The sequence below is a fragment of the Burkholderia mycopellens genome, assembly GCF_964265025.1.
GTDB lineage: Bacteria > Pseudomonadota > Gammaproteobacteria > Burkholderiales > Burkholderiaceae > Burkholderia.
Genome location: NZ_OZ183803.1, coordinates 2,179,617 through 2,636,727, shown reverse-complemented (window position 1 = coordinate 2,636,727; position 457,111 = coordinate 2,179,617). Strand labels below are relative to the sequence as shown.

The window sequence follows — 457,111 nt, the reverse complement described above, 5'->3', positions numbered from 1 at the left end:
AGACTCCGAACGGTTTGCCACAGGTCAATATCAACAAGCCTAGCGGAGCCGGTGTTTCGCTGAATACCTATTCCCAGTTCGACGTTCAGAAACCCGGCGTGATCGTAAACAACTCGCCGGTGATGACGAACACGCAGCAGGCCGGCTATATCAACGGCAACCCGAATTTTGGCGCACACGATGCGGCCAGAATCATCATCAATCAGGTCAACAGCAACAACCCTTCGCAATTGAGGGGGTATGTCGAGATCGCAGGCCAGCGGGCCGAGATGATTATTTCGAACCCGTCTGGTCTGGTGGTCGATGGTGGCGGCTTCATCAACACGTCGCGCGCCATTCTCACGACCGGAACCCCCAATCTGAATGCGGACGGATCGCTGGCCGGTTTCAACACGACGCGCGGCCTCATTACGGTGCAAGGCGCCGGCCTGAATGCGAAGAATGTCGACCAGGTGGATCTGATTGCCCGGGCCGTTCAAACCAATGCGGCCATTTACGCGAACAACCTGAACGTGGTGGCCGGCGCGAATCAGGTCAATCACGACACGCTTCAGGCGACCCGAATTCAGGGTGAAGGCGCCGCGCCGGCCGTCGCAATCGATGTCGGTCAATTGGGCGGCATGTACAGCAACCGGATTTTCCTGGTCGGCACCGAGGGCGGTGTCGGGGTTCGGAACGCCGGCACGATCGCTGCCGATGCGATGGGCCTGACGCTGACGACGGCCGGACGGCTGGTACAGTCCGGCAAGGTGAGCTCGCTCGGCAACGTCGTGGTATCGGCCGCGGGCGGGGTCGAGAACAGCGGCACTACCTATGGCCAGCAGTCTGTTGTACTGAATACCGGTGCCGACGTAGTGAACACCGGTACGCTCGCCGCACAGCACAACGTGGGCGTGAATGCCGGTTCGCTGAATTCAACCGGTACACTCGGCGCGGGCGTGAATAGCGACGGTGCCGTCACGCAAGCGGGTGACCTGCAACTCGCGACGACAGGCCAGCTGAATGCGACCGGCAAGAACATTGCGGGTGGCAACCTGTCGGCGACGGGCCACGATGTGAATCTCGCCGGAAGCACGACGGCCGCGAGCGGCAACCTTGCACTGACCGCGGCGAATGGCGACGTGAACCTGTCGAACGCGACGACGAGCGCTCAAGGATCGGTCACGGCAAATGCCGCAGGCGCGGTCATCAACGATCGCGGCAACCTGACGAGCGGCGGCGGTACAACCCTGACAGGCGGCAACGTGTCGAACCGGAACGGCACTGTGTCGTCGCAGGGGGCGCTGTCAGTAACGGCTGTCGAGCGGATTGCGAACCAGTCCGGCGTGTTCGTTTCGCAGAGCACGATGGCGCTGAGGGGCGGCACCGTCGCGAACAATCAAGGCACGATCCAGAGTGCCGGGCATGCCGAGGTCGGCGGGGTGACGATCGACAACACGGCCGGCCGGATAACGTCCCTCAACGCCGATGGCCTGGTGCTGAACGCGACTGGCCAGCTCACGAACGCGGCCGGTACGACGGCAAATGGTGCGCAAGGCGGTGTCATTGGCGGTAACGGCGATGTGTCGGTCCAGGGCGCAAACGTTGTCAATCGCGGTGCGATCACTTCCAACACGAATTTGCGTGTCGCGGGCCAGTCGGTCGACAACGGCAGCGGTACGCTGCAGGCTGCACAAAAGGTGGCTGTCGATGCGGGCGCGCGCCTGATCAACAACGGCGGCTCGATCGTCGGTCAGACGGCAACGGTCAGTGGAACAACGCTCGACAACAGCGCGGGCACCGTGCAGGCGGGCCAGGTTTCGTTGAACGCGACCGACCTCGTGAATCACGGCGGCACGATTACGCAGACCGGTGCCGGGGCGATGAACGTGAACGTGTCGGGCACGCTCGACAATTCCACCGGCGGCACGCTGCAAACCAACAGTACCGACCTGACGCTCGCGCCGACGGCAATCGTCAACGACGGCGGCACAATCACGCATGCCGGCAACGGCACGCTGACGCTCGGCGGTGGTACGGGGTCGGTGTCGAACGTCGGTGGCGCGATTGCCAGCAACGGGCGCGTCGTCGCACAAACCGGCGCGCTGAACAACGCGTCGGGCTCGATCAACGCGCAGAACGGCCTGACGGCAACCGTCGGCGGTACGCTGAACAACGCGAGCGGCAAGCTGTTGTCGAACACGGATCTGGGCGTCACCAGCGATACGCTGGCGAACGACGGCGGCCAGATCGGTGCGGGCGCGAACGCAACGATCCACACCGGCTCGATGACGAATCAGGGCGGTTCGATCGTCGGACCGAACCTGTCGGTCACCGCCGATTCGACGCTGGACAACAGCGGCGGCAAGCTCGAGGCCAATCAGCTTGCGCTGGCCGCCGCCAACCTCGTGAACCACGGTGGCACGATCACGCAGTATGGTTCGTCGGCAATGGGCATGAACGTCAGCGGCACGTTCGACAACTCGGCTGCCGGCGTGATCCAGACCAACAGCACGGACTTGACGCTCACGCCGGCCGAGCTGAACAACGCGGGCGGCACCATTACACACGCTGGTACGGGTGCTTTGACGATCGCACCGGGCAATGGAGCCAGCGCGTTGAACAATGCGTCGGGCACCATCGTGACGAAGGGACAAGCCATCGTCAACGCGGCGACCTGGAATAACGCCGGCGGTATTCTCGCGGCGCAGCGCGGCATCCACGCGACCATTGCCGGCGACGTGAACAACGCACAGGGTCTGCTGCGATCCGACGCGTCGCTGTCGTTGAAGAACGGCGGTGCGCTGTCGAACCGCGGCGGGCACATCCAGGCCGGGCAATCGATTGCGGGCGACACCAGTACGCTCGCCATTCAATCGGCCTCGATCGACAACGCGGACGGCGCCATTGTCGACCTCGGCGCGGGCAAGATGACGGTGCAAGGCGGCAGCCAGATCATCAACAGCCACGCCGGCGGCGTATCGGGCATGGGGGCGATTACCGGCAACGGCGACGTGACTGTCAGCGCGGCGTCGATCAGCAACACGCAGGGCGGTCAGCTCAGCGGCGGCTCGCTGCACGTCAACGCAAATACCGTTGACAACAGCGGCGGCATTATTGGCAACGTCACGAATTCAAACGGCGACGTGAACGTCACGACGACCGGCGCGATCACGAACACGAGCGGCCAGATCAGCTCGACACATGACCTGTCGGTCGCGGCAGCCACGTTGCACGGCGGCGGCACGTACAGCGCGACGCATGATGCCAACGTGAAGCTCCAGGGCGACTATACGGCGGCGTTCGACACGCAGTTCAACGTCGGTCACGATCTTGCCTTCACGTTACCCGGCACCTTCACGAACAACGCGAACCTGCAGTCGGTCAACAACCTGAGCGTCAACGCGGGCAACATCGTCAACGTGGGCGCCCTGACTGCCGGCGGTCTGCTGCACACGCAGTCGACCAACCTGACCAATACCGGCGCGCTCGTGGGCGCGAGCGTGTCGCTTAACGCGACGAATACGATCTCGAACCTCGGCCCGACCGCGCTGATCGGCGGTTCAGACAGCAACGGCACGCTCGAAATCCTCGCGCACGACATCGAAAACCGCGACGACACGACCGCGACCGATTCGATGGCGACGACGGCCATCTTCGGGATGGGCAAGGTCGTGCTGGCTGGCGGGAAGGACGCAAGCGGCAACTACACGAACGCGGCGCTCGTCAACAACGTGTCGGCGCTGATTCAGTCGGGCGGCGACATGGAACTGCACGCCAACAAGGTGACGAGCACCCGCCGCGCGATGAAGACGTCCACCAGCCAGATCGATCCGGCATTGCTCGCGCAGTTCGGCATTCCGATCAGCGGCCGCACGGGCCAGGTCGGCGTGAAGGATCCGGACAGCATCGGCGGCGTCTATACCGAGCCGCCTCATGGCGGTCAGTGGAACAGCACGTATCAGTTCACGACCTACTATGCGGACAGCGCAACGGCGACGACCGTGACGGACATCAGCCCGGCCGCGCAGATCGTGTCGGGCGGCAAGATCGATGCGTCGTCGGTCGGCACGCTGCAAAACTACTGGAGCAACCTCGCGGCGGTCGGCGACATCAAGATGCCGGCCTACTACGACGCCGACGGCTGGGCGGCGTCCGGCCAGAAGCTGCCGGGCGTGTCGGTTTCCTACTCGGGCCAATATCACTACAACAACTACGACAACACGGAACACGACTGGCAATTGCCGTTCGGCAACGCGCCGTTCGTGACCGGTCGCCCGGGCGGTTACACGCAGGCGGCGCCGGCCTCGATCAAGGATTACAAACTACCGAAATACGACTCGACGTTGAGTTCGAACGGCACGATTTCGGGCACGGGCGTCAGCGTCAACAACTCGGCGGGCAACGCCTCGATTCCGTCGCTCGGCTTGCTGCCGGGGCAGTCGGTGCCGGGCCTCACCCCCACCAACCTGAGCGGTAACGCGAGCGGCGCGAAATCGGGTGCGTCGGCCGTGCACGGTGGCCCGCCGGCGCCGGTCGATCCGATCATCGCCAGTGCAACGGCGCTGAACGTGCTGAACAACCTCACCATTCCGCAAGGCGGCTTGTTCAAGCCGACGACTGCGCCGAATGCGGGCTACGTGATCGAAACGAATCCGGCGTTCACGAACCAGAAGAATTTCATTTCGAGCGACTACTTCTTCAGTCAGCTTGGCGTCGACCTGACTCATATCCCGAAGCGGCTCGGCGACGGCTTTTATGAGCAACAGCTTGTGCGCAACGAGATCACTTCGCTGACCGGCAAGGCAGTACTGGGACCGTACACGGACCTGCAGACGATGTACCAGTCGTTGATGGCGGCCGGCGCGGATCTGTCGAAGTCGCTCGATCTGCCGATCGGAGCCAGCCTGTCGGCCGATCAGGTGTCGAAGCTGACCAGCAACGTGATCATGATGGAAACGCGGGTGGTCGACGGCCAGTCGGTGCTGGTGCCGGTCGTGTATCTCGCGAAGGCCAGTCAGCAGAACATCGATGGGCCGTTGATCAGCGCGACGAACATCGACTTCCAGAACGCGCAGTCGTTCACGAACAGCGGCACGATCAAGGCGGACAACACGCTCGCGATCCAGGGCAAGCAGATCGACAACGCGTTCGGCGCGCTGCAAAGCGGCGGACTGATGTCGTTGAAGACCGAGAACAATATCGATCTGACATCGGCGAACGTGAAGGCCGGTAGTCTGCAACTGGACGCCGGGAAGGACCTGATTCTCGATACGGCGACGAAGACGAATACCCGGGTGAGCCGCGACGGCGCGACGAGCGTGGTGACGACGCTCGGGCCGATGGCGAAACTCGACGTCGCAGGTGACGCGTCGATCACGACGGGTGGCAACTTCCAGCAGAACGCGGGCAATTTGTCGGTCGGTGGCAACCTTGGCATGAGTGTCGGCGGTAACTGGGATCTCGGTGCGGTGCAGACTGGCGAGCATAAGATCGTGCAGCGCGCGAACGGCGTGTCCAACACCGACATCAACAAGGTTACCGGCAGCTCGGTGACGGTTGGTGGGCAGTCGATGATCGGTATTGGTGGCGATCTGTCCGCCAAGGGCGCGCAGATCGACCTTGGCCAGGGCGGGACGATTGCGGCCAAGGGCAACGTGACGCTCGACGCAGCGAGTGCGACCTCGACGGTGAACAGCAACAGTTCGGGCAGCGACAGTCACGGCAGCTACGCGGAAACGCTGCATACGTCGGACCAGGCGCTGACCGGGACGACGCTCAAGGGTGGCGACACGGTGAATATCGTGTCGGGCAAGGACATTACGCTCTCCGGTAGCGCAATCAGCCTTGACAAGGGTAACGCGAACTTGCTGGCGGCCGGCGATGTGAATGTCGGCGCGGCGACCGAGACGCATGAGCTGAACTCACACGAGACGCATAGCCACAGCAATGTCGTGAGCGGCGTGAAGGTCGCGAGCGGGATCGATCAGACGATGACGCTGAATCAGGGCAGTCTGGTATCAGCGGACGGCGTGAACATTGTCAGCGGCAAGGACGTCAATGTTCAGGGCAGCACCATCGTCGGAACGAACGACGTGACACTCACGGCAGCGCGCAACATAACGGTTACGACGTCACAGGATAGCTTGCAGTCGTCGAGCTACTACGACAAGAAGGAGTCCGGGCTGATGGCGGGTGGCGGCCTGTCGGTGTCGGTTGGCAGCAGTTCGCTGAAGACGACCAGTCAGACGACCGAGGTGTCGAACAACGGCAGTACGATCGGTTCGTTGAAGGGCAACGTCAGCATGACGGCCGGGAACGATCTGCACGTGACCGGAAGTGACCTGATCGCGGCGCAGAACCTGAGTGGTACAGGCGCGAACGTGACGATCGACGCAGCGCAGGATACGAGTCACCGTGGCGAGACGCAGGAAGTGTCGAAGAGCGGCCTGACGCTGGCGCTGAAGGCGCCGGTGATCGACGCGGTGTCGAATGCCGTGGGGCAATCGCGTGCGTCCAGCAATAGTCAGGATGGTCGGGCAGCGGCGCTGCACGGGATGGCCGCGGCGAGCGCGGCGTGGGATGCGAACGTTGCCGCGGGCGACGTGGTTCGGGCGCTGGGGGCGGGCGAAACGCCTCAGTTCAAGGTCGAAGTCAGCGTTGGCAGCAGTCACAGCAAGAGCGCATTCTCCGAGGACAGTGTGACGAATCGCGGCTCGAACGTGAATGCGGGCGGGACGGTGGCGTTTGCGGCGACCGGCAACGGTCAGGCTGGTAGCGGCAATGTGACGATCGCCGGCTCGAACGTGAACGCGAACGACGTGATCCTGGCGGCGAAAAATCAGGTCAATATCGTCAATACGACGGACACCGACTCGACGCGCAGCACAAATGAATCGAAGAGCGCGAGCGTGGGCGTGTCGGTCGGCACGGGCGGCTTTGGGATTTCGGCGGCGATGTCGAAGGCCAACGGCGACGGCAACAGCGATCTGGCCACGCAGAACAACAGCCATGTAAATGCGGCAAACGGCGTGACGATCATCTCGGGCGGCGATACGAACATCATCGGCTCGAACGTGAAGGGCAATCAGGTGAATGCCGATGTGGGCGGGAATCTGAACATTGTGAGTGTGCAGGACACGTTGTCGAGCGCGGCACATCAGTCGAGTTCGGGCGGCGGGTTCAGCGTCAGTCAGGGCGGCGCCAGTGCGAGCTTCAGCCAGAGCAAGGGCAATGCGTCGGGCAGCTATGCGGGCGTCAATGAACAGGCCGGGATTCAAGCGGGCGACGGCGGCTTCAATATCAACGTGACCGGCAATACCGACCTGAAAGGCGGGCTGATCGCGAGCGGCGCGGAGGCGTCGAAGAATTCGCTGACGACGGGTTCGCTGTCCTTCTCGGACGTCCAGAACCAGTCGAATTACGATGCGAGCTCGAGCGGCTTCAGTGCGGGCGCGACGACCGGCGACGGCGGGATGAACTACGGCACGCACGGCAGTACCTCGGGCAAGAACGCGGGCGGTGCCGCGCCGATGCTCGGCCAGAACGACAGCGGCAGCGATAGCGCGACGACGAAGAGCGGCGTCAGCGCGGGGACGGTGACGATTACGGATTCGGCGAACCAGAAGCAGGATCTTGCCAGCTTGAATCGCGATACGACGAACACGAACGGTACGGTTGCCAAACTTCCCGACATGCAGAACCTGCTGGCCAACCAGTCGGACATGATGGCTGCGGCCAGCGCAGCTGGCGAAGCGGTGTCGCGCCGGATTGGGGACTACGCTGACGAGATGAAACGGCAAGCCGAGAAGAATGGCGACCAGGCAGGTGTCGACGCATGGAAGGAAGGCGGAGCGAACCGCGCACTGATGCAAGGCGCGGGCGCGGCGCTGGTGACCGGACTGGCGGGCGGCAACGCGATCGGTGGAGCGGCCGGCGCGGCGATTGCGTCGATCGCGTCGAGCAAGCTGAACGAGCTGAGCAGCGCGATCGCAGGCAGCGACCCGACCGGCAACGCCAATATGAATCAGGCGCTGGGTAACATCGTGGCGAACGCGCTCGCGACGGGAGTCGGTGCGGCTGTGGGTGGTGAATCGGGAGCGTTTTCCGGATACAACGTTGACCGGTTCAACCGGCAGCTCCACCCGGACGAAAGACAGTGGGCGAAGGATAAGGCGAAGGACTTCGCGAAGTTCTATGAAGAAAAGACCGGGAAGGCACTCACTGCGGAGCAGGCGCAGAATATGCTGCTGGCAAACGGCTATCGTTTGGTGGATGCGGCGGCAAGCAAGGGGCCGGGAGGGGACGCAACCGCGGTGGCCTATATCAGTCAGAATGGTGGCGGGCTGTTCCATGCGACGTCGGCAGAGTACAACAGTCCGTTCTTGACTGGAAACAAGGATGGCACGCTGACACCCGAGCAGCGAGCTTTGCCCGGATCTGTGGCAAACCCGACAGCAGGTCTGGTGATCGCTGGTGGTCTTATTACTGCGGGCCTCGCACCAGAAATAATTGCTGGCGGATCGGCAGGGGTATCGTACGCTCAAGACCTGTTTGCTGCCTATAAGGCTGCACAAGCTGGGTATTCGCTAACGACAGCGGCTGCGACTGGAGCAGCAGTTTCCGGTGGCATCTATACCGGTGGAGCGGCGGCCGGCGCTGGCGTAGCCACATTCAAGGGGAACAACTTCTACGATAGTTTTAGTCAGAACTTCTCACTAGTCGGACTGGCTACTGCGACGACATTTGGTGCCTATAATTCTATGTTTACTACCTCTATGTTGGGCTGGGCGGGAATTCCTAATTCGATCATGAATGTTGCAAGTATTCCAGGGTTTGTGATCCGTGGAGTCGGGCTTGCGCTAGGTCAAACCGCTGGTAGGGCAGCGCAGGCAATCGTGAAGACTGGTGAACCTCATAAGCAATAAGGAGTGGAGATGTCGCTTGAATTCATAAGTGGCCTTATAGGAGGATTCTTCGGGCCAGTTTTCGGAAGGATTCTCGGGAAATTTCGTCTCTGGAAGGTTTTCGTCGCATCAATGTTGCTTATATATCTAGGATTGTTTGCGGCGGGGGTTGTGGTGGTTGGCTTCAGGGATACAGTATCTAGATTTGGTGAATTCCTTACACCTTTCGCGCTGCTTGTATTTGTGGGTTTGTCTGCCACTGTCACTTTCGTTACATTTTTAGGGCGTGTCGCACAAAAAAACCGAGAGAACTGACCGACCTGCCCTCCTATTGGGACTGCCTTCATATCGGCAAGGAGTGATGTATGGAAGCTATTATCCGAACGGTATTGGGCCGAATCGACCGTCTACGCAGCAGGTTCAGAACAGCGTCAACCACGACCAAGCAAACCGCAATCTCATGGGGGGAGGGGTCATTGCAGCAGCGGCTGCTGGTGGACTGGGGGTATGCCACAATTGGCGCCGTGACCGGTGGCGGCATGGACGCCGCTGGACAGTATGCGCAATCAGGGACGATCCGGCCTGCTGAGTCTGTGTTTGCCGGAGCGACCGGCGCTGTAAGCGGTCCGATTGGCGCGAATGTAGGATTTGTTAATAACATCCTTTTGGGTGTTGCTGGGGGTGTGGTGAACTCAGCATTCAACAATGCTTACTACGGTGAATAAAACAGCCTTTCGTACTCTGGTGCATTGGGCGGACTTGGTGCGGCCGGTGGATATTTTATTGGGGCTGCTACGACGTTGGGGTTATCCAAAATTCTCAAGCCATTTGTATATGAAAATTTGAATCCAGCCATACCCGCTCTCCTGCAGCCGAGGGTTGCAAATCCAGTTCCGGGGCTCGCCGGCGCTTTGTCGGGAGGGGGCGCAGGTGGAACGTCATATTTTGTACCAGGCAAAGAGGCACCAAAATGAGACTATCAAAAATAGATAAATTAATATTGGATGGGAGCCTGAAAGGCACGTATTTCAGGGTTGTTGGCATTATCATTGTTTATTTTGTAACAAAGTACCTTCCTATGGTAATCAATTGGGGGGGAATTGGAACTTTTCTCCGCTGTCGCCCAAGTAAGCAGAAAATCACGATGGCATAGTGGCGGTATTCGGCTGGGCATTTTGTGTTGCGCTATCTATTGAGATAATTAGATGGGTGGTTGTGGCATTTGGGCGATTCCGATAAGACTTCTGGGTCCGTAATTACATGTTTAGAATAAATGCGAGAACTATTCACTGGGGGAATTCTGCTGCAGCACTGTTGTTTATCGCGACCAGTGTGTCGGCACAAGAGGCTCCGCGCCTGATCGTTCCGGGCAACGACCAGCAGACCCGACAGCAGGAGGAAGCGCGCGAACGCGAGCGGACCGTCTCCGCGCCTGGGGTACGATCGAACGTGACGGCCAGCGCAGGCTATCCAGCGCTGCCATCCGAAACGCCTTGCTTCCGGATTGAGCATTTCGCACTCGACGTGCCCGATGCGCTGCCAGCTTCCGTGAAGTCGCAAGGCGCATCGGCGTTGCCGATGGATCGCTTTGCCTTCGCGCGCGAATGGCTCGACCGCTACACCGGCCAGTGTGTCGGCAAACAGGGGCTCGACTTGCTCGTCAAAGGCCTATCGCAAGTGATTCTGGCGCGCGGGTACGTCACGACGCGCGTGCTGCTGCCCGAACAGGATCTGTCGACCGGCACCCTGAAATTGTCGCTGATCCCCGGCGTGATCCGCCACATCCGCTTCGCCGACGAAAAGCTGCGCGGCACCTGGAAAACAGCCTTTCCGACTCGCGATAGCGACGTGCTGAACCTGCGCGACCTCGAACAAGGCCTCGAGCAGATGAAACGCGTAACGAGCCAGGACGTCTCGATGCAAATCGTTCCCGGCGATCTGCCCGGCGAGAGCGACGTCGTGCTCGACGTGAAGCGCGGCAAGCCGTGGACGGTCGTCGCGTCGATCGACAATTCCGGCACGCGCGCCACCGGCAGGTTGCAAGGCAATCTGTCGGTCGGCATCGACAACCCGCTTGGCCTGAACGACGTGTTCAACATCGGCGTCAGCCAGGATCTCGAACTCGGCGACAAGCGCCTCGGCTCGCATGGCTGGAACGGCTTCTATTCGATCCCGTGGGGCTACTGGACGGCCACGCTGTCCGCCTACACGAATACGTACTACCAGCAGATCGCCGGCGTGAACCAGACGTTCGTCGCGAGCGGCAATTCGAAGACGGTCGATTTGAAGCTGGCCCGTGTGCTGGCACGCAGCCAGAACGACGTGTTCGGTGGATATTTCAGGTTGTCGCGCCGTTTCGGGCAGAGCTTCATCGAAGACACCGAGATTTCGCAGCAGCGCCGCAATAACACGATGATCGAACTCGGCCTGACCGATCGCCACTACTTCGGCGGCGCGCAGTTCGATGGCTCACTTGCATATCGTCAAGGCGTCGGCGGGTTCGGCGCGCAGGATGATGTGTTGGCGGCAGGCGATGGCCAGACCTATCGCTTCAAGATGGCGGTACTCGACGCGAACCTGTCGGTGCCGTTCGCGATCGCACAGCAGCCGTTCCGGTACGTCACGACATTTCACGGCCAGTACACGGGTAACACGCTGCACTACATCGACGATCTGACAATCGGTAGCCGCTACACGGTGCGCGGCTTCGACGGCGAAACGATGCTCGCCGCAGCACGCGGCTTCTACTGGCGCAACGAGCTACAGGCACCGATCGGGCAAACGGGGCAAGCAGTTTATGTGGGACTAGATTATGGCCGCGTATGGGGTCCGCAGCCGATCGCACTCGTCGGGACGCAACTGGCCGGTGCGGTGATCGGCGTGAAGGGCAGCGTCGGCACGCGTTTCGGCGCCTACGCGTACGACCTCTTTGCGGGTACGCCTGTCTACAAGCCGTCCGGGTTTCCGACGGCGCGTGTCACGGTCGGATTCCAGGTGACGGCGCAGTTTTGAGTTGATGAGGTGCGCCTGGATCCTACGATGGATTTTCCCGGCGCTTCCTGGCGTGGCGTCGAGCAGTAGGCAGAAATCGATCACGAGGATCGTCGATTTTATTAGTTGTATTTATCAAATGAGAGAGTGAAAGATGAAAAACAATATTTTTCTGGCGATCCTGGCAGGTTCTACCGTCTTGTTGTCGGCATGCGGTGGGGGCGGTGACGGCGGCGGGAGCAACGCGACGAGTAGCGACAGCGCGGCGGGAACGCCTTCGCCGAACGCACCGGACCCTCAGCCTGTCGCGTTCAAGTGTCCGGACGGCTACAAGTCGATCCAGCTCACCAAGAGTGCCGTTGCGAATGCGACGATGACGCTGGTCACCGACGACGGCATCGCGACGTTGACCTTCAAGACCCCGCCGGATGGTGTGGTTCGCGACGGATTGATTTGCCTGGGCAAACCGGATCCGGTGCCGGCAGGCGTGAACGCGGACTTTGTCTACGAGATCAAGTCCTACGGTGGGTTCGACAACATGTACGACCGTACGCTGACCCTGAACTTCACCTCGAACATCATTCCCAATCCGAGCCCGGCGGTCATCGAAATGGCCGACCTCTCGGGCGGGACCGTCACGTACAAGCCAACCATCATGGGATCGATCATTTCGACCCCGCCGAACTTCAGCCTGGCGGCGGCTGCAAACTTCACCGGCCTGTACGTTGTGCGTCTGAAGCATTAACGCTCGGCGACGCGAGCCGGGGCCGCGAATCCGCCGGGGATGTGCCGATTCGCGACGGCGATCGTGGCGCGGCCAGCCAGGCAGCGTGCGAACCGGATCGGGACTTTGTGGGCCACGTTCCGTTCCATCGGAATGCGCGGCGCCATATCGCACGCGGCGGGCCAGCACGATACGCGAGCTGGCCGACCGGGTCGCAACCACCCGGCCGTGCGTGCACGGCTGGTGCCGTTCTGTCGAACCGACTACACTGCGCAGTCAACGCACACCGCAAGGATTCCTCCATGGGAGCCGGCCCGTCCACGGATCGCTAAGCCGCAACGACCTTCGTCAACCGGTCGTTGCGGCGATCTCCCGTTGTCCCTCGCTGACCAGGCAGATCGCCGCCAGATTCCCTTTTCTGAGCGGATGCCTTGTCATGCCTGAACAATCCACGCCCGTCTGGGCCTATTCGTTGCCGTCGGCGCTGCTGCTGATGGCGCCTTTCGATCTCCTCGCTTCGCTGGCGATGGACGTGTACCTGCCGGTGATCCCGGAGATGCCGTCCGCGCTGGGTACGTCGCCGGCCATCGTCCAGTTGACGCTGAGCGTCTACATGGTCGTCCTCGGGCCGGGCCAGATGATCTTCGGCCCGTTGTCGGACCGCGTCGGCAGACGGCCGGTGGTGCTGGGCGGCGCGCTGTGTTTTGCGGCGGCTTCCCTGGCGCTTGCGATCGCCACCGGCGGCGGCCTGTTCGTCGCACTACGGGCGCTGCAGGCGCTGGGCGCGTCGGCCGCGCTCGTCGCCACGTTCGCGACCGTTCGCGATGTCTACGCCGATCGCCCCGAAGGCCGCATCATCTACAGCCGGTTCGGCGCGATGCTGGCGTGCGTGCCCGCGCTGGGGCCGCTGTTGGGCGCGGCGATCGCGACAGCCTGCGGATGGCGCGCGATCTTCGCGACGCTCGGCCTGCTGGGTCTGCTCGCGTGCGGTCGCGCGTGGCCACGCTGGCACGAAACGAGGCCACGGACGGCGAACCGGCAGCGGCCGTCCGTCGCATCGATGCTCGGCAGCCGGCCTTTTCGAGTTCATACGCTCGCGTTTGCCGCCGCGATGGGGGCGTTCTTCGTGTTCTTCTCCACCGCGCCGCGCGTGCTGGTCGGCGGTGCTGGCTATTCCCGCGAGGCGTTCAGCGTGGCCTTCGCGACCGTCGCGATCGTGATGGTCGTCGTGTCGCGCTTAGCAGGGACGTTCGTGTCGAGGTGGGGCGAGGCAGGCTGCGTTGCGCGAGGGGCGCTCACGATGATGACGGGTGCGATCGTGCTGGCCGTCGGTACGGTCCTGGCGAAGCCGTCGTTCGCGACGTTCGTGATGCCGATGTGGCTGGTTGCGGTCGGTATCGTGCTGATGTCGTCGGTGTCCGCGAACGGTGCGCTGCGCGATTTCGGCGATGCGGCAGGCAAGGCGGTTGCGCTCTACTACGCGGTGCAGGGCGTGATCGTCACCGGCGTGGGCACGCTCGCGACACTGGTCTTCGACGGCGCTACCGCGTGGCCGTTGGCGGCCTGCTGCTTCGGCATGGGCCTCGCGAGCTTCGTCGCGATCAGGGGGCTGGCGCGTACGACTGGTCGCACGGGCGACGGGCGCGACAGCAGTGTCGCGTTCGACTGAGCGCGCGTGCAGCGACGCGTGGCGGTTTCGGGCCGCGCGGCACTCAGCGGAAGTCGCGGGTGCGCGCGGCCGGCGCCGTCAACCGGCCACCGCGCGCTCGTAGAGCGAAGCGATGTAACCGCTGGACAGCGGGCGAAGCGCGACACGTTCAAAGCCGAACGCCTCGTAATACGCACACAGCTTCGCGTTGCGCGGATCGCAATCGAGCCGCAGAAACCTGCGTTGCTGCGCGCGTACCTGATCCGCACACCAGTCGATCACATGGCGTCCGAGCCCGCGGCCGTGGAAGCCGTCACGTACCGACAGCCGGTGCAGATAACCGGCGACGGGCGCCTGCGGCCCCCAGTACGCCTCGTCTTCCCACCTCAGCACGAACATCGCGGCCGCGATGCGGTCCTGCTCGACGATGTGAAGGCTGCCGGCGTCGAGCATCGGTCGAACGTCCTGTTCGGTTCGCGCACGGTGTCCCCATGCCGGGTCGTCGTGCGCGGTCTTGAACGCAACGGCATCGGTCAGGATGCGTGCGGCAATCGCCGCATCATCGATCGTAGCCGGCCGTACCGTGGTGACGCTCATCGTTCGTCTGTCGCACCGTTCTGAAGGGAGCGCGCATTGTGCGCCGGAACCGGCGAAACGTCGATGCGGTAACGCTAACGCAGACGAGGGCGGGGCAGCCGGCCCCGCCGTTTGCCGCCGCGTCAGGCCGGCGCGCGCTGCCCGAATGCCTGCCTGATCCGCGCGAACAGCCCGTGTCGCGCGATCCATTCGGCATACGCGCGATAGTCGGGATCGCGCATCAGGTGGCGCTCTTCCGTCTTCGCCCGGGTGTAGTAGATCAGGTTGACCGCGACGAGCCCCGCGCAGTGCATGAGCCCGACCTGCCAGCCGAGCGGCTCGACGAACGGTACGGACACCATCCAGTACGACAGGTTCTTCGTGATGTACGCCGGATGCTTCGTGAAGCGGTAAGGGCCCGACGTGATGATCCCGCGGTTGGTGAGGTTCGAGAAACGCAGCCCGAACGAGATCGTGCACAGCGCGTAGGTCAGCAGCAGCAGGATGATCACGGTGCCCCAGATCACGCGCAGCGTCGGAGCCGACATCAGCCAGTTGTCCCAGAACATCGAGCCTTCGTAGCGGATGTAGTTGTTCGAGAACAGCGACCAGAACGGCTGGTAGCACATCAGCGCGGCCACCCAGCCGAGCGTCGTCGGCTCGACGGTGCGCACATGGCTGTCGAGGATGCGGAACGTGCACAGGTAGCCGACGGTGCCGAACATCAGGTCCATCGTGAACGACAGGTCGTACATGAACACGAAGGCCGCGATCGTCATCGGCGCGTGCATCGCGTTCGTGAGCGACGCGGTCAGGTGATCGGCGTCCTTCGACAGGTAGACGGTCATCAGCGGCAGGAAGAACGCCTTCACACCCCAGCCGGCCAGCATCTCGCGCACCGGCTTCCAGCTCGCGGGCTGCTCGCGGCGGAACAGGAAGCGGCCCCACAGCAGGTAGGCGTCGTTGGTCTCGCGCTGGTGGCGGTCCATCCACGCGAAGTAGAACGGCGCGGCGACGATCACGTACGGTGCGAGCGAGCGCAGCAGCGACCAGAACGGCAGGTAGAACGCGCCATGGTATTCGGGCAGCAGCCAGTAGATCGCGCCGATGCCCGCATAGATCGACGTCAGCGCGCCGAGCCGCGTCGCGACGCGCGCGATGCCGAGCGGCCGGACCGCCTGCCGCGACAGGCCCGCGCTCGGGCGCAGGTAGACGCGCGAGATGAAGATTTCGTGCAGCGCGATCGTGCCGATGATCGCGAGGCTGGCGATGACCGCGCGCGTGGCTGCATCGAGGGTCGGCTGGCCGCGCGTGATCCACAGCGCGAAGAGCCCGGCGGCAATGCCGAGCAGGCCGGCGCGCAGGGGCGTGGCGGAACGGGGTGGGCGGTCCTGGACCGCGGCGATGCCGTCAAGCGTGGAATTCATGATCGGGTCCTCGTACGGGTGAGGGCCGGCGCCCCCGCTTGGCGGGTGACGCCGGCCGTCGGCCGGGCTTGGTAGGGATGCGCGCCCGGCCATTGGCCTGTGGTTCTGATAGGTAAAGCGTTACTTCTTGTTGCCGCCGCCCAGCAGACCGCCGAGGAGGTTCGTCACCGGCGAGAGCAGGTTGCCGGCGCCGCCCGCGGCACCGCCGTTCGAGCTACCGGTCAGGCCACCCACCACGGTGCCGCCGCCAGCCGGCGTCGTGACCGAGCCGGCCGCACCGCCGGGGCTGGCCGTGCCGGTGGCGCCCGCGGCGCCGGCCGGCGTCGTCAGCGCACCCGTCACCGTGCCGACCGGGCCGCTCGACAGCAGGCCGCCGAGCGTGCCCGTCACGTTGCCGCCGGGCGTCGTGACCGTGCCGGTGAGGCTGGCGCCGAGCGGCGTCAGCGAGTTGACGAGGTTGGTGACCGGCGCCAGCAGGCCGCCGATACCCGCGCCACCGGTGCCGCTGGTGCCGCCGGTGCCACTCGTTCCGCCGGTACCGCTCGTGCCGCTCGAACCGAGGCCGCCGAGCGCACCGGTCAGCGAGCCGAGCAGGCCCGTGACCGGTCCGAGCGGGCCGCCGCTGCTCGTGCCGCTGGTGCCGCCCGAACCGCTCGAGCTGCCGCCGCCCAGGCCGCCTGTCAGCGTGCCGAGCAGGCCCGTGATCGGGGCGAGCGGGTTGCTGCCGCCCGTGCCGCTGCTGGAACTGCCCGCGTTGTTGTCGTGGACGAGACCGCCGGTGGACGTCACGGTGTTGCCGAGCTGTGCCACGACGCCGCCGAGACCGGCGCCGACCGGGTTGTCGGTTGCGCCGCCGACCTTCGTGCCGGCGCTTGCGAGGCCGTTGCCGAGCGCGCTCAGCAGGCCGTTGAGCGGCGTGCCGAGCAGCGTCACGCCGCCGAGCGTCTGCGTGGCGCCCGGCGTCGTGACACCGCCGGTCAGCGTGTTCGTGATCGGGTTGATCACCTTGCCGACCTGCGTCTCGAGCTGCTGGACCGGCGAGCTGTTCAGCGCCGTGTTGAGGCCCGACGCGGTCGAATTGACGGCACCGCCGACGGTGTTGACGAGATCGCCGACGAGCGTCGTGACCGGCGACAGCGGCGACAGCGGGCCGGAGCCGAGGCTCTTCACCGCGTTGCCGAGGTTGTTGACCGCGCCGCCGGTGCCGGTCAGCAGGCCGGTGGTCGACGTCAGCGTCGGTCCGAGCGGGTTGGCCGACACGCCGATCGAGCCGAGGCCGGCCGCGACGCCATTGCCGAGCGCCTGCACGCCGTTGCCGAGGCTCGTGACCGCGTTGCCGACGCTGGTGGCCGTCGTCGGATTCGTGCCCGGGATCTGCACGCCGCCGATCTGGCCGCCGCCGTTCGCGACCGTCGTGCCGACTGCCGTCACGAGGTTGCCGGATTTCTGGAGGACATTGCCGAGAGGGGTGACGCCGGTGCCCGACGTACCGGAAGTGCCTGACGTGCCCGAGGTACCGGAAGTGCCCGACGTACCGGAGGTGCCCGACGTGCCGGAGGTGCCTGACGTACCGGAGGTGCCCGACGTACCGGAGGTGCCTGACGTACCGGAGGTGCCCGACGTACCGGAGGTGCCCGAGGTGCCGGAAGTGCCCGACGTACCGGAGGTGCCCGACGTGCCGGAGGTGCCCGACGTACCGGAGGTGCCCGACGTGCCGGAGGTGCCCGACGTACCGGAAGTACCCGACGTACCGGAGGTGCCGGAGGTACCGGAAGTGCCTGACGTACCCGACGTACCCGACGTACCCGACGTACCCGACGTGCCGGAAGTGCCGGAAGTGCCGGAAGTGCCCGAGGTACCGGAAGTACCCGAAGTACCCGACGTACCGGAGGTGCCAGACGTGCCGGAAGTGCCGGAAGTGCCCGACGTGCCCGACGTGCCCGACGTGCCCGATGTGCCCGATGTGCCCGATGTGCCCGATGTGCCGGAAGTACCGGAAGTACCGGAAGTACCGGAAGTACCGGAAGTACCGGAAGTACCGGAAGTACCGGAAGTACCGGAAGTACCGGAAGTACCGGAAGTGCCCGACGTACCGGAGGTGCCCGACGTACCGGAAGTGCCCGACGTACCGGAAGTGCCCGACGTACCGGAGGTGCCCGACGTACCGGAAGTGCCCGACGTGCCGGACGTTCCCGACGTACCGGAGGTACCGGACGTACCCGAAGTACCCGAAGTACCCGAAGTACCCGACGTACCCGACGTACCCGACGTCCCGGAAGATCCCGAGGTCCCCGAAGAACCGGATGTACCGGAAGAACCCGAAGTCCCCGAGCTGCCGCCCGTCCCTGACGTGCTCGGCTTGATCGTCGGCGGCGTCGTCGGTCCATCGACCGAGCCGCAACCATAGAGTGCGAGCAGCGACGAGACGGCCATCGTTACCGTCGTCTTCTTGAAGAGTTTGTGCATGTTGGCCTCGACATTGGAAGTGTGTCCAAGCCTCCTCTGCAAATTTCGCGCCATGACAGTTGTCCCGAAACGGTGTCGCGCTTTATTGCAGGAATCGAGAATATCGGCGCGATTTAAACGGGGTTGCGGCGGTTTCGCGCGGCGGGCACGCAGGGTGCGCCGCCGCGGCGGTTGCGATGTTCCCGCAAGCCGCCGTAACGCGCGGCGCGATGTTACGTAGCGTTCGATATCGCGTGACGCGGGCGGCCGTGAACCGAGGGCCGCATCTTTGACGAAACGCGCCGGCCCGATGAACATGACGCGACTCCCCGGCTGCCGACGCCGCCGCAGCCGCCACGACCCCACCGAGGACACGGACATGAGCGAACAGGACAGGGAATACGGCAAGGCGCGACGCATCGACGTGATGGGCGAGGCGTTCGTCGAGCGCGCGATGCGCGACCTCGTCGGTTTTTCGCGCCCGCTGCAGGACTGGCTCAACGAGCACGCGTGGGGCAGCACGTGGCAGCGGGGCGGGATCGACCTGAAGACGCGCAGCCTGTGCACGTGCGCGATGCTGGCGGCGCTTGGCCGCAGCACGGAACTGAAGGGTCACATTCGCGGCGCGCTCAACAACGGCGCGAGCCTCGTCGAAATCCGCGAGGTGTTGCTGCACAGCGCGCTGTACGCGGGCGCACCGGCTGCGGTCGAGGCGTTCCGCAGCGCACGGGAAGTGATATCGGATCTCGGGCTGCAGGTGCCCGACGACGAAGCCTGATTCCGCGCCGGCGACGGCGGCACGGTGCGGATTCAGGCCAGGTGACGCGCTCGCGGCTTACGCGATGCGTGTCGTCGGCGCGGCAGTCTCGGCCGGTGCGGCGGCGACTTCGAGCAGCCAGTCGGCCGTTGCTTCCGGCATCGTGACCGGCAGCATGTGCCCGCCCTCGACGACCTTCAGCCGTATGCGCGCCGATTTTTTCGCGAGCGCTTCGCCGTGCTCGCGCCAGTTCAGGATCGGATCGGCGCGGCCGTACAGCACGTCGACCGGCAGCGCGAGGTCCGGGTAGCGGCGCTCCATCGCGGGCAGGTCGAGCGGGGCCGACAGCAGGTCGGTCGCGGTCGCGTAGAACACGTGCGGGCGCATCCCGAGCAGTCCACCCCCCTTCACCGGAAAGTCGCGCGGCACATCTTCCGGCGCGAACACCTGGCGCACCGCCTTGCGGCCGGTCAGGATCGTCAGCGGAATCGCGAAGGTCCACGACACGAAGCGGCGCACCAGCGGCGAGGGCAGCATCAGCGGCTTGAACGGCGCCGGCGGCTCGCTTTGCTCGTGCGACAGCGGCGCGATCAGCGCGAGCCGGCTCACGCGGTCCGCATGATTGAGGCCGACCGCGAGCGCGATCGCGCCGCCGAGCGAATGGCCGACGAGCACCGGCTTGTCGAGCTGCAGCGCATCGATGAACGCGGCGACTGTGCGGGCCTGCGCGAACACGTTCGCCTGCGAGCCCGCGCCGCGGAGCGAGCGGCCGGCGCCCGGACGGTCGATGAGGATCACGCGATGCTGCTGCGCGAGCCGCGCGAGCGGCAGGTACGCGAAATTGCGCAGTTGTCCCGCGAGCCCGTGGACGAACACGAGCGGCGGGCCGTTGCCGTATTCGACGTAGTGGATGCGGTCGCCGCCGATATCGACGAAGCGGCCTTCGGGCGGAAACGCGCGCGTCACGCGGCGGCCCACGTAACCGGTAAACAGCGCGAGCGCGGCGAGCACCGCGACGACGCCGAGCAGCACGTTCTGAATCAGATGGAGCGTAGGGGTCATGTCGGCCTCAACGGGTTTCGAGTGCGGGTTCGGCAACCGGCGTCGTGGCGGCCGGGCCGGCTTTCGCGCGGCGTTCGAACCGCATCGCCGAATCGGCGAGTCCGCTGAACTTCAGCGATGCGAGATCGAGCACGTAGTTCTGGTGGAACTTCCACGGCTTGCCATGCCCCTGTTTCGGCAGGATGCCGGCCGCGCGCTGGATGTAGCCCGAGCTCAGGTTGACGGCCGGCACGTTGCCGAGATCGCCGGGGCCGAGCCGCGGCACGCAAGTGTCGTAACCGTTCGCGCGCATGTGGTTGAGCAGCCGGCACACGTAGCGCGCGATCAGCTCGGCCTTCAGCGTCCACGACGCATTCGTGTAGCCGAACGATGACGCAAGGTTCGGCACGTCGCTGTACATCATCCCCTTGTACGACACGGTATCCGGCAGGTTGACCGCGCGGCCGTCGACGGTGACGCGCGCGCCGCCGAGCATCTTCACCTTCAGCCCGGTCGCGGTGACGATCACGTCCGCGTCGAGCTGCTGGCCGCTTTTCAGCTTGAGGCCGGTCGGCGTGAAGCGCTCGATCTCGTCGGTGACGATCGACGCGCGGCCCGCGCGGATCGACTTGAACAGGTCGCCGTTCGGCACGAGGCACACGCGCTGGTCCCACGGCATGTAGCGCGGCGTCAGGTGCTTCGCGACGTCGAAGCCGGGGCCGACCTGCTTGCTGGCCGCGCGGATGATGAACTGCTTCGTCCGGTCGGGTTTGCGGCGCGACACGTTGTACAGGTACATCGTCAGCAGCACGTTCTTCACGCGCACGAGCCGGTGGGCGAGCCGCGACGGCAGCACGCGGCGCAGCGCGTTCGCGATCCTGTCGCGGGCGGGCAGCGACACGATGTAGGTCGGCGAGCGCTGCAGCATCGTCACGTGCTGCGCATCGGCCGCCATCGACGGCACGAGCGTGACGGCCGTCGCGCCGCTGCCGATCACGACCACGCGCCGGTTCGCGTACGACAGGTCCTTCGGCCAGTGTTGCGGATGCACGAGCGTGCCCTCGAACGTGTCCATGCCGGCCCAGTCGGGCAGGTAGCCGGCGTCGTAGTCGTAGTACCCGCTGCACATGAACAGGAAGCGGCAGGTGTACACGAGCGTGTCGGTCGCGCCGTTCCGCGTGCGCTCGATGCGTACCGTCCAGCGCGCGCGGTTCGAGTCCCAGTCGGCCGCGACCACTTTCTGGCCGTAGCGGATCGTCTTGTCGATGCCGTACGCGCGTGCAGTGTCGCGGATGTAGTCGAGGATCGTCTGGCCGTCCGAGATCGCCTTGTCGCTGTGCCACGGGCGGAAGCTGTAGCCGAGCGTGAACATGTCGGAATCCGAACGGACGCCCGGATAGCGGAACAGGTCCCAGGTGCCGCCGATCGCGTCGCGCGCCTCGACGATGGCCACGCTGGCATACGGGCAGCGCTGCTTCAGGTGATAGGCCGCGCCGATGCCGGACAGGCCGGCGCCGACGATCAGCACGTCGAGGTCGTCACTGTCGCCGCGGGCGTCGGGGGCGGGCGGCGCGTCGCGCCGGTCGGTCGTCGTCGAGGTCATGCGGGATCCTTGGTCGGCGTGGTCGGGAGCGCGGCCGGGGCGTGCGCGCGTTCGAGGTTGCGGGCGCGGGCGCGGCGCACGTGGCGCAGCATCAGCCACTGGTAACCGGCGCCGAGCAGTCGCGCGATCCGGTCGAGCCGGCGCGCGTCGGCGCCGACGAGCACGCGGCGCGCATTGCGCTCGACACCCGCGAGGATCTGCCGTGCTGCATCGTCGGCGGTCGTCGCGTTGATCAGGCGGTTCGCCTGGCGGCGATGGGTCGCTTCGTCCTGGCCCGTGAGCGCGTGGATGCTGGTATCGACGCGGCCCGCATCGACGATGTTCGTCGCGACGCCGCCCGGATGCACGCAGGTCGCGCTCACCGGCGCGCCGTCGAGTTCGAGCTCCATCCGCAGCGCCTCGGTGAAGCCGCGCACCGCGAACTTGGTCGCGTTGTACGCGCTTTGGGTGGGCATCGCGACGAGGCCGAACAGGCTCGACGTGTTGACGACGTGCCCGTCGCCCGACGCGCGCAGATGCGGCAGGAATGCCTGGGTGCCGTGCACGACGCCCCAGAAGTTGATGCCGACGATCCATTCGAGATCGGCGATGCGCGCGGTCTCGGCGCTGGCGGCCAGCGACACGCCCGCGTTGTTGAAGACCAGGTTGACCTTGCCGTGCTCGGCGCGCACGAAATCGGCCCACGCGAACACCGCATCGCGGTCGGACACGTCGAGCCGCCGCGTGCTCACACGCACGCCGTGCCGCGCGCAGGCGGCCACGGTGCCGGCGAGGCCGGTTTCGTTGACGTCGGCGAGCGCAACCTCGCAGCCGCGCCGCGCGAGCTCGACCGCGAGGCTGCGGCCCATGCCTGAACCGGCGCCCGTGATCGCGGCGACCTTGCCGGAAAACCCGTTCATCCGTTGCTCCTCCCGTTCCGCTTGCACTGCGCCGATGGCGCGTCTAATGTGGTGTTGTTCGTCACCACTTTAGTTTTCGGGTGTCCTGATGTCAAATAGCGGAATGGAGAAAGCACTCGAAACAAAAAAAAGGGGCCGGTCGTATGGCGGCGTGGCGCCCGAGGTGCGGGCCGCGGAGCGGCGCGACGCACTGATCCGCGCGGCGACGCGCGTGTTCGGCACGGTCGGGTTCCGCAAGGCGACCGTGCGGTCGATTTGCCAGGAAGCGAAGCTGAACGATCGCTATTTCTATGCGGCGTTCGACAGCACCGAGGATTTGCTGCGCTGCACCTACCTGCATCACGCGCAGCAGTTGCACGATGCGGTCGCGCGCGCGGTGGCCGAGCGCGGCGGCGATCTGCACGAGAGCGTCGAGGCGGGGCTCGCCGCGTTCTTCGCGTTCCTGCGCGACCCGTGCGCGGCCCGCGTGCTGCTGCTCGAGGTGATGGGCGTGAGCGCGGACACCGACATGACCTACCAGCGCATGCTGATCGACTTCGGCAAGCTGATCATGGCGATCGGCGCGCCGCGCGAAGCGGCGACGCCCGCGGAGCGCACCGAACAACGGCTGGTCGGGCTCGCGCTCGTCGGCGCGATGACGAACGTCGGCGCGGCGTGGCTGCTCACCGAGTATCGCGATCCCGAGGCGCAGATGGTCGCGAGTTGCAGGAAGGTGCTGCTGGGGACGCTGCGGGAGATCGGCTGACCGGATGGCATCGCGCCGCGCGTGTTCTTCCCCGGCAATTGCAGGCTGAAAATGAAAATACAACGATAACCGCACGGCGCACGGGCGCCGTGTCGTATTTTCGTGAGAGTTAGTCGTCTTTTTAATAAATAAAAGGCGATCTATTTTTTTGGTGGCGAATGAATGTCAGGAAGTCGTCATTGTTTTCGATTTCTGGCTTATATGTCGATCAATTGACGAAAGCCATATGGAGCGAATTAAAAAACGGCGCAATGAAAACCGGCTTGCATTGCGCCGATCGTGGCGCGAAACCCTTCGCGCCCCAGGCACGTTTGATCAGGAGCCCGTGTAGGCGCCGCGGGTCCAGCCGTCGCCGTCCCAGCAATACTCGGTCGTCGTGCCGCCGCTCGTCGCGTACACGCGGATGTGGATGGCGCTCCCCTCCAGCCAGCACGTGGCGGACACGTTGTCGCCGGCCTGGTTGAACGCGCCCGTGTACCAATTCTTCCCGTCGTAGCAGCGCTCGGTGATCTTGTTGCCGTTGGCCGTGTAGACACGAATCGACGGCGTGGTTCCCCATGAAATCGCAGCGGTTTGCATTTCCCGACTCCTTTTTATTGAATAAAGGTGGAAATTGAATAATTTAGGTAAACGCGAATTGGCGTATTACCGGGAATAAGCTTAGTGGAAAATATGGAAAGCGCGGCGTGATTTTTATGAAAATTAAAGGGGTGTATTCGTCCCGAACGGGAAAGCCCGGTGAAAGGAGATTGGAGGCGGGGCAAAAAACGCGCGGAGCGCCGGATTCAGCCTGTCGCGCGTGTCGATCGTGTCGGGTGTGCCGGCGCCGCCGGCGGTGTATTGCCGATCCTTCCCTTCATCGCATCGACGAACGCCCGCACCTTCGGCGAAGGCAGCCGCGTAGACGGATACACCGCATGAATCCCGGCCGGCGCCGAGCGCCACGCGGGCAGCAGTCGCACGAGCCGGCCGGCCGCGACGTCGTCGGCGGTCGAGAAATCCGTCAGCAACCCGAAGCCGCCGCCCGCGAGCACGATCGCGCGGCACGCGGTGGCGGTGTTCGACACGACCTGCGCGGCACAGCGCACGGAAGCGGCGCCGCCGTTCGTGTCTTCGAGTTCGACGGTATGCGGGCGCGGCAGCGTCGACAGCATCACGAACGGCAGTGCGGCGAGCGCATCCGGATCGTGCGGCCGCCCGTGGCGCGCGACGAACGCGGGGCTCGCGACCAGCCATTTCTCGTACGTGCCGAGCTGCACCGCGCGATAGTTCGAATCGGCGAGGCGGCCGATGCGGATCGCGACGTCGAGGTTGTCCGCGACGAGATCGACCACGCGGTCGTTCGCGACGAGTTCGACGTCGAGCCCCGGATGCCGGTCGCGCAAGGCGACGACGGCAGGCGCGACAACCAGCGCGCCGTAGTCGATCGGCACGCTCACGCGCAGCGTGCCGCGCAGCGGCCCCGCGTCGGACGACACCGCGTCGAGCGCGCTTTCGGCGGCGCGCACGATGTCGCGGCATGCGTCGTAGAACGCCCGCCCCGCGTCGGTCACGCTCAGCCGCCGCGTCGTGCGCACCAGCAGGTTCGCGCCCACCTCGGATTCGAGGCGCTGCATGTGCGTGCTGACGACCGTCTTCGCCAGGCCGAGCCGCTCGGCAGCGGCTGTCAGCGAGCCGGCGTCGACCACCGCGACGAAGATCGCCAGCCGGTTCAGGTTCACGTCGCGCAGATCGGCCATCGTCGATTGTCCTATGAAAAAGGATAATGTTTCCACGATTATCCGTCTTCTGGCGATGAACGGCGAGCGCTACGCTGCAGTTGTTCGTCGCCGATCCCCGGCGGCGCGAGATTCCGGAGTGCTTCCATGTCTGCTGCCCGCCAGCCCGCCTCGCCGATTCGCGTCTATTCGTTCCTGCTGTCCGGGCACGCCCATCGCGTCCGGTTGTTCCTGTCGCTGCTCGGCCTGCCGTCCGAGACGGTCGAAGTCGATCTCGCGGCCGGCGCGCAGCGCGAACCGGCGTTCCTCGCGGTCAATCCGCTCGGGCAGGTGCCCGTGATCGACGATGGCGGCACGGTGATCGCCGATTCGAATGCGATTCTCGTCTACCTCGCGAAGCGCTATGGCGACGCGCACTGGTTGCCTGACGACCCGGCCGGCGCGGCAGTCGTGCAGCGCTGGCTGTCGTATGCGGCCGGGCCGATCGCATCGGGGCCGGCCGCCGCGCGGCTCGTGACCGTGTTCGGCGCGAAGCTCGACCACGAGGCCGCCAAGCGCACGGCCGCGAAGGTGCTCGACGTGATCGACCGCGAACTGGCCGGCAAGCCGTTCGCGGCCGGCGCGCAGCCGACGATCGCCGATATCGCCGCGTATTCGTACATCGCGCACGCGCCGGAGGGCGGCGTGACGCTCGAGCCGTATCCGCACGTGCGTGCGTGGCTGGCGCGCATCGAGGCGCTGCCGGGCTTCGTCGCCATGCCGACGACGCGCGCTGGCCTGCTCGCCGCGTAATGCCCACCCAAGCCGGGCCTGAACAGGGAGAACGTGATGAACACCCCGACCGCCGTCGTACCGGGCTGGGAACTCGATGCCGCGCCGTTTCACGCGGGCGAGCTCGCCGTGCAGCAGCGCGCGGGCGTGACGGAGGCTGCCGGTTCGGCCGGCCGGCGCGGGATCCGGCGTTTCATGCCGGATCAGCACCGGACGTTTTTCGCGCAGTTGCCGTTCTTCGTGCTCGGCGGCGTCGACGCGAACGGTCAGCCGTGGGCGACGCTGCGGGCCGGCGCGCCGGGGTTCGTGACGTCGCCCGACGCGCGCACGCTGCGGATCGCGGCGCGCGCGCTGCCGGGCGATCCGCTGGCCGGCGCGTGGCAGCCGGGCGTGCCGCTGGGCGGGCTCGGCATCGAATTCGCTACGCGGCGGCGCAATCGCGTCAACGGCGTCGTGCGCGCGGTCGACGGCGATGCGTTGACGATCGCGGTCGAGCAGAGCTTCGGCAACTGCGCGAAGTACATCCAGGGCCGCAAGCCGACGTTCGTCGCACGGGAAGTCGATACGTCCGCCGGGCCCCGCGTGTCGGACGCGCTGAACGATGCGGATCGCGCGCTGCTGGCGCAGGCCGATACATTTTTCGTCGCGAGCGCGAACATGTCGGCGGACGCGGGCGCCGCGCGCGGCGCGGACGTGTCGCATCGCGGCGGGATGCCGGGCTTCGTGCGCGTCGACGATGCGCGCACGCTGACGACGCCGGATTTCAGCGGCAATCGCTTTTTCAACACGCTCGGCAACCTGCAGCACGATCCGCGTGCCGGGCTGCTGTTCGTCGATTTCGACAACGGCGACCTGCTGTATGTCGCCGCGCATGCCGAGATCGTGTGGGATGGGCCGCTCGTTGCGTCGTTCGACGGCGCGCAGCGGGTCGTGCGGTTCCATGTCCGGGAAGTGCGGCGCATGCGCGCAGTGCTGCCGTTCCGGTGGTCGGCGGTCGAGCGTGCGCCGCAGTTCGCCGCGCTGGCGGCGGGCGCGGGCGCAAGCGCAGCTGCGGGGGCGGGGGTGGTGTCGTCCACATCCGCTCCTGCATCGGCAACGGCATCGGCATCGGCGAGTGCATCGTCACCCGCATGGCGGCCGCTGCGCATCGCGAAGATCGTCGACGAAGCGCGTGCGATCCGTTCGTTCCATTTCGAACCGGCGGACGGCGGCGCGTTGCCTGCCTATGAAGCCGGGCAGCACCTGGCGCTGCGCGTCGCGCTGCCGGGCGGCGATGCGCCGGTGATTCGCAGCTATACACTCTCCGATGCACCGGGCGGTGCGCACTACCGGATCACCGTGAAGCGCGAAGGGCGCGTATCGGCGTGGCTGCACGATCACGCGCAGGCGGGCATGACGCTCGACGCGCAGATGCCGCGCGGCCGCTTCTCGTTCGATCTCGCGAGCCCGCGCCCGGCCGTGTTCGTGTCGGCCGGTATCGGCATCACGCCGATGATCGCGATGCTGCGCCGCGCGCTGGCCGACGATCAACCGTCGCGCCGCGTGGTGTTCGTACACGGTGCGCGCGAGCCGGACGATCGACCGTTCGCCGAGGCGCTGGCACGCGTCGCAGCCGTCGATGGACGATTGTCGCTCCACTGGTTCGACAGTCATCCTCACGAAGGCTCGGCGGCACATGCCGGCCGCATCGACATCGCCCAACTGAAGCGGATCCTTTGGTTCGACGATTACGACTTCTACCTCTGCGGACCGTCGGCGTTCATGCGCGACTTGTACGACGGACTGCGCGCGCTGAACGTGCCCGACGAACGCATCCGTTTCGAGGCATTCGGGCCGTCGAGCGTGGCACGCAGCGCGACCCGCGCGTCTGCAACGCCCGCGGTGGCGAGCGTGCCGGTCGTATTCCGGCGCACGGGCCGCGAAGCCGCGTGGACGCCCGCCGGCGGCACCTTGCTCGAATTCGCGGAGGGGCAGCGCGTGGACGTGCCGTCCGAATGCCGCTCCGGGTCGTGCGGCACATGCGCGACGCGCGTGCTGTCCGGGGCGGTCGACTACGAGCAGGCCCCCGATGCGCCGGTTGAACCCGGTTGCGCGCTGCTGTGCATCGCGCGGCCCGCACAAGGGACGGAACCGCTCGTGCTCGACCGCTGACGCACCCTGCGACATGCCGCCGCAGACGGCCTGCTGCGCGAAAAGCGCGCACAACTGCTTCTTTTTTGGGATGCCGGTCGGATCGACGATAGCGTCAACCGATAGATGAAAGGAGCGCAATCATGAAACTGCTCGGCATGATCCGACTGGTCCTGTGGAGTTTCTTCGGCGTACGCAACAGCAAGGCGCACGCGACGGATCTCGCGAACGCGAACTTCACGCTGCTGCCGTTCGTGGCGATCCTCCTCGCGCTGCTCGTTGGCGCGGTCATCTATGGCGTCGTGCACCTGGTCGTCGATCCGACGGTGACGATGCAGGGGTTCTGAGCGGCCGGCCGCCGATTCGCGAGCGGGCAAACGCTGCCGCTCCGAATAGCGGCCGCATGACCGGCACGCCACTGCGCCGGTTTTCGAGACTGCCGCGCACGACGCCAGTCACGCGCACATCGGCGCCGTCGTCGCGCCGCACGAATCGCGCTTTCCCGATTTCCGCGTTCGCCGCCTCCCGTTTCGCCCGATTCCAGGGCGGCCGGCCCCGCCCGGGGTAAAATGCGCGCCGCGCCGCGATGTCGCGCGCGACGGGCACGCCGCCGTTCCATCGAACGGTGCGCGCAAGTGCGTCGCACCCGCACCGAGGCGTTCGAAGCGTCCCTCCGCATGACAAGGCCGCGCGATGCAGCCGGCCACCCGACACGCCCCCGACGAACCCGTCGACGGCTGCGTCGGTGCTCGGTGCGTCACCTGAATCCGATGTCCCATCCTGCGTCGTCCCGACCGAGCGGCTCGCCTGCGTGCCGTATCGCCCGGTTCGTCTGATGAATATCGAGCCGACCCATGCGTGCGGCTGAAGGGCTGGGTCCGGTCGTGGGCGCGCTTCGAAGCTTCGTAACAGGTTTCGACAGGTCGAGTGGCGAGTTTTCCATCCAGAACAATGACGGTGAATAGAACAACAGCGTCGCCCGCACGGCGGCGGCGCACGAAGATCGGGCTTGGCGTCGGTCTCGGCATCACGCTTTTCGCGGCGCAGGCCGCCGCGGCGCAGGGCGATGCGTCGGCGCCGGACGCCGAGGCAGCCGGCAGCGCGACGCTGCCGACGATCACGGTGAGCGGCGAGCGCGGCAATGCGCTGCGCGCACGCAACGCATCGGTCGCGGGGCTCGACGACACGCCGCTGCGCGACACGCCGGCGTCAGTGAGCGTCGTCACACGCGCGCAGCTCGACGACCAGCAGGCAAAGCGGTTGAGCGACGTCGTGCGCAACGACGCGTCGGTCGTCAACGACTATGCGCCGGTCGGCTATTTCGAAGGCTTCGCGATCCGCGGCTTTCCGGTCGACCTCGCGAGCGCGATCCGGATCGACGGGCTGACGGTATCCGGCGAGCAGAACGTGCCGCTCGAGAACAAGGAGCGCGTCGAGATCCTGAAGGGGCTCGCCGGCATCGACAGCGGCGTCGTCGCGCCGGGTGGCGTGATCAACTTCGTGACGAAGCGCTCGGCCAATGTCGCGAGCGTGACGGGTGGCGTCGACAGCCGCGGCTCGACGTCGGCGGCCGTCGATCTCGGCCGCCGCTTCGGCCCCGACAACCAGTTCGGCTTCCGGATCAATGCCGCGAAGGAGAACATGCACTCGTACATCGACGGCACGAACGGGCGGCGCACGTTCGGCTCGATTGCCGCCGACTGGGACATCAGCCCGCGTGCGAGCCTGCAGCTCAACGCCGAATTCCAGCAGTGGATCCAGCGTTCCGGGCCCGGCTACCAGTTGCTCGGCGGCACCGTCGTGCCGTCGGTCAACACGACGTCGAAGGCGCTCGGCACGCAGCCGTGGGCGAAACCGGTGACGACCGACGCGCTGAACCTGAACGCGCGCTTCGACTACCAGTTCAACGACGACTGGAAGGCCTACGTCGCCGCCGGCCGCAGCCGCACGATGATCGACGACAACAGCGCGTTCCCGTACGGCTGCTCGTATGCGGCGAGCTGCACGGCCGGTGCGACGTCGCCGTTCTTCTTCGGCGCGAACGGCGACTACGACGTGTACGACTTCCGCAGCCCCGGCGAATATCGTCGCAACGACGATCTGCGCGCGGTCACGACGGGCAAGTTCGCGACGGGCCCGCTGCGACACGAGCTGACGCTCGGCGTGAGCGTGCAGCGCCGCGTCGTGAGCATGGCCGACGCCGTGTATGACCCAGTGGGCAGCGAGAACGTGTACGGGCCCGACGTGACCTTCGAGCCTTCGTCGAATTCGCCGGGGCCATCGTATCCGCACCTCGACGCGTGGCAGTACGGCGTGTTCGGGCTCGACCGCATCAGCCTCGGCGAACACTGGCAGGTGCTCGCGGGCGGCAAGGAAGTGCTGCTGCGCCAGCGCAGCTGGAGCAGCCTCGACGGCGACGCGACGCATACCGACCGCTCGGTGTTCCTGCCGCAGGTCGCGCTCGTCTACAAGCCGGTGAATGTGCTGTCGCTGTATGCGTCGTACAGCAAGGCACTGTCGCTTGGCGATCAGGCGCCTTTGCGCGCGACCAACGCGTATGCGTTCCTGCCGCCGGTCGAATCGCACCAGGTCGAAGTTGGCGCGAAGTACGACTGGCTCGACCGGCTGAGCCTCACGGCCGCCGTGTTTTCGATCAGCAAGCCGTTCCAGTTCGCCGACCCGGATGCATCGGGCACCCGCTACACGTTCGTGCAGCGCGGCACGCAGCGGCACCAGGGGATCGAACTCGGCGCGGCCGGGCGCGTGACTGAGCGCCTCGCGCTGACGGCCAGCGTCGCGGCGATTCGCGCGCGTGCATACGATTCCGGGTCGCCGGCGTACGAAGGACACCAGATCATCAACGTACCGGCGCTGCGCGCGTCGCTGTATGCGGACTATGCGGTGCCCGGCGTCGCGGGGCTGAACGTGCTCGGCGGCGTCGAGTACAGCGCGGCCCGCAACGCGAACGAGGAAGGCACCGCGCGCGTGCCGTCGTGGTTCGTGTTCAATCTCGGCGCGCGCTATACGACGAAGATCGGTGGCCATCGCACGGTGTTGCGCGTGTCGGTGGACAATCTGTTCAACAAGTTCTACTGGCGCGACGCGGGCGAGCAGCAGGGCGATGCGTACCTGTTCCCGGGTGCGCCGCGCACCGCGCGCGTGTCGTTGACCTATGATTTCTGACCGTCCGGAACCGGCCGCGTGACACGCGGCCCCGGCGGCTAACCTGGAGAGCACAGACGATGTCCCCACTCGAAATCGCCGGCGTGATCGTCAGCGCGCTCGCGATCTGGCTGACCGCGAAGCGGCGCATGCTGTGCTGGCCGGTCGGGCTCGTGTCGGTCGCGCTGTACGGCTGGATCTTCTTCGACGCGAAGCTGTACTCGGACATGCTGCTGCAGGGTGCGTTCGCGGTGCTGCAGGTGTACGGCTGGCAGCGCTGGCTCGCGCAGCGTGCAAGCGAGGCCGACGGCAATGCGGCGCCGGCCGGCGACGTGGCGCCCGTCACGGGCGTGCGGCCGATGCAGATGCTGCCCGACCTGATCGCGGCCGTCGTCGGCAGCGCGCTGCTCGGCGGCATGATGGCGCGCTGGACCGATGCGGCGCTGCCGTTCGTCGATGCATCGCTGACCGCGTTCAGCCTCGTCGCGCAATACTGGACCGCGCGGCGCTACATCGCGTCGTGGGGGCTGTGGATCGTCGTGAACGTCGTGTACGTCGGGATGTTCGTGTTCAAGGAACTGTATCTGACGGCCGGACTCTACGCGCTGTTCATCGGGCTGGCCGTCGTCGGCTGGCGCGACTGGAGCCGTACGGCCGCGGCGCTGCGCGCGGCGGCCGGCGGCGCACTGGCAACAGGCGGCGGCGCGCGCTGATCCACGCGCCGATTCGGATTCAACTACGGAGCAACGTCGTTCATGTCATTCCCACTCGAGCCGGACGGATCCCTGCTGCGTGACGTCGCGCCGCCGCAATTCGGCGTCGACGGCGTGCAGGCCGAACGCGACTGGCCGCTGATGACGCACGACGAGGTGGCGGCGGTGCTCGCACGGATCGACGGCGCCGGCGAGCCGGCGCGGCTCACATGGCACAGCCCGCGGCAGTTCGCGGCGGCCGCCCTGGTGCAGATGACGGACGGCCGCGGGCTGTTCGTCAAGCGTCATCACGTGAGCCTGCGCGATGTCGAAGGGCTCGAGGAAGAGCATCGCTTCATTGCACATCTGCGCGAACGCGGGATGCCCGTGGTCGACATTCTCGCGGATCGCGACGGCGCGACCGCATTCGCGTCCGGCGAGTGGACCTATGAGGTGCACGTGCGGGCGCCGGGCGTCGACCCGTATCGCGGCGTGATGTCGTGGCAGCCGTTCACGCATGCTTCGCACGCGTACGCGGCCGGCCGAGCGCTGGCCGAGCTGCATCGCGCGTCGGCCGGCTACGATGCGCCGGCGCGGCCCGTGCGGACCTTGCTGTCGAGCTTTCGCGTGCTGTCGTCCGCCGATCTGGCGGGCGCGCTCGAACGCTGGGTCGACGCGCAGCCGCTGCTCGTGCGCGCGCTTGGCGCGCGCGACTGGCGCGGCGACGTGGCCGACGCGATCGGCCCGTATCATGCGCGCCTCGTGCCGCTGCTGCCTGCGCTGCCGCCGCTGTGGACACACGGCGACTGGCACGCGTCGAACCTGCTGTGGACCGAAGCGGGGCCCGGCGCGCAGGTGCGGACCGTGCTCGATTTCGGACTGTCGGATCGCACCTGCGCGGTGATGGACCTCGCGCTCGCGATCGAGCGCAATACGGTCGACTGGATGGCGCCGGCCGAAGCGCGCCGCGTCGAGTACGCGCAGATCGACGCGCTGCTCGACGGGTACGAATCGCTCGAACCGCTGGGAGACGAAGCCTACGCGGCGCTGGTCGCGCTGCTGCCGATCGTGCACACGGAGTTCGCGCTGTCGGAGGTCGCTTATTTCGGTTGCATCATCGATGCGCCGGCCATCGTCGACATCGCGTACGACGGTTATCTGATCGGGCACGCGCGCTGGTTCGGCGAACGCGACGGACGGCAACTACTCGACTGGCTCGTGCAGCGCCGGCGCGCGAAGCACGGGATCGTTTGATTTGCCTGCGGGGGATCGCCGTGCACGCGTGCCGATTCCCCGTGCCACCGCCATTTTCCGTGCGCCGTCGCGCCGCACGCTCATAGAATTATCCTGATCGCCGAAGCGGGGCACGACTCCCGCGGGGCGCCGTATGCATGCGCGCGGCTGCGCCCAAGATGACGGAAATGTCATCTTCGCCTCATGTTCGCACTGCGGCCGGACCGTAGCATCGGTCGCGAACCGTTACCGCAGAACCGAACATGCTCAAGCTCAACCTCGCCGCGGCCGTCGTCTTCGCGATGGCCGCGACGGCTCACGCGCAGCCGTCGCTGTCTCCGCAGCCGGCCCCGGCTGCCTCCGGCAGCGCCGCGCCGATCGGCGCCCCGGCACCCGACGCCCTCCCTTCCACCTCGTTGACGCTTTCCGACGCGTTGTCGGTCGCGGCCCGGAACAATCCGGCGCTGCGCGGCGCACGCGCGGACGTCGATGCGTCGGCCGGCGCGCTGATGCAGGCCGGCGCGCGTCCGAATCCGGAAGTGTCGTTCCTGCAGGAGGGGTTTCGTCGCGCCGAACGCACGTCGACCGCGCTGATCAACCAGACGATCGAACTCGGCGGCAAGCGCCGTGCGCGGCTCGACGTCGCGTCGTACGGCAGGGAAGCCGCCAATGCATCGCTCGACGAGCAGGGCGCCGTCGTGCGCGCCGACGTGATCGCCGCGTTCTACGGGCTGCTCGCCGCGCAGCGCCAGCTTCAGGTGACCGAGGAATCGGCCGCGATCGCCGCGCGCTCCGCGGATCTCGCGAGCCGCCGTGCACAGGCCGGCAAGGTGTCGCCGGTCGAGGCGACCAAGGCGCACGTGGCGGCGGCCGGCGTGCAGATCGAGGTCGTGACGGCACGCGGCCGTGTCGAGGTCGCGCGCGAGAAGCTGAACGCGGTGATGGGCGAAGCACGCGACGGCCGGCTGGCGGTGCAGGGCGATCTCGAAACCGTGCCGCCGGTCGAGCCGCTGTCCGCGCTGACCGCGCAGCTCGACGATGCACCGCTCGCGCGGATCGCGCGCGCCGAGATGCTGCGCTCGAACGCGGCCGTGTCGCTCGAACGCGCGCGGCGCATTCCCGACGTGACGATCAGTGCCGGCGTGAAGCGCGTGACCACGGGCGGCGTGGCGGACAACCAGGCGGTGGTCGGCGTGTCGATCCCGATTCCGCTGTTCAACACGAACCAGGGCGCGCTGCTCGAGGCGACGCACAAGGCCGAGCGCGCGAACGCCGATCTCGATCGCGAGCGCACGCGCCTGCGGCTTGACCTCACGCAGGCGTACGCGAATTTCGAAGCCGCCGCGCAGGAAGCGCAGCGCCTGAAGGCCGACATCCTGCCGGCCGCGCGCCTCGCGCTCGACGCGATGTCGCGCGGCTACGAGCTCGGGAAGTTCAGCTTCCTCGACGTGCTCGACGCACAGCGCACGCTGTTCCAGGGCCAGTCGCAGTACGTGCGCGTGCTCGCCGATGCCCATACGGCCCGCGCCGACATCGGCCGGCTCGTCGGTACGCCGCTCGCGTCGCTTGCGCCGGCCGAGGCGGTCATGCAATAGCGCAACAGACGCCTCATTTACCTGAAGGATCACCATGTCACGCAGCAGAATCCTGATCATCGCGGCGGTCGTGCTCGGCAGCGCCGGGATCGTCATCGGCGCACTCGGCGTCACCCGCAACGGCGGCGGCAACGGTGCGGCCGCATCGACGGCTTCCGGAGCCGCGTCATCCGCCGAAGCCGCCGGCGAGCGCGGCGGTGTCGTGCTCAAGCGCGGCAGGCTGTCCGTCGAAATCGTGATGACGGAGAAGCCCGGCGATGCGCGCCTCGTCGTCTATCCGTTCGTCGACGGCAAGCCGGCCGACAAGGGCGTCACCGTGTCCGGCACGCTGGTTCGCTACGACCGCACGCACGAACCCCTGCGTTTCGATGCGGCCGGCCCGAAGTTCGTATCCGCGCAGTCGATCGGCAAGCCGCACGTGTTCGATGCGACGATCGACGTGAAGGCGGGCAAGGAAGCCGCGTCGTTCCCGTTCGCGCGCGCCGACGGCGCGATCGTGCTGACCGACGCGCAGCTGGCGACCTCGAAGATCGCGCTGGCGAAGGCGGGCCCCGCGCAGATCGCGACGCCGTTCCAGTTGCCGGGCGAGATCAAGTTCAACGAGGATCGCACCGCGCACGTGGTGCCGCGCGTGGCCGGCATCGTCGAACAGGTGTCGGTGTCGCTCGGGCAGAACGTCGCGAAGGGGCAGGTGCTGGCCGCGATCGCGAGCACCGATCTTGCCGACCGGCGCAGCGAGCTGCTGACGGCCGAGCGCCGTCTGTCGGGCGCACGCGCGACCTACGAGCGCGAACGCACGCTGTGGACGGAGCGCATCTCGGCGGAGCAGGACTATCAGCAGGCGCAGGTGCAGTTGCGTGAAGCCGAGATCGCCGTGCAGAACGCGCGGCAGAAGCTTGCCGCGCTGAACGCGCCGGCCGGCGCGGGCGTGCTGAACCGCTACGAACTGCGCGCGCCGTTCGCGGGCACCATCGTCGAGAAGCACGCGACGCCGGGCGAAGCGATCGCCGCCGATGCCAGCATGTTCGTGATCTCCGACCTGTCGACGGTATGGGCCGAGATGGCCGTGCCCGCGCAGCGGTTGAACGACGTGCGGGTCGGCCGCGACGCGACGGTCGTCGCGACCGCGTTCGAATCGCGTTCGAGCGGCCCGATCGCGTACGTGGGCTCGCTGCTCGGCGAACAGACGCGCACCGCGCCGGCGCGCGTCGTGCTGCCGAACCCGGACCGCGTGTGGCGGCCCGGGATGTTCGTGAACGTGTCGGTCGACGCGGGCAGGCAGGGCGTGCCCCTCGCGGTCGCGAGCGACGCGCTGCAGGACGTGGACGGCGCACCGTCCGTGTTCGTGCGCTCGCCGAAGGGCTTCGTCGCCCAGGCCGTCGAGACGGGGCGGCGCGACGACCGTGCGACCGAAGTGCTGAAGGGCCTCAAGCCGGGCCAGGAGTACGCGGCGTCGAACAGCTTCGTGCTGAAGGCCGAACTCGGCAAGGGGAGCGCGGAACATGAATGAGCGTGACGTGTGCGCCGTTGCACGACTCGCGGCCCGCCATGCGGCCCGCTTTCCGGCCCGCCGCCTGACCGGCCGGGCGGCCCGTCCGTCGAGGGTGACCGTCCCCCGTTTCAAGGAATCCCGTCATGTTTGAGCGCCTGATTCGCTTTGCGATTGCGCATCGCTGGCTCGTGATGCTGGCGATCGCGGCCGTGGCCGCGCTGGGCGTGTTCAGCTACCAGAAGCTGCCGATCGACGCGGTGCCCGACATCACCAACGTGCAGGTCCAGATCAACACGTCCGCGCCCGGCTATTCGCCGCTGGAGGCCGAGCAGCGCATCACCTATCCGGTCGAGACCGTGATGGCCGGCCTGCCGGGCCTCGAGCAGACGCGCTCGATCTCGCGCTACGGGCTGTCGCAGGTCACGGTGATCTTCAAGGACGGCACCGACATCTATTTCGCGCGACAGCTCGTCAACGAGCGCATCCAGGAAGCGAAGGACAAGCTGCCGCCCGGCATCGCGCCCGCGATGGGGCCGACGTCGACGGGCCTCGGCGAGATCTACCTGTGGACCGTCGAGGCCGACGCGGCTGCGCGCAAGCCCGACGGCACGCGCTATACGGCGGCCGACCTGCGCGAGTTGCAGGACTGGGTCGTCCGGCCGCAGCTTCGCAACGTGCGCGGCGTGACCGAGGTCAACTCGATCGGCGGCTACGTGAAGGAATACCGCGTCGCGCCGAACCCGGCGAAGCTGATGTCGTACGGGCTGACGCTCGCCGACGTCGTGCGCGCGCTGGAACGCAACAACGACAACGTCGGCGCCGGCTACATCGAGAAGCGCGGCGAGCAGTATCTGGTGCGCGTGCCGGGCCAGGCGCGCACCGTCGACGATATCGCGAACATCGTGCTGACCAACGTCGGCGGCGTACCGGTGCGGATGAAGGACATCGGAGTGGTCGACATCGGCCGCGAGCTGCGCACGGGCGCGGCGACCTCGAACGGCGAGGAGGTCGTGCTCGGCACAGTCTTCATGCTGATGGGCGAGAACAGCCGCACGGTCGCGAAGGCCGTCGCCGCGAAGATGGAAGACGTGAACCGCACGCTGCCGTCCGGCGTGAAGGCGATTCCCGTATACGACCGCACCGTGCTCGTCGAGAAGGCCGTCGCGACGGTGAAGAAGAATCTGCTCGAAGGTGCGATCCTCGTGATTGCCGTGCTGTTCCTGTTCCTCGGCAACATGCGCGCGGCGCTGATCACGGCGCTCGTGATCCCGCTGTCGATGCTGATGACCTTCACCGGGATGGTGAACGCGAAGGTGAGCGCGAACCTGATGAGCCTCGGCGCGCTCGACTTTGGGATCATCGTCGACGGCGCGGTGGTGATCGTCGAGAACTGCGTCAGGCGGCTCGCGCATGCGCAGGCGGCGGCCGGGCGGCCCCTCACACGCGACGAGCGCTTCGCCGAAGTGTTCGGCGCGTCGCGGGAAGCGCGCCGCGCGCTGATCTTCGGGCAACTGATCATCATGGTCGTGTACCTGCCGATCTTCGCGCTGACGGGCGTCGAAGGCAAGATGTTCCACCCGATGGCCATGACCGTCGTGATGGCGCTCGCGGCCGCGATGGTGCTGACCGTCACGTTCATTCCGGCGGCCGTCGCGCTGTTCATCGGCGAGCGCGTGGAGGAGAAGGAGAACCGGCTGATGGGCTGGGCGCGACGTGCGTACGAACCGGCGCTCGCCGCGTTCATGACGCGCCCGGCGCGCGTGATGATCGGCGCGGGCGCCATCGTGCTGGTCACCCTCGGGCTCGCCACGCGGCTCGGCAGCGAGTTCATCCCGAGCCTCAACGAAGGCGACCTGGCCGTTTCCGCGCTGCGGATTCCCGGCACGAGCCTGTCGCAGTCGGTCGAGATGCAGAAGTCGATCGAGAAGACGCTGAAGGCGCGCTTCCCCGAGATCGAGCGCGTGTTCGCGCGCACCGGCACGGCCGAGATCGCGGCCGACCCGATGCCGCCGAACCTGTCGGACGGCTACATCATGCTGAAGCCGGCCGACCAGTGGCCGAACCCGAAGAAGCCGCGCGACACACTCGTGCGCGAGATCGAGGAAGCGCTCGCCGAGCTGCCGGGTAGCGCGTACGAGTTCTCGCAGCCGATCCAGCTGCGCTTCAACGAGCTGATCTCGGGCGTGCGCAGCGACGTCGCCGTGAAGATCTTCGGCGACGACATGGCCGTGCTGAACCAGACCGGCGAGCAGATCGCGGGCGCGCTGCAGAAGGTCCCTGGCGCGTCCGAAGTAAAGGTCGAGCAGACCACGGGCCTGCCCGTGCTGACCGTCAACCTCGATCGCGACAAGCTCGCGCGCTACGGCGTGAGCGTTGCCGACCTGCAGGACTCGGTGGCCGCGGCCGTCGGCGGGCAGAAGGCCGGCACGCTGTTCCAGGGTGACCGCCGCTTCGACATCGTCGTGCGGCTGCCCGACGAACTGCGCTCCGACATCGAGGCGATCAAGCGGCTGCCGATCGCGCTGCCCGCACCCGCGGCCGGCGCCCGCGCGCCGCTCGCGGCGGCGCCGTACGTGCCGCTCGCGGAGCTCGCGACGATCGACGTCGCGCCGGGCCCGAACCAGATCAGCCGCGAGGACGGCAAGCGGCGGGTGGTCGTCAGCGCGAACGTGCGCGGCCGCGACGTCGGCTCGTTCGTCGCCGATGCGCGCGAGCGGTTGCAGCAGGACGTGCGCGTGCCGGCCGGCTACTGGGTGTCGTGGGGCGGGCAGTTCGAGCAGCTGCAAAGCGCGAGCGAGCGCCTGAAGCTGGTCGTGCCGCTCGCGCTGTTCATGGTGTTCGTGCTGCTGTTCGTGATGTTCAACAACGCGAAGGACGGGCTGCTCGTGTTCACCGGCATTCCGTTCGCGCTGAGCGGCGGCGTCGTGTCGCTGTGGCTGCGCGGGATTCCGCTGTCGATCACGGCGGCGGTGGGCTTCATCGCGCTGTCCGGTGTGGCCGTGCTCAACGGGCTCGTGATGATCTCGTTCATCCGCAACCTGCGTGATGAAGGGATGCCGCTCGAGGCCGCCGTGCGCGAAGGCGCGCTCACGCGGCTGCGGCCGGTGCTGATGACCGCGCTGGTCGCGTCGCTCGGCTTCCTGCCGATGGCGTTCGCGACCGGCACCGGCGCCGAGGTGCAGCGCCCGCTCGCGACGGTCGTGATCGGCGGTATCCTGTCGTCCACGGCGTTGACGCTGCTGGTGCTGCCCGTGCTGTACCGTGTCAGTCATGCAGTGTCGTGGCGCGCCGCCCTTTGGGGCAGTTTCGGCGGCAGCTTCGGCATGGGCGTGCTGCGCCGGTTGGGTTTCTTCAAGGGTAATACGTGATGCGAATTCTGATTGTCGAAGATGAACCGAAGACGGGCGCCTACCTGCGCAAGGGGCTCACGGAGGCCGGCTACGTCGTCGACTGGGTCGAGGATGGCATCACGGGCCAGCATCAGGCGGAGACCGAGGAGTACGACCTGCTCGTGCTCGACGTGATGCTGCCCGGGCAGGACGGCTGGACGCTGCTGCAGAACCTGCGGCGCAGCAAGTCGACGCCCGTGCTGTTCCTCACGGCGCGCGACGACGTCGGCGATCGCGTGAAAGGGCTCGAGCTCGGCGCCGACGACTATCTCGCGAAGCCGTTCGACTTCGTCGAGTTGACCGCGCGCATCAAGTCGATTTTGCGACGCGGCCAGCCGCGCGACTCGAACACGCTGCGCGTGGCCGACCTCGAGCTCGACCTGACGCGCCGCAAGGCCACGCGGCAGGGCGACACGATCCTGCTGACCGCGAAGGAATTCGCGCTGCTCTGGCTGCTGATGCGCCGTGAGGGCGAGATCCTGCCGCGCGCGACGATCGCGTCGCAGGTCTGGGACATGAATTTCAACAGCGACACGAACGTCGTCGATTCGGCGATCCGGCGCCTGCGCTCGAAGATCGACGACGCGTACGACCCGAAGCTGATCCACACCGTGCGCGGGATGGGCTACGTGCTCGAGGCGCGCGGCGGCGCGGCATGATTGCGCGCCTGCTGCCGCGCACGCTGCGCGGACGCCTGACCGCGCTGATCATCCTGTCGACGTCGGTCATCCTCGCATCGAGCGGCGTTGCGCTTTATGAAGCACTGAGCAATCGCATCGAAACGACGGCGGCCGAGCAGATGGCCGGCATTTCCGCCGCGTTGGGTGCGCACCTGGCCGAAGCGCGCTCGACGGCCGACGTCGCGCGCAACACCGATATCTGGATCGATCAGTTGCACGGCCATCCGAACATGGATCTCGCGATCTTCGATGCGACGGGGACGCGCCTCGTCGGCACGCCCGGATTCCGTTCGGTCGCGCCGTTGATGTCGCTGGATGCAGGGCGTGTGCCGGTCGGCATCGCACCTCCCGGCGTGCGGCAGCGGTATCTCGTGGCAACCGTGCCGCTTGCCGGCGCAGGCGCGCCCGTGGTGCGCGTCGTGGTGCAGTACGACCGTAGCGCCGACGTGCTGTTGCTGCGCACGCACGCCTATACGATCGTCGTGATCGAGGTGTTCGGCGTGGTGCTCGCGGCCGCGATCGCATACGGCATCGCGGCGCTCGGGTTGAGCCCGCTGCGGCGGTTCGCGGCGCGCGCCGAACAGATGTCGACGAGCCGGCTCGCGCATCCGCTGCCGGCGCTCGATACGGCCGGCGAGCTGAAGGAGCTCGAGCACGCGTTCAACGGCATGCTCGGGCGGTTGAACGAATCGTTCACGCGGCTGAGCCAGTTCTCGTCGAATCTCGCGCACGACATGCGCACGCCGCTCACGAACCTGCAAGCGGCCGCGCAGGTCGTGCTGTCGCAGCCGCGCAGCGCGGATGAATACCGGAACGTGATCGAGTCGAGCATCGACGAATACCAGCGACTGTCGCGAATGATCGAGGACATGCTGTTCCTGGCGCGTTCGGAACAGGCCGGCACGTCAATCAGCGTGCGGCGCCTGGACGCGTCGGAAGAGGCGGGGCGCGTCGCCGGATACTACGAGTCGCTGGCGGAGGATGCCGGCGTGACGGTGAAGGTCGACGGTCATGCGTGGGTCGATGCGGATCTGACGTTGTATCAGCGCGCGCTGAGCAACCTGCTGTCGAACGCGCTGAGGTACGCGCCGCGCGGCAGTGTCGTGACGATCGACTGTGTGGAGCAGGGCGGTGCGACGACCATTGCCGTGTCGGATACGGGGCCCGGCATCGAGGCCCAGCACGTCGGAAAGATCTTCGAGCGCTTCTATCGCGTCGATCCGTCGCGGCACAATTCGGCGTCGGGGACGGGGCTCGGCCTCGCGATCGTCCGGTCGATCATGGATAACCACGGCGGCGAATGCGGCGTCGACAGCGACCCGGGCCGTCGCACGACGTTCTGGCTGCGCTTTCCGCGCCAGCCGGCCGAACTGAAACGGCCGGCGGTCGTCAGCACCTGACACCGCGGGCGGGCCCGCCCGCGCGTTCGCCATGAGGCGGCCGCGCGCGGCGCGTTGCCCGCGGTCGTGTGGCCGAGCGTCATTACCGCGCGGTCAGGTTGTCGTGATTGTCGGTCTGCGGCTTCTTCTCGCCGCCATGCACCGACATCCCGTGAAGCTCCTTGTTGCGCGCGACGAGCTCGCCGGTCGGCGGGTACTGCGTCTTGCTCGTCGGCACGACGCCGTCGTGCTGTGCCTGCTTCAGTTCATTGACGACCTGCGTGCGGGTCTTGCCCTGCGTCTGCGTCTGCGCGAACGCGGCCTGCGTGGCCATGCCGAGCGACAGCGCGGCGGTGACGAACAGTGCTGCGAATTTTGCCTTTTTCATCGAGTGCTCTCCTTGATCAGGGCCGCCGGGTGGCGAACCATGGACCCAGTATGCAAAAGCAGCCGTGCGTGATCGTGATCGCGAGATGAAAAATGCGTCAGATAGCGTGATGCGCAGATACGCCGTTCGGGGGCAGTCGACATGACGCATTCGTCATGTTCGCGTCACGGGCGCGATGAGCGGGAAGCGGAACATGAAGTCTGCCGAGGGTCGATGTGGCCGGAGGCATTCGCGCCGTTCGCGACAGCCGTATGGCAAGCGGGCGGCCCTGTTCTGAACTTCACACCGGACTTGAAACGTGTATCGTCCCGCCACTCGCCTAGCCTGGATCGCAGTCCTGATCGTCCCGTTGTTCGCGGGATGCGCATCGACACGTTCCGGCACGACGTCAACTGCGCAGGCCACGCCGGCCGTGGCTAAAAAGTCGGTGCCGGCCGATCTCATGCCCGGCGAGCAGATCGACTATGCCGGGCATCGCTGCGGCAACCCGAACCTGTACGTGAAAACGCATCCGTGCCTGTTCCCGCAGCGCAATTCGACACCCTGATCATGTGGGCGCAACCAAAAAAATGCCCGGCACTCGACGTGTCCGGGCCTAATGCGTGACGTGCCGTGCGGCAGCGACTCGCTTGCGTGGTCTGGAACGGGCGCTGCCCGTCACGTTTACGATCGTAGCGACACGACGCTTCGCGAACCTGATCGGAACATGAAATTTTCGTCATGCGGCGCGCGTATTGCCTGCGCGGTCAGAACCGGTGGCGCAACCCGAGATTGACGATGCCCTGCGTGCGCGTTCCGCCATAGCCATAAGAGTCGATCGACGCCTGCGCCGTTTGCGTGCCGCCGTCGAGCGTGCGCTGTTCGCCGTTCGCGCGTTGCCACGCGCCGACCGCGTAGAGATCGGTACGCTTCGACAGCACGTAATCATGGACGCAAAAACCGACGACGAATTTTTCATTCGCAGCGCGATGCAGCGGATGTCACGGCGATGACGAAACCGTCATGCTGCGATCACGATTCCGCACCGCCGCCGGATCAAAGTGAAGGCTCCTGTCATGGATCAACAGCAAGGAGCGAACCACATGAATATTCCGAGACCGATGATCGTCATCGCCGCCGCCGCACTATCGTTTGCGGCATTCTCGCAGGCAGTGGCCGAGCAGCAGAAGACCCGGCAGGAAGTCCGTCAGGAACTGGTGCGCGCGCGCCACGACGGCGCGATCCCGAGCCCGAGTCACGACTACCCGGCAAGCCCGGCCGCCGTCGCACGCAATCAGGAGATCCATCGCGCGACCGTGCATCGCGGCGAGACGGCGCCGCTGGTCGATGCGCACGACAACCGTTTTGCGGTTCGCTGATCGTTCACTCGCGGCCGACCGGCGCAGTGCCTGTCGGCCGCCCCCCCTACACGAAGAGGAGGGCGCCATGCGTCATTTCGCGAAAGGAATCCTGCTTGCGGCGACCCTGATGTCGACGGCCGCGATGGCGGTCGGCTGGCCGGAACGTGCGCTGTCGCACGCGTCGGCGCACGATGTCGGCCGGCGCGCGAGCGAGCGGATGCGCTGCGAGTTCGCGGCCGTGCCGGCCGGCGCGTGGAGCGCGACGTTCACGCGCGGGCAATGCGAGGTCGACAACGGCCGGCTGACGTTCGTGCCCGCCGATGCAGGCGGCGGATCGATTTCCGCGGAGCAGCGGATCGTGCTCGGCGAGATGCGCACCGCATCGCATCAGTCGCGCAAGCTGAAGGAGCAGCTGCAACTGACGACGCGCGACGAAGTGATCGCGCTGAACGTGCTGACCGACGACGGCAGCCGCAAGTCGCGCGAACATGCGATCGACCTGTGGGCGGCGCTGCGCAACGAAGGCGTGACGCCCGTCAACGGCACGCGCATCGTCGAGTCGTACCCGACGGGCGCGACGACGTGGTAGCCGGTGCGCAGCCGCGCCGGGCTTATCCGGCCTTCACCGATCCTTCGATCAGGAAGAACACGATGAAGCCGATGAAGAACGCGGCCGTCGCGAACGGCGTTTCGGGTACCTCGTGCGCTTCGACCAGCAGTTCCTCGGTGACGAGGTACAGCAGCGCGACGGTGCCCAGCCCGAGCAGCGCCGCGTAGATCGTGGGCGGAAGTCCGGCGAACGCCGCGTTGCCGGCAACGGCCGCGAGGCTCAGCAGCGCCGCGAGCCCGACCGGTATGACGATCGACAGCACGCGGCCGATGCCGGCGGCCGCGAGCGCCGCGCTGACCGACAGCGCGAGGAACAGCACCTCGAGCGTGAGCGCGACGGTCAGGATGATGCCGCTTTCGTCGCTTGCCGAGAACGCGATGCCGAGCACGAGGCCGTCGATGACGAGATCGATCGCGGTGACGATGATGAGGCTCACGGGCAGCCGCGCTTGCTCGAAGCGCGTCTCGATCGCCCCCGACAGCGCGCGGATCGCGAGCATCAGCGCGAGACCGAGCACGAAGCCGACGACGACCGGAAACAGCGCATGCGCGCGGTCCTGCGGCAGCAGCTCGAGCGCGGCGGCCGCGAACACGATGCCGCCGGTGAAATGCTGGATGACGCTGGACGTTTTCGGGCCGGGGGCACGCCAGGCGGCCGCGAGGGCGCCGAAACTGGCCGCCAGCACGGGCGGCAACGTGAGCAGCGCAAGCTTCGCGGTCGGTGTCATGAGGCCTCTCGAACGGTTGGCGTACCGCAGCGGGCCCGGCGTCGCGCTGCCCGGCTGCATTGTACGGTTCATACGCGCGGGGGCGTGGCCCCGGCATCAACCGGCAATTGAACACCTTGAAGCCGCTTCAAGGTCAACCCATTCGATGCGGCGCGCACCGGCAAGCCGGCGCGCCGGTGCCGGTCAAAGCTGCGCGAGCGCCTGGTCGAGATCCGCGAGCAGGTCGTCGATATGCTCGATGCCGATCGACAGCCGCACCGTTTCTTCCTTCACGCCGGCCTTCGCGAGTTCGGCCGGCGACAGTTGCCGGTGGGTCGTCGATGCCGGGTGCGTCGCGAGCGATTTCGTGTCGCCGATGTTGACGAGCCGCGTGAACAGCTTCAGCGCGTCCTGGAATTTCGCGCCGCCGTCACGGCCGCCCTTCACGCCGAACGTCAGGATGCCGGGCGCGCGGCCCGACAGGTAGCGCGCGACGAGCGCATGGTCGGGGTGATCGGGCAGGCCCGCGTAGTTCACCCATTCGACGTTGTCGTGGCGCGCGAGATGCTGCGCGATCTTCAGCGCGTTGTCGCTGATCCGCTCGACGCGCAGCGCCAGCGTTTCGATGCCCTGCAGGAGCTGGAATGCATTGAACGGCGAGATCGCCGCGCCCATGTTGCGCAGCGGCACCACGCGCGCGCGGCCGATATAGGCGGCCGGCCCGAACGCTTCCGTGTAGACGACGCCGTGATAGCTGACGTCGGGCTCGTTCAGCCGCTTGAAGCGGTCCGCATGCTCGGCCCACGGAAACTTGCCCGAATCGACGATCGCGCCGCCAAGGCTCGTGCCGTGCCCGCCGAGATACTTCGTCAGCGAGTGCACGACGATGTCCGCGCCGTGCTCGAACGGGCGGAGCAGGTACGGCGACGGCACCGTGTTGTCGACGATCAGCGGGATGCCGTGGCGATGCGCGACTTCGGCGAGCGCGGCGATGTCGGTGACGTTGCCGAGCGGGTTGCCGACCGATTCCGCGAAGATCGCCTTCGTGCGCGCATCGATCAGTGGCTCGAACGATGCGGGGTCGCGCGGATCGGCGAAGCGCGTAGTGATCCCGTATTGCGGCAGCGTATGCGCGAACAGGTTGTAGGTGCCGCCGTACAGCGAACTCGCGGACACGATGTTGTCGCCGGCTTCGGCGATCGTCTGGATCGCGTACGTGACGGCCGATTGCCCCGATGCAAGCGCCAGCGCGCCGATGCCGCCCTCGAGCGCGGCGATCCGTTGCTCGAGCACGTCTGTCGTCGGGTTCATGATCCGCGTGTAGATGTTGCCCTGGACCTTCAGGTCGAACAGGTCGGCACCGTGCTGCGTGTCGTCGAATGCGTACGCGACGGTCTGGTAGATCGGTACGGCGACGGCGCGCGTGGTCGGGTCGGGACGATAACCGCCGTGCACGGCGATGGTTTCGAGACGCCAGTTCGATGCGGCCTGATCGGTCATGGGTGCTCCTTCCGTTGTTGTGGTGGTCGAGCGATTATAGGAGCACGTGCGCGGCCAGCTTTAGAACGAATGGTGTGTTGCTTATGGCGGGGCGACGCATAAAATGCCTGTTCCGCAAACAAGGGGTGCGCGATGAATCAGGATCACTGGAACCAGGTGGATGCGTATTTCTCCGCGACGCTCGTGCCGTCCGACGACGCGCTCGACGCCGCGCTGGCGGCGAGCGACGCGGCCGGGCTGCCCGCGATCAACGTCGCGCCGAACCAGGGCAAGCTGCTGCAACTGCTCGCGTCGATTCGCGGCGCGCGGCGGATCCTCGAGGTCGGCACGCTCGGCGGCTACAGCACGATCTGGCTCGCGCGCGCGTTGCCGCCGGGCGGCACGCTCGTGACGCTCGAACTGAACCCCGCGCATGCGCAGGTCGCGACCCGGAACATCGCACGTGCAGGGTTCGCACAGGCCGTGACGGTCGTGGTGGGCAGCGCGAAGGACAGCCTCGCGCGGCTCATCGACGCGGGTGAAGCGCCGTTCGATTTCATCTTCATCGATGCCGACAAGGACAACAACCCGGCCTATCTCGACGCGGCGCTGAAGCTGTCGCGGCCCGGCACGGTGATCGTCGTCGACAACGTCGTGCGCGGCGGGCGCGTGGCCGATTCGGACAATCGCGAGCCCGACGTGGTCGGCGTGCGCGACGGGTTCGCGCGGCTCGCGGCCGCCCCGAACGTCACGACGACCGCCGTGCAGACGGTCGGGCAGAAGGGCTGGGACGGGTTCTCGATCTCGATCGTCGGCGCGTAGTGTGATGGCGGGGCGCGCGTGCGGCCGTCCCGCACGCTAGTTCTTGTCGGGATTCTTCTCTTCGCACTGGTCGGGCTCGTCGCGCAGCACGAGGCGGCGGATGCGGCCGTTGTCGTAGAACGGGACATCGGGGCAGAACTTCATGCCGGCGCGGGTTTGTGTGCGCTTCCACGTGACCTTCTCGGTGCGTACCCGCGTCGGCGCATGGCCGGGCGCGCCCGGCTTCCAGATATCGATGTACACGCGCGACATCCACGGCGAATCGTTCGCGTCGCACGCCTTCGGGTCGCCCAGTGTCGAACGCAGCCCGGTGTCGGTCTGCTCGATCCGCTGCGGAAACTCGATGTAACCGTCGCCGTAGCCGGGCACGACGTAGCAATAACGACGCGTGTTCCCGTCGAGCACCGGCAGCATGTAGCTGCTGGCCGAGTCGACTTCCTTCACGTCGTCGCCCTGCCAGCGGTAAGTCGTCACGCCATGCTCGCAGCAGCTCGCGCGCCAGCTTGTCCAGATGATCCGGTGCTCGGGATCGAAATCCGGCGACGTGATGCCCTGCAGCCCCGGCGGCGCATCGACGAAGCGCCGCGTCTTCGGATCGAAAATCCACGTCTGGTACGGAATGTTCGGGCTCGCCCCCAATGCTTGCGCGAGCATCAGGTCGGGCCAGCCGTCGAAATTCACGTCGGCGAATTCGGGCGTGAACAGGCTGCAGGTGCCTTGCGAATCGGTCTGCAGCGTCTGTACGAGGCGGCCTCGATCGTACAGGCGGATCGCGGAAACGTGCGGTGGATCGTTGCACGCACTGCCGTCGTCGGGCAGCTTGTCCGCGACGAGGCGGATCTCGTAAGGGAACGGCCTGCCGTCTTGTTTCGGCGCGAGCGAGACGGGCAGCGTGCGCTTGCCGTCCGGCGACGCCCAGGTGCCGGTCACGGCATTGTCGAGGGAGGCAACGCGCCACGTGCCCGTTACGCGCTCGGCGTTCGCTTTCGCGCCGCTGTCGCGCTCCGATAGCGTGGCGCCGTGTGCGTCGAGCGTTCCCTTCAATGCGAGCCGATAGCGTTTGTCGGACGTGCAGGGCGCGTAGCAGTACCAGCCCGATACCGCATCGGCCACGCGCGACAACGACACTTCGACATGCCGGTTGCCGATCGTGCCGGTCCAGTTACGCGACCAGAACGGGATTTCGACCGAATCGTCGGCGCTTGCCGCGCGCACCGGCGCTGACGCGAACGCGGTGATGGCGACCAGCGCGAACGCAAGCGCGCCACGCCAGCCGCGCGTGCGCCGCGTCGCGCTCGCGTGGCGCGACGCATCGATGAACGGGAGATACATGCTGCGGCCCCTCGGTTTGTTATGGGTGATGTCTGCCGGCGTGTTTCGGTGCGACGCGCGTCAGCGGCTCGCTGCCGCATCCGCCCGTCGATACAGGCGTGGCCACTGATCGTCGAACAGGCCGTTGCACGTGCCGTGCGTGGCGATATCGGCGAGCACGAAGCGCCGGCCGTCGAAGATCCACGATGCGGTCGAGCCGCAATCGCCGAGACTGCGCAGCCGGACCTTGCTCGACAGCGTCGCGGTGGCGGAGTCGTAGGCGGCGTCGGTCAGTTCGTTCGCGAACGACGCCGAATCGAGCCCCGCGTTCGCGTTCTCGCCGAAATTCATCGGTGTCGGCGTGAGCGGCGCCATCCGTCGCACGCGATACCACAGGTCGGTGTGGTTATACATGCTGCTGGTCTGGCACGGTATCGCGACTAGGGCTTCGTCGGCGGAGATCGCCACGGCGCGCGACGCCTTCCTGCGATCGCTCGCCGGCATTTCGTCTTCGACATCGGCCGCACATTGCTTCACGTCGCCGCCGAACTTCGCGAGCACCGCGTCGACGAGCGAGCGTTGCTCGGCGGCCGACAGGTTCGCGACGGCCGGTGCCGGCGTGACGGCGGGCGGCAGCGCCGGTGCGGCCGGCACCGACGATGCCGCCCGGGTGCCTGGGCGCAGCAGCGCGGTGACGGTGCCGACCCGGCCCTGCGTGTCGTCGATCAACAGCAGCGCGGCATTCAATCCCGTCAACGGCGTGCGGGCGGTTTGCGCCGACGTCGGATCGCCGAAGCTCAGCAGTTGCGCATTGCGCGACGCGGTGAGCCATGCGGCAACCGTTGCCGGATCGTGGGTCCGGATCCGGAACGGGTACGCTTCGTCATCGTCCGGTTTGCCGCCGAACGCATGCCATTGGGCCGCCATTGCATCGAACGGGCGGCCGTCCACGCGGGCGGTGCGCAGGTCCAGCGGCGCCGACGCGTAGAGGTCGAGCGATGCTTGCGCGTCCGGGCCGGCATCGCGCGTCACGCGCAGGATGAGGCGGGTGCGTGCGTCGTCGCTATCGTCGGCTTGGCTTTCGGCAATGCAACGGTTGCCGTTGTCGCAGACGACCGACCAGTCCTTGAAATCGCGCTCGACCGGCGGCCGCGCGAGCGGGCGAGCCTGGGCAACGATCGGGGAAACGGCGAGGAGCGCGGCGATGGCGAGCGAAAGGCGGTGCGACATGACGGTTCGTATCGACGGTGGATGGGCGGGCGGAAACGTCGGGCTGCAAGCGCATCGTCAGCAAGCGGGACAGGTCGAAGGCTGCGGCGCATGCGGCGGCGCGCTTTACCGAACGGCATCGAGTATACCGCCGCAATCGGCTGCGATCGTGACGACGACGCGTAGTGTGCGGGCACGACCATGGCTGGCCGGCATGGGGCGGACACGTGCGGATGCGAAAACGGCGCGATGCCCGCAGGCATCGCGCCGTTCACTTGTCATCGACCGTCGACCACGTCGCGCAGGAACGCGTCGAGCATCGCCACGTCGCCCCACGGCCGCTTGTATTCGCGATCGTGCTCGGCATCGGCCAGCATCGTCTCGACGAGCGCGTGGATCGCCTGCCGGCGCGGCCCGTATTCGCTTTCGTTCGCGCTCATCTTCAGCGCGAGCAATGCGTCCAGTTCCGCGCGCACCGCCGGCGCGTGCACGGTGCCGTCGACGAGATCCGCGAAGCGCATCGGCGGCATCCCGAGCCCCATGTCGATCCAGCGTGCCGCGAGCAGCGGCCGCAGCACGTACAGGTACTTCTTGTAGCGCACTGTGTCGCCTTGCAGATAGCCGCGAAAGTTCTTCTTCGCCATCGCGAGGTAGTGGTGCCGCCCGCGCACCGGCGAGAAGAACGCCGATGCCAGCGACCTGAGCCGCGGCGCCCAGCGTGCGTCTTCGCGATATACGACGGGCGAGTCGAGCCATTCGAGCAGCGTCGGGTTCGAGCGGCGCAGCAGTTGCAGCGCCTTGCGCAGTTCCCAGCCGCTGACGTCGAGCTCGTCGTCGAGCGGCCGCTCGATCACATCGCGTTGCGGTTCGACGCTCAGGTACCAATCGCGCCGGTGCGCATACACGAAGCGCACGTCGTAATCGCTGTCCGGCGATGCGAACCCCCAGCCGCGGCTGCCCGATTCGCATGCGAACAGCACGCGCACGTCGTGGCGGCGCTCGACTTCCGCGAGCTCCGCCATCACGCGCGCCCGCACGGCCGGGTCGACCGGGTGTGCGCTGCGCACGGTCGTCATTGCTTTTTCCGTTTTCATTGTTGTCGTTTCCCTTTCGTTGCGCGCGGCCGTCGGCCATCGGCCGCGCACCGCGCTATCCTTTCACGCACACCACCTGGCGTAGCGTATGCACCACTTCGACGAGGCTGCGCTGGGCCGCCATCACCGCGTCGATGTCCTTGTAGGCCATCGGGATTTCGTCGACGACGCCCGCGTCCTTCCGGCATTCGACGCCCTGGGTGGCCTTCACCTGGTCGTCGACCGTGAAGCGGCGTTTCGCTTCGGTGCGGCTCATCGTCCGGCCCGCGCCGTGGCTGCACGAGCAGAAGCTTTCCGGATTGCCGAGCCCGCGCACGATGAAGCTCTTCGCGCCCATCGAGCCCGGAATGATCCCGAGCTGCCCCTTCTGCGCGGACACCGCACCCTTGCGCGTCACGAGCACGTCTTCGCCGAAGTGGCGTTCGCGCTGCACGTAGTTGTGGTGGCAGTTCACCGCGTGTTCGTCGACCGAGAACGGCTTCGCGATCACGCCGCGCGCCGCACCGATCACCGCGTCCATCATCGCCTGCCGGTTGCGGCGCGCGTAGTCCTGCGCCCAGCCGACCGCCTCGACGTAGTCGTCGAAGTGGCGGCTGCCCTCGGTGAAATACGCGAGGTTGCGATCCGGCAGGTTCGCGATGTGCTGCCGCATGTCGGCCTGCGCGAGCTCGATGAACAGGCTGCCGATCGCATTGCCGACGCCGCGCGAGCCGCTGTGCAGCATGAACCACACGTGGTCCGCTTCGTCGACGCACACTTCGATGAAGTGATTGCCGGTGCCGAGCGTGCCGAGATGCGCGTAGTGGTTCGTCTTTTCCAGCTTCGGATACTTGTCGACGATCCGCTGGAAGCCCGGTTGCAGCGATTTCCACGATTCGGTCACGGCGGCCGGCGTGCGGTCGCCCCACGCGCCCGGATCGCGGCGGCCCGGTGCGCGACCGTGCGGCACCGCGCGCTCGATCGCGCTGCGCAGCCCGGCGAGCGAATCCGGCAGGTCGGACGCCGTCAGCGTCGTGCGCGCGGCCATCATCCCGCAGCCGATGTCGACGCCGACCGCGGCCGGAATGATCGCGCCCTTGGTCGGGATCACGCTGCCGATCGTCGAGCCCTTGCCGAGGTGGACGTCCGGCATCACCGCGACGTGGCGGAAGATGAACGGCATCTGCGCGGTGTTGCGCAGTTGCGCGCGCGCTTCGTCCTCGATGGCGACGCCTTGCGTCCACATCTTCACCGGCTTGCCGTTGGCCAGTTCCATGACCTGATAATCCATGTTGCTCATTTGCTTCACCTGATTCATTCATTCGTGCGGCGCGGTGCACATGCGCCGCGCCGCTTGTTTCGAGCCTTATGCGCCCTTGATGCTGACGAGTCCGTTCAGCACCTGGTCGAGGCCGCCGAACACCGAGATGCGGTCGATCCGTTCCGCGACGCGCTCGAGCGTTTCCAGTTCCTTGAGCCGCAGCGCGGTCGGGTTTTCTTCCATCACCTTCGCGGTGTTCAGCAGCGAACGCGTGGCCGCCGTTTCCTCGCGGCGGCGAATCACGTTCGCCTGCGCGGACTTCTCCGCTTCGACCACCTGCGCGAGGATCGTCTTCATGTCGCCCGGCAGCACGATATCCTTCACGCCGACGCTGCGCACGTCCACGCCCGAATCGCCGAGGCGGGCACGCACCTGCGCGATCACGACGTCGTCGATCGACTGCTTGTCTTCCAGCAGTTCGTCGAGCGAGCGCGTGCCGACAGCCGATCGCAGTGCGAACTGCAGCTCGCGATACAGGTGTTCGACCGGCTTCTGCAACTGGCCGAACGCGTGCAGCACGTCCGCATAGCACCACGTCGCCGACAGGTTGAGCCGCAGCGCGACTTTGTCGCGCGTCAGGATTTCCTGCCCGCCGACTTCGATCGCCTGCAAACGCAGGTCGACGAGTTCGACCGCGACGTCGCGGTTGAAGCGCCAGAACGCCGCGACACCCGCGTCCAGCAGCCGCTCGATCTTGCCGTCGATCTTCAGCACGCCGACGTGGTACGCCGGCACCTGCGCCAGCAACACGCCCGTCAGGCCCGCCACCCCGCGCGCACGCAGCGCCGGTTGCGCGATGCGCTTCACGAGGGCGGCCGGCAGCATGCTGTCCTGCGCGAGATCGACGCGTTCGAGACGGTGCGCGGTCAGGCCGCGCCAGTACAGCCGGCGCGTGCCCGGCGCGAGGATCTCGACGAGCACGTCGTCTTCGTAGCGCAGGCCCGCGTCGTCGTCGGCGAGATCCATCGCGACGAAGTGCCGGGCGATTACGTCCGGTGCGTCGTGACGCAGGTAGTCGGCCAGTGCCGCGTCGGCGAGCGGCGCGTCGAGACGCGCGGTCTGCACCGACAAACGCTTGAACGGATCGAAGGCCTTGAACACGCCCGGTTCCAGCACCTTCACGAAATCGCCCTCATTCATCAGCAGCGCGCGTTCGTTCTTTTTCACCACATGTCGCATCCACATATTCTTGTCCTTTTCTTCAATGACCGCCGGGTGACACGCATCGTGCGGATCGCGGGGCGACGCAACCGGGCGGGCGGCGCGCCGGCCCGGCGCCGAAGTGCGCGGCGACGCATCCTGCATCGCGTCGTCGTGCGCCTTCGCGCGGGCCGTGCGGCCGTCCGGCCGATCGCGCGGAACCGCAACCGGTCCGACGCGCGGCGGGCCTCGCGGCCCGCACCGGCGGGTACTGCTGCTATCAAGAGACTGCCCTTGCGGACAGTGTTCGAGCGGGATTCGAACCCGCTACACACCGGCTTGCGCCGGCTGCTCTACCCAAATGAGCTACCGAACGGTGGGCGCCCCGGGATTCGAACCCGGGCGAAGTTCCAGTACGCGCCCGTTTGCCTTCGTCTGCCCATGGCGGCATACGCGACCGCGACGAACCAGGTTCGGCGGCGGCGCACCAGCAGGGCTTGTTGAACCCTGGCTCGCGGGCCAGCGGGACATCCGGCGCCTTCTATTTAGCGAGGAGCGTGCCAGTAGGCGGCTTGATGTGCTCGATAAACCCCAAGCCGTTGAAATAAAAGGGGAATTATTTTGTGTGGCGGGTTGCTTAGGGAAATCAGGCCGTAGCCAGATCCTGAAAATTCGATACAATCAGATCGTCAATTATCTTGTGGGATAAACATGCGCAAGACCGTCGCGATCGGTTTTCTCGGTACCGTGCTCGACCAGGGCGGCGGCTCGCAGCGCCGCTGGCGTAACTGGCGGCCGACGATTTCGTTGTGCGAACAGCGCGACACGCCGATCGACCGGCTCGAACTGCTGCATTCGCCGAACTACGCCCGTCTCGCGAACCGCGTGAAACAGGATCTCGAGCGCGTGTCGCCGCACACCGACGTGCGGCTCATCCCGATGGAGATTCGCGACCCGTGGGATTTCGAGGAGGTCTATGCGACGCTGCATGATTTCGCGCGCGCCTACCCGTTCGATCTCGACCACGAGGATTACCTGATCCACATCACGACCGGTACGCACGTCGCGCAGATCTGCTGGTTCCTGCTGGCCGAAGCGCGCTACCTGCCGGCGCGTCTCGCGCAGACGGCGCCGCCGCAGAAGACCGACGAAGGATTGAGCGGGCCCGGCACGATGTCGGTGATCGATCTCGACCTGTCGCGCTACAACCGCATCGCGCAGCGCTTCACCCGTGAGCGCGACGAAACCGTGTCGTTCCTGAAGGCCGGCATTGCGACACGTAACGCGCGCTTCAACGCGCTGATCGAGCAACTGGAGCGCGTGGCCGTGCGTTCGCGTGCGCCGATGCTGCTGGTCGGGCCGACGGGCGCCGGCAAGTCGTTTCTCGCGAAGCGCGTGTACGAGCTGAAGCGCGGCCGCCATCGGCTCGCGGGGCCGTTCATCGAGATCAACTGCGCGACGCTGCGCGGCGACGCGGCGATGTCGACGCTGTTCGGTCATGTGAAGGGCGCGTTCACGGGTGCGCAATCTGCGCGGGCCGGGCTGCTGCGCGCGGCGGACGGCGGCCTGCTGTTTCTCGACGAGATCGGCGAACTCGGGCTCGACGAACAGGCGATGCTGCTGAAGGCGATCGAGGAGAAGCGTTTCCTGCCGGTCGGCGCGGACGTCGAGGCCACCAGCGATTTCGAGCTGATCGCGGGCACGCATCGCGACCTGCGGCAGATGGTGGCGGCCGGCACGTTCCGCGAGGATCTCTATGCGCGGATCAACCTGTGGACGTACGAACTGCCGGGGCTGGCCGAGCGGCGCGAGGACATCGAGCCGAACCTCGAATTCGAACTCGACCGTTTCGGCCGCGAGCAGGGCGAGCAGGTGCGTTTCAACGTCGAGGCAAAGCGGCGCTATCTCGCGTTCGCTGCGTCGCCGCGTGCGGCGTGGCCCGGCAACTTCCGCGAGCTGTCCGCGTCGGTCACGCGGATGGCGACGCTGGCCGATGCCGGGCGGATTACCGAAGCGCTCGCCGAGCAGGAAGTCGAGCGGCTGACGCGCACGTGGTCGCCGCCGGGCGGCGCGGGTGCGTCCGATGGCTGGGTCGACGCGGTGTTCGGCGCGCGTGCGGCGGAACTCGACCTGTTCGACCGCGCGCAGCTCGAACGCGTGCTCGATGTGTGCCGCGTGTCGGCGAGCCTGTCGGAGGCGGGGCGCACGCTGTTCGCGGTATCGCGGCAGAGCAAGAAGCAGCCGAACGATGCGGACCGGCTGCGCAAGTATCTCGCGCGGTTCGGGCTGGATTGGGAGGGCGTGCGGCAGGCACTCAACGGGGCATGACGAGTACGGCAGCGCGGACGCCGCGTGGAGCCGGAGGGCCCGGCACGCGGCCGGCGGGATCGATTATGCCGCCCCCGCTGCCTGCCGGAATGGCGCCAGGAATGCCCACTCCGGCTGCGCTGCCGCGACATCCTCGAGCCCGCGCGCGAACGCGTGCGCCGGCAGCCACGGATATCCGAACGCCGCATGCAGCGCATCGAGTTTCGCCGACTTCGGATCGTCGATCGTATCCATCCGGGCGATATGAATGTGCAGCGCGGCAATCCGCGCGTCGTCGTCGCTTTCGCGGTTGCCCGCGAACCGCCAACGGTACGTGCCATGCCCGATCCGCAACGCGCCGTTGTCCTTCTGTCGCATCACGACGAGCCACGACATCCCGCTGACGCCGTGCGCGTCGACTTCGGGTTCCGTGCAAACGTAATAGGTCCGGCACCGCTCGAACCGCTCGCCGAATTCCTCGACCAGCGTGCGCGCAATGGCCGCCGCGCCGGTCACGTGCGGCGGAAAATCGATATCGTCGTTCGCGAGCGAAAAGCTCAGCTCGGCATCGGCCGCGAAGCAGTCGGCGATCAGCGCGGGGCGGTTCAGGTCCTTCGCGCGCAGATAGCATTCGAGCAGCGCGCGAACCTGCGCGGGATGAAGCGGGAAGGGCATGGTGAGCCTCCAGTATCGGGTAATCGGGCCGCATGCTCCAGCATGCGTATGCGGTGGACACGCTGCCCGTTGCGGGCTGACGTCATCGAACACGCTCTCACGCGCGGCAGATCGCGATGATCTCCGCGCTGGTCGCGGCATCGAACGGTGCGCGTTGCCAGTCGCCGGACCAGTCGGCCGACGAGAATCCGGCTGCGACTATGCGCGCCTGCAATTCAGGTTGCGCGATGAAGCGCAGCCGGCTCGTGTTCGTCAGCAATGTGTCGTCGCGGCGGAAACGGTAGTACGTGTCGAACGTCACGATCGCGCCGTCTACCGCGCGCACCGCATGATGGAGATCGACGACGCCGGATTCGCGCGATTCGACGCTGCGTGCCGAATGCTCCGGTGTCCATGCACGCCACGGCTCGACGCGCGGGTTGCGGGTATCGAACAGGAAACGGCCGCCGTCGGCGAGCACGTGTCGCACGCGGCGCAATGTCGCGTCGATGTCGTCGTCGGTCAGCAGGCACTGGAATGCGTGACCGGTCATCACGACCGCATCGAACCGGGCGTCGGGCGGCAGGCCGGCTAGATCGCAGGCGATCCAGCGTACCGCGTCGGCGTCCCGCTGGCGTCGTGCGTAATCGATCATCGCCGGCGCGGGATCGATCGCGACGACGTCGTGCCCGGCCGCCGCGAGCCGGCGCGCGAACGTGCCGGTGCCGCAACCGAGGTCGAGAATGCGTTGTCGCGCGGTGCCGATCACGGATGCGTAGAACGCGAAATCGCGATCGCCCGCGTTGAACAGGTCGTAGACCGCGACGAGTCGTGGGTCGGTATAGAGGGCTTCGTCGGCGGGCGCCGTGCTGGATGTCATGCGGCCGCGCGCGTCAGCGCTGCTGCACGGCCACGCGCAGCCCGAGCGCGATGAAGATCGAGCCGATGATCTTCCCCTGCCAGCGCGTGAGCCACGTGAGCCGCTTCACGATGCGGCCGAGCGGGCGGATCGAGCACGCGATCAGCGTCGTGTAGAGCGAGCTGAGCACGACGAAGATCAGCCCGAGCACCGCGAACTGCACGAACGTCGAGCCGCGTTCCGGATGCACGAACTGCGGCATGAACGCGAGGAAGAACAGCGCGGTCTTCGGATTCAGCACTTCGGCGGGGATCGCCTGCAGGTACGCCTTGAGCGGCGTGACGGGCGATACGCTCGGCAACGACGGATCGGACGGCTTCTCGATCAGCGCGCGCACGCCGAGGTAGATCAGGTACGCGGCGCCGACCCCCTTCACGACATTGAACGCGAGCGCCGACGTCATCAGCAGCGCCGACAGGCCGACCGCCGCGAACAGCGTATGCACGAAATCGCCGCTGGCGACGCCGAGGCCGGTCAGGATGCCGGTCTTGCGGCCGCCCTGCACGGTGCGGCTCAGCACGAGCAGCACGGCAGGGCCGGGGATCAGGAACAGGCCCAGGACGACGGCCGTGAAGGTGGTCAGCGTGGTCAGGTCGAACATGGCGGCTCCGGCAGGTTGGCGCAGCGGCGGGGGATCGGGGCATTGTATTCGCTTCGGCATGCGGCTGCAGACGCAGCCGGGGCAACCGCACGGCTGCTCCCGGCACCTTTCTGGTATAAGCACGAGAGAACGCGCGGGCAGCGCGTCCGGCTTCCTCCATCGTCCGCCTTCATGCGCAAGCTTCCACCCACCACCGATCCCGCGGCGGATGACGCAGTCTTTCACGTGCCGCGTCCGCTTGTCGTGTTCGGCGGCTCGGTCGTCGAGCCCGAATGGCGGCTCGAGCGGCACAGCCATCCGCAGGCGCAACTGCTCTACACGCTGAGCGGCGTCATCTACTGCGAGATCGACGGCGGCGTGTGGAGCGCGCCGCCGCAGTGCACGGTGTGGATTCCGGGCGACGTCCCGCATGCGGCGCGCGGCTCGGCCGGCGCGACGTTCTATGCGGTGCTGGTCGAGCCGGACGCCGCGCTCGACCTGCCTGCGCGCTGCTGCACGCTGTCGGTGTCGCCGCTGCTGCGCGAACTGCTGCTGAAGGCGGCGAGCTTTCCGAACCTGTACGACATCGACGGGCCGCAAGGGCGGCTGATGGCGACGCTGCTCGACGAACTCGTCGCGGCGCCGGTCGAGGATCTGTACCTGCCGATGCCGGCCGACCGGCGGCTGCGCAAGCTGATCGACCATCTGCTCGACGATCCGGCCGACAAGTCGCCGCTGCCCGAACTCGCGCGGCGCGTGGGCATCAGTGAACGCAGCCTGACGCGGCTCGCGGCGAAGGAGCTCGGGATGAGCCTCGGCGACTGGCGCCGGCGGCTGCACGTCGCGCTGTCGCTGCGGATGCTGACGACCGGCCGCCGCGTGCACCAGATCGCGATCGATCTCGGCTACGAGAGCGCGAGCAGTTTCGTGACGATGTTCCGCAAGGCGACCGGCAAGTCGCCGACGCAATTCCTGACCGACCGGCAACGCTGAACCGCGCGGTTCGCGCCGCACGTGCGCGATTGGCCGGATTGAGCAAGCGGTTGGCCGGGACGATAAATGACGCCGCGGGCCTCGATCCATAAAATGAGAATCGTTCTCATATGGAGGTCGACATGCAAATCGTCACGACCGAATTCCCGTTTGTCTGGCTGCGTTACACCGGTTCGACGCATACCGAACCCGCCCGCCTGATCGCCGAACTCGACGCGTTGCTGGCGCGTCGCGAACCGTTCGTTTTCCTGACCGACGACGCGCCGTCCGGCGACGATCGCGGCGCCGACGATCACGCGTTGCGCAAGCAGCTCGCGAAGTGGAGCAAGGCCAACCGCGCGCAGTCGCGTGAATGGATCCCCGCGATGATCGCGATCGAGCCTGACGCGTCGCGGCGGGTGGCGCTCGATGCATTCTCGGGCGCATTCGAGAAGGTGTGGGGTTATCCGCTGAACGCAGCCGCAACCCGCGACGACGCGCTCGCGCTCGCGCGGCGGCTGCTCGACGAACCGGCGCGCGGCGCCGAGGCGGCGAACGGCTGAACCGTCTGCCGCGCCGGCGGCGCGGCGTTCCTCGACACGCATGCACGGCACGCGAATGCGCGCCGCGGCATGCGGCAACCATGCAGGGGTGTCCGGTGGACAATCCGATCCGCTCGATGCGCATCTTCACGCGCATCGTCGAAATGAACAGCTTTACGCGTGCGGCGCAGGCGCTCGGCATTTCGCGCGCCACCGCGACGCGGACCGTGCAGGAGCTCGAAACGGCGCTCGGCATGCCTTTGCTGGTGCGCACGACGCGCGCGCTGCGGGCGACGCCCGAAGGCGACGCGTATTACCGGCGCTGCGTGCGCATCACGGCGGATGTCGACGAGCTCGAGGCCAGCATCCGCGGCGCCGCGCTGCATCCGAGCGGGCCGCTGCGCGTCGAGCTGCCGGCGGCGGTCGCGGACGCGATCGTGCTGCCGGCGCTTGGCGCGTTTCATGCGCGGCATCCCGACTTGATGCTGACCTTGGGGGTATCCGGGCGTGCGGCCGACAGGGTCGGCGACGCGATCGACTGCAGCGTCCGGCTCGGCGAGTTGCCCGATTCGTCGCTCGTCGCGCGCCGGCTCGGCAGGCTCGAGCGCGTGACGTGCGCGAGCCCCGCGTATCTCGACCGCCACGGCGTGCCGCGCACGCTCGACGATCTGGCCTCGCATCGCGCGGTCGGCGTGTCGTCCGTGCCGGGCCAGCGCACGGCCGAACTCGATTTTCTCGTCGATGGCGCCGTGCGCAAGGTGCGGCTCGACGGGATCGTCAGCGTGGACGACGAGCCGGCGTATCTGGCGTGCGGCGTGCACGGCCTCGGGCTGATCCAGCCGCCGCGCGTCGCCGCGCAGCCGTTGATCGACGCGGGGCGGTTGCGCGAAGTGCTGCCGCGCTGGCGGCCCGGCGCGATCGCGGTGTCGGCCGTCTACGTGAAGCGGCCGCATGTGTCGCCCGGCGTGCGCGCGTTCGTCGACTGGATTGCGGAGCGGTTCGTGGACGCCGCGCGGGACGGGGAGGGCATGATCGTTGCGGGGGCAACGGCGGTTCGGCTCAACGCGCGTGCGGCCGCCGCGTGCGAGCGTGAAGACCGGCAGGTCGCGGTGGTGTGACGGCGCTCATGGTTCTGCGAGATGGAATGCGTGCGCCATCCGGTCCTGTTCCCGGGGCGGCAGCGCGAGTCGCGCAGCGAGAGTTTTCCATTTGGCGCCTCACTCATCAACGCGAGATCGGCACCTGGGCACCGGGCGGACGCATCGCATGCCCGCCCGGCGTACTCCATCGAGACGCGATCAGCTGTGCGTGAGCGTCAGCGCATAGAACTTCACGACGGTGCCGGGCGTCGTCAGCGGCGTGCCGGACACGGCCGTCTGGTCGTAGTCACCCGCCTTGAAGTAGAAGCTCTCGCCGTCGAAACTCGAATCCATCGTGAAGGTCTTGGTCGTGCCGTTCGCCGTGACGGTGATCGTCGTCCCGCTCAGGCTCAGCGCGTAGCTGAACTGCTTGCCGACGCCGACCGTGGTGATCGGCGTGGTCGTCGCCTTGCCGCCCTGGTTGGTGCTTTCGAGCAGCAACTGCACGACGCCGCCGGACGTGAACTGCAACTCGCACAGCGGTTTGCTCGGGCCGGTGCCCTGGAAGATCTGGCCGATCGTCGTGTGATCGGGCACCTGCGTGACGGCCACCGTCGCATTCAGCCGGTTCGTGCCGGAGGTCGGCCAGATCGCGTTCTCGCGCAATTCGGTGCGCGGATGCAGCGAGCCGGACGTTGTCCAGCCCTGCGTCGGGTCCATCATCACCATCGATCCATCGCTGCCGTCGGTATAGAAGTACGTCGGGTTCACGTAGCCGCCCGCGAGCGACGAACCGCTCACCGTGTCGACCTTGCCGGACGAGCCGGTCGGCAACTGCAGCGTGAACGGCGCGAGGTTGAAGTTCGAGCCGGGCGGGTTCGACGGGCTGAGCGCCATCGCGGTGGCCTGCTGGCGGGCAGCGGCGGCCGGGCTGGCCGGATCGTCGCCGCCGCACGCGGACAGGCACGCAACGGACAGAACGGCGACGACGCACGGGATGACTCTGTTCTTCATGGTGTCTCTCTCTGATGGTCCATGGCTGGGTACCATGTTGTGGGTAACGTTTTCCTTTTCAGGTGCGCGATCGTCGAAGCGAGATCGGTTGCCCATAGAAAGCACTCCAAAATACAGAAAGCAGGTATGACGCGACAACGAGTAAAAGGATGCGGAAAATCGGTGGAATAACGGAGCTTTCGATCGGCTTTCCACGTGCCTGGGTCAGCCGATCGGGAACGATGCTAACAAGAAGCCTCGGAAGAGTAAACGTTTTCCTTCCGTGGGTGATGCTGTTGCTATCCGCTGGGTAACGGCAAGCGCGATTGGTGCAACTCCATGGCGTGCACGCTCGCGTAGTCGCGAGCGCAGGCGTTATGACTCCGTGACTGCGACGTGCTGCGCAATTCGCGCTGCACAAGCATCAGGCGTCGCATCGGACGTATCGACCACCATCTGGCTGAATGGCCGCGACGCATAGCCTTCGCGATACATCTCGGCGATCCGGTTCCGCTCCCAGTCCGTCAGCGCGCGCGAGCCTCGATTCGACGAGGCGACCGCTTCAGGCGGCGCGAGCGTTACGACGAACAACCGCGCATCGCGCGCGTCGCAGGCGGCACGGAGCCGCTCGAATTCCGTTTCGCCGATCGGATAGGCGATGACCAGATGACACTCACGCGCGTTCGTGATCTGCGCGACGAGACGTTCGAGCGCGATCGCCCACTGCACGTCGAACGGCGCATCCTCGGGCGCATCGTGATCGTCGCCGTCGATGAAGCGCGCATCGGGCAGCACGCGTGCGAGCGCGAGACCGATCGTCGTCTTGCCGCTGTTGATCGGGCCATTCAGGTGGATGACGGTAAGAGGTGGCGGGGCGATGGGGCGTTGCACGGGGGGATTGTCGTAGAGGGGCGGGACGCGGTACCGATCCGGCGCGGTTGATTGAAATGCATTTGTAATAAATCGGCGGCGAATTCGAAATGAAAATTTATTAGGGATATACCCTAAAGAAAGGTGGCGTGTGTGCCGTTAGCTCGCCTCGGTAACTCACAAAAGCATTACGGAAGCACTACATCCGTACAACCACACGACCAGATCAACCGAGGGGCGCACGGCCGGCGAAGCCGTGCGTGTGATTCGAAGATGGGACGCATCGATTTGTTTCGGCGCGCAGGCATCGGGGGCTTGCGCGTGATCTTCCTTTGCCTGGCGGCGGCAGGGGGGCTGCCGCATTGCGCGGTCGCCGCGGGGATCGTGCCGGACGGCGGTACGCCGACGAGCGTGTCGGCGGGGCCGAACGGCCGGCAGCTCGTGAATCTCGCGCCGGCGGTCGCCGGCGTCTCCAGCAACACCTACTCGTCGTTCAACGTGACGACAGCCGGCGCGACGCTGAACAACGTCGGCATCAATGCGCGCACGATCGTCAACCAGGTGACGAGCACGAACCGCAGCCTGATCGAAGGCGAGATCGCCGTGGCCGGGCCGCGCGCGAACGTGGTGCTGGCGAACCCGAACGGCATCACGATCAACGGCGGATCGTTCGTCAATACGGGGCATGTCGCGCTTGCCACCGGCAATGTGAGCTTCAACGACCTGCAGATCGCCCCGGGCGTGATCCAGCGCAACATCGTGCTCGATACGTCGACCGGCACGATCGTCGTCGGCCCGGGCGGTCTGGCCGGCGCACTGATCGGCCTGGACCTGATCGCGAAGACGATTCGCGTCGACGGACCGATCGACAACACCTTCTCGTCGGCGACCGCCGGCGTGCGCCTGCTGGCCGGCCGCAGCCGGGTGGAACTGAACACGGGACTGTCGCCCAACGACAACGCCAACGACTGGCTGGCGCGCGGTGCGACGACGAATCCCGATACTGCGTCGTCCTACGCGATCGATATCACCGCTGCCGGTAGTCTGACCAGCGGCCGCGTGCAGTTGATCGTGACCGACCGCGGGCCCGGCGTGCGCAGCGCCGGCCCGATGAATGCGTCGCTGGGCGATTTCACGCTGACGTCCAACGGGAACGTCGAGTTTTCGCACACGAAGCTTGGCGTCGCCGGGGATTTCGCGGTGACTGCGCAGGGCAGCCTGACGTTGACGGACACGGAGGTGAAGGTCAACGGCGGCCGCGCCGGCCTGTCCGCCGCGGACGCGATCACGCTCACCGGCAGCAGCCTGCTGGCATCGGGCGGCATCAAGCTGAGTGGCGCAGGTATCGCACTGCAGCCCGACGAAGCGATGGCCGGCTCGACGGTGGCGTCGTCGCAGAGCGGCGTGGTGCTGAAGAGCGGCGCAGACATCGTGAACGTCGGTTCGCTCGTGCAGGGGCAGGCCGCGATCGACGCGGATGCCGACTCGGCAGGCGCGGTGACGCTGAACGCGGCCGGCCGCATCCTGAACCAGTCGCAGCCGCAGACGCGGATCGGCATCCTGTTCGGCGTGCAGGGCGACGTATCGCTGACCGCGGGGGCGGACATCGTCAACCAGAATGCGCGGATCCTGTCGAACCGGAGCGTCTCGATCGCGGCTGGCGGCGACCTGGAGAACGTCGTCGATCACAGTACGGGCGTGCAGGACGGCGCGGTGATCGGGTTTGCCGAGCAAGGCGGCCGATTCCTGTTCTTCCGGCATCGCAGCGACGGCTTCACGGTCGACTACGGCGCGCTCGCGGACGCCTCCAAGCTTGCGTACATCACCGCCGACGCAGGAAATGTGTTCGTGCGCGCCGCGAACGTCAGGAACATCGGCGGCTCGATTCTTTCGAACGGCGGCTCGATCGACATCGCCGCGCGCGACAGCCTGCTGACACAGGCGATCTTCACGGGCCAGGCATCGTTCCGGCGTTCGTGTTTCGTCTTCTGCCGCTCGAGCGCATCGTCGAGCGTGCAGGCTTTCGGCGGCGCCATCGAGGCCAACACGGACATCCTGTTGAAGGCCGGCGCGCAGATTACCAATATGGGCGGTATCGTGCGCGCGCTCGGCGGATTGACGCTCGATGCGCCCAGGACCCTCGCGCAGGGCGTGCCGGGCTATACCGTGATCAACCGCGATCACGATTTGAAGGCATGGTTCGGCAATCGCTGGGCAGCCATCTATCGGAGCGATACCGGCGGCCTGTTCAGCGGCGGAACCGGCAAGGTGCGCCTGACGGGCGAGGCGGATATCGAGGGCGGCGCGTACCTTGCGCCCGATGGCGTGCTGGCGGCGGGCGGCGTGGTGACGATTCGGCCGCCGCACCGGGATCTCGTGACGATCGGCAACCGCAATCATCTGGGCCTCGTGTCGTGGTTCGGTCTGTGAGGGGCGGCATGTCGTCGGCAATGGTCCGGGTGCTCGCGCTGGCGATCGGCGCGACGCCGTTGTGCGTGCGCGCGCAGCTCGCAGGCGGATTGCCGCCCGGCGCGCCGCCGGGATTCGGCGCGATACCGCCGGGGCTCGCGGTGCCGCGCGCCGAGCAGGACCCCGCGCAGCGCCTGCTTCAGGAACAGCGCGACCGGCAGCGCCGCGAGGAAATCGCGCAGCCGCCGGCGCAGATCGCGTTGCCTGAGCAGCCGGCCGTGCCCGACCTGCCGCCGGGCACCGATGTCGAAACGCTGCCGGACGTTGCGCCGATGTTCCTGATCGAGCGCGTCGAATTCACGGGCGACACGATTCTGGGGCAGCCCGCGCTCGACCGTCTCGCGGCACCGTTTCTCGGCAAGCAGCTCGGGCGCAACCGGATCAACCTGTTGCTGCGCAGGCTGACCGAAGCCTTCATCGCGCACGGCTACATCACGACGCGCGCCTACCTGGGCCCGCAGAACCTCGCGTCCGGCACGCTGAAGATCAATCTCGTCCCGGGGCGTGTAGCCGCGCTGACGCTGAACGGCAAGCCGCTGCGTCCGCGCGACCCGAACGAGAAATGGTACGAGGTGCGCGGCGGCGGGCTGTTGACCGAGGCCGGCACCGTATGGGCATTCGCGAGCGCCCCGGGCGATCCGCTGCGCCTGCCCGATCTCGAGCAGGGCGTCGACCAGATCAACCGGTTGCGGCGCAACCAGGCCGAGATCCGCATCCTGCCGGGCGAAGCGCCGGGGGATTCGGTCGTCGCGATCTCGAACCGCTATGGCGACCGTCTTCACTACGACTTCGGCATCGACAACTACGGCAGCTCGCAGACCGGCAAGACGCGCTATCGCGCAGGCGTCGAGGCCGACAACATGATCGGGCTGCAGGAATCGCTGTCGTTCAACTACGTGGGGACGACCGAAACGAACGCGCTCGTGTTTTCCGCGGCGGTGCCGTACGGGTATCAGACCTTCAGCTACACGGTGTCGATGTCCGAGTACCAGCAGGCGATCGGCGACGTCGCGCTGCTCGAAGGCCGCACGTTCAGCCAGATGCTCGGCTGGAACGATGTGCTCGTGCGCTCGTCGAGCGGGCGCCTGAGCGTCGACGTGACGCTCAACAAGCTGCGCACCGAGCGCGATGTAAACGGCCTGCCGCTCTCGCCCCAGAACCTCACGGTGCTGCGCGTCGCGCTCAATGGACTGGCCCGGTTCGCCGCGCGTGGGCAGGGCGCCGCGGCGACTTGGGACGTCGGCGTATCGCGGGGGCTGCCCTGGCTCGCGGCCAACCATGACGCATCGGACGTCGGCATCGACGACGCGCACAGCCAGTTCACGAAGCTCGATGCGACCGGCACGCTGCAGTTTGCGCTCGGCAGTCTTGCCGGGAGCGCGTGGGCCTATCGCGGCACGCTGCGTGCGCAATACAGCCGCGTGGCGCTGTTCGGCAACGAGCAGATCTTCCTGGGCGGCATGGGGTCGGTCCGCGGGTTCACCGAAGGCGGGATCGCGGGCGACAGCGGCCTCTTCGTCCGTAACGAGGCCGCGTGGCAGAACGTGCCCGCCTGGCGCGACGCGCGAATCGAACCGTACGTGTTTCTCGATGGCGGCAAGGCCCACCTGAATGCGCAGGGCGGCTGGCCGACGCTCGTCGGCGCCGGCGTGGGCACGCGCGCGCAATGGCGCCTGAAGAGCGGAACGGTCTCGGCCGAAGTGCTGGTCGGGCAGGCGCTCGCGCAGCCGGCGGCGCTCGGCAGGAAAGCCACCGTGCTGCTGGCAACACTCAACTGGTCGGACTGAATGAAGGAGAACGTCATGAATCGTCTGTCGAACGGTCGCGCGATCGCGATGCAACGGAATCTGCGGGCGCGCCTGCGCCGGACGGGCATTGCGTTCGTCGCCGCCATGCTTTGCGGCACGGTCGCGCCGCAAGCGCAGGCACTGAACAAGGCCGCGAAGAAGCCGGCGGACACGGTCGCCGCGATGCCTGCCGATACCGTCGCGAGCGTGAACGGCGTGCCCGTCACGCAAACGCAAGTCGACGAAGCGGTGCGCGCGTCGAAGGCCGCCGATACGCCGGCGCTGCGGGCGGCGATGAAGAACCAGCTGATCGCACGCGAACTGTTCCGGCAGGCGGCGCTGAAGCAGCACTACGACACCCGGCCGCAAGTCGTTGCCGCGGTCGAGCAGGCGAAGACGCTTGCGATGACGCAGGCGTACCTGCACGACCAGGTCAAGCCGGCACCGGTCTCGGAGACGGACATCCGGGCACGCTACGACGCGATCGTCGCGGGTCTCGGCGAGAGCGAATACAAGCCGAGCGCGATTGCGGTCAACGACGCGGACACCGCGAAGCAGATCATCGCGCGACTCCGGAAAGGCGAGGACTTCGGCGCGCTCGCGCAGCAATTCAGCAAGGGGCCGGGTGCCGCGCAAGGCGGTGCGCTGAACTGGATCTCGTTCAAGACGCCGATCGAGGCGGGTAATACGCAGAACTGGCCGCAGCCGCTCGCCGAAGCGCTCGTGAAGCTGCCGCAGGGTGGCTTGACGCGCGAACCTGTCCAGGTCGGCGATGCGTACTGGATCCTGCGCGTCGACGACAAGCGCGCGACGCAGGTGCCGTCGTTCGACCAGGCGAAGGACATGCTGCGGCAGCAGCTCGAGCAGGTCGCGATGGAGAAGGCCACGGCGCAGGTCGTCGTGGACCTGATCCGGAGCGCGCGCATTCAGCAGTAGGCGGCAAGCAGTTGTGCCGGGCCGATGCCCGGCGATCACCCACGCGATACCGGGCGGGGAAATCCCGGCATCGCGCGACGCCACGGTCGGCCGGCCGATGGCGCGAGACGCACGGCGCAAGCCCAAAAGAACGAAGCAGAAAAACAGATGAACACGTCCAAGCGTAAGGTCCTGCAGCAGCTCGCCGCCGCCGGTGCGACGCGAATCGGCGCGCGCGCGCGGTCCGCGGCCGGTGCGCCGCGTTTCCTGGCGGTCGCGCCGGTCGCTCACCCGTATCGCTGGTGGCAGCGGGCGACCTGCGCGATCGTCGCGCTGACGATGTTCATCGGACCGATCACGGTGACGGTCGAGCAGGGGCGCGACGCGGCCGGCGTGCTGGGCGCCGGCAACCGCCGTATGGATGACGAAACGTGGCAGCGCGTGCTCGACCTGGCATCGCTGCGCGTGCGGTTGTCGATGCAGATTGCCGCTGCTGCGCCGATCGTCGACCCGACTGCGCCCATCTCATTCCAGCCCGCGATCACGCAATCGACGGGTGCCGGCGGCGGCGTGCCGGTCGTCAATATCACCGCGCCCAACGCGGCCGGCATTTCGCTGAACCAGTATCAGCAGTTCAATATCGACCCGGTCGGCCTGATCCTCAACAACAGCCTGATGTCGGGGACGTCGCTGACGGGCGGCAACGTGCAGGCGAATGCGAACCTGAACGGCCGCACGGCGAGCGTGATCGTCAACCAGGTGACGTCGACAGGCAATGCCTACGCGAGCATGCTGAACGGCCCGCTCGAAGTGTTCGGCGCGCCGGCGACGGTCGTCATCGCGAACCCGAACGGCATCACGACGCGCGGCACGGGCTTCACCAATACCATCGGCGTCACGCTGTCGACCGGCGCGCCGCAGTTCCTGGGCAGCGTGGGCGGCACGGCGACCGCCTTCGCGAACGCGAAGGCGATCGGCTACAACGTGACCGGCGGCCATCTGCAGATCGAGGGCAATGCCGGCGTCAACGGGCCGGGCGCGGGGATCGAGGGGACGGTCGGCACGATCGACCTGATCGGCGAGACGATCGGCATCAACGCGCCGCTGTATGCGGGCACGCGCATCAACGCGATTGCCGGGCGGCAGTTCGTGACGCCGACGGCCGCGGATGCGTACGGCACCACGTATGGCACTGCGTCGAACGGCGCGGCGAATTCTGCCGCCGCAATCAATGCCGCGAACGGCGGGGCGAACCGTTCGCTCGCGATCGACGCAACCGCGTTCGGCGCGATGACCGCCGGCCAGATCCAGGTGATCAGCACCGCGGCGGGCATGGGTGTGCGGGCCGACGCGCAACTGGCCGCGAACGCAGGCGACCTGCTGATGTCGTCGAACGGCGACGTGTCGGTCGCCGGGTCCGCCGCGCAGCAGCAGGCGACGCTGCATAGTGCGGGCAACGTATCGATGACGGGCGCGCACCTGGGTGTCGGCGGCTACACGATCACCGCGAACGGCGACGTAACGTCGACGGGCGCGATCCAGTCCGGCGGCAGGCTCGCGGTATCCGCTGGCGGCAACGTGAACGTCGCGAACGCGCAAGCCAGCGGCGACGTGGCGATTGCCGGCGGCGCGAACGTGACGCTGGGCGACGTGCAGACGGGTGGTGCGTTGGCGGTTGCGGCGCAGGGCGGAGCGGGCGGCGACGTGACGCTGAACGGGACGGCGCTGGCCGTGGCCGGCTCGTCGCTGCGTGCGTCGCGCGACGTCCGTGTCAACGGCCGGCTGGATAGCAGCACGGTCGACGCAAGCGCGCAACGCAGCATCGCATTGGCCGGCCCTGTGAACGCATCCGGCGACCTGACGCTCACGGCGCGTGACGGCGACCTCGCCACGACCGCGCGCGTCGCCAGCGGCGGGAACCTGTCCGCCAGCGCGGGGCACGATGTCGCGGCGAGCGGCGCGCTGCTGGCGAATGGCGACGTGAGCGTGCGGGCCGGAAACAGTGCGAGCGTCGGCGATATCCACGCGGGCGGCGTCATCGACGTGAGTGCGCAGGGCGGGGCTGGCGGCGGCGACCTGGCGTTCAACGGCAACACGCAGGCGACCGGCGCCACGCGCATCGCGTCGGCGCGCGACATCGCCGTGAACGGCACGCTGACCGGCGGTTCGACGCTGGCGCTCGACGCACGGCGCGACGTGACGATCGGCGCGCACGGCACCGTGCAGTCGGCGGGCGACCTCGCGCTGACGGCGCGCACCGGCAGCGTGACGTCGAACGGCACATTGACGAGCGCATCGAACCTGTCGGTGCAAGGCGCACAGGACGTCGCGCTGCTCGGCACGACGGGCGCGATGGCGGACACGACGCTGAACGCGGGCCGTGACGTGACGGTGGGTGGCACGCTGTCCGGGCGCGGTGGCGCGCGGCTCGACGCCGGGCGCGACATCGTCCTCGGCGGCAGCACGGGCTTCGTGAAGGACGTGCAGGCGCAGGCGGGCCGCAACCTGACGACGACGGGTTCACTTGCCGCGACGAACGTGACGCTGGGCAGCGGCCAGTCGATGACGCTGCACGACGTGCAGTCGTCCGCGGCGTTGCAGGGGAACGCGCAAAACGGCGTGCTCACGATCGACGGCAACGTGACGTCGTTGTCGACCACCCAGCTCGAATCGGGCGGCGACACGGCGGTGACCGGCAGGCTGCAAAGCACGGGCCGCCTCGATGTCACGAGCGGCGGCGCCGTCGCGATCGCGGGGCAGGTCAATACGTTGTCGACCGGCACTTTCCGCGCAGGAAACCGGTTCAGCGTGGACGGCACGCTGCAGACGACCGGCACGCTCGATATCGCCAGCGGCGCCGACGCATCGATCGGCGGCACGGTGAACGCGCTGTCGGATGCGATCCTCGCGTCGAGCGGCGGCGTGACGGTCAACGGCCTGCTGCAGAGCGCGGGCCCGTTGGCGCTGACGAGCGGCGCGAACACGTCGATCGGTGGCACGGTGCTGTCGACGGGTGACGCGACCCTCGAGAACGCGGCGGGCTCGCTGACGAGCACCGGCACGATCCAGGCGGGCCGCGATCTGCTGATCGACGCCGCGCACGCAGTCGATTTCGGCAAGCAGCAGACGATCGCGCAACGCGACCTGGCGGTGCGCGCGGGCGGCGACCTCGTCGCGAACGGCACGGTGATCGGCCAGCGCAACGGCGTGCTGAATGCCGGCGGCGCGCTGGGCGGTGCGGCGGCGATCGCATTCGGGCAGGCGGCGACGCTTCAATCGGGCGGCGATACGCGCCTGACGGGCTCGTTGCGCGGCGACACGGTGCAGACGCAGGCGGGCGGCTCGGCGTCGTTGCACGACGTGCAGGCCGTGTCGTCGATGTCGCTTGCCGCGACGCAGGATCTTGCGACGACGGGCAACCTGATCGGCAACGCAACGACGACACTGCAGGCCGGGCGCGATCTCGGCGTCAGCGGCGCGGTTCAGTCGTCGCAGACGCTGACGCTGGCAGCCGGTCGCGATGTCGCAACCACGGGCGCACTGCGGACCGACCGGGATCTGCACGTTCGTGCGGGCAACAACGCAGCGATCGGCGATATGCAGGTCGGCACCGTGCTCGACGTGAAGTCGCAAGGCACGGCGGGCGGTGGCGACGTGGCGCTCAACGGCAACGCGATCGTCGCAGGCGTGACGAACGTGCAGGCGGCGCGCGACGTCGTCGTGAACGGTTCGCTCACCGGCGCCACGCAGGTGGCGCTGTCGGCGCAGCGCGACGTCGGCGTCAACGGCGGCGGCGCCGTCCGCGCCATCGGCGATCTCGCGATCACCGCGACGACCGGCAGCATCGCGTCGGCCGGCACATTGAACGGCGCAGGCGCGCTGACCGCGAATGCGGCACAGGATGTCGCGCTGACCGGTACGACCGTGTTCACCGGCGACACCGCCGTGACGGCGGGCCGTGACGTGACGGTCGGAGGAACGCTGGCGGGTCGTGGCGGTGCACGCGTCAACGCGGGGCGTGACATCGCGCTGGGTGGCAGTACAGGATTCCTGAAGGATATGCAGGCGCAGGCGGGCCGCAACCTGTCGATGACGGGTTCGCTCGCCGGCACGAACGTGACACTGGGCAGCGGCCGGTCGATGACGCTGCATGACGTGCAGTCGTCGAGTGCATTGCAGGCCAATGCACAAAACGGGACGCTGACCGTCGACGGCACGGTCACGTCGTTGTCGAGCGCGCAGCTCAAGTCGGGCAGCGATACGTCCGTGACCGGCACGCTGCAAAGCGCGGGCCATCTCGATCTGACGAGCGGCGGCAATCTCGGGATCGGCGGCACCGTCAGCGCGTTGTCCGATGCGGCCGTCACGTCGAGCGGCGCGGCGAGCGTGAACGGGCTGTTGCAGAGCGTGGGCCCGTTGACGCTGACGAGCGGCGCGAATACGTCGATCGGCGGCACGGTGCTGTCGACGGGTGACGTCACCCTCAAGAACGCGGCGGGCTCGCTGACGAGCACCGGCGTGATCCAGGCGGGCCGCGATTTGCTGATCGACGCCGCGCACGCGGTCGATCTCGGCACGCAGCAAACCACGGCGCAACGCGACCTGACGGTGCGCGCGGGCGGCGACCTCATCGCGAACGGCACGGTGATCGGCCAGCGCAACGGCGTGCTGAATGCCGGCGGCGCGATGGGCGGCGCGGCGGCGATCGCATTCGGGCAGGCGGCGACGCTTCGATCGGGCGGCGATACGCGCCTGACGGGCTCGCTGCGCGGCGACACGGTGCAGATGCAGGCAGGCGGGGCGGCGTCGCTGCACGACGTGACGGCCGCAGCGACGATGTCGCTCTCGGCCGCGCAGGATCTCGCGACGACGGGCGCCGTGGTGGCCGGCTCGACGGCGACGCTGCAGGCCGGCGGGAACCTGGGCGTCGGCGGCGCGATGCAGGCGGTCGGCGATATTGCGCTGACCGCGACGAACGGAAGCGTGTCGAGCAGCGGACCGATCGCCGGCAACGGCGCGATCGACATGCAGGCGGGTACCGACATCCTGCTGAACGGAACGGTCGGCGCGGCGCGCGGCATGTCGCTGAACGCGGCGCGTGACGTTTCGACGACGCAGGCCCTGAACGTGCTGGCGAACGACCTGCGGATCACGGCCGGCAACAACGCCGGCGTGGCCGATGTGCAGGCGGGCGGGGCGTTGTCCGTCACCGCCCGAAACGGCGACGCGGCGTTCAACGGTACGGCTGCGGCGCTCGGCGAAACCACCGTGATCGCAGGGCGCGACGTGGTCGTGCGCGGCGCGCTCGCCGGTGGCGGCGACGGCACGAGCGCGACGCATGCGCCGACGTCCGTACAGGCCGGGCGCGACGTCCAGGTCACGGGCATGCTCGCGGGCGGCGCAACGCTCGGCGTCGACGCCGCGCGTGATGTGACGATCGGCAACGCCGGTCAGGTCCAGGCGGCCGGCGACATGACGCTCGCCGCCGGCGCCGGCAGCGTGACGTCGCAGGGCACGCTCGCGGCCGAACGCAATGTCGCGCTGACGGCGACCAAGGACGTGTCGCTGACCGGCAAGACCAGCGTCGGCGGCGATGCGGCGTTGACGGCCGGGCACGACCTGACGCTCGGCGGATCGGTCGTGGGCAAGGGCGGCGCGACGCTGAACGCGGGCCACGATGCCGCGATCGGCGGCAGCACCGTCTTTGCGAACGACGTCACGGCCAAGGCCGGCAACGACCTCGCGGTCACCGGCGCGCTGCAGGGGCAGGCGGTGTCGCTGAGCGCCGCGCGCTCGGTCGCGCTGAAGGACGTGCAATCGAATGCAGCGCTGACCGTCAACGCCAAGGGCGGCGCACTGACGATCGACGGTACCGTCAACTCGCTTGCAGGCGGCACGTTGAACGCCGCTGGCGACCTGGCGGTCAACGGCGCATTGCAGACGGCCGGATCGCTCAATGCGGCGAGCGGCGGCACCCTTGCGGTCAACGGGGCCGTCAATGCGCTCGCCGATGCAACCTTGCATTCGGCCGCGGACCTGAACGTGAACGGCACGCTCCACGCGGGCGGCCCGCTGGCGGCATCGAGCAATGGCGTGCTGTCGGTCGGCGGCAAGCTCGACGCGGCCGCCGATGCGGCGTTGAGCGCGGCGCGCGGCCTCGTTGTCGACGGCACCGTCAACGCCGGCCGCAAGCTCGACATGACGAGCGGCGGCCCGACGACGCTGCGCGGTGTGGTCAACGCGGCAGCGGCGGGCGCGCTGCGCTCGGACGGCGACATCACGGTCAACGGCACGTTGCAGGCGGCGGGGCCGCTCGACGTGATCGGCGGCGGCAACACGACGGTCGGCGGCGCGCTGGTGTCATCGGGCGACATGACGCTGCGCAATGCCGCGGGCGCGCTGACGAGCACCGGCACCCTGCAATCGGGCGGCAACCTGTCGGCCGACGCGGCCGGCACGATCGATCTCGGCAAGGGGCGCACGACGGCGCTTGGCGATCTCGCGGTCAACGCCGGCCGGGATCTGCGCACGGACGGCACGGTGATCGCGCAGGGGCGCGGCACGCTGACGGCCGGCGGCGCGATCGGCGGGGCGGGGGCGCTGGCGTTCGGCGGCGCGGCGACGCTGCAGTCGGGCGGCGACACGCGGCTCACCGGCTCGCTGCGCGGCGACAAGGTCGACGTGAACGCGGGCGGTCACGCGACGCTGCACGACGTGACGGCGGGCGCATCGATGACGCTCGCATCGGCCGGCAACCTGCGCACGACCGGCGCGGTGACCGGCAACGCGGACGTGCTGCTGCGCGCGGGCGGCGACATCGATCACAGCGGGGCGTTGCAGGCCATCGGCCATGCGACGTTCGACGCACGCGGCGGGCATGTCGCGTCGACGGGATCGATCGCGACGAACGGCGCGCTCACGGTGAAGGCGGGCACGGATATCACGCTCGGCGGCAAGACGGCCTCGGCGCTGAACACCACCCTGACCGCCGGCCGCGACCTCGCGATCGGCGGCTCGCTGGCGAGCGGCGGCGCGTTCGATGCGACGGCCGGCGGGAATGCCGGCATCGCCGGCACAGTGCTGGCGATCGACGACACGCAGGTCGGCGCGGCCAACGATCTCGACGTGACCGGCAAGCTCGAGGGCCACGGGGCCGGCACGCTCGGCGCCGGCCGGGATCTGACCGGCGCGGGCACGATTGCGTTCGCGCAGGCCGCGACGCTCGATGCGGGCCGCGATGTCGTGCAGGGCGGGCTGGTGCAGGGGCACACGGTTGCGGTCACGGCGGCAGGCAATGCAAGCGTGACGAACGTGCAGGCGGACGAGTCGTTGTCGCTGCGCGCGAACGGCACGCGCACGGACACCGGGTCCGGCAACCTGACGATCAACGGTACGGCCGCCGCTGGCGGGCGCATCGATGCGGTCGCGGCGCAGGATGTATCGGTGCCCGGCAAGCTGCAAGGGGCAACCTCGGTCGGCATCGACGCGGGGCGCAACGCCGTGATCGGGGGCGCGGTCCAGTCGGGCGGCGCGATGACGATTGCCGCGCATACCGGCGATCTGGCCGCAACCGGCGGGATCAACAGCGGTGCGACGCTCGACGTGACGACCGGACGCGATCTGTTGCTCGGCGCGACGACGAGCGCGGTTGGCGACATGGCGCTCACCGCCGGGCGCGATCTGAATACCGGCAGCGGGCTGCTGATCGGCGACGCGAATGGCACCCTGCGTGCGGCGCGCGATATCGTCGGCGCTGGCAAGCAGTCGTTCCTGCAAGGCGCGTTCGACGCCGCCGCGCAGCGTAATGCGGCGTCGAGCGGCCTCGTTCAGGCGAGGAGCGTGCAGTTGACGGGCGGCAACGATGCGTCCGTCAACGATGTCGTATCGGCGACCTCCTTCGACCTGAAGGCGCTCGGCAACGCCGGCGGCGGCGATGCCGTGGTGCGCGGCACCGCGCAGGCGGCCGGCGCCGCGGCCGTGACCGCCGCGCACGACGTGCGGGTGACGGGCACGCTGGCGAACGGTGCGGCGCAATCCTTGAGGGCCGGCAACGATGTCGTCGTGAGCGGCGCCACGCAATCCGCTGGCAACATGAAACTGGCTGCCACTGGCGGCAACGTGCAACTGAACGGCACGACGACATCGGGCGGCGCGCTCGATGCGCGCGCCGGTGTCGATGCGCAATTGAACGGGACGATCGCCTCGGCCGGCATGACGACGGTCCAGGCCGGCCGCGATATCGGCATCGGCGGCAGCGTGGCCGGGCAGGCCGGCGGCACGCTGACGGCCGCACGGGATATCGCCGGCGCGGGGGCGGTGGCGTTCGGGCAGGCCGCTGCGCTTGCCGCGACGCACGACGTCGCATTGTCGGGGGCGCTGCAGGGCGCGAGCGTGTCGGTGACGGGCGGCAACAATGTCGGCCTCGCCAGCGTGCAGGCAGTGTCGGGCGACCTGTCGGTCGTCGCGAACGGTCTTGCGGGCGGCGGCGACGTGACGCTCGGCGGCGCGGCCACCGCGCTCGGCGCGTTCTCGCTGCAGGCGGCGCGCGACGTCAACGTGAATCACGCGATCAATGCGGGCGCGGCGACGGACATCAAGGCCACGCGCAACGTCGCGCTCGCCGACGTGAACACGGCCGGCGACCTGAGCATCGCCGCGTCGAACGGCAGCGCCGCAGCAGCGAACGTGACCGCGCGCGGCAACCTGAACGTGACGACAGGGCAGGCGATCGCGCTGTCGGGGCAAACCGTGTCGGGCGGCAATGCGACGCTGGCGTCCGGCGGCGACATGACGCTGGTCGGCAGCATCGCCGCGCAGCAGGCCGGCAAGCTGACGGCGGGCGGCTCGATCGACGCGGCGTCGATCGCGTTCGGCAAGCAGGCCACGGTCAGCGCGGCGAGCAGCATCGCCGTGAAGGGCGGCGTCTCGACCGACGGCGACCTGGCGATGACGGCCGGCAACGACCTCGCGATCGGCAGCGCGCAGACGGGCGGTGCGATCGACTTGCGCGCACAGGGGCACAACGGTGCCGGCGACGTGGTCGTGAACGGCAGCCTGACGTCCGGCAAGGCGACGACGCTCGCCGCCGCGCGCGACGGAGTGATCGCCGGAAGCGTCGGCAGCGGCACAAGCCTGACGGCCGGCGCGGGCCGGAGCCTCGGCATCGCCGGCGCAATTCGTTCGAACGCCGATACGTCGCTGAGCGCGACGAACGGCAATCTCGTCGTGGGCGGCGACTTCGTGTCCGTCGGCAATTTCGGTGCGCGTGCCGGCGGCACGCTGACGCTGCTGACGGGCGGGCTCGCCAACGGCGACACCACGTTGACGTCCGGCGGCGCGATGACGCTCGGCGGCGCACTGTTCGGCCTCGGCGGCGCGAATCTCGACGCGGGTGGCGCGATCACGGGCGGCAGCGCGCTGACGTTCGGCAAGGATATCGGCGTCACGTCCGGCGCGGGTGTCACGCTGGGCGCGATCCAGGGCGCAGGGAAGTTCACGGCGACGTCGACCGGCGACCTGTCGCTCGGCGCGACGACCGCGGTCGGCGGTGTGTCCGCGACGTCGCAGGCGGGCAGCGTCGCCGTCAACGGCGCGCTGCAGTCCGGCGGGAACGTGCAGATCCAGGCTGCGAACAACGCGCAGGTGACGGGCGCGTTGTCGTCGATGGGTACGGTGAACGTCAACGGCGTCAACGGCAACGTGACGCTCGCGGGCGTGTCGTCGAACGGCGACACGACGCTGCATGCCGGGCAGAACCTCACGCTCGGCGGCTCGAGCATCGTGGCCGGTCAGCTGGGGGTGTCGGGCGGCAACGTGACGCTCGACGGGACGGTGACCGGTTCGAAGAACGTGACCGTCTCCGCGCAGGGGACGGTGGATGCCGGCAACGCGACGATCGTCGCGTCGCATGACCTGCAGGCGAGCGGCGCGAACGTGACGCTCGGCAACGTGACGGTGGGCGGCGGGCTGAATGCGCAGGCGTCGAACCAGCTCACGCTGGCGGGCGGGCATGCGGTGAACGTCGTGGGCAAGGCGACGCTCGCATCGCAGAACGCGCTGTACAACGCGGCCAGCGTGCTGGCCGGGTCGCTCGACGTCAACGCGCCGAACCTGACGAACGCGCGTGGCGCGTCGCTCGCGTCGATCGGCGCGACGACGATCAATGCGTCGAACTTCACGAACGCTGGGCTGGTGAACGGCACGACGACCAACGTGACCGTGGGCGGCGGGCTGACGAACGTCGGCGGGTCGTTGATGGCGGTTGATTCGCTCGGCATCAACGCGGGTTCGCTGAACAACCAGAACGGGATCATCTTTGCGGGGAATCCGAGCGTCGGGACGGGAGCGACCGGCGATGTGTCGCTGACGGTCAATGGCGGCAACGGCGCGCTCAACAACGCGGGCGGACAGTTGCTCGCGCAACGGAACATGGGCATCAACGTCGCCAACATGACGTTCGATCCGCTGCAGGGGACGATCAGCCAGGGCGGGAACCTGTCGATCACCGCCGGCTACGTGAACATCGGCGGCACGTGGAACTACGGCGGGCAGAGCGTGGCGCTGACCGGCCTGAACGGCATCGCGAACTACGGCACGATGACCGGGACCGCGGCGCTGACGCTGTCGTCCGGCGGCGGGACGTTCGAGAACCACGGGCAAGTCAGCGGCCGTGACGTGACCTTCAACGGCACGCTGAACAACGCGGCCGGCGCGGTGATGCATGCGGACAACGCGTTGACGCTGAACGGCAATACGACGAACCGCGGGACGGTCGAGGCCGGGAGCGTGCTGACCGTATCCGGCTGGAACTACGACAACCAGGGGGCGACGACGCAGTCGAGGGGGGATGTGGTGTTCCGCCTCGGCGGGATACTGCAGAACACGGGCGGGTCGATCAATGCCGGGCGGAACATCAGTATTTCGTCGGGCGCCGTGGTAAATGACCAGACGGCGCCGACAGGAGCGGTAACCACGAGATCCGTGGTCGAAGACCCGAACTTGCTATGGTCGGGCACCGTCGGCTCCGAGTCGTTCCAATACTACGGTCCCGTCGCCAACGACAGCGGCAGTACCTTCTACGGCACCCTCAGCGGCAATCGGAACGTGACGTTTGGCGATCTGCTTGCGCCGACGGGCGCCGTCCACGGCTACGACGTCGGGTATTTCGACGACAGCCCTTGCCCCCGGGACTGCACGTTCAATCCGAGCTCGCCGGTGGCCGGGTCCGGATATGTCACATTCAATCAAGTGATGACCGCCACCCGCTATGGGAACAGCGGAAATGCATCTAGCCAACCGATGTGGTATGTCGGAACCGGCCCGCAGCCCGGCGCAGTAAGGACCGTTTCGCTGAAGTTGCCGACGATCTATCAGACTTCCACGAGTCAGCAGCCGGGTACTTCGGGTGTCATTTCCGCAGGTGGCTCGATTGACTTGTCTGCGAATGCGTTGTCGAACCGTGGGGGGCAAATTGCGGCCCAAGGTAACGTGTCGCTTGTCGTCCAAAATCTGAGCAATGGCGCCGTGGCGCCCACGGTGGTGAACCAGTCGGTGAGGCAAGTCGATCAGGGTGAATATTCGGCATTCCTGTCGCAGCTGAAATCCCTCGGAATTGTCTCCGTCGCGAACTCGGGAAATATCAACTACAACATTGCCCCCGCGCAATTCAACATTTCCACGGGGGCTGCGGCGCCGTCGTCTACCGGGACACTCAGTTCTTCGACGCCTACGGGCATGATTGCGGCGGGTAGCAACCTGACGGTCGGCGGTGGCAATTTGGTTAACGAAGGTTTGCTGTACGCCGGCAACAACGTTGGCATTGCGTCGGGGACGCTCACCAATCAGGGCGGCAACCAGCAGAACTATTCGAGTCAGGTCGGCTGCGCATCCGGGGTGCCGAATTCCGCCTGCGGCAACGCGGGCCAGCCGCGCGGCAACAACCCGACCACTACGACGTTCGGCTACCAGCAGAGCGACGCGACGATCTACGCCGGTCATGACCTCGTCATTGCGGCCGGCCAGATCAACAACACCTACGGCAACCTGCTGGCGGGGCACGACATCGTCATCGGCGGTATCGGCTCGACCGCGGGCTCGACCACGCCGGCGCAGAGCCTGAACAACACGTCGGGCAATATCGTCGCGGGCAACGACATCAAGCTGAACGTCTCGGGCGCGATCACCAACAATTTGCCGCCGCCCGTTCCGGTCCACGAGAACTACGGCAAACAGGAGAAGTATTCCGGCTGCATGACCGCCGGTGGTTACAAGGAGAGCTACTGCGAAGGTTACGTCGACCAGCAGTCGGGCAGTTCGTCGGTGATCAGCGCGGGCAACAACCTGCAGGTCAGCGCGGGCAGCCTGACGAACATCGGCAGCCTGATCGCGGCCGGCAACAATGCGACGATTTCCGTCGCGGGGCCGGTCGTCAACGAGGCGCAGGTGCTGAACGCGTACTGGCACTCGCACTGGGTGCAGGAAACCGGGATGTTCAGCAGCGACAAGCGTCACGACATCTGGGCATGCGGTACGCCTGAGCAGTGCAAGGCGCTGTACGGGAGCGCCTATACGGGCACCGGCGGCACGATCGATCCGCCGACGCCGGTCGGCAACATCGCGGCGACGATCCAGGCGCCGAACCTGTCGATCTCGTCGGGCGGGCAGATCCAGAACGTCGGCAACGTGCTCGGCACGTCGGTGTCGTTGAGCGGGCAGAAGCTGATCAACGGCATCACGACGCCGAATACATACACGCCGCAGGTCGCCGCGCCGCAGCGTGTGATCACGCTCAGTCCGGTGACGCTGCCGGGGCTGAACCTGTCGATCCCGCGTGCGGTCGGGATGGGCACGCTGCCGACGCCGGTCGCCGGTAAGGCGTCGTATGTCAACGAGTCGCTGGGCGGGAGCGGGTTGCTGGGAGCGCAGGATCTGCTGAACAACCTGCCGCCGAATCTCCAGCCGTCGTCGACATTGTTCTATTTCAATCCGCAGGAAGAGAACCTGCTGCTGCAGCAGGCCGCACTTCAGCAGACGGGCAAGTCGAGCTTCGTCGACGGTTTGTCGTACGACAGCAAGCACAACAAGTCGGTGACGGAGCAGGAAAAGGAGTACCTGTACGGAAACGCACTCGACTATTCGAAGTCGCACGGGCTGCAGCTCGGCGCGGCGCTGACGCAGGAGCAGATCAACACGCTCGACAAGCCGATGCTGTGGTACGTCGAGCAGACCGTGCCGGACCCGACGTGTCATGCGACCGGAACGGCGTCGTGCCCGACGATCACCGCGCTGATGCCGCAGGTGTATCTGTCGCCGAACACGGCGGCGATGTCGGCCGGCGGGAACATTGCCGGCACGGACGTCGCGCTGAAATTCAACCAGGACGGCAACGGCAGCATCCTCAATACGGGGAGCATCACGGCGTCGGGGACGTTGAGCGTCGACACGCACACGCTCACCAACCAGGCGAACCAGGTCGACGTCGGCGCGATCTGGCAGAAGGTCGACGGCGGCTACCTGAATACGACCGGCACGGTGGTACAGCCGGGCGGGTTCATGAGCGCGGCGAACATGGAGCTGAATGTTCAGGCGCTGAACCAGATCGGTGGAGCGTTGCAGAAGCTCGCGGCCGACGGAACCATCGATCGGGCCGGGACCCAGCAAGCGCTTGCGGCCCTTCAACAGCAACTCGGCGACAATTTCACGCAGACGACGCTGAGCGACAACCTTCACCAGGATTTCGTGAAGGAAGGCGGCGCGTTCGGGATGACGCAGATCTTCTCGATGGCGGTCGCTGTTGCCGCGGCGGTCATGATGCAGCCGGAAATAACGGCTGCGGTCGCTTCGATGTCGGGGGCGGCCGAAGCGGCCGCCACGGCCGCGTTCATGGCGGCTCAGCAGGGGTTGACGGGTGCGGCTATCTCGGCAGCCGCAAGCGTGGCGGGCGGCACGCTTGCCGCGGGCGGCCTGGCCAACACGATGATTTCGGTCGGGTTGAGTGCGTTTGTATCCAGCGCGCTTGGTCAGGTCGTCGCCAGCGGAAAGGTCGATTTCGGCGCGAGCCTGAAGAATGGCCTGATCGCAGCGGCGACTGCGGGGCTGACGAACGGGATCACGTTCAATGGCAATGGCGGTTCATTTGGCTTCAACGTCAACGCGGCGTTCGACGGTAGTGCGCCGAGTCTTTCGGCGTGGGCCGGTGTGCAGAACACGGGCAATGCGCTGGTGCCGCAAGCGGGTGCGGCATCGGGATCGTTGCCGGCCGCTGTGTTGGCGATGTCCGCGGACGCAACGATTCAGGCAGGAGTGCAGACGTTGATCGGCGGGGGGAGCTTCCTTGATAGCCTGCGGGACAGCCTTGTAAGGGATGCGGCTGCTGCGGCGGCATACGCGATCGGCAACGCCCAGAATGCGGGGAAATTCGGCGACGGGATTTCGGGTGAATTGGGATACCTGACCTCACATGCGGCATTGGGATGCGCAGCAGGTGCCGCGACGGGGCAGGGATGTGGTGGCGGTGCGATTGGCGGGGCCGTTGGCGCTGCGTTCTCGGCAGACGCGATCAAGGCAATCGATCCTTCGGGCATGTCGCTTGACGCACAGCAACGTGCAGTGCTGGCTGCATTCGCCACGCTCGCAGGCGGTAGTCTTTCCAGTCTCGCTGGACAAGACCTGGTCGCAGGTGCGACCGCTGCTCAGAACGAAGCGCTGAACAACGCCGCAGGCGATGACGCTCACACAGCTGCTGCTGCCGGGCATGGTGGTGTGTTGTCTGGCAGCGCGCAGAAATTAGTCGACTGGTTGAAATGGACATACAACGATCCGGTTGGCGACACGCAACGTGCGTTGCGGCTCTTCCTTTCCGTCGGTAGCCGTAACGGACAGGATGCCCAATCGGATCCTAACCGCCAGTTCGATTTCGATGGTGGGCCGAAGAGCAATGGTCCCAGTGCGCCAGCGGTGGTGACACCGATAGCCGCCATCGGCTGTTTGATGTCAGGGGGGCTTGGGTGTGCTTTGTCGGCGTTGCTGGGGGCGGCGCCGGTCTCGGCGCCGCCGCCGAGTAACGCGATGTTGTCGAGTGGTAATGGAGACAGTGGTTCGACCGCAGCGTCAGGTAAAGGCGGCGCCGACGGTAAAACGCAGCAGGCTCTGGATTGGTCGATTGTTAGCAAGTCCGGGGAAACGAGACCCGACCACGTTATCAATCAGCACGGCGACCTGAATCTTCAGAAGCAGGCACAAGGAGTTTTCTATGGAGATCCCGTATCTACAGTCAACAATGCGTGGAGCATCGCGCAGCAGACAGGTATCCAACCAGTTGCTCACGGCAACGTGGATGTTTATGTCGTTCCACGGCCGAATTCCGGATACGCGGGAGGATACTCGGGCCAGCGGCAGAATTTGAACTCAGTGACAATTATCACTGTACATGGAACTAATCAAGTTATAACCGCGTATCCTGGGAATGGCTTACCTTTACCGAAGGCTCCATGACAATGACATACGTGAACTACGCCGTCGTAAACGAATCCTGCCCAGTGTGTGGCCAAGGGCGAATTTTGGTTGCAGTCGAAAAAGATGGCCACTCGCTCTTTGTGGTTTGCGAAGACTGTGAGTCGGAATGGCGCAGTCCTATTGAATCGAGCGATGCATCATTGGCGACACGAAATCAGCATACGTTTTTACGATATGTGGAACCTGGGGAGATGACGAGCCATCCATGGTATTCACGGTTGGTTCAGTGACGCGATCTCTGTGTGGTTTTCGCAGCACTGGTGGCAAAGAATTTCGACAAGTCGGTGGAAGGGATCAAGTCGTGCGAGAAATCGATCGCGGCGACGATCTGGCACGGACGCCGAATGTCACGGAGACGACTACGATGACAACGGGCCCGACGACTGCCGCGTCGAAATGACTTCCTTGCGAACGCCGGGTCGTGATTGCACCGCGCTGGATCCGGGTGCTTGAAGGGAGGGGGAGGGAGACATCCGACTTGCGGCCGGGCGGTCTCCCGCCCGGCCGTCAAGCCCAGGCGACTTACTTCTCGTCGCCCTTGATCTGCGGCAACGCCGACGATTCACCCGGCGTGAGCAAACCGACCTGCGTATAAACGCGCAGCTTGTCGCGCGTATCGGTGATGTCGAGGTTGCGCATCGTCAGCTGGCCGATCCGGTCGCGCGGCGAGAACGTCGACGCCACCTTCTCCATCGACAGGCGCTCCGGCTGATACGTGAGGTTCGGCGACTTCGTGCTCAGGATCGAGTAGTCGTTGCCGCGGCGCAGTTCGATCTTCACTTCGCCGGTGATCGCGCGTGCGACCCAGCGCTGCGCGGTTTCACGCAGCATGATCGCCTGCGGGTCGAACCAGCGGCCCTGGTACAGCAGGCGGCCGAGGCGGCGGCCGTTCTCGCGGTATTGCTCGATCGTGTCTTCGTTGTGGATGCCGGTGACGAGGCGCTCATACGCGATGTACAGCAGCGCGAGGCCCGGGGCTTCGTAGATGCCGCGGCTCTTCGCTTCGATGATCCGGTTCTCGATCTGGTCGCTCATGCCGAGGCCATGGCGGCCGCCGATGCGGTTCGCTTCCAGCAGCAGCTCGACCGGGTCGGTGAACTCGACGCCGTTCAGCGCGACCGGCTGGCCGGCCTCGAAGCGCACCGTCACTTCTTCCGCGGCGATCTTCACGTCGTCGCGCCAGAACGCGACGCCCATGATCGGGTTCACGATCTTGATGCCGCTTTCGAGGCTTTCCAGATCCTTCGCCTCGTGCGTCGCGCCGAGCAGGTTCGAATCGGTCGAATAGGCCTTCTCGGCCGACATCTTGTACGCGAAACCGGCCTGGTTCATGAATTCGGACATTTCGGCACGGCCGCCGAGCTCGTCGATGAACGTCTGGTCGAGCCACGGCTTGTAGATCTTCAGATCCGGGTTCACGAGCAGGCCGTAGCGGTAGAAGCGCTCGATGTCGTTGCCCTTGTACGTGCTGCCGTCGCCCCAGATGTTGACGCCGTCTTCCTTCATTGCGGCGACGAGCATCGTGCCCGTCACGGCGCGGCCGATCGGCGTGGTGTTGAAGTACGTGACGCCGGCCGTCGTGATGTGGAACGCGCCGCTTTGCAGCGCGGCGATGCCTTCGGCGACGAGCTGCGCGCGGCAGTCGATCAGGCGGGCGCCGGCTGCGCCGTATTCGATCGCGCGTTTCGGGATCGCGTCGTAATCGTCTTCGTCGGGCTGGCCGAGGTTCGCCGTGTATGCGTACGGGACGGCGCCCTTGAGTTTCATCCAGTGCAGCGCTGCGCTGGTGTCCAGGCCGCCGGAGAAGGCGATACCGACCTTCTGGCCGGTCGGGAGGCTTTCGAGAATCGTGCTCATAGGAATTACCGTGGATTGAAGCCGGTGGGATCGTATTTCGCGGAATATGCGAGTATCGGCTGTCCGGAAGGTTGGGGCAAGGGTTGATTTTCGCGCGGAACCGTCGTCGGGCCTGTCGCGGCGGGCCTGGCGGGCGGTGAGCCGGGTGGAGAACGCCGCGCGAGCCGGCGCGAAATCGCCGTAAAAACAGGCGCCGATGAGCCCGGCCGCGGGCCGTGCTTCCGGGGCCGGATCGGCCGAAAGGCGGGGCTTCCGGCGTCAGGATGCCGGCTCGCCGCCATGAAAGACAAACGAAAGAATGGCGCGCGAAGCCCGGCGTCCCGCGAACGTCAGATGTTCCATGACTGCGCGGTGTCGAGCAGCTTCTCGCGCAACTGGTCGACTTCCCCGGCCAGCTTGGCCGTGATCGACACGTAGCCGGACAACTGCGGCGGCGGAGCGTCGTGCGGCGGGTCGGCCGGCCGGCGGCGCGGCGAGAGCCGGCTCGGCGTGCCGAACTTGAGCGCGCGGCTCGCGCCGACCAGCGTGTCGCGGATGCGCCGGTTCATGCCCTTCATGTCGACGCGCATGTATTCGCGGGCCGCGATGTCGTCGCGGGCCGGCACCGCGCTCGACAGGATCTCCAGATAGCCGATGCACAGGCGCAGGCTGCGCTGGATCGCCTCGAGCTGTGCCATCGACGTCTCGCATTCCTTCGACACCGACGGCATCAGCGAACGCAGCTGCACGAGCAGCGCGCTCAGCGCGGCCATTTCCTTCAGGTGCGCGTCGTCGCTGATCGGGCGGTCGCCGGCGAGCCGCGCATGCACGGCCGCGCACGCGCGCAGCGCATCGGCGAGCTTGTAGCGCCACGAGTAGGTGGCATACAGCGGCAGCGCGAACGAGAACGCCAGCGCGATCGCGATGCCGGTCAGCACGTTCACCGCGCGCCACAGGCCGTCGACGATCTCGTTGTCGCCGTGCCCGGCGACGATCACCATCGTGATCGCCGACAACAGCGCGATATAGCCGGCCTTGCCGATCGCGTGATACGCGCAGATACCGCATGCGAGCGCCATCAGCAGGTAGATCGCGAACGGTGCGTGCACGAACGAATACAGCAGGATCAGCCCGAGCCCCGCGAGTGCGCCGATCGACGTGCCGAGCGCGCGCTCGGCGGCCTTCTTGCGGATGTTGCCGTGATGTTGCAGGCCGCCGACGACGATCAGCACGGTGATCGTCGACCATTCGCCGTGCGGCACGTTCAGTCCGGTGGACAGCGCGATCGACACGAGAATCGCGAGCGAGACGCGCGCCGCATGGATCAGCTTCGCGTGCCGGTAGCGGCGATACGGGTCGAGCAGCGGGCGGAGCGCGTTGCGCAGGAGCGGCGGCAGCCGGGTAGGGAGCGGGGTGGTCATGGCGGAGCTGGAGTGGCCGGAACGCGCACGGCGGCCTGCGCGGGCCGGCGCCGCGCCGCGTGCGCAGCAGACGTAACGCTAGCCGAACGCGGGAGGGCTGTCCACGGCGAGGTCAGCCGGCCCGGCCGGCCGCCGCGCGACTTCACGGCACGTCATGGCGGCGTCATGCGTCGGCGGCGCTCGGCTGCGCCTCCAGCACGCGGTTGCGGCCGCCGGACTTCGCGCGGTACAGCGCCTCGTCGGCACGCCGCAGCAGCGTCGCGGCGTTCAGGCGGCCGTTGGCCGAGGTGGCCGCGCCGATGCTTGCGGTCACACGCCCGTACGGGCTTTTCGCGTGCTCGATGCCAAGCGCCACGATCGCGCGCCGGATGCTCTCGGCGACGGTCATCGCGCCTTGTGCATCGGTGTCGGGCAGCGTGACGACGAATTCCTCGCCGCCGTAGCGCGCGACGTGATCGCTGTCGCGGCGCAGGCAGCGCGATGCGGTCTGCGCGACGCGCCGCAGCACGTCGTCGCCGGCCGGGTGGCCGTAGTAGTCGTTGAACGCCTTGAAGTGATCGACGTCGACGAACAGCACCGACAGCGGGCGGCCGCTGCGCGACGCACGCTGCGCCTCCTTCGTGAGCACCATGTCGAACGTGCCGCGGTTGTCGAGGCCCGTCAGCGCATCGGTGTGCGCGAGCCGGTACAGCTTCGATTCGGCGACCTGCCGGCGCTTGAGTTCGCGCGACAGCGCCAGCGAACCCCACGCGATGAACCCGGTGAACAGGCACATCAGCACGACGATCCAGATCGCGCGATGGTGCCACGACGCGTAGATGTCGATCTCGGCGGGCGCGACGTCGACGATCAGCGGCAGGCCGGCGAGATGCTTGTAAACATAGATGCGCCGGATGCCGTCGATCGCGCCGACCCCGGTCAGCACGCCGTCGCGGGCGCGCTGCGAGTCGATGAAGAGCGCCGAGTCGTGCAGGTCGAGGCCGACCACATGCGGGTCGTACGGCAGGCGCGACACGAGCGTGCCGTTGTCCTCGACGATCGCCGCGCTGCCGTGCTTGCCGACCGCGAGGCCGTCGAGCAGCGCACGGAAATAGTCGATGCTGAGCGTACCGACGACGATGCCGGCGAACGTGCCGTCGGGCCCGTTGATCCGGCGGCTGAGGGCGATCGTCAATGCGCCGCCGCGTAGCCGGGCGGCATACGGCTTGCTGATGTAGAGGCCCTGCGCGAGCCCGTCGCGATGCACGGCGAAATAGTCGCGGTCGGCGAAATTGCCTTGCCGTGCGGGCGACGCGCTCGAATCGATCACGATATTGCCGTGCGCATCCATCACGAAGATCGACCCGAGATACTCGCCGGTCGCCGCGCGGTCGAACAGCAGCCGGTGGCGCTGGCGCGGCGGCAAGGTCGTCAGTTCCGGGTCGGCCATGCCGTCGACGACGTTCTGCAGCGACAAATCGTAGAGTTCGATATTGCGCGCGATATCGCGTTCGATCAGCAGCATCAGGTTGCGTGCATTTTCGACCGCATGGTCATATGCATCGCGCCGCGTCTCGATTAAAAGCGACGTGGAAAGCCCCCAGCTGAACATCAGCAGCACGATCCCCGCGACGAGCACGCCGCGGGGCGACAGAATGCGTGCCACGATCGACGCGGTATGGCGGCGCAGCGCGGCGGGCAGCGTGAATGACTTCATCCTCGAGGGTGGCGGGCGGCGGATTTTCGCGTCGTCGGCGATTCCGTACGCTGTTTATTTTGAATCGGGCCGCATTATCTCGCGAATTCCTGACATTCGCGTGCACATGCAAAACATGCATGCGGAGACGGCGATTCTGGCGTGTTACGCATCATTACTGCTTTACTTGCACATGATTTGATTTGAATCAATCGCCAATATCGGTTGTATTGTCTGAATAATCCCGTGATTACCCGGCCATTATGAATGCTGACGCGGTATCGGGAGGATGGCGACGGGACAGTGAAGAACCGCCGGGCGGATCGGCGCACCGGATAACCATCCGTCGCGCGGGGGTTTCGAGCCGGCCTGCGACGGCGGCCCGGTTCGGCGCGGCCAACCCCTTGATTCTGCGAAATCTCCGCGGCGGCGGCGGGCGGCGGCACCTGCGCTGTCCCCGTGACGAATCAGGTAGAATCCGCGCTTCGCCGCAGGCGCCCGCCGCGCAACGCGTATCGGGGCCGCATCGAATGCATCGCAGGACGCGCCCCGCGCTCCGATTCCGCATGCGCCGGCTACGGATGCCGGCCCGCTCAACGTACGTCTTGTTTATGTCCGCCATTCCGAAATCCGACCCATCCGGTTCGCCAGCGAACCCACCCAAGCTTCATCGCGCGCTGAAGGCGCGCCACCTGACGATGATCGCCATCGGCGGCTCGATCGGCACGGGCCTGTTCGTCGCGTCCGGCGCGTCGATCTCGCAGGCCGGCCCCGGCGGCGCGATGGTCGCGTACATGGCGATCGGCCTGATGGTCTATTTCCTGATGACGAGCCTGGGCGAGATGGCCGCGTTCATGCCGGTGTCGGGCTCGTTCGCGACCTACGGCGCGAAATACGTGGACGAAGGCTTCGGCTTCGCGCTTGGCTGGAACTACTGGTACAACTGGGCCGTCACGATCGCGGTGGAGCTCGTCGCCGCGCAGCTCGTGATGCACTACTGGTTTCCGGACGTGCCGGGCGTGTGGTGGAGCGCGGCGTTCCTCGGCGTGATGTTCCTGCTCAACGCGCTGACCGTGCGCGGCTTCGGCGAAGCCGAATACTGGTTCGCGCTGATCAAGGTCGTCACCGTGGTCGCGTTCATCGGCGTCGGCCTGCTGATGATCTTCGGCATTCTGAAAGGGGCGCCGAGTAACGGCTGGGGCAACCTGACGATCGGCGACGCGCCGTTCGCGGGCGGCCTGCCGGCGCTGATGGGCGTCGCGATGATCGCGGGCTTCTCGTTCCAGGGCACCGAGCTGATCGGCGTCGCGGCCGGCGAATCGGAAAACCCGCGCACGACGATCCCGCGCGCGGTGCGCCAGGTGTTCTGGCGCATCCTGCTGTTCTACGTGTTCGCGATCTTCGTGATCGGCGTGCTGATCCCCTATACCGACCCGAACCTGCTGAAGACGGATGTCACCGACATCGGCGTGAGCCCGTTCACGCTGGTGTTCCGCCACGCCGGCCTCGCGTTTGCCGCCGGCGTGATGAACGCGGTGATCCTGACGGCCGTGCTGTCGGCCGGCAACTCGGGCATGTACGCGTCCACGCGGATGCTCTACAACCTCGCGACCGAAGGCCGCGCGCCGAAGATCTTCGCGAAGCTGTCGCGCGGCGGCGTGCCGCGCAACGCGCTGTATGCGACGACGGCCGTCGGCGCCTTGTGCTTCTTCACGTCGCTGTACGGCGACAAGACCGTGTACCTGTGGCTGCTGAACACGTCGGGGATGACGGGCTTCATCGCGTGGCTCGGCATCGCGGTCAGCCACTACCGGTTCCGCAAGGGCTACGTGAAGCAGGGCTACGCGCTCGACCAGCTGCCGTACCAGTCGAAGTGGTTCCCGTTCGGCCCGCTGTTCGCGTTCGTGCTGTGCCTCGTGATCGCGCTCGGCCAGGACTATCAGGCGTTCCTCGCGAACCGGATCGACTGGGCCGGCGTGGCCGCGACCTATGTCGGCATTCCGCTGTTCCTCGTCGTGTGGCTCGGCTTCCGGTTCCTGAAGAAGAGCCGTTTCGTGCGCTACGAAGACATGGAAATCGCGCCGTGGATCGCCGCAAGCCGCGGCGTGCAGCGGCAGCCGGTGGCGAACCGCGAAACCGCGAGCTGACGCGGGCGCGGCACCTGGCCGCGTGACCTGCGACGAAACGGGAAGCCTCGCGCTTCCCGTTTTTTTTGCCCGGCTTTTGCCTGCACGGGGTCAAAGCCGGTTATATTGCCCGACCCTACCGGGCCACGGCCCGGCCGGCGCGAGGCGCGCGGCGCGGATCGGCATCCGGCGCGCGCGGCGTGCGGCGGCCGGCGCGCGGCCCGGCGTTTTCATCGTTCCATCCGGGCCGATACGGCCCGCGGAGCGCGCAACCCAGAGGAATCCATGAGCGCATCACCCGCCGAGCGGAAGGCCGAACCCGTTTCCATCGTGCGACTCGAAGCCGCGATCAACGCGTGGCGCGAAGTGTACCCGCCGGCTCCGGACGGCGAGGACGGCTACGCGCTCGACGCCGGCAGCAATTGCCTCGCCGAGCTGTACGGCACGATGATCTGCTACAAGCTGCCGGACGTGCCGCTCGACTCGCTGAGCGACGCGCAGCGCGACGCGCTCTACGCGACCGAGGTGTGACGGACGGCGCGTTGCGCCGCCGCGCCGCCGCGCCGCCGCGCCGCGGCGTCGATGAAACAACGGGAAGCTCGCGGGCTTCCCGTTTTGCTTTGGGCGGCGCGGGGCCGCGCGCGTGGCGGTTTGCGCCGCCTGCGGTATCGTGACGACATCATCCGGCCGGGGTTGCGCGCCGGATCGCTGTCCGGGAGGCATCGAACATGGAGTTGAGACACCTCCGCTACTTCGTCGCGGTCGCCGAAGAGCGGAATTTCACGCGGGCGGCCGAGCGGCTGCATATCGCGCAGCCGCCGCTGAGCCGGCAGATCCAGCAGCTCGAGGAAGCGCTCGGCGTGCCGCTGTTCGAGCGCAACGCGCGGCCGCTGAAGCTGACCGACGCGGGGCGCTTCTTCTATTCGCACGCGGTGCAGCTGCTCGCGCAGACGGCCGAGCTCGAATCGATGACGAAGCGGGTCGGCAAGATCGAGCGCAGCATGTCGGTCGGCTTCGTCGGTTCGACGCTGTACGGGATGCTGCCGAAGATCATCCGGCGCTTTCGCAGCGAATACCCGGCCGTCGAGCTGAGCCTGCACGAGATGTCGACGATGGACCAGATCAAGGCGCTGAAGGAAGGGCGCATCGACGTCGGGTTCGGGCGCATCCGCCACGAGGATCCGAGCGTGCGGCGCGTCGTGCTGCGCGAGGAGCGGATGATCGTCGCGCTGCCGGTCGGCCATGTGCTCGACAGCGCGAAGCCCGTGCTGTCGCTGCACGATCTCGTGAACGACACGCTGATCATCTTTCCGAAGGCGCCGCGCCCGAGCTATGCGGACCAGGTGCTCGCGGCCTTTCACGACCGGGCGTTGCAGCCGCGCAAGATCTACGAGACGCGCGAACTGCAGATCGCGCTCGGCCTCGTCGCGATGGGCGAGGGCGTGTCGGTCGTGCCGCACAGCGTGTACGGCCTGAAGCGCGACGACATCAGCTACAAGCCGCTCGACGATCCGAACCTCGTGTCGCCCATCATCATGAGCATGCGGATGCTCGACGAATCGGAGGACATCCGCGCGATGCAGGCGCTGATCTACCGGCTGTACGACGAGGCGCAGATGGAGTATCTGCCGCCGCAGCCCGAATGAACGCGCGGGCGGTGGGGGCATGCTTGACGCCGTGTGCGGGCGCGGGCCAGCATCGCAGGATCCGATACGGCCACCGAGGGGCGGCCGCTTTCATGCAGACGACAGACCCATGACCGATACCCTGATCGAGGAGACCACCGTCGAGACGCCGCAAGGGCGCCTCTTCGCGAAACGCTGGCGCGGCGGCCCGGCGCAACGGGCGGCGGGGGCGGCGAAGCCGTACGCCCCCGAGCCGGCCGCACCGATCGTGCTGCTGCACGATTCGCTGGGCTGCGTCGAACTGTGGCGCGACTTTCCCGCGCAGCTTGCGAGCGCCACGCAGCGCGACGTGATCGCGTACGATCGCCTCGGCTTCGGTCGTTCCGATCGCCATCCGGGGAAACTCGCCACGACGTTCGTGCGCGACGAGGCCGATCACGCGTTCGCGGCGCTGCTCGAACAACTGGGCGTCGGCGCGTTCGTCGCGCTCGGGCACAGCGTTGGCGGCGGGATGGCGGTCGGGTGCGCCGCCGCGCATCCGGCGCGTTGCCGCGCGCTCGTGACGATCGCCGCGCAGGCGTTCGTCGAGGATCGCACGCTGGCCGGCATTCGCGGCGCGGCGCAGCAGTTCGACGAACCGGGCCAGCTCGACCGGCTCGCGCGCTATCACGGCGACAAGGCCGAATGGGTGCTGCGCGCGTGGGTCGACACGTGGCTGTCGCCGGCTTTCCGCGACTGGAATCTCGACGACGCATTGCCGCGCGTGTCATGCGCGACGCTCGCGATTCACGGCGAAGACGACGAATACGGGTCCGATGTGCATCCGAAGCGGATCGCCGCGGGCGTCGCGGGGCCGTCATCGTATCTGCTGCTCGGCCAGTGCGGGCACATGCCGCACCGCGAGCGAACCGGCGACGTGCTGGCCGCCGTGACGACGTTCCTGCGCGACGCGCTCGCCTGAGCGTTGCCGCCGCCGGCGGGCATGCGCCCGCCGGTCATCAGAACGCGAGCTGGATCGCGAGATCGATCGCGAGCAGCGCGATCGAGCAGCCGATCCCGAGGACCACGTTCGGCAGCCGGTGCTCGAAGTCGCGATGATCCTTGCGCATCGCGGCGCCGAGCAGGAAGATCGCCTCGACGACGATCTGCAGCCCGACGAACAGCAGCATCAGCAGATACTCGTAACCCATCTGCTTGAACGCGGCGAATTGCATCCCGTGATCCCGGATCCATTGGCCGACCCGCAGGAGTTCGTACACGAACAGCAACGCGGGAAACAGGTAGCTGATGAAATAGGTCGGCGCGGTGGCGTGCCGTAGTTCGAGGTGGAAATGCTGATGCGTGGTGGTCATCACGAATCCCTCCTTGCAACGCATGATTGCGATCGCGACGGCGGCGCGACAACGTGCAAACGAAGGGAATACCCGAAGCGTCGTGCGCAGCCGTACGACATCAGCATACTGCTGCACGGGAAATTTGGCATGCGATGTGTGCGTTCGTCGTAAAAATGCATCTGCGCCGCGCATCTGTCGCGCCGTCTTTGCCGGATGCGCCGGATTCGTCGCCTGCGGAATGGCGGTCGTCCACATCGGGCGCTTGCGATCCGGTGAACGCGTGACCGGCCACCGGCGCCGCTCAGTCTTTCGCTTCCGCGCCTTCGACAAACAGCTTCGCAACCGCCTGGAACTCCCGTTTCAGCGACAACCCCGGCACGGTCAGCCAGCGCAGCATCGCCGCGAGATACAGGTGATGGAACCACGTCGCGAGCTGGTCGGCGCGCAGCGCGCGGTTCAGTTCGCCGGATTGCTGGCCGGCTGCGATCAGTTGCTGCCACACGAGCGCGATATCGCTGCCGTGTTCTCCGCCGCTTTCCGGTTCGACCGCGCCGATGCTCAGGAAGCGATGGCGCAAATACGCAAGCAGGTAGGCGGGATGCTGTTCGCACCACGCAGCCGACGCATCGAGCACGCAGCCGATGCGTGACGCGAAGGTCTTGCGCCGCGCGACGTCGCGCTGCAGATGCGCGAGGTCGCGTGCGAGTTCACCTTCGAGCCAGTGCGCGAGCACGGCTTCCTTCGTTGCAAAGTGGTTGTACAGCGTGCGCTTCGCGACATCGGCCTGCGCGGCGATCTGTTCCATCGTGACGGCTTCGTAGCCGTGCGCGTCGAACAGGCGTGCGCCGGTGGCGGCGAGATGCGCAAGCATCTGGATGCGCTTGCGCGCGCGGCGGCCCGGATCGTCGGTCGGAGTCGGCATGGCGAGGGATTGACTGAAAGTGCACGAGATGCATTAGTATACGACGTGCACTTTTATGAATCCACCCGTTGCCGCCGTGCTCGAGGAGTCACGCATGAAGCTCGTCATCGCCACCTACGGCACCGAAGGCGACACGCGCCCGCTCGCGGCGCTCGGCCGTGCGCTGATCGATGCCGGCCACGAGGTTCGGCTGCTGGCCGATGCGGCGACGCTCGGCGCGGCCGCCGCGCTCGGCGTGCCGTCGGCGCCGTTGCCCGGTGATATCCGCCGCGCGATTGCGCCGGACGGCGCATTGGCGGATGTCGTGCGCGGGCGTGGTGGTTTCAACGATACGTCGAAGGCGCTCGCGGCGATCGCCAATGCGAACACGGCCGCATGGATGCGGGAAATCGCGGCCGCGTCGGCAGGCTGCGACGCGATCCTCGTGTCGGGGCTGGCGTCGTTCGTCGGCTTGTCGGTCGCCGAGTATCGCGGTGTGCCGGCGATCGGCGCCGGCATGATCGCGATCACCCCCACGGCGGCATTCGCGTCGCCGTTCCTGCCGCCGGGGACGCTGCCGCGCTGGCTGAACCGCGCGAGCCACCGGCTCGTGAATGCGCTGTTGTGGCAGGCGTTCAGGAAGGCGACGAATGCGGCGCGCGCGAGCGTGTGCGGGTTGCCGCCGCGCAAGCCTGTGTGGACCGATCATCCGATGCTGTACGGCGTGTCGTCGGCGCTGCTTGGCGGCCCGGGCGACTGGCCGTCGAATGTGCAGGCCTGCGGCCAGTGGCGAATCGATGCGCGTGCATGGGAGCCGCCGCCCGATCTTTCGGCCTTTCTCGACGCGGGCGATCGGCCCGTGTACGTCGGTTTCGGCAGCATGGCCGGCTTCGATCGCGCCGCCATGGTCGAGGCGCTTACGCGTGCGCTCGCCGGCCGCCGCGCGCTGTTCTATCCGGGCTGGAGCGGCATCGACGCATCGATGCTGCCGGCGCACGTTCACGTGATCGGCGAGACACCGCATGACCGGCTGTTCCCGCGCGTCTCGATGGCGCTTCATCACGGCGGATCGGGCACCACGCATTCGGCGGCGCGGGCCGGCATTCCGTCGGTCGTCGTGCCGTTCGCGGGCGATCAGTTCTTCTGGGCGAACCGGCTGCAACGGCTCGGCGTGGCGGCTGCGCCGGTCGCGGGGCGGCGCGTGGACGCCGCCGCGCTGGCGCGGGCCATCGCGTTTGCCGAACGGGACGAAACGAAAGCGCGCGCGATGGAACTCGGCGCGCGCGTCGCGCAAGAGGAAGGCTTGAAGCGGGCCGTCAGCGCGATCGAGCGATGGGGGCGGCCGGGCGCGCGGTAAGCCCGCGCATCCACGTCAGAAATGCCCGGTGAACCGGTAACGGCTGCCCGGGTGCCACAGATTGGCGACCGACGCGACCATCCCCTGCGACCACGTGCGCCGATGCAGCAGCAGGCAGGGTTCGCGGTCGTCCATCGTCAGGTGGCGGCGCGTTTCGGTGTCGGGCATCGCGGCCTCGATCCGGTATTCGACGCGCTGCAGCGGCGCGACGCGCGTCAGGTACTGGTTCGGGGTCGTGGTCGTGAAATCCTGCAACGCATACTCGGGCGCGCAGGCCGGATTGACCCAGCGTTCCTCGAGCTGCACGGGCGTGTCGTTCTCGAAGTGCAGCACGCGCGAATGGAAGATCGGGCTGCCCGTGTCGATCTGCAGCTCGTCGGCAAGCTTCGCATCGGCGACGGCCGCGCCCACCTGCAGCACCTGCGCGCGATAGCCGTGACCGCGCGCGGCGACTTCGTCCGAGATGCTGCGGATCGCGACGAGCGTCGATTCGTACTTCGGCGACGCGACGTACGTGCCGGAGCCGCGCGTGCGCGTGAGCACCTGCTCGGCGGTCAGTTCGCGCAGCGCGCGATTGACGGTCATCCGCGCGACGTTGAATTCGCGCGCCAGCTCGTTCTCCGACGGCACCTGGTCGCCTTCCGCCCACTCGCCGGCATGAATGCGCGCGAGGATGAAGTCCTTGATTTCCTGATAGATCGGTGTGGTCATGGGATCACGATTCCAGAGTCGGCAGCGGCCCGCCGCCGAATGCCGATCCGGCGCGCGCCCGGCGCCGAGTGTACCGGTTTCGCGGGCGCGCGGGCCCGGATTCCCCGAATGATCCCTGTTCGGCCGGCGCGCGTCCATGCGGGATTGCACAGAGCGGCCGGCCGTCGGCGGCCGGCGTGCGGTCAGAACCGATGCCGGATGCCGACCGTCCCGACCACCTGCGTGTTGGTCGACGAAGCCGCGAGCCCCGTGACGTTCGCGAAGCCGAGCGTCGCGCCCGACGGCACGCCGAACTGGTGCTGGTACACGGTTTCCGCGTACACGTCGGTGCGCTTGCTCAGCGCGTAGTCGGCCATCAGCGTCACCTGATGCCATTTCGGCCGATGGCTGCCGGTTGTGTCGTCGTAGCGGCCGTTGGTGAACGTATAGGCGCCCGCGAACGAGACGGCCGGCGTCAGCGCATAGCGCGCGTTGACCTCGAAGTTGTCGAAGCGCAGCGCATTCAGCGCGCCGGGCAGCGACGACGCGGCCGTTTCATCGAACATCGAATGCGTCCACAGCGCGCCGACCGTCAGCCGGTCGAACGCGTAGCTGCCGCCCGCGCCCATCACGCGCTGGCGCACCGCCGGGAAGTTCGGCCCGTCGTTGTTCGACAGCGCACCGCCGGCCGTCAGCCCGCCGCGGTTGAGCTGCAGGTACGCGGCGCCGAGGCTGACCGGCCCGTTCGCGTACGACACGCCCGCACTGTACGCGCGGTTGTTCGCGAAGCCGCCGGCCGCGTTGCTGAACCCGTACAGGCCGCCGAACTGCCAGCCGGCGAGCGTCGGGCTCGTGTATTTCACCGCATTGTCGATGTAGAACGAATCGTCGATGTTGTCGTTGTCGAACGGATGCGACGCGAGGTTGTTGCCGTCGCCGTTGTTCGCCATCGCGAGCGGGCCGAGATAGTCGACCACGGCGTCGTACTGCCGGCCGAGCGTCAAGGCACCGTACTGGTCGCTCTGCAGGCCGACATACGCGCGGCGGCCGAACATTGTGTTCTTGTAGGACTGCGTGCCGTTGTTCAGGTTGAAGCCGTTTTCGAGGCGGAACAGCGCATGCAGGCCGCCGCCGAGATCCTCGTTGCCGCTCAGGCCGAAGACCGTATTCGACAGCAGGCCGCTGCCTTGCTGCCACGCGCTTTTACCCGACTGGTTGTTCGTATAGACGATACCCGCATCCAGCATCCCGTAGAGCGTGACGCTGCTTTGCGCATGCGCGGCCGCGCTGAGGAAAGCGAGGGAGAGGGTACCGACGACTGCTTTTTTCATTGTGAGTGCTTCCTGGAAAAACCCGTCGCGACGGGAACGACGATCCGGCGCGCGCACCGGTGGCGAACAGGCGCGGCTCGTGACGAACCGCGCGCGTTCGCCCCGCAGACGCGCGTTCGAATCGATGAAAGGGGAGCGGGCGCGTGACGCGGGTCACGCGCGGCCGCAACGGACGCCGGCTAGTGCTGCAGCAGGCGGATCGTGCCGAACTCGGCGGCCGGCAGCAGGCGGAGGATCGACAGGATGGCGGGCGACGCCTGCGACCGCGCCACTTCGAGCTCGATGCATGCGCGCCCGGTGCGGTTGTCGATCGCGGCTGTATAGAAATTGAGCGCGGTGCCGACCGCCTGGTGCAGCAGGCGCCGCACGACGGCGAGGTTGTCCGATTCGACGCGGATCGACAGCAGCACGTGTTCGTCGGCCGGGGACCGGCGCCGCGCACGAACGGGCGGCAGGTCGCGTGAAGCGGCGGTTTCGGTAAGGGGCGGTTTCATGCTGGCACCCCGGGTCGCGTCGTGCTCCGCATCGCGAAGATCTCGTCTTGGACATGCCGCCCATTCTAGGAATCGCGATGACGATACGGTGTATAGACTCGACCCGGCCCTGAAAATAATGCATAAAAACGCCATCTCCGCCGGCTTTCGTCTTTACAGCTTTTTTATTCCCTGTAAAGAAATTGAACACCGCTTTGATACGCGGATTTCTACACTGTCGCATCCCATTCGCCAGATGAGCATGGGGGCGTCACACGGGCCTGCGCCGGCATGGCAAGGCCCGATGCGCCGACGATCGCGCGGCGTTGCCGCGCATATGAAATAAAGGGGAAAGCCATGTTGTGGATCACCGGCGCGTTGTCGCTCGCGCTCTTTATCTATCTGTTTCATGCATTGATCCAACCCGAGCGGTATTGATCGGCACGATTCAACAGGAATTCGAAAATATCGGTGAATGTCATGAGCGATCTGCTTTCCATTCTGTTCACGCTCGCGTTCTTTGCCTTGACGGCGGGTTTCATCACCGGCCTTGACCGGATCTGAGCGAGCGTCGACATGTTCAATAATCTCATTCAATTCGCGATCGTTCTCGCGATCATGCTGGCGCTGGTGCCTGTCGTCGGGAAATGGCTCGCGCACGCCTTTACGAGCCCGCGCCACGCGTGGGTCGAACGCCGGACCTACGGGCTGCTCGGCGTGAATCCCGACGAAGCGATGTCGTGGCAGCGCTACGGGATGGTGCTGCTGCTCAGCAATGCCGGGATGATGCTGGTCGGCTACCTGCTGCTGCGCATCCAGGACGCACTGCCGTTCGACGCGCTGCAGCGCGCCGCGCAAAGTCCCGACCTCGCGTTCAACACGGCCGCGTCGTTCATCACGAACACGAACTGGCAGGCGTATGCAGGCGAGAGCAGCCTGTCGAACTTCTCGCAGATGGCCGTCATCACGTTCCTGATGGTGGTCAGCGCGGCGACCGGCGTCGCGGCCGCGGGCGGCTTCATCCGCGGGCTGAGCCGCAAGAGCGCGGCGGATATCGGCAACTACTGGGTCGACTTCACCCGCGTGACTTATCGCGTGCTGCTGCCGCTCAGCTTCGCAATGGCGCTCGTGTACGTGTGGCAGGGCATGCCGCAGACGCTCGCGTCCGATGCATGGGCGACCACGCTCGAAGGCGCGCGTCAGCAGATCGTGATGGGGCCCGTTGCCAGCCTCGAATCGATCAAGCATATCGGTACGAACGGCGGCGGCTTCTTCAGCATGAACGCCGCGCATCCGTTCGAGAACCCGACGCCGCTCACCAACACGCTGCACATGCTGTCGATGCTGCTGATTCCGTCCGCGCTGACCTACGCGCTCGGCACGATGATCGGCCGGCGCCGCCAGGGCTGGGTGATCCTCGGTGCATTCGTCGTGATGTTCGTCGGCTTCCTGGCCATGATCTATTCGGCCGAGCAGCACGGCAATCCGCTCGTGGCCGGGCTCGGCGTCGATCAGCAGATGAGCGCGGCGCAGCCGGGCGGCAACATGGAAGGCAAGGAAATGCGCTTCGGCATCGCGCAGACGAGCCTGTTCGCCACCGTCACGACGGCCGCGACCACCGGGTCGGTCGATGCGATGCATGACTCGCTGACACCGCTCGGCGGCCTCGTGCCGATCGCGCAGATGATGCTGAACAACGTGTTCGGCGGCGACGGCGTCGGGCTGATCAACCTGTTCACGTTCGCGATCCTCACGGTGTTCCTCGTCGGGATGATGATCGGGCGCACGCCGGAGTTCCTCGGCAAGAAGATCGAGGCGCGCGAGATGAAGCTCGTGATGCTCGCGGTGCTCGCGCATCCGTTCAGCATCCTCGGCTTCACCGCCGTGGCGTCGATGCTGCATTCGACGATGGACAGCCTCGCGAACCTCGGCCCGCACGGCTTCAGCGAAGTGCTGTACGCCTATACGTCGGGCACGGCCAACAACGGCTCCGCGTTCGCGGGCCTGAACGCGAACACGCCGTTCTTCAACACGACGATCGGCTTCGCGATGCTGATCGGCCGTTACCTGACGCTGCTGCCGATGCTCGCGGTCGCGGGCAGCCTCGCCGCGAAGAAGAGCGTGCCGGAAAGCGCGGGCACGCTGTCGACGTCGACGGGCCTGTTCGCCGGCCTGCTGATCTTCGTGATCCTGGTCGTCGGCGGTCTCACGTTCCTGCCCGCGCTCGCGCTCGGCCCGGTCGTCGAGCATCTGCTGATGTCGGGCGGCCAACTGTTCTGAGGGAAACATCATGATGCAAGGCAATCGCCAGGCAGCGGCCGCCGCCGCGCCGGCACCCGGTTCTTCGTTCGGCGCGGCGACGCGCGGCCTCGTGCGGCCCGTGATCGCGTCGTCGGTGCTGTTCATGCTCGTCACGGGGATCGCGTATCCGTTGCTCACCACCGGCGTCGCGAACGTGCTGTTCCCGTCGCAGGCGCGCGGCAGTCTCGTGCAGCGCAACGGCACGACGATCGGCTCGGCGGTGATCGGGCAGCAGTTCACGCGTGCGGGCTACTTCCACGGGCGGCCGAGCGCGACGGTCGGCGCCGATCCGGCCGATCCGTCGAAGACGGTCGACCAGCCGTACAACGCGGCCGGCAGCGGCGCCAGCAACCAGGGCGCCACCAGCAAGAAGCTGCTCGCGGACATCGCGCAGCGTGTGCGCGCCTACCGGCAGGAGAACGCGCTCGCCGCCGGCACGCCGGTGCCGGCGGATGCCGTGACCGCGTCGGCGTCGGGGCTCGATCCCGAGATCTCGGTCGCGAACGCGCGGCTGCAGGCGGCGCGGGTCGCGCGGGCACGCGGCGTCGATGCCGCCCGGGTGGCGGCGCTGGTCGAGCGCATCGCCTTGCCGCGCCAGCTCGGCGTGCTCGGCGAACCGCGCGTGCGCGTGCTCGACCTGAACCTCGCGCTGGACCGCGCATTCGGCCAGGCGGCCGGCGCGAAGCAATAGCAGGAACCACGGAGTCACTCATGTCCCATATCGAAACCCCGATCAATCCGGCGGCGATGCCGGTCGGCGGCGTGCCGCCGATGCGCTGGACGGCCGTGCTGCGCGAGGCATTCCGCAAGCTCGCGCCGCGCGTCCAGTTGAAGAACCCGGTGATGTTCGTCGTGTATCTCGGCAGCATCGTCACGACCGTGCTGTGGCTGCAGGCGCTGACCGGCGCGGGCGACGCGCCGGCCGGCTTCATCTTCGCGGTCGCCAGCTGGCTGTGGTTCACCGTGCTGTTCGCGAACGCGGCGGAGGCGCTGGCCGAAGGGCGCGGCAAGGCGCAGGCCGACGCCCTGCGTGCGGCGCGCAAGCGCGTGTACGCGAAGGTGCTCGACGAGCCGAAGCAATACGGCAGCACCTGCCATCGCGTGCCGAGCGACGAGCTCGCCGCCGGCAGCATCGTGCTCGTCGAGGCCGGCGACACGATTCCCGCCGATGGCGAAGTGATCGACGGCGTCGCGTCGGTCGACGAGTCGGCGATCACCGGCGAATCCGCGCCGGTGATCCGCGAATCGGGCGGCGATTTCTCGTCGGTGACGGGCGGCACGCGCGTGCTGTCCGACTGGATCGTCGTGAAGATCACCGCGCAACCGGGCGAAGCGTTCCTCGACCGGATGATCGCGATGGTCGAAGGCGCGAAGCGCGGCAAGACGCCGAATGAAGTCGCACTGACGATCCTGCTCGTCGCGCTGACGATCATCTTCCTGCTCGTGTGCGTGACGTTGCTGCCGTTCTCGCAGTTCAGCGTGCTGCTGAACGCGTCGGGCACGGCGGTGAGCCTGACCGTGCTGATCGCGCTGCTGGTCTGCCTGATCCCGACGACGATCGGTGCGCTGCTGTCGGCGATCGGCATCGCGGGGATGAGCCGCATGATGCGCGCGAACGTGCTCGCGACGTCGGGCCGCGCGATCGAGGCGGCCGGCGACGTCGACGTGCTGCTGCTCGACAAGACCGGCACGATCACGCTCGGCAACCGCGAGGCCGTGCAGTTCCGGCCGGCGCCGGGCGTGGACGAGCGTGCGCTGGCCGAGGCCGCGCAACTGTCGTCGCTCGCGGACGAAACGCCCGAGGGGCGCTCGATCGTCGCGCTCGCGAAGCAGCGCTTCTCGCTGAACGTGGCCGCGACCGCCGGCAGCATCACCGTGCCGTTCAGCGCGCGCACGCGGATGAGCGGCCTCGACATCGGCGAGCGTCAGGTGCGCAAGGGCGCGGCATCGGCGATTCGCGCACACGTCGATGCGCTGGGCGGTGCGTTTCCGCACGCGGTCGAGACGGCCGTCAACGATATCGCGCGGCGCGGCGGCACGCCGCTCGTCGTTGCCGACGGCTCGCGCGTGCTCGGCGCGATCGAGCTGAAGGACATCGTCAAGCACGGGATCGCCGCGCGCTTCGCCGAACTGCGCAAGGTCGGCGTGAAGACCGTGATGATCACCGGCGACAACCGGCTCACCGCGGCCGCGATCGCGGCGGAAGCCGGCGTCGACGACTACCTGGCGGAAGCGACGCCCGAGGACAAGCTGCGGCTGATCCGCGAGCACCAGGCGAAGGGCCATCTCGTCGCGATGACGGGCGACGGCACCAACGACGCGCCCGCGCTCGCGCAGGCCGACGTGGCCGTCGCGATGCACAGCGGCACGCAGGCAGCGAAAGAGGCGGCCAACATGGTCGATCTGGACAGCAACCCGACCAAGCTGATGCAGGTGGTCGAGGTCGGCAAGCAGATGATCATGACGCGCGGCGCGCTCACCACGTTCAGCGTCGCCAACGATCTCGCGAAGTATTTCGCGATCATCCCGGCGGCGTTCGTGGCGACGTATCCGGCGCTCGGCGCGCTGAACGTGATGGGGCTGCACAGCCCGACGTCGGCGATCCTGTCGGCGGTGATCTTCAATGCGCTGATCATCGTCGCGCTGATCCCGCTCGCGCTGAAGGGCGTGAAGTATCGCGCGGAGCCGGCCGAGACGCTGCTGGGGCGCAACCTGCTGATCTACGGTGTGGGCGGCATCGTCGCACCGTTCATCGGCATCAAGCTGATCGACATGCTGTTGACGCCGTTTATCTGACCGAACGCGCCGTCGCGGCCCCGTTCACGCCTTCAGGGCGTGTGCGGGGCCGTTCGGCGTTTCAATTGCCGGAAGCGATCATGGATGTGAATGTGAACGTGAGCGAAGCGAATCGACGGGCAACGGGGCCGCGGGACACCGCCGCCCGCCGCGGCGGGGACGGCGCGCGCCGCGATCGCTGGCGAAGCGTGCTGCGCGCGTGCGCGGCGCTGGCCGACCGCATCGCGGGTGCGGGGCCGGATACGCGGCCGACGCTGGCCGTGCGCGAAGCGCGACCGCGTTCGCACGTGTGGGTGTCGCAGTACGCGGCGCCGCTGCTGCTCGCCACGCTCGTGTGCGCGCTGGCGACGCTGGCGGCGAGCGCGCTGCTGCGCGTGTTCGACCTGTCGAACGTCGTGATGCTGTTCCTGATGACCGTCGTGCTGATCGCGCTGCGGCTCGGCCGGCTGGCCGGCGCGTGGGCCGCGTTCGTCTGCGTCGGCTGCTTCGACTTCTTCTTCGTCGAGCCGAGGCTGTCGTTCGCGGTGTCCGATACGCAGTACGTATTCACGTTTGCGCTGATGCTGGCCGTCGCGCTCGCGATTGGCCAGCTCGCGGCGCGCCTGCGCGCGGAGGCGCGGGCCGCGCGCGCGAACGAGAAACGCTCGGCCGCGCTGGCACGGGTCGCGCACGACCTGTCGGCAGCGATCGAGACCGAGCAGATCGCAGCGATTTGCACCGGCACGATCGCGCCGCTGCTCGGCGTGCGCGTCGCGCTCGTGCTGCCGGATGCGGATGACCGTCTGCTGCCGGCGCGGCATGCAGGGTTCGTCGACGCACCGATCGCCCGCTGGGTCTACGAGCATGCGCGCGGCGCCGGGTGCGGGCTGCCGCCGTTCGAGCGGGCGGCCGCGCAATACCTGCCGCTGAAGGCGCCGATGCGCGTGCGCGGCGTGCTCGTGCTGTTCGGCGACGCGCAGCCGGTGCCCACGGACCCCGACGATCGCCGCCTGATCGATGCGCTGTGCTCGTCGATCGCGATGGCGCTCGAACGCGTGCACTACGTTGGCGTCGCGCAGCACACGCTCGTGCGGATCGAAGGCGAGCGGCTGCGCAATGCGCTGCTCGCCGCGGTGTCGCACGACCTGAAGACGCCGCTGACCGCGATCCGCGGGCTCGCCGAGACGCTGGAGCGGCCCGAGCGGCTGGCCGACGGCCAGCCGGCCGCGCTCGCGCACGGCATCCGCAACCAGGCCGAGGCGCTGCACGGACTCGTCGTGAACCTGCTCGATCTCGCGCGCATGCAGAGCGAGGGCGTGCGGCTCAATCGCGAGTGGCACATGCTCGACGAGATCGTCGGCAGCGCGCTCGCGCATTCGGCGGGCGTGCTGGCCGGCCGCGACGTGAGTGCCGACTTGCCCGCCGACCTGCCGCTGATCGACGTCGACGCGCTGCTGATCGAGCGCGTGTTGATGAACCTGCTCGACAACGCGGCGAAGTATGCGGGCGCGGACGCGGCCGTGGCGGTGCGGGCACGCGTGTTCGGCGAAACGCTTTACGTATTCGTCGAGGACGACGGGCCCGGCTTCATTGCGCGCAACACCGAGCCGCTGTTCGAGCCGTTCGAGCGCGAACGCAAGGAATCGTCGATCAGCGGCGTGGGGCTCGGGCTCGCGCTGTGCCGCAGCATCGTCAACGCGCACGGCGGCTCGATCCGCGCGGTGCCGCTCGATCCGCACGGCGCGCGGTTCGAGATTCGCCTGCCACTGGGCGCGCCGCCCGACATCGAACACGAGAGCCGGACATGATCAGATCGCGCGTACTTATCGTCGAGGACGAATCGGACATCCGCCGTTTCGTGCGGATGGCGCTGGAACAGGAGGGGCTCGACACCTGCGAGGCGTCGACGGCACGCGAGGCGCGGATGTATGCGGCGAGCAGCAAGCCCGATCTCGTGATCGTCGATCTCGGGCTGCCGGACGACGACGGCAAGACGTTCATCCGCGAACTGCGCGAATGGTCGACGGTGCCGGTGATCGTGCTGTCGGCACGGCAGCAGGAGGTGGAGAAGGTCGCGGCGCTCGATGCGGGCGCGGACGATTACCTGCCCAAGCCGTTCGGCGTGCCCGAACTGCTCGCCCGGGCGCGTGCGCAGTTGCGGCGCGCGGCGTTCGTGTCGACCGACGGGCAATCGTCGTCGATCGTGCGGTTCGGCGACGTGACGGTCGATCTCGGCAAGCACGAAGTCGCGCGTGGCGGCGAGCCCGTCCATCTGACGCGCCTCGAATTCCGGCTGCTCGCCGCGCTGATTCGTGCGCGCGGCGGCGTGATCGCCGCGCGGCAATTGCTGGCGGAGGTCTGGGGCATCCACGACGCGGACCGCGCGCATTACGTGCGGGTGTACATGACGAACCTGCGGCAGAAGCTCGAGCCGGTGCCCGCGCGCCCGCGGCACCTGCTGACGGAGCTGCAGTTCGGCTACCGGCTGGTCGGCCTGGAAACGGTCGGCATGGCGGCCGGGCCGCGCGACGCGGCGTTGCCCGGTCTAGACAAGTGAAAGCCGGCGCCCGGCCGCGCGCCGAGGCGCGGAGAAAGCGGTCGTTTAGCTTGGCGTAATGCTTAATTAATTGAAATATAAGGAAATTTGCGACCCACGATCCTATTCCACCGACAATTAGAGATAAACACGGATTGCTGGCGAACCCGTGGAAAAGGCAAAGTTGTATGTACAACTTGGAGTGTCGCCGGAAGGGACGATCTCCGGGTTGGAAGGGTTCACGGCGGCGCCGCCCGACGGGACCCTTGCCCAGCTCGCCTCTGACAGGAACGCCATGAAGAAACTCGCGCTCAGTATTGCCCTTGCCTGCATCGCGGTCGGTGCCCACGCCAAGGATTGGTCGACGATCCGGTTCGGCGTCGACGCCAGCTATCCGCCGTTCGAATCGAAGGACGCAAGCGGTAAGGTCGTCGGCTTCGACGTCGATCTCGGCAACGAGATCTGCGCCCGCCTGAAGGCGAAATGCGTGTGGATCGAGAACGACTTCGACGGGATGATTCCCGCGCTGAAGGCGAAGAAGTTCGACGGCGTGCTGTCGTCGATGTCGATGACGCCGGCGCGTGCCGAGCAGATCGCGTTCTCCGACAAGCTGTTCAACACGCCGACCCGCCTCGTCGCGAAGAAGGGCGCGAACCTGCAGCCGACGGCCGACTCGCTGAAGGGCAAGTCGGTGGGCGTCGAGCAGGGCACCATCCAGGAAACCTACGCGAAGACGTACTGGGCGCCGAAGGGCGTGCAGGTCGTGCCTTACCAGAACCAGGACGGCGTCTACCAGGACCTGATGTCGGGCCGCCTCGACGCGGCGCTGCAGGACGCGGTACAGGCCGACATCGGCTTCCTGAAGACGCCGCGCGGCGCGAACTTCGCATTCGCCGGCAACGACATCGACGATCCGAAGACGCTCGGCAACGGCGCCGGCATCGGGCTGCGCAAGGACGACGCCGACCTGAAGGCGAAGATCGACCACGCGATCGCCGACATCATCAAGGACGGCACGTACAAGAAGCTCGAGAAGAAGTACTTCGCGTTCGACGTCTACGGTAGCTGACCCGCCATGCGGCGCGCACCGGCGGTGGCGCGCGCCGCGTCTGTCGTGGCTGCAACCCGCTTCGCGTGATGCGTCCGACTTGATGAGCAGGGTGCATCAGGTAGTGCGCAGATATCGTTTGATGCGCGGCTAATGGCTATCGACAATCCAGCCACCTCGCTCTGGATCCCTCATATGATCTTCCAAGGATTTGGCCCGCTGCTGTGGGCCGGCACGGTGGAAACCGTGAAGCTCGCGGTGCTGTCGCTTGCCGCGTCGCTCGCGCTGGGCCTCGTCGGCGCGAGCGCGAAACTGTCGACGAACCGCGTGCTCAAGTCGATCGGCACCTTCTACACGACGCTGATCCGCGCGGTGCCGGACCTCGTGCTGATGCTGCTGCTGTTCTACGGGATCCAGATCCTGCTGAACAACTTCACCGACATGCTCGGCTGGGACCAGATCGACATCGACCCGTTCGTGGCGGGCGTCATCACCCTCGGCTTCATCTACGGCGCGTACTTCACCGAGACCTTCCGCGGCGCGTTCCTCGCGGTGCCGCGCGGCCAGCTCGAAGCGGGCTTCGCGTACGGGATGAGCGGGTGGCGCGTGTTCCGCCGCATCCTGTTTCCGCAGATGATGCGTTTCGCGCTGCCCGGCATCGGCAACAACTGGCAGGTGCTCGTGAAGGCCACCGCGCTCGTGTCGATCATCGGCCTCGCCGACGTCGTCAAGGCGTCGCAGGACGCGGGCAAGAGCACGCTCGATTTCTTCTTCTTCACGCTGGCGGCAGGCGCGATCTACCTCGCGATCACGACGGTGTCCAACGTCGTGCTGCATCACCTCGAGAAGCGTTATTCCGTTGGCGTCCGGAGGCTTGCACTGTGATCGAACTCGTCAGCCAGTACTGGCAAAGCTATCTGTACACCGACGGCTACCGCTTCAGCGGCCTTGCGATCACGCTGTGGCTGCTGGTCGTGTCGATCGCGCTGGGCTTCGCGCTCGCCGTGCCGCTCGCGATCGCGCGCGCATCGTCGAACCGCTGGATCTCGGGCCCGGTGTGGCTCTATACGTACGTGTTTCGCGGCACGCCGCTCTACGTGCAGCTGCTGATGTGCTACACGGGCATCTACAGCCTGCAGGTCGTGCACAACCACGTGCTGCTCGACACGTTCTTCCGCAATGCGATGAACTGCACGCTGCTTGCGTTCGTGCTGAACGAATGCGCGTATGCGACGGAGATCTTCGCGGGCGCGATCAAGGCGACGTCGGCCGGCGAGATCGAGGCCGGCATGGCCTACGGGATGTCGCGCTTCAAGCTCTATACGCGGATCATCCTGCCTTCCGCGCTGCGCCGCTCGCTGCCGAGCTACAGCAACGAAGTGATCCTGATGCTGCACGCGACGACGCTCGCGTTCACCGCGACCGTGCCCGACATCCTGAAGGTCACGCGCGACGTCAATTCGGCGACGTACATGTCGTTCCAGGCCTATGGCATCGCGGCCGTGCTGTACGCCATTGTCGTGTTCACGCTCATCTGGGCGTTCCGCAAGCTCGAGACGCGCTGGCTCGCGTACCTCTCGCCGCGCGGCCATTAACGCTTTCGCAAGATTCGCAAGGAAGGACCCAGCATGTACAAGCTCACCGTTGACAACCTGCACAAGAAGTTCGGCGACAACGAGGTGTTGAAAGGCGTGTCGATGAAGGCGAAGGCCGGCGACGTGATCAGCATCATCGGCTCGAGCGGCTCCGGCAAGAGCACGTTCCTGCGCTGCATCAACTTCCTCGAGCAGCCGTGCTCCGGGCAGATCACGATCGGCAGCGAGCCGATCCAGACCACGCGCGACCGCAACGGCTCGCTGCGCGTGGCCGACCCGAAGCAACTGCAGCGGATGCGCACGAAGCTGTCGATGGTGTTCCAGCACTTCAACCTGTGGGCGCACATGACGGTGCTCGAGAATGTGATCGAAGCGCCGATGGCCGTGCTCGGGGTCAGCAAGGACGAAGCGATCGCACGGGCGCGCAAGTACCTGGAGAAGGTCGGCCTCGCGCCGCGCGTCGAGGGCATGTATCCGTCGCACCTGTCGGGCGGCCAGCAGCAGCGGGTGGCGATTGCCCGCGCGCTCGCGATGGAGCCGGAAGTGATGCTGTTCGACGAGCCGACGTCGGCGCTCGACCCGGAGCTGGTGGGCGAAGTGCTGAAGGTGATGCAGAAGCTCGCCGAGGAAGGCCGCACGATGGTCGTCGTCACGCACGAGATGGGCTTCGCGCGCAACGTGTCGAATCACGTGATCTTCCTGCATCAGGGGAAGATCGAGGAGGAAGGGAATCCGCAGGAGATTCTCGTGAACCCGAAGAGCGAACGGCTCGGGCAGTTCCTGTCGGGGCGGTTGAAGTAACGCGGCGCGCGGCGTCGCGCATCGTCCGCGACGCCGTACGCTGGAACGCAAAATGCTTGTCACGCGTGATCCTGTCGATGAAGGAGCACCGCGATGAGCACACCGACCTCCACCGCTTTTTCCCATGTGAAGCCGCAGGACACCGCCTTTGTCGGCGAAGGCCTGCGCGACTTCTTCCTGTATCGCGATCTCGGCATCGCGGCCGCGACGAACGGCAAGGTTCTCGCGCAACTCGTCAGGGCGAATCATGCACCGGAGGCGGGCACCGGCTGGCACCGTCACGAGGCCGAATTCCATATCGTGATCATGCTGAAGGGCTGGGCGCGCTTCATGTACGGCGAACGGGAGACGCTGGTGGCGGCCGGCGATTGCGTGCACCAGGCGCCGGGGATCGTCCACTACCTGTTCGACTACTCGCCGGACATGGAATACCTGGAGATCGTCGGCCCCGCCGATTTCAAGTCGATCGATGTCGAGGGGCCGTGCGCGGTGCCGCCGCCGACGCCGTGGGGAGAAGCGGGGGCGTAGCCGCGCGGCGTTTCGGCACGCACCATCCGCACGCTTGTTGGTGACAAACCGCCCTCGGGCGGTTTTTTGTTGCGCCTTCCACGGAGGTTTCCGTGCGATCGGCTTCTCCTTCTTCACATTCTTTCGAGTTCCGAACGGTTTCGAGGCTGAAGATCCGGAAAGAAAAGAAAGACATTCGTCAGCTTCGAGGCGTTGACGGCGCTGCGTTGTCAAAAATCGTCAATTGAGCGTGAACGCGGTGCACGGCTTGTCGACGACCGGCGTTAAGGAGGTACCAGCCGGATCACCGGTTGACCTACCCGGGAGAGTTTCATGAAGCGCATCGCAAAGATCCTGACGGCTACCGCAGTGGCCTGTGCCGTTCTCGTTCCGGCCCTTGCCGAAGCCCATTCGCACCGTGAGTGCCACTTCGATCACCACCACCACCATCGCGTGTGTCGCTGGGTGCGGTAACCGCGACTTTCCCGGGAATACCCGGGACGCATTCTTCATTCAGGCAAATCAGGAGAGGACTATGAAAAAGACGATGTTGATCGCCGCGCTGGTCGCCGGCATGGGTATGTCGATCGGTGCGTTCGCGCAGGTTCCGGCCAGTGCGCCGGCCGGCACGACCGGTCTGTGCAAGGACGGCTCGTTCTACTCGGGCGCGTCGAAGAAGGGCGCATGCGCGGGCCACAAGGGCGTGAAGACCTGGTACGGCGCATCGTCGGCGGCAGCCGCGAGCGCACCGGCCGCCGCGCCGGCCATGGCAGCCTCCGCAGCCCCTGCATCCGGCACCGCACCGGCGAAGAGCGCGGCTGCGACGACCGCGGCGGCAGCGCCGGGCGGCGGCCCGGGCAAGGTGTGGGCCAACGACAGCACGAAGGTCTACCACTGCTCGACCGACAAGTACTACGGCAAGACGAAGCACGGCAGCTACATGTCGGAAGCGGATGCGAAGGCGAAGGGTTACCACGCATCGCACGGCAAGGCCTGCTCGTAACATAGGCTGACGCGCGAGGCCGCTTCCTCGCGCGTCGTCTGCACGCTGCGGCAATGTACGCCCCGCCATCCATGGCGGGGCGTTTCATTTTCAGCGTCGCATGCGTTCAGTGGGCTTGATGCGACGGCATATCGGCCGCCGCATCGTGCGCGGCTGCGCGGGCATCGAGCAGCGCGCGCAGCGTGACGTAGTGCGTGCCGTCCGCGTTGCCTTCCGCACCGGCAGTGCGATCGTACGGCTCGTTGTCGTGGATCGTCGCGCGCACGATCGGATAGATCTGCGTTTCCCAGCGGCTGCCGTTGAACACGCCGTAATGGCCGGCGCCCGTCTGCACGTGGTGCGTCTTCAGATACGACGGTAATCCGGAGCACAGCTCCTGCGCGGCCACTGTCTGGCCGACCGCGCAGATATCGTCCTTCTCGCCTTCGATCGTCAACAGCGCGGTGCGGTGAATCGCCGCCGGTTCGACGAGCCGATCGCCGACCGTCAGCTCGCCGCGCGCGAGCGCATATTGCTGGAACACCTTCTCGACCGTTTCCAGATAGAACTCCGCGGTGAGATCGGCGGTGGCGAAGTATTCGTCGTAGAAGTGCCGCAGCGTGTCGGCTTTCGCCGGGTCGCCTTTCGCGCGCTCGTAATACAGGTCGGCGAACGACGCCGCATGGCGATCGGGATTCATCGACATGAACGCGCCCACCTGCACGAAACCCGGATACACGCAGCGTTGCGCGCCGACGAAGCCCGCCGGCACGACGCTGATCAGGTTCCGCGCGAACCATTCGATCGGCTGGCTCGTCGCGAGCGCGTTGACCTTCGTCGGATTCACGCGGCAGTCGATCGGCCCTGCCATCAGTGTCAGGCTCGCGGGCTGCGCGGGATCGCCGCCGGCGGCCATCAACGCCACTGCCGCGAGCGCGGCGACGGTCGGCTGGCAGATCGCGAGCACATGCGCATCCGGGCCGATCTGGCGGATGAAGTCGATCACGTGCGCGACGTATTCGTCGAAGCCGAATCGTCCGGCCGTCAGCGGGATGTCGCGCGGGTTGTGCCAATCGGTGATGTACACGTCGTGGTCGGCCAGCATCGTGCGCACGGTGCCGCGCAACAGCGTCGCGAAATGCCCGGACATCGGCGCGACGATCAGCACGCGCGGCTGGCGCGCCACCGGCAACGCCTTGCGGAAATGCAGCAGCGTGCCGAACGGCGTCGCCGCGGCGGCTTCCTCGACGATCGGCACCGTCTCGCCGTCGACGGCGATCGACGCGATGCCGAACGGCGGACGCCGATGCGAGAACGCGCAGCACTCGAACAGTTCGCACAGCGCGTCGAGCATGCGGCCGGTCGGCGTTGAGGTGGCGGGCGGCCACAGCGACATCGTCGCGCGGGCGGCGGCGGCCCATGCGCGCGCCGGGCGCGTGCATTCTGCAGACCATTGGTAGAACGGATAGGCAAGCAGATTCATGGCTGTCGCTCGTTGTGCCGCATTGCATGGAACGAGGCAAGCGATGTGCCAGCCCGCGGCTGGCACGCGCGTTGCACGCGGTTCGGGAGCGCGGCAACGCAGGTGGCACGCCACACACGGCAGCCGCGCGCGATGCGTTGCCCGGCCGGCCTGGCGTGCGGCACGTGCCGCGACAGCGTGCGGTGCTGCGCCAGTTCGGCGAATGCGCCGCACCGGCATGGTGCGGGTGATGCCGCGTGGCATCCGTTTCGGTGCAGGGGCACGAACGGCTTTGAACAGGGGAGCGACATGGAAGTCACCGGACAGACGACGCTGACCATCAGCAGCCGCAATTACTCGTCGTGGTCGATGCGCGGCTGGCTGCTCGCGAAGCTGAGCGGGCTCACGTTCGAGACGGTCAGCGTGCCGATCGATGCCGCGTCGCGCGCGGAGCTGCTGCTGCTGTCGCCGTCGATTCTCGTGCCGTGCCTGACGCACGACGGCAACACGGTGTGGGACACGCTCGCGATCGCCGAGTACCTGAACGAAATCCGGCCGCAGGCGCGGCTGCTGCCTGAAGACCGGAAAGCACGCGCGCATTGCCGGTCGATCTGCGGCGAGATGCATTCCGGTTTCAGCGCGTTGCGATCCGCGTTGCCGATGAACCTGCGCGCGCATTTCCCCGGCTTCCGCATCTGGTCGCGCGCGCAGCACGACATCGAGCGGATCGTGACGATCTGGCGCGAGTGCCTCGCCGCGTACGGCGGCCCCTGGCTGTTCGGCGCGGAGATCGGCATCGCCGACGCGATGTATGCGCCGGTCGTCACGCGCTTCCTGACCTACGACGTGAAGCTGGAGCCCGATATCGCCGAGTACTGCATGCAGGTGCTCGCGCATCCGTTCGTCGCGGAATGGATCGCTGCGGCGAAGGCGGAGCACGAAGACATCGACGAACTCGACATGGAGTTCTGACGCGCCGGATCACGTGCGGCGCACACGCTGTATCGCGTGACGCGCTGAAATATCGGATGAATGGCGTCTGACCAAAGCGCGCTTAAATCGGACGAATCGACGCACGGCGTGAGGCCCCGTGCGGCGGGCCTCGCATTTCGTCGGGGTAAACATCGCGGGAACGGTGCCGATAACGCAGGTCCAGTGACCGCAAGAGAAACACGTGAAACCGTTCGTCATGCTTGTCTTTGCCGCTGCGCTCGTCGTTTCAGCCGGCTGCGCCCAACTTCAACCCGGACGCCAGGACGCGAATGCGCACACCGACGCACCTGCCGCGTCGACATCGCTCGTCGATTTCGTCATACCAGCCGATGCGCTCGGCGCGCGCGATCCTCAACTGACCACGTTGCTCGCGAAAGTCGGTGCGCTGGCATCGAAGCAATCGCAACCGATGACGATTCGCGTGGCCGCGCTGCCGCAGGATTTCGGTTACCTGAACCAGTCGATCCGGCGCGGCATCACGACGCCGCGTGCTGCGTCGGTACGCGTCGAGAACGTCGCGGCCGGCAGTTGCCGGCCGTACAGCGTCCAGGTCGGACCGACCCAGTAACAGGAGATCCCGCGATGCTACGACTGTCGATCTGTGCCGCCATGCTCGTGTGCGGCACCGCGTTTGCGACGCCGCCGGGCGACGGCGCGCCGTTTGCCCCTGCCGCAGCCAATCAGGTGTTTCCGCCGCTGCCGCCGTTCGCGTCGCTGCCGCCGGGGGCGGGCGGCGACGATGAAGTGCAGGCGCCCGCGCCGGCGGGCAGCCGTCATGCGAAGCGGCTGCGCCACGCATCGCCCGTGAAGAAGGCGCCGGAATTTCAGGTGCGCCTCGTCGTGACGGACGAATCGCGCGCGGCGCTCGCGGCCGAGGACAAGAAGCTCGACGACGCGCTGGCGAAGAGCACGCACGAGCGACGCACGACGGGGGCCGGTGCCGCTGCGCTGGCGATGACGCCATGAACCCGCGGAATCGAAGCGGCGGATACGTGACGGCCCGCACCCGGATGGTCGCGATGCGGCCCGGCTTCATGCCGTGGCTGGGGCTCGCGATGGTGTTGCTGAGCGCACTCGTCGTCACCCCGGTGCGTGCGGACGACGCCGTGCCCGACGGCGAGTGTTTCGAGCGCGCAGCCGGCTATCAAGGGGTCAACCCGCAGATCCTGCGCGCGATCGCCTGGTACGAATCGAAGGGCAACCCCAGTGCCGTGCATCGCAACGCGGATGGCAGCATCGACGTCGGCCAGACCCAGATCAACTCGGTGCACTTCGGCGAGCTGCGCCGCAACGGCGTACCGCCGGGTGCGCTGAAGGACGCGTGCGTGAACCTCTACGTCGCGGCGTGGATGCTGAAACGCAAGATGGTCCGCTACGGGAACACCTGGCAGGCGATCGGCGCCTATCACTCGGAAACGCCGCGCTATCGGGACGAATACGCGCGAAACATCCACGCGGTGCTCGTGTCGTGGGGCTTGCACGAGTGAGCCGCGTGCTCATGTGCGAATGCGTAGGCGTGTGCGTTGAAGGCCGGAAGTAAGGATCGCGGCGGGCCTGGCCGATCCGGGGAACGTGCGATGTCTCGTCGTTTTCCCGGATGCATCGCGCCGTATTCGCAGCGCAAACGATTTGCATCAAGTTTTGCTCGGGGCATCCCCGCGATGACGTTAAAGAACCCTGCCGCGTGTGTCGTAAACGGGAGCACGGGGAACGGCGGCGATGATCGCGCATGAAGCGCGACGCGCAGCCGCACAAGTAAGTCAGCGCAGCAGGGGAATCGACTTGAATCGTCAGCAATCGTGGACGCGTACGGCGGCGCCAGGGGAAATCATTTACTCCGAGGGCTTTGCAGGTGAGCCCGTCATCTTTCTGATCGCCGAAGGCAAGGTCGAGCTTTCCACGCGATGCGACGACAAGCGCGTCGTCGTCGCGACACTCGGCCGCGGCGAGTTCTTCGGGGAATCGGCGTTGCTCGCGGCCGAGCCGCGCGCCCATACCGCGAAGGCCCTTTCATTCTGTCAGCTCACGGTCGTGCCGGCCGGCATGCTCGATGAAGAAATCGAGCGCGTGTCGGCGCTGCTGCGTCATATCGTGCGGACGATGATTCGCCGCGTGAAGCGCAAGGACGACCAGCTCGCCACCTACACGCACGCCGATTTCATGCCGGGCGTGCTGTCGTATGCGCATGTGCTGTCGCTGATGGCGGGCGCCGATGCGCGCGATGGCGGCGACGCCTGGACGCGCCGGCCGATGCAGGCGCATGCGGCCGAAACCTCGGTGCCGCTCGCCGAAGTGATCCGCAAATGCCGCGCGATTGCCGGCCATTCGCGGCCGCACGTGCTCGCGATGCTGCGACGCATGGAGAAGCTCAATCTCGTCACGATCGAGGCCGCGCAGACGGACCTCTCCGGCGGGGCAACCGACTATGCGGCGTCGTCGGATGCACGCCAGGTCGTCACGTTCGACGCCGCGCGCGTGATCGATCGCGCGCAGCAGGTGGCCGATCACGATCTCGACCTGTCGATCAACAGCGAACTCGAACTCATCGAGCTGGCCGATCTCGAATCGCTGATCGGCGTCGAGAAGACCATCCTGCTCAACAAGCTGTCGAACGGCGAGATCGCCGACGAAGTGTTCGCGTTCCGCAAATCGAAGGTGCTCAGCTACGTCGAGCAGAAGGGTGTCGCGTACTTCTCGCGGCGCAATGCGCGTCGTGGCGAGGTGCGCTCGCTGGAGGATCTCGTGTCGATCGACCAGCGCACGCTGTTCGACGTCGTCAGCACGTTCGACACCTACGATCTCGCGAAGCTCATCGCGAATCTCGACGATCGCGCGGTGGCCGACAAGCTGTTCTCCGTGATGACCGAGGCGCGGCGCAACGAGGTGTCGTGGGTGATGCGCCGCGAGCTCAAGCTCGATCCGGTCGAGATCGAGGACATCGAGCGGCGCGTGCTGGATGCCGTTCGCGCGGCGAAGGCGCCGGCGGCGGCCATCGCGCCGGTCGCGTCGGCATCGGATGCATGACGAGGGGGCGCGCATGGACCTGTTGACCCTGGCCGGTGTGGTGTTGGGCGGCGCGGCGATCGTGTTCGGTTTCGCGCTGGAAGGCGGGCACTTCTCGATGCTGTTCCAGTTCGAGGCGCTCGTGATCGTGCTCGGCGGCACGCTCGGCGCGGTGATGATCCAGAACACCTGGGCGCGCTTCTTCGACGCAGTGAAACAGCTGCGGCTCGCGTTCGTCCGTGCGCGCGAGGTCGATCGCCAGAACCTGTCCGACCTGCTCGAATGGGGCGACCGCGCGAAGCTCGACGGGCTGCTCGCGTTCGAATCGATGGACGTGAGCGGCATTCATCCGTTCGCACGGCGCGGGCTCGAACTGCTGGCGAACGGCGTGTCGACCGCCGTGCTCGAGGACGCGTTGCAGCGCGAACTCGATGCCTACGAACGCAGCCGCCTCGCCGCCGCGCGCGTGTGGCAGCAGGCCGGCGGATATGCGCCGACGTTCGGCATTCTCGGCTCGGTGCTCGGGCTCGTGCAGGTGACGAGCCATATTCTCGAACCGGCGCAGCTCGGGCCGGGCATCGCGGTCGCGTTCATCGCGACGCTGTACGGGCTGGCGTTCGCCAACCTCGTGTTCCTGCCGCTGTACGGCAAGCTGCGCGCGCAGATCGACAGCGAGCTGCGGTTTCGCAAGCTGTATCTCGACGGTTTGCTGGCGATCTCGCGCAAGGAATCGCCGCATACGATCGAGACGCGCCTGACCGGCGACGTGCGCGGGCGCGCGGTCGAATCGCTCGCGTGACGGGCGCATGCCGTACGACGAACCCGGAATTCCAATCGCATGACTGCTCGAACTGACGGTGCATCCGCCGCCGATCGCGACGACGACGGACACGAAGGCGCGCAATCCGGCCGCTGGCTGATTTCGTACGCGGATCTCATCACGACGCTGATGGTGCTGTTTCTCGCGTTGTACGTGCTCCAGCTCGCGAAGTACAACGCGCTCGATGCGCGGTATCAGACGCTCGCGCGGCATGCCGAAAGCGCAGCGGGTGCATCCCCATCCGCTGCCGTGACGCCCGAGCACTCGCCGCCGTGGCTCGCGTTGCTCGATTCGTTGAAGTCGAACGGCCGGATCTCGCTCGTGAAAGCGCCGCATGGTGTCGAGATCGGCATCGACGCGAAGATCCTGTTCAATGTCGGCGATGCGCGCTTGCTGCCCGATTCGTCGCCCGTGCTGAACCAGATCGCGCAGGCGCTGAGCGATCACGCGACCGGCGACATTCTCGTCGAAGGGCATACCGACAGCGTGCCGATCGCGAACGCGAAATACGAATCGAACTGGGAGCTGTCGTCGGCGCGCGCGGGGAGCGTCGTGCGCTACCTGACCGAGCGCGGCGTCGCACCGCATCGGCTCGCGGCCATCGGGCGGGCCGATACGCAGCCGCTCGTCGCGGGGGACGATGCCGCCGCGCGGGCGCGCAACCGGCGTGTCACGATCTTCGTTGCGTATTGATTGGCGCTGAATTTTCGTTGATCGCGCATCCATAGGCGGCTGCATATGCCCGCCTGACAACACCATAACGAATCTCGCATGATGAACATCTGAAATCAGCGATGCGGTTCTGCGCGTGCATGCCGATAACCCAAACTGGCTCAGACCGAGCGGCTATCGAGGGTTCCCCATGCATTTCTGGCGCAAGCTTTCCATTCAGAACAAGCTGATTCTCAGCATGACGAGTTGCCTGCTCGTGTTCGTCGCGATCTCGAGCGGGCTCAGCATCCGCCTGATCGGCAACGCGGTGCGCGATCGCGTCGTGCGCGAAGAGCTGCCGACGGCCGTGAACGGCATCCGCGCCGACGTGCAGCGGCAGATGGCCGGGCCGATCGCCGCGTCGCGGATTCTCGCGCGCGATGCGTTCCTGCTGCAATGGGAAGCCGACGGCGAACCCGACGCCGGCACGCGCAACTGGATCCAGCTCGCGAAGAACGTGAAGGACGAGCAGAAGGCCGCGTCGGTGCAGTGGGTGTCCGTGAAGAGCGGCAACTACTACAACGAATCGGGCCTGCAGCGGAAGGTGACCGACCAGGATCAGTGGCTGACCGGCTTCCTGTCGTCCGGCAAGGCGTTCGACGTGAACATGGACCGCGAGGTGACGGTCGGCGGCTACATGATGTTCATCAATAGCCGCGTCGAGCTCGACGGCGTGCCGATCGGCGCGGCCTGCATGAGCCTGTCCGTCGATGCGCTCGCGAAGGGCATCGCTGCTTACCGGATCGGCGAGACCGGCTTCGCGTATCTCGTGCGTCCCGACGGCGCGATCATGATGCATCGCGATTCGTCGCTGATCGACGGCAAGCATTTCATGAAGGATCAACCGGGGTTGCCCGGCGATGCGTCGTCGACGCTGCTGGCCGGCCAGCCGTATGCGTACCTGAGCTACAACGGCGACGGCGGCGCGCGCTTCATCGCGACGTCGTTCATTCCGGAGTTGAACGCGTATGTGGTCGTCGAGGTGCCGCAGGCCGAACTGCTCGGGCCGGTGACGCGTGCGATCCGTAGCGCGGCGCTGGTTGCGGCGGTGGTGGGCCTTGGCGTCGCGTTGCTCGTGATCTGGCTGGTGGGCCGCGCGATCGCCGCGCCGATCCGCCGCGCGGCGACGCTGCTGTCGGAGATCGCCAGCGGCCAGGGCGACCTGACGCGCCGGATGACGGTCGAGAGCCAGGACGAGATCGGGCAGTTGTCGGATGCGTTCAACCGGTTCGTGTCGTCGCTGTCTGCGCTGGTGCATAGCATTCGCGCGGCTTCCTCGTCGATTGCGACCGGGTCGGCGCAGATTGCGACCGGGAATGCCGATCTCAGCGAACGCACCGAAGGGCAGTCGAGCAACCTGGAGCGCACGGCTTCGTCGATGGAGGAGATCACGGCCGTGGTGCGCAACAACACCGAAACGGCGACGACGGCCGCGAAGATGATCAACGGCGCTTCCGATGCGGCGGCGCGCGGCGGGCAGGTGGTGGGTGAGGTCGTGACCACGATGCAGGAGATCAGCGACGCGTCGCAGCGGATCTCCGAGATCATCGTGATGATCGACAGCATCTCGTTCCAGACGAATATTCTTGCGTTGAACGCGGCGGTGGAAGCGGCTCGGGCCGGGGAGCAGGGGCGCGGGTTTGCGGTGGTGGCTTCGGAAGTGCGGAATCTGGCGCAGCGCAGCGCGCAGGCGGCGAAGGAGATCAAGGGGCTGATCGAGCATAGCGCGGGCACGGTGAACACCGGGTCGCGGCTGGTGAGCGAGGCCGGGAAGGTGATGCGCGATGTCGTGTCGCAAGTGCAGGGCGTGAGCGCGATGATGAACGAGATTGCCGAGGCGAGCCTGGAGCAGAGTGCCGGGATCGATCAGATCGGGGAGGCGGTGCAGTCGCTCGATCAGATGACGCAACAGAATGCGGCGCTGGTGGAAGAAAGCGCGGCGGCTGCGGCGAGCTTGAAGCAGCAGGCGGCGGAATTGACCCGGCTGGTGTCGGCTTTCAAGGTGGATGAATAAAGTCTGATTCGCGATTTAGAATAGGGCGTTTCTGAGGGACGGCTGCCGTGGGGTCACGGCAGCCGTTTTGCATATCGGCGCGAAATTCGGTGGCGGTTATAAAAATGAAACGCATTTCCAGGTGGAAGATCGGGGTGGGAGCGGTGGTGCTCGTCGCGGTGGTGGCTGCGGTGGGGGCGAAGGTGATTGCGTCGCCTACTGATTCTTACCTTGCCTATCGGAAGAAAGCCGTCGACGCGGTTACCGCGGCGCGGGTGGAAGATCAGGCGGATCTGGACAAGAAATACACGGCCGAGGTGAATGCGCGGCTGGTTAAGCTTGTCGGGACGGTCAGGGCGAAAGGGTTTTCCGGGAAGGCGTGGAGTACCGTCGACACCCTCTACATCGACAACGGGATGACGCCCGGGCCGGATGGACTGCGCTTGAAGTCGAATGACGGGAAGGTGAATCTCGTCGTGACGACGGTTCCGCTTTTGAAGGCCTGGGTGGCGACGGCGGATGCGGGAATCAAGTCGGCGGATGACACGGCGGCCATTTTCGACAACGAGACGTTTTACACCGACGTGCTCGGTGGCGACGCTGCGGAGTATCGGTTTGCCGAATTGCCGGTGAAGCGGAAACCGGCCGATGCAGTGGTGAAGGCGTTGCTGTTGGGTGACAGTCAGGACGGGATGCCGGATGGGCCGAATACGTTGATGGTGTCGATCAAGCAGGGCACCCGGGTTTATCTCATGTGGCGGGATGCGACGTTGCCGACGATTGCCGCCTGCAGTGCGGAGCACGTGGCCGAGGAACAGCGTCCAGCCTGTTTCTCGCAGCAAATTCCCAAACAGCGGCGCTATTCGCGGTTTGTGTCCGATGCGCAGGCGATGGTCGATGCGGTTGTTCAATAGGATGCAATTGTTTTGATGGTCGTTGAGTCGGGTGATATCACTAGGTGATCGGATTCTTCCGCTTTTTTGAGAGGTTCGACAGTATCGGACGCATCGCTGACAATCAGCTGCTGGAAACCGGACAGCCATCGATGTCGAGCACGGCTGCGTCGTCGGGTACTTCAATTTCCCTTTTATCCAGCTTCGTCTGCCATGACTATCGCTTTCGAGTCTCCCGACCAACCCGACGTGATTGCCCTTATCGCCGATCTGGATGCGTACCAGGACACCCTGTACCCGCCTGAGAGTCGGCACGCGCTGGATATCGCGTCGCTGAAGCAATCCAACGTGCTGTTCGCCGTTGCGCGGGACAGAGAGGGGCAGGCAATCGGGTGCGGGGCGATTGTCCTCAACCCGGAATTCGGCGAATTGAAGCGGATGTATGTCAGTCCGCGTGGGCGTGGGCAGGGTGTGGCGAGGAAGCTTGTGACGATGCTTGAGTCACGGGCGGTTGACTCGGGTTGCAAGGTGATCAGGCTTGAGACTGGACCCTATCAGCCTGAGGCGCTGGCTTTGTATGCGTCTGCCGGATATCAGCGGCGGGGACCGTTTGGGGATTACACGGACGATCCGTTGAGTGTTTTTATGCAGAAACGCATCGCGTTGTGAGGGGGGCTTGGGCGGACTCCGGATGGCATTTGGTGATGTCCAGTTGGTGGCCCGGGTTCGGCCACTTTCGGACCTTGGCTGCGAGCGCTTGAACGTCCGTTATGTAGCGCACGGCGGACAACCACTGGTTGTTGCCGCTCTTTCCGGCATCCTGTCCGACCGTAAGCGTGACGCTATGGCGACAGATCGATAATCCGACGATCTGGTAAATTGGTACGCTCAACGTCGCTTCGAGATTCGATGGCGCGGTTCATGGCGTAGGTTGTCTACTAGGTCCTCGCCGGGTATCGCATCGATAAAGCAATTGCCCCACGAATATCGGCTTAATGCGAAGCGAAAACGGTTCAACAATCTGCCATCTTGGCTTGCCAAGGAATACGGGCGATGATTTGCGACGTCAGGGCGGCTTTTACTTTTCTGTAAAGGATACGGATTTCATGGAGCAAGCTTACGCGGCGATCGGACGCGCGGCGATCGCAATGCAGATGTTCGAGGTGGCCTTCGTGTCGATCCACGAAGGCTTCAAGATGATGAATGACGAAGCGTATCGTGAGGCGACGGGGGGGCTTCATCACACCCGAGAAGTACAAGACGGCGACAGCGAACGTGGTGAAGCTGCTCTCGCAGCGCGGGCAGATCGCAGCGGATCTGGAAGATTGCCTCAACACCTTGATCGACCGGCGCAACGAACTCATGCACCGCTGGATTCTCCATAAAAGCTGGCCCGTGAATGACGATAACGATGCAGCAAGCTATGCCGAGGTGATGCAATTTGCGCAGTGGGTGCATGCCGAAGCGAATGCGGTCACGCACATGATGGCGGGTTATATGTTCAGACACGCGAATCCTGACGCTGCGGGGAAGGACCCCGAGGCATACAGGCAGGCAATGGCCGAACTTTTCCATAAACTGCACGTGCAGGAGTAGCGCGGTGGACGAAAGCAATGCCGTTGACGAAATCCCGGACGGCGAGGAGGCACGCCGCGCTGCCCGCTTTCCAGCCATCTCGTTGAGCGCCGAGTACCTTGTGATGGGCCACCTGCTGCGCAGGAACGTCCTCACCTATAAGGCCCCGCCGATGAACGAAGGCTACGACCTCATCTGCATACACCCGGACCCGCGCAAGGCGTCCCGGCAATTACGCGTGCAGGTGAAGAGTCGCTACGCGACCGATTGCGATCGCGGGTTCCCGGTCAAGGAGCGGTCGATTGACGCGTTCGACTTTCTCGTGGTGGCTTTTCTGAACGTTGGTTACTACCTTTCTAAGGCGAAGAGGCACGCGGCGATCGACGGGGCGGGGGAGCCGGAGTTCTACGTGCTGACGCCCGAATTTATCCGTACGCACCACCGCAAGAGCGGCGGGTGGGAGAACGTCATGCTGCGTGGGCTTGACATCGATGCGTATAAAGGGAGTAAGGGCTTCGAACTGATTGCGCAGGCGCTGGATATCCCATATCCAGCGAAGTGAAACGATGCATCGCGCTCCTAGAGAAGAATTTCTTCGCGGGATGAGCAGAATACGCGACTCTGGCAAAAGTAGATTGCGTTCCGATTGAATGCTCGTAGACATTCGAGATTGTCCGCAAGATAGTAAAGCTGGACCGGATGGTTCTGTTTCTGATGGTGCTCAATTAGTTCGTGCGGCGCGTGGGGAACTAACCCCGCGTGATCGGCAAACAAGTAACGAATAAAAGCGTTGTGGCGAAGATTAAACTCCAAGCCGATCTGGTCCTGCCGATCCGTAAATTGGCTGAAACCACGATCAGATAGTAGGCATCGTGCTTCGCTATAGCTACAAACCATGACTGCCGCAGCATGGCTCTTTCGCTCAAACACTGCTTTGACCATGCTCTCGAGCATAGAGAGACTCTCATCCCCCGATTCCACAAAGAGCATGAACAGCATCCGCAGCCATCGGCCATAGTCGGTGTCGGATATGCCAAGTTGCGAACAAAGCCATGCCTGATGAGGCTTGCGACCATTGAGCACACGTTCGAACATCCGTTTTGCATCCGGTGCGGTAGGCTCATAGTTTGCGAGCACACCGAACGTGTTCAGGATTTTGGCCACCGAAAAGGGGTTGCGCGCGAAGTTAAGTAGTTTGGCCGTGAAGATGCTAGCGATCTCGCCGCCGACATTGTTGTCGCCCGACGCGAGCTTCTGAAGCAGGCTCCCGGTTGTGGTGGCTATCTCCTGTTCGAAGCGTTGAAAGCTTGCCTCGAAGTTGAGTCGCGAAGCGCGGTCCGACGCGACGTCAAACGTGAAGAGGTCATCGAGCGAAAGATTGCTAGAGATCAGTCTTCCCCTCTTGCTCTCAAGTCGAATGGTAAAAGACTCCCGATCTTCGACTTTGAACGAAAAGATCCGTTGATCTTGCGGCGGTGCGAAAGGGTTCGCCGCGTTGAGGCGTTGCTCGACCTGCGGGACAAAGTGCTGGTTCCGGGTTGCGTTCGAATAGTCCATTTGGCTGCGGAGCATGACGGATACCCCATGATAGTGGATGGCCCATGGTGTCCCGATGCCCATGTTCGGAGCGCGAATCGGCGCATGGCGGTGATGGCGTCACACCATGCACGCGCGGCCGTGCCGGGGATCGAGCGCTGGCCGATCTGCTGCTGGTTGAGATGTAGAAACGGAAGTCTGTAAGGACCGGGCTGTCAATGGGACCTATGGGTCTTGTCGTTCGATGCGATCTCGAAGCCGGGGAACACCACGATCCCACGCGGCTGTAGCACCTGACGAAAGGCATCGACACTGGCCACGCTACCATGATCGGCCAAGCCCACAACTGTGATGTGCAGCTCAAGGCACTTTTGGCGCAATGCTTGGTTGTAGCCATCTTCGTCCAGTCCGTGATCGGTACCTCTGTAAGTGCCGTTGTAGCCGACAGGATTGACCTGTAGTGCACAGCGCCAGAATTTCGCGTAGGTGCATTTATCGCTCATATCTCCCCCTGAATCGCTCGGCCAAGTGCGGCTAACCGTGTGTGACCGTGGCCGCCGTATGACCACTTCCAACTTACGAACGATCATGGGAGCCAGTTTCACCATCGACCGCATCGGGCGGCAGTCGGCCAGGAAGCGTCGTTCGTCTCGGCGCTTGGTGTGACATTGGAGCGGCACCGTCACATTCAACAACGGTCATCCTTCACCAAACAAAGCGTTGACAACAATACTCGCAGACCGAACTATAGATACCCTGCAGGACACTTCCAAAAATATGTGACAACTCGGAGCACTATGACCGCGAAGACCGCGCGCACGATCAAATACTCAATGATCGGAGATATTCGAAAGGGCGACCTTTACGCACTGCTGTCGGTTTGTACCGACCATGACCTAAAACCACTCCTCTCCCTAATCAAAGACCGTGTTAGTAGCTCGATCGAATCAGACGAAGAGTACAAGAAATGCCCCTCACAACCGTCCCGGTACTACCGGGCAATTGGTGACGAGATCCGAAGGTTTGGCGGCAATACGATGGCCAATACGGTGCGTGGGGGCGGTCCTGACTATAGGGAGATCGTCAGTGACGTCTGCAAAAGATTTGGTATTCCCTTTGACGAAAGCGATATTGTCAAGAGCGAATCGGCGTTGCTGAACCTATATCTGGACGTTGAGTGGTCGACACTCTCCCGTCCCGAGCGCGATGCCGCAGCGGAACGGGCGCGGGCCAAGGTGCTCTCCGAAGCGACGAAATTTTCGAACGTGGTCAAGGGCAACGCAGCCAAAGGACCGCTTGCGATATTCGGGCTTTCGGGAGTACCCGCACTCACAACACTTTCGCTTGCCGATCCCGCGTATCGCGTTACGGCGCCCTGCGTGCTGCATATTGCGTACGTGCGTCGCCTGGTCCTGGAGTCGATAGCGTCAAACTCCGACGCTGTGTTCGAAAATGCTCCGGCGGTCCCGCGGTCTGTGACGCGCTCCGCCACATTGATCGTCGGCGAGACTGGCGCGGACTCCTTGGTTTCGCTGACGCGCATTTCCGACCCCAGCATTGAAGACTGGCCGCGCGAGAGTAGCGCCGCGGGTATCAGTAGACTTAGCCCGCTGTTCCAGGCGGTACCAAGCCTAGCCGCAGCTCAGAACGTCGCGTCGAACACCTACATGGAAGTGGTGATCAACGGGCCTCTGCTAAAGGCAAAGGGCAAAGAGGGCTATCGTTTAATCGCGATGATCGATGGCAAGCCGAGTCACGGTACCCTTCTCGATCCTTCGTCGCTGTCCAATATCGTTAACGCTGGCGCCCTCTTGCAGGTCGCTTCTGTCGCGCTTGGACAAAAACATCTCGCCGACATCAAGCGCGAGCTCAACGAACTGAAAACTACCGTCAAGTGCATCGAGGATTTCCAGCAAAACGGCAGATTCGCGGAGGTATCCGGGATTGTCGCATATCTTGAACAGGTAGCTCCCTCAGTGATGACGGGCGAGGCGCCGGAAGGGTTGTCAACGGTTCTCGAAATGAACGAAGTCACGCTTTTGGGCGTTCAGGGTCACCTTCAAAGAGACATCGACAAGGCAATTGAGGAGATCGCCGGAATCAGTGATCCCGACACTTTTGGGACCGGCGGTATACATGCAGCACTCAAGGGACATCACGCGCGACTCGCAAGGCTTTGCGCGGAGATGCACTTCTGCATTCGCGCGCGCGCCGCGGTTTTGCAGCTCGCGGTGACTCTGGGCCTGAGCGAAAGCCTCAAAACTACGCGGCTCGACAATATCCGACAATCGTTGCACGACCTTCGAGAGGATGGCCCGCTTATCGCGAGCGCGACCAAACTTATGCGTCAGAAGGCGCAAGAGTTGTCTGCGCTAACAAACACGAATTCAACGATTTCACAGCGCAAGCTGGAACTCCTAGCACTGAACCAGAACTTCATTGATCGGCTAAAGCTCACCCGGGAAGGCGTAGAGCGCGAACTCGACGCCGCGATCGGGTTCTTTCGCCAGCAGGCCGAGCCCGTGCGATTGCTTCTAAAGCTGGATGGCGAAAGGATAATAGGCTCGAAAGTCGCGTAGTGCAGCGGCCAATGCCCGAATGTCGGCAAAGGCCGCGAACCTGCCGGCCGACACGGCTGCTCGAATGGCTATTCTTCTTTGGAAGCTGCCGTATGGCTCGGGTCGCGTCGAAGGGCTGATGTGGGTTGCCGCCAGTCGCGTCGGGCGGAAGTCGGCCATAAAGAGACGCTTGTTAGGCAGTCGCATATGGCCGAAATTCGGCTGCGGATTCAACCGGTCGATGCAACACACTAGAATCTGCGCAAGCAGTGGAGGTGTTGCAAATGAAGCAGAGGCCGAGGATCTACTATTCTGAGAGTCAGAAAGCACTCATGTGGGACCGCTGGCGCAAAGGTGAAACGATTCATCAAATTGCCAAACTGTTCGATCGGGGCCACTCTTCGATACAGCGGATCCTGTCAGAGGCCGGCGGCATCGAGCCACCGCAAAGACATCGCGCACCGCAGACATTGACGCTCGCGGAACGCGAGGAAATCTCTCGCTGCCTGGTGAGCGGATTATCGATTCGGTCTATCGCGGCCAAGCTGGGACGTGCTCCTTCCACGATCAGCCGCGAGCTGCAGCGCAACGGAGGCAGCCAAGGTTATCGAGCGAGCCGGGCGGATGAGCTCGCCTGGGATCGGGCACGTCGCCCGAAGATTTGCAAATTAGTGAGCAACCAGACGCTGGCGCGAGTTGTCGCTGCAAAGCTGAAGCTGCAGTGGTCCCCTGAGCAGATTTCTGGTTGGCTCAAGCATGCGTATGCCGTCAACAAGGACCATCTGGTGTCACACGAGACGATCTATCGGAGCCTCTATATTCAAGCTCGCGGTGCCCTGAAAAAGGAATTGCTTGAACACTTGCGACGCTCTCGAGCGATGCGCCGGTCTCGCCATCACACATTGAAAACCGAAGACCGCACGAACATTCGCGACGCTGTATCGATCAGTGAACGCCCCGCGACGGCGGAGGATCGCGCGATACCCGGGCACTGGGAAGGGGACTTGCTGTTTGGCAACGCTACCAGCCAGATTGCGACTCTTGTCGAACGTCAGAGTCGATACGTGATGCTGGTAAAAGTAGCCGGCAAGGATTCCGAGGCTGTGGTCAACGCGCTGATACGACACGCCAGCAAGTTACCTCGGGAACTATATAAATCGCTGACCTGGGACAGGGGCACGGAAATGGCTGATCACAAACGCTTTACCGTGGCGACCAAGATCCAGGTCTATTTCTGCGATCCGCAGAATCCGTGGCAACGCGGCTCGAATGAAAACATGAACGGACTGCTGAGGCAGTACTTCCCGAAAGGTACCGACCTCTCTGCCTATTCCCAAGCCCAACTCGACGCTGTAGCGAGGCGTCTCAACGAGCGTCCGCGTAAGACGCTAAACTTTGACACGCCCGCCCAGCGGTTCCATCAATCTGTTGCATCGACCGGTTGAATCCGCAGCACGTTTCGGCCATTTGACCCATTTGGTATCGGCTAGCGGCCGCCGTCGACGGCCACCACACTTGTCGCAACGCGCGCGTGTCGAACCGACGTGAAAGGGGCCACCGAACAAATTTGGTTTCTGAGGGCGTGATCGAGTGACGCGCAGCTCGCTTGGCGCTTGCCTCGTAACTTAGCGACTCGTCGGAACTGCGAGCGTCACGCATGGTTTTGACCAGAAACTTCGATACGGCCAAGAAGGGCATTCCTTTCTCGGCCGTAGGTGCCGTCTCCGTTGACGATTGATGCTCCACCTGACTAGGGAATATTGACGCAGGCGTAGGCTACCGCAGCATAGCCACATTTCCCGCCTCCACGAAGACTATCGGTGGCGGTCGCGTGCGGTCGGGATCCACAGGTGTTGGCGACCTCTTGGTCCAGCCCCTTTCCCCAATTTGCGCCGGTGCCAAAACAGTTGTGTGCTTCGAGGTCACGGGCATAGACCGATACGGTCACGCCGTCCAGGCGGTTCTGCAATTTGTCGGTGGCCTGTTTCTGGGCGGCGGTTGCCGCCTGGGCCACAGCAACTTCCGATGCAGCTTGGCTGACTGCAAGACTAGCCTGCGAGGCGAGTTCATAGCCATTCAACGTATCGGAAGGAAAGACGATCGCCAGGGGACTGAGCGCGCTGGCGGCGATGGTCAGTGTTGTCCGCTGATAAAAGGTCGCACCTCCCACGCGTTGCTTCGTTTTGACGCAGGTGATAGAAAATGGCACTTTGGTGCTGAGATGCACCGGCCCCCTCAGCGTGACCGGCTTGTGAGCATCATTGAAGTCGGCGCTGCTACATGTCATGGTTGTGTTGTCATAGGCAACGCTGTTGATGAAGCCAGTATATGCGGGCGATGCGACGCCGCTGACCACCAGGGTATCTGGCTGGTTGAGCCTTACTTTTAATTGCAGGCCGGCTTTGGCGAGATCGACGCAGCTATTGAAGTTTGACAGTGCATCGGTAACGACGGTCGATGAAGCGCTGCTGTTCAAATTCCAGGAATCATATTGCGATGCACCGACCTTGCAGAATTCTTCCATCTTCTGTTCGTTGGTTGAATCGCTGAAAGAAAATTTGAAAGGGATGGAATTGACGATGGCGTCTAGCCCGACCCCGGCGGCTGAGGTATTGACCGTGCCGTCCTTCTTGCAAAAGGAATTGAAAGACCGTGCCAGCTCGATATTGGTCTGCTGCGCTTGTGAATAATCGCGCGTCGAGTTTTTGTAGATTTCGACGCAGGCATTGAGCCCGTCGTCTTGGGCTGAACAAATCTGCGGCACCACCGCGGCGATCACTGTCCACAAGAAAACATGCCGTGGAATCATCGTTCTCTCCTTGGAATTGTTTGTTTACAATGAACTTGATCCTTCGCGCCGATTCACTCCAGGCCGCAGCATGTGGCGTAGACCTTATTAGTGGAGGTGGACTGAATCAGAACCTTCACCAACCCGCAGCGCAACAAGCCAAGAGTTGAACCTGCTTGGACTCCGATCTTTATACGAAACTGCACTATCAGTGTTGTAAATGATGCCTGCTCTGTCAAGGATGGAGCAGAAGTTACCTAGTTTGAGATCTACAGTTTTTAGTGCGTATTGGCGAGAAATTAACGTATCCCGGCCGCCCTCTCCGAGCTTTGGGTTATGAGCCCGACGAGCTACCAGAACAAGCCATTATGCTGTACGGACCTTACTGACGCCGGTGGCTGCCGCACAGCAAGACAATGTCTCGTATTGGAGAGACAGCGGACCGGCACGGATGCTGACTGAGCGACTCAAACAGGTGATTTCCGACATTGACATTGGTGGCAACCGCACGCGATTGACGCTCCAGCTCAGTCCTTAAGGATACGGCCACAAGCGACCGTTAGCCAGCCACGCGTTGAGCGTTAGCGATCGTGTGCCGTACGACTTAAGAAGAGTTGCGGTCGAGGTATTTCCCGTAATTGAAATAGTTCGGGATCGATCGGTCTTAGCGGTCCGCAGGATAAAAGTCCCCCACATCACTGACCTGAAGCATCAGGCACGGGCACGCACCTCCCTCTACCTAACGGCCAATCCCCCCAAATCCCCCATTTCTGAGACACCAGCACGACTACACTGGTCATGAAGCCTTGCTTCTCGCCATCGGAGATTGAACGCGGTCCCCTTCGCACCGATGGTCGACCGTAAGCCGTCTTGCCAACAAGACGTAGCGAAGGGGAGAAAGAAGGGGAAACCCAAGGCATCAAAGAAGCGCGGGCCGCATGGGCGGCAACCCATACGACCCGCTGACCACCACCAACTCACCCAAGGAGTCGGCAATGGCTAACGCCTATAGTAAGTCACGTCCCAAGAAGCGCAAACAGTATCCCGAGGTTGAGCTGATCCTCGACAACAAGCCTGACCTTCCGCAGGAGGGCCAGCCGTACATGCCATGGATGCGTGCGATCGACGCGCATTTCGAGATGTTCGGATTCCTACCAGGTGATCGCGTATATCTCGAGTTCAATTTCGATCTTCGGTTCGTCACCATCAAACCTGATCGTAGCGCGCTGAACTGGCGAGAGCAGCCTTACGGTGCGGCAGCCCAGGAAGAGGAACAGGCATAAGCGGCAAGGGCCGCTTCGCGCGGCCCTTGCTGCTGGATTGCTGTTTCCGCGCGAACTCAACCGAGGGCCGGGGGGGCGCTTGCGAGCGCCGTGTCCGTGTTGATGCTTACCTTTAACGATTGTTACGACCGCTGTACGCGGAGAGACCCGCGCAAACGCGAGCCAACCCTAACTCGCCCGCGCTTTCACGATCTTCCCGCGCTGCAATACATATTCGACGCGCTCGCCCTGACCGGCCACCACGCCGATATCCTCGAGCGGATTCCCGTCCAGCACGACCAGATCCGCGATTGCGCCCGCCGCGACCACCCCGAGCTGCCCCGGCATGTTGACGATCTCCGCCGCAACGGTCGTCGCCGACCTGAGGGCTTCCAGATTCCCCAGCACCTCGGCCCGGATCCGAAACTCTCCGCACTGGAATGCATGCATTTCCCCGAGCAGGTCCGACCCGAACCCCATCTTCACGCCGGCGTTCGCATAGATCTCCAGCGATTCGCGTCCCTTCTGCTGAACGGAAGCCACCTTTGCCACCGATTCGGGCGGCATCCCGAACTCCGCGCCGTGTTTGGCCAGCGCGTCGTAAGTGACAAGCGTGGGCACCACAAACGCGCCATGCGCGTGCATCAGTTTCGCCGCCGCCTCGTCCACGAGGTTGCCGTGCTCGATCGTCCTTACCCCGCACCGCACGGCCCGCGCAATCGCCCGCCCCGTGTACGCATGCGCCATCACATACGTATTCGCGGCCTCGGCTTCATCCACGATGGCCCGAATCTCGTCCTCGGCGTACTGCGTGTTCGCAATCGGGTCGGTCGGCGAAGCCACGCCCCCTGACGCCATGATCTTGATCTGCGTCGCGCCTTTCTGAATTTCTTCACGTACCGCAAGCCGCACACCTTCGACCCCGTCCACCACCCGCGCAATCGCGCCCGTCCTGAAACAGCACGAGCAAGGCTCCAGCAAGTCCCCGCGCGGCCGAAAGTCCCCATGCCCGCCGGTCTGAGACAACGCCTTTCCCGACGGAAAAATCCGCGGCCCCGACACCAGCCCGGTCTCGACCGCCTGCATCAGGCTCCAGTCCGCGCCGCCTGCATCGCGCACGCTGGTGAACCCGCGCGACAACATCGCATCGAGAATCGGCAACGAGCGAATCGCCGCGAGAATGTTCGGCTGCGTCGCATTCGCGCCGAGATTCGCATTCGACGCCAGCACATGCACATGGCAATCGATGAACCCCGGCATCACGGTCTTGCCGCGCACGTCGATCACCTGCGCATTCGGCAAATCCACCGGCCGATCGGTGACTTCGACAATCCGTTCGCCGTCGATCACGACATGATGATGTTCGAGCAACACGCCTCGTTCGAGGTCCAGAACGTTGCCGCCCTGAAGCACGGTAATGGTCATGAGGAAATATCCTTATCGAGTCGTGGAGGCAGCCCGCTTCGCGTCCTTCACGAAGCGCGTTCCGATGAAGCTGACGGCCGCCGCGAGGGTCACGTAGAAGGCCGGCGCCATGTTGCTGCCGGTGCGGGCGATGAGCCACGTGATCAGGAACGGCGCGAACCCGCCGAAGATGGTGACCGCGAAGTTGTACGCAACGGACAGCCCGGTCGACAGCACCTTGGTCGGGAACAGTTCGGCGAACGCCGCGAGGATCGGCCCCGTGTAGGTCGCGATCAGCACGCCGAACACGGCCTGGAACACGATCAGCGACGTGAACCCGGGCGCATGGTTGATCCACGCGAACATCGGCCACGCGAGCACGAGGATGGCGAGCGCCGATCCGGACAGGAACACGCGCCGTCCCCACACGTCGGCGAGCCGTCCGACGATCGGCGAGCAGCACATGATCATCAGCCCGCCGACCATGCCGGCCGCGAAACCGGTCGATTGCGGCAGGTGCAGCGTGCGCACGGAATACGTCGGCATGTAGAAGAGCAGCACGTAGGTGCAGACGGTCCACAGAATGACCATCGAAAAGCTCGCGAACGTTTCGCGCGGGTAGGTGGACAGCACCTCCTTCAGCGGCGAGCTTTCTTTCGCCTGCGCTTCGACGGCACTGAATGCGGGCGTCTCGTCGAGATGGCTGCGGATGAAGTAGCCGACCGGCCCGACGATAATCCCGAGCAGGAACGGCAGCCGCCAGCCCCAGCTATGCAGCGCCTGCGCGTCGAGCGACGTCGTGACGAAGGTGCCGGTCGCGGCGCCGAGCAGCACCGCGAAGCCGATGCTCGACTGGATCCAGCTCGAGTAGTACGCGCGCTTCTCCGGCGGCGCGTATTCGGTGAGGAACGCGGTGGCGCCGCCCATCTCGCCGCCGGCCGAGAAACCTTGCAGCAGCCGCGCGACGACGATCAGCAGCGGCGCGGCGATGCCGGCCTGTTCGTAGGTCGGCGCGAGCCCGATGAGCGCGGTGCCGGCGGCCATCATCAGGATGGTGAGTGACAGCGCGGCCTTGCGCCCGACCTTGTCGGCGTAGATGCCGAGCACGATGCCGCCCACGGGCCGCATGAAGAAGCCGACGCCGAACGTCGCGACGGTCAGCAGCACGGACGTCAGTTCGTTGCCGGTCGGAAAGAACAGTTTCGCGATGATGACCGCGAAGAAGCTGTAGACGGTGAAATCGAACCATTCGAGACCGTTGCCGATCACGGTCGCGACGATGGCGCGGCGGCGCTGCTGCACTGCCGCATCGACGGCAGGCGCGGCGCGCGGGGAAAGCGTTCCTTGCATGGTCTCTTCCTTGGTCAGAAGCCGGGACGGGCGCCCCGCGTGAACCCCATGCTAAGGACAGCGCGATTTTTTTCTGAAACGAAAGATTCGCATGCACGCATGCGCTGGACGCATGCTTCGCGTGCCGGATGGGTCAGGGCGCCGTCTGCCGCTCCGCCTGTTCGAACAGCCAGCGTGTGAACAGGCGTGCGGCGTGGTTCTGCGCGCGGTCGTTGGGCGAGATCACGTAGTAGCCGCCACCGTGGCTCGCGGATGCCTCGGTCACGCGCACGAGCAGCCCGGCCTCGATGCACGCGTCGATCATGTAGCGCCAGCCGAGCGACACGCCCTGGCCGAGAATGGTCATCTGCACGATCTGCGGATACGAGTTGATCGTGATGTCCTGCGGCTGCGCCTTCTGCCGGTCGATGTCGTTCTGGTCGAACCATTCGGACCACGACATCCACTGACGCTGCCCGTCCTCGAGGCGCAGCAGCGTCTCGTTCGCGAGATCGGCCGCGTCGAGCGTGCGGCCGGCCAGGTAACCCGGTGCGCAGACGGGAAACACTTCCTCGTCGAACAGGCGGCGCGCGGTGTATTCGGCGGGCGCCTGCTGGCGCACGTAGTAGACGCCCACGTCGAATTCCGCCGGCGACATCGACGCAAGCCCGTCGCGCACGATCAGCCGCAGCTTGATGTCCGGATACGCGGCGCGAAACCCGGGCAGGCGCGGCGTGAGCCACAGCAGCGCCACGCCGGACGAGCACGCGATCGTCAGTTCGAGATCGCCGTAGGGCTTCATCACGTCGTGCGTGGCCTCCGCGCATTGCGTGAGGAGACGGTGCACCTGCGCCGCGTATTGCTCGCCGGCCATCGTCAGCCGCAGCGAACGATGTTCGCGCACGAACAGCGAGCGGCCGAGGAATGCCTCGAGCTGCTGGATCTGCCGGCTGATCGCGCTTTGGGTCAGGTGCAGTTCGGCGGCCGCGCGCGTGAAGCTCGCATGCCGCACGGCGGCTTCGAACGCGATGAGGCACTGAAGGGGCGGCAGGGGCGTGATGCGCATGGCGGGTGTGAAGGTCTCGTGGCTCGCGACATCATAAACACGGATCGAAAGGAAATCACAAGCATGGCGCATGGGGGAAAGCCCGACCGCCTGGCGCGTAATACAGATTTACAAAGTGTGGGCGATGCGGCGTCAACAGGGGGCCGGGACGGGGCGTTCTCTATTGCAGCAACAATCCCTTTCACAACAAGACGGAGAACTGCACTCATGAAACTCAAATCCATCCCCGTGATTCTGTGCGCCGCTTTGATGGCGAATGCCGCGTTCGCCGACGAGCTTCACAACAAGGCGATGGCCGCCACGCACGATCTTCAGCGCTCCATCGAGGAAATGCACGTCATCCAGCAGGAACATGGCGGCGAGTTCGGTGGCCATATGCAGCGTGCGGAGCAACTGGCCCGGCAAGCCGAGCAGGAGCGTGCCGCTGCGCTCGAGTACTACCGCGCGCGACATCCCGGCTGGCAGTAACCCTGTACGCCTCACATGGCCACGACGTTTGGATGATCAACGATGAAAACGAAATCCTGTTACACCCTGGTCGCGTCGCTGCTGTTGGGCGCGTCGCTGTCCGGCTGCGTGGTGGCCCCGGCTGAACCGCCGGCAGTCGCCCCCGCTGGCGTCGTCTACGTTGCGCCGGTCGGCGCGATGCCGGCTCCCGGCTATTCGTGGCGCTATCACCCGCACTATGGGTGGGGATGGTGGCATCCGCACTACGGCTGGCACCGCGGCTGGCGTTGATGCGTGGCCGCGCGGGGATGCCTGCGCGACGCATGTGGACGTAGCAGCAAGGCACGGGGAGATTTCCCCGTGCTTTTTTTTGCGCCACGCAATTACGGCAATTGCGGATCGCATTCATGCGAAGATTGCCGCGGTGCGCGCGTGACGGCGTTCGCCGGCCTCCATTTCCCTTTCACCCTGCCCAGGCACCATGGACCGCTTCGAAAGCATGTCGGTGTTCGTCGAGATCGTCAGCACCGGCAGTCTGACCACCGCGGCCGAGCGGCTCGGCCTGTCGCCGAGCATGGTCGGCAAGCACCTGAACGCGCTCGAAGCACGCCTGGGCGTGAAACTGCTTCACCGCACGACACGGCGCCACCATCTGACCGAGGCCGGTGCGCTTTACCTGGAGCGCTGTCGCGACATCCTCGATCGGGTCGAGACCGCCGACGACGCCGCATCGACACTCGGTAGCGATCCGTCCGGCCACCTCCGCATCGCCGCGCCGATTTCGTTCGGCGTCACGCAGCTCGCGCCGGCCGTCGCTGCTTTTCTCGCGCAATACCCGCGCGTCGATATCGAACTCGTGCTGACCGATGCCGTAGTCGATCCGGTCGGCGACGGTATCGACCTCGCGTTTCGCGTCGGGCCACTCGCCGATTCGTCGCTCGTCGCGCGGCCGCTGCCGTCGTACTACCGGATGGTCGTGTGCGCGTCGCCGGATTACTTGGCTCGCCACGGCACACCGGTCACGCCGCAGGATTTGCTGAACCACGATTGCCTGGGGCATACGCGATGGGGGCCGCGTTACCGGTGGCGATTCGACGGGCCGGACGGCGCGATCGAGGTGCCTGTCGCGTATCGATTGCGCGTCGATAGTGGCCCCGCGCTGCGCGAGGCCGCGCTGGCCGGCGGCGGCGTGATCCTGCAGCCGTTCGGGCTCGTCAAGGCCGACCTCGAGGCCGGCCGCCTGCATCGGCTGCTGGCCGCGTATGAGTCGCGCGGCCGAGACTTTTACCTGCTCTACGCGCGCGATGCGGGCGCGCCGGCCAAGCTCCGCGCATTCATCGCGTTTGCGCTGGATCATTTTGCGGCTGCGGACCCGGCGGAATGAGTCCGTCGGTATCGGGCAGGGCGGCGAAGACTTCCGCCACGACGCCCAACGCGTTGTTCACGGCCGCACCGCCGCCATAGAACATCGTCTGCAGGATCGTCTCGACGATCTGCTCGCGCGTCGCGCCGGCGACCAGCGCGGCTTCGGTATGCGCACGCAACTGCGGCAACGCATACCCGAGCGTCACGCAACTGGCGATCACGACCAGCTCGCGCGTCGCCAGGTCGAGCCCGGGACGGTCCAGCACGCCGGCGAACGCCCATTGCATCGTCATCGTCAGGAAGTCGGGGCAGAGTGTTTCGCGCGACTGCGCAAGATCCTTGCCGCTATGCGCGCCGTGCAGGCGCTCGAACAATGCGAGACCACGTGCATAGGTGTCGTCGCGGGGAAGAAGGGGCTGCGTCATCGTTGACCTCGTCGGGAAACGCCGAAATGCCGGCGGACCAACGCAGTGTGGGGCAACAGGGCGCGTTGATAAACGCCTGTCCGGTTGGATCATTTCCCACCGGGAGTGGGCAATGCGTGAGGGGTGGTCATGCACGCCGCGCCACGATGCCGGTGACTCTCGTCGCCGCGCATCATTCATGCGAAGATTGACCGCACATCACACTCGCCCGAGAACGACGTGACCCTATTCAACCCTGAGAGCAAACCGGACGCCGCTCATCCGCCGTGGATGCCCGTCGCGATGGCCGAACTCGGCATTCGCCGCCATCCGCCCGGCAGCATCAACCCGCGCATCGTCGAATACAACAACCAGACGAACCTGGTCGGCTACGACGACAAGATTTCCTGGTGTTCGTCGTTCGTCAACTGGTGCATGACGCACGTCGGCATTCGTGGCACGGGCTCTGCGCTCGCGCGTTCGTGGCTCGAATGGGGGCGGCCGCTGGAACGTCCGGTCTACGGTTGCATCGCCGTCCTGACGCGCGACGATCCCGCGAGCTGGAAAGGGCATGTCGGTTTCTACCTGCGTCACGACGACGAACAGGTGTATCTCTTCGGCGGCAATCAACTGGAAGAAGTGCGCGAACTCGCGTACCCGTTGAACGAAGTGATCGGCTACCGCTGGCCCGACGCCGCATGACCATGTAGCAACGGCACACACGAAACCAGCCGCTGCTAATCTGTCAAACCACCGTATCGACTCACCCGGAGCCTGTCGGCGCATCAACCAGCCGCCGCGAGCATCCGTACCCACAAGGAGCCAGCAGTGCAAACCGGTCATCTCCGCCTCTACGCGGATACGCAATACACGAGCCCTTACGCGATGTCGGTCTTCGTCGCGCTCGAGGAAAAATCGCTGCCCTACGAACTGGTGACCGTCGATCTCGGCAACTGCGCGCATTTCGCGCCCGACTATGCGGCGACGTCGCTGACGCAACGCGTGCCGACGCTCGTGCACGACGATTTCGCGCTGTCGGAATCGTCGGCGATTACCGAGTATCTCGACGAGATTTTCCCGGGCACGCGGCTCTATCCGGTCGAGCCGCGCCAGCGCGCGCGGGCGCGACAGGTGCAGGCGTGGCTGCGCAGCGACCTGATGCCGGTGCGTACTGAGCGGTCGACCGAAGTGCTGTTCTACGGGCCGTCGAGCGAACCGCTGTCGAGCCTGGCGCAGGCCGCCGCGCAGAAGCTGTTCGCGGCCGCCGACAAGCTGCTCGCGCCGGGCGCGGCAAACCTGTTCGGCGAATGGAGCATTGCCGATGTCGACCTGGCGGTGATGCTGAACCGTCTGGTACTGAACGACGATCCGGTGCCGCAGCGCCTCGCCGACTATGCGCGTGCGCAGTGGGAGCGGCCGTCGGTGCAGCGCTGGGTGAAGCTGAAGCGGCCGCCGCTGTGATTCGCGGGTGCGAGGGGCGGGGCGGCGCGGGCGTTCACGCTGCACGCCGACGAGTTGTCGCTCAGTCGGTCCCGCACGCATCGAGAAGCGGTATGTCGGCGCGACGTCATGTCACCTCGCCGAATCGGCGTGAGAACGCATATCGATGAAGAAGATCGGTTTGTTGGTCGCGATCATGGCCGTGTCCGGTATCGGACGGGCAGCCCCTCCCGGCGACGGGCTGGTGAAAAGCTGCCTGATGGCGCAGTCCGTCTCGCCGGCGATTGCGATCCAGGGCATCGACACGCATGAGGTGTCGCAAGAGGGCGACTACGCGGACGGGTTCAACGCCAGCTACGTCGTCAAACATGAGGGTGCCGACGTCGGCTACGCCGAAGGAAAGTCGACGCAGGCGCTGATCTACGCTGGCAGGCTCTACCGATTGTCTGCGGCGATACCCGTTGGAAATAACGGTGGAATCAAGCCGACTGCATTCAATCCCGCGCTGGCCGAGTGGAGCATGGCAACGGTCGGCCGTGAGCGCTATCTCTGCGTGAGCTTCAATTTCGACGGACTCGGGCGAAGCGGGGCGTATCAGAATGTTCACGGCGGATACTTGCTGAACGCGAAAACCAAAGACTTGTACTTTGTTGTACGCGACGTCAGGAAGTGAGGGGCCTTGTCTTGCACGGTGTCGCATCGTGCAGGGCAGTGGTGCCATTCAGTTGACCCGCCAACCCTGTACACCCCGGTGGTCAGTTGTATAAGTCTGGACTCGGGCGTGTTCACACTAGCGAAGGGCTTCGACGATCAGGGCAATGTGAACATCAAATCGAGTGTGTCAAAGCACGAGAAGATGCGGCGGAAGCCCTTCGATCGACGGAACAGTTGCTCGACCTCATTGCGACGCTTGTACATTCCCGGTCGTCCTCCCAAGGCTCGACGCGCGTACTCAACGGGGGAACGACCGGGATGAAACCGGGATCGAGCGCGAGTTGTCGGGTTTCATTGCCTTCGTACGCCTTGTCCATCAGCAGGTGCAGCGGCCGATGCTGCGCATAGAGACGACGATCTGCTCACTAGGGCTGGACGGCAGCGTGAGGTAGGCGTTGCTCCGATTTGATCGCGGTCAAACATCCGCGCGACGGCAAATGAACTTCAGCCAAGTGACGCGAGGCCATCACGGCGTTTGTCGAGCAAGTGGATGACGTTCGTATCGGCGCCCAGCTGATTCCTGATTCGAATGCGCGCGATTATTCCGATCCGCTACGGTGCCGGATTTTGCGTTTGGCACGCAGAGCGTGGCTGCTGTGCCGGTCCCGCACGCGTCGATTCGACAGTCGACGATGCGTGCAAAACGCACGGCAGAGAACACCTCGTCGCGTTGCGCACCTGTCCGATTTTTGAACACCTTCCGTGTTGCATTGTTTCGAGGTGAAACAGCGCGGCAGGCGCAACCGGCAGGCATGCCCCGAAAATCCTCGCTTCGATGCATTGGTACGGTTCGTGCATGAGCTTATGCGGGTGTGCATGGCAAACCCACATAAGCAACCCACATCACCGGAGACAAAATGAGCTACCTGAGCATCGCCGACCGTACCGACAGCTTCTTCATCCCCTGTGTGACCCTCATCGGGCCGGGCTGTGCGCGCGAGACGGGCGCGCGAGCCAAATCGCTGGGCGCGAAAAAGGCGCTCATCGTCACCGACGCCGGCCTGCACAAGATGGGGGTGTCCGGCATCATCGCCGGCTACATCCGCGAGGCGGGGCTCGAGGCGGTCATCTTCTCGGGCGCCGAGCCGAACCCCACCGACATCAACGTCCACGATGGCGTCAAGCTCTACCAGCAAGAGGGCTGCGACTTCATCGTTTCGCTGGGCGGCGGTTCTTCGCATGACTGTGCCAAAGGCATCGGGTTGGTCACGGCGGGCGGCGGGCATATCCGTGACTACGAGGGCATCGACAAGTCGAGCGTGCCGATGACGCCTTTGATCTCGATCAACACAACGGCGGGTACGGCGGCGGAGATGACGCGTTTTTGCATCATCACCAACTCCAGCAATCACGTGAAGATGGCCATCGTCGACTGGCGCTGCACGCCGCTCATCGCGATCGACGATCCGCGCCTGATGGTGGCCATGCCGCCGGCGCTCACCGCCGCCACCGGCATGGACGCGTTGACCCACGCCGTGGAAGCGTACGTGTCCACCGCAGCGACGCCGATTACGGACGCCTGTGCGGAAAAGGCAATCGCGCTGATCGGGGAATGGCTGCCGAAGGCCGTCGCGAACGGCGAATCCATGGAGGCACGCGCGGCGATGTGCTACGCGCAGTACCTCGCGGGCATGGCATTCAACAACGCCTCGCTCGGCTATGTGCATGCGATGGCCCATCAGCTCGGCGGCTTCTACAACCTGCCGCACGGCGTGTGCAACGCGATCCTGCTGCCGCACGTGTGCGAGTTCAACCTCATCGCCGCGCCCGAGCGCTTCGCCCGGATTGCCGCGCTTCTGGGGGCGAACACGGCGGGTCTGAGCATGGCCGACGCTGCCGGCGCCTCGGTCACCGCCATCCGGCGCCTGTCTGCATCGGTGGGGATTCCGTCGGGTCTCGCAGGTCTCGGCGTAAAAGATGAGGATCACGAAGTGATGGGTCACAACGCACAAAAGGACGCCTGCATGTTGACGAATCCGCGCAAGGCGACGCTGGCCCAGGTCATCGCGATCTTCGAAGCGGCCATGTAAGCGTGCGTGCCCCCTCGCGGGCGGTGTCGCGAGGGGGGGCATCCATGCAGAAAACAGTAGGCCAAGCAAATAGCGTTGGATTGTCTGACTCATTTTGGCTGCGGATTCAACCCGTCGATGCAACGAATTGATGAAATCACTCAGCCGGTGTATCGAAGTCTAGCGTCGTTCGTCTCGGCTCGTCTCGGCCACGAACAGTCGTTCGACACCGTCAACGGAATCGTCGACAATCGACTGCGTCCTTATGACGACAACGGCAGCCAGCCAACACTTTGGTCAGTAAACGCGATGGCAAAACCTATCTTGATCGTATTGCTGAAAGGTCCATTTTCGGAAGCTTTTTGTTTTGTCGAGACTTTGCTCAAGCCTCTTGGATTTATGCTTGCCAATCCCGATAGTGGTCGAATAACGCACTGGAGCGATGACGGCCATCAGATCGCAGTATCCAGAGCCACGATTGTTGATGAAGCATCGACAGGTAGACTGAAGAACGTTCAGTTTTGGCAGTCCGGTAGCGATGATCTATTCGTGTCCTGGATCGATGCATCGCTGGGATGGGAGTTTTCTTTTCATCTCGATGGTGTCAAACCAGAATTGAAGATCGCGTTGGCGACCGCACTCTCAAGTGCGATCTTCGTCGATTTAAATCTGAAATACGAAGACGAGAGTGCATTTCGGATCGATTTCGATTAACTTTTCAATAGAGAGTTCGGTTCAGATTCGGCTGGCTAGATCCAGCGACCGCTTCGAGAGCAATTGAGTGACTGTTAAGCCAAGAGCGGTCGTCGAAACCGCAATCGTCGCGAGGTGTGGCGGAATGACCTATCCTGAGCAACTTTTATCGGCCAAGCCTTATACGTCATGAACGCAAATCTAGATATTGTTCTTGCGAGTGCGAAGACGGCCGGCTAACGCTTATGTGTCAAGGGGACTACGGAAAATGATAGACGAGATACCCCCTCAGATACCACCATTCGTTTTCGCTTGTCTCCCGGTGTCACTTCCTGCCCGTCCTCATGTTCCAGAGGACACGGTACAATGCGTTAGCGTCCGAGATTGAGCCGCCTTCCACCGCGATATTCGGTGCAATCGTGATGTTCTCGCCACCACTGCCACCAACCGGGGATATGCTCGTCGCCGAGTCAACTACACCGCCTAGCGCATCATGCGAATGATGGTGCACCGCTCCACCGGAGTTCAACGCGTCGAACGTGGGCGCACCACCAAACCGGCTCATTGTTTCTGCCGTGAGGATCACCGTTGCTTGCACTGATGCTGATCCGCTCGGGCGAGTCTTGATGGTGCTGCGTTTCCCATGAGATAGTAAACTATATGCCCCCTTAATACCCCGTTCCGAGAAGCGAACCATGTTGGCTAGCCGAGAACCCGGGACAAAATGAGCGCAGTGAGACCTAAGTATGGACGCGATTCTACCGAGCAGAGCGGCACTTTCCGAAGCGTTAGATCTGTCAAACGACATTCTTCGTAATATCGAACTTACGGAAACCCCGCTGACCCAAATTGCGCTGAAGGCAAGTCGCCTCGCTCGACTCCTCAACGACTTCGACTATCGACAGATTTTCGAGTATGAAGCAAGTGGATATCCAACAACGCCCGACGGTGTCCCCCCTAGCGTCTGGAAATGCGCACAAATTGCTGGCCGTATAAATCAGCTAAAGTTGGAAAACGAGATCAAGGAAACAGCCTACCTTGAGTCAATCGGTGAACTAGAGGCGAAGATTGAAAGCGCAAGAATTGGGATAGATGCCGCACGAGACCCAAACGTATCGATCACTTCGGCCAACCCGAGACAGTTTGTGTCTGCGGCCAGAGGGAACAAAGATGAGCGTGATCGCCATCAGAAGAATCTCGTTCTAGCGACTAGACGACTGAGCTCCCGGGGAGCATTCATACACAATTACGTTTCAAAGAAGAATCTCGAACTCAAATTCTCGTCGATTGCTGGCGACGCTTTTTCTCGGATCCGAGAACTCGTCGATGCTGAGATTGGGGAAACCGTTCCAACAGCAGTACAGAAATTCTCAGCAATCTACGACAATCTGGAATCAGACAATCCTGAAGACTGGTCAAACGCAGTTCACGGGTGCCGCCGTGTCTTGCAAGATTTAGCTGATGCCCTCTTTCCTGCTACGGACACTCCCCGGGTCGTAAGCTCCGGTGGAAAGTCACGAGAAATTAAACTTGGACCGGACAACTACATCAATCGGCTTTCCTGCTTTGCCGACGATCGGAGCAATTCAGAACGCGCGACCGCTATTATAGGCTCTCATCTCGGATTTCTTGGTGAGCGACTCGACTCGTTGTTCAAAGCGGCCCAAAAAGGCTCACACGCTGTTATTTCCTCTCGCGAAGAGGCAGACCGCTGCGTTGTTTATACATACATGGCTGTTGGCGACATCCTGAAGCTTTCCAAGCTACCACCTAAAGCCGCTTAGCCTTTCTTTCGGCTTATTGGCCCGCACGGATAGTTCCCGGCGGGCCCCCTCTGAGAAGGCAGATTATCTGTCTTCGAGCCAGCTCGGATAACGGCATCCGTCCGACGATTACGAGCTACCCATCAAATTATTCACCGAACATACCGCCGCATGCACGGTCTTTCGGATGTGCCATTAGCCGATATTTAACATCAACGCTTCCCGATCTGGATAAGCTCGTCGGCATTCAAATTACGCGGCGCCCCAAGTTTTTTGCGGATCGGCTCAAATACTGCCAGCATTGCCCGATAGCGAGCCGCGCTCGGCATGTGCGAATTGAACTCCCTACCCTTGAATTCAGTGAAACGGTTAAGTTCCTCCACGACAAAGCGGGTGATCGACATATATTCGGTCTCGTTATTTCCATCGAAACCCTCGAAGCTGTCAATGCCGTACGGTACATCTGTATCGACGCGCGCCTTATCCTCAGCGGACAGCCCTTTGTATCCTCGCTCGATAAATGACCACATGTCCAGCACATCGATAACAAATTTGACTGGCTCCGGCGTCGGCTCAAGGGAATCGGCGAAGATACCTTGGTATTTCCATTCCAATCCCCAAAGATGGTCGTGAAAAATTGCTTCCTTTACGAAATTCGGATCAATTTCCCCCTTGGTTTTGAGACCCTCCAAAATCTCAGCGAGCATGATGGTCATCAGTTTTTCTGCATTCGTCATTTTCATGGTCTACCTCCGTTGGTGGATCAAAGATTATATCTATCCAATGGAAGCACAGGTGGCTGAGCGCGTATATTGCCTGCGCGCGCGTGCTACCTCTATTCGTTGCTGTCTTGACCGCAAGACAACAGTGCGGTCGCTGCCTCGATACGCATCACCATATCAATCTCACCGTTATTCATCACGGCCTGTAGGAACTCGCGCGGATCGTCCATTTGCTTGATCGTCGCCCATGCCGGGTCCGGTTTCTGTTTCATGTCGGTTCCTATTTTCTGTTGTTGACTACGAGCTTTGGTGGTGCGGCCGGTGTGAACCGACTCGCTACCTTCTTTGCCGCTTCGTCGCGTTGCGTTTTCTTCCCTGTCTCGCTCTTCTTGGGGTGCGTGTACTGCACCGCCGCGATTGCTGCGCGCACCTGAAGCGCTGTAGCTTCTACGCGGCCAAGCGCGACGTCCTGGAGTAGCTGGAGCATGTCGCGCTCCTCCAGCGGAGCAGGTGGTGGTTGCTGCTTCTTGGGTCGGCCAGCCCCCGGCCGAGCCCCGCCGCTATTGGCTCGCGGCCCGCCGGACTTGCCTTTTACGCCTGCCATTTGCTGAATTCCTTTGAAAATGGGGAAATTTTCTGCGCGTGAGGGAACGTGGGGTCTAGACGGACAAAGGGCCAGGACTTTTGATAGCCCCGGCCCCTTCGGCATCCTCGCTGCCGCTCCGCTTACGCCTTCGCGGCCTTGCTCGTCACGCCTTCAATGATGGTGATCGCCTGCGGGTAGTTCACGATCAGGTCGGCGCGGGCGTGGCACAGGAAGCCGATTTCACCCGTCTTCGCGTATGCCTCGCGCAGTACACCGATGTTCAGGTTCACCGACTTCATCCGGAGCCAGTTGCCAGCAAGTGAAAGGTCTGCAAGGCTGGAGTACGCCTGGATGACCGGCGCTGCCTTGCGCAGTTACGCATCTTGGAGCAAGACACCCCACGACGAAGCGGAATTTGTCCCGCTCGAACTCGGTTTCGTCACATTGCTGCGTCAATTCAGTTTTTGGGCCGTATTGTTTGCCCCCGAAGGGGAAAGGGTCGGCGAGGTCGCCGCCCTTGGCACAGAAGATACGGTGCGCCTTCTTAGGTGTGGTGTGCAGAGCATGGCTGAATGCCCAGGGTTTCTGGCGCTTAGCACATAGCCTGCCAGGCGTTGTGGGATGGAGGGCCGCTTCGGGTTAAGCCAGTCGCGCTTTGTCGGTGCAGCCGCGGACCGGGTTCTGCCAGAAGCGGTCCTTCGACTTCGACGCCCAGATCGTCCACAATCGGCATCGCACATTCTCGCCTGAACCGCCATGACCATGCACACGCCCACGCTACGCCTAATCGACCGCCAGTCGTCGAACGACATGGAACGTCTGCAAGCTGTGCTCGAAGGTGCGCCAGGCTATAGCCTGGCCGTGGAAGGCAGGCTGCCCCCTCCGAACGCCGCCATCGAGGTACTTGATGCGCTACCGCCCGGCAAAAGCCATTCGGACAAATTTGTCTACGAAATCTCTCACGATCTCGAGGCGGTTGGATGTATGGAAATGGCGCGGGGCTATCCAGAGGTCGACATCGCTTTCATCGGCCTGCTGTTGTTCCGGGAAAGTTCGCAGGGACGGGGCTTTGGCCCGCAGGTTCTGCGTCTCGCCGAAGCAATCGGAATGGGCTGGCAGTGTCGCGCATTACGCATTGCAGTCATCGATACCAATCCGAGAGCGTTCGAATTCTGGAAACGCGAAGGCTTCGTTGAGTTGCTTCGCAAACCAGCGATGGATTTCGCCGCCCAAGCAATCGTGATGGAGCGTGCGCTACCGGCCGCAATATCCATCTAAGGCAGATCGTCGTCCCATTGGGTTCGATACATCGCGTCTGTTCGTTATCGGCATCAGTCGGCCATGAACGGTCGTTCGACATAACGGGCGGAATCGTCGACAATCGTGTGCACCAGCGACAGGAAGCATTGAAACTATGAATTTTGGCGGATGGTTTCAGCGCATCCAAGGTGGTTCTCGAAACACCAGCCCAATCGAAATGCTGACCTTGAATGATGCTCATCGGATCGTCTCCCCCTTTGTCGAGTCGGCTTTGGATGGGAGAGGATTCGAACTCGTTGCGCCGCTAAGGTGGGTCAGATTCGATGGAACGCCGATACGTCAAATGTTTGCGTTTCCGGCATGGAAAGGCGGTGTAATAGCCCCACGATGGGGGCTTTCGCTCGACTTCGTTCCTCACGTATCAGGCAATACCGTTCGATGGCATCGGACAAATAAATCCGCGACGTTCGATCTATGCGTCGATGCGCGGGACAAAGCCCTCGATATAAACCTGACCTGCGGAGAGCACGCCCTTGTTCTATCGGCACCACAGATAGTCGAAATGGCAGTCTCGCGCGCGGACGAACTTTGGCGACGCGTCAACTCATTGGAAGATCTTGTCCGCGCGTTTGAATGGCTGCGAGGATATCTGTCGAGTGGAGGCCTAGGCTTCTACAATTACGTTCAGCATCCGATCGCGCTTGCCTTTGTGCTTGCGAAGGTTGGCCGCGACGCCGGCGCATATCAGGAGCTGGAACATTTTCTAAAGGGACGGGCGCCCGACGAGCCTGTTTCCGTTCGTGTGCGGAAACTCCTTTCGGAGGTGCGGTCCGATGCTTGATAGCTCTCGCGCACGCTCGTAATCCGCTACCCCGTCCAACTAATAGTCGACCATAAATGCGCGTTCGACGTTGCTCCATCCTGCCGACAACTCGTGCGTCTGTCGCGGGCGTCACGACCCACTGAGGCAAGCACATTCCACCGAGCAAGCTGACCGCGCACGAGCTCCACCCGCATCTACGTCACGGGCTTGGCTCGCGAGACGCTACACTCCGATTCTCGTCCATCGACTAGCATCCAACGTGTTTAATCGCGAGATCCACGAAGGCGCGTAATCGATTCAGCCGCCTGAGGTCGCGATGGTAGCCCATCCAGATGTCCCGATGCGGCGGCTCATCGCTCAAATCGAGCCTGCGAATGGTAGCGAGCTGATCGCCGACAGGCCGCGGCAATACGGCAATGCCCAACCCTCTGCCGCACATCTGCGCCTGGACATTTCGGTTATTCGACTGCAATACAATGCCCGCGTTGGGGAAACGATTTCTGAGCCAGTCGATATCCGGAAAGCTGCCCGTTGACGTATCCATCGCGATCAGGCGGTGCCCCATACCATCGCCTTCCACGGGATCGGCACTCGTGGTCGCCACGTAGACGCCGTATCGCATCTGGGTCAAACGTCGTTGCACGATATCGGGCCCGTCGAACGGAACGATGCGGAAAGCGACGTCCGCTTCACGCTGCGCCAGGTTGAACAGGCGTGTGCCTGTCAGGATCTCGATTTCAACGAGCGGATATTCGCGCGAATACTCGGCAATCACGGGCGGCAGGACATAGGCGCCAAACCAGTCGGCCGACGACACCTTGAGCGTTCCTTCCAGCTTCGTCTGCTCACCGGTCAGTCTGCGCTCCATGGTCAACGCGCTGTCTTCCATTTGCTCGGCCAGCGGCAGGATAGCGGTGCCTTCCTCAGTCAGGACAAACCCGTCCGCGGTTCGCTGAAACAGTACCTGTCCCATCGATTCTTCAAGCGCGCGAAGCCGTCGCCCGATAGTCGGATGACTGAGATGCAGCGCACGTGCCGCGGCACCGAGCGTCCCGGTCCGCGCGATCGCGAGGAAGATCCTGACATCGCTCCACTCCATGCTCACGCACCCACAAAAATGAACGGAATATGTTCATTATATTGAATTGCCGTACGAAATTGAATTTGCGAGACTGGGATTCGTCGCGTATGTCGTCACGTCCTCGCGGCCTCCCTGCGGATTGAAATCCGTCATGACGCGTGGGGCAGATCGAACAACCAGGCAGAACGGAGATTGTCATGTCGCGCATCACATCAACGACCGTGTATGTCACCTACGAGGGCACACCCGACGAACGCTTTGACCGGAGCTACTACGTCGAATATCACCTGCCGCTCGTGATGCAGGCATGGCGGCGCTACGGTCTCGAGCGTGTCGCGGCTTTCTTTCCGGCGCTGACGCACGTTGGCACCGTGGTGATCTGCGAATGCATTTTTCGCGACGAGGCGGCCATCGAAGCCGCGTTTGGATCCCCGGAAGCCGTGCAGGTCATGGCCGACGTCGCGACCTTCACCGACATGTTCCCCAAACGCTTGCGCGTCACCCGGTTCTGATCGGGTCGATGCACGACTCGCGCGCCACGCACCCGTCAAGCTACAAACAGGAGAATGACCTTGGCCTTCTGGACACAAGTTGCCCCGCGCACCGTACGTCGCGGTCATATGTGGATTCCGGGCGATCGGATCAAACGAAACGGTGAGACCTACCAATGCGGCCCGCTCTTTGTCGAATGGGAAGCGCCGGAGCAGGTGACTCGCCCGTGGCCGATCGTGCTTCTGCATGGCGGCGGCTATCAGGGAACCGAGTGGTTCGACACACCGGATGGCCGGCCTGGCTGGGCACAGCGCCTGGTGGAAGCGGGCTATGCGGTTCTCGTTGCCGACCGTCCCGGACAGGGAAGGTCTCCTTTCCACGTCGAGACCATGGGACCGATGGGGCCGGCGTTTTCGTACGAACACGGCCGCCATATCTACTTCCCGAGCGAATACGAAGGTCGGCACACGCAATGGCCTTTTGCCCGTGACGACGAAGCCGCGATGGACGAGTTCATCGCGGGTTATGGCCCGCTTCCCGCAGACCTCGCGTTTTCCGAAGACATGGAAGCGGACCGGATCGCAAAGCTGTTGGACAGGATCGGCCCGGCGATCCTGCTGACGCACTCGGCGTCGGGGCCGGTCGGCTGGTTGGTGGCCGATCGTCGGCCCGGCCTGGTAAAAGCGATCGTCGCCGTCGAGCCGATGGGCCCACCGTTCGCGGAGATTCCGAATATCGGCTCGCTGACATGGGGCCTCGCAGCGGCGCCTCTGAACTGGGAGCCGCCCGTTGCTTCGCCTGAAGCGCTGCGCGCGGCCGCGCCCGGTACACATCGGCTGCCTCGGCTCGCCGGTTTGCCGATCGTGGCCGTCACAGCGGAGGCCTCCGCCTTCGCGGCCGCCAGTCGACCCACTATCGAGCAACTCAAGGCATCCGGTAGTCGTGCTGAAGTGCTGCATCTTCCCGACCATGGCGTGTTCGGCAACGGCCACGGGTTGATCTACGAGAAGAACTCCGACGATGCACTGATGCCGGTGCTGAACTGGCTCGTCGAACACACGGAAGCATCGAACCCGGTGCAAGCGACGTTGTGAACGCGGCCATTCGCGAGGAGAGTCAAATGGAAATCGGAATAATTGGCCTGGGTGCAATGGGCCGGGAAATGGCCCGCAATCTGGTCGCTGCCGGTCATGCCGTCACGGCGTGGAATCGTTCGGGCGGCCATGTCGAAGGCGTGCGCATGGTGGAGACGCCGGTGCAAGCGTTGCAGGCTGATATGACCTTGACGATGCTGTCCGACGACGCGGCAATCCGCAACGTCCTGCTGGACACAAGTCTTCTGCTTCATGCACGACCGGGACTGGTGCACGTCGTGGCATCGACGATCTCGGTGGCGTTCGCACGGGAACTGGCGGAGTTGCATCGAGCGGCACGCGTCGCATTTGTCGCTGCGCCGGTGCTGGGGCGCCCGGATGTCGCCGCCAGGGGCGAACTCAACGTGCTCGCCGCCGGCGCGCCTGCCGCGCTGGAGAAAGTCATGCCGGCACTGGACATCGTCGGCAAACGCGTCTGGGACATGGGCGAAGAGCCGTCCACGGCCTATGCTGCGAAAATCGCCTGCAACATGATGATCACGATGGCCATTCAAGCGATGGCGGAAGCCGTCGTTCTCACCGAGACGAACGGGCTTTCACGAGAGCGATTTTTCGAATTGATCCTGGGCACGCTGTTCGGCAGCCGTCCTTACCAGACCTATTCCGGCAATATCATCAGGAACGCGTATCAACCTGGTTTCAAGGCCGCGCTTGGCTTGAAAGATCTTCGTCTCGCCTCCGAAGCGGCCGAACAGGCTGGCCGCACACTCCCGATGCTCGCTGCCGTCCATGGCCAGATGGCCGAAACGGTCAATGCGGGCATGGGCGATCTCGACTGGTCGGCAATCGCAGCCTTGACGGTAGATCCGTATGCGCACTGCGCCTGATTCGCGCTGTTGTGGTCTGCAGCAAGTGAATCGCATCACATCATTCACTCAAGGTAGGGGTCGCGCGGGCGTATTCGAATGACGGTGCATCTTGTGGTCAACCTGGTGCCTCGCCCCGTGACGGCAGCGCGGGTCCGAACGGCTGCATCAATCTGGCACCAGTCCTTAAATGTCCGGACGCTCGATCGGCCGCTTCGGATCGATCACTGCCCTTGATGAGGTGACATCCAGGCAAGCTCAGAGCTAATCCGGCGCTGACCGAAAGGGCAGCGTCCAGACTTACACGGCTCAGTTGTTCTTCGCCACCGCCTGCACCTCCGGCCCACCCGCCGCGTCATTCCTGCTCCACCCACCCCCAAGCGACCGATACAGCGCCACCGCCGCCAGCGCATGTTCGCGCTTGACCTGATTGAGCGAATCCGAATCCCTCAGATAAACCTCCTGCGCGGACAGCACATCCAGAAAATCCGTCGCGCCACCTTTATAGAGCTGATTCGCCAACCCAAGCGCTTTATCCGAAGCAGCAAGCGCACTATCAAGCCTGCGCGACGCCTCATCGGCGCTGACGAGATTCGCCCGCGCATCCTCGACTTCCCGCAACGCCTGCAGCATCGTCTGCCGTAACCCGAGTTCCGACTCGCGCATCCGGCTTTCGCTCTGCGCGATATCGGCGGTAATCCGCCCCGCATTGAAGATCGGGCTCGTCGCGCTTAACGCGGCACTGAACAGGTTATCGGTCAACGTCGGCAACCCGAGATAAGACGCGGCCAGAATCCCGTCCGTCAGGTTCAACGAAAACTTCGGATACCGTTCGGCCTTCGCCACGCCGACTTGCGCCGCCCGTCGCTCGACCTGCGCATACGCCGTCAGCACATCCGGCCGCCGCAGTAACGCTTGCGAAGGCAACGTCACCGGCGCGCCAACCGGCGGCGCCGGAATTTCTCCGGCCTGCGCGAGCACGAGCCGATCGACCGATTCCGGCGTGCGCCCCGAATACACGGCGATCAGGTTGAGCTGATGCGCAATCTGCGCCTGCGTCGGCGGGATCCGCGCTTCGAGCGCGTCGAGCTGGTTCTGCGCGCGCGTGACGTCGAGCTCCGTCGACAGCCCGAACGCCTGCCGCTTGCGCGTGAGTTCGAGCGCATGCTGCCGGATCTTCGCGTTGTCCTGCAGGATCTTCAATTCCTGCTGCGCCCAGCGCAGATCGACATACGCGGAAGCCGCGTCGGCCGCGAGCGCGAGCCGCATCGCATCCTCCGCATGCTTCTGTCCGACCAGCTCGGCTTGCGCGGCGAGCAGGTCGAGCCGTTCGCCGCCGAACACGTCCGGTGACCAGCTCAGCGCGAGCCCCGCGCCGGCCTGTCGCACATAGCCGAGCGGCGGCGGCGTGTTCTGGCGGGCGTCGGCCGCATGCGCGGTCGCGTCGAGTTCGGGCAGCAGCACCGCGCGCTTTTGCACGGTCAGCGCCTGCGCCTGCTTCACGCGTTCGGCGGCCGCCTGCAGATCGAGGTTGCCATCGAGCACGGTGGCGATCAGCCGGTCGAGCACGGGGTCGTGGAATTGCGCCCACCACGCGGCGGCGTCGATGTCCGCGCGCGGCACATCGGTATCCCAACCATCGGGCGCGAGCGTTCGAACCGAATCCTGAAGCGCCGGATGCTGCGCGGGCTGCACCGCACATCCTGCGGCGAGTGCGCTGACGGCGAGGGCGACGAGAAGTTTTTTCATGATGGTGATGACCTCAACCTCAGTGCGCGTCCGGCGGCGGCGCGTTCAGGGAAATGGGTTTGGAGAAGACGACCGCGATCAGCGCGACGACGAAGCACAGCGACAGCGCGTAGTACGCATCCGCATACGTGAGCGTCAGCGCTTCGCGATAGATCAGGTGGTGCAGGTTCGCCAGGCCGGCTTGCGCGGTGTCCAGCGTGTTGCCGGCCACGGACGTCCAGTACGCGGCCTGGCGATCGAGCAGCGGTGCGATCTGCGGCTGGCCGGCGCTCACGTGCTCGTTCAGGCGCAGATAGTGAAAGTTCAGCCGGTCGTTGAGCATCGTCGCGCTCACCGCGATGCCGATCGCCCCGCCGAGATTGCGCATCAGGTTGAACAGTCCGCTCGCCGATTTCAGGCGCGACTGCGGCAGCGAGCCGAGCGCCATCGTCACGATCGGCGGCACGCTGAACTGCTGGCCGATGCCGCGCAGCGCCTGCGGCAGCAGCAGTTCGCGCCAGCCCCAGTCGTGCGTGATCGGCGTGTACAGGTAGCAGCCGAGCCCAAAGCAGATCAGCCCGAACACGAGCAGCGCGCGCAGGCTGAAGAAGCGCGCGGCGAACGCATACGCACAGAGCGCAATCAGCTGGAACGCGCCGACCGACAGCAGCGCCAGGCCGATCTGCAGCGAGCTGAACGCGCGCACCTGCGCAAGGAACAGCGGCGTCAGGAACACGGTCACGAAGATCCCGATGCCGGTCACGAACGACAGCAGGCTGCCGATCCCGAAGTTGCGCACCGCGAGCGCGCGCAGGTCGACGATCGGATCCTTCGCGGTCAGCGCATGCACGATGAACAGGAAGCCGCAGATGCCGGAGATCCATGCGCAGATCACGATCGCGTCGTCGCCGAACCAGTTCTTGCGCGGGCCTTCCTCCAGCACGTATTCGAGGCAGCCGAGGAAACCCGACATCAGCGCGATGCCGAGATAGTCGCCGCGCTTGACGAGGCTGAGGTCGGGTTCGTCGATATGCACGTAGCGCGGCACGAGCAAGGCCACCGCGATGCCCGGCACGAGGTTCAGGTAGAACAGCCAGTGCCACGACCATTGATCGGTGATCCAGCCGCCGATCACGGGGCCGATCGCCGGGGCGAGCGATGCGAGCGCGCCGATGGTCGTCGATGCGATCAGCCGCTGCCTGCCGGGGAACAGCACGAACGCGGTGGTGAACACGGTCGGGATCATCGCGGCGCCGAGCGCACCCTGCAGCCCGCGAAACAGGATCATCGAATTGATGTCCCACGCGAGCCCGCACAGCATGCTGGTGATCGTGAAGCCGACGGCCGATGCGGTGAACAGCCAGCGCGTCGACATCACTTTCGACAGCCAGCCCGACATCGGGATCACGATGATCTCGGCGATCAGGTAGGCCGTCTGCACCCACGACAGTTCGTCCTGGCTCGCGGACAAGCCGCCGCCGATGTCGCGCAGCGACGACGCGACGATCTGGATGTCGAGCGTCGCCATGAAGAAGCCGACGCACATCAGCGCGAAGGCGAACACGCGCTGCTTGGTCGGTTGCGACGCCGGGTCGCCGGAAAACGCGGTGGTCATCGTCGTCTCCCGCTCAGTTTGCGTGATCGGTATGCACGGTCACGACCGCGGACAGGCCGGGGCGCAGCACGTGGTCGAGGCCCGGCTGCGGATCGAGATGCACGCGCACGGGCACGCGCTGGACGATCTTCGTGAAGTTGCCGGTCGCGTTCTCGGGCGGCAGCACGCTGAAGGTGGCGCCGGTGGCGGGGGCGAGGCTGTCCACGCGGCCGTGCAGGCGTGTGCTCGACGCATCGAGCGACACGTCGACGCGATCGCCCGCGTGCATCTTGCGAAGCTGGTCTTCCTTGAAGTTCGCGTCGATCCACAGTCCGGAAGCCGGCACGATCGTCAGCAGCGGCACGCCGACGTTCGCGAGCATCCCGACGCGGCCCGTGCGATTGCCGACGTAGCCGTCGACCGGCGCGCGGATCGTCGTGTATTCGACGTTGAGCGCGGCGACGCGCTGCGCGGCAAGCGCGGTGTTCACGCGGGCCCGCGCGTCGGCGAGTTGCGCGCCGAGCACGTCGAGCTGCCGCTTCGATGCGAGCAGCGCGGCGTCGCTGCGCTCGACGGCGGCGCCGGCCTTCGCGTAATCGGCGTCCGCGCGTTCGACGATCTGGTTCGACACGGCGTCGGATTTCACGAGCTCGCGGTAGCGCACGCGATCCGATGCGGCACGCGTCAGCTCGGCCGACGATGCGCTCTTGTCGGCCGCCTGCTGGCCGATCACCGCGTATTGCAGTTGCTGCTTCGCCTCGAGTTCGGTCACGGCGGCGCGCGCGCTGTCGACCTCGGCGCTGGCCTGTGCGAGTTTCGCGTCGTAGTCGCGCGCATCGAGCTGCACGAGCACGTCGCCGGCCTTCACGCGCTGGTTGTCGGTCACGAGGATCCTGTCGACGAAGCCGTTGACCTTCGGCGCGAGCACCGTCACGTCGCCGCCGACATACGCATCGTCAGTGCTCTCCTGGAAGCGCAGCACGAACAGCCAGTCGAGCGCGGCGGCGGCGACGACGATGACGACGGCGCCCACCGCGATGCGCATCCACGGCACACGGCGCTGTTGCTTCGCGGGCCGGTCGAGAGTGGCTGCTTCACGGGATGAGGCAGCGCCTTGGGTCGTATCCATCGATTCACCTATGTATATGCACTAATCAAAGCGATCGACGTCGTGTCGTCGATCGGGGAACGGGCTAGCGTTCCGGGAGGTTGTGCGTGATCCGGAACAGTTCGTCTCTCAGGCGGGCCGCCTGGGTCGACCCGAACCGCTGCTCGAACGCTTCCTGCGCGGCGAGCCAGTGCACCTGCGCGTCGGCGATCTTCGTTTCGCCGTGCTCGGTCAGCGCGAACGTCTGGCGGCGGCACGGCGGCTCGATCCGGCCCGCCACCAGCGCCGCGCCGACGAGCGGCTTGAGCGCGCGCAGCAGCGCGGTGCGTTCGATCACCAGCACGGCCGACAGCGTCGCCATCGTCAGGCCCGGCCGATCGCGCAGCAGCGCGAGAATGCTGTACTGCGACGGCGTCACGCCCGCCTGCGACAGATAACGTTCGTAGAACTGCGAGATCCGGCGGGCGGCTTGCCGGACGGCGAAGCAATCGTCATCGGTGAGCGTGGTCTTGTGCATGTACACATGTTAGGGCGAGGGGCGGTGCGAATCGATGGCCGGGGCAGGATCAGATTGGTGTCGTGGCTGTACCAATCGGCGGCAGACCGGTGCGTTCGCGCGCCGGATCAGGCCGCGGCCGGAACAATCCAGCCTTCGCGGTCGCAGTAGGCGGCCGTGTAGTCGATGAACGCCTTGACCTTCGCGGGCAGTAGCGCGCGGTTCGCGTACGCGAGCTTGATCTCGACGAACCCGTCGACGAGATCGGCGTCGGCCAGCAACTGCACGAGCGCGCCCGACGCGAGCTGGGCGCCGACGAGCGTCTTCGGCACGACGCCGATGCCGAAGTCATGCATCACCATTTCGCGGTTGAAGACGGGGCTGTTCGACGAGATGTCGAAGCGGAACGGCACGGTCAGCGTGTTGCCGTCGACGTGGAACGACAGCGCGGGCCGGCGCAGCGACGGCGACATCGGCACGAACGGATGGTCGGCGAGGTCGGCCGGCGTGACCGGGCGCGAACGGGCTTGCAGATACGCGGGCGTCGCGACGATCACGAGCGGAATCCGTTCGATGAGCCGCACGACGGTCGATTCGTTCGTCAGCATGTACGGCACGACGATGCCGATGTCGTAGCCTTCGCCGACCAGATCGACCGGGCGCTCGGTCAGCGTCACGTCGAGGCGCACCCTCGGGTGAGCGGCCTTGAAGCCGGCGATCAGCGGCACCAGCTGGTTCAGCGCGGCCGTCGTGTGCGCGACGAGGCGCAGCAGGCCTTCGGGCTCGCGCGTCGAGGCCTGCGCTTCCGCCTCGAGCGAGTCGAGTTCGTCGAGCACGGCCGCGCAGCGCTCGTAGATGCGCTCGGCCGTTTCGGTCAGCGACACCTGGCGGGTGGTCCGGTGCAGCAGCCGGCTGCCGAAACGCGCTTCCAGATCCGCGACCGCGCGCGACACGACAGGCCGTGCGAGGCCGTGGATGTCGGCGGCGCGCGTGAAGCTGCGCATCTCCACCACCGACCGGAAAATCCGCAGCTTGTCGATGTAGTCCATGTCCATCTCCTTGACGCGAGGGCCGGCCACCGGCCTTGTTACGGCGGAGTGTACATTGACTTTATGCATATGCACATATAAATTGCGGAGCATGAACGACACCTCGATTGCCCAGGCGTGCAACTGTCTCGCGCTGCGTCAGGCGGCGCGCTTCGTCACGCAACTGTACGAGCGCCATCTGGCCCCGGTTGGGGTCACGCCCGCCCAGTTCTCGATCATGGCGAACCTGGCGCGCCAGCCCGGCCTGCTGATGAGCGAACTCGCCGATGCGCTCGTGATGGATCGCACGACGCTGCTGCGCGCGTTGAAGCCGCTGCAGCGCGACGGTGTCGTCGCGACGGCCGCATCCGCGCACGATGCGCGCGCGCATGCACTGAGCCTCACGCAGCAGGGCGAGCACACGTTCGCGCGGGCGCGGGTCGCATGGCAGGCCGCGCAGGACGAATTCGAGATGCAGTTCGGCCGCGACCGCGCGAAGGCGCTGCGCGACGAGCTGTTCAGCGTGACCGCGGAACGCTAGAGCGATCGGCGGCAAACTGGAGCGAAATTCGAGCCATTGACCGCTTCATTGGCGTTCGAGAGTGGAAATTGGTTTTTAAACTGTCCGGATCGATGGCAATCTGGACAGTTTTTATTTCCAGTTGTAGAGTCCCCTGACGAGTTTCACCGATCGGCGCCGCCGGCACGCGTCAGAGGAGCAATCGATGCTGCAGTTGAGTGACCGCGACAGCGCCATGCTGCGCGGGGATTTCGGCGATGGCGTCGCGCGCGCGATGCGGATCGTCGCGCGCACGGCGCAAGTGATGTCCGCGCCGCACCTGATCGACATCACGTCCGCCCATATCGACGGCTGTCTTTACCACGGCCGGACGAGCCTCGACTTCGTCGAGTATTTCGTCGACACCGGCGCGAAGGTTGCGGTGCCGACCACGCTGAACGTCGGGTCGCTCGACCTGATCCATCCCGAGCTGTATCACGGCGATCGCACGATCCAGCGCGATGCGCAACGCCTGATGGACGCGCATCTGCAGCTCGGCTGCGAATCGAGCTTCACGTGTGCGCCGTACCAGCTGAAGAACCGTCCCGCGAAAGGCGAGCAGATCGCGTGGGCCGAATCGAACGCGATCGTGTTCGCGAACTCGGTGCTCGGCGCGCGGACGAGCCGGTACGGCGATTTTCTCGACCTGGCCGCCGCGATCACCGGGCGTGCGCCGTATGCGGGGCTGCATGTCGAAGCGAACCGCGCTGCGCGGATCGTGTTCAACGCGCCGGACTTCAGCCGCCTGCCGTCGCGCGATATCCATTTCGCCGCGCTCGGGCTGCTGATCGGCAGGATCGCGGGGGCGGTCGTGCCGGCGATCGTCGGGCTGCCGGCGGATACCACCGAAGACGAACTCAAGGCGCTCGGTGCGGCCGCCGCGTCGAGCGGGGCCGTCGCGCTGTTCCACGCGGTCGGCGTGACACCCGAGGCACCGACGCTCGACGCCGCGTTGCACGGGCAAGCGGCGCAGCGCACGGTAGACGTCGCGATGGCCGATCTCGACGAGATTCGCCGCACGCTGAACCACGGCGCGGCCGGCGATGCGCTCGTCGCGGTGGCGCTCGGCACGCCGCATTTCTCGCTGGCTGAATTCCGCACGCTCGATGCGTTGCTCGACGCGTTCGACGGCAAGCCGGCCTGCGATTTCTACGTGAACACGAGCCGGTTCATCCTGTGGGAGCTGGACGAAGCCGGCCTCGCGGAGAAATTCGCTGCACGCGGCATCCAGATCGTCGTCGACACCTGCACGTACATCACGCCGGTGATGAAGCAACTGTCGGGGCTCGTGATGACCAATTCGGGGAAATGGGCGTCGTATGCGCCCGCGAACATCGGCGTGACGGTCGCGTACGGCAGCATGCGCGAATGCGTGCGTTCGGCGTACGAAGGAAAGGTGCGATTCGATGACTGAGGTCACGCGCAAGGTATTGACGGGCGACACGCTCGTACCGGGCCGCGCACGCGCGCGCCCGTTCGTGCTCGACAAGCCGCTCAGCTTCTGGGGCGGCTATGACTCCGGCGCGGGAAGGATCGTCGATCGCGGGCATCCGCAAGCCGGCGCGAGCCTCGCCGGCAAGGTGATGGTGATGCCGCACGCGAAGGGCTCGAGTTCGAGCAGCAGCGTGCTCGCGGAAGCCGTGCGCAACGGCACGGGGCCGGTCGGGATCGTGCTGAAGGAGCGCGACCTGATCATCTCGATCGGCGCGATCGTCGCTGCCGAGCTGTACGCGATCGCGGTGCCGGTGGTGTGCGTGACCGATGACGTGTACGACGCGATCGTTGCCGCGAAGGGGGAGGTGCGGATCGAAGCGGGCGAGGGTGACGGCGGCGCGCGGATCGGCATCGACCCGTGACACGTTGTGCGCCGGGGCGGCTCAAATGAAGCGAATGTGCGGCGCGTCGTCCTTCGCGAGCGACAGTGCATGCCGGGCGGCCTTCATTTCGCGCTTGCCGCCGGGCTGCGCGAGCCGCCGAACCTCCGGCCACACGATCACGCCGAACACGATACGCAGGAGCGTGCTCAGCACGAACAGGCCGATCGCGCCCGAGGCGAACCACGCAAACGCGTCGAGCATCCCGCTCGTGCTGCGCGATACCGCACACATGATGCCGCCGATGAAGGCCAGCGCGACCAGCAGGCCGATCGTCACGAAAACGTCGGTGCGGGCGCTCGCGACCTTGGCGGTGCGAACGAGATACACGGAGCCGTCGATCGCGTTGCGGATCCCGTAGATGGCGCGGCGATCCTGGTTTCGGGCGTACGCGACCGTCAACCGGTCGCCCGCGACGATGAACAGGTTGCGCGTGCCGCTGGTCCTGACCGTGAGCGGTGCATCGAACGTGTCGAGCTGCAGCGCGATCTCCTCGATGCTCTGCCTGGTCCAGCCGAGGTTGTTGCTCCAGACGTCCGTACTGATCGTCTGCTGGCTGACCGACGTCACGCAACCGGATGCGATCTGCATGGTGAGATCGGTCATGGGCTGCTCCGTTCCGCCGTGAAACCGACCGGTTCGAGTTGCCACCTTTCGTGGGCCTCGCGCCGCTGGGGCTGGAGGGCCAGCTCGGAGAGACCGGCGATCGCGAGCAGCGTGCCCAGCAGGCTGACGATGGTCACGAACAGGGTGAGTGCGACGACGAGCGCCCAGCCCAGTTTGAAGGCGGCGGCGCCAATCAGCAGGCTCAGCATGAAGAAGCATGACGCCCACGTGAGCAGCGACAGGTTGCTGTTCTTCTGTCTGAACGCATCGTAAGGGGCGATTGCCAGATCGTTGCTTCGGATCCACGCGATCCGGCGGCGGCCGCGATCGTCGAAGATGCACGCGCGCACAGCCATCCCGGGCTTCAATTGATCGATCTGCTTGAACGCCTCTGCGTCGATGTCGTAGGCGGAGATGAAGTAGCACGCGCCCTGCATCGTCAGGCGATAAAGCGGCACCTTCCTGATGTCGGCCGTGACCCGGATGAGGTTCGTATCGATGCGGTCGATCGTCGATTCGATCACGGTGGTGTGATGGCGCATGGTCGGGAGAGGGCGCCGGTCGGCGCCGCTTTGGCGTGGCATCGATCATACCGATGAACGCCCGCGCAGGCACGTCGTGTCGCCCGCAATCCCGCATCATCCGTGCGCGGTACCCGCGGCCGCTTCGCGATACGCGCTCGGCGTCTGCCCGGCCCAGCGCCGGAACGCGCGCGTGAAATTCGCCGGGTCGGTGAATTGCAGCCGCTCGGCGATCGTTTTCAGGTCGAGATCCGACGCGGCGAGCAACTGCTTCGCGTCGCGAAACCGCGCTTCGTCGAGCAATTGCCGATAGCTCGAACCGGCTTCCTCCAGCCGGCGCCGCAGCGTGCGCGTCGACACGAGCAGCGCGTCGGCGAGCGTCTCCGGCCCCGGGTAATCGCCGGCGCCACGTGCGAGCTCCGCGCGCACGCGTTCGACCAGATCGCCTTCGTCCTGACGCACCTGCGCATACTCGCGTTCCACCTGAACGAGCGCCTGCCGGTGCGCGACTTCGTCGGCGAGCGGCAGCGGCCAGTCGAGCACGTCGCGCGCGATCCACAGCGCGTTGGCGGCACAGCCGAATTCGACTGGCGGCAACTGATCGCGATAGCGCGCGAAATAGGGCGGCTCAGGCCACGCGAATTGCAGCCTGATCGGCGGCGACGCGCGCCCGGCCCATTGCGAGATGTTTTGCGCGAGTCCCGTCAGCACGAACTCGAACATCACGTGATGCTGCAGTACCGGGCTGGCCTGCACGCCGTGCAGTTCGAGCGTCGCGCCGTGTTCGTCTTCTTCATAGGTCAGGCGATATTGGCGGTTGCGCATCCGGAAGTAGCGCTGCGTGACGGACAGCGCTTCCCGGATGTCCCGCGCGGTCAGCGTCGCGTAGCCGAGAAAGCCGTGCACGGTCGGCTTCAACAGCAACCCGAACGCAAGCCCGATGCCCGGATCGCCGCCGATCTCGATCGCATTGAGCACGAGCCGCCCCCATTGCGACGGCGCGACGCGCGCGTCCGGTTCGGCCAGTACCGCGTCGCGCAGGCCCGTGCCGGCGCGCACGGCGGCCAGGTCGACGCCGCGCGCGGCCAGCGCCTGCAGCAGCAGGCGCGTATAGGCGACGGGAATCGTCGGCCGGCGCAGCCCGAGGCGGTCCTTGGCGAGAGGGGAGGTCATGTCGATTTGGCCGGAAATGACAAGCATTATGGCTGTTTGCCCCCTCACGTTCAAGGCGGCGCGCGCCTACGATGTCATGCATCGCTTATCGGCACGATCATCATGACCACGACCTTTCCCCACCTGCTCGCCCCGCTTGATCTCGGCTTCACGACGCTGAAGAACCGCGTGCTGATGGGCTCGATGCACACGGGCCTCGAGGACAGCCGCAAGACGCTGCCGCGGCTCGCCGAGTATTTCGCCGAACGCGCCCGCGGCGGCGTGGGCCTGATCGTGACGGGCGGCTTCGCGCCGAACGTGGCCGGCTGGACCAAGCCGTTCGGCGGCACGCTGATGACGTCGGCCGCCGCGCGGCGGCATCGCGAGATCACGGATGCCGTGCACGCGGAGGACGGCAAGATCGCGCTGCAGATCCTGCATACGGGCCGCTACGGCTATCACCCGTTCGCGGTCGCGCCGTCGCGGATCAAGTCGCCGATCTCGCCGTTCGCGCCGCACGAACTGAGCGCGCGCGGCGTCGAGCGGCAGATCCGCGCGTTCGTGCGCTGCGCGACGCTCGCGCGTGAAGCCGGGTATGACGGCGTCGAGATCATGGGCTCCGAAGGCTACCTGATCAACCAGTTCATCTCGATGCATACGAACAAGCGCACCGACCAGTGGGGCGGTGCGTACGAGAACCGCATCCGCCTGCCGATCGAGATCATCGAGCGCACGCGCGAAGCGGTCGGCCGCGATTTCATCCTGATCTACCGGCTGTCGATGCTCGACCTGATTCCGGACGGCAGCGACTGGAGCGAAACCGTGCAGCTCGCGAAGGCCGTCGAGCGCGCGGGCGCGACCATCATCAACACGGGGATCGGCTGGCACGAAGCCCGTGTGCCGACGATCGCGACCTCGGTGCCGCGCGGCGCGTTCGCCTGGGTGACGAAGAAGATGAAAGGCGAGGTCGGCATTCCACTCGTGACCACCAACCGGATCAATCGTCCCGAAGTGGCCGAGCAGCTCCTCGCGGATGGCTGCGCGGACATGGTGTCGATGGCCCGCCCGCTGCTCGCGGATGCGGAGTTCGTGGTCAAGGCCGCGCAGGGTCGGGCCGACGAGATCAACACCTGCATCGGCTGCAACCAGGCGTGCCTCGATCATGCGTTCAAGAACAAGATCGCGTCATGCCTGCTGAATCCGCGCGCGTGCCACGAGACGGAGCTGAAATACACGCCCGCGCCGCAGCCGAAGCGCATCGCGGTCGTCGGCGCGGGGCCGGCCGGGCTCGCATGCTCGACCGTGCTCGCGCAGCGCGGCCATCAGGTCGACCTGTTCGACGGAGCGGCCGAGATCGGCGGCCAGTTCAACATGGCGAAGCGGATTCCGGGCAAGGAAGAGTTCCACGAAGCGCTCAGCTACTTCGGCCGCCAGGTCGAGCTGACCGGCGTGAACCTGCACTTGAACCGCCGCGTCGACGCGAGCGACCTGATCGCGGGCGGCTACGACGAGATCGTGCTCGCGACCGGCGTGGCGCCGCGCGACCCGAAGATTCCGGGGCAGGACGGGCCGAACGTGCTCAGCTACATCGACGTGCTCGCGGGCCGGCAGCCGGTCGGCCGGCGGGTCGCGGTGGTCGGCGCGGGCGGGATCGGCTTCGATGTCGCCGAGTATCTGGTGCAGGAGGGTGAATCGCCTGCGCTCGATCTGGAAGAATGGAAGGCCGAGTGGGGCGTGACGGACCCGGCCACGACGCGTGGCGGCGTCACGCGTGCGCAGGTGACGGCGCCCGCGCGTGAAGTGACGCTGCTGCAGCGCAAGGCCGCGCCGCTCGGCAAGGGGCTCGGCAAGACGACCGGCTGGATTCACCGTGCGACGCTGAAGATGAAGCAGGTGAAGATGATCGGCGGCGTGAACTATGAACTGATCGATGCGCGCGGCCTGCACGTGTCGTACGGCGAGAAACGCACCGATCACGAACTGATCGAAGCCGACACGATCGTGCTCTGCACGGGGCAGGAGCCGCAGCGCGCGCTGCTCGCGCCGCTGCAGGCGGCCGGGCGTTCGGTGCACCTGATCGGCGGCGCGGAACTGGCCGCCGAACTCGACGCGAAGCGCGCGATCGATCAGGGCGCGCGGCTCGCGGCACGGTTGTAACGGGCGGTCGCTGCGACCACCGCCCGGAGGACGTATGCCGGACGTACGCCGCGTGGCGGTGATCCGCCTGCGATGCGGTTCGTGACTCACCGTCCGGGGTACCGATTCGTCGGCGCGGGGATGAAACGGGCAGCAGCGCCGGGCGCGTCGCCACGCAACGTGGCGGCGCGGCCTCGACAGACCGTGACCGCGCACGGCCATCACACGGCTCAGGCCGCTTCGGCGCGTTCTTCCTCTTCCGCTTCCAGCATCGCCTTGACGATCAGGTAGATGGCCGGCAGGTCGTCGTCGTCGCGGCGCCAGTCGACCGGCTCCTCGACGTCCGCGGCGACCAGGCGGCTGTCGCGCAGCCGGATGAATGCGTCGACGACGGCCGGATCGTTGCGGCTCAGGAAACCGGCATTCGAGAATGCCAGCTCTTCGACGTTCAGCAGCGCCTGCCAGCTCATCGTGCGGACGGCCGCAGGATGGGTGCGGCGCCGCAGGCCGAGCGCCCGCTGCGCGGGGCCGCCCGCGACACGCTGCAGATCGACGACCGCGCGCTGCGCGGCGCGCTCGAATTGGACGGGGTTGAAGCCGGGTTGCTCGGGATCGAATGCGGATGCCTGGAACATGGTCGCCTCACAAAAATCCGTCCGTCGATGGATGACGGAATTCGGGTCAAATGGTGCAAAAGCACTGTAAATATATACAGTGTTCAAGGCGGTTTCAAGTCCCGGATGAAGAATCTTGTCGTCGCGGACGCGAGCGGATGCCGGAAGCCGTTGGAAGCCGGCACGCGAGCGCCGGTCGCGCGTTGTCGCGCCGATTCCGCTGGCCGCGTTCCGCTTATACCGATTCCGCGATGGTCTCCCGCAGCCACCGATGGGCCGGATCGCGATGCACGCGCTCATGCCACAGCATCGACATTTCATAACCGGGCACCTCGACCGGCGCTTCCACCACCCGCAGCGCGGGCACGTCACGCACCAGCCGCTCGGGCAGCATCGCGACGAGATCGGTGCTGGCGACCGCCGACATCACGAACAGGAAATGCGGCACCGACAGCACGACGCGCCGCGTGGTGCCCACCTTCGCGAGCACTTCGTCCGTTACGCCGACGAAGCCGCCGCCGTCGGGCGACACGATCACGTGCTCGAGCGTGCCGAACTGCGCGAGCGTCGGGCGCCGCTTCAGCTTCGGGTGCCCGGCGCGACCGATGAGCACGTAACGCTCGACGAACAGCGGCAAGCGCCGCATGCCGGGCGGCGACCCTTCGGTCGTATGGAAGGCGAGATCGATGCCATTTCGTTCGGCATCCTGCTCGATGCGCGGCGGCACGAGTTCGACGACTGCGAGTCGCGTACCGGGCGCGGCTGAGCGCAGCGTGCTCAGCGCGGGCAGCACGATCGTCGATTCGCCGTAGTCGGTCGCGGCCACCCGCCACGTGTTCGTCGCGGTCGCGGGATCGAACGGCGTGGCCGGAACGACCGCACGCTCGACGGCTTCGAGCGCGTCGCGCAACGGCTCGCGCAGCGCTTCCGCGCGTGCGGTCGGCCGCATTCCGCGCGGCCCCGGCAGCAGCAGCGGATCGCCGAACAGGTCGCGCAGCTTCTGCAGCTGCACGCTCACCGACGGCTGCGACATGTTCAGTTTCTCGGCCGCGCGCGTGACGTTGTGCTCGGCGAGCAGCACGTCCAGCGTGACCAGCAGGTTCAGATCGAGTCGCCTGAGATTATTCATGGCTATACCTGGAATATCATGAATTCATTTCAAATATAGCGTGGGTAGCGGCATCCTGCAGTCATTCAATCGACGGAGTGACGAACATGAATGTGCTGATCGTGTATGCCCATCCCGAGCCGCGCTCGCTGAACGGCGCGTTGCGCGACTTTGCCGTCGAGCGTCTCGTAGCGGCCGGCCACACGGTGCAGGTGACCGACCTGTACGCGATGAACTGGAAGGCCGCGTTCGATGCGAACGACGTGACCGATCGTGCGCCCGATGCGCGCTTCGATCCCGCGCTCGACTCGAAGCATGCATTCGAGACGGGCACGCAGCGCGACGATATCGCGCGCGAACAGGACAAGCTGAAGTGGGCTGACGCGGTGATCCTGCAGTTTCCGCTGTGGTGGTTCTCGATGCCGGCGATCATGAAGGGTTGGTTCGAGCGCGTGTATGCGTACGGTTTTGCGTACGGTGTCGGCGAGCATTCCGATACGCACTGGGGCGATCGCTACGGTGAAGGCGCGTTTGCCGGCAAGCGCGCGATGGTGATCGTCACGACGGGCGGGTGGGAATCGCATTACAGCCCGCGCGGCATCAACGGGCCGATCGACGACGTGCTGTTCCCGATTCAGCACGGCGTGCTGTATTACCCGGGCTTCGATGTGCTGCCGCCGTTCGTGATCTACCGGACGGGCAAGATGAACGATGCGCGCTTCGACGACACGCGCGCGGCGCTGGGCAAGCGTCTGGATGAACTGTGGACGACGCAGCCGATTCCGTTTCGGCGGCAGAACGCGGGCGATTACGAGATTCCGGCGTTGACGCTCAAGCCGGAGATCGTGCCGGAGAAAGTGGGGTTTGCCGCGCATCTTGCGCACGAGCAGTGACGGCGCGAGATCACGGCAGGTCGATGCGTCGTTCGACGCGCAGGCGGCCCGGCGGCTCGAAGTAGGTGCCGAATCGCACGAGCCCGGCGTTCTTCAGGTGGCACGTCATCTCGAAGCTGACGAGGATGCCGGGATCGCGATTGTCGACGATCCCGACGTCGATCGAGCGAATGCGCGGCTCGTACTTCAGCAGCGTTGCTTCCATTTGCTGCTTGAGCAAATGCGCCGATGCGGGCAATGCCATGTAGATGTTCGTGAGGTCGGGCAGCCCGTAGTCGGGTAGATGCTTGAGCGAGCCCGCCCGCGTATTGAGAATGCGGCGCACGTTCTGCTGCACGCTCAGGCATTCGAGCGTGCGATCGTCGTGAGCGCCAATCGGTTCGCCGCCGATCTGGCCGAGCAGCATGTCATACAGCGACGGGCCGGCGGTCATCGGTCGTTTCGCCGCGTAGTGCCGGTATCGCCGGCCGCCGGCGCATCGACGAAGTCGATCGTCAACGATCCTTCGGCAGTGGCCGACAACAGGATGTGTCGCGGCGTCGCGCCTGATGCCATCCTGGCGAGCAGTTCGCGCGAGACGACCGGCAGCACGCGCTGGTTCAGGAATGCATCGACGCTGCGTGCGCCGGATTCGCGCGACACGCAGTGCCGCGCGATCGATTCGATCAGATCGTCTGCGTACGTCAGGGTCACCGCGTGTTGTCGATGGAGGCGTTCGGCGATCCTGTCGAGCTTGATTCGCACGATCGATGCGAGCGCGGCAGCGTCGAGCGGCCGGTAAACGAGCGTCTGAAAGCGTGCGAGCAGGGCGGGCTGGAAGTGCGCGACCAACTGCGGATGGACGGTTTCGCGCAGCGCTTCGTGCGTGATCGCCGGATTCTCGGCCGTTGCATCGTCGATTTGCGCGCTGCCGAGATTGGACGTCATCACGATCACGCAGTTGCGGAAATCGATTTCGCGCCCTTCGCCGTCGCGCATCGTGCCGCGGTCGAACACCTGATAGAAAATGTCGAGCACGTCGCGATGCGCTTTCTCGACTTCGTCCAGCAGCACGACGCTGTACGGACGCTGACGTACGGCTTCGGTCAGGACCCCGCCGCGTCCGTAACCGACGTAGCCGGGCGGCGAGCCCTTGAGCTGCGATACCGTATGCGCTTCCTGGTACTCGGACAGGTTGATCGTCGTCAGCGCGGCTTTGCCGCCGAACAACAGGTCGGCAAGTGCCAGCGCGGTTTCGGTCTTGCCGACGCCGGACGGCCCGGTGAGCAGGAACACGCCGAGCGGTGCGTGGTCGTTCTTCAGCCCGGCCTTGGCGGTCCGCAGGCTCTCCGCCAGTGCGCCGATCGCATCGGCCTGCGCCACCACACGCGCGGCCAGCGTCGTTTCGAGCGCGAGCAGGCTGCGCAGTTCGTCGTCGACGAGATTGCCGACCGGCACACCGGTCCATTCCGCGACCACGCGCGCGATCGATTGCGCATCGACGTCGGCGGCGATCATCGGCGACTTGCCCTGAATGGTTGCCAGCGCGTCGATGGTATTGGTAACGGCCGCCGGATCAGGCGTGGGGCCGGCCGCGCCGCGAAGGGTGCGCAGCAGGTCGACGAGTTCGCGTTCTCGCGTGTACTGGCCAAGCAGCGTGTCTATGGTGTCGCGTACGGCGTCGTATTCCGTGTCGATCGTGGCGCGTCGCCCGGCGACGTCGCCGATCCCGGCACGGGAATCCGCATCGAGCGCGGTGCGTTCCAGTTCGAGTGCCGTCAGCGTCGCGCGTGCCTGCTGCAGCTCGACCGGCGGCACGTCGAGCGCCATGCGCACGCGCGCGGCCGCCGTGTCGATCAGATCGACAGCCTTGTCCGGCAGCTGCCGGGCCGGGATGTAGCGGCGTGACAGCCGCACGGCCGCGACGATCGCCTCGTCGCGAATGTGGACGTCGTGATGCTTTGCAAAGCGGCTGGCGAGCCCGCGCAGCATCAGGCAGGCCGTGTCGTCGTCGGGCTCGTCGACCTTGATGACCTGGAAGCGCCGCTCGAGCGCGGCATCGCGTTCGAAATATTCGTTGTACTCGGCCCACGTGGTTGCCGCGATCGTGCGCAACTCGCCGCGCGCGAGCGCCGGCTTGAGCAGGTTGGCCGCGTCGGCGCCGCCTGCCGCGTTGCCCGAGCCGATCAGCGTATGCGCTTCGTCGATGAACAGCAGGATGGGTGTCGTCGATGTCCGCACCTCGTCGATCACGTTCTTTAGCCGTTGCTCGAATTCGCCCTTCACGCCTGCGCCGGCCTGCAGCAAGCCGAGGTCGAGCGTCAGGATGCGCGTGTCGCGGATCGTCTCCGGCACGCTGCCTTCGATCACGCGCAACGCGAGCCCTTCGACGAGTGCGGTCTTGCCGACGCCCGGCTCGCCGACCAGGATCGGGTTGTTCTTGCGGCGGCGCGACAGCACGTCGATCATCTGCCGGATCTCCCGGTCGCGGCCGAAGACGGGGTCGATCTCGCCAAGACGGGCCTTCTCGGTCAGGTCGAGCGCAAAGCGCGCGAGGGCGTTGTCGTCGGTGGTGCGCGACGGTGCCTGGGGCGCATGACGATCGGCGGAGGCATCCGTCGCGACATGGCCGGATTGATCCGCGGTTGGCGACGTTATCGGCGGCAACGTCATGTCGTCGGACGCGTTCTCGGACGAGCGTCGCCCAAGTCGCGGCAGCACGCGTCGGATCTGCGCGCTCGAAACCGACAACAGCGGCCACGCGCGTTGCGTGCGCAACACGTGCGGCGCGTCGACGATCGCCTGCAGCAGGTGGCCCGAGCGAATGGTGCCGTCGGAATTGTCCGACACCGCATGCGTCCATGCGTCCTCGATCACCGTGGCGAGTTGCCGTGACAGCGCCGGCATGCCGCGCAACGTACGCGGCATACGGTCGATCACGTCGATCAATGCATCCCACACCGCATCGATATCGAGATCGTAGTGACGCAGGATCGCCGGAATGTCGCCGTCGTCCGCTTCGATCAGTTTCAGCACCCAGTGCTCGACCGCGATTTCGTCCGCGAGCCGGGTCTGGCAAAGACTCGCCGCGGCTTCGAGCGCACGCGTGCAGTGGGGGTTGAGGCGGCGGATGAGGTGGGAGGCGTCCCGGAGAGGCGGCGTCATGTGGATAGCGGAGCAGGATTGGGGAGAGTGTGGATTCGCCTATGCCCATGCGAACCGAAGGGTGCGACTGCGAATGGGCGAGCAGCGGAGCGGAATCCGGCGCACGGGCTTACCGGATTCCGCCAGTCGGTCAGCGCATCAGGAACGTTCGTTCCACGTGTCCTTGTGGATAATGTTGCCGTCCTTGTACGACCACGTGATCGTCTCGTAGCGCAGTTCGACGTCTTCGAGATGGTTGTGTTTCTCGTAGTCGGGGTTCTTGATGTCGAGCATCTTCGGCTTCACGGCGACGATCTTCACGTTGTCGAGCTTCGTGTTGAAGTACTCCTTCTCCTTGCCCGCGTCGTCGATCTTGTACCACTTGATCTCGACCGACTTCAGCGTCTGTCCGCTCGTCACGGCCTTGTACAGGTACGGCGTCGATGCGTCCGTCTCTTTCGTCAGCGTGATCGGCTTGTGCACGCGCGTGCCGGTGAGCTTGCCCGTATTGCCGTCGGTCGGAATGTGCACGCCGTGATCGAACGCGACCAGTTCGACGCTGCCTTCACGATCCTGGACGGTCACCGAACCCTTGATGTCCGCACCGCCGTCGTCCTTGAGCCACATGTAGGCCGGAATTGCCATTTGTCTACTCCTTCTTATTCGTACTGCGAATCGCCGGAACCCAAGTCCGGCGCTGACAAACCCGGAGCGGATGCCCCGGGAACCAAAACGCGTGTTACCGCACGGTGCGGATCGAAGCGGCCGGCGCCGGCATGTCGGGCACCAGCGTGATTTCGACCCGGCGATTCCTTGCCCGGCCTTCGGGCGTGGAGTTGTCCGCGACCGGTCGCGTATCGCCGTAGCCCTGGATCGCGAATTGCGTCGTCGGTATCCCGGACGCATCGACGAGCCAGTCGCGCACGGCGGCCGCACGGTCGATCGACAGCTTCAGGTTGCGCTCGGGGCGGCCCTGAGCGTCCGTATAGCCGGCGACAAGAACGCGCTTGCCCGGATGCGCGTTGATCAGTTCGAGCGCATCGACCATCGCGCGCGTGGAGCCCGGCTTCAGTTGTGCTTTGCCGCTGTCGAACAGCGACATGCTGTCCAGCGTGACGACGGCGGGCGGCGGCGCGGGCGGCTCGTAGGACGCGATCACGTCGTTGAGTATCGGCAGCAGTCGAGTGCCGCGATACATGCCGAACGACAGCCGGAGCGGAATGCCGATACGCGCATACCGGTCGAGCTGGTCGCGGTCCGACGAAAGGGATTTGAGCGCGTCGCGCTTCGCGGCGTCTTGCGTAGCGGGGAGACGGTTGTAGCGCTCGACGTGTTCGCCGATTCGGGTCATCAGCGTTTCGTTGTTTTTCGCGGCGCCGCAGACGGCGATGGTGGCCGCGCAAGCAACGATCGCGACGACATGCACGACAGCGGTGATGCGCGGCGATCGCCGCGACCGGCGCGGCATCGCGTCGATCAGCGGCTGCGGCAGCGGCCATGGAGAAGGCGATGCAGGTAGCGCGGCCGGTGCGATGCCGATGCGCGATCGGACTTCGCGCTCCCATGGCTTGCCGGGGCCCGTCGCGGGGCCATGGTCGACCCAGCCGGCGCCGAACAACGGCCAGGGCGGCGCAGGCTGGCGTCGGTCCGTAAGCGTATTGAGCGCGGTACGGCGCGTCCATCCGATCATTGAGCCGATCCCGGCGGCGCGTGCCGCGACCGTGCGACTTCCGTCGGCATGGAGGGCGTCGGATTCGGCTGCTTCGATCGCGGAGTCGAAACGGTGCATGTCCGCGATCGGCGAGCCTGCCGATACGCCATACCACTGGGCCGCCGGCTCCGCTGGAGCGGCTGTATCGGAGAATCGCTGATAGATGGCGACGTAGCCCGGCAGCGACGCGCCGAGCATGCGCGACGTGTCTGCAACCGCCTGCCGGATGACGCGCAGCGTTTGCGACAACACATCGTCGTTCGCATGCAATCCCGGCGCGACCGACAACACGACGCAATCGGGGGCATGACCGTCCCGCCACTGGCGGACGGCGACGGCAAGGCGGGGAAGATCCTGCGGGCGATCGGCCCGCAACCAGATGGCGCCGTCTCCGACGTGGACGAAGCGCGACCCGGTTGCGTCGCGATCGAACAAGGCGGGCAGCCCGTCTCCGGTGACGAGCGCGAGCGGCATCCTGGTGCGCAGCGCGACGGGCAGGTCGGCGGTCGCCGCGCCGAGTTGCGCAAGCACGTGCACGTTCTGTTTGCGGGCATGCGTCAATCTGCGCGAATGCAACCAGACGATCAGCGCCGAAAGCGCGATGACGATCGCAATCAATCCCCACATGATGCCGCGGTCGACGGGCAGGACCCATCCGATGACGGCAAGCGCCAGGGCGGCCGAGATCGTCACGACCGTGCGCAGCGGGTAGCCGAGGCCTGTCAGGGCCGCGCGGGCGGCGTCGGCGTCGACGCGTGTTGGCGCCGGTGAAAGAACAGTATCGGAAGTCACGGCCGCTGAGCTTTCTGGACGAGTTGTGCCAGTTCCGCGTCGAGGATGCGATCCCACGCGAACCACACGCCTATCGCGATCACGCATGCCGTTCCCGCGATCGCCCACGGCGACAGGCGTCTGAGCCGGTCGATCAGCCGCGCGTTCGAGCGGTCGGTGACGAACCCCGGTTGCGAGGCCGGTCGCAACTGATCGACCCGTGCGACCAGCGCAGCGATCACGGCCTGACGTTTCGCTTCGCCTTCGTGGGTTTGTGCCGAGAGGCCCGAACGGGCAGCGTAACGACCGCGGAACCCGAGGCCGAGCACGGCCGCATAGCATTCGAGCAGGTCGACGTTCGGCGCGGATTCGCGCATCCGGTGCTCGATGCGGTCGTAGATGCGCGTTCCCGCATCGTGAGTGCCGAAGCGCTCGACCTGCAGCGGTCGGGATTCCCAGTTCCCCTTGTCCGACGCGGGAAGGTAACGCAATGCCGCTTCATCGATCAGCCCGCACTGGGCGAGGACGGCGTCGTCCCGGATGTCGGCGGCGATCCCTTGCGCATCGAGTGCCGTCGCGAACTGCGCGATGAGCCGGATGCACTGTTGACGCAGGTTCTCCTGGCTGTCGACCTGCCCACCGTTCGACAGGTGGGTGACGAGCAGTGCCGTATCGCGCAGCAGCGCGCGTATCGAAGGCCCGGGCGGGCGGCCGGACGATGGCTCCCGCGCCAGCAGTGCGGATTCGTGACGAGTGGAAACGATGGTATTCATCAGCGCAGCACCGCATAGAGTTCGATCGACGCGTCCGGAATCGACGCGGGCAGGTAGATCTGGCAAGCGCGCGCGGCGAGCATCCGCGCATGTGCGGCGTCATGTGCGTCGAGCGCGAAATAGTGGTTGTCCAGCCTGACCGGAATGGCGCCCGGCACGCGCTGCACGGCCTTGAGCGGAATGCCGGCCACCGCGGAATTGACGATGTGCTCGACGTCGTCCGGCGCGCCGATCTTGCACAGTCGCGGAAACTGTTCGACGAGCTCGAATGCCGGCAGCGCAGCGTTGACGGACAGGTACCAGTCCGCCGCACCTTCGACGATGCGCTCGTCGCGGAACTGGCCGGCCCAGGTTGTGGGCGTCGTGTGTGAAAGCCCGATCGACACGACTCGCGACGGGATGATCGCGTCCAGCAGATCGCGGATCAGCGATTCGAGCGTCGCGAAAACCTCATGTGCCGCGGCGTGATCGTAAGACGGGATGTCGGTCAGCGACACGCGCGTCGAGAACGTGGTGAGCGATCCTGCCAACTGGGCGAGTACCTGGTACAAGCGATCCGTGGGCTGCCTGGGATGCGACGCGAGAAAGCGCAGTTGCGGCCACGCTTGATGAATGCAGTGCAGGAGCCAGAAGAGCTGGACGTCGGCGACGCCGTATTCGGCCACCTGTTCGGTCCGTTCGCTGCGACGCTCGCCGAGGAGCGCGCTTTTGGCGGCGAGGATATCCGCCAGCCTCCGGATGCGCTCGATATGCAGTGCATGACCCGACAGCGCCAGGCAGGGCGGCACATATCCGCGATCGAGCTGAAACTGACCGCTCGTCGCGCGCGTCAGGCGGGCTATCGCGCATGCCGTATCGTCGGCGTGCGACTCGTACCCGTACAGCAACCGGACCGCGTGGCGCTCGGCGGCGATTTCGGTTTCCGCGGTTCCGTTCAGGTCCGTCACCTTCACGAATTCCCGGTACGCGCGACGCGGGCGGGCGAGCGCCGTTTCGTGGAAACGACAGTTGCTGCCGTTCGCATCGGGCAGCGCGAGTGCGGCGAGCACATCGACCGTCTGGGTATCGGCAGGAATTTCGCCGACGAGGTCGCGAGCGGGCGGCAGTGCATCGGCGACGGTCGTGTCGACCGGCGTTCCGTCCGGGAAGCGTAGCTGCAGCCGCGTGAGCTTCAGGCGGCCGGAGGCCAGTGCTTCTTCGTCGACGTCGACGTTCAGCGTTCCCCAAGGCGATACGGCGATGGCCGACGCCAACTGTTGCAGCGCGAATCCGTTCCAGCGGTCCTGCTGCTGGAAATGCTGCTGCGTAAGAATCAGCCCTTCATGCCAGAGCGGCTTTTCGATCCGCATGGTGTGGTCTATATCGATTAGGAATTATGAGGCGACGATTCTAACCATCGTTTTCCGATTTCGTATACCCCGGAACTGGTTGAATTGTTGATGAGTGTGTCATTTGTATTGAGATATGCGGGGGTTATTTTTTGAGATTTTGTGGATTGGTTTGCTTTGTGGTTGGTGGATGTGCGGTGCGCAGTTTTATTGAGATAAAAATGCTCTTTGATATCTGTTTTTGTGCATAAAAATCAGATATTTATATGTCGTTTGATGTTATTTGAGATTGGTTTTTGGTGTGGGCGGGGCTGGGCTTGTTGAGGTGTGGTCGGATTTTGTGTATTCGTACTAGTATTATTCTGGTGGTTGTATTTTTGGTTAATGATCGATTTTAAATTTTGGTGGTTTACTTCATGTGAAATGGCGTGATATTTTTTGCCGCCTGAATCGGATGTCGTGCCGCAAATATCCGATTCGGTCGTCCGTCAATACGTGTTGCGGGGTTGAGCAAAGGTGACGTGAACGACGGTGCACCTGCGATTGCGGGTGCACATCGCGGCGTCTTCAAGCTTCCTGAGATAAGGAGAACGAATTGGATAGCTTTCAGCGAGAGATCCCGAAGAGCCGGGTGTCGATCACCCTTGATCTGCATACGGGCGGGGCGCAAAAGAAGGTCGAGCTACCGCTGAAGCTGCTGGTGGCGGGCGACTTCAGCGCCGGTCGCGAGCAGGCGCCGCTGGCCGAGCGGAAGAAAGTGAACATCGACAAGAACAACTTCGATGCCGTGCTGGCCGACTACGCACCGGATCTCAGGATCGCTGCGGACAACACGCTGGCCGGCGACGGTTCGGAGCTGCCCGTCAACCTGTCGTTCCGGTCGATCAAGGATTTCGAGCCCGAGCGGGTGGCGCGCCAGATTCCCGAGCTTCAGGCGCTGCTCGCGATGCGCAATCTGTTGCGCGACTTGAAATCAAACCTGCTCGACAACGGCACGTTCCGTCGCGAGTTCGAGAAGGTGCTGAAGGACGACCGCCTGTCCGCGAAGCTCCGTGGCGAACTTGCGCAGATCGCGACCGCCGCGACGCAGCCGGAAGGGCATGCGTGAACGACGCCAGGCAAAGCGCGCGTTCAGCGCATTCCGCAACATCGTAGCGATTCGATCGCAGACAGGATCCGACATGAAATCCACTGACACGCAGCAAACTGGCGCGACCGAGACCGTCGTGCTGGACGCCCCGCACGGGGATATCGACAGCGTCTATGCATCGCTGTGCAGCAAGATCAACCTGAAACCCGTCAACGAAGCGCGCCCGCTCGAGGCGTTCCGGGACAACGACATGCTGTCCGAGGCGTCGGCCGACGAGCGTATCGCGCGCGGGATGGGCGCGTTCCTCGAGTTGGTCGTGAACGCGCGCCAGCCGGTCGACCGGCTGGACAAGTCGCTGCTCGACTTTCATATCGGCCAGATCGACCGGCAGATCGGCCGCCAGCTCGATGCGGTGATGCATACGCAGGAATTCCAGGCGCTCGAAGCGCGCTGGCGTGGCCTGAAGATGCTCGTGAGCCGTACCGATTTCCGCAAGAACGCGCGAATCGAGGTGCTGGACGTGTCGAAGGAGGCGCTGCAGCGCGACTTCGAGGACACGCCTGAACTGATCCAGAGCGGCTTGTATCGCTTGACGTACATCGAGGAATACGACACACCGGGCGGCCAGCCGATCAGCGCGATGATCAGCGACTTCGAGTTTGCGAATTCGCCGATGGATGTCGCGCTGCTGCGCAATATTTCGAAGGTGGCGGCCGCGGCGCACATGCCGTTCATCGGCTCGGTCGGGCCGGCGTTCTTCGGCAAGCAGTCGATGGAGGAAGTGGCCGCGATCCAGGACATCGGCAACTACTTCGATCGCGCCGAATACATCAAGTGGAAGAGCTTCCGCGATACCGACGATGCCCGCTACGTCGGTCTGACGATGCCGCGCGTACTCGGCCGCCTGCCGTACGGCAAGGATACGGCGCCGGTGCGGGCGTTCAACTACGAGGAAGCCGTCAAGGGCCCCGATCACGACAAGTACCTGTGGATGACCGCGTCGTTCGCGTTCGCTGCGAACATGGTGCGCAGCTTCGTCAGCAATGGCTGGTGCGTGCAGATTCGCGGGCCGCAGGCGGGCGGCAAGGTCGAGGATCTGCCGGTTCACCTGTATGACCTCGGTACTGGTTACCAGCCGAAGATTCCGACCGAGGTGCTGATCCCGGAAACGCGCGAATTCGAGTTCGCGAATCTCGGCTTCATCCCGTTGTCGTTCTACAAGAATCACGACTTCGCGTGCTTCTTCTCCGCGAGCTCGGCGCAGAAGCCTGCGCTGTACGAGACCAAGGAAGCCACGGCGAACAGCCGGATCAACGCGCGGCTGCCGTACATCTTCCTGCTGTCGCGTATCGCGCACTACCTGAAGCTGATTCAGCGCGAGAACATCGGCACGACCAAGGATCGCCGTCTGCTCGAACTCGAACTGAACGGCTGGATCAAGGGGCTCGTGACCGAAATGAAGGATCCGGGCGACGAGTTGCAGGCGTCGCACCCGCTGCGCGACGCGAAGGTAACGGTCGAGGACATCGACGACAACCCGGGTTTCTTCCGGATCAAGCTGTTCATCGTGCCGCACTTCCAGGTCGAAGGGATGGATATCGGGCTGTCGCTCGTGTCGCAAATGCCGAAGGCCAAGAACTGATCCGACGTTTGTGCGCGAGCCGCCGGGGCGTCGATGGTTGTCCCGGCGGCGCAGCGCGTGTTGCGCAACCGGGAGAATCCATGTCGATGATTTTGCCTACGCAGGCTTATGAATTGAAGCTGGCGCCGCATCCGGCGCCGTTCTCGATCCTGAAGTTCACCGGGCTGGACCGCGTGAGCCAGCTTTATCGGTACGAGATCGAATTCACGAGCCCGGCGGCGGGGATTCCGATGGACCAGGTGCTGGGCCGGCCCGCGAAGTTCAGTGCCGATCCGGTCGATCCGAACATGGATTACCTGCGGAAGATGTTCGGGGAGAACGCGGCGCAGTTCAGTGCGAAGCCTGCGGCGTATACGGTTCACGGCGTGATCACGCAGTTCGACGAGTTGGAGACGTCGGCGGATGAAACGCGCTACCGGGTCGTGCTCGAGCCGACGCTGGCCGATCTCGACCGTGGTGTGACCAGCCGGCTGTTTCAGAAGCAGTCGGTCGAGGAGATCGTGACCGATACGCTGCGGCATTACGGGTATCGCGCGGGTGTCGATTTCAGGTTTCAGTTACGCGGGCAGTACAAGCGTCGCGAGTACGTGACGCAGTATCACGAGACGACGTTCGCGTTCATCCGGCGCATTTGCGCGGAAGAGGGGATCTGGTTTCGCTGGGAGCAGAAGAAGGATCGCGCCGTGGTCGTGTTCGGCGACGATCTGGATGCGTATGCGCGCAAGCAGCGCACGGTGCCGTATCGACGTGACTCGGGGCTGGAAAGCGTCGGCGCCGATTCGATCAAGACACTCGGGCGCGAGACGAAGCGTGTGCCGGAGGCGGTGCGGCTGCATGACTACAACCATCGGCAGGCCGAGGTGTCGTTGCTGGTCGAGGAAAACACGGCGCGCGACGACAAGACGACGAACGCCATCGATTATCGCTGGGGCGAGCATTACGAGACACCCGAAGAGGGCAAGCGGGTTGCCCGGTTGCGGCACGAAGCCTATCTGGCCGAGCAGATTACGTTCAAGGGGGCGGGCAATCCGTTCTGGCTCGAAGCCGGCGAGGTGATGCGGGTCGAACCGAGTCAGGTCGATGCGAAGCACGGGATTTTCGTGACGTCGGTGGAGTCGCGTGGCGGGCGCAGTGACGCATATTGGGTGGCGTTCGAGGGGATTCCGTCGAATCGCGTGTGGCGTACGCCAATGGCTTCCGTTTCGCGGCCGGTCGTTGACGGGATTCTGCCGGCGCGGATTACGTCGCCGGGGAACTACAAGTACGCGTATCTGACCGAGCAGGGCTGGTACGTGATCAAGCTGCCGTTCGATCTCGACGAATGGAGCCCGGGTGGGACGAGCCGGCCGGTGCGGTTTGCGAAGCCTTATAGCGGCGACAACTACGGGCATCATTTTCCGCTGATCGACGGGGCTGAGGTGGCCATTGTCCATACGGACGGCGATCCAAATCGGCCGGTGATTATCGGGGCGATGCACGACAGCCTGCATCCGGATCTGGTCAACAACCTGAACCATACGCGGAATCTGATTCGTACGGCTGCGCGGAATGAGTTGCGGATGGAGGATAAGGAAAGCAACGAGCATGTCCATCTGATAACGCCGTTTCGGGCTAGCCAGCTGAATCTGGGCTTCATGGTGGACACCGATCGCAAGGCGCGCGGAAACGGTGCCGAACTCGCCACCGCCGGTCACGCGTCGATTAGGGCAGCAGACGGCGTGCTCATATCGGCCGAGGCACAACCAGGTGCGGCCGGCGAGCAGCTTGCCATGCAGAATGCGGACGCGACGTTCGCGCAGGCCGAAGAAATTCTGCGTTCGCTCAATGACACCGCGAATGCGGCCAAGGCACTCCAGGCTGAGGCTAACCAGCAACGCGTGCTGATCGGGCAGAAGCTTAGCCGGCTCCAGAAGCCTGTCATTGTTGCGAGTGCGCCAGAAGGTGTTGGCATCGCCAGTGGGCAGCACGTTCAGATTGCTGCGCGCAAACAGATGTTTGTCACGACCGGCGAAGGGCTCGACATTGGCGTGATGAAACGCATGACGGTGGCGGCCGGCGAAGCGATTTCGTTCCTTGCGGCAAAGTTCGGAATCAGGCTCTTCGCAGCAAAGGGCAAGGTACAGATTCAGGCACAAGGCGACGGCATGGAACTGATGGCAATGCAGGACATGCTGATGAGCTCGTCGGACGGCGAAGTCACGATAACGGGTCGAAAGGGCGTCACGATTGGCGACGGCGCGGGCGCTTACATCAAGCTGGCAGGCGGAAGGATCATTCTCGGGAGTCCTGCGGGCGAGATCGAATTGAAAGGCAACTTGACCGTTAACGACGCCGCCGGCGGCAGTTTCAAATTCCCGACCTGGTCCACGGTGCCGCTCAACGACGTGAAGAACGCATTGAATTTCGGATTTTCGGAGTAAGCCCGACCATGGCGACCAAAGCCGCACCGAAGAAATCACCGACGCCGCCGCAGCCTGCCAAAGCTGGATTGAAGCAATTGTCGTTTGCGTTTCCGTTTTTGCGCAAAGGGCAAGGTCAGTCCGAGGCATCCACTCGATTCACCAACGAGCACGATATTTATCGATTGCTGGCCGAGCGTGAGTCGTCCGGTACCTATCTCGCGAGCAGTAACGGCATGTGGCATGGCGGCATTCATGTCACGGAGGCAGGTGCCGGACAGGCCTTGGACCTCGATGCGGGATTGCGGTGCATTGCCGATGGCATGTTGATCGCGTTTCGCGCCAACAAGACTTATCCGGTCAGCGAGGTTGCAACGGCAGATGGCGGATTGCCTTACGAGGCGCCGTATAGCACGGCCTTTGCGCTGGTGCGACACACGATGGAGTTCCCACGGGACACGAAGCTGACGTTTTACAGCTTGTACATGCATCTGATGTCCTGGGATGACTACGCAAACTTCCCAAAGCGGGAAAAGCCGTCGTATTGGCCGCGGCAATGGCGGGTGACGCAGTATGCGCAGGACAAGCAAGCGTCAGGCCGAAGCGGGCAGGTTGCCGATCCTGCACAGCAGGGACTGCGTATTCGCAAGACCCCAGGCGGTAGTCCCATCGCGATCCTGCCGCAAGGCGCCAACGTCGGCATCGGGAAGATCGAGACGAAGAATGGAAAGCCGTGGGGACAGTTAACCGACCTTCATGGGACATCACTGTATCCACAGAAAGCCGGTGAATACGTCGAGCCGTCGAGTGCGATCGGCAAGTGGGTCTTTCTCGGCCAGGAAAACGGTGGTCCGGTTGCCGAAGAGACGGTCGAAGACTCCATATTTGATCGGGTTGTCGTGACGACGGGCCAAGGTACGCCAGGTGATGCGTCCGGAATTCCAGTCAAGGCAGGAGACCTGATTGGACACCTCGGCCGCTATGACTCGCTGAACCAATGCACGTCCGGAACCAGGCTGGCGCACATCGAAGTCTTCTGCGATGACAGCATTCAGTCGTCCCTCGAAAAAGGACGTGCATGGGTCGATCAACACGGCCCGAACAAAGAGGACTGGGTGGCACTGGGCCTGCCATCCGAGCCGACGATCCTGCGGATCGCGCCGGACACGGTGCTGTATCAACGTACTCAAGACAAGAAAAAATTTGTCCCGGGTATTGACCCACAGTCGAGAAAGACGGGTGCCGTTCAGGTGTATTCGCTTGCTGAACTGGCGCGGGACCCGAATCGACGAGTCGCCGAGCCGCGTCCGAATCCTGATCCGGGTTATCCGGTGAACTGGTGGCATGTTGACGGTGTGAATGCACAAGGTCAGCCGATTGACGGCTGGGTGTGCGACTTCAACCACCCGGGCGGTCGGGTGACGCGGGAATTCGCACAGAAGTGGGTTGATTTCGAATGCCTTGCGGATGCTCATGATCCGGCGCATACGATCTTTGCGACAACACAGGCGTGGGTTGACTATGCGAGCGGCGCCAATGTTGATGACCTTGCTTCGCGTTCGAAGCTCAGTCCGTTGATGCTTAAGGTGTATGACGCTCTGTTTACGGAAGGTGATGGTAAGCGAGCAGCTGATGAATTATGCACGCTGTCGCGGACCGAGCGTGGTGGGTATCCGTGGGTGATACAGGCGGCGTCTCGGTTGATCGTCAAGCATGAGAGCGAGTGGGCGAATCCGTCGAAATGGAAGCAGATGATCGCCGAGTTGGAAAAGCAGACGGGGCCGAAGCTGCAGCACGGAGCAGAACAAAAGCGGATCGAAGCGCTCGCGTGGTGGGCCGATGTGAAAGCCGGTGTTGTGGATTTTCCGGGTGAGGATGTTTGCCATATTAATGCAATTGGACTCATAGCAAACTTCACACTTGAATGTGACTGTAAAACACGTTTTGAAAAAATATCAAAGATAGTTCTTTTCAACGAGGGTGGATTTGTGAATGATCCAAATGACTCTGGAGGTGCTACAAACAAAGGTATCGCGTGGGCTACTTGGAAAGCATACGCCGAAGAAGATGTCGGCGTGGAGCCGACGTTGGAAAATCTGAAAGCACTGACCGATGACCAGGCTAAGGTGATATACCTGAAGCGATACTGGGAGCCTCGCGGTTTTTGCAAGATATTAAATGAAAAAACTGCCCTGAATATATACGACTGGACGATAACATCTGGCCAAGCCATTAGAAAAATCCAGGAACTTCTCACCTCGGATTATTCCGTTGAAATTGCGCACAATAATGTGATGTCGAAGTTATTTATTGACAGCATTAATTCAATTGAAAATCAAGATGATCTTGTGCAAAAAATCGGAGTGGTACGGAAGCAATATTATACGTACCTTGCACACGATAGAAAAGGGAAGCCGAACAAGAATTACAAATTTTTGGATGGATGGACAAAACGAACTGATAGATGCTTGGGCTACAAATGATCAATATCGTAGGTTGGGTTAAGGGTCTAATTTTAGGGTGCGTGTTCGTTGTGGTTTCGGCCAGTGGGTATGCGTCTCCCATGGATTGTTTTGTCGGTGAGTGGGATTGGAGTAATTCATCTGGCACCATGACGTTCTCAATTGATCTAAAAAAACAGGGGGGGAGAATTTATGGGCAGTATTGTGCGGTCGCGCAAAACGGAAATAAGATCGACTGCGATGACGAAGAAAGTCCAAATATTGATGGGGTTATTGGTGGTGATGGTAAGTCGGCTGTCGTAAATTTCAATTCATTTTTTGGTGCGAAGAATGGAGAGGCTTTCCTGAGAATGGTTGGTGGGCGTCTAATTTGGCATGTTGTTAGAAATCCAAGTGAAGGGGAGTTCTATGCTCCTAAAGATGCCATTTTGGTGCCGCATCAATTTATGATGAAGAAGGCAAAGTGAAAATGTCTCATGTGAAGACTGCTCAGCTGGTCATGCCTGTTTGGTTGGAAATAATGATCGGCATGGCCGCTGCAATCATGTGGTGATTTTCTTGATTTTTCGGTAGGGTAATTTATGAGGATTTGTCGATTTGTTGCGGCTTCAATAATTGGAATTACTTCGATGGTGGTCGCGCGCGCCGAAGGATTGTGCGCCACAAAAGAAGTGGCAATATTCAACTGCGAACTTGAAAAATCTGTTTCGTCACTATGTAAATCAAAAGAGAGTGGAGCCCTGATTTATCGAAGTGGAGTTGATGGAAAGGTGGGCTTGCGGATCCCGGGTGGCAAAGAAGATGCGAGAGATTTTTTCTTCTTGTCATATGCTCCTTATGCGGGGGGTGGGGAAACGCATATTCGATTTTATTGGCTTGGATACACATACTATTTGTACGACAAGGTCACTAAGGTTGACGATGGTCCGGCGCTTTATTCTGGAATTGTGATGTATAAAGGGAAGGAGAGAATTTCCAATATTTCGTGTGAAAACGATGCATCGATACGTGCAATCGCATATCAATCAATTGCTAGGGAAACGTACCGGTCAATTAGCACTCGGTAATCAAATCAGGGGGGGCATAGTGAAAAATCTCGCATACGAAGGCGACACAACGAGCCACGGCGGCAAGACCCCGACCGGCTCGGATCACATCAAGGTAAAGGAGCGCCGGGCCGCCCGTGTGGGTGACAAAGTCTCGTGCCCGATTCACGGCGACAACGAAATCGTCGAAGGCAGCGGCAGGATGAAGGATGGCACCACGCTGCTATCGCGCGACGGCGATCACACGCGGTGTGGGGCGGTGCTCATCGCCTCGTCCACCGGAGCGCAGGTCAGGTAAGCGATGCCCGTCGATTTCAATCGCGTGCCGCCGCGAGTGGATGTACCACCTCCGCCTCGGGTCTCAATGATCGTCTGGATACCCCTGCTGGTGCTTGTCATGGCGGCCGGGGCTGGGCTGGCGATCACATTTTGGCCGACGGACCGCCTGACGAATACGCCGTGGTTCTGGCTTTGTGTCGTTGGTTATCCCTTCCTGGTCTGGACTTTCCTGCTATTCGCGTGGCTCGCGTATGGCTACACCCGTCGCAATCAGGCGATTGCGACCAACCGCGTGAGTGATGAGGCCGAGCAGTCATGTCACGCGATGTCGAGCAGACCGCTTGCGATACTCGGCCATGCATGGTGCTTCGACGCGAACGATTCGGAAAACTCGCTTGAACGAATACTGACGGGAACTGAGCTGGCGAAGCTTCGGCCGAGCGGCGCGGTCGCGGATAGCGAGGTCAATGCACGTTGGCTCGACATCCCGGAGATGCATTTTCATCCGGGTAACGAACTCACTGAACATGCTCGGCATCATGCCGTGTGTACGTGGCTGCTCGAACGCTTGATAGACCGCCTCCTGCCACAGCTCAATGCGCTCCCACCGCGAACGAAGCTTCAGATCGAGCTTCATCATCGATCCAGGCTGAAATCCGAGGTTTTCGAGACCCGACTACGGGCGGTGCTCACTGAACGAGTGCCTGCATTGAAGGTGGACATCACATCGGGTGAACACCTGATTTCGCTCTTCCGAACGGACGCGTGGCTGGACAAGCGAGCCGTCGATACGGTCCACCTGCTGGTTGCCGTTGAGCTTCGCGATGCAATCAGTTCCGTCCTGTCCGATGGCGTTGCAGAGGCGGGTGTCGCGCTGCTCGTCGGACACCCGCGCCTTGAGTCATCGGCCATGCCAGCCGGGTTGCGATTGCATCGCCCCGCCCGAGGCCCGTTCGATACCGCCGCCCGGACGCTTGAGCTTGCCGCGCGCTGGGGACAGACCTCGCGCGACTGTCTGCGCACAGTGTGGACGCATGGCCTGTCCGGCGACAGAGTCAGTGCAGTTCGGCAAGCCGCGTCGTTTCCCGACGAGACGCGATGGATCTCGCTCGAAACGTCGGTGGGCGACTGTTCCGGCGCAGGGCCGTGGTTGGCTGCTGTCCTTGCTGCAGAAAGTGCCCGGACAACGGGCGACCCGCAACTAGTAATGTGTGGCGAAGGTGAAGAACTGATCGCCCTCATGTGCAGAAAGCAGACATGAACGATAACAAGAACGACAACAAGACCCTGCCAGCAGGCCTCTTCATAGGCGTCGCGGCAGTGATCGTCTTCCTTGCGCTCGGTAGCGCGGTATGGATGGAGGGGCCCCGCCACGGATGGTCGCGAGATACCCGGATCATCATCGAGCTTTCGCTAGCGGTGGGCTTGCTGATCGTGATCCTGCTGATCAAGCACGTCGAGTTTGTGCTGCTTTCGATCGCCTCACTGAGAGCATCCCGTTGGTTTGCTCGTTACGACGCCGGAAAACGCGCAGTGTCCGTCGATCACAACGATCAGGACGGTCCACCGGGGCCAGTTGACAGAGCTACGGCGCTGCGGAACCTCCTGCGTGACCGTCACGGCCGGCGTTGGCGCTATCGCGAACGATGGGTGCTCGTCGCCGGCGACCTGCCGCTGGTGAAGCGCTTGGCACCGGGACTTGCCGACACGGGGTACGTAATCAACGGCGATACGATTCTGCTGTACGCCGGGCAAACCCGCGACACGCTCGAGACGGAATGGCTCGATCAGATCCGCCGCCTGCGCCGGTACCAGCCGATTGACGCGATCGTTGCGGTGACACGTAACCGCAGTTCGGCGGACGTATCGTTCGACGTCGATGGCGTTAGCCGGCAACTGGCGCTTCACGCGCGTGCCCTGCGCTGGGCGGCGCCCGCATATCTGCTCGACGCCACCGATTTCGGCAGCATGACGTCGAGCCCGGATGAAGCAATCGGCTTTACCTGGTCGAACGCGTGCTTGAACTCAGACGATATCGATTCGTCGTTGCAGGATCTCACCTACGACCTGGCAGGCACGGGGGTTGTACGCCTCACCAGAGACGCACGCGATCGCTATCCCCTCGAGCTGTCGCAGCATATTGCCAATCTGCGCGCTGCGTTGACGGGGCTCGTGTTGAAAGCTAACCAATCCCGTACCTGGAAACATGGGGTTCACGGCCTACTGTTCGCGCCATTGTTCAAGGAGCGCGAACCGGGGCTGCCGTTATCAAGCGATACGAACGACGACGACTCGCCAACCGGTCCCCAACACCGAACGATCTGGCAAACCGTCGCCGATCACAGCCGCAAGGTTCATGGTCGCCGCGTCGGCTTCTCGTTGTCGACCACGGCGGCGTGGATGGCGACTGCCGTAACCGGCTGCTGGCTCGCCGGCACGATGCTGTCCGGCTTCGTCAACCGCGCGACGATAGGAAGTGCCGCAGATACGGTCGTGAATCTCAAGGAAGCCCGGGACCCGACACAGTCCCTGCAGACGCTTACCCATCTTGAACGACAGATCGACACACTTGAAATCCACCAGCGCAACCGGGCACCGCTGAGTGCCCGCTTCGGCCTGAATCGCGACCACGCATTGCTCGATGCCCTCTGGCCGCACTATGCCGATGCGGCGAACCGCATTCTCGTCGGCCCGATTCGCCGGCAGCTCGAGGCCCGACTGCATCAACTGGCATCGCTATCCGACGCAGAAATCGCCAGCGGCGGCGATACGCAAGTACAGGCCGCATACGACACGCTCAAGACCTATCTGATGCTCGCGAAACCGGAGCGCGCGGTGGCTGCATTCCTGACGCCTCAGCTCGTCGCGACGTCCATGCCGGCGCGCCCCATCAATTCATCGTTGTCGCCAGGCAGATGGGAGGACTTGCGGCTGCAAGCCATTACATTCTTCACGAACCATCTGGGACCCGGTGCGAAGTCAACGGCGGCTGCGTTGGCAATCGTTCCGGACAGTACGTTGATCGCGGCGACTCGCCAGACGGTGATCGGCGTTCGGGGCATTCAGAATTCGCGGGACGCGGTCTACCAGCAGATCCTCGACGAAGCGACGCCGAAGTACCCACCGGTATCGCTTGCCACGCTGCTGGGTGACGCGACATCCCAGGCCGGTACAGGCGGCGCGACAAGCCGCGGCTTGTTCAACACGACCATGACCATACCGGGCGTATTCACGCGCGCGGCATGGGACGAACGGATCGCCAAGACCATCGACGATGCCGGCGAGCAACACGACGTGTCGAGCGACTGGGTGCTTTCCGATACCAAGGCCGCCGGTCAGTCCTCGTCGACCCTAAAGGACGAACTGCGCCAACGCTATTTCGACGACTATGCGCGAGCCTGGGCACAGTTCCTCAACAGCGTGCGCTGGCAACCGGCGCCGACGCTTTCCGCCACGGCCGATCAACTGACGTTGCTGGGCGATCCGCAACGTTCACCGCTCGTCGCGCTGATGAATGCGATCGTCTATCAGGCGGGCACGGGCGCCAACACGCAGTCGCTGTCCGACACGCTGATCAGCAAGGCGCAGCAGCTCGTCGGTGCGGACGAAAAGGATCCGTCGAAGCAGGTCAAGCCGCAGCTCGCACCGCTGGCGGGCGCGTTCGGCCCGATCCTGCGTCTGACCGGCAGCGATCTCGTCTCCGTTGCGCCGGCCAACGGTCAAACCGCCGCCGCGCAAATGGCCGCGACCGGTGACCTGAGCCTCGCCCGATATCTGGAGCGCATCACGGCCATGCGCCTGAAGACTTCGCAGATTGTCTCCAGCGCCGATCCGGACGCGGTTGCGCGACTGGCCGCCCAGTCGGTGTTGCAGGGCAAGACATCCGACATCGCCGATAGCCGCGACTATGCGAGCCGGGTCGCCGCGAGCCTCGGCGAGCAGTGGTCCGGCTTCGGCGCACTGTTCCGCGCGCCGTTCGACCAGGCATGGCAGGTCGTCGTGCAGCCGGCCGCGTCGAGCCTGAACGAGATCTGGCGCGCGGCGATCGTGGCCGACTGGAACAAGTCGTTCAGCGGCCGCTACCCGTTCGCGGATTCGGACAACGACGCGTCGCTGCCCGAAATGGCGCGCTTCATGCGGCCCGATGGCGGCGTGATCACGCAATTCGTGACGACGCAGCTCGCCGGCGTCATCGAGCGGCACGGCGACCGCTGGGTGCCCGCACAAGGCACCGATTCCGGTGCGCTGACGATCGATCCCGGCTTCCTGAACGGATTGAACAAACTCACGCGTATTTCGACGGTGCTGTTCCCGTCCGGCGATGCGCGCGTGCGCTACGAGTTGCAGGCGGTCCCGACGCCGGGCGTTACCGACATGCGATTCGTGTTGTCCGGCCGTGAATTGCGCTACTTCAACCAGAAGCAGGAATGGACACCGTTCGAATGGCCCGGCCAGTCGCTCGAAAACCTGTCGCATATCGAATGGCAGACCGAGCAGGGCGGCTTGCGGACGGCGCTCGATTCGCAGGGGCGATTCGGACTGATTCGCCTGTTCGAGCGGGCGAAGGTCACGCAACAGGACAACGCACGCTACCTGCTGACCTGGGCCCCGGACACCAGCCAGGGCATCCCGCTGAAGGTGCAACTGCGCAGCGACGCGGGTGCGGGCCCGCTCGACGTTCTCCAGTTGCGCAACTTCGTGCTGCCTGCACGGATTTTCATGACCGGGGCGGCGAGCGCCGGGCCGAAGGTGTCGACGGCCAGTCCGCCGCCGTTGCCGGCCGCGGCGATTGACGCGGCCAGGCACGCCGCCGTGCCATTGCCGCCAGGGCTGCCGGGCGCGATGACGTGGCCGGATGAAGCGATGCCGGTGGAGGCCGAAAAGGTATCCCGTCAGACGACCGCGATAGCGGAGGCGCGACCGAGCGCAACCGGCGAGAAACCACCAAAGAGCGATCCGCGGATGGCACTGTCCTTGCTGGCGACGGCTTCGGCATCTTCCGACGCCTCCATCAAACCGTTCGGACACGCCCTCCGTTTGCTGGGTGACGCATTTGCATTCCGGGACCTGCCATGACGCTTGCCAATTTCGTCAAGACACTCGTCGGCGGTCCTCGCGTCGATTCGCTGCAGGCGTCCCGACGGGCTACCTGGGCCGCATGGCTGGTCCCGATACCCGGGGAGCAAGCATGCGGCCGCGATCCCGGTTACGAGGATGCGTTCTTCGAACTGAAGGACGAGGCAAACAAGCTGTCGGGAATCGACGACGCGCGGATCGTCCGCACCTGCGAGCAGTTGCTCAAGGAAACCGGGAAGGATCTGCGTCTGGCTGGCTACTACACATTTGCGAGATTACGGCAGGACGGTCCGGCAGGCTTTAGCGACGGAATCGAACTGACTGCTTCACTCATCGACCGGTTCGGCGAGGCCGTGCTGCCCGCGCGGGCCGAGGCGAAGCGGGCGGCGCTGGAAATGCTGGCGACTTCGCGCATGATCGAGACGCTGGACAGCCGCGGCGACTTCGCGCCAGCCGATCTCGAACGTGCGCTTGCTGCACTCGACGTGCTCGTCGAACGAACGGGAAACTGGCCGGAAGCCGCGCGCCCGAATCTGCAGCCGCTGGGTGCCCGTTTCGAGCGCAAGGAGGAACCGGCTCGCGGCGCGAATCCGGGCGCGATCCCGCCGCAAAGGACTGCGCCGGTTCCCGTGTCGAACGGGGTGATCGCGTCGACGCGTGACCTGCTCGATCAGGCACGTTCGATGGCGGCGTGGTTGCGGGAGCGGGAAAACGGCTACTTGCCGTCGGTGCGCGTCGTGCGCAGCGTTCGCTGGGACACGTTGCATGACGTGCCGCCGTCGGATGCCGCGTTGCATACGCGTCTGGCGCCGCCGCGCGCCGAATTGCGCCAGCAGATGAAGCGTCTCGTGCTGCAGAAGCATTGGCACGAATTGCTCGAACGGGTCGAAGGTGCGTTCATGGAAGGCGTGAATCACCTGTGGTTCGACCTGCAGTACTTCCAGCACGTCGCGCTCGATCATGTCGGCACGCCGTACAGCGCGTGGCGCGAACTGCTGCGCGCCGACTTTGCGCTGTTTCTCGAACGACTGCCGGGCATCGAGCGGCTGGCATTCAGCGACGGCACGCCTTTCTCCGACGACACGACGCTCGAATGGATTACCCGGCACGCGGTCGTGCGCGACCTGGAGGCAGGCGAGACGGTTACGGCGTTGCCGGTTTCCGCCGATAGCGAAAGCGATGCCGCCGGCGACTGGCCGGAGATCGAAACCCAGGCTCGCGAACTGGCCGCGCGCGATGGCATCGAGACGGCCTTCGCATGGCTCGAAACGCTTCCGGGCATGAAGACCGACCGCCATCGTTACTTGCAGCGGTTCGTGATGGCTCGTCTGGCCGATCATGCCGGCCGGCCCGATACGTCGCTCGCGCTGCTGGCCGAACTTGACGCGTCCGCCCGGTCGCTGCCGTTGATGCGCTGGGAGCCGGCGCTGACGTTCGATGTCAAGCAGCAACTGATGAAAGCACTGAAGGCGATGAGCCACCGGAAGGATGCCGACAAGCCGGCGCTCGCGCGGCGCATCGCCGAACTGCAGGCGGAGCTGACCGTGCTCGATCCCGCCCGCGCATTGACCCTGTCATAACGGATTCCCATGGACAACGACGATCCCATCCTGCGCTACTACGAAGCGGAAATGCGCTATTTGCGCGAGTCCGGCAAGGAATTCGCGAAGGCGCATCCCGACCGTGCACGCCTGCTCAATCTCGACCGCGTCGGCGATCGCGATCCATACGTCGAACGTCTGTTCGAAGGTTTCGCGTTCCTGACCGGCAGGCTCAGGCAAAAACTCGACGACGAATTGCCCGAGCTCACCGAAGGGCTCGTCAGCCTGTTGTGGCCGCACTATCTGCGGATGATCCCTTCGCTGTCGATCGTCGAGCTGACGCCATTCGCCGAGAAACTGCAGAAAACGGTAACCGTGCCGGCCGGCGTGCCGGTGCGTTCGGCGCCGATTAACGTGCCATCTCCGAGCGGCACGGAAGGCGTGGCGCCGCGGACGGTGCAATGTCTGTATCGGACGACGCAGGCCGTTGCGCTGCAGCCGGTCTCGATCACGCATGCAGCGCCGGCCGTGCGTCACGACGGCCGCTCGGTGATCCGTGTCGGCTTCGCGTTGCACGGATCGGCGCTGCGCAAGGAGACGGATCTGTCGCGGCTGCGGCTGCACCTGAACGCCGATCTGCCGACCGCGTTCGCGATGCATCTCGCGTTGACGCGTCAGGTCGATTCGATTCACTGGCGCGTTCCGGAAATACGCGATGGCGAAGCCGTACCGCTCGCCGGCGTCACGATCCAGCCGGCGGGATTTTCGACGGAAGAGCGGCTGTGGCCCAAAGCCGATGCGGCGTTTTCCGGATATCAGCTGCTGCTCGAATACTTCACGTTCCGCGAGAAATTCCTGTTCGTCGATCTGTGCGGACTGGAGGTCACGACGCTGCCCGAAAAATCCACCCGCTTCGAACTGGAGATCGTGCTGAAGGAGGCTTATCCGTTGGATCAGCGGTTCAACGCAGATCACGTGCGACTGTTCTGTTCGCCGGTGATCAACCTGTTCGAACTGGATGCCGAGCCGATCGAGATCGACCATCACGAAACGGAATATCGCGTCGTGCCGGCCGGTCATCGGGGCGAGCATGTCGAAACGTATTCGGTCGACGCGGTCGCGACGTTCGACCACGATACGGCCGAGCGATACGAATACGTGCCGTTCGCGACGTTCCGGCATCGCGGCGGCATGTTGCGTCACGAGGCGCCGGAACGTTATTTCCATACCCGTGTGCGTTCCGGCGTATCGGGGCTGCACGAAATGTGGGTGATTCTCGGCGGCCACGCGTGGGAAACGATGGACACCCTGCCGGAGGAGAGCCTGTCGCTGCGTGTGACGGGCACGAACGGGTTGCTGCCGCGCAAGGGGTTGCGTGAGGTGAGCCTCGATGAGTTGGCGGCCAGCACCCCGAACGTCGCGAGCGTGTGCAATCTGGTGTCGCCGACGTTGCCGTTGTATCCGCCGACGGAAGATCGCTTCCAGTGGCGCGTACTGTCGCATCTCGCGCCGAACTTTCTGTCGATGATGAATGCGGAAGTGCTGCGCGGCGCGTTGGCGCTGTACGACTGGACGAACGAAGAACTGAACCGGCGGCGGCTCGCCGGCATCCTGCACGTGTCGCAGCACATGATCGAGGAGGTGTCGGGCGGCGCGGTCGAGCGCGGCGTGCTGATCGAGGTCACGCTCGATTCGCACGCGTTCTCCGGCGACGGCGACGTGATGCTGTTCGGCGAGCTGCTGCACCGGTTCTTCGGCGCGTATGCGGAGATCAATCTGTTCACGAAGCTGGCAATCGTCAGCCTGCCGTCGCGATTCCGGACGGATTGGCCGCGCAGCAAGGCGCGGCGGGCGCCGCTATGACGGGTTCGAGCAATCGGATGGCGGCCGAAGCCGCCGCATCGAAGGGGCCGCCGGTGTTGACCGGGGCGCTGTTCCAGCGGGCGCAGCAGATGACATTCATGCAGTTCTGTCGTCTGCTGGAGGCATGTGCGCCCGAACGTCCCGGATTCGGTACGCGCGACACGCCGGAACATGAGCCGGTGCGATTCCGGCCGCGTCCGCGGTTGGGGTTTCCGGCGGGCGAGGTGGCCGCTGTCGAATTCGACGACGCGCACCCCGATGCGCCGCCGACCGTACGCACGACATTCATGGGGCTTTACGGCGTCGATGCGGCCATGCCGTCGCACATGATCGACGAGATCGTGCTGCGGGAGGAAGGGCACGAGGCGGTCGAGGCATTTCTCGATCCGTTCAATCATCGCGCGGCGACACTGCTGTATCGCGCATGGAAGAAGTATCGCTATCCGGAGCGTTTTCGGGCCGGCGGTGTCGACGATTATTCGCAGAGCCTGCTGTGTCTGGCGGGATTTGGATGGGGCGACAAGCCGTTGCGGGCGGGCTTGCCGAATTCGCGGATGCTTGGGTTGCTGGGCTTGCTGACCCAGCGCACGCGTACGTCGGAAGGGCTGGCCGGGGTGGTGGCGCTCGCGGCGCCCGGGGTCGATGTCCGTGTCGACGAGTTCTGGGCGGTGACGACGAGTACCGGGCGACCGACGCCGTTGACGTCGGCGAAGCCGGATGCGGCAGTGCTGCCGGACGGGAAGCGCAGCGGGCTCGGCCGTGGTTACGTGCTCGGCAAGCGCCTCACGTATCGCAGCCGGGCGGTGCGCATGACATTGCGGCCGGTCGACGAGCGACAGGCGCAGGACCTGTTGCCCGGTGCGAGGCTGCATCGGGAGGTGATGGCATTCATCCAGCTGTATGTCGGCGTCAAGGCCGATGTGCATTTGCGGATGGAAGTGTCGTCACGGTTCGTTCCGTACCCGACCGTCGGCGTCGAACGCTCGGGCCCGGCGCCGCGTCTGGGCTGGACGACGGTGCTGCCGTCGGTCGATGAACGCGTGATCGACATTGCGCTCGGCGTGTACGACGCGTTTCCGTTACCACAACCCAACCCGCATCTCGTGCCGCACACGATCTGATCCAGGAGGTTCCATGTTCCATCGAATGAGTGCGGCCGCCGCTGCCGCCGTATTGTTGCTGTCAGGTTGCGGTGCCTGGCAGTCCGTGTCGGACGCGTCGTCGAATGCGTATCGCGCCGTATTTTTCAAGCAGGTGAAGGTGCTCGACGTGGATCTTTCCGCGCGCGCCGCACTGAACCCGGACGACGCAGGGCGGCCGACATCGGTGGCCGTTCGCGTCTATCAGTTGAAGGACCGCAAGCTGTTCGACGGGGCGTCATACGAGGATTTGTTGAAGAATGACCGGACGGTGCTTGCCCAGGATTTGCAGGCGGATATGTCGGCTGTTGTAAACCCCGGCGCTTCGTCGAGCTTGTCTCAACCGATGCAACGCGAGACGGCGTATGTGGCGGTCGTTGCGTTGTATCGCGTCCCCGGAGCCGCCGGAGACTGGAGACGAGTTATCGAGAAAAAGAAGCTTGATCCGGATAAGCCTTTACGCCTCGATCTGACGTCGAGCAGATTACAGATGACGGAGGACATGCCTAAGTGAAAGTCGCGCAATCTATTCCGAGTGGGAGCAAGCCCTTCGGGTTCTCTAAACAGCTAGGACTGGCAATTTGGCTTGGTGCCATCGTGTCCGTTCGCGTGGCGGCTCAAGATGTACCGTCCCCACTCATCGTGCCGCTCGCTGGAAAGCCCGAAGACTTTGTTCCAAAGGGCTGGAAGCTCGAATTTCAGACGAAGGGCGATCTGAACGGCGATGGCCGCGACGATCTTGTGCTGGTTCTGCGTGACAATGATCCCGCGAACGTGATATCTGATGGCGGCATGTGCGAGAGCCCGTTCGACGCGAATCCGCGCATCCTTGTCGTCGCCTTTGCACAGCCAGATGGGCAGTACGCTCTCGCGCTGCGAAACGAAACGCTGATACCGACCCGGGAATCACCGTGTCTGGCGGATGCCCTGGAAGAGGGGAACGTGAGCATCGACCGAGGTACGTTGCAGGTCAGGCTGGGTCGCTTTGCCAGCGCTGGGAGTTGGGAAATGGGATCGACCACCTATACGTTTCGGTGGCAGGATCGGAATTTCATGCTGATCGGCTATGACAACTTCTCGGTGATGCGTAATACGGGCGCCGTGCGTACGCTCAGTGTGAACTACTCGACGGGCAAGGCCAAAATGTCGATCGGGCGTGTATCCGACGACCGTGAACGCACTCGATGGGTAAAGCTGCACGCGCCGCGTCGCTGGACGCTCGATCAAGTCGGCGATGGGTTCGAATTAGCCCAGTCGTTGCCGACAGTCGAATAATCGTTCATGCAGGTTTGCGTAGCGTCACCGCGACGCCATGTCTCGCGACTCATGCCGCCGGATACCCGGCGGCATGGGCCGCTGCCGGAATTACCGATCGTCTTCCCGCACCGAAGACGGATGCCGGCACAGCGCCCGCACTTCCATCTCCATATACGGAAACAGCGGCAACTGGCTGAGCACGTCATGCAGCTGCTGCACACTTTCGACGTCGAAGATGCTGACATTTGCATACTGTCCGGCGATCCGCCACAGATGCCGCCAGGTCCCTTCGTTCATCAGCCGCTGGCACATCGCCTTTTCTTCCGCCTTCAGCGTGGCCGCCTTGACCGGATCCATGTCCGTCGGCAGACGAACGGTCATTTCCACATGAAACAGCATGCTGCACTCCTTGTGTTGTCGATTCGTCGAACGGGAAGGCCGCTCAGGCCTGCGCGCGGGCCCGCTCGACTTCGCTCGCCGGCACGTCCTGCTTTTCCTTGAGCAGCGAGAAATCGAAGTCGATTAGCGCGAACGGCCCGTCGACGCCATACGGCTTGCCTTCCGCGCCTTCGGCCTGCTTCACCGGCGGGATCAACCCGTCGCGCGTCGCGAAGGCGAAGTCGTCCCACAGATGCGGATCGCCATCGATGTTGATCTGCGTCGTCAGCTTACGATAACCGTCCGCCGAAACGAAGAAGTGAATGTGCGCCGGACGATGGCCGTGGCGGCCGAGCTGGTCGAGCAGTTGCTCGGTCTTGCTGCCCGGCGGCACGCTGTAGCCGACCGGCAGCACGCTGCGGAAGCTGTAGCGGCCTTCGGCATCGGTGCGGATCGAGCGGCGCAGGTTGAACGCGGGCTGCGATTGATCGAAGTACGAGTAGTTGCCGAGATGGTTCGCGTGCCACACCTCGACCAGTGCGTTCGCGATCGGCGCGCCATCCTGACCGAGCACCTGGCCGCGCATGATCAGCGTCTGGCCCGGATCGGTGCCGTCGTCGAGACGCGCATGGCCGACCGATTCCGGCGCACCGGCGACATACAGCGGCCCTTCGATCGTGCGCGGCGTGCCGCCCTGGATGCCGGCCTTTTCCTCGGCTTCGTCCATGCGCACGTCGAGGAAGCGCTCGAGGCCGAGGCCCGCGGCGATCAGCCCGAATTCACGGCCGGCTTCGTTCAGATAGTTCAGCGCCGTCCAGAATTCGTTCGGCTGCACGTCGAAGTCCTCGATCGTGTAGCAGATGTCCTTCACGATCCGGTTGACGATCGCGCGCACGCGCGGGTTGCCCGGCTTTTCGGCGGCGTCGTCGAAGGTCTTCAGCAGTGCATCGATGGCTTGCTTGTCCATGTGTGTCTCCGGTTTCGGTTGTCGTGTGGGGTCAGCGGGCGTCGCGTCGCATCCGCTCGATGCGGGCCCAGTCGAAGGTGATGCCGAGGCCGGGCGTCGCCGGCAGGTGCAGCTTGAAATCCTCGTAGCGCAGCGGCTCGACGAGGATTTCCTCGGTGAGCAGCAACGGGCCGAACAGCTCGGTGCCCCATTTCAGCGAGTCGAACGTGCTGAACAGTTGCGCGGACGCCATCGTGCCGGCCGCGCCCTCGAGCATCGTGCCGCCGTACAGTTCGATGCCGGCCGCCGCCGCGATCGACGCGACGCTCGCCGCACCCTGCAGGCCGCCCGATTGCGCGATCTTCACCGCGAACACGTCGGCCGCGCGATCCTGCGCGAGCGCGAATGCATCGACGGGGCCGTGCAGCGCCTCGTCGGCCATGATCGGCACTTGCGCCAGTTGCGTGAGGCGTTTCAGCCCCGCGCGGTTGGTCGCGGCGATCGGCTGCTCGACGAGGCTCACGCCGGCTTCCGCAAGCCGTGCGCCGGCCCAGATCGCGTCGGTTTCGCTCCATGCCTGGTTCACGTCGACGCGCACGTCGCCGCGCGCGCCGAGCGCGCGCTTGATCGCGATCACGTGCGCGACGTCGTCGGCCACCGCGTTCGAGCCGATCTTCAGCTTGAACGCACGGTGGCGACGCGCGTCGAGCATCGCTTCGGCTTCCGCGATGTCGCGCTGCGTGTCGCCGCTCGCGAGCGTCCATGCGACATCGACCGCATCGGTCCGGCGGCCGCCGAACAGCTCGGACAGCGGCACGCCGAGGCGGCGCGCCTGCGCGTCGAACAACGCGGTCTCGATCGCGCACTTCGCGAAGCGGTTGCCCTGGAACAGCTTGCGGGCGCGCGCCAGCGCAGCGCCCGGGCGGGTCGCGTCCAGGCCCTGCAGCAGCGGCGCGAAGTAGGTGTCGATGTTGACCTTGATGCTTTCGGGGCTCTCCTCGCCGTACGCGAGGCCGCCGATGGTCGTCGCCTCGCCGACGCCTTCGATACCGTCCGTGCATCGAACACGCACCAGCACGAGGGTCTGGCAATTCATCGTGGCGACCGACAATTTGTGGGGCCTGATCGTCGGCACGTCGACGAGCAGCGTCTCGATGCGTTCGATGGTGGCGGCAGTTGCTATCATGCGATTCCTCCTGTTGGTGCACATGGTAGGAATTCCCACCCGGCGTCGTCCAACACTCTTTCCGACTACTTCCATACCTTTGAGGCATGAAATGGAATTGCGTCAGCTCCGCTACTTCATCGCCGTCGCCGAGGAAATGAACATCACGCGGGCGGCCGAGCGGCTGCACATGACGCAGCCGCCGCTTAGCCGCCAGCTCCAGGCGATCGAGGACGAGATCGGATTGCCGCTGTTCGAGCGCGGCGCACGGCCGCTGAAACTGACGGATGCGGGGCGCGTGTTCTATGCGCAGGCGAAGCGCCTCGTCGACCAGGCCGACGAGCTCGGCCCGCTGACGCGGCGGCTCGCGCAATTGTCGGAGCGGATCGTGATCGGCTTCGTGCCGTCGACGTTGTACGGCGCGCTGCCGGACGTGATCCGTGCATTTCGCGAGGCGCAGCCGGACGTCGAACTGTCGCTGATCGAAATGTTCACGCTGGAGCAGCTCGGCGCGCTGAAGGGCGGGCGGATCGACGTGGGCTTCGGCCGGCTGCGGTTCGACGACGACCAACTGGTGCGCGAGGCGTTGATCGAGGAAAAGCTGATCGCGGCGCTGCCGGTCGGGCATCCGCTTGCCGATCCGGCCCGGCCGCTCGCGCTCGCGGATATCGCGAACGAGACGCTGATCGTCTATCCGAGCACGCCGCGGCCGAGCTTCGCGGACCAGCAGCTATCCGCATTGCGCGATGGCGGGCTGGTGCCGGCGGCCGTCCATGAGGTGCGCGAATTGCAGACGGCGCTCGGGCTCGTCGCCGCGAAAGTCGGCGTGTCGCTGGTGCCGGAGAGCGTGGAGGGCGTGCGCGTGAGGGGCGTCGTCTACCGGCGCCTGCCGGAGCCGGCCGCGACGTCGCCGATCATCATGAGCCGCCGGCTGCACGGCGAAAGCGCCGCGACGGCGGCGTTCTGCGCGATTGCGCGGGAGATGTTCGCGCCGGCCGCGTAAGGGCACGCCGATTGGGCATTGCTGCAACTAACGGTCGCGTTAGGGGGTTCCGGTCAAATGCACAAAAGGGCGGCATGAGGCGATGTTGTCTGGCACGGGCGGAACGGCGCGCCCTCTGGTGTCGGCCGGGCAGGGCTGCAAGCCGGAAGCCGGCAAACAGTCGGTCGTGCCCCCGGCCCTTGATCCAGCTGGCCTGTGGTTCACCGAGTCGGGCCAGCGCCCGCCTACTGCTTCCCGCCGAGCGTCTCCGACGGCGATTCCCCGAATTTCTCCCGATAAGCGATCGCGAACCGCCCGAGGTGCGTAAACCCGCAATCGAGCGCGATATCGGCAATGCGCCGGTCTGACGCCGCGCCGCGTAACAGCTCGCGCGCATGGTCGAGCCGCGTCGCGCGCAGGTATTGCATCGGGCTCGTCCCGCGGAACTGCAGGAACGCGTCGCGCAGCGTGCGCTCCGGCACGTTGGCGGCGCGGACGATATCGGCGAGCTGCAGCGGCTGCGCGTAATGCGCGTTCACGAACTCCTGCGCGCGCCGCACGAAGCCGGGCGCCGGGTCGCGATGCGACGCGTGCAGCACGGACGGCGGGTGGCCTTCGATCAGCAGGTCGATCAGCAGGTGCTCGAGCTGCGACGCGACGCGCGGGTTCGCGCTCGCGCGTTCGAGCAGTTCGGGCGAACGCGCGACGAGCATCAGTTGCTGGCGCCATGCGGCGAGCGCGGCGTCGCTGATATGCAGCACGGGGTCGAGCGTCGCGCGCGGGTCGCCGGTCAGCGACCCGACGGTCGCCGCATCGATGCGCAGCACGAATTGCTCGCAATCGGCGGACAGCACCGCGTCGAAGCGCTCGCCGGGCGCGCACAGCACGCCGGTCTGGCCGTCGACGCCGAGCTGCCGCCCCATCGCGCGCACCTCGGCCTGGCCGGACAGGCAGAACATCAGCAGGTAATAGCCGTCGACCGCGTCGACCTGCACGCGCATCGCGTCGCCGAACGCGATCGTGCCGATCCCGAGCCCGCCGAGCTTGACGAAATCCATGTGCGACGCCCCGTGCACGCGGCCGTTCGGCAGCAGCGCGTGCGGCTGCATCACGCGCGAGATCCGCTCGCGCGTCTCGTCGAGATCGCGGGATTCGAACAGCCGGTGCGCGCGCAGCGCGAGCGGCTCGAACGACGTTGGGGACATGGGCATCAGCCTGATTGTGGACGGCGCGCTTCGATCCGACGAATGGGTCTCGATCAAATGCCGCATCGTGCGTGCCGCCATGCTAGCTCAGAAATCCGCCGAAAGTGGATATTGCACCGCCGCAATCGCACTTTCCGGATAGACGGCGAATATTAGCCTTTCAAAAATGGACCCCATCTTATTAATGCAACGGATCAACAAGGAGTCCGACATGGAGCAGACAGAATCGCCCGTCGTGTTCGCCGCGCGCGGCGACGCGTCCGACGTGAGCTTTCCGCACGACGACGGCTCGCGCGTGCCGTACAAGGTGTTCAGCTCGCAGGCCGTCTACGAACGCGAGCAGGAACGCATCTTCCGCGGGCCGACGTGGAACTTCGTCGCGCTGGAAGCGGAAATCCCGAACGCCGGCGATTTCAAGAGCACGTTCGTCGGCGACACGCCGGTGGTCGTCACGCGCGCCGAGGACGGCACGCTCGCCGCGTGGGTGAACCGTTGCGCACACCGCGGCGCGCAGGTGTGCCGCAAGTCGCGCGGCAACGCGAGCTCGCACACGTGCGTGTATCACCAGTGGAGCTTCGACAACACGGGCAACCTGCTCGGCGTGCCGTTCCGGCGCGGCCAGAAGGGGATGACCGGGATGCCGGCGGATTTCGATCCGAAGCAGCACGGGCTGCGCAAGCTGCGCGTCGACAGCTATCGCGGGCTGGTGTTCGCCACCTTCAGCGACGATGTGATGCCGCTGCCCGACTACCTCGGCGAGCAGATGCGCCCGTGGATCGACCGGATCTTCCACAAGCCGATCGAGTATCTCGGCTGCACGCGCCAGTATTCGAAGTCGAACTGGAAGCTGTATATGGAGAACGTGAAGGACCCGTATCACGCGAGCATGCTGCACCTGTTCCATACGACCTTCAACATCTTCCGCGTCGGGATGAAGGCGCGTTCGATTCCGGACGCGAACCACGGGCTGCACAGCATCATCACGGTGACGAAGACGAACGACGACACGTCGGCCGCGTACAAGCAGCAGAACATCCGTTCGTTCGACGAGGGCTTTCACCTCGAAGACGAATCGATCCTGGATCTCGTGTCGGAATACGACGAGGACTGCACGAACCATATCCAGCCGATCTTCCCGCAGCTCGTGATCCAGCAGATCCACAACACGCTGGTTGCACGACAGATCCTGCCGAAGGGCCCCGACAACTTCGAGCTGATCTTTCACTTCTTCGGCTATGCGGACGACACGCCCGAGCTGCGCGCGCTGCGCATCAAGCAGGCGAACCTCGTCGGGCCGGCCGGCTATATCTCGATGGAAGACACGGAGGCGACCGAGCTCGTGCAGCGCGGCACGGTGCGCGACGCCGATGCGACGTCGGTGATCGAGATGTCGCGCGGCAATCCGGACCAGCAGGACACGGTGATCACCGAAAGCCTGATCCGCAAGTTCTGGGTCGGCTACCAGAAGCTGATGGGCTATTGAAGCGGGAGCGAGAAATGACGGAAGACATGAAGACGTGGTTCGAGATTTACATGCTCCAGAACCGCTATATCGGGCACCTCGACAACGATCGGCTCGAAGCATGGCCGACGATGTTTACCGAGGACTGCACGTACGAAATCGTGCCGAAGGAGAACGCGGATCTCGGGCTGCCGGTCGGGATCGTCCACTGCACGAACCAGCGGATGCTGCGCGACCGCGTGGTGTCGCTGCGGCACGCGAACATCTACGAAGAGCATACGTACCGGCACATGACGTCGGGCCTGACGATCGTCGCCGAACGCGACGGCGAGATCGACACCGAGAGCAACTACGTGGTCGTGCAGACGCGCAGCAACGGCGAGTCGAACGTGTACCAGGCCGGCAAGTACTACGACACGGTCGTGCGCACGCCGGACGGTCTGCGCTACAAGACCAAGCGCGTGATCTACGACACGTCGCGCGTGCAGACGCTGCTCGCCACCCCGATCTGACGAAGCAAGGAACCGACATGACCGAAGCAACGCTCGCCGAGTGGCACCCGCTTGGCGCTTACGACGAATTCACCGAAGACGAACCGGCGGCGCGTGTCGCCGGCCAGAAGCCGATCGCCGTGTTCCGGATCGGCGACGAGCTGTTCGCGATGCACGACCTCTGCACGCACGGCCATGCACGGCTGTCCGAAGGGTATGTGGAGGACGGTTGCGTCGAATGCCCGCTGCACCAGGGGTTGATCGACATCCGCACCGGTGCGCCGAAATGCGCGCCGATCACGGAGCCGGTGAAGACCTATCCGATCCGGATCGTCGACGGGCAGGTGGAAGTCAATGTCGGCTGATCCGTTCGTGATCGTCGGCGCGGGCCACGCGGCCCGGCGCACGGCCGAAGCGCTGCGCGAGCGCGACGCCGCCGCGCGCATCGTGATGATCGGCGCGGAGCGTGAGCTGCCGTACGACCGGCCCGCGTTGTCGAAGGATGCGCTGATGAGCGACGGCGGCGAGCAGCGCGCGTTCGTGCGCGACGCGGCGTGGTACGACGCGCAGCGCGTCGAGCTGCGGCTCGGCACGCGCGTCGATGCGATCGAGCGTGACGCGCGGCGCGTGCGGCTCGACGACGGCGCGACGCTGCCGTACGCGCGGCTCGTGCTCGCGACGGGTTCGCGGGTGCGCAGGTTCGGCGGTGCGATCGACGAAGGCGTCGAGCCGCATTACGTTCGCACGGTCGACGATGCGCGTGCGTTGCGCGCACAACTCGCGCCGGGCCGCCATGTCGCGGTGCTCGGCGGCGGTTTCATCGGCCTCGAGGTCGCGGCCGCGGCGCGCCAGCTCGGCTGCGACGTAACGGTGATCGATCCGGCGCCCCGGTTGCTGCAGCGTGCGTTGCCGGAAGTCGTCGGTGCGTATGCGCATCAGTTGCACGACGCGCGCGGCGTGGTGTTTCAGATGGCGACGCTGCCGCGTGCGATTCGTCGTGCACCGGCCGGCGGTGCGATCGTCGAGACCGATCGCGGCGACGTGCAGGCCGATATCGTCGTGGTCGGCATCGGTGTCGTGCCCAACGTCGAACTTGCGCAGGCGGCCGGGCTCGACGTCGACAACGGGATACGCGTCGACGCGGGCTGTCGGACGACCGATCCCGCGATCTTCGCGGCGGGCGAGGTGACGATGCACTTCAATCCGCTGCTCGGGCGTCACGTGCGGATCGAATCGTGGCAGGTCGCCGAGAACCAGCCGGCCGTCGCGGCCGCGAACCTGCTCGGGGCCGACGAAAGCTATGCCGAGCTGCCGTGGTTATGGTCCGATCAGTACGACTGCAACCTGCAGATGCTCGGGCTGTTCGGCAGCGAATGTACGACCGTCGTGCGCGGTGATCCGGCGAGCGGGCCGTTCACGGTGTTCGGGCTGGGCGACGATGGCAAGATCGTCGCGGTGGCGGCGGCGAACCTGGGGCGCGACATCGGCGCGTCGCGCCGGCTGATCGCGGCGGGGGCGGTGCCGGACCCGGTGAAGCTCGCCGATCCGGCGGTGAACCTGAAGACGTTCCTGTAGCAGCCGCACGGTCGTCCGGCCCGGCATGCGGTGACGATGCCGGCCGGCCCCGGGCGCGATCCGCCGGTCCGATCCGGCGGAGTGCCGCCCGCCCGATGGGCGTCGCAATGTTTGTCGGCAGCACCGCAACCGGTGCATATTAGCGGCATCGTTCGCCCGACCGGTTGCCCATGACGCCAGACAAAGCCCTCGAACTGAAACACAGCAAGCGCCGCGCACTGTGGCTGCTGCTGGCCGCGGTCGCGGTGTTCGTCGCGACGATCCTGCTGCCGCGCGGCCCGTGGGTCGACGGCTTCAAGGCCGTGGCCGAAGCCGCGATGGTGGGCGCGCTGGCCGACTGGTTCGCGGTCGTCGCGCTGTTCCGCCGCGTGCCGATCCCGTTCGTGTCGCGCCATACCGAGATCATTCCGAAGAACAAGGACAAGATCGCCGACAACCTCGCGGTGTTCGTGCGCGAGAAGTTCCTCGGCCCCGATGCGCTCGCCGCGCAGATTCGCCAGCACGACCCCGCGCAGAAACTCGGCGCGTGGCTCGGCGAGCCGGCGAACACCGACGCGCTCGGCGGCTATGTGACGAAGCTGATGAGTTTCGCGCTCGACATGACCGACGACGCACGGATCCAGTCGTTCGTCCATGACGCGTTTCGCGCGGTGCTCGACCGGGTCGACCTGTCGCAATCGGCCGGCGCGATCCTCGACACGCTGACGAAGGACGGCCGCCACCAGGCGCTGCTCGACGATGCGATCGAACAGGTGGTCGACGTGCTCGACAAGGAGGAGAACCGCGAGGTGATCGCGGGCTTCATCGTCGAATGGCTGAAGACGCAGTACCCGAAGGTCGAGAAGATCATGCCGACGCAGTGGTTCGGCGAGAACGGCGCGCGGATGCTCGCGAGCGCGGTGAGCCGCGTGCTGGAAGGCGTGGCGGCGGATCCCGAGCACGAGCTGCGGCAGCGCTTCGACCGGACGGTCGTGCGCTTGACCGAGCGGTTGAAGCACGATCCCGCGTTCATCGAGAAGGGCGAGGAGATCAAGCGCTATATCCGCGACGGTGCCGCGTTCAACGAATATGCGCGCGATTTGTGGGACCAGTTGCGCGCATGGCTGAAAGCCGATCTCGCGCGCCCCGATTCGGCGCTGCACCGGCAGGCCGCGATGCTCGGCGGTTGGCTCGGTGCGCGGCTGGCGGAAAGCCCGGCATTGCGCGCGTCGCTGAACGAGCACGTCGAGAAGGCCGTGCACGAGATGGCGCCGGATTTCGCGGATTTCCTGATGCGTCACATCCGCGACACGGTGCGCAACTGGGATGCGCGCGAGATGTCGCGGCAGATCGAGCTGAACATCGGCAAGGATTTGCAGTACATCCGCATCAACGGCACGCTGGTCGGCGGACTGATCGGGCTCGGGTTGTATCTGGTGTCGCTGGTGCCGCGCTGGGCGGCCGGTTGGCTGAATTGATGCAGCCGCGGCCATCGCGCAGACGGCGCGATGGCGCGCACCCACGCGTCACGCGTGCGCTTTCGAGCCGTGCAGTTGCAGGCCGAGCGCCTTGATGACCTTCAGGATCGTGCCGAAGCTCGGGTTGCCGTCGTGCGACAGCGCCTTGTACAGCCCTTCGCGCGACAGGCCCGCATCGCGCGCGACCTGCGACATGCCGCGGGCGCGTGCGATCACGCCGAGCGCGTGCGCGATGAAGGCCGGATCGTCGCCGGCTTCTTGCAGGCAGGCTTCGAAGTAGTCGGCCATGTCGTCTTCGGTTTTCAGATGGTCGGCCGAATCCCACGGCCGGGTGTGGATCTTGTCCATCGATTACTCCATGTCGAGATGCGCAAGCATCGCGTGCGCGGCGCGGATGTCGGCCTGTTGCGTCGATTTATCGCCGCCGCAGAGCAGGATGACCCAGATCGTTCCGCGCCGGACGTAGTAGACGCGGTAGCCGGGGCCGTGGTCGATACGCATTTCGACGACCGGCGAGCCGACGGATTTCCAGTCGCCCGGATTGCCCATCGACAGGCGGTCGATGCGTGCCTGGATGCGGCGCTTCGCGACGCGATCCGGCAGGCCGGCAAACCATGCGTCGAAGACGTCGGTGGTCCGGATGCTGAACGTAGGCGCACTGTAGGGCATTGATTGTGGCATGTCAACCATGGTTCACAGATGTATCGGCTATTCCGCAGCCGCTACATTAGGGCCGCCCGCTTCGTTTGCGCGCCAAATGGCCGTTTGGCCGAAGTCGAAGTTTTCCGAATCCGTCTACAATCAATCACGTCTTTGCCGCCCGTGCGCGCTCGCCGCGCATGGGCGGGTCCGTTTGTCCTCCGGTATCCGGGGGCGCCGCCGCGCATCGCGTGGCGGGAAGTGCCGTGGTTTGTGTCCAGTAGGTAAAGCGTCCGCGTGCCGTAGGCCGGCGCGCGTTCTGAACGCCGCGCGTCCGTAGGCCGGGCAGGCGGCATCAACCGAGAGTCCCCCATGAAAGCATCGGATCTGTTCGTGAAGGCGCTGGAAGCCGAAGGCGTCGAGTACGTGTTCGGCATTCCCGGCGAGGAAAACCTCGATCTGCTCGAATCGCTGCGGCGATCGAAGATCAAGCTCGTGCTGACCCGGCACGAGCAGGCGGCCGGGTTCATGGCCGCCACCTACGGCCGCCTGACGGGCCGCACCGGCGTGTGTATCGCCACGCTCGGGCCCGGCGCGACGAACTTCGTGACGGCCGCCGCGTATGCGCAGCTCGGCGGCATGCCGATGCTGATGATCACCGGGCAGAAGCCGATCAAGTCCAGCAAGCAGGGCCACTTCCAGATCGTCGACGTCGTCGACATGATGCAGCCGCTCACGAAGTTCACGCGGCAGATCGTGTCGATCGGCAACATCCCATCGGCCGTGCGCGAGGCGTTTCGCCGCGCGGAGGAAGAGCGCCCGGGCGCCGCGCACCTCGAACTGCCGGAAGACATCGCGCACGAGGAGGGCGACGGCAAGCCGATCCCGCGCAGCTACAGCCGGCGGCCGGTGGCCGAGGAGAAGGCGGTCGCGCATGCGGTCGACGCGATCCAGGCCGCGCGCCATCCGCTGCTGATGATCGGCGCGGGCGGCAACCGCAAGACCACCTGCAAGATGCTGCTCGAATTCGTCGACAAGACAGGCATCCCGTTCTTCACGACGCAGATGGGCAAGGGCGTGATCGACGAGACGCATCCGCTGTGGCTCGGCAACGCGACGCTGTCTGACGGCGATTTCGTGCACCGCGCGATCGAGCATGCAGACTGCATCATCAACGTCGGCCACGACGTGATCGAGAAGCCGCCGTTCTTCATGCGTACCGACGACAAGACCGTGATCCACGTGAACTTCCTCGGTGCGCAGGTCGACCCCGTCTACTTCCCGCAGATCGAGGTGGTCGGCGACATCGCGAATGCGGTGTGGCAGATGAAGGAGGCGCTCGCGCCGCAGCCGCACTGGGATTTCGAGCGCTTCGCGATGATCAAGGCGCATTTCGACGCCCATCTGGAGAAGGGCCAGCACGATGCGCGCTTCCCGATGTACCCGGTGCGAATCGTCAACGATCTGTACAACGCAATGCCGGTCGACGGCATCGTCTGTCTCGACAACGGGATGTACAAGATCTGGTTCGCGCGTTACTGGCGCGCGCACGAGCCGAATTCGCTGCTGCTCGACAACGCGCTCGCGTCGATGGGCGCGGGGCTACCGTCGGCGATCGCGACGAAGATCGTGCATCCGCAGCGCAAGGTGATCGCCGTGTGCGGTGACGGCGGCTTCATGATGAATTCGCAGGAGCTCGAAACGGCCGTGCGGCTGAAGCTCGACCTCGTCGTGATGATCCTGCGCGACGACGCGTTCGGCATGATCCGCTGGAAGCAGGAGAACATGAACTTCCCCGATTTCGCGATGACGCTGCAGAACCCCGATTTCGTGGCCTATGCACAAAGCTATGGCGCGCACGGGCATCGCGTCGAATCGGCCGACGATCTCGAGCCGCTGCTGCGCGAGTGTTTCTCGTCGCCGGGCGTGCACGTGATCGACGTGCCGATCGACTACTCGGACAACGAACGCGTGCTGAACCGCGAGATCAAGCGCCTGTCGGCGCAACTCTGAATGTCCCGTTCACAGGAAGGAGTCGTTCCATGTTGAAGGAAACCTATCCGTACTACCTCGCCAACGAAGCCGTCTACGCGAACACCGATCTGGAAGTGACGGACAAGTTCAGCGGCGAGGTCGCGACGCGCGTCGCGCTGGCCGACGCGAAGGCGATCGATGCGGCGATCGGCGCGGCGGTCGCCGCCGCGAAGCCGATGCGCGAGCTCCCGGCCTACAAGCGGCAGGCGGTGCTCGACCATTGCGTCGCGCGCTTTCGCGAGCGCTTCGACGAGCTGGCCGAGGCGCTGTGCATCGAGGCCGGCAAGCCGATCAACGATTCGAAGGGCGAAGTCACGCGGCTGATCGACACGTTCCGCGTGGCGTCCGAGGAATCGGTGCGCATCGACGGCGAGATCATCAACCTCGAGATCTCCGCGCGTGCGCAGGGCTATACGGGCTACACGAAGCGCGTGCCGGTCGGCCCGTGCTCGTTCATCTCGCCGTTCAACTTCCCGCTGAACCTCGCCGCGCACAAGGTCGCGCCCGCGCTCGCGGCCGGCTGCCCGTTCGTGCTGAAGCCGGCGAGCCGCACGCCGATCGGCGCGCTGATCATCGGCGAGGTGCTCGCGGAAACCGACTTGCCGAAGGGCGCGTTCTCGGTGCTGCCCGCGCATCGCGACGGCGCCGATCTCTTCACGACCGACGAGCGCTTCAAGCTGCTGTCGTTTACGGGCTCGCCGGCCGTCGGCTGGGCGCTGAAGGAGAAGGCCGGCAAGAAGAAAGTCGTGCTGGAGCTCGGCGGCAACGCGGCCGCGATCGTCGATGCGGACCAGCGCGAGCGGCTCGACTACGTGGTCGAGCGTCTCGCGTTCGGCGCGTACTACCAGTCGGGCCAGAGCTGCATCGGCGTGCAGCGGATCCTCGTGCATGCCGACCTGTACGACGCGTTGCGCGAAAAGCTGATCGCGAAGACCCGTTCGCTGAAGATGGGCGATCCGAAGGATCCGTCGACGTTCGTCGGCCCGATGATCTCCGAATCCGAATCGCGCCGGCTGTCGGGCTGGATGGATGCGGCCGTCGCGGCGGGCGCGAAGATCGTCGCGGGCGGCAAGGTCGATGGCGCGATGTTCGAGGCGACGCTGCTCGAAAACGTCGGGCACGAGCAGGACCTGTACCGGAAGGAGGCCTTCGGCCCCGTCGCGATCCTCGAGAAATTCGACCGCTTCGACGATGCACTCGCGCGCGTGAACGACAGCGACTTCGGGCTGCAGGCCGGCGTGTTTACCGATTCGCTCGCACATGCGCAGCGTGCGTGGGACGAACTGGAGGTCGGCGGCGTCGTGATCAACGACGTGCCGTCGTTCCGCGTCGACAACATGCCGTACGGCGGCGTGAAGGATTCGGGCCTCGGCCGCGAAGGGATCCGCTACGCGATCGAGGACATGACCGAGCCGCGGCTGATGGTCGTGCGGCGCCGGTAACGCGCGGGCAGGCAGCGCGGCGCCGCGACGGCACGCAGGCGGGCAATCGGGCCGGCCCGCGTGCCGTTTTTCATGGCGTCGTGCACGTCGGGCCGGCGCCGGCTCGCACGGTGCCCGCGGCATGCGGCGGGCCGCCCGAACGCGCTCGACTGCGGGCCTCGCCTCGTGATGTAATCGCGCGAAACTGCCGACCGGGGTACGACGCCGGAAAGCGCGAATTCATTCTTCACGAGGTCGATTCATGTCTCCCGTCTCGGCATTCAAGCTGGTTTTGTTGTCATTCCTCGCGATCGTCGCGCTCGAATGCATCGCCAAGCGGCTGCGGCTGCCGCCCGCGGCCGCGCTGCTGATCGGCGGCATCGGCATCGCGTTCATTCCCGGCCTGCCGCCGATCGATCTCGACCCCGAACTGGTGCTGCTGGTGTTCCTGCCGCCGCTGCTGATGGACGGCGCGTACTTCTCGGTGTGGGAGGAGTTCAAGCGCAACGTCGGCGGCATCCTGCTGCTCGCGATCGGCGCGGTCGTGTTCACGACGTTCGCGGTCGGATTCGCCGTGCACTGGGTGGCGCCGTCGCTGCCGTGGGCCGCGTGCTTCGCGCTCGGCGCGATCGTGTCGCCGCCCGACGCCGTCGCAGCGAAGGCCGTGCTCGAGCGTGTCGCGCTGCCGCGCCGGTTGATGGTGCTGCTCGAGGGCGAGAGCCTGTTGAACGATGCGGCCGGCCTCGTGCTGTTCCGCTTCGCGGTCGCTGCCGCGCTGACCGGCGCGTTCAGCCTCGAGCACGCGGTCGTGCGCTTCGCGGAGCTGGGGCTCGGTGGCGTGGCGATCGGCTTTGCGGTCGGCAAGCTCGTCGTGTGGTTCCTGAAGCTGCTCGACGACGACTATCTCGTGATCACCGTTGCGGTGATCGCCGGCTGGATCGCGTACATCGCGGGGGAAATGGCCGAAGTGTCCGGCGTGATCGCCACCGTCACGGCCGGCATGATCATCGGCTGGCATCAGCACGAGGTGTTCTCGGCGGCCGTGCGCACACGCGGCACCGCGTTCTGGCAGGTCATCGTGTTCCTGCTCGAAGCGATGGTGTTCGTGCTGATCGGGCTGTCGCTGCGCGGCGCGATCCACCGGCTCGGCGGCTTCGAGCAGGTGCTCGCCACGATGGTGCCGCCGATGCTCGCGGTGCTGGCGGCGGTGATCGTGTCGCGCTTCGTGTGGATCTACGCGGTCGAGGCGCTGAAGTGGCCGGTGCGCGGGATCGCGCGGCGTGGTGAAGCGCCCGACTGGAAGGCCGCGACGATCATGAGCTGGGCCGGGATGCGCGGCGTCGTCACGCTGGCGATCGCGTTGTCGCTGCCCGAGGCGATGCCCGGCCGCGACGTGATCCTGGTCGCGTCGTTCGCGGTGATCCTCGTCACCGTGCTGCTGCAGGGCACGACGATCGGGCCGCTGATCCGGCTGTTGCGCCTGCCGCAGCGCGAAGAACGCGCGGCCCACCACCTGACCGAGCCGCAGACGTGGGCGTACGTCGAGGCGGCGCAGCTCGCGGCGATCCAGCCGCTCGTGCGCGACGAGAACGGGGTCGTGATCCATCCGCGCCTGCTCGAGCAGTACACATACCGCGCGGAATTGACCGAGCGGGCGAAGAACGAGCCCGCGTATCCGGCGGAAGTGCGCGCCGCACACTACGACGTCGTGCTGGCCGCGATCAAGGCCGGGCGTGCGGAACTGTTGCGCCTGCACCGTTCGGGCCACATCCACGACGAGATGCTGCACGCACTCGAACGCGACCTCGACCTGCAGGAAGTGTCCGCGCAGCACGCGCGCGGGTAAGGCCGCACGCCTGTGTCATACCGCCATCGAGCGGCCGGCGCCAGCCGGCTCGAAGCGCGTCCGGGCCGATCGCTGCCCGGCGCGCTTTTTTTCGCGTGCCCGTCGATTTGGGGGATTTTCATCCGGCCCTCAAATGTGGCGGGCAAGCAGCCTTGCGGCGCATGCAAACCTTATCGCACCGGTCTCGCAAACGTTATCGTCTTTCGAATCCGGAAATGATCTGATTTAACTCTTTCCGTCTCTTTCTGCATATTTGGCAAAACTAAACCGGAAGGAGATAGATGCTGTGTTCTAATTTCATTTAGAATCAGCCGGTTATGTTTATTGAGAGAAAGGATGCGGAGGTAATGCGGCCGCTAACGGGGAGAAATCGGCGTCCGGAGCCCTGCAAGGCAGTGCCGACAGGCCAAGTCGGCAAAATCAGGCGGGTTTTTCAACCGCCAAAATAAGATAGCGTCCAAGTCTGATAAGCAACTCCTATGAAAGAATCGATTGGAGAATCGGCGTTTGAAACTGTATTCATGAAAGAATCGAGCGGTGATAATGCCTCGGATTGTCTTGAATCGGGGTTATCGGTCCTTCTCGTCGACGATCAACCGTTCGTCGGTGAGGTGATCCGCCGCGCGCTGCGCAGCGAACATGACATCGACCTGCACGTGTGCACCGACGCGCACCGGGCGATGGCGGTCGCGCGCGACGTGAAGCCGACGGTCATCCTGCAGGATCTCGTGATGCCGGAGATCGACGGCCTCGATCTGGTCCGCGCGTGGCGCGCGGACGCCGCCACCGCTCGCGTGCCGATCATCGTGCTGTCCGCGAAGGAGGAGCCGATCGTCAAGCGCGAGGCATTCATCGCCGGCGCGAACGACTACCTGGTGAAGCTCCCCGATGCGATGGAACTGGCCGCCCGCATCCGCTATCACTCGAATTCTTACCTGATGTCCCGGCAGCGCGACGAGGCGCTCGATTTCCTGTCGCACGACATGCGTTCGCCGCAGACGTCGATCCTCGCGCTGCTCGACGTCTACCGGAACGAGCACGGCGAGATGCCCGCGATCATGGAGCGCATTGCCGGCCATGCGCGGCGCGCGCTCGCGCTTGCCGACGGCTTCATCCACCTGACCCGCGCGCAGTCCGAGCGCCGCGCGCACGAGGTGGTGAGTCTCAACGAGATCGTGCTCGATGCCGTCGACCAGCTGTGGGAGAAGGCGGCCGGGCTTGGCAGCCGGGTCGCCGCGCACGTGCCCGATACCGAATGCGTGACGATGGGCGATCGCATGATGCTGACGCGCGCGGTCGCGAACCTGATCGACAACGGGCTGAAGTACGGCCCGGCCGGCACGGACGTGTACTGCACGCTGAGCAGCGAGGACGGTGCATGGCTGATCGGTGTCGAGGATACCGGCGCCGGGATCGCGCCGGAGCAGCGCACGGCCGCGACCGAGTCGTTCGTGCAACTCGAATCCGCGCATGGCGCGGCGCGCGGCGGCTTCGGCCTCGGGCTCGCGTTCGTCCGCGCGACGGCGGCGCGGCATCGCGGCCAGATCCTGATGCGCAATACGGCGCGCGGCTTCATGGTCGCGCTTCGGCTGCCGGCGCAAGCGGAGCGGTGATTTCGCGGCGCGGCCTGCCGGCGCCGCGCTGCCCGCAGACCCCGATGCGCTCGTGGCGCGCCGTCCGGCGCGCAGGCGGGCGCGGATTTTTTCAACGCTGATTTTAGAAAGCCCATAACGAACATGGCCACCGTGACGCCCCGCGCGACCAATGAAAGCCTGCATCCGACGATCGGCGCTGCCCGGCTGACGCTCGGCAATCGCATCCTGCTCAGCTTCGGCGTGCTGTTCGTGCTGATGCTGGTGACGGCCGGCGTCTCCTACGAGCGACTGCGCGCGATCAACAGCGAAGCCGTCAGCATCGAGCGCGACTCGCTGCCCGGCGTCTACCTCGCGGCGTCGCTGCGCGGCTCGGTCAACGAATCGTTCGCGCTGCTGCAGCAGGCAACGTTCGTCGACACCGACCCCGAAGCCGTACAGCGCGATCTCGCGAAAATCGCCGACGCGCTGAAGGAGGTCGAGTCGCTGTCGGTCGATTACCAGAACACGACGTTCCGCGACGACGACCGTCAGCGTTTCGCGACCTTTCGCAGCGCCTACGACCGCTACCAGCCGCTGCTGAACGAAGCCGTGCAGAAACACCGCGTATCGCACGACGAGGCCGTTGCCGCCTACGCGAAGGTGCAGCCCGTGTGGGTCGAGGTCGTGCGCAATGCCAATACGCTGGTGCAGGAGAACCGCAAGTTCGCCGACCAGTCCGCGAAGCTGATCCGCGATTCCGTGCAGGACACCGAGGTCGTGCTCGCGACCGCACTGGCGGTGATGCTGCTGTCCGCGATCGCGCTCGGCTATTTGCTGTTCCGTTCGGTCACCGTGCCGATGGCGCGGCTCGTCGAAGTGCATGACGTGATGCGCACCGGCAACCTGACGCGCCGCCTCGACCTGCGCCGCCGCGACGAATTCGGCACGCTCGAGACGGGCTTCAACCGGATGGCCGACGAGCTGACCGAACTCGTCTCGCGCGCGCAGCAGTCGTCGCTGCAGGTGACGACGTCGGTCGCCGAGATCGCCGCGACGTCGCGCGAACAGCAGGCAACCGCGAACGAAACCGCGGCGACGACGACCGAGATCGGCGCGACCTCGCGCGAGATCTTCGCGACGTCGCGCGACCTGTTGCGCACGATGAACGAAGTGGCCGGCGTGGCCGAGCAGTCGGCGACGCTCGCGGGCGTGAGCCAGAGCGGGCTCACGCGGATGGGCGAGACGATGCGCAGCGTGATGGACGCGGCCGGTTCGGTGAACGCGAAGCTCGCGATCCTCAACGAGAAGGCGCTGAACATCAACCAGGTGGTCGCGACGATCACCAAGGTGGCCGACCAGACCAACCTGCTGTCGCTGAATGCGGCGATCGAGGCCGAGAAGGCCGGCGAGTACGGCCGCGGCTTCGCGGTCGTCGCGACCGAGATCCGCCGGCTCGCCGACCAGACGGCGGTGGCGACCTACGACATCGAGCAGACGGTGAAGGAGATCCAGTCGGCGGTGTCGGCGGGCGTGATGGGGATGGACAAGTTCTCCGAGGAAGTGCGCCGCGGAATGCTCGACGTGCAGCAGGTCGGCGGGCAGCTGTCGCAGATCATCGCCGAGGTGCAGACGCTCGCGCCGCGTTTCCAGATGGTCAACGAAGGCATGCAGACGCAGGCGAACGGCGCCGAGCAAATCACGCAGGCGCTGTCGCAGCTGTCGGAAGCCGCGCAGCAGACGGCCGAGTCGCTGCGTCAGTCGTCGCAGGCGATCGACGACCTGACGCTCGTCGCGAACCAGTTGCGCACCAGCGTGTCGCGCTTCAAGGTCGACGCGTGACGCGCGCCGATACGCAGCACGGCGCCCACGCGCTGTTCCTGATATTCGCGCTCGACGGCGAACGCTATGCGCTCGACGCGGCCGGCATCGACGAGGTGCTGCCGCTTGCGGTCACGAAGGCCGTGCCCGGCGCCCCCGAATGGATCGCCGGGCTGCTGATGCGCGGCGGCCAGCCGGTGCCGGTGATCGACGTGCCGATGCTGGCGCTCGGGCGCCGCGCGCATGCGTTGCGCTCGACGCGGCTCGTGATGGTCCGCTATCGCACGGACGAAGCGAACGGCGAGCGTACGATCGGGCTGATCGTCGAGCGTGCGACGCAGACGATGCGGATCGACCGCGCGGCGTTTCGGCCGAGCGGCATCTCGACCGCGCGCACGCGCTGGCTCGGGCCTGTCGCGAATACGCCCGATGGCGTCGTGCAGCAGGTATCGGTATCCGACCTGATCGACGACATCGCGCACCTGTATCTGTTCGACGGCCTGCCGGGCCATGGGGGAGAGTCCGCATGAAAGAGTCCGAATCGCGATTTCGCGGCTGGCTGCTGCGCGAGACCGGCATCGACCCCGATTCGCTCGGCAACGATTTCCTGACCCGCGCGCTGACGGAACGCGTGCACGCGCTGCAGGCGGACGGCGAGCGCCTGCCGTCGGCGGCGCGGCCGCCCGTGACGCAGGACGCGCTCGACGCCTACTGGCAGCAGCTCAACGCGTCGGCCGACGAACGGCGTGCGCTGATCGAGCTGTTCGTCGTGCCCGAGACCTGGTTTTTCCGCGACCGCGAGGCCTTCGCGACGCTTGCGCGGCTTGCGGCCGAACGGCTCGCCGCGCTGCCCGGCCGGGTGATCCGCGTGCTGAGCGCACCGTGTTCGACGGGCGAGGAGCCGTATTCTGCGGCGATGGCGCTGCTCGACGCGGGGCTCGACCCGGCCAGCTTCACGATCGACGCGATCGACCTCAGCGCGCGCGCGATCGAGCAGGCTCGGCTCGGCCGCTACGGGCGCAACGCGTTCCGCGGCACCGCGACGGAGTTTCGCGCGCGGCACTTCACGCCGACCCGCGACGGCTGGCTGCTCGACGAGCGCGTGCGCGCGTGCGTGCAGTTCAGTCAGGCGAACCTCGTCGAACCGGCCGTGGACACGGGCATTCGCTACGATTTCGTGTTCTGCCGCAACGTGCTGATCTACTTCGATCGCGACGCGCAGGATCGCGTGATCCGCTCGCTCGACGCGCGCCTGGTCGACGACGGCGTGCTGTTCGTCGGGCCGGCCGAGACGGGTGTCGCGATGCGGCACGGGATGCGCTCGGCGCGCGTGCCGCTGGCCTTCGCGTTTCATCGCGAGACCGCGGGCGCGGCGCCGGACGTATTCGCGGCCCGGCCGGCGGCGCCGTTCTCAGCGGCAGCGCCGTATCGGCGCGCGGAGCGCTTCACGGTGGCACCGCTCGCGGCGACCCGCTCGGTGCTGGCGGTCGCACCGCCGGCCTGGCTCGGCGACACGCGTCAGCCGGTCGCGGCGCCGCCGGCCGTGCGCGCGGCCGCGTTCGACGCACGGGGCGACCGGCCGGTGACGGCGGCCGAACCGGCCGCGTCGCTCGCCCCGGCTGCCGAAAGCGCCGCACCGACGCTGGAAGATGCGCAGGCGCTGGCGAATGCCGGCGCGTTCGACGAGGCCGAGCGCGTGCTCGCGCAGTTCTCGGCGCGCGTCGGGCCGCATGCCGATGCGTTCTACCTGAACGGGCTGATCGCGGATGCGCGCGGACGCGCCGCGGAAGCCGGCGACTTCTACCGGAAGGCGCTGTACCTGCGGCCCACGCACCACGAAGCGCTGACCCATCTTGCGACGCTGCTCGACGTCGGCGGCGATCGCGCGGGCGCGCAATGGCTGCTCGAGCGCGCACGGCGCTCGGCCGGCTGACAAGACTACGGGTTGGGGACCGACACCGCGATGACCAGAGGAATTCATGAACCGCGCCGCCGCTGCCATTGACGAGACGACGATCGGCGTCGACGATTGCTGGAACCGGATCGGCACGCGTGGCGACCGCACCTGCGAGCGGCTGAACGACTGCCTGCGCTGCCTGAACTGCCCGGTGTACGCATATCACGCGGCGAAGCTGCTCGAGCGTCCGCTCGACGGGGCCGAGATGGCCGACACCACGCGCCGGATGAGCGCACCCGGCGCGCCGCACGTGCACGACGCCGATGCCGATACGCATCACGCGGCGCTGGCATTCCGCGTGGCCGACGAATGGCTCGCACTGCCGATCGGCGTGCTGCGCGAGATCGCCGGCACGCGGCCGATCCATTCGCTGCCGCATCGCCGCAATTCGGCCGTGCGCGGCGTGGTCAACATCCGCGGCACGCTGCGCATCGCGATCTCGATCGGCGCGCTGCTCGGCCTCGGCGCCGGCAAGGGCGGCAGCGGCGGTGACGATGGCCGCTTCACGCGCTTGCTGGTGGCTGCACACCAGGGCGAGCCGGTCGTGTTTCCGGTCGACGAAGTCGAGGGCGTGCTGCGCTTCGGCGCCTCCGACTGGGTGCCCGTCCCGGCGACGGTCGGGCGCGCGAGCGCCGGCCTGTCGCGCGGCGTGCTGTCGTGGCGCGGCAAGTCGGTGGGCCTGCTCGATGACGACCGCCTGTTCGACGCAGTCACACGGAGCATGCGATGAGCGGCGATGACGATCTGAGCCACCTGTCGCTGCTCGAACTGTATCGCGAGGAGACGCGCACGCAGACCCAGGCGCTGTCGGAGCGGCTGCTCGCGCTCGAATCGGGCGAACCCGATTCCGTCGCGCTCGAGGCATGCATGCGCGCCGCGCATTCGCTGAAGGGCGCCGCGCGCATCGTCGGCGTGCCGCTCGGCGTCGAGATCGCGGGGCGGATGGAAGAGTGCTTCGTCGCCGCGCAGGCCGGCACGATCGCACTGACGGCCACGCACGTCGACGTGCTGCTGGCGGGCGTCGATCTGCTGGTGCGCGTCGGCGATCCGCAGGGGCAACCCGTGACGCAGACGGAGATCGACGTGTTCGCGGCGGCGCTGACCGGCGCCGATGGCGTGCAGACGATGCAGGCGCCGTCCGCCGTCCCGCCGCCGGTTCCACCGTCGGTCGTGCCGTATCGCGAGCACGACGGCGCCGCGAACGAGCCCGTCGGGGCCAGCGCCGCGGTGCCGCCGCTTGCCGTGTCGGCCCCGGTGCCCGATCCGGCCCAGGCCGGCCGCGTGGCCGGCGCCGGCGCGATGCGCCGCGTGCGTGCGGATACGCTGAACCGGCTGCTGAGCCTGTCGGGCGAGTCGCTGGTCGAATCGCGCTGGCTCAAGCCGTTTGCCGAGTCGATGCTGCGCGTGAAGCGTGCCCAGCGCGACGCGGCCCGGTCGCTCGATTTGATATACGAACAATTCGCCGACGATCTCGACGCGGGCATGCTCGCGTCGATGAACGAAGTGCGGCACATGCTCAACGACCTGCAGCGTTCGCTCGCCGAGCGCATGGACGAATTCGACCGCTTCGAGCGGCGCAGCACGCATATCGCCGAGCAGCTTTACGACGAAGCGCTGCAGTGCCGGATGCGGCCGTTCGGCGACGCGACGCGCGCGTACCCGCGCATCGTCCGCGATCTTGCGCGCTCGCTCGGCAAGCAGGTGCGTTTCTCGATCGTCGGCGAGGGCACGCAGGTCGACCGCGACATCCTCGATCTGCTCGACGCGCCGCTCGGCCACCTGCTGCGCAACGCGATCGATCACGGCGTCGATTCGCCGGACGCACGGCGTGCGCGCGGCAAGCCGGCCGAGGCGAGCGTGACGCTGGAGGCGCGTCACAGCGCCGGCTCGCTGCTCGTCAGCGTGATCGACGACGGCCCGGGCGTCGACATGGACGCGCTGCGCGCGGCCGTCGTGCGCCAGCGCTTGACCGACGACGAGACGGCCGCGCGGCTGTCCGATCCGGAGTTGCTCGAATTCCTGCTGCTGCCGGGTTTCTCGATGCGCGATGCGGTGACCGACGTGTCGGGCCGCGGCGTCGGCCTCGACGCGGTGCAGGAGATGGTGCGCGGCGTGCGCGGTGCGGTGCGGATCTTCAACGAACCGGGCGCGGGCATGCGCTTCGTGCTGCAGTTGCCGCTCACGCTGTCGGTGATCCGCAGCCTGCTCGTCGAAGTGGGCGGCGAACCGTATGCGTTCCCGCTCGCGCACGTGCGCCGCACGCTCGAACTCGCACACGACGATATCGACGTGCTCGAAGGGCAGCCGCATTTCCCGTTCGACGGCCGGCGCGCGGGCCTCGTCGCTGCGCACCAGTTGCTCGATGCGGGCGAGCCCGACGTCGCGCGCACGAGCACGGCCGTCGTGGTGGTCGGCGGGGAGCCCGAGTTGTACGGCGTCGCGGTCGACCGCTTCCTCGGCGAGCGGATGCTCGTCGTGCAGCCGCTCGACAGCCGCCTGCACAAGATCCAGAACATCGCGGCCGGCGCGCTGCTCGAGAACGGCGACCCGGTGCTGATCGTCGACGTCGAGGACCTGATCCGCTCGGTCGACAAGCTCGTGCGCGGTGGGCAGCTCGCGCGGCTCACGCGTGATCCGCAGCTCGCGCTCGCCGACCGGCGCCGCCGCGTGCTCGTCGTCGACGATTCGCTGACGGTGCGCGAACTCGAACGCAAGCTGCTGGAAAAGCGCGGCTACGACGTGACGGTGGCGGTCGACGGGATGGAAGGCTGGAACGCGGTGCGCGGCGAAGGGTTCGATCTGGTCGTCACGGACGTCGACATGCCGCGCATGGACGGCATCGAGCTCGTCACGTTGATCAAGAGCGATCCGATGCTCAAGCGCTTGCCGGTGATGATCGTGTCGTACAAGGATCGCGACGAGGATCGCCGTCGCGGGCTCGATGCGGGCGCCGACTACTACCTCGCGAAGAGCAGCTTCCACGACGAGGCGTTGCTCGACGCCGTCCACGACCTGATCGGGGACGCGCGCGGATGAACATCGGCATCGTCAACGACTTGCCGCTCGCCGTGGAGGCGCTGCGCCGCGTGCTCGCGCTGCGCACGGACCATCGCGTGCTGTGGGTCGCAACCGATGGCGACGAGGCGGTGGATTTCTGCGTCGCGCATCCGCCCGATCTCGTGTTGATGGATCTCGTGATGCCGAAGGTCGACGGCGTGGCCGCGACACGCCGGATCATGGCGCGCTCGCCGTGCGCGATCCTGATCGTGACGGCGAGCGTCAGCGCGAACACGTCGTCGGTCTACGAAGCGATGGGCGCCGGCGCGCTCGATGCGGTCGACACGCCGACGCTCGCGCTCGGGCTGTCGGCCGATGCATCGCCGCAGGCGCTGCTCGCGAAGATAGACCAGATCGGCCGCCTGCTCGAAAGCCGGACCGCGGCGCTCGTGCCGCCGGGGCCGGCGCCGGAGCGTGGCCAGCCGACGCTCGTCGCGATCGGCGCGTCGGCGGGCGGGCCGACCGCGCTGACCGCGTTGCTGCGTGCGCTGCCGGCCGACTTTCCGGCGGCAATCGTGATCGTCCAGCACGTTGACCAGGCGTTCGCGCTCGGGATGGCCGAGTGGCTCGACGGGTATACGCGGTTGCCGGTGCGCGTCGCGCGGCAGGGCAGCGTGCCGCAGGCCGGCGAGGTGCTGCTCGCGGCGACCAACGATCACCTGTACCTGTCGCCGCGCGGGGTGCTCGGCTATACGCGGCATCCGGTCGAGACGCCGTACCGGCCGTCGATCGACGTGTTCTTCAACAGCGTCGCGGATGGCTGGCAGGGCGAAGCGTTCGGTGTGCTGCTGACGGGCATGGGGCGCGACGGCGCGCTCGGCCTGAAGGCGATGCGCGCGAAGGGCTGCTACACGATCGCGCAGGACGAGGCGACCAGCGCCGTCTACGGGATGCCGAAGGCGGCCGCGGCGATCAACGCGGCGTCGGCGATCCTGCCGCTCGAGCGGATCGCGCCTCAGCTGATCTCGCGCATCACGCGGCCGCTGCGCGACTGACGGCGCCCGACCGGCGTCGCGATGCCGCGTCGTTCCGGGGCGCCGGCGGCCGCATTGCGGGCGGCGCGGGGCGTCGCGTACAATGGCGGCCAGCGGAGATGGCATGCCTCCCTGCGGTCGTACTCGGCGCGTTGCGCACGGTGCGGCCCTCAACCGCCGGTTAGCCCGGCTGATGATGCCTGCGTGTTCCTGGGTCGTCAGGAGGTCGCAGGCCGTCCATGCGGTATTCTGCCGCCCAGGTTTTGATGTTCCGTCGAATCTGGAAATCATGTTTTTCTCGACTTCTGCCGATCTTCTCGCGACCGTGCGCTACGTGTGCCGCTGGCTCGCGCTCTCGGCCCTGCTTGGCACGCTGGCCGGCACGGCTTCCGCCCTGTTCCTGATCGCGCTCGACTGGGCGACCGGCACGCGCGTGGCGCACCCGTGGCTGCTGTGGGGGCTGCCGGCCGCCGGTTTTGCGACCGGCTGGATCTACCATCGCTTCGGCCAGTCCGTCGCGCGCGGCAACAACCTGCTGATCGACGAGATTCACGACCCGAAGGCGCTCGTGCCGAAGCGGATGGCGCCGCTCGTGCTCGTCGCGACCGTCGTCACGCACCTGTTCGGCGGCTCGGCCGGCCGCGAGGGCACCGCCGTGCAGATGGGCGGCGCGCTCGCTGATCGCGTCACGCACGTGTTTCGTCTCGATCGCGACCATCGCCGCGTGCTGCTGATGGGGGGCATCGCGGCCGGTTTCGCATCGGTGTTCGGCACGCCGCTTGCGGGCGCCGTGTTCGGGCTCGAAGTGCTCGCGATCGGGCGCGTGCGGTACGACGCGCTGCTGACCTGCGTCGCCTCGGCGATCGTCGCGGACGCCGTATGTCGCGCGTGGGGCGTGCATCACACCGCCTATGCGATTCCGTTCGTGCCGGCCGTGTCGGCGACGGGGCTGGCCGTGACGGTCGTCGCGGGCATGGCGTTCGGCGTGGTCGGGCGGCTGTTCGCGTTTGCGACGCATGCGCTGACCGCGTGGTTCAGGCGCGTCGTCCGCTATGCGCCGCTGCAGCCGGTGCTCGGCGGCCTGCTGGTTGCCGCGGCCGCCACCGCGTGGAACGTGCCGCAATATCTCGGCCTCGGCATCCCGACGATCGAGGCCGCGTTTCATGGCCCGCTGGCGCTCTACGATTTCGCGGGCAAGTTCGCGTTCACCGTCGTCACCCTCGCGTCGGGGTTCAAGGGCGGTGAAGTGACGCCGCTGTTCTACATCGGCGCGACGCTCGGCAACGCACTCGGCCAGGTGCTGGCGCTGCCGGTGCCCGTGCTGGCGGGGCTCGGCTTCGTCGCGGTGTTCGCCGGCGCGGCCAATACGCCGATCGCGTCGACGATCATGGCGATCGAACTGTTCGGCGCGGATATCGGCGTGTATGCGATCGTCGCGTGTGTCGTCGCGTATCTGTTCTCGGGGCACGCGGGCATTTATCGCGCGCAGCGCGTGGCGGTGGGGAAGGGCGCGCAGGCGGAAGCGGAGTGAGGCGGGCGCGGAAGCCGGATTCGTCGCGGCGCCTCCGGGAACGCGATGCATGCGATGTCGAAGGGGGGCGTGTTGTTGCTGGTACATCTGATCGGGCCGGGCGGTGCCGGCAAGACCACAGTCGGGGCGATTGTCGCGGCACGTCTGAACTGGCGGTTCGTCGACGTGGATCAATGCTTTCTGGCCGCGCATGGGAACATCGCCGATTTCATCCGGCGCCGCGGCTATGCCGAGTACGCGTCGTACAACGTCCGGCTGTACGAGCGCCTCAAGCACGACTTGTCGGCACCCACGATCTGCGCGATTTCGTCCGGTTTCATGCTGTATCCGGCCGATGTCGCGCCGGCCTATCCGGCGCTTCGCCGCGGCATCGAGGAGGACGGATTCACCGCGCTCCTGTTGCCGTCGTTCGATCTCGAACGCTGCGCGAAACTGGTCGTGGGCCGGCAAATGTCCCGGCCGTATCTGAATGCGAATGAAGCCGACGAGATGCGCAAGATCCGCGATCGGTTCCCCGCGTTCATGCGCCTGAACTGCAAACGGTTTGCGAGCGACCGACCGCCCGAACACGTGGCGGCCGACATTGAACGCTTTATCGTGGCGTCGATGCCGTCGAGTGAACGCGGTCCGTATCCGGTAGCGGGCGATCGTTCGACGCATCCACGCGGTACCCAAGGCGACGGAAGCCGGGAGAACATCCCATGACGCTGGAAGACTTTCTGATCGAAGCGCGGCGCCTTGCCAGGCCATGCCATCAATACCGCTTCGCGCAAGACGGCGAACCCGTCACCGGCTACTGGCATGGCGTCGAGGCAGGCGCGTTGTGCCTTTCCGTCGAGCGCGGCGGCACATGGCTGAACGTGTATCTCGACGAGGACGGGATATCAGGCCGCGTGGAAACCGCCGCGCGGCCGGCCCAGTCCGAACACCCGCTGTACCGATCCGAAGCAACGTCGCTTCCGCCGATCGACGCTGTGTTCCGCTTCGGTTCCGCCGCGATCGAAGCGTATCTCGACGCGCATGGCTGGCAACGCGACTGGGGATTCAACAGCAACTTCAAGGGCGTCGCGGCGCACGACTACGCGCGCGCGTGGATGGCGCAATGCCCGCTCTACACGGGCGGGGTGGTCGCCGTCGCGGGCGGGTGGAACATGCCCTGGCCCGACGACGACGAGCCGATCGACCTTGATCTTGTCCTCTGGACCTTCGAGGAATCGGAGCCGTGGGTCGAGGTGTTTTTTGACGGCAGCCGGTACGCGGTGATCCAGCGGATCACCTAGCGCGCCGGTATCCGTTACTGCTTCGGCAGCCGCGCGACATGCCGCGCCAGCAGTTCCTCGATGTCGATGCCTTTTTCCGCCAGCAATGCGGTGACGACGCCGTTCAGTTCGCCGAGCGTTTCCTTGACCGATTCCCGGATCGTGTCGACGACCACCTGCGTGCTGCGCTCGATCTCGATGTTGACCGTGTCGTTGACGCCCTTCGCATCGAAAGTCGTCGCGCGTCGCGTTTCGGGAATCAGCCAGACATCGAACCAGCCCTCGTCGCGGTTGACGTCGGACACCGTCAGGCTGCAACCGTTGATCGCGATATAGCCCTTCGCGAACACATACCGCTTGAACGCCTCCGGCACGCCGATGCGCACCATCCGGTTGTGTTCGGACATTGCGATGTGCCGGATGGTCCCGGTGAAATCCACGTGGCCGGACAACGGATGACCGCCGATCTCCGCGCCGTCCTTCGCGGCACGCTCCACGTTGATGTGCGCGCCCGTCGTGAGATCGGCCAGCGTGGTGATCCGCAGGCTCGGCAGCATCACGTCGAAGTCGATCAGCTGCGGCGAGTGGATGGTCGTCACCGTCAGGCAGACGCCGTCGACCGACACGCTGGCGCCGATCTCGATATCGTCGGTGAACCGCTCGGGGAATTCGATGCTGAACGTCCTCAGCTCGCCGTGATCCTTGATGGCGTTGATGGTGCCAACACCCTGAACAATGCCTGTAAACATGGTCTGCCTTTCATCGCGAATTGCCTGGCCGACATGATAAGTGATCCCGGCGGCGGACACGCGGCGGCGCGCGGTTCGGCGCCGCCGCGTTCCCCGGTAATCCGCGATGAACCTTTTAAATCAGGTCATTTTCCCGATTCATTTTGTAATTTATCTGTAAAATCACGAAAGCTAAATTAAATTCTCGCGCCATCCGAGGGCGTGTCAAAAAGAAAAAAGGCCGTTCATGAACATGCAGAACACAATCGCCGCGTTGCGCGGCGGATTGCTTCAGCAGGACCGGTTGCTGAAGCTCGATACGCCATTGGGGGCCAACGTCCTGACCGTTCAACGGGCAGTCGGTCGCTCTCGTATCGGGCGTGCATACGAGTTCACGCTCGACGTACTGTCGACCGACAGCGATGTGGAACTAAAAAAGCTGATCGCGCAGCCCGTCACGTTGTGGATCCAGCAGGGCGATCTCGGCTACCGGCCGATCAATGGCTACGTGCATACCGCGCGCCGGCTGGGCGCCGACGGCGGGCTCACGACCTATCAGCTCGCGTTCGCCGATTTCACCCACTTCCTGAAGTTTCGTCGCGATCAGCGGCTCTGGAACGATACGACTGTCGACCAGATCATCAGCGACGTGCTGAACCAGCATCCGCAGGCGCAGGGGCATTTCCGCTTCGCGCTGTCGAAGCCGCTGCCGAACCGGTCGTACACGCGCCAGCACGACACCGACTGGCATTTCGTGCATCGGCTGATGGAGAACGAGGGGCTCTACTGCGCATGGCAGCAGGCCGACGACGGCAAGTCGCACACGCTCGTGATCACCGACAACCTGCAGGCGCTCGCGTCGCTGTCGCCGGAAACCGTACGTTTTTATCGCGGCGACGCGGCCAGTGAACCCGACGCGTTTACGCAATGGTCGGGTACGCGCACGCTGCAGAGCGTGACACGTACGACGCGCACGTTCGACTACAAGAATCCTTCGCAGCCGTCGAACCCGAAAGGCACGTCGCTGCCGACGATGGGCGGCCAGGGCGAGTTGCCGGATCGACTCGAAGTCTACGAGTACACGGGCGCTTACACGTATCTCGATCAGACACGCGGCGACCATCTGACGAAGGTCAAGATGGAGGAGTGGGAGTCGCGGGCGAAGCGTTTCCATGCCGCAGGCGGGGTGCGCGCGATCGACGCCGGCCGGCGCTTCACGCTGGCCGATCATCCCGAGCACGATCGTGATCCCGCCGACCAGCGCGAATTCGTCGCGATCGAGGTGGCGTGGTGGATCGAGAACAATCTGCCTGTTGCAAGCGACAGCGCAGACTTTCCGTACAGCCTGCGCGAAGCGCTGACGCAGGCACAGGACAACTACGGTACCGATCCCGCGTTTCGCGTGCAGCACGACGACGGATCGGCCGGCTTCTATCTCGTCGAAGTCGAAGCGCAACGCGTGAGCGTGCCGTATCGCAGCCCGTTCGAGCATCCCAAGCCGGAGATGCATCTCGAGACGGCGATCGTCGTCGGGCCGCAGGGCGAGGAAGTCTATACGGACGAACTGAACCGGATCCGCGTGCAGTTCGTGTGGGACCGGTTGAATCCGGGCAACGAGAACGCGTCGTGCTGGGTGCGCGTCGTGCAGTCGGATACGGGCGGTGGCTACGGCGGCGTGCACGTGCCACGCATCGGTGAGGAAGTGCTGATCGACTACGTCGGCGGCGACTGCGACCGGCCGCTCGCGGTCGGGCGCGTGTACAACGGCGCGAACCAGCCGCAGTGGCATACCGACGGGATCCTGTCGGGCTATCGGTCGAAAGAATATTCGGGCAGCGGCTATAACCAGCTCGTGATGGACGATGCGACCGGCCAGAACCGCGTGCAGCTGATGAGCAGCAGCGCGAACAGCCTGCTGCATCTGGGCTACATCATCGACCAGAGCGGCAACTCGCGCGGGTCGTATCTCGGCAGCGGCTTCGACCTGCGCTCGGATGCGTACGGCGCGGTGCGGGCAAGCCAGGGCCTGTACGTGACGACGCATCCGAAGGCGGCGAACAGCCAGCCGCTCGACGTGAAGGAAGCGCAGCAGCAGCTCGTGACGGGCGAAAGCCTCGTCGAGGCGATGTCGGGCGTGAGCGAGCAGCATCAGGCGGAAAGCCTGAAAGACGCGCAGGACACGATGCGCGCGTTCACGGATGCGACGCAGGACAGCGCATCGGGCAGCGCGTCCGGCGGGCGCACGGCAGGCGGCGGCACGGGTAACGCGAACGCGTTCAAGGAGCCGGTGATGCTGTTCGGCAGCCCGTCGGGGATCGGGATGACGACGCAGCAGTCCGTGCATGTGGTCGCGAACGATCACGTGAACGTGGCGAGCGGGCAGAGCGTGCACGTTGCGGCGGGCAAGTCGCTGATCGGGAGCATCGGGCAGAAGCTGAGCCTGTTCGCGCAGAACGCGGGGATGAAGCTGTTCGCGGGCAAGGGCAAGGTAGAGATCCAGGCGCAGTCGGACAACATCGAGGTGACCGCGCAGAAGGCGGTGAAGGTGGTGTCGGCGACGGACCGGATCGAGATCGCGGCCGACCAGGGGATTCTGCTGACGAGCGGTGGCGCCTATATCCGGATCAAGGATGGCAACGTCGAGGTTCATGCACCCGGGAAGATCGATATCAAAGGTGCATCGCATACGTTCGCGGGGCCGGCAAGCATGGGGTATCCGCTGCCGAGCCCGCGGCCGGATCAGCCGGGGCAGTTGGAGTTGTTTCACAAGTACGTGAACGGCGAGGCGGTGAAGGGCGGGCTGTTCACGGTGAAGGACGTGAACGGTTCGGTGCTGAAGAAGGGTGCGCTCGACAACAGCGGCTACACGGTCGTGAGCGGGCTGCCGCCGGGCGCGGTGCGCGTCGAGTTCGGGAAGGATCCGCGCGAGTCGGATCAGCCGGCGAATTATTTCAAGGAAGCGAAGTGGCCGGCGGAGCCGGTCGAACCGTCGCCGGAAGCGGCTCAGGCAGCGGCAACGGGGCAGCTTGCCAGCCAGTTGCAAGGGATGGCCCCTGCTGCTGCGACGGCAGCCATGGGGCTCGTGAGCGGCGGCGGTGCAGGTGCAGCGCTGGGCGGGTTGGCGAGTTCTGCGTTGCCGGCTGCGGCGGGCGTGCTGGGTGGGGCAGGTGCAGTCTCTGCACTGCAGACGGCGTCGAGCCTGGGCAGCGCCGCGAGGCAGGTGGCAGGGATGGTGCAGGCGGCACGGCAAGGTGGGCTCTCGGCATTGGCAGCGCCGGTTGCCAGCGCGGCGTCCGGCGCACTGCAGGGTGCGTTGCCAGGTGTCGCCGGGATCGCAGGCAAGGGTGCCGCGACGGTAGCGTCAGTTACAGGTGCCACCGGCATGAAGCTGCCGACGAGCGGGTTTGGCGGACCGCTGAAATCCTGAGAGGGCGGTGGCTTGTCAGCCGTCTTGAAAAGAACGAATTGAACGAAGAACGACATGGCACAACAATTTCCGCCGGGCGCCGAGAAGGAACAGGCCGTTACCTGGCTCAGCGATGTTTCTCCGAAGGATGTCGCCGCGGTCGGTAACCGCTTCGATGCGTGGTTGCGCAAGGTCAGCGGCAACCACATCACGTTTGAGGACGTGAAGACATTTGCCGGCGCGGTGCCGATCCTCGGCAACATCATCGCGACAACCGACGCGCTCGAGGATATCGCCGAGCTTGTCCAGAGGCGTGGAGGCCAGACGCTCGACCACATGAGCCTTGCGATCGACCTGATCGGCACCATTCCGTTGCCGCCAACGCTCGCGCCGTTCCGGATGTCGGCACGCCCGTTGCTCGCGCTGGTGCGCAATCAGATGCCGATTGCGCGCAGCAATCTCGGTGCGGGGATCATTTCAGTGCTCGTCACACATATCAATGCGACCTGCGCGACCGAGATCGAGGATTTTCTCAACAAGCTGAAGGCCGGTCTAGTCGAACTGCTCGATGGGTGCGCGTCGCAGGCGGAAGATCTGATGGTCGCGATCGCGACGGGTATGGACAAGGCGTTGCACGGCCAGCTCTCCGGCAGCAGCGATAGCGTGAAGCGCGCGGAACAGCGTCCGAAGAAGATGGGCGACGAGCGGCCGTGGTACAGCACGAGCCAGGTCGGCGACGGGATCGCCTTCGCGTGGGAGGGCTGCAAGGCGCTTGGCAAGCCCGTCGGAAACAACGTGACTGGCACTTCTCCGAAACTCGCGCCGGATGCATGGCTGGAGTCGTATCGAAGCGCAGTCGTGTTCCTGCTGACGGAAGCGCCGAAGGTCGCATCGTCGATTCGGTCGCTATCCGGTAGCGAGGAAGGCAAAATGATGTGGCTCATCGAGCAGTTGAGCGAGGCCGTTACGCGGGCGCGGGAAAGCGGGAAGGTGCATGCGCAGAGTGTGGCGCTGCAATCGGGTGGAGGAAGCAAGGCGGAGAAGACTCGAGAGCAGGAAGGGCTGGAGACGACCTCAGTACAGGCGTCCGTGGAGGGGCCAGGCAAGAGTGACTGCAAGGCCTGCGGGCAAGGTGAGTCGCCGGCATCGATCGATTTCGCGTTTGGCGACGAACGGTTCTCTCACGCCGACTTTGACCTGCCGGGCGCATTGCCGGTCGTTTGGGCGCGCACGTATCGGTCGCGGTTGTCCGCCTACGACAATGGCGAACTGGGCGCGCGCTGGATTGTGCCGTACACGACCCGGATCGATATCGAGGGCGACCAGTGGTTCTATCGCGACTCGGAAGGGCGCAGCGTCGGGTATCGTGCGCTTGCCGTTGGGGACGTGTATGACGATCTGTCGGAGAACCTGACGCTATCGCGCCTCGACGATACTTGGGTGACTATTTCATATGGCCACGATACGCTACATGTGTATGAGCGCCGCGGTGACGCGTTTCGCCTCGCTGCGCAAAAGGACCGATCGGGCAACACGATCACGCTCGATTACAATTCGCTCGATCGCCTCACACGGCTGATCGATGCAAGCGGCAACGTGCTCGCATTCGAGCACGATCGACATGGCCGGATCGTGCAGATCGAACAGCTACTCGAAGGCGGCGCACGTCGGACGCTTGCACGTTACGAATTCGATGTTGACGGCGATTTGGTGCGCTCGGTCGACCACCATGGCAACGCGCGGACTTACCAGTACTATCGGCACCTTGTCACTCGCTACACGGATCGCACCGGGCGCGGGATGACTCTCGAATGGGATGGCGCGAACGCTGACGACAACGCAAACGCGAAATGCATACGCGAATATGCCGATGACGGCAGCGTCGATATCCGTCTTGCATGGAATCCGAATATCCGCCTGACCTACGTAACCAACACGCTCGGGCAAATGACGCGGTACTACTACAGCACTCACGGCTACGTGTATCGAATCGTCTATCCGGACGGCAACGAGGAGTGGTACAGGCGCGACGAGCATCACAATCTGGTTCTGCATATCCGCCAGGACGGCACCATCGAGCGGATGGAATATGATGCGCGCGGCAACCTCACGCGGCGCGAGCGTTCTGACGGCAGCGTCGTCGAGACGGAATACGACGGCAAGGGCCAGCCGGTTCGTCTTGTCGATCCGAACGGGCATTCGTGGCATCGCAAGTACGATGATGCAGGCAACGTCGTCGAGGAACTCGATCCCCTTGGGCATGCGACGAAGTACAGCTTCAACGACAAAGGGTGGCCCACGCAAGTCATCGATGCGAAGGGCGGATCGAAGGCACTCGAATACAACGATGCCGGGCAGCCGACGAGCTATACGGACTGCTCTGGCAAGAAGACGGAATGGCGCTATGACGACATCGGCCGCTTGATCGAGGCAAAGGATGCCGCTGGTGCGGTCGTTGCCTACGGCTACGGTTCGAACGGACAACTCGCCGAGATTCGTTCCCCGGCAGGCGTCGAGCACGTGCATTACGACGCGGAGGGCCGGTTGTTGCGGCGTACCGATCAGTTTGGCAGGTCGACACGGTACGGCTATGATGCATTCGGCCGGATCGCGAGCCGCGTGGATGCGCTGGGACAATCGCTTGCGTATCGTTATGACCCTCTTGGCCGGCTGACCGCGTTGACGGATGCGAACCTCGCGACGTATCAGTTCCATTACGATCTGGCGGGGCGGTTGATCGAGGAGATCGGTTTCGACGGAAAGTCGACGCGTTACGAGTACGATCCGGGAAGCGGCAGACTCATTGCGGTGAACGAGGCGGGATGCATGAAGTCGGTCGAGGTCGATGCAAGCGGCCGCTTGACCAAGCGTGCAGCAGGCGAGAGTGAGGAGCGTTTTGCGTACGACCCGAGCGGGCGGCTGATTGAGGCTGTCAATCGGTCTAGTCGTATCCAGTTCTATTTTGATCCGGTCGGTAATCTCGTCCGGGAACACCATGCCTATAGTGTGTTCGGCGAGCCGCGCAGTTACATCTGGCATCACGAATATGATGAGTTGGGCCATCGGCGGCGGACCGTGCGTCCAGACGGGCATGTGGTCGATTGGCTGATGTACGGTTCTGGGCACGTGCACGGGATGCTGCTGGACGGCGAGGCGCGCGCACAGATCGAACGTGACGATCTACACCGGGAGACAGTTCGGATGCTGCCGGGCAAAGTCGAGAAGCGCACGATGTACGACCCGGCGGGACGGGTATTGCAGCAGACGCTCCAGCGGGTGACGTCCACCGTGCCGATGACGGCGCGACGATATCGTTACGATGCGGTCGGGCAATTGTCGAGTATCGAGGATAGTCGTAAGGGTGGGATTGATTATCGATACGATCCGATCGGGCGATTGATCGAGGCGATCAGCCCGGTTGCAAAGGAATACTTTGCATTCGATCCAGCGAGCAACATCATTGATCTGTTGCCCCCACAAGCGGCGCCAGTGTCCCCGTCCAGTCCCGTGAGACCTTCGAGCACTTTGCCGGCGGAAGTGCCAAAGGTGCTTGGCAACCTGCTGAAAGCGTATGCAGGGATGCACTTCGAGTACGACCCGCGGGGGAATTTGATCCGCAAGCGTACGTCGGCCGGTGAGCAGAAATACGAATGGGACGAGTTCAATCGCTTGCTGGAGGCGCGTGTCGTGGAGACGTCGCGGCAGAGTCAGGCGCGGTATTTCTATGACGCGTTCGGTCGTCGCATCGCGAAGGAGGTGAACGGCGAGCGGACGGTGTTCGGGTGGGACGGCGATGCTCTCGCTTACGAGAGCGATGGCGAGCGTGGTACGCACTATATCTACGAGCCGGGGACGTTCATACCGCTGGCACAGTATGTAGCGGAGCCGGTGCAGGGAATCGCGACACCGGTGTGGAAGAGTACCGACCGGTATGTGCCGGAGGACGATCCGCTGCAGAAGGTGCCGGAGCGTCGAGCGGACGCGAAGATGTTCCATTACTACTGCGACCAGATCGGTACGCCGCAGCTGCTGACGGATGAGGCGGGTGACATCGTATGGGAGACGTCGTACAAGGCGTGGGGCGAAGCGCCGGACGTGATCTCGCGGGCGTCGAGGGCGGCGGGGATCGAACCGAGGAACTCGTTGCGGTTCCAGGGGCAGCAGGTTGATGAAGAGACCGGGTTGCACTACAACCGCTATCGCTATTACGCACCGGATATTGGGCGGTATCTGTCTAGGGATCCGCTCGAGTTGGCCGGAGGCCTCAATGCCTATGCCTACGTTGATGGGAATCCCGCGGCGTATGTCGATCCACTCGGGTTGGTGAACTTGGCAAAAGCGGCGGTTTGTAGCGTCAATGCGATGAATGCAGGCCGCCTGTACGGTACGGGCGCAGTGAAAATGGCTGCATCCGTCGGACTGGATGCCACTGGTTTGGGAGCACCGGCAGGAGTCGGCGCCGGAGCATGGGCACTCTGGAATTTCAAGAGTGCGGGGGCGGCGTGGCAGCGCGCACGACAGCAATGCCAAGAGGCGGGCAATGAAAAACTGTCAGATGCACGATGGAAGAATCTCTTGGGCGTTTTGCCATATGGAACGGAATTTGATGACGAGCGTGAACCCTCTCCCTGGGAGTTTGCAAAGAAGAAAGCAGGGGAGTTCAAAGAAAAGCCACTTGAAATCCTGAAGGAAATTGGGACTCTTTCATTCTAATGAGTACATTTTCATTTTTAAGCATATGTGTCGCCATTGGCTTCGCCGTCGCATGGTCAGTATTGTTTCTGAGAAAAATTGTCAGGCAGAAGAAAATCACCTGGAGCGACGTCAGGACGTGGATCAAGAACGTCATCGATTCGCTCTTTGGGATGGGATAGCGCGACATGCATACGGGTGGGTTGCTTCAGGCCATCGGGCCTACATGTTTCGCCGCGTCTGTGGAGAATCGAGGGCTTATTGAGTCAGGCGCTGCACGCGCCGAAGCCGCATCAAGACTCATGATGCTTGGGTCAAGAGGTCGGCCTATCTCAACGTTGAGGGTAACAACGTGACTGGATCAGAACAGGCTGCGCTGAATCGACGTTCGTCGGACACGGCGGTTTGAGCAATTTCAAGAACTTGTGAAGCTTGCGATGGGTTCGCGGATGTTCCGCGGGATGTTGATCATGAGCCAAGGCAGCCAGCCCACCCGCACGATCCGAAGGTCGGTCAGCCCGTCTGAGTGACCAGCCGCAGTGGGCAGCCCAATTCGGGACAAAAAAAGGCCGTGCGCGTGGCACGGCCTCGATCCGGAACCGATTGCCGTCGACATGGCCCGGGCGGCGACGACCGTACCGCCGGCACGCATTGCGACACGCTTGCGTCACGCCTCGGCCGGCTCGCCGAGCGGCCCGGCGGCGTCGTCCGCCGTGCGTCGCGGCGAATCGGCGAGCCCCTTCGCGAGTTCCAGCGCCTGCCGCTCGAACAGCCGGCGGTAGATGCCGCCGTCAATCCGGATCAGCGCGTCGTGGCTGCCTTCCTCGATCACCTTGCCGCGATCGAGCACCAGCAGCCGGTCGAGCGCACGCACGGTCGACAGCCGGTGCGCGACCACGAGCGTCGTGCGGCCGACCATCAGCCGCTCCATCGCCTGCTGGATCAGCAGCTCGCTTTCGCTGTCGAGGCTCGACGTGGCTTCGTCGAGGATCAGGATCGGTGCATCGGCGAGGAACGCGCGTGCGATCGCGACCCGTTGGCGTTCACCGCCCGACAGCTTGATCCCGCGTTCGCCAACGAGCGTGTCATAGCCGTCCGGCAGCGTGGCGATGAAGTCGTGCGCGCTGGCCAGCCGCGCGGCGCGCTCGATGTCGGCCCGGCTCGCGTCGGGGCGCGCATACGCGATGTTCTCCGCGAGCGTGCGGTGGAACAGCACGGGCTCCTGCTGGACGATCGCGATCTGGCTGCGCAGCGAATCCTGCCGCACCCGCGCGATGTCCTGGCCGTCGATCGTGATGCGGCCGCCCGACACGTCGTACAGGCGCTGGATCAGCTTGATGAACGACGTCTTGCCCGACCCCGAATGGCCGACGAGGCCCACGCGCTCGCCCGGCGCGATCCGCATCGAGAAATCGTCGTACAGCGGCACCGGATGGTTGTCGTAGCGGAACGTCACGTGCTCGAAGCGGATCTCGCCTTGCCCGATCCGGATCGCCGGCGCGCCGGGACGATCGTCGATGCCGAGCGGCTGGCGCTCGAGCGCGACGAGTTCTTCCATGTCGTTCACCGAGCGTTGCAGGTTGCGGATGTGCATGCCGACGTCGCGCAGGTAGCCCTGCAGCATGAAGAACATCGTCAGCGCGAACGCGATGTCGCCGACGCTCGCCTCATCGTTCACCCACAGCCGCAGCGCGACGCCGATCATCGCGGCCTGCATCGCAACGAGCATCGCGCCCTGCAACCCGCCGTTGAACGTGCCGCGCACCCACGTGCGGCGCGTGCGTTGCCGCCACTTGCCGATCACGCGCGCGAGCCGCGCTTCCTCGCGCGTCTCCGCGCCGAACGCCTTGACGACCGCGTTGCAGCTCACGGCATCGGCGAGCGCGCCGCCCATGCGCGTATCCCACAGGTTGCCGAGCCGCGCGGCCGGCGCGACGATGCCGAGCGACACCGCCACCGTCACCGTGATGTACAGCAGCGAACCCGCGCCGACGACGAGCCCCATCACGGGCCAGTGCGTGCCGAGCAGCACGGTGGCGCCGACGAGCATCGTGACCGACGGAAGCAGCGCGATCAGCACGGTGTCGTTCAGCAGGTCGAGCGCCCAGATCCCGCGCGTGATCTTGCGCACGGTCGAGCCCGCGAAGCTGTTCGCGTGCCAGTCGGTCGAGAAGCGCTGCACGCGATGGAACGACGCGGCCGCGATCTCGCTCATCATCTTCAGGGTGAGCGTGATGATGTTCAGGTAGACGCCTTGCCGCAGCACCGTCGCGCCGAGACCGAGCGCGGCGAGCGTGCCGAACGCGACGAGAGCCGCATGCCAGGCGGCGGCGCGGTCGGTCAGGCCGGTCGACAGCGCGTCGACGAGGCGACCGGCGAACAGCGGCGTGAGCACGTCGGCGAGCGCGGCGAGCAGTGCAAGGCTCGCGACCGTGGCGGTGCGGGCCGGCTGCTTGCGCCAGTAACGGAAGGTGAAGCCGAAGACGGCCTGGAATGCCTGGCCGCCCAGATGGGAGGTTTTTCTGGTCATTGTTCGTTGCCCGGCGCATCGCGCGACGGGACTTTCCGGTTCGGAGAACATCGAAAACGCAACAGCCGGGCCGCGCGGAAACCGTGCGGCGAAACGAAACGGGCTGTCGGGAAACGGCGCGGCTGACGGGTTAGCGGAAAACTCGGGAGCCGGCGCGGACGGCGGGCTGGATCAGCTGCGCCGTGGGACCACGTTCGGGAAGGTTGCTGGCATTCGGAACATCTGCACCTCCCCTGAAGTGAACGGTTGAAAGGACGCCGAAAAGACGTGCAAAGATTCTATCAGCAGTGCCGGGGGCGCCGCAACGTCTGATGAATGCCGCGTTGCAGCGTCGATACGGTTAGTATTTGGCTTTTGGGCCCTTCTTTTGCGGGCCTTCCCCAGTGCGGCAGCGCAAGGGCGCGGCACGCGCATCGATTACACTTCGGCGTCTGCGGCGCAAGACGCCGCGGCCCTCGCAGATTCACCACGATACATTCCTGAGGACACGATGAGCGACGTTCAGCAAGGCATCCTGACCCCGATCGATACGGCGGCCCGATACCTCACTTTCACGATTTCGAATGACGGCAATGTGGCGGCGGCGCTGGCCGCGCTGCGCGAGATCGTCGACGGACGCGACACGGTGGTCGGGTTCGGGCATGCGCTGGCGGCGCATCTCGGGCACCCGGTGCCGGGCCTGACCGAATTCCCGGCGTTCGCGGTGAAGGACCGCACGCTGCCGGCGACGCCGGCCGACGTGTGGGTCTGGCTGCGCGGCGACGACCGCGGCGAGATCGTGCTGCGCACGCGGGCGATCGAACGCGCGCTGGCGCCGGCGTTTGCGCTGCAGGATGCGGTGGACGGTTTCCGCTATTCGAACGATCGCGACCTGTCCGGCTACGAGGACGGCACCGAGAACCCGGAAGGCGACGACGCGGTGGCCGCGGCGATCGTGACCGGGCAGGGCGCGGGGCTCGACGGCGCGAGCTTCGTCGCGGTCCAGCAATGGCTGCACGACTTCGACCAGATGGAGCGCATTCCGTCGGGCGACATGGACAACATCATCGGGCGTCGCCGCTCGGACAACGAAGAACTCGACGATGCACCCGAGTTCGCGCACGTGAAGCGCACCGCGCAGGAAAGCTTCGAGCCCGAAGCGTTCATGCTGCGCCGTTCGTCGCCGTGGTCGGACGCGCGTCGCGCGGGCCTCTACTTCGTGGCGTTCGGCTGCTCGTTCCGCGCGTTCGACGTGCAGATGCGCCGGATGAGCGGCGCGGATGACGGGATCGTCGACGGCCTGTTCCGCTTTACGCGGCCGCTGACCGGCGCGTATTTCTGGTGCCCGCCGATGAAGGGCGGCAAGCTCGACCTGTCCGCGCTCGGCCTGTAAGCGCCTGACGGTAGCGACGCAACGGGGGGCCGCGCATCGTGCGCGGCCCCCCGTTTCTTTTGGCGCGGCGATCGTGCGCCGCGTGCGTCGTGTGTCAGTTCAACGTCGTGTCGATCCGTGTGCCACGCTTGATGAACTGCGTGACCGGCGTTTTCTCGCAGATTTCGGCGAGGCGCTGGCGTTGCGCGTCATCGAGCGGACCGTCGAGCGTCACGACGCGGCGCACGTACTGCGTGCCGTCGCGATCGGCATGAAGCTCGGTGCGCACGTCGATGCGCGTGGCCGGCCACGTCTTGCGCTGCATATACATGCGCAGCGTCGCGGCCGTGCATTGCGCGAGGCCCGCCAGCACGAATTCGTACGGCGCCGGCCCGCGATCCTGGCCGCCTTCGCGTGGCGCTTCGTCGCCGGTCAATGCGTGCGTGCCGGCCTGCAGCTGGACGACGTAGTCGGGCGCATCGGCGTCGAGGACGGCGGCGGCATGGATGAGTGACATGGCAAGTCTCCGGTCAGCGGGAAGAGGGAAGCGGGCGCCGCGTGGCGGCGCGCAGCCGCCAGCATACCGCCCCGATCGCGACGGCGTGCGCCGCGCGGCTATGCGTCGGTCACGCCGGCGCTGCTGCGCACGAGCGCGGCGATACGTTCGCGCACCCACTGGTGCGCCCGATCGGCGTCGCGCGACTCGTGCCAGTACGCGAGGAGCGGGAACGGCTTGAGCCGCAACGGTAGCGGCCGCACGACGATCGGCAGCATCGCGGCCATCCGCAACGCATAGGTGTGCGGCAGCGTGACCAGCAGGTTGCCGGTCGCGGCGATCTGGCATGCGGCGAAATAGTGCTGGCAGGTGAGCCGGATATCGCGGAAACGGCCGTCGTTGCCGAGCAGCACGTCGAGCGATTGCGGCTCGCCGAGCGACGACACCGCGACATGCTGCGCCGCGAAATAGTCGCCGCGCCGCAGCGGGTCGCGCGCGAGCGGATGATCGCCGCGCAGCGCGACGACGAGCGAATCGTCGAGCAGGTGTTCGGTGGCGATGCGCGGGCCGGTCGGCACGCGGCGATCGACGGCGAGATCGAGATTGCCCGATGCGAGTTCGCGCTCGATGTCGGCCACCGCGATGCGGCGGCTCACGAGCCGCAGGCCCGGCGCTTCGTCGGCGAACGCGGCGACGATCCGCGGCAGCGCGATCGATTCGAGCACGTCGCGAATGCCTACCGCGATGCTCAGGTCGAGCGTCGCGGGATCGAATGCCGACGGTGCGCGCGCGGTGCCTTGTAGGCCCTTCAGGTGCAACTGCACGTCCGCGATGATCGAACGCGTGCGCTCGGTTGCCACGACCCGGTTGCCCTGCCGCACGAACAGCGGATCGTCGAAATGCGCGCGCAGCCGGTTGAGCGCATGCGTGACGGCCGGCTGCGTGAGGTGCAGCGCGCGGGCGGCCGCGCCGATGCCGCCATGCACGTAGACGGCGTCGAGCACGCGAAACAGGTTCAGGTCGAGACGGTGATCGGCGGGCACGGGGCGCGGGCGGCGTAGTGAATGGTGGGCCGATTCTAAAGGATGCGCAGGCAGCGGATACGCGGGCTGTCCTGCGTGACAATCGACGGCATTGGATGCGAGTCGATATCGTTTGAGCCGATATTGGGTTGTGTATTTATCCGGATACCTGACGCAATAAGTCGCAATGAAATGCGCGAATTGCGACGCACGCAATCGCAATAATCGGCGATATCGGCCCGGGCAATTCCGCTCAGGCCCGCCAACGAGCCTTGGCAGCCTGTAGTAATCCGCCATCATGCTGTCCGCGTCGGCCATTTCGTGCCAAAGGCGCGACCCGTTCGGCTAAGATGCCGTCGCTTCATATTTCGGGATAGCCGTCCTGTCGCACGCATTTAAACCAAATATAAGCCTGACAGTTCGACGGTATTAGAAGAAGTCGAACAAGTCGGGGGCTTGGCCAGTGAATGCAGCAGATCAGAGATGGGTCGTTATCTATTTGAGTACGGGATTTTCGTTGGCCCAGGCCGCGCGTCTTGGCGAGGCTTTCAACCTGGCGAATCGCCTGCACGCACACAGTGCTGACTACCAGCTGAAGTACGTATCCGAAAGCGGGGGGCTGTTGCAGTCGTCCTCCGGCGTGAGCATCGCGGCCGATCCGCTCGGTGACGAGCACGGCCGCCGCGCACTCGCGTTCTTTCATCTTCACGGTGACCGCGCGGCCGTCAACTGGGACGACGCGTTGCAGCGTCGCCTCGCCGACATTCGCCGTCATGCGCGCTGGATCGTCGACGGGATGGATCTGCCCACGCTCGCGGCCATGCGGCGTCCGTCGGCGGCGATCGAAGGGCGGCCTGGTCGGGCCGGGCGACGGGGCGCCACGACGGTCGAGGCGCAGGCCGGCGAAACCGACGTGTTTGCCGCCGTGCTCGACATGTTCCGCGCCGACCTTGGCGACGGCGCCGCGCAGGAGATCGCCAGCAACCTGCTGCGGCCGGTCGAGCAACGCTATCCGCAGTCGATGTGGGCCTTTCGCGAGCTGAGCGCGAGCCCGTCGATCCGGATGTCGGCGCAGCGGCTGCGCGCGCAGAGCGTGAACCGCATCTCGATCGCGAATGCCGCCCAGGCTGCCGCGATGAGCGAGCGCAACTTCCTGCGGCGCTTCAAGAAGGAAATCGGCGTGACGCCGACCGAGTTCGTCCAGCACGTGCGGCTCGAGCGCGCCTGCCACATGCTGGTCCACACGACGCTGCCGGCCGATAAAGTCGCGCGCCGTACCGGGTTCGGCAGCGGCGAGCGGCTCGCGAAGCTGTTTCGCCAGCGCATGCTGATGTCGCCGACCGAGTTTCGCGTCGCCGAGCGCGAAAGGATCCTCACCCGTGGCGCGGCGCCGGCGGATGCGGACGGGGGGCGCTGCGACGGCGCCGGGGGGCGTTGCGCCGCGTGCGAGGCCGCGCGCGAGAAAACCGGGCGGATACCCGTAGAATCGTCCTGTCGCGATTTCGATCCCCGGTTTCCATGTCCTTCCTCCCCACTACCGCCACCGCCCCTTTCTGCCCGTCGGAAGTAAAGGGCAGCATCACGATCGATGCCGGCGCGCCGCGCTGGCAGAAGCTCAAGCGCTTCTTCGGCCCCGGCCTGCTGGTCGCGATCGGGTACATGGATCCCGGCAACTGGGCGACCGACATCCAGGCCGGCTCGCAGTTCGGCTATTCGCTGCTGTGGGTGGTCGCGTTCTCGAGCCTCGCGGCGATCTTCCTGCAGATGCTCGCGGCGCGGCTCGGCCTCGTCGCCGGCAGGGATCTCGCGCAGGCCAGCTACGACCGCTACGGCCGGTTCGGCCGCATCGTGCAGTGGGTGACCGCCGAAGTGTCGATCATCGCGTGCGACATCGCGGAAGTCCTCGGCTGCGCGCTTGCGTTCAAGCTGCTGCTCGGCGTGCCGCTCGCATGGGGGATCGTGCTGACCGCGCTCGACACGGTGATCGTGCTCGGCCTGCAGGGCAAGGGGTTCCGGCAGATCGAGGCGATCGTGCTCGCGCTGATCGCGACGATGGCGTTCTGCTTCGTCGCGCAGGTCGCGATCACGCCGCCCGACTGGCACGCGGTGGCCGGCGGGCTGGTGCCGGGCGATCCGGGCCACGACCGCAAGGACGCGATCGTGCTCGCGCTCGGCATCGTCGGCGCGACGATCATGCCGCACAACCTGTACCTGCATTCGTCGGTCGTGCAGACGCGGCGCGTGGTCGGCGGCGCGCGGGGGATGATCCGCGACACGCTCGCGCTGGTGCGTATCGATACCTGCGTGTCGCTGTTCGTCGCGATGCTCGTCAACGCGGCGATCCTGGTCGTCGCGGGCGCGGCATTCCATGCGACGGGTCAGCACAACGTGACCGACATCGAGCAGGCCTACAAACTGATTACGCCGATCGCGGGCGGTGCTGCCGCGCTGCTGTTCGGCATTGCGCTGCTCGCGTCGGGGCAGAGCTCGACGCTGACCGGCACGATCGCCGGCCAGGTGATCATGGACGGCTTCCTGCATACGAAGATCCCGTGCTACCAGCGCCGGCTGATCACGCGCGGGCTCGCCCTCGTGCCGGCGCTGATCGGCGTGCTGTGGCTCGGCGACGGCTCGGTCGGGCAGTTGCTGGTGTGGAGCCAGGTGCTGCTGAGCTTGCAACTCCCGTTCGCGATGTGGCCGCTGATCCGCTCGGTCAGCGATCGCAACACGATGGGCGAGCACGCGATCGGGCGCGGGATGCAAATTGCCGCGTGGGCGCTGTTCGCCGTCATTACCGGCACGAACCTGTTGCTGATTTCCGGTGTCGCGGGCTGATACAGCCTGTCACAGGCTGACACAGTCGCGCGGCGCGCATGCGGTAAACTGCGGCCTTTCGATCGTCGTCCGAAGTCCGTTATGTGGAGTGAAATCAGCAACATCGGCGATGCCGCGCTGACCTTGCCGATCGCACTGACGTGCGCGGCTTGGTTCGCGCTGACCGACTGGCGCCTCGCCGTTCGCTGGGGTGTGCTGCTCGCCGCCGGCATGGGCCTCGTCGGTGCCACCAAGATCCTCTATGCCGGGTGCGGCATCGAGCTGCCGCAATTCGATTTCCGCGTGATCAGCGGCCATACGATGCTGTCGACGTCCGTGTGGACCGTCGCGCTGTCGATGCTGTGGCAGGCGTTCCGGCCGGGCAAGGCGCCCGGCATCGCGGCCGGGCTCGCCGTGGGCGCGGTCACGGCCGTCGCGCGCGTGTTCGATCATTCGCACACCGTTCCGGAAGTGATCGTCGGCTGGATGCTCGGCGCGGCGGTCGCGCTGGTGTTCCTGCGCGGCTACGACGGCGCGCGGCAGCGTGCATTCTCGCCGCGCGTCGCGGCCGTCTGCCTGCTGCTCGTGTCCGGCATCGCGTACGGGCACCGTGCGCCGTTCCAGCAGATGATCGATACCCACTCGCCGCAACTCTGCGCGTTCGTGCGCACGCCGTCGGGCGACGGATTCTGACGGCAGCCGGTCACGGCGCACCGGCGCCGCTTGCTTGCCGCCGGCATTCGCCCGGCGGTTGCACGATTCCACACCGTTCATCTTCCCGATTGCGTTCGCGTCTGCGTCTGCGCGGAACGCGGCGCTCCGTCATGCCCTGAATCGACGAACCGGCCGGTCGACATGACGGGCGAGTGCCGCCGGCCCGTGCACGCGCGCCGACACATGAAGGTCATTAACGGCACCTATGACTGGGCATAACGATTATTCATTTCATCGATTGGCGGCATTCGCGTACGCTGGCTGTCGTTCAACCGGGGCAGGCTGCCCGGCCCGTCCGGCACGCCGATATACTCGCGTAAACCGTGCGGCGCCTCGTGATGCCGAGGCGCGGTCAGCCGGCCCGGGTTGGCCGGAACAGGCACGGCAAACCCGTCGCGGCAGCGTTCCGCGACGACGATTCACGACAGGAGCAGGTCACATGACAGTCGTTTCTTCGCGCCTTGCCGGCAAGTGCGCATATATCACGGGCGCCGCGGGCGGCCTCGGCCGTGCGATCGCGCGCCGGATGGTCGAGCAGGGCGCGCGCGTGTTCGTGACCGACATCGCCGACGCGGCGGTGCTCGACGCGTTCGCGCAGGAACTCAACGCGGGCCACGCGACGCCGGTCGCGTTCGCCGCGACGCAGGACGTGCGCGACGAAGCGCGCTGGCAGGCGCTGCTCGCGCAGGCGGTCGATGCGATGGGCGGGCTGTCGGTGCTCGTCAACAACGCGGGTGTCGGCTCGATCGGCTCACCCGCGCAGATCGAACTGGACGAATGGCGGCGCGTGATGGCGATCAACGTCGAGAGCATCGTGCTCGGCTGCAAGCATGCGCTGTCGTACCTGGCCGAAAGCCATCCCGCATCGATCATCAACATCTCGTCGGTGGCCGCGTTCAAGGTCGAGCCGGATTTCACCGCGTACAACGCGTCGAAGGCGGCGGTCGCATCGCTGACGAAGTCGGTCGCGATCGACTGCGCACGCCGCGAGATCGACGTGCGCTGCAACTCGATTCACCCGGCGTTCATTCGTACGGGGATCGTCGAGCCGCTGTTCCAGTCGCTCGGCGAACGCGATGCGACGCGCAAGCTCGCGCGCGGCATTCCGCTGCGCCGGCTCGGCGAGCCGGACGACGTCGCGCATGCGGCCGTGTATCTCGCGTCCGACGAGAGCCGCTTCGTGACGGCCGCCGAACTTGTCATCGACGGCGGCATGTGCGCGGTCTGATACGTATCCCGAACGACAACGACTGGAGGAGAACATCGTGTCCACACTCGTGAACCGCCAACTGCTGCTGAAGACGCGCCCGGAAGGGCGGGTCGGCCGCGAACACTTTTCGCTCGTCGCGACGCCGGTGCCGGCGCTCGCGGAGGGCGAAGTACTCGTGCGCGTGCTGTATCTGTCGATGGACCCGACCAACCGCGTGTGGATGAGCGACGTGCCGCAGTACCTGCCGCCCGTCGCGATCGGCGAGGTGATGCGCGCGCTCGGCATCGGGCGCGTGGTGGCGTCGCGCCATGCGGGGTTCGCGGAAGGCGATCTCGTGCAGGGGCTCGTCGGCTGGCAGGACTACGCGATCGTGCCGGCCGACCAGGCCGCGCAGCTCGTGAAGCTGCCTGCGGAGACGGGCCTGCCGTTGCCGACGCTGCTCGGCGCGTGCGGGATGAGCGGGCTGACCGCGTACTACGGGCTGACGGACATCGCGCCGGTGCAGCCGGGCGAGACGCTCGTGGTATCGGCGGCGGCCGGCTCGGTCGGCTCGATCGCCGGGCAGATCGGCAAGATCCACGGTGCGCGCGTGGTCGGCATCGCGGGCGGCGCGGACAAGTGCCGCTATCTGACCGAGACGCTCGGCTTCGACGCGGCCGTCGACTACAAGGCCGACGATTTCCGTCAGCAGCTGAAAGCGGCGACGCCGGACGGCGTGCACGTGAACTTCGAAAATGTAGGCGGCGAGGTGATGCGCGCGGTGCTGTCGCGGATGGTGATCGGCGGGCGCGTCGCGCTGTGCGGCGTGATCTCGAATTACAACAGCGGGCGCGCGGCGGACGACGTCGGCGTGTTGATCTCGAAGCGGCTGACGATGCGCGGCTTCCTGATCCTCGACTATCGCAAGAGCCGCGAGGCCGTGCAGACGCTCGCGGGCTGGCTGCGCGACGGCCGGCTCAAGGCCGAGGAGACGGTGGCGGACGGTCTCGAGAATGCGCCCGACGTGCTGAATCGCCTGTTCGACGGCGACCATCGCGGCAAGCTCGTGCTGCGCGTCGATCCCGGCGCGTGACCGGCCCGCCGCGCCGCGTGCGATGCCGTTCGTACGCTCGCGCGGCGAGCCGGTGTCGAACGCGGTGCGTTCGAACAACCGGGCCTTAGTTTCGGACTTGTCCCATATATTGTCCGGACGCCTCTCCCTAAAGTGATTGCCAGCAGACAGGCGGCGTGACCGACATGTCACGCCGCCTTTTTTCTGGTCACGCCAAGGGAGAAGGAACATGCGAAACGACGCGAAGCGGGCGGCATCGGTGGCGATGCGCAATCGAACGGTGCGGTGCGCGAGTGCCGTGCGGAGGATGGCGATCGGGCTTGGCGTGGCGTTCGCGATGTCGAATGCCGGGGCGGCCGGGCACGCTGCGTCGGGCGGTGACGTGCGCTTCACGGGCGCGCTCGTCGATCTCTACGACGTGACGCTCGACGCGCGGTCGGGCGTGGGGGTCGAAGGACGCGAGGTGGCGAACGGCGAGGCGGCGGCCACGCTGCGGTTCGATGCGCATGGCCGGCGTTTGCCGGGTGCCCATGTGGCGCTGGTCGGGCCGGACGGTGCGCCGTTCGCACCGGATATCGCTTCGCGTGTGCGTGCAACGTGGCGCGATGCGCGCGACGATCGAAGCGTGCCGCTGGTGTCGGGCCGCACGTATCGCGTGGGTCCGTATGGCGGCGTGATGATGCTGGCGGCGGATGAGGAAACGGGCGCCGTGGCGCCCGTCGTGATTCGCATTCGTCATCCGTGACGGCGCGTGCATGCAGGTGCGTGGCACGCGGCCGTGCGACGCATCATTCGCCGTGTTCGGCCCGTGCGTAGATGTCCCAGCTCGCCATGAACAGCGCGGCGACGAGCGGCCCGATCACGAAGCCGGTGATGCCGAACAGCGCCATCCCGCCGAGCGTCGAGATCAGCACGACCCAGTCGGGCATCTTCGTGTCCTTGCCGACGAGGATCGGGCGCAGCAGGTTGTCGACGAGGCCGATCACGCCCACGCAGAACGCGACGAGGATCGCGCATTTCCAGAGCGCGCCGATCATCAGGAAGTAGAGCGCGGCGGGCACCCAGACGAGGCTCGCGCCGATCGCGGGCAGCAGCGACAGGAACGCCATCAGCGCGCCCCACAGCACCACGCCTTCGATCCCGAGGATCCAGAAGATCAGGCCGCCGAGCGCGCCTTGCACGAGCGCGACCGCGATGTTGCCCTTCACCGTCGCGCGCACGACCGTCGTGAATTTCGCCAGCAGCAGGTTCTTGTGCTCTTCGTCGAGCGGCAGCGCGCGGCGCACGCGGCGGCCGATCTCGCCGCCGTCGCGCAACAGGAAGAACACCATGTACAGCATCACGCCGAAGCTCACGACGAACTGGAACGTGTTCTGGCCGATGCTGAGTGCCTGCGTTGCCGCAAGCTGGCTGATCTGCGCAGCGCCATCGGTCAGCTTCTTCTGGATGCCCGGGAGGTTGCCCAACCCGTATTTCTGCAGCAGGTGCTGGATCGACGACGGCAGCGCGTGGATGATGTCCTGGAAGTATTGCGAATAGTTCGGCTGCGCGGTCTTGATTTCCTGGTACACGTACGCGATTTCCTGCACGAGCGTCGCGGCGACGAACACGAGCGGCAGGATCACGATCAGCACGATCAGCGACAGCGTCACGAGTGCGGCCAGGTTGCGCCGCTTGCCGAAGCGTGCGGCGAGCCAGCGCTGCACGGGCTGGAACAGGATCGCGAGAATGGTGCCCCAGAACACGGCTCCGGAAAACGGCGCGAGGATCCAGCAGAGTCCGACGGTGACCGCGGCCAGCAGGAAATAGAAGAATTTTTGGTGGTCGTGTCCGCTTTCCATGGATGACATTCGCGCAGATTGATGCGTGGTTTGATTGAATCTCGTTGCCCCGCGCACGATCGGTTCGCGATCGTCACGGGTTCGCGGCGAAATGCGCCGCGGGGCGGCCCGAAGCGGAGTATGCCCGCAAAGGTGCCGCCATCATAGCCGCTGCGGGCGGCACATGCGAAAACGCCGCGGGCGGGGCCGCGGCGCTGCCGGGAAGCAAACGCGGCGCGACGCCGCGTGCCGCATCGTCAGATATTGAGCTTCGTGACCTTGGTGCCGTTCACCGACAGGTCGCCCATCAGGCCCGCGTTGGTCAGGATCAGCACCTCGACCGGGGCGGTGGCCGTGGTCGTATCGACCGCGCCGTTCGCGCCGACCTTCACGACCGCGACCGATGCGTCGGCGCCTGCGGCCCAGCCTTCGGACCTGCGGAACGAGTCGAGCGCATCCTGCGTCATGAACAGGAACACGATCGCCTTCGACTGCGCGCCGGCCTGCAGGCCGACCGACAGCGACGACGTGTTGTAGTAGCCGACCGTGCTGCCGCCGACGCGCAGCGCGCCGTTGCCGGACTGGCCGCCTACGATGAAGCCGGCCTGCAGCACGTTCGGGAACACGAGCACGCCGCGCGATTTCGCGACGAGTTCACGCGAACCCGGCACCGTCGAATAGAGACGCGACAGCGTCGCGTTGACGCTGGCGTCGATCGACTGGCGCTTCGACGCGCTGGCCGCGGCGCCTTCCGGTTTGTCCGGGGTGGTCGTGCAGCCGGCGAGCGCGAGGCCGCCGAGCAGGACGGCGGCGGCGGCTTTCATGGCAAGGGTCTTCTGCATGGCGTTTCTCCTTCGTTGTCTGATTGAGTACGGTCGGGGCGGGCAGCGGGGCGGCCGGCTCCGTTCAACGGCGGGCGAGGAGCAGGCCCGCAACGAACGCGAGGCCGGCGACGACGCCGGCGGTTTGCCACGGGTTGTCTTGTACGACCTGCGACACGCGTTCGGCCGATTCGCGCAGTCGGGCGGCCGCGCTGCCCGACGCATGGTCGAGCGCGCTGCGCGCTTCATCGAGCCTGGATTGCACGCGCTTGCGCAGCGCGGCGATATCGCCGTCGCCATCGTTTTTCAGCAGATCTTCCAGTTCGTCGACCAGCCCGCGCAGATCGTCGGTGACGTCGGCATGCAGGTCGCGGGCGGCCGAGCGCGTCGTGCGTCCCACGCGCCGGCCCGTGCGACGAATGTCGGACAGACCGCGGTCCAGCTTGTGTTCGATCGAGTCGGTGAGCGCCATGGTGTTGATCCTCCTTCGATTCAACGTAAATTTGAAGATAAGATGAATCCCAGCAACAGGTGTGATTCACTTGGCCCGATTTTGTTTCGAGACAAATTTTCAATGCGTCGGCAGGATTGCCGCGAAGCCCCGCCGCACGGGGCAGCGCGGCGATTGAAAAAAATTCGCTTTCCGGATGAAGCGGCGTACCGGGTTGCGGTACGCGGTGAAGGTTCGGTAAATATCGCGTCGCCGGGGCCATCAGGTAAATAGTGCCGTTGCAGGCCTTGTGCTGATGCAAATGCACTAGTCGCCGCGTGGTTGACGAGCACGGTTCGTGCCCGGGGCGGCGAACGTGCCGCCCTCGCCAAGCGCGACGTCGATCACGACGGGATCGTGATCCGATGACCGGTACGCGTCGGGTGCGTAATAAGTCGACCGTTGCGCGGACGTTTTGTAATCGGGCACGGGTTGCAGGGCCACCGGTTCGTCGGCGTTGATGTGCCAGACGTGCACGGCCTTCACGCGCGCGGCGAGCGCCGGCGTGGCGAGCGCGTGGTCGAGGCTACCGGCTTCGCCGCGAAATACGTAGCTGTACGCAGCATCGCCGACGAAGCGGGGCACCAGGTTCGCGTAACCGCGTGATTCGAGCGCGCGCAGCGGATCTTCCTTCGCGTAGCTGTTCAGGTCGCCGATCAGGAGTACGCCTTCGGCCGTGGTGCCGGTCGGCGACGTGGCGAGCCAATCGGCGATGCGCGCGGCGGCTCGCGTGCGCGCCGCATTCCAGCAGCCCTGGCCGTCCGACTGGTCACGATCGACACCGGTCGCGTTCGGGCAGTTCTTCGATTTCAGGTGATTGACCGCGACCGTGAAGGCGCGCGTGCCGCCGATGCGCCGGAATGTCTGCGCGAGCGGCGGGCGGTGCCGGCCGCCGAGTGCGACGGTCGCGGCGCGCCCGGCCGGCTCGACCGTGCGGCTGTCGTACAGCAGTGCGACCGCGATCGCGTCGCGGCCGAGCCGCGCGGTGCCGGGATCGACGGTGCGCCAGCCGTCGCCGAGCTGCGCGGCGAGACGCCGCACGGCGCTCGCGTCGCCGTAGCCGTTGTTCGCGATTTCCATCAGCCCGATCACGTCGGCACGCAGCGCGCGCAATGCCGCGACGATCTTCGCCTCCTGCCGCGCGAACGCGGCGGGCGTTTTCGCACCGCGATTGGCCGGGGCATCGAATCCGTCACCGTTCCCGTCGCCGTTGAAATAGTTGAATACGTTGAACGACACGATGCGCACGTCGGCATCGGGATGCCGGGCCGGCGCATCGGTACGCGGGTTCGCGGCGGCATCGAACACCGGCGCCGCGCCCGCAACCGGTTGCAGCCGCCACGTGCCGTAACGCAGTTCGATCACGCCTTCGACGCCGCGTACCGTATAGCCTGCGCGCAGCGTGTTGGCGGCACTCAGCGCGGGCGGCGGATAGCGCACGGTCGCGGGATCGCGGCGGTTCGAGCCGTCGTCGAGCACGATGCGGTTGCGTGCGTTCGCTGTCGCGATCGCGGCGGCCTCGGCCGGCGGCGCGACGTGGGTCGGGATGCGCAGCCGGCCGTTGCTGAGGACGATGCTGCCGTAGCGGCCGAGCTCGTGGGTATCGCTGACGGTCAGGGTTTGCGGCAGGCGCACCCGCATGCCTTCGAGCGCGCTCAGCACGGATAGCGTGGCGACCGGCAGCGTGAGCGTTGCAGGTGTGACTGTCTGCCCGTGTGCGCAGACGGTCACGCCGCCCGACAGCGTGAATTGGGTCCGGCCGTATTGCTCGTCGACCCGGCCCGTGAGATGCACGAGATCGCCGGCCTTCGCGCGTGCGTTCGGCGCATACACGAACACGCCTTCCGGGATGCCCGGCCGGTGCCGTCGCTGTGCGTCGGCCTGCTGGACGAAGAAGCCGCCGAGGCCGTCGGCACCGCCGAACGCCGCCGTGACGACCGCTTCGATCGAGGTGGTTTGACCGGCCAGCGGCGACGGGCCGCCGGCGCTGCGGAGTTCGGCAATCGGCGTGGTTGCGCCGCCGCAGCCGGCGCTGACCGGCGGCGCGGCCGTGGCCGGCCGGGCAGCGAGGGCGGCGAGGGCGGCGAGGGTCGCCAGGGCGATGAACGGTGCAACGGCAAGCGGGCCAAGCAGGCGTGACATGGGACGGTCCACAGGAAGAAAATCCGACGGTTCGGGAGGACATCTTGACGGCAAAATGTCAGGAAGCGGCCGAATTGGCCGTCCGGCCAGTGCCGATTGGCCGACGATGCAAGCCGCACGGCGGCTGCTACGCTTTTTGCATCGGTCGGCGCATCCCGATCGCGCAGCGAACGCTGCCGTGCCCCGTTCCCACAGGAGAAGCCCATGTCTTACATGCTGTTGATTGTCGAGCCGACCGACCAGCGCGCCGAACGCACACTCGACGAAGGTCAGGCGCTGTACGCGCGGATGGTCGATTTCGCCGAAACGCTCAAGGCGCGCGGCGTGCTGCGCGGCGTCGAGTCGCTGGAGCGCGCCGAGCGCGGTACGCGCGTGCAGGTGCGCGACGGCGAGACGCGCCTGCTCGACGGCCCGTTCGCGGAGGCGAAGGAGATGGTCGGCGGCTTCTTCATCGTCGACGTCGACACGCGCGAGGAAGCGATCGAGATCGCGCGCCAGTGTCCGGCCGCGCAATGGTGCACGGTCGAGGTGCGCGCGGTCGGTCCGTGCTTTTTGTGAAGGCCGCGACTCGGTATTTACCCTGATGTGTCGCGGAATATGTCGATCCGGTTGTCTTCCGGCCGTCGTCCGGATAAGGCGCCGACGAATGGGCGTCGCCTTTCAACGACGACAAGGAGTGAACGATGCGATTCATGATCATGATCCGGGCGAACGCCGTCAGCGAGTCCGACGCGTTGCCGGACAACCGGCTGGTCGAAGCCATGACCGTCTATCACGAGGAACTGGCCAGGGCCGGCGTGCTGCTCGACGCGAACGGGCTGCGCCCGAGCGCGAACGGCTGGCGCGTGCGCTACTCGGGCGGCAAGGGCACCGTGGTCGACGGCCCGTTCGCCGAAACGAAGGAGCTGATTGCCGGCTATACGCTGATCCAGGTGCGTTCGCGCGACGAAGCGCTCGAATGGACGCGCCGGTTCCCTGCGCCGTTCGGCGCCGAGATGGATTGCGAGATCGAGGTGCGGCCGCTGTTCGAGCTTGACGACCTCACGCCGAGCGACGCGGTCGAGCGGTTCCGCGAGCTCCACGTCGGCCGTACCGGCGCCTGATTGACTGCCCACCTGAATCCAACTTCACCGGGAGCACCCGACATGCACAAGATGGTCTTCATCAACCTGCCCGTGGCCGACCTGCCGCGCTCGAAGGCGTTCTACCAGGCGCTCGGCTTCGAAGTCGTGCCGGCCTATACCAACGACCAGGCCGCCTGCATCAAGATCAGCGACACGATTTTCGCGATGCTGCTCGTGCGTCCGTTTTTCCAGACGTTCACCGGCAAAACCATCATCGATCCGGCAACGCAGGTGCAGGTCCTGTCGTGCCTGTCGTGCGAAAGCCGCGCCGAAGTCGACGCGATCGTCGCAAAGGCGCTGGCGGCCGGCGGGTCCGCGCCGCAAGCGCCGCGCGAGTACCCGAACATGTACGGCCACGGGTTCGACGATCCGGACGGCCATGCATGGGAGCTGATGGCCATGCCGCTGGACGCGTCCGCCGAGGGGCAGGCGTCGTGACGCGTGAGGCGACTCACCGTGCGATTGAAGCGGTCTGGCGGATCGAGGCGCCCAAGATCATCGCGCGCGCCGCGCGTGTGGTGCGCGACGTCGGCGTGGCCGAGGAACTGGCGCAGGACACGCTCGTCGCGGCGCTCGAGCACTGGCCCGTCGACGGCGTGCCCGACAACCCGGCCGCATGGCTGATGACGGCCGTGAAGCGTCGCGCACTCGATCGTGTCCGTCAGGAGTCGCTCCACGCGGCGAAGCGCGACCAGCTCGGCCACGAGATGGACGCGCTCGAAGCGCACGTCGTCCCCGACATCGCGGAGGCGTTCGTCGACACGAGCGACGACATCGGCGACGACCTGCTGCGGCTGATCTTCACGTCGTGCCACCCGGTGCTGTCGACCGATGCGCGCGTGGCGCTCACACTGCGGCTGCTCGGTGGGCTGACGACGGGCGAGATCGCGCGCGCGTTCCTGACGCCCGAGCCGACGATCGCGCAGCGGATCGTGCGCGCCAAGCGCACGCTCGCGGCGGCGCACGTGCCGTTCGAGGTGCCGGCTGCCGATGCGCGGCCCGCGCGGCTCGCGTCGGTGCTCGAAGTGATCTATCTCGTGTTCAACGAAGGCCATGCGGCGACCTCGGGCGACGACTGGACGCGCCCGGCGCTGTGCGACGAGGCGTTGCGGCTCGGCCGCGTGCTGGCCGGGCTGGCGCCGGACGAGAGCGAGGTGCTCGGGCTCGTCGCGCTGATGGAGCTGCAGGCGTCGCGCATGCATGCGCGCATCGACGCGCAGGGCCGGCCCGTGCTGCTGCTCGACCAGGATCGCAGCCGCTGGGATCCGCTGCTGATCCGGCGTGGCCTCGCGGCGCTCGAACGCGCGACGAAGCTCGGCGGCGTACGCGGGCCGTATGCGCTGCAGGCCGCGCTGGCGGCCTGCCACGCGCGCGCGCGGCAGGCGTCGGATACGGACTGGGCGCAGATCGTCGCGCTGTATGACGCGCTTGCCGAAGTCGCACCGTCGCCCGTCGTCGAGCTGAATCGCGCGGTGGCCGTGGGGATGGCGTTCGGGCCCGCTGCGGCGCTCGAACTCGTCGACGCGCTGCGCGACGATCCCGCGCTCGCGCGCTATCACTGGCTGCCGAGCGTGCGCGGCGACCTGCTGGCGAAGCTGGGCCGCGCCGACGAGGCGAAGGCCGAATTCCGCCGCGCGGCGGAACTGACGCGCAACGAGCGCGAACGCGAATTGCTGCTCAGGCGCGCGACCGACGCTTGACCCACGCAGCACGCGCGCACCCCGAGCCCTGAGCCCTGAGCCCTGAGCCCTGAGCCCCGAGCCCCGAGCCCCAAGCCCCGCGTCCCGCCAAGCACTATCGCCCGGATTGAAAAAGCCTATTGGGGGATGCGAACGCGAGCGCCTAGATTGAAGAGCACGATGCGCGCGCCCCGGCACACGCATCGTTCCCCACATACCTGATCGGCCCGGCTTCGCATGCGGCCGCGCCGACTCGAACGGAGGCGCAAATGGCTCAGCTCAAGGGCAGCAAAACCGAAGAGAACCTGAAGGCCGCATTCGCGGGCGAATCGCAGGCGAACCGGCGCTATCTGTATTTCGCTTCGAAGGCTGACGTCGAAGGCCAGAACGACGTCGCTGCGCTGTTCCGCTCGACCGCCGAAGGCGAAACCGGCCATGCGCACGGCCATCTCGAATACCTGGAAGCCGTCGGCGATCCGGCAACGGGCTTGCCGTTCGGTTCATCGCGGCAGAATCTCGAATCGGCGATCGCCGGCGAAACGCACGAATACACCGACATGTATCCGGGCATGGCGAAGACGGCGCGCGACGAGGGCTTCGACGAAATCGCGAACTGGTTCGAGACGCTCGCGAAGGCTGAACGCAGCCACGCGAACCGCTACACGAAGGCGCTGGACAGTCTCGTCGACTGACGGGCCGCCCGCGGGCCGCACGGCAGGCCGTGCGACCGGCAAGCGGCCGGCTGTTCGTTCATCGCTGCCCGCATCGTGCGGGCGGCGCTGGCGCGCATGCGCGCCACGCTGGAGCGCCCCATGCCCCACAAGGAAGGCAGTCTCGAAGCCCCGACCCGGCATCCGCTCGACTGGCAGTCCGATGCGTTCTACGACCAGGCCGCGATCGATGCTGAAATGACGCGCGTGTTCGACATCTGCGCCGGATGCCGGCGCTGTGTGTCGTTGTGCGGCGCGTTTCCGACGCTGTTCGATCTGGTCGACGACACGCCGATGGGCGATATCGAGGAGGTGCCGAAGGAAGCGTTCGGCAAGGTCGTCGACCAGTGCTACCTGTGCGACCTCTGCTACATGACGAAATGCCCGTACGTGCCGCCGCATGCATGGAACGTCGACTTTCCGCACCTGATGCTGCGCGGCAAGGCCGCGCGCTACCAGCGCGGCGAAGCGACGCTGCGCGACAAGGTGCTGTCGAACACCGACGCGCTTGGCCACTTCGCCGGCATACCGATCGTCACGCAGGCGGTGAACGCGGTGAACCGCACGCCGCCCGTGCGCCATGCGCTCGAGGCGACACTCGGTGTCGATCGCCATGCGTGGCTGCCGGAATTCGCGCCGCGCAAGTTCCGGCGCACGGCGAGGCCCTCGGACGGCTTGCCGGTGCGCGACGGCGAACGCACGCCCGGCAAGGTCGCGATCTACGCGACCTGCTACGTGAATTTCAACGAGCCCGGCATCGGCCACGACCTGCTCGCGATCCTCGCGCACAACGACATCCCGTACGAACTCGTCACGCGCGAAGCCTGCTGCGGGATGCCGCTGCTCGAGCAGGGCAATCTCGCCGGCGTGGCCGCGAAGAAGGACGTGAACCTGCCCGTGCTCGAACGCTACGCGCGCGAAGGCTATGCGCTGATCGGCGCGATCCCGAGCTGCGTGCTGATGTACAAGAGCGAGCTGCCGCTGATGTTCCCCGGCGACGAAGCAGTGCGCGCGGTGGCCGAAGCATTCTGGGATCCGTTCGAATACGTGATCGCGCGGCATCGCGACGGGCTGCTGAAGACCGATTTCAAGACGGGCCTCGGCACCGTGTCGTATCACGTGCCGTGCCATGCGCGCGTGCAGAACATCGGCCGCAAGACGGCCGACGCGCTGTCGCTCGTGCCCGATACGCGTGTGAATGTCGTCGAGCGCTGCTCGGGCCACGCGGGCACGTTCGGCGTGAAGAAGGAATTTCACGCGGACGCGATGCGGATCGGCGGGCCCGTGTTCAAGGCGATGGCCGAACCGCAGCCGGATTTCGTGTCGTCGGACTGCGCGCTGGCCGGCCATCACATCGTGCAGGGCATCGACGACAAGGGGTTGCCATCCGCACCGCTCGCCCATCCGCTCACGCTGCTGCGCCGCGCGTACGGCATCTGAGCCGCCGCCGGCCGACCCACGAGGCTCTCCCATGACGTTGACCCGCGATTCCCTGCTGACGCTCGAAGCGTACGCGAAGATCCGCAAGGCCGAACACGCGCGGCTCGTCGCGTACAAGCGCCGCCGCGCGGTGGCGCTCGGCAATCACCTGCGCTTGCTGTTCGAGGACGAGACGACGATCCGCTATCAGATCCAGGAGATGCTGCACATCGAGAAGATCTTCGACCAGGCCGGCATCGAAGGCGAGCTGGAAGCGTATCTGCCGCTCGTGCCCGACGGCACGAACCTGAAGGCGACGATGCAGATCGAGTACGAGCACGAGCTCGAACGGCGCGCGGCGCTCGCGCGGCTGATCGGCATCGAGGATCGCGTGTACCTGCAGGTCGACGGGCATGCGAGCGTCTACGCGATCGCCGACGAGGATCTCGAGCGCGACAACGCCGAGAAGACGTCGGCCGTGCACTTCCTGCGCTTCGAGCTCGGCGCGCCGATGCGCGCGGCGCTCAAGGGCGGGGCGGCGCTGTCGATCGGCTGCGATCACCCGGCCTACACGATGCCGGCGCAGCGCGTGGACGCGGACGTGACCGCCTCGCTCGCCGGCGATCTGCGCTGACGCGTCCGCTGCACGTCCGGCACGTCCTGCCGACCGGTCTCCTTTTTCCGTTCCGACCCGAAACGGGATGTCCGCCGCCGATGCGGCGCGATTGCTCGCCTGCCGCCGTGAAGATGTAACAGACGTCACGAGCTTGCGCGTGGCGAAAAATGTGCATCGTGCGTCACCGTGCTTTCATCACTCGCAGAGAAACAATAAAAATATTGTGCACGGAGATAATTTAAATCAACCGAATTCGAATGATTTACCGATTCGTGAATATCTTGTTACGCTTTTTTCCCTGATTTACCGATGTCGGGAAGCAATGCGCGGGATTGTTGCCGGCAGGGAGTGGAGTGGCCCGAAAATGCCCATGAAAAGGTACTCTTCATACGCTTCTGAGCCCCGCCAGGCGGGCCCTTGCAGCGGCGGGTATAAAGATCCCGCAAAAAAATTCAAGCGTAAATACATTGCGCACCCATGGCGGGTTGTTTCAGTGCGTAACATTAAGTCATTGTCATATTGAGATAAACCCTAGGGATGGTATGCTTCGTGCACAAAAATTCCCACATTGGAGTGAGACCGTGATTTGTGCGTCATTGCCGGGAATGGCGGCACCGTGAAAGTGCGGTGCCGCGCCGGTATGCACAACGTCGGATAACCATAATGTGCAACCTGGCCGCCCCGCGACGCGATGTGTCGCGACGGCGCCGCCAATCGCAGCCCCGGCCTGGCTGCGTGGAGAGATCTACTATGTTCTTCGATGAGCTTAACGATGAAGAGTGGTTTCGTCTTTCAACGCTGATCGCCGATGAACCCATCCGGCTGAATCGTCGTGGGCGTCCACGAGCCGAACCGCGCGTCGTTGCCAACGCGGTGCTCTGGATCCTGACGACCGGTGAAGCCTGGTCGAAGCTGCCCGGTCGCTATCCGTCCGGGCCGACGTGCCGTCGCCGTTACGAGGAATGGCTGGCGTCCGGCACGCTGCTGCAGATGATCGACGTGCTGACCCAGTTCAGCGGGCGCACGTTCGCGTATATCCCGCCGCCGCCGGCGCCGGTCGTGTCCGCGCGTCGTGCCGAGCCTGCGCCCGACAACGATCGCTTGCGCGGCGTGTTCTGGCAGAACCCCGAATCGTGGCAATTGCCGGTCGCTCAGGCAAACGTTTGGCAGGGCGAGGGCGCGTCGCTGAGCGCGATGCCGGTCGATGAAGTGGTCGATCCGTCAGCCGTGTCGTTCGCGGTGCCCGGGGCGCCGTCGAGAGAGCTGCGCCCTGCGCGTGCGTCGTCGGCGAGCTTCGCCGCGGCCGAACCGCAAGTCGACGAATATCGCGGCTATACGATCTACGGCATTGCGCAGCCGGTGCAGAACCTGATGTATCGCGCGTGGGCCGAGATTTCGCAGCAAGGCCGGCGCGTCGAGCGCTCGGGCCTGATCGGCCCGCGTTTCACCGATGCCGAGGAAGCCGAGCAGTTCGCGCTCGACTGGGCACGCCAGTGGATCGATCGCCATGGCGCGAGCGACGAACCGGCGCGCGAGTCGCAAGGCGAGGTGCTGGCCGGCCTGTCCGCGCTCGCGCGTGCAGAGTCCGACATCAAGCGCTTCATCGCCGAGCGTCGCGCGACCACGCTGTCCGAAAGCCGCAACGATCCGGTGCAGCCGGAGCGCCGCGAGTACGTGTACCGCGTCGGCTGATCGCCGTACCGCCGAAACGCGCGGGCCGTCGTGTGCCACGACGCCCGCGCGGCAGTCCCGTCTTTCCATGCTTGCCGTGCCGGGGCGCCGCCGTCGAAGCGGCGCCCCGCGTGCACGTGCGTTACTGCCGGCCGTAGGTATCGTCGAAGCGGACGATGTCGTCCTCGCCGAGATACGCACCCGACTGCACTTCGATCAGCTCGAGCGGCATCTTGCCGGGGTTCTCCAGTCGGTGCGACACGCCGAGCGGGATGTACGTCGATTCGTTTTCGGACAGCAGGAACGTTTCGTCGCCGCGCGTGATGCGTGCGGTGCCGCAGACGACGATCCAGTGTTCGGCACGGTGGTGGTGCATCTGCAGCGACAGGCGTGCACCCGGTTTCACGACGATGCGTTTCACCTGGAAGCGTTCGCCCATGTCGACCGAGTCGTAGTGGCCCCACGGGCGATGCACCTTGCGGTGATCGGTCGCTTCCGCGCCGCGTTGCGCCTTGATGTGCCCGACGATTTTCTTCACGTCCTGCACGCGCGACTTGTCCGCGACGAGCACGGCGTCGGGCGTTTCGACGACGACGAGGTTCTGCGTGCCGACGCAGGCAACGAGGCGGCTTTCCGAATGCGCGAACGTCGATTCCGCGCCTTCGAACAGCACGTGGCCGCGGCCGACGTTCTCGGCCTCGTCCTTCGGCGAGATCTGCCAGATCGCGTCCCACGAGCCGACGTCCGACCAGCCGGCGTCGAGCGGCACGACGACGCTTTCACACAGTTGCGGCAGGCTGGCGAGCGGCTCCATCACCGCGTAGTCGATCGAGTTCGACGGTGACGCGGCGAATGCGTCGCGATCGATGCGGAAGAAATCGCCATCGGCCTTGCCCTGGGCGACGGCCTGCTCGCAGGCCGCATGGATCGCCGGTTCGAGCTGGCGGATCGCCTTCAGCCAGACCGATGCGCGAACGATGAAGATGCCGCTGTTCCACCAGTATTCGCCCGATGCGACGTACTGCTGAGCGAGTTCGAGATGCGGTTTCTCGACGAAACGGTCGAGGCGGCGCACGTCGAGGTTGCCCGTGGCGGCGTCGCCGAGCGGCGCGCCGACGCGGATGTAGCCGTAGCCGGTTTCCGCGTGCTTGGGCACGATGCCCAGCGTTGCGATCTTGCCTTGCGCCGCGCAGTGCACGCCGGCCGCGACGGCCGCGTGGAAGCGCGGCAGGTCGGCGACCGCGTGGTCGGCCGGCATCACGGTCATCACCGCATCGTTGCCGCCGGCGACGAGCCGCAACGCGGCGAGCGTCAGCGCGGGCGCGGTGTCGCGGCCGACCGGCTCGAGCATGATCGACGCCGATTTGCCGGTCAGGCGCAGCTGTTCGGCGGTGGTGAAGCGGTGATCCTCGCCGCATACGATCAGCACGTCGTCGTTCAGCGGATGGTCGGCCGCCAGGCCGTCGAGGCGCAGCGCGGTCGACTGCAGCAGCGAATGTTCGCCGAGCAGGCCGATCAGCTGTTTTGGAAAACGTTCGCGCGACATCGGCCACAGGCGCGTGCCGGACCCACCGGCGAGAATCACCGGTTGCACGGCGACGTGCGTGCCGGCGGCGGGGGCGGCGAAAGAAGAGTGGCGCGTTTCGGCAGCCACGGCCGGAGCATTCATGAGGACACTCTCCACGGTTGAAGTCAGTGCCTGTCGTTGTAGCACGAAGTAAATCGACAATAAAACCGGACCCATTGCCGGATATTCGCCATGAATTCATCCGGAAGGATTTCTCGCGCTGGCATCCGATGCAATTAAAAAAATAAAAAATAAATCCTTTTATCGGCTGGCCTTGACCGCCAGCAAAGGGTGAGCGGAAATCGTAAAGCTTCCGAAAAATTCCCGGCCCGCGAGCGCTTCGGGAAAACATGCCGATTTAATTCAAAAGTTTCCCGGAAATAATTTCCGATTATTTTTCGAAATACTTGTACGCTTGAGGCGAAAATTTCTTACCGCTTCAATAACGACATGCAACGTTTGAATCGAATGTGCGGCACCGGTCGCGCAAGGAGCAGTTCGGCAAACGCCTGTTCAAAGAGGAAGCAGACATGTTGAGCGTGCTGGCGAGAGTCATCGATATCGCGATGGTCGTGACGGGGGCGTTGATCGCCGCCGCGCTGCACGGCGGCAGCATCTGGCTCAACGACCTGCAGCGCACGATGATGCTGTTCGATTGCCTGCTCGTCGTCGTGTGTTTTCCCGCGTTCGGCATTTACCAGTCCTGGCGCGGCAAGCGTCTCGTCGGGCTGGTGGGGCGGGTGGCGTTCGCGTGGCTCGTGGTCGAACTCGCGGGCATCCTGTTGAGCTTCAGCTTTCATCAGTCGGGCGACCTGTCGCGGCTGTGGCTGGGTTACTGGGCGCTCGCGACGATGACGCTGCTCGCCGGCTCGAAGGCCTGCGTGCACGTCGTGCTGCGGCAACTGCGCCGCGGCGGCTACAACCTGAAGGCGGTCGCGATCGTCGGCGGCACGCCGGCGGCGCGGCGGCTGATCGCGCAGATGCGGGCGCGGCCGGAAGCCGGTTTCAACCCGGTGTGCGTCTACGACGAAAGCGAAGCGCCGGGCGAAGTCGCGCTCGACGACGTGCGCATCGAGCGGCAGTTCGAATCGCTGGTGTGGCTGGTGCGCAGCCGCGCGATCAGCGAGCTGTGGCTCACGCTGCCGATCACGGAGGAACGCCGGATTCACCATATCGTGACGGTGTTCCGCCACGACTTCGTGAATATCCGCTTCATCCCGGACGTGCGCACGCTGTCGTTCTTCAACCAGGAGGTGGTCGAGGTGCTCGGCGTGCCGGCGATCAACCTCGCGGCGTCGCCGATCACCGACGTGCGGATCCTGCCGAAGTTCGTGTTCGACCGGCTGTTCGCGCTGGCGGCGCTCACGGCGCTCGCGCCGGCGATGCTGCTGATCGCCGGCCTGATCAAGCTGACGTCGCGCGGGCCGGTGTTCTTCCGCCAGAAGCGCAAGGGCATCGACGGGCACGAGTTCGAGATCTACAAGTTCCGCTCGATGAAGGTGCACCAGGAAGCGGCGGGCCAGGTCACGCAGGCGAAGAAGAACGATTCGCGCGTGACGCCGGTCGGCCGGTTCCTGCGCCGCACGAGCCTCGACGAGCTGCCGCAGTTCATCAACGTGCTGAAGGGCGAGATGTCGGTCGTCGGCCCGCGTCCGCATGCGCTCGCGCACGACGACATCTACAAGGATCTGGTCAAGGGCTACATGTTCCGCTACCGGATCAAGCCGGGCATCACCGGGTGGGCGCAGATCAACGGCTTTCGCGGCGAGACCGACCAGATCGAGAAGATGATGGGACGCGTGAAGCTCGATCTGTACTACATGCAGAACTGGTCGTTCTGGCTCGACATCAAGATCGTCGTGCTGACGCTCTGGAAAGGCTTTACCGGCAGCAACGCGTACTGAGTACCGGGTACCGAGATCGCGCCGCGCAGGCATTCCGGTTTTACGAATTTCGAATCATTGGTCAAGAGGTCCGACACATCATGAATCTGACTATCATCGGCAGCGGTTACGTAGGTCTTGTCACCGGCGCCTGTCTCGCCGACATCGGGCACGACGTGTTCTGTCTGGACGTCGACCAGGCAAAGATCGACATCCTGAACAACGGCGGCGTGCCGATCCACGAGCCGGGCCTCAAGGAAGTGATCGCGCGCAATCGCGCGGCCGGCCGCCTGCGTTTCTCGACCGATATCGAGGCCGCGGTCGCGCACGGCGACGTGCAGTTCATCGCGGTCGGCACGCCGCCCGACGAGGACGGTTCGGCCGACCTGCAATACGTGCTCGCGGCCGCCCGCAACATCGGCCGCACCATGACGGGCTTCAAGGTGATCGTCGACAAGTCGACGGTGCCGGTCGGCACGGCCGAACGCGTGCGCGCGGCGGTGGCGGAAGAACTCGCGAAGCGCGGTGGCGACCAGATGTTCTCGGTCGTGTCGAACCCGGAATTCCTGAAGGAAGGCGCGGCGGTCGACGATTTCACGCGGCCGGACCGCATCGTGATCGGCTGCGACGACGACGTGCCGGGCGAGCGCGCCCGCGAGCTGATGAAGAAGCTCTACGCGCCGTTCAACCGCAACCACGAACGCACGCTGTATATGGACGTGCGCTCGGCCGAGTTCACGAAATACGCGGCGAACGCGATGCTCGCGACCCGCATCTCGTTCATGAACGAGCTGGCGAACCTCGCCGACCGCTTCGGTGCGGACATCGAGGCCGTGCGCCGCGGGATCGGCTCCGATCCGCGCATCGGCTATCACTTCCTGTATGCCGGCTGCGGCTACGGCGGTTCGTGCTTTCCGAAGGACGTCGAGGCGCTGATCCGCACGGCCGACGAGCACGGGCAGGCGCTGCAGATCCTGAAAGCGGTGTCGTCGGTCAACGCCACGCAAAAGCGCGTGCTCGCCGAGAAGATCGTCGCGCGTTTCGGCGAGGACCTGACCGGCCGCACGTTCGCCATCTGGGGCCTCGCGTTCAAGCCGAACACCGACGACATGCGCGAGGCGCCGAGCCGCGAGCTGATCGCCGAGCTGCTGTCGCGCGGCGCGCGCATCGCCGCGTACGACCCGGTCGCGCAGCAGGAAGCGCGCCGCGTGATCGCGCTCGATCTCGCCGATCACCCGAGCTGGCTCGAGCGCCTGACGTTCGTCGACGACGAGGCGCAGGCCGCACGCGATGCCGACGCGCTCGTGATCGTCACCGAATGGAAGATCTTCAAGAGCCCCGACTTCGCCGCGCTCGGCCGCCTGTGGAAAGCGCCGGTGATCTTCGACGGCCGCAACCTGTACGAGCCGGAGACGATGAGCGAGCTGGGCATCGAGTACCACCCGATCGGCCGGCCGGGCTCGCGCCAGGCCGTCGCCGCCCGAGTGCCGGGCACCGCGCCCGCAAGCGCGTAACCCGTTTCCCGTCACTCGTCACGAGATGCCATGTTCCGGAACATCCTGATCGTCTGTCATGCGAACGTCTGCCGCAGCCCGGCAGCGGAAATGCTGTTCAAGTCGCACGCCGCGTCGCGCGGCGGCCCGCGCCCGACGTTCCACTCGGCCGGCGTGCATGCGAACGACGGCGACGGCATCGATCCGGTGATGCGTCAACTGCTCGCCGAGCACGGCGTCGATGCGACGACCCATCGCTCGCGGCGGCTGTCGCGCCGGATCGTGCGCGACGCCGATCTGATTCTCGTCAGCGAGCGCGGACAGATTGCGGCCGTCGAGTCGGTCGATCCGTTCGCGCGCGGCAAGGTCCACCTGCTCGGCAAGTGGGAAGGCGCCGAGATCGCCGATCCGCACGGCGGCCCCGAGGCCGATTACCGCGAAAGCTACTCACTGATCGAACGCCTGGTTCAAGGATGGCTACAGAAACTATGCTGAAACGCCCGATGCGCCCGGTGGCGCTTGCCGTCGCGCTGACGACTTTCCTGTCGGCCTGTGCAACCGCGCCCGGCAACTACCTCGACTCGTCGAACCTGAAGGACGAAGGCCGGCAGCAAGCGGCCGAAACCTATCCGGTTCATTACATCGACGCCCAAGTGGTGATGGACCAGCTGCAGAAAGCGCAGGTCGACCATCCGCTGCCGCCCGGACGTTTTACCGATCCGTCGGAGTACGTGTACCGCGTCGGCCCGCAGGACATCCTCGGCGTCACCGTGTGGGACCACCCGGAGCTGACGACGCCGCAGGGGCAGTCGTTCTCGAGCGGCGGCAACACGACGCAGTCGGTCGCGGGCGCGCTGCAGCAGCCGTATACGACCGCGCTGCCGGGCCAGGCCGACCCGTACGGCCAGACGGTCGCCGCCGACGGCACGATCTTCTTCCCGTTCGTCGGCCGCATCAAGGTGGCCGGCAAGACGGTCGCGCAGATCCGCGAGCAGATGGCCACCTCGCTGTCGCGCTACGTGAAGAATCCGCAGCTCGACGTGCGCGTGCTGTCGTTCCGCAGTCAGAAGGTGCAGGTGACGGGCGAGGTGAAGCAGCCGGGCCCGCTCGCGGTGAGCGACGTGCCGCTGACGCTGGTCGACGCGATCTCGCGCTCGGGCGGCTCGACCAGCGAGGCCGACCTGCAGCGCGTGCGCCTGACGCGCGACGGCAAGCTCTACACGCTCGACGCGAACGGCGTGCTCGACCGCGGCGAAGTGCGGCAGAACGTGATGCTGCAGCCGGGCGACATCGTCAACGTGCCGGATCGCAGCGACAGCCGCGTGTTCATCATGGGCGAGGTCAAGACGCCGGTCACGGTGCCGATGCTCAAGGGCAAGCTGACGATCGCCGACGCGCTAACGGCGGGCGGCGGGATCCTCGATACCGACGCGAACCCGCGCAAGATCTACGTGATGCGCGGCATGCGCGAAAACCCGACGAAGCCTGAAGTGTTCCGTCTCGACATGACGCAGCCGGATGCGCTGATGTTGTCGAGCCGCTTCCCGCTTCAACCGCTCGACGTCGTCTACGTCAGCACGGCCGGCTCGGTGCAGTTCAACCGTGTGTTGCAGCAGGTGCTGCCGACGATCCAGACGATCTTCTACATGCGGCAGATCACGCGCTGATAGCCCGCCGGGGCGGCCTCTCCGCCCCGGCACCACTCAAGCGGGAACGAATGGTGAACACGCAAGCGAAACACTCCTACGCGGATCTGTCCGCGAAAACCGAGGAAGAGGACGTCGTCCTCGGCCAGCTGCTCCAGGTGATCATGGACGACATCTGGCTGCTGCTCGGTATCGCGGTCACGGTCGTCGCGCTCGCCGGCCTGTACTGCTACATCGCGAAGCCGGTCTACCAGGCCGACGTGCACGTGCGGGTCGAGAGCAACGACAACACGTCGCAGGCGCTCACGCAGACGCAGACCGGCGCGACGATCAACACCGGTCCGCAGCAGGCGCAGACCGATGCGGAAATCGAGATCATCAAGAGCCGCGGCGTGGTCGCGCCGGTGGTCGAGCAGTTCAAGCTGAACTTCTCGGTCGCGCCGAAGACGCTGCCGGTGATCGGCAGCCTCGCCGCGCGCATGGCGACGCCGGGTATGCCGGCCCGGCCGTGGCTCGGCCTGAAATCGTATGCGTGGGGCGGCGAAATCGCCGACGTCGATTCGATCAACGTCGTGCCCGCGCTCGAAGGCAAGAAGCTGACGCTGACGGCCGGCCCGAACGGCACCTATTCGCTCGTCGACCAGAACGGCATGCGGCTGCTGTCGGGCCATGTCGGCGAATCGGCGCAGGGCGGCGGCGTGACCCTGCTCGTGTCGAAGCTCGTCGCGCGCCCCGGCACGCAGTTCACGGTGGTGCGCTTCAACGATCTCGACGCGATCAGCGGCTTCCAGACCGGCATCCAGGTGACCGAGCAGGGCAAGCAGACGGGCGTCGTGCAGATCTCGCTCGAAGGCAAGGATCCGGACCAGACCGCCGCGATCGCGAACGCGCTCGCGCAGTCGTACCTGAACCAGCACGTGGTCGCGAAGCAGGCCGAGGCGACCAAGATGCTCGACTTCCTGAAGGGCGAGGAGCCGCGCCTGAAGGCCGACCTCGAACGCGCGGAAGCCGCGCTGACGCAGTACCAGCGCACGTCGGGCTCGATCAACGCGAGCGACGAGGCGAAGGTCTACCTCGAGGGCAGCGTGCAGTACGAGCAGCAGATCGCCGCGCAGCGCCTGCAGCTCGCGTCGCTCGCGCAGCGCTTCACCGATTCGCACCCGATGGTGATCGCCGCGAAGCAGCAGCTCGCGGAGCTGCAGGGCGAGAAGGACAAGTTCAGCAACCGCTTCCGCAGCCTGCCGGCCACCGAAGTGAAGGCCGTCCAGTTGCAGCGTGACGCGAAGGTTGCAGAGGACATCTACGTACTGCTGCTGAACCGCGTGCAGGAACTGTCGGTGCAGCGGGCCGGCACGGGCGGCAACATCCACCTCGTCGATTCCGCGCTGCGTCCGGGCGATCCGGTCAAGCCGAAGAAGGTGCTGATCCTGTCGGCCGCGGTGTTCCTCGGGCTGATCCTCGGCACGGGCGTTGTGTTCCTGCGCCGCAATCTTTTCCAGGGCATCGAGGATCCCGACCGCATCGAGCGCGCGTTCAACCTGCCGCTGTACGGGCTGGTGCCGCAAAGCGCCGAGCAGGCGAAGCTCGACGCACAGGCCGAGAAGGGCGGCAGCCGCGCGCGGCCGATCCTCGCGAGCCTGCGTCCGAAGGATCTCAGCGTCGAGAGCCTGCGCAGCCTGCGCACCGCGATGCAGTTCGCGATGATGGACGCGAAGAACCGCGTGATCGTGCTGACGGGCCCGACGCCCGGCATCGGCAAGAGTTTCCTGGCGGTCAACCTCGCGGTGCTGCTCGCGCATTCGGGCAAGCGCGTGCTGCTGATCGACGCGGACATGCGTCGCGGCCTCCTCGACCGCTACTTCGGCCTCACGTCGCAGCCGGGCCTGTCCGAACTGCTGAGCGACCAGTCGGCGCTCGAGGAAGCGGTGCGCGAGACGCCGGTGCAGGGCCTGTCGTTCATCTCGGCCGGCACGCGTCCGCCGAACCCGTCTGAGCTGTTGATGTCGACGCGCCTGCCGCAATACCTCGAAGGGCTCGGCAAGCGCTACGACGTGATCCTGATCGATTCGCCGCCGGTGCTCGCGGTGACCGATGCGACGATCATCGGCCGCATGGCCGGCTCGACGTTCCTCGTGCTGCGCTCGGGCATGCACACCGAAGGCGAGATCGCCGACGCGATCAAGCGCCTGCGCACCGCGGGCGTCGACCTGGAAGGCGGGATCTTCAACGGCGTGCCGCCGAAGGCGCGCGGCTACGGCCGCGGCTATGCGGCCGTGCACGAATACCTGAGCGCCTGATCCGCACCGCACGTAACCGGGCGGGCAGCGAGCGTTGCCCGCCCGGTCGACAGGAGAACCAACGATGAAAATTTCCGTGCTCGTTCCGACCTATCGGCGTCCCGCCGACCTCGCGCGCTGCCTGCTGGCGCTGCAGCGGCAGCATCGGCTGCCCGATGAGGTGATCGTCGTCGCGCGCCCGGAGGATGACGCCACGCACGAACGGCTCGCCGATCCGGCGGTCGGCGGCGCGCTGCCGCTGCGCATCGTGCCGGTCGACGTGCCGGGCCAGGTCGCCGCGCTGAACAAGGGGCTCGACTCGGCGAACGGCGACGTCGTCGCGATCACCGACGACGACGCCGCCCCCCGCCCCGACTGGCTCGCGCGTGTCGTATCGGTGTTCGAAGCCGATCCGCGCGTGGGGGCGGTCGGCGGGCGCGACTGGGTGCACGAGAAGGGCCGCGTGCTCGACGAATCGCGCGAGCTCGTCGGCCAGCTCACGCTGTCCGGCAAGATCGTCGGCAATCATCATCTCGGCGTCGGCGGCCCGCGCGAAGTCGACATGCTGAAAGGCGCGAACATGAGCTACCGCCGTGCCGCGATCGAGCGGCTGCGCTTCGACACGCGGCTGCGAGGCGCCGGTGCGCAGGTGCACAACGACATGGGTTTCAGCATGCAGGTGCAGCGCGACGGCTGGAAGCTCGTCTACGACCCGGCGATCGCGGTCGATCATTTTCCGGCGGAGCGCTTCGACGACGACCGGCGCGATGCCGCGTCGCTGAATGCGATCAGCAACGGCGCGTACAACCTGCACCTGATCCTGCGCGATCACCTTCCGCCGGTCCGGCGCGAGATCGCGTGGTGGTGGTGGACGCTGGTCGGTACGCGCGTCTACCCGGGCTTCGCGCACGTGCTGCTGTCGCTGCCTACGGCGAAGCGCGAGCGGATCCGGGCGCATTGGCGCGCGGTGCGCCGCGGCGCGCGCGATGCCCGCCGGGCGAACCCTGCCCCCCATCGTGCGGCGATGCCGCCGGTGACGTCTTGAACGCGCCGCGCGCGCCACGCCGCGCGGCCGAACCCGGAGAAGGGCTCGAATGACTGCAACCAAGGTTCACGTTCACCTGTTTTACGGCGCCGATCCGCGTACCTACCGGAAAGGCGAGAACATCGGCTGTCTGTACGGTTATCACCATGCCGAATCCGACGAATTCCGGCTGACCTATTCGCAGGATGCGGGCGAGAGCCGCGTCGCCAGCCTCGCGCGCCGCGCGCTGAAGGCGGTGCTCGGCTTCGACGTCGTGCATGCGTGGCGCAACCGCGCCGCGCTGCTGAACACCGACGTGATCTGGACGCACACGGAACAGGAGCATCTGGCTGCTGCGCTGATCCTGAAGCTCGCCGGTGCGCAGGGCAAGCGCCCGCTGCTGCTCGCACAGAGCGTCTGGCTGTTCGACAAGTGGGGCAGCTTCGGCGGCCCGCGGCGCTGGCTGTACCGCAAGCTGCTCGCGCGTGCCGACGCGTTGACCACGCTCGCCCGCGACAACGCCGACCTGTGCCGCCGCTACCTCGGGCGCGATGCCGAGTTCGTCTACTACGGGCTGAACACGCAGGATTTCCCGCTCACCGAGCCGCGGCAATGGCAACCGAACCGGCCGCTGCGGATCGCGGCGATCGGCAACGACCGCGACCGCGACTGGCGCACCTTCCTCGCCGCGTTCGGCGGCGACGAACGCTACGACGTGCGGCTCGCGACGCGGCGTCGCGTGCCGCGCGAGTGGCATGCGCCGAACGTGAAGATCGGCTCGGCATCGGGGCTCGCGAAGCAGCACGAGCTGTACGCGTGGGCCGACGTGATCGTCGTGCCGTTGCGGCCGAACTTCCACGCGTCGGGCATCACGGTGATGCTCGAGGCGGCCGCCGTCGGCAAGCCGATGATCGTGTCTGACGTCGGCGGGCTCGGCGACTACTTCCCGCCCGATACGGCCGCCTATGTGCCGGCCTTCGACGCGCAGGCGATGCGCCAGGCCGCCGATCGCTTCGCGGCCGATCCGGTTGCGGCGCTCGGCTGCGCGCGGGCCGCCGCCGCGTGCCTGCGCGAACGCGACCTGACCACGCAGGCGTTCGCCGAGCAGCACGTGCGGATCACGCGCGACATGCTGCGCCGGCGCCGCACGCCGGCAGCCGCGGGCCTGGCGATGCCGCTCGCGGATTCGCGCCCGTCGTCGCGGTGAGAGCGGATCGATGAGTACGATTGCCGCCGAACGCGCGCCGTCGCGCAAACGCAACCGGCTTCCCGAGCCGAAACACTGGGTCGGCCAGGCCGGGCTGTGGACGTTCACGGCCGCGCTGATCGCCATTCACCAGGGCAAGGTGCTGACGCTCGCGTTTCCGGTGCTGGCCATCGCGGTCGGCATCTGGCTGTATTTCAAGAGTCCGGCGCGCTACGTCGGCTTCATGTGGTGGGTGTGGTTCCTGAGCCCGGAAGTGCGGCGTCTCGCCGACTGGTCGAAGGGCGCGTTCACGCCGACGAGCCTGATCCAGGTCGCGCCGCTCGCGGTGACGATGATCGCCGGCTTCGGGCTGATCCGGCATTACCGCGTGCTCGCGCAGCGGCGCGGGATCCCGATCCTGCTGATGCTGTTCGGGCTCACCTATGCGTACCTCGTCGGGATCGTGTCGAGCGGCGTGATGGCCGCGACCTACGACCTCGCGAACTGGGTGTACCCGGTGCTGATCGGCTTCCACATCATGGTCAATGCGCGCGACTACCCCGAGTACCGTGACGTACTGCTGTCCACGTTCATGTGGGGCATGCTCGTGATGGGCGTCTACGGCGTCGTGCAGTATTTCGTGATGCCGCAGTGGGACGTGCTGTGGATGATCGGTTCCGACATGGGCTCGCAGGGCGAGCCGGTGCCGTACGGCGTGCGCGTGTTCAGCACGATGAACTCGTCGGGGCCGTTCGCGTTCGCGATGATGGGCGCGCTGGTGTTCGTGCTCGCGGCGCCGCAGAAGATCCGCTGGTTCGCCGGGGCGGCCGGCTTCGTGTCGTTCGCGCTGTGTCTCGTGCGCTCGACGTGGGGCGGCTGGGTGATCGCGCTGGCGATCCAGCTCGCGCAGTCGAACAACCGCGTGCGGATGCGGATCCTGATCAGCGGCGTCGTGCTGGTCGGGCTGTGCGTGCCGTTGCTGACCGTCGGGCCGGTGGCCGATCGTCTCGGCCAGCGTCTGCAGTCGATCACGAACCTGAAGGACGACCGCAGCTACGACGACCGCAACAAGTTCTACGCCACCTTCGCGCAGACGGCGTTCACCGACGTCGCCGGCGAAGGGATGGGCGCGACGGGTGCATCCACGAAGCTGTCGAGCGACAGCGGCGAGCTCGGCAAGTACGGCAGCTTCGACAGCGGCGTGATGAACGTGCCGTTCGTGCTCGGCTGGCCCGGCACGCTGCTGTACCTCTCGGGCGTCGTGATGCTGTTCGGCCGCACGCTGCGCGCGGCGTTCAGGCTGCGCAAGGACAAGTTCGTCGGCGCGTGCCTGAGCCTGTGCCTGTCGACCTTCGCGATGCTCGTGTTCACGAACTCGCTGATCGGCACGGGCGGCCTGTTGATGTTCACAGCCATTTTTTCGATTCTTTCCGCGGCGCACTGGCAAAAGGCTCAACGCCTGCTGGCCGCCGCGCGTTTACGGGGAGGCGTCCATTGAGAATCGCGATCGTCACGCACGTCGTGCGACATAACGACGGGCAGGGCCGCGTCAATTACGAAATCGCGCGCGCGGCGCTGGCCGAGCACTACGAGGTCACGCTGGTCGCGTCGTACGTCGCGCCGGAGCTGCTGGCCGACCCGCGCGTGCGCTGGGTGCCCGTGAAGGTCGGCGGCTTCTGGCCGTCGAATCTCGTCAAGCAGCAGGTGTTCGCGCTGAAGAGCGCGGCCTGGCTGCGCGCGCACCGCGGCGAGTACGACGTGCTGCACGTGAACGGCTTCATTTCGTGGATCAAGGCCGACGTGAATACCGCGCACTTCGTGCATGGCGGCTGGTTCAAGAGTCCGTACTATCCGTTCGGGCCGACGAAAGGGCTGTGGTCGGCTTACCAGTATGTCTACACGCGCGTGAACACGACGCTCGAGCGCTGGGCGTACCGGCGTTCGCGCGCGATCACGGCCGTATCGCAGAAGGTGGCCGACGAGATCGCCGGGCTCGGCATCGACAGCCGCAAGATCAGCGTGATCTACAACGGTGTCGACGCCGGCGCGTTCGCGGGCGCCGTGGCCGACCGTGCCGCGTTCAAGCTGCCGGCCGATGCGTTCCTGCTGCTGTTCGTCGGCGACCTGCGCACGCCGCGCAAGAACCTCGGCACCGTGCTGAAGGCGCTGACGAAGCTGCCGGCGAACGTGCATCTGGCGGTGGCCGGCTATCTGCCGGGCAGCCCGTATCCGGAAGAGGCGCGTGCGCTCGGTATCGATTCGCGCGTGCATTTCCTCGGTCTCGTGAAAAACATGCCGACGCTGATGCGCTCGGTCGACGCCTACGTGTTTCCGTCGCGCTACGAAGCGATGAGCCTGTCGCTGCTCGAGGCGATGGCGGCCGGGCTGCCGGTCGTCACCGCGCGTACGGCGGGCGGAGCGGAAATCATCACGCGCGAATGCGGGATCGTGCTGGAGGATCCGGACGATCCGGCCGCACTCGCACAGGCGATCGGCGCGCTCGCGGCCTCGCGCGACACCTGTCGCGCGATGGGCATGGCAGCCCGCGAACTGATGACCCGTTTCGGCTGGGCGCACATGGGTGCCCAGTACGTCGCGCTCTACCGGCGCATCGGCCAACCCACGCAGCCGTCCGCTTTCGAGCGGGTCGAGCATGCGGTCACCCAGGAGCAATCTTGATGTCCCAATCCTCCCGGCCGATCAAATCGTTGCAAATCGGCATGCACTGGTTCCCCGAACGTGCGGGCGGCCTTGACCGGATGTACTACTCGCTCGTCGGCGCGCTGCCGGGCGCGGGCGTCGAGGTGCGCGGGCTCGTTGCCGGCTCGCCGAAGGTCGCCGACGACACGGATGGCGCGATCCAGGGCTTCGGCCCCGCATCGGAATCGCTTGCGCGCCGGATGCTCGCCGCGCGTCGCGCGCTGCGAGAGGAGATCCGCAGCGAGCGGCCGGACGTGATCTCGTCGCACTTCGCGCTGTACACGTTCCCGGGCCTCGACGTCACGCGCGGAATTCCGCAGGTGTCGCACTTCCAGGGGCCGTGGGCCGACGAAAGCCAGGTCGAGGGCGCCGCGTCGCTCGGGCAGCGCGCGAAGCGCTATCTCGAACAGGCCGTCTATACGCGTTCGTCGCGGCTGATCGTGCTGTCGCAGGCCTTCGGCCAGATCCTGACGAACCGCTACGGGATCGAGCCGTCGCGCGTGCGCGTGATTCCCGGCTGCGTCGATACCGCGCAGTTCGATACGCCGCTCACACCGACCGAGGCCCGGCACAAGCTGCAACTGCCGCAGGACCGGCCGATCGTGCTGGCCGTGCGCCGGCTCGTGCGGCGCATGGGGCTTGAGGACCTGATCGATGCGATCGGCCTCCTCAAGCACCGTCACCCGGACCTGCTGCTGCTGATCGCCGGCAAGGGCAAGATCGGCGAGGAACTGCAGCAGCGCATCGATGCGGCCGGGCTGCAGGACAACGTGAAGCTGCTCGGCTTCGTGCCCGACAACCATCTCGCGGCGCTGTACCGCGCGGCGACGGTCAGCGTCGTGCCGACGGTCGCGCTCGAAGGCTTCGGGCTGATCACCGTCGAATCGCTCGCGTCCGGCACGCCCGTGCTGGTCACGCCAGTGGGCGGGCTGCCGGAGGCGGTTGCCGGGCTGTCCGACGATCTCGTGCTGCCGTCCACGGGTGCGGACGCGATCGCGGAAGGGCTCGGTGCCGCGTTGTCGGGCGCGATCAGGCTGCCCGACGAGGCCGCGTGCAAGCGCTATGCACGCGATCATTTCGACAATGCGGTGATCGCGCGGCGCGTTGCCGGCGTGTACGAAGAGGCGATCCAGGCGGCAGGCTGAGCGCCCGCGGCGCGCAACCTGCGCGCCGGACCGGGAGCGGAACCGAGAGCGCAAACCGGCGCGCATGCGTGGCCGGTTCGCGTGCCGGCCGCCACGGAGAGCAGGCCGGTTTTCTCCATTCGATACGCGGCGCCGGCCCGCATCACGCGCGCCTGAGCGTCGCGGCCCAGACCCCGAGCGCCGCGACGCTCACGACCGCGCCGAGCACGCAGACGCCTGCCCATCCGGCGCGCGCATACATCATCGTCGACGCAATCGCGCCGAGCCCGCTGCCGGCCGAATAGAACAGCATGTAGCAGCCGACGAGGCGCGCATGCGTGTCGGGCCGTGCGCCGAGAATCATGCTCTGGTTGACGACGTGGACGGCCTGCCCGCCGACATCGAGCAGCACGATGCCGACGATCAGCCATGCAATCGATGTATCGCCGAACGCGAGCGGCAGCCACGAGCATGCGAGCAGCGCGAGCGCCGCGCCGGTCGTCGCTTCGCCGCGCCCGCGATCCGCGAGCCGGCCCGCGCGGGCGGCGGCTGCCGCGCCCAGCGCGCCGACGAGGCCGAACGCACCGATCTGCGTATGCGACATCGCGTGCGGCGGCGCGCTCAGCGGCAGCACCAGCGCGCTCCAGAAGATGCTGAACGCCGCGAACATCAGCAGCGCGATCACGCCACGCACGCGCAGTACGCGTTCGTCACGCAGCAACGACACCATCGATCGCAGCAGCGCCGCGTAGCCGATGCGCTCGCGCGGTGCGGTCTCGTCCGGCAACAGCCGCGACAGCACGACGAGCATCGCGATCGCCAGCGCACCCGACACCAGATAGACGGCTCGCCAGCCCGCGATATCGGTGACGACGCCCGCCAGCGAGCGCGCGGCCAGTAACCCGACCACGACGCCGCCCTGTGCGGCACCCACCACGCGCCCGCGTTCGCCTGCGCCCGCGAGCGCGGCGGAGCATGCGATCAGCCCCTGCGTCATCGCGGTGCCGAGCAGCCCGACCGCGGCCATGCCCGCCAGCAGCGCGACGCGCGTCGACGATGCGGCCACGCCGATGCACGCCGCCGTCAGCAGCAGAAGCTGCACGGCGATCAGGCGCTTGCGGTTCAGCAGGTCGCCGAGCGGCACGACGAACAGCAGCGCGAGCGCACAGCCGAGTTGCGTCGCGGTGATGACGCCGCCGACGGCCGTCTGGGACACGCCGAAATCCCGCGCGATCGAGTCGAGCAGCGGCTGCGCGTAGTACACGTTCGCGACACTGGCCGCGCAGCACACGGCCAGCACCGCGACGCGCGCCGCGGACAGGCGGCCGCCACCGGCCGGATGTGCAGCATGTGTCGGCACGTCCGCTGCAACGGTGCCGGAATGACAGGAAGACGCCATGGGTTCCCTCGCGCAAAGTAGTTGCAAATTAAAACCAGTGTGGAGTGTAGGAAAAGTAGTTTTAAAATGCAACCTGTTGTGCGGCGGGCGAGACGTCCGTGCACGGATGGCCGGTGTTGCCGCGAAGGCGGCCGGCAAGATTGCGGAGAGGAACATGGCCAGGCAGAAAAGTCTTGCGGATTCGCCGTGCCCGGTGGCGCGGGCGACCGATATCGTCGGCGATCGCTGGGCGTTGCTGATCGTGCGCGATGCATTCGACGGCGTGCGCCGGTTCGGCGATTTCCGCGCGAGCCTCGGCGTCGCGAGCAACATCCTGTCCGACCGGCTGAAGATGCTGGTGGACGCGGGCGTGTTCGACGTCGTGCCGGCGTCGGACGGCAGCGCGTATCAGGAGTACGTGCTCACCAAAAAGGGCGAGGGGCTGTTTCCGGTGATCGTGATGCTGCGGCAGTGGGGCGAGGCGAACCTGTTTGCGCGCGGCGAGCCGCATTCGGTGCTGGTCGACCGCAGTACCGGGCGCGCGATCCGCAAGCTCGCGCTGCGGCATGACGACGGCCGGCCGTTGAAGGCGGGCGAGACGGTTGTGAAGAAGGTCGGCGGCGCATGACCGCGCCCGAGGTTCAATCGGCCGCCGCCACGGCCTGACGCGCGGAAGATGCGCCGCGATGCGCATCGGGCCGCACCAGCGTCGCGAGCAGCGCGGCGGTGACCAGCAGCGCGACCGACACGGCCGTTTCGATCCGCAACCCGTCCACGACCTGCCTCGCGCCGCCACCGCCGGCGAGCGCGCCGAACGCTGCCACGCCCATCGCGCCGCCGGCCTGCCGCGCGGTATTCAGCACGGCCGACGCGATGCCGGCCCGCTCGGGCGCGACGGACGCGAGCACGGCGGTCGTCATGGCCGGCACCGCGAAACCCATGCCCGTCGGAATCAGCAGGAACGGCACGAGCAGGACGGCCAGCGGCGTCGACGCGTCGATGAAATGCAGCGACCCGTAGCCGAGCGCGGCGACGAGCGCGCCCGCCAGCATCGGCGCCCGCGGGCCGTGACGCGCCACGACGCGCCCGCTTGCGAGGTTCGACAGCAGGAAGCCGCCTGTCAGCGGCAGGAACGCAAGGCCCGCCTGCAACGCCGATTCGCCGCGTGCGCGCTGCAGATACAGCGCGAGCACGAACACGGTGCCGTAGTACGTGAGATTCACGCAGATCCCGAACAGCACGGCCGCGCTGAAGGTGCGATGGCGGAACAGCGACAGCGGCAGCATCGGCGTGGCCGTGCGCGTTTCCGCTGCAACGAACGCGAGCGCGGCGAGTGCGGCCAGCGCGAAGCCGCCGGCGACGACCGGATGCGTGAGGCCGAGCGGCCGCCATTCGATCACGGCGCCGGTCAGCGCGGTCAGCATCGCGATCGCGATGAGCTGGCCGCGCAGGTCGAGTGCGCTAACGGATCGGGAAGGCGCGGCCGGCGCCGCCACTGCACGGCGCGCGGGTATCCATGCAAAGGCGGCCGCCAGCCCGGCCGCACACAGCGGCAGGTTCACGAGGAAGATGCCGCGCCAGCCCCATGCCGCGATCAGCAGGCCGCCGACGACCGGCCCGGCCGCGATCGAGATCGAGCCGGCCGCCGTCCACCAGCCGACTGCGCGCGCGCGCAGGTGCGGGTCGTGCCGACATGCGTCGTTGAGCAGCGCAAGCGAATTGGGCAGCATCGCCGCGGCGCCGACCCCCTGCAGCGCGCGCGCCGCGATCAGCATCGCGGGTGCGCTCGCGGCGCCGCACGCGAGCGACGCCAGCGCGAACAGCACGAGGCCGGCGAGGTACAGGCGACGCGCGCCGAAGCGGTCGCCGAGCGCGCCGCCCGACAGCATCAGGACGGCAAACGCGAGCGTGTACGCATCGACGACCCACTGCAGGCCGGCGACCGGCAAGTGCAGGTCGCCGGCGAGATGCGCGAGCGCGATGTTGACGATCGTCACGTCGAGCTGCGTCACGACGAAACCGGTGCTGACGGTCGCGACGATGCGGGCGAGCGCGGACGGGAAGGCGGGGGTGGGGGCGGTCGTATCCATGCGTCAATCGTAGGATGCGACCGGCAGGTGATGTTTCAGCGGGACGTGAAGCGTCGAAACGCTCGATGCTAAATAGCGGGGCGACGAGCGGGGTCGAAGCAGAAGCAGAAGCAGAAGCGCCAAAGATCGCGGCCGGTCTGGCGCGAACGCGCTTTACCGAACCGTGCCGCGACGTGCGTTGATGCGTGCCCGCCGCGAAACCGCAGCTGCGTTCAATGCCGCTCGCCGCGCCAGCGTCCCGGCGCCATGCCGAAGCGCTTCGTGAACGCATGCGTGAACGTGCTTTGATCCGCGAAGCCGACCATCCCGGCGATATCGACGAGCGGATACCGGCCGTCCGCGAGCAGGATCACGGCCGCGTCGAGCCTGAGCCGCTGCAGGTAGCGATGCGGCGTTTCGCCGAACGCGTCGACGAACAGTTGATGAAAGCGGCGCATCCCGTAGCCGCAGTGCGCGGCAAGATCGGCGATGCGCAGCGGCTCCGCGAGCCGTGCGCGCAGCCAGCGGTCGATGCGCGCGAAATCGAGGCCCGACGCGGGCGCGGCGATGCCGCGTTCGTCGAGCAGCGCGCCGCACAGCCGCGCGGCGGCCTGCCACTGGAAACGGTGCGCGGCCGCGTGCTGCGCGTCACCGGCGCTCGCGTCGAGTCGCGCGGCGGCTGCCGCGATCTGCGCGACCAGCGACGTCAGCGCCGGATCGATCGTCACGGCGCGCGCGCTGTCGAACAGCCGCTGCGGCACCGCAAGCGATGCGGCGGGAAGATTGAGCACGAGCTGGCGGTTCTCGCCCAGGCCCGCGTAATCGTGGCGCGCGCCGGCCGGAACCAGCCACGCGCCGTGCCGGTCGAGACGCTGGCTGACGCCGTCCACCGCCATCACCATCGCGCCATCGATGCCGAGCACGATCTGGTGAAAGTCGTGCACGTCCGACGCTTCGAGCGTGTCGTAGCGTTGCAGTGCGACGGTGGGGGACGGAAGGTGTGCCATGAGGCGGGGCTTCAGCCGGCGGCTCGAGTGCCGGGTCAGAGGGCGAGCAGTTCGACTTCGAACACGAGCGTGGCGTTCGGCGGAATCACGCCGCCTGCGCCGCGCGGGCCGTAGCCGAGTTGCGGCGGGATCGTCAGGCGACGCACGCCGCCGACCTTCATGCCCTGCACGCCTTCGTCCCAGCCCTTGATGACCATGCCGCCGCCGAGCACGAACGCGAACGGGTCGTTGCGATCCTTGCTCGAATCGAATTTCTGACCGTCGGTCAGCCAGCCCGTGTAGTGGACGCTGACGGTCTGGCCGGCTTGCGCTACGTCGCCGGTGCCTTCGGTCAGGTCTTCGTATTTGAGGCCCGATTCGGTCGTGATGACAGACATGACTTCTCCTGAAAAAGGATGGGTAAAAGCGCTATTGTAGGCGAGCGCGCAGCGGGCCGGCGCTCGTGGCCTTCGGCCGGCCGCACGCGTGTCGCGGGCGGCGCCGGGTCACCGCGGCCGCGATCGCCCGACACGCAAATGGAACGCGCGTTTGAATTTTTCGCGCACCCGGCGACCGCGGTTGCACCGCACGAGTGCGACGCGTGTATGAATCGGTGCTACCGGGGCGCCCGGTGACGCGCCGCGTGGCGCTGCCGATTTCCGCAAAGCACCCGCCACACAAGGCTTTCGGGCCATCGACGCAACACGGCGCGGAGCAGCGCATAGCCGTCGCGCGCCGCCGCGCGCGTTCGAATCCCACCTGGTCCGGACACTGTTCGATCGCCGTTTTTTTCGCCTTTTCGACCGTGCCCTGTTTGGAAGCGCGCATCTACCGCGCGGCTTGCGTGCACCGCCGCGGGCGGCCTATCTTTACAGCTGTCAATGTCAAGATTTTGGCGGTGCGCGACGCGCCGCCCGGGCCCGCGCCGGCTACGTCGAGTGACGCGCCGGGCCGCTCCGGAACCAGGAGAACGATGAACATGAAGTCAGCCGCTTCCGCCACCGCGGCCGGGATCATGCCGGTGCGCCGCGACCTGCGCTTCGACCTGCCGGTCGAACGCGCGAAGGACTGGCATGGCCTCGGGTCGCACGTGACCCATTTCTTCAACGCGCTGTCGCTGCTGTTCCCGGCCGGCGAACGCTTCTTCATGGATTCGGTGCGCAACTACCGCGACCGGATCGACGATCCCGTGCTGAAGCAGCAGGTGCTCGGCTTCATCGGCCAGGAGGCGATGCACACGCGCGAGCACATCGAGTACAACGAGCTGATGCAGGCGAACCACCTGCCCGCGCGCAAACTCGACAAGCGCGTGTGGACGGTGCTCGGCTACATGAAGCGCAAGCTCCCGCATTCGGTGCAACTCGCACACACGGTCGCGGCGGAGCACTACACGGCGATGCTCGCCGACTGGCTGCTGCGCGACCCGACGCGCCTCGACGGCTCGGTCGAGGGTTACCGCCAGATGTGGATCTGGCACGCGCTCGAGGAAACCGAGCACAAGGCCGTGTCGTTCGACGTATGGAATGCGGCGATGGAACCGGGGCTGCGCCGTTACCTGATCCGTATCGGCGTGTATCTGCTGACGACGCTGACGTTCTGGCCGACCGTATTCCTGATGCACGCGACGCTGCTGTGGCGCGATCGCGGCGCCGGCCATCACGTGCGCGGCATGCTGCGGATGATCGCGTTCCTTTACGGGCCGCGCCGTGGGTTGTTCCCGCGCATCGCCGGCGAATGGCTGAGCTTCTTCCGGCCGGGCTTCCATCCGTGGGATCACGACAATCACCATCATCTGGCGCGAGTCGACGCGCTCGCCGCCACCTACGGCGAACACGGCGGCACGCCGGCCGGCCGTGGCCGCGCGAACGCGCCGGCGCCGCTCGCATCGGGCCGCTGAGGTCGCCGCTGCGCCAGCATGCGCGGCGTCGGGCCGCGCATGTTGCGTTCGTGCATCAGCCGGCTTCCTCTGACGATTGACCCAAATCAACTCGAACCGGTCGCGCGGCTGCCTTGCCGGCCCGTCGACCCGTTGCGCACGCATGCGCGGGCAAGCGGATCCTGGGTGCGCCGCATCGCCCGAGCGCGCCGTGCGCCAGCACCGGCGCGGCTTTGCGCGCCGCGCAGCCGCCCGATCAGGGTTCCCCCCACGTACGCCACAGGGATAACACCCATCTAGCGGCGCGCCGGCCGCATCGATATACCGTTCATGACAATGTCCACCTCACGCGCGATTCATGCACGAGGGGATTTTATTCGGACGGAAATGCGGCCAATATGTCGGTTCTATCGAGGTCCGTCGCGTGCGACGGCGAGCCGGCGCGATACCAACGCCAAGCGGGGAACAACGATGGTTGCTAGGTCACCTGACGCAAACGGGCAAGCGGTGTCCGAGATGACGCATGTGTCCGTCACCGCGCCCGAAGACGGACGCAAGCTGTTCGTGATCATGCGTTCGCCCGATGAGCCGTTGCTTGAGCAACTGCGCGGGCTCGGCTGGGAAATCTCCGTTGCGAAGACGGCCGGCGCCGCGCAGAACATGACGTCCGGCGTGAGCGTCGCCGCCGGTCTGGTCGATTTCACCGGGTTCACGTCGCGCGACTATCCCGCGCTGAAGGCGTGCCTGAGCCAGCCGTCGATCGGCTGGATTTCCATCGCGCAGGCCGGCATCACGATCAGTCCCGCGGTGCGCGAACTGATCCGCAGCTATTGCTTCGATTATGTGACGCTTCCGTTGCCGTACGAATGGATTTCGCACGTGCTCGGCCATGCGCGCGGGATGGCCGCGCTCGATCGCGTCGACGGCGCGGCCTATGCGGCGTCGATCGGCGAACACGGGATGATCGGCAACTGCGAGGCGATGCAGCAGCTGTTCAGCACGATCCGCAAGGTCGCGAAGACCGACGCGAGCGTGTTCATCTCGGGCGAGTCGGGCACCGGCAAGGAGCTGACGGCGCTCGCGATTCACGAGCGTTCTGGCCGCGGCAAGGGGCCGTTCGTCGCGATCAATTGCGGCGCGATTCCGCATCACCTGCTGCAATCGGAACTGTTCGGCTACGAGCGCGGTGCGTTCACCGGCGCGAACCAGCGGCGCGCGGGCCGGATCGAATCGGCGAACGGCGGCACGCTGTTTCTCGACGAAATCGGCGACATGCCGGTCGAAAGCCAGGCGAGCCTGCTGCGTTTCCTGCAGGAAGGAAAGATCGAGCGGCTCGGCGGGCAGGAGTCGATTCCGGTCGACGTGCGGATCATCTCGGCCACCCACGTCGATCTCGACAGCGCGGTCGAGGGCGGGCGTTTCCGCGCGGACCTTTATCACCGCCTGTGCGTGCTGCGCATCCACGAGCCGCCGCTGCGCGCGCGCGGCAAGGACATCGACATCCTCGCGCACTACGTGCTGCAGAAATTCAAGTCCGACAGCGGCCGCAAGATCAGCGGCTTCACGTCGGCCGCGCTGGATGCGATGCGCCGCTACGAATGGCCGGGCAATGTGCGCGAGCTGATCAACCGCGTGCGGCGCGCGATCGTGATGGCCGAGAGCCGGCTGCTGACGCCGCACGATCTCGGGCTCGACACGCCGGGAGAAACCGAACCGGTGACGCTCGAACAGGCGCGGGCGCTCGCCGAGCGCACCGCGATCGAGAATGCGCTGCTGCGCAACGATCACCGCATCAACAAGGCCGCGGCCGAACTCGGCATTTCACGCGTGACGCTCTACCGGATGATGATCGAGCACGGGTTGAACGATCACGACAACAACGGCGACAACGGCGGTCACGACGGCACGCCGTCCGGCGACGCGGGGCATCAGCGGGTCGGCTGAGCGATACACGCGTGACGCGTGAACCGGTTCAGCGATAGGTCCAGAGCCGATGCAGCACGAACGTGACGGGCGGCACGCACAGCACGACCGCGACGACGCTCCACGCGCGGGCGAGGCCGAGCGTGTCGGTGCCGTGCGCCAGCAGCATCGTCACGACGAGGCCAGCCATCGCGACGGCGAGAAAGCGCATGAAGTTGCCCCACGTCACGGGCGACGAAAAGCTCCACAGCGTGTTGGCGAGATACGAGAACGCGGTCGAGCACGCGAACGCGACCGCGTTCGCGCTCACCGGCGTCGCGTCGAACAGCGCGAACATCGCGGCCGCGATCAGCGCATGCAGTGCGGTCGAACCGACGCCCGACACCCCGAAGCGAATCAGCCTGGCGCGTTCGGCGGTATAGAGGGTGCGGATCATGGGGGGGCGGTCGTTCGAGCGGCGTGGTGGCATGGGGAGCGGTGTCACGGGGCATGGGCCGGCAACAGGTGCCGACGCAAACGTGGCGCGCGCCGGTTTCGCAGTATAGCCACGCGATCGGCCGTCCCGGCGCCGGCCAATGGATGGCGCGGACAACCGGTGGCGCGCGCAGCCGACGGCATGTAAAGCGCATGAAACATTTCGCCTCGGCAGCAACGCCGATTTGCGCGACAAATCGGGGTGAACGGCCGGCTCCTGATCGGTAAAAATGCCGCGCTGCATTGTTCAGCCTTATCCGGCAAGGCCGGGCCGCCGCGCGGCCGATGCGCGCCGCGCGCCGCGTGTTTCAGTTTCGCAACTTCCCGCCTGCCGCACCCGTTCCGGCCGCCACGCTGCCCGGTCAACCCCTTGTCCGGACGGGCTCGCGCGAAGCTGGCCCGCTCCTTGCGACAGTGGGCGTGCGAAAGCCGACGATGCACGGTCCGTCCGGTTCGGCAGCGAACCCTGTCAGTACCGGCCAGGATACAGTCCGCGGGGATGCGGCGGCGGAGCGCGGCACGACGGCCGCGTTCCGGCGAGCACGGAGCGTCGTCGATGATCGTCGGGGCACCGGCCTCGTCCGGTTGCCGGAACAACCATCAGACTGATACGGGGAAGAAAAATGATCGATCGCCACACGCCGCGGCCGGCAGGCCGCGATCGCAGTGAGTCGGAGCATCGCCGGTCGAACGTGGGTCTCGCAGCCGGCCGGCATGCATCGACAGGCCATCTCTCCGCGCCCGGTGCGAGGCGGATCCGGCTGGTTGCCGGTCATCCGCGCCGGGTCGGTACTTTCCTGCACGCGAACCCGATACGCAAGGGCATGTGCGCACGGGCGCCGGTACCTCGACGCCCGGTCTTCGCATACTGACTGAAGCCGCACGATATCCGTTCGCGCCGCGCATCGTCGTCGCGAACGATCAATCTGCAATCCGAATGAAATACGAAGCGTCGTGCCGCGCGTATGACGGATGATGCATTCGATGTGATGGCACACGGCATCATGCCGTTGCCGCCAGGTCGTGAGGGGAGGGGCGGTCGGACGCGCGCGACGGGAGTGGCGCCCGTACGCGCGCGACGCCGTTTCAGCCGCCGTAGATGTCGAAGTCGAAGTACTTCGATGCGAGCCGCTTGTAGGTGCCGTCCTTGACCATGTCGAGGATGGCGCCATCGATCTTCGCCTTCAGGTCGGCGTCCTCCTTGCGCAGCCCGATGCCGGCGCCGATGCCGAGCACCTTCTCGTCGACGAACTCGGGGCCGACGAACGTGTAGTTCGCGCCGCGCGACGATTTCAGGAACCCGATGGCCGCCTGCACTTCATCCTGCAGCGCCGCGTCGAGGCGGCCCGAGGTCAGGTCCGCGTACACGCCGTCCTGGTTCTGGTACGAGACGACGTTCGCACCTTGCTTGCCCCAGTACGTCTTCGCGTACGTTTCCTGCGTCGTGCCCTGCTCGACGCCGATCGACTTGCCCTTCAGCGATTCGGCTGTCGGCAGCAGCGGCGAGCCCTTTTTCACGACGAGCCGCGTCGGCTGGTTGTAGATCTTCGTCGTGAAGCCGATTTGCTGCGCGCGCTGCGGCGTGATCGACATCGACGACAGCACCGCGTCGAATTTTTTCGCCTTCAGCGCCGGAATCATCCCGTCAAAGTCGTTCTCGAGCCACACGCACTTCGCCTTCAGGCGCGCGCAGATCTCGTTGCCGAGGTCGATGTCGAAGCCGACCAGCTTGCCGTCGGGTGCCTTCGACTCGAACGGCGCGTAGCTGGCGTCGGTGCCGAAGCGAATCGTGGTCCAGTCCTTCGCGACGGCGGGGCCTGCGGATACCGCGAGCAGGGCGATCGAAACAGCGGCAATCAGTCTCTTCATGGTGCGTTCCTTGGCGGGTGCTTCCGGTTTCCGTGCGACACGGTTTCACGGACACGAACCGCGTCTGCGCGCGGGGTCCGCACGGCCATTAACGCAGAAAATAAAATAAGAGTCCAGAATGGACAAAAAATATCGTTTCTTCGGACATGCGGGCCGGTCGTCGGGTCTCGACCCTTGCAAAAATGCGAAAATGGACTAATCTTGTTAGTAAATTCGTTTCGAGACTAACGATCATGTCACAGCCCGCTTATGAATCGCACTCCGCCCCACCGCGGGCCTCGATCGCGCAGATGTCGGCGGCCGGGCTGCGTGCGTTTTTCAACATCGCACGCGACTGGGGACTGACGATCGACGAGCAGATCGTGCTGCTCGGGTCGCCAGGCCGTTCGACGTTCTTCAAGTGGAAGTCCACGCCGGAATCGGCGCGGCTGCCGCGCGATACGCTCGAGCGCCTGTCGCTGCTGCTTGGCATCTACAAGGCGCTGCAGATCCTGCTGCCGCAGCCGGCCGCGGCCGATGCGTGGGTCAAGCGGCCGAACGACGCGGCGCCGTTCGGCGGCAAGCGCGCACTCGACCGGATGCTCGCCGGCAACGTCGGCGATCTGGTCGCCGTCCGGCAATATCTCGACGCGATGCGAGGCGGCTGGGCGTGACCATGCCGATCCGAGCACAACAATGGCCCACGACGGCGGTCGACTGGGCGCCAGCCTATCGCGTGATTCCCACCCGTTTTCCGGCGATCAACCTGTTCGACCGTGTGGCCTCGGCGGACGATTTCGACGCGCTTTACGCGCTCGAATCGCTGACCAACGACCGCATCCGCAATGAAGTCGGCACGCTCGATCTCGTGCCGCCGGCCGAGCGCCGCTACGGGCCCGGCTGGGGGCCGATCATGGCCGCGTTCACGCACCTCAATCCGCAGGGCAGCCGCTTTTCCGACGGCAGCTATGGCGTGTTCTACTGCGCGCGTTCTCGCGATACGGCGATCGCCGAAACGCGGTATCACAGCGCGCTGTTCCTGGACGCGACGAAGGAGCCGCCGATGCGTCAGCAGATGCGGCTCTATACGGTGATCGCGCAAGGCGACGTGGCCGACCTACGCATGTGGCCGGAACGCGATCCGGCGTTGCTGCATCCGCTCGATTACAGCGCCGGGCAGGCGCTCGGTCGCGCGGTGCGCAATGCCGGCGGCGCGGGGATCGTCTATCCGTCGGTGCGCGACCCGCGCGGCGAGTGCCTGGCGGCGTTCCGCACCGCGCTGCTGCGCGACTGCCATCACGCGGCGTACCTTGAATACAACTGGAACGGCTCGGTCGTCGATGCGGTGTTCGAACTGAACCAGGTCGGCTAGGGCACCCTTGCTGGCGTCAAGGCGTCAAGGCGTCAAGGCGTCAAGGCGTCAAGGCGTCAAGGCGTCAAGGCAGCGGCCAGTCGCCCGCGTGGCGTTCGCGCGCTTCGGCCTGTGTCATCGACCAGGTGCGCCCGGTGCGCGGCTCGGCGAGCGTGAGCCGCCCGGCCGGCGCGAACGCGCCCGTGTCGATGAACCACTGCGCGCCGATCCGCTGCGGCGCGCGCACGGGCGTGTGCCCCGTGCAGGTCAGCGACAGCCCGGCCTGCCGCGCCGGATCGGCGAGCCCCTGGACGAGATCGCGGCCCCAGATCAGCCGCTCGCGCACGTCGTGCGCATAGCTGCCCGTGTCGAGATCGGCGTCCGAGCCGAAGAATTCCGCATGCAGTACGTTGAAGCGCCCGGGACCGTCGCCGATCACGCGCACCAGCGGCAGCGCGTCGACGCGCGCCGCATGCGCGTGCAGCCGTTCCGGCGGCAGGTCGGCGCCCCAGTCGCCGCCGATCCCGCGCCACGCGTCGGGCGACAGCTTGCCGCGCGCCACGAGGCTCAGCACTTCCTCGTGATTGCCGCGCACGACGTGGCACCACGGGCGGTCGAGCAGGTCGAGCGTGGTTTCGGAGGCGGGGCCGCGGTCGACCAGGTCGCCGACCGAGAACAGGCGGTCGCGGGCCGGATCGAAGCGGATGTCGTGCAGCAGCGCGCGCAGCACATCCACGCAGCCGTGCAGGTCGCCGACGACGAAGTCGCGGCCGGCCGTGTTCGCCGGATGGTGGCAGAGGGGGGCGGTGGCAGTCATCCCATCATCTTAGGCGCTCGCGCCCATCGCCACGTCACGCTGGAATGGCGATAATCGGGGCGCGTTACCCGCCGGTGCGGCGCAGCGGGCCGCACCGAGCGCCGCCCGAATCCTTTCCATCCGCTTTCGGAATTTCACGATGACGTTTTATCCGCAGGTTTTACGCAACCGGCCGCGCATGGTCGCGGCGTTCGTCGCAGGCTTGCTTTGCGCGGTGCTGCTGCCGATTCCGCTGCGTCCGACCGTGCGCGCGCTGATCGGCTGGGATTGCGCGATCTGGTTGTATCTCGCGCTGATGTGGGTGCGCATGGTTACCGCGCACCATCACAAGGTGCGCGAAATCGCGATTCGCGAGGATGAAAACGCGACGACGGTGCTGACCGTCGTCTGCCTCGCGACGGTCGCGAGCGTGGCCGCGATCGCGATCGAGCTGGCGACGGCCAAGGGCGTCGGGTTTCGCGCGGGGCTCGGCCATTACGCGGTAACGGGCGCGACGCTGTTCGGCGCATGGTTCCTGATCCCGACGATCTTCACGCTGCACTATGCGCGGCTCTACTACGGCTCGCCGAGCAGCGACCGCGCGCTCTGCTTCCCGGACCAGCACCCGGAACCCGATTATTGGGACTTCCTGTATTTCGCGTTCACGATCGCGGTCGCGTCGCAGACGGCCGATGTGTCGATGACGAACCGCTCCGCGCGGCGCTCGGTGCTCGCGCAGTCGATCCTGTCGTTCTACTTCAACATGGCCGTGCTCGGGCTGTCGATCAACGTCGCGGCGGGCCTGCTGAGCTGACGCAGGCCAAGGGCTACTTGAGCAGGTCGTACGGGCCGCCGCGCTCCAGCGCCCGCTGGTACGCGGGCCGCGCGTGGATCGCGTCGAGGAAGCGCGCGATCGCGGGATACCGGCTGCCGCCCCCGCGCGCGGTCGCGGCTTCGAGCGGAAAGCTCATCTGGATGTCGGCTGCGCTGAAACTGTCGCCGACGAACCAGCCGGTGCGGCTCAACGTGTCGTCGATATAGCCGAGATGCAGCGCGATCTGCGGATCGACGAAGCTCGATTGCAGCGTGTCGGCGATCTTGCGCGCGATCGGCCGTGCGAAGAACGGCATCGGCGCGTGCGCGATCCGCAGCGCGACGAGCTTGAGCAGCAGCGGCGGCATCGCCGACCCCTCCGCGTAGTGCAGCCAGTACGTGTAGTCGTGCCGCTCGGGCGCGCCGGGCGGCGGCGCCAGGCGGCCGTTGCCGTAGCGTTCGACCAGGTATTCGATGATCGCGCCCGATTCGGCGTACGTGCGGCCGTCGTCGGTGACGACCGGTGACTTGCCGAGCGGATGGATCGCGCGCAACTCGGGCGGCGCGAGCATCGTCTTCGGATCACGTGCGTAGCGCACGATCTCGTACGGCACATCCAGTTCTTCGAGCAGCCAGAGCACACGCTGCGAGCGCGAGTTGTTCAGGTGATGGACGGTGAGCATGTCGACGCTGGAAGTGGGGGCGGGAACGACATCATACCCAGTGCGCGCGGCGCGTACGCGAAGCGCATCGTGCGCGATGACGAGCCGCGTCCAGCCGCCCGCCCCGCCCCATCATGCGCGCCGCACCGCGATCCACGCACCCCAGAACAGGCTCGCGAAAAAGCGCAGCGGCGCGTCGAAGCCCGCATCGCGCAGCATGCCGAACACCGCTTCCTCGGACGCGGGCGGATCGGCGCCCTGCAGGATTTTCGCGAGTTGCGCGCGCACCGCGTCGGGCGTTGCGCCTTTCATGCGCCAGCGCTGCTGCCACGCATCGAGCAGGCGAGGGTGGTCCGCGTAGCGGCGATGGTTGCCGGCGAGCACGAGCGGCGCACCGGGTTTCAGGCGCCGCGCGATCGCTTGCAGCAGCGCCGCCTTCGCTTCGTCGCCGGGGACGTGATGCAGCACGCCGATCAGCGTCGCGCCGTCGAACGCGGGCGTATCGGGCAACGCATCGACACCGTCTTCGACGAACGCCGTGCGCGCGCCGAAGCCCGCGGTCTCGACGTTCGAGCGCGCGAGCGCGAGCATCGGCACGGACGGGTCGACGGCCGTGAACTGCCAGCCCGGCTCGAGCGCGGCCGCCACGCAGATTTCCTGCCCCGTGCCGCCCGCGCCCGCGACGAGGATCCGCGCCTCGGGCGCTGCGATTGCCGATGCGAGCATGCACGCGGTGAGTTCGTGGCAGGCATCGTAGCCGGCAAGCGCGATGCGGGATTGCTCGGCGTATTCGTGTGCGCGTGCCGGATTGAATTTGGCGGCGCTGGCGGGAAGCGACATGGCGGGTTCCTCGGGTCGGGCGCGGACGACGTGTCCGCGAGCATGACGCTGAGCGTAAGCGGGCGCGGCCGGTGCAACAAGGCGAGCAGTCATTCCGGTATGCCGGCTACCTGACTCGCCGGGACCGGTCGGATTGCGGGTTTTCCCGGGGTCGATTCGTATTTAAAAATGTCCGGGAGCGATGCATCGCGGTGGCGAAACCGGCGCATACTCGTTTCTCTCCCCCCGCCTGGCCGTCGCATGCCGGGCCCCGATGTGCCGCGCCCCGCTGGCGCGGCCATGCCGCTCGGTACGCATGAGGAGCGCATGATGTCCGATTGTCCGCACGATCCGTATGCGCAGCACTACATTCACTGCTTGCCGTTCGGCGCACAGCCCTGTGGCGCGCTCTGCGCGACGCCGCGCACGCATTTTCGCTTGTGGGCGCCGGGCAGCACGCAGGTCCAGCTCGAACTCGATACCGGCTTCGGCCCGTTGCTCGTCCCGATGACGGCTGCCGGCCCGAACTGGTTCGAAGTCTTTGCCGATTGTGGCGCGGGTGCGCTTTACCGCTATCGCCTCGACGATGCGGTATCGATTCCCGATCCCGCGTCGCGCTCGCAACCCGAAGGGCTCAACGGCCCGAGCGAGGTCGTCGATCCGCGCGCGTTCACGTGGCGCAATACGTTCTGGCGCGGGCGCGCATGGGAAGACATCGCGCTCTATGCGATTCGTCCGCATGCGGTGGGCGGTTTCGACGGCGTGCGCCGGCGCCTGCCGCAACTCGCGCGCCTCGGCGTGACCGCGCTGGAGCTGCTCGCGTCGCCGCACGACAGCCTGCCGTTCGCGCCGCTCGCGGCCGAAGGCGGCCCCAACGCGCTGAAGGCGTTGATCGACGCGGCCCACGGCTATGGTCTCGCGGTGCTGCTGGAGCTCGACTACGCGCGCTTCGGCAGCGGCACCGAGGCGCTGCGTCACTACGCGGCACCGTTCTTCCATACGCGCGACGATCCGCTGCAGGCGCCGCCGCTTGCGCTCGATCATCCGGAGGTCTGCGATTTCTTCTGCGACAACGCGCTGTACTGGATCGACGAGTACCGTTGCGACGGGCTGCGCCTGCGCGAAGCCGACCGGATCGGCGTGTCGTGGCTGTGCGAGATCGCGGACCGCGTGCGCGCGGCCGTGCCGGCCGACCGGCTGATCCATCTCGTGCTCGGCAGCGAGCGGCATCCGGCGCATCTTGCCGATACCCATTTCGATGCGCAGTGGAACGGGTGCGGTGAACGCGCGTTGCACCGGTTGACGGGGCGCGACGCGTCGCCCCACGAAGGTATTTCCACGCACCAGTCGATTCACACGCTCGCCCGTGCGCTGACCGCGGCCGGGGCCGCATTCCAGCCGGCCGGGTCGGGAGAAGGCATGACTGCCGACAGCGGGCTGTCGTTGACGTCGCTGGTGCTGTCCGATGGCGCGTGGCGCGACAGCGGGCAGGGCGACCACGGGCAGGAGGCCGGTCTGGCCGCACTTGCGCTGTCGCTGCTCACGCCGCAGATCCCGTTGATCTTCGACGAAACCGCGCGCGATGCCGACCGCGCGCATTTCGTGCAGTCGGCGCTTGCGGTGCGCGCGAAGCTGATCTCGCCGCGGCTGTCCGATTGTCGGCCGCAGGATGCGCATGCGCTGAAGTCGGACGGCGACGGCGAAGCCGACGCGCTGCTTGCATCGTGGCGGCTCGCCGATGACGAGACGCTGACGATCGCGTTGAACCTGTCGCCCGACGCGGTGCCGTTCGACGCACCGAGCGGGCGAGTCGTGTTCGAGACGCCGGCGCGTGCGCGCGACCGGGTCGATGAAGGGGTGTTGCCGCCGTACTCGCTCGTCGCGTGGCTGACGGGTGACGTCAACCGGTATGCGCTCACGCACGATGCGCGTCGCATCGATGACGGCACGTGGCGCGGAATGCGTCCGAGCCTGAACGCATGACGACCTGAGCGGGCAAGTGTCTGAAAGACCGGGCGCATCCGCGCCCGGTTGCGCCGCAGGAAATCCCCGAACTACCAGAACCCGCGAATGCCCGCGATGCCGTATGCGCCGTGGCGGCGTGCCTCGTCGAGGTGCGTGCGCGTCATGCCGCCGAGCGCGAACACGGGCATCGTGGCCTCGGCGGCCAGCGCGCCGAAATGCGTCCAGCCGAGCGTCGGCGCACCGGGATGGCTGAGCGTCGGCAACACGGGCGACAGCGTGATGAAATCCGCGCCGGCGCGCGCGGCCAGCAGCAGGTCATCGCGCGTGTGACAGGCAGCGGACACCCTGCGTCCGGCCGGCAATGGCCGCTGCGTGGCAGCGCGTAAGGCCGCCCCGTCGAGATGCCAGCCGGCGCTGGCGAGCCGCATCACGCTGGCCGCATCGATCGGGCCGTTCAGCATCAGGTCCGCGCCGGCCGCGTCGCAGCGCGCGAGCGCTTCGGCGGCGAGCCGCGCAAACGCGGCGGCATCGAGCGATTTCACCCGCAGTTGCACGAGTGTCTCGCCGCGCGCGAGCACGTCCGACAGCCGGTCGAGAAACGCCGCGCGATCGGCCGCCGACGCGGACGCCGGTTCCGGCGTGATCACGCAGCAGCGCGGCAGCGTGGCGTTCATCGCGTGCGGCGAAGCGCGGCCGTCATTCGTCGGCCTCTTTCGCGATCTTCGGGTAGACGCGCACGAGCACGATGCGTGGCCCGTTCATCTTCTTCACGACGACGTCGAAGCGGTCGAACGACACGCGCTGCCCTTCGGTCGGCAGGTCGCCGAGCGCCTGGATCACGAGGCCGCCGACCGATTCCGCGCGGCCTTCGTCGATGTCGATGCCGAGCGCCTGTTCGAGCGATACGACGGGCAGGCTGCCCTTGCCCATCAGCGTGCCGTCGTCGAGGCGGCTCCAGTCGGCGTCGCCCTGGCGGAACTCGTCGTGGATCTGTCCGACCAGTGCGCCGAGCAGGTTGTCGAGCGTCAGGAAGCCGATCGGTTTCTCGCCCTTGTTGCCGACCAGCGCGAAGTGCGGCGCGCCCTTGCGGAAGCGGCGGAACAGGTCGAGTGCCGGCGTGTCCGGCTTCACGTACTGCACCGGACGTACGTAGTCCGACAGGTCTTCCAGCGCCGCGCCCGCGTGACGCGCGAGCAGCAGGTCCTTCAGGTGGATCAGCCCGCTCACCTGCTCGCGCGACGCATCCTCGAACAGCGGATAGCGGCTGAAGCGGTGGCGCGCGACGATCTCCATGTTGTCGGGTAGCGGCAGGTCGCGGCGCAGGCCGATCATTTCATGGGCGGGCCGCATCAGGTCCGACACTGTCATCGACGAAAAATCGAGCGAATGCGCGAGCGTGTTCCACTCGTCGTTGCTGTACGTGCCGCGCGCCGGCTGGGCCGGATTGCCGGCCGTGCTGCGGCGGCTGCGCAGGATCAGCTTCAGCTCGTCGGTCGAGTAGTGCGCGTCGCCGCCATGGTCGGCGGACAGCCCCGCGAGCCGCAGCACCGCGTTGGCGCTGTTGTTGAGCACCCAGATCGCCGGATACATCGCCCAGTAGAACGCATAGAGCGGCAGCGCGACCCACAGGCCGACCTTCTCCGACTGGCGGATCGCCATCGATTTCGGCGCCAGCTCGCCGACGACGATATGCAGGAACGAGATCAGCGAGAACGCGAACACCAGCGAGATCAGGTGCACGACGCGTTCGGACTGCACGCCGATCAGGTCGAGCAGCGGGCCGAGCAGCTGCGCGAACGCCGGTTCGCCGACCCAGCCGAGGCCGAGCGACGCAAGCGTGATGCCGAGCTGGCACGCGGAAAGATACGCGTCGAGCCGGCCATGCACGATCCCGAGGATGCGGCCGCGCAGGCCGTGCTTGCGGGCCAGTGTCTTGACGCGCGTGGCGCGCAGTTTGACGAGGCCGAATTCGGCCGCGACGAAGAACCCGTTCAGGGCCACCAGGAACAACGCGCCGATGAGCGCGAAGATCTGTAACAAAGAAACACTCCGGTTATGACAGGCCCATCAGTATAGGGCCGGAAAGGAATCTGTAATGTGTCGGGCGGCCGATTGCTTACACCGGCGCCTCACCGGGGACGGAGAACGTGAGGGTGGCCGTGGCGCCGTCGGCGAACGCGTCGTGCGAGAACGTGCCGCCGTGTGCGAGCGCGACGCGCTGGCAAAGCGCGAGCGTCCAGGCGATCCGTTTGGCGTCGCGCTGGCGCAGCATCTCGCGTCGTGCGAACGGTTCGAACGCATGCGGCTGAGCGGGATCGGCGAGCGCGCCGGCGTTGACGGTGCACGTGGCGCACGCGGTGAACTGCACGCCGTCGCGGGTGCACGTGAACGTCACGCGGCTGCCGGCGGCGCTGGCTTCGACCGCGGTCGTCAGCATTGTCCAGAGCGCTTGTGCGATGCGTTCGCGGTCGGCGATCAATGACGGTTCGCCGTCCGGCAGCGTCGCATCGAGCGCGACCTGTCGCGCGTCGGCGAGCGCGAAACGGACGAGCGCGACCGTGTCGTCGAGCAGCGCGCGCAGCGCGAACGGCTGCGGCTTGAGGGCGAGCGTGCGCGTGTCGGCACGCGGCGCGTCGAGCACGTCGTCGATCAGCGCGACCTGCTGGTCGATGCCCGTGCAGATGCCCGCAAGCGCACGCTGCAGGTTCGGATCGGCGTTGGCGAGCTGGCGCTCGAGCACGTACGCCCAGCTGTGCATGGCGTTCAGCGGGCTGCGCAGGTCATGCGACGCGGTGGAGAGCGCCTGGTCGCGCAGGAACAGCGCCGCCTGGGTGGCGTAATGCGCTGCGCGTTCGCGCAGCAGGTCGGCGGCGGGATCGACGGAAGTGGACGTCACGGAGCTGGCCTGTCGGAAGCGGTTGGCGTGGAAGTCACGCGAACTGCCATTATAGGGACGGTGCGTGTCACGCCGGCAGCGCGTCCTCGTCCTTTTTCCGGGCGTCGCCGTTCGGCAGTAACTGGCACGCGAGCAGGCCGGCCAGCATCAGCGCGCAGCCGACGAGCGCGCGCAGCGTCAGCGTTTCGCCGAGCGCGGCCCAGCCGGCGACCGCCGCGAATACGCCTTCCATGCTGAAGATCACGGCCGCGTGCGCGGGCGCCGCGTCGCGTTGCGCGACGACCTGCAGCGTATAGCCGACGCCGACCGACAGCAGGCCGCCATACAGCAGCGTCGGCAGCGCGCTGCGCAGCATCGCGCCGCTGACCGGCTCGATGACGAGGCCGACCGCGAAGCACGCCGCGCCGCACACGACGAACTGCATGAACGCGAGTACGAGCGGATCGTGGCGCTTCGCGAAACGGCCGACGGCCATCACGTGCGCGGCGATGATCACGGCGCCCGCGAGCTGGAACCAGTCGCCGTACAGCACCGAGAACTGCTCGTTGATGCTGAGGAAATACAGGCCGATCGCCGCGAGCAGCGCGCCGAACCACGTGCCCGGGCCGATCCGGTGACGTGCGAACACCCCCATCAGCGGCACGATCACGACGTACAGCGAGCTGATGAAGCCTGCATTGGCGATGCGCGTGTACTGCAGACCGATCTGCTGCAGCGAAATCGATACCGCCAGCAGCCCGCCGAGCGCGAGGCCCGGCAGCAGCCGCTTCGGTTCACGGCGGATCGCCGCGAGTTGCGTGCGCGACGCCGTGTTCAGCATCAGCAGCGGCACCAGCACCAGCGCGCCGAGCAGGAAACGCAGCCCCGTGAACAGGAACGGCCCGATAACGTCGAGGCTCAGGCGTTGGGCGACGAAAGCCGAACCCCAGATCGCGGCGGCGGCGAGCATCAGCAGGTTGGCACGGAGGTGCTTGCGGGCTTCGGGCGTCATCGGAATTCTTCTGGAGATTGCGGGCGGCGAAACCGGCTAGTTTACGCCGAGATTGCAAGGCTGTCGGCAAACCTGCGCAACGCGGCGGCGGCGCGTGCGTCGCGCACGCGCGAATACAGCACGACCTGCGACAGCGGCAGCGGCGGCAGCCCGAATTTCGCGCCGACGTCGACCAGCGTGCGCGGCGCGACCCGCCGCGCGAGCGGGCAGACGGCCAGCCCCGCTGCGGCGGCGGCCGTGACCGCCGCCACGCCGCCGCCCGTAAAGCGTTCCCGCCATGGCCTCCCCGCACGGTCGAGCGCGCGCAGCGCGGCGGCCCGCACGCCGCATGGGCCGGCCAGCACCGCGAGCGGCAGCGGTTCGCCCGCGCGCGGTGCCCAGTCCGGTGCGGCGAGCCAGACCAGCGGTTCGGAGAACAGCAGCGTGCCGTCTTCGCGCGGCGGGTCTTCGCCCGGCTCGTGCCGCACGATCACCGCATCGAACCGGCGTTCGTCGTATTGCGCGAGCAGGTTCGTCGACGTTCCCAGATGCATTTCGAGCGACAACCCCGGATCTTGCCGATGCAGGCTCGTGAGCACCGCCGGCAGGTCGGGCACCGCGACATGCTCGCTGACGCCGAGCGACAGGCGGTGCGTGCCGGCCGAGATCGCGCCCAGCGCGTGATCGTGCGCGTCGAGCAGCGCGCGGGCGGCCGGCAGGAAATTCTCGCCATCGGCGGCCAGCTTGACGACGCGCGGCGTGCGCGCGAGCAGCGGCTTGCCGAGGTGGGCTTCCAGCCGCTTCAGCTTCAGGCTGACGGCCGATTGTGTGGTGCCGAGCGCATCGGCGGCGCGCGTGAAGCTGGCGAGATCGGCGACCAGCACGAACGCGCGTACGGCATCGAGGTCGAGGACTTTCATTTTCAATGAAAATGGATGAAATATTCATCGATGACTGTTTATTATAGTTCGGCAGGCCTAACCTGACGCTGTGTTTCCGTTCTTCAACGTCAACCTCACCGACAGGAGCAGGACCATGCCATTCACCCGTATCGCAGTCCGCGAGGGCAAGCCGGCCGCCTACCGCGCGGCGCTCGTCGACGGCGTGCATCGCGCGCTGATGCACACGTTCAACGTGCCCGAGGACGACATCTTCATGGTCGTCACCGAGCATGCGGCCGAGAACTTCGTGTTCGGGCGTCACTACCTCGATATCGAACGCAGCGACGATCTCGTGATGATCCAGATCACCGCGAACAACACGCGTACGCTCGAGCAGAAGCGGGCGCTGTACCGGGCGATCGCGGACAACCTCGCGCAGCAGCCCGGCGTGCGGCAGCAGGACGTATTCATCAGTCTGGTCGAGGTGCTGAAAGAGGACTGGTCGTTCGGCAACGGCCTCGCGCAATACGCCGTTTGACCTGCGACAGCGCGACAGGGCCGGATCGCTGCCTGCGAGTTTCGGCGACGTGTACTATGGAAGCAGCTTCACGGGCGACGCCGGCGCGAACGATGCGCCGGCGATTCTTCATGTGCAGGGGCCTCCATGTCGCGTGTGCTGGAAATCGTGTTGTCGCTGTCGCTGGAAGGATGGCCGGTCAAGGCTGCAAGTCGCGCCCGCGGCGCGCAGCGTGATTTCGGCGCCGAACTCGTGCGCGCGTGGCGGATCTGCCCGCAGGTCCGGATGCGCCGCGGCCACGAACGCGTGACGATCGAGCCGTGCCGGATCGAGGAGGCCGAGCCGAGCCCCGGCGCGAGCTGGTGGACGTGGGTCGAATCGAATGCGCATGGCAGGCGGGTCGTCGCGTCGCGCACGAAGGCGTTTGCGCCGGGTGTCACGGCGCGCGAACTGTTCGACGCGGAGCATGCGGGCATCGTCGTCGCGATGCCGCCGCCCGTACCCGAGGCGGCCGTCGCAGCCGAGGCCGTCGTCGCGGCAGGCGAAGCCGACGGCGCCGCGCCGGATCCGACCGGGCGCCCGGAGGAGACCGGTACCCAGCCGGAATCGCCGGCGCTGCGTCTCGTCAGCGAACGGCGGCGCGGCCGCTGGGCCGACGACAGCGGCGTCGTGGTCGAGATGACGCTCGACGACATCACGCTGCATCATGGTAGCGCGCCGCCACGCCGCTACGTCGAACTGCGCCTTGCCGCGCCCGACTGGGAAACGCTGCCCGCGCGCACGGCCGCGCTGCAAGCGCTGTTTGCCGCGGCGCGCGAATTGAGCGGTGCGTGGCCCGCATTCGCGCAACTGACGAGCGTGATCGATCGCGCATGCGCGGCCGAGCCGGCCGCCGACGGGCCGCCCGTCAAGGCGAAGCTCGTCGACCTGACCGGCGTGCGCACGCAGCGCGCCGCGCTGTTCGCGCTGTCCGGCGACATCACCGCGCAATGGCTCGGCAACGAAGGCGGGGTGCTCGAGCACGACGATCCCGAATTCGTGCACCAGATGCGTGTCGCGCTGCGCCGCCTGCGCACGCTGATGCGCTTCTTCCCGCTCTTTGCCGACCGCCAGTGGCGCGACACGCTCGGTGTCGACCTGCACTGGCTTGCCTCGCTGCTCGGCACCGTGCGCGACTGGGACGTGTTCGCGACCGAAAGCCTGCCCGCGCTGATCGCGGCCGACGGCGGCGACGGCGAGTGGAACGGCACGCTCGACGCCGCGCGCGCGCAGTGCGCGGCCGCGCGGGTCGAATTGCGGCAGGCGCTGCATTCGGCCCGCTATGCGCGGCTGACGCTCGGCTGGCTCGAATGGCTGAGCGCGCTTGCGCTGCCGGCCGCCGAAGACGGTGACGCGCCCTCGCTGCGGCGCCACGCAACGAAGCGTGTCCGGCGGCTGTTCGGTCATCTCTATGCATCGCCGTCGCTCACGTCGCTCGACACGGCCGCGCGCCATCAGGTACGGATCGAGGCGAAGCGGCTGCGCTACGCGCTCGAATTCTTCGCGTCGCTGGCGTCACGCCGCACGCGTACCGAAACGGTCAAGACGCTCACACGCGTGCAGAGCGTGCTCGGCGAAGCGAACGACACGATGGTCGCGCTGCATCACCTCGAAAAACTGGCTGCGCCGCCTTACCAGCTCGGTTTCGTGCGTGGCTACGGCGCGGCGCTCGAGCAGCGCGCGGCGCGCGATGCCGAGACGCTGCTGGCCAGCCTGCGGCCGCCGAAGCTCGACGGCAAGCCGGGTTGACCGGCACGCGCTGACTATAATGGCCGCCCGATTCCCGCACGTATCCCGATGACCGACGCACCGCATTCTTCCCCGTCCGCCGAACCGCTCGAACTGGGCGGCGAGCTGTGGCTGCGCGCCGGCGAGCAGACGCTCGGCGGCGCCACGCGTATCGCGTTGCTCGCGGCGATCGGCGACACCGGTTCGATCACGCGCGCGGCGAAGGCCGTCGGCCTCAGCTACAAGGCGGCGTGGGATGCGGTCGACACGATGAACAATCTTGCCGGCGAACCGCTCGTCGCGCGTTCGACGGGCGGCAAGGGCGGCGGCGGCACGACACTGACGGCGCGCGCGACGTCGCTGATCGCCGCGTTCCGCACGATCGAGCGCGAGCATCGCCGGTTCATCGAGGCCGCGAGCGCGGCCGTGGCCGGATTCGACGTCGACTGGGCGTTGATCGGCCGGATCGGGATGAAGACCAGCGCGCGCAACCAGTTGTTCGGCAAGGTCGCATCGATCGTGCGCGGTACCGTCAACGACGAGGTCATGCTCACGCTGCCCGGCGGACAGCCGATCGTTGCCGTGCTGACGCACGAGAGCGCCGATGCGCTCGGCCTGCAGGTCGGCGCGGACGCCTGCGCGCTGGTGAAGGCGTCGTGGGTCGTGCTCGCGGTCGACGATGGCGGGCCCGAGATGAAGGTGTCCGCGCGGAATCAACTGCGCGGCAGCGTGGAAACCGTCGCGGCGGGCGCGGTGAACAGCGAGGTGACGCTGGCGCTCGACGGCGGCGGGACGCTGACGGCCGTCGTGACCAACGACAGCGTCGATGCGTTGCAACTCGACGCCGGCCGGCGGGCGATCGCACTGTTCAAGGCGTCGAGCGTGATTCTTGCGGTGACGGGCTGACGAGGCAGGCCGGGCGGCGCGCTTCGAGGATCGTGTGACGGGCGGGGCGAAGCCGGCATCGCACAGTGCCTGCCCGGCGCCGGCTTCGTTTCCGCTTTCAGCATGTGCCGCTACGCACGGCTTCTCTCAGGCTCCTACCTGCCTGCCACGACCACGGCCTCGCGCGCTCATGCGACGCGCGTCGGCCACTCGGCGTGCGGCGGAGCCGCCTGCACGCGTCCTTCGCTCAACTGCACGACCTGGTCGCCGAACGCGGCAACGTCGTCGGGATCGTGCGAGATCAGCACCATCGGGATATCGAGTCGCGCCTGCAACTCGGCGAGCTCGTGACGCATGCGCTGGCGCATCGCGCCGTCGAGCGCCGCGAACGGTTCGTCGAGCAGCAGGATCCGCGGCTGCGCGACCAGTGCGCGCGCCAGCGCGACGCGCTGTTTCTGCCCGCCCGACAATTGCGACGGATACTGTCCCGCGAGCGCTTCGAGATCGAATGCTTGCAGCCAGTACGCGACTTCCCGCGGCACCGCCTTCGCGCGCGGATTGCGCAGCCCCGATGTCAGCCCGAACGCGATGTTCTGGCGCACGTTCAGATGCGGAAACAGTGCGTAATCCTGGAACAGGTACGCGACGCGGCGCTCGCGAGTCGGCACGTCGATGCGGCGAGCGGCGTCGAACAGCGGTTCGTCGTTCAGCACGATCGTGCCTTCGTCGGGAGACAGCAGGCCGGCGATCGCCTGCAGCGTCATGCTCTTGCCCGCGCCGGACGGCCCGAACAGCACGACGCGCTGCGTCGTCGCCGTGAACGACACGTCGAGCGTGAAGCGGCGCTCGGCGTTCGCATAGGTCTTGCGGATGTCGACGACGAGGCTCATGCGAGCCTCCGTCGACTCAACCCGGCGGCCGCGCGAAGCAGGCGATACGGACGAAATGCGCGCGTCATGTCAGCTGGCTCCGCCGGGCGCGCGACGGCACGAGCCAGCCGGTCGCGAGCAGCACCAGCACGCAGGTGATCGACGTCACCAGCACGAGGAAGTTGGCCGTGCTGTCGTCGCCGGCCTGCACGGCCGCGTAGATCGCGACCGACAGCGTCTGCGTGCGACCGGGCAGGTTGCCCGCGATCATCAGCGTCGCGCCGAACTCGCCGAGCGCGCGTGCGAACGCGAGCAGCGCGCCCGCGAGAATTCCGCGCGTGGCGAGCGGCAGCGTCACACGGAAGAACACCGCGGCTTCGCCGAGCCCGAGCGTGCGCGCCGCGCGTTCGAGGTGCGGATCGACGCCTTCGAACGCAGCCCGGGCCGACTTCAGGATCAACGGAAACGCGACGACCATCGACGCGATCACCGCGCCTTGCCACGTGAAGACGAGCTCGATGCCGAGCTTGTCGAGCCACGCGCCGAACACGCCGCGCCGGCCGAGCAGCACGAGCAGGTAATACCCGAGCACCGTCGGCGGCAGCACGAGCGGCAGCGTCAGCACGGAATCGACGACGTCGCGCAGCGGCGAGCGCCAGCGCGCGAGCATGAACGCGGCCGCGACGCCGAGCACGATGTCGAGCGCGGTTGCCCAGCCGGCAACCTTCAGCGACAGCAGCAGCGGTACCCAGGCGTCTTGCATCGCGCTACGCTCACTTGCCCGCAGGCTTGAAGCCGAACGTCGACAGCACGGCCTGGCCCTGCGGCGACGCGACGAAGTCGATGAACGACTGCGCGTGCGCGGCGTGGCGGCTGTCCTTGACTACGGCGATCGGATAGGTGATGGCCGTCTTCGTCGGCACGGTCAGCGCAACTTTCACGCGGCCCGGCATGATCGCAGCGTCGGTACCGAACACGAAGCCTGCGTCGACCTCACCGCGCGCGACGTAGTCGAGGCTCTGGCGCACGTTCGCGGCCAGCACGCCCTTCGCGCTGACGGCATCCCACACGCCGGCCGCGCGCAGTGCGCCTTCCGTGTAGCGGCCGACCGGCACCGATGCCGGGTCGCCGTACGCGATGCGCTTCACGCCGGGTGCCGTCAGGTCGTTCAGCGACGTCGGCGCGGCGGCCTTGCTGTCCGCCGGCACGATCAGCACGAGCGAGTTCGCCGCGAAATCGCGCCGCGTGCCGGGCACGATCACCTTTTCGTCGGCCGCACGGTCCATCGCCTTCTGGTCGGCCGACGCGAACACGTCAGCCGGTGCGCCCTTGGCGATCTGCTGCATCAGCACGTCCGACGCGCCGAAGTTGAACAGCACCTTGGTATCCGGATGCTGCTTCTCGTACGCATCGCCGACGGCCTTGAACGCGTTCGTCAGGCTGGCGGCGGCCGACACGACCAGTTCATCCGCGGCGCAAGCGGGCGCGCTGAACGCGATACCGGCAGCGGCAAGCGTGGCGATCGGCAGCAGGCGGACCAGGGTGCGGCGAAGCGGACGGACGGTTGAGCGCATGGCGGATTCGTTTTGAATGGGTGGAAACCGTAATCGTAATATAGGGCGGGTTATAACGCTCGACATACCGCTCATGCGGTGGCACGCATGGAATGGTCAGACGTGAAAAGGAGCGGGCGTGACGGCGGGGAGGCCGGTCACGTACGGAGCGTTTGCAGCGACGACTGGGTGCGCTGCAGCGACGACGGCTGCGATGCAGGACGGTAGTTCGGGTTGGCCTTCCAGCGCGCGCGGACGAACGGACGCTCGTGGCCCGACAGTTGCAGCGCCACCTTGGTGACCCACCGATGCGACGGCACCGTGATGCCGTGCAGCGCCACGGTGACGAGCGCGAGGCTCGCGACGACCGCAGGCACCGACCAGCGGTGCGGCACCGCGCGCCACGAGCCGGCGATGAACGCGAGCGCGGCGATCGCGCCGACGATACAGCCGGTGATCGATTCGGACGGCGAATGTGCGTCGAGCGCGACGCGCGACACGCCGACCGCGACACCGGCCGCGAGCCCGAGCGCGATGCCGGCGATTCGCATCGGCGTGCGCGTGCGGATCAGCGCCAGGAAAATCGCGACCGGATAGACCGACGTCGACAGCATGGCATGGCCGCTGAACCCCGTGAAATCCCACTTGCGGATGCCGATCCCCCAGCCGAGGAACGCGATCTTCGTGAGCGCGACCACGCCGATCGCGGCCGCGAGCACGCCGAGCCACGCGGCCGCGCGCTGCCACGAGTAGCCGAGCGCGAGCCAGACGGCGATCGTGATCGCGAGCGGCAAGGTCAGGCCGGCGCCGCCGAACGCGGTGATCATGATCCACAGGTGAGACGGCAGGTCGAACATCGGGAAGGGGACGAACGAAGGCGGGGAAGATGCTTAAATCAACGCGCGAGCCGGAAAGAACGACTACAACGGATACAAGCGACGAAGCCCCAGTATAGCGCCGCGTGCGCACGAGCCCCGTTTTTTGCGCGGCCGGGAACGATCCGCATGCAGGAAAAATCCCAGAAACAATGTTATGGTGCATTGCACAAAGACGAACGATGCATCCGCTGTGGTGCCCCTATTTTTCCTGACTGCGAGCCCGATCGATGACCAAGAGTCTGACCAAGGTGTGGCTGGGCGGCATGAAACGCATCCTGTCACCGGCCGCCAAGCGCGCGGCGCGCGACGCGCAGCGCATCACACGCGACGCACTCGAGGCCGCGGCCTCTCCCGCCGTATCCGATCTGTCCCCGCCGCGTGAATCGCGCGTGCGGCCGCGCGCCGCCGCATGGGCGGCCGGCGAGTGGACGCGCGGCGAACATCCGATGGCGCCCGCGCTCGGGCGCCTCGTCCAGAATCTCGCGTACGGCCTCTACGTACCGCCGGGCCGCCGGCGTGGCGCGATGCCGCTCGTCGTGATGCTGCACGGCTGCCAGCAGTCCGTCGACGAATTCGTGCAAGGCACGCGGATGAATCTGCTGGCCGACAAGCATGGTTTCGCGGTGCTGTATCCGGAGCAGTCGCTGCGCGCGCACGCGCACGGCTGCTGGCATTGGTATGAAGACACCGACCGCGCGGGCCGCGGCGAGGCGAACGCAGTGGCGTCGCTCGTCGACGCGCTCGTCGACGAACACGGTTTCGACGCGTCGCGTGTCTATGTCGCGGGGCTGTCGGCCGGTGCGGGCCTCGCGTCGCTTCTTGCACTGCACCATCCGGACCGTTTTGCGGCGGTGGCGCTGCATTCGGGCCCAGCGCTCGGCGAGGCGAGTTCGGGCATTACCGCGATGGACGTGATGCGGCGCGGGGTACGCCAAAACCCGGCTGCGGCCGTCGATGCGGTGGTCGATGCCGCCGCGTATCCGGGCATGCCCGCGCTGATCGTCCAGGGCGACGGCGACCACGTGGTCGCGCCGAAGAATGCCGACCAGTTGACGGTGCAGTTCATGCGCCTGAACGGGCTCGCCGACAGCCGCGGCGCGCTGCGCGGCGGCGAGCGGGTCGAGACGCGCGAAGCGGGCGCGCAGATCACCGACGTCTGCCGCGACGGCGAGCCGGTCGTGCGGCTCTGTCATGTGAAAGGGCTCGACCATGCGTGGGCCGGCGGCGATGAAGCCGTGCCGTTTCATGCAGCGGTCGGCCCCGATGCGAGCGCGATGATCTGGGCCTTTTTCGAAGCGCATCGTCGCACTGTGGCGACCGAACGACGCATCGTCTGATCGACGCTGGCCAAAGACTAGGGTTTTCCCTATAATTCGGGAAAACCCTAGTCAAAGAACCTCTGGATTGCGAGATCGACCATGTACCTGCTGAGCCACCTCTTCCTGATGCTGACCAAGAACGCTGAAAAGGCCTCGAAAGAGCGCGCCGAGGCGTACCTGGCCGAAGCCACTGACATCTACGACCTCGAATTCCGCATGCGCAAGATCGATCGCGAAGCGGCGATGAACCGCCCGTACTCGATCGGCGCGCGCTAAGCAGCGCAGGGCGGGCAGTCAGGTCCGCCGTTCCGGCGAGTCACGCAGCAAAAAAGGGCGCGTGCGGCTACATGCCGCACGCGCCCTTTTTGCATGCCTGGCCCGGCCTTGTGTCGCGTCAGACGACCGTCAGGCGTACCGGCACGTTGTTGCGCGTCGCGTTCGAGTACGGGCACACGTGGTGCGCCTTTTCGACCAGCGCTTGCGCGTCGGCCTTGTCGAATCCCGGGAGCGACACGCGCAACTCGACGTCGAGCGCGAAACCGCCGGCGTCGTTCGGGCCGATGCCCACTTCCGCCGTGACCTGCGTGTCGGCCGGCAGTGCCTTCTTGTCCTGACCGGCGACGAATTTCATCGCGCTCAGGAAACAGGCCGAGTAACCTGCGGCAAACAGTTGCTCCGGGTTCGTGCCTTCCGCGCCCGTGCCGCCGAGTTCGCGCGGCGCGGCCAGCTTCACTTCCAGCTTGTTGTCAGCGGATACCGCGCGGCCGTCGCGGCCACCCGTGCTCGTGGCGCTGGTCTTGTACAGAATGTTCATCGTGCAGCTCCTGTCGGGAAAAGAGAGGAAAAGCGGTCCGGTCGAACGGGGTGTCGCCGGCCACGAGAAAAATATAGAACACAAATCATTTGTGTGCAAATGAATTTTTGAAGAAAAAGCCCGGGAGCGCCGGGCCGGTTCGCGGAGGCTCGCCTGTCACCGTTCGTTGGCGGCCGACAGCGCGTCGCGCAACTGCTGGAGATCGGTGCGCAGCCTGACCAGGAACTCGGGGGATTGCTGCATCGCGCAAAAGAGATCGACGGGGACCGAGCGCGCGCGATCCTTCAGCGCACGGCCTTCCGGCGTCACAAGTACGTTCACGACGCGTTCATCGGCCGCGCTGCGCACGCGCTCGACGTAGCCGAGCGCCTCCAGTCGCTTCAGCAGCGGCGTGACCGTGGCCGGGTCGAGGTCGAGCCGCGCGGCGATGTCTTTCACGGCGATGTCGTCGCGTTCCCACAGCACGAGCATCGCGAGATATTGGGGATAGGTCAGCGACAGCTTGTCGAGCAGCGGCTTGTACGTCTTCGTCATCGCGTGCGAAGTCGAGTAGAGCGCGAAGCAGAGTTGCTCGTCGAGCGTCTGGGGCAGCGGGGGCAGGCGGTCCATGATTCGGGAGGCGCGGCGAACGCGCGAACAATTTGCACGCAAATTATTTTGCGCGCAAAAGATCGGGATGAACAGGGGGCGGCCGGCGCGGGCCGGCGGCCGACCGGGGCGGGGAAGGGATGGGGCGCCGGGAGCCAACCCGTCGCGGAGAACGGTGGCCGGCGGCGTGCGCCGGCCGGGGGTACTTCAGCGACCCGACGTGGTGGTCGTTGCGCCCGGTTCCTGTACGCCGAAGCAGCCGCGATAGGTTGCGTAGAACGAGCAGTACAGCATCGTGACGATGATGATCGTTACCGGCATCATGATCGTCAGCGCGTAGGCGCCGGCGCCGAGCGCCTGCAGCAGCAGCGACAGCGCGAGCGACGTGCCGAGCGCGACGCCGAACCACAGCATGCCGTACACGACGAACGCGCCGCGATTGCGCCAGCAACTGACGACGCTGAAGAACAGCGCCTTGACGGGCGGGACGTCATGCCACGCGACCAGCACCGGCGCGAACCAGAACAGCATCGCGACCGGCAGGTAGAGCAGCGTCGCGAAGAACAGCGCGCCGAGCGTGCCTTGCGCGGCGAGCCCTTCCGGCGTGGTGCTCGCTTCGTCCGCCGCGCCCATCATCACGTGGAACAGCGCGCCGCCGTCCACGAACGACGAAGCGGCGAACACGAGCACCATCGACGCGACGTAGATCACACCGAGCACGAGCAGCCGCTGGGTCGCGATGGTGCCGTACGAGCGGAAGCCGTCGACGAGGATCGTCGGCATCACGGGCTTGCCGGCCACCGTGTCGCGGCACGCGGCCATGAAGCCGACCGCGACGCCGGGAATGAATACCAGCGGCAGCGCGGAGCCGATCACGGGCACCATCGATATCAGCGTGATCGCCAGCAGGTACGTGAAGAACAGCGTGATGAACGCGAGCGGGTTCCGGCGGAACAGCCAGACGCCTTGACGGAACCAGACATAGCCCGTTTTGGCGGGCACTTCGATCAGTTGCATGCGGTTTGGATCTCGGGAAGCGCGGGCGTGTGCGCGATACGCTCGCGCAGGATGCGTTCGAAATGGCCGGGGTCGTGCGGCTTGAGCATCTCGGCCGCGCGGGGCAGATAGAAGTCGTACAGGCGCGACACCCAGAAGCGATACGCGCCCGCGCGCAGCATGTCGCTCCAGTGGCGGCGCTCCTCGGCCGTGAACGGCCGAACGGTCTGGTATGCGCGCAGCAGCGCGTCGGCGCGCGCGACGTCGAGCACGCCGGTCGCGAGGTCGACGCACCAGTCGTTGACCGTGACCGCGACGTCGAACAGCCACTTGTCGCAGCCGGCGAAATAGAAGTCGAAGAAGCCGCCGAGCCGCACGTCGTGGCCGGTGCCGGGCGCCGCGTGCGCGAACAGCACGTTGTCGCGGAACAGGTCGCAATGGCACGGCCCGGCCGGCAACGCCGCGTAGTCGTCCGATGCGAAGAAGCTGGCCTGGTGCGCGAGCTCGCCTTCCAGCAGCGCGCGCTGCGGCTCCGTGATGAACGGCACGATCGCCGGCACGTTCTCCTGCCACCACGGCAGGCTGCGCAGGTTCGGCTGGTTGCGCGGATAGTCGCGGCCGGCGAGGTGCAGGCGCGCGAGCATCTGCCCGACCTCGATGCAGTGCTCGACCCCCGGCGCGAGTTCAGCCGAGCCGTCGAGCTTCGTGACGATCGCGGCCGGCTTGCCGTGCAGCATGCCGAACAGCGCGCCGTCGTCGCGCGGGATCGGATCGGGCACGGGCACGCCGTGGCCGGCCAGATGGCGCATCAGGTCGAGGTAGAACGGCAGTTGCTGCGCCGTGAGCTTTTCGAAGATCGTGAGGACGTACTCGCCGCGCGTCGTCGTCAGGAAGAAATTGCTGTTTTCGATACCGGACGGAATGCCGCGGAACGCAAGCACGTCGCCCAGTTCGTAGTGGCGCATCCATTGCGCGAGATCGGAGTCGGAAACAGCAGTGAAAACGGCCATGCGGGATGCGTCAGGTCAGGGTGTCGGCACGCGGGCGGCGTGCGTCGCGACAGCGGGTGAAGGGAGGCGGCGCGCGGCGTCAGATGCCGCGCGCCACGAAATCAGTAGCGCAGGTTCAGCGACGGCAGGCGCGTGATCGGGATGCCCGCGTCGTGCGGCTTCGGCGACGTGTCGGGCGTCGAGCTCATCTGGTAGCGCGTGCCGAAGTTCGACTTCACGTCGATCTCGACCGGTTTGCCGCGATCGCGGTACTCGGTGACTTCGGTGCCGTTCTTGCTCTTTTCGTGGAAGCTCGGCGTGCGGCGGATGTCGGCGAAGTCGACTTTCGACGTGACTTCGGCGCCCGGCCGGTTGATCTTGCGGAGATCGGGCAGGCCGGCGGCCTCGTTGGCCTCGGCCCGAGCCTGCGCGTCGGCGTCAGGCGTGCCGCCGGCGGCGTAAGCGACGCTGGCGGCGGCAAACGCGGCGGCAGCGGTGACGAGAATGAGCGGCTTCATGATGAGTCTCCAGTGAACCCACCGATTTTAGCAAATACTGCGCCCCATCCGGCCCTCGCGTGCGTAGGGGCAGCCATAAGGGCGACCGGGTTCCGTGGTAATGTCGTCGGATCAGACGAGGTGATGAAAATGAAGAACGATTTGAGCCGCCGGCACCGAGTGCTGACGCCCGAGAGCCCGTCAGTCGAGGCTTTCGACGATCCGATCGCCGCCGTTGCGCGGCTGTCCGCCATTTACGACACGAACACGGGCTTCCTGCGCGACGCGTTCGCGCGCTATCGCCGCCATGAACCGATCACCGAGCACGTGCGCGCGTGCTACCCGTTCGTGCGGATCCGCACCGACGTCAACACGCATGTCGATTCGCGCCGCTCGTACGGTTTCGTCGCGGGCCCCGGCGTGTTCGAGACGACGGTCACGCGCCCCGATCTTTTCGCGAACTACTATCGCGAGCAGCTGCGCCTGCTGTCGAAGAACCACCATGTGAAGATCGAGATCGGCGTGTCGTCGCAGCCGATTCCGATTCATTTCGCGTTTCCTGAAGGGATCCATCTCGAGGGCGAGCTCGACCGCGACCGCCTGCTCGCGATGCGCGACATCTTCGATACGCCCGACCTGTCGTATCTCGACGACCGCATCGTCAACGGCACGTTCGAGCCGGCGCCGGGCGAGCCGCACCCGCTCGCGCTGTTCACGGCCGCGCGCGTCGACTTCTCGCTGCATCGGCTGCGCCACTACACGGCGACGTCGCCCACGCATTTCCAGAACTACGTGCTGTACACGAACTACCAGTTCTACATCGACGAGTTCGTGAAGCTGGGCCGCACGGTGATGACGGAGAGCGACGATCCCGAGGTGCGTGCATACCGGAGCCAGTACAGCGCGTTCGTCGAGCCGGGCGATGTCGTCACGTACAACGCGAACCTCGGCAGCGAACCGGCCGAGGGCGCCGCGCCGCCCCGCCTGCCGCAGATGCCCGCGTATCACCTGAAGCGCGCGGACGGCAGCGGCATCACGATGGTCAACATCGGCGTCGGCCCGTCGAACGCGAAGACGATCACCGATCACATCGCGGTGCTGCGTCCGCACGCGTGGGTGATGCTCGGTCACTGCGCGGGGCTGCGCAACACGCAGCGCCTCGGCGACTACGTGCTCGCACACGGCTACGTGCGCGAGGATCACGTGCTCGACGCCGACCTGCCGCTGTGGGTACCGATTCCGGCGCTGGCCGAAGTGCAGCTCGCACTCGAGCGCGGGGTGGCCGACGTGACCCGACTGGAGGGCGCTGAACTGAAGCGCGTGATGCGCACGGGTACGGTCGCGAGCGTCGACAACCGTAACTGGGAGTTGCGCGATCATCGCGAGCCGGTGCAGCGGCTGTCGCAGAGCCGTGCGATCGCGCTCGACATGGAAAGCGCGACGATCGCCGCGAACGGCTTCCGCTTCCGGGTGCCGTACGGCACGCTGCTGTGCGTGTCGGACAAGCCGCTGCATGGTGAGCTGAAGCTGCCGGGCATGGCCGACACGTTCTATCGCGGGCAGGTCGACCAGCATCTGCAGATCGGCGTGAGGGCGATGGAGATCCTGCGGACGAACGGGCTCGACAAGCTGCATAGCCGCAAGCTGCGGAGCTTTGCGGAAGTGGCGTTTCAGTAAGTGCGATGACCGGCGGGCCCTGCGGGGCGTCGCCGGGGTTCACGTTTTCCGAGTTGCCGCCCTCGCGGACGTGACGGTGCATGCGATTAAGAGGGCTGGCAGCGTACGGTCGCGCGCCCGTAATGAACGACGCGGCTTCGAAACGCAGGCTGGATCCGATCGCAGGCGCCTTGGTCACCATTGGACCGTTTCGACGGTCCGGTCGAATGCAGCCTCGAGCAACGCGGTCTCGCGATCGTCGAGTCTCAGGTCGAGCGCCGCGAGTGCGTCGGTCGGGTGATTCGGCTTGGACAACCCGACGATCGGCGCGGTGATGCCTGGTCGGCTCAGCACCCATGCCAGGGCGATCCGCGCGGGCGGCAGCCCGCGCGCCTGCGCCACCTGCCGGACGGCATCGACGGTCGCCGCGACCGCGTCACGCCCGTCGTACCAGGACACCATTTGCCGGTCGGTTGCGGCCCGCGTCGTCGACGCATCGCGCGAGCCGGCCAGCAGCCCGCGGCCGAGCGGGGACCACGGCGTGTAGGCAATCCCTTCCCCCATGCAGAGCGGAAGCATGTCGCGCTCGTCGTCGCGGCAGATCAGGCTGTACTGGCTCTGCATCGAGACGAATCGGGCAAGTCCGTGATGCCGCTGGAACGCGAGCATCTTCATGAATTGCCACGCATGCATCGACGACGCGCCGAGATAGCGGACCTTGCCGCTCTTCACGATGGTATCGAGCGCATCAAGCGTTTCTTCGATCGGCGTGTCCGGATCGAACCGGTGGATCACGTAGAGATCGACGTAATCCGTCCCGAGGCGCTGCAGCGACGCATCGATGCTGGCGAGCAGATGCTTGCGCGACAGCCCGCGTGCGTTCGGCCCGTCGCCGGTCGGAAAGAACGCCTTGGTTGCGATCACCACATCATCGCGCGTCGCGAAATCGCGCAGCGCCCGCCCGAGAATGCGCTCGCTCTCGCCGCCCGAGTAGATGTCGGCCGTGTCGAAGAAATTCACGCCCGCATCGAGTGCCGTACGAATGAAAGGGCGGGCTTCCTCTTCGGTCGCGACCCACGGACGCCACGACGGGTCGCCGTAGGTCATGCAGCCCAGGCATAGCCTCGACACCTTCAGCCCGGACCTTCCCAGCCTCACGTATTCCATCGGTTCCTCCTCCGTCCCGGCGCGGGTCAGCGCATGCCGCCGATCGTGTAGCCGCCGTCGACCAGGAGCGATTCTCCCGTCACGAAGCGCGCTTCGTCGCTGCAGAGCCAGACGGCCGCGTCGGCCACGTCTTCCGGCGTGCCGATCCGCCGTGCGGGCGTGAATGCGGCAAAGGGGCGGAACATCTCGTCGTCGCCGAAGCGGCGCGCCATCGGCGTGTCGATGATGCCGGGGTTCACGTTGTTGATCCGGACGCCGTGCGGGCCGCCCTCGAGTGCGACCGCGCGCACCAGTGCATCGAGCGCGCCCTTGCTGGCCGAATAGGTCGACGAGCCGGCAAGCGCGCCTTTCGCGAGCCACGACGACGTATTGACGATCGCACCGCCGCCGTGCGCGAGCATTGCCCCCATTTCGTATTTGATCGACAGCCACGTACCCTTGAGATTGGTGGCGATCACATGGTCGAAGTCGGCCTCGGTCTGTTCCACGATCGGGGCGAATGTGCCTTCCGTACCTGCATTGTTGAACGCGGCATGCAATGCGCCGTAGCGTCGGATCGTTGCGTCGACGAGCGCGCGCACGCCATCGGCGGATCCGACGTCGATGGCCATCGCGAAGGCTTCGCCACCGCGCTCGGTAATCGCGCGTACGGTTTCGTCGAGCGGCGCCGCGCGCCGTCCGGCGACGACGACATGGGCGCCTTCCCGCGCGAAGGCGAGCGCGGCCGCTCGGCCGATGCCGGTGCCGCCGCCGGTAACGAGCGCGACGCGTCCGTCGAGTCGGGGGCGCGTGGTGGCGGGAGATGATGACGAGCTTCGTGAGTCGGGCATGACGAGAGTGGCTCCATGTAAAGGGAAGCGAGCTGGCCGGCGGGCCGGCGCATGGTCGAGGTGCTTAGTCCCGGTGGTCGGGCACCGTCAGGGGCGTGCCGGGCGCGCCGGCGTAGAACACGATCAGTTCGGCGCGCTCGTCGCCGGTTTCGCCGCGATGGGCGCCGTCGACCATTTCCGGCACCACGTCGCCGGGGCCGAGCGCCAGCCGCTTGCCGTCGCTGCGGCGCACGGCGGTGAGGTGGCCCGACAGCACGTAGCCGATGTTGATCGAAGGATGCGTATGCCACGGCAATACCGCGTGCGGCGGAATCGTGTAGCGTACGACCGTGATCTCCGGTTGTCCTGACGGGTACGTGCGATACCGCGAGCCGTCCCACGCCTGCGTGGTTCGCAGCAGTACCGTCTCGGCCACGCGGCTGCCCGCGTCGGCTTCCTGTGCGGTTGCTCGCGGCGAACCAGCGACGATCAATGCGGCTGCGACGACGGTTCGCGCAACGGCTGAAAATGAGAGTGTGTTCATGGCGGTGGGCTGTCTGGCATCGGGTATCGAAGACTGCGCCATTGTGCGAAGCAGGGCGCCGCGCGAATAGCACCCGACCGGTTGAAACCGATTCAACCGGTCGGACAGGCGTTGCGTGCAATGGACGATTGCCCGGGTGTTCCGGGTTTGACGGGAGCTGCGAATGGATCGGTTGAAAGCGCTGACGGTATTCGTCCGTATCGCGGCCGCGGGCGGCATCAGCGCGGGCGCCCGCGAGCTGGGCATGACACCGCAAGCGGCCAGCAAGCAGGTCGCAGCGCTGGAAGCGTTGTTGAGCGTACGGCTGCTCCTGCGCTCGACGCGCGGAATCGCGCTGACGCTCGAGGGTGAGCGCCTGCTTGCACAATGCCGCGGCGCTGTCGGGGAACTGGAGAGCGCGCTGCGCATGCTCGACGACGATCGGGCGCTCGCGGCCGGCACGATCCGTGTTGCGGCGCCGTATTCGCTGGCCCGGCGCTTCCTCGCGCCGCTGCTCGGCGAATTCTGCGACCGGCAGCCGGGCGTCACGGCAGAGCTCATCGTCAGCGACGACATGGCCGACATCGTCGAACAGCGGATCGACATTGCCGTGCGGACCGGCAATCTGCCCGACAGCGGGCTCGTGGCACGGCGCGTCACCGATCTTCAGTTGATCGTCTGCGCGGCGCCTGCGTATCTGCGTCGACACGGCGAGCCGCAGACGATAGACGCGTTGCGCGATCATCGTTGCACCGCATTCCTGTATCCGCGCACGGGCAAGCCGTTTCCGTGGGAATTCCTGGTTGATGGTCGTGTCGACACACGACAGATCGACCCGTTCATCGCGACCAACGACATCGATGCGGAACTCGACACGGTGCTGAGCGGCGCCGCGATCGGCCAGTTCTTCGGCTATTCGGTTCACGCGCACATTCGCGAGGGGCATCTCGTGCCGCTGCTGACCCGGCACGTGACCTGCCGTTACGGCCTCCATCTGTGCATGCCGCAGCGCATGCATCTGCCGCGGAGGAGCCGTTTGCTGATGGATTTCCTTGCCGACCGGCTTGGCGCGCATCCGGATCTTGCGCCGATTTCGTTTGCGGAAGCGTCGGCATGACACGCGCCTGATCGCGGGCGAGCCTCCGGGCGGCCTTGCCGGCCGGGAGATTGCGCGTGATCGCTTCGCGCTCGCGGATGTTCAAGCGCCCCGGCGGACCATGGCTGTCCTCATGGCCGCGATCGGCGCGTTCGTCGTGCTGTGCGACGTCGTCACGGCCAACGCGTGCCCTGATGGCGAGCCGGGCCACGGCGCCGCGCCGCTGCGCGCGCCGCACATACCCGTACTCCCTGAAGCCGGGTTCGGGTGCCGGGAGGCGGCACGCGCTCGTCGAGCATCAGTACGCGGGCTCGGCGTCGCGAACGAGCGACAGTCCTTGATGCGTCTCGCGCATCGCGACGAGCACGGCTTCGAGCACCGCAATCGCATCCATGCGCCGCTTGATCGCCAGCCGCCGTTCCCCGAGCGCCCGCAGCGTTGCGCCACCGAAATAGTCCATGATGTCCGGCAGGCGACGCACCGCACCGCGACTGCCCCAGCAGCCGTCATCGATTTCCGTTGGAAAGACCCACACGCGCGTGGCGACGGCGTCGACCGGCACACCTTCCGCGCGAGCGACGGCAGCGGTCACCTCCGCGATCAGCCCGGCGCGCGCGGCGTCCGTGTACTGACCTTCGGGCACGGTCGGCACGATCCGGTAGATCGGCGCAAGGGCGACAACTCCGGCGCGATACACGGCCGCGGGGCGATGAACGAAGATCCAGGTCACGTCCCGCACGCGCGGATTGTCGGGATCGAGCCCCTCGTGACGGATCAGCGTATCGGTCAGCTCTTCCATCAGTCGTGCTTCGGCCTGCGGTGCGAGCGCACCTTCGGGAATGATGACGTCGATCATCGGCATGGCGGTGTCCTGGTTCGGTTCAGAGGGCGTCGCTCCGGAGCGGGACGACGTGAACCCAGTGTATGAACCCGATGCCGATACGCGCAGTGGCGAAACTGCCATTCAACGATGCCATTTCCGACATCGTGTTCGATGCCTGTCGTGCGCGACTATTGCCTAAAGCGACGGCGATACTCGCCGGGGGAGATGCCGGTCTCGCGCTTGAACAGTTGCCGAAAGCCGCTGATGTCCGCGTAGCCGACGCGCTCGCATACAGCATCGATCGCGAGCTTCGTTTCCGCGAGCAGCCGCTTCGCGACTTCGATCCTGAGCGTCTGCAGATACCTGAGCGGCGGCGCGCCCACCGCGTCCCGGAACCGGCGATGGAGCGTGCGTTCGCTCATCGCGACGTGATCGCTCAGCCGGGCGAGGCTGAAGGGTTCCCGCAAGTGCTTTTCCATCCAGTGCTGGGCGCGCGCGATGGCTGCATCGTCGTGCTCGCGATGGCTCGTCCGGTCGAGGTCGATGAACGAATCCTGCGACACGCGGTTCATGTCGATCAGCATGAGCCTGGCGACCGACGCTGCAAGGCGCGCATTCGCCAGCTTGTCGACGACTCGCAGCGCGAGATTCTGATAAGAGGTGATGGCGCCGCCGCAGAGTATGCCGTCCTGCTCGGTCAGGATGTCCGACGCACGCAGCGCCACGTCCGGGTAGCGCGCGCGGAAGCTCGATGCCTTCGACCAGTGCGTCGTGGCAACGCGGCCGTCGAGCAAGCCGGCCTCGGCGAGCAGGAATGCGCCGGTACAGTACGTCGCGATCAGCGTGCCGCGCGCGTGTTGCCGACGCAGCGCGTCGAACAGCGGCGCGAGCGCGGCGGGGCGGTCGAGCAGCCGCTCGAGATCCGCGACGAATGGGCTCGTCAGCCAGATCGCGTCGGCGGGACTGCTGCCGTCGATCGCGCCGTCGACCGGGATGACCTGGCCGGAGGCGGCGCGCACCGGCCGTCCGCCGATCGATTCGACGCGCCAGCGAAACGGTGTGCGCGTGCGGCCCTGCGATGCCGTTGCAGCGAGATGATTGGCCGCCGTGAGGATGTCGGTCGGCGCGGCGACGCCGGATGCAAGGGCATGTTCGACGGCCCAGATTCGGATGAGCGGCATGAGTGGCGGGATTGGCCTCGGGCAGGGGCAATGCTACCACCGGGCGCGAAGCGATTTTTCCAGCCGACGACGCCGTCGACTCATGCGGCCGGCGGTTGAAAATCAAAAGGCCGCCCGGCGCCGAAGCGCACGGGCGGCCTTGCGTACGGCGAGCGGCCGCGCGGTGTCGCTCAGCACTCACCCTTCTTCGCGTGTCCCGGCGGGCAGTGATAGCCGTGATCGTCGTGACCGCGATGACGCTGGTGGTCTTCCCACTCGCGGCGTTCCCAGTAGCGGTGGCCGTCCCAGTAGCGGTCGCCATGCCAGCCGACGATCACCGCGGGCGCGGGCGCAACGACGACCGGTGCGGGCGTGCCGATGTTGACGTCGACGTTGACGGCGTGGGCGAGGCCGGACAGCGAAAGGCCGAGGCCGGCGAAGGCAAGGGCGATCAGCGAGCGTTGCATGTTCTTTTTCCGTGATGTCGTTGTAAAGGGCCGGCGCGACGCGATGGAAGCGAGGGGGGATCGTTCCACCGGGGGAAACGCCGCACCGACACATGCAGTGTGCTGGCGCACGACAGAAAACGCGAGGCGGGTTTGTTACGGCGGATTGGCGGCTGGCAGGCGCGGAGTGCGGGTGTCGGGCCGCATCATTTGACAATGGCGACCTGCGTGCGCGGATGATTGCGCGCGAGTCGCAGGGCACCGGCTGCGCGGATTTGACATTCGGCGGCGCGAGGCCACGAAGTGCGATTAATCGCGCGTTACAAAGTGACACGCGGCAGGTGGCGGAACCGCCACGCCTGCCGCGCGCGAGGGGGACGCCGGCCGTCGGGCCGGCGGTCGTCACGGATGGATTACAGGTAGAACATCCGGTCTTCTTCGGGGCGCGGCGGATGGCCGTCATCGTCCGAGCCTTCTTCCTCGCCGCTGTCCTCGTAGAACGCGAGCACTGCGTCGAGCACCTGGTCGGGATCGTCGATCACCTGCATCAGGTCCATGTCTTCCGGATTGATGAGGCCCATCGGGATCAGCTGGTCGCGGAACCACTGCAGCAGCCCCTTCCAGAACTCGCTGCCGACGAGGATGATCGGCACGAGGCGCGACTTCTTCGTCTGGATCAGCGTGAGCACTTCCGACAGCTCGTCGAGTGTGCCGAAACCGCCCGGCATCACGATCACCGCATCGGAGTTCTTCACGAACGTGACCTTGCGCGTGAAGAAGTGGCGGAAGCGCAGCGAGATATCCTGGTAGTGGTTGCCGGCCTGCTCGTGCGGCAGCTCGATGTTCAGGCCGACCGACGGCGCTTTACCTGCGTGCGCGCCCTTGTTCGCGGCTTCCATGATGCCGGGGCCGCCGCCGGAGATCACGGCGAAGCCGGCGTCGGACAGCTTGCGCGCGATCTGCGTGGCGAGCTTGTAGTGCGGCGTATCGGGTTTGAGGCGGGCAGAACCGTAGATGCTGACAGCCGGGCGGATCTCCGACAGGTACTCGGTCGCCTCGATAAACTCTGCCATAATCGTGAACATCTGCCACGATGCGCGCGCCTTCTTGGCCGTCGCGCGTTCTTGATCTGCGAGCGAACGCAGACTCGGAATCACTTTTCTCTTGTTCATAATGCCTGAAGAACGAAATCTGGAAGGTAAGACCCTGCTATTGGTTGACGGTTCGAGCTATCTGTATCGGGCTTACCATGCGATGCCTGATTTGCGTGGCCCTGGCGGGGAGCCGACCGGAGCGCTCTACGGAATCATCAACATGCTGCGCCGTATGCGCAAGGAAGTCAGTGCAGAGTATAGCGCGTGCGTGTTCGATGCAAAGGGCAAGACGTTCCGTGACGACCTTTATGCCGACTATAAGGCAAACCGCCCGTCGATGCCGCCCGACCTCGCGTTGCAGGTCGAGCCGATCCACGGCGCGGTGCGCGCGCTCGGCTGGCCGCTGCTGATGGTCGAGGGCGTCGAGGCCGACGACGTGATCGGCACGCTCGCGCGCGAAGCCGAGCGGCACGGGATGAACGTGATCGTGTCGACGGGCGACAAGGATCTCGCGCAGCTCGTCACCGACCACGTCACGCTCGTCAACACGATGACCAACGAGACGCTCGACCGCGAAGGCGTGATCGCGAAGTTCGGCGTGCCGCCCGAGCGCATCATCGACTACCTCGCACTGATCGGCGATACCGTCGACAACGTGCCGGGCGTCGAGAAGTGCGGGCCGAAGACGGCCGTGAAATGGCTGGCGCAGTACGACAGTCTCGACGGCGTGATCGAGCATGCGGGCGACATCAAGGGCGTGGTCGGCGACAACCTGCGCCGCGCGCTCGACTTCCTGCCGCTTGGCCGAAAGCTCGTGACCGTCGAGACGGCCTGCGATCTCGCGCCGCATCTCGAATCGATCGAAGCGTCGTTGAAGACCGACGGCGAAGCGCGCGACCTGTTGCGCGACATCTTCGCGCGCTACGGCTTCAAGACCTGGCTGCGTGAAGTCGACAGCGCGCCGGCGGAAGGCGGCGGCGCCGATGCGCCGGAAGGCGAGCCGGCGCCGGTGGTGGCGGCCGACATCGACCGCGAATACGACACGATCCAGACCTGGGAGCAATTCGATGCGTGGTTCGCGAAGATCGATGCGGCCGCGCTGACCGCATTCGACACCGAGACGACCTCGCTCGATCCGATGCTCGCGCGGCTCGTCGGTCTGTCGTTCTCGGTCGAGCCGGGCAAGGCTGCCTATCTGCCGGTTGCACACCGCGGCCCCGACATGCCCGAGCAGCTTCCGCTCGATGAAGTGCTCGCGCGCCTGAAGCCGTGGCTCGAATCGGCCGATCGCAAGAAGGTCGGCCAGCACCTGAAGTACGACGCGCAGGTGCTCGCGAACTACGACATCGCGCTGAACGGCATCGAGCACGACACGCTGCTCGAATCCTACGTGGTCGAATCGCACCGCACGCACGACATGGACAGCCTTGCGCTGCGTCATCTGGGCGTCAAGACGATCAAGTACGAAGACGTGGCCGGCAAGGGCGCGAAGCAGATCGGTTTCGACGAAGTGGCGCTCGCGCAGGCCGCCGAATACGCGGCCGAGGATGCCGACATCACGTTGCAGCTGCATCACGCGCTGTATCCGCAGGTTGCGCGCGAACCAGGCCTGTTGCGCGTGTATCGCGAGATCGAGATGCCCGTGTCGCTCGTGCTGCGCAAGATGGAGCGTACGGGCGTGCTGATCGACGATGCACTCCTGCACGCGCAGAGCACCGAAATTGCGACGCGCCTGATCGAGCTCGAAGCGCAGGCGTACGAACTGGCGGGCGGCGAATTCAATCTCGGCTCGCCGAAGCAGATCGGGCAGATTTTCTTCGAAAAGCTGCAGTTGCCGGTCGTGAAAAAGACGCCGAGCGGCGCGCCGTCGACCGACGAGGAAGTGCTGCAGAAGCTGGCCGAGGACTACCCGCTGCCGAAGCTGCTGCTCGAGCATCGCGGGCTGTCGAAGCTGAAGTCGACCTATACCGACAAGCTGCCGCGCATGGTGAACCCTGCGACGGGCCGCGTGCACACGAACTACGCGCAGGCGGTCGCGGTCACGGGGCGCCTTGCGTCGAACGATCCGAATCTTCAGAACATTCCGGTGCGCACGGCCGAGGGCCGGCGGATCCGCGAAGCGTTCATCGCCTCGCCGGGCCACCGGATCGTGTCGGCCGATTATTCGCAGATCGAACTGCGGATCATGGCGCACATCTCGGGCGACGCGTCGCTGCTGCGCGCGTTCTCGCAGGGCGAGGACATCCACCGCGCGACGGCCGCCGAGGTGTTCGGCGTGACGCCGCTGGAGGTCAATTCCGACCAGCGCCGCATTGCGAAGGTGATCAACTTCGGGCTCATCTACGGGATGAGCGCGTTCGGGCTCGCGTCGAACCTCGGCATTACGCGCGATGCGGCGAAGCTCTATATCGACCGCTATTTCGCCCGCTACCCGGGCGTTGCACAGTACATGGAAGACACGCGCGCGGTGGCGAAGGAGAAGGGCTACGTCGAAACCGTCTTCGGTCGCCGTCTGTGGCTGCCCGAGATCAACGGCGGCAACGGCCCGCGCCGCCAGGCGGCCGAGCGCGCGGCAATCAATGCGCCGATGCAGGGCACGGCGGCCGACCTGATCAAGCTGTCGATGATCGCGGTGGACGACTGGCTCACACGCGACAAGCTTGCATCGCGGATGATCATGCAGGTGCACGATGAACTGGTGCTCGAGGTACCCGACGGCGAACTGTCGCTGGTGCGCGAGAAACTGCCGGAAATGATGTGCGGCGTGGCGAAGCTGAAGGTGCCGCTGGTTGCCGAAGTGGGCGCCGGCGCGAACTGGGAAGAGGCACACTGACGCACCGCCGCGCGGTTCCCGATTCCTGCGGCATATTGTTGCAGGGATGCTGAATATCGAGATGGTTTGCTTGTGGTCAACGCGCAAGCTCCCGGACAATGCATGTCATTGACGCGGGAGCATGCGCACCCCGCGTTCCGGGGTTGGAAACATCGAAGTGCTTCGAACTGCACATCGATGGTGTCCGAACCGGTTAATCCACCGGGTGGCGCGAATGCATCGCGTTTGCACTGTCCGGCGGCAGCAGTTTCGAATCGCAAAGGGGGAACAGATGCATCGGATCATCATCGTAGGCGGAGGCGCGGGCGGCCTTGAACTGGCGACGCGGCTCGGCGACCGTTACGGCGCGCGCGGCAATCGTCCCGCGCGTGCGCTTGTCACGCTCGTCGACCGCAATCCGACCCACATCTGGAAACCGCTGCTGCACGAGGTTGCGGCCGGCAGCATGGATCCATTCACGCAGGAGCTCGAATATGCGGCGCAGGCGCGCTGGCATGGCTTCGAGTTCCAGCAGGGCGGGCTGGCCGGGCTCGACCGCGCGGCGAAACGCATCACGCTCTCGCCGGTCAACGACAGCGACGGCGAGGAGCTGCTGCCGGCGCGCGAGCTGGAATATGACACGCTCGTGATCGCGATCGGCAGCACGACTCACTTCTTCGGCGTGCAGGGCGCGGCGGAAAATGCGATCGCGCTCGATACCGTTGGCGAGGCAGAGCGCTTCCGCAAGCGGCTGATCGCCGCGTGCATGCGCGCCGAGCACCAGGCGCCGGCACCGACCGCGCCGGGCGAGGCGGCCGAGCCGCGCATCCAGGTCGCGATCGTCGGCGGCGGTGCGACTGGCGTCGAGCTGTCCGCCGAGCTGCGCAACACCGCGCAGGTGTTGTCGGCCTACGGGCTGCACAAGCTCGACCCGCGGCACGACGTCGGCATCGTGCTGATCGAATCGGGGCCGCGGATCCTCCCGGCGTTGCCGGAGCGCGTGTCGTCGGCGACGGCCGAACTGCTCGAAAAGATCGGCGTGCGGCTGATGCTCGCCGAGCGCGTGACCGAGGTGGCGCCCGGGGCCGTCCATACGGCGAGCGGCAAGACGGTGCGTGCCGACCTGACGGTCTGGGCCGCGGGCATCAAGGCGCCGTCCGTGCTCGCCAATCTCGATGGTCTCCAGGTCAACAAGCTCGGCCAGCTCGACGTGCGCCGCACGCTGCAGACCTTCACCGACGACAACGTGTTCGCGCTCGGCGACTGTGCGGCATGTGCATGGCCCGGCAACGAACGCAACGTGCCGCCACGCGCGCAGGCTGCGCACCAGCAGGCGAGCTTCCTGCTGAAGGCAATCGGCTGCCGGCTCGACGGGCGCCCGCTGCCCGAATTCACCTATCGCGACCTGGGCTCGCTCGTGTCGCTCGGCCATTTCAGCGCGGTCGGCAACCTGATGGGCGGGCTGATCGGCGGCAACATGCTGATCGAAGGGCTGTTCGCACGCTTCATGTACATGTCGCTGTACCGGATGCACATCGCTGCGCTGCACGGCTATCCGCGCATGATGCTCGATACGGTCGCGCACTGGCTGCGGCGCACGACGCTGCCGCGCGTCAAGCTGCACTGAACGCGCGGCAAGCGCGGGAAGCGGGCGGGGAGTGCGCACGTCGTGCGTCGTTTCCGCCCGTTGTTTCTTGCGGGCAGTCGGGCTGCCATGTCTGCGCGTGACGGGCGATATCGACCGCGCGTTTTTCGTTTCAAACGGCAAGCATTCGATCGCGCAACGGCGATCGACAAGCGGCTTGCTGCATCGCGATTCGACGGGCCGCCTGCGCGTTTCTTCGCCGCCGAATCAAGGCGTCGTAATCGAGTCTTACATATCTGACAGTTGACGCGACAACGGATTATTGGGCATCTTGTCCGGGTTTCCGTTTGCGGCGGAGTGCCAACCGCCGCGACATCCGCGCCGCGCGCCGTCGCGATGCGCCGTCATGCCGTGCCCGTGATCGCGTCGGCGGCCCCCAATCGAGGAGTGCATTCATGTTGAAACCCGAAGTCGACAGCCTGGTTCCCCACGTTCCGTTCTCGCGCCGCAAGTTCATGCAGGCCGCGCTGGGCGGGGCCTTCGCGGCGGCCGTGCTGCCCGTGTCGGCGCAGACGGTCACGACCGACAGCGAAGGGCTGGACGTCGACACCGTCGAGATCCGCTCGGGCGACGCGAGCGTGCCCGCGTATCGCGCGCAGCCGAAGGACAAGACGAACCTGCCGGTCGTCATCGTGATCCACGAGATCTTCGGCGTGCACGCGCACATCGCCGATGTCTGCCGCCGTTTCGCGAAGCTCGGTTATCTCGCGATCGCGCCCGACCTGTTCGCGCGACAGGGCAACGCGGAGAAATATTCGACGATCAAGGATCTGGTCGAGCACATCATCAGCAAGGTGCCCGACCGGCAGGTTACCGAGGATCTCGATGCGACCGTCGCGTGGGCCGGCAAGAACGGCGGCGACCTGTCGCGTCTCGGCGTGGTCGGGTTCTGCTGGGGTGGCCGCCAGAGCTGGCTGTATGCGGAGCACAACCCGCACGTGCGTGCGGCGGTTGCGTGGTACGGGTTCGTCGAAGGCAAGACCGACGAAATGACGCCGTTCAACCCGGTCGATCATGCATCGTTGCTGAAGGTGCCGGTGCTCGGGCTGTATGGCGAGAAGGATGCGAACATCACGCAGGCTTCGCTCGAGGACATGCGCAAGGCGATTCAGACGAGCGATTCGAAGCTCGCGCGCGAATCGGAAATCGTCGTGTATCCGGATGCCGGTCACGCGTTCTTTGCCGATTACCGGCCGAGTTACGTGAAGGCCGATGCGGAGGAGAGCTGGAAGCGCGCGATCGCGTGGCTTCGCAAGTACGGCGTGATGTAAACGGCAAGCGGCGGCAGATGCCGCCGCTTCGTTGCGACTGCGCCGCGCCGGCGCTTACGGCGTCGGGCCGGTTGCGATCGGCCGCGACGGATCGGCGCTCCATTCGCTCCACGAGCCCGGATACAGCGACGCGCCGTGCAGGCCCGCAACCTCCAGCGCAAGCGCGTTGTGGCACGCGGTGACGCCGGAGCCGCATTGCAGGATCACGCGGTTCGGTTCGGTGCCTGCCAGCACGGCGGAAAACGCCTCGCGCAGTTCATGGCCGGTCTTGAAGCGGCCGTCGGCGGCCAGGTTGTCCTTGAAGAAGCGGTTGCGCGCGCCGGGGATGTGGCCGCCCACGCGATCGATCGTTTCGTTTTCGCCCCGGTAGCGATCGGGTGCGCGCGCATCGATCACGACACGCGTGGGTGTGTTCACGTTGGCGAGCACGGCAGCCGCGTCGACCGTCGATTCGAGCGGCGCGGCCGAGCGGAAATCGCCGGCGGCCGGATGCGGCGCGTCGGTTGCCAGCGGCTGGCCGGCTGCTTCCCAGGCCTGCAGGCCGCCATCGAGCACGGCAACCGAATCGTGGCCGAGCCAGCGCAGCAGCCACCACAGGCGCGCCGCATACGCGCCGCCTTGTGCGTCGTACGCGACGACCTGCTGGCCCTGCTTGAGGCCGCGGCTCGCGAGCAGCGTGGCGAGTGCGTCGCGGGTCGGCAGCGGATGGCGGCCGTTGGTGCCCGTCTTGCGGCCCGACAGGTCGCGGTCGAGATGGAGGTACTGGGCGCCGGGGATATGGCCGGCCGCATACGCGGCTTCGCCGGCAGCCGGATCGACGAGATCGAAGCGGCAGTCGAACAGCGCGACGCTGCCGGGCGCCGCCGCCAGGCGCTCGGCGAGATTGGCGGCGGAGATGAGCGTGGTGTAGTGAGTGTGTGGCATGACGGCTCCCTGGAGTGCGAATGGCCTGACATTCCAAGTCTAAACAAAAAAAGACGGGCCGAAGCCCGTCTTTTCGTCTGCCGGATGCCGTGCGGCGTCAAGGCGCCGCACCGGCCGTCAGATGTCGCCGAGGTGGCGGCGCAGGAACTCGTGGAAGTGCTGCATGCCGTCTTCCATCGGGCTCTGGTACGGGCCGACCTGCGACTCGCCGCGCGCCATCAGCGCATGGCGGCCTGCATCCATCCGCATCGCGATCTCGTCGTCCTCGACGGCCGTTTCCATATAGGCGGCGCGTTCGGCCTCGACGAATTCGCGTTCGAACAGCGCGATTTCCTCGGGGTAATAGAACTCGACGATGTTGGTCGTCTTCTGCGGGCCCTGCGGAATCAGCCACGATACGACGAGCACGTGCGGATACCACTCGATCATGAGGCCCGGGTAGTAGACCATCCAGATCGCGCCGAACTCCGGCGGCACGCCGTTGCGGAACTTCAGCACCTGCTCGTGCCATTTCTGGTAGGTCGCGCTGCCCGGTTTCGCGAGGGCGTTGTGCACGCCGACCGTCTGTACGCTGTACCAGTCGCCGAACTCCCACTTGAGGTCGTCGCACGACACGAAGCTGCCGAGGCCCGGGTGGAACGGGACGACGTGGTAATCCTCGAGGTAGACCTCGATGAACGTCTTCCAGTTGTAATCGCACTCGTGCACTTCGACGTGATCGAAGTGGTACTCGGAGAAGTCGAAGTGATGCTTCGTGCCGAGGTTGGCGAGGTCGCGCGCGACATTCCGGCCTTCGGCCTCGAACAGCAGCCCTTGCCAGTTCTGCAGGGGGCTCTTGCCGAGGTTCAGGCACGGCTTGTCGGGGAAGTGCGGCGCGCCGAGCAACTGGCCTTCCAGATCGTACGTCCAGCGGTGCAGCGGGCACACGATGTTCTGCGTGTGGCCGCGCCCGTTGAGCATGATCGCCTGCCGGTGGCGGCAGACGTTCGACAGCAGTTCGATCTGGTTCGCCTGGTTGCGAACCAGCACACGGCCTTCCTTCTCGGACGGCAGCGCAAAATAATCCCCCGCCTCGGGCACCATCAACTCGTGCCCGACGTAACGAGGTCCTTTCTTGAAGAGGGTTTCGATCTCGCGCTCGAGTAGCGCCTCATCGAAGTATGCAGTGACTGGAAGCTGGCTGTGAGCCGACTTCAACTGAAGCGCGTCGCTCAGATTGGACATTCCCACTCCCGGTGTTAGCGTGAAAGCAGTGAACAACCCAACCATCGAAAAATCGATTTAGGGAAACGGGGAATTATACCCGGTTCGCCTCGTTAGGCTAGGATTAAGTGCCTGATTTGTGTCAATTTTTTGTCGGGCGACAATCAGGGGGCGCACACTATGTTTCGTAGGTGGGGCCGGAATATGTACCCGGGTGCCCACGACGGCAGGTCGGAAAATTCTCTTTTGCCGTAGAATGTCCGACTTGTTTTGAAATTTGACACCCTCGTCCATGGCGAAAACCGCATCCCCAGGCGCCACGCCGCCCGGTAATGGCACCGAACCGTTGCCGGACAATTACGAGACGGCGCTCGCGGAACTCGAGACGCTGGTTGCCCGGATGGAAGGCGGCGCGTTGAGCCTCGAGGATTCACTGACGGCGTATCGCCGCGGTGCGACCCTCGTTGCGTTTTGCCAACAGCAGCTCGAGAAAGTGGAGCAGCAGGTTCGCGTGCTCGACGGCGCGACGCTGAAGCCGCTTTCGTCCGGAACGGCCGCCACGGACGGCGAAGACGACGATCTATGACATTCGAACAATGGATGCGGTCCGTGCTTGACCGTGTCGAGGACGCACTCAGCCTCTATTTGCCCGCTGAAACCGCGGTGCCGGAGAAACTCCACGAGGCGATGCGCTATGCGGTCCTCGGCGGCGGCAAACGCGTTCGCCCGCTGCTGTGCCATGCAGCAGGCGAACTGACCGGCGCGACGGAGGCGGCGCGCAATGCGGCGGCGGCAGCGCTGGAGATGATCCACGTCTACTCGCTCGTGCACGACGACATGCCGTGCATGGACGACGACGCGCTGCGTCGCGGCAAGCCGACCGTGCACGTGCAGTACGACGAGCCGACCGCACTGCTCGTCGGCGACGCGCTGCAGTCGCAGGCGTTCGTTGCGCTGACCGACGCCGCTGCGCTGTCGCCGGCGCAGCAGGCCGCGCTCGTGCGCGAGCTGGCGCTGGCGAGCGGTTCGATCGGCATGGCCGGCGGGCAGGCGATCGACCTGGCGAGCGTCGGCCTCAAGCTGACGCGCGAGCAGCTCGAGACGATGCACCGGATGAAGACGGGCGCACTGCTGCGCGCGGCCGTGCGGATGGGCGCGCTGGCCGGCGAGACGCCGTCCGCGGAAACGATGGCTGCGCTCGATGTGTACGCGGGTGCCGTGGGCCTGGCCTTCCAGGTCGTCGACGACATTCTCGACGTCACGACCGATTCGGCGACGCTTGGCAAGACGGCCGGCAAGGATGCGGCAAACGACAAGCCGACCTATGTATCGATCCTCGGCCTCGAGGCGTCGCGCGAGCTCGCAGCGCAACTGCGCGCCGAAGCGCACGACGCGCTGAAACCGTTCGGCGCACGCGCACAGCGTCTCGCCGAACTTGCCGACCTGGTAGTGAACCGGGTCAGCTGACGCGAAAGCCCGCCGCCGCGCACATGCTACGGTGCGTGCAACAGAATGCGGGCGCGTTTGATTTCCTACAATGGAACGACGATGTACGACTTGCTGAAAACCATCGACGACCCGGCGGATTTGCGCCGCCTCGATCGTCGCCAACTGCAACCGCTCGCGGATGAACTGCGCGCGTTCGTGCTCGACAGCGTGTCGAAGACGGGCGGCCATTTGTCGTCCAACCTCGGGACGGTCGAGCTGACGATCGCGTTGCACTACGTGTTCAACACGCCGAACGATCGGATCGTCTGGGACGTGGGCCACCAGACCTACCCGCACAAGATCCTGACGGGCCGCCGTGACCAGATGCATTCGCTGCGCCAGCAGGACGGCATCTCGGGCTTCCCGCGTCGCAGCGAATCCGAATACGACACGTTCGGCACCGCGCACTCGAGCACGTCGATCTCGGCCGCGCTCGGCATGGCGATCGGCAGTCAGCTGAACGGCGACGACCGCTTCTCGATCGCCGTGATCGGCGACGGCGCGATGACGGCAGGCATGGCGTTCGAGGCGATGAACAACGCGGGCGTGTCGGAAGATGCGAAAGTGCTCGTGATCCTGAACGACAACGACATGTCGATCTCGCCGCCGGTCGGCGCGCTGAATCGCCATCTTGCACGCCTGATGTCGGGCCGCTTCTATGCGGCTGCGCGCGCGGGCGTCGAGCGCGTGCTGAGCGTTGCGCCGCCGGTGCTGGAACTCGCGCGCAAGCTCGAGGAGCACGCGAAGGGCATGGTCGTTCCGGCCACGCTGTTCGAAGAGTTCGGCTTCAACTACATCGGCCCGATCGACGGTCACGATCTCGATTCGCTGATCCCGACGCTGCAGAACATCCGCGAGCTGCGCGGTCCGCAGTTCCTGCACGTGGTGACGAAGAAAGGCCAGGGCTACAAGCTCGCCGAAGCCGATCCCGTGCTCTATCACGGCCCGGGCAAGTTCAACCCGGCCGAAGGCATCAAGCCGTCGGCCGCGCCCGCGAAGAAGACGTACACGCAGGTGTTCGGCGAGTGGCTGTGCGATGAAGCCGAGCGCGATACGCGCGTCGTCGGGATCACGCCCGCGATGCGCGAAGGCTCGGGCATGGTCGAGTTCGAAAAGCGCTTCAAGGAGCGCTACTACGACGTCGGCATCGCCGAGCAGCACGCGGTGACGTTCGCGGGCGGCCTCGCAACCGAAGGGCTGAAGCCGGTCGTCGCGATCTACTCGACGTTCCTGCAGCGTGCGTACGACCAGCTGATCCACGACGTCGCGCTGCAGAACCTGCCGGTCGTGTTCGCGATCGACCGCGCGGGCCTCGTCGGCGCGGACGGCGCGACGCACGCGGGCGCGTACGATCTCGCGTTCATGCGCTGCATCCCGAACATGACGATCATGGCTGCGTCCGACGAGAACGAATGCCGCCAGATGCTGCACACGGCGCTGCAGCAGCCGAACCCGACCGCAGTGCGCTATCCGCGCGGCGCGGGCACGGGCGTGGCGACGGTGAAGGAATTCACCGAGATCCCGCTCGGCAAGGGTGAAGTGCGTCGCCGCACGTCGCAGCCGGAAGGCAAGCGCGTCGCAATCCTTGCGTTCGGCACGATGGTCGCACCGTCGCTCGCCGCGGCCGAGGAACTCGACGCAACTGTCGCGAACATGCGCTTCGTGAAGCCGCTCGATGGGGCGCTCGTGCGTGAGCTCGCCGAGACGCACGATTATCTCGTCACGGTCGAGGAAGGCTGCGTGATGGGCGGCGCGGGCTCGGCCTGCGTGGAAGCCCTGATGGAGAGTGGGGTTATCCGACCCGTACTACAATTGGGCCTCCCTGACCTGTTCATCGATCACGGCGACCCCGCGAAGCTGCTGTCGCAATGCGGCCTCGACGGCGCGGGTATCGCGAAATCGATTCGCGAACGCTTTCTGAATCCGGCGGCCGACGTCGCCGGTCAGGCGAAGCGCGTCGCATAAGCTGGCGCCGCCTGCGGGCGGTGTCGGTGCGACTGGCGCAACCGGTCTTCATTGATGCGGAAAACATGGGCCTGCGGGCCCATGTTGCTTTTCCGGCTGCCGCTTGACGCGGCGTGCGCGTCGTCGAACGCGCGGCTTACAAGGATTGAACAAGATGAACCAGATGAATCCCGCCTTCGTGATGCCTGACGTGCAGAGCACGGTGGATACCCGCCAGATTCCGATTCAGCGCGTGGGCGTGAAGGCGGTCCGGCATCCGTTGACGGTGTGTACCGAAAGCGGCGACGTGCAGCCGACCGTCGGTGTCTGGAACCTCGATGTCCGCCTGCCTGCCGACCAGAAAGGCACGCACATGTCGCGCTTCGTCGCGCTGCTCGAAGAGAATCGTGCGCCGCTCACGGTCGAGCGTTTCCGCGCGATGCTTGCGTCGATGCTCGAGAAGCTGGAAGCCGAGGCCGGTCGCATCGAAGTCACGTTTCCGTACTTCGTGAACAAGACGGCGCCGGTGTCGGGCGTGCAGAGCCTGCTCGATTATGAAGTGACGCTCGCGGGCGAAAGCCGCAACGGCGACACGCGCGTGTTCCTGAAGGTGCTCGTGCCGGTGACGAGCCTGTGCCCGTGCTCGAAGAAGATCTCGCAGTACGGCGCGCACAACCAGCGTTCACACGTGACGATCGATGCGGAGCTCGCGGCCGACCTGCCGGTCGAGGCGCTGATCCGCATCGCGGAGGAAGAGGCGTCGTGCGAGCTGTGGGGCCTGCTGAAGCGTCCGGACGAGAAGTTCGTCACCGAGCGTGCCTACGAGAACCCGAAATTCGTCGAGGATCTCGTGCGTGACGTCGCGCAGCGTCTCGATGCGGACGAGCGTGTGGCGGCATACGTGCTCGAAGCCGAGAACTTCGAGTCGATTCACAATCACAGCGCGTATGCGCTGATCGAACGCGACAAGCGGCAGGCTGCATAACGCCGCGGCGTTTTGTCGCGCTGATGGAAAAAGGCCGCTCGAATGAGCGGCCTTGTTGTTTGTTGGTGCGACGTTGCGTCGCGTCGCATGGTTCAGCGCGCGAGCGATGCGAGATCCCAGCGCGGCTTCACCGTGAATGCGTAGTCGGCATTCGCCTGCTCGGGCCAGCGGCCGAGCCGCAATGCGCCTGCGAGTGCGATCATCGCGCCGTTGTCGGTGCAGAGCGCGAGATCGGGGTAGTGTACGTCGAAGCCGCGCTTGGCCGCGGCGGCCGACAGCGCAGCGCGCAACTGACGGTTCGCGCCGACACCGCCCGCGACCACGAGGCGCTTGAGCTTCGTCTGCTTCAGCGCGGCGAGCGACTTGGCGACGAGCACGTCGACGGCCGCGTCGACGAAGCCGCGCGCAAGGTCGGCCTTCGCGCGCTCGAGTGCTTCGCCCTCGAGCTTTGCCGCTTCGAACTTCTTCATCTGCGTGAGCACGGCCGTCTTCAGGCCGCTGAAGCTGAAGTCGAGGTCGCCCGAGTGCAGCATCGGGCGCGGCAGCACGACCGCACCCGGCGTGCCGGTTTCGGCGAGCTTCGACACTTCCGGGCCGCCCGGGTAGCCGAGGCCGATCAGCTTGGCCGTCTTGTCGAATGCTTCGCCGGCCGCGTCGTCGAGCGTTTCGCCGAGCGTCTCGTACACGCCGACGTCGGTCACGCGCATCAATTGCGTATGGCCGCCGGACACCAGCAGCGCCACGAACGGGAAGGGGGGCGGCTCGGCGACGAGCAGCGGCGACAGCAGGTGGCCTTCGAGGTGATGGATGCCGACGGTCGGCTTGTTCCAGGCGAGCGCGAGCGCATTCGCGATGCTCGCGCCGACCAGCAGCGCGCCGGCGAGGCCGGGGCCCTGCGTGAACGCGATCGCGTCGATGTCATCGCGGCGCGTGCCGCTTTGCGCCATCACTTCCTCGAGCAACGGCAGCGCGCGGCGGATGTGGTCGCGCGACGCGAGCTCGGGCACGACGCCGCCGTATTCGCGGTGCATGGCGATCTGCGAGTGGAGCGCGTGCGCGAGCAGGCCGCGCTGCGTGTCGTAGAGCGCGAGGCCGGTTTCGTCACAGGAGCTTTCGATGCCGAGAACGAGCATGGGTACGGGCAGGGCGCGCCGTGTCGGGCACGCCGCGGGAAGGTCAACGTAACCGGAAAGTATAGCAGGCGAAGGCCGGCCGCCGCTGGCCGCGGCCCGGGTCCGATGCCGGGCGGGTACAATTCGCGCCATGGAAACTTATGACATCGCCGTGATCGGCGCGGGCGCCGCCGGGATGATGAGCGCCGCGGTTGCCGGGCAGCTCGGCCGCCGCGTCGTGCTGATCGATCACGCGCCGCGGCTCGCCGAGAAGATCCGCATTTCGGGCGGCGGCCGCTGCAACTTCACGAACCTGTATGCCGGCCCCGACAACTACCTGTCGTCGAATCCCCATTTCGCGCGCTCGGCGCTGGCGCGCTATACGCCGCGCGACTTCCTCGGGCTGCTCAAGCGCCATCATGTGACCTGGCACGAAAAGCACAAGGGCCAGCTCTTTTGCGACCATGGCAGCGACGCGATCATCGACATGCTGAAGCACGAGTGCGATTCGGGCGGCGTTGCGTGGCGCCGGCCCGTGGTCGTCGACGCGGTGCGCCACGCGCCGGCCGGCTTCACGCTCGACACGCAGCAGGCGGGGACGATCGGTGCGCGTGCGCTGATCATCGCGACCGGCGGCCTGTCGATCCCGAAGATCGGCGCAACCGACTTCGGCTACCGGCTCGCCAAGCAGTTCGGTCACAAGCTCATCGATACGCGGCCGGCGCTCGTGCCGTTGACGTTTGCGCAGCAGGATTGGGAGCCGTTCGCGGCGTTGTCCGGCGTATCGCTCGAAGTGCGCGTATCGACCGGCGACAAGAAACGCGGCGGCGAATTCGTCGAGGATCTGCTGCTGACCCATCGCGGCCTGTCCGGGCCCGGGATCCTGCAGATCTCGAGCTACTGGCAGCCTGGTGACCCGATCCGCGTCGATTTGTTGCCGCAGCGCGACACGGTCGCCGACCTGCTCGACGCGAAGCGCACGTCAAGGCGCCAGATCGGTTCGCTGCTCGCGGACTGGGTGCCGTCGCGTCTCGCGCATGCGTGGCTCGACACGCATCGCGTCGCGGCAGACGCGCGGCTCGCGGACCTGCCCGACAAGACGCTGCGCCAGATCGGCGACGCGCTGTCCGGCTGGACGCTGACGCCCAACGGCACCGAGGGCTACAAGAAGGCCGAAGTGACGAAAGGTGGGGTCGATACGCGTGACCTGTCGTCGGCGACGATGATGAGCGCGCGCGTGCCGGGACTGTTCTTCGTCGGCGAGGCGGTGGACGTGACGGGCTGGCTCGGCGGCTACAACTTCCAGTGGGCGTGGGCGTCCGGCACGGCGGCCGGACAGGCCGCGGCAGAGTATTCGCGCGGCACCTGACGGGCCGGAGACGCCGTTTTGGCGGGACCAGGCCCCGTGCCTTTAGGCAATCGCTCTGCTATACTCGGTAGTCTTTCCCTGCAAACCTTTATTCGTGTCGGATCATGACGATCATTCGCGTTAAAGAGAACGAGCCGTTCGAAGTTGCAATGCGTCGCTTCAAGCGCACGATCGAGAAGAATGGTCTGCTGACCGAACTTCGCGCGCGCGAGTTTTACGAGAAGCCGACCGCGGAGCGCAAGCGCAAGAAGGCTGCTGCGGTGAAGCGTCATTACAAGCGTATCCGCAGCCAGACACTGCCGAAGAAGTTGTACTGAACGATTGGGCGCCGCGCGGTTCGCTGAGCGGCGCACCGGCGATCGCGAAAGATCGCGCATGATCGTGCGACCGATCAGGCGAGCCGCCGATGCCGGATTCGAGCAACCCGCTTGAGACACTGTCCCAAGCGGGTTTTTGTGTTGACGCCCTTATGGCGGGCGTCGGATTCACGTTTCCTTCCCGGGTGAGAGATGAGTTTGAAAGAGCAGATCAGCGAAGACATGAAGGCCGCGATGCGCGCGAAGGAAAGCGAGCGCCTGGCAACGATTCGTTTGCTGATGGCCGCGATCAAGCAGCGCGAAGTCGACGATCAGGTCACCCTCGACGACGCAGGCATCACGGCCGTGATCGACAAGATGATCAAGCAGCGCAAGGATTCGATCAGCCAGTTCCAGGCCGCCGGCCGTGACGATCTCGTCGCGAAGGAGCAGGCCGAACTGGTCGTGCTGAGCGGCTACATGCCCGAGCAGCTATCGGAGGCCGAGGTGGCCGCCGAAGTCCAGGCAGCTGTCGCGCAGACGGGCGCCGCCGGCCCGCAGGACATGGGCAAGGTGATGGGCGTCCTGAAGGGTAAGCTCGCCGGCCGTGCCGACATGACGGCCATTTCCGCGCTGGTCAAGGCCGCGCTCACGAAGTAACACCTGTCTCCCCGGCGCGCAGTGCGTGCGCCGGGGTGTCGTATTGTCTTTTTTCGCTCGAACCCACGGTGATTCCGCATTCGTTCCTGCAGGATTTGCTGAACCGCGTCGATATCGTCGACGTGGTGGGCCGGTACGTGCAGCTCAAGAAGGGCGGCGCCAACTTCATGGGGCTGTGCCCGTTCCATAACGAGAAAAGCCCGTCGTTTACGGTCAGTCCGACCAAGCAGTTCTATCACTGCTTCGGTTGCGGCGCGCACGGTACGGCGATCGGCTTCCTGATGGAACACGCGGGGCTCACGTTCCCGGAGGCCGTGCAGGAGCTCGCGCAGTCCGTTGGCCTGACCGTGCCGCACGAGCCTTCGATGCGTGGCGGCGGTGGGGGCGGAGGCGGGGGTGGCGACTATCCGGCGCCGGTGTCGAAATCGGTCGCGACCGCGCTGTCCGATGCGATGACCGCCGCGTGCGACTACTACCGCAAGCAGCTGCGCGGCGCGACCGTCGCGATCCAGTACCTGAAGAACCGGGGCCTGACCGGCGAGATCGCCGCGCGCTTCGGGCTCGGCTACGCGCCGGACGGCTGGCAGAACCTCGAAGCCGCGTTCCCGGACTATCGCGACGAATCGCTCGTCGAGTCGGGGCTCGTGATCGTCAGCGAGAAGACCGATGCGCAGGGCGCTGCGCGCCGCTACGACCGGTTCCGCGAGCGGATCATGTTCCCGATCCGCAACGTGAAGGGGCAGGTGATCGGCTTCGGTGGGCGCGTGCTCGGCAGCGGCGAGCCGAAGTACCTGAATTCGCCCGAAACCCCGCTGTTCAACAAGGGTAGCGAGCTGTACGGCCTGTTCGAGGCGCGGCTCGCGATTCGCGAGCGCAAGTACGTGCTGGTCGTCGAAGGCTACATGGACGTCGTCGCGCTCGCGCAGCTCGGGTTCCCGAATGCGGTCGCGACGCTCGGCACCGCGTGCACGCCGATTCACGTGCAGAAGCTGTTGCGCCAGACCGATACGGTCATTTTCAGTTTCGACGGCGATTCGGCCGGGCGGCGGGCGGCGCGACGCGCGCTCGAGGCGTGCTTGCCGCATGCGGCGGACAATCGCACGATCCGGTTCCTTTTTCTGCCGGCCGAGCACGATCCGGACAGCTATGTGCGCGAGTTCGGCGCGGATGCGTTCTCCGAGCAGGTTGAGCGCGCCATGCCGCTGTCGCAATTTCTGCTGAACGAAGCAATTGCCGGCAAGGCGCTCGACCAGCCGGAAGGCCGCGCGAAGGCGCTGTTCGATGCGAAGCCGCTGCTGCAGGCGCTGCCCGCGAACGCGTTGCGCGCGCAGATCATGCACATGTTCGCGGACCGTCTCGACATCCCGTTCGAAGAGGTCGCGGCGCTGTCCGACGTCGATACGCGGATCGCGGCGCCGCCGCGCCAGGCGCCCGCGCGCAGCGAGCGGCGCCGCGTGACGGACAGCGAAAAGCGCGCGTTGCGCACGCTGGTGATGCATCCGCGTATCGCGTCGCAGCTCGACGACGAACAGATTGCGACCCTGCGCGCGTTGCCGCGCATCGGCGAATTGTTCGCGGAAGTCGTCGATCATGCGCGCGCGCTGGGCGACGGCGCGGAGTTCCGGCTGCTGTCGGATGTCCTGCGAACGTCCTCGAATGGAGCGACTTACGAGGAAATCTTCCGCGAAATTCTGGACTATGATGAAAACGTCCGCGACTTGCTGTTACAGAATCCGGAAGACGAGACGGTGCCCGAGCGGCAGCGTGAACAGGAACGGATCGCGGGGGAGGAGCTGCAGGCGGCGGTGCTCAAGATGCGTTACGACGCCTGCTGCGACCGGCTAGACAGGCTGGCGCGGCAGTCCACCTTCACACCCGAGGAATTGGCCGAATTGACGGAATTGAACCAGCAGCGAACCGACATGAAGCGTCGGCTCGGGCTGTAGGCGGCCGGAGAGCTTAGAGAGGGCTCCCCAGCGTGCTATAATATAAGGTTTCCAGCGGTTTGTTTTCCAAGCAGAGGCGAGAATCGCGATGGCAAAGACGACAGGCGGAAAGAAAGCAACGGGCAAGGGCTCGACGGAGCCGACCAAAAAGGTCACAGCGGCCAAGTCTGCTTCTTCCACCAGGACAACGTCTTCAGCCACGTCAGCCGCTGCAGGAAAGAAAACCGCGGCCGGCACTGCTCAGGCTGCGCCGGCACCGGCAGCCAGAACACGGGCTGCCGCCAGACCCGACTCCGGGCCGGCCAAGCCGGCGGCGAAGCGGGCAAGTGCGAAAAGCGCAAGGGACACGACTGCCGCCGCGGACGAAACGGCAGTACGTACTACTCATGCACCCACGGTTCAACCGGCTGTCGTCCAGCAGCCGCGAGTCGATATAGCCGGTACGGCGAACTCCATGACCAAAAAGCTGAACGAAGTATCCGTCGAAGACGACGCAAATCAGAGCGACGAGCAGCCCGCAGCGGCGGCTGCACCGGGCAAATCCAAGGTGCGCGATCGTCGCGCCAAGGAAAAGGCGCTGCTGAAGGAAGCGTTCGCGACGAGCACGCCGGGTACGGCCGAGGAGCTCGAAGAGCGCCGCGTGAAACTGCGCGCGCTGATCAAGCTCGGCAAGGAGCGCGGCTTCCTGACGTACGCCGAAATCAACGACCACCTGCCGGACAACTTCACCGAGACCGAAGCCCTCGAAGGCATCATCGGCACGTTCAACGACATGGGCGTGGCGGTCTACGAGCAGGCGCCGGACGCGGAAACGCTGCTCCTGAACGACAACGCGCCCGCCGCGTCGTCGGACGATGAAGTCGAAGAGGAAGCGGAAGTCGCGCTGTCCACCGTCGATTCGGAATTCGGCCGCACGACCGATCCGGTCCGGATGTACATGCGTGAAATGGGCACGGTCGAGCTGCTCACGCGCGAAGGCGAAATCGAGATCGCAAAGCGGATCGAGGACGGCCTGCGCCACATGGTGATGGCCATCTCCGCGTGCCCGACGACGATCGCCGACATCCTCGCGATGGCCGAACGCGTCGCGAACGAAGAGATCCGCGTCGACGAACTCGTCGACGGCCTGCTCGATCCGAATGCTTCGGACTCCGCTGACACCGACGGCTTCTCCGCGAAGGAAGCGGAAGCCATCGAGAACGAGGACGAGGAAGCCGAAGAGGAAGAGGAAGAAGAGGAAGAGGAGGAAGACGACGGTGCCGCCCAGGCATCGGCCAACGCCGCCCAGCTCGAAGCCCTCAAGCGTGCCTCGCTCGAGAAGTTCGCGCAGATCAGCGAGTGGTTCGACAAGATGCGCCGCGCGTTCGAAAAGGAAGGCTACAAGTCGAAGGCCTACCTGAAGGCGCAGGAAACGATCCAGACCGAACTGATGACGATCCGCTTCACCGCGCGTACCGTCGAACGCCTGTGCGACACGCTGCGTGCGCAGGTGGACGAAGTGCGTCAGGTCGAGCGCCAGATCCTGCACATCGTCGTCGACAAGTGCGGCATGCCGCGTTCGGAATTCATCGCGCGCTTCCCGGGCAATGAAACCGACCTCGACTGGGCCGAGAAGATCATGGCCGAAGGCCATTCGTACAGCGCGGTGCTGTCGCGTAACGTTCCGGCGATCCGCGAACAGCAGCAGCGCCTGCTCGACCTGCAGGCGCGCGTCGTGCTGCCGCTGAAGGACCTGAAGGAAACCAACCGCCAGATGGCGGCCGGCGAACTGAAGGCGCGCCAGGCGAAGCGCGAAATGACCGAGGCGAACCTGCGTCTCGTGATCTCGATCGCGAAGAAGTATACGAACCGCGGCCTGCAGTTCCTCGACCTGATCCAGGAAGGCAACATCGGCCTGATGAAGGCGGTGGACAAGTTCGAATACCGTCGCGGCTACAAGTTCTCGACCTATGCGACGTGGTGGATCCGTCAGGCCATCACGCGCTCGATCGCCGACCAGGCGCGCACGATCCGGATTCCGGTTCACATGATCGAGACGATCAACAAGATGAACCGCATCTCGCGGCAGATCCTGCAGGAAACCGGTCTCGAGCCGGATCCGGCCACGCTCGCCGAGAAGATGGAAATGCCGGAAGACAAGATCCGCAAGATCATGAAGATCGCGAAGGAGCCGATCTCGATGGAAACGCCGATCGGTGACGACGACGATTCCCATCTCGGCGACTTCATCGAGGACACCAACACGGTCGCGCCGGCGGATGCCGCGCTGCATGCCAGTATGCGCGACGTCGTGAAGGACGTGCTCGATTCGCTGACGCCGCGCGAGGCGAAGGTGCTGCGGATGCGTTTCGGCATCGAGATGAGCACCGATCACACGCTCGAGGAAGTCGGCAAGCAGTTCGACGTCACGCGCGAGCGGATCCGTCAGATCGAGGCCAAGGCGCTGCGCAAGCTGCGTCACCCGAGCCGTTCCGACAAGCTGAAGTCGTTCCTCGAAGGGAACTGATTTCCAGCGTCTCTCCTGCGAACGCCGCCGGTATCCGCGTGATGCCGGTGGCGTTTGTCTCCTTTGTTGTTACAATGCCGGCCCGGCTTCTTTGCCGGGGAGGCGTGTGACACGCTTTGCTTCTCATCAGGGCTTGTAGCTCAGCGGTTAGAGCAGTCGACTCATAATCGATTGGTCGCGGGTTCGAACCCCGCCGGGCCCACCAGATTTCATGCGCGCGCTCGCGCAGCATGCCGAAAACCCGCGACGGCTTCATGCGTCGCGGGTTTTTCTTTGCGTGGACGCGAGACGAGCGCCAGGGTCAGGAAAGTACCGAGAAGGTGCCGTATCGCGGTCAATCGAAGTATGCTGTAGCGCGGCCGTTCCGCACGCGACATCGGTTGCGGCCGAAGGAAAGCCAAACAGCCCCGCGATCCATCCGGCGGCGAGAATAAACAGACTTCGGCCGGGAGTGGGACGGCAATCATGACCATGCTGCGTTCGTGGGGTGCGATTCTTTCGTTGCTGGCACTCGTTGCCTGCGCGAGCCTGCCGCCGCAGGCCGATCGCGTGCCGACGCACGCATACACCGATACGGACAACACGCGGCTGGGTATCGCGTTCCGGCAGCAGGCCAGCACGCATCCGGGGCAGGACGCGTTTCATCTGCTGACCGATCCGGTCGACGCGCTGGATGCGCGCGTGTTGCTGGCCGATCGCGCGGATCGCTCGCTCGACCTTCAGTACTACATCTGGCATGACGACCTGACCGGGCACGAACTGGCCGACGCGATCATTCGTGCGGCCGATCGCGGCGTGCGGGTCCGTGCGTTGCTCGACGACCTCGGCACGAACGCGGACGACCGCAAGCTGCTCGAGATCAGTTCGCATCCGAACATCGAGATCCGGCTGTTCAATCCGGTCGCCGCGCGCCGGTTCAAGAAGATCGGCACCGTGTTCGAGTTCTCGCGTGTCAACCGGCGCATGCACAACAAGGCGATGATCGCGGACAACCAGGCGGCGATCGTCGGCGGCCGCAATATCGGCGACGAGTATTTCGGCGCGTCGTCGATGCTGGAGTTCGGCGATCTCGACGTCGTCGTTCATGGTCCGGTCGTGAAGGACATCTCGACCGAATTCGATACGTTCTGGAATTCGCCGTACGCGTATCCGATCAGTGCGCTGGTCGGGCATGACGCGGCGCCCGGCGGGCTGGACCGCGAGCGCGAACGGTTACGCGATTACCTGAGGGCCATGGAGGACAATCCGTACGTGCTCGAGGCCAGGCAGCGGCTCGACCGGATCGTTCACGGGCAGGGCACGGAACTGTCGTGGGGCCACGCGACGGTGCTGTACGACGATCCGTCGAAGATCGCGCACGCGCCGAAGGACAGCGACGGGCACCTGATGCCGCGGTTGCGGGCACTCGCATTGCAGCCCGAACATGATCTGCTGATCGTGTCCCCGTATTTCGTGCCGGGCAAGGAGGTCGTCGAGCGGCTGCGCGCGCTCACGGCGCGCGGCGTGCGCGTGACGGTGCTGACCAACTCGCTCGCGTCGACCGACGTGGCGGCCGTGCATGCGGGCTACCGGCACTACCGAAGCGATCTCTTGGCCGCCGGCGTGCGGCTTTACGAACGGCGGCCGTCGGGCGACAAGAGCATTTCGAAGCAGGTCATCATCGGGTCGTCGCGTGCGTCGCTGCATGCGAAGACCTACGTGTTCGATCACAAGAGCATTTTCATCGGGTCGATGAATCTCGATCCGCGCTCGCTGAACCTCAATACGGAGATCGGCGTTTACTGCGAGAGTCCGGCGATTGCGTCGCAGGTGGCCAACGATCTGGAAGCTCGGCTCGATCGAATTGCGTGGCGCGTCGAGCCAAGGACCGATCTGGCGGGCAACCGGCAGCTCAAGTGGATTCAGACCGAGTCGGACGGCAAGGTCACCGAGCTCGATCACGAACCGGAAGTGTCCGCCGCGCGGCGGATGGAAGTCTGGTTTCTCGGGCTGTTTCCGATCGAATCGCAACTGTGAGCGACGCTGCCGCACGCGACATTCAGCAACGCGTGCGGCCGTGCTGCTCGATGACGGCCGCGAGCTGCATCGTGGCGGCTTCGATCGTCGCGTCGTTCAGCCCGGCGTACCCCAGCACGAAGCCGTTGTACGGCCGGCCGTCGCCTACCCGATAGCTGCTCAGCGGCTGAAGCAGCAGGCCACGTGCGGCTGCGGCGCGTGCGACGTCGGTATCGTGCAGCGGCATCGCGAGATCCGCCGACAGATGCATGCCGCCCGGGCTTTCGCGAACGCTCAGCACCGTGCCGAGGTGGCGGGCGAGTGCGGCTTCGAGGCTGCTCCGCCGCTCGGTGTACAGCGTCCTCATCCTGCGCAGGTGTCGCGCAAAGAGGCCGGTGTCGATGAATTCGGCCATCGCCAGTTGATCGGCCGAGTGGCCGCGATGGACGAGTTCGCGCAGCGTGCTGGTGAAGCGTTCGACCAGAATCGACGGAACCACCATGAAGCCGAGCCGAAGGGCGGGAAACATCGTCTTGCTGAAAGTGCCGAGATAGCAGACCGGTGCGTCGGCACGCAGGCCCTGGATCGCGGGCAGCGGCTGGCCGCCGTGGCGGAACTCGCTGTCGTAATCGTCCTCGATGATCCACGCGCCGCACGCACGTGCGTGCTCGACGAGCGCCGCGCGCCGCCGGGGGCTCATCAGCGCGCCGAGCGGGTATTGGTGCGACGGCGTCGTATAGATCAGCCGGGGCGGCCGGGTGCGCCACTGTTCGTCGGTTGGCGCCATCCCTTCGCGGTCGACTTCGATCGACACGAGCTCCAGGCCGGTCGACCGGAATGCGGTTCGGGCGCCGTTGTAGCAGGGGTTCTCGAGCCAGCCATATTCACCGGGATCCGCCAGCATGCGCGCGCACAGTTCGAGGCTGCCTTGCGTGCCGTCGGTGATGAATACCTGGTCTGTTTCGCAGCGCACGCCTCGCGAGACCCGGATGTAGGCGGCCACGGCACGCCGCAATTCGGGTAGCCCTTCGACTGGACCGTATGCGAGCTGGGTGGGCTTGATGACTCTCCACGCGCGCTCGATGCAGCGGCGCCATTGGGCAACGGGGAATTCATCGAGCGAAGGGAGGCCGGGAACGAACGGCAACATGCGTTCGGGTTCGGGATCGGCGTTCTCCAGCCCGTGCACGCGCCCGGACAATTGAACCGGGGCCGGGCCGCTTTCGAGCGCTGCGCTGGAACGGCCGCATCCGTCCCATCGCGTGATCGTCCCGTTTCGCGTGGCCGCGACGAAGCCTTCCTCGGCAAGGCGCTCGTACGCATAGACCGCCGAGTTGCGCGCGATACCCAGCTCGGCTGCGAGCACACGCGTCGACACGAGCCGCGTGCCGGGCGGGATACGCCCGTCCAGCAGCATGTCGCGCAGGCTCCGGTAGAGGGCTTCCTGCTGGCTGTGTCGTGTCGTGCCGTCCTGTCTGGAAAGCGATGAGATGAGCAGCGCGAGATCCATGGGCTGGTTCTAGAATTTTTCGTTGAGCTGGTTCTTTTGAAGATTCGACGCGCATCGTATCGTTCGCGTTCTCGTGGTGCCGGCCGGTGCGCGGGCATTTCCGGGGATCGTCACGGAGAGTGGCACGCACGTATTTTGATCGATCTGGCAAACGGCTGTCGATGGGCCGATCGACCGGTCGCTCGCGCGTGGAAGCTGTAACGTTCGATTCGATTCACTTCGTAGTGCAAATATTATTTGGAGCGAGTGCCTGAGTCTTGCCGGAGCGCGGGCCGCTCGATGCGCGCAAGGGCGCGCGAACAGGAAATCGAAACATGAAAGACCAGACCGTCATCTCCCCTGCATCCCGTACCACCATTCGCCGCCTGCCGGAACTGGCAAACCATGATCGAGACATGCTTCGTCGCATCGTGGACGAGGCCTACGTGTGCCACATCGCATTCGGTTCGGGCGAGGACACGCACTGCATCCCGACCGCGCACTGGAGGCGCGGCGACGATCTCTATATTCACGGGTCCAACGGCAGCCGGATGATCAAGGCGTTGGCGGCGGGTGCACCGGCCTCCGTCGCGATTACGTTGCTGGACGGTCTCGTGTTGGCCAGGTCGGCCTTCAACCATTCGATGAATTATCGCTCCGCGGTGATCTACGGGCGGTTCGAGATGGTGGAGGGTCGTGCGGAAAAGCTGGTGGCGCTGGATGCATTGATGGACAAGATCGCGCCCGGTCGCAAGCATGATGCGCGGCCCGGCAACGAAAAGGAGGTCAATGCGACCCGCGTGCTGCGGATTGCCCTTGCGGAAGCCGCTGTAAAAGTCAGCGATTCGATGCCGTCCGACAAGGAAGACGATCTCGCGCTCGCTGTCTGGACGGGGATCCTGCCGTTGAAGACGACGCGCAGCGCGCCGGTCCATGCCGACAGCAACATGCCTGTACCGGACTACGTCCGGAACTGGACCGAGTGAGTTGCGCGGCAAGGCCGCGCGGTATGGCCGAAAACGGAGGTGTGCGACGTGTTGCGCCGCGTTGCCTCGGCATGACAGCGAGACACGGGTTTCATCGGACGGCAGCGCGAATGCCACGCTGCCGTGACGAGGTGGGCTTCAGTCGGCGCGATGCTCGTGCGTCTCGTGCGGCGGATGCGGCTCGTCAGGGTGCGGACGCTGTACGGGTGCGTGCTCGGGGGCCGGTTGTCGTAGCTCCGGTGCCGCGTGTTCCTGCGGCGGCGCTTCGTTGCGCGGCGGCGTTTCCTTGTGCAATTGCTGCGGCGTCTCGTTGCGTGGCTGTATTGCTTCGCGCTGACGCTGCTGCTCCGCGTTGCGTTGCTGCACTTCCTCGCGCTGCTGCTGCAATTGCTGTTGCTGTTGCTGCGCGATCGCGCGATTTTCCTGTGCGGCGTGCTCCGGCTGTCGCGCCTCGCGCATCGCGCCAGGCGCATGTTGCGTCGACGCTTCTGCATGCGGCTCGTTCGCACGGTTCTGCGCGAACGCGTCGGGCGACGGCCGCGCGCCGGGGCGCGTATCGTTCGCGCCGAAGTGCGGCGTCGTCATCGGCACGGCGCCCGGCTGCAGCGCGTTGCGTTCGGTCGTCGTGTTCGTCGTGTTGTTGGTGACGTTGCCGCCGTAGTTGTTCGTAATTCGCGTGTTGCGAATGTTGGTGATGTGGTTGATCACGGTGGTCGACTTCGACACGTACGTGGTGTGGTTGTACACCACGGCCGGACGCTGCCAGCCGCCATTCCAGCCGGGGCCTTCCCGACGCGGCGTGCCCCAGTTCATGCCCCATGCGTGCCAGCCCCAGTCGTGGTGCCCGAAGATCGCGGCGCCGACGGCGATGCCGACGCCGAACGTGATCACGCCGGCGGCAACGACTTCACCCGTACTGTATGAAGGCGGCCGATACACGTAGCCGGGGTAGGCCGAAACCGGCTCGCCGTAGACGACCGTCGGGCTGTACGACGGGACGTAGACGACATCGGGCTGTGCGGATTCGATCTCGATGGCCTGCGCCGGCGGCGGTACGATCGCCGGTCCGGCGTAGACCACGGGCGCATCGGTGGCCGGCGTGTAGCCGGCCGGTGCGGCCTGCGCGACTTGCGTGACCCGCATCTGGCCGCCTGAGCGGAGATGGCCGGAGGCCTGCGCGCGCTGGCGCATCACCTGGATCGCGTTCATCACGTCGGTGGGGTCGTTGTAGTAAGCCTGGCCGAGCGACGTGGTCCAGGCCGGGTTCGACGCCATCTGCGACAGTACCGCGGGGAACGCGGTCAATGCCTTGACGGACGGATCCCACGGCTGCGTATCGGCGGCGGTCGCGAGTGCCTGCCCCTTCAACGACGGATTCTGCATCACCCAGTTGTTGGCTGCCGTGACCTGGTCCGGGTAGGTTGCACCCGCAAGCACCAGCGCGACGAGTTTGTCGGGGAAGAGTGCGATCGGCGCGACCATCTGGTAGAGCTGGTCGGCACTCGGAGGCGTGTAGGCGACGGGCGCGGATGCGGGCTGTGCCGCCGCGGCCGCACTCGCATCGCTGGCCGCAGCGGCGGTGCTGGTGTTCCCGTTCTTGTTGCAGGCCGAGAGGCTGAGCAGAGACACGATGAGGGACGACGCGATCAGCGTCCTGACGGGGCGGTGTGCACGTGCGTGGGTCATGTTGTGCGTTCGGTGTTGTGTCGGTGTTGGCGGATATGCGGGCCGCGCGATCGGCTCGAGCACTGTGCCGCGACCGTTTGCACATGCTCCGGAGGCATCGGCCGGAGCAGGCGAAGGTCGTGTTCGCATGGTGATTGTCCCGCGACGAATCGATATATCCAGTTAAACGCACGACGCACGCGGAAGTTGTCCGGGTGTTGTGTAACAGTATGTGTACCTTGCAGTCCGTAAGCGGGTTGGCACGGCCATTGAAATTGTAATGAAAGTTGCTTGCGCAACGATTGAAAGGTTGATGAGTGCGTCGCTGCGCCGGATGCTGCGCCGCGAGGTTACGCGGAACGCAAAAAACCCGCGAAGGTTTTGCAGCCTTCGCGGGTTGTTCACACCATCCCATCCGATTCCATGCGTGCGCGACGGTGCACACGCGGAACCGGAGCGGTCACCGCTCCATCAGCGTGCGAAATCCGGCGTGCTCTGGATGAACGCGTTCAGCTTCGAGATGTTCACGCTGCCGAAGCCCGTCGTCGCGTCCCAGCCGGCCTTCGCCTTGTAGCCGTAGGTGCCGCTGCCGTTGTTGCCGGATGTGACGTCGTGCAGCAGGGCCGCGTTGCTCGGGAAGTACTTGTAGATGCTCGACGCGGGGAATCCGAGCGCATTGTTGTTCGCGGACTGCAGGCGCGCCCAGATGCCCGTGAAGATCGGCGCGGCGAGGCTCGTGCCGCCTTCGTTGTTCAGGTAGCCCGAGCCCCACAGCGTGTCGGAGGTCTGGCCGTTCACGACGAGAATCGCGCCGGTGCGCAGGTCCGCGTCGAAGCCGACGTCAGGCAGTGCGCGCTTGGTCGACCCGGTGAGGCTCGACGATTGCCACGACGGCGCGGCTTCGTACTTGCTGTACCCGCCACCCGTCGACCACACGGTTCCCGGCTGCCAGCTCGGATCGTTCCAGACGATCTCGCTGTTGTACGCGTTGTTCGACGTATTCGTGAACAGTGTCGTGCCGCCCACCGCGATCACGTACGGCGATGTTGCCGGCTCGCTCACCGTGTAGGTCGAGCGCGACGGCGTACCGCTCGCGCATTCGTACGCGCCGTGATCGCCGGCGGATACCGAGAAGGTCTGCCCCTGCGCGATCGCCTGCTTGAAGATCGTGTCGTCGGTTGCCTGCGAGCCGGTGCTGTTCGCGGACGATTCGCACACGCCGAGCGACACGTTGATCACCTTCGCGACGTTGTCGGTCACGGCCTTGTTGTACGCGGCGGTGATCGCGGTGAGCGTCATCGACGGTGCGACGTAGAAGACGACCTGCTTCACGCTGCCGCCGGCCGCGCCGACGATCGACTGGCTGTCGAGGTTCCATTCGACGGTGCCGTCGGTGTCGGTGTACGAACTGCCGGACGGGCCCGTCTTCACGATGCGGCTGCTGATCGAGCCGAGGCTGTTGTTTGCGGCGAACGTATTGAGGTCGCTCACCGTCTGCGACAGATCGCCTTCGGAGATGATGCCGACGGTGGTCTGCGAGGCAGTCGGCGTACCGTCGCCGCCATAGAGCGACGAGAATTCGGTCGGGTTGTGCGGCACCGCCGATGCGCCGGCCGGAATCGTCAGGTTGCTGGTGTTGCCTTGCGGCCGGCTGCCCGCGCCCGTGTGCATCAACTCGACGTTCTGCAGGCCCAGCACGGCGCCCACGACGCCGCCGATCGCGTTCGGCACTTGCGCGGCGTCGGTATTCGCATAGACGCTGCGGCCGTTGCGCGTGAAGCGCTTGAGCGTCGTGCGGAACGCTGACTTGATGGTTGCCGCGGTGCCGGATGCGGATACCAGCAGGCGGTTCGGCGCGACCACGATGTTCACGAAGCCTGCCTTGCGCAGATGCGCGACGACCGACGCGACCTGCTGGTCGGTCGGCGCATATTGCGATGCGAACTGCGCCGGCGTGAGGAACTGCCTGTAGTGCGGCGAACCAGGCGTATGCAGGTCGTGCAGGTATTGGTCGAGTTGTGCTTCGTTGCGCAGGTTCAGCCCGAGCACGATGTCCACCGATTCGCCCGGCGCCATCTCGATCGCCGCTGCTGCAGCGGCGGCCGTGCTCGCGGCAGGCGCGCCGGCCGTACCGGCTTCGCTCTGCTGCACGAGCGGCAGGAAGCCCTTGGTGCGCGTTTCCGTCCAGCCGGCCGCAGGCGCGGCGTGGACGGTTGCCATGCCGAACGACGCGGCGGCGGCTGCGGCGAATGCGAGCTTGACGAGGCGAATGTGCTTTTGTTTCTTGTCTGCAACCTGATTCATTTGAATTACCCCTCCGGTTGAACATCGAACAGCACGAACAACAACGGTCGACAGCGATGCGGGTCATGCACCGCCGATTTCTGCCGCATGCGTGCGGATGGCACGGACGCGACAGGGCCTTTCACCCGATCCGGAAACGTGTTGTTTCTCCGGGGGCGAAATACGGAAAGCGCGGTAACGGGAAGGCTGCGCCGCGATACGACGCAACTGCGCCGGACCTGGCGCGGGCGGGATGGCTAGAGCAACAGTTTCGGTGTCCTGCTCATTTTGTTCGATCCTTCGGCGCGCTGCCGGATGGCAGTCGTCCAATGAGATGCATCGGGATGTTGCATGCGCCGGCGCGCGAACGATACAGCCGGCGGCGAGCACTGCGGTGCGGCGGAAGCGAAAAAACGTCGAGCGGAAGCGAGTGCGTGGTGAACAATTCGTCAGATTGCTTGCATCGGACGTTATCAAGAACGAAAGCGCGATGTCAAACTTTTTTTGATTATATGAAACTAAATTAAATCGAATAAGTGAAATGCTTTTGAAAAGATTGGCAGTGTTTTGTAATGTTTGGCGGTGACAAAAAAGGTAATACCCAATTCGATTCGCCGATAGTGACTGGTTTGATGCGTAATGGGTGCAATTGGCCGATCGGGTTCGAGCCGTGACTCGAAGCGCCGGGGCGCACCTTTCTTCGCCCGGTACGGAATCGAGCAGCCCGATCCAGGGAGGATCGCTTTCTACCGGCTGCTCGACGCGCTTTTTTGATTCTGCGAGGTGTCGATGGCGACGTAAGAGATCGCTTCCCTGTCACCCTGCGTTATCTGAAACAAGCAGGAATCCTGCTTTTTTACTGCCTCGCACCTGCATGCCGCAGCGCGTCCACGGCTTCCGTGTTGTCGTGCGACTGCGCGAGCTGCAGCAGCGACTGGCCGCGCCGATCGACATGATTCGGATTCGCGCCACGCGCGACGAGGACCGGAATCAGGTCGAATCGATTGAACAACGTGGCGAATCCGAGCGCGGTTTCCCCGGCGCCGTTCGTCTGGTCGATCGGGCACTGCGTGTCGATCAGGCGCCGCGCGATGTCGGGTTCGTTCTTGAAGAGGGCACCCATCAGCGCCGTGTTGCCGTGACGGTCGCCGGCACATGCGTTTGCGCCGGCCGACAGCAGATAGTCGAGCGCGGCCGGTTGGCCGTCGTAGGACGCGAGTATCACGGCCGTAAAGCCGTGGCTGTCGGTGGCGTCGAGTGGATAGCCCGCGTCGTGCAATGCACGCAGGATGTCGACGCGTCCGACGCGGGCGGCATCGAACCAGTCGCTGTCGTAGCGGCGCAGCGCGGCAGGATCGGCCGGTGAATAAGCCGGCCGGTCGGGAAGGTGCGCACAACCGGCGGTCGCGGCCAGCACGAGGGCCGTTGTGGTCGAGCGGATCGCGCGGGTCAGCCGTTGGGATTGCATGGGGATGTCCTGATGTGTGGGGCAGGTCGACGTGCGCGGTGCAACCCCGCACGTCGACGGCGACCGCAGCCGCGGGATCAGTTCTCGCTCAGCTTCGACGCGAGCGATTGCACTTGCCGGACGTCGGCATGAACGGCCTGCGCGAGACGCGTGCCGTAGTCGGCATCGGCCTTGTAGAAGTACGACAGCATCGCGTACTGGTTGTGAGCGTTCGTCACCTTGCCGAGATCGCCGGACAGTGCGGTGATCAGGTCGTCCCTGTCCTGCTGCGACAGGCTGCGGTAGTACTCGCCCGCCTGGCGGAACCGCAGCTTCTTGTGGATCGCTTCCTGCTGAGTCGTTCCGCCGAGCGTCATGCGCACGGATTTGTACTGCGGGTCCGGCGCGAGTTCATGCAGCGTCGACGGTTCGTAGTTCACGTCGCCCTTGCGGTCGCCGGCGTTCATCTTCCCGTCCTGGTTGTTGTTGACCACCGGCACGACGGGCCGGTTGATCGGCAGGTCCATGTAGTTCGCGCCGAGCCGGTACATCTGCGTGTCGGCGTACGCGAACAGGCGGTCCTGCAGCATCCGGTCTTCGGACGGCTCGATGCCCGGCACGAGTCGCGACGGCGCGAACGCCGATTCCTCGGTCGACTGGAAGTAGTTGTCAGGCACGCGGTTCAGCGTCATCGTGCCGATCTTGCGCTCGGGGACGCCGGTCCAGACCTTCGTGTCGTCCAGCGCATCGAAGTCGAACCGGTTCAGGTCCTGCGGCGTGAGCACCTGCACGTACAGATCCCACTTCGGGAAGTCGCCTTGCTTCAGCGCGCCGTACAGGTCGTTCGTCATCATGTTCCAGTCGCGCCCGATCGATGCGTCGATGTCTTGCGGACGCAGGCCGTGTACGCCTTGCTGGCTTTTCCAGTGGAACTTCACGTAGTGCACGTCGCCGTGCGCATTGACGAACTTGAATGCGTGAACCGCGAAGCCGTCCATGTGACGGTATGAATCGGGCATGCCCGCATTCGTGTACAGCATCGTCAGCATGTTCGTCGCTTCGGGGGTGTTCGCGAAGAAGTCGAATGCGAGGTTCGGATCCTGTACGCCGGTCACGGCGCTTGGCTTGTTCGCGTGAACGAAGTCGGGGAACTTGATGCCGTCGCGAATGAAGAACACGGGCCAGTTGATGCCGACCATGTCCCAGTTGCCCTGTTGCGTATAGAACTTCACCGCGAAGCCGCGCGGATCGCGCGCCTGTTCGGGCGAGCCGCGATAGCCCATCACGGTGGAGAAGCGGACGAACACGGGCGTGCGGGTGCCTGGCGTGAAGACCGTCGCTTTCGTCAGGCTCGAGATGTCGGCGCTCGGCACGAACTCGCCGAATGCGCCGGTGCCGCGTGCATGCACGACTCGTTCCGGAATGCGTTCGCGATCGAAGCGCTGCAGTTTCTCGATGAGTGCAGAGTCTTGCAGGAGCACGGGGCCGGCAGGGCCGGCCGTCTGCGAATTCTCGTTGTCGCCGACGGGGGCGCCGGTGTCTCGAGTGAGCTCGGCGGCATGGGGGGACGCGGAAAGTGCAACGCAGAGCGCGGCGACTGCGTGTCTCAGCACGCGATTGGAGGATGAGGACATGACGATGGAACTCCTTGAATCCGATCGGTGGTGGGGAAGCCGACTGAATTAGAAGAGATCGTCAGACGATTGGCTAATTGATATTCGATATGTTTCCGATAGCAGCGTCGTCGATGCGGGGTGAGCGTGGCTGTTATCCGCGCAGACTGCGAATATTGTTGCGCGCGCAATGAGTTGTTGCATCGCGTACGATGAAGCGCTCCGCGCGCATCGAGCACGGACGACTGAATGTGCGATGCCTTGCGTGGATGTTGCGATCCGCATTTCAAGCATCGGCGCCGCGGCGGCTTCGACCAACCCGGCCGTGCGGCACCGATCAATTTGCCTTCAACTTGCGCCCGCCTGCCACCCGAGCCCGAGGTTCTTCTGCAGCGACACATAGTCCTTGATCAGTTCGGCCTGCCCGGCGATCACGTTCTGCTGTGCGGACAACGCCTCGCGTTGCGTATCGAGCAGGTCGATCAGCGATGCGACACCCGCGCGATAGCGCTCGTCCATCAACGATCGGGAATGCACGGCCGACGTCTGCACCTTGGTGAGCGCAACGACGTGCTCGCGCTGGTGCCCGTAGCGCTGCAATGCCGTGTTGGCATCCTGCAAGGCGCAGAGCACCACCTTCTGATAATTCGCTTCCGCTTCGTCGCGCGATGCTTCGGCCGCGCGCACCGCACCGCGCGTGCGCCCGAAGTCGAGAATATTCCATTGCAGATACGGCGCGCCGACCCAGGTGAAGTTCTGCTTGCGGAACAGGTGGCCCGGGTCGGTCGCGCTGAAACCGAGATCGCCGAGCAGCGTCACCTTCGGGAAGTAATCGGCGACATGCTCGCCGATCTGCGCGTTGCTCGATGCGAGCCGGCGTTCGGCCGCGCGAATGTCGGGGCGCCGTTTCAGCAGCGTGGCCGGATCGCCGATCGCGACGCTGCCGGGTAGCGTCGGCAGCGGTGCATCCGGTGTCGACAGCGTTGCGTCGAGCGCACCGGGCGCGCGGCCCGTGAGGATCGCGAGCCGGTCGAGCGATTCCGTCACCTGCGCGTCGAGCGGGATCAGAGACGCACGCGTGTTTTCGACCTGTGTCGTCAGGCGTTCAACGTCGACATCCGCGGCGACGCCGCGCGCGCGGCGCTGCTGCGTGAGGTCGAGCATCTTCTGCTGCAACTCGGCGGTACGCCGCGACAGCGCGAGCCGCTGCTGCTGGTCGCGCAGGTCGATGTACGCGTTCGCCACTTCGGCCGCGATCGACACCTGCGTATCGGCGAGGTCGGCGTCGACCGCTTCCGCCTGTGCGGATGCGGCTTCGACCGCGCGACGGGTACCGCCGAACAGGTCGATTTCCCAGGTTGCGTCGAAGCCTGCCGAATAGAGCTGCAGCGGGCCCGAGCCGCCTGGCAACGGCGATGTTGTGCCCGACTGGCTCGAGCCGCTCGACGGCAGCAGCGAACCGAGCGCGCTGACGTCCGGCTCGCGCATGCGGATGGCGGCGACGGTGGCCGACGATTTCGGCAACTGCGCCGCGCGCTGTTGCGAGAGCTGCGCGCGCGACGCGCGCAAGCGCGCCTGCGCGGCGTGCAGATCCGGGTTGTACGCGAGCGCGGCGGTGATCAGGTCGTCGAGCCGGCGATCGTTGAGCGTGTGCCACCACGCGCTCGGCGCGGGCGCAGTGGTGTCGATGCCGGAGGCCGGTGCGCGAACGAAAGTCGGCGCATCCGGCGCGGCGGGCGCGCCGCGGTAGTCGGGGCCGACCGTGCAGCCGGCAAGCAGGCACGCGGCCGCGCACAGCGTGAGCGCAGGGCGGCGGGGCAGGGAGAAGGGTTTCATCGCGTAAGACGGTTCAGTGGCCGGACGACGTCGGCTGCGGCCCGCGCGGCGTTCTCAGCAGCAGCGCGAGCGGCACGCAGGCGAGCAGTGCGAGGCCCAGCAGGTAAAAGGTTTCGGAATAGGTCATCACGACCGCCTGGATCTGGATCTGCCGCGCCAGTTGTCCGAGCGAGCGCATGTTCGAATACGCGAGGTCGCCGGTGTGCGCGAACCAGTTGGCCGCGTAGGCCGACAGCCGCTCCTGCCCGATCAGCGAGTTCGCCGTCACCGATTCGCGGAGCGCGGCCGTGTGGAAAGTCGTGCGCCGATCGATCACGGTGCCGATGATCGCGAGCCCGATCGAGCCGCCGAGATTGCGCGCCATGTTGTAGAGCCCGGCCGCATCGCCCGAGTCTTCGCGTGCGACGGCCGCCATCGATGCCTGGTTGAGCGGCATCATCGCGAGCATCTGCGCGACGCCGCGGATCAGTTGCGACCAGACGAAATCGTGGCCGACGCTCTGCGCGGTCAGGCTGATGTCGAGCATGCAGCTCAGGCAGAACAGCAGCAGCCCCGAGATCACGAGGATGCGGAAATCGACCTTGCCGAGCAGGCGCGGCAGGATCGGCATCACGAGAAAGGCGGGCAGCCCCGACAGCAGCATGATCGCGCCTGCCTGTTCCGCGTTGTAGCCGGCGACGATCGCGAGGAACTGCGGCAGCAGGTAGGACACGCCGTACAGCCCGGCACCGACCGCCGACACGATCACGATCACGCTCGCGTAGCGCGGATTGCGCATCAGCGACAGCCGCACGATCGGCCGCTTCGCAAAGATCTGCGACAACGCGATCAGGATCATCCCGGCGAACGACACGATGCTCAGCGTGACGATCATCTGCGATTCGAACCAGCGTTCGCGCTGGCCTTCCTCGAGCACGACGGTCAGCGAGCTCAGCCCGATCGCGAGGCCGAAGATTCCGAGCCAGTCCGCGTTCAGGAATGCGTGCCATTGCGGGCGGTCCGACGGCAGCCCGAATATCAACAGCGCCATCAGCAGCAGGCACACCGGCAGGTTCAGGAAGAAGCACCAGCTCCAGTTCACGTTCTCCGCGAGCCAGCCGCCGAGTACGGGGCCGAACAGCGGCCCGAGCAGCACGATCAGGCCGAACAGCGTCATGCCGACCGGTAGCTGCGACAGCGGTAGCCGCGTGCGGATGATGGTCTGCGCGGTCGGGATCAATGCGCCGCCGGTGAAGCCCTGGCCGATCCGGCCGGCGATCATCATCGGCAGCGAATGCGACCAGCCGCACATCATCGAGAACGCGATGAACAGCGCGGAGTTCGTCAGCAGGAAATTACGCAGCCCGAACACGCGCGTGAGCCATGCGGCGAGCGGGATCATCACGATCTCCGACATCAGGTAGCCGGTCGAGATCCACGTGCCTTCGGTGCCGGTTGCGCCGATTTCGCCCTGGATCTGCGGCAGCGCGGAGTTCGTGATCGAGATGTCGAGCGTCGCCATCAGCGCGCCGAGCGCGCCGGCCGCGACCGCGATCCAGTCGGTCACGCTCGCGCGGCCTTCGTGCGGCGGCATGGGCATCGTGGCGGACGGTTCAGCCATGGTGCGTCTCGTCGCGGGTCGAGCGTGTATCGACGTCGACCGTCACCGACAGCCCCGGCAGCAGCATGCGCTGCGCGCGGGCGTTCGCGGCGAGGCGGATGCGCACCGGCACGCGCTGGACGATCTTCGTGAAGTTGCCGGTCGCATTCTCGGGCGGCAGCAGCGCGAACTGCGCGCCCGTGCCGGGTGCGAAGCTGTCGACGACGCCGGACAGCGCACCATCCGGCAGCGCGTCGACGTGCAGTTCGACGGGCTGGCCGATACGCATGTTGCGGATCTGCGTTTCCTTGAAGTTCGCGACGAGGTAGATCGAGTCGACGGGCACGACGGTCAGCAGGCGCGTGCCGGGCTGCACGTATTGACCGACGCGCACCGTGCGATCGCCGACGCGGCCGTCGAGCGTGCTGCGCACGATCGTGTTGTCGAGGTCGAGCTGCGCCTGCGCGGCGCTGGCCTGCGCGGCCTCGAGTTGCGCGCGCGCCTGCTGGAGCTGCGCGGTGAACGACGCGATCTGCGTGCGTGCGGCGGCGATCGACGCGTTGTTCGCGGCGAGCGTCGCGGCCGCCTGATCGCGCGTGCTCTTCAGGTCGGCGACGCGTTCGTGCGTTTCCGCACCGGTCGCCGCGAGCGGCGCATAGCGCGAGTATTCGTCGCTGGCGTGCTGCGCATTGATGCGCGACACCTTTGCCTGCGCGTCGGCCTGCTCGAGATTCGCATGCTGCTGGCTGATGTCGGCTTCGGCGCGTGCGATATCCGCGCGGCGCGCGTCGACGGTCGCAAGCGATTGCGCGAGCGCGACCTGGTACTGGCGGACGTCGAGCCGCACGAGCGGATCGCCGGCCTTCACGGCCTGGTTGTCGCGCACATACACGTCGGTCACGTAGCCGGCAACCTTCGGCGCGGCGGTCATGCTGTCCGCCTGCAAGTACGCGTCGTTGGTGCTTTCGATGAAGCGGCCGACGGTCCACCATCGGCCGAGCCAGACGGCGCCGCCGATGGCCGCCAGCACGGCGGCGACGAGCAGGACGCGCCGCTTCGTGCTGTTGCCGTTTTGCGGGGTTGTTCCGTTTTCCTGACGATTTGCTTTCTGTGGCGAGTCTTGCAGCGTCGACATGCGGGCGTCCAATTTATTCCAAGTGGAATAATTATTCCAGTTGATAAAATTGTGTCAAGTAGAATGTCGGGCGATCGAATGACGAGGAAGGCATGAACGAAGCGAAGAAGCTGCGCCGCACGTCGGCGGGCGGCTACGCCCGCGGCGACGAAACGCGCCAGCGGATCATCGAGGCGGCGATCGAACTGTTCGGCGAGCGCGGGTTCGCGGGGGCATCGACACGCGAGATCGCGGCGATGGCCGGCGTGAATGCGCCGGCGCTCCAGTACTATTTCGAGAACAAGGAAGGCGTGTACCGCGCGTGCGTGGAGACGATCGCCGAGCTCGGCTGGGAAGTGTTCGCGCCGGCAGTCGGCCATGCATGGGCGATGCTCGATGCGGACGCGGACGTCGACGTGCTGATCGACGCGTTTGTCGGGTTGCTGCGTGCGGTTGCGAACCGGATGTTCACGGCGCCGAAGACGATGAACCAGCGCATGTTCTTCGCGCGCGAGCAAGGCGGCCAGGAACCGGCGAGCGCGAGCGATATCCTGATGAAACGCATGCGCAAGCCGCTCAACGACGTGAGCGCCGAGCTGATCGGCCGTATCTCGGGGCGGCCGGCCAACGATCCGGTCACGCGATTGCGCGCGCTGAGCCTGTTCGGGCAGATCACGGTGTTCCACATCGCGCAGCGTTCGGCGCTGCAGTTGCTCGAATGGGAGGCATTCGAAGGCGAGCGTGCGGCGCTGCTGACCGACACGATCGCCGAGCAGACGCGCGTGCTGCTCCGGCAATGGCACGCGCAGCGCGACGGATTGGCGGCCGACCCTGACGCCGGCTCGAAGCGGGGGCGGGGTGCGGCGGCGAAACGCACGGCGAAGGCGGGGGCGTCGACGCCCGCCGCGAACAGCACTCGACGCGTGAACAAGCCCGCCCGGCGTTGAACGCGGTGCGCCGTCAGCCCCGGCGGGTCAACCCGGCTTGCGCGCCGGTTCGGCGGGCGCCGGCGGCCGGGCCGTCGGTTCGGGCGCATGGCCGTTGTCACCGTTGTCGCCATTGACGACAGGCCGCGATCCGTCCGCGTACGCGACGACGCTGCGCTGCGGATTGGCGATCCGGATGCCGCGTTCGCGGAATGTCTCCGCGATCCGCCGGTTGAATTCACGCTGCACGCTCCAGCGCGTCGAGTCCGTGCATTGCATCTGTCCGGCCAGCGCGAGCGCCGCGCCGTCGACCTGGTCGATACCCCAGTAGCTGAAGTCCGACAGGATGCCGTCGCGGTACTTCGGATCGTCGCGCAACGCGGCGCCGATCTCCTTCAGCGTCGCGACCGCGCGATCGATATCCTCGCCGTAGGCAATGCTGATCTTGACGGACGCGTTGCCGAGCCCGCGATTCGTATTGTTGACGGTCGTCACCGAGCTGAACGGGATCGTGTACAGCGACCCGTCGCCGGCGCGCAGCCGCACGGTGCGGATCGACAGGTACTCGACCGTGCCCGACACGCCGGCGAGCGTGACCCAGTCACCGACCTGCATCGCGTTTTCCATCAGCAGGAAGATCCCGGTGATGAAATCCTGCACGAGCTTCTGCGAGCCGAAGCCGAGCGCGACGCCGAAGATGCTGGCGCCGGCAAGCAGCGGGCCGACGTTCACGCCGAGCTGGCTGAGGCCCGTCAGCACGACGACGAGCGCGATCATCACGAACAGCAGCGAGCGCAGCATCGGCAGCAGCGTGCGCAGCCGCGCCGCGCGCACGAGATTGCCTTCGCGGGTCCATCGTTGCAGCCGGCGCTCGATCGCGATGTTCGCGGCTTCCCACACGATGAGCGCGACGATGGCCGCGATGGCGATCGTCACCAGCGCCGACGCGAGCCGGTGGCCGATCGTGCCGGTTTCGAACGCGCGGAAGATCGGCACACCCCAGATCTGCAGCAGCACCAGGACGGTCACGATGCCGATCGCGCCCGACACGATCTGGCGCAGCAGCGGGTAGTAGCGGTACGCGTGCGCGTGGACGAGCGTGCGGTCTTCGTCGCGGCCCTGGAACAGCCGCGCGAGCGCGCCGAACACGACGATCGACACCATCCGCATGCCGATCATCACGGCGATCGAGCGGCCGCCGAGCGTGATCAGCACGCGGTAGCCGTTGTGGACGTCGCGCGCCCACACGAACCACAGCGCCATCACGATGAATACCGACACGGGCGCCCATGCGTCCGCGAGCGCGTTGGCGATCATCGTGAAGGACGGACGGTCCTCGCCGGCTGAACGGATCCGTGCGGCGACCGGCTGGCGGCACCGCAGGATCAGTGCCGAAACCATCAGGTGTCCGACGAGCGCGACGGCTTTGAGCAGCGCGACGTGACCGGCGTCGCTGAGACCGAAGTTCGCGGCGATCTCGACAGCGGCCGTGCAGGCGCCGATCACGATCACGATCCGCGCGATCGAGCGTTGCGCGAAGCCGGCCCACGCGTCGCTGATATGCAGCAACCGCAATTGCCGCGCATCGGGCTGGAAGAACAGCCGGCTGACGATCGTGACGAGCCGGCAGATCACGTAGATGTCGATCAGTGCTTCGAGCGCGGATTCGATCGGCGTGTCCGTATCGCCGATCGCCGACATCGTCAGGCTCGCGACGCCGACGAACACGAGCAGCGGCACCGCACGCAATGCGAGGCTGACGAGCACGCGCGGCATCCGGTGCAGCAGTGTGGTGTGGCGGCGCGCGTGGCCGCGGCCTTCCGACGCTGCGGGCGCGGCATTGGGGGTGTTGGGAGCGTCGGGCGGGGCGGGGGTGCCCGGCGGGGCGTTGTCGTCGTCGGGCGCGGCGGAGTCGGATGTAACGGCGTCGGGGGCGGTGCGGCGCGACGTGCCGGCGCGCCGAGCGGCCACTGCGCCCAGCGCACGTCGCAACAGCCGCTTCGCGAACCATTCGACGAGGAGCGCGGGCACGAGCACGGCGATGATGATCCAGAGCGCGTGTGCAAGATTCGCGCGCTCGTCGGCGCGCACCAGCCTGTCATGCCACCAGCTTCCGACCGACCCGACATCGAGCAGCGAGTGCAGCGATTCCTTCAGCGCACCGCCGATTTCGGTGGCCCAGCGCGATCCCTGCCGGACGAGCATCGACGCGAGCCCATTCGACTTGAGCGCGGCCGGGGCCGCGGCGGCCGACGCGGCGCTGGCCGCAGCCGCATCGCTTGCCGCGACCGCAGGTGTGCTCAGTGCGCCGACGGCCGCGATCGCGCGCAGCGTCGTTTCGACCTGCGCGCGATCGCGTGGATTTTCGAGCACATTGAGTGCCTGCTGCGCCTGTTGCGGCGTCAGCGCGGGCGCGGTGCCGGACGCGGCAGACGCGGCGGCCGGGGCGGGAGCGGCCGCGTGCGCGGCCGAGACGACTGCGGCAAGCAGCCAGCCGAGGAGGAAATGTCGCATGAAGTAGGCATGCGGGCGCGCATCGGCGCGCGGCCCGCCGGGCTGAACGATGGACGGAAGTTAACATGATTGCGATCGGAACCGAATAGTTCCATCGACGATCATTCGAATCGCGCATGCCCGACGCGGCACGGGCGTTAGCGGCGCGTTTGCGCAGTCATGTGTCTGACGCCGATTGTAGGCAGCCGGATAAGTCGGGGCGTTTCGATTGCCGGCGTGTAATGCATTTGTAATGACGGCTTGTCAGCAGCGGTGGACGATGCACGCGTCGCGTCGAATTACTATGGAATCCTGCTGAATTGCGCTGGCTCGTCGTGAAAAGCCGGCAGGACGTGTTCCGCGATTTCTTCGATGACTTCGCGCACGGGCCGGTCCGAGCCTGGATTCAGCGTGACGTGGTGCGTGCCCGCCGCGCGCATGTCGCGCAGGATGTCCACCAAGGCGCGGCGTCCGGTTGCATGGCCGAGCGGCAAGGCGGTGGCCGGCGCGTCGGGATTCGCGACAAGGTCGAGCCGCATCGACACGCCGAACGCGCGAAAGGCGGGCGACGCGAGCCGCTCGACCGCCGCGCGCCACATCGAATGGCGGGCGCGCTGCGTGTCCGGATCGCGGTGATACGTCATCCAGCCGATCGAGTGCCGTGCGATCCAGTCGACGCTTTGCCCACCCGAGCCGACTGCCAGCATCGGCACCGCGTCGGCGCCGCGTGGCAGCAGCGTGAATTCGGGCGCATCGGGCGGCGCTTCGTCGGGCAGCACACGAGACGGCACACCGAGCGCGGCCGCGACGACCTCCCAGTGCGCGCGGTAGCGGTCGCGCCGCGTTTCCGCATCGACGCCGAACGCCGCATACTCGGGCGGCCGGTCGCCGGAGCCGAGCCCGAGGATGAAGCGCCCGTCCGACAGCGTCGCGACCGACAGCGCGCCCTTCGCGATATGCAGCGGATGACGCAGCGGCAGCACGATCGCGCCGCTGGCGAGCGAGATCCGGCGCGTGCGTGACGCCAGTGCGCCGAGCAGGACCCACGGGTCGAGGTGGCCGACCGGGTCGGGATAGTCGGCGCTGTTCAGCGGCACGTCGCGAATCCACAACGCGCGAAAGCCGAGCGTGTCGGCCAGTGCCGCGAGTTCGAGTTGTTCGTTGAAATCGGCGACGATTTGGCCGCTGCGAAGCAGCGGCAGCGTGAGGCCGATCGACAGCCGTCCGTCCGAAAAGACGCGATGCGCAACGTCGGGGCGGGCGGGCGTCGTCATGTCGAATCCTGGGAGGCAGTGCGGGGCATACGCAGGGCGATGCGTGTCTGAATGCTAGCGTGTTTGCACGACGGTTGCGCGGCACCGCATGCGCAGTGACCGATCGAGCGTGACCGGTTGACGTCGGAGCCGCGAGGGTCATGCAGGCAGCGGGCCGGGCATAATCGATGCCTTCCGTCATTGAAATCAACGAATCCGGATGAATGCGCTGCAACACAGGATGATCGGTCTAGCGGCGGGCGCAATGCTCTTCGCGGTTGCGTCCGGTACGCTCGCGGACGAGGCGGAGCGAGCCGCTATCTGCAAGACTGCCGAGGAGACAGGCTACACGGCCGACATCCGCAATTGCCTGCGGCTGAAATACGACGCGGCCGACAAACGGTTGAATACCGTCTACAAGACGAAGATGGCGAGCCTGGATGAGCAGGGCAAAGCGAGGTTGCGCAACGACGAGCGCCGCTGGCTCAAGGCACGGGATGCCGCTTGCGCCGAATCGCGGCAGCCCGATGCGGGCGGCACGCTCGGGCTCGTGGAGGTCGACAGTTGCTTCGTCGACGAAACCGAGCGCCGTGCCAAGGTGATCGAAGCCTTTCGTTGACGCGTGTCGAGGCGTCGCGCCGGCCGCTGCGTCAAGCCACCCCCAGCGTCATGCCTGGCAGTGTGAGGCCGAACCAGAAGCGCGACCCGGGGGAGTAGTCGGGATCGTTCTTGCGTTCGGTCCGGCGATCCGGATGCAGTCGGAACAACGTGCGGTCGTCGATATCCAGCCAGTCGTTTGCGTCAGGCATGCATCGAGTAGGGGGCTCCGGTCAGGTGGTGCGCGCTGCGCGAGGAACGTCAGGATGGGGCCGCGCGCCGCATTCGTGCGGCACTGTGGGGCGAACGCGCGCGGATGCAACACCGCACTACCCGCGCGGGGCGTGCCTGCACCGCGTGACGGCACGCCCGGTCGACGTTCGTCGATCCGGAAGGCGTTTCAGTTTCGAAACGTTCGCGCTTCTTGCCGGTGCGCGATTCGCGTCGATCGCACCCAATCCGCCCGCGCGGCCTTGCGGCGTGAAGCATGGTGCGCTCCTTGCATATCTGTGCAGGCCGTGAGCGCGGTCGCGGACGCAGTCGGTCCGGCGATCGCTTCAGTGGGTCGGACGTATCGGAGACGGGGACAAGAGAATGAAAACAGACCGAATCGCAACGTGTCGTGTTGCAAACATGAATCGCCGACCTGCCAGCGTATTCGCTTCGCCGTTGATCGAGGCGACGTGAGCGCGCGGCTTTCCGTTCCATCCGAGCAATCGGGTTTGATCTGAACGACGACGTGCAGATGTAACGCACGAGGCCGACTGGTGCCGGTCGGCCGTCGGGGATGAACCTCGAATGCCTGCGGATGGCCCGGCCCGGATCCCGGATCGTCAATGTGCCGCGCGCAACGCGAGTCGTCGTGCGGCGTATGCGTGTGCGTGCCGTGCATTGCGTCGGCACGACGGGGCCGAACCGGACCGCACCGGAAAGCCGGCAGCGCAACGATGCGTTCGGCATCGCGGAACATATGCAGTCCAGGGGAAGCATTCGCCGGCCACGGCAGGGCGGACGCCGCGAAATTGTGCTGTCAGTTGATCCACTACCCCGATGGATCAATTGTTGAAGCGCCCGTCCGCCACGTGGCGGATGGGCGTCTTTTTTTGTGCGCCGGTTTGCGACGCGAGCCCTCGGCCCGATCGCGCGGCGTTCTGTATCATGTGCTGGCGTGCCTGGCCGCCCGTGCGGGCGCACGGTGCTTGCCGGCGCGCCCGATCACGTGTTGCCAACATGAACGACAAAGCCCTGCACGACCCTTCAACCGCCGGCGTCGATCCGGCCGCGCTCGATGCGCTGCACACGTTCGTCGAGCGTCATCCGCGCCTGCTGGTCTTGACCGGCGCGGGCATCAGCACCGACTCCGGCATTCCCGGCTATCGCGACCGCAACGGCCAATGGATGCGCTCGCCGCCGATCCAGCTCCACGAATTCCTCGGCTCCGATGCCGCGCGGCGGCGCTATTGGGCGCGCAGCATGATCGGCTGGCCCGTCGTCGGCCGCGCGCAGCCGAACGGGTCGCACGTCGCGCTGGCGCGGCTCGGCAGTGCGGGGCGGATCGAGCGACTCGTCACGCAGAACGTCGACGGCCTGCACCAGCGCGCGGGCAGCGACGACGTCGTTGAACTGCACGGCGGAATCGACGGCGTCACGTGCCTCGGCTGCGGCGCGCATCATGCGCGCGCGACGATCCAGGTCATGCTCGAGGCCGACAATCCCGAATTGCTGGGCGCGCAGGCCGAGCCGGCCGCGGATGGCGACGCGCACCTCGAATGGGCCGCGCTCGACACGTTCCGCATCCCCGCGTGCCCCGCGTGCGGCGGGCTGCTGAAGCCGGCGGTCGTGTTCTTCGGCGAAAACGTGCCGCGCGAGCGCGTGGCGCTCGCGTCGCAGGCGCTCGACGCGGCCGATGCGCTGCTGGTCGTCGGCTCGTCGCTGATGGTGTACTCCGGCTACCGCTTCTGCGTGTGGGCGCAGGCACGGCACAAGCCGGTCGCCGCGCTCAATCTCGGCCATACGCGCGCCGATCCGATGCTGACGCTGAAGGTGGAGGCACGCTGCGCGCCCGCGCTCGACGCGCTGACTGCGCGGCTGGGCCTCACGGGCCGCGCACCGGAGCAGGCATCGTGAGCGGCCCGACCTCTACTCCCGATCCGTCCGCGCGGCTGTCGGCGCCGGCAGCCGAACGCAATCGCGGGCCGATCCTCGACGTCTTGCGCCGCGTGTTGCCGGCGAGCGGCCGCGTGCTCGAGATCGCGAGCGGCACGGGGCAGCATGCGGTCCACTTCGCGCAGGCGCTGCCGGGCCTGCACTGGCAGCCGAGCGATCCCGACGCGCAGGCGCGGCGCTCGATCGCCGCATGGGTGGCCCATGCGGGCCTCGCCAACGTTGCCGCGCCGCTCGCGTTCGACGTGCGCGACGCGTCCTGGCCGGTCGACGCGCTCGATGCAATCGTCTGCATCAACATGATTCACATCTCGCCATGGGCCTGCACCGACGCGCTGTTCGCAGGTGCGTCGCGCCTGCTGCGGCCGGGCGGCGTGCTGTTCCTTTACGGGCCGTATCGCCGCGAGGGTCGGCATACGGCGCCGTCGAACGAAGCCTTCGACCTGCAACTGCGCAGCCGCGACCCGTCGTGGGGCGTGCGCGATCTCGAGACCGTCGTCGCGCTCGGCCTCGATCGCGGGCTCGACTGCATCGAGGTGGTGGACATGCCGGCGAACAACCTGAGCGTCGTGTTCCGGCGGCTGCCGCACGCGGAGCAATGACACGCAAGCGCGCATCGCCGCCGGGTTTCCACTATCCTTTCGCCTGTGCGCGCGACCCGGTTCGGGTCGCGCCCCGTTTTTTCCGGAGAATTGACTAATGGGCAAACAAGCAATCGGTGTGATCGGGCTCGCGGTGATGGGCCGCAATCTCGCACTCAATATCGAGAGCCGCGGTTACGCGGTGTCGGTGTACAACCGCAGCCGCGAGAAAACCGACGAACTGATCGCCGAATTCCCCGGCCGCAATCTGGTGCCGACCTATACGCTCGAGGCGTTCGTCGCGTCGCTCGAAACGCCGCGCCGGATCCTGATGATGGTGAAGGCCGGTGAAGCGACCGACGCGACGATTGCGTCGCTCAAGCCGCTGCTCGAGAAGGGCGACGTGCTGATCGACGGCGGCAATACGCACTTCACCGACACGATCCGCCGCAACCAGGAGCTCGCGCAATCGGGCCTGCACTTCATCGGCACCGGCGTGTCGGGTGGCGAAGAGGGCGCGCTGCGCGGCCCGTCGATCATGCCCGGCGGCCAGCGTGACGCATACGACCTCGTCGAGCCGATCCTCAAGCAGATCGCCGCCAAGGCGCCGTCGGACGGCGAGCCGTGCGTCGCGTACATGGGCCCGGACGGCGCAGGCCATTACGTGAAGATGGTCCACAACGGCATCGAGTACGGCGACATGCAGTTGATCGCAGAAAGCTATGCGGTGCTGAAGGGCGTCGCGGGCCTGACCAACGACGAGCTCGGCGCGGTGTACACCGAGTGGAACCAGGGCGAACTCGACAGCTACCTGATCGAGATCACGTCGAAGATCTTCGGCAAGAAGGACGAGGAAACCGGCAAGCACCTCGTCGACGTGATCCTCGATCGCGCCGCGCAGAAGGGCACCGGCAAATGGACGAGCCAGAACGCGCTGGATCTCGGCGTGCCGCTGCCGCTCATCACCGAATCGGTGTTCGCGCGCGTGCTGTCGTCGCTGAAGACCGAACGCATCGCGGCCAGCAAGATCCTGTCGGGCCCGGTTGCCGTGCCGCTCGACGGCGATCGCGCCGCGTTCATCGAAGCGGTGCGTCGCGCGCTCTACTTGAGCAAGGTGATCTCGTACGCGCAGGGCTTCGCGCAACTGCGCACGGCGTCGGAAGAGTACGGCTGGAACCTCGATCTCGGGACGATCGCGAAGATCTTCCGCGCGGGCTGCATCATCCGCGCACGCTTCCTGCAGAAGATCACGGACGCGTACGCGAAGGATCCGGCGCTCGCGAACCTGCTGCTCGATCCGTACTTCAAGGACATCGCCGCGAATTACCAGGCGTCGCTGCGCGATGTCGTGGTTGCCGCGGTGAAGGCCGGCGTGCCGGTGCCGGCGTTCGCGTCGGCGGTCGCGTACTTCGACAGCTACCGCTCCGAGCGGCTGCCGGCGAACCTCGTGCAGGCGCAGCGAGATTTCTTCGGTGCGCACACGTTCGAGCGTACCGACAAGCCGGGCAGCTTCCACGCGAACTGGTCGTAACCGGCTGGCGGGGACAGCATTGTTGCGAAAATCTATTCTTTGAATAGGGTTTTTCTATCCCGGATGCCGACATTGTTGGCTCCGGGGAAACAGTGTTTTCGCTCTTTCATGGTTTTCCCTAGGCGACGCCGGGACTAAACTCTGTTCCATCGCTGCAGACATGGTGTGTGCGGCGGAGCAAAAAAATCCCGGAGGTAATCATGAAATCGCTGATCGCAACGTTCGCCGCAGCTGCCGTCCTCGCCGTTCCCGCTGTCTCGTTCGCCCAACAGAACGCGCCCGTCACCCGCGCACAGGTCAAGGCCGAACTGGCCGCCGTGCAACAGGCCGGCTACAAGCTGGGCAGCGACCGTACGAACTACCCGGAAAGCATCCAGGCTGCAGAAGCCCGCCTGAACCCGCAACAGAACGTCGCCGCTGCCGACACGACCGGCTACGGCGCGCAACCGGCTGCCGCGCAGGAATCCGGCGCGCCGGCCAAGGCCAAGACCGGCTGGCAAGTCAAGCGTATCGCTGACGACGCCCCGATCTACAAGGGTCGTTAATGGTGCGGCCGCATCGGCGGCCTGATCCGACCCTGGAAGTACAAACAGCCCGTCGTTCCGTCATGCGGAACGACGGGCTGTTTTCATTGGCGGCGCGCATATCGCGCCAACCGCTGGTTCAGTGCAGCGCGCGCCGGCCGCGCCCGATATCCCGGAACAGCGCTTCGGCCGGTTCCAGCACCTGCAGCCACGTTTCGTCGTAGCCGCTCAACGTGTCGAGCGCATCACGCAGCCGTTCGATCGCGAGGATCGGCAGCTCGACGCTGTGGCGCGTGGCGCCGGTCAAATGCGCGACGCTCGCCAGCTGGACGAGCGCATCGGCCGCCTCGGCGACGTCGGTCGCGAACAGCAGGTGCCGGTTGAGCAATTCGACCAGGCCGCTGGAACCGGAGAAGTCATCGGCGTTGAGCTGCACGGAAAGAAACGTCGCGTTGTTCATTGTCATGCTCCTCGTTGTCGTTGGGTCGCGCAGTGCATCACCGAGTATAGGTGGCGATCGAAGGGGAGAATGTGACGGGACCGATACTGCTCGCGAGGGCGGCACGGCAGGCGAAAGATCCGCCGCAGGCCCGCCCGGCGGCCCGCGCGGCGCGGCTTGCAGGCCGCCGCGATGATGGTGTGACGCCGCAAGATTGTTGCCGGATCGGGCAACTGACGCGGCCTTGACCGCCACAAATGGTATCTTTGCCGGCTGGGACGACGCGAAAAAGGGGCCGGCGAGCTCATTCGCGCCAACGTCCCGCTGTGGAAACTGACGGCCGCGAGAGCGGTCGGATACTGATTGGTCCGGCCGTTCGGCCGGACATCGTGCGTCGCGCGCCGGGGGGCGGTGGGCGGCGCAACGACGCAAATCCGGGAGGACCCTTGAGAGAAACTATTCCCATCCACGATGCGCTGACGCGCTGGCTGCCGCAGGCGGCGCTCGTTGCCGCAGCCATCGCGCTGACGGGCTGCACGATGACGCCGTGGACCGACAACTGGCAGCCGGCGCGCCAGCCGGCACCCACGTCGGCCGCGACGCCGGGCGTGATCGCCGGCTATTACCGCGTGAATCCGGGCGATACGCTCGCGAGCGTCGCGAACGCCTACGGGCAGCGCATCCAGGACGTGGCCAGCTGGAACCACATGGCACCGACCGATGCCGTGTATCCCGGCCAGGTGCTGCGCGTCGCGCCGCCGCCTGCCGCGACGTCGTTTGGGCAGCCGCCCGCGGCGGCCGCACAGCCGGGCTCGCTCGCATGGCCGGCCACCGGTGTCGTGGCGACGCCGTTCTCGGCCGGCAAGACGCGCGGCATCGTGATCGTCGCATCCGGGCCCGACCATTCGGTGCGGGCCGCGGCGGCCGGGCGCGTGGTGTACGCCGGGTCCGGTGTCAAGGCCTACGGCCCGCTCGTGATCCTGAAGCATGAGAACGGGCTCATCACGGCCTACGGACACAACGGCAAGCTGCTCGTCAACGAAGGCGATGCGGTGCGCCAGGGCCAGCCGGTCGCCGAAATGGGCACCGACGCGAGCGGCCGCTCGACGTTCGAGTTCGAAGTCCGCCAGAACGGCAAGGTCGTCGATCCGATGAACTTCCTGCCGCGCAACGGCGGCTGACGACCCGCGTCACCCCGTGTGCGCCGGGCGGCGCACACGTTCCCGCCGTCATCCCTTCCTGAGCGTCACCGCACCCGACTGTCTCGCGTGATTGCCGAGCCAGCGTATGCCGAGTGCGAGCGCCGTCGCCCCAATCGCGATCAGCGAGCACTGGATCGCAACCGGCAGGTAGCCGTGCGGCCGCGGATCGACGAACGGGTAGGGGTACCAGTTCTCCAGCGCGCCACGCACCAGCGTATAGCCGAGATAGACGATCGGGAAAGCGAGCCACGCGAACGCGCTGCGCCGGGGAATCGGCAGGCGCGGCTCCACGTACAGCCAGTCGCACAGCATGACGAGCGGCACGATCCGGTGCAGCACCCAGTTGTTGAACGCCGGCGTGATGTGGCGCAGTGCATCGAGCCGCGCGAGCAGGAGTTCGTAGACGATCGCGGTGATCAGGACGTACAGCACCGCGGCGCCGCGCATCGATTCGTAGCGGGCCGAGCCGGGGCGTGCGATGTGCCACAGCCCGGTGGCGAGCATTGCGGCCGCATAGAGGCCGCTCAGTTGCGTGAAGTAGCTGAGGTAGTTGCCGAGATGAAAGCCCGGCAGGTGCCAGTAGTTGGCGATGCTGCGCAGCGTGGTGGATACCGCGAGCAACGCGGCGATCAGCCGATAGGCCGCAACGAAGAACGCCTTGCTCATGATGCCCGCGCACCGTCGCACCAAAGCTACATCGTGCCACAGCCGTCCGCACGCGCGATGCGGATTTTCCCATATGAAGCCCCGCGCGGCGCGCATGGGCAATTCGTCGGATATTTGCCGCGTCGTGCAAAACCGGGCGCCCGTACGGCTACAATCGGGGCAGTTTTGCCGGGCGCAGGCCGGTGGCTGCATGCGTCCATCCCCGCATACGACACGAGACGAAGCATGAGAAACATCCTCGCGAAACAGACGCGCTACAGCTCGCCCGCGATCTTCTTCCACTGGGCCGTCTTCCTGCTGGTGGCGCTGGCCTATCTGGCCATCGAGATCCGTGGGCCGAAAGGCAGCGACAGCCGGGTGTTCTGGATGAACGTGCATCTCACCGCGGGCACGCTCGTGCTCGTGCTGTCGGTGCTGCGCGTGCTGTGGCGGGCCGTCAGCCGTGTTCCGGATGCCATTCCGCAAGCGGCGCTGCTGCGCTGGCTCTCGAAGCTCGCGCATGTCGCGCTCTACGTATTCATCATCGCGCAGCCGCTGCTCGGCATCATGATGATCAACCTGGGCGGCAAGCCGGTGTCGCTCGACTGGCTCGGCCTGTCGTTCACGCTGTTCGGCCCCGACAAGGCGCTGCGGCCGACGATCAAGGAAGCGCACGAACTGATCGGCAACGCGTTCTACTTCGTGATCGGCCTGCACGCGCTGGCCGCGCTCTACCATCATTTCATCCGGCGCGACGACGTGCTGCGGCGCATGGCACCCTGAACGGCACGTTCCGGAAACCTGCAGCAGGCGAGGGCGCATGGTTGTGTTGACAACCATGCGCCCTCGGTTCGTTTACCGGCATCCGCACTGGCCATCGCGTTAAACATTCTGTAACATCTCGGCTGTTTTTACATTCCGCTTACTCGTTGCCGAGCATGCTGCACCGACATCGTCACCTGACCGCCTGGCTTGGCGTGCTCGCGATCTGGTTCGCGATCGCGGCGCCACTGGTGTCGCAGTGGCGCGTCGCGCAGGCTGCCGTGCCTGACGCGATCGTCTGCAGTACGGAGCATGGCGCGCATCAGTCCCCCGATGCGGGCCGCAGGCACGATCATGCGCTGCATCTCGATGCGTGCGGCTACTGCGGTTTCTTCGCGCACAGCCCCGCGATCGGCGGGCCGGCCGCCGCGGCACTCGCTTCCGTTCCCTTCGTTTCCGTTTCCGCCGCCGCGCCGCCCGCCGTCGCGGCGCGTGCCGACCGCTATCCGCGCGCGTACCCGCGCGCCCCGCCCGAGCGCGCCTGACGCGCTGTTTCCGTTCTTTTCACCGCCGATATCCGTGCGGCCCGTCGAGGCCGCGTGGAGGGCGTTACTCGGGCTTTCGATCATGACCATTTTCCAGTTGCGTGCGCCGCGGGCGTCACGCAATGCCTGTGTGCGGCACATGCCGCGCGTGCTGAAACTTACCGTTCCCGCGCTCGCTGTCGGTGCATTGGCCGCGAGCGCCGCGGCCGCCGAAACGGCGCCCACACCCGGCGCGCCGACCGAGGACACGGCCGCGCCGCTGCCGGCCATCGAAGTCGTCGCATCGCCGCTGTCGACGCCGCTCGTCGTCGTCACGGATCCGAAGACGCCGCGCCAGCCGCTGCCCGCCAGCGACGGCGCGGATTACCTGAAAACCATCCCCGGTTTCACGTCGATCCGCAGCGGCGGCACCAACGGCGACCTCGTGCTGCGCGGGATGTTCGGCTCGCGGCTGAACATCCTGGCGAACGGGATGTCGACGCTCGGCGCATGTCCGGGCCGGATGGATGCGCCGACGTCGTATATCGCACCGGAAAGCTATGACAAGGTCACCGTCGTGAAGGGCCCGCAGACCGTGCTGTACGGTCCCGGCGCGTCGGCCGGCACCGTGATGTTCGAGCGCGTGACGCCGCGCTTCGACAAGCCCGGCATGCGCTTCGCGGGCAGCCTGGTCGGCGGGTCGTTCGGCCGCAACGACCAGAACATCGACGTGACGGCCGGCACGCCGGACGTCTATGGCCGAGTGACCGCGAACCACGCACATTCGCAGGACTACAAGGACGGCAACGGCAACACCGTGCCGTCGCAGTGGGACAAGTGGAACGCCGATGCGGCGCTCGGCTGGACACCGGACGACCACACACGCGTCGAGCTGACCGCCGGCACCGGCGACGGCTATGCGCGCTACGCGGGGCGCGGGATGGACGGCGCGCATTTCCGCCGGGAAACGTTCGGCCTGTCGTTCGACAAGAAGCATCTCGGCGACGTGCTCGACCGGATCGAGGCCCGTGTGTACTACAACGAAGCCGATCACGTGATGGACAACTACACGTTGCGGCAACCGGACCCGACCAGCAGCATGCCGATGCGGATGGCGTCGGAAGTGCGGCGTCGCACGTTCGGCGCGCGCGCGGCCGCGACGTTTCGTTTTGCCGACGACTTCAAGCTCGTGACGGGTGTCGACGCGCAATCGAACCGGCTCGACTCGCGTTCGGCGATGGGACGGCAGAACTACGGCGACAAGCCGTGGGACGCGCAGGCGACGATGTGGAACGCGGGCGTGTTCGGCGAACTGACGTGGTACGCGAGCGAAGTGTCGCGCGTGATCGGCGGCGCGCGCATCGACTATGCGAGCGCGCGCGACAAGCGCGCGACGACGAGCGGCATGATGATGAGCAAGCCGAATCCGACCTTCGACGACGATCGCACGCGCGTATTGCCGAGCGGCTTCGTCCGCTACGAGCGCGATCTCGCGTCGCTGCCCGTCACATGGTACGCGGGCGTCGGCCATACGGAGCGCTACCCCGACTACTGGGAGCTGTTTTCCGCGAAGCGCGGGCCGGCCGGCTCGATCAACGCGTTCTCGGCGGTACAGCCGGAGAAGACCACGCAGCTCGATATCGGTGCGCAATACAAGAGCGATCGGCTCGATGCATGGGTGTCGGCGTACGCGGGCTACGTGCAGGACTTCATCCTGTTCAACTACGCGGCCGGCATGATGGGCCCGACCACGCAGGCAACCAACGTCAACGCGCAGATCATGGGCGGCGAAGCGGGCGTGTCGTGGAAACCGGTTTCGCCGCTGCGCGTCGAGACGTCGCTCGCGTATGCGTGGGGGCGCAACGCCGCAACCGGCGATCCGTTGCCGCAGATGCCGCCGCTCGAGGCGCGCATCGGGCTCGAATACACGCGTGGTGCGTGGTCGGCAGGGGGGCTGTGGCGCATCGTTGCGCCGCAGCATCGCTATGCCCTGAACGAGGGCAACGTGGTCGGCAAGGACTTCGGCCCGAGCGCCGGATTCGGTGTGCTCTCGCTGCATACGCAATACAACGTCAGCAAGCGCGTGCAGATCTCGGTCGGCGTCGACAACGTGCTGAACAAGGCCTACACCGAGCACCTGAACCTCGCCGGCAACGCGGGCTTCGGCTATCCGGCGAACTCGCCGGTGATGGAGCCGGGCCGGACCGCATGGGTGCGCGTGAGCGCGAAGCTGTAACGCATCGCACGTGTGCGTTGCAGCATGCGTGCCCATGAACGCGGCCCCGCCCGAACGGGCGGGGCGCGTCAACCGATTAGAGAACCGTATCTAGTCAGGGCGCAAACGTTGGCGACTCGTGATTCACTCCCGCATTCGATGCACACGGTGGTCGCGACGTTTGCGACGCATAGTGCGTGTCGATCCGGCTTCATTCGCACCGGCAGCACAATAATCAGGAGAACATGCATGGCCAAAACGATGCGTTCCAGGGTGGTGGCAGGGGCAGTGGCATGCGCGATGAGCATCGCGCCGTTCGCGGGGACGACCGCGGTGATGACGCTCGCGACGACGCACGCGGCGACGGCGGCGACCGCGCCCGCCGACGGCTACGCGGCGACGCGTTATCCGATCATCCTCGTGCACGGGCTCTCGGGTACCGACAAGTACGCCGGCGTGCTCGAGTATTGGTATGGCATCCAGGAAGACCTGCAACAGAACGGTGCGACCGTCTACGTCGCGAACTTGTCTGGATTCCAGAGCGACGACGGCCCGAACGGGCGCGGCGAACAGTTGCTCGCTTACGTGAAGACGGTGCTCGCGGCGACGGGCGCAACCAAGGTCAATCTCGTTGGCCACAGCCAGGGGGGCCTCACGTCGCGCTACGTCGCGGCCGTCGCACCCGATCTCGTCGCGTCGGTGACGACGATCGGCACGCCGCATCGCGGCTCCGAGTTCGCCGACTTCGTGCAGAGCGTGCTTGCATACGATCCGACCGGGCTTTCATCATCGGTGATCGCCGCGTTCGTCAATGTGTTCGGCATCCTGACGAGCAGCAGCCACAACACGAACCAGGACGCGCTCGCCGCGCTGCAGACGCTGACCACCGCACGGGCCGCCACCTACAACCAGAATTACCCCAGTGCGGGCCTGGGTGCGCCGGGCAGTTGCCAGACCGGCGCGCCGACGGAAACCGTCGGCGGCAACACGCATCTGCTGTACTCGTGGGCCGGCACGGCGATCCAGCCGACGCTTTCGCTGTTGGGCGTCACGGGAGCGACCGACACGAGCGTCCTTCCTGTCGTCGATCCGGCGAACGCGCTCGACGCGTCGACGCTCGCGCTGTTCGGCACGGGCACGGTGATGATCAACCGCGGCTCCGGGCAAAATGACGGGCTCGTGTCGAAGTGCAGTGCGCTGTACGGCAAGGTGCTGAGCACGAGCTACAAGTGGAACCACCTCGACGAGATCAACCAGCTGCTCGGCGTGCGCGGCGCGTATGCGGAAGATCCGGTCGCGGTGATCCGCACGCATGCGAACCGGCTGAAGCTGGCGGGCGTGTAATCGATGACGGCACGTGAGGGACGCGCGCCGCTGGCGCGGCGCGCCATGGTCTATGGTGTCGTGGGGCTGGCGGCGATTGCCGGCGTGGCGATGTGGAGCGGCGCGGGCTGGCATCGCGGGACGGGCGCTGCCGGCGATGCGCCGGATGCGCCGGCGGCAGGCGGACTGGCTGCCGCGCCGCCGCAGGCCGCCGTGCCGGCAAGCGCGGGTCTGCCGCCGTCACTCGCCGGCTCCAGCGCGCCGCGGTTGCCGCTCGATGCCGGCGGCCATCTCGCGAAGTCGCGCGCGGTGCGCGATTTCTTCGACTACTGTCTGACCGCGCAGAGCGACCTGAGCGCGACCGCGCTCGATGCGTTCGTCGTGCGCGAGATTGCCGCGCAACTCGACGGCACGGTTGCGCAGGCCGAGGCGCTCGACGTATGGCACCGCTATCGCGCGTATCGCGACGCACTTGCGAAGCTGCGCGATGCCGGCGCGGTCGACAAGTCCGACCTGGGCGCGCTGCAGCTCGCGCTCGACCAGCGCGCGTCGATCGCCTACCGCACGCTCGGCGAGTGGGCCCAGCCGTTCTTCGGTGCGGAGCAGTGGCGGCAGCGCTACGACCTCGCGCGGCTGAAGATCACGCAGGATTCCACGCTGACGGATGCGCAGAAGGCCGAGCGGCTCGCGGCGCTCGAACAGCAGATGCCGGCTGACGAACGCGCCGCGCAGCAGCGCATCGACCAGCAGCGTGCGGCGATCGACCAGATCGCGCAATTGCAGAAGAGCGGGGCGGCGCCCGACGCGATGCGCGCGCAACTGACCCAGACGCTTGGCCCGGAAGCCGCCGCACGCGTCGCGCAGATGCAGCAGGACGATGCATCGTGGCAGAGCCGCTACGCGGACTATGCCGCGCAACGTGCGCAGATCGAGTCGGCGGGCCTGTCTCCGCAGGATCGCGATGCGCAGATCGCCGCGCTGCGGCAGCGCGTGTTCACGAAGCCCGGCGAAGCCGTGCGCGCGGCATCGCTCGATCGCGGGGCGGGCGGCGCGCGGTAATGTGGCAGGCGCGGGCGGCGTGGCGAATGAACGCCGCTATGCCGCGCGCGTGAGGTCCCGAGGCAGGTGTTGCTCGATGGTATTCGCGAGCGTGTCGAACGCGGGCCCGATGCTTTCGTGCGCGACGCACGCATAGCCGAGCAGCAGGCCGCGCCGCGCGGTGTCGAGGCTGCTGTAGTAGCTGGTGAGCGGGCGCACGATCACGCCGGCATCGAACGCGCTCTGCGTGACCGCGCGATCGTCGCAGGCGTCGGGCAGGCCGAGCACGAGATGCAGGCCGGCCTCGTCGCCCATCACGGGCAGCGCCTCGCCGAAGCGCGCGCGGATCGCGTCGATCATCAGTTGCCGGCGCTCGCCGTACAGCGTGCGCATCCGCCTGACGTGCGAGGTCAGGTGGCCGTCCATGATGAATTCGGCGAGCACGGCCTGCTGCATCAGCTGGCCCTCGCGGTACAGCTCCGATAAGCCGGTGCGGAACGTGTCGACCAGATGCTCGGGCACGACCATGTAGCCCATCCGCAGCCCCGGGAACAGCATCTTGCCGAGGCTGCCGACGTAGATCACGCGGCCGCCGTCGTCGAGCCCTTGCAGCGATGCGAGCGGGCGGCTGCCGTAGCGGAACTCGCTGTCGTAGTCGTCCTCGATGATCCAGCAGCGGTGCTGGCGCGCGTATTCGAGCAGCATCCGGCGTCGTGCGAGGCTCATCACCATGCCGAGCGGGTACTGATGCGACGGCGTGACGAGCACGAGCCGCGGCGGATGCTGCATGTCGCTGGCGCGCGGGTCGAGCCCTTCCTGGTCGACCGGCACCGGCGTCAGCGTGAGACCGGCCGCCTGCAATACGCTGCGCACGCCCCAGTAGCACGGCTCCTCGACCCACGCGCGATCGCCGATGTCGGACAGCAGCCGCACCGCGAGGTCGATCGACTGGTGGATGCCCGTCGTGATGATGAGCTGGTCCGGCGAGCATTTGACCGAGCGCGCGACGCGCAGGTAATCGGCGAGCGCGCGCCGCAACGGCCGGTAGCCGCCGCCCGGCGCGTAGGTCAGCAGCTCGGGGTTCGCTTCCTTCCACAGCCGTGCCTGCAGGCGGCTCCACGTCCGGCTCGGGAATTCCGACACGTCCGGCACGCCCGGCATGAACGCGCCCCACTGGCGCCGCGACACGCCCGCGTGCTCGATCAGCTGCCGGCCGCGCATCGACAGGCCGCCCTGCGCGCCCGGCTGCGGCGGTTCATCGGCGCTCGACGGCGGCGGCGCGGCGCCCGGCACGTGGATCGCGGCGGCGTCCGGCCGTGTGTCGGCCACATAGGTGCCGCTGCCGGTGGTCGTGAGCACGTAGCCTTCGGCCGTCAGCTGGTCGTACACGTGCAGCACGGTATTGCGCGCGATCGACAGGTCGGCCGCGAGCGTGCGTGAACTCGGCAGCTTGGTGCCTGGCCCCAATTCCCCGGTCAGGATGGCCTGCTGCATCAACTGCAGCAACTGCCGGTACATCGGCTCGGGCGAGCTACGGTCGAGGCGGCCGGAGAGCCAGTCGGCGACGATCACGGTGTCCAAAGTGGTCCCACGCGGAATATTGAAATGGTTCCCTATTGTAGAACCGTGCGCGCCGTATAGTGGCTCGCATCTCAAAATCAATTGTCGCGAAGCAAGGGGACAGCCACGATGAAGTCCGATGATGTGATCGTCAGCTTTCGCGGCGTGCGGAAGACCTACGACGGAGAAACGCTGGTCGTCAAATCGCTCGACCTCGATATCCACCGCGGGGAATTCCTGACGCTGCTCGGGCCGTCGGGTTCCGGCAAGACGACCTGCCTGATGATGCTCGCCGGTTTCGAGTTTCCGACCGGCGGCGAGATCCGCCTCGACGGCGAACTCCTGAACAACGTGCCGCCGCACAAGCGCAACATCGGCATGGTGTTCCAGAACTACGCGCTGTTCCCGCACCTGACGGTCGAGCAGAACGTCGCGTATCCGCTGACCGTACGCAAGCTTCCGGCGGCCGAGCGCGCGGAACGCGTCGCGCATGCGCTGAAGATGGTGCAGATGGAGCGCTTCGCGAAACGCTACCCGGCGCAACTGTCGGGCGGCCAGCAGCAGCGCATCGCGCTGGCGCGCGCGCTCGTGTTCGAGCCGAAGCTGGTGCTGATGGACGAGCCGCTCGGCGCGCTCGACAAGCAACTGCGCGAACACATGCAGTACGAACTGAAGGCGCTGCACGAAAAGCTCGGCGTGACCTTCGTCTACGTGACGCACGACCAGGGCGAGGCGCTGACGATGTCCGATCGCGTCGCCGTGTTCGACAAGGGCATCGTGCAGCAGCTCGACACCGTCGACCGCCTGTACGAATCGCCATGCAATGAATTTGTCGCGAACTTCATCGGCGACAGCAACCGGCTGCGCGGCACCATCGCGCGCGTCGACGGCGAATTCTGCGAATTCCGGCTCGACGACGGCACGAAGCTCGTCGGCCGCCGCATCGGCGATGCGGCCGAGGGTGCGCCGGCCGTCGCGTGCATCCGCCCCGAACGCATGAGCCTCGCCGTGCATGGCGCGAACGGGCACGCGAACGGCTCGGCCGCCAACCAGTTGAGCGGCGAGGCGCGCAGCCTCATCTATTTCGGCGACCACGTGCGCATGCGTTGCGCTCTGCCCGGCCAGGACGAATGCTTCGTGAAGGTGCCGCTCGGCACCGGCGCGCTCGATGCGTTCTCGCCCGGCGCCCCGGTCGCGCTCGCGTTTGCGCCCGAACACCTGCGCGTGTTCGCGTGAGCAGGGTTTCCCCGATTTCCCGCAGTACGTCGTCAACAACAACTGCCCATTTCCACCACGAGAGGAGAGGAACCACCATGAACCGAGCACGCATTACCGCACGGCGCACCGCGCTGGCACTGGCGCTCGCCGTCGTCGGCGCATCGGCATCGGCTGCCGAACTCACGGTCGTCAATTTCGGCGGCGCGAACGGCGACGCGCAAAAGGCCGCGTTCAACCAGCCGTTCGAGAAGGCGACCGGCAACAAGGTCACGGCCGTCGAATACAACGGCGAGCAGGCGAAAGTGAAAGCAATGGTCGAGGCGAAGCACGTCAACTGGGACGTGGTCGAAGTCGAATCGGGCGACCTGAACCGCGGCTGTGACGAAGGGCTGTACGAGAAGCTCGACTGGTCGAAGATCGCCAAGAAGTCCGACCTGATTCCGGAATCGCCGCAGGTATGCGGCGTCGGCTTCTTCGTGTGGTCGACGGCGCTGTCGTACAACGCGGACAAGCTGAAGTCGGCACCGACCGGCTGGGCCGATTTCTGGAACGTGAAGAAATTCCCCGGCAAGCGCGGCATGCGCAAGGGCGCGCGCTATAACCTCGAATTCGCGCTGATGGCCGACGGTGTCGCACCGAAGGACGTGTACAAGGTGCTCGGCACGAAGGCTGGCCAGGACCGCGCGTTCAAGAAGCTCGACGAGCTGAAGCCGAACATCCAGTGGTGGGAAGCGGGCGCGCAGCCGCCGCAGTTCCTCGTCGCCGGCGACGTCGTGATGTCGACCGCGTACAACGGCCGCATCGACGCCGCGCAGAAGGAAGGCAAGAACCTGAAGGTCGTGTGGAACGGCAGCATCTACGACCTCGACTACTGGGCGATTCCGAAGGGCTCGCCGAACAAGGCGCTGGCCGAGCAGTACATCGCGTACTCGCTGACGCCGAAGCCGCAGCAGGCGTATGCGCAGCACATCGCGTACGGCCCCACGAACATCGCGGCGATCAAGTCGCTCGACGCGAAGACGCTCGCGAACCTGCCGAACTCGCCGGCCAACGGCAAGAACGCGGTGCTGGAGGATATCGGCTTCTGGACCGACCACAGCGACGAGCTCGAGCAGCGCTTCGCCGCGTGGGCGACGAAGTAACCGATCAGGCTTCCTGAACGGTGTCCTGATGCAACCGGCCGCGCGGCACGTCGATCGTGTCGCGCGGCAGTCCGCCGGAACGTGCCCGGCCGGAGAGAACCGTTGAATACGATGACGATCGCGCCTTCCTCGCCGTCGACCGCCGCGCTCAAGCGCGAGCTGAAGGCCGCCGAGGCCCGCAAGCGCACGATGGCACTGCTGCTGGTCGCGCCGCTCGCAATTTTCCTGCTGCTGATTTTCGTCGTGCCGATCGGCACGCTGCTTACGCGCGCGGTGCAGAACCCGGAGATCGCGACCGCGCTGCCCAAGACGGTCGCCGCGCTGTCGGGCTGGGACCGCAAGGCGCCGCCGGCCGACGCCGCGTATGTCGCGCTTGCGGCCGACATGACGAAGGTGGCGGACAGCGAGGCGATGGGGGCGCTCGCGCGGCGCCTGAACAACGAAATTCCCGGCTATCGCTCGCTCGTCGCGAAGACGGCGCGCGCGATGCCGCTGAAGGGCGACAACGACGCGGCGCTGACGCCCGCGCAGACGCGCGAAAAAATCGTCGAACTCGATGCGCGCTGGGGCGACGTCGCGTACTGGCAGTCGATCGCGAAGAACGGCAGCCAGGTGTCGCCGTTCTACCTGCTCGCCGCGCTCGACCACAAGCAGGACGGCTTCGGCCACATCGTGCAGGCCGATCCCGACCAGTCGATCTATCTCGCGATCTTCGGCCGCACGTTCGTGATCGGCGTCGCCGTCACGCTGTTCGCGCTGCTGCTCGGCTATCCGCTCGCGTACTGGATCTCGACGCTGTCGGAGCGTCGCTCGAACCTCGTGATGATCCTCGTGCTGATTCCGTTCTGGACGTCGGTGCTCGTGCGCGTCGCCGCGTGGATCGTGCTGCTGCAGAGCGAAGGGCTCATCAACACCGCGCTGGTCGGCAGCGGGCTGATCTCGCATCCGCTGACGCTGCTGTTCAATCGCGTCGGCGTATACATCTCGATGACGCACATCCTGCTGCCGTTCATGATCCTGCCGCTCTACAGCGTGATGAAGTCGATCCCGCCAACCTACCAGCGCGCGGCCGTGTCGCTCGGCAGCCATCCGTTCGCCGCGTTCTGGCGCGTATACGTGCCGCAGACCTATCCGGGCGTCGGCGCGGGCGCACTGCTCGTGTTCATCCTCGCGATCGGCTACTACATCACGCCCGCGCTGCTCGGCGGGCCGAACGACCAGATGGTCAGCTACTACGTCGCGTACTTCACGAACGTGACGATCAACTGGGGCATGGCATGCGCGCTCGGCGGGTTGCTGCTCGCGGCGACGCTCGTGCTGTACGCGGTGTACGGGCGCTTCACGCGCACCAACGTGAGCCTCGGTTGAGCGCCGCGCACTACGAAACGGGAAGGGGATTCGAACCATGAAACTTGCCAGGCCGCTGTTCGCGCCGCACATGTCGTTCGTCGAGCGCGCGTGGTACATCGCGCTGCGCGTGCTCGTCGTGCTGACACTGCTGTACCTGATCCTGCCGGTGCTCGCGATCGTGCCGCTGTCGTTTTCGTCGAGCACGTTCCTCGTCTATCCGATTCCGGGTTTCTCGATGCGCTGGTACGAGAACCTGATTGCATCGGACGAGTGGCGGATGGCCGCGAAGAACAGCTTCATCGTCGCACCGTCGGCGACCGTCGTCGCGACGGTGCTCGGCACGCTCGCCGCGATCGGTCTCACGAAGGCCGACTTTCGCGGCAAGGGGCTGCTGATGGCCGTGCTGCTTTCGCCGATGATCGTGCCGGTCGTCGTGGTCGGCGTCGGCATGTACCTCTTTTTCGCGCCGCTCGGACTCGCGAACACCTACACGGGGCTGATCGCCGCGCACGCGGCGCTCGGCGTGCCGTTCGTCGTGACGACGGTCGCCGCGACACTGCAGGGCTTCAACCAGAACCTCGTGCGCGCGAGCCTGTCGCTCGGTGCGAATCCGGTGTCGACGTTCTTCCGCGTGACGCTGCCGGTGATCGCACCGGGCGTGATGTCGGGCGCGCTGTTCGCGTTCGCGACGTCGTTCGACGAAGTCGTCGTCACGTTGTTCCTCGCGGGCGCGGACCAGACGACGCTGCCGCGCCAGATGTTCACGGGGATCCGCGAGAACATCAGCCCGACGATCGCTGCGCTCGCAACGATCCTGATCATCTTCTCGACGAGCCTGCTGCTTGCGCTCGAATGGCTGCGGGGCCGCAATGCGCGGCGCGCGGTGACCTGACTCAGCGAGCCTGCCTGCCGCGCACCCTGCGCGGCACCGCATTCGCTTTCATTTTCCTGACTGACGAGGCGCCCGCCTGCACGTTCGATGCGGCTCTGCAACAATACGGGGCGAGGCGGTGCGCGTTCCGTGCGGTGCGACCGGAACGCCGCCGCGAGTCCAATCCGCGACGCGGCGCAACGCGTCGCTCGTCAGTCGAGCCTTATCTTGTCCGAATTCGCTTCCCCCGCCGGCGCGCATGAGCCGGCCGTCAACTGGCGCGCGATGTCCGCCGTGCTCCTGGCCGTCGCGCTCGCGACGCTCGACACCGCGATCGCGAACACCGCGCTGCCTGCGATCGCCGCCGACCTGCATGCATCGCCGGCCGCGTCCGTGTGGATCATCAACGCGTACCAGCTCGCGATGGTCGCGACGCTGCTGCCGTTCGCATCGCTCGGCGACATCGTGGGCCACAAGCGCGTGTATATCGCCGGGCTCGCGGTGTTCACGCTCGCGTCGCTCGGCTGTTCGCTCGCGTCGACGTTGCCGATGCTGACGGCCGCACGGATCGTGCATGGCTTCGGTGCGAGCGCGATCATGAGCGTCAACGTCGCGCTGATCCGCGGCCTGTTCCCCGCGCACCGGCTCGGGCGCGGTGTCGGCTTCAACGCGCTCGTGGTCGGCGTGTCGTTCGCGGTCGGGCCGACCATCGCGTCGCTGATCCTGTCGGTCGCCGCATGGCCGTGGCTGTTCGCCGTGAACGTGCCGCTCGGCGTGTTCGCGCTGGCCGTGGCGATTCCGTCGCTACCGCAGACGGCGCGCGGCAAGCATGCGTTCGATCCGGTCGCCGCATTGTTCAACGTGATCACGTTCGCATCGCTGATCTTCGCGCTCGGCGAATTCGCGCAGCGCGGGCCGCTTTCCGTCGTGTTCGCGGCGGCCGCGGTTGCGCTCACATTCGGCTGGTTGCTGATCCGCCGTCAGGCCGGGCACCCGGCGCCGATGCTGCCGGTCGACCTGTTTCGCCGGCCGGTGTTCACGCTGTCCGCGCTGACCGCCGTGTGCGCGTTCGCCGCGCAGGGGCTCGCGTTCGTGTCGCTGCCGTTCTATTTCGAAACCGTCCTGCATCGCAACGCGGTCGAGACGGGATTCCTGATGACCCCGTGGTCGGCGATCGTCGCGCTCGCCGCGCCGATCGCGGGGCGCTTGTCGGATCGCTATCCGCCGGGCCTGCTCGGCGCGATCGGTCTTGCATTGCTGAGCGCGGGCATGGTGTCGCTCGCCGCGCTGCCGGCGGCGCCGGGCGTCATCGACATCGGCTGGCGGATGATGTTGTGCGGCGCGGGCTTCGGCTTCTTCCAGTCGCCGAACCTGAAGGCGCTGATGTCGAGTGCGCCGCCCGAGCGCAGCGGCGGCGCGAGCGGGATCATCGCGACCGCGCGGCTGATCGGGCAGGCGACGGGTGCGGCGCTCGTCGCGCTGTCGTTCGGGATCGCGGGGCGCCACGGGCCGACGCTCGCGTTGATGCTCGGCGCGGGCTTCGCCGGGGCCGCGAGCGTCGCGAGCGGGTTGCGGCTGTTTGCGCCGTCGCATCGGGCCGGCGTGCCGGCCGCATCGGAGCGCGTGCGCGAGCAGGCGACGGAGTAGGGTTGTGCGCAGTAGCGGCGCAGGCTGACGACCGGACAACGGTCGCGGGAAAGTCACGAACCGGCGCGCAACGAACCACCACCGCGCGCCGGCCTTCACGCTTCGCTTAGAACCCGCCCGACTTGATCAGCTGGTTGAGGTTCGCGATGTTCAGGCTGCCGAAGCCGGTCGTGTAATCCCAGCCGGTGCCTGCGTTGTAGCCATACCCCTGATAGCCGTTGTTCCCCGACACCACGTCGTAGCGCACCAGCGACGGGTTCGACGGGATGTCGGCGTAGAACTTGCCGGCCGGGAAGCCGAGGCCCGTGCCGTTCGCTGCGAGCAGACGCGCCCAGAGGCCCGTGAAGATCGGCGCGGCGAGGCTCGTGCCGCCGATCTGCTGCAACTGGCCGTAGTTGTAGATGTACGCGCCGGTGCTTTGCGCGGCGTCGAACGCGACGTCCGGCAACTGGCGGTTGCTGCCCGACTGCCACGACGGGGCCGGCAGGATCGTGCTGACGCCGCCGCCCGTCGCCCACAGCTTGCCGTTGCCGTCGAGCCCTTCGTTCCACACCGTTTCATTCGAGAACGCGCCCGACGACGTCGTGTAGAGCGTCGTGCCGCCGATCGCGAGCACGTGCGGCGACGAAGCCGGCCACGACACCGTGTAGTTCGAGCCGTCCGGATAACCGCGGTTGTTGCACTCGTACACGCCTTCGTCGCCCGACGAAACCGAGAACGTCTGGCCTTGTGCCGCGGCGGTCGTGAAGATCTGTTCCTCGGCGTCGAGCGTGCCGTCCGCGCTCGCGTCGGTCTCGCACCAGCCGAGCGACACGTTGATCACTTTCGCGGTGTTGTCCGACACCGCGCGGTTGAACGCCTGCGTGAGGCCCGTGTTGCCGCTCGCGTTGAGATCCGCCATGTAGAACACAAGCTTGCCGACCTGGCCGCCGGCCGAGCCGACGATCGACTGGCTGTCGAGATCCCACTCGCCCTGGCCGTCCTGGTCGTCGGTGTAGTTGCCGCCCGAGCCGTTGGTCTTGATGGTTTGCGTCGAGACCGTGCCGTAGCCGTTGCTCGACGTGAACTGCTTCAGGTCCGTCAGCGTCTGCGACACGCCGCCGATCGTGATGATGCCGACGGTGACGCCGGCGGCGGTCGGCACGCCGGTTGCGTTGTACAGGGCCGGGAATTCCTTCGGATAGTGGCCGGTCGCCGTGCCGGCCGCGAGCGCCTGCGGCTTCGACACGTTGCCGATATGCAGCAGCGGCCGAGCGTGTGCGACGCTCTGCAGCCCGAGCACCGAGCCGACGACGTCGCCGAGCGCGCGCGGCACCTGTGCAGTCGACGTGTTCGCGAAGCCGGAGTGGCCTGCGTATTCGAAGTGCACGAGCGACGTGTTGAATGCGGTCTTCACGGTGCCGGCCGTGCCGCGTGCGGATACCAGCAGCCGGTTCGGCGCGACCTCGATGTTGACGAAACCGCTCTTGCGCAGATAGTCGACGACCGACTTCACCTGCGCGTCGGTCGGCGCGTAGTTGGCGAGGAACTGCTCGTGCGTGAGGTACTGGCGGTAATGCGGGCTGCCCGGCCGGTTCACGTCGCGCGACAGTTGCTTGAGCTGCGCGGCATTGCGCAGCTTCAGGCTGACGACGACGTCAGTCGTTTCGCCGGCCGCGAGTTCGAGCGACGGCGCCGCGCTGCGCGCCATCAACTGCGGGCCGGTCAGAAAGGCCTTCGTATGGGTGTCGACCCAGTCCGTCGCCGCATGCGCCGCAACGGCGGCGAACACGAGCGGTGCCACGCACGCAAGGCGGCGGGGCGACGGCAGGGGCAGGGCAAACCAGGCGTTCCTTTTCATCGGGAGTCCTTTTTAGGAGAGACGACGTTGCTGGAGCCCTCGATCCTTGTGGGATCGCGAGCGGTGACGAGCGTAGGGCGTCGCTGCCGTTCAGGTAGCTGCCAGTTTCCATAGCTGTCAGTTCTGACATCGGCGCGCGACCGGGTGTGTATCGCGCGGTGCAGACGGCAACTGCTCCGTATTGGCGACGGAACCGGTTCGCGACACGATGGCACGACGACGCCCCGCGCTCGTGCGCACGAGTTGTTCGCCGGAGCGCCGAAACGTGCGCGATGGCGGCGTGGACGATCTCGTATGCGCATGATTCTCGATCGTCCATCGCCGCACGCGGTGTCGCACTATGTGATCAAACGAGGCGAGGCGGCCGGGACGGCATCGCTGATGCACGACATTGGGGCTGGCCGACCGCCGGCGTTTCCCGAAGTGTGGAACAGCTTGCCGCGCAGTCTTGCAGACCGCTTTCGATTGCGAGAACGCCGACGTGAATTAGAGCAAACGCTCGAGTCCGGAAACATGAAGCCGGCGCTGTTTGGAGCGCTTCGCGAAGCGAAAGCGATCTTGAATGGTCGATCTTGTCCGGTGCGATGCCCAATGACTTGCGGCGGCGATCGCCGACGCCTGAACGCCGCTGTCGCCGAAACTGGATTGGATAGTCCTCGTAGGCATTTCGCGGCGTGCAGAACGGTAGGTTTCCGTATCGAATGTTCGGTCATAAGCCGGCATTCCGGATTTTCGGGAGATGTTTTCGATTCCGGGCGTTTCGATGGCGCTGTTCCGCCGCACGCGGAATGCGCTATCGGGTTCCGGCCTGCGACAGTTTTCGGTACACGCGCCGATGGTCTCCGGACGCACCGCACATGTCGCGCGGTGAGAGCCCATGCATCGGCCGCGTGGTGCCAATCGAGCGAAGCGGCATTCGGGAAACACGGAGTCTGTTTCCGCTCGAGCAGGATTCGTCAATGGATCCGGCTTTAAATCCCGCTCCTTGCTAATTTCAGATTCGTCCTATAGCAGATTTGTCTTTCATCCAGTTAAAGTCGCGCCGAATATTCCGCAAACGTTTTCGGAGAATTAATTGATCGCGAACTTGGCCATGTCCGACGCGACTGCGCGCGCGGGCGTCGATATCCATCAGTTCTATAGTCTGGATATCAAGGGTGCGCCCGCTGCCGCGCTTGCGGACATCTACGAGTTCGATGGCGAGCGCGGGATCGGCGAGCCGACTAAGTACACGATCCGGTTCACCCATCCCCGCCATGATTTGTCACGCAGCGAATTCCTGAACCGAATCGGCGCGTTCGTGATCCAGCCGCCGCCGCGGGACCGATGGAGCCAACCGGAAGGCGCGCGTCGCGTGCAAGGCGTGGTGACCGGCTTCGCGCTCAAGGCCACGAACCGCGATCAGTCACTGTACGAGATCGTGCTGGAATCGCGTCTGGCGCTGTTGCGCAATGCGCCGAAGTGCCGGTTCTTTCTGGACATGAGCATTCCCGAGATCATCGAGCAGATCCTGCGGGAACACGAGTTCAACAAGATTTTCGCTCGCTTCGAATTCAAGCTGTATCGATCCTATCGAAAGCGCAGCTTCGTGATGCAGTGGGGCGAGGACGATCTGGCGTTCATCACGCGACTGTGCCGGCGCTCGGGCATCTGGTTCGTCTGCGAGGAAGGGGAGCGCTGCGAGCGGGTGTGCTTCTGCGACGACTATGCGCACTACCGCCGCGATCCCGAGCACCTGACGGTTGCATACCGGCCGCACGGCGGTCTGGAAACCGGGGGCATCGAGTCGGTCAGCGCACTGGAAATGTGCGCGAAGACCATGTCCGCGGCCTACGCGGTGCGCACATTCAACACCGAAGCGGCGGAATCGGCGCCGATCGAGGCGGTCAGTTCGATCCGCGATGATCGCGGCACGTATGGTGAAGCGTATACATGGGGAGCGCCGGGCCGGAGCGAGGACGACGCGAAGGAAGAGGCGCAGTTGCGCCGCGAGGCTGCGCTGGCCGGGCAAGTCGAGTATCGCGGCGAGTGCGACATGCTGGACCTCACGCCCGGCTCGGTGCTGAAACTGTCGAACCGGGAATTGCCCGATGCGAAGCACGGGCTGGTCGTGGTACGGGTGACGTGTGGCGCGAGCCGGAGAAAGGCCTATCACGTCAAGTTCGACGCGATTCCATCCGATCGCCAGTATCGAATGCCGTTGATGGAAGCGACGTGGCCCAGGATCGACGGGGTCATCACCGGGACGATCGCATCGTCCGGCGGCTGGAAAGACCCATATCTGGATAGCGAGGGCGAATACATCGTCGATCTCCATCTGGATCGCGACAAGCGAGTACCGGGTCTGCAGAGCTGCCCGATGAGGCTGGCGAAGCCGTTTGCGGGGCCGAACCAAACAGGCTTTCACTTCGGGCTCGTCGAAGGCACGGTGGTCGGCGTGAGCTTTCTGTGGGGCTGCGTGGATTTGCCGTTCATCAGCCACGTGTTGCATACCGCGCAGCACACGGACCCGATCGTCGCGGGCGTGCCCTGGGGCACGCGCAACACGATCCGCACGCGCTCGAACAACACGTTGGAGATGGATGACCGGCAGGGTCGCGAACACATCAAAGTCGCGACCGAGCATGGCAAGTCGCAGCTCAATCTCGGCTATACGGTGGACCGCGATCAACAACTGCGCGGCGAGGGTTTCGAACTGCGCACCGACGATCGGGGGCATGTGCGCGCGGGGGGCGGTCTGTTGGTGTCGTCCGACAGGCAGGAGAAGGCGATCGGGCAGACGACCGACATGCGGCCGGCGACGAACCAGTTCGCGCTGACACAGGCGCAGGCCCAGGGGTTGACCGACGCCGCAGCGGTGGCGCATGCGGAGATCGCGGACCTGAGGGCGGAAAACGCGTGGCTGAAAGACGAACTGGCGAGCTTGAAGACGGCCGTGATCGCACTGTCCGCGCCGAACGGCATTGGCCTGGCGACGCCGGATCGGGTGATGGTGTCGGCAGGCAAGGACGTGAGTGTCGGCACGTCGTCGCGGTTCAACGTGAATGCGCTCCGGAATGTCGCGATCGCGGCGGGCGAGGTGCTGTCGCTGTTTGCGCACAAGTTCGGTATCAAGCTCTACGCCGCGCGCGGCAAGGTTCGGATCCAGGCGCAGTCCGACGCGATGGAGTTGGTGGCGCAGAAGGACATGCGGATCACCAGTGCCGACGGCACCACGACCGTCAATGCCGCGAACGGGGTTGTGCTCGGCGGCGGCGGTACGGCCTACATCAAGGTGCAGGGCGATAACGTCGAGATTGGCGGGGCCGGCTGCCTGATCCTCAAAATCATCGAAATCCAGAAGGAAGGACCGGGTGCGCTGTCGCTGCCGTTGCCGAAGTTCAACCAGATCGATATCGCGAACGACGAGCGGTTCATTCTCAGCGACGACATCACCGGGCGACCGGTTGCAAACCGACCGTACAAGATTCAGCTCGCCGGAGGACAGATTATCGAGGGCATAACCAACGACAAGGGCGAGACCTCGTTGAGCCGGCAGGATGTTGCACGGGGGCTCAAGTTGCTGCTTCAGAACAATAAGGAGGGCTGATTCATGACGGATCACTCCAACCAGCCGGACGACACGGACGACGATGCTGGTACGCCGAAACCCTATCGGCACGACACCGCAACACGCATCGTGCCGATGCAGCGCGATCATCTGGGGCAGCCGTATTGGGAGTCCTATCACACGCCGAGCAGTTTTCAGGTGCGCGCAGAATGCCGCATTCCGCCGCATATGCCAGGCATCATCATCTTTGTGCATGGCGTTAATTCCACGGGGGAGTGGTATGACGCCGCGGAAAGGGCGTTGTGCCAAGGGCTCAACGAACGGCTGAAACGGAGCGATCTGAAGGCGAATACCTACAGCACGGTAGACGGTGACCGTCCCGTGCCTAGGTATATCAAGAAGGGGGACGAAGGTAACTCTCCCGTGATCCGCTTCTACTGGGGCTACCGTGCGAAGGACGGAGAGGAGCGCAACTGGCGCATTCAGATGCGCAGTCCGCGCGGTTTCGATTTATCTGCATGGGGGGCGCCCGCGTGCACAAACGAGAAAGGTCCATGGTATTGGGGAGGCGGTCCTTTCCAGAACGGTACCAATAACCTGTCGCAATTGTGGAGCCGGGAAGGATTCAAACGTCATGTGCTCGGGTTCGATATGGAGAAGCTCAATACCGAGGCCGATCGGCAACTCCAGGATGCGCCACCACGCGACTACTATGCACACGCGGCGCAACGATTGGCGGACCTGATCGACAAGATTCGTTCCGAATGTCCGCGCGATACCGTGACTGTGATGTCGCACAGCCAGGGCACCATGATCGCGATGGCAGCGACCGCCTTGTGCAAGACGCGCGCGCCTGATGCCCTGTTTGTGATGAACTCGCCGTACGCACTCGATGACAAGATCACGGACGCGCTGGCCTGCGGTGTGGCGCGCCCTACTCCCGAGGCACGCGTCAATACCTTCCGGAATATCGCAAATCGGCTCAAGGAGGACAAGCGCATCTTCACCGAGGCGCAATTGCAGCAGTTGCAGTGCGGTGCCTCCGAGGACATAGATTTCTGGCGCCCTGACAACCAGCGCAACTCCGGTATCCACGAGCGCGACAATCACGGTCGACTGTACGTGTACTTCACGCCGCATGATCGCGTGATGGGTGCGGTGCCTCTGCAAAGCATCGGCTGGCAGGGCGTGGACGACAAACTGCTCGCCGAGTTAGGCGATACCGTCAAGCAGCGCATGCTGGCGCGGGGTACTCCGGTGGGCGACGCGCCGGGCGTGAAGAAGTTCGGTACTTTGCCGCCAATTCTCGAAAACAAGCTCGTGCCCGGTGCGAAGCCGACCGATTTCTGGAATGGAAACAGGGATATTTTCACACCTCTCGTGAAGCTGTGGACAGTGCCGCATCCGGACAAAACCGTGACGATCAATGCTGAAGAGGTACCGCATCCGGTCACGGCGGACGAGATGCGTCAGTTCGAAGACTCACGTAGAGGAGCCGAGGAAATGGGTAAGTGGGTTCCCGATCAGAATGATCCGAATACAGGGAGCTACGCTGATCCCGACTACCGTTATATGCGGTCGATTTATCAGCCGGAGCACACCGTTACTACCGAGGACATTTACAGCTCTAGGCGCACGACTCGACCTGAGACCCAAGACGAAATGCTGCAACGACTCGACACCTATCGCGCTGAGCCGACCAACCACAGCACGTTGCCGCAGCACCAAGCGTTCATGCGTCGGGTGGTGGCCTACGATCTCCCCGTCGGCTTTTGTGATGCATACGAGAGGGCGGCGTTCTGGACCCGCCTGATGAAATTGGCCGACTGGATGCAAGGCTACGACAGTTACTTTGAGCTTGGCGCCTCCCAATCCGTTACCAAGCCACCCTGTATCGATTGGACCACGATCTCCGAGGAACAAAGCAACGCCGAAGCAGAACAACTTCGGCAACAGCAATGGAAAGGAGGAGCGTGATGAGATACACGATTTGTGCATTCACGCTATTCGCCCTGCTGCAAGGATGCACCGTACAGACTTCGCGGCGCCCGACTTTCGGGCTTGGAGATTTCATGAGCTCAGCGCTCAAGGAATTGCCGTATGACTCACCAACCCAAGTCATCTACCGAATCGACGATCACCGCTCTGTAACGCTGGAACATTACCGGGACTGTCAACACGGGGAATCGTACTACAACGACTCCCGCGCTGGAATTCGAAAGTATTTAGGGCGAGGCCTGTTTGAAAACTTCCAGGGACGTATTATTAACGCTGACCCGACTGGGGCGAATATTGTTTTGCCGCTGGCGTATCCGGATGGACTGATTTGTGGCAATGGTGAAAAGGGTTGTGCGGTGCCATTTTGGTACTCGACAGATGGTGGGAAAACTTTCGCCACGAAGATTTACATGGATCACAGTTTCAATGCATTCGAGGACTCGAAAGACTATACGGTGGCAGTAACAAGAGACAAGTTGTTTGTTGCCAAGAAATATCAATACAGAATGGATCGGCCGGAATACGATTTGAGCGTTCGCCAATACCTGCTTCACCATTCTGTCGATCCCGGTAACCCTCAGCCATCAATCTTTGAATCGGACGGTGCGTGGGAATCTAAGAAAAAGTTAATGCCGGATGGCCTTCGCACGCCGTCCGGACAGGATCGCATCACCTGCGATGCGTCGATTAAGCCGACTAATTTCGACGCGCCACTAGTTCCGCAGTGAGGTGCAGACATTCGGCCGTGCCGTCATCGTGTGGCTTGTGGGATCGATCTTCGCGCGTTGATCGAATCGCTGGCCCGGGACCGGTTGCTTTGCTGTCGCGAGTCGGTTAGTCGAGGAAAAAGTAAGGCCGAAGTATAACAAATGCGGCAACAGCAATGGAAAGGAGGAGCGTAATGAGATACATGATCGCTGTAATCAGTCTGGTCGCCCTGCTGCAAGGATGCACGGCACAGACTTCGCGGCGGCCGGCCTTTGGGCTTGGGGATTTCATGAGTTCGACGCTCAAGGAGTTGCCATATGACTCGCCGCCCCAAGTCATCTACCGGATTGATGACCACCGCTTCGTGACGCTGGAACGTTATCGAGACTGTTATCACGGGGAATCGTACTACAACGATACCCGTACCGGCATCAGAAAGTATTTAGGTCGCGGGCATTTTGAAAATTTCCAGGGGCACATCATTAACGCCGATCCGACTGGAATGAATATCGTTTTGCCTCTGGCTTATCCACCGAGAGCATTTTGTGGTAATGGTGAAAAAGGTTGTGTAGTACCACTTTGGTATTCGACAAATGGCGGAAAAACCTTTGCCACGACAGTTTACATGGAACATAGCTTCAATTCGTTCGAGGACTCGAAGAGCTATTCGATGTTCGTAACCGAAGACAAACTCTATGTCGCGAAGAAGTGGGGAGACGACGATGCCTACGTCATTATGTCTCCGATGATCCCAGGCATTGATTTAGGCAGACCCTATCCGCCTGGTGTCAAGGGCGGGAGCTTTGCAGCATCAAAGCGACCAGGTGTTTTTTCAAAGCTTCGCACGCCCTCCGGTCAGGACCGCATTACCTGTGACGCATCGATCAAGCCAACGAACCCGGACGCGCCGCTGGTGCCATGAGGCGCGTGAAACTTACAACAAAGACCCCATGATGAAACCCCTCGGTTGCCTGAATGAGTTATATAGAATTTTGCTACCTGTAGCCTTGATGTTGTCAGGAAGCGCATTTGCGCAATTCGACAATCCGTTATTTGAAACGACGCTGGATCAGGAGGTTTGGAAATATGTAGGTCGAAGTTTTGGTGGTGACGATGTCTACGTTGATGCAAAGCGAGCCAGGCGCGGAGGGCGTAATGCGAGTATCGTTTTTTCTCCGGTTATGGTAAATAAAATGAATTGCTCTGATCGTGCGGTGGCGCAGACTCGTGAGGAGGCGAGAGGTCGATGTATAAAAGCGCTCGGCTATGCATCGCTTATTGAGGGCAAGGCGTATTGGTGTGGAGATGATTATAGAAAGAATGAGGTTGCTACGTTCTTTACTCTCCGGTTTGATGAATACGACGGGAAAGGGAAAGTGGTGAGCGACTCGGGAGAACGCAAAGACATGAAACCGCTCTCTATTAATTTGATCGAGCCGGATACCCCATCCGTGCAGGCGAGAGCATGGCTTTGTCGGAACATAGATGGCTCTCAACTTGGGTCGACAGTTTCAGGCAAGGGCCAGCCATGATCCAGCTTCGATGTGGCGCGTCACCCGCAATTACAAGGACCTTCCTCATGAAAACACCCGTATGCCTAGGCGATGCCACCACACACGGAGGTGTTGTCAAAACCGCATCATCGACATTCGACCTCGACGGCCGCAAGGTAGCGCTGCTTCATGACGTCGTCTCATGCCCGGAGCACGGCGACAACCCGATCATCGAATGCGCCGAGGGTTACAGCGAAGGCGGCCGCAAATGGGCGGTGCACCTGTGCCGAACACAGTGTGGCAGCCAGGTGATCGCAAGCAGCGCAGGGATGAAAATCGCATGAAGCGAACGTGGACGGTCCCGAACGTCGGGGAATATCAGTACGGCAAGCCCCCCTCGATCTGGTGGTGCGTACTTGCGATCGTCGTCATCCAGATCGCGGGCATGCTCATTGCGGTACTCACGTGGGAGCAGGGCAAGCCGGTGATATCCGAACACTTCTTCGTGCGCGCGTTGCTGTTGCCGTTGCTGGTGTCGGGTGCCGTGTGCGGCGTGATCTATTGCAGCTATGAGGAGTGGATCGAGCGGGTCGACTGGTGGAATTTCCTGTGCCGCAGCGAGCGGGCGACGTGGCGGCAATGGGCGCAAGCTCACATGGTGATTGTCGATAGCATTGCGTTGACGCCTGAGCCCGAGTTGGCCGAACGCCTGCTGGGCCTGGAAGGCAGTGCGCCGATGAATCCCGGCAAGATCCTGGCGTTGCCGGAGGCGAAAGGTTCGGCAGGCGTATCGCGGCTCGAACGGGTACTGGAGCAACTGCTGACGCCGTTCGCTGCCAGCCTTGCGCGTCATGCGCGGAGCCGTGTCGTCGATGTGATCCTGCAATCGGCCGGCAAGGAGGATCTTACCGAACTCCGGGCCGTCTGGAAGAGGCTTAACCTGCCCGACCTCGTGCAGTTCGGATGGGTGCCGTTCGGTGCGAAGCAGACGAACATCCAGACGTGGTTCGACGAAGGCTGCAAATCCGATTTCCGGTTGTTGCTGGCTTGTCAAATGCATGCGGAGGGCGCGGAGCCGGCATGGTCGGAGGCCGCCGTGGCGATGTTGCTCACCTCGCCGCGCGTGATCGAGGACTTCAACGGAAAACTCCGGCCTCAGGCGCGTTTATTCCGCCCGATTGCGATGCCTTCCGATTCCATGGTGGACGCCCTGGAAACGCTGCTGGCATCGGAGCAGACGCCGCGCGTGCGCATCAGGCACGCGTGGCTGAGTGATCTGCCGCCCCCGGGTCGGCATGCGACGCTCGGCGCCATCAAGGATGCAGGACTGGAACTGCCGGTGCACGATGTCGACCGCGCGATCGGCAAGCCGGGGCCGGTGAATGGGCTATTGCTTCAGGCGCTCGCGGCGCAGATGGTGGCGCATGGCCAAGGCGCACAGCTGGTTGCTTTGCCGAGCGCTCAACAGGTGCGGCTGAATTTGGTCGGAGCGCAGAGCGCACCGGTGCCTCGCGTCGAGGCGGGCTATATGCGTCGGCTTAGCTTGTCGGTAAGCCTGGGTGGGAGTTGTTGCCTGATCCTGATCGTGGTCGCGCTTGATGCTCTTAATGCATCCAGAGGATGGTTCTGGTCCTGCCTGGCCGGATTCGTATTGCTGTTCCTGATCCAGCTTGGCGGTTCGTTTCTGAGGCGTCGCTTGCTGGAAGACGATTTTTACCGGCAACTGCGGCGCATGGGCGCTTGGATTTGAGGCCGGGTCATGTGTGGCACGGCATCAGCGCGCGACGATCGAATAAAAATTAGAGCAAACACTCGAACCCGGATGGGCGAAGCCGGCGTGATCTGACGGTCCGCGAGACCTTCGGCCAGCCCGCTTCCGGCGCGACTGCGTTCGACGCGAAGCGCGTCGCATGCAACAGCGGAGCACCTCGGCATCCTCGAAATACCTCCTTGACTCTTGCCGTTCAGCAGATATCCTTCAACCCATAACCAACGGGTTATGAATCAGGACATGCAGAACGCTAACGACACGCTTTTCAGAACGCTTGCCGACCCGACGCGCCGCGCGCTCTTCGAGCGGCTGTGCGCGGACGGCGAGCTGACGGTTGCCGCGCTGACGGCTCATGCGGGCGTCTCGCAGCCGGCCGTCTCCAAGCATCTCGGCGTCCTGAAGCAGGCCGGGCTCGTGAGCGACCGCCACGAAGGCCGGCAGACGCACTACAGCGCACAGCCGCAAGCGCTGGCCCCGCTGATCGACTGGACGAGCCAGATGGCGGGCTTCTGGCAGAACCGGTTCGACGCCCTCGAAGATCTGCTCAAAAGGATGGATCAGTAATGAACCAGGCCACTACCGAAACGCGCTCCGTCGTCGTCGAGCGGGAGCTGCCGCATCCGCCGGAGAAGATCTGGCGCGCGCTCACGCAACCGCACCTGATCGAGGCGTGGCTGATGAAGAGCGACTTCGAGCCCGTCGCGGGCCGCGCATTCAGCTTCCGTGCGGACTGGGGCTCGGTCGACTGCACGGTCCTGACGATCGAGCCGCCGCGCGCTTTGTCTTATACGTGGGCCGCATACGGCCTCGAAAGCGTCGTCACGTGGACGCTCACGCCGACGCCGGTCGGCACGCACCTGCGGATGGAGCAGGTCGGCTTCCGCACCGACCAGGAGCACGCGTACCGCGGTGCGCAGCACGGCTGGGTCCGGTTCTTCGATTCGCTCGAACAGGTACTGGCGCGCCCCGACGAAGGCACGGAGGCCCGCGCATGAGCACAACGGACCTCACGCCGTCGGAACGTATCGACGCGCTGATCGCCGGCATTGCCGACTGGCGCGGCAAGACCTTCGCCGATCTGCGCCAGACGATCCTCGATGCGCAAGCAGGCATCGTCGAGGAATGGAAATGGATGGGCAGCCCCGTGTGGTCGTGCGACGGAATGATCGCCGTGGCGAACGCGCACAAGGGCAAGGTGAAGCTGACGTTCATGCATGGCGCGCATCTGCCCGATCCCGCCAGGTTGTTCAACGACGGCCTCGACGGCAATGCGCGGCGCGCGATCGATTTCTTCGAAGGCGACCGGATCGACAAGCGGGCGCTGAAGACCCTCGTGCGCGCGGCGATCGAATACAACCGCACGCATCTGAAGAAGAACACGCGGCGAGCGGGCCCAGGCGCGAAGGCGCGCGCCGACAACGCGGCGTGACGCGCCGGACGCACGGCGATATCGCGTAACGCACGCACGAAAAAAAGCCCGACACGAGGTCGGGCTTCCAAATCGGCCGCAACCGCCCGCGAGGCGGCTGCGGCACCTGCAAAAGCAGGGCGCTTACGCTGCGAGCAGCGAGCGCAGCACGAACGGCAGGATACCGCCGTGCTTGTAGTAGTCGACTTCGATCGGCGTATCGATGCGCAGCAGCACCGGCACGCGCTGCGTGTCGCCGTTCTTGCGGTGGATCACGAGCGTGACGTCCTGCTGCGGCTTGAAGTCGTCGCCGAGGCCTTCGATGTCGTACGTCTCGTCGCCGGTGATGCCGAGCGACTGGACGCTGTCCGAGCCCTTGAATTGCAGCGGCAGCACGCCCATGCCGACCAGGTTCGAGCGGTGGATGCGCTCGAAGCTGCGTGCGATCACGGCCTTCACGCCGAGCAGCTGCGTGCCCTTCGCGGCCCAGTCGCGCGACGAGCCCGTGCCGTACTCTTCGCCCGCGAACACGACGGTCGGCGTGCCGGCGTCGACGTACTTCATCGCCGCATCGTAGATCGACAGCTGTTCACCGCTCGGCTGATGAATCGTCAGGCCGCCTTCGACGCGCGAGCCGTCGGCCTTCGCCGGGATCATCAGGTTCTTGATCCGGACGTTCGCGAACGTGCCGCGCATCATCACGTCGTGATTGCCGCGGCGCGAGCCGTAGCTGTTGAAGTCGGCCTTCTGCACGCCGTTTTCCTTCAGCCACTTGCCTGCCGGCGAATCTTCCTTGATCGAGCCTGCCGGGCTGATGTGGTCGGTCGTGACCGAGTCACCGAAGATGCCCAGTGCGCGCGCACCGTTGACCGTCGGGATCGACGCAGCGGGTTCCATCGAGAAGTCGTTGCCGAAGAACGGCGGCTCGGCGATGTACGTCGACTTCGGCCAGTCGTAGACCTGGCCCGATTCGCCCTCGATCTTGCTCCAGAGGTCGCCCTTCTTGGTCAGCTTCGAGTAGTTGTCCTCGAACTTCTTCGGATCGAGCGCGAACTTGAGCAGCGCGTGGATTTCTTCGCTCGTCGGCCAGATGTCGCCGAGGTAGATGTCGCGGCCGCCCTTGCCCTTGCCGACCGGCTCGGTCATCAGGTCGCGCGTGATGTTGCCGGCGATCGCGTATGCGACGACCAGCGGCGGCGACGCGAGGAAGTTCGCGCGGATGTTCGGGTGGATACGTGCTTCGAAGTTACGGTTGCCCGACAGCACGGCTGCCGCGACGATATCGTTCTTCGTGATCGCTTCGTTCAGTTCCGGCGTCAGGTCGCCCGCGTTGCCGATACAGGTCGTGCAGCCGTAGGCCGCGACTTCGAAGCCGAGCTTCGACAGGTAGGGCAGCAGGCCCGTCTTCGTCAGGTACTCGGTGACGATGCGCGATCCCGGCGCGAGCGAGGTCTTGATCTTCGGATCGACCGTGAGGCCGGCCTCGACCGCCTTCTTCGCGAGCAGGCCGGCGGCCAGCAGTACGCTCGGGTTCGACGTGTTCGTGCACGACGTGATCGCGGCGATCAGCACGTCGCCGTTCTTCACGTCGACGCCGTTGCTCGTCGTGTATTGCGTGGCCAGATCGTCCGCCTTCTTCGCGAAGCCGTTTTCCGCGACCGGCTTCGAGAACAGGTCGGTGAACGTCGACTTGACGTTGCCGATCTCGATGCGGTCCTGCGGGCGCTTCGGGCCGGCCAGCGACGGTGCGACCGTCGCGAGGTCGAGCGTCACCGTCTTCGTGTAGTCGATGTCGCCGGCCTTCGGGATACCGAACAGCTTCTGCGCCTTGAAGTAGTTTTCGAACGCGGCGATTTCGGCCTTCGTGCGGCCCGTGCCTTCGAAGTAGTCGATCGTCTTTTCGTCGACCGGGAAGAAGCCCATCGTTGCGCCGTATTCCGGCGCCATGTTGCCGATCGTGGCGCGGTCCGGCAGCGACAGCGACTTCGTGCCTTCGCCGAAGAATTCGACGAACTTGCCGACGACCTTCTCCTTGCGCAGCATTTCGGTGATCGTCAGCACGAGGTCGGTGGCCGTCACGCCTTCGCGCAGCTTGCCCTTCAGCTCGACACCGACCACGTCCGGCGTCAGGAAGTACACCGGCTGGCCGAGCATGCCGGCTTCGGCTTCGATGCCGCCCACGCCCCAGCCGACCACGCCGATGCCGTTGATCATCGTCGTGTGGCTGTCGGTGCCGACGAGCGTATCCGGGTAGTACACGGTGTCGCCGCCGTCCGCCTTCTTGTGGACGCCGCGCGCGAGGTATTCGAGGTTCACCTGGTGGACGATGCCCACGCCCGGCGGCACGACCTTGAACGTGTCGAATGCCTGCATGCCCCACTTCATGAACTGGTAGCGCTCGTTGTTGCGCTGGAATTCCAGTTTCATGTTCAGGTCGAGCGCGTCCTTCTGGCGGAAGTAGTCGATCTGCACCGAGTGATCGACGACGAGATCGACCGGGACCAGCGGTTCGATCTTCTTCGGGTTCTTGCCCGTACGCTCGGCGACGCCGCGCATGGCCGCGATGTCGGCGAGCAGCGGCACACCCGTGAAGTCCTGCAGCACGACGCGCGACACCACGAACGGAATCTCGTCGACGCGCTTCGCGGTCGGCTTCCAGTTCGCGAGCTGCTCGATGTGTTCTTCGGTGATTTTCTTGCCGTCGTAGTTGCGCAGCACGGACTCGAGCACGATACGGATCGACACCGGCAGGCGTTCGATCTTCGTCTTCAGTTCCTTGCCGAGCTGCGGCAGCGAGTAGAACTTGCCTTTGCCGGAACCGCTGTCGAATTCCTTGAGGGTCTTGTGGAGATTGTGGGCCATGGTGATTTTCCTGGGTTTAAGGCTAGGAAACAAAGAGTCCTGTAGATGACCTGGGGGCTGTTTGCGGATGAAACGGACATGCGTTGCCCCGAGAAAGGCCGCTCGCGAGGACTGCGACGCGGCGAATACTGGACGTATTCGCAAGGAGCGTGACGCAGCGAGCGGCCTTTCTCGGGGCAACCCCAAAATTAAATTTCATTCCACGGGAATGCCCCAAATCGGCCGCATGACGGCGTCGTTCGTCCCTTGTTTGGCACGGCCAAACGGCGCTCCTCACTTCTTGTCCTGCGACCGATTTGGGGCATTCGCATGTCCGTTTCATCCGCAAACAGCCCCCTATATCACATACAGATCGACGTACTCATCGACCGGCATCGCTTCGAGCTTTGCCTGATCCAGCGACACGTCGAGAATCGCTTGTTGCTGCTTTGCCGGGAAGCGGCGGGCAAGGTTGGTCCTGAACTTCTCGACCAGCAGCGGGACGCCTTCGGCCCGGCGCCGCCGGTGGCCGAGCGGGTATTCGACCGCCACTTCGGCAAGCTTCGACCCGTCCGTGAACTCGATCGTCAGTGCATTCGCGATCGAGCGTTTGTCCGGGTCGTGGTAGTCCTTCGTGAACTGCGGATCCTCGACGCACACGGTCTTCGCGCGCAGCGCGTCGATGCGGGGATCGGCGGCGGCCGAATCTTCGTAGTCGGCCGCGGTCAGCCGGCCGAACAGCAGCGGCACGGCGACCATGTACTGGATGCAGTGGTCGCGGTCGGCCGGATTGGCCAGCGGGCCCTGCTTGTCGATGATGCGGATCGCGGCCGCGTGCGTGCGAATCGTGATCCGGCCGATGTCGTCGGTCGTGCGGCCCGCGGCGGCGAGCTGCGCGTGCAGCTGCAGCGCGGCCTCGGCGGCCGTCTGCGCGTGGAATTCGGCGGGGAACGCGATCTTGAACAGTACGTTTTCCATCACGTACGTGCCGTACGGGCGCTGGAAGCGGAACGGCTGGCCGCGGAACAGCACGTCGTAGAAGCCCCAAGTCTTCGCGGTGAGCGCCGACGGGTAGCCCATTTCACCCGTTTTCGCGATCAGCGCGAGGCGCACCGCACGGGAAGTTGCATCGCCGGCTGCCCATGATTTGCGCGAGCCCGTGTTCGGTGCGTGGCGGTAGGTGCGCAGCGCCTGGCCGTCGACGAACGCGTTGGACACCGCGTTGACCAGCTCGTCGCGCGTGAGCCCGAGCAGCCGCCCGACGACGGCCGTCGATGCGACCTTCACGAGCAGCACGTGGTCGAGCCCGACCGCGTTGAACGAATTCTCGAGCGCGAGGCAGCCCTGGATCTCGTGGGCCTGGATCATCGCGACCAGCACGTCGCGCATCGTGAGCGGCTTCCGGCCGGCCGCGACGGCCGTGCGGGAAAGCCAGTCGGCCGTCGCCAGGATCCCGCCGAGATTGTCGGACGGATGACCCCATTCGGCGGCGAGCCAGGTGTCGTTGAAGTCCAGCCAGCGGATCATCGCGCCGATGTCGAAGGCGGCCTGGACGGGATCGAGCTGGAAGGACGTGCCCGGCACCTTCGCGCCGTTCGGCACGATCGTGCCGGGCACGACGGGGCCAAGCAGCTTGGTGCAGGCAGGGTAGGACAGCGCCTCGAGTCCGCATCCGAGCGTGTCGATCAGGCAATGACGCGCCGTCTCCAGCGCGAGCGCGCTGTCGATGCCGGCATTCAGCACGTAGTCGACGATATCGACGAGTACCGTATCCGGAGCAGGGCGGACGTTGGAGACCGGGGCGGACATCGAGGGGCCGATGGGAACGCGCTTAGTTCGTTGCCGGCTTCAGTTCGTTCGACTGCGTCGGTGCCGGCGTGCCTTGCGCCATTTCCGGCGTCACGCATTCGTCCGCGAGGCGTTCGCCGCCGTTTGCGTCGGAGAACAGCATCGCCTTGGTCGGGATCACGATCAGCTTGAAGCCTGCTGCCGGATCGTAGAACGTGTCGGCGCCCGTCGTCGTGGCCTGACGCGGCAGCTTGTAGTTCTTCTTCGCCCAGTGAACCGTGACGACCTGGTCGCGCTTCATGTCGCCGGCGAGGTCGAACGACAGACCTTCCTTGCACGACCACTTGACCGCGCCGTCCGGTACCGGATCGACCTTCGCCGCGGCACGTGCCTGTGCCTTCTTGCTGCGCGGGATGATCCGCTTGGCCGGCGCCGGACGCTTGGCCGCGGCCTTCTTCGCGGTCGTCGTGGTCGTACCCTGGGCAAACGCGCTCGGAGCCGACACCAGCATCGTGGCGGACAAGGCGCCGATGGCGGTAGCGATCAGGAGTTTCTTCATGGAGTCAGAACCTTTCGATAATCAGTTGACAAGGGCCGGCAATCGAAACTGCCGGCCGGTTTGAAACTGCACGCGCCCCGAAAGCGCGCAGCGGCCGCTATTTTCACCTATTTGGCCTCGCATATATCAGGTTTTCGGGCTCCGTTACGTTTTTTGTCGTTTCGCAAACCTCTATCCGGTTCGCGCCTCGCCGAATGCATGAAACTCGTGTATCGGCGGGCGGCGCGCGCTTACGGCGCGCTGCCCGCGGCGGCCGGGCCGAACAGCGGCGCGGCCTCGGCCGGTACGGGCTGGCCGGTGGCCCGCGCGCGGCGCAGCACCGACCAGTAATACCGGTAACTCGCGCGATCGTGCAGCGTATCACCGTGGCGCGTCGGTCCCCAGTCGGCGGCCTGCGCGGCCAGCAGGATCTCGGCGGCCAGTGCGACCTCGTCGGTGCGCGGCGCGAATGCGTCGACGATCGGGCGGACCTGCGCGGGGTGGATGCTCCACATCCGCGTGAATGCGAATTCGTCGCGCGCGCGGCGCGCATCGGCGGCGACGACGCTCATGTCGCGCACTTCCGTCGTGACGTTGTGCGATGGCGTCTTGCCGTGTGCGTGGCAGGCCGCGGCGATTTCCAGCTTCGCGCGGCGCACGAGCGGGTGCTCGAATTGGCCGGGCGAGCGCATCGCGGCATCGGGAATCGCGCCATGGTGCGCGGAGACGAAATCCATCAGCCCGAAGCTCAGCGTGCCGACGGTCGGCAGTGCGGCGAGGGCGGCCGCCTGCGCGAGCGCGCCGTGCGTCTCGACCAGCACGTCGACCGGAATCGGCTGCGCGATGCCGAGCTCGCGGCGCGTACCCTCGATGAACGCGGTCATTTCGGCTGCGTCGGCGGCGCTCGCGATCTTCGGGAGCGTGATGTGGGCGGGGGCGCGCGGCGCACGCAGCACGATGCGCACGTCGTCGCGCCAGTGCGGGTGGGAAAAATCGTGGATGCGCACGCCAACGCGGCCGAAGCGGTTCTCGTCGCTGCCGAGCATGTCGGCGACGAGTGCCGCGTGCGCGGCTTCCTGGCCGACGGCCGCGCCGTCTTCACAGTCGAGCGTGATGTCGAACACGGGGCCCAGCTCGGCCTGCAGCGCGAGCGACTTGCGCATCAGCTTTTCGCTGCCCGCGTAGTGATCACAGCAGGGCAGGATCGCGGGCGGGGACGCCCCGTCGTACAGCACTTGTGCGGGAGTGAGCGCGGCCATCTCGTCTACGCCAGGGAAGCGGGTCAACGTGGAGAAAATCGGATTCGGGCGCGTTCTGGGCCGGCGCGCGGCGGGCGCGGAGCGGCAAAACGTGCACGGATCGGATCGGTTGGCCGGGCTGGCGGCATGCCGGCCCGGGCCGAAACCGGGCTGCCCGAGGGCCGCCCGGCGATACGCGTGATGCTTAGTTCTTCAGCAGGTGGGCGACGCCATCGCGCTCTTCGAGCAGCTCGGCCAGCGTGCCGTCCATCTTCTCGCGCGAGAATGCGTCGATTTCCAGGCCTTCGATGCGCTTGTACTCGCCGTTTTCGCACACGACCGGCACGCCGTAGATGATGTCTTCGGGGATGCCGTACGAGCCGTCCGACGGGATGCCCATCGTGACCCACTTGCCGTTCGTGCCGAGGACCCAGTCACGCACGTGGTCGATCGCCGCGTTCGCTGCCGACGCTGCCGACGACAGGCCGCGCGCTTCGATGATCGCCGCGCCGCGCTTGCCGACGGTCGGGATGAACGTGTCGCGGTTCCACACGTCGTCGTTGATCAGCTTCAGCAGCGATTCGCCTTCGGCGGTCGCGAAGCGGAAGTCGGGGTACATCGTCGGCGAGTGGTTGCCCCACACGGCGAGCTTCTCGATCGATGCGACCGGCTTGCCCGACTTCGCTGCGAGCTGCGACAGCGCGCGGTTGTGGTCGAGGCGCAGCATGGCCGTGAAGTTCTTCTTCGGCAGATCCGGGGCCGACTTCATCGCGATGTATGCGTTCGTGTTCGCCGGGTTGCCGACGACGAGCACCTTCACGTCGCGGCTCGCGACTTCGTTCAGCGCAGCGCCCTGAACCGTGAAGATTTCGGCGTTTGCCGACAGCAGGTCCTTGCGCTCCATGCCCTTCGAGCGCGGACGTGCGCCAACCAGCAGTGCGACGTCGGCATCCTTGAATGCGACCTTCGGATCGTCGGTGATCACGACGCCCGCGAGCAGCGGGAACGCGCAATCGTCGAGTTCCATCACGACGCCTTTGACGGCGGCTTGGGCTTGCGGGAGGTCGAGCAGTTGCAGGATGACCGGCTGGTCCTTGCCGAGCAGGTCGCCGTTCGCGATGCGGAACAGCAGGGAGTAAGCGATTTGACCTGCGGCGCCGGTGACGGCAACGCGCTTTGCGGGCTTAGCCATTGAAAATCTCCAGGACGGGTGAAGCGTTGGACACTCGCGAAAACGCCATTCTATGCGCGTTGTGCGTAGCGTTGCATTGAAGCAGGGCGGAGGACTCGCGATGGCAGACGCGGTGAACCTGGAGACGGCCGTGGCACGTAGCCGGGGACGCGCTTTTGCACCCGCGAACCCTTGCTCGACCGGGAGTGTAGGAGTCGTCTCGCGCAAAGTCAAACGGTATCATATGTCTTATATAAGACAGATGTTTTGCGGAAATTGAGTGGACTTAAAAGTGCGGTTTGTGATGAAATGCGCGCCATGACATCGAACCAGGCGAATACCGCGAATCAGACCGGCGCAGGCGGCCCAGGGCAGCCGGGCGGGAGCGATCCCGCACCTTCGCCTGCGGCGGCTCCGTCGCCGACGTTCAGCCCGTTATACCAGCAGATTAAGTCATTGATCACGCAAAGTCTCGAAACCGGTGAATGGAAGCCGGGCGAGATCATCCCGAGCGAGGTGGAGCTCGCGGCCCGTTACAAGGTCAGCCAGGGCACCGTCCGCAAGGCGATCGACGAGCTGGCCGCCGAAAACCTCGTGGTCCGGCGGCAGGGCAAGGGTACTTTTGTTGCAACGCACAATGAAGATCGCGCGCAGTTCCGCTTCCTGCGGCTGCTGGCCGACGACGGTGCCGAGCATCCGCACGTGAGCCGCCTGCTCGAATGCCGCCGCCTGCGCGCGCCGGCCGAGATCGCGCGGCAGCTCGACCTGAAGCCGGCCGACCCCGTCGTGCAGGTGCGCCGCCTGCTGGAATTCGACAGCGAGGTGACGGTGCTCGACGAGATCTGGCTGCCGGGCGCGATGTTCCGCGGGCTCACGTTCGAGCGGCTAAGCGAGTACAAGGGGCCGCTCTATGCGATGTTCGAGACGGAGTTCGGCACGCGGATGATCCGCGCGACGGAGAAGATCCGTGCGGTGGCGGCGGAGCCGGCGGTGGCCGACCTGCTGCACGTGCCGGCAGGTTTCCCTTTGCTGTCGGTCGAGCGGGTGTCCTATACATACGGAGACCGGCCGGTGGAAGTGCGTCGCGGCTGGTATGTCACAACCGGGTACTACTATCAGAATGACTTGAGTTGACGGTGTATCGGCTCAAGCCGAGTGCGTTCGCGTTCCCCACGTTCGCGAAGCACGTTTCGGGCCGCCTTTGTTCTTGTTCGCGCAACTATCCAGAGCAGACTTTCGCTGCAGCGCGATATAAAAAGGCGCTAAAATCGCGGATTAGTGTGACAACATAGTAGGGGTCTAGCATGACTGATGCAGTAAGAAAGCCGAGGCCGGAATACCGGAACATCGGATTCAGCGATATCACGATGAAATATCGCATGCCGCTGGCAGCGACTTTGTCGATCCTCCATCGAGTCAGCGGCGCGCTGCTGTTCTTGTTCCTGCCGTTCCTGCTGTTCCTCTTCGATCAGAGCCTCACGTCCGAGCTCAGCTTCGAAGTCTTCAAGGCTTTCCTCTCCAACATCGTCGTCAAGCTGATCGTCCTCGCATTGTCGTGGGCCTTCTTCCACCATTTCTGCGCGGGCATTCGCCACCTGCTGATGGACGTCAACCACGACGCCGTCACGAAGGAAGGCGGCAAGCGGACGGCAGCCGTCGCCTTTGTCGTCTCGATCGCCCTGACGATCGCCATGGCACTCAAACTGTTCGGAGCATTCTAAGAAAATGGCAGCCAATAACCGAATCGGCTCGAAGCGCCTCGTCGTCGGCGCACATTACGGCCTGCGTGACTGGCTTGCGCAGCGCATCACCGCCACGATCATGGCGGTCTACACGGTCATTCTGCTCGTCCTGTTCTTCGGCGCGCACGATTTCTCGTACGAAGGCTGGGCATCGATCTTCGCCGCGCAATGGATGAAGCTCGCCACCTTCGTGATGCTGCTTTCCCTCTTCTACCACGCATGGGTCGGCGTGCGCGACATCTGGATGGACTACGTGAAGCCCGTCGGTGTGCGCCTGCTGCTGCAATCGCTGACCATCGTCTGGCTGCTCGCATGTGCGGGCTACGCCGCGCAGATTCTCTGGAGAGTGTAAAGAATGGCTGCAATCAAAACTTCCCTCCCGCGCCGCAAGTTTGACGTAGTGATCGTCGGCGCAGGCGGCTCCGGCTTGCGCGCGGCGCTGCAACTGTCGCGCGCGGGCCTGTCGGTCGGCGTGCTGTCGAAGGTGTTCCCGACCCGTTCGCACACGGTGGCCGCGCAGGGCGGCATCGGCGCGTCGCTCGGCAACATGAGCGAAGACAACTGGCACTTCCACTTCTACGACACGATCAAGGGCTCCGACTGGCTCGGCGACCAGGACGCGATCGAGTTCATGTGCCGTGAAGCGCCGAACGTCGTGTACGAACTCGAGCACTTCGGCATGCCGTTCGACCGTAACGCCGACGGCACGATCTACCAGCGCCCGTTCGGCGGCCACACCGCGAACTACGGCGAGAAGCCGGTTCAGCGCGCTTGCGCGGCCGCCGACCGTACCGGTCACGCACTGCTGCACACGCTGTACCAGCAGAACGTCGAAGCGAAGACGCAGTTCTTCGTCGAATGGATGGCGCTCGACCTGATCCGCGACGCGGAAGGCGACGTGCTCGGTGTGACGGCCCTCGAGATGGAGACGGGCGACGTCTACATCATGGAAGGCAAGACCACGCTGTTCGCGACGGGCGGCGCAGGCCGGATCTTCGCGGCATCGACCAACGCGTTCATCAACACCGGCGACGGCCTCGGCATGGCCGCGCGTTCGGGCATCGCGCTGCAGGACATGGAGTTCTGGCAGTTCCACCCGACCGGCGTGGCCGGCGCGGGCGTGCTGATCACCGAAGGCGTGCGCGGTGAAGGCGGTATCCTGCGCAACGCGAACGGCGAGCGTTTCATGGAGCGCTACGCGCCGACGCTGAAGGATCTGGCGCCGCGTGACTTCGTGTCGCGTTCGATGGACCAGGAAATCAAGGAAGGCCGCGGCGTGGGTCCGAACAAGGATCACGTGCTGCTCGACCTGTCGCACATCGGTGCCGAGACGATCATGAAGCGTCTGCCGTCGATCCGCGAAATCGCGCTGAAGTTTGCGAACGTCGACGCGATCAAGGAACCGATCCCGGTCGTCCCGACGATCCACTACCAAATGGGCGGCATCCCGACCAACATCCACGGTCAGGTCGTCGGCACGTCGCGCGGTCACAAGGATCCGGTCAACGGCTTCTACGCAGTGGGCGAATGCTCGTGCGTGTCCGTGCACGGCGCGAACCGCCTCGGCACGAACTCGCTGCTGGATCTCGTGGTGTTCGGCCGTGCGGCCGGCAACCACATCGTCGAGCACGTGAAGAACCAGAAGGAACACAAGCCGCTGCCGGCCGATGCGGGCGAATTCTCGCTGGCGCGCCTGGCGAAGCTCGACAAGTCGACTTCGGGTGAATACACGCAGGACGTCGCGAACGACATCCGCTCGACGATGCAGAAGCACGCAGGCGTGTTCCGCACGTCGGAACTGCTGAAGGAAGGCGTCGACCAGATGGCCGGCCTGAAGGCGCGCGTGGAAAGCATCCACCTGAAGGACAAGTCGAAGGTGTTCAACACCGCGCGCGTCGAAGCGCTCGAGCTGGAGAACCTGATCGAAGTTGCTCGCGCAACGATGGTGTCGGCGGAAGCACGTAAGGAAAGCCGTGGCGCACACGCCCACAGCGACTACGAACACCGCGACGACGAGAATTGGCTGCGCCACACGCTGTGGTACAGCGAAGGCGATCGCCTCGACTACAAGCCGGTTCAAATGAAGCCGCTGACGGTCGAATCCGTGCCGCCGAAGCCGCGCACGTTCTAAGCCGAGTCAAAGGAATCCGAAATGGCAAAACGCATTTTTGAAGTCTACCGCTACGATCCGGACAAGGACGCAGCGCCGCGCATGCAGACGTACGAGCTCGAGATCCAGCACGAGCGCATGCTGCTCGACGCACTGGTGAAGCTGAAGGCCGTGGACGAGACGCTGTCGTTCCGCCGTTCGTGCCGCGAAGGCGTGTGCGGTTCGGACGCGATGAACATCAACGGCAAGAACGGTCTCGCGTGCCTGACGAACCTGAACGACCTGCCGCAGAAGATCGTGCTGCGTCCGCTGCCGGGCCTGCCCGTCGTGCGCGACCTGATCGTCGACATGACGCACTTCTTCAACCAGTACCACTCGATCAAGCCGTACCTGATCAACGACGCGCCGCCGCCGGAGAAGGAACGCCTCCAGTCGCCGGAAGAGCGCGACGAGCTCGACGGCGTGTACGAGTGCATTCTGTGCGCGAGCTGCTCGACGTCGTGCCCGAGCTTCTGGTGGAACCCGGACAAGTTCGTCGGCCCGGCCGGCCTGCTGCAGGCTTACCGCTTCATCGCGGACAGCCGCGACACGGCTACCGGCGAGCGTCTCGACAACCTGGAAGACCCGTACCGTCTGTTCCGTTGCCACACGATCATGAACTGCGTCGACGTCTGCCCGAAGGGCCTGAACCCGACGAAGGCGATCGGCAAGATCAAGGAACTGATGGTTCGCCGCGCGGTTTGATATGACGACCCCCAAGCTCACTGCGTTCGCTGCCCCCCGAGGGGGTGTCGACACCCTTGGGGCGGCCCTGCGGGAGTCTGCGAGATGAGCGACGATTCGCATCAATCCGACCCGCACCGTCGCGCACGCCTTCGCTGGCGTGCGCGGCGGGGTCTGCTGGAGAACGACATCATTTTCGAGCGTTTCTTCAGCAGATACGAGCATGACCTCACCGATGCAGACGTAGGCGCGTTGTCGCGCCTGCTCGATCTGAGCGACAACGACCTGATGGACTTGCTCCTCGCGCGCAAGGAACCAGAAGGCGACCTAGACAGCCCGGACATTCACCGGCTGTTGGAGATGCTGCGCAACGTGTAACGCCAAGGTGTAACGCGCTGTGCCCGTTATCGAATCCCGTTTCTTTATTTCGATTGAGGATGTGCCATGACTCCGTCTGATGTTAAAGCCACGCTATCGTTCAGCGACAACTCTCCGAGCGTCGAACTGCCGATCTACAAGGGCACGATGGGCCCGGACGTGATCGACATCCGCAAGCTGTACGGCCAGACCGGCAAGTTCACGTACGACCCGGGCTTCATGTCGACGGCAGCTTGTAATTCGGCGATCACGTACATCGACGGCGACAAGGGCGAACTGCTGTACCGCGGTTACCCGATCGACAACCTCGCGCAAAACGCCGACTTCCTCGAAAGCTGCTACCTGCTGCTGAAGGGTGAACTGCCGAACGCAGCGCAGAAGAAGGAATTCGTCGATACCGTCACGAAGCACACGATGGTGCACGAGCAGATGCACTTCTTCTTCCGTGGCTTCCGTCGCGATGCACACCCGATGGCGATCCTGGTCGCTGCGGTCGGCGCGCTGTCGGCGTTCTACCACGACTCGCTCGACATCAACGATCCGCGTCACCGTGAAGTGTCGGCGATCCGCATGATCGCGAAGCTGCCGACGCTCGTCGCGATGGCGTACAAGTACAGCATCGGTCAGCCGTTCGTGTATCCGAAGAACTCGCTGTCGTACAGCGCGAACTTCATGCACATGATGTTCTCGAACCCGTGCGAAGAGTACAAGGTCAACGACGTGCTCGTCCGCGCACTCGATCGCATCCTGATCCTGCACGCCGATCACGAGCAGAACGCATCGACGTCGACCGTGCGCCTTGCCGGCTCGTCGGGCGCGAACCCGTTCGCATGTATCGCGGCCGGTATCGCGTGTCTGTGGGGCCCGGCGCACGGTGGTGCGAACGAAGCCGCGCTGAACATGCTCGAGCAGATCGGTTCGCCGGACAACATCCCCGAATTCATCAAGCAGGTGAAGGACAAGAATTCGGGCGTGAAGCTGATGGGCTTCGGTCACCGCGTGTACAAGAACTACGACCCGCGTGCGAAGCTGATGCGCGAAACGTGCTACGAAGTGCTGAACGAACTGGGCCTGCACGACGACCCGCTGTTCAAGCTCGCGATGCAGCTCGAGAAGATCGCGCTGGAAGACGAATACTTCGTGTCGCGCAAGCTGTACCCGAACGTCGACTTCTACTCGGGCATCGTCCAGCGCGCGCTGGGCATCCCGACGTCGATGTTCACGTGTATCTTCGCGATGGCACGTACGGTCGGCTGGATCGCACAGTGGAACGAAATGATCGGCGATCCGGAGCAGAAGATCGGCCGTCCGCGCCAGCTGTTCATCGGCGATACGCCGCGCGAAGCGAAGCCGCTCAACGCACGTTAAGTCGTGCGCGGCGCGAACGGCCGGCAGGCCGCTCGCGTCGGGCGAAACGCAACGCCACGACACCCCGACGGGTCATCCCGTCGGGGTGTTTTCATTTGTGCGGCCGAGGGTCGCCCGGGCCGGCGCGGCGCTCGAGCGACGGCGGGCGCGTGTCGAGTGCGGGCGCGTCGTCATCGGGCGCATGGCCGTGCTGCACGAAGAACTGCCGGTATGCGCCGGGCGTCATCCCGCGCGCGGCGAGGAATTGTCGGTTGAAGTTCGCGGCATTCGGAATGCCGCAGCGCACGGCCACGGTCGCGATCGGCCAGTCGGTGCCGACGAGATGGCGGCACGCATGCGCGAGCCGCAGCCGCTGCACGTAGCGGCCGACGCTTTCGCCGAGATGCCGGACGAACAGGCGTTGCAAAGTGCGTTCGGACATGTGAGCAGTGGCGGCGAGCGCGCCGATGCGCAGCGGTTCGTGGAAATGCCGGTCGATTGCGTCGAGCACGCGGTCGAGGCGTTCGGCTTCGGGGGCGGCCACGCTGGCGGGCGGTGTCGCGCCGTCGGTCGGGGCATACGTGTGCGCGGTGGCGAGCGGTTCGCCGCCGGCTTGCGCGAGATCGGCGAGCGTGTCGAGCGCCGCCGCGAGCCGTGCGCGTGGAGACGGATCGAGCAACTGCGGCAGTCGTGCGCGCATCGCCCGGGCCGCGTCCGCGCCGAAACGCAGGCCCGGTGCGGCACGCCGCAGCAGCGAGCGCAGCGGCGCGTATTCCGGGCAACAGTCGGCCAGGCGCCGCGCCCAGTCGCCGTCGAACCAGATGACGAGCGCGACTTCGGGCGCATCGCGATCGATGCGTGCATTCGACGACCAGGTATGTGGCAGGTTGGGCGGCACGAGCACCAGGTCGTCGTCCGCGTAGTGCGCGACGTGATCGCCGATGAAGCGCCGACCGCGGCTGTTGAGCGTCAGTGTCAGTTCGTATTCGGGATGGCGATGCCATTCGAACGGAATGCGCGCGAGCTGACGGTGATAGACGCGGATCGAACAGCCGGGAGCGAACGTCACGTGCTCGTACTGCGGTTTCATCGCGGCCTCCGGGCGAGGGCCGGCATCGCGCCGTGGCATGATCGTGAGCAATCGTCACGACGGAGCGATGCCATGTTTTCACATGTTTGCGTGGGTGTGACCGACACCGCGCGCGCCTACGATTTCTACGCACCGCTATTCGCGGAACTCGGGTTGCGCCTCAAATTTCGCGAACCGGACGGCTGGTCGGGCTGGATGCCGGCCGACACCGACCGGCCGCTGTTCTTCTTTGGCCAGCCGCTCGACGGCCGCGCGCCCGAACCGGGCAATGGCCACACGATCGCGTTCGTTGCGCCGACCCGCGCGCACGTCGATCGCTGCCACGCGCTCGCGCTGCGCCACGGCGGCACCTGCGAAGGGCCGCCGGGCCTGCGGCCGGACTATCACCGAGACTACTACGGCGCTTATTTCCGCGATCCGGACGGCAACAAGCTGTGCGTGGTCTGTCATCGTCCGGAGTGAGGCACGGTTGTCCGAATTGTATCGATAGTTGGCCGGATAGTGGTGACGATGGCCGAGCATCGGCCGTACGCTGACAGCACATCACGACACCTGTCAGCGAGGAGACCACGATGCAACTGACGATTGACGACCTGCCTGCCGCGATTCGCGACGCGAAAAGAGCGCTGCGCGCCGACTTGCCCGGTCATGCGGCCACGTTTCGCGAACTGGTGGGCGATATCGCACGGCAGGTCGACGCGATCCGGCGTGCGCATGCGCATGGCCATGACGTCATTCCGGTGGTGCCGTTTGAGGACATCGCGAGCGGTACCGTCGATCCGCACGCGATTGCTGCGATCCGCACGCATGGCGCGGTCGTGATCCGTGGCGTATTCGATGCGCGGCAGGCGCGCGACTGGAACGACGAGATCGGTGCGTACCTGGACGCGAACCGCTTCACCGAGCGGCTGCACGCGCGTGCCGAGGATCGCTATTTCGGGAACCTCGCGTCGGGCAAGCCGCAGATCTACGGCGTCTACTGGTCGAAGCCGCAGGTGGCTGCGCGCCAGTCGCCGGCACTGACCCAGGCGCGTGTGTTCCTGAACCGCCTGTGGCGGCACGCGCACGGCGGGCGCACGCACTTCGATCCCGACCAGGTGCCGGCCTATGCTGACCGGATTCGTCGCCGCCCGCCCGGCTCGACGTCGCTCGGGCTGTCGCCGCATGTCGACGGCGGTTCCGTCGAACGCTGGCTCGGCGCGAATTTCCGCCAGGTCTACCGTCACGTGCTGGCCGGCAACTGGCGCGATTACGATCCGTTCGACGCGGCGTTTCGTCCCGACGTCGAGGAGATTCCGTCGCCGGCTGTGTGCTCGATGTTCCGTACGTTCCAGGGCTGGACCGCACTGACGCCGCAAGGGCCCGGCGACGGCACGCTGCAGTTGATCCCGGTCGCGAACGCGATGGCCTACATCGTGCTGCGCGCGCTGCAGGACGATGTGGCCGACGATGACCTGTGCGGCGCGCGTCCCGGCCGGGCGCTGTCGATCCGGCCTGAATGGCACGCACTGCTGCTCGACGCGCTGGTGCCGATCCCGCACATGGAGCCGGGCGACGCGGTGTTCTGGCACGGCGACGTCGTGCACGCGGTCGAGGATGCGCACCGCGGCAGCGGCGACAGCAACGTGATGTACATCGCGGCCGCGCCCGGTTGCGCGAAGAGCGACGCGTACCTGCAACGCCAGCGGGCCGCGTTCCTGCGTGGCGAGAGCCCGCCCGACTTCCCGGCCGATCATTTCGAGGTCGAATTCGACGGACGCGGCGGGGAGGGCGATCTCACGGCGCTCGGTCGTTTGCAGATGGGGTTCGGGGCGCACGTGTAGCAGGCATGCGGCATGTGAAAGCGGCGGCTCGCCAGGCAGGGGGCGGGTGAGCTGCCGAATCCGCTGCGCGCCGCGCACAATTCGACGTAATCGGCTGTCGGCGCAGCCGAAATCGACGCGAATTGCGCAATTTGGCTTCCGATAATGGTCCGGACACAACGCAGCCGCCCGTGTGACGCACGGATGTGGCGCTGACCATGGAGGAGTCGATGCAATTCACGCAAGCGATCGTTCGCCGACCCGCGCCGTCCTGTGGCGCGGGCCTGACCACCGCCGAACTCGGCGCGCCCGATTACGACAAGACGCTCACCCAGTTCCACGCTTACTGCGAAGCGCTGCGCACGCTCGGCGTCGAGCTGACCGAACTGCCGCCGCTGGAGGCGTTCCCCGATTCGCACTTCGTCGAGGACACCGCGGTCGTGACGCCGGAATTCGCGGTGATCACGCGCCCCGGTGCGCCGGCGCGGCGTGGCGAGACGGCGCACATCGAAGCGGCGCTGGCCGCGCATCGCGACTTGCTGCCGATGCAGGACGGCCGTCTCGACGGCGGCGACGTGATGCAGGTCGGCAAGCGTTTCTACATTGGCCTGACGGGCCGTACCGATGCCGAAGGCATCGCCGCATTCGAATCGCTCGTGTCGCGCTACGGTTATTCGGTCGTCGCGGTGCCGGTGGGCGCCGGCCTGCATCTCAAGTCGGTCGTCAACGCGCTCGGCGACGACACGCTGCTCGTGACCGAGGCGCTCGCCGCGCATCCGGCGTTCGCCGACTATCGCCGGATCGCGATCTCGGCTGCCGACGAATACGCGGGCAACACGCTGCGCGTGAACGGCACGCTGATCACGCCGGCCGGTTACCCGCGCGTGCACGATGCGATCGCGTCGCTCGGGCTGCCGCTGCACGTGATCGATACGAGCGAGTTCCGCAAGATGGACGGCGGCCTGACCTGCCTGTCGCTGCGGTTCTAGCCGATTGGCGCGCGGCCGCTTCGGCCGGATAATGTGGCCCCCGCGCGGAACAGGAGACGTTGCGCGCACCAGCCACGACCCGACCGGAGCGAACGCGGATGACCGACAAGAAGATGCAGCTCGACAAGATCGATCTCCGGATCCTCGACATCCTGCGCACCGACGGGCGCATTTCCTACCGGAAGCTGTCCGAGCTCGTGAACCTCACGCCGCGGCCGTGCCAGGCGCGTGTCGAGCGGCTCGAGGCGCTCGGTGTGATCGAAGGGTACCGCGCGGTGATCAAGGCGCCGCGCGCGACCAAGCCGATCGTCGTGATCGCGCAGGTCACACTAGCCGACCACGGGCGTTCGCAGGCGCCGTTCGAGGACGAAATGCGGGCGAATCCGGCCGTGCTCGATTGCTGGCTCGTCAGCGGCACGTTCGATTTTCTCGTGCGGCTCGCGTGCGAGGATCTCGACGAGTACCGGCGGATCGCGAACGCGTGGCTGGAAAGCCCGCGGTTCCGGATCGAAAAGATCGTGACGACGGCCGAACTGCAGGCGATCAAGCGCAGCGTCGTGTGATGCGGCCGGCCGGGAAGGGCCGGTGTCGACGCGAATGACCGGGCCTGACGATTTGCATTCCGAATCAAATCGTCAAGCTCAAACCGAACCAGGATGAACACTATGGATGCTTTGCAAGCGGCAGCGGAAACGGCCGAACCGTCCGGAACGACGCTGAAGCGCCGTCTGCAGGGCCGCCACATCGCGATGATCGCGATCGGCGGCTCGATCGGCACGGGGCTGTTCGTCGCGTCGGGTGCGTCGGTCGCGCAGGCCGGGCCGGGCGGTGCGATTGCCGCGTATATCGCGATCGGGCTGATGGTGTACTTCGTCGTCACGGGCCTCGGCGAGATGGCCGCACTGATGCCGGTATCGGGCTCGTTTGCGATCTACGGCGAGAAGTACGTCGACGAAGGCTTCGGCGTCGCGCTCGGCTGGACCTACTGGTACAGCTGGGCCGTGACGATCGCGATCGAGCTGGTCGCCGCACAGATCGTGATGCGCTACTGGTTTCCAACCATACCGGGCATCTGGTGGGGCGCGGGCTTCCTCGTGCTGATCTTCCTGCTGAATACGCTGTCGGTGCGCGGCTTCGGTGAATCGGAATACTGGTTCTCGCTGATCAAGGTCGTCACCGTGGTCGCGTTCATCGCGGCCGGGCTGCTGATCGCGGCCGGCCTGATCGGGAACGGCCGCCCGGTCGGTTTGCGCAACTTCACGACGGGCGACGCCCCGTTCGTCGGCGGCGTGCACGCGATGATGAGCGTCGCGCTGATCGCGGGCTTTTCGTTTCTCGGCACCGAGCTGGTCGGGATCACCGCTGGCGAATCGGAAAACCCGCGCAAGACGATCCCGCGCGCGGTGAAGCAGATCTTCTGGCGGATCATGCTGTTCTACGTGTTCGCGATCTTCGTGATCGGGCTGCTGGTGCCATACACGGATCCGAACCTGCTGAAGAGCGACGTGACCGACATCGGCGTGAGCCCGTTCACGCTGGTGTTCAGCCACGCGGGTTTCCGGCTCGCGGCCGGCGCAATGAATCTCGTGATCCTGACGGCCGTGCTGTCGGCCGGCAATTCTGGCACCTACGCGGCGACGCGGATGCTGTACAACCTCGCTGCGGAAGGGCGCGCGCCTGCGATGTTCGCGACGCTGTCGCCGGGTGGCGTGCCGCGCAACGCGCTATACGCGACGATGGCCGTCGGCGGGCTGTGCTTCCTCACGTCGCTGTCCAACAACCAGGGCATCTATCTGTGGTTGCTGAATACGGTCGGTATCACCGGCTTCATCGCGTGGCTCGGTATCGCGGTTTGCCATTACCGGTTCCGCAAGGGGTTCCTGAAGCAGGGCTACCGGCTCGATCAACTGCCTTACCGCGCGAAATGGTTTCCGTTCGGGCCGCTGTTTGCGATCGCGATCTGCATCGTGATCTCGCTCGGGCAGGATTACCAGGCGTTCTTCGCGGCCCGCATCGACTGGATGGAAGTGCTGTCGATCTACGTATGGATTCCGCTGTTCGTCGCGATCTGGTGGGCGTATCGCCGTGCGCGCAAGAGCCGGCTCGTGCGCTACGAGGAGATGGACATCGGGCCGTGGCTGACGCGTTCGGTCGAGGCCGTCGATGCAGCGGCCACGCAGCACGGGCAGCCGCGCTGACGGCCCGGCACGGAGGGCGCGGTAACGGGCGCCGGCCGTAGCGCCCGGCCGGTGCCGATGCGGCGGCCGCCTCGCATGAAGCGGCGCGGATGCCGTGCCGGCGTTACTTGTCCAGCTCCGGATAGTGCCGGAAGATGCCCATGTCGTTGAACGGGATACGGCGTTCCGACTCGAGATAGAGCGCGACCGGCGGATTCAGTGCGACGCGGTCGTGCAGCGCGACCAGCGCCGCGATCTTCCGCTCCGCACGCTTCATCGCTTTCGGAAACGCGTAGCGCAGGCCCTCGATCGTCTGGAACATCGACAGGTCCGCATAACTGAGTGCGTTGCCGGCGAGGTAGCCGCTCTTGTGCGGATTCTGGTCGAGTACGCGCTCGAAGTAGCCGAGGAATTTCGGCAGCCGGTTTTCCAGAAAATCGGCTGCGCGCTCGGCGGCTTCCGCCCGCTGATCCTCGTAGTAGAGGCAGCTTGCGATCGGATGGTGCGTGTCGTGGATCTCGGTGACGAAATCGGCGACGGTCAGCTGAAGCTGGTGCACCCACAGCCGGCCGGCTTCGTCGTCAGGCGCGAGCCCGAGCCGCGCGCCGAGAAACAGCAGGATGTTCGCGGTCTGCCCGATGATCAGGTCACCGGCCTTCAGGAACGGCGGCGCGAACGGCACGCATTCGGCCTTGGTGCCGTCCATCATGCGCATCATCGCCGGCACGCCCATGCCGCGCCCGGATTCGCGCGCGACGTCGACATAGTCGGCTTCGGCGGCTTCAAGTGCGAGCCGCACGTACTCGCCCCGGCCCTGGATCTCGGGCCAGTAATACAGTTCGTATCGCATGCTGTCTTCCCGTTCGTTGAACCGGCTGCCACAGGCATCGTGACGACCGGGCGGCCGCGTGTCGCGTGCCACCCGCTGCGAATAGACAGTCTAGGCGATCGCGGGAAAAGTACCGCGTGCATCGCGCGCTACGCGTTGCGCGTGCCGTCTTCGGGGCCGTACATGGATGAAATGCGTGCGTCCATGGATGAAACGGAGGGGCGAGCGTTTGCATCCGATCGACAGGTTCACCGCGATTTAATAAATGCCCACTACGATCCCGCATCGTCACTCTACCGATGCGCAGCGATTCGATTCGAGCGTCGAGCCTGCCATCCATCGCCCAACCGCGCGACGCGTCAGGTTGTCATTTCCCGTGAACCCGCGATTTGCAACGCCGTGACCGGCTGTCGGCGTTGCTCGCATCATTTCGTATTTCTCATGAATCTGAACCCGTCGGCTTCTTTACGCAGAAAATTCCTGGTTACCGCGCCCGCGGTTGCCGTGGCGCCGTTGTTGAGCGCATGCGGCGGTGACGACGTCACGTCGGCGCCCGTGACCGATGCGGCGCTGGCCGCGCAGATGTCCGCGAAGCTCAACGCGCAGCTCGGCGACGCGGCGACGGTCAACGCGATCGTGCCGGCGTTGACCGATGTCGGCTTCACGTGGGATCTGCCGACGGTGCCGGCTGCACAGATCGGCGCGATCGTCGCGTACAGCTTCGGCAATCGCCCGAATGCGGCAAGCGGCAATACGTCGAGCACCGGCGGCAACCAATCGGCGCTACCCGACCCGGGGCCCGTCAACGAAGCGCTCGCGGATGCCGTGTACCGCATTCGCCAGCTGAAACCGGTGAAGGTCTATGCGCAGTGGGAGATCGCGCGCTTTCTCGTGTCGAAGTACGGGATGGGCGCCGACGTGCTGTCGTCGGTCGAGCCGGTGATCGCGAGCGACGGCTCGATCGTGTACCTGAGCACGGCCGGTGTCGCGGCCGTGGCCGTGTCGCGCGCGGGCGGCGCGGCGGCGATGGGCACCGTTGCGGTGGTCGGCCATCGCGACCATGCGAAGCGCTGCATCCAGACCTCGCAGCAGGCGGGCATGAAGGCCGCGGCGGTGGCGGAGGTGTCGCTGCCGACGATGTACGACCCGCAATCGGGCCAGCCGTGGACGCGCAACCGCAGCCTCTATCTCGTGCACGACATGTATGCGCAGATGCTTGCCCGCGCGGTGACCGCGACGATGCAGGCGTTCCCGAAGGGCTGACGCCCGCCGCTCCTCACTCGAACCTCATGACCATGACGACCCGCCGCCATTTCCTGGCTTCCTCTTCGTTGCTGGCCGCCTCGTGCGCGTCCGTTGCCCCGGCTTTCGCGAATGATGCCCCCGTTTCCGATGCGGAATTGCAGCGCCAGATGCTCGGCAAGCTGACGAACGAACTGAACGATCGCGCGACCGCCACCGACGAAACAGGCTACCTGTTCGACACGTTTTTCGCGTGGGCGCCGCCGACCGTCGACGCTGCCGGCATCCACACGATTGCCGCGTTCAGCTTCGGCAGTCGTGCCCCGACATCCGGCACCACACCGATGCCGGGCCCCGTGAACGAGGCGATCGCCGACGCCGTGTTCCAGCTTCGACAGAAGGTCTCGGCCCCGATCTACGCGCAGCAGGAGGTCGCGAGCGTGCTCGCATCGAAGTACGGGCTGACGGCCGGCGTGACGTCGATCGCGACGCCGGCCCTGGTTGCCGGCAGCCCGATACCGACGCCCGATGGCGTGGCCGCCGCGATCGTCAGGCAGGCCGGCTCGGCCGCGGCGCTCGGCAAGGTCGCTGTCGTCACGCATTCGGATCAGGCGTCGATCGCCGTGCGCGTGTCGGCTGCGGCAGGGATGCAGGTCGCCGTGCCGGCCAGCCTCACGCTGCCGTCGCTCTACGACACGTCGGCGTCGATGCCGGCCTTGCGGCGGCGCGATCTCTACCTGATGAGCAATGCGGGTGTGCAGCTCGGCATGCTGCGGCTCGACCTGATCAATCGCGAGTATCCGAACGGCTGAAGCCGCGACGCACCGGCGCGCCCCGTTTGGCTGGTAATGCCGATACAGGTATTGGCACTACCAGCCAAACCACTGTTTTTAATGGGTTTTTTCGCATCCGGCCTGCGTCGTGACGCGTTCTGCGTGGCATAATCGACCGCATCCGCAAGGCTTGTAGTCACAACGACCCCGCATACCCATGGCACAGACTCTCTACGACAAACTGTGGAACACCCACGTGGTCCACACCGAGGAAGACGGCACGACTTTGCTCTACATCGACCGTCAGCTGCTGCATGAAGTCACGAGCCCGCAGGCGTTCGAAGGGCTGAAGATGGCGCAGCGTCCGGTGTGGCGCATCAGCGCGAACCTGGCCGTGTCGGACCACAACGTGCCGACCACCGATCGCAGCCACGGCATCGCCGATCCCGTCTCGAAGCTCCAGGTCGACACGCTCGACGCGAACTGCGATGCGTTCGGCATCACGCAGTTCAAGATGAACGACGTGCGCCAGGGCATCGTCCACATCATCGGGCCGGAGCAGGGCGCGACGCTGCCGGGCATGACGATCGTGTGCGGTGATTCGCATACGTCGACACACGGCGCATTCGGCGCGCTCGCACACGGCATCGGCACGTCGGAAGTCGAGCACGTGCTCGCGACGCAAACCCTGTTGCAGAAGAAGAGCAAGAACATGCTCGTGAAGGTCGAAGGCACGCTGCCGCGCGGTTGTACCGCGAAGGACATCGTGCTCGCGATCATCGGCAAGATCGGCACGGCCGGCGGCACGGGCTACGCGATCGAATTCGGCGGCTCGACGATCCGCGCGCTGACGATGGAAGGCCGGATGACCGTCTGCAACATGGCGATCGAAGCCGGTGCGCGCGCAGGCATGGTTGCCGTCGACGATACGACGATCGATTACCTGAAAGGCCGCCCGTTCGTGCCGACCGGCGCGGAATGGGACCAGGCCGTCGAGTACTGGCGCCAGTTCAAGTCGGACGACGGTGCGCAGTTCGATCGCGTGGTCGAGCTGAACGCAGCCGAAATCGTCCCGCAGGTCACGTGGGGCACGTCGCCGGAAATGGTCACGTCGATCGACGGTCGCGTGCCGGATCCCGAGCGCGAGAAGGATCCGGTCAAGCGTGATGCGATGGAGCGTGCGCTGGCCTACATGGCGCTCGAGCCGAACACGCCGATCGAATCGATCAAGGTCGACAAGATCTTCATCGGCTCGTGCACGAACGCGCGCATCGAGGACATCCGCGCAGCCGCGTATGTCGTGAAGAAGCTGAACCGTCGCGTCGCATCGAACGTGCGGCTCGCGATGGTCGTGCCGGGCTCGGGCCTCGTGAAGGCACAGGCCGAACGCGAAGGGCTCGACAAGGTGTTCACGGATGCGGGCTTCGAATGGCGCGAGCCGGGCTGCTCGATGTGCCTCGCGATGAACGCCGACCGGCTCGATCCGGGCGAGCGCTGCGCGTCGACGTCGAACCGCAACTTCGAAGGCCGGCAGGGCGCGGGCGGTCGCACGCACCTGGTGAGCCCCGCGATGGCGGCGGCCGCGGCGATCGAAGGTCACTTCGTCGACATTCGCAAGCTGGGGTGACGCGTGACGGCATCGAAGGTCATTGCGCGGCTGGTTGCCGCGCTGGCGCTGGCGGGGCTGGGTTTCGGCCTCGCGGGCTGCAATACCGTCCAGGGCTTCGGGCAGGACGTCAACGCCGCCGGCAACGCGCTGAAGCGCGCCGCGGAGTGACGATTCCCGCCGAGAATTTGTCGATGTGCGCCGGCTGAACGCCGGCCCTCCAACCGGATAGACGGATCATGGAAAAATTCACAGTACATACCGGCGTCGTGGCGCCGCTCGATCGCGAGAACGTCGACACCGACGCGATCATCCCGAAGCAGTTCCTGAAGTCGATCAAGCGCACGGGCTTCGGTCCGAACGCGTTCGATGAATGGCGTTACCTCGATCACGGCGAGCCGGGCCAGGACAACTCGAAGCGTCCGCTGAATCCCGACTTCGTGCTGAACCAGCCGCGCTACCAGGGCGCATCCGTGCTGCTCGCGCGCAAGAACTTCGGCTGCGGCAGCTCGCGCGAGCACGCGCCGTGGGCGCTGCAGCAGTACGGTTTCCGCGCGATCATCGCGCCGAGCTTCGCGGATATCTTCTTCAACAACTGCTTCAAGAACGGCTTGCTGCCGATCGTGCTGACCGAGCAGCAGGTCGATCACCTGTTCAACGAGACGGTCGCGTTCAACGGCTTCGAGGTCACGGTCGACCTCGACGCGCAGGTCGTGCGCACGGGCGACGGCCGCGAGTATCCGTTCGAGATCACCGCGTTCCGCAAGTACTGCCTGTTGAACGGCTTCGACGACATCGGCCTCACGCTGCGCCACGCGGACAAGATTCGCCAGTTCGAAGCCGAGCGCCTGGTGAAGCAGCCGTGGCTCAACACCAAGCTGGTCGGCTGATCGTGCCTTTCGGGCGGGCGCGCCGGCGGCGCGTTCGCCGGCCTGCCTCCATAAAAACCTACCCAGTCAGGAATTTCGCATGAAGATTGCAGTGCTGCCGGGCGACGGCATCGGTCCGGAAATCGTCGATGAAGCCGTGAAGGTGCTGAACGCACTCGACGAGAAGTTCGAACTCGAACAGGCGCCGGTCGGCGGCGCGGGCTACGAGGCAAGCGGCCATCCGCTGCCGGACGCGACGCTGAAGCTCGCGAAGGAAGCCGACGCGATCCTGTTCGGCGCCGTGGGCGACTGGAAGTACGATTCGCTCGAGCGCGCGCTGCGCCCCGAGCAGGCGATCCTCGGGCTGCGCAAGCACCTCGAGCTGTTCGCGAACTTCCGCCCGGCGATCTGCTATCCGCAGCTCGTCGATGCATCGCCGCTGAAGCCCGAGCTGGTCGCGGGCCTCGACATCCTGATCGTGCGCGAACTGAACGGCGACATCTACTTCGGCCAGCCGCGCGGCGTGCGCGCTGCACCGGACGGCCTGTTCGCCGGCGAGCGCGAAGGTTTCGACACGATGCGTTATTCGGAACCGGAAGTGCGCCGCATCGCGCACGTCGCGTTCCAGGCGGCCCGCAAGCGCGCGAAGAAGCTGCTGTCGGTCGACAAGGCGAACGTGCTCGAGACGTCGCAGTTCTGGCGCGACATCATGATCGACGTGTCGAAGGAATACGCGGACGTCGAGCTGTCGCACATGTACGTCGACAATGCGGCGATGCAGCTTGCGAAGGCGCCGAAGCAATTCGACGTGATCGTCACGGGCAACATGTTCGGCGATATCCTGTCGGATGAGGCGTCGATGCTGACGGGCTCGATCGGCATGCTGCCGTCGGCGTCGCTCGACAAGAACAACAAGGGCCTGTACGAGCCGTCGCACGGTTCGGCGCCGGACATCGCGGGCAAGGGCATCGCGAACCCGCTCGCGACGATCCTGTCGGCCGCGATGATGCTGCGCTACTCGCTGAATCGTGCGGAGCAGGCCGATCGCATCGAGCGCGCGGTGAAAACGGTGCTCGAACAGGGCTACCGGACGGGCGACATTGCGACGCCGGGCTGCCAGAAGGTCGGTACGACAGCGATGGGCGACGCGGTGGTCGCGGCGCTGTAACGCAGTCATGTAGAAAGGGTGCGAACGGGCCGCGAAATCGGCCGGTTCGCAAGCGGTTGGCCGTTGTGCGGGCCACCGGCTTTGTGTAGACTCGAACGATGGCGCTTATTTCCCTGATCTCCCCGGTCTTGAAACTCCACGGCAACACAGCCCGTGCGGGTGCGCGCGCCATCGTCATCACGAAAACCATTACCACGAAAACGATCATTAAACGCTGATCGTCCGTCGTGCCCGCCTATTTCCCCGCGCGGTCACATCGGGGACGGAAATGGCGGGGAAGCTCCATCAAAGGGTTAGTCATGAACGTAGGTCTCGTAGGTTGGCGCGGCATGGTCGGCAGCGTCCTGATGCAGCGCATGCAGGAAGAGGGCGATTTCGACCTGATCGAACCGGTGTTTTTCAGCACCAGCAACACGGGCGGCAAAGCGCCCTCGTTCGCGAAAAACGAGACTACGCTCAAGGATGCGACCAACGTCGACGAGCTGAAGAAGTGCGACGTGATCATCACGTGCCAGGGCGGCGACTACACGAACGAAGTGTTCCCGAAGCTGCGCGCGGCCGGCTGGAACGGCTACTGGATCGATGCGGCATCGTCGCTGCGGATGAAGGACGACGCGGTCATCATCCTCGATCCGGTCAACCTCGACGTGATCAAGGATGCGCTCGTCAAGGGCACGAAGAACTTCATCGGCGGCAACTGCACGGTCAGCCTGATGCTGATGGCGCTCGGCGGCCTGTTCCGCGAGAACCTCGTCGACTGGATGACGGCGATGACCTACCAGGCTGCATCGGGCGCGGGCGCGCAGAACATGCGCGAACTGCTGTCGCAGATGGGTACGCTGAACGGCGCGGTTCAGGCGCAGCTCGCCGATCCGGCTTCCGCGATCCTCGATATCGACCGCCGCGTGCTGGCCGCGATGAACAGCGATTCGATGCCGACGAGCCACTTCGGCGTGCCGCTCGCGGGCTCGCTGATTCCGTGGATCGACAAGGATCTCGGCAACGGGATGTCGAAGGAAGAGTGGAAGGGCGGCGCGGAAACCAACAAGATTCTCGGCAAGCCGGCCATGGGCGAGCCGGGTTCGATCCCGGTCGACGGCCTGTGCGTGCGGATCGGCGCGATGCGCTGTCACTCGCAGGCGCTGACGATCAAGCTGAACAAGGACGTGCCGCTCGACGAGATCAACGGCATCCTCGCATCGGCGAACGACTGGGTGAAGGTCGTGCCGAACGAGCGTGAAGCGTCGATGCGCGACCTGTCGCCGGCGAACGTCACGGGCACGCTGACGGTGCCGGTCGGCCGCCTGCGCAAGCTCGCGATGGGCGGTGAATACCTGTCGGCGTTCACGGTCGGCGACCAGCTGCTGTGGGGCGCGGCCGAGCCGCTGCGCCGCATGCTGCGCATCCTGCTCGACAAGTAAGCGGGATAACCGGCCCGCGATACGCGGGCCGCGGTGCACAAGATCGCGCGCCGCGTCGGCCTTGACGATATCAAGGCTGGCGCGGCGCGTTTTTCATGCGCGGGTCAGCGCATGTTCAGGAGCGTCTGGTCGACGGTCTGCTGGGTCTTGATCGTCTGCGCATTGGCCTGGTAGTCGCGCTGCGCCTTGATCAGGTTCACGAGCTCGGACGTCAGGTCGACGTTCGAGTTTTCCAGCGCGCTCCCCTGCAGCGTGCCGTGGTTCGTGCTGCCCGGCGCGGAGATCTGCGGCACACCCGACGCGGCGGTTTCCACATACTGATTGCCGCCGATGTTCTCGAGCCCATTCGGGTTGTTGAAGTTCGCGAGCGCGATCAGGCCGAGCACCGCGCTCTGGCCATTCGAGTAATTGCCCGTGAGCTTGCCGTCGGCGCCGATCGAGAACGTCGTCAGCGTGCCGCTCGCGAAGCCGTCCTGTGCGAGATTGTTCACGCCGCTTTTTCCGCCGAACTGCGTCGTGCCGCTCAGGTCGAGCGTCAGGTTTTGCGGATTGGCGCCGCCCGACGCGTTGGGGATCGAGAACGCGAACTGGCCGAGGCTAGGCGTCGGCTGGCCGGTTGCGGCCGACGTCGTCGAGCTGATCCGGCCGGACGCGTCGAACGTGACGGTGCCGAGATTCGTCGGCGTCTGGCCTTGCACGCCCGCGTAGGCCTGCCAGGCGCCGGCCGCGTTCTTCGTGAAATACATCGACACCTGTTGCGCGCCGCCGAGCGTGTCGTACACCTGAATTGACGAATTGTAGTTGTACGTGGTGTTGTCGCCCGCATTGAACGGCGTCTTGGCCGGCACCTTGTCCTGCGAGTTCAGGTTGAACTGGCCGGTGATCTTCGTCGTCGCCTGTGGCGAGATGTTGTTGGTCGGCGCCTGCAGCGGCACGGTCGCCGCGGTGTTGATGACGCCGCCCGGGCCTGCCGCATAGCCCATCAGGTTGCGGTTTTGCGCGTCGACGATGGCGCCGCTCTTGTCGCGGTGGAATACGCCGTCACGCGAGTACGTCGTCACGCCGTTGTTCGACATCTGGAAGAAGCCGTTACCGTTGATCGCGATGTCGAGCGACGACTTCGTCGTGTTGATCGTCCCCTGGCCGAATTGCTGCTGCACCGATGCGAGCCGCGTGCCGATGCCGATCTGCGTGTTGGTCGACGTCGCGACCGAATTCGCGTACATGTCGGCGAAGTTCGCGCGACCCTGCTTGAAGCCAACCGTGTTTGCGTTCGCGATGTTGTTGCCGATCACGTCGAGATGGTTCGCCGCGCCGGCCAACCCGCTCAAACCCTGTTGATAGCCCATGTTCGATCCCCGTAACGAGCTGGTGAGTGAATGCAGTCGTGCGACTGCGCGATGCCTCCCTGGCACCTCTCGGCGTCAGCCCGGCCGTCCGCGTTCCCGCGTTTCCGGCGGGTGCGAGCGCGATGGTCGAACTGCGCCGATTCTTGTTTGAAGACGATCCTAGCGACGGCAATTATTTGATCTGTGTAATTTTGTGTAATGTAATTGAATTGCTGTCGAAATGATCGTTTTCGTATGAGTAATGAAGTGGAGATGAGGCTGGAGAGCCTTGTGGGGCGGGGGTTTTGCGGCGGAAATATTCAATTAGACGATAAGAAAGGGGAATTGGCCTCTTATCGATCAATTGAAATTTATTTTAATGGGATGGTGGTTGGCTTGATTTATTTTGATTGGCGCTTGTTGTTCCATTAACGGCAGGCGGCGCGAATTATTGAGCAAACGCACCGGATTCCCCGGCCGTACCTCTGCGTCGGGCCACGGGTTGTGCGAACCGCACCGTTGAGCGAGCAAAGGCTGCGACATGCGTTCGGGATGCGATGCGGCCGGACGGTTTTTTTCATCAGTGAGAGACGTGCTTCCGATCGATCGAAGGCGCAGGCTGCAGCGTGTGTGCCCACGCGCCAACGCGCCCGATCTCGGGACGCCCCGACGCGCACACTCGATCGATTGCACCCATCGGCGATGAATTCGGCCCGAACCCGATCGCGTGAAGTAAACTACGCGGTTACGACGCACAGACCCGCCGAAAGCGTCGCGTTCCACGCGACGCTTTTGCATTTCTGCGGCAACTTTATTGACGCTTTCAACCGCGAAACCGAGCCGCGCCCGCGCGCGGCGATAGAGCCAACGATGTCCCGAATTTCCTTGTTTCCGCGTCAGTCCCGTTTGTCGCGCGCCGTGCGTGGCGCGCTGGCGATCCTGGCGCTCGGCGCAACCGCATCGGCCTGGGCCGCCGGCGCCGGCGAACTGCCGGCGTCCGCTGCCGGCGGCGCAGTGCCGCTTACCGTGACGGTCCAGCCGGGCCAGTCGTTGAACGACATTGCAAAAGCGGCCACGCAGTCGCGCGATCCAGGCGTGCTCGCGCGCGCCGGCCGCGCACTGTTCGACGCCAATCCGCAGGCGTTCATGAAGCACGACGCGAGCCGCCTGAAGGTCGGCGCGACGCTGACCGTGCCGGCGCTCGACGCGACAGGCGCGGCACTCGTGCCGGCAGGTGCATCCGCAGCGTCCGGTGCGGCGGCAGCGTCCGCGCCCGCCGCCGCATCGGGCGGCACGGCAGTCGCGCAGCATGGCGCGTCCGCACCGCATCCGGGGTCGACCGTGCAAACCTCGCCGGTGGCGCCAGCCGTGCATGCGGCTCCGGTCAGCGGTGCGAGCGCAGCGACGGCTGCTGGCGCGGCGGCATCGGTTGGTGCTTCGGCTGCACACGGCGCATCGGCTGTCGAAAGCATTCAGCCGGCAGCGCCCGTTGCCGGTGCAAGCGGGCCGCATGTATGGAGCGGCGCGATCCAGCCGGCGCCATCGTCCGCGAGCGGTGCCGCAATCCCGCCTGCGCCGGGCAGCCAGGTTTCCGGCATGAACGAACCGGCCGGCGCGGCGCCTGTCACAGCCGCGTCGCAGCCGCGGCCGTCGAGCCTGCAGCAACTGCTGGCGCTGAAGAACCGGGTGCTGATGGAGTTGCAGAAGCACGGTATCGGCAAGCCGGCCACGACGAACGGCGTTACGCCGGCTCCGGCCCCGGCCCCGGCACCTGCCGCACCGCGTCCGGCCGCAAGCGATGCGGGTGCGTCCGCTGCCGCGCCGACCACAGGCGAAGCGGCGTCAGGCGTGGCTGCCAGCGCAGTGCAGCCGGCATCGGTATCGACGCCCGCGCAACCGGCCGCGCCGATCGCGGCACCGGCACGCAGTCACGAGCAGATGGACTGGCGTCCGGCCGCGGTGGCCGGTGCGGCCGTCATCGTCCTCGCGGCAGGTTTCGCGTGGCGCAAGCGCCGGAAAGGCCGGCGCACGGAAGAGTCGGGTACCGGTGCGACGGCTGCACCGGCCGCAGCAGGCGGTGCCGCGGTTGCGGCGGCTGAAGCCGCGCCGTCCGTCGAACCGGAGCTGCCGATCCGGCCCGAGATGCCGGTCGCACGCGATGCAGCGTCCGACTTGAGCCTTGCCGCGGCGACTGCCGCAGCGGCGGAGACGGTCGAGACGCCGGATACGGATGTATCGCCGGCGCCGGAAGAAGCGGCGCCCCATGGCGAGCAGCCCGAATTGCCGACCGCGCACGCTGCGGAGCCGCCCGCGAGCGAGGCGGCTCCGGTTCCGAACGTTGCCGAGCCGGAAGAGCAGGCCGCTGCCGCAAAACCGGCGGAAAAGCCTGCCGAGACACCGGCCGCACCCGCGGCCGCCGAAGCGCAGCACGAGGTGCTGATGCAGAACGCGATCAGCGCGCTCAACAGCCTCGACATGCCGTTGCCGCCGCGCATGCCGGACGAGCTGTCGCTGGCGGCGGACGAGCCGGCTGCGCAAGCAGGGCAGTCTGACATCGGCAAAATCGCAACTAACGGTCAAGCCGCGCAGCACCTGCGGGTTGACTCGATCGATCCGGCCCCGGAACATCCGGCCGACCAGGACGACGAGTTCGATTGGGATCCGGACGCAGCGACGCCTGCGAGCCAAGCGGGCGGCCCGATTGCGACGTCGCCGCTGCCGCCGCTCGGTGGCGCGCACTTCGGCGCGCTGAAGCTCGATTTCGATCTCGACCTGCCGTCCGCGCCGGGCGCTGCGTTGCCGGCCCTGACGCCGGACGAGCTTGCCCGCATCGCGCGGAACAAGCTCGACCTTGCGTCCGAGTACGTCGAGCTGGGCGACCTGTCCGGTGCGCGGACGCTGCTGCAGGAAGTGGTCGACGCGAACGACATTGCGACGCGCGACGATGCGCGTGCGCTGCTCGCGAAACTGGCGGACGAGGCGTGATGCGGATCGCGCTCGGCATTCAGTACGACGGCGCGGCGTTCTGCGGCTGGCAGGCGCAGCCGCACGGCAAGACCGTGCAGGATCGGCTCGAGCATGCACTGGCCGAGTTCGCGCGCGTGCCGCTGCATACGACGGTGGCCGGGCGGACCGACACGGGCGTGCACGGGCTCGGGCAGGTCGTGCACTTCGATACCGATCTCGATCGCGAGGTTTTCTCGTGGGTGCGCGGCACCAACGCGTTCCTGCCGCCGACCGTGGCGGTGCAATGGGCGAAGCCGATGCCGGACACGTTCCATGCGCGTTTCTCGGCGTTCGAACGCACCTATTACTACGCGCTCTACGTGCATCCCGTGCGCTCGCCGATGCTCGCGGGGCGTGCGGGGTGGATTCATACGCCGCTCGACGACGACGCGATGCGCGCCGCCGCCGCGTACCTGATCGGCGAGCACGATTTCTCGTCGTTCCGGTCGTCGGAATGCCAGTCGAAGACGCCGGTCAAACACCTGTACCAGATCGACGTGCGGCGCGTGGGCCACTTCGTTCATTTCCGGTTCCGCGCCAACGCGTTCCTGCACCATATGGTGCGCAACCTGATGGGCTGCCTCGTCGCGGTCGGCCGCGGCCGCTATCCGGCCGACTGGCTCGCCGACGTGCTGGCCGGGCGCGACCGCAATCTCGCGGCGCCCACATTCATGGCCGACGGGTTGTATCTCGCCCACGTCGGCTACCCGGCGGAATTCGCCGTCCCGCCCGCGCAGCTCGGCAGCGTGCCGTGGAGCAGCGTCTGGGCCGATCTGGACCCGCAATCATGACGGATCACGCCGTGTCTCCCTCGACTTCCACCGCGGCCGGCCTGCCGCCGCGCACCCGCATCAAGCTGTGCGGGCTGTCGCGCCCCGAGGACGTGCTGCACGCGGCCGCGCTCGGCGCCGATGCGATCGGCCTCGTGTTCTACCCGAAGAGCCCGCGTGCGGTGTCGATCGCGCAGGCGGCCGAGCTGGCGCGCCTCGCGCCGCCGTTCGTGTCGGTGGTCGGGTTGTTTGTGAACGCGACCGAGGCCGAGATCGAGGCCGTCGTGCGCGACGTGCCGCTCACGCTGCTGCAGTTCCATGGCGACGAGACGCCCGAGCAGTGCGATGCGCTCGGCCGCGCGGCGCGCCTGCCGTGGCTGCGCGCGGTGCGCGTGGGCCCCTCGACGCAATCGGCCGATTTGGTAGAATCGGGTCTTCGTTATTCGAAAGCGCGCGGCCTCCTGTTCGACACCCTGGTGCCGGATTACGGTGGTAGCGGCAAGGTCTTCGATTGGTCTCTTATTCCCGCAGAGCTCGCGCATCGGGCCGTTTTGAGTGGTGGCTTGAGCGCGCAAAACGTCGGTGATGCGATTCGCCAGTTGCGCCCGTTTGCTGTCGATGTCTCGAGTGGCATCGAAGTGGAGGGCGCGAAGGGCGTGAAGGATCACGCCCGGATGGCGGCGTTCGTACGCGCGGTGCGCGAAGCGGACGCCGGGTGATGCAAGCCGGTGCGGCTCCGAAAGCGGGGCGCACCGACCGATCGAGAGAGACACCATGTACAACCTTCCTGATGATCGTGGCCACTTCGGCCCATATGGCGGCACGTTCGTCGCCGAGACGCTGATTCATGCGCTGGACGAACTGCGCGCGGCGTATGAAAAATTCCAGAACGATCCCGATTTCGTCGCCGAATTCGAGCGCGAGCTGAAGCATTTCGTCGGCCGCCCGTCGCCGATCTATCACGCGCAGCGCTGGAGCGAGACGCTCGGCGGTGCGCAGATCTACCTGAAGCGCGAAGACCTGAACCACACGGGCGCGCACAAGATCAACAACGTGATCGGCCAGGCGCTGCTCGCGAAGCGCATGGGCAAGAAGCGCGTGATCGCCGAGACGGGCGCCGGCCAGCACGGCGTCGCGACCGCGACGATCTGCGCCCGCTTCGGGATGGAGTGCGTCGTCTACATGGGTTCGGAAGACGTGCGCCGCCAGGCCGCGAACGTCTACCGGATGAAGCTGCTCGGCGCGACCGTCGTGCCGGTCGAATCGGGTTCGCGCACGCTGAAGGACGCGCTGAACGAAGCGATGCGCGACTGGGTCACGAACATCGAGAACACGTTCTACATCATCGGCACGGTCGCGGGCCCGCACCCGTACCCGATGATGGTGCGCGACTTCCAGCGCGTGATCGGCGACGAGTGCAAGGTGCAGATGCCCGAACTCGCAGGCCGGCAGCCTGACGCGGTGATCGCCTGCGTGGGCGGCGGTTCGAACGCGATGGGTATCTTCTATCCGTACATCGACGACACGTCGGTGCAGCTGATCGGTGTCGAAGCCGCCGGCGACGGCATCGACACGGGGCATCACGCGGCGTCGCTGATCGCCGGCAGCCCGGGCGTGCTGCACGGCAATCGCACATACCTGCTGCAGGACGACAACGGCCAGATCATCGAGACGCATTCGGTGTCGGCGGGCCTCGACTATCCGGGCGTCGGCCCCGAGCACGCGTGGCTGAAGGACAGCGGCCGTGCGCAGTACGTCGGCATCACCGACGAGGAAGCGCTGAAGGCGTTCCACGACTGCTGCCGGATCGAGGGGATCATTCCCGCGCTCGAGTCGAGCCACGCGATCGCATATGGCGTGAAGCTCGCGCCGACGTTGCCGAAGGACAAGATCCTGCTCGTCAACCTGTCGGGCCGTGGCGACAAGGACATGCACACGGTCGCCGAGCGATCGGGCATCGAGCTCTGACCCCGACCGATGCGTGACCTGATCGAAGAACCGGGCGGCGGCGCCGCGAGCGAGGCGGGGGCGGTTCAGCCCGCCGCTGCCGTGCCGCGCGCGCTGCCGTCCGGTATCGAATTGCATAACCGCGATTTCCTGACCCATGCCGCGCATCTGCCGGACGCGTCGATCGACCTGATCGTCGCCGATCCGCCGTACGGGCTCGGCAAGGACTACGGCAACGACTCGGACAAGCGTTCGGGCGACGACTTCCTCGCGTGGACGCGCGAGTGGCTCGAGCTCGCTATTCCGAAGCTGAAGCCGAGCGGGTCGATGTACATCTTCTGCACGTGGCAGTACGCGCCGGAAATCTTCAGTTTCCTGAAGACGCAGCTCACGATGGTCAACGAGATCATCTGGGACCGGCGCGTGCCGAGCATGGGCGGCACGACGCGCCGGTTCACGTCGGTGCACGACAACATCGGCTTTTTCGCGGTGTCCAAGGCGTATTACTTCGATCTCGATCCGGTCCGCATCCCGTACGACGCCGACACGAAGAAGGCCCGCTCGCGCAAGCTGTTCGAAGGCAGCAAGTGGCTGGAGATGGGCTACAACCCGAAGGACGTCTGGTCGGTCTCGCGCCTGCACCGGCAGCACGCGGAGCGCGTCGATCATCCGACCCAGAAGCCGCTGGAAATCATCGAGCGGATGGTGCTCGCAAGCTGCCCGCCGGGCGGCCGCGTGCTCGATCCGTTCATGGGCAGCGGCACGACCGCGGTGGCCTGCGCAAGGCAGGGGCGCGACTTCGTCGGCTACGAGATCAACGAAAGCTATTGTGCGATCGCGCACGAGCGTGTGAACGCGCTCGCTGCGCCGGCGTGCGCGTGAATCGCGCCGCCGCATCGCCGAACGCAACGCATCCAGGAAAATTGCCATGTCCCGTATTCAGCAGACCTTCGCCGCGCTCGCCGAACAAGGCCGTAAGGGCCTGATCCCGTTCATCACGGCCGGCGACCCCGATCCGGCCAAAACCGTCGAATTCATGCACGCGCTCGCCGAAGGCGGCGCGGACGTGATCGAACTCGGCGTGCCGTTCTCGGACCCGATGGCCGACGGCCCCGTGATCCAGCGCTCGTCGGAACGCGCACTCGCGCGCGGCGTCACGCTCAAGAGCGTGCTCGCCGACGTGAAGCGCTTTCGCGAAACCGACCCCAAAACCCCGGTCGTGCTGATGGGCTATGCGAACCCGATCGAGCGGATGGGCGTCGACGCGTTCGCGGCCGAAGCACAGGCGGCCGGGGTCGACGGCGTGCTCGTCGTCGACTATCCGCCGGAAGAGGCGGGCGTGTTCGCCGAGAAAATGCGTGCCGTGCAGATCGATCCGATCTTCCTGCTCGCGCCCACGTCGACCGACGAACGCATCGCCGACGTCGGCAAGATCGCGAGCGGCTACGTGTATTACGTGTCGCTCAAGGGCGTGACCGGTGCGGGAAATCTGGATGTTTCGAGCATTGCGGGTAAAATCCCGGCCATCAAGTCGCGCGTGCCGGTTCCGGTAGGTGTCGGCTTCGGCATCCGCGACGCCGAAACGGCGCGCGCGGTGGCCGAAGTGTCGGACGCCGTCGTGATCGGTAGCCGCCTCGTGCAGCTGCTCGAAAGCGCCGCGCCGGAAGGCGCCGCCGCCGCGCTGAAGACTTTCATCGCCGAGTTGCGCGCCGCCCTGGACGGCGCGGGCAAGACGGCGCGATAAACACAACACAGGAAGCGGGAACGGGTCATGCGGCCCGCCCCGCTACGGAACAGGAAACCATACGATGAGCTGGCTCGACAAACTGTTGCCGCCGAAGATCAAGCAGACCGACCCGAAAAGCCGCAAGGGCATTCCGGAAGGCCTGTGGGTCAAGTGCCCGTCCTGCGAGGCCGTGCTGTACCGCAACGACGTGGACGCGAACCTGCACGTGTGCCCGAAGTGCGATCACCACATGCGCATCGGTGCGCGTGAGCGCCTCGACGGGCTGCTCGATCCGGAAGGCCGCTATGAAATCGGCCAGGAAATCGTGCCGGTCGATTCGCTGAAGTTCAAGGACAGCCGCAAGTACCCCGATCGTCTGAAGGAAGCGATGGACGACACGGGCGAAACCGACGCGATGGTCGTGATGGGCGGTGCGATCCACACGCTGCCGGTGGTCGCGGCCTGCTTCGAGTTCTCGTTCATGGGCGGCTCGATGGGCTCGGTGGTCGGCGAGCGCTTCGCACGCGGCGCGCAGAACGCGCTGGAACAGCAGGTGCCGTTCATCTGCTTTACCGCTTCGGGCGGTGCGCGGATGCAGGAAAGCCTGCTGTCGCTGATGCAGATGGCGAAAACCACCGCGATGCTGACCAAGCTGGCCGAAGCGAAGCTGCCGTTCATCTCGGTGCTGACCGACCCGACGATGGGCGGCGTGTCGGCGAGCTTTGCCTTCCTCGGCGACGTCGTGATCGCCGAACCGAAGGCGCTGATCGGCTTCGCCGGCCCGCGCGTGATCGAGCAGACGGTCCGCGAGAAGCTGCCGGAAGGCTTCCAGCGCGCCGAATTCCTGCTGAAGACGGGCGCGATCGACATGATCGTCGACCGCCGCAAGATGCGCGACGAGATCGCGCAGTTGCTCGCGCTGCTGCAGCGACAGCCGGCTGACGCGCTGGCTTGACCGGCGAGAGGTTGTGAACACTGCGCGTCGCCTGGCTTCAGCGCCAGGCGGCGCGCTTCGTTTTTTTGCGTAGTGGCGGTCCCGATCCAGATTTGAACCGATGAGCACTTTTCCCACTCTCGACGCGTGGCTTTCGCATCTCGAGCGCGCGCACCCGGTCGGCATCGACATGGGCCTGACCCGCATTGGGCAGGTCAAGGCGGCGCTGCAGCTCGAATTCGCGTGTCCCGTCATCACCGTCGGCGGCACGAACGGCAAGGGCTCGACCTGCGCGTTCCTCGAGACGATCCTCGTGCGCGCGGGCTACAAGGTCGGTTGCCACACGTCGCCGCACCTGCTCGAATTCAACGAGCGCGCGCGCGTGAACGGGCAGAACGTCACCGATGACGAACTGCTGCCGCACTTCGAGGCCGTCGAAGCGGCGCGCACGTCGTTGCCCGAGCCCGTGTCGCTCACGTACTTCGAATTCACGACGCTCGCGATCCTGCACCTGTTCGCATCGCGCGGGCTCGACGCCGTGATCCTCGAAGTCGGCCTCGGCGGCCGGCTCGACGCGGTCAATATCATCGATACCGATTGCGCGATCGTCACGAGCATCGACATCGACCACACCGAATATCTCGGCGACACGCGCGAGAAGATCGCCTTCGAGAAGGCCGGGATCTTCCGTGCCGGCAAGCCGGCGATCTGCGGCGATCCGGCCGCGCCGCAAACGCTGATCGACCACGCCGAAGCGATCGGCGCCGACCTGTGGCTGGTCGGCCGCGATTTCCGCTACGAGGCGCAGGCAGGCGCGGAGCGCCAGCAGTGGAGCTACCTCGGTCGCGAGAAGCGCTACCCGGCGCTTGCGTATCCGGCGCTGCGCGGGGCGAATCAGCTGATCAATGCATCGGCCGCGCTCGCCGCGCTCGAAGCGCTGCGCCCGGTGCTGCCGGTGTCGGCGCAGGACATCCGGCTCGGCCTCGCGAACGTCGAACTGCCGGGGCGCTTCCAGGTGCTGCCCGGCAAGCCGGCGATCGTGCTGGACGTCGCGCACAACCCGCATGCGGCGGCCGTGCTCGAGCAGAACCTCGGCAACATGGGTTTCTTCCCGTACACGTATGCGGTGTTCGGCGCGATGCACGACAAGGACATCGACGGCGTGCTGCAGCACCTGAAGGGCGAGATCGACCACTGGTGCGTAACCGACCTGCCGCTGCCGCGCGCGGCGTCCGCGGAGCAGCTCGAAACCGCGCTGCGCAAGGCCGGCGTGGAGGAGGGGCCCGATTCGAGCGTCACGCGTTACACGTCGCCCGCCGAAGCGTTTCGCGATGCACTAAAAAGAGCATCCGAAAATGATAGAATCGTGGTTTTCGGCAGTTTCCATACGGTTGCCGGCGTGCTGGCCTACCGTAAATCGCAGCAACACTGACTGACGGGCAGTTTCGGACTCAGCCATTCATGGGAATTTTCTCGTTCGGCAAAAAAGACGACGACGCGCCCCCGCGGCGCGGCGGTCGCACCGGGGCCTCCCGGAATGTGCGCACGGAGCGCACCGAACGCGTCGAGCGCCGCTCGCGCCGCACCGAGCGTCCGGAATCGGACGCACTGCTCCTCGATCCGACCCTTCCAGAAAAGCAACGCGCGCGCCGTCGCCTCGTCGGCGCGATCGCGCTCGTCGTCGCGGCCGTGATCGTGCTGCCGATGGTGCTCGATTCGCACCCGAAGCCGGTCACGGACGACATCGCCATCGACATCCCGAATCGTCCCGCTCACCAGGCGGTCGCGTCGCGCGACGATGATGCGTCCGACGTACAGGCGGGCGTCGCGCACGACGAACCGCCGGCATCCGATGTGGCCGTTGCGGCTGCGCCGACGGATGCCGACAAGCCGGCCGCGAAACCCGATATCACGACCACGGCGAGCGTGACGCCGCCGAAGCCTGCGCCGAAACCGGCTGCCCCCGCGGCGAAGCCGGCTGCGCCGAAGCCTGCACCCGCGCCCGCAGCCGTCGCGAATACCGACGCCGCCAGCCCGGACAGCAGCGACGCTTCGTCGCCGTCGTCGCCGGCCGGCGCGCGTTTCGCGGTGCAGCTCGGTTCGTTCAAGGACGACGCGACGGCCCGTTCGTGGGCCACCAAATTGAAATCGGCGGGTGTGCCCGCATATGTCGAGCATCGCAAGCAGGCGGACGGCAGCACGGCTACACTGTTGCGTGCGGGCCCGTTCGCGGATCGCGCGGCGGCTTCCGCCGCGATCGCGAAGGTGCGCGAAGCCGGTCTGACGCAGTAACGCACGATGTTGACGGCTTTCGACTACGCTGTATTGGCGGTGATCGTGTTGTCGGCGCTACGCGGTGCGTGGCGCGGCTTCGTGTCCGAGATTTTCGGGCTGATCGGCTGGATCGCGGCGATCGTGATCGCCGGTCGCTATGTCGGGCTGGTCGTGCCGTACATTCCGGCGAACTGGCCGGGCGGCGCGCTGACGCAGTGGGTGATCGCCTTCGCGTTGCTCGTGATCGGCGTGGTGCTGGTCGCCGGCGTCGCGAACGCGCTGCTGTCGCGGATCGCGCAGGCGAGTGGCCTGGGCGGCGTCGACCGCTCGCTGGGCATGATGTTCGGGCTCGTCCGCGGCTGCGTGCTGGTGGTACTGCTGGTCGCGGCGGCCGGGCTGACCGAACTGCCCAAACAGGATTTCTGGCGCAATGCGCTATTGCGTCCTTTCGCCGAACAGGGCGTGCACGAGCTGAAGCAGCTCCTGCCCGACGGCATGGCCCAGTACGTACGCGTGTGACGACGCGGCCGGGCAGGACGGAACCGATTTTGTCATTCTGAAGGACATGCCATGTGCGGCATCGTAGGCGTTATCTCCCAATCCCCCGTCAATCAGCTGATCTATGACAGCCTGCTGCTGCTGCAGCATCGCGGTCAGGACGCAGCGGGCATCGCGACGGCGGACGGCAGCAATTTCCACATGTACAAGGCGAACGGCATGGTGCGCGACGTGTTCCGCACGCGCAACATGCGCAGCCTGCCCGGCACCTACGGCATCGGCCAGGTGCGCTACCCGACGGCCGGTTCGGCGTCGAGCGAAGCCGAGGCACAGCCGTTCTACGTGAATGCGCCGTTCGGGATCATCCTCGCGCACAACGGCAACCTGACGAACTGGCAGCAGTTGAAGGACGAGATGTTCCGGATCGATCGCCGGCACATCAACACCAATTCCGACAGCGAAGTGCTGCTCAACGTGTTCGCGCACGAGCTGCAACTGTCGACCACGGGCCTCGAGCTCGATCCCGCCTCGGTGTTCAAGGCCGTCTCGGGCGTACATCGCCGCCTGCAGGGCTCGTACGCGATCGTGTCGCTGATCGCCGGCTACGGCCTGCTCGCGTTCCGCGATCCGTTCGGCATCCGCCCGCTCTGCATCGGCAAGCTCGAGACCGAGCACGGCACCGAGTGGATGGTCGCGTCGGAGTCGGTCGCGGTCGAAGGCATCGGCTTCGAATTCGTGCGCGACGTGCAGCCGGGCGAGGCGATCTTCATCGACCCGGCCGGCAACTTCCACAGCCAGCAGTGCGCCGAGCAGCCGACGCTGAATCCGTGCATGTTCGAATACGTGTACCTCGCGCGCCCGGATTCGTGCCTCGACGGCGTGCCGGTCTACAACGTGCGCCTGCGCATGGGCGATTATCTCGCCGAGAAGATCAAGCGCGAGCTGCCGAATGTGCCGATCGACGTCGTGATGCCGATTCCCGATTCGTCGCGCCCGGCTGCGATGCAGGTCGCCGCGAAGCTCGGCGTCGAGTACCGCGAAGGCTTCTTCAAGAACCGCTACGTCGGCCGTACCTTCATCATGCCGGGCCAGGCCGTGCGCAAGAAGTCGGTGCGCCAGAAGCTGAATGCGATGAGCATCGAGTTCAAGGACAAGCACGTGCTGATCGTCGACGATTCGATCGTGCGCGGCACGACCTCGCATGAAATCGTGCAGATGGCGCGCGATGCGGGCGCGAAGTCGGTGATCTTCGCGTCGGCGGCGCCGCCCGTGAAGTTCCCGAACGTGTACGGCATCGACATGCCGACGCGCGGCGAGCTGGTCGCCCATGGCCGTACCGACGAAGACGTCGCGAAGATCATCGGCGCCGACCACCTGATCTACCAGGACGTCGACGACCTGCGCCGCGCGGTGCGCGACATCAACCCGAAGCTCGAAGGCTTCGAGGCGTCGTGCTTCGACGGCAACTACATCACCGGCGACGTGACGCCCGAGTATCTCGATGCGATCGAGCGCGCGCGCCTCACGCCGGCATCGCAGGCCGATCGCGATACGGCCGGCGACACCCAACGCTCGCAGATGAACCTGCAGCTGTCGGTCGAGTGACACCGGCGCACGCTTTTGACGAAGCGTGATAGGATGTGGCCTTGCGTCGATTTGATTCAGCTTGCGGACGCGGGGCGACTTTCCCAAAACAGCTAAAGCGAAGGCCGGTGGCAACCGGCCCGAGTCGATCGCTGTCGTACCGCACCGAAGCCCGCTGATGCCGACGCATAGCGGGCTTTTTGTTTTGGCCTGGTTTTGACCTGGCTTGCGCGATACGCGCGGTCATCGAATACGGAAAACGGAACATGGACGACTCCCTCAACTTCGACACGCTCGCCGTGCGCGCGGGCACGCTGCGCAGTGACTTCAACGAGCACTCGGAAGCGCTGTTCCTCACGTCGAGCTTCTGCTTCCAGAGCGCGGCCGACGCGGCCGAGCGCTTCGCGAATTCGGAAGACTACTTCACCTATTCGCGCTTCACGAACCCGACGGTCACCATGTTCCAGGAGCGCCTCGCGGCGCTCGAGGGCGGCGAGGCCTGCATCGCGACGGCGTCGGGGATGGCCGCGATCATGTCGGTCGTGATGGCCGCGCTGCAGGCCGGCGATCACCTCGTCAGCTCGCGCAGCCTGTTCGGCTCGACGCTCGGGATGTTCTCGCAGATCTTCAGCAAGTTCGGCATCACGACGACCTTCGTCGACCCGACCGACCTGAACGCATGGAAGGAAGCCGTGCGGCCGGAAACGAAGATGTTCTTCCTCGAGACGCCGTCGAACCCGCTGACCGAACTCGCCGACATCGAGGCGATCGGCAAGATCGCGAAGGCATCGAACGCGCTGTTCGTCGTCGACAACTGTTTCTGCAGCCCGGTGCTGCAGCAGCCGCTGAAACTCGGCGCGGATGTCGTGATGCACTCGGCGACGAAATTCCTCGACGGTCAGGGCCGCGTACTCGGCGGCGCGCTGGTCGGCTCGAAGGAATTCATCATGGGCAAGGTGTTCCCGTTCGTGCGTAGCGCGGGGCCGACGCTGTCGGCGTTCAACGCGTGGGTGCTGCTGAAGGGAATGGAGACGCTGTCGCTGCGCGTCGAGAAGCAGTCGGCGAACGCGCTGGAGATTGCACGCTGGCTCGATTCGCATCCGGCCGTCGCACGCGTGTTTCATCCGGGCCTCGAATCGCACCCGCAGCACGAACTCGCGAAGCGTCAGCAGAAGGCGGGCGGGTCGATCCTGTCGTTCGAGCTGAAGGGCGACACGCCCGAACAGCAGCGCGCGAATGCGTGGCGCGTGATCGACAACACGAAGCTGATCTCGATCACCGGCAACCTCGGCGACACGCGGTCGACCATTACCCATCCCGCGACGACCACGCACGCCCGCATCACACCGGAAGCGCGCGCGGCAGCGGGGATCAGCGAAGGGCTGATCCGGCTGTCGGTCGGCCTGGAGGATGCGGGCGACCTGCGCAAGGATCTCGCACGCGGCCTCGAAGGCTGAGCGCGGCGACCGCTTTCTCCGGGACGACATGACAACGGGCCGCTCGATAGAGCGGCCCGTTATCTTTTCAGTCTGGCGAGGCGCGTGCGTTGCCGGAATTAGCCGGCGTGCCCGTGCGGCGCGTCGCGCATTGCTTCCACCATCCATCGCAGTGTTTCGTCGAGCGGCGTGACGGGCAGCTCGCCCACCGCGCGCCGCAGCTTCTCGCGCGACCCGCTCAGGCGCTTCACCTCGTTGTGCCGCACGAAACGCGGATCGACCGTCACGTCGATTACGTAACCGGCGATGCGCGACAGCATCGCCAGCACTTCCTTCAGCGAATACGCGCGCTCCGAGCAGACGTTGAACGTCTCGCCGGCCGGCGCGGCTTCGACCAGCTTCAGGTATGCGGCCGTCACGTCGCGCACGTCGGAGAAATCGCGGCTCACATCGAGATTGCCCAGCGAGATGCGCGGTGCGTTGCGCGCGTAGTGTGCGACGAGCTTCGGCAGCAGGTACGCGTCGCTCTGGCCGACACCCGTGTAGTTGAACGGCCGCGCGATCACGATCGGCAGCCGGTCCGCCCACAGCTTCGCCGCGTATTCCATCGCGAGCTTGCTGACCGCGTAGTCGTTCGCCGGGGCAGGGGCGACGGTTTCGTCGAGCACGCCGGCCGTCGAATTGCCGTAGATGTTCGCGCTGCTGGCGAGCAGCACGGCCGACGGGCGGCGGTCGAGTCCCGCGAGCGCGGCCAGCAGGTTGCGCGTGCCGACGATGTTGACCGCGTAGGTCTGCGACGGATCGTCCTGCGCGACATGCGCGCGGGCGGCGAGATGCACGACCGCGTCGGGCCGGGCGTCGGCGGCTGCCGCGCGCATCGCATCCGCGTCGAGCAGGTCGACGGGCAGCAGCGTGCAGGACGCGAAGGCCGGATCGTCGGGCCGTGCCGTGCCAGGCGCGACCGTGCCCCAGACCTCGTAGCCGGCCGCCTGCAGGCGTTCGGCCATGTAGCGGCCCGTGAAGCCCGTCAGGCCCGTGACGAACGCACGGCGCGACGGGCGTCCGGCTTCAGAACGTGTCATGGTGTTGATTCCGCGTCAAATCCGCTTCGACCATCATCTGGCAAAGTTGTTCGAGCGTCGTCTTCGGTTCCCAGCCCAGCTTCGCTTTAGCCTTGTCGGCGCAGCCGATCAGCAGGTCGACCTCGGCAGGGCGGTAGAACTTCGGATTCACTTCCACGAGCACGCTGCCGTTCGACGCGTCGAGGCCGCGTTCCTGCTCACCCTTGCCGGTCCATTCGATCTGGTAGCCGGCCGCGGCGAACGCCATCCGCACGAAGTCTCGAACGGTCTCGGTGCGGTTGGTGGCGAGCACGTAGGTGTCGGGCTCGTCGGCCTGCAGCATGCGCCACATGCCTTCGACGTACTCGAGCGCGAAGCCCCAGTCGCGCTTCGCGTCGAGGTTGCCGAGCTCGAGGCGGGTCGCCTTGCCGAGCTTGATCTTCGCGATGGTGTCGGTGATCTTGCGCGTGACGAACTCGCGGCCGCGCAGCGGCGATTCGTGGTTGAACAGGATGCCGCTGCTGCCGAACAGGCCGTACGACTCGCGGTAGTTCACCGTCATCCAGTGCGCGTACAGCTTCGCGACGCCGTACGGGCTGCGCGGATAGAACGAGGTCGCTTCCGTCTGCGGAATCGACTGCACCTTGCCGAACATCTCGGAGGTCGATGCCTGGTAGAAGCGCGTCGTCGGGCTCACGACGCGGATCGCCTCGAGCAGGTTCAGCGGACCCAGGCCCGTCACTTCGGCGGTCGTCGCCGGCTGGTCGAACGACACGCCGACGAAGCTCTGCGCGGCGAGGTTGTACAACTCGTCGGGCTGCGTGCGTTCGAGCAGGCGCAGGCTCGAGCCGGCGTCGGTCAGGTCGTGCTCGACGAGCGTGAGGTTCGGGTGCGTGTCGACGCCGAGCTCGGCGATGCGCCAGAAATTCACCGAGCTGGTGCGGCGGTAGGTGCCGGTGACCTCATAGCCCTTGTCGAGCAGCAGCTTGGTCAGGTAGGCGCCGTCTTGCCCCGAGATCCCGGTGATGATGGCCTTCTTGCGAGTTTGGCTCATGACGTTGTCCTGGTAGAAACGATGGATGATGAAATTCAGGCGGTCGTGCCGGCGGCGGCCGGCAGCGCGCGGCGGGCGGGGCCGCGCGTCAGGCGCCGTTCGAAGCCGTACCAGCTCAAGGTCGCGTACGCGAGCGTGATCGCGAGCGCCAGCGCGGCCGTGACGAAACGGTTCAGATGCAGCGGCCACAGCGCGTACAGCACGCTGAGGTGGATCAGGTACACGGTGTAGCTGACGGTGCCCACGTAGACGAGCATCGGGTTCGTCAGCACGCGCTGCACGATGCCGCGGCCGCGCAGTGCGATCACGACGATCGACGTACACAGCAGCAGCGAGACGCTGTAGAGCGCCGCATTCGACAGCGGTGTGTTCGCGGCGCGAAAGCGCGGGAACGACAGGTGCAGCCAGCCGAGGATCGCGAGCGACACGAGCGCGCCGGCGATCGCGAGCGGATAGAACGGCTCCAGCGCGCGCCGGTCGCGGCGCAGCACGATCGCGAGCAGCGCGCCTGCGGCGAGCAGGTCCATCCGGAACGGCGTCAGGTAGTAGATCGGCCAGAACGAGTCGAACCATGGGGTCGCGATCGCGCGCAGCACGGGGGCCGCGACGATCAGCGCGGCGGCGACCCACAGCAGCGCGCGCTCCGAGCACCACAGCACGACGAACGGCCAGAAGATATAGAACTGCTCCTCGACCGCGAGCGACCACAGCACGTTCAGGCTGTCATGGCCGATGCTGCCGAGCGACAGCCCGATGTTGGTCGAGAAGAATGCGAACCACGGCCAGTGCGGCAGCCAGCTCGCGCCGAACAGGATCGTCGACACCAGCAGCAGCAGCGCGTACGGCGGCAGGATGCGGCGCACGCGGCGCGCGTAGAAGTGGCTGAAGTACGACTGACCGCGCGCCTTGCGATCGAGCAGGATGCCGGTGATCAGCAGGCCGCTCAGTACGAAGAACAGGTCGACACCCATCCACAGCGGCGCCTTCAGTGCGTGCTGGAGGAACACGGCACCGACCGCGATCGCACGCAGCCCGTCGAGCTGCACGATGCGGCCGTGTTGCGGCGGGGTGAGGTCCGCGGGTCGCGAGATGCCCGTCATCGTGCCGCTCCTTCGCGACGCGCGGCGTGAGCCGGGGCGTGTCGCACATCCGATGCGTAAACGTGAACGTAATGCATGCCATTAAATGAAATATCGAATCGAAATCGATTCTAGGGAAAAGAAATCGGCAAAAAAACGCGCGTCATTTATCTGACGGCAAATATTCAAATACCGATTATTTCGGTCGCGCGGTGGAAGGTCGTGCCCGGAAGGCCCCGTCAGGCGGTGCGAAGCGGCATTTTCTACGGGTTGGGAAACGAAAGGCGGTCGTTATTGCCGTTTTCGAGTGCCTTGTCGCCTCTGTTCCGGTTCGATATGTCACGCGGAAACATCCCCAAATATTTCCAAATTTCTTGTGATTATTTTTGCTTGTAACCTGCATCGCGACGTTTGAAACCCATTTAGCGACAGGGTGCGCCGGCGGCAGTCCGTGGCGGTGCCGGTCGCTGTTGCATCAAGTCTGGAGAAGCGCATTGCGACGTCTGATTCTGGTTGGCATGACGGTATGCGCGACGCTGCTGACGCGCGCCGCACCGGCGGAAACGGTGTTGCCCGCGACGACGTCGTGGATCGGCAATACGTTCGGCTATGGCGACGGCAGCTGGACGCAGATCGACATCCGCGCGATCGCGGTGACGCCTGAGGGCAAGGTGTATACGAATGCGCCGTGGGACGAGAGCGGGGCCGAGGCGAGCGTCTACCAGGACGGGAAGATGCTCGGCTTCGCGGGCGGCACGCACGGCTGGGGCAACCTCGGCGGCAGCGCGATCGCCGTGAACAGCAAGTATGCGTACGTCGCGATCGGTGTCGGCAACGAGCGCGGCCACCTGCAGTCGCCCGGCATCTGGCCGGACAAGGGCAAGCAGTGGTTCGGCATCTCGCGCCGCACGATCGGCGACTTGAAGCAGCCCGCGCCGTTTCGCGCGGCGCCGCAGGTCGCGCCGGGCGGCCGGGCGGACACCGGCCGCGCGCGGATGGCCGCGAGCTTCATGATGATGAACGAGGTGGCGGCGCCCGCGCGCTCGGAAGTCGGCGAGCAGAAGGCGGAAGTCGGCGGCCTCGCGGCCGACGACAAGACACTGTTCGCGACGAATCCGTCGCGTGACGCGGTGGACGTGTACGACGCGGAGACGATGCAGCAGAAGGGCACGTGGAGCGCGCACGAGCCGGGCCGCATCGCGCTCGCGGGCGACGGCACGCTGTGGCTGCTCACGGATACGATCAACGGGCCCGCGCACCTGGTGCACGTGCGCGCGGACGGCCGCAGGCTCGACGACGCGCCCGCGCTGCCCGAAGGCGCCGACGCGGTGGACGTGGCGGTCGATGCGAAAGGGCGTGTGCTCGTCGCGGACAATGGCCCGCGCCAGCAGATCCTGATCTTCTCGAAAGGCGGCAAGGGCTATGCGCAGTCGGGCACGCTCGGCGAGCGCGGCGGCATTTTCGCGGGCCCGGTGCCGGGCCGGCCGGGGCCGCAGCGCTTCAACGGGCTGACGGGCGTCGGCGTCGACCGCGCGGGCAACATCTATGTGTCGATGAACGGCATCGGGCCGCGTCACGACACGATCGGCGCAGGGCTCGGCGCGGTGCTCGAAAGCTACACGCCGGACGGCAAGCCGCGCTGGCAGGTGCAGGGGCTGCTGTTCGTCGACGGCGCGTGGCTCGACCCGGCGCGGCCGAACAGCGTGTACACGGGCAACAAGCGCTTCGAACTGGACCTGTCGAAACCGCCGGGCCAGGACTGGAAATACGTCGGCTTCCTGTCGAACCGCTTCAAGTATCCGGACGACCCCGTGTTCCACACGGACCAGTGGCCGGGCATGCCGATCGCGCGCCGCGTCGACGGCCGCACGTTCCTGTACCTGACCGACATGTACGCCGATCACCTGAAGATCTACCGCTTCGATGCGAAGCGCGACGGCGAAGTCGCGATTCCGTCCGGCCTGATCGCGGGCCGTGCGCGGCCGGTCGACAACGTGCCGAACAAGCCGCCGGGCGGCGACTGGCTGTGGCGCGACGCAAACGGCAACGGCCGGCTGGATGCCGACGAGTTCGAGCTCAACACGACGGGCAAGGCGAAGGCGGGTGGCTGGGGCTGGTGGGTCGACACGAAGGGCGACATTTGGCGCACGAGCGACGTGCGCGGCATCCACCGCTTCCGCTATGGCGGCGTCGACAAGGCCGGCAACCCGGTCTACTCGTACGACAAGGTCATGACCTACCCGATGCCGCAGCCGTTCACGCAGCTGCGCCGCTCGATCTACGACGCGCAGACGGACACGCTGTACGTGACCGGCTACACGGCCGACGCACCGCCGCAGCCGGGCATCAACAAGGAAGTGGGCCGCGTGCTGGTGCGCTTCGACAAGTGGTCGACGGGCTCGCCGGTCGTGCGCTACCAGGTCGCGCTGCCGTGGCAGCTCGATGCGAAGCCGATCTTCGACCTGATCGGGATCACGGTCGAGGGCCGCTATCTGTTCGGGGTGGAGCCGGTCGGCAAGATCCACGTGTACGACAAGGAAACCGGCAAGGAAGTGGGCGTGATGAGCCCCGGCGCCGAGGTCGGCAAGGCATCCGGCTGGGTCGACGTGCCGTTCGGCATCAGCGCGTTCCGCCGCGAAAACGGCGAATACCTCGTGTTCGTCGAGGAAGACGCGCGCGGCAAGGTGCTGATGTATCGCTGGAAACCGTGACGGGCGACGTCACACAAGGCACAAGCATGGACAAAGGCATACTCAAGAACGTTTCGATCAACTTCATCGGGCTGATCCTGCCGACCTTCGTGTCGCTGGTCACCGTGCCCGCCTATATCCATGCGCTCGGCGTCGAACGCTATGGCGTCGTCAGCCTCGTGTGGACGCTGATCGGCTATTTCGGGATTCTCGATCTCGGGATGAGCATGGCCGCGCAGAACCACATCTCGAAGGCGCTCGCGAGCGGCAACGCCGACGAGAGCGCGCGCGTGTTCTGGAGCGCGTTCTGGCTGAACCTCGGCACCGGCATCGTGGGCGGGCTGCTGATCTATTTCGGCGCGTTCATCTACACCGCGTACTTCACGAAGGTGTCGGCGGCGATGCAGCACGAGGTCTATCTCGCGCTGCCGTGGCTCGCGCTCGCGATTCCGCTGGCGAACGTGTCGTGGGTGTTCGCCGGCGCGATCAACGGCGCCGAACGCTTCGGCGTGTTCAACACGAACCAGACGATCGGCACGTTCCTGTTCCAGCTGCTGCCGCTCGGCGCCGCATGGTGGATCGCGCCGAACCTGCAGACGGTGCTTGCCGCGGCCGTCGTCGCGCGGCTGGTCGCAGCGGTGATGCTCGGCCACGCCAGCATCAAGGTGCTCGGGATCCGGCGCATCGATCCGCCGCAGTGGGGCACCGCGAAAGGGCTGTTCAACTTCGGCGGCTGGATGCTGATCGCGAGCACGACGAGCATGATTGCGGACACGCTCGATCGCGTGATGCTCGGCGCGGGGATGGGCGCGAAGTTCGTCACTTACTACACGGTGCCGCAGAACCTCGTCACGCGCCTGAACATGCTGCCGAACGCGCTCGTGCGCACGCTGTTCCCGCGCCTGTCGGCGGTGGGCCGCGACCATGCGGACACGCTCGCGCGCCAGTCGCTCGAATTCCTGAACGGCGTGTTCACGCCGGTCGGCATCGTTGCAATTTTCGCGCTCGCGCCGTTTCTCACGCTGTGGGTCGGCGCCGATCTCGCCGCGCATTCGGCGCCGGTCGGGCGTGTGCTGGTCATCAGCGTATGGCTCGTCGGCCAGGCGAGCGTCACGCGAATCCTGATCCAGTCGCAGGTCAATCCGGCCCGCGCGGCGTTCGCCGGGCTCGTCGAGATGCCGTTCTTCGTCGGTGGCCTGTGGTTCGGCATTCATCACTTCGGGCTGATCGGCGCGGCGGTGGTGGTTGCCGCGCGTGCGCTCGTCGACTACGGCGTGCTGCTGTACCTGTCGGCGATCCGGATGCGCGCGATCGTGCTCGACATGCTCGCGCACCTGGCCTTCCTGCTCGCGAGCCTGTTTCTGGCGCAGGCGTGGCCGGGGCTCGTCGAGTCGATCGGCATGTGCGCGGTCGTGCTGCTGCTGAATGTTGCGTGGTCGCTCACGATGACACCGGGGTTGCGTGCGCTCGTGCGCGACCTGTTCGTCCGTCTCAATGCGAGGAGAACCGTATGAATCGCGATCTGGCGGAACACGCCGTGTTGAATCTCGCCGCCGCCGATGCGGCCGTGGCCGAAGCGGGCGACGCCGCCGTGCTGCGCCGGTCCGTGCCGGCCGAACGCGCCGGCGCGCGCCATGCGTCGCGCGCGCTGCGCGTGGCGATCGTCCACGACTGGCTCGTCACCTATGCAGGCGCCGAGCGCGTGCTCGAGCAGATCGTCGCGTGTTTTCCCGATGCGGACCTGTTCAGCCTCGTCGATTTCCTCGACGATCGGGCGTTCGTGCGCGGCAAGCCGGTGACGACGTCGTTCATCCAGAAGCTGCCGTTCGCGCGCACCAAGTACCGCAGCTACCTGCCGCTGATGCCGCTCGCGATCGAGCAGCTCGACGTGTCCGAGTACGACCTCGTGATCTCGAGCAGCCACGCGGTCGCGAAGGGCGTGCTGACGGGGCCGGACCAGGTGCACATCAGCTACGTGCATTCGCCGATCCGCTATGCGTGGGATCTGCAGCACCAGTACCTGGAACAGTCGAACCTCACGCACGGGCCGAAATCGCTGCTCGCGCGGATGATCCTGCATTACATCCGCAACTGGGACACGCGCACCGCGAACGCGGTGGACGGCTTCGTCGCGAACTCCGCGTTCATCGCGCGGCGCATCAAGAAGGTCTACCACCGCGACGCGGCGGTGATCTTCCCGCCGGTCGATGTCGACGCGTTTTCGCTGAACGCGCAGAAGGAGGATTTCTACCTGACCGCATCGCGAATGGTGCCGTACAAGAAGATCGACCTGATCGTCGATGCGTTCTCGCGGACGCCCGAGCGCAAGCTCGTCGTGATCGGCGACGGCCCCGAGATGCAGAAGATCCGCGCGAAGGCCGGCCCGAACGTCGAGATCATGGGCTACCAGCCTTTCGCGGTGCTGCACGACCGGATGCGCCGCGCGAAGGCGTTCGTATTCGCGGCCGAGGAGGATTTCGGGATCTCGGTGGTCGAGGCGCAGGCGTGCGGCACGCCGGTGATCGCGTACGGCAAGGGCGGCGCGCTCGAAACCGTGCTCGACCCGCAATCGAACCTGAATCCGACCGGGCTCTTTTTCGACGAACAGACGCCGCACGCGATCGTCGCGGCCGTCGACGATTTCGAGCGTGCGCCGCAGCGCTTCACGCCGAACGCCTGCCGCGCGAACGCGGAGCGATTCTCCGCGGATACGTTCCGGCGGCGCTTTCTCGACTATGTCGAAGCCGCGCTGCCTGGCTCGACCGCGCAGCGTGGTACGGCCATCGCGCCGATGCCGGCCCCGCGCGGCCCGGCGACGCTCGTGCTCGACCAGAGCGGCGTGCTGGGCGGCGCCGAGCTGTCGCTGCTCGAGATCATGAAGCACATGCGCGCGAACGCCGATGTCCTGCTGTTCGACGACGGCCCGTTCCGTGCGGCGCTCGACGAGATCGGCGCGCGCGTCGACGTGGTCGACCAGGGCGCGCTCGCGGGCGTGCGCAAGCAGGGCGGCGTGTCGGTCGGCGCGGTGAAACAGCTCGTGCGGCTGGTGCGCGACGTCGCGCGCCGCGCACGCCGTGCCGAGGTGATCTACGCGAACACGCAGCGCGCGATGGTGGTCGCCGCGCTGGCCGGGCGGCTTGCGCGCAAGCCGGTGGTGTGGCACCTGCGCGACATCGTCAGCACCGACCATTTCGGCAGCAAGCAGCTGCTGGCGATCAAGTACTGCGCGCGGTTCGGCGTCACGCGCGTGATCGCGAATTCGGATGCGTCTGCGCAGGCGTTCCGTAAGCTGACGGGCTTCACGCCGCAGCACGTCGACGTCGTGTTCAACGGCATTTCGGCCGAGCCGTTCGATGCGCTGGAAGGCGTCAGCCAGGCCGCGCTGCGCGCGCGGCTGGGGTTGCCCGAGCACGCATGGCTCGTCGGCTCGTTCAGCCGCCTCGCGCACTGGAAGGGGCAGCATGTACTGCTGGAGGCCGCTGCGCGGCATCCCGACATGCACGTGGTGCTGGTCGGCGCACCGCTGTTCGGCGAGGACGAATACGCCGCGCAGCTGCATGAATACGTTGCCCGGCACGGGATGGACGCGCGCGTGCATTTCCTCGGGTTCCAGCGCGACGTGGCCGCGTGCATGACGGCGGTCGATGTCGTTGCGCACACGTCGATCACGCCCGAGCCGTTCGGGCGCGTGATCGTCGAGGGGATGCTCGCGCGGCGGCCGGTCGTCGCGGCCCGCGCGGGCGGTGTCGTCGAGATCATCGAGGACGGCGACAACGGGCTGCTCTGCGCGCCGGGCGATCCGACCGCACTGGCCGATGCGCTGGATACGCTGAAGCGCGACGGTGCGCTGCGCGAGCGGCTCGTCGCGAGTGGGCGTGCGACGGCGGTGCGCCGGTTCGGCACCGAAACGTATGTGGAGCGGGTGGAGAAGATCCTCGCGGATACGGCGAAGGCCGCGAGGGCGAAGCAGCGGTAATCGGCGCGAGCCGGCGGGAAACGAGCCCTCATGCGGCGGTGTGCTGCGTGGGGGCTTGGTTTTTCAGCGTCGGGGCCTTTGCCGGGCGGGTTGTCATGCGCCGTGCAGGGTGCGTGTTTGGCCGGTCGTCGATTGGGGGGGGCGGTGGGTGACGCCGGAAGGTGACGACAGAAGGCTGCGTCCAGACAGTCCCGATAATGAAAGTCGGTCGAGGACGGCTCATGCGGGCCGTAGCGCGGCCCGACGCCGGGAGGCTAGCCCACCCGTGCCAACCCGCCGTGCCGACCCGCCCAAGCCATGAATAAGCCCCCGCGCAGCGGGACGCCGCGCAGGGGCTCGGAAAGGCGGACCTTCCGGGTCAGACTGCCCGTTCGGGCGCCGGCGTGACGACCCGAGCGGGGCGGGCCGGCTTGAAGCTGGCCGACCACGTCATCGCGGGCCGTTCGAACATCCGGTAGAACACGTACGCGACCGGGATCGCGGTAGCCATGAACGCGAACGACGGCCAGATCGACAACTGCAGCTCGGAATGGAACAGCACCGAGCCGAGGCAGACGAACAGCGGCAAGTGGATCAGGTACAGCGAGTAACTGAAGTCGCCGAACCAGCTCAGCACGCGCAGCGGCGGCGTCGGGTGCGGCGGGCGGGCGAGCGCACGGTACAGGAAGCATGCGAAGCCGGCCGACCACAGCTGGAACGCGCCGTACTGGCCGTAATGGAACGCGCCGCAGCCGGCGGCCAGCAGCACCGCTGCCGCGCCGTACCACGCACGCGACGGCACGGTGGCCGCGCCGCCGCCGCGCGCCTGCTGCGCACGCACGTCGGCGATCCACGCACCGATCGTCCAGGACAGCCAGTACGACGTGAAGAACTGCAGATCGTGCCGTTCGAGCAGCCACGCCGACACGACGTTGACGAGCGCGACCGCGGCCACGACCGCCGGCATGCCGATGCGCCGGCGCAGCGCGAACAGCAGCGGGTAGATCGCGTAGAACTGCACTTCGAGCGACAGCGTCCACAGCGCGCCGTTCGACCCGTACGTGTAGCCGGCGACGCCCTGCAGCGAGAACAGGTTCACGAGGAACGCGACGAGGCCGACATCACGGATCTTGTGGCTGACGGGCTCGATCTGCAGGCTGACCGAGTCGAGCGCGAGCGTGAACAGCAGCGCGGCGAGCAGCACCGGGTAGATGCGCGCGAACCGGCGCACCCAGAAGTTCGGCGCATCGAGCCGGTACGCGGGATCGGCCGCGAGCTTGAGCGCCGCGTTGCGGTGGATGCAGTAGCCGCTGATCACGAAGAAGATCGGCACGCCGGCGGAGCCCCACGCGAACGGGAAGGTCAGGTAGCCGGCGATCGCGCTCGGGCTGAGCGCATGGCCGTAAGCGTGATGGAAGCTCTGCATGCCGACCCAGACGACCTGCCGGCAGTGGAAATAGGCGACGAGCAGCGCCGCGAAGCCGCGCATCGTGTCGATCACGTGTTCCTTGTGATCGGCGACGGGCGGCGCGGCTAGAGACGATCCGCTGAAAGCTTGCATGCGATTCGATTCCTTGCGACGGATGGACGGGAAGTTTCATCCAATCGTAATGCGCAAGAATTCGATCAATGAATAAAAAAATCTCGCCGGGAAATATCGGAATTCCACATCATGGTTTCATCGCGTTCAGAAAGCGGTTCCACGAGGCAGGTCAATTATTTACCGATTTTTTTCTGATAATTTGAAGCTCCAGTTGATTGATGCAAGGAGCGGCAAGATGGACATGCATTGGATCGCAAGCGCTGCAGTACTGCTGGTCATGGCCATGCTGTCGGCGTACCGAGAGGCGCTGAAGAACGAACCGATTCGCCCGGGGCTCGAACGGGGCGGCGTGCCCTATATCGAGGAATTCGAGTCGTAAGAATTTGTATCTGGAAAATCGGTAATTTGTTTCTGCTTCGGCACTCGGCTCGGCAATATCGACCGGGTTGAAAGGATTATATTTTTTCCGGAATCATTGGGCAATCAGTCCATATCGAAAATGAGCGGAGTCGAATTGGCAGTGCCGTCGATTGTCGATATGCCGTTCGGAACACAATCGCGCCGGGTCCCGGGTCGACGCGGCGCAGTCAACGCAATCAGGATGCGAACATGTTGAAAGTCACCAAGGCCGTGTTCCCCGTTGCCGGTCTCGGCACGCGGTTCCTCCCGGCAACGAAGGCGAGCCCGAAGGAAATGCTGCCCGTCGTCGACAAGCCGTTGATCCAGTACGCGGTCGAGGAAGCGATCAACGCAGGTATCACCGAGATGATCTTCGTCACCGGGCGCAGCAAGCGCGCGATCGAGGATCACTTCGACAAGTCGTACGAGATCGAGGCCGAGCTCGAGGCGCGCGGCAAGGAAAAGTTGCTCGAGCTCGTGCGCGGCATCAAGCCGAGCCACGTGAACTGCTTCTACGTGCGCCAGCCGGAAGCGCTCGGCCTCGGCCACGCGGTGCTGTGCGCGGAGAAGCTGGTGCATGGCGAGCCGTTCGCGGTGATCCTCGCCGACGACCTGCTGCACGGCGAACAGCCGGTGCTGAAGCAGCTGGTCGACGTGTTCGACCACTATCACAGCTCGGTGATCGGGGTCGAGACGATCGCACGCGACGACAGCCGCTCGTACGGCGTCGTCGAAGGCCGCGAATGGGAAGAGGACATCATCAAGCTGTCGGGCATCATCGAGAAGCCGGCGCCGGAAGATGCGCCGTCGAATCTCGGCGTGGTCGGCCGCTACGTTTTCATGCCGACGATCTTCGATCACCTGCGCAAGCTCAGGCCGGGCGCCGGCGGCGAGCTGCAGCTGACCGATGCGGTCCAGTCGCTGCTCGCGAACGAGCAGGTGCTCGCGTATCGCTACTATGGCACGCGCTTCGACTGCGGCAGCAAGATCGGCTATCTCAAGGCTACCGTCGAACTCGCGCTCCAGCATCCGGAAGTGAGCCGCGAATTCGAGGCCTACCTGCGTACCTGCTTGCCCGCGCTGGCTGCCGTCGCCTAGGCAGCCGCTCGCTCCATTGTTTCAGGTGGTGGTTGTTCCGTTAGCCCCGGCCGCTCGCGCGCCGGGGCTTTTTTGCATGGACAGGTGCGCGGTTGCGCGATCGTGGTGCGCGCCGTCGGCGTGTGTGTCGTGGCGAACTGGCTTCGAGAGCGGCGCCGCGTGCGGAGCGGGGCGCTTCGACAAGAACGGACGTCACGCCTGAAACCGGTGCCGCAGCGGGCGACCGGGTGACCGGATCGGCGATACGGTCGCACGATGTACATCGACGTTTGTGACCGCACCGGTTCTACCGGCGCCGGTCGCTGAAGCGACGCGGCGACGCCTCGCTTACCGAGTGTCAGCTCCGGGTTGTGGCCTGAATCGCGGTTTCCACGTTCGATCGTCGCCGCATCCGTACGGCGTTCAACGTGCCGACGTGCCCGGCCGCGCGACGAAATGCCGGGCCAGCATCGCGGCGACCGGCTTCTTGAAATCGAGCAGTCGCTTTTCGAGATAGCGCCAGGACAGGTGCGCGAGCAGCACGGCGAGCGCGAACTGCAGCATCTCGGGTAGCGTGTCGCGGACGATTTCCGGTATGGCCACGTGCGCGACGTGCGCAGGCAGCACGCCGAAACGCGCCGGAATCAGGTTGTGGAACAGGTAGAAGCCGTAGCTGATCGTGCCGAGATAGGCGAGCGGCGCCCGGTCGAGCAGCGCCACGACCGGATGCTCGGGTTCGCTGACGATCCACAGTAGCAGGGCGCCGAGCGAGGCGGACAGGCCGAGATCCGCGAGCCCCGCGATCGTGCCGGGCAACGCCGTGCAAGCGGGCAGCACGAGAAAGAACAGGAGGCCTGCCGCGCCGAGCCAGCCGGGCGGAACGCGGCGCACGGCGGCCGCACCGCGATCGGCGAGCACGATCGCGCCGACGCCACCGAGCGCGATCAGCGCGAAATTCCACGGCGAAAATGCGTAGATCAGCACCGGCGACGCGTCGCACAGGTAGAGCGCGAGATGCGCGAGTGCGCCCAGCACGACGGCCGCGATGCCGAGCGCGACGTGTCGCGCGGCCGGCAGCGCGAGCAGCGCGAGCGGCGCAATCAGATAGAACTGCTGTTCAACTGCGAGGCTCCAGAAGTGCGACGTGGAGCCCGGCCAGCCGTCCTTGACGACGCCGATCCAGTAATTCGACAGGAACGCCGCGTGCCACGCGAGTCCGAGATTGACGTCGCGCTGGTAGAACAGCGCGTGCGCGATCGCGAGCGCGGCGAGCAGCAGGTAATAGACGGGAAAGATCCGCAGCGCGCGTTTCGCGAGGAACAGCGCGAGCGCATGGCGGCGCGTCATGGCGCCGCGCTCGACCGCCTGGCGGTTGCGATGCAGCTCGCCGACGATCAGGAATCCGCTGATGAGGAAAAACGTCCACACGCCCAGCTTGCCGACGTCGACGGCAAGGACGTGGCCCTTGTGGGACAGGAAAACGAGGATGACGGCGAGGGCTCGCAGGCCGTCGAGTCCTTTGACGTATCTGGCTTCGCGCATGGCGGCATCCGGGCATTGAGCGAGCCCAGTATAGGTGCGCAAATATCGAACGTAATTCGCGTTCGGGTGCCTACGTGAAGGCGTTTTTCGATGCTGGAGCGTCGACGCAATCGGTCGCATGCAAAAAAACCTGCGGGAAACCCCGCGAAAACGCATAAAAGTACTGCACGAAGCGTCGCGGCGCTTGTAGAATCCGGCGTTGAAGCGCGCGCGTTGCACGCTTCGTGTATCCAACGACCACACCTGGTAGGAGAAACATGGCGACTTCCGCTAAAAAGGTGGCCAAAAAGGCTGCCGCACCGGCCACCAAGAAAGTGGCTGCCAAAAAGGCTGCGCCCGCGAAGAAAGTAGTGGCCAAGAAGGTTGTCGCGAAGGCGGCACCGGCCGCTCCGACGCCGCTGAAGGACAAGTTCACGAAGGCATCGCTCGCAACGCACATCGCTGAGCGCGCAGCTGTCGAAGTGAAGGCGGTCAAGGCAGTGCTCGTCGCACTCGAGAACGTCGTGCTGGGCTCGGTCCACAAGAAGGGCGCGGGCGAGTTCACGCTGCCGGGTCTGCTGAAGATCACGGCACAAGTCGTGCCGGCGAAGAAGAAGCGCTTCGGCAAGGATCCGTTCACGGGCGAAGAGCGTTGGTTCCCGGCGAAGCCGGCCAGCGTGCGCGTGAAGGCACGTGCGCTGAAGAAGCTGAAGGACGCGGCAGCGTAATGCCGCGCAGCGGTTGCCGAATGCATGTCGGCAGCCGTTGCGATGTCCGACGATCCCCGTACGCGAAAGCGTGCGGGGATTTTTATTGCGCTGCGCCAATCGCGCGGCAGCGAAGCCGCGATATGGCGGAAGGACCGGTTCGACGCGTGACGTACTCCGGAAGACGCGCCGCGCACGCGCGATGACGAACGGCAATCCGCTTGTGCGCTTGCAGCGGATCCGCCGCTGCCCGTCGCGCTCGCTGCGCCGGATGCGTGCGCAGCGCGAGGGTCACGCATCGCGACGGAAACCATTCCCGACGAAATCGCAGCCCAGGTCGCCGCGGCGTGCGACGCGATCGCGCGCGACGCTGAAGGCGATCCACCTGTTCGGATCGGCGCTCGACGGCGGGCTGAAACCGCGCAGCGACGTCGACCTGCTGGTGACGGTGTCGACCCGCCCTGACGAGCCGACACGACGCGCGTTGATGCTCGACCTGCTTGCCGTGTCGGCGCCGCCCGGTCGCGCCGGCGGCATGCGCGCACTGGAAGCGACCGTCGTCGCGCACGACGAAGTCGTACCGTGGCGTCACCCGGCGCGGCGCGAACTGCAGTTCGGCGAGTGGCGGCGCCGCGACCCCGAAGCCGGCAGCGTCGAACCGGCGCTCGTCGATCACGATCTGGCGATCCTGTTGACGAAGGTGCGACGGCACAGTGTCGTGCCGGCCGGCCCGGCAGCGGCGGCGCTTTTCGAGCACGTACCGGCACAGGATTTTGTCGCCGCGCTATGGGCCACCGTTGCGCAGTGGAATGCCGAACCGAACTGGCGCGGTGACGAATGCAACGGGGTGCTCACGCTTGCGCGCATCGGGTACAGCGCCGCGACCGGCAGGATCGCGCCCAAGGACGTCGCCGTGACATGGATACTGGAACGCTTGCCTGAAACTTGCCGGCCAGATGTCGCGGCGGCGAGGAGGATGCAGCGATCGTGTCGGGTGAACCCCTTGCCGAATTCATCGGCTACGCGCGGCGAACGGTCGAATCGATGCTGTCGCCGTAGCCGCAGATGCCGCGCACGTGTCCGGCTTGCGGGCGAAGCCGACGACGATCACGGGCATCGGCGCGGCGGCCGCACGCGCATGCGGTCGAGCCGGATGCCTGTCGGCGATCCGGCGCGTCATCGCGCACGCGCTGTGCGGAGGGCTGCTTCGTCAGCCCGCCGTGCCGGCATAGGCGGCTTTCAGCGCGGCGTCGTCGAGCTTGACCATCTGCATCATCGCGGCGGCCACGCGCGTGGCCTTGACGGTGTCCCGGTCGGACATCATCGGGATCAGCGCTTCCGGAACGATCTGCCACGAGACGCCGTAGCGGTCTCTGAGCCAGCCGCAGGCGTCGGCCGTGCCGCCGTTGTCGAGCAGGGCGTTCCAGTAGCGGTCGAGCTCCGCCTGGTCGGCGCAGCTGACCAGCAGCGAGATCGCGTGGTTGAACGTGTCGGTGCGCGGGTGGCTCATCGCGAAGAACGGCTGCCCGAACAGCTCGAACTCGACCATCCGCGTGCCGTCGGTGCCGGGCACCGCGGTGACGCGCACGATGCGCGAATCCGGAAAGATGCCCGCATAGAAGGCCGCGGCTTCTTCGGCTTCCGCCGCATACCAGAGGAAGGGCGTGATCTTCTGAATCGTCATGGCGTATCTCCTGTCTGCATTGGCCGGGGCGCAAATCGCGTGCCGGCCTCGATACGACGGATGAAGACCGCCGAGATCGACACGCCGGGGCAAGTGGCCGTTGCACCGGATCCGTGGCGCCGACAGTGCGGATGGTAGTCGTCCGGCGCGCACACGGCGAGAGGCCCCTGCGTCAGGAAATCGCGTTTCCGGCGTATTGCAGCCGCCAGGCGCCGCTGCCGGCCGGCTGAAGTGCCTCGGTGCCCAGGTATCGGCCGTCGGCGGGAGCGGGCCGTGCCGGCCCGGCGGCGACGGACGAAAAAAAAGCCAGCCACGGCCGAAACCGATGACTGGCTTTCCAGTTCGGCGGCAAGGCGTCGGAGACGCCATGCACGCCGGGTACGTCGTTTTTAGAACTTGTGGCGCAGGCCGAGAGCGACCAGCTCTTGCGAGCTCTTGCCGGCGATACCGTACGAGCCGATCGACGCTTGCGCATCGCTGCCGTCCGCGTTCTTGCCGCTTGCGTGCTGGTACGCGCCAACCAGGTAGACATCCGTGCGCTTCGACAGCGAGTAATCCGCGCCGAGCGAAACTTGATGGTACTTGCCGTTGTTGTCGCCGCTACCCTTCGTGTAGATGTAGCCGACACCCAGCAGCAGCGGTGCCGATGCCTGGTACGTGACGAATGCGCGGCCGGTGTTGTACTTCTGGTTCGTGCCGAACGCCGAGCTGCCATCCGACTTGTACTGTGCGTTGCTGTAGCCGAGGCCGACCGTCACCGGGCCGAATGCGTACTGGCCGGCCGCTTGTGCGATGCCGATCGACGACGACGACGTGAATGCGTTGTTGATGAACGTCGTGCCCGGATCGCCGTCGAAAATTGCGTCGGACGAACCGGCCCAGCCGGTGCGACGGCCGGCGGTGATCGGAGCCGAGTTGCTTGCGTGGAAGTAGCCAGCAGCCAGGCCGAGCGGGCCGTTGTTGTAGGCTGCTGCCGCTGCCCACGTCTGACCGCTGCCGGTTGCGCCGGCAACACCGCCGAATGCGTACATGGCTTCGACTTGCAGGCCTGCCCAGACCGGCGACGTGTACTTCACTGCGTTGCTGACGCGCAGGCTGTTGTCGTTGTTGTCGACGTCGCCCGGCGTGGCGAACACGCTGCCGAAGTAGTTGTCAGCCGTGACTGCCTGAACCAGGTCGACGAGCGGGTCATACTGACGACCCAGCGTGACCGTACCGTACTGGTCGCTTTGGAGGCCGACGAATGCCTGGCGGCCGAACATGCGACCACCCTGACCCAATGCGCCCGATGCCGAGTTGAAGCCGTTTTCCAACTGGAAGATCGCCTTCAGGCCACCACCGAGGTCTTCGGAACCCTTCAGGCCGAAACGGCTGCCTTGCAGGTTGCCGCTACCCATCGACCACGAATTGTTGCCTTGACCTGCGTTACCGTGAACATAGGTGATCGACGTGTCGATCACGCCGTACAGCGTCACGCTCGACTGTGCCTGAGCAGCGCCGGCGGCGCCCAGCAGGGCGAGCGAGAGGGTCGAGAGAGCAAGTTTCTTCATCGTTGAGTTTCTCCACGCAAGTGATTCATCGTTATTTGTTGCGGATTGGAGAATAGCTCAGTGCCATCGACGCAAGAAAGCTTAAAAAATAAAGTGTCTCGAAAAGGTAACAGCACCAAAAAGTCCATATATATCAAGCACATCAACAACTGTTCCTGTTTTTGAAATAGTTGACAATTGGTGCGGGGCGATTGTTTCAGTGTGTGATGCACATTGAGGCAGAGGCCCCGTTTCGGCCGGTTGGAGCAGCGAAATGAGCGCGTGCAAACGTTTGCCGTTGCAGCGGCGAACGTGCCGGCGTGCAACGAACGCGCCAACGCCGCGCGAATGCGCGGCGGACAGCGTGGTTGCGGGAGTTTGGCGGGCGTGTAGCAGGCCATTTCGCGGCGCGCGAGGCTCTGCGCGCGCCGCATTTCGGAGAGGTGGCGAATCAGTCGCCGCGCGCGCGTTCGGTTTGAGCGGATTCGGCCGATGCGACACCGGCAAGCCGATGCGCGTCGCCGCGGGCCGCCGCGAATTCCGCGCCGAGCAGCAGCACGATCGCGGAGAAGTACAACCACATCAACAGGACCGCGAACGATCCGGCTGCGCCGAACGCACTGGCCGTGCCCGCATGCGCGAGGTACAGCGCGAACAGCTTCTTGCCGCCGGAGAACAGGATCGCGGACACGACGCCGCCGACCGCGGCGTCGCGCCACGCGACGCGCGCGTCGGGCAGGAACTTCATCAACGCGGCGAATGCGGCCGCGAGCACCGCGATGCCGACGAAGAACTGCACGACGTTCGTGACGACGACATACGGCGAATTGCCCAGCAGCCAGGTGCCGACGAACGTGATCGCGGTATCGAGCACGAGCGACACGATCAGGAGGAACGCGACGCCGAGCACGAGCCCGAACGAGATCAGCCGCACGCGCACCAGCCCAAGCATGCTCGACCAGCGGTTTTCGGTGGCCGGCCAGATCACGCTGAGTGCGGCGCTGAGCGACGCGAAGGTGGCCGACGCACCGATCGCCAGCGCGGCGAACGAGATCAGCGTCGCGAGGCCGCCGCGCTCGCCCGCGCGGTGCGCGTTCTGCACGATCGTCTGGATGCTGGCCGCCGCGTCGTCTCCGATCAACTGGTGCGCCTGTTCGAATACCTGGCCGCGCGCGGCGTCGTCGCCGTAGAACCAGCCGGCGACCGCGATCACCATCACGAGCATCGGCGCGAGCGAAAACGCGGAGAAAAACGCGATGCCCGCGGCCATCGCGGAGCAGCGGTCGGACGAGAAGCGCTTGAATGCGGTGAGGGCCCAGTTGGCCTGTCGTTGTGCGAGGCGGGTCGCCTCGGTGGTGATCTGTCGTTTCATGAGGATTCGGTCGAGATGCCGTGCGGCGGTCACCGTTGATAATCGGACAATTCAGAATTGATCCGAAGAATCGAACATAGTTGCGTGGACTGTCTATAATTCCTTTCAGTTTCCCCACCCCCACAATAACGCCGAGACCTGCCATGCTACAAATGTCCCGGCGCCAGTTCCTGAAGGTGACGGCTACGTCGCTTGCCGGATCGAGTCTAGCCCTGATGGGCTTCTCGCCATCCGAAGCGCTCGCCGAAGTCCGACAGTACAAGCTGGCGCGCACAGTCGAAACGCGCAACACCTGTCCTTACTGTTCAGTGGGTTGCGGCATCCTGATGTACAGCCTCGGAGACGGCGCGAAGAACGCCCAGGCGAGCATCATCCATATCGAAGGCGATCCCGACCATCCCGTCAATCGCGGCACGCTGTGCCCGAAGGGCGCGAGCCTGATCGATTTCATCCACAGCCCGAGCCGCCTGACGCACCCCGAGTATCGTGCGCCCGGTTCGGACAAGTGGGAACCGATCTCGTGGAATGACGCGCTCGACCGCATCGCGAAGCTGATGAAGGCCGATCGCGACGCGAACTTCGTCGAGACGGCGGAAGACGGCGCGAAGGTCAACCGCTGGCTGACCACCGGCATGCTGGCCGCGTCGGCCGGCAGCAACGAGGTCGGCTACCTGACGCACAAGACTGTCCGCAGTCTGGGAATGCTCGCATTCGACAATCAGGCGCGTGTCTGACATGGCCCGACGGTGGCAGGTCTTGCCCCGACGTTTGGCCGTGGAGCGATGACGAACCATTGGGTCGACATCAAGAACGCGGACGTGATTCTCGTGATGGGCGGCAATGCAGCCGAGGCCCATCCGTGCGGTTTCAAGTGGGTAACGGAGGCGAAGGCGCACCGCAAGGCGCGGCTGATCGTCGTCGACCCGCGCTTCACGCGTACGGCCTCGGTGGCCGACTACTACGCGCCGATCCGCACCGGCACCGACATCGTCTTCCTGGGCGGCGTCATCAACTATCTGCTGACGAACGACAAGATCCAGCATGAGTACGTGAAGAACTACACGGACTTCTCGTTCATCGTGCGCGAGGATTTCGCGTTCAACGACGGCATCTATTCCGGCTACGACGCCCAGAAGCACGCGTACCCGGACAAATCGAGCTGGGACTACGAGCGCGGTGACGACGGCTTCGTGAAGGTCGACCCGACGCTGCAGCATCCGCGTTGCGTGTACAACCTGCTGAAGCAGCACTACGCGCGCTATACGCCGGACATGGTCCAGCAGACGTGCGGCACGCCGAAGGAGAAGTTCCTGAAGGTGTGCGAGATGCTCGCGACCACGGCCGTTCCCGGCCGGGCCGGCACGATCCTGTACGCGCTCGGCTGGACGCACCACTCGGTCGGCGCGCAGATGATCCGCACCGGCGCGATGGTGCAGTTGCTGCTCGGTAACATCGGCATCGCCGGCGGCGGGATGAACGCGCTGCGCGGCCACTCGAACATCCAGGGGCTGACCGACCTCGGGCTGATGTCGAACCTGCTGCCCGGCTACATGACGCTGCCGATGCAGTCCGAGCAGGATTTCGACGGCTACATCAACAAGCGCACGCAGCAGCCGTTGCGGCCCAACCAGCTGAGCTACTGGAAGAACTACAAGGCGTTCCACGTCAGCTTCATGAAGTCGTGGTGGGGCGATGCCGCCACGGCCGAGAACAACTGGGGCTACGACTACCTGCCGAAGCTGGACAAGCAGTACGACCTGTTGCAGGCGATCGAGCTGATGAATGCCGGCAAGATGAACGGCTACATCTGCCAGGGCTTCAACCCGCTCGCGGCGGCGCCGTCGAAGGTGAAGACGGCCGCGGGGCTCGCGAAGCTCAAGTGGCTCGTGATCATGGATCCGCTCGCGACCGAAACCTCCGAGTTCTGGAAGCATCATGGCGACTACAACGACGTCGATGCGTCGAAGATCCAGACCGAGGTGTTCCGTTTGCCCACGACGTGCTTCGCGGAGGAAGACGGCTCGCTCGTGAGCTCGAGCCGCGTGCTGCAATGGCACTGGAAGGGTGCGGAGCCGCCGGGCGAAGCGAAGAGCGACCTCGAGATCATGTCGGGGCTGTTCCTGCGCATGCGCAAGATGTACCAGGCGGACGGCGGCAAGTATCCGGATCCGATCGTGAACCTGAGCTGGCCGTACGCGAACCCGGAAAGCCCGACGCCCCAGGAGCTCGCGATGGAGTTCAACGGGCGGGCGCTCGCCGATCTGCCCGATCCGAAGGATCCGACGAAGACGCTCGTGAAGAAGGGCGAGCAGCTCGCCGGGTTCGCGCAACTGAAGGACGACGGCACGACCGCGAGCGGCTGCTGGATTTTCTGCGGGGCATGGACCCAGGCCGGCAACCAGATGGGGCGGCGCGACAACTCGGATCCGACCGGCATCGGCCAGACGCTGAACTGGGCGTGGGCGTGGCCGGCGAACCGGCGAATCCTGTACAACCGCGCTTCGTGCGACGTAAGCGGCAAGCCGTTCGACCCGACCCGCAAGCTGATCGGCTGGAACGGCAAGGCGTGGGCGGGCCCCGATATCCCGGACTTCAAGGCGGACGAACCCCCGGAAAACGGGATGGGGCCGTTCATCATGAACCCGGAGGGCGTCGCGCGCTTCTTCGCACGGGCGGGGATGAACGAAGGTCCGTTCCCCGAGCACTACGAGCCGTTCGAGACGCCGCTCGACGCGAACCCGCTGCACCCGAACAACCCGCAGGCGCTGAACAACCCGGCTGCCCGCGTGTTCCCGGACGACCGCGCGTCGTTCGGCAAGGTGGCGGACTTCCCGCACGTGGCGACGACGTACCGGCTGACCGAGCACTTCCACTACTGGACCAAGCATGCGCGGCTGAACTCGATCATCCAGCCCGAGCAATTCGTCGAGATCGGCGAAGACCTCGCGAAGGAAGTCGGCGTCGCGCACGGCGAGCGCGTGAAGGTGTCGTCCAAGCGCGGCTACATCATCGCGGTTGCCCTCGTCACGAAGCGGATCAAGCCGCTGACGGTCGACGGCAAGAAGGTCCAGACGGTCGGCGTCCCGTTGCACTGGGGCTTCAAGGGTCTGACGAAGCCCGGCTATCTCGCCAATACCCTGACTCCGTCCGTGGGTGACGGCAACTCCTATACACCGGAATTCAAGTCGTTCCTGGTGAAGGTCGAAAAGGCGTAAGGGGAAAGAGATGGCATTGCAATCGCTGGATATCAAGCGCGTCTCGGCCACCACGACGCCACCGCCCACGGTGCGTGAACCGGTGACCGGGAGTGTCGCGAAGCTGATCGACGTATCGAAGTGCATCGGCTGCAAGGCATGCCAGACCGCATGCATGGAGTGGAACGACCTGCGCGACGAAATCGGCACCAACGTCGGCGTGTACGACAACCCGGCCGACCTGACCGAGCATTCGTGGACGGTCATGCGGTTCTCCGAATACGAGAACCCGGCGGGCGACCTCGAGTGGCTGATCCGCAAGGACGGCTGCATGCACTGCGAGGATCCGGGCTGCCTGAAGGCGTGTCCGTCGCCGGGCGCGATCGTGCAGTACAACAACGGGATCGTCGATTTCCACGAGGAGAACTGCATCGGTTGCGGCTATTGCGTGACCGGCTGCCCGTTCAACGTTCCGCGGATCTCGAAGAAGGATCATCGCGCCTACAAGTGCACGCTCTGTTCCGACCGCGTCGCGGTCGGCCAGGAACCGGCCTGCGTGAAGACCTGCCCGACCGGCGCGATCGTGTTCGGCACCAAGGAGGACATGAAGCAGCATGCGGCCGAGCGGATCGAGGACCTGAAGGAGCGCGGCTTCGAGCATGCGGGGCTGTACGATCCGCAGGGCGTCGGCGGCACGCACGTGATGTACGTGCTGCACCACGCCGATCAACCGTCGCTGTACCACGGGCTGCCCGACAACCCGTCGATCAGCCCGATGGTGAAGCTGTGGAAGGGCATCGCGAAGCCGCTCGCGGTCGCGGGCATCGCGCTGACCGCGCTCGCCGGGTTCTTCCACTATGTCCGGGTCGGTCCGAACGAGGTGAGCGACGAAGAGGAAGCGGCCGCGCGCGACGAGGCGCGACGCATCAAGGAGGACGCGAAATGAAGCACGACGACCCCAACCTGATCGTCCGCTACTCGGCGAACGAGCGCACGAACCACTGGATCACCGCGATCACGTTCGTGCTGCTCGCGCTGTCCGGGCTCGCGCTGTTCCATCCGTCGATGTTCTGGCTGACCGCGCTGTTCGGCGGCGGCCAGTGGACGCGGATCCTGCATCCGTTCGTCGGCCTCGTGATGTTCGTGTCGTTCGCGATCCTGGTGGTGCGCTTCTGGCATCACAACGCGCTCGACGCGGACGACCGGCAGTGGCTCAAGCAGATCGGCGACGTGCTGACCAACCAGGAAGACAAGCTGCCGCCTGTCGGGCGCTATAACGCCGGACAGAAGCTGCTATTCTTTACGCTGGTGGCGTGCCTGTTGCTGCTCCTGCTGTCGGGAGTCGTGATCTGGCGGCGCTACTTCTCGTTCTACTTCCCGATCGGGGTGATCCGCGCGGCCGCTGTCGTGCATGCCGTGGCGGCCTTCGTGCTGATCGCGAGCATCATCGTGCACATTTACGCGGCGTTGTGGGTGAAGGGCTCGATCGGCGCGATGGTGCGCGGCACCGTCACGCTGGGCTGGGCTCGCAAGCATCACCCGAAGTGGTTCCGTGAAAGCGTGAAATAACGCACCGGAGCGGGGCGGCTCGCCGATCGCGGCGGGCTGGCCCGTCAGCCGTCGGAACCGCCTGAAGCGCCGACTTGTCGGCGCTTGTTTATTTGGAAGACATATCTGTGACACAACGCATTCTCGAACCGACCGAGATCTCGGCACTCGATCATTCGGCCATCCCGCGCTTTCGCCTGCCGGAGCGCGCCACCGCGTTCTCGGCGCGCGCCGCGCGGCTGCGCAAGCTGGCCGACCTGAACCCGATCAGCGGCTACCTGCGGCTGATGGCCACCGTCGCCGATGCGCAGCACGCGACACTGCAAACACTCGAGCTGCCGCTGCCGTCGAAGGAAGCGATCGCGCGTGCGCAGCAGCATTCGATGCCGCTCGTGCCGGCGCTCGACGGCGAGCGCGATCCGCGCTGGCGTGCCGTGCTGTACGAACTGCTCGACCGCGTCGAAGGCGCGGGGCTTGTCAACCCGCAGCTCGCGAAGCTGCTCGACCGGCTGCGCCTGATGGCGCCCGCCGAACTCGACGCACAAGCCGACGCGATCCTCGCGCTGCGTTTCGCCGAAGTCGACCCGGCTACCGCGCCGTTCCTGATGGCCGCGCTGCAGGTCGTCTGGACGGACCTCGCAAGCCGCGTTGCGCCGGCTGACGTCCCGTATCTCGACCAGCCGGGGCTGTGCCCCGTGTGCGGCACGCATCCGGTCGCGAGCGTCGTGCGGGTGGGCGGCCAGTACCAGGGTTACCGTTTCCTGCAATGCGGGCTGTGCACGACCGAGTGGCACATGGTGCGCACGAAGTGCTCGCACTGCGATTCGACGAAGGGCATCGCGTATCACGGGATCGAGGGCGGCAGCGAAGCCGTCAAGGCAGAGTCGTGCGACGAGTGCAAGACCTATCGCAAGATCGGCTATCAGGAGAAGGACTACGAATTCGAGCCGCTGGCGGACGATCTCGCGAGTCTCACGCTCGACCTGCTGATGAACGAGGCCGGCTACCAGCGCAGTTCGCCGAACCCGCTGCTGTGGCCGGATGTCTCGCGGGACGCGAATTGACGGCAGGGGCCGAGGCGGTGCGCGAGCACCGGCGCCGGCCCACTGCGAAGCATGAGACTGGAGCCACAACGACGTGACCGAACCGGGTGTGAATGAACTGAATGCGGTGCTGGCGCGCGTGCCGTCTGTCGAGCGTGTGCTGTCGTCGGCGCCGCTGCAACCGCTCATCACGGACTACGGCCGCACGCGCGTGCTGAACGCCGTGCGTGCCGAGCTCGAACGCTGGCGTACCGCCGCGCAGCACGATCCGGCTGCGGCCGAACCGCTCGACGAGCCGCGCATCGCCGCTGCGGTCGAGCGCACGCTGGCCGCGCAGAGCGCCGGCACGGTGCGCGCCGTGTTCAACCTGACCGGCACCGTGCTGCACACGAACCTCGGGCGCGCGCTGTTGCCCGACGACGCGGTGCGCGCGGTGGTCGACGTGCTGACGCGGCCGGTCAACCTCGAGTTCGACCTCGCCACGGGCCGCCGCGGCGATCGCGACGACCTGATCGACGATCTGCTGTGCGAACTGACGGGCGCGGAAGCCGCGACCGTCGTCAACAACAACGCGGCGGCCGTGTTGCTTGCGCTGTCGGCGCTCGCGACGAAGCGGGAAGTCGTCGTGTCGCGCGGCGAGCTGGTCGAGATCGGCGGCGCATTCCGCATTCCCGACATCATGAGCCGCGCGGGCACCAGGCTGCGCGAAGTCGGCACGACCAACCGCACCCATCTGCACGACTATGCGGACGCCATCGGCCCGCGCACCGCGCTGCTGATGAAGGTGCACTGCAGCAACTACGCGATCAGCGGTTTCACGAAGGAAGCGACGCTCGCCGAGCTCGCGCCGCTTGCGCGCGAGCACGGACTGCCGATTGCCGTCGATCTCGGCAGCGGCACGCTCGCCGACCTGTCGCAATGGGGCCTGCCGCACGAGACGACCGTGCAGGAAACCGTTGCCGCCGGCGCAAACGTTGTCACGTTCAGCGGCGACAAACTGCTCGGCGGGCCGCAGGCCGGCCTGATCGTCGGCGATCGCGCGCTGATCGCGAAGATCAAGAAACATCCGCTCAAGCGCGCATTGCGCGTCGGCAAGCTGACGCTCGCGGCGCTCGAGCCCGTGCTGCGCCTTTACCAGTCCCCCGAGTTCCTGCGTGACCGGCTCACGACGCTGCGCCTGCTGACGCGCCCGCAGCGCGAGATCGCCGAGGCTGCCGAACGTGTGCGTCCGGCGCTGCAGGCCGCGCTCGGCGGCGGTTTCGACGTGACGGTCGAACCGATGTTCAGCCAGATCGGCAGCGGCGCGCTACCGGTCGACCAGTTGCCGAGCGCCGGGCTCGTCGTGCGCACGGCGGACGGCAAACGCAGCGGCCGCGCGCTTGCTCAGCTCGAGAAACGGCTGCGCGAATGGCCGCGCCCGGTGATCGGCCGCGTCGCCGATCAGGCACTGCGACTCGACCTGCGCTGCCTCGAAGCCGCCGACGAGGCGGCGTTCGTCGCGCAATGCGTGCGGCTCGCGGGGGCCGCTGCATGATCGTCGGTACCGCCGGACACATCGATCACGGCAAGACGACGCTGGCGCGCGCGCTGACGGGTGTCGACACCGATCGCCTGAAAGAAGAAAAGGCGCGTGGCATCTCGATCGAACTCGGTTATGCGTATACGCCGCTCGACAATGGCGACGTGCTCGGCCTGATCGACGTGCCGGGCCACGAGAAGCTGATTCATACGATGGCGGCCGGCGCATGCGGGATCGACTTCGCGCTGCTCGTGATCGCCGCCGACGACGGCGTGATGCCGCAGACGCGTGAGCATCTCGCAATCCTGCAGCTGCTTGGCGTCACGCACGGCGCCGTCGCGCTGACGAAGTGCGATCGCGTCGACGCTGCGCGCGTGGCCGAAGTGCGCGACGAGATCGTCACGTGGTTGAACGACTCGACGCTGGCCGGCGTGCCGATTTTCGAAACGCGTGCGACGGCTGTGGACGATCCGGGCGTCGCCGCGTTGAAGCGTTATCTGGCGGACGCAGCGATCGCGTGGCGCGCCCGACGCGACGACGGGCTGTTCCGGCTCGCGGTCGATCGCGTGTTTACGCTCGCGGGGCAGGGCACCGTCGTGACGGGTACGGCGTTCTCGGGCCGCGTCGTGACCGGCGACACGCTCGCGATCGTGCGAACGGGCGGCGCGGCGCGCGTGCGCAGCATCCATGCGCAGAACCGGCCGGTCGAGGCCGGCCGCGCGGGCGAGCGTTGCGCGCTGAATCTGGCAGGTGTCGACAAGGCCGATGTCGAGCGCGGCGATACCGTCGCCGATGCGCGGCTCGTCGCGACGTCGCCGCGTCTCGACGTCGACCTGACGCTGCTCGCGGATGCGGGGCTCACGCTGACGCATTGGGCGCCGCTGCACGTGCATCTCGGCACGCTGCATCGCGTCGCGCATGTCGCGCTGCTCGACGGCGATACGCTCGCGGCCGGCCAGCGGATGCGCGTGCAACTGGTATTCGACGAGCCGGTGTTTGCGCTGCCGGGCGACCGGTTCATCGTCCGCAATCCGCAGGCGACGCGCACGATCGGCGGCGGCCGCGTGCTCGATCCGTTCGGGCCGGCGCGCAAGCGTCGGACGCCTCAGCGTCGCGCGTGGCTCGACGCGCTGGCCGAATGGCTCGACGAAGGCTGTCTCGATGCGCTGCTCGCGCAGGCGCCGCTCGGCATCCCGCGCGCAATGCTCACGCATCTGACGGGTTTCGCGCCGAATGCGCTGGCGCTGCCGGAAGACGCGCTGGCGATCGGGCAGCGCGATGCCGCGTCGAACGACGGCGCGGTGATTGCCCGGGCGCACTGGCGTGCGCTGCAGACGCGGGCGATCGATACGCTGCGTGTGTATCACGAGCGCATGCCCGACGAGCAGGGGCTCGACGCCGCACGCTTGCGTCGGATGGCCGCGCCGCTCGCCGGCGATGCGCTGTGGCGCGCGCTCGTCGATGCGCTGGTGGCCGGCGGCGAAGTCGCGCGAAGCGGGCCGTGGTTGCATCTGCCGTCGCATTCGGTGCGCCTCGATTCGCGCGAGGAAGCACTGGCGCGGCAACTGCTGCCGCTGATCCACGCGGGGCGCTTCGACCCGCCGTGGGTGCGCGACCTGGCCCGCGACTCGGGCGCGGCCGAGGACGCGGTGCGGACCTTGCTGCGCAAGCTCGCGCGGCGTGGCGACGTGCACCAGGTCGTGCGCGACCTGTTCTATCACGCGGACGTCATGCGTGAGCTGGCGGCACTCGTCGCGCATCTCGCACCGTCGCGCGGCGGCGGGCTCGATGCCGCGACGTTCCGCGACGCGACGGGGCTCGGCCGCAAGCGCGCGATCCAGATTCTCGAGTTCTTCGACCGGGTTGGGTATACTCGCTTCCACCGCGATCTTCACTTCCTGCGGCCTGACAGCGGTTGGGCGGATATTCAGGCGTAGGCGCTCGCTGTTCTTTTGGTTCTTTTCCCCACGGAAGGCATTCGTATCCGGTGGTACGGCTGGACTTCAAATCCAGTTGGGGGTGTCAGACGCTCCCGGGTAGGTTCGACTCCTGCTGCCTTCCGCCAGTCGCCATTCCCGACGCGGAGTAAAATGGCGCGCATTGGTCGATTTTGGTGATTTCATGGATTCGTCCGTATCGCTTCTGCTGGAAGCCGTCG

Annotated in this window: 384 protein-coding genes, 3 tRNA genes, 4 pseudogenes and 1 riboswitch (2 of these 392 only partly in view); of the genes and pseudogenes, 249 read left to right on the top strand and 142 right to left on the bottom strand. The window is 65.8% G+C overall.

What is annotated here, in order from left to right:
• The 5 genes from ACPTTC_RS29975 to cml all read left to right on the top strand — a co-directional run.
• On the top strand, positions 1-8,906 hold the 3' portion of the coding sequence (locus tag ACPTTC_RS29975; protein WP_423395078.1) for a hemagglutinin repeat-containing protein. The gene continues 250 nt to the left of window position 1, outside the view; 8,906 of the gene's 9,156 nt are visible here — the last part of the coding sequence; its start codon lies off the left edge, out of view; it ends in the stop codon at positions 8,904-8,906.
• Positions 8,907-9,250: 344 nt separating this feature from the next.
• Positions 9,251-9,610 (top strand): hypothetical protein, encoded by a 360-nt coding sequence (locus ACPTTC_RS29970; protein ID WP_423395077.1) that lies wholly within the window; start codon positions 9,251-9,253, stop codon positions 9,608-9,610.
• Between the two features lie 535 nt (positions 9,611-10,145).
• Positions 10,146-11,897: a ShlB/FhaC/HecB family hemolysin secretion/activation protein gene (locus tag ACPTTC_RS29965; protein ID WP_423395076.1), complete on the top strand. Its 1,752-nt coding sequence runs from the start codon at positions 10,146-10,148 to the stop codon at positions 11,895-11,897.
• Between the two features lie 133 nt (positions 11,898-12,030).
• On the top strand, positions 12,031-12,621 hold the full coding sequence (locus ACPTTC_RS29960) for a hypothetical protein (RefSeq protein WP_423395075.1): 591 nt from the start codon (positions 12,031-12,033) through the stop codon (positions 12,619-12,621).
• Positions 12,622-13,036: 415 nt separating this feature from the next.
• Positions 13,037-14,269: a CmlA/FloR family chloramphenicol efflux MFS transporter gene (gene cml, locus ACPTTC_RS29955; protein WP_423395074.1), complete on the top strand. Its 1,233-nt coding sequence runs from the start codon at positions 13,037-13,039 to the stop codon at positions 14,267-14,269.
• Between the two features lie 78 nt (positions 14,270-14,347).
• Here cml and ACPTTC_RS29950 read toward each other — a convergent pair whose 3' ends face one another.
• The 3 genes from ACPTTC_RS29950 to ACPTTC_RS29940 all read right to left on the bottom strand — a co-directional run bounded on the left by ACPTTC_RS29950 (position 14,348) and on the right by ACPTTC_RS29940 (position 18,717).
• Complete coding sequence (locus ACPTTC_RS29950) at positions 14,348-14,845, bottom strand: GNAT family N-acetyltransferase (RefSeq protein ID WP_423395073.1); 498 nt, start codon at positions 14,843-14,845, stop codon at positions 14,348-14,350.
• A 122-nt stretch (positions 14,846-14,967) separates the two neighbouring features.
• Entirely contained in the window at positions 14,968-16,251 is a 1,284-nt protein-coding gene (locus ACPTTC_RS29945) for an isoprenylcysteine carboxylmethyltransferase family protein (protein WP_423395072.1), read from the bottom strand.
• A gap of 120 nt (positions 16,252-16,371) precedes the next feature.
• The gene (locus tag ACPTTC_RS29940) at positions 16,372-18,717 is read right to left on the bottom strand and encodes a collagen-like triple helix repeat-containing protein (protein WP_423395071.1); all 2,346 of its coding nucleotides are present in this window, start codon (positions 18,715-18,717) and stop codon (positions 16,372-16,374) included.
• Between the two features lie 358 nt (positions 18,718-19,075).
• Here ACPTTC_RS29940 and ACPTTC_RS29935 point away from each other — a divergent pair, with 358 nt between their 5' ends.
• Positions 19,076-19,474, top strand: coding sequence for a carboxymuconolactone decarboxylase family protein (locus ACPTTC_RS29935; RefSeq protein WP_423395070.1), 399 nt, complete (start codon positions 19,076-19,078; stop codon positions 19,472-19,474).
• Between the two features lie 57 nt (positions 19,475-19,531).
• On the opposite strand, the gene ACPTTC_RS29930 is transcribed toward ACPTTC_RS29935, so the two are convergent.
• The 3 genes from ACPTTC_RS29930 to ACPTTC_RS29920 are packed head-to-tail and all read right to left on the bottom strand — an operon-like array spanning position 19,532 to position 22,996.
• The gene (locus tag ACPTTC_RS29930; protein WP_423395069.1) at positions 19,532-20,515 is read right to left on the bottom strand and encodes an alpha/beta fold hydrolase; all 984 of its coding nucleotides are present in this window, start codon (positions 20,513-20,515) and stop codon (positions 19,532-19,534) included.
• Between the two features lie 7 nt (positions 20,516-20,522).
• Positions 20,523-22,097, bottom strand: a complete 1,575-nt coding sequence (locus tag ACPTTC_RS29925) for a flavin-containing monooxygenase (protein WP_423395068.1) — start codon at positions 22,095-22,097, stop codon at positions 20,523-20,525.
• Entirely contained in the window at positions 22,094-22,996 is a 903-nt protein-coding gene (locus ACPTTC_RS29920) for an SDR family NAD(P)-dependent oxidoreductase (protein ID WP_423395067.1), read from the bottom strand. Before ACPTTC_RS29920 ends, ACPTTC_RS29925 begins: the two co-directional genes overlap by 4 nt.
• Positions 22,997-23,099: 103 nt before the next feature.
• Between ACPTTC_RS29920 and ACPTTC_RS29915 the strand changes: the two genes are divergently transcribed.
• Complete coding sequence (locus ACPTTC_RS29915; RefSeq protein ID WP_423395066.1) at positions 23,100-23,741, top strand: TetR/AcrR family transcriptional regulator; 642 nt, start codon at positions 23,100-23,102, stop codon at positions 23,739-23,741.
• 315 nt (positions 23,742-24,056) lie between these two features.
• On the opposite strand, the gene ACPTTC_RS29910 is transcribed toward ACPTTC_RS29915, so the two are convergent.
• Together ACPTTC_RS29910 and ACPTTC_RS29905 are read right to left on the bottom strand one after the other, a co-directional pair.
• On the bottom strand, positions 24,057-24,320 hold the full coding sequence (locus ACPTTC_RS29910; RefSeq protein ID WP_175952262.1) for a fucose-binding lectin protein: 264 nt from the start codon (positions 24,318-24,320) through the stop codon (positions 24,057-24,059).
• 206 nt (positions 24,321-24,526) lie between these two features.
• Positions 24,527-25,480, bottom strand: coding sequence for a LysR family transcriptional regulator (locus tag ACPTTC_RS29905; RefSeq protein WP_423395065.1), 954 nt, complete (start codon positions 25,478-25,480; stop codon positions 24,527-24,529).
• A 126-nt stretch (positions 25,481-25,606) separates the two neighbouring features.
• Here ACPTTC_RS29905 and ACPTTC_RS29900 point away from each other — a divergent pair, with 126 nt between their 5' ends.
• The 11 genes from ACPTTC_RS29900 to ACPTTC_RS29850 all read left to right on the top strand — a co-directional run bounded on the left by ACPTTC_RS29900 (position 25,607) and on the right by ACPTTC_RS29850 (position 42,003).
• The gene (locus ACPTTC_RS29900) at positions 25,607-26,251 is read left to right on the top strand and encodes a glutathione S-transferase family protein (protein ID WP_423395064.1); all 645 of its coding nucleotides are present in this window, start codon (positions 25,607-25,609) and stop codon (positions 26,249-26,251) included.
• 36 nt (positions 26,252-26,287) lie between these two features.
• Positions 26,288-28,381: a pyridoxamine 5'-phosphate oxidase family protein gene (locus tag ACPTTC_RS29895; protein WP_423395063.1), complete on the top strand. Its 2,094-nt coding sequence runs from the start codon at positions 26,288-26,290 to the stop codon at positions 28,379-28,381.
• Between the two features lie 122 nt (positions 28,382-28,503).
• The gene (locus tag ACPTTC_RS29890) at positions 28,504-28,707 is read left to right on the top strand and encodes a DUF2970 domain-containing protein (RefSeq protein ID WP_175952258.1); all 204 of its coding nucleotides are present in this window, start codon (positions 28,504-28,506) and stop codon (positions 28,705-28,707) included.
• A gap of 604 nt (positions 28,708-29,311) precedes the next feature.
• A complete protein-coding gene (locus ACPTTC_RS29885; protein ID WP_423395062.1) occupies positions 29,312-31,543 on the top strand; it encodes a TonB-dependent siderophore receptor in 2,232 nt (743 codons plus the stop codon).
• A gap of 59 nt (positions 31,544-31,602) precedes the next feature.
• Positions 31,603-32,235: a nicotinamide riboside transporter PnuC gene (gene pnuC, locus ACPTTC_RS29880; protein ID WP_021157393.1), complete on the top strand. Its 633-nt coding sequence runs from the start codon at positions 31,603-31,605 to the stop codon at positions 32,233-32,235.
• 42 nt (positions 32,236-32,277) lie between these two features.
• Positions 32,278-33,468 (top strand): phosphotransferase enzyme family protein, encoded by a 1,191-nt coding sequence (locus tag ACPTTC_RS29875; protein ID WP_423395061.1) that lies wholly within the window; start codon positions 32,278-32,280, stop codon positions 33,466-33,468.
• 242 nt (positions 33,469-33,710) lie between these two features.
• Positions 33,711-35,042, top strand: a complete 1,332-nt coding sequence (locus tag ACPTTC_RS29870; RefSeq protein WP_423395060.1) for a TolC family protein — start codon at positions 33,711-33,713, stop codon at positions 35,040-35,042.
• 34 nt (positions 35,043-35,076) lie between these two features.
• Complete coding sequence (locus ACPTTC_RS29865) at positions 35,077-36,552, top strand: efflux RND transporter periplasmic adaptor subunit (RefSeq protein ID WP_423395059.1); 1,476 nt, start codon at positions 35,077-35,079, stop codon at positions 36,550-36,552.
• Between the two features lie 125 nt (positions 36,553-36,677).
• Positions 36,678-39,902 (top strand): efflux RND transporter permease subunit, encoded by a 3,225-nt coding sequence (locus ACPTTC_RS29860; RefSeq protein WP_423395058.1) that lies wholly within the window; start codon positions 36,678-36,680, stop codon positions 39,900-39,902.
• Positions 39,902-40,582, top strand: coding sequence for a heavy metal response regulator transcription factor IrlR (gene irlR, locus ACPTTC_RS29855; RefSeq protein WP_175952251.1), 681 nt, complete (start codon positions 39,902-39,904; stop codon positions 40,580-40,582). Before ACPTTC_RS29860 ends, irlR begins: the two co-directional genes overlap by 1 nt.
• A complete protein-coding gene (locus ACPTTC_RS29850; protein WP_423395057.1) occupies positions 40,579-42,003 on the top strand; it encodes a heavy metal sensor histidine kinase in 1,425 nt (474 codons plus the stop codon). Before irlR ends, ACPTTC_RS29850 begins: the two co-directional genes overlap by 4 nt.
• A gap of 82 nt (positions 42,004-42,085) precedes the next feature.
• Here the strand turns inward: ACPTTC_RS29850 and ACPTTC_RS29845 are convergent, their stop codons facing one another.
• Positions 42,086-42,370 carry a DUF4148 domain-containing protein gene (locus tag ACPTTC_RS29845; protein ID WP_423395056.1) on the bottom strand — a complete coding sequence of 95 codons (285 nt, stop codon included), beginning with the start codon at positions 42,368-42,370 and terminating at the stop codon, positions 42,086-42,088.
• A gap of 412 nt (positions 42,371-42,782) precedes the next feature.
• On the opposite strand from ACPTTC_RS29845, the gene ACPTTC_RS29840 reads away from it, so the two are divergent.
• Entirely contained in the window at positions 42,783-42,917 is a 135-nt protein-coding gene (locus ACPTTC_RS29840; RefSeq protein WP_423395055.1) for a hypothetical protein, read from the top strand.
• A 199-nt stretch (positions 42,918-43,116) separates the two neighbouring features.
• Here ACPTTC_RS29840 and ACPTTC_RS29835 read toward each other — a convergent pair.
• A pseudogene (locus tag ACPTTC_RS29835) lies at positions 43,117-43,296 on the bottom strand (porin); the annotation flags it as partial.
• Between the two features lie 156 nt (positions 43,297-43,452).
• Between ACPTTC_RS29835 and ACPTTC_RS29830 the strand changes: the two are divergent.
• Both ACPTTC_RS29830 and ACPTTC_RS29825 read left to right on the top strand, forming a co-directional pair.
• Positions 43,453-43,728, top strand: a complete 276-nt coding sequence (locus ACPTTC_RS29830; RefSeq protein WP_423395054.1) for a DUF4148 domain-containing protein — start codon at positions 43,453-43,455, stop codon at positions 43,726-43,728.
• Positions 43,729-43,795: 67 nt separating this feature from the next.
• Positions 43,796-44,299 carry a hypothetical protein gene (locus tag ACPTTC_RS29825; protein ID WP_423395053.1) on the top strand — a complete coding sequence of 168 codons (504 nt, stop codon included), beginning with the start codon at positions 43,796-43,798 and terminating at the stop codon, positions 44,297-44,299.
• A 22-nt stretch (positions 44,300-44,321) separates the two neighbouring features.
• Here the strand turns inward: ACPTTC_RS29825 and ACPTTC_RS29820 are convergent, their stop codons facing one another.
• Together ACPTTC_RS29820 and ACPTTC_RS29815 are read right to left on the bottom strand one after the other, a co-directional pair.
• Complete coding sequence (locus ACPTTC_RS29820) at positions 44,322-45,047, bottom strand: ZIP family metal transporter (RefSeq protein WP_423395052.1); 726 nt, start codon at positions 45,045-45,047, stop codon at positions 44,322-44,324.
• Between the two features lie 183 nt (positions 45,048-45,230).
• Positions 45,231-46,526: an O-acetylhomoserine aminocarboxypropyltransferase/cysteine synthase family protein gene (locus tag ACPTTC_RS29815; protein WP_423395051.1), complete on the bottom strand. Its 1,296-nt coding sequence runs from the start codon at positions 46,524-46,526 to the stop codon at positions 45,231-45,233.
• Positions 46,527-46,658: 132 nt separating this feature from the next.
• On the opposite strand from ACPTTC_RS29815, the gene ACPTTC_RS29810 reads away from it, so the two are divergent.
• Positions 46,659-47,327, top strand: a complete 669-nt coding sequence (locus ACPTTC_RS29810; RefSeq protein ID WP_423395050.1) for an O-methyltransferase — start codon at positions 46,659-46,661, stop codon at positions 47,325-47,327.
• Between the two features lie 36 nt (positions 47,328-47,363).
• Here ACPTTC_RS29810 and ACPTTC_RS29805 read toward each other — a convergent pair whose 3' ends face one another.
• The 6 genes from ACPTTC_RS29805 to ACPTTC_RS29780 all read right to left on the bottom strand — a co-directional run bounded on the left by ACPTTC_RS29805 (position 47,364) and on the right by ACPTTC_RS29780 (position 53,757).
• Positions 47,364-48,659 carry an XAC2610-related protein gene (locus ACPTTC_RS29805; RefSeq protein ID WP_423395049.1) on the bottom strand — a complete coding sequence of 432 codons (1,296 nt, stop codon included), beginning with the start codon at positions 48,657-48,659 and terminating at the stop codon, positions 47,364-47,366.
• Between the two features lie 60 nt (positions 48,660-48,719).
• Positions 48,720-49,868 carry a DUF1176 domain-containing protein gene (locus ACPTTC_RS29800; protein ID WP_423395048.1) on the bottom strand — a complete coding sequence of 383 codons (1,149 nt, stop codon included), beginning with the start codon at positions 49,866-49,868 and terminating at the stop codon, positions 48,720-48,722.
• A 257-nt stretch (positions 49,869-50,125) separates the two neighbouring features.
• Positions 50,126-50,941 carry a nucleotidyltransferase domain-containing protein gene (locus ACPTTC_RS29795; protein ID WP_423395047.1) on the bottom strand — a complete coding sequence of 272 codons (816 nt, stop codon included), beginning with the start codon at positions 50,939-50,941 and terminating at the stop codon, positions 50,126-50,128.
• Between the two features lie 55 nt (positions 50,942-50,996).
• Positions 50,997-52,220 carry an RtcB family protein gene (locus tag ACPTTC_RS29790; RefSeq protein WP_423395046.1) on the bottom strand — a complete coding sequence of 408 codons (1,224 nt, stop codon included), beginning with the start codon at positions 52,218-52,220 and terminating at the stop codon, positions 50,997-50,999.
• 66 nt (positions 52,221-52,286) lie between these two features.
• Positions 52,287-53,426 carry a slipin family protein gene (locus ACPTTC_RS29785; RefSeq protein WP_423395045.1) on the bottom strand — a complete coding sequence of 380 codons (1,140 nt, stop codon included), beginning with the start codon at positions 53,424-53,426 and terminating at the stop codon, positions 52,287-52,289.
• Positions 53,427-53,684: 258 nt separating this feature from the next.
• A tRNA-Cys gene (locus tag ACPTTC_RS29780) sits at positions 53,685-53,757 on the bottom strand.
• A 335-nt stretch (positions 53,758-54,092) separates the two neighbouring features.
• Between ACPTTC_RS29780 and rtcR the strand changes: the two genes are divergently transcribed.
• A complete protein-coding gene (rtcR, locus tag ACPTTC_RS29775) occupies positions 54,093-55,709 on the top strand; it encodes an RNA repair transcriptional activator RtcR (RefSeq protein WP_423395044.1) in 1,617 nt (538 codons plus the stop codon).
• A gap of 63 nt (positions 55,710-55,772) precedes the next feature.
• On the opposite strand, the gene ACPTTC_RS29770 is transcribed toward rtcR, so the two are convergent.
• The 3 genes from ACPTTC_RS29770 to ACPTTC_RS29760 all read right to left on the bottom strand — a co-directional run bounded on the left by ACPTTC_RS29770 (position 55,773) and on the right by ACPTTC_RS29760 (position 57,862).
• Complete coding sequence (locus ACPTTC_RS29770) at positions 55,773-56,363, bottom strand: nuclear transport factor 2 family protein (RefSeq protein ID WP_423395043.1); 591 nt, start codon at positions 56,361-56,363, stop codon at positions 55,773-55,775.
• A gap of 97 nt (positions 56,364-56,460) precedes the next feature.
• The gene (locus tag ACPTTC_RS29765; RefSeq protein ID WP_423395042.1) at positions 56,461-57,222 is read right to left on the bottom strand and encodes a class I SAM-dependent methyltransferase; all 762 of its coding nucleotides are present in this window, start codon (positions 57,220-57,222) and stop codon (positions 56,461-56,463) included.
• A 13-nt stretch (positions 57,223-57,235) separates the two neighbouring features.
• Positions 57,236-57,862, bottom strand: coding sequence for a LysE family translocator (locus ACPTTC_RS29760; protein WP_423395041.1), 627 nt, complete (start codon positions 57,860-57,862; stop codon positions 57,236-57,238).
• A 171-nt stretch (positions 57,863-58,033) separates the two neighbouring features.
• On the opposite strand from ACPTTC_RS29760, the gene ACPTTC_RS29755 reads away from it, so the two are divergent.
• The 3 genes from ACPTTC_RS29755 to ACPTTC_RS29745 all read left to right on the top strand — a co-directional run bounded on the left by ACPTTC_RS29755 (position 58,034) and on the right by ACPTTC_RS29745 (position 60,473).
• On the top strand, positions 58,034-58,834 hold the full coding sequence (locus ACPTTC_RS29755) for an AraC family transcriptional regulator (RefSeq protein WP_423395040.1): 801 nt from the start codon (positions 58,034-58,036) through the stop codon (positions 58,832-58,834).
• A 122-nt stretch (positions 58,835-58,956) separates the two neighbouring features.
• Entirely contained in the window at positions 58,957-59,376 is a 420-nt protein-coding gene (locus ACPTTC_RS29750; protein ID WP_423395039.1) for an ATP--cob(I)alamin adenosyltransferase, read from the top strand.
• Between the two features lie 95 nt (positions 59,377-59,471).
• On the top strand, positions 59,472-60,473 hold the full coding sequence (locus tag ACPTTC_RS29745) for a LysR family transcriptional regulator (protein ID WP_423395038.1): 1,002 nt from the start codon (positions 59,472-59,474) through the stop codon (positions 60,471-60,473).
• Positions 60,474-60,653: 180 nt separating this feature from the next.
• Here the strand turns inward: ACPTTC_RS29745 and ACPTTC_RS29740 are convergent, their stop codons facing one another.
• Together ACPTTC_RS29740 and ACPTTC_RS29735 are read right to left on the bottom strand one after the other, a co-directional pair.
• Positions 60,654-61,448, bottom strand: a complete 795-nt coding sequence (locus tag ACPTTC_RS29740) for a polysaccharide lyase family 7 protein (protein ID WP_423395037.1) — start codon at positions 61,446-61,448, stop codon at positions 60,654-60,656.
• Positions 61,449-61,802: 354 nt separating this feature from the next.
• Positions 61,803-62,318 (bottom strand): shikimate kinase, encoded by a 516-nt coding sequence (locus ACPTTC_RS29735; protein ID WP_423395036.1) that lies wholly within the window; start codon positions 62,316-62,318, stop codon positions 61,803-61,805.
• Positions 62,319-62,570: 252 nt separating this feature from the next.
• Between ACPTTC_RS29735 and ACPTTC_RS29730 the strand changes: the two genes are divergently transcribed.
• The 4 genes from ACPTTC_RS29730 (at position 62,571) to ACPTTC_RS29715 (ending at position 82,960) form a co-directional block, all read left to right on the top strand.
• Positions 62,571-64,727, top strand: a complete 2,157-nt coding sequence (locus tag ACPTTC_RS29730) for a filamentous hemagglutinin N-terminal domain-containing protein (RefSeq protein WP_423395035.1) — start codon at positions 62,571-62,573, stop codon at positions 64,725-64,727.
• Positions 64,728-64,735: 8 nt separating this feature from the next.
• A complete protein-coding gene (locus tag ACPTTC_RS29725) occupies positions 64,736-66,553 on the top strand; it encodes a ShlB/FhaC/HecB family hemolysin secretion/activation protein (protein WP_423395034.1) in 1,818 nt (605 codons plus the stop codon).
• A 15-nt stretch (positions 66,554-66,568) separates the two neighbouring features.
• A complete protein-coding gene (locus ACPTTC_RS29720) occupies positions 66,569-67,489 on the top strand; it encodes a peptidylprolyl isomerase (RefSeq protein ID WP_423395033.1) in 921 nt (306 codons plus the stop codon).
• Positions 67,490-67,636: 147 nt separating this feature from the next.
• Complete coding sequence (locus ACPTTC_RS29715; RefSeq protein WP_423395032.1) at positions 67,637-82,960, top strand: filamentous hemagglutinin N-terminal domain-containing protein; 15,324 nt, start codon at positions 67,637-67,639, stop codon at positions 82,958-82,960.
• Between the two features lie 543 nt (positions 82,961-83,503).
• On the opposite strand, the gene argG is transcribed toward ACPTTC_RS29715, so the two are convergent.
• The 3 genes from argG to ACPTTC_RS29700 form a co-directional block, all read right to left on the bottom strand.
• Positions 83,504-84,838 carry an argininosuccinate synthase gene (gene argG / locus ACPTTC_RS29710; protein ID WP_423395031.1) on the bottom strand — a complete coding sequence of 445 codons (1,335 nt, stop codon included), beginning with the start codon at positions 84,836-84,838 and terminating at the stop codon, positions 83,504-83,506.
• 329 nt (positions 84,839-85,167) lie between these two features.
• A complete protein-coding gene (locus ACPTTC_RS29705; protein WP_423395030.1) occupies positions 85,168-86,238 on the bottom strand; it encodes an FUSC family protein in 1,071 nt (356 codons plus the stop codon).
• A 163-nt stretch (positions 86,239-86,401) separates the two neighbouring features.
• Positions 86,402-87,934 carry a sensor domain-containing diguanylate cyclase gene (locus tag ACPTTC_RS29700; RefSeq protein WP_423395029.1) on the bottom strand — a complete coding sequence of 511 codons (1,533 nt, stop codon included), beginning with the start codon at positions 87,932-87,934 and terminating at the stop codon, positions 86,402-86,404.
• Here ACPTTC_RS29700 and ACPTTC_RS29695 point away from each other — a divergent pair.
• The 5 genes from ACPTTC_RS29695 (at position 87,873) to ACPTTC_RS29675 (ending at position 92,625) form a co-directional block, all read left to right on the top strand.
• Positions 87,873-88,115 (top strand): hypothetical protein, encoded by a 243-nt coding sequence (locus tag ACPTTC_RS29695; RefSeq protein WP_226195288.1) that lies wholly within the window; start codon positions 87,873-87,875, stop codon positions 88,113-88,115. The genes ACPTTC_RS29700 and ACPTTC_RS29695 overlap by 62 nt on opposite strands.
• A 409-nt stretch (positions 88,116-88,524) precedes the next feature.
• Entirely contained in the window at positions 88,525-90,060 is a 1,536-nt protein-coding gene (locus ACPTTC_RS29690) for an amino acid permease (protein ID WP_423395028.1), read from the top strand.
• 264 nt (positions 90,061-90,324) lie between these two features.
• Positions 90,325-90,570: a DUF3717 domain-containing protein gene (locus ACPTTC_RS29685; RefSeq protein WP_175952226.1), complete on the top strand. Its 246-nt coding sequence runs from the start codon at positions 90,325-90,327 to the stop codon at positions 90,568-90,570.
• Positions 90,571-90,767: 197 nt separating this feature from the next.
• A complete protein-coding gene (locus ACPTTC_RS29680) occupies positions 90,768-91,685 on the top strand; it encodes a LysR family transcriptional regulator (protein ID WP_175965782.1) in 918 nt (305 codons plus the stop codon).
• Positions 91,686-91,794: 109 nt separating this feature from the next.
• On the top strand, positions 91,795-92,625 hold the full coding sequence (locus ACPTTC_RS29675; protein WP_423395027.1) for an alpha/beta fold hydrolase: 831 nt from the start codon (positions 91,795-91,797) through the stop codon (positions 92,623-92,625).
• Between the two features lie 37 nt (positions 92,626-92,662).
• Here ACPTTC_RS29675 and ACPTTC_RS29670 read toward each other — a convergent pair whose 3' ends face one another.
• Both ACPTTC_RS29670 and ACPTTC_RS29665 read right to left on the bottom strand, forming a co-directional pair.
• Positions 92,663-93,016 (bottom strand): hypothetical protein, encoded by a 354-nt coding sequence (locus ACPTTC_RS29670; RefSeq protein WP_175952223.1) that lies wholly within the window; start codon positions 93,014-93,016, stop codon positions 92,663-92,665.
• A gap of 283 nt (positions 93,017-93,299) precedes the next feature.
• Entirely contained in the window at positions 93,300-93,920 is a 621-nt protein-coding gene (locus ACPTTC_RS29665) for a TetR/AcrR family transcriptional regulator (protein ID WP_423395026.1), read from the bottom strand.
• Between the two features lie 94 nt (positions 93,921-94,014).
• On the opposite strand from ACPTTC_RS29665, the gene ACPTTC_RS29660 reads away from it, so the two are divergent.
• On the top strand, positions 94,015-95,256 hold the full coding sequence (locus ACPTTC_RS29660) for a glycosyltransferase (protein WP_423395025.1): 1,242 nt from the start codon (positions 94,015-94,017) through the stop codon (positions 95,254-95,256).
• Positions 95,257-95,271: 15 nt separating this feature from the next.
• Here the strand turns inward: ACPTTC_RS29660 and hutC are convergent, their stop codons facing one another.
• The 4 genes from hutC to ACPTTC_RS29640 form a co-directional block, all read right to left on the bottom strand.
• Positions 95,272-95,967 (bottom strand): histidine utilization repressor, encoded by a 696-nt coding sequence (gene hutC, locus ACPTTC_RS29655; protein ID WP_039349239.1) that lies wholly within the window; start codon positions 95,965-95,967, stop codon positions 95,272-95,274.
• Between the two features lie 182 nt (positions 95,968-96,149).
• Positions 96,150-97,277, bottom strand: a complete 1,128-nt coding sequence (locus tag ACPTTC_RS29650; protein ID WP_423395024.1) for a porin — start codon at positions 97,275-97,277, stop codon at positions 96,150-96,152.
• Positions 97,278-97,456: 179 nt separating this feature from the next.
• The gene (locus ACPTTC_RS29645; RefSeq protein WP_423395023.1) at positions 97,457-97,771 is read right to left on the bottom strand and encodes a hypothetical protein; all 315 of its coding nucleotides are present in this window, start codon (positions 97,769-97,771) and stop codon (positions 97,457-97,459) included.
• Between the two features lie 153 nt (positions 97,772-97,924).
• Positions 97,925-98,347, bottom strand: a complete 423-nt coding sequence (locus tag ACPTTC_RS29640; RefSeq protein WP_423395022.1) for a hypothetical protein — start codon at positions 98,345-98,347, stop codon at positions 97,925-97,927.
• Here ACPTTC_RS29640 and kdpA point away from each other — a divergent pair.
• The 12 genes from kdpA to ACPTTC_RS29580 all read left to right on the top strand — a co-directional run bounded on the left by kdpA (position 98,327) and on the right by ACPTTC_RS29580 (position 110,316).
• Entirely contained in the window at positions 98,327-100,030 is a 1,704-nt protein-coding gene (gene kdpA / locus ACPTTC_RS29635) for a potassium-transporting ATPase subunit KdpA (RefSeq protein ID WP_423395021.1), read from the top strand. The genes ACPTTC_RS29640 and kdpA overlap by 21 nt on opposite strands.
• Before the next feature lie 10 nt (positions 100,031-100,040).
• Positions 100,041-100,742: a potassium-transporting ATPase subunit KdpC gene (kdpC, locus tag ACPTTC_RS29630; protein ID WP_423395020.1), complete on the top strand. Its 702-nt coding sequence runs from the start codon at positions 100,041-100,043 to the stop codon at positions 100,740-100,742.
• A gap of 56 nt (positions 100,743-100,798) precedes the next feature.
• Positions 100,799-102,847, top strand: coding sequence for a potassium-transporting ATPase subunit KdpB (gene kdpB / locus ACPTTC_RS29625; protein ID WP_423395739.1), 2,049 nt, complete (start codon positions 100,799-100,801; stop codon positions 102,845-102,847).
• Positions 102,848-102,927: 80 nt separating this feature from the next.
• Positions 102,928-104,634, top strand: coding sequence for a DUF4118 domain-containing protein (locus tag ACPTTC_RS29620; RefSeq protein WP_423395019.1), 1,707 nt, complete (start codon positions 102,928-102,930; stop codon positions 104,632-104,634).
• Positions 104,631-105,383: a response regulator gene (locus ACPTTC_RS29615; protein WP_175952214.1), complete on the top strand. Its 753-nt coding sequence runs from the start codon at positions 104,631-104,633 to the stop codon at positions 105,381-105,383. The genes ACPTTC_RS29620 and ACPTTC_RS29615 overlap by 4 nt, the downstream gene beginning before the upstream one ends.
• Positions 105,384-105,657: 274 nt before the next feature.
• Positions 105,658-106,431, top strand: a complete 774-nt coding sequence (locus ACPTTC_RS29610) for an ABC transporter substrate-binding protein (protein ID WP_423395018.1) — start codon at positions 105,658-105,660, stop codon at positions 106,429-106,431.
• 174 nt (positions 106,432-106,605) lie between these two features.
• Positions 106,606-107,295 carry an ABC transporter permease gene (locus ACPTTC_RS29605; protein WP_175965792.1) on the top strand — a complete coding sequence of 230 codons (690 nt, stop codon included), beginning with the start codon at positions 106,606-106,608 and terminating at the stop codon, positions 107,293-107,295.
• Complete coding sequence (locus ACPTTC_RS29600) at positions 107,292-108,005, top strand: ABC transporter permease (RefSeq protein WP_043178033.1); 714 nt, start codon at positions 107,292-107,294, stop codon at positions 108,003-108,005. Before ACPTTC_RS29605 ends, ACPTTC_RS29600 begins: the two co-directional genes overlap by 4 nt.
• A 33-nt stretch (positions 108,006-108,038) precedes the next feature.
• Positions 108,039-108,806: an ABC transporter ATP-binding protein gene (locus ACPTTC_RS29595; protein ID WP_423395017.1), complete on the top strand. Its 768-nt coding sequence runs from the start codon at positions 108,039-108,041 to the stop codon at positions 108,804-108,806.
• A 93-nt stretch (positions 108,807-108,899) separates the two neighbouring features.
• Positions 108,900-109,334 (top strand): cupin domain-containing protein, encoded by a 435-nt coding sequence (locus ACPTTC_RS29590; protein ID WP_175952209.1) that lies wholly within the window; start codon positions 108,900-108,902, stop codon positions 109,332-109,334.
• A 312-nt stretch (positions 109,335-109,646) separates the two neighbouring features.
• Entirely contained in the window at positions 109,647-109,787 is a 141-nt protein-coding gene (locus ACPTTC_RS29585) for an HHHH-motif protein (protein ID WP_423395016.1), read from the top strand.
• A 61-nt stretch (positions 109,788-109,848) separates the two neighbouring features.
• Positions 109,849-110,316, top strand: a complete 468-nt coding sequence (locus ACPTTC_RS29580) for a hypothetical protein (RefSeq protein WP_175952207.1) — start codon at positions 109,849-109,851, stop codon at positions 110,314-110,316.
• Positions 110,317-110,422: 106 nt separating this feature from the next.
• Here the strand turns inward: ACPTTC_RS29580 and ACPTTC_RS29575 are convergent, their stop codons facing one another.
• Positions 110,423-111,778, bottom strand: coding sequence for a polyhydroxyalkanoate depolymerase (locus ACPTTC_RS29575; RefSeq protein WP_423395015.1), 1,356 nt, complete (start codon positions 111,776-111,778; stop codon positions 110,423-110,425).
• 288 nt (positions 111,779-112,066) lie between these two features.
• Between ACPTTC_RS29575 and ACPTTC_RS29570 the strand changes: the two genes are divergently transcribed.
• The 12 genes from ACPTTC_RS29570 to ACPTTC_RS29515 all read left to right on the top strand — a co-directional run bounded on the left by ACPTTC_RS29570 (position 112,067) and on the right by ACPTTC_RS29515 (position 122,307).
• On the top strand, positions 112,067-112,729 hold the full coding sequence (locus tag ACPTTC_RS29570) for a glutathione S-transferase family protein (RefSeq protein WP_423395014.1): 663 nt from the start codon (positions 112,067-112,069) through the stop codon (positions 112,727-112,729).
• Between the two features lie 202 nt (positions 112,730-112,931).
• Positions 112,932-113,318, top strand: a complete 387-nt coding sequence (locus ACPTTC_RS29565) for a hypothetical protein (RefSeq protein ID WP_423395013.1) — start codon at positions 112,932-112,934, stop codon at positions 113,316-113,318.
• A 14-nt stretch (positions 113,319-113,332) separates the two neighbouring features.
• Entirely contained in the window at positions 113,333-113,716 is a 384-nt protein-coding gene (locus tag ACPTTC_RS29560; protein ID WP_423395012.1) for a hypothetical protein, read from the top strand.
• Positions 113,717-113,805: 89 nt separating this feature from the next.
• Positions 113,806-114,237: a lytic transglycosylase domain-containing protein gene (locus ACPTTC_RS29555; protein WP_244134928.1), complete on the top strand. Its 432-nt coding sequence runs from the start codon at positions 113,806-113,808 to the stop codon at positions 114,235-114,237.
• Between the two features lie 295 nt (positions 114,238-114,532).
• Positions 114,533-115,774, top strand: coding sequence for a Crp/Fnr family transcriptional regulator (locus ACPTTC_RS29550; protein WP_423395738.1), 1,242 nt, complete (start codon positions 114,533-114,535; stop codon positions 115,772-115,774).
• Between the two features lie 13 nt (positions 115,775-115,787).
• The gene (locus tag ACPTTC_RS29545) at positions 115,788-116,552 is read left to right on the top strand and encodes a flagellar motor protein (protein ID WP_175952203.1); all 765 of its coding nucleotides are present in this window, start codon (positions 115,788-115,790) and stop codon (positions 116,550-116,552) included.
• Positions 116,553-116,591: 39 nt separating this feature from the next.
• The gene (locus ACPTTC_RS29540) at positions 116,592-117,266 is read left to right on the top strand and encodes an OmpA/MotB family protein (RefSeq protein ID WP_423395011.1); all 675 of its coding nucleotides are present in this window, start codon (positions 116,592-116,594) and stop codon (positions 117,264-117,266) included.
• Positions 117,267-117,435: 169 nt separating this feature from the next.
• Positions 117,436-119,298 (top strand): methyl-accepting chemotaxis protein, encoded by a 1,863-nt coding sequence (locus ACPTTC_RS29535; protein WP_423395010.1) that lies wholly within the window; start codon positions 117,436-117,438, stop codon positions 119,296-119,298.
• A 104-nt stretch (positions 119,299-119,402) separates the two neighbouring features.
• Positions 119,403-120,191 (top strand): hypothetical protein, encoded by a 789-nt coding sequence (locus tag ACPTTC_RS29530; protein WP_423395009.1) that lies wholly within the window; start codon positions 119,403-119,405, stop codon positions 120,189-120,191.
• Between the two features lie 192 nt (positions 120,192-120,383).
• Positions 120,384-120,839 (top strand): GNAT family N-acetyltransferase, encoded by a 456-nt coding sequence (locus ACPTTC_RS29525; protein ID WP_423395008.1) that lies wholly within the window; start codon positions 120,384-120,386, stop codon positions 120,837-120,839.
• Between the two features lie 534 nt (positions 120,840-121,373).
• Complete coding sequence (locus ACPTTC_RS29520) at positions 121,374-121,766, top strand: hypothetical protein (protein WP_423395007.1); 393 nt, start codon at positions 121,374-121,376, stop codon at positions 121,764-121,766.
• 4 nt (positions 121,767-121,770) lie between these two features.
• Positions 121,771-122,307 (top strand): hypothetical protein, encoded by a 537-nt coding sequence (locus tag ACPTTC_RS29515; RefSeq protein ID WP_423395006.1) that lies wholly within the window; start codon positions 121,771-121,773, stop codon positions 122,305-122,307.
• A 17-nt stretch (positions 122,308-122,324) separates the two neighbouring features.
• Here the strand turns inward: ACPTTC_RS29515 and ACPTTC_RS29510 are convergent, their stop codons facing one another.
• A complete protein-coding gene (locus ACPTTC_RS29510; RefSeq protein ID WP_423395005.1) occupies positions 122,325-123,317 on the bottom strand; it encodes a hypothetical protein in 993 nt (330 codons plus the stop codon).
• Positions 123,318-123,508: 191 nt separating this feature from the next.
• A pseudogene (locus ACPTTC_RS29505) lies at positions 123,509-123,784 on the bottom strand (TrlF family ATPase); the annotation flags it as partial.
• Positions 123,785-124,078: 294 nt separating this feature from the next.
• Between ACPTTC_RS29505 and ACPTTC_RS29500 the strand changes: the two are divergent.
• Positions 124,079-125,860 carry a hypothetical protein gene (locus tag ACPTTC_RS29500; protein WP_423395004.1) on the top strand — a complete coding sequence of 594 codons (1,782 nt, stop codon included), beginning with the start codon at positions 124,079-124,081 and terminating at the stop codon, positions 125,858-125,860.
• A gap of 263 nt (positions 125,861-126,123) precedes the next feature.
• Positions 126,124-127,284, top strand: a complete 1,161-nt coding sequence (locus ACPTTC_RS29495; protein WP_175978805.1) for an IS30 family transposase — start codon at positions 126,124-126,126, stop codon at positions 127,282-127,284.
• 305 nt (positions 127,285-127,589) lie between these two features.
• Here the strand turns inward: ACPTTC_RS29495 and ACPTTC_RS29490 are convergent, their stop codons facing one another.
• Positions 127,590-128,648, bottom strand: a complete 1,059-nt coding sequence (locus tag ACPTTC_RS29490) for a hypothetical protein (RefSeq protein ID WP_423395003.1) — start codon at positions 128,646-128,648, stop codon at positions 127,590-127,592.
• Positions 128,649-129,622: 974 nt separating this feature from the next.
• Here ACPTTC_RS29490 and ACPTTC_RS29485 point away from each other — a divergent pair.
• Positions 129,623-129,910: a hypothetical protein gene (locus ACPTTC_RS29485; protein ID WP_423395002.1), complete on the top strand. Its 288-nt coding sequence runs from the start codon at positions 129,623-129,625 to the stop codon at positions 129,908-129,910.
• 168 nt (positions 129,911-130,078) lie between these two features.
• On the opposite strand, the gene ACPTTC_RS29480 is transcribed toward ACPTTC_RS29485, so the two are convergent.
• The 3 genes from ACPTTC_RS29480 to ACPTTC_RS29470 all read right to left on the bottom strand — a co-directional run bounded on the left by ACPTTC_RS29480 (position 130,079) and on the right by ACPTTC_RS29470 (position 133,688).
• Positions 130,079-131,314, bottom strand: coding sequence for an amidohydrolase family protein (locus tag ACPTTC_RS29480; RefSeq protein WP_423395001.1), 1,236 nt, complete (start codon positions 131,312-131,314; stop codon positions 130,079-130,081).
• A 12-nt stretch (positions 131,315-131,326) separates the two neighbouring features.
• Positions 131,327-132,643: an MFS transporter gene (locus ACPTTC_RS29475; RefSeq protein WP_423395000.1), complete on the bottom strand. Its 1,317-nt coding sequence runs from the start codon at positions 132,641-132,643 to the stop codon at positions 131,327-131,329.
• Positions 132,644-132,776: 133 nt separating this feature from the next.
• Entirely contained in the window at positions 132,777-133,688 is a 912-nt protein-coding gene (locus ACPTTC_RS29470) for a LysR substrate-binding domain-containing protein (protein WP_423394999.1), read from the bottom strand.
• A gap of 207 nt (positions 133,689-133,895) precedes the next feature.
• On the opposite strand from ACPTTC_RS29470, the gene ACPTTC_RS29465 reads away from it, so the two are divergent.
• The 3 genes from ACPTTC_RS29465 to ACPTTC_RS29455 all read left to right on the top strand — a co-directional run bounded on the left by ACPTTC_RS29465 (position 133,896) and on the right by ACPTTC_RS29455 (position 135,519).
• A complete protein-coding gene (locus ACPTTC_RS29465) occupies positions 133,896-134,156 on the top strand; it encodes a hypothetical protein (protein ID WP_226195181.1) in 261 nt (86 codons plus the stop codon).
• Positions 134,157-134,198: 42 nt separating this feature from the next.
• The gene (locus ACPTTC_RS29460; protein ID WP_226195180.1) at positions 134,199-134,426 is read left to right on the top strand and encodes a hypothetical protein; all 228 of its coding nucleotides are present in this window, start codon (positions 134,199-134,201) and stop codon (positions 134,424-134,426) included.
• A gap of 190 nt (positions 134,427-134,616) precedes the next feature.
• Positions 134,617-135,519, top strand: a complete 903-nt coding sequence (locus ACPTTC_RS29455) for a LysR family transcriptional regulator (protein ID WP_423394998.1) — start codon at positions 134,617-134,619, stop codon at positions 135,517-135,519.
• Here ACPTTC_RS29455 and ACPTTC_RS29450 read toward each other — a convergent pair.
• The gene (locus tag ACPTTC_RS29450) at positions 135,470-135,925 is read right to left on the bottom strand and encodes a carboxymuconolactone decarboxylase family protein (RefSeq protein WP_226195178.1); all 456 of its coding nucleotides are present in this window, start codon (positions 135,923-135,925) and stop codon (positions 135,470-135,472) included. The genes ACPTTC_RS29455 and ACPTTC_RS29450 overlap by 50 nt on opposite strands.
• A gap of 270 nt (positions 135,926-136,195) precedes the next feature.
• Between ACPTTC_RS29450 and ACPTTC_RS29445 the strand changes: the two genes are divergently transcribed.
• The 3 genes from ACPTTC_RS29445 (at position 136,196) to ACPTTC_RS29435 (ending at position 138,017) form a co-directional block, all read left to right on the top strand.
• A complete protein-coding gene (locus ACPTTC_RS29445; protein ID WP_175957648.1) occupies positions 136,196-136,606 on the top strand; it encodes a TIGR02594 family protein in 411 nt (136 codons plus the stop codon).
• Between the two features lie 126 nt (positions 136,607-136,732).
• Positions 136,733-137,365, top strand: a complete 633-nt coding sequence (gene yfcF, locus ACPTTC_RS29440) for a glutathione transferase (RefSeq protein WP_423394997.1) — start codon at positions 136,733-136,735, stop codon at positions 137,363-137,365.
• A 145-nt stretch (positions 137,366-137,510) separates the two neighbouring features.
• Positions 137,511-138,017, top strand: a complete 507-nt coding sequence (locus ACPTTC_RS29435; protein WP_423394996.1) for a hypothetical protein — start codon at positions 137,511-137,513, stop codon at positions 138,015-138,017.
• 137 nt (positions 138,018-138,154) lie between these two features.
• On the opposite strand, the pseudogene ACPTTC_RS29430 reads toward ACPTTC_RS29435, so the two are convergent.
• Positions 138,155-138,387, bottom strand: a pseudogene (locus ACPTTC_RS29430) (IS5/IS1182 family transposase); the annotation flags it as partial.
• A 528-nt stretch (positions 138,388-138,915) separates the two neighbouring features.
• Between ACPTTC_RS29430 and mdh the strand changes: the two are divergent.
• The 3 genes from mdh to ACPTTC_RS29415 all read left to right on the top strand — a co-directional run bounded on the left by mdh (position 138,916) and on the right by ACPTTC_RS29415 (position 142,544).
• Entirely contained in the window at positions 138,916-140,088 is a 1,173-nt protein-coding gene (mdh, locus tag ACPTTC_RS29425) for an iron-dependent methanol dehydrogenase (protein WP_423394995.1), read from the top strand.
• Between the two features lie 117 nt (positions 140,089-140,205).
• Entirely contained in the window at positions 140,206-140,781 is a 576-nt protein-coding gene (locus ACPTTC_RS29420) for a hypothetical protein (RefSeq protein WP_423394994.1), read from the top strand.
• 725 nt (positions 140,782-141,506) lie between these two features.
• Positions 141,507-142,544, top strand: coding sequence for a hypothetical protein (locus ACPTTC_RS29415; protein WP_423394993.1), 1,038 nt, complete (start codon positions 141,507-141,509; stop codon positions 142,542-142,544).
• Between the two features lie 191 nt (positions 142,545-142,735).
• Here ACPTTC_RS29415 and ACPTTC_RS29410 read toward each other — a convergent pair whose 3' ends face one another.
• The 4 genes from ACPTTC_RS29410 to ACPTTC_RS29395 all read right to left on the bottom strand — a co-directional run bounded on the left by ACPTTC_RS29410 (position 142,736) and on the right by ACPTTC_RS29395 (position 144,121).
• Positions 142,736-143,266, bottom strand: a complete 531-nt coding sequence (locus tag ACPTTC_RS29410) for a YfbU family protein (RefSeq protein WP_423394992.1) — start codon at positions 143,264-143,266, stop codon at positions 142,736-142,738.
• A gap of 92 nt (positions 143,267-143,358) precedes the next feature.
• Positions 143,359-143,517, bottom strand: a complete 159-nt coding sequence (locus ACPTTC_RS29405) for a hypothetical protein (RefSeq protein WP_423394991.1) — start codon at positions 143,515-143,517, stop codon at positions 143,359-143,361.
• A gap of 8 nt (positions 143,518-143,525) precedes the next feature.
• Positions 143,526-143,732 (bottom strand): hypothetical protein, encoded by a 207-nt coding sequence (locus ACPTTC_RS29400; RefSeq protein WP_423394990.1) that lies wholly within the window; start codon positions 143,730-143,732, stop codon positions 143,526-143,528.
• Between the two features lie 239 nt (positions 143,733-143,971).
• The gene (locus ACPTTC_RS29395) at positions 143,972-144,121 is read right to left on the bottom strand and encodes a hypothetical protein (RefSeq protein ID WP_423394989.1); all 150 of its coding nucleotides are present in this window, start codon (positions 144,119-144,121) and stop codon (positions 143,972-143,974) included.
• 61 nt (positions 144,122-144,182) lie between these two features.
• Between ACPTTC_RS29395 and ACPTTC_RS29390 the strand changes: the two genes are divergently transcribed.
• The 3 genes from ACPTTC_RS29390 (at position 144,183) to ACPTTC_RS29380 (ending at position 145,932) form a co-directional block, all read left to right on the top strand.
• Complete coding sequence (locus ACPTTC_RS29390) at positions 144,183-144,434, top strand: hypothetical protein (protein ID WP_423394988.1); 252 nt, start codon at positions 144,183-144,185, stop codon at positions 144,432-144,434.
• A 153-nt stretch (positions 144,435-144,587) separates the two neighbouring features.
• A complete protein-coding gene (locus ACPTTC_RS29385) occupies positions 144,588-145,109 on the top strand; it encodes a GNAT family N-acetyltransferase (RefSeq protein ID WP_423394987.1) in 522 nt (173 codons plus the stop codon).
• Positions 145,110-145,434: 325 nt separating this feature from the next.
• Positions 145,435-145,932, top strand: coding sequence for a hypothetical protein (locus ACPTTC_RS29380; RefSeq protein ID WP_423394986.1), 498 nt, complete (start codon positions 145,435-145,437; stop codon positions 145,930-145,932).
• A gap of 229 nt (positions 145,933-146,161) precedes the next feature.
• Here ACPTTC_RS29380 and ACPTTC_RS29375 read toward each other — a convergent pair whose 3' ends face one another.
• Positions 146,162-147,013, bottom strand: a complete 852-nt coding sequence (locus ACPTTC_RS29375; protein ID WP_423394985.1) for a LysR family transcriptional regulator — start codon at positions 147,011-147,013, stop codon at positions 146,162-146,164.
• A 179-nt stretch (positions 147,014-147,192) separates the two neighbouring features.
• On the opposite strand from ACPTTC_RS29375, the gene ACPTTC_RS29370 reads away from it, so the two are divergent.
• Genes ACPTTC_RS29370 through ACPTTC_RS29360 form a run of 3 tightly spaced genes read left to right on the top strand, consistent with a single transcriptional unit; the run spans position 147,193 to position 149,468 of the window.
• Complete coding sequence (locus tag ACPTTC_RS29370) at positions 147,193-147,507, top strand: EthD family reductase (RefSeq protein WP_423394984.1); 315 nt, start codon at positions 147,193-147,195, stop codon at positions 147,505-147,507.
• A gap of 60 nt (positions 147,508-147,567) precedes the next feature.
• Positions 147,568-148,581 carry an alpha/beta hydrolase gene (locus ACPTTC_RS29365; RefSeq protein ID WP_423394983.1) on the top strand — a complete coding sequence of 338 codons (1,014 nt, stop codon included), beginning with the start codon at positions 147,568-147,570 and terminating at the stop codon, positions 148,579-148,581.
• Between the two features lie 8 nt (positions 148,582-148,589).
• Entirely contained in the window at positions 148,590-149,468 is an 879-nt protein-coding gene (locus ACPTTC_RS29360) for an NAD(P)-dependent oxidoreductase (RefSeq protein ID WP_423395737.1), read from the top strand.
• Positions 149,469-149,756: 288 nt separating this feature from the next.
• Here ACPTTC_RS29360 and ACPTTC_RS29355 read toward each other — a convergent pair whose 3' ends face one another.
• The 5 genes from ACPTTC_RS29355 to ACPTTC_RS29335 all read right to left on the bottom strand — a co-directional run bounded on the left by ACPTTC_RS29355 (position 149,757) and on the right by ACPTTC_RS29335 (position 155,422).
• Positions 149,757-151,196: an efflux transporter outer membrane subunit gene (locus tag ACPTTC_RS29355; RefSeq protein ID WP_423394982.1), complete on the bottom strand. Its 1,440-nt coding sequence runs from the start codon at positions 151,194-151,196 to the stop codon at positions 149,757-149,759.
• A gap of 19 nt (positions 151,197-151,215) precedes the next feature.
• Entirely contained in the window at positions 151,216-152,790 is a 1,575-nt protein-coding gene (locus ACPTTC_RS29350) for a DHA2 family efflux MFS transporter permease subunit (protein ID WP_423394981.1), read from the bottom strand.
• Positions 152,791-152,803: 13 nt separating this feature from the next.
• On the bottom strand, positions 152,804-153,898 hold the full coding sequence (locus ACPTTC_RS29345) for an HlyD family secretion protein (protein WP_226195160.1): 1,095 nt from the start codon (positions 153,896-153,898) through the stop codon (positions 152,804-152,806).
• A 64-nt stretch (positions 153,899-153,962) separates the two neighbouring features.
• On the bottom strand, positions 153,963-154,394 hold the full coding sequence (locus ACPTTC_RS29340; protein WP_423394980.1) for a MarR family winged helix-turn-helix transcriptional regulator: 432 nt from the start codon (positions 154,392-154,394) through the stop codon (positions 153,963-153,965).
• Between the two features lie 107 nt (positions 154,395-154,501).
• Positions 154,502-155,422 (bottom strand): LysR family transcriptional regulator, encoded by a 921-nt coding sequence (locus ACPTTC_RS29335; protein WP_423394979.1) that lies wholly within the window; start codon positions 155,420-155,422, stop codon positions 154,502-154,504.
• A 91-nt stretch (positions 155,423-155,513) separates the two neighbouring features.
• Between ACPTTC_RS29335 and ACPTTC_RS29330 the strand changes: the two genes are divergently transcribed.
• The 3 genes from ACPTTC_RS29330 to ACPTTC_RS29320 all read left to right on the top strand — a co-directional run bounded on the left by ACPTTC_RS29330 (position 155,514) and on the right by ACPTTC_RS29320 (position 157,816).
• A complete protein-coding gene (locus ACPTTC_RS29330) occupies positions 155,514-155,942 on the top strand; it encodes a MarR family winged helix-turn-helix transcriptional regulator (protein ID WP_423394978.1) in 429 nt (142 codons plus the stop codon).
• 184 nt (positions 155,943-156,126) lie between these two features.
• Complete coding sequence (locus ACPTTC_RS29325; protein WP_226195157.1) at positions 156,127-157,374, top strand: aconitase X; 1,248 nt, start codon at positions 156,127-156,129, stop codon at positions 157,372-157,374.
• Positions 157,367-157,816, top strand: a complete 450-nt coding sequence (locus ACPTTC_RS29320) for an aconitase X swivel domain-containing protein (RefSeq protein ID WP_423394977.1) — start codon at positions 157,367-157,369, stop codon at positions 157,814-157,816. Before ACPTTC_RS29325 ends, ACPTTC_RS29320 begins: the two co-directional genes overlap by 8 nt.
• Before the next feature lie 21 nt (positions 157,817-157,837).
• Here the strand turns inward: ACPTTC_RS29320 and ACPTTC_RS29315 are convergent, their stop codons facing one another.
• From ACPTTC_RS29315 to ACPTTC_RS29305, 3 genes are read right to left on the bottom strand one after another with little or no spacing between them, the layout of a single operon-like run.
• The gene (locus tag ACPTTC_RS29315) at positions 157,838-158,440 is read right to left on the bottom strand and encodes a hypothetical protein (protein WP_423394976.1); all 603 of its coding nucleotides are present in this window, start codon (positions 158,438-158,440) and stop codon (positions 157,838-157,840) included.
• A complete protein-coding gene (locus ACPTTC_RS29310) occupies positions 158,437-159,024 on the bottom strand; it encodes a hypothetical protein (protein ID WP_423394975.1) in 588 nt (195 codons plus the stop codon). Before ACPTTC_RS29310 ends, ACPTTC_RS29315 begins: the two co-directional genes overlap by 4 nt.
• Before the next feature lie 54 nt (positions 159,025-159,078).
• Positions 159,079-160,161 (bottom strand): AraC family transcriptional regulator, encoded by a 1,083-nt coding sequence (locus ACPTTC_RS29305; protein WP_423394974.1) that lies wholly within the window; start codon positions 160,159-160,161, stop codon positions 159,079-159,081.
• Positions 160,162-160,236: 75 nt separating this feature from the next.
• Between ACPTTC_RS29305 and ACPTTC_RS29300 the strand changes: the two genes are divergently transcribed.
• Positions 160,237-162,270 (top strand): FAD-dependent oxidoreductase, encoded by a 2,034-nt coding sequence (locus tag ACPTTC_RS29300; protein ID WP_423394973.1) that lies wholly within the window; start codon positions 160,237-160,239, stop codon positions 162,268-162,270.
• Positions 162,271-162,479: 209 nt separating this feature from the next.
• On the opposite strand, the gene ACPTTC_RS29295 is transcribed toward ACPTTC_RS29300, so the two are convergent.
• Both ACPTTC_RS29295 and ACPTTC_RS29290 read right to left on the bottom strand, forming a co-directional pair.
• Positions 162,480-162,884 (bottom strand): DUF2471 domain-containing protein, encoded by a 405-nt coding sequence (locus ACPTTC_RS29295; protein ID WP_423394972.1) that lies wholly within the window; start codon positions 162,882-162,884, stop codon positions 162,480-162,482.
• 214 nt (positions 162,885-163,098) lie between these two features.
• Positions 163,099-163,992, bottom strand: coding sequence for a LysR family transcriptional regulator (locus ACPTTC_RS29290; RefSeq protein ID WP_423394971.1), 894 nt, complete (start codon positions 163,990-163,992; stop codon positions 163,099-163,101).
• Between the two features lie 86 nt (positions 163,993-164,078).
• On the opposite strand from ACPTTC_RS29290, the gene ACPTTC_RS29285 reads away from it, so the two are divergent.
• Positions 164,079-164,864, top strand: a complete 786-nt coding sequence (locus ACPTTC_RS29285) for an NAD(P)H-dependent oxidoreductase (RefSeq protein WP_423394970.1) — start codon at positions 164,079-164,081, stop codon at positions 164,862-164,864.
• Positions 164,865-164,874: 10 nt separating this feature from the next.
• Here ACPTTC_RS29285 and tssE read toward each other — a convergent pair whose 3' ends face one another.
• The 6 genes from tssE to tssK all read right to left on the bottom strand — a co-directional run bounded on the left by tssE (position 164,875) and on the right by tssK (position 172,591).
• On the bottom strand, positions 164,875-165,297 hold the full coding sequence (gene tssE / locus ACPTTC_RS29280) for a type VI secretion system baseplate subunit TssE (protein ID WP_423394969.1): 423 nt from the start codon (positions 165,295-165,297) through the stop codon (positions 164,875-164,877).
• On the bottom strand, positions 165,294-168,008 hold the full coding sequence (tssH, locus tag ACPTTC_RS29275; RefSeq protein ID WP_423394968.1) for a type VI secretion system ATPase TssH: 2,715 nt from the start codon (positions 168,006-168,008) through the stop codon (positions 165,294-165,296). Before tssH ends, tssE begins: the two co-directional genes overlap by 4 nt.
• Before the next feature lie 138 nt (positions 168,009-168,146).
• Positions 168,147-168,632 (bottom strand): Hcp family type VI secretion system effector, encoded by a 486-nt coding sequence (locus tag ACPTTC_RS29270; RefSeq protein WP_006479553.1) that lies wholly within the window; start codon positions 168,630-168,632, stop codon positions 168,147-168,149.
• 94 nt (positions 168,633-168,726) lie between these two features.
• Positions 168,727-170,490, bottom strand: coding sequence for an OmpA family protein (locus ACPTTC_RS29265; protein ID WP_423394967.1), 1,764 nt, complete (start codon positions 170,488-170,490; stop codon positions 168,727-168,729).
• Positions 170,487-171,242 carry a DotU family type IV/VI secretion system protein gene (locus ACPTTC_RS29260; RefSeq protein ID WP_423394966.1) on the bottom strand — a complete coding sequence of 252 codons (756 nt, stop codon included), beginning with the start codon at positions 171,240-171,242 and terminating at the stop codon, positions 170,487-170,489. The genes ACPTTC_RS29265 and ACPTTC_RS29260 overlap by 4 nt, the downstream gene beginning before the upstream one ends.
• Positions 171,242-172,591, bottom strand: a complete 1,350-nt coding sequence (tssK, locus tag ACPTTC_RS29255; protein ID WP_423394965.1) for a type VI secretion system baseplate subunit TssK — start codon at positions 172,589-172,591, stop codon at positions 171,242-171,244. Before tssK ends, ACPTTC_RS29260 begins: the two co-directional genes overlap by 1 nt.
• Before the next feature lie 574 nt (positions 172,592-173,165).
• Between tssK and tssB the strand changes: the two genes are divergently transcribed.
• The 14 genes from tssB to ACPTTC_RS29185 all read left to right on the top strand — a co-directional run bounded on the left by tssB (position 173,166) and on the right by ACPTTC_RS29185 (position 192,382).
• The gene (gene tssB, locus ACPTTC_RS29250; protein WP_175965841.1) at positions 173,166-173,678 is read left to right on the top strand and encodes a type VI secretion system contractile sheath small subunit; all 513 of its coding nucleotides are present in this window, start codon (positions 173,166-173,168) and stop codon (positions 173,676-173,678) included.
• 73 nt (positions 173,679-173,751) lie between these two features.
• Positions 173,752-175,302 (top strand): type VI secretion system contractile sheath large subunit, encoded by a 1,551-nt coding sequence (gene tssC / locus ACPTTC_RS29245; RefSeq protein WP_423394964.1) that lies wholly within the window; start codon positions 173,752-173,754, stop codon positions 175,300-175,302.
• Between the two features lie 80 nt (positions 175,303-175,382).
• Complete coding sequence (locus ACPTTC_RS29240; RefSeq protein ID WP_423394963.1) at positions 175,383-177,722, top strand: type VI secretion system Vgr family protein; 2,340 nt, start codon at positions 175,383-175,385, stop codon at positions 177,720-177,722.
• A gap of 8 nt (positions 177,723-177,730) precedes the next feature.
• Positions 177,731-180,184: a glycosyl hydrolase 108 family protein gene (locus ACPTTC_RS29235; RefSeq protein ID WP_423394962.1), complete on the top strand. Its 2,454-nt coding sequence runs from the start codon at positions 177,731-177,733 to the stop codon at positions 180,182-180,184.
• Complete coding sequence (locus ACPTTC_RS29230; protein ID WP_423394961.1) at positions 180,166-180,630, top strand: hypothetical protein; 465 nt, start codon at positions 180,166-180,168, stop codon at positions 180,628-180,630. The genes ACPTTC_RS29235 and ACPTTC_RS29230 overlap by 19 nt, the downstream gene beginning before the upstream one ends.
• Before the next feature lie 162 nt (positions 180,631-180,792).
• On the top strand, positions 180,793-181,230 hold the full coding sequence (locus ACPTTC_RS29225; protein WP_423394960.1) for a hypothetical protein: 438 nt from the start codon (positions 180,793-180,795) through the stop codon (positions 181,228-181,230).
• A 19-nt stretch (positions 181,231-181,249) separates the two neighbouring features.
• On the top strand, positions 181,250-181,507 hold the full coding sequence (locus tag ACPTTC_RS29220; RefSeq protein ID WP_423394959.1) for a PAAR domain-containing protein: 258 nt from the start codon (positions 181,250-181,252) through the stop codon (positions 181,505-181,507).
• 66 nt (positions 181,508-181,573) lie between these two features.
• Positions 181,574-182,749 (top strand): hypothetical protein, encoded by a 1,176-nt coding sequence (locus ACPTTC_RS29215; protein ID WP_423394958.1) that lies wholly within the window; start codon positions 181,574-181,576, stop codon positions 182,747-182,749.
• Entirely contained in the window at positions 182,746-186,564 is a 3,819-nt protein-coding gene (locus tag ACPTTC_RS29210) for an ImcF-related family protein (RefSeq protein ID WP_423394957.1), read from the top strand. Before ACPTTC_RS29215 ends, ACPTTC_RS29210 begins: the two co-directional genes overlap by 4 nt.
• Positions 186,561-188,144, top strand: coding sequence for a type VI secretion system protein TssA (tssA, locus tag ACPTTC_RS29205; protein ID WP_423394956.1), 1,584 nt, complete (start codon positions 186,561-186,563; stop codon positions 188,142-188,144). The genes ACPTTC_RS29210 and tssA overlap by 4 nt, the downstream gene beginning before the upstream one ends.
• Before the next feature lie 9 nt (positions 188,145-188,153).
• Positions 188,154-189,968 (top strand): type VI secretion system baseplate subunit TssF, encoded by a 1,815-nt coding sequence (gene tssF / locus ACPTTC_RS29200; protein ID WP_423394955.1) that lies wholly within the window; start codon positions 188,154-188,156, stop codon positions 189,966-189,968.
• Between the two features lie 17 nt (positions 189,969-189,985).
• Entirely contained in the window at positions 189,986-191,089 is a 1,104-nt protein-coding gene (gene tssG, locus ACPTTC_RS29195; RefSeq protein WP_423394954.1) for a type VI secretion system baseplate subunit TssG, read from the top strand.
• Between the two features lie 13 nt (positions 191,090-191,102).
• Positions 191,103-191,621: a type VI secretion system lipoprotein TssJ gene (gene tssJ, locus ACPTTC_RS29190; protein WP_423394953.1), complete on the top strand. Its 519-nt coding sequence runs from the start codon at positions 191,103-191,105 to the stop codon at positions 191,619-191,621.
• Positions 191,618-192,382 carry a hypothetical protein gene (locus ACPTTC_RS29185; RefSeq protein ID WP_423394952.1) on the top strand — a complete coding sequence of 255 codons (765 nt, stop codon included), beginning with the start codon at positions 191,618-191,620 and terminating at the stop codon, positions 192,380-192,382. The genes tssJ and ACPTTC_RS29185 overlap by 4 nt, the downstream gene beginning before the upstream one ends.
• Before the next feature lie 90 nt (positions 192,383-192,472).
• On the opposite strand, the gene catC is transcribed toward ACPTTC_RS29185, so the two are convergent.
• Genes catC through ACPTTC_RS29170 form a run of 3 tightly spaced genes read right to left on the bottom strand, consistent with a single transcriptional unit; the run spans position 192,473 to position 194,874 of the window.
• A complete protein-coding gene (catC, locus tag ACPTTC_RS29180; RefSeq protein WP_105830058.1) occupies positions 192,473-192,763 on the bottom strand; it encodes a muconolactone Delta-isomerase in 291 nt (96 codons plus the stop codon).
• 43 nt (positions 192,764-192,806) lie between these two features.
• Complete coding sequence (gene catA, locus ACPTTC_RS29175; RefSeq protein ID WP_423394951.1) at positions 192,807-193,709, bottom strand: catechol 1,2-dioxygenase; 903 nt, start codon at positions 193,707-193,709, stop codon at positions 192,807-192,809.
• Positions 193,710-193,740: 31 nt separating this feature from the next.
• Complete coding sequence (locus ACPTTC_RS29170; RefSeq protein WP_423394950.1) at positions 193,741-194,874, bottom strand: muconate/chloromuconate family cycloisomerase; 1,134 nt, start codon at positions 194,872-194,874, stop codon at positions 193,741-193,743.
• Positions 194,875-194,965: 91 nt separating this feature from the next.
• Here ACPTTC_RS29170 and ACPTTC_RS29165 point away from each other — a divergent pair, with 91 nt between their 5' ends.
• Positions 194,966-195,856 carry a LysR family transcriptional regulator gene (locus tag ACPTTC_RS29165; protein WP_175957588.1) on the top strand — a complete coding sequence of 297 codons (891 nt, stop codon included), beginning with the start codon at positions 194,966-194,968 and terminating at the stop codon, positions 195,854-195,856.
• Positions 195,857-196,080: 224 nt separating this feature from the next.
• Here ACPTTC_RS29165 and andR read toward each other — a convergent pair whose 3' ends face one another.
• The gene (gene andR / locus ACPTTC_RS29160; protein WP_423394949.1) at positions 196,081-197,040 is read right to left on the bottom strand and encodes an anthranilate 1,2-dioxygenase regulatory protein AndR; all 960 of its coding nucleotides are present in this window, start codon (positions 197,038-197,040) and stop codon (positions 196,081-196,083) included.
• Between andR and ACPTTC_RS29155 the strand changes: the two genes are divergently transcribed.
• The 6 genes from ACPTTC_RS29155 to ACPTTC_RS29130 all read left to right on the top strand — a co-directional run bounded on the left by ACPTTC_RS29155 (position 197,039) and on the right by ACPTTC_RS29130 (position 202,025).
• Positions 197,039-197,182 carry a hypothetical protein gene (locus ACPTTC_RS29155; protein ID WP_175957586.1) on the top strand — a complete coding sequence of 48 codons (144 nt, stop codon included), beginning with the start codon at positions 197,039-197,041 and terminating at the stop codon, positions 197,180-197,182. The two genes, andR and ACPTTC_RS29155, sit on opposite strands and share 2 nt — an antisense overlap.
• 69 nt (positions 197,183-197,251) lie before the next feature.
• Positions 197,252-198,523: an anthranilate 1,2-dioxygenase large subunit AndAc gene (gene andAc / locus ACPTTC_RS29150; RefSeq protein ID WP_175965858.1), complete on the top strand. Its 1,272-nt coding sequence runs from the start codon at positions 197,252-197,254 to the stop codon at positions 198,521-198,523.
• Between the two features lie 14 nt (positions 198,524-198,537).
• The gene (gene andAd / locus ACPTTC_RS29145; RefSeq protein ID WP_175957583.1) at positions 198,538-199,014 is read left to right on the top strand and encodes an anthranilate 1,2-dioxygenase small subunit AndAd; all 477 of its coding nucleotides are present in this window, start codon (positions 198,538-198,540) and stop codon (positions 199,012-199,014) included.
• Between the two features lie 17 nt (positions 199,015-199,031).
• Positions 199,032-199,358: an anthranilate 1,2-dioxygenase ferredoxin subunit AndAb gene (gene andAb / locus ACPTTC_RS29140; protein WP_175965859.1), complete on the top strand. Its 327-nt coding sequence runs from the start codon at positions 199,032-199,034 to the stop codon at positions 199,356-199,358.
• A complete protein-coding gene (gene andAa, locus ACPTTC_RS29135) occupies positions 199,348-200,568 on the top strand; it encodes an anthranilate 1,2-dioxygenase system ferredoxin--NAD(+) reductase (RefSeq protein WP_423394948.1) in 1,221 nt (406 codons plus the stop codon). The genes andAb and andAa overlap by 11 nt, the downstream gene beginning before the upstream one ends.
• Positions 200,569-200,738: 170 nt before the next feature.
• Positions 200,739-202,025 carry a DUF445 domain-containing protein gene (locus ACPTTC_RS29130; protein WP_423394947.1) on the top strand — a complete coding sequence of 429 codons (1,287 nt, stop codon included), beginning with the start codon at positions 200,739-200,741 and terminating at the stop codon, positions 202,023-202,025.
• Positions 202,026-202,073: 48 nt separating this feature from the next.
• Here the strand turns inward: ACPTTC_RS29130 and ACPTTC_RS29125 are convergent, their stop codons facing one another.
• The gene (locus ACPTTC_RS29125) at positions 202,074-202,373 is read right to left on the bottom strand and encodes an addiction module antidote protein (RefSeq protein ID WP_175965862.1); all 300 of its coding nucleotides are present in this window, start codon (positions 202,371-202,373) and stop codon (positions 202,074-202,076) included.
• Between the two features lie 3 nt (positions 202,374-202,376).
• Positions 202,377-202,694 (bottom strand): type II toxin-antitoxin system RelE/ParE family toxin, encoded by a 318-nt coding sequence (locus tag ACPTTC_RS29120; protein WP_413226999.1) that lies wholly within the window; start codon positions 202,692-202,694, stop codon positions 202,377-202,379.
• 342 nt (positions 202,695-203,036) lie between these two features.
• Between ACPTTC_RS29120 and ACPTTC_RS29115 the strand changes: the two genes are divergently transcribed.
• The 13 genes from ACPTTC_RS29115 (at position 203,037) to ACPTTC_RS29055 (ending at position 220,156) form a co-directional block, all read left to right on the top strand.
• The gene (locus ACPTTC_RS29115) at positions 203,037-204,677 is read left to right on the top strand and encodes an acetolactate synthase large subunit (RefSeq protein ID WP_423394946.1); all 1,641 of its coding nucleotides are present in this window, start codon (positions 203,037-203,039) and stop codon (positions 204,675-204,677) included.
• Between the two features lie 29 nt (positions 204,678-204,706).
• Positions 204,707-206,140, top strand: coding sequence for an aldehyde dehydrogenase family protein (locus ACPTTC_RS29110; RefSeq protein ID WP_423394945.1), 1,434 nt, complete (start codon positions 204,707-204,709; stop codon positions 206,138-206,140).
• Between the two features lie 241 nt (positions 206,141-206,381).
• Complete coding sequence (locus ACPTTC_RS29105; protein ID WP_423394944.1) at positions 206,382-207,965, top strand: Na+/H+ antiporter; 1,584 nt, start codon at positions 206,382-206,384, stop codon at positions 207,963-207,965.
• Between the two features lie 479 nt (positions 207,966-208,444).
• Entirely contained in the window at positions 208,445-209,578 is a 1,134-nt protein-coding gene (locus tag ACPTTC_RS29100; protein ID WP_423394943.1) for a hybrid sensor histidine kinase/response regulator, read from the top strand.
• 123 nt (positions 209,579-209,701) lie between these two features.
• Positions 209,702-211,378 carry a methyl-accepting chemotaxis protein gene (locus ACPTTC_RS29095; RefSeq protein ID WP_423394942.1) on the top strand — a complete coding sequence of 559 codons (1,677 nt, stop codon included), beginning with the start codon at positions 209,702-209,704 and terminating at the stop codon, positions 211,376-211,378.
• Positions 211,375-211,887 (top strand): chemotaxis protein CheW, encoded by a 513-nt coding sequence (locus tag ACPTTC_RS29090; RefSeq protein ID WP_226195135.1) that lies wholly within the window; start codon positions 211,375-211,377, stop codon positions 211,885-211,887. The genes ACPTTC_RS29095 and ACPTTC_RS29090 overlap by 4 nt, the downstream gene beginning before the upstream one ends.
• The gene (locus ACPTTC_RS29085) at positions 211,884-213,290 is read left to right on the top strand and encodes a CheR family methyltransferase (RefSeq protein WP_423394941.1); all 1,407 of its coding nucleotides are present in this window, start codon (positions 211,884-211,886) and stop codon (positions 213,288-213,290) included. The genes ACPTTC_RS29090 and ACPTTC_RS29085 overlap by 4 nt, the downstream gene beginning before the upstream one ends.
• 46 nt (positions 213,291-213,336) lie before the next feature.
• Complete coding sequence (locus tag ACPTTC_RS29080) at positions 213,337-214,044, top strand: chemotaxis protein CheW (protein WP_175965871.1); 708 nt, start codon at positions 213,337-213,339, stop codon at positions 214,042-214,044.
• Positions 214,041-216,350 (top strand): hybrid sensor histidine kinase/response regulator, encoded by a 2,310-nt coding sequence (locus ACPTTC_RS29075; protein ID WP_423394940.1) that lies wholly within the window; start codon positions 214,041-214,043, stop codon positions 216,348-216,350. The genes ACPTTC_RS29080 and ACPTTC_RS29075 overlap by 4 nt, the downstream gene beginning before the upstream one ends.
• Positions 216,347-217,366: a chemotaxis response regulator protein-glutamate methylesterase gene (locus tag ACPTTC_RS29070; protein WP_423394939.1), complete on the top strand. Its 1,020-nt coding sequence runs from the start codon at positions 216,347-216,349 to the stop codon at positions 217,364-217,366. The genes ACPTTC_RS29075 and ACPTTC_RS29070 overlap by 4 nt, the downstream gene beginning before the upstream one ends.
• 85 nt (positions 217,367-217,451) lie before the next feature.
• Positions 217,452-217,555: riboswitch (Fluoride riboswitch) on the top strand.
• 79 nt (positions 217,556-217,634) lie between these two features.
• The gene (locus tag ACPTTC_RS29065) at positions 217,635-218,876 is read left to right on the top strand and encodes a voltage-gated chloride channel family protein (RefSeq protein ID WP_423394938.1); all 1,242 of its coding nucleotides are present in this window, start codon (positions 217,635-217,637) and stop codon (positions 218,874-218,876) included.
• A 45-nt stretch (positions 218,877-218,921) separates the two neighbouring features.
• Positions 218,922-219,581 (top strand): shikimate kinase, encoded by a 660-nt coding sequence (locus ACPTTC_RS29060; protein WP_423394937.1) that lies wholly within the window; start codon positions 218,922-218,924, stop codon positions 219,579-219,581.
• Complete coding sequence (locus ACPTTC_RS29055) at positions 219,578-220,156, top strand: hypothetical protein (RefSeq protein WP_423394936.1); 579 nt, start codon at positions 219,578-219,580, stop codon at positions 220,154-220,156. Before ACPTTC_RS29060 ends, ACPTTC_RS29055 begins: the two co-directional genes overlap by 4 nt.
• A 14-nt stretch (positions 220,157-220,170) precedes the next feature.
• On the opposite strand, the gene ACPTTC_RS29050 is transcribed toward ACPTTC_RS29055, so the two are convergent.
• Positions 220,171-220,884, bottom strand: a complete 714-nt coding sequence (locus ACPTTC_RS29050; protein ID WP_423394935.1) for a riboflavin synthase subunit alpha — start codon at positions 220,882-220,884, stop codon at positions 220,171-220,173.
• Between the two features lie 226 nt (positions 220,885-221,110).
• On the opposite strand from ACPTTC_RS29050, the gene ACPTTC_RS29045 reads away from it, so the two are divergent.
• Positions 221,111-224,290 carry a type VI secretion system Vgr family protein gene (locus ACPTTC_RS29045; RefSeq protein WP_423394934.1) on the top strand — a complete coding sequence of 1,060 codons (3,180 nt, stop codon included), beginning with the start codon at positions 221,111-221,113 and terminating at the stop codon, positions 224,288-224,290.
• 54 nt (positions 224,291-224,344) lie between these two features.
• Positions 224,345-228,982 carry an RHS repeat-associated core domain-containing protein gene (locus tag ACPTTC_RS29040; protein WP_423394933.1) on the top strand — a complete coding sequence of 1,546 codons (4,638 nt, stop codon included), beginning with the start codon at positions 224,345-224,347 and terminating at the stop codon, positions 228,980-228,982.
• A 646-nt stretch (positions 228,983-229,628) separates the two neighbouring features.
• On the opposite strand, the gene ACPTTC_RS29035 is transcribed toward ACPTTC_RS29040, so the two are convergent.
• A complete protein-coding gene (locus ACPTTC_RS29035) occupies positions 229,629-231,491 on the bottom strand; it encodes an ABC transporter ATP-binding protein (RefSeq protein ID WP_423394932.1) in 1,863 nt (620 codons plus the stop codon).
• Between the two features lie 490 nt (positions 231,492-231,981).
• Between ACPTTC_RS29035 and ACPTTC_RS29030 the strand changes: the two genes are divergently transcribed.
• Positions 231,982-232,863, top strand: coding sequence for a Dyp-type peroxidase (locus tag ACPTTC_RS29030; RefSeq protein ID WP_226195124.1), 882 nt, complete (start codon positions 231,982-231,984; stop codon positions 232,861-232,863).
• Positions 232,864-232,957: 94 nt separating this feature from the next.
• Here ACPTTC_RS29030 and ACPTTC_RS29025 read toward each other — a convergent pair whose 3' ends face one another.
• Both ACPTTC_RS29025 and ACPTTC_RS29020 read right to left on the bottom strand, forming a co-directional pair.
• Positions 232,958-233,359 (bottom strand): OsmC family protein, encoded by a 402-nt coding sequence (locus ACPTTC_RS29025; RefSeq protein ID WP_089486274.1) that lies wholly within the window; start codon positions 233,357-233,359, stop codon positions 232,958-232,960.
• A gap of 98 nt (positions 233,360-233,457) precedes the next feature.
• Complete coding sequence (locus ACPTTC_RS29020; RefSeq protein WP_175965880.1) at positions 233,458-234,381, bottom strand: LysR family transcriptional regulator; 924 nt, start codon at positions 234,379-234,381, stop codon at positions 233,458-233,460.
• Positions 234,382-234,877: 496 nt separating this feature from the next.
• Between ACPTTC_RS29020 and ACPTTC_RS29015 the strand changes: the two genes are divergently transcribed.
• The 6 genes from ACPTTC_RS29015 to ACPTTC_RS28990 all read left to right on the top strand — a co-directional run bounded on the left by ACPTTC_RS29015 (position 234,878) and on the right by ACPTTC_RS28990 (position 240,894).
• Positions 234,878-235,930 (top strand): helix-turn-helix domain-containing protein, encoded by a 1,053-nt coding sequence (locus ACPTTC_RS29015; RefSeq protein ID WP_423394931.1) that lies wholly within the window; start codon positions 234,878-234,880, stop codon positions 235,928-235,930.
• Positions 235,879-237,195, top strand: a complete 1,317-nt coding sequence (locus ACPTTC_RS29010; protein WP_423394930.1) for an Nramp family divalent metal transporter — start codon at positions 235,879-235,881, stop codon at positions 237,193-237,195. The genes ACPTTC_RS29015 and ACPTTC_RS29010 overlap by 52 nt, the downstream gene beginning before the upstream one ends.
• A gap of 81 nt (positions 237,196-237,276) precedes the next feature.
• On the top strand, positions 237,277-237,867 hold the full coding sequence (locus ACPTTC_RS29005) for a phosphatase PAP2 family protein (protein WP_175965883.1): 591 nt from the start codon (positions 237,277-237,279) through the stop codon (positions 237,865-237,867).
• Positions 237,868-238,327: 460 nt separating this feature from the next.
• Positions 238,328-239,116, top strand: coding sequence for an SDR family oxidoreductase (locus ACPTTC_RS29000; RefSeq protein WP_059521513.1), 789 nt, complete (start codon positions 238,328-238,330; stop codon positions 239,114-239,116).
• 37 nt (positions 239,117-239,153) lie between these two features.
• Positions 239,154-240,170: an NADP-dependent oxidoreductase gene (locus ACPTTC_RS28995; protein ID WP_423394929.1), complete on the top strand. Its 1,017-nt coding sequence runs from the start codon at positions 239,154-239,156 to the stop codon at positions 240,168-240,170.
• 208 nt (positions 240,171-240,378) lie between these two features.
• A complete protein-coding gene (locus ACPTTC_RS28990) occupies positions 240,379-240,894 on the top strand; it encodes a thioesterase (RefSeq protein WP_423394928.1) in 516 nt (171 codons plus the stop codon).
• A gap of 43 nt (positions 240,895-240,937) precedes the next feature.
• On the opposite strand, the gene ACPTTC_RS28985 is transcribed toward ACPTTC_RS28990, so the two are convergent.
• From ACPTTC_RS28985 to ACPTTC_RS28970, 4 genes are all read right to left on the bottom strand, one after another.
• Positions 240,938-241,990, bottom strand: a complete 1,053-nt coding sequence (locus tag ACPTTC_RS28985; RefSeq protein WP_175965887.1) for an AI-2E family transporter — start codon at positions 241,988-241,990, stop codon at positions 240,938-240,940.
• A gap of 236 nt (positions 241,991-242,226) precedes the next feature.
• Positions 242,227-242,811, bottom strand: a complete 585-nt coding sequence (locus tag ACPTTC_RS28980; protein WP_226195115.1) for a BPSL1445 family SYLF domain-containing lipoprotein — start codon at positions 242,809-242,811, stop codon at positions 242,227-242,229.
• A gap of 64 nt (positions 242,812-242,875) precedes the next feature.
• The gene (locus ACPTTC_RS28975) at positions 242,876-243,262 is read right to left on the bottom strand and encodes a DUF883 family protein (protein WP_069251033.1); all 387 of its coding nucleotides are present in this window, start codon (positions 243,260-243,262) and stop codon (positions 242,876-242,878) included.
• A 285-nt stretch (positions 243,263-243,547) separates the two neighbouring features.
• Positions 243,548-245,422, bottom strand: coding sequence for an ExeM/NucH family extracellular endonuclease (locus ACPTTC_RS28970; protein ID WP_423394927.1), 1,875 nt, complete (start codon positions 245,420-245,422; stop codon positions 243,548-243,550).
• Positions 245,423-245,626: 204 nt separating this feature from the next.
• Here ACPTTC_RS28970 and ACPTTC_RS28965 point away from each other — a divergent pair, with 204 nt between their 5' ends.
• The 9 genes from ACPTTC_RS28965 (at position 245,627) to ACPTTC_RS28925 (ending at position 252,662) form a co-directional block, all read left to right on the top strand.
• On the top strand, positions 245,627-245,980 hold the full coding sequence (locus tag ACPTTC_RS28965) for a YciI family protein (protein WP_175965892.1): 354 nt from the start codon (positions 245,627-245,629) through the stop codon (positions 245,978-245,980).
• A 125-nt stretch (positions 245,981-246,105) separates the two neighbouring features.
• Positions 246,106-246,525 (top strand): YciI family protein, encoded by a 420-nt coding sequence (locus tag ACPTTC_RS28960; RefSeq protein WP_423394926.1) that lies wholly within the window; start codon positions 246,106-246,108, stop codon positions 246,523-246,525.
• A gap of 42 nt (positions 246,526-246,567) precedes the next feature.
• Positions 246,568-246,984, top strand: a complete 417-nt coding sequence (locus ACPTTC_RS28955) for a VOC family protein (protein ID WP_072439335.1) — start codon at positions 246,568-246,570, stop codon at positions 246,982-246,984.
• The gene (locus ACPTTC_RS28950) at positions 246,981-248,246 is read left to right on the top strand and encodes an RNA polymerase sigma factor (protein WP_423394925.1); all 1,266 of its coding nucleotides are present in this window, start codon (positions 246,981-246,983) and stop codon (positions 248,244-248,246) included. Before ACPTTC_RS28955 ends, ACPTTC_RS28950 begins: the two co-directional genes overlap by 4 nt.
• Before the next feature lie 248 nt (positions 248,247-248,494).
• On the top strand, positions 248,495-248,917 hold the full coding sequence (locus tag ACPTTC_RS28945; RefSeq protein ID WP_027791020.1) for a rubrerythrin family protein: 423 nt from the start codon (positions 248,495-248,497) through the stop codon (positions 248,915-248,917).
• 120 nt (positions 248,918-249,037) lie between these two features.
• Positions 249,038-250,375, top strand: coding sequence for a heterodisulfide reductase-related iron-sulfur binding cluster (locus ACPTTC_RS28940; protein ID WP_423394924.1), 1,338 nt, complete (start codon positions 249,038-249,040; stop codon positions 250,373-250,375).
• A 31-nt stretch (positions 250,376-250,406) separates the two neighbouring features.
• Positions 250,407-250,988 carry a DUF3501 family protein gene (locus ACPTTC_RS28935; RefSeq protein ID WP_226195109.1) on the top strand — a complete coding sequence of 194 codons (582 nt, stop codon included), beginning with the start codon at positions 250,407-250,409 and terminating at the stop codon, positions 250,986-250,988.
• Between the two features lie 67 nt (positions 250,989-251,055).
• Positions 251,056-251,493, top strand: coding sequence for a hypothetical protein (locus ACPTTC_RS28930; protein ID WP_423394923.1), 438 nt, complete (start codon positions 251,056-251,058; stop codon positions 251,491-251,493).
• A gap of 227 nt (positions 251,494-251,720) precedes the next feature.
• Positions 251,721-252,662 carry a transposase gene (locus tag ACPTTC_RS28925; protein ID WP_423395736.1) on the top strand — a complete coding sequence of 314 codons (942 nt, stop codon included), beginning with the start codon at positions 251,721-251,723 and terminating at the stop codon, positions 252,660-252,662.
• A 121-nt stretch (positions 252,663-252,783) separates the two neighbouring features.
• Here the strand turns inward: ACPTTC_RS28925 and ACPTTC_RS28920 are convergent, their stop codons facing one another.
• The gene (locus tag ACPTTC_RS28920) at positions 252,784-254,310 is read right to left on the bottom strand and encodes a mannose-1-phosphate guanylyltransferase/mannose-6-phosphate isomerase (protein ID WP_423394922.1); all 1,527 of its coding nucleotides are present in this window, start codon (positions 254,308-254,310) and stop codon (positions 252,784-252,786) included.
• A 428-nt stretch (positions 254,311-254,738) separates the two neighbouring features.
• Here ACPTTC_RS28920 and ACPTTC_RS28915 point away from each other — a divergent pair, with 428 nt between their 5' ends.
• The 10 genes from ACPTTC_RS28915 to ACPTTC_RS28870 all read left to right on the top strand — a co-directional run bounded on the left by ACPTTC_RS28915 (position 254,739) and on the right by ACPTTC_RS28870 (position 267,561).
• Positions 254,739-256,112 carry an undecaprenyl-phosphate glucose phosphotransferase gene (locus tag ACPTTC_RS28915; protein ID WP_423394921.1) on the top strand — a complete coding sequence of 458 codons (1,374 nt, stop codon included), beginning with the start codon at positions 254,739-254,741 and terminating at the stop codon, positions 256,110-256,112.
• Between the two features lie 80 nt (positions 256,113-256,192).
• Entirely contained in the window at positions 256,193-257,605 is a 1,413-nt protein-coding gene (locus ACPTTC_RS28910) for a UDP-glucose dehydrogenase family protein (protein ID WP_423394920.1), read from the top strand.
• Positions 257,606-257,635: 30 nt separating this feature from the next.
• A complete protein-coding gene (locus ACPTTC_RS28905; protein ID WP_175958463.1) occupies positions 257,636-258,079 on the top strand; it encodes a low molecular weight protein-tyrosine-phosphatase in 444 nt (147 codons plus the stop codon).
• The gene (locus ACPTTC_RS28900) at positions 258,073-259,251 is read left to right on the top strand and encodes a polysaccharide biosynthesis/export family protein (RefSeq protein WP_423395735.1); all 1,179 of its coding nucleotides are present in this window, start codon (positions 258,073-258,075) and stop codon (positions 259,249-259,251) included. The genes ACPTTC_RS28905 and ACPTTC_RS28900 overlap by 7 nt, the downstream gene beginning before the upstream one ends.
• Before the next feature lie 50 nt (positions 259,252-259,301).
• A complete protein-coding gene (locus ACPTTC_RS28895; RefSeq protein WP_423394919.1) occupies positions 259,302-261,527 on the top strand; it encodes a polysaccharide biosynthesis tyrosine autokinase in 2,226 nt (741 codons plus the stop codon).
• A 64-nt stretch (positions 261,528-261,591) separates the two neighbouring features.
• Positions 261,592-262,551, top strand: a complete 960-nt coding sequence (locus tag ACPTTC_RS28890; protein WP_423394918.1) for a glycosyltransferase family 2 protein — start codon at positions 261,592-261,594, stop codon at positions 262,549-262,551.
• Positions 262,552-262,600: 49 nt separating this feature from the next.
• Positions 262,601-263,737: a glycosyltransferase family 4 protein gene (locus ACPTTC_RS28885; RefSeq protein WP_423394917.1), complete on the top strand. Its 1,137-nt coding sequence runs from the start codon at positions 262,601-262,603 to the stop codon at positions 263,735-263,737.
• Positions 263,738-263,747: 10 nt separating this feature from the next.
• A complete protein-coding gene (locus ACPTTC_RS28880; protein WP_423394916.1) occupies positions 263,748-265,214 on the top strand; it encodes an O-antigen ligase family protein in 1,467 nt (488 codons plus the stop codon).
• Positions 265,211-266,395 carry a glycosyltransferase family 4 protein gene (locus ACPTTC_RS28875; RefSeq protein WP_423394915.1) on the top strand — a complete coding sequence of 395 codons (1,185 nt, stop codon included), beginning with the start codon at positions 265,211-265,213 and terminating at the stop codon, positions 266,393-266,395. Before ACPTTC_RS28880 ends, ACPTTC_RS28875 begins: the two co-directional genes overlap by 4 nt.
• Positions 266,395-267,561 carry a glycosyltransferase family 4 protein gene (locus ACPTTC_RS28870; RefSeq protein ID WP_423394914.1) on the top strand — a complete coding sequence of 389 codons (1,167 nt, stop codon included), beginning with the start codon at positions 266,395-266,397 and terminating at the stop codon, positions 267,559-267,561. Before ACPTTC_RS28875 ends, ACPTTC_RS28870 begins: the two co-directional genes overlap by 1 nt.
• Before the next feature lie 142 nt (positions 267,562-267,703).
• Here the strand turns inward: ACPTTC_RS28870 and ACPTTC_RS28865 are convergent, their stop codons facing one another.
• A complete protein-coding gene (locus ACPTTC_RS28865; RefSeq protein ID WP_423394913.1) occupies positions 267,704-268,939 on the bottom strand; it encodes an MFS transporter in 1,236 nt (411 codons plus the stop codon).
• Between the two features lie 154 nt (positions 268,940-269,093).
• On the opposite strand from ACPTTC_RS28865, the gene ACPTTC_RS28860 reads away from it, so the two are divergent.
• On the top strand, positions 269,094-269,546 hold the full coding sequence (locus ACPTTC_RS28860; protein ID WP_423394912.1) for a winged helix-turn-helix transcriptional regulator: 453 nt from the start codon (positions 269,094-269,096) through the stop codon (positions 269,544-269,546).
• Between the two features lie 13 nt (positions 269,547-269,559).
• On the opposite strand, the gene ACPTTC_RS28855 is transcribed toward ACPTTC_RS28860, so the two are convergent.
• From ACPTTC_RS28855 to ACPTTC_RS28845, 3 genes are all read right to left on the bottom strand, one after another.
• A complete protein-coding gene (locus ACPTTC_RS28855; RefSeq protein WP_423394911.1) occupies positions 269,560-271,008 on the bottom strand; it encodes an MFS transporter in 1,449 nt (482 codons plus the stop codon).
• Between the two features lie 212 nt (positions 271,009-271,220).
• Positions 271,221-271,994 carry an AraC family transcriptional regulator gene (locus tag ACPTTC_RS28850; RefSeq protein ID WP_423394910.1) on the bottom strand — a complete coding sequence of 258 codons (774 nt, stop codon included), beginning with the start codon at positions 271,992-271,994 and terminating at the stop codon, positions 271,221-271,223.
• A gap of 35 nt (positions 271,995-272,029) precedes the next feature.
• The gene (locus ACPTTC_RS28845) at positions 272,030-272,371 is read right to left on the bottom strand and encodes an FKBP-type peptidyl-prolyl cis-trans isomerase (RefSeq protein WP_043177872.1); all 342 of its coding nucleotides are present in this window, start codon (positions 272,369-272,371) and stop codon (positions 272,030-272,032) included.
• A 581-nt stretch (positions 272,372-272,952) separates the two neighbouring features.
• Between ACPTTC_RS28845 and ACPTTC_RS28840 the strand changes: the two genes are divergently transcribed.
• Positions 272,953-273,870, top strand: a complete 918-nt coding sequence (locus tag ACPTTC_RS28840; protein WP_423394909.1) for a metal-dependent hydrolase — start codon at positions 272,953-272,955, stop codon at positions 273,868-273,870.
• A 450-nt stretch (positions 273,871-274,320) separates the two neighbouring features.
• Complete coding sequence (locus ACPTTC_RS28835; RefSeq protein WP_423395734.1) at positions 274,321-275,793, top strand: sigma 54-interacting transcriptional regulator; 1,473 nt, start codon at positions 274,321-274,323, stop codon at positions 275,791-275,793.
• Between the two features lie 28 nt (positions 275,794-275,821).
• Here ACPTTC_RS28835 and ACPTTC_RS28830 read toward each other — a convergent pair whose 3' ends face one another.
• Together ACPTTC_RS28830 and ACPTTC_RS28825 are read right to left on the bottom strand one after the other, a co-directional pair.
• Positions 275,822-276,208: a GtrA family protein gene (locus tag ACPTTC_RS28830; protein ID WP_226195093.1), complete on the bottom strand. Its 387-nt coding sequence runs from the start codon at positions 276,206-276,208 to the stop codon at positions 275,822-275,824.
• A gap of 1,124 nt (positions 276,209-277,332) precedes the next feature.
• Positions 277,333-278,115, bottom strand: coding sequence for an ABC transporter substrate-binding protein (locus tag ACPTTC_RS28825; RefSeq protein ID WP_423394908.1), 783 nt, complete (start codon positions 278,113-278,115; stop codon positions 277,333-277,335).
• A 233-nt stretch (positions 278,116-278,348) separates the two neighbouring features.
• On the opposite strand from ACPTTC_RS28825, the gene ACPTTC_RS28820 reads away from it, so the two are divergent.
• Both ACPTTC_RS28820 and ACPTTC_RS28815 read left to right on the top strand, forming a co-directional pair.
• Complete coding sequence (locus tag ACPTTC_RS28820; RefSeq protein ID WP_175954952.1) at positions 278,349-278,768, top strand: MbcA/ParS/Xre antitoxin family protein; 420 nt, start codon at positions 278,349-278,351, stop codon at positions 278,766-278,768.
• Between the two features lie 2 nt (positions 278,769-278,770).
• Complete coding sequence (locus tag ACPTTC_RS28815; RefSeq protein WP_423394907.1) at positions 278,771-279,466, top strand: RES family NAD+ phosphorylase; 696 nt, start codon at positions 278,771-278,773, stop codon at positions 279,464-279,466.
• A gap of 64 nt (positions 279,467-279,530) precedes the next feature.
• On the opposite strand, the gene ACPTTC_RS28810 is transcribed toward ACPTTC_RS28815, so the two are convergent.
• Positions 279,531-280,262, bottom strand: coding sequence for a metallophosphoesterase (locus ACPTTC_RS28810; RefSeq protein WP_423394906.1), 732 nt, complete (start codon positions 280,260-280,262; stop codon positions 279,531-279,533).
• A 139-nt stretch (positions 280,263-280,401) separates the two neighbouring features.
• Between ACPTTC_RS28810 and ACPTTC_RS28805 the strand changes: the two genes are divergently transcribed.
• Entirely contained in the window at positions 280,402-281,055 is a 654-nt protein-coding gene (locus tag ACPTTC_RS28805; protein WP_175954958.1) for a DUF1345 domain-containing protein, read from the top strand.
• A 13-nt stretch (positions 281,056-281,068) separates the two neighbouring features.
• Here ACPTTC_RS28805 and ACPTTC_RS28800 read toward each other — a convergent pair whose 3' ends face one another.
• Both ACPTTC_RS28800 and ACPTTC_RS28795 read right to left on the bottom strand, forming a co-directional pair.
• A complete protein-coding gene (locus tag ACPTTC_RS28800) occupies positions 281,069-281,737 on the bottom strand; it encodes a glutathione S-transferase (RefSeq protein ID WP_423394905.1) in 669 nt (222 codons plus the stop codon).
• Between the two features lie 111 nt (positions 281,738-281,848).
• On the bottom strand, positions 281,849-282,556 hold the full coding sequence (locus tag ACPTTC_RS28795; protein WP_423394904.1) for a class I SAM-dependent methyltransferase: 708 nt from the start codon (positions 282,554-282,556) through the stop codon (positions 281,849-281,851).
• A gap of 309 nt (positions 282,557-282,865) precedes the next feature.
• Between ACPTTC_RS28795 and ACPTTC_RS28790 the strand changes: the two genes are divergently transcribed.
• On the top strand, positions 282,866-284,518 hold the full coding sequence (locus ACPTTC_RS28790; RefSeq protein WP_423395733.1) for a DUF3459 domain-containing protein: 1,653 nt from the start codon (positions 282,866-282,868) through the stop codon (positions 284,516-284,518).
• A gap of 71 nt (positions 284,519-284,589) precedes the next feature.
• On the opposite strand, the gene ACPTTC_RS28785 is transcribed toward ACPTTC_RS28790, so the two are convergent.
• From ACPTTC_RS28785 to ACPTTC_RS28765, 5 genes are all read right to left on the bottom strand, one after another.
• Positions 284,590-285,174 carry a thiamine phosphate synthase gene (locus tag ACPTTC_RS28785; protein ID WP_423394903.1) on the bottom strand — a complete coding sequence of 195 codons (585 nt, stop codon included), beginning with the start codon at positions 285,172-285,174 and terminating at the stop codon, positions 284,590-284,592.
• A 22-nt stretch (positions 285,175-285,196) separates the two neighbouring features.
• Positions 285,197-286,540, bottom strand: coding sequence for a hemolysin family protein (locus tag ACPTTC_RS28780; RefSeq protein ID WP_175954966.1), 1,344 nt, complete (start codon positions 286,538-286,540; stop codon positions 285,197-285,199).
• Between the two features lie 76 nt (positions 286,541-286,616).
• Positions 286,617-287,396, bottom strand: a complete 780-nt coding sequence (locus tag ACPTTC_RS28775; protein WP_423394902.1) for a sensor histidine kinase — start codon at positions 287,394-287,396, stop codon at positions 286,617-286,619.
• A 67-nt stretch (positions 287,397-287,463) separates the two neighbouring features.
• The gene (locus ACPTTC_RS28770) at positions 287,464-288,387 is read right to left on the bottom strand and encodes a DMT family transporter (protein WP_423394901.1); all 924 of its coding nucleotides are present in this window, start codon (positions 288,385-288,387) and stop codon (positions 287,464-287,466) included.
• Positions 288,388-288,428: 41 nt separating this feature from the next.
• Entirely contained in the window at positions 288,429-289,286 is an 858-nt protein-coding gene (locus ACPTTC_RS28765) for a LysR family transcriptional regulator (protein ID WP_423394900.1), read from the bottom strand.
• Positions 289,287-289,401: 115 nt separating this feature from the next.
• Here ACPTTC_RS28765 and ACPTTC_RS28760 point away from each other — a divergent pair, with 115 nt between their 5' ends.
• The 3 genes from ACPTTC_RS28760 (at position 289,402) to ACPTTC_RS28750 (ending at position 292,437) form a co-directional block, all read left to right on the top strand.
• Complete coding sequence (locus ACPTTC_RS28760; protein ID WP_011355834.1) at positions 289,402-289,785, top strand: tautomerase family protein; 384 nt, start codon at positions 289,402-289,404, stop codon at positions 289,783-289,785.
• Positions 289,786-289,911: 126 nt separating this feature from the next.
• On the top strand, positions 289,912-291,552 hold the full coding sequence (locus ACPTTC_RS28755; protein WP_423394899.1) for a CHAD domain-containing protein: 1,641 nt from the start codon (positions 289,912-289,914) through the stop codon (positions 291,550-291,552).
• Positions 291,553-291,600: 48 nt separating this feature from the next.
• Positions 291,601-292,437 (top strand): TOBE domain-containing protein, encoded by an 837-nt coding sequence (locus ACPTTC_RS28750; protein ID WP_423394898.1) that lies wholly within the window; start codon positions 291,601-291,603, stop codon positions 292,435-292,437.
• Between the two features lie 167 nt (positions 292,438-292,604).
• Here ACPTTC_RS28750 and ACPTTC_RS28745 read toward each other — a convergent pair whose 3' ends face one another.
• The 4 genes from ACPTTC_RS28745 to ACPTTC_RS28730 all read right to left on the bottom strand — a co-directional run bounded on the left by ACPTTC_RS28745 (position 292,605) and on the right by ACPTTC_RS28730 (position 295,695).
• Positions 292,605-293,306: a sulfate/molybdate ABC transporter ATP-binding protein gene (locus tag ACPTTC_RS28745; RefSeq protein WP_175954980.1), complete on the bottom strand. Its 702-nt coding sequence runs from the start codon at positions 293,304-293,306 to the stop codon at positions 292,605-292,607.
• A gap of 64 nt (positions 293,307-293,370) precedes the next feature.
• Positions 293,371-294,048 (bottom strand): molybdate ABC transporter permease subunit, encoded by a 678-nt coding sequence (gene modB / locus ACPTTC_RS28740; protein WP_423394897.1) that lies wholly within the window; start codon positions 294,046-294,048, stop codon positions 293,371-293,373.
• 10 nt (positions 294,049-294,058) lie between these two features.
• Positions 294,059-294,859, bottom strand: coding sequence for a molybdate ABC transporter substrate-binding protein (gene modA, locus ACPTTC_RS28735; protein WP_423394896.1), 801 nt, complete (start codon positions 294,857-294,859; stop codon positions 294,059-294,061).
• 137 nt (positions 294,860-294,996) lie between these two features.
• Positions 294,997-295,695 carry a phosphatase PAP2 family protein gene (locus tag ACPTTC_RS28730; protein ID WP_423394895.1) on the bottom strand — a complete coding sequence of 233 codons (699 nt, stop codon included), beginning with the start codon at positions 295,693-295,695 and terminating at the stop codon, positions 294,997-294,999.
• A gap of 248 nt (positions 295,696-295,943) precedes the next feature.
• On the opposite strand from ACPTTC_RS28730, the gene ACPTTC_RS28725 reads away from it, so the two are divergent.
• Both ACPTTC_RS28725 and ACPTTC_RS28720 read left to right on the top strand, forming a co-directional pair.
• On the top strand, positions 295,944-297,053 hold the full coding sequence (locus tag ACPTTC_RS28725; protein WP_226195078.1) for a PHB depolymerase family esterase: 1,110 nt from the start codon (positions 295,944-295,946) through the stop codon (positions 297,051-297,053).
• An 81-nt stretch (positions 297,054-297,134) separates the two neighbouring features.
• Positions 297,135-297,311, top strand: a complete 177-nt coding sequence (locus ACPTTC_RS28720) for a DUF3563 family protein (protein WP_175954990.1) — start codon at positions 297,135-297,137, stop codon at positions 297,309-297,311.
• Positions 297,312-297,429: 118 nt separating this feature from the next.
• Here the strand turns inward: ACPTTC_RS28720 and ACPTTC_RS28715 are convergent, their stop codons facing one another.
• The 5 genes from ACPTTC_RS28715 to ACPTTC_RS28695 form a co-directional block, all read right to left on the bottom strand.
• Positions 297,430-297,849 carry an organic hydroperoxide resistance protein gene (locus ACPTTC_RS28715; protein ID WP_226195077.1) on the bottom strand — a complete coding sequence of 140 codons (420 nt, stop codon included), beginning with the start codon at positions 297,847-297,849 and terminating at the stop codon, positions 297,430-297,432.
• A gap of 156 nt (positions 297,850-298,005) precedes the next feature.
• Positions 298,006-298,458 carry a MarR family winged helix-turn-helix transcriptional regulator gene (locus ACPTTC_RS28710; RefSeq protein ID WP_423394894.1) on the bottom strand — a complete coding sequence of 151 codons (453 nt, stop codon included), beginning with the start codon at positions 298,456-298,458 and terminating at the stop codon, positions 298,006-298,008.
• Between the two features lie 186 nt (positions 298,459-298,644).
• Positions 298,645-299,454: a BPSS1780 family membrane protein gene (locus ACPTTC_RS28705; RefSeq protein WP_175965935.1), complete on the bottom strand. Its 810-nt coding sequence runs from the start codon at positions 299,452-299,454 to the stop codon at positions 298,645-298,647.
• Positions 299,445-300,443, bottom strand: a complete 999-nt coding sequence (locus ACPTTC_RS28700; RefSeq protein WP_175954998.1) for a homoserine kinase — start codon at positions 300,441-300,443, stop codon at positions 299,445-299,447. Before ACPTTC_RS28700 ends, ACPTTC_RS28705 begins: the two co-directional genes overlap by 10 nt.
• A 101-nt stretch (positions 300,444-300,544) precedes the next feature.
• Complete coding sequence (locus tag ACPTTC_RS28695; protein ID WP_423394893.1) at positions 300,545-300,940, bottom strand: hypothetical protein; 396 nt, start codon at positions 300,938-300,940, stop codon at positions 300,545-300,547.
• A 129-nt stretch (positions 300,941-301,069) separates the two neighbouring features.
• On the opposite strand from ACPTTC_RS28695, the gene ACPTTC_RS28690 reads away from it, so the two are divergent.
• Positions 301,070-302,596: an AMP nucleosidase gene (locus ACPTTC_RS28690; protein WP_175955000.1), complete on the top strand. Its 1,527-nt coding sequence runs from the start codon at positions 301,070-301,072 to the stop codon at positions 302,594-302,596.
• Positions 302,597-302,770: 174 nt separating this feature from the next.
• Here ACPTTC_RS28690 and ACPTTC_RS28685 read toward each other — a convergent pair whose 3' ends face one another.
• The 3 genes from ACPTTC_RS28685 to ACPTTC_RS28675 form a co-directional block, all read right to left on the bottom strand.
• Positions 302,771-303,742 carry an aldo/keto reductase gene (locus tag ACPTTC_RS28685; RefSeq protein WP_423394892.1) on the bottom strand — a complete coding sequence of 324 codons (972 nt, stop codon included), beginning with the start codon at positions 303,740-303,742 and terminating at the stop codon, positions 302,771-302,773.
• 26 nt (positions 303,743-303,768) lie between these two features.
• On the bottom strand, positions 303,769-304,572 hold the full coding sequence (locus tag ACPTTC_RS28680) for an SDR family NAD(P)-dependent oxidoreductase (RefSeq protein ID WP_423394891.1): 804 nt from the start codon (positions 304,570-304,572) through the stop codon (positions 303,769-303,771).
• A 64-nt stretch (positions 304,573-304,636) separates the two neighbouring features.
• The gene (locus ACPTTC_RS28675; RefSeq protein WP_423394890.1) at positions 304,637-305,095 is read right to left on the bottom strand and encodes a cupin domain-containing protein; all 459 of its coding nucleotides are present in this window, start codon (positions 305,093-305,095) and stop codon (positions 304,637-304,639) included.
• A gap of 163 nt (positions 305,096-305,258) precedes the next feature.
• Between ACPTTC_RS28675 and ACPTTC_RS28670 the strand changes: the two genes are divergently transcribed.
• Entirely contained in the window at positions 305,259-306,191 is a 933-nt protein-coding gene (locus ACPTTC_RS28670; protein WP_423394889.1) for a LysR substrate-binding domain-containing protein, read from the top strand.
• 277 nt (positions 306,192-306,468) lie between these two features.
• Here the strand turns inward: ACPTTC_RS28670 and ACPTTC_RS28665 are convergent, their stop codons facing one another.
• The 4 genes from ACPTTC_RS28665 to ACPTTC_RS28650 all read right to left on the bottom strand — a co-directional run bounded on the left by ACPTTC_RS28665 (position 306,469) and on the right by ACPTTC_RS28650 (position 309,771).
• The gene (locus tag ACPTTC_RS28665; protein WP_423394888.1) at positions 306,469-307,032 is read right to left on the bottom strand and encodes a tautomerase family protein; all 564 of its coding nucleotides are present in this window, start codon (positions 307,030-307,032) and stop codon (positions 306,469-306,471) included.
• A gap of 149 nt (positions 307,033-307,181) precedes the next feature.
• On the bottom strand, positions 307,182-308,174 hold the full coding sequence (locus ACPTTC_RS28660) for a GlxA family transcriptional regulator (RefSeq protein WP_423394887.1): 993 nt from the start codon (positions 308,172-308,174) through the stop codon (positions 307,182-307,184).
• Between the two features lie 170 nt (positions 308,175-308,344).
• The gene (locus ACPTTC_RS28655; protein WP_175955014.1) at positions 308,345-308,620 is read right to left on the bottom strand and encodes a hypothetical protein; all 276 of its coding nucleotides are present in this window, start codon (positions 308,618-308,620) and stop codon (positions 308,345-308,347) included.
• Positions 308,621-309,012: 392 nt separating this feature from the next.
• Positions 309,013-309,771 (bottom strand): TIGR00730 family Rossman fold protein, encoded by a 759-nt coding sequence (locus tag ACPTTC_RS28650; protein WP_175955016.1) that lies wholly within the window; start codon positions 309,769-309,771, stop codon positions 309,013-309,015.
• A gap of 1 nt (position 309,772) precedes the next feature.
• On the opposite strand from ACPTTC_RS28650, the gene polA reads away from it, so the two are divergent.
• From polA to ACPTTC_RS28635, 3 genes are all read left to right on the top strand, one after another.
• The gene (gene polA, locus ACPTTC_RS28645) at positions 309,773-312,526 is read left to right on the top strand and encodes a DNA polymerase I (protein ID WP_423394886.1); all 2,754 of its coding nucleotides are present in this window, start codon (positions 309,773-309,775) and stop codon (positions 312,524-312,526) included.
• Positions 312,527-312,797: 271 nt separating this feature from the next.
• Positions 312,798-314,132 (top strand): NAD(P)/FAD-dependent oxidoreductase, encoded by a 1,335-nt coding sequence (locus ACPTTC_RS28640; RefSeq protein WP_423394885.1) that lies wholly within the window; start codon positions 312,798-312,800, stop codon positions 314,130-314,132.
• Between the two features lie 413 nt (positions 314,133-314,545).
• Entirely contained in the window at positions 314,546-315,421 is an 876-nt protein-coding gene (locus ACPTTC_RS28635) for a dienelactone hydrolase family protein (RefSeq protein ID WP_423394884.1), read from the top strand.
• A 54-nt stretch (positions 315,422-315,475) separates the two neighbouring features.
• On the opposite strand, the gene ACPTTC_RS28630 is transcribed toward ACPTTC_RS28635, so the two are convergent.
• Positions 315,476-316,345, bottom strand: coding sequence for a sulfurtransferase (locus ACPTTC_RS28630; protein ID WP_175955039.1), 870 nt, complete (start codon positions 316,343-316,345; stop codon positions 315,476-315,478).
• A gap of 117 nt (positions 316,346-316,462) precedes the next feature.
• On the bottom strand, positions 316,463-317,569 hold the full coding sequence (locus ACPTTC_RS28625) for an aromatic ring-hydroxylating oxygenase subunit alpha (RefSeq protein WP_423394883.1): 1,107 nt from the start codon (positions 317,567-317,569) through the stop codon (positions 316,463-316,465).
• A 271-nt stretch (positions 317,570-317,840) separates the two neighbouring features.
• On the opposite strand from ACPTTC_RS28625, the gene ACPTTC_RS28620 reads away from it, so the two are divergent.
• The 4 genes from ACPTTC_RS28620 (at position 317,841) to folE2 (ending at position 321,965) form a co-directional block, all read left to right on the top strand.
• Positions 317,841-318,134 (top strand): exodeoxyribonuclease VII small subunit, encoded by a 294-nt coding sequence (locus tag ACPTTC_RS28620; RefSeq protein ID WP_027791079.1) that lies wholly within the window; start codon positions 317,841-317,843, stop codon positions 318,132-318,134.
• A complete protein-coding gene (locus tag ACPTTC_RS28615) occupies positions 318,131-319,015 on the top strand; it encodes a polyprenyl synthetase family protein (RefSeq protein ID WP_175955043.1) in 885 nt (294 codons plus the stop codon). The genes ACPTTC_RS28620 and ACPTTC_RS28615 overlap by 4 nt, the downstream gene beginning before the upstream one ends.
• Before the next feature lie 81 nt (positions 319,016-319,096).
• Positions 319,097-321,001, top strand: a complete 1,905-nt coding sequence (gene dxs, locus ACPTTC_RS28610) for a 1-deoxy-D-xylulose-5-phosphate synthase (RefSeq protein ID WP_175955045.1) — start codon at positions 319,097-319,099, stop codon at positions 320,999-321,001.
• 154 nt (positions 321,002-321,155) lie between these two features.
• A complete protein-coding gene (gene folE2, locus ACPTTC_RS28605) occupies positions 321,156-321,965 on the top strand; it encodes a GTP cyclohydrolase FolE2 (protein ID WP_423394882.1) in 810 nt (269 codons plus the stop codon).
• A gap of 92 nt (positions 321,966-322,057) precedes the next feature.
• Here the strand turns inward: folE2 and tsaD are convergent, their stop codons facing one another.
• Positions 322,058-323,098, bottom strand: a complete 1,041-nt coding sequence (gene tsaD, locus ACPTTC_RS28600) for a tRNA (adenosine(37)-N6)-threonylcarbamoyltransferase complex transferase subunit TsaD (RefSeq protein WP_423394881.1) — start codon at positions 323,096-323,098, stop codon at positions 322,058-322,060.
• A 130-nt stretch (positions 323,099-323,228) separates the two neighbouring features.
• On the opposite strand from tsaD, the gene ACPTTC_RS28595 reads away from it, so the two are divergent.
• The 7 genes from ACPTTC_RS28595 (at position 323,229) to ACPTTC_RS28565 (ending at position 331,870) form a co-directional block, all read left to right on the top strand.
• A complete protein-coding gene (locus ACPTTC_RS28595) occupies positions 323,229-324,446 on the top strand; it encodes an NAD(P)/FAD-dependent oxidoreductase (RefSeq protein ID WP_423394880.1) in 1,218 nt (405 codons plus the stop codon).
• Between the two features lie 104 nt (positions 324,447-324,550).
• Positions 324,551-324,763, top strand: a complete 213-nt coding sequence (gene rpsU, locus ACPTTC_RS28590; protein ID WP_006479415.1) for a 30S ribosomal protein S21 — start codon at positions 324,551-324,553, stop codon at positions 324,761-324,763.
• A gap of 192 nt (positions 324,764-324,955) precedes the next feature.
• The gene (locus ACPTTC_RS28585; RefSeq protein ID WP_175965953.1) at positions 324,956-325,402 is read left to right on the top strand and encodes a GatB/YqeY domain-containing protein; all 447 of its coding nucleotides are present in this window, start codon (positions 324,956-324,958) and stop codon (positions 325,400-325,402) included.
• A gap of 68 nt (positions 325,403-325,470) precedes the next feature.
• Positions 325,471-327,348, top strand: coding sequence for a DNA primase (gene dnaG / locus ACPTTC_RS28580; protein ID WP_423394879.1), 1,878 nt, complete (start codon positions 325,471-325,473; stop codon positions 327,346-327,348).
• An 88-nt stretch (positions 327,349-327,436) separates the two neighbouring features.
• The gene (rpoD, locus tag ACPTTC_RS28575; RefSeq protein ID WP_423394878.1) at positions 327,437-329,854 is read left to right on the top strand and encodes an RNA polymerase sigma factor RpoD; all 2,418 of its coding nucleotides are present in this window, start codon (positions 327,437-327,439) and stop codon (positions 329,852-329,854) included.
• Between the two features lie 129 nt (positions 329,855-329,983).
• Positions 329,984-330,059 (top strand) — tRNA-Ile (locus ACPTTC_RS28570).
• Positions 330,060-330,319: 260 nt separating this feature from the next.
• On the top strand, positions 330,320-331,870 hold the full coding sequence (locus ACPTTC_RS28565) for a phospholipase D family protein (RefSeq protein WP_423394877.1): 1,551 nt from the start codon (positions 330,320-330,322) through the stop codon (positions 331,868-331,870).
• Positions 331,871-331,892: 22 nt separating this feature from the next.
• Here ACPTTC_RS28565 and ACPTTC_RS28560 read toward each other — a convergent pair whose 3' ends face one another.
• A complete protein-coding gene (locus ACPTTC_RS28560) occupies positions 331,893-333,359 on the bottom strand; it encodes a PLP-dependent aminotransferase family protein (protein WP_423394876.1) in 1,467 nt (488 codons plus the stop codon).
• Between the two features lie 314 nt (positions 333,360-333,673).
• Here ACPTTC_RS28560 and ACPTTC_RS28555 point away from each other — a divergent pair, with 314 nt between their 5' ends.
• Positions 333,674-334,324 (top strand): pyridoxamine 5'-phosphate oxidase family protein, encoded by a 651-nt coding sequence (locus tag ACPTTC_RS28555; RefSeq protein WP_423394875.1) that lies wholly within the window; start codon positions 333,674-333,676, stop codon positions 334,322-334,324.
• 138 nt (positions 334,325-334,462) lie between these two features.
• Here ACPTTC_RS28555 and ACPTTC_RS28550 read toward each other — a convergent pair whose 3' ends face one another.
• From ACPTTC_RS28550 to ACPTTC_RS28520, 7 genes are all read right to left on the bottom strand, one after another.
• Positions 334,463-336,010, bottom strand: a complete 1,548-nt coding sequence (locus tag ACPTTC_RS28550; RefSeq protein WP_423394874.1) for a DUF3300 domain-containing protein — start codon at positions 336,008-336,010, stop codon at positions 334,463-334,465.
• A gap of 450 nt (positions 336,011-336,460) precedes the next feature.
• The gene (locus tag ACPTTC_RS28545; RefSeq protein ID WP_226195058.1) at positions 336,461-338,293 is read right to left on the bottom strand and encodes a S53 family peptidase; all 1,833 of its coding nucleotides are present in this window, start codon (positions 338,291-338,293) and stop codon (positions 336,461-336,463) included.
• A gap of 835 nt (positions 338,294-339,128) precedes the next feature.
• Complete coding sequence (locus ACPTTC_RS28540) at positions 339,129-339,740, bottom strand: ankyrin repeat domain-containing protein (RefSeq protein WP_423394873.1); 612 nt, start codon at positions 339,738-339,740, stop codon at positions 339,129-339,131.
• A gap of 77 nt (positions 339,741-339,817) precedes the next feature.
• Positions 339,818-341,353 (bottom strand): catalase, encoded by a 1,536-nt coding sequence (locus ACPTTC_RS28535; protein WP_423394872.1) that lies wholly within the window; start codon positions 341,351-341,353, stop codon positions 339,818-339,820.
• Between the two features lie 327 nt (positions 341,354-341,680).
• Positions 341,681-343,168, bottom strand: coding sequence for an efflux transporter outer membrane subunit (locus tag ACPTTC_RS28530; RefSeq protein WP_423394871.1), 1,488 nt, complete (start codon positions 343,166-343,168; stop codon positions 341,681-341,683).
• A gap of 13 nt (positions 343,169-343,181) precedes the next feature.
• Positions 343,182-344,768: an MDR family MFS transporter gene (locus ACPTTC_RS28525; RefSeq protein WP_423394870.1), complete on the bottom strand. Its 1,587-nt coding sequence runs from the start codon at positions 344,766-344,768 to the stop codon at positions 343,182-343,184.
• Positions 344,761-345,882 carry an HlyD family secretion protein gene (locus ACPTTC_RS28520; RefSeq protein ID WP_423394869.1) on the bottom strand — a complete coding sequence of 374 codons (1,122 nt, stop codon included), beginning with the start codon at positions 345,880-345,882 and terminating at the stop codon, positions 344,761-344,763. Before ACPTTC_RS28520 ends, ACPTTC_RS28525 begins: the two co-directional genes overlap by 8 nt.
• A 92-nt stretch (positions 345,883-345,974) precedes the next feature.
• On the opposite strand from ACPTTC_RS28520, the gene ACPTTC_RS28515 reads away from it, so the two are divergent.
• Positions 345,975-346,808 carry a CerR family C-terminal domain-containing protein gene (locus tag ACPTTC_RS28515; protein WP_423394868.1) on the top strand — a complete coding sequence of 278 codons (834 nt, stop codon included), beginning with the start codon at positions 345,975-345,977 and terminating at the stop codon, positions 346,806-346,808.
• A gap of 27 nt (positions 346,809-346,835) precedes the next feature.
• On the opposite strand, the gene ACPTTC_RS28510 is transcribed toward ACPTTC_RS28515, so the two are convergent.
• The gene (locus tag ACPTTC_RS28510) at positions 346,836-349,301 is read right to left on the bottom strand and encodes a mechanosensitive ion channel domain-containing protein (RefSeq protein WP_423394867.1); all 2,466 of its coding nucleotides are present in this window, start codon (positions 349,299-349,301) and stop codon (positions 346,836-346,838) included.
• Between the two features lie 281 nt (positions 349,302-349,582).
• Positions 349,583-350,554, bottom strand: a complete 972-nt coding sequence (locus tag ACPTTC_RS28505; RefSeq protein WP_423394866.1) for an LLM class oxidoreductase — start codon at positions 350,552-350,554, stop codon at positions 349,583-349,585.
• Positions 350,555-350,753: 199 nt separating this feature from the next.
• Here ACPTTC_RS28505 and ACPTTC_RS28500 point away from each other — a divergent pair, with 199 nt between their 5' ends.
• Positions 350,754-351,152 carry a lysozyme inhibitor LprI family protein gene (locus ACPTTC_RS28500; protein WP_423394865.1) on the top strand — a complete coding sequence of 133 codons (399 nt, stop codon included), beginning with the start codon at positions 350,754-350,756 and terminating at the stop codon, positions 351,150-351,152.
• Between the two features lie 31 nt (positions 351,153-351,183).
• On the opposite strand, the gene ACPTTC_RS28495 is transcribed toward ACPTTC_RS28500, so the two are convergent.
• Positions 351,184-351,342, bottom strand: a complete 159-nt coding sequence (locus ACPTTC_RS28495; protein WP_423394864.1) for a hypothetical protein — start codon at positions 351,340-351,342, stop codon at positions 351,184-351,186.
• Between the two features lie 1,018 nt (positions 351,343-352,360).
• Between ACPTTC_RS28495 and ACPTTC_RS28490 the strand changes: the two genes are divergently transcribed.
• From ACPTTC_RS28490 to ACPTTC_RS28475, 4 genes are all read left to right on the top strand, one after another.
• Positions 352,361-353,257: an NAD-dependent protein deacetylase gene (locus tag ACPTTC_RS28490; RefSeq protein ID WP_423394863.1), complete on the top strand. Its 897-nt coding sequence runs from the start codon at positions 352,361-352,363 to the stop codon at positions 353,255-353,257.
• Positions 353,254-353,895, top strand: coding sequence for a DUF938 domain-containing protein (locus ACPTTC_RS28485; RefSeq protein ID WP_423394862.1), 642 nt, complete (start codon positions 353,254-353,256; stop codon positions 353,893-353,895). Before ACPTTC_RS28490 ends, ACPTTC_RS28485 begins: the two co-directional genes overlap by 4 nt.
• Before the next feature lie 97 nt (positions 353,896-353,992).
• Positions 353,993-355,405, top strand: a complete 1,413-nt coding sequence (gene gndA / locus ACPTTC_RS28480; RefSeq protein ID WP_423394861.1) for an NADP-dependent phosphogluconate dehydrogenase — start codon at positions 353,993-353,995, stop codon at positions 355,403-355,405.
• Between the two features lie 200 nt (positions 355,406-355,605).
• Complete coding sequence (locus ACPTTC_RS28475) at positions 355,606-355,950, top strand: DUF4148 domain-containing protein (RefSeq protein WP_175955091.1); 345 nt, start codon at positions 355,606-355,608, stop codon at positions 355,948-355,950.
• A gap of 118 nt (positions 355,951-356,068) precedes the next feature.
• Here ACPTTC_RS28475 and ACPTTC_RS28470 read toward each other — a convergent pair whose 3' ends face one another.
• On the bottom strand, positions 356,069-356,389 hold the full coding sequence (locus tag ACPTTC_RS28470) for a hypothetical protein (RefSeq protein WP_175955093.1): 321 nt from the start codon (positions 356,387-356,389) through the stop codon (positions 356,069-356,071).
• Between the two features lie 425 nt (positions 356,390-356,814).
• On the opposite strand from ACPTTC_RS28470, the gene ACPTTC_RS28465 reads away from it, so the two are divergent.
• Complete coding sequence (locus ACPTTC_RS28465) at positions 356,815-357,549, top strand: peptidoglycan DD-metalloendopeptidase family protein (RefSeq protein ID WP_423394860.1); 735 nt, start codon at positions 356,815-356,817, stop codon at positions 357,547-357,549.
• A 48-nt stretch (positions 357,550-357,597) separates the two neighbouring features.
• Here ACPTTC_RS28465 and ACPTTC_RS28460 read toward each other — a convergent pair whose 3' ends face one another.
• Positions 357,598-358,236: a Pr6Pr family membrane protein gene (locus ACPTTC_RS28460; RefSeq protein ID WP_423394859.1), complete on the bottom strand. Its 639-nt coding sequence runs from the start codon at positions 358,234-358,236 to the stop codon at positions 357,598-357,600.
• Between the two features lie 225 nt (positions 358,237-358,461).
• Here ACPTTC_RS28460 and ACPTTC_RS28455 point away from each other — a divergent pair, with 225 nt between their 5' ends.
• The 5 genes from ACPTTC_RS28455 to ACPTTC_RS28435 all read left to right on the top strand — a co-directional run bounded on the left by ACPTTC_RS28455 (position 358,462) and on the right by ACPTTC_RS28435 (position 364,098).
• Positions 358,462-358,998, top strand: coding sequence for a cytochrome b (locus tag ACPTTC_RS28455; RefSeq protein WP_423394858.1), 537 nt, complete (start codon positions 358,462-358,464; stop codon positions 358,996-358,998).
• Positions 358,999-359,153: 155 nt separating this feature from the next.
• Positions 359,154-359,522, top strand: a complete 369-nt coding sequence (locus tag ACPTTC_RS28450) for a DUF2946 domain-containing protein (protein WP_423394857.1) — start codon at positions 359,154-359,156, stop codon at positions 359,520-359,522.
• Positions 359,523-359,604: 82 nt separating this feature from the next.
• Entirely contained in the window at positions 359,605-361,737 is a 2,133-nt protein-coding gene (locus tag ACPTTC_RS28445; protein WP_423394856.1) for a TonB-dependent copper receptor, read from the top strand.
• Between the two features lie 228 nt (positions 361,738-361,965).
• On the top strand, positions 361,966-363,060 hold the full coding sequence (locus tag ACPTTC_RS28440; protein WP_423394855.1) for an esterase/lipase family protein: 1,095 nt from the start codon (positions 361,966-361,968) through the stop codon (positions 363,058-363,060).
• Between the two features lie 3 nt (positions 363,061-363,063).
• A complete protein-coding gene (locus ACPTTC_RS28435) occupies positions 363,064-364,098 on the top strand; it encodes a lipase secretion chaperone (RefSeq protein ID WP_423394854.1) in 1,035 nt (344 codons plus the stop codon).
• Positions 364,099-364,134: 36 nt separating this feature from the next.
• Here the strand turns inward: ACPTTC_RS28435 and ACPTTC_RS28430 are convergent, their stop codons facing one another.
• The gene (locus tag ACPTTC_RS28430) at positions 364,135-365,658 is read right to left on the bottom strand and encodes a PLP-dependent aminotransferase family protein (protein WP_423394853.1); all 1,524 of its coding nucleotides are present in this window, start codon (positions 365,656-365,658) and stop codon (positions 364,135-364,137) included.
• Between the two features lie 108 nt (positions 365,659-365,766).
• Between ACPTTC_RS28430 and ACPTTC_RS28425 the strand changes: the two genes are divergently transcribed.
• From ACPTTC_RS28425 to ACPTTC_RS28405, 5 genes are all read left to right on the top strand, one after another.
• Positions 365,767-366,873 carry an ABC transporter ATP-binding protein gene (locus ACPTTC_RS28425; RefSeq protein WP_423394852.1) on the top strand — a complete coding sequence of 369 codons (1,107 nt, stop codon included), beginning with the start codon at positions 365,767-365,769 and terminating at the stop codon, positions 366,871-366,873.
• 77 nt (positions 366,874-366,950) lie between these two features.
• Positions 366,951-367,997, top strand: a complete 1,047-nt coding sequence (locus tag ACPTTC_RS28420) for an ABC transporter substrate-binding protein (protein WP_226195036.1) — start codon at positions 366,951-366,953, stop codon at positions 367,995-367,997.
• 111 nt (positions 367,998-368,108) lie between these two features.
• A complete protein-coding gene (locus ACPTTC_RS28415) occupies positions 368,109-369,365 on the top strand; it encodes an ABC transporter permease (RefSeq protein WP_423395732.1) in 1,257 nt (418 codons plus the stop codon).
• Between the two features lie 37 nt (positions 369,366-369,402).
• A complete protein-coding gene (locus ACPTTC_RS28410) occupies positions 369,403-370,239 on the top strand; it encodes an ABC transporter permease (protein WP_423394851.1) in 837 nt (278 codons plus the stop codon).
• A gap of 207 nt (positions 370,240-370,446) precedes the next feature.
• Entirely contained in the window at positions 370,447-371,865 is a 1,419-nt protein-coding gene (locus ACPTTC_RS28405; protein ID WP_423394850.1) for an MFS transporter, read from the top strand.
• Between the two features lie 106 nt (positions 371,866-371,971).
• Here ACPTTC_RS28405 and ACPTTC_RS28400 read toward each other — a convergent pair whose 3' ends face one another.
• On the bottom strand, positions 371,972-373,705 hold the full coding sequence (locus tag ACPTTC_RS28400; RefSeq protein WP_423394849.1) for a S53 family peptidase: 1,734 nt from the start codon (positions 373,703-373,705) through the stop codon (positions 371,972-371,974).
• A gap of 1,093 nt (positions 373,706-374,798) precedes the next feature.
• Here ACPTTC_RS28400 and ACPTTC_RS28395 point away from each other — a divergent pair.
• The 10 genes from ACPTTC_RS28395 (at position 374,799) to ACPTTC_RS28350 (ending at position 384,654) form a co-directional block, all read left to right on the top strand.
• Positions 374,799-377,294 carry a type VI secretion system Vgr family protein gene (locus ACPTTC_RS28395; RefSeq protein WP_423395731.1) on the top strand — a complete coding sequence of 832 codons (2,496 nt, stop codon included), beginning with the start codon at positions 374,799-374,801 and terminating at the stop codon, positions 377,292-377,294.
• Between the two features lie 3 nt (positions 377,295-377,297).
• Positions 377,298-379,232: a T6SS effector phospholipase Tle3 domain-containing protein gene (locus tag ACPTTC_RS28390; RefSeq protein ID WP_423394848.1), complete on the top strand. Its 1,935-nt coding sequence runs from the start codon at positions 377,298-377,300 to the stop codon at positions 379,230-379,232.
• Entirely contained in the window at positions 379,232-379,981 is a 750-nt protein-coding gene (locus ACPTTC_RS28385) for a T6SS immunity protein Tli3 family protein (protein WP_423394847.1), read from the top strand. The genes ACPTTC_RS28390 and ACPTTC_RS28385 overlap by 1 nt, the downstream gene beginning before the upstream one ends.
• Positions 379,982-380,154: 173 nt before the next feature.
• The gene (locus tag ACPTTC_RS28380) at positions 380,155-380,883 is read left to right on the top strand and encodes a T6SS immunity protein Tli3 family protein (protein WP_423394846.1); all 729 of its coding nucleotides are present in this window, start codon (positions 380,155-380,157) and stop codon (positions 380,881-380,883) included.
• Positions 380,884-380,911: 28 nt separating this feature from the next.
• The gene (locus tag ACPTTC_RS28375) at positions 380,912-381,493 is read left to right on the top strand and encodes a hypothetical protein (RefSeq protein WP_423394845.1); all 582 of its coding nucleotides are present in this window, start codon (positions 380,912-380,914) and stop codon (positions 381,491-381,493) included.
• Between the two features lie 47 nt (positions 381,494-381,540).
• Complete coding sequence (locus ACPTTC_RS28370; protein ID WP_175955127.1) at positions 381,541-381,798, top strand: PAAR domain-containing protein; 258 nt, start codon at positions 381,541-381,543, stop codon at positions 381,796-381,798.
• Positions 381,795-383,204 carry a hypothetical protein gene (locus ACPTTC_RS28365; protein WP_423394844.1) on the top strand — a complete coding sequence of 470 codons (1,410 nt, stop codon included), beginning with the start codon at positions 381,795-381,797 and terminating at the stop codon, positions 383,202-383,204. Before ACPTTC_RS28370 ends, ACPTTC_RS28365 begins: the two co-directional genes overlap by 4 nt.
• Before the next feature lie 261 nt (positions 383,205-383,465).
• The gene (locus ACPTTC_RS28360) at positions 383,466-383,789 is read left to right on the top strand and encodes an ArsR/SmtB family transcription factor (protein ID WP_423395730.1); all 324 of its coding nucleotides are present in this window, start codon (positions 383,466-383,468) and stop codon (positions 383,787-383,789) included.
• Positions 383,789-384,220 (top strand): SRPBCC family protein, encoded by a 432-nt coding sequence (locus ACPTTC_RS28355; RefSeq protein WP_423394843.1) that lies wholly within the window; start codon positions 383,789-383,791, stop codon positions 384,218-384,220. The genes ACPTTC_RS28360 and ACPTTC_RS28355 overlap by 1 nt, the downstream gene beginning before the upstream one ends.
• A complete protein-coding gene (locus ACPTTC_RS28350; RefSeq protein ID WP_423394842.1) occupies positions 384,217-384,654 on the top strand; it encodes a DUF1801 domain-containing protein in 438 nt (145 codons plus the stop codon). Before ACPTTC_RS28355 ends, ACPTTC_RS28350 begins: the two co-directional genes overlap by 4 nt.
• A 123-nt stretch (positions 384,655-384,777) precedes the next feature.
• On the opposite strand, the gene acnA is transcribed toward ACPTTC_RS28350, so the two are convergent.
• The 5 genes from acnA to ACPTTC_RS28325 all read right to left on the bottom strand — a co-directional run bounded on the left by acnA (position 384,778) and on the right by ACPTTC_RS28325 (position 392,230).
• Positions 384,778-387,495, bottom strand: coding sequence for an aconitate hydratase AcnA (acnA, locus tag ACPTTC_RS28345; protein WP_423394841.1), 2,718 nt, complete (start codon positions 387,493-387,495; stop codon positions 384,778-384,780).
• Between the two features lie 336 nt (positions 387,496-387,831).
• The gene (locus ACPTTC_RS28340; protein WP_423394840.1) at positions 387,832-389,283 is read right to left on the bottom strand and encodes a bifunctional 2-methylcitrate dehydratase/aconitate hydratase; all 1,452 of its coding nucleotides are present in this window, start codon (positions 389,281-389,283) and stop codon (positions 387,832-387,834) included.
• 22 nt (positions 389,284-389,305) lie between these two features.
• The gene (locus tag ACPTTC_RS28335) at positions 389,306-389,821 is read right to left on the bottom strand and encodes a hypothetical protein (RefSeq protein WP_423394839.1); all 516 of its coding nucleotides are present in this window, start codon (positions 389,819-389,821) and stop codon (positions 389,306-389,308) included.
• A 230-nt stretch (positions 389,822-390,051) separates the two neighbouring features.
• A complete protein-coding gene (locus tag ACPTTC_RS28330; RefSeq protein ID WP_423394838.1) occupies positions 390,052-391,059 on the bottom strand; it encodes an HpcH/HpaI aldolase/citrate lyase family protein in 1,008 nt (335 codons plus the stop codon).
• Positions 391,060-391,243: 184 nt separating this feature from the next.
• On the bottom strand, positions 391,244-392,230 hold the full coding sequence (locus ACPTTC_RS28325; protein WP_027791119.1) for a malate dehydrogenase: 987 nt from the start codon (positions 392,228-392,230) through the stop codon (positions 391,244-391,246).
• A gap of 288 nt (positions 392,231-392,518) precedes the next feature.
• Between ACPTTC_RS28325 and ACPTTC_RS28320 the strand changes: the two genes are divergently transcribed.
• The 7 genes from ACPTTC_RS28320 (at position 392,519) to gltA (ending at position 398,530) form a co-directional block, all read left to right on the top strand.
• Complete coding sequence (locus tag ACPTTC_RS28320; RefSeq protein ID WP_175968510.1) at positions 392,519-393,343, top strand: GntR family transcriptional regulator; 825 nt, start codon at positions 392,519-392,521, stop codon at positions 393,341-393,343.
• Between the two features lie 170 nt (positions 393,344-393,513).
• Positions 393,514-393,930 (top strand): succinate dehydrogenase, cytochrome b556 subunit, encoded by a 417-nt coding sequence (gene sdhC, locus ACPTTC_RS28315; RefSeq protein WP_423394837.1) that lies wholly within the window; start codon positions 393,514-393,516, stop codon positions 393,928-393,930.
• A 4-nt stretch (positions 393,931-393,934) separates the two neighbouring features.
• Entirely contained in the window at positions 393,935-394,303 is a 369-nt protein-coding gene (gene sdhD, locus ACPTTC_RS28310; RefSeq protein WP_011355745.1) for a succinate dehydrogenase, hydrophobic membrane anchor protein, read from the top strand.
• 3 nt (positions 394,304-394,306) lie between these two features.
• On the top strand, positions 394,307-396,082 hold the full coding sequence (gene sdhA, locus ACPTTC_RS28305) for a succinate dehydrogenase flavoprotein subunit (RefSeq protein WP_175955146.1): 1,776 nt from the start codon (positions 394,307-394,309) through the stop codon (positions 396,080-396,082).
• Positions 396,083-396,103: 21 nt separating this feature from the next.
• Positions 396,104-396,805: a succinate dehydrogenase iron-sulfur subunit gene (locus ACPTTC_RS28300; protein ID WP_011658352.1), complete on the top strand. Its 702-nt coding sequence runs from the start codon at positions 396,104-396,106 to the stop codon at positions 396,803-396,805.
• Between the two features lie 84 nt (positions 396,806-396,889).
• Entirely contained in the window at positions 396,890-397,162 is a 273-nt protein-coding gene (locus ACPTTC_RS28295) for a succinate dehydrogenase assembly factor 2 (protein WP_011355742.1), read from the top strand.
• A 66-nt stretch (positions 397,163-397,228) separates the two neighbouring features.
• Positions 397,229-398,530 carry a citrate synthase gene (gltA, locus tag ACPTTC_RS28290; protein WP_011355741.1) on the top strand — a complete coding sequence of 434 codons (1,302 nt, stop codon included), beginning with the start codon at positions 397,229-397,231 and terminating at the stop codon, positions 398,528-398,530.
• Between the two features lie 91 nt (positions 398,531-398,621).
• On the opposite strand, the gene ACPTTC_RS28285 is transcribed toward gltA, so the two are convergent.
• Complete coding sequence (locus tag ACPTTC_RS28285) at positions 398,622-399,599, bottom strand: helix-turn-helix domain-containing protein (protein ID WP_423394836.1); 978 nt, start codon at positions 399,597-399,599, stop codon at positions 398,622-398,624.
• A 72-nt stretch (positions 399,600-399,671) separates the two neighbouring features.
• On the opposite strand from ACPTTC_RS28285, the gene ACPTTC_RS28280 reads away from it, so the two are divergent.
• The 5 genes from ACPTTC_RS28280 (at position 399,672) to ACPTTC_RS28260 (ending at position 404,588) form a co-directional block, all read left to right on the top strand.
• Positions 399,672-400,061 carry a VOC family protein gene (locus tag ACPTTC_RS28280; protein WP_226195028.1) on the top strand — a complete coding sequence of 130 codons (390 nt, stop codon included), beginning with the start codon at positions 399,672-399,674 and terminating at the stop codon, positions 400,059-400,061.
• 110 nt (positions 400,062-400,171) lie between these two features.
• Entirely contained in the window at positions 400,172-401,422 is a 1,251-nt protein-coding gene (locus ACPTTC_RS28275) for a DUF1479 domain-containing protein (RefSeq protein WP_423394835.1), read from the top strand.
• Positions 401,423-401,631: 209 nt separating this feature from the next.
• Positions 401,632-402,390, top strand: coding sequence for a dimethylarginine dimethylaminohydrolase family protein (locus ACPTTC_RS28270; protein ID WP_175955154.1), 759 nt, complete (start codon positions 401,632-401,634; stop codon positions 402,388-402,390).
• Between the two features lie 98 nt (positions 402,391-402,488).
• Positions 402,489-402,953: an Lrp/AsnC family transcriptional regulator gene (locus ACPTTC_RS28265; protein ID WP_175955155.1), complete on the top strand. Its 465-nt coding sequence runs from the start codon at positions 402,489-402,491 to the stop codon at positions 402,951-402,953.
• A 102-nt stretch (positions 402,954-403,055) separates the two neighbouring features.
• Entirely contained in the window at positions 403,056-404,588 is a 1,533-nt protein-coding gene (locus ACPTTC_RS28260) for an amino acid permease (protein ID WP_423394834.1), read from the top strand.
• Between the two features lie 103 nt (positions 404,589-404,691).
• On the opposite strand, the gene ACPTTC_RS28255 is transcribed toward ACPTTC_RS28260, so the two are convergent.
• A complete protein-coding gene (locus tag ACPTTC_RS28255; RefSeq protein ID WP_423394833.1) occupies positions 404,692-405,417 on the bottom strand; it encodes a glutathione S-transferase in 726 nt (241 codons plus the stop codon).
• Between the two features lie 420 nt (positions 405,418-405,837).
• Between ACPTTC_RS28255 and ACPTTC_RS28250 the strand changes: the two genes are divergently transcribed.
• The 7 genes from ACPTTC_RS28250 (at position 405,838) to asd (ending at position 412,475) form a co-directional block, all read left to right on the top strand.
• Positions 405,838-406,659: a hypothetical protein gene (locus ACPTTC_RS28250; RefSeq protein WP_423394832.1), complete on the top strand. Its 822-nt coding sequence runs from the start codon at positions 405,838-405,840 to the stop codon at positions 406,657-406,659.
• Positions 406,660-406,691: 32 nt separating this feature from the next.
• On the top strand, positions 406,692-407,450 hold the full coding sequence (locus ACPTTC_RS28245; protein ID WP_423395729.1) for a Tat pathway signal protein: 759 nt from the start codon (positions 406,692-406,694) through the stop codon (positions 407,448-407,450).
• A 178-nt stretch (positions 407,451-407,628) separates the two neighbouring features.
• The gene (leuC, locus tag ACPTTC_RS28240) at positions 407,629-409,038 is read left to right on the top strand and encodes a 3-isopropylmalate dehydratase large subunit (protein ID WP_175955162.1); all 1,410 of its coding nucleotides are present in this window, start codon (positions 407,629-407,631) and stop codon (positions 409,036-409,038) included.
• A 3-nt stretch (positions 409,039-409,041) separates the two neighbouring features.
• The gene (locus ACPTTC_RS28235; RefSeq protein ID WP_021158717.1) at positions 409,042-409,188 is read left to right on the top strand and encodes an entericidin A/B family lipoprotein; all 147 of its coding nucleotides are present in this window, start codon (positions 409,042-409,044) and stop codon (positions 409,186-409,188) included.
• Positions 409,189-409,256: 68 nt separating this feature from the next.
• Positions 409,257-409,907, top strand: a complete 651-nt coding sequence (gene leuD / locus ACPTTC_RS28230; protein ID WP_175955163.1) for a 3-isopropylmalate dehydratase small subunit — start codon at positions 409,257-409,259, stop codon at positions 409,905-409,907.
• 79 nt (positions 409,908-409,986) lie between these two features.
• A complete protein-coding gene (gene leuB / locus ACPTTC_RS28225) occupies positions 409,987-411,054 on the top strand; it encodes a 3-isopropylmalate dehydrogenase (RefSeq protein WP_423394831.1) in 1,068 nt (355 codons plus the stop codon).
• A 299-nt stretch (positions 411,055-411,353) separates the two neighbouring features.
• A complete protein-coding gene (gene asd / locus ACPTTC_RS28220) occupies positions 411,354-412,475 on the top strand; it encodes an aspartate-semialdehyde dehydrogenase (RefSeq protein ID WP_423394830.1) in 1,122 nt (373 codons plus the stop codon).
• A gap of 104 nt (positions 412,476-412,579) precedes the next feature.
• Here asd and flgE read toward each other — a convergent pair whose 3' ends face one another.
• Entirely contained in the window at positions 412,580-413,824 is a 1,245-nt protein-coding gene (flgE, locus tag ACPTTC_RS28215; RefSeq protein ID WP_423394829.1) for a flagellar hook protein FlgE, read from the bottom strand.
• 26 nt (positions 413,825-413,850) lie between these two features.
• Between flgE and ACPTTC_RS28210 the strand changes: the two genes are divergently transcribed.
• The 14 genes from ACPTTC_RS28210 to ACPTTC_RS28145 all read left to right on the top strand — a co-directional run bounded on the left by ACPTTC_RS28210 (position 413,851) and on the right by ACPTTC_RS28145 (position 427,999).
• Positions 413,851-414,048: a hypothetical protein gene (locus tag ACPTTC_RS28210; protein ID WP_423394828.1), complete on the top strand. Its 198-nt coding sequence runs from the start codon at positions 413,851-413,853 to the stop codon at positions 414,046-414,048.
• 10 nt (positions 414,049-414,058) lie between these two features.
• Positions 414,059-414,235, top strand: a complete 177-nt coding sequence (locus tag ACPTTC_RS28205; protein WP_423394827.1) for a hypothetical protein — start codon at positions 414,059-414,061, stop codon at positions 414,233-414,235.
• 438 nt (positions 414,236-414,673) lie between these two features.
• Positions 414,674-416,788, top strand: a complete 2,115-nt coding sequence (locus ACPTTC_RS28200; protein ID WP_423394826.1) for a FimV/HubP family polar landmark protein — start codon at positions 414,674-414,676, stop codon at positions 416,786-416,788.
• Complete coding sequence (truA, locus tag ACPTTC_RS28195) at positions 416,788-417,600, top strand: tRNA pseudouridine(38-40) synthase TruA (protein WP_423394825.1); 813 nt, start codon at positions 416,788-416,790, stop codon at positions 417,598-417,600. Before ACPTTC_RS28200 ends, truA begins: the two co-directional genes overlap by 1 nt.
• A complete protein-coding gene (locus ACPTTC_RS28190; protein WP_423395728.1) occupies positions 417,597-418,298 on the top strand; it encodes a phosphoribosylanthranilate isomerase in 702 nt (233 codons plus the stop codon). Before truA ends, ACPTTC_RS28190 begins: the two co-directional genes overlap by 4 nt.
• 55 nt (positions 418,299-418,353) lie before the next feature.
• A complete protein-coding gene (gene trpB, locus ACPTTC_RS28185; protein WP_046549894.1) occupies positions 418,354-419,547 on the top strand; it encodes a tryptophan synthase subunit beta in 1,194 nt (397 codons plus the stop codon).
• A 9-nt stretch (positions 419,548-419,556) separates the two neighbouring features.
• Positions 419,557-420,408, top strand: a complete 852-nt coding sequence (locus tag ACPTTC_RS28180) for a DNA-methyltransferase (RefSeq protein ID WP_011355718.1) — start codon at positions 419,557-419,559, stop codon at positions 420,406-420,408.
• Positions 420,409-420,454: 46 nt separating this feature from the next.
• Positions 420,455-421,270 (top strand): tryptophan synthase subunit alpha, encoded by an 816-nt coding sequence (gene trpA, locus ACPTTC_RS28175; RefSeq protein WP_423394824.1) that lies wholly within the window; start codon positions 420,455-420,457, stop codon positions 421,268-421,270.
• A gap of 64 nt (positions 421,271-421,334) precedes the next feature.
• The gene (gene accD, locus ACPTTC_RS28170; RefSeq protein ID WP_175967873.1) at positions 421,335-422,207 is read left to right on the top strand and encodes an acetyl-CoA carboxylase, carboxyltransferase subunit beta; all 873 of its coding nucleotides are present in this window, start codon (positions 421,335-421,337) and stop codon (positions 422,205-422,207) included.
• Between the two features lie 100 nt (positions 422,208-422,307).
• Positions 422,308-423,618 carry a bifunctional tetrahydrofolate synthase/dihydrofolate synthase gene (gene folC / locus ACPTTC_RS28165; protein ID WP_423394823.1) on the top strand — a complete coding sequence of 437 codons (1,311 nt, stop codon included), beginning with the start codon at positions 422,308-422,310 and terminating at the stop codon, positions 423,616-423,618.
• 29 nt (positions 423,619-423,647) lie between these two features.
• The gene (locus ACPTTC_RS28160) at positions 423,648-424,478 is read left to right on the top strand and encodes an SPOR domain-containing protein (protein ID WP_423394822.1); all 831 of its coding nucleotides are present in this window, start codon (positions 423,648-423,650) and stop codon (positions 424,476-424,478) included.
• Positions 424,479-424,484: 6 nt separating this feature from the next.
• On the top strand, positions 424,485-424,979 hold the full coding sequence (locus ACPTTC_RS28155; RefSeq protein WP_027782633.1) for a CvpA family protein: 495 nt from the start codon (positions 424,485-424,487) through the stop codon (positions 424,977-424,979).
• 51 nt (positions 424,980-425,030) lie between these two features.
• Entirely contained in the window at positions 425,031-426,563 is a 1,533-nt protein-coding gene (gene purF, locus ACPTTC_RS28150) for an amidophosphoribosyltransferase (protein ID WP_175955180.1), read from the top strand.
• A gap of 245 nt (positions 426,564-426,808) precedes the next feature.
• Positions 426,809-427,999, top strand: coding sequence for an O-succinylhomoserine sulfhydrylase (locus tag ACPTTC_RS28145; protein WP_039358331.1), 1,191 nt, complete (start codon positions 426,809-426,811; stop codon positions 427,997-427,999).
• 98 nt (positions 428,000-428,097) lie between these two features.
• Here ACPTTC_RS28145 and ACPTTC_RS28140 read toward each other — a convergent pair whose 3' ends face one another.
• From ACPTTC_RS28140 to ACPTTC_RS28130, 3 genes are read right to left on the bottom strand one after another with little or no spacing between them, the layout of a single operon-like run.
• A complete protein-coding gene (locus ACPTTC_RS28140) occupies positions 428,098-429,060 on the bottom strand; it encodes an NAD-dependent epimerase/dehydratase family protein (protein ID WP_423394821.1) in 963 nt (320 codons plus the stop codon).
• A complete protein-coding gene (gene gmd / locus ACPTTC_RS28135) occupies positions 429,047-430,093 on the bottom strand; it encodes a GDP-mannose 4,6-dehydratase (protein WP_423394820.1) in 1,047 nt (348 codons plus the stop codon). Before gmd ends, ACPTTC_RS28140 begins: the two co-directional genes overlap by 14 nt.
• A 35-nt stretch (positions 430,094-430,128) precedes the next feature.
• Positions 430,129-431,193: an acyltransferase family protein gene (locus ACPTTC_RS28130; RefSeq protein ID WP_423394819.1), complete on the bottom strand. Its 1,065-nt coding sequence runs from the start codon at positions 431,191-431,193 to the stop codon at positions 430,129-430,131.
• Positions 431,194-431,690: 497 nt separating this feature from the next.
• Between ACPTTC_RS28130 and ACPTTC_RS28125 the strand changes: the two genes are divergently transcribed.
• From ACPTTC_RS28125 to ACPTTC_RS28115, 3 genes are read left to right on the top strand one after another with little or no spacing between them, the layout of a single operon-like run.
• Entirely contained in the window at positions 431,691-433,883 is a 2,193-nt protein-coding gene (locus ACPTTC_RS28125; protein WP_423395727.1) for a hypothetical protein, read from the top strand.
• A gap of 26 nt (positions 433,884-433,909) precedes the next feature.
• Positions 433,910-435,376, top strand: coding sequence for an oligosaccharide flippase family protein (locus ACPTTC_RS28120; RefSeq protein ID WP_175955188.1), 1,467 nt, complete (start codon positions 433,910-433,912; stop codon positions 435,374-435,376).
• The gene (locus ACPTTC_RS28115) at positions 435,373-437,838 is read left to right on the top strand and encodes a glycosyltransferase family 4 protein (RefSeq protein WP_423394818.1); all 2,466 of its coding nucleotides are present in this window, start codon (positions 435,373-435,375) and stop codon (positions 437,836-437,838) included. Before ACPTTC_RS28120 ends, ACPTTC_RS28115 begins: the two co-directional genes overlap by 4 nt.
• A gap of 358 nt (positions 437,839-438,196) precedes the next feature.
• Here ACPTTC_RS28115 and ACPTTC_RS28110 read toward each other — a convergent pair whose 3' ends face one another.
• A complete protein-coding gene (locus ACPTTC_RS28110) occupies positions 438,197-439,378 on the bottom strand; it encodes an acyltransferase family protein (protein WP_423394817.1) in 1,182 nt (393 codons plus the stop codon).
• Between the two features lie 217 nt (positions 439,379-439,595).
• On the opposite strand from ACPTTC_RS28110, the gene ACPTTC_RS28105 reads away from it, so the two are divergent.
• Together ACPTTC_RS28105 and galU are read left to right on the top strand one after the other, a co-directional pair.
• Complete coding sequence (locus ACPTTC_RS28105) at positions 439,596-439,739, top strand: hypothetical protein (RefSeq protein ID WP_175967895.1); 144 nt, start codon at positions 439,596-439,598, stop codon at positions 439,737-439,739.
• Between the two features lie 230 nt (positions 439,740-439,969).
• Positions 439,970-440,857 carry a UTP--glucose-1-phosphate uridylyltransferase GalU gene (galU, locus tag ACPTTC_RS28100; protein ID WP_175955194.1) on the top strand — a complete coding sequence of 296 codons (888 nt, stop codon included), beginning with the start codon at positions 439,970-439,972 and terminating at the stop codon, positions 440,855-440,857.
• Positions 440,858-441,259: 402 nt separating this feature from the next.
• Here galU and ACPTTC_RS28095 read toward each other — a convergent pair whose 3' ends face one another.
• Entirely contained in the window at positions 441,260-442,378 is a 1,119-nt protein-coding gene (locus ACPTTC_RS28095; RefSeq protein WP_423394816.1) for an acyltransferase family protein, read from the bottom strand.
• A 70-nt stretch (positions 442,379-442,448) separates the two neighbouring features.
• Entirely contained in the window at positions 442,449-442,736 is a 288-nt protein-coding gene (locus ACPTTC_RS28090) for a hypothetical protein (RefSeq protein ID WP_226195287.1), read from the bottom strand.
• Here ACPTTC_RS28090 and ACPTTC_RS28085 point away from each other — a divergent pair.
• Both ACPTTC_RS28085 and ACPTTC_RS28080 read left to right on the top strand, forming a co-directional pair.
• Positions 442,636-443,085 carry an HU family DNA-binding protein gene (locus tag ACPTTC_RS28085; RefSeq protein WP_011355701.1) on the top strand — a complete coding sequence of 150 codons (450 nt, stop codon included), beginning with the start codon at positions 442,636-442,638 and terminating at the stop codon, positions 443,083-443,085. The two genes, ACPTTC_RS28090 and ACPTTC_RS28085, sit on opposite strands and share 101 nt — an antisense overlap.
• Positions 443,086-443,428: 343 nt before the next feature.
• A pseudogene (locus tag ACPTTC_RS28080) lies at positions 443,429-444,123 on the top strand (aminoglycoside adenylyltransferase family protein); the annotation flags it as partial.
• Positions 444,124-444,274: 151 nt separating this feature from the next.
• Here ACPTTC_RS28080 and ACPTTC_RS28075 read toward each other — a convergent pair.
• The 3 genes from ACPTTC_RS28075 to ACPTTC_RS28065 all read right to left on the bottom strand — a co-directional run bounded on the left by ACPTTC_RS28075 (position 444,275) and on the right by ACPTTC_RS28065 (position 447,649).
• Complete coding sequence (locus ACPTTC_RS28075; RefSeq protein WP_175967902.1) at positions 444,275-444,748, bottom strand: VOC family protein; 474 nt, start codon at positions 444,746-444,748, stop codon at positions 444,275-444,277.
• 389 nt (positions 444,749-445,137) lie between these two features.
• Entirely contained in the window at positions 445,138-446,298 is a 1,161-nt protein-coding gene (locus ACPTTC_RS28070; protein WP_423394815.1) for a porin, read from the bottom strand.
• A gap of 430 nt (positions 446,299-446,728) precedes the next feature.
• Positions 446,729-447,649, bottom strand: coding sequence for a YihY/virulence factor BrkB family protein (locus ACPTTC_RS28065; RefSeq protein WP_423394814.1), 921 nt, complete (start codon positions 447,647-447,649; stop codon positions 446,729-446,731).
• A 143-nt stretch (positions 447,650-447,792) separates the two neighbouring features.
• On the opposite strand from ACPTTC_RS28065, the gene fdnG reads away from it, so the two are divergent.
• The 8 genes from fdnG to ACPTTC_RS28025 all read left to right on the top strand — a co-directional run.
• Positions 447,793-450,864, top strand: coding sequence for a formate dehydrogenase-N subunit alpha (gene fdnG, locus ACPTTC_RS28060; protein WP_423394813.1), 3,072 nt, complete (start codon positions 447,793-447,795; stop codon positions 450,862-450,864).
• A 10-nt stretch (positions 450,865-450,874) separates the two neighbouring features.
• Positions 450,875-451,789 (top strand): formate dehydrogenase subunit beta, encoded by a 915-nt coding sequence (gene fdxH, locus ACPTTC_RS28055; protein ID WP_175955212.1) that lies wholly within the window; start codon positions 450,875-450,877, stop codon positions 451,787-451,789.
• Positions 451,786-452,412, top strand: coding sequence for a formate dehydrogenase subunit gamma (locus tag ACPTTC_RS28050; RefSeq protein ID WP_039370262.1), 627 nt, complete (start codon positions 451,786-451,788; stop codon positions 452,410-452,412). The genes fdxH and ACPTTC_RS28050 overlap by 4 nt, the downstream gene beginning before the upstream one ends.
• A 107-nt stretch (positions 452,413-452,519) precedes the next feature.
• On the top strand, positions 452,520-453,455 hold the full coding sequence (fdhE, locus tag ACPTTC_RS28045; RefSeq protein WP_175955214.1) for a formate dehydrogenase accessory protein FdhE: 936 nt from the start codon (positions 452,520-452,522) through the stop codon (positions 453,453-453,455).
• Between the two features lie 73 nt (positions 453,456-453,528).
• A complete protein-coding gene (gene selA / locus ACPTTC_RS28040) occupies positions 453,529-454,968 on the top strand; it encodes an L-seryl-tRNA(Sec) selenium transferase (protein WP_423394812.1) in 1,440 nt (479 codons plus the stop codon).
• The gene (gene selB / locus ACPTTC_RS28035) at positions 454,965-456,890 is read left to right on the top strand and encodes a selenocysteine-specific translation elongation factor (protein ID WP_423394811.1); all 1,926 of its coding nucleotides are present in this window, start codon (positions 454,965-454,967) and stop codon (positions 456,888-456,890) included. Before selA ends, selB begins: the two co-directional genes overlap by 4 nt.
• 32 nt (positions 456,891-456,922) lie before the next feature.
• Positions 456,923-457,018: transfer RNA gene (locus tag ACPTTC_RS28030), tRNA-Sec, on the top strand.
• Between the two features lie 56 nt (positions 457,019-457,074).
• Positions 457,075-457,111 carry the 5' end (the start) of a Fic family protein gene (locus ACPTTC_RS28025; RefSeq protein ID WP_423395726.1) on the top strand. Its footprint extends 719 nt past the window's final position, so the window shows 37 of its 756 coding nt (coding positions 1-37); it begins with the start codon at positions 457,075-457,077; the stop codon falls past the right edge of the window.

What these genes read in the sequence shown, in the direction of transcription:
- ACPTTC_RS29925 (WP_423395068.1), bottom strand. Translation starts at nt 22,097, where the DNA reads ATGACCTCGACGACGACCGACCGGCGCGACGCGCCGCCCGCCCCCGAC.
- ACPTTC_RS29325 (WP_226195157.1), top strand. Translation starts at nt 156,127, where the DNA reads ATGCTGCAGTTGAGTGACCGCGACAGCGCCATGCTGCGCGGGGATTTC.
- ACPTTC_RS29480 (WP_423395001.1), bottom strand. Translation starts at nt 131,314, where the DNA reads ATGACCATTACCGTGCTTCAGGGCGGCAACGTTCTGGACCTCGAACGA.
- ACPTTC_RS29390 (WP_423394988.1), top strand. Translation starts at nt 144,183, where the DNA reads ATGACCGGCGCTGCCTTGCGCAGTTACGCATCTTGGAGCAAGACACCC.
- ACPTTC_RS29890 (WP_175952258.1), top strand. Translation starts at nt 28,504, where the DNA reads ATGAAACTGCTCGGCATGATCCGACTGGTCCTGTGGAGTTTCTTCGGC.
- ACPTTC_RS28625 (WP_423394883.1), bottom strand. Translation starts at nt 317,569, where the DNA reads ATGTCCAATCTGAGCGACGCGCTTCAGTTGAAGTCGGCTCACAGCCAG.
- leuC (WP_175955162.1), top strand. Translation starts at nt 407,629, where the DNA reads ATGGCACAGACTCTCTACGACAAACTGTGGAACACCCACGTGGTCCAC.
- ACPTTC_RS29900 (WP_423395064.1), top strand. Translation starts at nt 25,607, where the DNA reads ATGTCTGCTGCCCGCCAGCCCGCCTCGCCGATTCGCGTCTATTCGTTC.
- ACPTTC_RS29860 (WP_423395058.1), top strand. Translation starts at nt 36,678, where the DNA reads ATGTTTGAGCGCCTGATTCGCTTTGCGATTGCGCATCGCTGGCTCGTG.
- ACPTTC_RS29620 (WP_423395019.1), top strand. Translation starts at nt 102,928, where the DNA reads ATGGATGTGAATGTGAACGTGAGCGAAGCGAATCGACGGGCAACGGGG.
- ACPTTC_RS28260 (WP_423394834.1), top strand. Translation starts at nt 403,056, where the DNA reads ATGGATGCTTTGCAAGCGGCAGCGGAAACGGCCGAACCGTCCGGAACG.
- trpA (WP_423394824.1), top strand. Translation starts at nt 420,455, where the DNA reads ATGTCCCGTATTCAGCAGACCTTCGCCGCGCTCGCCGAACAAGGCCGT.
- ACPTTC_RS28895 (WP_423394919.1), top strand. Translation starts at nt 259,302, where the DNA reads ATGGTGAACACGCAAGCGAAACACTCCTACGCGGATCTGTCCGCGAAA.
- ACPTTC_RS29660 (WP_423395025.1), top strand. Translation starts at nt 94,015, where the DNA reads ATGAAGCTCGTCATCGCCACCTACGGCACCGAAGGCGACACGCGCCCG.
- ACPTTC_RS29475 (WP_423395000.1), bottom strand. Translation starts at nt 132,643, where the DNA reads ATGCAAGGAACGCTTTCCCCGCGCGCCGCGCCTGCCGTCGATGCGGCA.
- ACPTTC_RS29945 (WP_423395072.1), bottom strand. Translation starts at nt 16,251, where the DNA reads ATGAATTCCACGCTTGACGGCATCGCCGCGGTCCAGGACCGCCCACCC.
- ACPTTC_RS29300 (WP_423394973.1), top strand. Translation starts at nt 160,237, where the DNA reads ATGACCACGACCTTTCCCCACCTGCTCGCCCCGCTTGATCTCGGCTTC.
- ACPTTC_RS29310 (WP_423394975.1), bottom strand. Translation starts at nt 159,024, where the DNA reads ATGCCACGCCAAAGCGGCGCCGACCGGCGCCCTCTCCCGACCATGCGC.
- pnuC (WP_021157393.1), top strand. Translation starts at nt 31,603, where the DNA reads ATGTCCCCACTCGAAATCGCCGGCGTGATCGTCAGCGCGCTCGCGATC.
- ACPTTC_RS28930 (WP_423394923.1), top strand. Translation starts at nt 251,056, where the DNA reads ATGTCCGCCGCCGATGCGGCGCGATTGCTCGCCTGCCGCCGTGAAGAT.
- ACPTTC_RS29665 (WP_423395026.1), bottom strand. Translation starts at nt 93,920, where the DNA reads ATGCCGACTCCGACCGACGATCCGGGCCGCCGCGCGCGCAAGCGCATC.
- ACPTTC_RS28385 (WP_423394847.1), top strand. Translation starts at nt 379,232, where the DNA reads ATGAGATACACGATTTGTGCATTCACGCTATTCGCCCTGCTGCAAGGA.
- ACPTTC_RS28155 (WP_027782633.1), top strand. Translation starts at nt 424,485, where the DNA reads ATGTTGACGGCTTTCGACTACGCTGTATTGGCGGTGATCGTGTTGTCG.
- ACPTTC_RS28555 (WP_423394875.1), top strand. Translation starts at nt 333,674, where the DNA reads ATGAAAGACCAGACCGTCATCTCCCCTGCATCCCGTACCACCATTCGC.
- ACPTTC_RS28785 (WP_423394903.1), bottom strand. Translation starts at nt 285,174, where the DNA reads ATGAACGCCACGCTGCCGCGCTGCTGCGTGATCACGCCGGAACCGGCG.
- ACPTTC_RS28425 (WP_423394852.1), top strand. Translation starts at nt 365,767, where the DNA reads ATGAAGTCCGATGATGTGATCGTCAGCTTTCGCGGCGTGCGGAAGACC.
- ACPTTC_RS28070 (WP_423394815.1), bottom strand. Translation starts at nt 446,298, where the DNA reads ATGAAGAAACTTGCTCTCTCGACCCTCTCGCTCGCCCTGCTGGGCGCC.
- folE2 (WP_423394882.1), top strand. Translation starts at nt 321,156, where the DNA reads ATGAACCAGATGAATCCCGCCTTCGTGATGCCTGACGTGCAGAGCACG.
- trpB (WP_046549894.1), top strand. Translation starts at nt 418,354, where the DNA reads ATGTACAACCTTCCTGATGATCGTGGCCACTTCGGCCCATATGGCGGC.
- ACPTTC_RS28395 (WP_423395731.1), top strand. Translation starts at nt 374,799, where the DNA reads ATGTCCGACGCGACTGCGCGCGCGGGCGTCGATATCCATCAGTTCTAT.
- ACPTTC_RS28065 (WP_423394814.1), bottom strand. Translation starts at nt 447,649, where the DNA reads ATGAAACGACAGATCACCACCGAGGCGACCCGCCTCGCACAACGACAG.
- ACPTTC_RS28205 (WP_423394827.1), top strand. Translation starts at nt 414,059, where the DNA reads ATGAGTAATGAAGTGGAGATGAGGCTGGAGAGCCTTGTGGGGCGGGGG.
- ACPTTC_RS29005 (WP_175965883.1), top strand. Translation starts at nt 237,277, where the DNA reads ATGTGGAGTGAAATCAGCAACATCGGCGATGCCGCGCTGACCTTGCCG.
- ACPTTC_RS28630 (WP_175955039.1), bottom strand. Translation starts at nt 316,345, where the DNA reads ATGCCACACACTCACTACACCACGCTCATCTCCGCCGCCAATCTCGCC.
- ACPTTC_RS29920 (WP_423395067.1), bottom strand. Translation starts at nt 22,996, where the DNA reads ATGAACGGGTTTTCCGGCAAGGTCGCCGCGATCACGGGCGCCGGTTCA.
- ACPTTC_RS29165 (WP_175957588.1), top strand. Translation starts at nt 194,966, where the DNA reads ATGGAATTGCGTCAGCTCCGCTACTTCATCGCCGTCGCCGAGGAAATG.
- ACPTTC_RS29125 (WP_175965862.1), bottom strand. Translation starts at nt 202,373, where the DNA reads ATGGACAAGATCCACACCCGGCCGTGGGATTCGGCCGACCATCTGAAA.
- ACPTTC_RS28105 (WP_175967895.1), top strand. Translation starts at nt 439,596, where the DNA reads ATGGACATGCATTGGATCGCAAGCGCTGCAGTACTGCTGGTCATGGCC.
- galU (WP_175955194.1), top strand. Translation starts at nt 439,970, where the DNA reads ATGTTGAAAGTCACCAAGGCCGTGTTCCCCGTTGCCGGTCTCGGCACG.
- ACPTTC_RS29785 (WP_423395045.1), bottom strand. Translation starts at nt 53,426, where the DNA reads ATGTGGATGCGACATGTGGTGAAAAAGAACGAACGCGCGCTGCTGATG.
- ACPTTC_RS29070 (WP_423394939.1), top strand. Translation starts at nt 216,347, where the DNA reads ATGAACATCGGCATCGTCAACGACTTGCCGCTCGCCGTGGAGGCGCTG.
- ACPTTC_RS28475 (WP_175955091.1), top strand. Translation starts at nt 355,606, where the DNA reads ATGAAATCGCTGATCGCAACGTTCGCCGCAGCTGCCGTCCTCGCCGTT.
- ACPTTC_RS28190 (WP_423395728.1), top strand. Translation starts at nt 417,597, where the DNA reads ATGACGGATCACGCCGTGTCTCCCTCGACTTCCACCGCGGCCGGCCTG.
- tssK (WP_423394965.1), bottom strand. Translation starts at nt 172,591, where the DNA reads ATGCGGATCGAAAAGCCGCTCTGGCATGAAGGGCTGATTCTTACGCAG.
- ACPTTC_RS28765 (WP_423394900.1), bottom strand. Translation starts at nt 289,286, where the DNA reads ATGAAAGTCCTCGACCTCGATGCCGTACGCGCGTTCGTGCTGGTCGCC.
- ACPTTC_RS29060 (WP_423394937.1), top strand. Translation starts at nt 218,922, where the DNA reads ATGCATGCGATGTCGAAGGGGGGCGTGTTGTTGCTGGTACATCTGATC.
- ACPTTC_RS29355 (WP_423394982.1), bottom strand. Translation starts at nt 151,196, where the DNA reads ATGAAAAAACTTCTCGTCGCCCTCGCCGTCAGCGCACTCGCCGCAGGA.
- ACPTTC_RS28835 (WP_423395734.1), top strand. Translation starts at nt 274,321, where the DNA reads ATGGTTGCTAGGTCACCTGACGCAAACGGGCAAGCGGTGTCCGAGATG.
- ACPTTC_RS28845 (WP_043177872.1), bottom strand. Translation starts at nt 272,371, where the DNA reads ATGTCTGTCATCACGACCGAATCGGGCCTCAAATACGAAGACCTGACC.
- polA (WP_423394886.1), top strand. Translation starts at nt 309,773, where the DNA reads ATGCCTGAAGAACGAAATCTGGAAGGTAAGACCCTGCTATTGGTTGAC.
- ACPTTC_RS28925 (WP_423395736.1), top strand. Translation starts at nt 251,721, where the DNA reads ATGTTCTTCGATGAGCTTAACGATGAAGAGTGGTTTCGTCTTTCAACG.
- ACPTTC_RS29700 (WP_423395029.1), bottom strand. Translation starts at nt 87,934, where the DNA reads ATGAAGTCATTCACGCTGCCCGCCGCGCTGCGCCGCCATACCGCGTCG.
- ACPTTC_RS29065 (WP_423394938.1), top strand. Translation starts at nt 217,635, where the DNA reads ATGTTTTTCTCGACTTCTGCCGATCTTCTCGCGACCGTGCGCTACGTG.
- ACPTTC_RS28295 (WP_011355742.1), top strand. Translation starts at nt 396,890, where the DNA reads ATGAGCGACGATTCGCATCAATCCGACCCGCACCGTCGCGCACGCCTT.
- ACPTTC_RS28915 (WP_423394921.1), top strand. Translation starts at nt 254,739, where the DNA reads ATGTTGAGCGTGCTGGCGAGAGTCATCGATATCGCGATGGTCGTGACG.
- ACPTTC_RS29695 (WP_226195288.1), top strand. Translation starts at nt 87,873, where the DNA reads ATGCGTGCCACGATCGACGCGGTATGGCGGCGCAGCGCGGCGGGCAGC.
- ACPTTC_RS29335 (WP_423394979.1), bottom strand. Translation starts at nt 155,422, where the DNA reads ATGGACTACATCGACAAGCTGCGGATTTTCCGGTCGGTGGTGGAGATG.
- ACPTTC_RS29930 (WP_423395069.1), bottom strand. Translation starts at nt 20,515, where the DNA reads ATGACCCCTACGCTCCATCTGATTCAGAACGTGCTGCTCGGCGTCGTC.
- ACPTTC_RS29910 (WP_175952262.1), bottom strand. Translation starts at nt 24,320, where the DNA reads ATGCAAACCGCTGCGATTTCATGGGGAACCACGCCGTCGATTCGTGTC.
- ACPTTC_RS28565 (WP_423394877.1), top strand. Translation starts at nt 330,320, where the DNA reads ATGACCATGCTGCGTTCGTGGGGTGCGATTCTTTCGTTGCTGGCACTC.
- leuD (WP_175955163.1), top strand. Translation starts at nt 409,257, where the DNA reads ATGGAAAAATTCACAGTACATACCGGCGTCGTGGCGCCGCTCGATCGC.
- folC (WP_423394823.1), top strand. Translation starts at nt 422,308, where the DNA reads ATGAGCACTTTTCCCACTCTCGACGCGTGGCTTTCGCATCTCGAGCGC.
- ACPTTC_RS29235 (WP_423394962.1), top strand. Translation starts at nt 177,731, where the DNA reads ATGGCGACCAAAGCCGCACCGAAGAAATCACCGACGCCGCCGCAGCCT.
- ACPTTC_RS28755 (WP_423394899.1), top strand. Translation starts at nt 289,912, where the DNA reads ATGTCGCGTGTGCTGGAAATCGTGTTGTCGCTGTCGCTGGAAGGATGG.
- ACPTTC_RS29585 (WP_423395016.1), top strand. Translation starts at nt 109,647, where the DNA reads ATGAAGCGCATCGCAAAGATCCTGACGGCTACCGCAGTGGCCTGTGCC.
- ACPTTC_RS28365 (WP_423394844.1), top strand. Translation starts at nt 381,795, where the DNA reads ATGAAGCGAACGTGGACGGTCCCGAACGTCGGGGAATATCAGTACGGC.
- mdh (WP_423394995.1), top strand. Translation starts at nt 138,916, where the DNA reads ATGAGCTACCTGAGCATCGCCGACCGTACCGACAGCTTCTTCATCCCC.
- tsaD (WP_423394881.1), bottom strand. Translation starts at nt 323,098, where the DNA reads ATGCTCGTTCTCGGCATCGAAAGCTCCTGTGACGAAACCGGCCTCGCG.
- catA (WP_423394951.1), bottom strand. Translation starts at nt 193,709, where the DNA reads ATGGACAAGCAAGCCATCGATGCACTGCTGAAGACCTTCGACGACGCC.
- ACPTTC_RS28510 (WP_423394867.1), bottom strand. Translation starts at nt 349,301, where the DNA reads ATGCGACATTTCCTCCTCGGCTGGCTGCTTGCCGCAGTCGTCTCGGCC.
- ACPTTC_RS29025 (WP_089486274.1), bottom strand. Translation starts at nt 233,359, where the DNA reads ATGTCACTCATCCATGCCGCCGCCGTCCTCGACGCCGATGCGCCCGAC.
- ACPTTC_RS28545 (WP_226195058.1), bottom strand. Translation starts at nt 338,293, where the DNA reads ATGAATCAGGTTGCAGACAAGAAACAAAAGCACATTCGCCTCGTCAAG.
- ACPTTC_RS29010 (WP_423394930.1), top strand. Translation starts at nt 235,879, where the DNA reads ATGTCCTTCCTCCCCACTACCGCCACCGCCCCTTTCTGCCCGTCGGAA.
- ACPTTC_RS29865 (WP_423395059.1), top strand. Translation starts at nt 35,077, where the DNA reads ATGTCACGCAGCAGAATCCTGATCATCGCGGCGGTCGTGCTCGGCAGC.
- ACPTTC_RS28400 (WP_423394849.1), bottom strand. Translation starts at nt 373,705, where the DNA reads ATGAAAAGGAACGCCTGGTTTGCCCTGCCCCTGCCGTCGCCCCGCCGC.
- ACPTTC_RS28900 (WP_423395735.1), top strand. Translation starts at nt 258,073, where the DNA reads ATGCTGAAACGCCCGATGCGCCCGGTGGCGCTTGCCGTCGCGCTGACG.
- ACPTTC_RS29970 (WP_423395077.1), top strand. Translation starts at nt 9,251, where the DNA reads ATGGAAGCTATTATCCGAACGGTATTGGGCCGAATCGACCGTCTACGC.
- sdhA (WP_175955146.1), top strand. Translation starts at nt 394,307, where the DNA reads ATGGCTGCAATCAAAACTTCCCTCCCGCGCCGCAAGTTTGACGTAGTG.
- ACPTTC_RS28335 (WP_423394839.1), bottom strand. Translation starts at nt 389,821, where the DNA reads ATGAAGAAACTCCTGATCGCTACCGCCATCGGCGCCTTGTCCGCCACG.
- ACPTTC_RS29420 (WP_423394994.1), top strand. Translation starts at nt 140,206, where the DNA reads ATGCAACGAATTGATGAAATCACTCAGCCGGTGTATCGAAGTCTAGCG.
- ACPTTC_RS28945 (WP_027791020.1), top strand. Translation starts at nt 248,495, where the DNA reads ATGGCTCAGCTCAAGGGCAGCAAAACCGAAGAGAACCTGAAGGCCGCA.
- ACPTTC_RS28095 (WP_423394816.1), bottom strand. Translation starts at nt 442,378, where the DNA reads ATGCGCGAAGCCAGATACGTCAAAGGACTCGACGGCCTGCGAGCCCTC.
- ACPTTC_RS28515 (WP_423394868.1), top strand. Translation starts at nt 345,975, where the DNA reads ATGAACGAAGCGAAGAAGCTGCGCCGCACGTCGGCGGGCGGCTACGCC.
- ACPTTC_RS29370 (WP_423394984.1), top strand. Translation starts at nt 147,193, where the DNA reads ATGTCGCGCATCACATCAACGACCGTGTATGTCACCTACGAGGGCACA.
- ACPTTC_RS28560 (WP_423394876.1), bottom strand. Translation starts at nt 333,359, where the DNA reads ATGGATCTCGCGCTGCTCATCTCATCGCTTTCCAGACAGGACGGCACG.
- ACPTTC_RS29400 (WP_423394990.1), bottom strand. Translation starts at nt 143,732, where the DNA reads ATGCTCCAGCTACTCCAGGACGTCGCGCTTGGCCGCGTAGAAGCTACA.
- ACPTTC_RS29760 (WP_423395041.1), bottom strand. Translation starts at nt 57,862, where the DNA reads ATGTTCGACCTGACCACGCTGACCACCTTCACGGCCGTCGTCCTGGGC.
- ACPTTC_RS28145 (WP_039358331.1), top strand. Translation starts at nt 426,809, where the DNA reads ATGGACGACTCCCTCAACTTCGACACGCTCGCCGTGCGCGCGGGCACG.
- ACPTTC_RS29495 (WP_175978805.1), top strand. Translation starts at nt 126,124, where the DNA reads ATGAAGCAGAGGCCGAGGATCTACTATTCTGAGAGTCAGAAAGCACTC.
- catC (WP_105830058.1), bottom strand. Translation starts at nt 192,763, where the DNA reads ATGCTGTTTCATGTGGAAATGACCGTTCGTCTGCCGACGGACATGGAT.
- ACPTTC_RS29555 (WP_244134928.1), top strand. Translation starts at nt 113,806, where the DNA reads ATGGTGTTGCTGAGCGCACTCGTCGTCACCCCGGTGCGTGCGGACGAC.
- ACPTTC_RS29675 (WP_423395027.1), top strand. Translation starts at nt 91,795, where the DNA reads ATGACCGATACCCTGATCGAGGAGACCACCGTCGAGACGCCGCAAGGG.
- ACPTTC_RS28245 (WP_423395729.1), top strand. Translation starts at nt 406,692, where the DNA reads ATGACGACCCGCCGCCATTTCCTGGCTTCCTCTTCGTTGCTGGCCGCC.
- ACPTTC_RS29820 (WP_423395052.1), bottom strand. Translation starts at nt 45,047, where the DNA reads ATGACACCGACCGCGAAGCTTGCGCTGCTCACGTTGCCGCCCGTGCTG.
- andR (WP_423394949.1), bottom strand. Translation starts at nt 197,040, where the DNA reads ATGTCCCCAACGTCGTTCGAGCCGCTCGCGCTGCGCGCGCACCGGCTG.
- tssC (WP_423394964.1), top strand. Translation starts at nt 173,752, where the DNA reads ATGAAATCCACTGACACGCAGCAAACTGGCGCGACCGAGACCGTCGTG.
- ACPTTC_RS28300 (WP_011658352.1), top strand. Translation starts at nt 396,104, where the DNA reads ATGGCAAAACGCATTTTTGAAGTCTACCGCTACGATCCGGACAAGGAC.
- ACPTTC_RS29575 (WP_423395015.1), bottom strand. Translation starts at nt 111,778, where the DNA reads ATGAATCTGCTTGCCTATCCGTTCTACCAATGGTCTGCAGAATGCACG.
- ACPTTC_RS29790 (WP_423395046.1), bottom strand. Translation starts at nt 52,220, where the DNA reads ATGAGCAACATGGATTATCAGGTCATGGAACTGGCCAACGGCAAGCCG.
- ACPTTC_RS28275 (WP_423394835.1), top strand. Translation starts at nt 400,172, where the DNA reads ATGCAACTGACGATTGACGACCTGCCTGCCGCGATTCGCGACGCGAAA.
- ACPTTC_RS29225 (WP_423394960.1), top strand. Translation starts at nt 180,793, where the DNA reads ATGGTGGTCGCGCGCGCCGAAGGATTGTGCGCCACAAAAGAAGTGGCA.
- ACPTTC_RS28285 (WP_423394836.1), bottom strand. Translation starts at nt 399,599, where the DNA reads ATGAAACCGCAGTACGAGCACGTGACGTTCGCTCCCGGCTGTTCGATC.
- ACPTTC_RS28460 (WP_423394859.1), bottom strand. Translation starts at nt 358,236, where the DNA reads ATGAGCAAGGCGTTCTTCGTTGCGGCCTATCGGCTGATCGCCGCGTTG.
- ACPTTC_RS28650 (WP_175955016.1), bottom strand. Translation starts at nt 309,771, where the DNA reads ATGAACAAGAGAAAAGTGATTCCGAGTCTGCGTTCGCTCGCAGATCAA.
- ACPTTC_RS28655 (WP_175955014.1), bottom strand. Translation starts at nt 308,620, where the DNA reads ATGCAACGCTCGCTGATCGCCCTTGCCTTCGCCGGCCTCGGCCTTTCG.
- modA (WP_423394896.1), bottom strand. Translation starts at nt 294,859, where the DNA reads ATGCGCTCAACCGTCCGTCCGCTTCGCCGCACCCTGGTCCGCCTGCTG.
- ACPTTC_RS28990 (WP_423394928.1), top strand. Translation starts at nt 240,379, where the DNA reads ATGCGAAACGACGCGAAGCGGGCGGCATCGGTGGCGATGCGCAATCGA.
- ACPTTC_RS29155 (WP_175957586.1), top strand. Translation starts at nt 197,039, where the DNA reads ATGGGCATCAGCCTGATTGTGGACGGCGCGCTTCGATCCGACGAATGG.
- ACPTTC_RS28810 (WP_423394906.1), bottom strand. Translation starts at nt 280,262, where the DNA reads ATGACTGCCACCGCCCCCCTCTGCCACCATCCGGCGAACACGGCCGGC.
- ACPTTC_RS29950 (WP_423395073.1), bottom strand. Translation starts at nt 14,845, where the DNA reads ATGAGCGTCACCACGGTACGGCCGGCTACGATCGATGATGCGGCGATT.
- ACPTTC_RS28725 (WP_226195078.1), top strand. Translation starts at nt 295,944, where the DNA reads ATGACCAAGAGTCTGACCAAGGTGTGGCTGGGCGGCATGAAACGCATC.
- ACPTTC_RS28770 (WP_423394901.1), bottom strand. Translation starts at nt 288,387, where the DNA reads ATGACGCCCGAAGCCCGCAAGCACCTCCGTGCCAACCTGCTGATGCTC.
- ACPTTC_RS29530 (WP_423395009.1), top strand. Translation starts at nt 119,403, where the DNA reads ATGAAACGCATTTCCAGGTGGAAGATCGGGGTGGGAGCGGTGGTGCTC.
- ACPTTC_RS29075 (WP_423394940.1), top strand. Translation starts at nt 214,041, where the DNA reads ATGAGCGGCGATGACGATCTGAGCCACCTGTCGCTGCTCGAACTGTAT.
- gltA (WP_011355741.1), top strand. Translation starts at nt 397,229, where the DNA reads ATGACTCCGTCTGATGTTAAAGCCACGCTATCGTTCAGCGACAACTCT.
- ACPTTC_RS29750 (WP_423395039.1), top strand. Translation starts at nt 58,957, where the DNA reads ATGCAAATCGTCACGACCGAATTCCCGTTTGTCTGGCTGCGTTACACC.
- ACPTTC_RS28795 (WP_423394904.1), bottom strand. Translation starts at nt 282,556, where the DNA reads ATGTCGCTTCCCGCCAGCGCCGCCAAATTCAATCCGGCACGCGCACAC.
- ACPTTC_RS28550 (WP_423394874.1), bottom strand. Translation starts at nt 336,010, where the DNA reads ATGACCCACGCACGTGCACACCGCCCCGTCAGGACGCTGATCGCGTCG.
- ACPTTC_RS29455 (WP_423394998.1), top strand. Translation starts at nt 134,617, where the DNA reads ATGGACCGCTTCGAAAGCATGTCGGTGTTCGTCGAGATCGTCAGCACC.
- ACPTTC_RS29960 (WP_423395075.1), top strand. Translation starts at nt 12,031, where the DNA reads ATGAAAAACAATATTTTTCTGGCGATCCTGGCAGGTTCTACCGTCTTG.
- gndA (WP_423394861.1), top strand. Translation starts at nt 353,993, where the DNA reads ATGGGCAAACAAGCAATCGGTGTGATCGGGCTCGCGGTGATGGGCCGC.
- ACPTTC_RS29290 (WP_423394971.1), bottom strand. Translation starts at nt 163,992, where the DNA reads ATGAATAATCTCAGGCGACTCGATCTGAACCTGCTGGTCACGCTGGAC.
- ACPTTC_RS28130 (WP_423394819.1), bottom strand. Translation starts at nt 431,193, where the DNA reads ATGACGGGCATCTCGCGACCCGCGGACCTCACCCCGCCGCAACACGGC.
- ACPTTC_RS28670 (WP_423394889.1), top strand. Translation starts at nt 305,259, where the DNA reads ATGGATCGGTTGAAAGCGCTGACGGTATTCGTCCGTATCGCGGCCGCG.
- ACPTTC_RS29765 (WP_423395042.1), bottom strand. Translation starts at nt 57,222, where the DNA reads ATGACATCCAGCACGGCGCCCGCCGACGAAGCCCTCTATACCGACCCA.
- ACPTTC_RS28750 (WP_423394898.1), top strand. Translation starts at nt 291,601, where the DNA reads ATGACCGACGCACCGCATTCTTCCCCGTCCGCCGAACCGCTCGAACTG.
- ACPTTC_RS28160 (WP_423394822.1), top strand. Translation starts at nt 423,648, where the DNA reads ATGGGAATTTTCTCGTTCGGCAAAAAAGACGACGACGCGCCCCCGCGG.
- ACPTTC_RS28980 (WP_226195115.1), bottom strand. Translation starts at nt 242,811, where the DNA reads ATGCAGAAGACCCTTGCCATGAAAGCCGCCGCCGCCGTCCTGCTCGGC.
- ACPTTC_RS29725 (WP_423395034.1), top strand. Translation starts at nt 64,736, where the DNA reads ATGTCGTCGGCAATGGTCCGGGTGCTCGCGCTGGCGATCGGCGCGACG.
- ACPTTC_RS28820 (WP_175954952.1), top strand. Translation starts at nt 278,349, where the DNA reads ATGTCACAGCCCGCTTATGAATCGCACTCCGCCCCACCGCGGGCCTCG.
- ACPTTC_RS29040 (WP_423394933.1), top strand. Translation starts at nt 224,345, where the DNA reads ATGGCACAACAATTTCCGCCGGGCGCCGAGAAGGAACAGGCCGTTACC.
- ACPTTC_RS29895 (WP_423395063.1), top strand. Translation starts at nt 26,288, where the DNA reads ATGAACACCCCGACCGCCGTCGTACCGGGCTGGGAACTCGATGCCGCG.
- truA (WP_423394825.1), top strand. Translation starts at nt 416,788, where the DNA reads ATGCGGATCGCGCTCGGCATTCAGTACGACGGCGCGGCGTTCTGCGGC.
- ACPTTC_RS29270 (WP_006479553.1), bottom strand. Translation starts at nt 168,632, where the DNA reads ATGGCAATTCCGGCCTACATGTGGCTCAAGGACGACGGCGGTGCGGAC.
- ACPTTC_RS29795 (WP_423395047.1), bottom strand. Translation starts at nt 50,941, where the DNA reads ATGAAAACGGAAAAAGCAATGACGACCGTGCGCAGCGCACACCCGGTC.
- tssJ (WP_423394953.1), top strand. Translation starts at nt 191,103, where the DNA reads ATGTTCCATCGAATGAGTGCGGCCGCCGCTGCCGCCGTATTGTTGCTG.
- tssG (WP_423394954.1), top strand. Translation starts at nt 189,986, where the DNA reads ATGGCGGCCGAAGCCGCCGCATCGAAGGGGCCGCCGGTGTTGACCGGG.
- ACPTTC_RS28350 (WP_423394842.1), top strand. Translation starts at nt 384,217, where the DNA reads ATGAGCACAACGGACCTCACGCCGTCGGAACGTATCGACGCGCTGATC.
- ACPTTC_RS28435 (WP_423394854.1), top strand. Translation starts at nt 363,064, where the DNA reads ATGACGGCACGTGAGGGACGCGCGCCGCTGGCGCGGCGCGCCATGGTC.
- ACPTTC_RS29380 (WP_423394986.1), top strand. Translation starts at nt 145,435, where the DNA reads ATGTTTGCGTTTCCGGCATGGAAAGGCGGTGTAATAGCCCCACGATGG.
- ACPTTC_RS29320 (WP_423394977.1), top strand. Translation starts at nt 157,367, where the DNA reads ATGACTGAGGTCACGCGCAAGGTATTGACGGGCGACACGCTCGTACCG.
- ACPTTC_RS28620 (WP_027791079.1), top strand. Translation starts at nt 317,841, where the DNA reads ATGGCGAAAACCGCATCCCCAGGCGCCACGCCGCCCGGTAATGGCACC.
- ACPTTC_RS28985 (WP_175965887.1), bottom strand. Translation starts at nt 241,990, where the DNA reads ATGGAAAGCGGACACGACCACCAAAAATTCTTCTATTTCCTGCTGGCC.
- ACPTTC_RS28075 (WP_175967902.1), bottom strand. Translation starts at nt 444,748, where the DNA reads ATGACGATTCAGAAGATCACGCCCTTCCTCTGGTATGCGGCGGAAGCC.
- ACPTTC_RS29875 (WP_423395061.1), top strand. Translation starts at nt 32,278, where the DNA reads ATGTCATTCCCACTCGAGCCGGACGGATCCCTGCTGCGTGACGTCGCG.
- ACPTTC_RS28955 (WP_072439335.1), top strand. Translation starts at nt 246,568, where the DNA reads ATGCACAAGATGGTCTTCATCAACCTGCCCGTGGCCGACCTGCCGCGC.
- acnA (WP_423394841.1), bottom strand. Translation starts at nt 387,495, where the DNA reads ATGGCCCACAATCTCCACAAGACCCTCAAGGAATTCGACAGCGGTTCC.
- ACPTTC_RS28800 (WP_423394905.1), bottom strand. Translation starts at nt 281,737, where the DNA reads ATGCTCACCGTCCATCACCTGAACAACTCGCGCTCGCAGCGTGTGCTC.
- ACPTTC_RS29905 (WP_423395065.1), bottom strand. Translation starts at nt 25,480, where the DNA reads ATGGCCGATCTGCGCGACGTGAACCTGAACCGGCTGGCGATCTTCGTC.
- ACPTTC_RS28720 (WP_175954990.1), top strand. Translation starts at nt 297,135, where the DNA reads ATGTACCTGCTGAGCCACCTCTTCCTGATGCTGACCAAGAACGCTGAA.
- ACPTTC_RS29540 (WP_423395011.1), top strand. Translation starts at nt 116,592, where the DNA reads ATGACTGCTCGAACTGACGGTGCATCCGCCGCCGATCGCGACGACGAC.
- ACPTTC_RS28695 (WP_423394893.1), bottom strand. Translation starts at nt 300,940, where the DNA reads ATGAAGCCGCTCATTCTCGTCACCGCTGCCGCCGCGTTTGCCGCCGCC.
- ACPTTC_RS29825 (WP_423395053.1), top strand. Translation starts at nt 43,796, where the DNA reads ATGCGTCATTTCGCGAAAGGAATCCTGCTTGCGGCGACCCTGATGTCG.
- ACPTTC_RS29940 (WP_423395071.1), bottom strand. Translation starts at nt 18,717, where the DNA reads ATGCACAAACTCTTCAAGAAGACGACGGTAACGATGGCCGTCTCGTCG.
- ACPTTC_RS28420 (WP_226195036.1), top strand. Translation starts at nt 366,951, where the DNA reads ATGAACCGAGCACGCATTACCGCACGGCGCACCGCGCTGGCACTGGCG.
- andAb (WP_175965859.1), top strand. Translation starts at nt 199,032, where the DNA reads ATGACCGAAGCAACGCTCGCCGAGTGGCACCCGCTTGGCGCTTACGAC.
- ACPTTC_RS29915 (WP_423395066.1), top strand. Translation starts at nt 23,100, where the DNA reads ATGGAGAAAGCACTCGAAACAAAAAAAAGGGGCCGGTCGTATGGCGGC.
- ACPTTC_RS28640 (WP_423394885.1), top strand. Translation starts at nt 312,798, where the DNA reads ATGCATCGGATCATCATCGTAGGCGGAGGCGCGGGCGGCCTTGAACTG.
- ACPTTC_RS28370 (WP_175955127.1), top strand. Translation starts at nt 381,541, where the DNA reads ATGAAAACACCCGTATGCCTAGGCGATGCCACCACACACGGAGGTGTT.
- ACPTTC_RS28530 (WP_423394871.1), bottom strand. Translation starts at nt 343,168, where the DNA reads ATGAAACCCTTCTCCCTGCCCCGCCGCCCTGCGCTCACGCTGTGCGCG.
- ACPTTC_RS28595 (WP_423394880.1), top strand. Translation starts at nt 323,229, where the DNA reads ATGGAAACTTATGACATCGCCGTGATCGGCGCGGGCGCCGCCGGGATG.
- ACPTTC_RS28520 (WP_423394869.1), bottom strand. Translation starts at nt 345,882, where the DNA reads ATGTCGACGCTGCAAGACTCGCCACAGAAAGCAAATCGTCAGGAAAAC.
- selB (WP_423394811.1), top strand. Translation starts at nt 454,965, where the DNA reads ATGATCGTCGGTACCGCCGGACACATCGATCACGGCAAGACGACGCTG.
- ACPTTC_RS29535 (WP_423395010.1), top strand. Translation starts at nt 117,436, where the DNA reads ATGCATTTCTGGCGCAAGCTTTCCATTCAGAACAAGCTGATTCTCAGC.
- ACPTTC_RS29805 (WP_423395049.1), bottom strand. Translation starts at nt 48,659, where the DNA reads ATGTATCTCCCGTTCATCGATGCGTCGCGCCACGCGAGCGCGACGCGG.
- ACPTTC_RS29705 (WP_423395030.1), bottom strand. Translation starts at nt 86,238, where the DNA reads ATGACCACCCCGCTCCCTACCCGGCTGCCGCCGCTCCTGCGCAACGCG.
- ACPTTC_RS29460 (WP_226195180.1), top strand. Translation starts at nt 134,199, where the DNA reads ATGAAAACGAAATCCTGTTACACCCTGGTCGCGTCGCTGCTGTTGGGC.
- cml (WP_423395074.1), top strand. Translation starts at nt 13,037, where the DNA reads ATGCCTGAACAATCCACGCCCGTCTGGGCCTATTCGTTGCCGTCGGCG.
- ACPTTC_RS28140 (WP_423394821.1), bottom strand. Translation starts at nt 429,060, where the DNA reads ATGACACGTTCTGAAGCCGGACGCCCGTCGCGCCGTGCGTTCGTCACG.
- kdpA (WP_423395021.1), top strand. Translation starts at nt 98,327, where the DNA reads ATGTTCAATAATCTCATTCAATTCGCGATCGTTCTCGCGATCATGCTG.
- ACPTTC_RS29055 (WP_423394936.1), top strand. Translation starts at nt 219,578, where the DNA reads ATGACGCTGGAAGACTTTCTGATCGAAGCGCGGCGCCTTGCCAGGCCA.
- ACPTTC_RS29525 (WP_423395008.1), top strand. Translation starts at nt 120,384, where the DNA reads ATGACTATCGCTTTCGAGTCTCCCGACCAACCCGACGTGATTGCCCTT.
- ACPTTC_RS29215 (WP_423394958.1), top strand. Translation starts at nt 181,574, where the DNA reads ATGATCGTCTGGATACCCCTGCTGGTGCTTGTCATGGCGGCCGGGGCT.
- tssA (WP_423394956.1), top strand. Translation starts at nt 186,561, where the DNA reads ATGACGCTTGCCAATTTCGTCAAGACACTCGTCGGCGGTCCTCGCGTC.
- ACPTTC_RS28855 (WP_423394911.1), bottom strand. Translation starts at nt 271,008, where the DNA reads ATGGATACGACCGCCCCCACCCCCGCCTTCCCGTCCGCGCTCGCCCGC.
- ACPTTC_RS29095 (WP_423394942.1), top strand. Translation starts at nt 209,702, where the DNA reads ATGGCCACCGTGACGCCCCGCGCGACCAATGAAAGCCTGCATCCGACG.
- ACPTTC_RS29770 (WP_423395043.1), bottom strand. Translation starts at nt 56,363, where the DNA reads ATGCCCTTCCCGCTTCATCCCGCGCAGGTTCGCGCGCTGCTCGAATGC.
- ACPTTC_RS28375 (WP_423394845.1), top strand. Translation starts at nt 380,912, where the DNA reads ATGATGAAACCCCTCGGTTGCCTGAATGAGTTATATAGAATTTTGCTA.
- ACPTTC_RS29450 (WP_226195178.1), bottom strand. Translation starts at nt 135,925, where the DNA reads ATGACGCAGCCCCTTCTTCCCCGCGACGACACCTATGCACGTGGTCTC.
- ACPTTC_RS29385 (WP_423394987.1), top strand. Translation starts at nt 144,588, where the DNA reads ATGACCATGCACACGCCCACGCTACGCCTAATCGACCGCCAGTCGTCG.
- ACPTTC_RS29050 (WP_423394935.1), bottom strand. Translation starts at nt 220,884, where the DNA reads ATGTTTACAGGCATTGTTCAGGGTGTTGGCACCATCAACGCCATCAAG.
- ACPTTC_RS28125 (WP_423395727.1), top strand. Translation starts at nt 431,691, where the DNA reads ATGACGGTATGCGCGACGCTGCTGACGCGCGCCGCACCGGCGGAAACG.
- ACPTTC_RS28265 (WP_175955155.1), top strand. Translation starts at nt 402,489, where the DNA reads ATGACCGACAAGAAGATGCAGCTCGACAAGATCGATCTCCGGATCCTC.
- ACPTTC_RS28200 (WP_423394826.1), top strand. Translation starts at nt 414,674, where the DNA reads ATGTCCCGAATTTCCTTGTTTCCGCGTCAGTCCCGTTTGTCGCGCGCC.
- kdpC (WP_423395020.1), top strand. Translation starts at nt 100,041, where the DNA reads ATGATGCAAGGCAATCGCCAGGCAGCGGCCGCCGCCGCGCCGGCACCC.
- ACPTTC_RS28085 (WP_011355701.1), top strand. Translation starts at nt 442,636, where the DNA reads ATGGCGACTTCCGCTAAAAAGGTGGCCAAAAAGGCTGCCGCACCGGCC.
- accD (WP_175967873.1), top strand. Translation starts at nt 421,335, where the DNA reads ATGAGCTGGCTCGACAAACTGTTGCCGCCGAAGATCAAGCAGACCGAC.
- ACPTTC_RS28390 (WP_423394848.1), top strand. Translation starts at nt 377,298, where the DNA reads ATGACGGATCACTCCAACCAGCCGGACGACACGGACGACGATGCTGGT.
- tssE (WP_423394969.1), bottom strand. Translation starts at nt 165,297, where the DNA reads ATGACCGCCGGCCCGTCGCTGTATGACATGCTGCTCGGCCAGATCGGC.
- ACPTTC_RS28715 (WP_226195077.1), bottom strand. Translation starts at nt 297,849, where the DNA reads ATGAACATTCTGTACAAGACCAGCGCCACGAGCACGGGTGGCCGCGAC.
- ACPTTC_RS29170 (WP_423394950.1), bottom strand. Translation starts at nt 194,874, where the DNA reads ATGATAGCAACTGCCGCCACCATCGAACGCATCGAGACGCTGCTCGTC.
- ACPTTC_RS29490 (WP_423395003.1), bottom strand. Translation starts at nt 128,648, where the DNA reads ATGATTCCACGGCATGTTTTCTTGTGGACAGTGATCGCCGCGGTGGTG.
- rtcR (WP_423395044.1), top strand. Translation starts at nt 54,093, where the DNA reads ATGCGCAAGACCGTCGCGATCGGTTTTCTCGGTACCGTGCTCGACCAG.
- ACPTTC_RS29210 (WP_423394957.1), top strand. Translation starts at nt 182,746, where the DNA reads ATGAACGATAACAAGAACGACAACAAGACCCTGCCAGCAGGCCTCTTC.
- ACPTTC_RS29510 (WP_423395005.1), bottom strand. Translation starts at nt 123,317, where the DNA reads ATGCTCCGCAGCCAAATGGACTATTCGAACGCAACCCGGAACCAGCAC.
- ACPTTC_RS28970 (WP_423394927.1), bottom strand. Translation starts at nt 245,422, where the DNA reads ATGTCACGCCTGCTTGGCCCGCTTGCCGTTGCACCGTTCATCGCCCTG.
- ACPTTC_RS29670 (WP_175952223.1), bottom strand. Translation starts at nt 93,016, where the DNA reads ATGACCACCACGCATCAGCATTTCCACCTCGAACTACGGCACGCCACC.
- asd (WP_423394830.1), top strand. Translation starts at nt 411,354, where the DNA reads ATGAACGTAGGTCTCGTAGGTTGGCGCGGCATGGTCGGCAGCGTCCTG.
- ACPTTC_RS28355 (WP_423394843.1), top strand. Translation starts at nt 383,789, where the DNA reads ATGAACCAGGCCACTACCGAAACGCGCTCCGTCGTCGTCGAGCGGGAG.
- ACPTTC_RS29580 (WP_175952207.1), top strand. Translation starts at nt 109,849, where the DNA reads ATGAAAAAGACGATGTTGATCGCCGCGCTGGTCGCCGGCATGGGTATG.
- ACPTTC_RS28340 (WP_423394840.1), bottom strand. Translation starts at nt 389,283, where the DNA reads ATGTCCGCCCCGGTCTCCAACGTCCGCCCTGCTCCGGATACGGTACTC.
- ACPTTC_RS29340 (WP_423394980.1), bottom strand. Translation starts at nt 154,394, where the DNA reads ATGCACAAGACCACGCTCACCGATGACGATTGCTTCGCCGTCCGGCAA.
- ACPTTC_RS28690 (WP_175955000.1), top strand. Translation starts at nt 301,070, where the DNA reads ATGAAGAACGATTTGAGCCGCCGGCACCGAGTGCTGACGCCCGAGAGC.
- ACPTTC_RS29650 (WP_423395024.1), bottom strand. Translation starts at nt 97,277, where the DNA reads ATGAAAAAAGCAGTCGTCGGTACCCTCTCCCTCGCTTTCCTCAGCGCG.
- ACPTTC_RS28120 (WP_175955188.1), top strand. Translation starts at nt 433,910, where the DNA reads ATGGACAAAGGCATACTCAAGAACGTTTCGATCAACTTCATCGGGCTG.
- ACPTTC_RS28880 (WP_423394916.1), top strand. Translation starts at nt 263,748, where the DNA reads ATGAGTACGATTGCCGCCGAACGCGCGCCGTCGCGCAAACGCAACCGG.
- ACPTTC_RS29305 (WP_423394974.1), bottom strand. Translation starts at nt 160,161, where the DNA reads ATGCTTGTCATTTCCGGCCAAATCGACATGACCTCCCCTCTCGCCAAG.
- ACPTTC_RS28905 (WP_175958463.1), top strand. Translation starts at nt 257,636, where the DNA reads ATGTTCCGGAACATCCTGATCGTCTGTCATGCGAACGTCTGCCGCAGC.
- ACPTTC_RS29315 (WP_423394976.1), bottom strand. Translation starts at nt 158,440, where the DNA reads ATGACCGATCTCACCATGCAGATCGCATCCGGTTGCGTGACGTCGGTC.
- ACPTTC_RS28870 (WP_423394914.1), top strand. Translation starts at nt 266,395, where the DNA reads ATGTCCCAATCCTCCCGGCCGATCAAATCGTTGCAAATCGGCATGCAC.
- ACPTTC_RS29350 (WP_423394981.1), bottom strand. Translation starts at nt 152,790, where the DNA reads ATGACCACCGCGTTTTCCGGCGACCCGGCGTCGCAACCGACCAAGCAG.
- ACPTTC_RS28500 (WP_423394865.1), top strand. Translation starts at nt 350,754, where the DNA reads ATGAATGCGCTGCAACACAGGATGATCGGTCTAGCGGCGGGCGCAATG.
- ACPTTC_RS29685 (WP_175952226.1), top strand. Translation starts at nt 90,325, where the DNA reads ATGAGCGCATCACCCGCCGAGCGGAAGGCCGAACCCGTTTCCATCGTG.
- ACPTTC_RS28730 (WP_423394895.1), bottom strand. Translation starts at nt 295,695, where the DNA reads ATGTTCGACCTGCCGTCTCACCTGTGGATCATGATCACCGCGTTCGGC.
- ACPTTC_RS29115 (WP_423394946.1), top strand. Translation starts at nt 203,037, where the DNA reads ATGAAAGCATCGGATCTGTTCGTGAAGGCGCTGGAAGCCGAAGGCGTC.
- ACPTTC_RS28840 (WP_423394909.1), top strand. Translation starts at nt 272,953, where the DNA reads ATGAAGTCAGCCGCTTCCGCCACCGCGGCCGGGATCATGCCGGTGCGC.
- ACPTTC_RS29815 (WP_423395051.1), bottom strand. Translation starts at nt 46,526, where the DNA reads ATGACCGATCAGGCCGCATCGAACTGGCGTCTCGAAACCATCGCCGTG.
- ACPTTC_RS28615 (WP_175955043.1), top strand. Translation starts at nt 318,131, where the DNA reads ATGACATTCGAACAATGGATGCGGTCCGTGCTTGACCGTGTCGAGGAC.
- ACPTTC_RS28270 (WP_175955154.1), top strand. Translation starts at nt 401,632, where the DNA reads ATGCAATTCACGCAAGCGATCGTTCGCCGACCCGCGCCGTCCTGTGGC.
- ACPTTC_RS29240 (WP_423394963.1), top strand. Translation starts at nt 175,383, where the DNA reads ATGTCGATGATTTTGCCTACGCAGGCTTATGAATTGAAGCTGGCGCCG.
- ACPTTC_RS28825 (WP_423394908.1), bottom strand. Translation starts at nt 278,115, where the DNA reads ATGAAGAGACTGATTGCCGCTGTTTCGATCGCCCTGCTCGCGGTATCC.
- ACPTTC_RS28455 (WP_423394858.1), top strand. Translation starts at nt 358,462, where the DNA reads ATGAGAAACATCCTCGCGAAACAGACGCGCTACAGCTCGCCCGCGATC.
- ACPTTC_RS29560 (WP_423395012.1), top strand. Translation starts at nt 113,333, where the DNA reads ATGCTACGACTGTCGATCTGTGCCGCCATGCTCGTGTGCGGCACCGCG.
- ACPTTC_RS28940 (WP_423394924.1), top strand. Translation starts at nt 249,038, where the DNA reads ATGCCCCACAAGGAAGGCAGTCTCGAAGCCCCGACCCGGCATCCGCTC.
- ACPTTC_RS29810 (WP_423395050.1), top strand. Translation starts at nt 46,659, where the DNA reads ATGAATCAGGATCACTGGAACCAGGTGGATGCGTATTTCTCCGCGACG.
- ACPTTC_RS29105 (WP_423394944.1), top strand. Translation starts at nt 206,382, where the DNA reads ATGTCTCCCGTCTCGGCATTCAAGCTGGTTTTGTTGTCATTCCTCGCG.
- ACPTTC_RS28320 (WP_175968510.1), top strand. Translation starts at nt 392,519, where the DNA reads ATGCGCGCCATGACATCGAACCAGGCGAATACCGCGAATCAGACCGGC.
- ACPTTC_RS28865 (WP_423394913.1), bottom strand. Translation starts at nt 268,939, where the DNA reads ATGGCGTCTTCCTGTCATTCCGGCACCGTTGCAGCGGACGTGCCGACA.
- ACPTTC_RS28790 (WP_423395733.1), top strand. Translation starts at nt 282,866, where the DNA reads ATGTCCGATTGTCCGCACGATCCGTATGCGCAGCACTACATTCACTGC.
- ACPTTC_RS28410 (WP_423394851.1), top strand. Translation starts at nt 369,403, where the DNA reads ATGAAACTTGCCAGGCCGCTGTTCGCGCCGCACATGTCGTTCGTCGAG.
- ACPTTC_RS28975 (WP_069251033.1), bottom strand. Translation starts at nt 243,262, where the DNA reads ATGGCGCTCACCGACTCGATCGAACACAAGCTGGACCGCGGTCTGTCC.
- ACPTTC_RS29845 (WP_423395056.1), bottom strand. Translation starts at nt 42,370, where the DNA reads ATGAAAAAGGCAAAATTCGCAGCACTGTTCGTCACCGCCGCGCTGTCG.
- ACPTTC_RS28540 (WP_423394873.1), bottom strand. Translation starts at nt 339,740, where the DNA reads ATGCAATCCCAACGGCTGACCCGCGCGATCCGCTCGACCACAACGGCC.
- ACPTTC_RS28920 (WP_423394922.1), bottom strand. Translation starts at nt 254,310, where the DNA reads ATGAATGCTCCGGCCGTGGCTGCCGAAACGCGCCACTCTTCTTTCGCC.
- purF (WP_175955180.1), top strand. Translation starts at nt 425,031, where the DNA reads ATGTGCGGCATCGTAGGCGTTATCTCCCAATCCCCCGTCAATCAGCTG.
- ACPTTC_RS29405 (WP_423394991.1), bottom strand. Translation starts at nt 143,517, where the DNA reads ATGAAACAGAAACCGGACCCGGCATGGGCGACGATCAAGCAAATGGAC.
- ACPTTC_RS29330 (WP_423394978.1), top strand. Translation starts at nt 155,514, where the DNA reads ATGAACGACACCTCGATTGCCCAGGCGTGCAACTGTCTCGCGCTGCGT.
- ACPTTC_RS29485 (WP_423395002.1), top strand. Translation starts at nt 129,623, where the DNA reads ATGGCTAACGCCTATAGTAAGTCACGTCCCAAGAAGCGCAAACAGTAT.
- ACPTTC_RS28380 (WP_423394846.1), top strand. Translation starts at nt 380,155, where the DNA reads ATGAGATACATGATCGCTGTAATCAGTCTGGTCGCCCTGCTGCAAGGA.
- ACPTTC_RS28495 (WP_423394864.1), bottom strand. Translation starts at nt 351,342, where the DNA reads ATGCCTGACGCAAACGACTGGCTGGATATCGACGACCGCACGTTGTTC.
- ACPTTC_RS29595 (WP_423395017.1), top strand. Translation starts at nt 108,039, where the DNA reads ATGTACAAGCTCACCGTTGACAACCTGCACAAGAAGTTCGGCGACAAC.
- ACPTTC_RS29720 (WP_423395033.1), top strand. Translation starts at nt 66,569, where the DNA reads ATGAATCGTCTGTCGAACGGTCGCGCGATCGCGATGCAACGGAATCTG.
- ACPTTC_RS28440 (WP_423394855.1), top strand. Translation starts at nt 361,966, where the DNA reads ATGGCCAAAACGATGCGTTCCAGGGTGGTGGCAGGGGCAGTGGCATGC.
- ACPTTC_RS29800 (WP_423395048.1), bottom strand. Translation starts at nt 49,868, where the DNA reads ATGTCGCACCGCCTTTCGCTCGCCATCGCCGCGCTCCTCGCCGTTTCC.
- ACPTTC_RS28110 (WP_423394817.1), bottom strand. Translation starts at nt 439,378, where the DNA reads ATGCAAGCTTTCAGCGGATCGTCTCTAGCCGCGCCGCCCGTCGCCGAT.
- ACPTTC_RS28830 (WP_226195093.1), bottom strand. Translation starts at nt 276,208, where the DNA reads ATGATCCGCACCCTCTATACCGCCGAACGCGCCAGGCTGATTCGCTTC.
- hutC (WP_039349239.1), bottom strand. Translation starts at nt 95,967, where the DNA reads ATGACCACACCGATCTATCAGGAAATCAAGGACTTCATCCTCGCGCGC.
- ACPTTC_RS28525 (WP_423394870.1), bottom strand. Translation starts at nt 344,768, where the DNA reads ATGGCTGAACCGTCCGCCACGATGCCCATGCCGCCGCACGAAGGCCGC.
- ACPTTC_RS28960 (WP_423394926.1), top strand. Translation starts at nt 246,106, where the DNA reads ATGCGATTCATGATCATGATCCGGGCGAACGCCGTCAGCGAGTCCGAC.
- ACPTTC_RS28250 (WP_423394832.1), top strand. Translation starts at nt 405,838, where the DNA reads ATGAATCTGAACCCGTCGGCTTCTTTACGCAGAAAATTCCTGGTTACC.
- ACPTTC_RS29410 (WP_423394992.1), bottom strand. Translation starts at nt 143,266, where the DNA reads ATGAAAATGACGAATGCAGAAAAACTGATGACCATCATGCTCGCTGAG.
- ACPTTC_RS28890 (WP_423394918.1), top strand. Translation starts at nt 261,592, where the DNA reads ATGAAAATTTCCGTGCTCGTTCCGACCTATCGGCGTCCCGCCGACCTC.
- ACPTTC_RS28115 (WP_423394818.1), top strand. Translation starts at nt 435,373, where the DNA reads ATGAATCGCGATCTGGCGGAACACGCCGTGTTGAATCTCGCCGCCGCC.
- ACPTTC_RS28705 (WP_175965935.1), bottom strand. Translation starts at nt 299,454, where the DNA reads ATGCAACTGATCGAAGTGCCCGCCAAAACGGGCTATGTCTGGTTCCGT.
- ACPTTC_RS28860 (WP_423394912.1), top strand. Translation starts at nt 269,094, where the DNA reads ATGGCCAGGCAGAAAAGTCTTGCGGATTCGCCGTGCCCGGTGGCGCGG.
- ACPTTC_RS28505 (WP_423394866.1), bottom strand. Translation starts at nt 350,554, where the DNA reads ATGACGACGCCCGCCCGCCCCGACGTTGCGCATCGCGTCTTTTCGGAC.
- ACPTTC_RS28675 (WP_423394890.1), bottom strand. Translation starts at nt 305,095, where the DNA reads ATGAACACACTCTCATTTTCAGCCGTTGCGCGAACCGTCGTCGCAGCC.
- ACPTTC_RS29130 (WP_423394947.1), top strand. Translation starts at nt 200,739, where the DNA reads ATGACGCCAGACAAAGCCCTCGAACTGAAACACAGCAAGCGCCGCGCA.
- fdxH (WP_175955212.1), top strand. Translation starts at nt 450,875, where the DNA reads ATGGCATTGCAATCGCTGGATATCAAGCGCGTCTCGGCCACCACGACG.
- ACPTTC_RS29965 (WP_423395076.1), top strand. Translation starts at nt 10,146, where the DNA reads ATGTTTAGAATAAATGCGAGAACTATTCACTGGGGGAATTCTGCTGCA.
- andAa (WP_423394948.1), top strand. Translation starts at nt 199,348, where the DNA reads ATGTCGGCTGATCCGTTCGTGATCGTCGGCGCGGGCCACGCGGCCCGG.
- ACPTTC_RS28050 (WP_039370262.1), top strand. Translation starts at nt 451,786, where the DNA reads ATGAAGCACGACGACCCCAACCTGATCGTCCGCTACTCGGCGAACGAG.
- andAd (WP_175957583.1), top strand. Translation starts at nt 198,538, where the DNA reads ATGACGGAAGACATGAAGACGTGGTTCGAGATTTACATGCTCCAGAAC.
- ACPTTC_RS29615 (WP_175952214.1), top strand. Translation starts at nt 104,631, where the DNA reads ATGATCAGATCGCGCGTACTTATCGTCGAGGACGAATCGGACATCCGC.
- ACPTTC_RS29465 (WP_226195181.1), top strand. Translation starts at nt 133,896, where the DNA reads ATGAAACTCAAATCCATCCCCGTGATTCTGTGCGCCGCTTTGATGGCG.
- ACPTTC_RS29520 (WP_423395007.1), top strand. Translation starts at nt 121,374, where the DNA reads ATGACGAAGCGTATCGTGAGGCGACGGGGGGGCTTCATCACACCCGAG.
- ACPTTC_RS28815 (WP_423394907.1), top strand. Translation starts at nt 278,771, where the DNA reads ATGCCGATCCGAGCACAACAATGGCCCACGACGGCGGTCGACTGGGCG.
- ACPTTC_RS28180 (WP_011355718.1), top strand. Translation starts at nt 419,557, where the DNA reads ATGCGTGACCTGATCGAAGAACCGGGCGGCGGCGCCGCGAGCGAGGCG.
- ACPTTC_RS29120 (WP_413226999.1), bottom strand. Translation starts at nt 202,694, where the DNA reads ATGCCCTACAGTGCGCCTACGTTCAGCATCCGGACCACCGACGTCTTC.
- ACPTTC_RS28415 (WP_423395732.1), top strand. Translation starts at nt 368,109, where the DNA reads ATGACGATCGCGCCTTCCTCGCCGTCGACCGCCGCGCTCAAGCGCGAG.
- ACPTTC_RS28470 (WP_175955093.1), bottom strand. Translation starts at nt 356,389, where the DNA reads ATGAACAACGCGACGTTTCTTTCCGTGCAGCTCAACGCCGATGACTTC.
- ACPTTC_RS28280 (WP_226195028.1), top strand. Translation starts at nt 399,672, where the DNA reads ATGTTTTCACATGTTTGCGTGGGTGTGACCGACACCGCGCGCGCCTAC.
- leuB (WP_423394831.1), top strand. Translation starts at nt 409,987, where the DNA reads ATGAAGATTGCAGTGCTGCCGGGCGACGGCATCGGTCCGGAAATCGTC.
- irlR (WP_175952251.1), top strand. Translation starts at nt 39,902, where the DNA reads ATGCGAATTCTGATTGTCGAAGATGAACCGAAGACGGGCGCCTACCTG.
- ACPTTC_RS29755 (WP_423395040.1), top strand. Translation starts at nt 58,034, where the DNA reads ATGCGCAAGCTTCCACCCACCACCGATCCCGCGGCGGATGACGCAGTC.
- ACPTTC_RS29375 (WP_423394985.1), bottom strand. Translation starts at nt 147,013, where the DNA reads ATGGAGTGGAGCGATGTCAGGATCTTCCTCGCGATCGCGCGGACCGGG.
- ACPTTC_RS28935 (WP_226195109.1), top strand. Translation starts at nt 250,407, where the DNA reads ATGACGTTGACCCGCGATTCCCTGCTGACGCTCGAAGCGTACGCGAAG.
- ACPTTC_RS28450 (WP_423394857.1), top strand. Translation starts at nt 359,154, where the DNA reads ATGCTGCACCGACATCGTCACCTGACCGCCTGGCTTGGCGTGCTCGCG.
- kdpB (WP_423395739.1), top strand. Translation starts at nt 100,799, where the DNA reads ATGCCGGTCGGCGGCGTGCCGCCGATGCGCTGGACGGCCGTGCTGCGC.
- ACPTTC_RS29830 (WP_423395054.1), top strand. Translation starts at nt 43,453, where the DNA reads ATGAATATTCCGAGACCGATGATCGTCATCGCCGCCGCCGCACTATCG.
- modB (WP_423394897.1), bottom strand. Translation starts at nt 294,048, where the DNA reads ATGCAAGACGCCTGGGTACCGCTGCTGCTGTCGCTGAAGGTTGCCGGC.
- ACPTTC_RS28360 (WP_423395730.1), top strand. Translation starts at nt 383,466, where the DNA reads ATGCAGAACGCTAACGACACGCTTTTCAGAACGCTTGCCGACCCGACG.
- ACPTTC_RS29230 (WP_423394961.1), top strand. Translation starts at nt 180,166, where the DNA reads ATGCTTGGGCTACAAATGATCAATATCGTAGGTTGGGTTAAGGGTCTA.
- ACPTTC_RS28965 (WP_175965892.1), top strand. Translation starts at nt 245,627, where the DNA reads ATGTCTTACATGCTGTTGATTGTCGAGCCGACCGACCAGCGCGCCGAA.
- ACPTTC_RS29680 (WP_175965782.1), top strand. Translation starts at nt 90,768, where the DNA reads ATGGAGTTGAGACACCTCCGCTACTTCGTCGCGGTCGCCGAAGAGCGG.
- gmd (WP_423394820.1), bottom strand. Translation starts at nt 430,093, where the DNA reads ATGAGCCAAACTCGCAAGAAGGCCATCATCACCGGGATCTCGGGGCAA.
- ACPTTC_RS29080 (WP_175965871.1), top strand. Translation starts at nt 213,337, where the DNA reads ATGAACCGCGCCGCCGCTGCCATTGACGAGACGACGATCGGCGTCGAC.
- ACPTTC_RS29935 (WP_423395070.1), top strand. Translation starts at nt 19,076, where the DNA reads ATGAGCGAACAGGACAGGGAATACGGCAAGGCGCGACGCATCGACGTG.
- rpsU (WP_006479415.1), top strand. Translation starts at nt 324,551, where the DNA reads ATGACGATCATTCGCGTTAAAGAGAACGAGCCGTTCGAAGTTGCAATG.
- ACPTTC_RS29045 (WP_423394934.1), top strand. Translation starts at nt 221,111, where the DNA reads ATGAACATGCAGAACACAATCGCCGCGTTGCGCGGCGGATTGCTTCAG.
- ACPTTC_RS29850 (WP_423395057.1), top strand. Translation starts at nt 40,579, where the DNA reads ATGATTGCGCGCCTGCTGCCGCGCACGCTGCGCGGACGCCTGACCGCG.
- ACPTTC_RS29545 (WP_175952203.1), top strand. Translation starts at nt 115,788, where the DNA reads ATGGACCTGTTGACCCTGGCCGGTGTGGTGTTGGGCGGCGCGGCGATC.
- ACPTTC_RS28255 (WP_423394833.1), bottom strand. Translation starts at nt 405,417, where the DNA reads ATGCGATACGAACTGTATTACTGGCCCGAGATCCAGGGCCGGGGCGAG.
- ACPTTC_RS29570 (WP_423395014.1), top strand. Translation starts at nt 112,067, where the DNA reads ATGGAAGTCACCGGACAGACGACGCTGACCATCAGCAGCCGCAATTAC.
- ACPTTC_RS28325 (WP_027791119.1), bottom strand. Translation starts at nt 392,230, where the DNA reads ATGGCTAAGCCCGCAAAGCGCGTTGCCGTCACCGGCGCCGCAGGTCAA.
- ACPTTC_RS29870 (WP_423395060.1), top strand. Translation starts at nt 33,711, where the DNA reads ATGCTCAAGCTCAACCTCGCCGCGGCCGTCGTCTTCGCGATGGCCGCG.
- ACPTTC_RS29645 (WP_423395023.1), bottom strand. Translation starts at nt 97,771, where the DNA reads ATGAAACCGCCCCTTACCGAAACCGCCGCTTCACGCGACCTGCCGCCC.
- ACPTTC_RS28660 (WP_423394887.1), bottom strand. Translation starts at nt 308,174, where the DNA reads ATGCCGCTCATCCGAATCTGGGCCGTCGAACATGCCCTTGCATCCGGC.
- ACPTTC_RS28805 (WP_175954958.1), top strand. Translation starts at nt 280,402, where the DNA reads ATGACGTTTTATCCGCAGGTTTTACGCAACCGGCCGCGCATGGTCGCG.
- ACPTTC_RS29740 (WP_423395037.1), bottom strand. Translation starts at nt 61,448, where the DNA reads ATGAAGAACAGAGTCATCCCGTGCGTCGTCGCCGTTCTGTCCGTTGCG.
- ACPTTC_RS29610 (WP_423395018.1), top strand. Translation starts at nt 105,658, where the DNA reads ATGAAGAAACTCGCGCTCAGTATTGCCCTTGCCTGCATCGCGGTCGGT.
- ACPTTC_RS29345 (WP_226195160.1), bottom strand. Translation starts at nt 153,898, where the DNA reads ATGGATACGACCCAAGGCGCTGCCTCATCCCGTGAAGCAGCCACTCTC.
- tssH (WP_423394968.1), bottom strand. Translation starts at nt 168,008, where the DNA reads ATGACGCCGCCTCTCCGGGACGCCTCCCACCTCATCCGCCGCCTCAAC.
- ACPTTC_RS29030 (WP_226195124.1), top strand. Translation starts at nt 231,982, where the DNA reads ATGAGCGACGTTCAGCAAGGCATCCTGACCCCGATCGATACGGCGGCC.
- ACPTTC_RS29260 (WP_423394966.1), bottom strand. Translation starts at nt 171,242, where the DNA reads ATGAATACCATCGTTTCCACTCGTCACGAATCCGCACTGCTGGCGCGG.
- ACPTTC_RS29295 (WP_423394972.1), bottom strand. Translation starts at nt 162,884, where the DNA reads ATGTTCCAGGCATCCGCATTCGATCCCGAGCAACCCGGCTTCAACCCC.
- ACPTTC_RS28680 (WP_423394891.1), bottom strand. Translation starts at nt 304,572, where the DNA reads ATGCCCGACTCACGAAGCTCGTCATCATCTCCCGCCACCACGCGCCCC.
- ACPTTC_RS28910 (WP_423394920.1), top strand. Translation starts at nt 256,193, where the DNA reads ATGAATCTGACTATCATCGGCAGCGGTTACGTAGGTCTTGTCACCGGC.
- ACPTTC_RS28330 (WP_423394838.1), bottom strand. Translation starts at nt 391,059, where the DNA reads ATGGCCGCGCTCACTCCCGCACAAGTGCTGTACGACGGGGCGTCCCCG.
- ACPTTC_RS28885 (WP_423394917.1), top strand. Translation starts at nt 262,601, where the DNA reads ATGACTGCAACCAAGGTTCACGTTCACCTGTTTTACGGCGCCGATCCG.
- ACPTTC_RS29435 (WP_423394996.1), top strand. Translation starts at nt 137,511, where the DNA reads ATGAAGAAGATCGGTTTGTTGGTCGCGATCATGGCCGTGTCCGGTATC.
- ACPTTC_RS29590 (WP_175952209.1), top strand. Translation starts at nt 108,900, where the DNA reads ATGAGCACACCGACCTCCACCGCTTTTTCCCATGTGAAGCCGCAGGAC.
- ACPTTC_RS28635 (WP_423394884.1), top strand. Translation starts at nt 314,546, where the DNA reads ATGTTGAAACCCGAAGTCGACAGCCTGGTTCCCCACGTTCCGTTCTCG.
- ACPTTC_RS29100 (WP_423394943.1), top strand. Translation starts at nt 208,445, where the DNA reads ATGAAAGAATCGATTGGAGAATCGGCGTTTGAAACTGTATTCATGAAA.
- ACPTTC_RS29470 (WP_423394999.1), bottom strand. Translation starts at nt 133,688, where the DNA reads ATGCGCATCACGCCCCTGCCGCCCCTTCAGTGCCTCATCGCGTTCGAA.
- ACPTTC_RS29500 (WP_423395004.1), top strand. Translation starts at nt 124,079, where the DNA reads ATGACCGCGAAGACCGCGCGCACGATCAAATACTCAATGATCGGAGAT.
- dxs (WP_175955045.1), top strand. Translation starts at nt 319,097, where the DNA reads ATGTACGACTTGCTGAAAACCATCGACGACCCGGCGGATTTGCGCCGC.
- ACPTTC_RS29415 (WP_423394993.1), top strand. Translation starts at nt 141,507, where the DNA reads ATGGACGCGATTCTACCGAGCAGAGCGGCACTTTCCGAAGCGTTAGAT.
- ACPTTC_RS29445 (WP_175957648.1), top strand. Translation starts at nt 136,196, where the DNA reads ATGCCCGTCGCGATGGCCGAACTCGGCATTCGCCGCCATCCGCCCGGC.
- ACPTTC_RS29605 (WP_175965792.1), top strand. Translation starts at nt 106,606, where the DNA reads ATGATCTTCCAAGGATTTGGCCCGCTGCTGTGGGCCGGCACGGTGGAA.
- ACPTTC_RS28745 (WP_175954980.1), bottom strand. Translation starts at nt 293,306, where the DNA reads ATGAGCCTCGTCGTCGACATCCGCAAGACCTATGCGAACGCCGAGCGC.
- ACPTTC_RS28490 (WP_423394863.1), top strand. Translation starts at nt 352,361, where the DNA reads ATGAACGACAAAGCCCTGCACGACCCTTCAACCGCCGGCGTCGATCCG.
- rpoD (WP_423394878.1), top strand. Translation starts at nt 327,437, where the DNA reads ATGGCAAAGACGACAGGCGGAAAGAAAGCAACGGGCAAGGGCTCGACG.
- ACPTTC_RS29285 (WP_423394970.1), top strand. Translation starts at nt 164,079, where the DNA reads ATGAATGTGCTGATCGTGTATGCCCATCCCGAGCCGCGCTCGCTGAAC.
- ACPTTC_RS29730 (WP_423395035.1), top strand. Translation starts at nt 62,571, where the DNA reads ATGGGACGCATCGATTTGTTTCGGCGCGCAGGCATCGGGGGCTTGCGC.
- ACPTTC_RS29885 (WP_423395062.1), top strand. Translation starts at nt 29,312, where the DNA reads ATGACGGTGAATAGAACAACAGCGTCGCCCGCACGGCGGCGGCGCACG.
- argG (WP_423395031.1), bottom strand. Translation starts at nt 84,838, where the DNA reads ATGAGCACGATTCTCGAAAGCCTCCCGACCGGCCAGAAGGTCGGTATC.
- ACPTTC_RS28760 (WP_011355834.1), top strand. Translation starts at nt 289,402, where the DNA reads ATGCCATTCACCCGTATCGCAGTCCGCGAGGGCAAGCCGGCCGCCTAC.
- andAc (WP_175965858.1), top strand. Translation starts at nt 197,252, where the DNA reads ATGGAGCAGACAGAATCGCCCGTCGTGTTCGCCGCGCGCGGCGACGCG.
- ACPTTC_RS29035 (WP_423394932.1), bottom strand. Translation starts at nt 231,491, where the DNA reads ATGACCAGAAAAACCTCCCATCTGGGCGGCCAGGCATTCCAGGCCGTC.
- ACPTTC_RS28710 (WP_423394894.1), bottom strand. Translation starts at nt 298,458, where the DNA reads ATGGACCGCCTGCCCCCGCTGCCCCAGACGCTCGACGAGCAACTCTGC.
- ACPTTC_RS28585 (WP_175965953.1), top strand. Translation starts at nt 324,956, where the DNA reads ATGAGTTTGAAAGAGCAGATCAGCGAAGACATGAAGGCCGCGATGCGC.
- flgE (WP_423394829.1), bottom strand. Translation starts at nt 413,824, where the DNA reads ATGGGCTATCAACAGGGTTTGAGCGGGTTGGCCGGCGCGGCGAACCAT.
- tssF (WP_423394955.1), top strand. Translation starts at nt 188,154, where the DNA reads ATGGACAACGACGATCCCATCCTGCGCTACTACGAAGCGGAAATGCGC.
- ACPTTC_RS28535 (WP_423394872.1), bottom strand. Translation starts at nt 341,353, where the DNA reads ATGTCCTCATCCTCCAATCGCGTGCTGAGACACGCAGTCGCCGCGCTC.
- ACPTTC_RS28445 (WP_423394856.1), top strand. Translation starts at nt 359,605, where the DNA reads ATGACCATTTTCCAGTTGCGTGCGCCGCGGGCGTCACGCAATGCCTGT.
- ACPTTC_RS28850 (WP_423394910.1), bottom strand. Translation starts at nt 271,994, where the DNA reads ATGGCACACCTTCCGTCCCCCACCGTCGCACTGCAACGCTACGACACG.
- ACPTTC_RS29000 (WP_059521513.1), top strand. Translation starts at nt 238,328, where the DNA reads ATGACAGTCGTTTCTTCGCGCCTTGCCGGCAAGTGCGCATATATCACG.
- ACPTTC_RS29110 (WP_423394945.1), top strand. Translation starts at nt 204,707, where the DNA reads ATGTTGAAGGAAACCTATCCGTACTACCTCGCCAACGAAGCCGTCTAC.
- ACPTTC_RS28700 (WP_175954998.1), bottom strand. Translation starts at nt 300,443, where the DNA reads ATGGCCGTTTTCACTGCTGTTTCCGACTCCGATCTCGCGCAATGGATG.
- ACPTTC_RS29690 (WP_423395028.1), top strand. Translation starts at nt 88,525, where the DNA reads ATGTCCGCCATTCCGAAATCCGACCCATCCGGTTCGCCAGCGAACCCA.
- ACPTTC_RS29085 (WP_423394941.1), top strand. Translation starts at nt 211,884, where the DNA reads ATGAAAGAGTCCGAATCGCGATTTCGCGGCTGGCTGCTGCGCGAGACC.
- ACPTTC_RS29715 (WP_423395032.1), top strand. Translation starts at nt 67,637, where the DNA reads ATGAACACGTCCAAGCGTAAGGTCCTGCAGCAGCTCGCCGCCGCCGGT.
- ACPTTC_RS28685 (WP_423394892.1), bottom strand. Translation starts at nt 303,742, where the DNA reads ATGGAATACGTGAGGCTGGGAAGGTCCGGGCTGAAGGTGTCGAGGCTA.
- sdhD (WP_011355745.1), top strand. Translation starts at nt 393,935, where the DNA reads ATGGCAGCCAATAACCGAATCGGCTCGAAGCGCCTCGTCGTCGGCGCA.
- ACPTTC_RS28665 (WP_423394888.1), bottom strand. Translation starts at nt 307,032, where the DNA reads ATGCCGATGATCGACGTCATCATTCCCGAAGGTGCGCTCGCACCGCAG.
- sdhC (WP_423394837.1), top strand. Translation starts at nt 393,514, where the DNA reads ATGACTGATGCAGTAAGAAAGCCGAGGCCGGAATACCGGAACATCGGA.